The organism is Micromonospora sp. NPDC127501, assembly GCF_040302185.1.
GTDB lineage: Bacteria > Actinomycetota > Actinomycetes > Mycobacteriales > Micromonosporaceae > Micromonospora.
In genome coordinates this window covers 402,334-859,100 of sequence record NZ_JBEORJ010000001.1, presented here as the reverse complement: position 1 = coordinate 859,100, position 456,767 = coordinate 402,334, and the positions used below count along the sequence as shown (strand labels likewise).

Here is a 456,767-nt window from a genome sequence, read left to right as displayed (position 1 = left end):
TTCCACTCCAGCGCCCAGATGGCGGCGGACCGGCAGCCCCGGGCCGAACAGACCAGGGCCTCGTCGGCGGGGGAGGGGATGCTCATCCCGGCCAGTCTAGGGCGGCGGGACGGAGAAGTTGAGCGCCGGGCGACCACGGGGGGAGCCGCCCGGCGACGGGGTGAATCGTACACGCGGCGGGCCGCTCCGCGCATACCCGCGATGCGCGATTCGGCCGCTGGGGACGGCGCGGGCAAAATCGGCTTCTCCCCACCTCGACACTCAGCAAGGCGTGCGAGTCTTGATACCGCACGAGCCGCGACGACCGACAAACGCTGTGGAGGACCGGTGGCCCAGCCGACCATGCCCGACGCCCCGACGCCGAACGGAGCGGCACCTGCCCCGGTGACCACACCCGCGCAGGACGCCAGCCTGCTGGAGAAGGGCCTGTTCGAGATCAAACGTGTGATCGTCGGGCAGGACCGGATGGTGGAGCGGATGTTCGTCGCGCTGCTCGCCCGCGGTCACTGCCTGCTCGAAGGCGTGCCCGGGGTGGCCAAGACCCTGGCGGTGGAGACCCTCGCCAAGGTCGTCGGTGGGTCCTTCGCCCGGGTTCAGTTCACCCCGGACCTGGTGCCCGCGGACATCATGGGCACCCGGATCTACCGGCAGTCGAGCGAGAAGTTCGACGTCGAGTTGGGCCCGGTCTTCGTCAACTTCCTGCTCGCCGACGAGATCAACCGGGCGCCGGCGAAGGTGCAGTCCGCGCTGCTGGAGGTCATGAGCGAGCGGCAGGTGTCCATCGGTGGGGAGAGCCACCGGGTGCCGGACCCGTTCCTGGTGATGGCCACCCAGAACCCGATCGAGCAGGAGGGCGTCTACCCGCTGCCGGAGGCGCAGCGGGACCGGTTCCTCATGAAGATCGTGGTGGGCTACCCGACCGACGCGGAGGAACGGGAGATCGTCTACCGGATGGGCGTGGCCGCGCCCGAGCCGACCGCGGTGTTCGACACCCCGGAGCTGATCGCCCTGCAACGCAAGGCGGACCAGGTTTTCGTCCACAACGCCCTGGTCGACTACGCGGTTCGCCTGGTGCTGGCCACCCGGGCCCCGGCCGAGCACGGCATGCCCGACGTCGCGCAACTGATCCAGTACGGGGCCAGCCCGCGCGCCTCGCTGGGTCTGGTCCGGGCCACCCGGGCCCTGGCGCTGCTGCGCGGGCGTGACTACGCGCTACCGCAGGACGTGCAGGACATCGCGCCGGACATCCTGCGGCACCGGTTGGTGCTCAGCTACGACGCGCTCGCCGACGACGTACCCGCCGACCACATCGTGCAGCGGGTGATGTCGACGATCCCGCTCCCGGCGGTCGCTCCCCGGCAGCAGGCCACGCCGCCGTCGATCGCGCCACCGCCGGGCGCCGGCTGGCCCGGGCAGCGCCCGTGACCTCACCCACCCCTCGTCCGGCCCCCCTCGCCGACCGTAGCGAGGCCGTGCTGTCCCGGCTTCAGCTGCTCGTCACCCGCAAGCTCGACGGTCTGCTCCAGGGCGACTACGCCGGCCTGCTGCCTGGACCGGGCAGTGAGGCGGGAGAGTCCCGGGAGTACCGTCCCGGCGACGACGTGCGCCGGATGGACTGGCCGGTCACGGCCCGGACCACCACACCGCATGTGCGGCGTACGGTCGCCGACCGGGAGCTGGAGACCTGGCTCGCGCTGGACCTCTCCGCCAGCCTGGACTTCGGGACCGGGCAGTGGCTCAAACGGGAGGTCGTGGTGGCCGCCGCGGCCGCCATCACCCACCTGACAGTGCGCGGGGGCAACCGGATCGGCGCCGTGATCGGCACCGGCGGCGGGGCGTCCGCCCCGGCCCGACGCTGGCGGGGCGGACCACCGCCGTCCGGTCCCGGAGTGCTCACCCGGCTGCCGGCCCGCTCCGGGCGCAAGGAGGCGCAGGGCCTGCTGCGTGCCGTCGCCGGCACCGCGATCCAGCCCGGCCGTGGTGATCTGGGCGCCCTGATCGAGATGCTCAACCGTCCGCCCCGCCGTCGCGGAGTGGCAGTGGTGGTCTCGGACTTCCTCGCGCCGGCCGAGCAGTGGGCACGGCCGATGCGCAAGCTGCGCGTCCGCCACGACGTGCTGGCGATCGAGGTGGTCGACCCGCGTGAGCTGGAGCTGCCCGACGTGGGCGTGTTGCCGGTGGTCGACCCGGAGAGTGGTGAGCTGCACGAGGTGCAGACCGCCGACCCACGGCTGCGGCAGCGCTACGCCGAGGCCGCCGCCGCCCAACGGGCCACGATCGCCGCCGCCCTGCGCGGCGCCGGCGCGGCCCACCTGCGTCTGCGTACCGACCGAGACTGGCTGCTGGACATGGTGCGATTCGTGGCCGCGCAGCGGCACGCGCGTACCCGGGGGACGACACGATGATCCGTTTTCTGCAACCGTGGTGGCTGCTGGCTGTGCTGCCGGTCTTCGCCCTCGGCGCGTTCTACGTCTGGCGGCAGCTGCACCGCCGGGCGTACGCGATGCGCTTCACCAATGTGGACCTGCTGCGTACCGTCGCGCCGAAGGGCCTGGGCTGGCGTCGGCACGTCCCGGCGACCGCGTTCCTGCTCTGCCTGCTGGTGCTGGCCACCGCGCTGGCCCGTCCCGCTGTGGACACCAAGGAGCCGCTGGAGCGGGCCACGGTGATGCTCGCCATCGACGTGTCGTTGTCGATGCAGGCCGACGACGTGGCGCCGAACCGGCTGGAGGCGGCCCAGGAGGCGGCCAAGCAGTTCGTCAGTGAGCTGCCGGAGAGCTACAACCTGGGCCTCGTGTCGTTCGCCAAGGCGGCCAACGTGCTGGTGCCGCCGGGCAAGGACCGGGACGCGGTGACCAGCGCCATCGACGGGCTGGTGCTGGCCGAGGCGACCGCGACCGGTGAGGCGGTGTTCACCTGCCTGGAGGCGATCCGGTCGGTGCCGACCGACGGCGCGGCGGGCATTCCGCCGGCCCGGATCGTGCTGCTCTCCGACGGCTTCCGGACCTCCGGTCGGGCGGTGGAGGAGGCGGCGGCGGCCGCGCAGGCGGCCAACGTTCCGGTCTCCACCATCGCCTTCGGCACCGACACCGGCCAGGTCGACATCGGCGGGCAGTTGCAGCGGGTGCCGGTGGACCGGTTGGCCCTCGCCGAGTTGGCCGAGACCACCGAGGGTTACTTCTACGAGGCGGCCTCGGTGAGCGAGCTGAAGCAGGTCTATCAGGACATGGGCAGCTCGATCGGGTTCCGCACCGAGCCGCGTGAGGTGACCCAGTGGTACGCCGGAGTGGCGTTGCTGCTGGCGCTCTGCGCGGGCGCGTTCAGTCTGCTCTGGTCGTCCCGGATGCTGTAGCCGGTGCGCCGGCGGCGGTCAGCAACCGCCGCCGGCACCAGCACGGGCAGCGCCAGCCGCCGCCGATCCGAAGCGGTCAGTGACCGCCACCGGCGAGCACGAAGACGATGGCCACCCAGACGGCGGCGAGGGTGAAGCCCAGCGGGGCGACGTAGCGGCTCATGGACGGCTCCGGGTGGCGGCTGGACGGTCCGCGTGCGGGGGCGGACCGCAGGGGGTGGGGACGCGCACACGAAGTCGTGACCGGGCGGCTCCCGGCGACCGCCCGGGATCGGGCGGCGCGGCACACTCACCTCGGCAGTCGCCGACGTGGTGGGGAGCGGAGCGGGGTCAGCTCACCAGACTGAGTCGTGGCTCAGCGGGACTGACCATCGGCCCGGCCACGACTGGGAGGATCGCTATCTCGCACAGCGATCACCTCCTGCAAGTCGGGCGGGCCGGAACGTCGATGATCGTACACCTGCGGTGCCGACGGAACGCACTCGGCCGACCGGTCGGCGACCCCTCCACCGCCCGGTTGGCGACGCCGCTCGCCACCAGCGCGTACGCCCCGCCGAAACGACCCCGGCTGCCCGACCCGCACCACAGTGACCAGCACCACGGCGAGCAACGGCAGCCAGCAGCAGCGCGCCAGCACCCACCCCGGGCCGTCCGGGGCGGTGTGCAGACCGGGCAGAGCCAGCCCGCCGCGGGCGGTGAGCGCGGTCACCGCCACCAGGACCGGCTGGTGCCACAGGTAGATCCGGACCGCGGACCGGTTCACCTCGGTCACCGCTGCGCCCGGCAGCGGCCGGGTCAGCAGCCGGTGCAGCGCCGGCCGGGCGAGCAGCCCCAGCCCGACCTGGGTCACCGCCAGCGCCACCACCAGCAGTGACGGCGGGTTCAGGTTGGACACCCCGGCCCCGGGCACGCCGACCGCGCTCACCGGGTAGCCCAGCGCCAGCAGCGCCGCCAGCGCGACCGCCCCACCGGCCGCCAACGTGCCGCCCGCCCGCCGGCCGTCCAGCCGCCCGTCGGCGTGCGCCACACCCAGCAGGTACGGCACCGACCAGGCCGCCAGCACGGTGACCGGGGGCAGGTCGGTGCCGGACGGCAGCACCCGGACCGCCAGGTCGACCGCGGCCACCACGGCCACCGCCGGCGCCCCGCACCGCGCCACCCCCCACCGGCGTACGGCGACGCGCAGCGGGCCGGTCACCACGACCAGGATCACCAGCGGTAGCAGGAACCACAGCGGGCTGACCGCCAGCCGCAGCGCGACGGCGAGCGTGTCGTCCGAGGTGCCGAGGACGGTGGCGGCGAGCAGCACGGCGGCACCCACACCGAGCAGCGCCACGGTGGGCAGCAGCAGCCGGCGCAGCCGCCCGGCCAGCCAGCCGCCCGCGCCGCCCGGGTAGCGGGCCAGCGAGCGGGTCGAGCCGAACCCGGCGGTGAAGAAGAACAACCCGAGCGTCTGCAACACCCAGGTCATCGGGGCCAGGTCGGGCAGGGCGGTCAGCGGGCTGGCCTGGTGCAGCCCGCCGTCGCCGGCCAGCACCAACCCGGTGACCAGCCAGTGCCCCAGCACCACCCCGCCGATGGCGTACGCCCGCAGCGCGTCGACGGCACGGTCCCGGCTCATCGGGCGTCCCCGATCCGGTCGGCGTCGACGCCGCCCAGCACGACCGCCGCCACCGCGACCAGCGCGGCGCTGCCCGGCGTGAGGTAGCCGTCGTGCCCCGCCACCCCACCCACCGGCAGGGGTCGGGCACCGAACGCCGGATCACCGGGTCGGCGGCCGAAACCCAGACCGGGCAGGCGCACCGGCGGTACCCGACGGATCCAGTCGGTCGGGGCCTCGGCCGCCCAGAACCGCCGCCCGCCGGGTAGGTCGTCAGCGCGCTGCACCCCGGCGCCGACGCCCCCGAGGCTGACCACGTCGGTGACCTCAGACGGCGCGTCCACCGCCGCCAGCGACACCACCAGCGACCCGTAGCTGTGCCCGACCAGCGTGATCGCCGTCGCCGGACGCCGCCCGGCCAGCTCCCGCAGCAGCGTGGCCAGCCCGGCCGCGCCGCGCCGCGCGCTGACGCCACCGGCGGCGGTCAACACCCCGTCGGGCGGGTCGTAGCCGAGCCAGGCCAGTACCGCGACCCGCGCCGCCGGGTCGGTCGCCCGCAGCTCCCGGTAGAGCCGCCCGGCCTGCACCGACGGTGCCCGCCGGGCCACCCCGCCCAACCCCCGGTCGAAGTCGGCGAGGGTGCTGCCGACCCCCGGCACCAGCACCGCGATCCGGTCCGCGTCGGCGAGGTCGCCGAACACCTCGACCGCGCGGCCGTCACCGCGCTCGTCGAACAGCAGGAACCGGCGTCCGTCGGCCGCCCAGTCCGCGTACGGAGGGCCGGCCGCGCGCATCACCGCCGCCATCACGGGGTACGCCTCGACGAACCCCGCCGCCGTGGCCGGTTCGGGTCGGGTCGGCAGAATTAGGTTCACGCCGAGCAGCGCGGCCATCGCCACCCGGCTGGCACCTCGTCGTCGCATCACGTTCTCCCTCCGGAATGTCGTCCGGAGGGAGAGTGCGCCAAGGGGCGGGGCCTGGTCGTCGTCCCGCAGAGCCGTTCCCGGGCTGGCTCCACGGGGCTACTCTCCGGCGGCCACCAGACCCGTCTCGTACGCCAGCACCACGGCCTGGGCCCGGTCGCGCAGACCCAGCTTGGCCAGGATCCGCCCGACGTGCGTCTTCACGGTCTGCTCGGCCACCACCAGGTCACCCGCGATCTCCGCGTTGTTGCGACCCCGGGCGATCAACCGCAGCACCTCGGTCTCGCGCGGGGTGAGCCCGGCCAGGTCGGTGGGGCGCGGGCGGCGGCGGTCCGGACGGGCCGCGAACTCGGCGATCAGCCGACGGGTTACCCCCGGGGCGAGCAGCGCGTCCCCGGCCGCCACCACCCGCACCGCCTGCACCAGATCGGCCGCCGGGGCGTCCTTGAGCAGGAACCCGCTGGCCCCGGCGCGCAGCGCCTCGTACACGTAGTCGTCCAGGTCGAAGGTGGTGAGGATGAGCACCCGGGGTCGCTGCGCCGACCGGTCACCGAGCAGCTTGCGGGTGGCCTCCAGCCCGTCCATGACCGGCATCCGCACGTCCATCAGCACCACGTCCGGGTCCAGGTGGTGGGCGGCCGCCACCGCCTGCGCCCCGTCGGCGGCGTCCCCCACGACCAGCAGATCCGGTTGGGCGGCGAGCAGCGCGCCGAAACCCTGCCGGACCATCGCCTGGTCGTCGGCGATCAGCACCCGGATCATCGGTCCCCGCCCTCCGCGTCGTACGGCAACTCGGCCGCCACCGCGTAACCCCCGTCGGGCAGCGGTCCGGCGGTGAACGTACCGCCCAGCGAGGTGGCCCGCTCCCGCATGCCGGTCAGCCCGTGCCCGGAGCCGCCGTCGGCGGTCGGTCGGACGTCGGCCGGGGAGTTCTCGACGCGTACCCCCAGGCCGGACGGACCCGCGCGGACGGTGACGCGCACCGCGGCGCCGGCAGCGTGGCGGGCCGCGTTGGCCAGGCCCTCCTGGACGATGCGGTACGCGGCCAGCCCGACCGGCGCGGGCACCCGGTCGTCGTCCACCGGCTCGGCGTCCAGGGTCACCGGCAGCCCGGCCCGGCGTGCCGCGTCCACCATCGCGCCCAGGTCGGTGAGGTCCGGCTGCGGCGCGGTCTGCGGCCCACTCGTCTCGCTGCGCAGCACCCCCAACAGTCGCCGCATGTCGGTGAGCGCGTCGCGGGCCGACGCGGCGATGGCGACGAACTCCGCGGCCGCCGGGGCCGGCACGTCCGTCAGCCGGTACGGGGCGGTCTCCGCCTGCACCGCGATCAGCGACATGTGGTGGGCAACCACGTCGTGCAGCTCCCGGGCGATGCGGGTGCGTTCCTCCAGCACCGCGCGGCGCTCCTGCTCCCGTTCGCTCAGCTCGGCCTGCGCCGCCAGCGCGTGCCGGGACAGCCGGTTGCGGCGGATCAGGTCGCCGACGATCGCCAGCGCGCCGAGCAGCAGCAGGACGGGGACCCGGTTGTCGGGATGGACCAGGGTGAGCACCGGCACCGTGCTGATCGTCACCACCCAGACCAGCACCGGGCGGTCGACCCGTGCGACGACCACCGCCACCACCGCTATCGACCCGAGTGCCAGCGGCGGGGTCCACGGCCACGCCTGGTCGTCTGGCGCGTTGAACGTGCAGATCAGCAGGGCCAGCACCGTCAGCCGCCAGGCCAGCAGCGGACGCCGGGGCAGCGCCAGCAGCGGCGCCACGGTCATCGCCGCGAACAGGAGCGCGATCGGCGGCGGCAGGCCCCAGTCGCTCTCCACCGTCAACGTGATCAGGAAGAGGCCGAGCGCGCCGAGCAGACCGACCGGCGCGGCGTAGCGGGCCGGCCCGGGCCAACGGGCCAGCAGTGACCGTTCGGGCCGGACGTCCGGGCCGAGCACTGTCTGCCGTAGAGCCCGCAGGGCCACCGCGATCGGATGCCGGTTCACCACCGGGAGGCTACGGGCCGACCCCGCCACGAGGCGTGCCACCAGGGGTTGATCCCGGTGTCGTACCCCAGTGTGACGCGACTCCCGTTAGCGCTTACCTGCCGGTAACGCCTAGGCTCCGACGCGTCCGTGCTGACCATTCGCAAGGGGGAACAGTGGCCCGTACCGTGCTGGTGACCGGGGGCAACCGGGGGATAGGCCTGGCCATCGCGCAGGCCTTCGCCAAGCAGGGCGACCGGGTGGCGGTCACCCACCGCAGCGGCGAGGCACCCGACGGGCTGTTCGGCGTACGCGCCGACGTCACCGACGCCGCCTCGGTCGACGCCGCGTTCGCCGCCGTCGAGGCCGAGCTGGGTCCGGTCGAGGTGCTGGTCGCCAACGCCGGCATGACCGCCGACACGCTGCTGCTGCGGATGTCCGAGGAGCAGTTCACCGACGTGGTGGACACCAACCTCACCGGTGCGTTCCGGGTCGCGAAGCGGGCCTCCGGCAAGATGCTCCGCGCCAAGTGGGGCCGCATGATCTTCATCTCCTCGGTGGTCGGCCTCGCCGGCGGCGCCGGGCAGGTCAACTACGCCGCCAGCAAGGCCGGCCTCGTCGGCGTCGCCCGCTCGATCACCCGGGAACTGGGCAGCCGCAACATCACCGCGAACGTGGTGGCACCCGGCTTCATCGACACCGACATGACCGCCGGCCTCTCCGGCGACCGCAAGGCGGAGATCCTCAAGTCCATCCCGGCCGGCCGGATGGCCAGCCCGGACGAGGTCGCCGCCGTGGTCACCTGGCTGGCGTCGGACAGCGCCGGGTACGTCTCCGGCGCCGTCATCCCGGTCGACGGCGGCCTCGGCATGGGCCACTAACCCTTTTGACTACGGAGGAAATCAGCGATGTCCGGACTGCTCGCCGGTAAGCGACTGCTCGTCACCGGTGTCATCACCGACGCCTCGATCGCCTTCTCGGTGGCGAAGCTCGCTCAGGAAAATGGCGCGCAGGTCGTGCTCACCGGCTACGGCCGGCTCTCCCTGGTCGAGCGGATCGCCAAGCGGCTGCCCGAGCCGGCACCGGTCATCGAGGTGGACGTCACCAACACCGAGCACCTTGCCGGCCTCGCCGACCGCGTACGCGAGCACGTCGACGGCCTCGACGGTGTCGTGCACTCGATCGGCTTCGCCCCGCAGAGCTGCCTGGGTGGCGGCTTCCTCGACGCGCCCTGGGAGGACGTGGCGACCGCCCTGCACGTCTCCACCTTCTCGTACAAGTCGCTGGCCATGGCCGCGCTGCCGCTGATGTCGCCCGGCGGCGCGGTGGTCGGCCTGACCTTCGACGCGACGAAGGCGTGGCCGGTCTACGACTGGATGGGCGTGGCCAAGGCCGGCCTGGAGTCGGCGTCCCGCTACCTGGCGCTGCACCTGGGCAAGCAGGGCATCCGCAGCAACCTGGTCGCCGCCGGGCCGCTACGCACCATCGCCGCGAAGTCGATCCCCGGCTTCGACCAGTTCGAGGACGCCTGGGCCGAGCGTGCCCCGCTGGGGTGGAGCCTCACCGACCAGGAGCCCGCCGCGCGGGCCTGCCTGGCGCTGCTCTCCGACTGGTTCCCGGCCACCACCGGCGAGATCGTCCACGTCGACGGCGGCTACCACGCCATCGGCTCCTGACGCTGCACCGTGACGCTCCCTGGTCACCGTCCGCGTGATCTACGCGTCCGGACCAGGGGGCGTCGCCGGGACGTCCCGGCCGAGGGGCAAGAATGACCCCATGTCGTACGACGCGGTGGTGCTGGTGTCCTTCGGCGGGCCCGAACGGCCCGAGGACGTGATGCCTTTCCTGCAGAACGTGACCCGGGGCCGGGGCGTGCCTCCCGAGCGACTGGTCGAGGTCGCCGAGCACTACCAGCACTTCGGTGGGGTGTCCCCGATCAACCAGCAGTGCCGGGACCTGCTGGCCGCCGTCCGCGCCGACTTCGCCGCGCACGGTGTCGACCTGCCCATCTACTGGGGCAACCGCAACTGGGACCCGATGCTCGCCGACACGGTGACCCAGATGCGCGACGACGGGATCACCCGGGCGCTGGCCTTCGTCACCAGCGCGTACGGCGGCTACTCGTCCTGCCGGCAGTACCAGGAGGACATCGCCGCCGCCCGTGCCGCCGTCGGCCCGGACGCCCCGGTGATCGAGAAGCTGCGCCAGTTCTGGGACCACCCCGGCTTCGTCGAGCCCCACGTCGACGCGGTCCGGGCGGCGCTGGGCCAGCTCGACCCGGCGTTGCGGGACACCACCCGGCTGGTCTTCACCGCCCACTCCATCCCCAGCTCGATGGCGGCGAACGCCGGCCCGCACGGCGGCCGGTACGAGGCGCAGCTGCACGAGACCGCCCGGCTCGTCGCCGCGGCCGCCGCGCCCGACCTGGCGTACGACCTGGTCTGGCAGAGCCGCTCCGGCCCGCCGCAGGTGCCGTGGCTGGAGCCGGACATCAACGACCACCTGGCCGCCCTCGCGCAGGGCGGCACCACCGGCGTGGTGGTCAGCCCGATCGGGTTCGTCTCCGATCACCTGGAGGTCGTGTGGGACCTGGACACCGAAGCGCTGGAGACGGCGAAGCAGCTCGGCCTGGACTTCGTCCGGGCCGGCACGCCGGGCACCGACCCGCGCTTCGTGACCATGGTGCGTGAGCTGGTCACCGAGCGCACCGACCCGGACGGCGCACAGCTGCGCCGCCGCCTGGGCGAGCTGCCCATGTGGGACACCTGCCCCACCGTCTGTTGCGTGCCGACCCGTCGCCCCTGACCTCTGAGGATCATCATGCATGACCGCAAGCCCGTGCAGAGTTGGCTGACCGACATGGACGGCGTGCTGGTGCACGAGGGCCAGCCGGTGCCCGGCGCGCCGGAGTTCATCAACCGGATGCGCGCCTCCGGCAAGCCGTTCCTGGTGCTGACCAACAACTCGATCTACACCCCGCGGGACCTGACGGCCCGGCTCAGCCGGATGGGGCTGGACGTGCCGGAGGAGTCGATCTGGTCCTCCGCCCTGGCCACCGGCCAGTTCCTCGCCGACCAGCGGCCGGGTGGCACCGCGTACGTCATCGGTGAGGCCGGGCTGACCACGGCGCTGCACGCCGTCGGCTACGTGCTGACCGACTTCGCCCCCGACTACGTGGTGCTCGGCGAGACCCGCACCTACAGCTTCGAGGCGATCACCAAGGCCGTCCGCCTGATCAACGACGGCGCCCGGTTCATCTGCACCAACCCCGACGTGACCGGCCCGTCCGTGGAGGGCGCGCTACCCGCCGCCGGCTCGGTCGCCGCCATGATCTCCAAGGCGACCGGGGTCGAGCCGTACTTCGTGGGCAAGCCCAACCCGATGATGATGCGCTCGGCGCTCAACACCATCAACGCGCATTCGGAGAGCACCGCGATGATCGGTGACCGGATGGACACCGACATCCTGTGCGGCCTGGAGGCGGGGCTGGAGACCATCCTGGTGCTCACCGGGATCAGCAGCCGCACCGAGGCGGAGCGTTACCCGTACCGCCCGTCCCGGATCGTCAACTCGGTCGCGGACCTGCTCGACGAGATCTGACCGACCGGCCCTGGCGGGCCGCCGCCATGTGCCGGTGCTGCCGGCGTACCACCATGACCATCCACACGAAGAACATCATCTCGGCGGCGGCGAATATCAGAAGGACCGCAGTGCCGATCATGGTCGCCTCCCGTCAGGGGCGCAGTGGGGCGTTGCAGGCGGCCACCAGCGCCTGCCGGCAGGCAGCGGTGAGCGGCCGCAGTGCCGCGTCCCGTTGCTGCGCCTCGTAGTTGTTGATCGCACCGCCCGGGGCGGCGTGCCCGGCCAACGCCAGCACCCGGTCGAGCACCGCGGCCCGGGCGAAGAGCCGGCGGGCCCGCGGGTCGAAGCCCGGTGGGAGATCGGTGGTGCCGTCCGGGCGGCGGAGCGCGGCCAGCGCACCAGCCAGCTCGGGCCGCCACTGAGCCACGTCGAGGCGGGTCAGCACGGCGGTCGTCTCGGCCAGCGCGGCGGCCAACTCGGCCTCCGCCTCGGCGGCGCCAGGCAACGAGAGTGACGCGGCGGGGGCGTTGGCCGGCAGCGGGTAGACCCGCCAGAGCACCGTCTCGAAACAGTCTCCCGAGCCGGAGGTGTGCAGCCGCACCTGGGGGATCAGCCCGAGCCCGCCGGCGACCACCGCCTCGCCCGTGACCAGAGCCGCGCCGGCGAAGTCGCCGGGGCCGGGCAGACCCCTCGGGTCGCCCGGCGCGGGCAGCACCAGACGGATCTCGTCCGGGGAGAGCTTGGCCAGGGTGGGCAGCGCGGCGCCCAACGGGACGTCGGTCCAGGTGCCCGGGGCGTCCGCAACGAGGTGTTCCTCGTCGCCGGCGATGGCGTCGGCGACCTCGTCGTAGGGCACCAACCCGGCGCGCCACGCGCGCACCCAGGCAACGAACCGGCTGGACCGGCGCGGCGCGAGTGTGGCCGCGCCCGTTGCGGGGGTGGACATGCCGAAAGGGTACGTGGTCACGACCGGCCCTGTCTCGGCTGCCGCTCCGGTCGCCCGGCCTGCCCCCAACTGCCCCCTTCGTGCCACTGCCAACACCCCACATCCCGCGCGCCCTCCACGCCCCCGCCCCGTCGACCCCCGCCCCTCCACGCCTGCGCCCTTCCACGCCCCCGCTCCGTCGATCATGGAGTTGTGGTGGGCGGTAACGGTTGATTCAGGCGTTTCGCGGGGCACCACAACTCCATGATCGACCGGGCCGGAGGGGCGGGGGTTCGGAGGCGGTGGGGGCTGGCGGTGTGTCGGGGTTGTTGTGGGGGGTGGCGGGTTTAGCGTGATCGACATGGCGGGGCGATACGGCGAGGACGTGTTGGCGGGCGACTGGCGACGGCGCAAGGTCACCCCCGAGGTGGACGCCGAACCGGATCTCGTGGTCGAGGATGCCGACTCCGGGTTCTGCGGAGCGGTGGTGGGCTTCGAGGCCGGCGCGGTGGTGTTGGAGGACCGGCACGGTAAACGGCGCAACTTCCCGCTGCTGCCGGCGGCGTTCCTGCTCGACGGCCGCCCGGTGACCCTGCGCCGCCCGACCCGCGCGGCGGTGCCGACGGCCCGTCGGCGGACCGCGTCCGGCTCGGTCGCCGTGGACAACGTCCGGGCCCAGGTGGCGAAGGCCAGCCGAATCTGGGTGGAAGGCATCCATGACGCCGCGCTGGTCGAGCGGATCTGGGGCGACGACCTACGGATCGAGGGCGTGGTGGTCGAGCCGTTGGACGGCATCGACGCCCTCGACGCCGAGGTACGCGACTTCGGCCCCGGCCCGACCCGACGACTTGGCGTGCTCGTCGACCACCTGGTGCCGGGCAGCAAGGAGAGCCGGATCGTCGCCCGGGTGAACTCGCCGCACGTGCTGGTGACCGGGCACCCCTACGTGGACGTGTGGCAGGCGGTCAAGCCGGCGGCGTTGGGCATCGCGGCCTGGCCGGTGGTGCCGCCGGGGCGGCCGTGGAAGGAGGGGGTCTGCGCGGCCCTCGGGGTGGCCGAGCCGGCCGACATGTGGCGGCACATCCTGTCCCGGGTGAACAGCTTCGCCGACGTGGAGACCCCTCTGATCAACGCCATGGAACGCCTCATCGATTTCGTCACCGAGCCGGCCTGACCGCCTGGTCCGCCGGATCCGCCCGCGGCGGATCAGGGGACCTCGTCCGGGCTGCGGGTGAAGACGAACGTGGCGATGTCGACAGCTCGCGCCCGTCCGTTGTCGTCGCGCAGCACCGACAGGATCTCGCCGTTCTCCGGGCCGGAACGTCCCCGCCAGCGGTCCGTCCCCTCGGCGGTGAACCGGCTCACCCGCTCACCGCGTACGTGGGCCACCAGGTCACCCGCGTCCCAGCTCAGGTCCAGCGAAGTGCCCATCCACCACCAGCGGCCGGTCAGCTCGGCCAACCCGGCATCCGGCGCGGCGGTGGCCGGCCGCCACGGTTGCGGGAACGCCGGCTCGGCGTCCAGCACGGCGGTCAGCAGTTGGCGGGCGAGCCCGGTGATCGGGAAGCCGTACGAGTTGGCGAAGCCGACCACGGCGGTGCGGGTGGGCCGGTGCACCACGAGGGCGGCCACGTACCCGGGCATCGAGCCGCCGTGCCCGACGTACACGCGCTCGCCGTCGCGGTAGAGCTCCAGCCCCAGGCCGTGCCCGCCGGTCCAGGAGTCGAGGTCGCTGATCACCACGGGGGCACACATCTCGGTCAGCGTCTCGGCGGCCAGCACCGCCGGGTCGGGGTCGGCCAGGAACGCGGCCCAGCGGCCCAGGTCCTCGATCGTCGACCAGAGTTGCCCGGCGGGGGCCATGGCGCCGGTGTCGGTGCGGGGTTCCTCGCGCAGCGTGCCGTGCCAGGGGTGGACGACGTAGCCGCGGGCGTACGGCTCGGTGGCCGCGTAGGTGGTGCGGCGCAGGCCCAGCGGCGTCAGGATCCGTTCGTCGAGCAGGCCGGCCCAGGGTGTCCCGGTGAGCCGTTCGAGCAACCCGCCGAGCAGCCCGTACGCCAGGTTGGAGTAGTGGTAGGCGCGGTGCGGCGGGTAGGCGATCTTGTCGGCGTCGACCTCCGCGAGCAGGGTCGTGAGATCGACGCCCGCCGCCCGCTCCCACCAGTCGCCCTCGGGTTCGCGTTGGATGCCGCTGGCGTGGCCGAGTAGTTGGCGCACTGTGAGCGTGCCCACACCGGTGCCCGGCAGGTGCTGCTCCAGCCGGTCGTCCAGGGCCAGTCGGCCGGCGTCGCGCAACTGCATGACCAGGGTGGCGGTCATCGTCTTGCTGATCGAGCCCACCCGGTACTGCAGGTCGACATCCGGGCGGGGGTGTTCGCCGGCGACGGCCACGTGCGCCAGCGTGCCGTCGCGGACCACGCCCAGCACCAGCGACGGGGTGTGACCGTCGGCCTGTGCCTGGGCGACCCGGATGTCGATCTGTCGGGCGGTCTCGGGGAGCACTGTCAACGGGATCTCCTCGGGTCGGCCGCCGATTCGTGGCGTTTCTGACGGGCCGGAAAGGGTCCCGCAGAGCCTACTGATCTTCGCGGGAAGGTCGCGCGTGCATTTGCGTGTCACGATTGGGTGGTGGACGCCGTGGTGTGGATCGTTTTGGGTGTGCTGCTGGCCGTCGCCGAGATCTTCACGACGACGCTATTTCTGATCATGTTCGGGGCCGGTGCGTTCGCCGCCGCCGGTGCGGCCGCCCTGGGCGCGCCGGTCGCCGTGCAGGCGCTGGTCTTCGCGGTGGTGTCGGCGTTGAGCCTGGTGGTGGTCCGACCGGTTATCCGGCGGCACAGCCGCTCAGCGCTGGAGAGTGGCGAGCAGCCGTTCGGCGTGGAGGCGATCGAGGGCTCCACGGCGCTGGTGCTGGAACGGGTGGACGCCGAGCAGGGTCTCGTCAAGATCGACGGTGAGCTGTGGAGCGCCCGGTCGTACGACACGACACAGGCCTACGACCCCGGTCAACGGGTTCGGGTGATAAAGGTCCGGGGCGCTACCGCCCTGGTGTGGCAGGACGATGTTTCTTCCGCCGGCGAGCTGCCGGAATCGAGAGGGTGAACGGAATGACCTTAATCGGGGTGGTGGTGATCGCGGTGGCGTTGATCGCCGTGATAACGCTGGCCAAGGCTGTGCGGATCGTGCCGCAGCAACGTCAGGACGTGGTCGAACGGCTCGGCAAGTACAAGCGCACCCTCAGCCCCGGCCTCAACCTGCTGGTGCCGTTCATCGACGCGGTGCGTACCAAGGTTGACATGCGCGAGCAGGTGGTCAGCTTCCCGCCGCAGCCGGTGATCACCTCGGACAACCTGGTGGTCTCGATCGACACGGTCCTCTACTTCAAGGTGGTCGACTCGGTCCGGGCGACCTACGAGATCTCCAGCTTCCTCCAGGCCATCGAGCAGCTGACCGTCACCACGTTGCGTAACGTGATCGGTTCGCTCGATCTGGAGCGGGCGCTGACCAGCCGGGACGAGATCAACCGGCACCTCTCGGGTGTGCTGGACGAAACCACCGGCCGCTGGGGCATCAAGGTGACGCGGGTCGAGATCAAGGCGATCGAGCCGCCGGCCAGCATCCGCGACTCGATGGAGAAGCAGATGCGCGCCGAGCGGGACCGCCGTGCGGCGATCCTGACCGCCGAGGGTCACAAGCAGTCGGTGATCCTCACCGCCGAGGGTGACAAGCAGTCGGCGGTGCTGCGGGCCGACGGTGACCGGCAGGCCCGGATCCTGCAGGCCGAGGGTCAGGCGAAGGCGATCCGGACGGTCTTCGACGCGATCCACCAGGCCAACCCGAGCCAGAAGGTGCTCGCCTACCAGTACCTGCAGGCTCTGCCGCAGATCGCCCAGGGCAGCGCCAACAAGGTCTGGATCGTCCCGGCCGAGCTGACCAAGGCCCTGGAGGGGATGGGTGGCGCGCTCGGTGGGCTGAGCCAGATGGTGGGGGATCTGCCCGCACCGGAGGCCGCGGACCAGGCGAGCCAGGTCGAGCGCGAGGCCGCGGAGGCGGCGCAGGCTGCGGCGGACGCCGCCCAGCAGATCCACGACGAGGTACGCGTCGCCGAGGCGCAGGCCACCGGCGGCAAGGGGCCGAAGGGGCTGCCCGCACCGGAGCCGGTGTCGCCGACCAGCCTCGTCGAGGACCCGGCCGACCAGCGCGAGCGCGGCTGATCCCGTACGCCGGCCGCCCGGTCGGCTAAATACGAGAAAGACTCATGGGGCGCTCCGACGCCTGCCACGATCGGTCCTAGGACGGGTGGTGACCAGGCAATCGGGGCGCCCCGGCGCGTCGGTGCACCGCTCGACGACGAGCGAGGTGACGCATGAAGGATCCGGCGAATCGGATGTGGTCCTCAGCCCCGGTGCCCGGCGCGCACGACCCGGTCGCCCCGCTGGGCTCCCGGCGCAGCGGTGGCGGATTCGGCGTACTGCCCTTCGTCGGCGAGCCGACCCCGGGCGCCCCCGCCACGAACGCCAGTTGGGCCTGGTCGGTGCGTCGGTTCGCGCGGGCGGCGGTCTGGCTGCTGCCCGCGTACGCCATCCTGTACGGCGCGGTGGCGATGGCCAGCGACGGAGGGGTGGGCAACGACCCCTATCCGGCCGACGGCCGGGCGGTGTACCTGATCGGTTGGGTGGCCGCGGTCTGGCTCGGCCTGCTCGCGCTGCTGGCCCTCACCGGGCTGCTGGCCGCGACCCGCAGTCGCCGGGTGGCCGCCGCCGGGCTGCTGGTCAGCATCGCCGGCACCGTGTTGATGCTGCCGTTCGCCGGGTTCGAGGAGCAGACGCCGGTCTTCGGCGCCACCGCGCGGTCGCTGGTCCTGCTCGGCGCGACGTTCTACAGCGCGGGCTGGTTCCTCACCGGGTGGGCGGTCGCCCGCTCGGGCACCTTCAGCCTCGGCGACGGCGTCATGCTGATCATCGCCGCGCCGCTGCTCGGCCTCGGCGGTGCCCTGATCGGCTCGTTGCAGACCTTCGGCGCGATCTTCGTGCTGATCGCCGGCATCGGCATCGGCTACCGCTCCGGCCGCCTGATGCCCCGCGAAAGCGCCAGAGACGCCGCCACTGCCAGCCTGAGCACCCCAAACCCCTAACCCACCCACCCCACCCACCCACCCGGGCCTCGCCCCGGCCCTCGCCCAGCTCCGGTGATCATGAGCTTGACGGGCGATTCCGTGATCAAACCTCCCGCTAACCCCATGATCACCGGGGCGGGGCGGGGCGGGGCGGGGCGGGGCGGGGCGGGGTGGGGCGGGGTGGGGTGGGGTGGGGGTGGGAGTTGGCTGGTGGGTGGGCGTGAAGTTGCTGACAATCGCGGGGTGGGGGTGGTCGGTTGACGGCTTTCGTGGCAATCCTGGGGAGCATGGCCGCCCCCCGCTCGCCGCTGTCGCGGCTGTTCACCGTGCTGCTCGCCGGCGTGTTGGCCGGGCTTGTCCTGGCCGTCGCCGCGCTGCCGGGCAACCTGCTTCTCGGGCTCACCGCCCGCTCCGCGCTCGGGTCGTACGCCGCGTTGCCGGCCTCGCTGAAGACCCCGGCCACGCCGCAGCGTTCGTACCTCTACGCGAACGACGGCAAGACGCTGATCACCACGTTCTACGACGTGAACCGCACCGACGTCCCCCTGTCGGAGATCGCCCCGGTCATGCGGCAGGCGATCGTGGCGGCCGAGGACCGGCGCTTCTACGACCACGGTGGCGCGGACCTGCGCGGCCTGGCCCGGGCGCTGGTGGCGAACGTCAAGGGTGGCGGCACCGAGCAGGGCGGCTCGACGCTGACCATGCAGTACGTCCGTAACGTGCTCAAGACCGACCCCACCCGCACCGCCGAGGAGCGCGCCGCCGCGACCGATCCGACCGTGGGCCGCAAGATCCAGGAGATCCGGTACGCGAGCGCACTGGACAAGAGCCTCGGCAAGGACGAGATCCTCGACCGGTACCTGAACATCGCCTACTTCGGCTCCGGCGCGTACGGGATCGCGGCGGCCAGCCAGCGGTACTTCGGCAAGCCTCCGGCGCAGTTGACCCTCGCCGAGTCGGCCCTGCTGGCCGGTCTGGTGCAGTCCCCGGACGCTTACAGCCCGATCAGCGGCGACAAGGACGAGGCGCTGGCCCGCCGGTCGTACGTGCTGGACTCGATGGTCGCCACCAACGCGATCACCGCCGCGCAGGCCGCCCAGGCCAAGGCGGAGCCGCTGGCCCTGCACCCCACCGCCCAGCCCAACGGATGCACCGCCGTCTCCCAGGGCCACGACGACTGGGGTTTCTTCTGCGACTACCTGCGCCAGTGGTGGCTGACCCAGCCGGCCTTCGGGGCCACCGTCGCGGAGCGCGAGCAGGCACTGCGTTCGGGCGGCTACACCGTGGTCACCTCGCTGGACCCGAAGATCCAGGCCACCGCGCAGCAGCAGGCCACCAAGGTCTACGGGTACGACAACAAGCGCGCCCTGCCGATCGCGGCGGTCCAGCCGGGCACCGGGCGGGTGCTGGCGATGGCGGTCAACAGGCACTACAGCCTCGCCGACAACCCGGGCGGGCAGGCGAACCATCCGAACACCGTCAACCCGCTGATCTCCGGCGGAGCCAGCGTCGACGGGTACCAGGCGGGTTCCACGTTCAAGCTGTTCACGATGCTCGCCGCGCTGGAGTCGGGCCGTACCCTCTCCACCGGTTTCGACGCGCCCGCCAAGCTGCCCACCCGGTACGCCGCCGAGGGACCGGGTAGCTGTGACGGCCGCTGGTGCCCGGCGAACGCCAATCCGGACTGGATGGACGGGTACCGGATGATGTGGGACGGCTTCGGCCGCTCGGTGAACACCTACTTCGTCTGGCTGGCCGAGCAGGTCGGCCAGGACAAGGTGGTGCAGATGGCGCAGCGGCTCGGCATCACGTTCCGCGCCGACTCGGACGCCAACTTCGCCAAGAACAACGCCGCGAACTGGGGTTCGTTCACCCTCGGCGTGGCGGCCACCACTCCGCTGGACCTGGCCAACGCGTACGCGACGGTGGCCGCCGAGGGCACCTACTGCACGCCGGTGCCGGTGGTCTCGGTGACCGGCGCGGACGGCACGAAGGTGCCGGTGGGCCAGCCCTCCTGCAAGCGGGTGCTCGACGCCGACGTCGCCCGTGCCGCGACCGACGCGGCCCGCTGCCCGGTGGGTCAGCAGTCGGCGTTCGGGCAGTGCAACGGTGGCACCGCCACCGGTGTGAACGACATCCTCGACGGCCGACCGGTGGCTGGTAAGACGGGTAGCTCGGAGCAGAACTCCACCGAGACGTTCGTCGGCTTCACCCCGCAGGTCGCGGTGGCCGGTATCGCCGCCAACCCGGACGACCCGGCCGACTCGGTGGGGTCGGCGGTACAGACCAAGGTGATCGACGCGGTCGCCCGGGTCATCGCCACCGCCGTGAAGGGCCAACCGGAGAAGGCGTTCGCCGCACCGAGCCACGAGCTGGCCGGCGACCCGCACCGCCCGGTGGAGCGGGCACCCGCTGTCCCGCAAGGCCCGCGAGCCCGGGACGACGATCGCCTTTCCCCGCTGGAACGCTGGCTGAATCGCCGAGGCTGACCCCCGCCCCTCCCACCCCGACCTCACCCCTCCCGCCCCCGCGATCTTGCACTTTCGGTCGCCGAATTGGACCCTCTTGCGGCTCTTGTCGGTGCAGGAAGTGCAAGATCGCGGGGGCGGGGCGGGGCGGGGCGGGGCGGGGCGGGGCGGGGCGGGCGCGGGATGGGGCGTGGTTTCAGGGTTGGCGGCGGCGGGGGCGGTAGCTGGCCAGCGTCGACGGGAGGCCGCGGCGGACGATTCCGGCCCAGTCGGTGTCGCCGCGGAGCACCGCCGCGGCGGTCTTGCGAGCCTGCTCGACGGTGAAGTGCGGTGGCAGCATCAGCTCCGCCGGGTCGACCAGGGCGTTGATCACCACCGGTCGGTCGGCGGTGAGCGCCCGGTCCCAGACGTCGCGCACCTGATCCGGTGAGTCGATCAACTCGCCGTGCAGCCCGAGCACCTCCGCCCACTGGTGGTAGGCGATGTCCGGCAACTGCTGGCTGTCCGGGAACATCGGCGTCCCCTCGGTGGAGCGCTGTTCCCAGCTGACGAATGCCAGATCCCGGTTGTTGAGCACCAGCACCACGAAGCGCGGGTCGGCCCAGCTGCGCCAGTACTTCGCCACGGTGATCAACTCGTTGACGCCGTTCATCTGCATGGCGCCGTCGCCGATCAGTGCGACCAGCGGCCGGTCCGGGTGGGCGAACTTGGCGCTCAACGCGTACGGCATGGCGCCACCCATGGACAGCAACGTGCCGGAGAGGCTGGCCAGCATGCTCGGGCGTACCTGGATGTGTCGGGCGTACCAGGCGGTGGTGGTGCCGCAGTCGACCGCGAGCAGCACGTCGTCGGGCAGCCGTTCGTTCAGGGTGTGGAAGAGCAACTGCGGGTTGACCGGGTCGGCGGCCTGCTCGGCCAGGTCGTGTTGCACGCGACGCCACGCCGAGGTGGCCTCGGCGACCTCTGCCCGCCAGGCGGTCGGCCCGGGGCCGGGGCCCAGTTCGTTCAGCAACGCCCGCAGCGTGGGGCGGGCGTCGCCGGTCAGGTTCACCTCGGTCGGGTACCGCAGCCCGAGCTGGGTACCGTCCAGGTCGATCTGCACCGCGCGGGCCTGCCCGGGCTGCGGGTAGAACTCCGAGTACGGCATGTTGCTGCCCACGATCAGCAGCCGGTCGCAGCCGCTCATCAGCTGCCAGCTCGGTCGGGTGCCGAGCAGCCCGATCGCGCCGGTCACCCACGGTTCGCGGTGGTCGACGGCGGTGAAGCCGAGCAGCGCGGTGGCCACCCCGGCTCCGAGCCGATCAGCGATCTCGCGGACCTCGTCGCGCGCGCCGAGGGCACCCTGGCCGACCAGCATGGCCACCCGCTGCCCGCCGCGCAGCACCTCGGCCGCCCGGCGCACGTCCGCCTCCGGCGGCACCGTCGGTGTGCTGCTCGGCGCGTTGCTGGTCTGGTAGTAGCCGTGCGCGTGCGGCGGGTTCGGTACGGCCGGCTCGTCCTGCAGGTCCAGGGGCAGGATCAGGGCCGTGACGGTACGCCGGGCCAGCGCCGTCCGGCACGCCCGGTCGACCAGGTGGCGTACCTGCGCCGGGTTGTCGAGCTGGGCCAGGAACGCCGCTGCCACGTCCTTGTAGAGGGCGAGCAGGTCGACCTCCTGGTAGTAACCGCCGCCCTCGGCGGTGGTCGCGGTGTGCCCGACCAGGGCGACCACCGGTTGGTGGTCGAGCTTCGCGTCGTACAGGCCGTTGAGCAGATGGATGGCGCCCGGCCCGCTGGTGGCCAGCGCGCAACCCAGCGGCCCGCCGCCGTACTTGACGTGCGCGGAGGCGGCGAAGCCGGCGGTCTCCTCGTGGCGGACCTGGATGAACTGGGCGCGGCCGTTGGTGCGTTGCAACGCGGAGGTCATGCCGTTGATGCCGTCGCCGGGATAGCCGAAGTAACGGTGTACGCCCCAGCTGAACAGTCGGGACACGATGTGGTCGGCGACGGTCGGACGCCGGGGCAGAGTGCCCGCTTCGCCCGCCGTGGTGTCGTCTGCGCTCACCTGGCTGGTCCTTCCCGTCGCGTCCCGATGCCCGCCGGTCATTCCCCTTCTTCTTCGGACAAAACACCCCGTCGGGCGGGCGTCGAGGCGCACTGCTCCGCGTCCGGCAGAATCGTCGGGTGCCCGTCCACGAGATCACCGACCCTGACGACGACCGGATCGCCGACTACCGGGCGCTCACCGACGTCGAGCTGCGCACCCGCTGGGAACCACCGCACGGCCTGTTCATCGCCGAGGGGGAGCTGGTGCTGCGCAGGGCGCTGCGTGCGGGCTACCCGGCCCGGTCGTACCTCATCGACGCCAAGCGGGTCGACCAGCTCGCCGACCTGGACACCGGCGACGCGCCGGTGTACGCCGCGACCCAGGACGTGCTGCAGCGGGCCACCGGTTTCCACGTACACCGGGGGGTGCTGGCGTCGTTCCACCGCCGGCCGCTGCCGACGGCGGCCGAGGTGCTCGCCGCCGCGCGCCGGGTCGTGCTCCTGGAGGACGTCAACAACCACACCAACCTCGGTGCGGTCTTCCGGGGTGCCGCCGCGCTCGGCATCGACGCGGTGCTGCTGTCGCCGTCCTGCGCCGACCCGCTGTACCGGCGCAGTGTCCGGGTCAGCATGGGTGAGGTCTTCGCGATGCCGTACGCGAAGCTCGACCGCTGGCCCGAGGGCCTGGACCAGGTGCGGGAGGCCGGCTTCACGGTGCTCGCCATGACGCCCGCGCCGGACGCCGTACCGATCCAGCGGTTGACCCCGGCGCAGCGCGAGCGGGCGGCGCTGCTGCTCGGTGCCGAGGGGCCCGGGCTCACCGCGGCGGCCCAGGCCGCCAGCGACGTGCGGGTGGTCCTTCCGATGCGCCGCGGCGTGGATTCGTTGAACGTGGCCGCCGCGGCGGCGGTGGCGTTCTGGGAGCTGGGCCGCGACGATCCGCCGTTCGGCGGTGAGTAGACCGCATTGGCTTGCATGGCCATGCGTTCTATTGCATAATTTTCCCCGTGTCCAAGGTTCTCACCTCCCTGCCCACCGGCGAACGTGTCGGCATCGCCTTCTCCGGCGGCCTCGACACCTCGGTCGCGGTCGCGTGGATGCGCGACAAGGGCGCCATTCCCTGCGCCTACACCGCCGACATCGGCCAGTACGACGAGCCCGACATCGCCTCGGTGCCCGGCCGTGCGCTCAGCTACGGCGCCGAGGTCGCCCGCCTGGTCGACTGCCGCGCCGCCCTGGTCGAGGAGGGCCTGGCCGCGTTGACCTGCGGTGCCTTCCACATCCGCACCGGCGGGCGGGCGTACTTCAACACCACCCCGCTGGGCCGCGCCGTGACCGGCACCCTGCTGGTGCGGGCGATGGTCGCCGACGACGTCCAGATCTGGGGCGACGGCTCGACCTTCAAGGGCAACGACATCGAGCGGTTCTACCGGTACGGCCTGCTGGCCAACCCGATGCTGCGCATCTACAAGCCGTGGCTCGACACCGCCTTCGTCACCGAGCTGGGTGGGCGTAAGGAGATGTCCGAGTGGCTGCTCGAACGCGGCCTGCCCTACCGGGACAGCACCGAGAAGGCGTACTCGACCGACGCCAACATCTGGGGCGCCACGCACGAGGCGAAGACCCTGGAGCACCTGGACACCGGCATCGAGACGGTCAACCCGATCATGGGCGTCCGCTTCTGGGACCCGTCGGTGGAGATCCCGACCGAGGACGTCACCGTCGGCTTCGACCAGGGCCGCCCGGTCACGATCAACGGCAAGGAGTTCGGCAGCGCCGTCGACCTGGTGCTGGAGGCCAACGCCATCGGCGGCCGGCACGGCCTGGGCATGTCCGACCAGATCGAGAACCGGATCATCGAGGCCAAGAGCCGGGGCATCTATGAGGCGCCCGGGATGGCGCTGCTGCACTACGCGTACGAGCGGCTGGTCAACGCCATCCACAACGAGGACACCCTGGCGAACTACCACAACGAGGGTCGCCGCCTCGGTCGGCTGATGTACGAGGGCCGCTGGCTGGACCCGCAGGCGCTGATGCTGCGCGAGTCGTTGCAGCGGTGGGTCGGCACGGCGGTCACCGGCGAGGTGACGTTGCGGCTGCGCCGGGGCGAGGACTACTCGATCCTGGACACCACCGGTCCGTCGTTCAGCTACCACCCGGACAAGCTGTCGATGGAGCGGACCGAGGACTCGGCGTTCGGCCCGTCGGACCGGATCGGTCAGCTCACGATGCGCAACCTGGACATCGCCGACTCGCGGTCGAAGCTGGAGCAGTACGCCTCCCTCGGCCTGGTCGGCGGCGGGAACCCGCAGCGGATGATCGGGGCCGCGCAGGCCGCCTCGACCGGCTTGATCGGCGCGATGCCCGAGGGCGGCGCGGAAGCCATCGCGTCCCGGGGCGTCGCCTCGGCGGAGGACGAGGCGCTCGACCGCGCCGCGATGGAGTTCGGCGTCGACTGAGCCCTCGCGCCGGTGGCAAGTCGAGTTCCGGCGTCACGGACGGTAGCGTGTCGGCCGTGTTCCCTACCGTCCGTGAGGTCCTCGCCCTGGACCCGGTCCGCCACGGCGCGCCCCGCGTGGTCGCTGGCGACGACGGGCTGGACCGACCCGTCCGGTGGGTGCACGTCGCCGAGGTGCCGGACATCGCCACCCTGCTCGGCGGTGGCGAACTGGTGCTCACCACCGGCATCGGTCTGCCCGGGGACGACGCCGGGTTGCGCGCGTTCATCGGTGATCTCGCCGACGTCGGAGTCTCCGGGCTCGTCGTCGAGCTGGGCCGCCGGTACGTCAGCGGTGTGCCCCGGGTGATGGCCGCCGCCGCCGAGCGGCGGGGGCTGCCCCTGGTGGAGCTGCGCCGGGCCACCCCGTTCGTCCGGATCACCGAGGCCGTGCACGCGCTGATCGTCGACGCGCAGCTCACCGAGCTGCGCGCCACCGAGGAGATCCACCAGCGGTTCAACGACCTGTCCGTCGAGGGCGCCGACGCCGCCGAGGTGATCCGCCAGGCCGCCGAGCTGTCCGGTTGCCCCGTGGTGCTGGAGAACCTGTCCCGACAGGTGCTCGGGTACGACCCGGCGGGCGAGAGCGCCGAGCTGCTGCTGGACGGCTGGGAGCAGCACTCCCGGCGGATCCGCCCGGCCGGGCGGACCGCGTACGACCCGGACAGCGGCTGGCTGGTGACCACCGTTGGTGCCCGGGGGCAGGACTGGGGTCGGTTGCTGCTGCGCTGGCCGGCCAGCGGCGACGTGCCCAGCGCCCGGGCCGTCGAGCCGGCGGCGGGCTCGCCCACCCGGCTCACCATCCTGATCGAGCGGGCCGCGTCCACCCTCGCGCTGGGCCGGCTGATCCGCCGCGACGCCGAGGGTCTGGAGCGGCAGATCCACCGCACCCTGCTCACCGCGCTGCTCGACCACTCCCGCCCGGTGGACGAGGTGGGGCTGCGGGCCAAGGCGCTCGGCGTGGTGCTCGACCGACGGCACCTGGTCGGCGTGATGGTCCGGCACCGCGCCGACGACCCCGCCGGGGAGGTCGGCCCCGAGGCCGGCCAGGCCCGGCTACGCGATCTCTCCGAGGCGGTCGGCCAGGCCCTGCGGGAGGCGAAGCTGACCGCGCTGACCAGCGCCGTCGACGACAACTCGGTGGGCGCGCTGCTGGCCCTGCCGGACCCGGCCGCCGAGGACCGCGCGCTGTCCGCGTTCGCCGGCGCCCTCCGTCGGGTACGCCTCGACGCCGGCGCGGCCCGGGCGACGATCGTGGCCGCCGGGTCCGGGGTGAGCACACTGCGGGAGGCCCGCCGGTCGCTGGTCGAGGCGCGGCAGATCGCCGAGGCGGCCCGACGGGACCGGCGTGACCTGCCGATCTTCCGGCTGCCGCACGTCGGGCTGGCCGGTCTGCTGCACCTGCTGCGCGACGAGCCCCGGTTGCAGACGTTCGTGGAGCGTGAACTCGGGGCGCTGCTGGAGTACGACGCCCGGCATCCCCGGGAACGGCTGCTCGACACCCTGCGCGCCTACCTGGAGCAGGGACGCAACAAGTCCGCCGGTGCCGCCGCCGCCCACCTGTCCCGGCCGGCCTTCTACGAACGCCTGGCCCGCATCGCCCGCATCCTCGACGTGGACCTGGATTCGGTGGAGGCCAGCCTGTCGTTACACGTAGCCCTACTGGCCCTGGAAGCGGTCCGAGCGCCCTGACGCGGCTCCGGGTTGCGGATCGGACGGCGGACGGCTCGGCGTAGGGGGTGAGCATCTGGGTCGGGCACGCTTTGGAGCTGATGTCGTAAACGAATCATCCCCTGGCCCTACTCGGCCTGGTCCTGGGGCTGCCCCGCCTTGGGTCCGGCCCGCCTTGGGTCCGGCCCGGTCATGGTCCGGCCCGCCTTGGGTCCGGCCCGGTCATGGTCCGGCCCCGTCATGGGCCCGCTCGGTCGTGGGCCGTCCCGACGTGCCGGGCTTGGCGTGTCCCGGCCGCGGCTCGGCCTGCCTCGCTCGATTCGTTTACGACATCAGCTCCAAAGGGGCAGCGCCACACACACTCCACCGGCTAGCCGCCGCGATCTTCGGCCCCGAGGAGGGGCTCGCAACGCCGGCGCGGGGGCCGGAGCGGGCCCGAACCTCTAGCGCTTCACATGAGGTGGTTCAGGGCTTTTGCGTAACTTGGGGGGATGTGGTTGGGGCCGCCGGGGGTGAAGACGTCCGAGGTGGCCACCGCGGACCAGGCCGTCTCCGGGACGGCGTCGACCAGGGCCTGGATCACCGGGGCGTCGCGCCACTGGTCCTGTTCGGCGAGCAGGCCGAGCGCCACCACCGACTCCTCGACCTCGCCCACGCACTCGAACGGCTTGTGCCCGTCCACGCCCAGCAACTCGCGGTAGCCGGGGATCTGCGACTCGTCGGCCAGCAGGTCGCCGCCGAAGATGTGGGTGACGCGCTCCCGCGGCATGAACGGCGCCATGGCCAGGAAGACGAAGCGGCACTTCGGGCAGTCTCGGCACCAGCGCTCGCTCGCGTCGCGCAGCTTGAACGCCTGGTTGCAGCTGGTCACCACGTCGTCGTACCGGGTGAACTCGGCGAACAGTCGGGCGATGTGCAGCTCGGACAGCGAACGCAGCAGGGAGAAGTACGGGTCGGTCAGGCCGGCGTGCTCGGCCAGTGACGCCCGCAGCAGCCCCTCCGCCTCGACGCCCTTGGACCACTGGTGGTTGATCTCGTGGCCGTTCCAGACCAGGTTCGGGTCGGACGCCGAACGCTCGTTGGACATCACCACCGGGCCCAGCCCGTGCAGGACGGCGGTGGCCACCGCGATCAGGGAGTTGATGGCGGTGACGGGGATGTGCCCGTTCAACGCGCCGGCCGCGTTCAGGTCGAACAGCACCGGGTCGATGCGCCGCCGGGCGGCCAGCGGGACCAGCCCGGACGCCTCGTTGACGGCGACGATCACGTGGTTCGGGTTGACCGAGAACGGCACCGGGTCCAGCTCGGCGCGGCGCAGCGCCTCCAGGCTGACGATCGAGTCCTTACCGCCGCCGACCGCCGAGAGCGGGCGACGGTCCGAGTCGTCGTACACCCGGGGTGCCACCGGTGTGCCGGCCGGCACCTCCGGGCGCAACTCGAGCACGTGCGGCAGTTGGTTGCGGTACGCGTACTCCGCGAGGCCCCTGGTGTAGACGGCCGTGACGTAGTCGACGGTGGCCGCGCCCAGCGGCGCCGGCAGCACGAGTCGGGGCGGCGCGGCGGCCTTGTAGTAGCTGACCCCGGCGACGAGGTGCAGCACCTCCAGCACCCGGTTGAGGGTCGCCACCGTCTCGTCGGAGGGCGGCTCCGCCGGCAGCGGAAGCGTGATCACCTCGGTGAACCGCTGCTCACCGGCCGGACCGGTCAGGGCGTAGTCGAACAACACCTCGCCGGTGGCGAAGTCGATCGAGTAGGACGGGAAGGTGAAGGCGTCCATCCGCCGGAGCTGCTCGTTGGGCACACGCCATACTAGGCCCTGGTTCGTCCGGCCGTGTCCGGACCGGGCCCGCCCTGCCGCCGCCGTGACCCACGAGGAGAGCCCCGTGCGCCTTTCTGACCTGCGCGGACGTACCGTCGCCGTCTGGGGCACCGGTCGGGAGGGCCGGGCCGCTGTGACCGCCATCGCCGCGCACGGCCCGGCCGAGCTGGTCGCCGTGGACGACAGCGCGAACTTCCTATCGCTGCCCTGGGACGGCCCGCTGGCCGAGGCGGCGCCGCTGGTCACCGGCGAGGCGGGCTTCGAACGGCTGGCTGCCGCGGACGTGGTGGTCCGCTCCCCGGGCGTGCCGCAGACCCACCCGTGGCTGATCGAGCTGCGCCGGCGCGGGATCCTGGTGACCCAGGGCACCGCGTTGTGGATGGCCGACCACGCCGCGCGCACCGTCGGGGTCACCGGCAGCAAGGGCAAGAGCACCACCTCCAGCCTGATCAGTCACCTGCTCACCGCGATGGGGCGGCCGAACGTCTTCGGCGGCAACATCGGGGTGCCGACCCTGGACCTGCCGGAGGCGGAGCTGTACGTGTTGGAGCTGTCCAGCTACCAGTGCAGCGACCTCACCGACTCGCCCCGGGTGGCGGTGGTCACCGCGCTCTTCCCCGAGCACCTGGACGCGCACGGTGGGGAACGGGAGTACTACCGGGACAAGCTCAACCTGCTGGCCCACGACCCGCAGACGATCGTGGTCAACGGCGGCGACCCCCGCCTCGCCGCGGAGCTGGGTGAGCTGCCGGCGGTCCGCGCCGGTCGCCCCGACACCACCCACGTCGGCACCGGCGCCGACGGCACGCCCTGGTTCCACTTCGGTGACCAGCCGCTCTTCCCGCGTGCGGTGCTGCCGCTGGTCGGGCGGCACAACGAGGGCAACCTCTGTGTCGCGCTCGCGGTCCTCGACGCGCTCGGCGTGGACGTGGTGGCCGGTAGGGACCACCTCGCCGTCGCGGTCGCCGAGTTCCAGGGGCTGGCCCACCGGCTCACCGAGATCACCGACCCGTCCGGGCTGACGTTCGTCGACGACACCCTGGCCACCAGCCCGTACGCGGCCATGCACGCCATCGACGCGTACGACGGGCGGCCGTTGACGGTGATCGTCGGGGGCAACGACAGAGGTCTGGACTACACGCCGTTGGCCGAGCACCTGGCGGAGCGGGAGCTGACCGTGATCGGGATTCCGGACAGCGGCACCCGCATCGTCGAGGTGCTCGCCGGTCTGCCGAAGGTGCGTACCGAGCTGGTCGACGACCTGGTGGACGCGGTCCGGTTGTCCCGCGAGCTGACCCCGGCCGGCGGGGTGGTGCTGCTCTCCCCGGCGGCGCCGAGCTACGGGCGGTTCCGCAACTTCGAGCACCGCTCCGAGGTGTTCGCGCAGGCCGTCGCCGACACCGCCCGCTGACTCAGCCCCGGTCGACCGGGCTGGGGTCCGGTGACTGCATCCCGGGCAGCAGCACTGTGTCGGCGGCGTCCTCGTCCTCGTGCGACGCGGTTGAGGCGGGTTCCGTCGCGGCGCCGGTGGGACGGTGATCCTTGTCCGGGGTCCAGGCGAAAGCGAGTGCCCCGCCGGTCAGGGCCAGCAGCATCCCGACCACGAAGCCGCCCAGGTTCGAGGTCAACCAGGAAACCAGCCCGAGCACCAGCGAGACCAGGGCATAGAAGACCCGCTGCTGCGGGGTGGTGATCAGCAGTACGCCGCAGATCACGAGGATGGTGGGCACCAGGTACGCGGCGAGCCCCTGCGGTCCGATGTGCAGCAGCACCCCGAGCGGCGCTCGTAGGGTCGCCAGCATCTCGGCGCCCCCGAGGGCGATCAGCACAGCGGCGGTGAACGGGCGGGCCCGCCGCCAGCGGCGCCACCGCCCGCGGGTTTCGCGGACGGCCGGCGCCGTTTGGTGTTGTTCGGTGCTCATGTCAGCACCCGTCGGAGGTGAACGCCATGCGCAGGTTGGGCAGGTTGAAGACAGCAGCGGTGGTGGCGTAGTTGTTCTGCCGCAGGTTCTCGATGACGATCGAGTCCGCCTGCTGGGAGAAGACGCCGGGGTTACCCTTCACGCCGGGCACCTTGTCCAGGGTGCTGGCGTCCTGCCCGATGTCGATGTTCCGGAAAGCGGCGTTACCGGCGATCTCGTCGCCGTCGACCACCAGGGTCCGGGCGGTGACCGGTTTGTCGCCGTTGCCGGCGGTGATCTTGAGGAAGACGCCGCCAAGGTTGATGCTCTGGCAGAGGTTGGTCAGCTCCGCCTTGTCGATCGCCGAGACCATCACCAGGACCTGCCCGCCGGTGTCGCCCTGGTTGGGGCTGTCCGGGATCATCTGGTCGAGGGTGGCGAACTGCTCGAACCCGGTGCCGGTGAGCTTGTCGGCGGTGACGGTGAACGGCATGCCCGAGATGGCGAACTGCGCGCCCAGCACGCCCTGGGCGGTGAGCACGATCATGCCGGCGGCGCCCGCCACGACGATGCCGAACGTGGCGGCGAACCGACGCCAACGCGTGCCACTGCGCGGCGGGCCGGGTGCGACGGGTGTGGTTTCCTCCGACATGGCGGCTCCCCTTAAGATCAATTCATCGACGACAATGGGAATTGCATCCCTGACCCGCGTTCTGTGGGCGCAGAGCCGAAGTTACCGCCGAGTAAAGGAGAGGTCAACGGCACGTGGCGGCCATTTGGGCGGTATTTGTTAAATGCGGCCAAGGTGAGAAACCGCTGCGGTTTCCGACCGTGTGATCAGGAGGGGTGGGTCGGTGCGCATGGCGCGGTCGTACCCGGGCCGTCGTCCGGCCGTATCGGCCGGGTCGCCTGAATCGCGGCCTCGGTGCCCAGGAACGGCGCCATGGCCGCGTAGGTGAGCACCGGCAGCAGTTGCGGCAACTCCGCTGCCCGACCCCGCGCCACGCGGCCGCGGACGGTGGCGTAGATGCCGCCAACCACTGTGGACACCAGCTCGTCGCGGCCCACGTCGGCGAGCGTCGGCCCCGGGCCGGCGTCGGCGAAGAACCGGCGGAAGCTGCTGAGCAGCGCGTCGCGCTCGCGGCGGGCGTCGGGGCCGGCCGCGTCCACCTCGACGAGCGCCATCCGGGCGAACGCCGGCACGCTCGCCAGCACCTCCAGCAAGGTGCGCAGCGCGGCGCGTGCCGCGTCCGGCCAGGTTGGGCCGGCCTCGCGGTAGGCGCTCTCCATCAGCTGTGACAGCACGGCGATCCCGTGCCGGTACGCGGCGAGAAAGGCGTCCTCCTTGCCGGTGAACAGGGCGTAGAAGGCCGGCCGGGTCACGCCGGCGGCGTGGCAGATGTCGCTGACTCGGGCGTTGTCGTAGCCCTTCGTCGCCACCTCGTGCACGAGCCCGTCGAAGAGGCGGTCACGCTGGGTTGCGGCCACGACCTCTGCGGAGACCCGTCGGGGGCCGCGCTTGATCGCGCGGTCCGGGTCGCGGCCCGGGCGTGCACCCGGCAAGGGCGCCGGCACCGGCTGAGGGTGGCTCTGCGTGGTCAACTCATTGACCTCCGTTGATTCGTTGACTTTGCGACCCTCCGGGGTTTATAACTTTCCTCACGCTCAGTTCGCTCCCCGTCACCTTTGGTGATCTCCCCGGGTGGTCACCCTGACTCGTCGAAGGAGGGGTCGATGGCTGTCATTATCGCCGAACACGAACGCTCTCCCAATGCCGGAGAGGCGCAGGTGACGCGGCTACGCCGCAGTGCACCACGCCCACCCGCCCGCTGATCCGCGGCACCTCCGCCACCCGCGCCCGACCCGACGGTCGCCCGGCGCCTCCACCACCACCGCCGTCCACGTCGGACGGCCACAATCCCCGCCCGGCGTGCCCGCCCGGCGGTGACCGCCTGCGCGGTCTGCTCGTTCCCGTCCCGCCACCGGAAGGAAGCACCATGCTCAGGTACGGAAAAATCGGCGGGGGTCTCGTCGCCCTCGCGCTGCTGACCGGTCTCGTAGCCGCCCCGCCAGCCTCCGCCGACCCGTCAGCCGCGCTCGCCGGCAACGTCCTGACCTACCCCACGGCCGGCGGCACCGCCGTCGCCGTCAACGACGTCATCCAGGCCAGCCTCAAGACCGGCACCAACGCCACCTTCTACAACTCCACCTCGGGCACCACCGGCATCAAGTGCGCGGCGTCCAGCTTCAGCGCCAAGGTGCTCACCAACCCGACCGCCCCGGGCACCGCCACCGAGAGCCTCACCGCCCAGAGCTTCGGCACCTGCACCACCAACGTGTTCGGCACCACCGGGGTGCAGAGCATCGCCCTCAACAACCTGCCGTACGCCACCTCCGTCACCAGCGCCGGCGTGGTCAAGATCTCCGGCACCACGGCGGCTCCGGTCCAGAGCACCGTCGTGCTGAACTCGCTGCTCGGCGCGATCACCTGCGTCTACCGGACCAGCACCAACAGCCTCACCGGCACGGCGGCCAACGCCACCAACTCGATCACCTTCACCAACCAGCCGTTCACCAAGTTCTCCGGCCCGTCCCTCTGCTTCGGCACCGCTTACTTCTCGGCGACGTACTCGCCGGTGCGCGACAGCAGCAAGGGCAACGCCGCCGTCTACGTGAACTGACCATGCTTCACCGGGCCGGTGCGCGGGCGATCCCCGTGCGCCGGCCCTCGACCACGCGCGGGTCAGCCGGCGACCAGTGCCGCGTGCAGGGCCCGCATCGACCGGACGGCCGAGCGGATCTCCTGTAGGTAGCGGCCGGGGCTGAGGGTCTGCTCCGGCAGCCGTGCCAGGTCGGCCAGTGTGGGGTCCACCCCGACCGTGTCGATGACGCACCCGTACGGCAGGGCCAGCGTGCGCAGCGCGTCGCAGTGCTGGAACGGCACGTAGATCGGCGCGGTGACCATCAGGACCCTGTCGCCCGGCGCGAGCCGGACGTGGGCTGCCCAGAACCGCTGGGTGTCGGCGGTGTGGGCCCGCCGCTGGTCGGGTTCGCTGGACGGCGCGGCCAGCACCCGGATCGGCGGCAGCCCGTCCGGTCGGTAGGTCCGCGACGACCAGGAGTGGTGCGGGTGACCGGCGTCGACACCGTCCTGCTCGGCCGGGGCGGCCACCTCGAACACCCGGCGGACGGCAGTGTCCAGCACGTCCACCTCGGTCTCGTCGGCCGGCAGGCCCGCATCGGCGAGCGTGCGGCGTTCCCAGTCCGACAGCGGCCGGAAGCTGCCCAGGACGGCGACCTCGCCGCTCACCGGCAGGCCGGCGCGGAGCAGGTGCGCGGCGTAGGCGACGCGGCGTACGCAGGCGTGCGCCAGGCCGCCGAGCACCACCAGGTGGGCGTACGCCGACCGGGCCGGTGGTACCGGGTGGATCAGCCCCAGCGCGGCGGCCGCGTCGAGCACCAGTGTCGCGGTGGCCGGGTCGAGGTCGGGCTCCCGGGCGTCGGGCCGTTCCCGCCCGCCCCGGAAGTCCCAGTGGTGGGCGGAGAAGTCGTCGAGGAAGCGGAGCACGTCGGTGAGGTCGCCGTCGGGCCAGGTGCCGCCGAAGTGCGTGACCAGGCCCTGGAGCGGGGTGGAGCAGACCCAGGCCTGGATCTCCGCCGTGATCCGCTCGTCGTCAGTACCGGTCGACGGCGCCGCGTCCGCTCTGTGCACAGCCGGATGCTACCGGCCCGCTGCGGTGGGGCCACTGGTTGTGGTTGCTGTCTACGCTGGCGGGAGCGGCTGATTGGGGGATCTCGATGACCCGTGACGTGGCCCGTCAGCGGTTACGGCAGAGCGGCGGCTCCGCCGCCGGCTTCGTCCGGCTGGTGGCGCACACCGACCCGGTGGCGTTGGTCGGCATCACGCTGTCGGTCACCCTCAGCATCGTGCTCGACCTCAGCAACGCCGCCTCCGGGGTGGAGTCGCTGTTGGCCGGCCTGATGGGCATCACCATCTCGCTGTTGGTCGACTCACTGGCCCGCGCGGAGCGCCGCTTCCACCTGCGCACCCTGTTGGACGGCCCGCCCTGGCTGGTCCGCACCACCACGGAGCTGGCCGGGGCCATCCGGGAGGCCGCCGAGCAGCACGCGGGCACCCGGGTCGCGGTGGAGGCGCAGCGGCGCTACGAGCAGTTCCGGTTGGAGGCCGAGCAGCTCGCCGACGGTCGGATCATCCGGCGCGGTGACGAGGACGAGGATCTGGTCGGCGCGACCCGCACCTGCGTACGTCGGCTGGACGGGTTGACCAACGTGATGCCCCGGGTGAGCGGGGAGCTGAGCTGGTGGCGTAGTGAGATCGGCCGGCGCTACTGGGAGGCCAACGTGGAGGCCCTGCAACGGGGTGTCCAGATCACCCGGGTCTTCGTCTACGCCACGCTGACCGACGATCTGGCCGCCCTGGTGGAAAAGCAGCGCGCGGCCGGGGCGCGGGTGGGTCTGCTGCCTCTCGGGGTGGTGAGTCCGCACCTGCACGTGAATTTGACACTCTGGGACGGGTCGAGCTGTTGGGAGGCCCACATGACCGCGCACGGCGAAATCGGCGAGAATCAGTTCTCGGTCAACCGGACGGACGTCGCTCGGCTCACCCGCGTGTTCGACCTCTGCGCGAACGCCGCGACCTTCCAGGACTGACGGCCCCCACCGGGGCGGGAACGGGTGAGCCATGACGTGGAGCGCGGTCCTGCTGGTGACGGCAGTGGTCTGGGCGGTCAGCGTGATCCGCTCCGTCCGGCTCCGCGCGCTGGTCTACAGCCTGCCGCTGCCGATGACGCTCGCCCTGGTCACCACCGAGTACCGGGTGGACGGCGCGCAGGTGCTCGGCGTGCTCGGGCTCAACCTCTTCTTCGTCACCGTGGCGGTCACCCACCAGCGGTGGCGCTGGCCGATCCTGCTCGCCGACGTCGCGGGGATCGCCGTCTACGTGGCGCTGAGCGCCGGCCTGTTGGCCGTCGACATTCCGTTCGAGGTGGCCCTCGCCGGCACGCTCGTGCTCTGGCTGGCGGCCATCCTGTGGCTGCGGCGTCGCGCCCGTCCACGTGGCGCTTCCGCCGAGGAGGCGGTCGCCGTCGCGGCGACCCGCCCGGACGGGCTGCCGGTGCTGCTCAAGCTGGTGGTGATCTTCGTCGGGGCGGTCCTCACCGCGCTGCTCGGCGCCGTGCTGCGCGGCATGGTGGTGACCTTCCCGTACTCGGGTGTGCTGGTCGCCGTCGAGGCCCGCCGGCAGTTGGCCGAGTTCAGTCGGCACTTCGCCCGCAACAGCCTCGCGCTGGTCGGCTTCCTCACCGCGTACCACTACCTTCAGGACGTCTCGTCGGCTGCGGCGCTGGGCGCCGGCTGGGCGGCCTTCGCGGTGGTCGCCGCCGCCCTGCACCTGCCGTTGCGCCCCCGCCAGGTCGCGCACGCGCGAGCGGCGAGGCGCCCGCCGAGGGCCTTGCGGCCGGCGACCGAACGACCCACACCTACCGGTCTGCCCTGACCAACTCGGCGATCCGGGTGAGCGGTTCGGCGTACGCGGGCCAGTCGAGGCCGTCGACGCTGAGCGTGGGGCGGCGGCGTACGCCGTCCACCGCGCCCGCGCGCACGATCGCGGTCAGCAGGTCGTACGACCAGGCGGGCTCCAGCAGTGTCCGAAGCGCGGGCACCTCCGGGTGGAGCAGCGACAGCGCGCCGACGAGGGCGGCGGCGGCCCAGTTGGACGTGCCGCCGACGAGCAGCGCGTCCGCGCCCACCACGCACCGGATCCGTTCGCCCGAGGCGACCACCCGTCCGATCAGGTCTGCCGGTAGGCGGCCCATGCCGAGTTCGTTACCACCGTCGCCGATGCCGATCCGGTGCGCCGACCCGGAGGTGTAGAGCCGCTCCAGGGGTGCCGTGTGCGCGCCGATGTCCTCGCCGCGCATGTTGCGGGGCCGACCGTCCACCCCGGGCCCGACCCGTTCGCAGGCGATGAGGTGGGTCAGCCGGTCGTACTCGGGGCGGAGGGCGGCGGCCCAGTCCTCGTAGCCCTGCAGCGGCGCGACGTCGACCGGCAGGCCGGGCGCGGCGGCGGCGACGGCCGCCTCGACCACCGGGGCGCAGGGCTCGTCGGTGACGAGCCGGCACCGGCCACCGAGCAGGCGCAGCGCGGCGGCGATCTGGACCGCGCCGAGCGGGCCGTCGGTCTCCGCAGCGGGTGGCTCGGCGCCGGGGATGAAGAAGCCGGTGAACACCGCGGCGTCCGGCGCCCCGGCGGCGGCGAGCGACCGGGCGGCGGCCAGCAGCCCACCCGCCGCGGGTTCGGCCAGCGCCTCGCTGCCCCGGCCCACCTCGCGCGCCGCGACGCGCTCCAGCTCGGCGATCGTCTCTTCGATGCGCACCGTGTGCCTCCCCGGCGACAGTGGACCGACCCAGGGTAGCGATCGGTGGCCAGGCTGCGGATCGAGTGGGCTTTTGCCGCGAGTACTGCGGAAACCGTGCGTCATAGCCAGTCGTTGCCGTGGAAACCGTTGACGTGCTGTCAGGTCGGGACTTCCATGCGCTACAGGCTGACAGTTGTTCGCGTCGGCCGGCGGGTGGGAGCGTGCGGTATCCACGAACGCCGCTGAAGGGTTGCCACGATGACCGACGACCTGCTGGCCCGGCACCGGGCCGTGCTCCCGTCCTGGATGCCGTTGTACTACGCCGAGCCGATCGAGCTGGTCTCCGGCTCGGGCCGCCGGGTCACCGACGCGCAGGGTCGCAGCTACCTGGACTTCTTCGGCGGGGTGCTGACCAACATGATCGGTTACGACATCCCGGAGATCCGGGAGGCCGTCGAGCGGCAGCTCGCCACCGGCGTCGTGCACACCTCGACGCTCTACCTGATCCGTCAACAGGTGGAGCTGGCCGAGAAGATCGCCCAGCGCTCCGGCATCCCGGACGCCCGGGTGTTCTTCACCAACTCCGGCACAGAGGCGAACGAGGCGGCGTTGCTGGTCGCCACCAACCACCGCCGTTCGCACCAGATCCTGGCCGTGCGCAACAGTTACCACGGCCGGTCGTACGCGGCGATGGGCGTCACCGGCAACCGCAACTGGTCGGCCAGCGGCCTCAACCCGCTCCAGGTGGCCTGGCTGCACTCCGGTGACCGGGTGCGTGGCCTGCTGGCCCGGCTCAGCGCCGACGAGCAGGTCGACGCGGCGGTGGAGGACCTGCGCGAGGTGTTGGCCACCCAGACCGCCGGTGACGTGGCAGCGCTCATCGCCGAGCCGATCCAGGGTGTGGGCGGTTTCGTGCACCCGCCGGACGGGCTCTTCGCCGGTTGGAAGAAGGTCCTCGACGAGCACGGCATCCTGTTCATCGCCGACGAGGTGCAGACCGGTTGGGGGCGTACCGGGGAGCACTTCTGGGGTTACCAGGCGCACGGCGTCACCCCGGACCTGCTCACCTTCGCCAAGGGCATCGGCAACGGGTTCGCCCTGGCCGGGGTGGTCGGCCGGGCCGAGGTGCTGGAGTCGGTGCCGGCCATCAGCTTCTCCACCTTCGGCGGCAACCCGATCTCCACGGCGGCCGGCAACGCGGTGCTCGACTACCTGATCGCGCACGACCTCCAGGCGAACGCGGCCCGCGTCGGCGCGATCCTCGCCGACGGCCTGCGGGCCGCCGTGGGTGGGCTCGACTGCGTCGCCGAGGTACGCGGAAAGGGGCTGATGCTCGGCGTCGAGTTCGTCCGGCCGGGCGGCAGTGAGCCGGATCCGGCGCTGACCAACCGGGTCTTCGAAGCCGCCCGCGACGGTGGCCTGCTGACCGGCAAGGGCGGCCTGCACGGCAACGTGCTGCGGATGGGTCCACCGTTGACGCTGACCGAGGAGGAGGCCCGTGAGGGCCTGGCGATCCTCGTCGACGCGATCCGTTCGGCTGCGGGGGTGGCGGCGTGAGCATCGGTCACTTCATCGACGGCAAGCGGGTCGGCGGCACGTCGGAGCGGCGCGGCGACGTGTTCGACCCGGCGACCGGTCGGCGTACCGCAGAGGTCGAGCTGGCCTCGACCGCGGACGTCGACGTGGCGGTGCAGGCCGCCGCCCGCGCGGCGCGGGCCTGGCGGGATGCGTCGCTGGCCCGGCGGTCCGCGGTGCTGTTCGCCTTCCGGGAGTTGGTGCACGCCCGGCGGGACCGGCTCGCCGAGGTGATCACCGCCGAGCACGGCAAGGTGCTCGCCGACGCCGCCGGCGAGGTGCAGCGCGGCCTGGAGGTCATCGAGTACGCGTGCGGGCTGCCGTCGGCGCTGCGCGGCGCGTTCAGCGAGAACGTGTCCACCGAGGTCGACTCGTACACCATCCGGCAGCCGCTCGGGGTGGTCGCGGTGATCTCCCCGTTCAACTTCCCGGTGATGGTGCCGTTGTGGTTCGTGCCGGTGGCGGTGGCCTGCGGCAACGCGGTGGTGCTCAAGCCGAGCGAGAAGGACCCGAGCGCGGCGCTGCTGCTGGCCGAGTGGTTCGCCGAGGCGGGCCTGCCCGACGGGGTGCTCAACGTGGTCAACGGCGACTCCGAGGCGGTCGACGCGTTGCTGGAGCACCCGGAGGTGCGGGCGGTGTCGTTCGTCGGCTCCACGCCGATCGCCCGGTACGTCTACCAACGCGCGACGGCCGCCGGTAAGCGGGTGCAGGCGCTGGGTGGTGCGAAGAACCACATGGTGGTGCTCCCGGACGCCGATCTGGACTTGGCCGCCGACGCGGCGGTCAACGCCGGGTTCGGCTCGGCGGGGGAGCGGTGCATGGCCATCTCGGTGCTGGTGGCGGTGGAGCCGGCGGCGGACGCGCTGGTCGAGCGGATCGCCGCGCGGGTGACCGGTCTGCGCACCGGCGACGGCCGGCGGGGCTGCGACATGGGCCCGTTGGTCACCGCCGCGCACGCGGCGAAGGTGCGCTCCTACGTGGACGCCGGTGTGGCCGCCGGCGCGGTGGCGGTGGTGGACGGGCGGGACGTGACGCCGGACGGCGACCCGGATGGTTTCTGGCTCGGCCCGACGCTGTTCGACCGGGTGACCCCGGACATGTCGATCTACACCGACGAGATCTTCGGACCGGTGCTGAGCGTGGTCCGGGCCGGCTCGTACGACGAGGCGGTGGACCTGGTCAACGCCAGCCCGTACGGCAACGGCACGGCGATCTTCACCAACGACGGCGGGGCGGCCCGGCGCTACCAGCACGAGGTGGAGGTGGGCATGGTCGGGATCAACGTGCCGATCCCGGTGCCGATGGCGTACCACTCGTTCGGCGGCTGGAAGTCGTCGCTCTTCGGCGACCTGCACGCGCACGGCGAGGACGGCGTGCGCTTCTTCACCCGGGGCAAGGTCGTCACCAGCCGCTGGTTGGATCCGCGCCACGGCGGGGTCAACCTCGGGTTCCCCACCCAGACCTGAGCAGTCGCAGCACGCCCGCCCCGGCCAGGTACGCCACCAGCGCCCGGACGGGCGTGCCGAGCGGCTCCGGGGCCTGCTGCGGTGTGGTGCTGTTGACCAGCAGCGCGGCCACCACGGCGGCGTAGCCGGCCACCGCCAACGCCGACCGGGCCGGGGTGCCCCGAGAAGTCGGCCGCCCGGTGCGGTGCCGGCCGCTGCGCGCCTCCACCGGCCCGAAGATGGCGACCAGCACCGCCAGAACGGCGCCGAGCAGCAGCAACCAGGGCACCCGCCAGGCCCACCAGGCGGCCGTGTCGACCGCCGGGGTGGGCAGCGTCCCGACCGCGTCGAGCAACCCGATCAGCAGGATCGCGGCGGTCAGGTGCCAGAGGAAGACGGTCAGCACCACCAGGTTGACCCCGATCACCGCCTGCCACGGCCCGCTGCGGCGCAGCAGTCGCTCGGCCGGGCCGCGCAGCAGCAGGATCAGGCCGAGCTGACCGGCGGCGACGGCCAGCAACGCGAGGCTGGGTGGCGCGGCGTTGTCGAGCCGCTCGTCGGGCACCTTGAGCATGGCCACCGGCCAGGGGCCGAGGACGGTGAGCAGCAGCACCGCGCCCAGCCCGCCCGCCAGGAAGACCAGACCGGCCCGGCGTGAGGTGGGCAGCCGCCGTCGGCGTACCCCCGGACGGTCGGGAGTCGACGGCCCGGCAGCGTCGGTCTCGGCAGGTGGCGGCGCGGTTGTGCCGGCCTTTGCTGCTGATGGCACGCCTGGGCCGGCAGGTGGTGGTGTGGCGCGGGCGTCGTGCCAGGCGAAGCCGAGCTGGTGGACGGCGAGCCAACCGAACAGGTAGTTGCCGTAGCTCAGCTCCTCCGGCCCGCTCAGCCGGCCGAGGTCGCCGAGGCCGACCAGGGCGACGAGCACCAGCGGTACGACCAGGCCGAGGCGGCGGTGCAGCGCGTACATCGCTGGGGTGAGCACGACCGCCGCCAGGTAGGCGACCAGGAACCAGAGCGGAATGGTGGCGAACCAGAACACCTGGCGGATCCGGGTCGGGTCGATGTCGCGCAGCCAGGCGACCGCCGCGGCTGCGGTGAGCACCAGCAGCAGCGTGCTGGTGGGGCGGACCAGGCGGGCACTGCGGTCGATCAGCCAGCCGGCCGCGTCGCCGCCGCGGGCCCGCAGCCGGGTCAGCGAGGCGGCGTTGGCGTACCCCCCGACCAGGAAGAAGACCGGCATCACCTGGGCCAGCCAGGTCAGCGGGTAGGCCCAGCGCAGGTCGCCGAGCGCGGAGTGCCCGGTGGCCTGCCCGGCGGCGTCGCGGCCGATCACCGTGACGCTCCAGTGTCCGAGAACGACCATGGTGATGGCGAGCGCGCGGAGCAGGTCGACGTACCGCTCCCGCCCAGCCGGGGTGCGCTCGGCCAGCTGACGCAGACGGCGCATCGCCCAAGGCTAGGCGACGCGGCGGCGGCTGGTGGTGATAACGGTTCGACAGTCAGGACTTGAAGTCCGAGCCCGGCTGTCGTAGAAATTCTTCAGCAACAGAGCATGAATTGAAGAGAACTACCGCCCCTCGCGCGGCGGATGCCTTCCCCCAGACCGGCGATCCGCCCGACCCGACCCGAGGAGAACCCATGAACAGGCGTGACATCCTGCGGCGCAGCGCCGCCGCCGGCCTCCTGGCCACCCCCGCCGCCGGCCTGCTGTCCGGCTGCGCCACCAGCGGTGGCGGTGACAAGAAGGATGCCGAGACCTACCAGGGCACCAAGAGCGCGCAGAACCCGCTCGGCGTGAAGGAGGACGCCCCACTCGAGGTGGTGATCTTCGGCGGCGGGTTCGGTGAGGAGTACGCCAAGGCCCACGAGGCCATGTACACCGAGAAGTACCCGAAGGCGAAGATCAAGCACTCCTCCACCCAGGAGATCAGCAAGACCCTCCAGCCGCGCTTCGTCGACGGCACCCCGCCGGACGTGGTCAACAACTCCGGCTCCAGCCAGATCGACTTCAACGGCCTGGTCAGCCAGAACGCCCTCGCCGGCCTCGACGACCTGCTGGCCGCCCCGAGCCTCGACATCCCGGGCAAGACGGTCAAGGACACCCTGCTCCCCGGCGCCGTCGAGGTCGGCTCCTACGACGGCAAGTTCCTGGTGCTCAACTACACCTACACCGCCTACGGCATCTGGCACTCCGCCAAGCTCTTCGCCGACCGCGGCTGGTCGTACGCGAAGACCTGGGACGAGCACATCGCGCTCTGCAAGCAGATCAAGGCCGCCGGCATCGCCCCCTGGACGTACGCCGGCCTGCACCCGCGCTACATGAGCTGGCCGCTGATCTCCACGGCCATCAAGTTCGGCGGCCCGTCCGTGGCGACCGCCATCGACAACCTGGAGCCGAACGCCTGGAAGTCCGACTCGATGCGCGCCGCCGCCGACGCCTGGCACCAGATCGTCAAGGACAAGTACATCCTGGACGGCTCGCCCGGCCTCGACCACAAGCAGTCGCAGACCGCCTGGTGTCAGGGCAAGGCCGCCTTCATCTCCTGCGGCTCCTGGCTGGAGAGCGAGCAGAAGGACGTCACTCCGGCCGGGTTCAACATGACCATCGCGCCGACGCCGAGCCTAGGCAGCGGCGACAAACTGCCGTTCGAGGCGATCCGGGGCACCGCCGGTGAACCGTTCATGGTGCCCGCCAAGGCCCGCAACGTCGCCGGTGGCCTGGAGTACTTCCGGACCATGCTCTCCAAGAAGGGCGCCCAGGACTTCACCAAGAAGGTCGCCAGCCTCACCGTGGTCGCCGGCGCCACCGAGGGCGTCGAGCTGCCGTACGGGCTGAGCACCGTGGTCAAGGCCCTCGATGCGTCCGGCGCCAACGGCTTCAACTGGGTGTACAACAACTTCTACCGCAAGTTGGAGCGCAACCTCGTCGACGCCGCGTGCGGCGAGTTCTTCAGCGGCCGGATCGGCCCCGCCGAGTTCCTCGAACAGTGCCAGAAGGGCGCCGACTCGATCGCCCAGGACAGCTCGATCAAGAAGTACAAGCGAGCGGCCTGACCCGCCCGGCCGGTGGGGGAGAGGTCCGCCCCCACCGGCCGTACCCCAACGGAGAGGTCCCTCTCGTGAAACATGGCAAGTGGCCGCTGATCGTCACGTTCCTGGTGCCACCGGTGCTGCTGTACGTGTTCTTCGTCGTCTCGCCGTACCTCCAGGCGTTCCAGATCTCCACCACCGACTGGCTCGGCTACTCGGCCGACGCCAACCCGGTCGGCCTGGCCAACTTCAAGACCCTCTGGCACGACGACTACGTGTGGAACGCGCTGAAGAACAACGCGATCCTGCTGGGTCTGGTGCCGGTGCTCACCATCGTGCTCGGGCTCTTCTTCGCCACCATGCTCGCCATGGGCGGGCGCAAGGGCAGTGCCGGCGTCACCGGCGTACGCGGTGGCGCGCTCTACCGCACCGTCTACTTCTTCCCGCAGGTGCTCTCCGTGGTGATCATCGCGTTGCTGTGGAAGGAGGTGTACCACCCCAACAAAGGGCTGCTCACCACCGCTCTGCACGGCCTCGGCCTACCGGCACCGACCTGGCTCGGCGACCCGGCGACCGCCTTCTGGTGCGTGCTCGCGGTGATGGTGTGGAGCAACGTCGGCTTCTACGTGGTGCTGTTCGGCGCGGCGATGTCGGCCGTACCGAAGGAGATCTACGAGGCCGTCCTGCTCGACGGCGCGTCCCGGTTCACCACCCTGCGCCGGGTCACCCTGCCGCTGCTCTGGGACACCGTCCAGGTCGCCTGGGTCTATCTGGCCATCTTCGCCCTGGACGGGTTCATCCTCGTGCAGCTGATGACCAACGGCGGGCCGAACTTCTCCACCGACGTGATCGGCGTACGCATGTACGACACCGCCTTCGGCAGCGAGACCAAGTTCGGCTACGCCTCGGCGATCGGCGTGGTGATGTTCTTCCTGACCCTCTCGGTGGCGGTGCTGTCGCTGCGGGTCGGCCGGCGCGAACGGATCGAGTACTCGTGACCACTCTGGATCAGCCCACCGCGACCGCCCCGACCGTGGTCACCAGCGGGGACCGCCCGGTACGCCGGGAACTCGGCGTGGCCAACGCCCTCTCGCACGGCTTCCTGCTGCTCTGGGGCCTGCTCACCGTACTGCCACTGCTGTGGATGTTCATCAGCTCGTTCAAGACCAACGGTGAGATCCTCGCCGACCCGTGGGGGCTCCCCGGTGCGCTGAACCTGGACAACTGGGCGCGGGCCTGGACCGAGGCGCACATCGGCAGGTACTTCCTCAACAGCCTGGTGGTGGTGACCGGCTCGGTCAGCCTCACCATGCTGATGGGCGCCACCGCCGCGTACGTCTTCGCCCGCTACGAGTTCCGGGGCCGCCAGGTCGTCTACTACCTGTTCGTCGGCGGCCTGATGTTCCCGGTGTTCCTCGCCCTGGTGCCACTCTTCTTCGTGGTCCGCAACGCCGGTCTCTTCAACACCTGGCTCGGACTGATCCTCGTGTACGCGGCCTACTCACTGCCGTTCACGGTGTTCTTCCTGACCGCGTTCTTCCGGACCCTGCCGACCTCGGTGGCGGAGGCCGCACTGGTCGACGGCTGCGGTCACTTCCGGCTCTTCTTCCGGGTGATGCTGCCCATGGCACGTCCGGGACTGATCAGCGTGGCGATCTTCAACTTCCTCAGCCACTGGAACCAGTTCCTGTTGCCGCAGGTGCTGTTGCAGGGCGACGAGTCCAAGTGGATGCTGGCGCAGGGGCTGTTCGCGCTCTCGGTCAGCCAGGGCTACGCCGGCGACTACGCGCGGCTGTTCGCCGGGCTGAGCATCGCGGTGCTCCCGGTGCTCGCCATCTACGTGGCCTTCCAGCGCCAGGTGCAGTCGGGCCTCACCGCGGGGCAGCTCAAGTAGGACCCGCGCCGCCTCCTCGCGAAGTCCTCCAGGCAGCACAGGTCTGACCGATCCTGATCACCGGTGAAGCCGGCTCGGCGCCGACGCGCCGAGCCGGCCCGTCCTCAGATCGCGAGGGCCCCGCCGTCCACGGGGAGGAGGACACCGTGGATGTGTGACGCGTCCTCGCTGGCGAGGAAGATCACTGCCGCGGCGGTGTCCTGCACATTGCCCGTACGCCTGTCCGGGTTGCTCTCGGCGAGCTTCTCCAGGAGAGGGCGGAGGTCTTCGTTTCCCTGCGTGATGGTGGGTCCTGGGGCGACGGTGTTCACCCGCACACCGTCAGCGGCCAGCTCCGCGGCCCACGACCTCGTCAGCGAGTGCAGGCCCGCCTTGCTGGCGCCGTACAGCGAGGTGAACTTGATTCCGTCCACGCCGCCGATCGAGCCTATGTTGATCACAGAGCCGCCGCCATGCTCCACCATGCCGCGCACCAGGGCCGCCGTCAGAAGGTACGGAGCCTTGATGTTGACCTCCAGCACCTTGTCGATCTGTTCCTCGGTCGACTCGGTCATGGGGTGAGGCGGCACGAGAAAGGCCGCGTTGTTGACCAGGATGTCGATCGGCCGACCCGCCAGGGCCGTCGCCTCCTGTGCAAGGCGGCGGATCTCGGAGCCGCCCGCAGAAAGGTCCGACTCGACGAAGTGCGCGATGCCGCCCTCCGCGACTATTCCGTCGACGACCTGAGCACCCTGCTCCGCGCCAAGTCCGGTCACGACGACGATGGCGCCCTCCCGGGCCATCGCCTCCGCCACACCGCGCCCAATTCCGCTCGTCGAGCCTGTGACCAGTGCAGCGCGCCCTTTGAGCCGATTCATGTCAGTGCCTCCGGTTCCTACTGTGATGTCCTGACGCGGAACGGCTGAACCTCTCGTCGAACCCGTCGTTGCTTGCTTGAACAAGCAAATATACGCGGTGATTCCCTGGCAGGTAGCGGGCTCCGGCGGCAATGCCGCCACTCGAGGCGGGTGCCGAGACCGCATCCCCCTGTATGGCCCGTCCCGGCGGGGCTACGGCTTCGACAGCGCCGTCACCTGCTCCGGGCCGGGGCAGCCCGTGCGGCCCACCGTGATCGTGCTCGTCTCGGGCGCCCGCGCACCGGTGATCGCGCTAAATCCTGGAAAGAGTCCCCTCGTCGGGGCCGGAGGGCACTACATCCTGGATCGGGTGCGATCACGCGCGGCGCGGCGGCGCGGCGGCGCGGTGCGCGGCGCGTGGTGCGTGGTGCGTGGTGCGGGGCGCATGGTGCGGGGCGAGGGCTGGGCGGCGCGCGCCCAGCGCCGACGGCCTCAGGGGGTGGGGAAGAGGTGGGCGTGCAGGGCGGCTGGGTCGGTCACCTCGGGTAGACCACGGGCGGCGAGCCAGGCTGCGGCGGCGGCCCCGTCTCCGGCGGTACGCAGTGGCGCGTCCGGCCAGTGCCGCGCGATCTCGGCCTGGACGGCGGCGGCGAGCGGGGTGTCCGCGGTGAGCAGGCCGCCGCCGAGCACGATCGGTGTCGCCGCCCCGGCGGGGCGGATGCGGCTCACGCTCTCGGTGAGGTGCCCGGCGGCGTCGGTGATCAGTTCGGTGGCGACCGGGTCGCCGTGGGTGGCGGCGTCGACGACGAGCGGCGCGAGCCGGGCCAGTTCGATGGGGGGTCGACGGGTCACCGTCTGGATGGTGGCGTCGACGGTGTCCCGGGGGCGGGCGGCGATGTCGGCGCTGCCCAGGATCTCGGTGAGCACGGTCGTGGTCAGCGCGCCGAGCCCGCGGCCTGCGTCGAGGTCGGCGAGCAGTCGGCGAACGGCTTCCCGACCGAGCCAGAAGCCCGAGCCGGCGTCGCCGAGGAGCCAGCCGTGCCCGTCGGCGATCCGGTCGAGCCGCAGCTCGTGGACCTGGGCGGTGATGGCCCCGGTGCCGGCGATGAGGATGGTCCCGTCCGGGGCGGCGGTGCCGGAGGCGTACGCGACAAGGGCGTCGCCGTGCACCTCGTACGGGCAGCGCAGACCGGCGTCGTGCCAGGCCTGGTCGAAGGCGGCCCGCCCGGCCGGGTCGGCGAGCAGCCGGCCGGCTCCGGCGAGCCCGATGGTGCCGGCGGCCGCCCGCGTCGGGTCGACGTCGGCGAGCGCCTCGCGGAGGGCGGTCAGCAGTTCGGCGGCGGCGCGCTCGGCGCCGTGGCTGGTGGGGTTGCCACCGCCGGCGCGGCCGGTGCCGACGCGTTGCCCGGTGAGGGTGAGGACGGTCGCCCGGGTGGACGTACCGCCGACATCGAGACCCACCACGACGGTGTCGGACATCGGCATGGCTCTCCTTGCGAGAAACGGTGATCCGGCTTGTTCATGCTGGTCGGCGGGGTCGTGCGGGGCAAGTTCAGGAGGGCGCGAGGGGCTGCGCGCCAGGTAACAGTTTGAAAACTTCGCCCACGGTCTTGACATAGAGGGGCGTCTAGTAAGAACTTTTACCACTAACGGTTAACAGTCTTTTCGGAAAGTTGAGGCGACTCATGGTTGATCACGAGGTGGACACCGCCGCTGGGACCGCGGTGGTCGACGCCGACGTGATCGACCGCAGAAGCTCGCCCTCCGACGGGGTGCTGGCCCGGGTGCGCAACGGGCTCGGCGAGTTGACCGGAGCCCTGCACCGGGTCGCCGAGCACGTGCTCAGCGACCCGGAGGCCGCCGCCCGCTCGACAATCGTCGAGCTGGCCGAGCGCAGCGGCACCTCACCGGCGACCATCACCCGGTTCTGCCGGGCGATGGGCTTCGAGGGGTACGCCGACCTGCGACTGGGCATCGCATCCGAGACCGGTCGGGCGCGCTCGGCCGGTTGGACCGTCGACATCGGACGGGAGATCCAGCCGAGCGACCCGCTCGCCCGGGTGCTCGACCAGATCATGGCCGCCGACACCCGAGCCATGCACGACACCGCCACCCTGCTCGACCTCGGCGAGGTGGAGCGGGCCGCGGTGGCGATCGCCGGCGCCAGCCGGGTCAACATCTTCGGTGCCAGTGGCAGCGCTCTGGTCGGCGAGGAGATGCAGTTCAGTCTGCATCGCATCGGGGTGGCCGCGTGGGCGTGGAACGACGTGCACGAGGGGCTGGCCAGCGCCGCGTTGCTGCGCCCGGGAGACGTGGCGCTCGGCATCTCGCACACTGGGCAGACCCGGGAGACGATCGAGATGCTCGCCGAGGCGGGCAGCCGGGGCGCCACCACGCTCGCGCTCACCGGCTTCCCCCGTTCCCCGCTGGCCGAACTGGCCGACATCGTGCTGCTCACGGCCAGCCAGGCGACCACCTTCCGGCCGGACGCGCTCTCCGCCCGACACCCCCAACTGGTGGTGCTCGACCTGCTCTACATCGCCGTCGCCCAACGCACGCACGACCGCGCGCACGCGGCCTTCCGGCGGACCGCGCAGGCCGTCGACGGGCACAAGGCAGCAAAAGGGGTCCCTTCGTGATCAGCGCCCAGGGGTACGCGGACGCCGTCCGCCCGGTGCTCGACCGGCTGCTCGACTCGGAGGCCGACGGGATCACCCGGGCCGCCGACCTGATCGCCGACAGCCTGCGCGACGGCGGCGTGCTCCAGGCGTTCGGCGCCGGGCACTCGGAGGCGTTCGCCGCCGAGTTGGTCGCCCGGGCCGGCGGGCTGGTCCCCACCAACCGGCTCTCGGTACGGGATCTGGTGATGCACGGTGACGCCCCGCGTGACGTGCTCGCCGACCCCAAGTTGGAACGTGATCCCTCCATCGCCCACCAGATCTACGCGCTCGCGGCGCCCCAGCCGCGCGACGTGTTCGTGGTGGCGTCCCAATCCGGCATCAACGGCTCGGTGGTCGAGCTGGCGGCGCTGGTCACCGAGCGCGGTCACCCGTTGATCGCGGTCACCTCGGTCGAGCACACCGCGCGGGTCGCCCCACGGCACCCGTCCGGGCACCGGCTCGCCGACCTCGCCGACGTCGTGCTGGACAACGGCGCGCCGTACGGCGATGCACTGCTGCCGCTCGAGGGCGGCGGCGCGGTCTGTGCGGTCTCCTCGGTCACCACGGCGCTGCTGGCGCAGTTGCTGACCGCGGAGGTCGTACGACGGTTCCACCAGGCCGGAGAGGTACCCCCTATCTACCTCTCCGCCAACGTCCCCGGCGGGGACGAGCACAACCTCGCCCTCGAGTCGCGGTACGCCGGACGTCTCCGGCGTACCGCATGACCCGAATTCCACAAGGAGACACGACGATGTCGATTACCCCCGAACACCCGGCCGCACTCGACCGTCGCACGGTGCTGCGTCGCGCCGCCGCCGTGGGCGTGCTCGCCACTCCGGCCATCGGCCTGCTCGGCGCCTGCGCCACCAGCGGCAGCGACGGCGACAACGAGCAGGTCGCCGGCGGCACCAAGAGCGAGAAGAACCCGCTGGGTGTCAAGGAGGACGCCGCGATCGAGGTGGTCATCTTCAACGGTGGCTACGGCGAGAAGTACGCCACCGACGTGCACGAGCCGCTGTACAAGAAGGCGTTCCCCAAGGCGGAGGTCAAGCACCAGGCCACCCAGGCCGTCTCCACCGTGCTCCAGCCGCGGTTCGCCTCCGGCAACCCGCCGGAGTTCGTGAACAACTCGGGCGAGAAGCTGATGGACTTCGGCGCGCTCGTGGCCGACGGTCAGCTCCAGGACCTCACCGAGCTGTGGGACGCGCCGTCGGTCGACGACCCGACCAAGAAGGTCCGCGACACCGTGGTGCCGGGCACCATCGAGGCGGGCTCGTTCAACGGCAAGCCGTTCGTTCTGTACTACGTCTCCACGGTCTTCGGCATCTGGTACTCGGGGAAGCTGTTCAAGGACAACGGCTGGGCGCCGGCGAAGAACTGGGACGAGTTCATCAGCCTGCTCACGGCCATCAAGGCCAAGGGCATCACCCCGTACGGCTACGCCGGTGCGAACGCGGCCTACTACCAGTGGAACGTGATCCTCACCCACGCCGCCAAGATCGGCGGCACGGACGTGCTGAAGAACATCGACAACCTGGAGGACGGCGCCTGGCAGCAGGACGCCGTGAAGCAGGCGGCCACCGCATGGGCCGAGGTTGGGGCGAAGTTCAGCGACAAGAGCTTCGAGGGCCTCAAGCACACCGACGTGCAGCTGCGGCAGAACCAGTACAAGGTGGCCCTGTACCCCAGCGGTGACTGGCTGGAGGGCGAGCAGAAGAAGGACACCCCGGCCGGCTTCGACTACCAGCTCATGCCGGTGCCGAGCATGTCCGCCTCGGACAAGCTGCCGGCCACCGCGCTGCGGGCCACCGCCGGTGAGGGCTACTTCGTCTCGGCGAAGAGCAAGAACCCCAAGGGCGGGCTGGAGTACATGCGTCAGATGCTCTCGGCGGCGGGCGCGAAGGGCTTCACCGAGGTGGTCAAGGCCCCGACCGTGGTCACCGCCGGCTCGGAGGGCTTCGCCTTCCCGCCCGGTGTGGCCAGCTCGCAGGCCGCGCTCAAGGCGGCCGGTCAGGACGTGTTCAACCTGTACTTCGACGGTTGGTACAAGGAGCTCGACACGGAGGCGCGTACCGCCACCAACGAGCTGATGTTCGGCCGGATCAACGCGGACGCGTTCGTGGAGCGGATCCAGAAGCGCGCCGACGCCATCAAGAAGGACAGCTCCGTCACCAAGTTCAAGCGCTGATCGATCGGAGCTAGGGTCATGCGGCACGGCAAGTATCCATTCGTGATCGGGTTCCTGTTCGCCCCGGTCGCCCTGTACGTGACATTCGTTATCTGGCCGTACGCGCAGGCGTTCCAGATCTCGATGACCAACTGGCGGGGGCTGTCGGCCCCGCAGTGGGTGGGCTTCGACAACTACCGGAGGTTGCTCGACGACGGGGCCTTCTGGAAAGCGGTCCAGCACCACGGCGTACTGCTGCTTGCCCTGCCGCTGATCACCATTGCCATCGCCCTGTTCTTCGCCTTCCTGCTCAACGTGGGCGGCAAGAGCAGCGGTGGTCAACGCCAGGGGGTCTGGGGGGCGAAGTTCTACCGGGTGGTGTTCTTCTTCCCCCAGGTCCTGGCGGTGGCCATCATCGCGGTGTTGTTCCAGATGGTGTACCGGCCCAACGAGTCCGGCCTGATCAACGGCGTGTTGATGAAGTTCGGCATCGAGCCGATCCTCTTCCTCGTCAAGCCGAACCTGGCCCTCTGGTCGATCATCGCGGTGCTGGTCTGGCAGGCGGTCGGCTTTTACGTGGTGCTCTTCTCGGCCGGGATGGCCTCCATCCCCGGTGAGATCTACGAGGCCGCCGAGATGGACGGGGCGACGAAGGTGACCCTGTTCTTCCGGGTCACCCTGCCGCTGCTGTGGGACACCCTCCAGGTGGCCTGGGTGTACCTGGGGATCGCGGCGTTCGACGCGTTCGCCATCGTGGCGGTGCTCTCGGTGGACGGTGGCGGCCCGGACGGCGCCACCACGGTGCTCGCCATGGAGATCTACCGCAACGCGTTCGTCTACTCGAAGTACGGCTACGCCTCGGCGATGGGCGTGGCGTTGTTCTTCCTCACCCTCACGTTCGCGGCGCTGACGCTGCGGCTCACCAAGCGGGAAAGCGTGGAGTACTGATGAATCCGCAGTCGACGCTGCCGCCGACGCCGGCGGCGCTTCCGCCGAAGACCGGTGACCCGTCCGCCCCCGCCGGGTCGGGGCACAAGGGCCCCCGCTCGGAGGTACGGTTCTTCGCCGGCCTGGGGCATGTCGCGCTCGCCGTGTGGGCGGTGATCGTGATCGTGCCGATCCTCTGGACCTTCCTCGCCGCGTTCAAGAACACCAGCGAGATCTTCAGCAGCCCGTGGACGCTGCCGGCCGAGCTGCGCTGGGAGAACTTCTCCCGGGCCTGGACCAAGGCGCACGTCGGGCGGTACTTCCTCAACAGCGTGATCGTGGTGTCGTGCAGCACGTTCCTCACCATGCTGCTCGGCTCGATGGCCGCGTACGTGCTGGCCCGCTACAAGTTCTGGGGCAACCGGGCGGTCTACTTCCTCTTCGTCTCGGGGTTGGCCTTCCCGGTCTTCCTGGCACTGGTGCCGCTCTTCTTCGTGGTGAAGAACCTGGGTCTGCTGGACACCCACACCGGCGTGGTGCTGGTCTACAGCGCGTACTCGTTGCCGTTCACGGTCTTCTTCCTGGCCGCGTTCTTCAAGACGCTGCCGTCGTCGGTGGCCGAGGCGGGGATGATCGACGGCTGCGGGCACACTCGACTGTTCTTCCAGGTCATGATGCCGATGGCGAAGCCGGGCCTGATCAGTGTGACGATCTTCAACATCATCGGTCAGTGGGCGCAGTACCAGCTCCCGTTGGTGCTGCTCTCCAACGCCAAGGACAAGTGGGTGCTCACCCAGGGCATCGCCGACATCTCCGTCAACGCCGGCTACGAGGCGGACTGGTCTGGGCTGTTCGCCGCGCTGACCATCGCCATCCTCCCGATGATCATCGTGTACGCGGTGTTCCAGCGTCAGATCCAGGCCGGCCTCACCTCCGGCGCGGTGAAGTAGGACGTCTCACCGCTCGTCGACGCGGGTGTGCCAGGAGTGCCACAGGGCTGCGTACGCCCCGCCGGCCGCGACCAGCTCGTCGTGGCTGCCGATCTCGGTGATCCGACCGTCGGCGAGCACGGCGACCCGGTCGGCGTCGTGCGCGGTGTTGAGCCGGTGCGCGATCGCGATGACGGTCCGCCCGACCAGTACGGCGGCCAGCGCGCGTTCGGTCCGGCGGGCGGTGGACGGGTCGAGCGCGGCGGTCGCCTCGTCCAGGATCAGCGTGTGCGGGTCGGCGAGCACCAACCGGGCAAGCGCGAGCTGTTGGGCCTCGGCCGCACCGAGTTGACGGGCCCCGTCGCCGAGCTGGGTGTCCAGGTCGTCGGGCAGCTCGGCAAACCACTCGGCGCCCACGGTGAGCAGCGCGGCACGCATCTGTTCGTCGGAGGCGTCGGGCGCGGCGAAGGAGAGGTTGTCGCGTACCGAGCCGATGAAGACATGGTGTTCCTGGGTGACCAGGGCGATCCGGCGGCGTCGCTCGGCCGGGTCGAGGTCGGTGACCGGGCAGCCGCCGATGCTGACGACGCCGTGCCGCGGCGCGTCGATCCCGGCCAGCAGCCGGGCCAGGGTGGACTTGCCGGCACCGGACGGGCCGACGACGGCCAGCCGCTCACCGGGCTGCACCTCCAGGTCGATGCCGTGCAGCACGTCCGGCCCGTCGGAGTAGGAGAACCGGGCCCCACGGACGACCAGCCGCTCACCCGGTGACGAGGCGGTCGTGCCGGGTGGCTCCGGCGGGACCATGCCGACGCCGAGCAGCCGCGCGTACGACGCGAAGCCGCGTTGCGCCTGCTCGGTCCACTGCAACAGCCGGTCCATCGGGTCGATCGCCTGTTGCAGGTAGAGCGCGGCGGCGACCACCGCGCCGAGCGACACCATGTCCCGGGAGAACAGGTAGCCCCCGACGAGCAGGACCATCGCGACCGGCAGCGGGTAGCTGGCCTCGACGACCGAGAAGAACACGGTACGCAGCGCGAGGGTCGCCCGACGGGCCCGCCACACCATCGTCACGCGGGTGGTGCCGTGCTCGATCCGGTTGTCGGCCAGCCGCAGCGCCTCCACCGTGCGCGCGCCCTCGGCGGTGGTGGTCAGCGTCTCGGTCAGCTCGGCCGCCGCCGCGCCCTCGGTGAGGTACGCGGAGCTGGCCCGGCGCAGGTACCAGCGGGTCACCGCCACGATCGACGGGAGCCCGGCCAGCGCGGCCAACCCGAGCAGCGGGTGCAGCAGGAAGACCGCCCCGAACAGCAACGTCAACTGCACCGTGGCGATGACGATCGTGGGCACCACGTCCCGGACGGTGGTGCCGACCGTCGACACGTCGACCGAGCTGCGGGTGGCCAGGTCCCCCGAGCCGGCACGCTCGACCACCGAGACGGGCAGCCCGAGGGTCCGGGAGACGAACTCCTCGCGCAGTTCGGCGACGGCCCGTTCGCCGAAGCGGTGGCCGGCGTACTGGGCGTAGCGGGAGAGCAGGGCGCTGACCAGGACGCAGCCGGCGATGGCCAGTGCCAACCGGTCCACCGTGGCCACGCCCGCGCCCGCGGTGACCCGGTCGACGATGGTGCCCAGCAGCCAGGGCGGGGCGAGCCCGGTGACCGCGGCGGCGCTGTGCAGTGCCAGCACGACCCCGACGGCGCGCCGGTGCCGGCTGATCATGTCCCGCAGGGCCCGGCGTACGGTGCGGCGGTCGGCCACCGGCAGCCGGCTCACCGGTACGCCTCCTCACTGCCGCGGGCCACCAGGTGCCGGTAGGCCGGGTCGTCGTCGAGCAGGTCGGCGTGGCTGCCGGTGGCGGTGACCCGGCCGGCGCTCAGGAGCGCGACCAGGTCGGCCCGGCCGAGCAACAGCGGCGACGTGGCGATCACCACCGTGGTCCGTCCGGCCCGCGCGGCCCGGAGCCGCTCGGCGATCCGCGCCTCGGTGTGCGCGTCCACCGCCGACGTCGGGTCGACGAGGATCAGCACCTCCGGTTCGCCGCTCAGCGCCCGGGCCAGGCGGAGCCGTTGGCGTTGACCGCCGGAGAGCGTCCGGGCCCGGGCGTCGATCGGGGTGTCCAGCCCGGCGGGCAAAGCGTCGACGACGTCCTGCGCGGAGGCGGTCCGCAGGGCGGCGCTGATCCGTTCGTCATCGTCGTCGTCGGCCCCGCGCAGGATGTCGCGCAGCGTGCCGGCGAAGAGGTAGGAGTCGTGGTCGGCGACGAGGATCCGCGCGCGGACCTCGTCCAGGGCGACCTCGCGCAGCGGCACGCCGCCCCAGGTGACGTCGCTGGCGACGTACCGGCCGAGCCGGTCGGCCAACGCCACGGCCGTCGCCGGGTCGTCTGCCGCCACCCCGGTCAGCTGGCCGGCGCGCACGGTCAGGCCGGTCACCGGGTCGTGCAGGTCGGCCGGGCCGACCGGTGCGGCCGGGGCATCCGGCCGGCGTGCCTCGGGCACGGCGCCGGGCCACCGGCGACCCGGGCCACCGACGTCGTCCGGTGTCACGTTGAGCAGGTCGGCGATCCGCCGGGCGGCGACCCGACCGCGGATGAGCTGGTGACTGCCCTCCAGCAGGAACCAGACCGGCACGATCAGGGTCGCCACGTAGCCGTAGACGGCGACCAACTCGCCGATCGTGACGTCACCGGTCACCGCCATCCGGGCCGTCAGCCACACCACCGCCGCCAGGAACAACCCGGGGATGGCGACGGTCGCCGCGTCGATCCAGCTGTTGACCGCGCCGACCCGGTAGCCCTCGGCGCGTAGCTCCTGGGACCGGGACGCGTACCGCCGGGCGAACAGGTCCCGGCCGCCCACCCCGGCGAGCACCCGCAGGCCGGCCACGATGTCACCGGATCGGGCGGTGAGCGCGCCCTGCTGCTTGCGATAGACCGATTCGACCTGCTCCAGGCGGCGCAGCAGCGGCCCCACGATCAGACCGACGACCGGCACCCCCACCAGCACGCAGAGCGCGAGCATCGGGGAGATCGACCAGAGCACCACGGCGATCACCCCGTACGCGACGACCGCGCCGACGCCCGGACCGGTCAGCGTCAGCACCTGCGACGTCCAGTCGATGTCGGAACCGCCGATGGTGGACACCTCGCCCGCCCCGACCCGGCGGGGCAGCACCGCGCCGATGCGGGACAGGTGGCGCAGCAGGACCTCCGCCGAACGGGCCTTGGCGTCCTCCCGGATGAAGGTCATCGTGCGGTGCCGCATGATGCCCAGGTAGGACAGGGCCACGCCCGCGACGACGATCGCCGCGACCCAGAGCGCGAGGGCCCGGGTGTCGCGTTCGCGCAGCCCGTCGTCGACGGCGCGGGCGATCAGGTAGGGCCGGGCCGAGAGCCCGATCATCCAGGCCGTGCCGATCAGGCTGCCGCGTAACACCCGCCAGGGTTGGCAGCGGACCAACCACCAGAGGTAGCGCATCGGACCGCGGGCGTCGGGAGTGCCAGGATCGGGATGCGGGATCTGGGGAGGCACCCGTTCACGCTACCGACCGGCCCCGACACCCCACCGACCCGATCATGGTGAGGTGCGCCTCCGTTTCTGTCGGACGGGAGAGGCAGAATCACGTTCGTGCTGGTGGCGGTGGTGTCCGACGAGCGGGGTGGGGGAGTGCTCTGCCCGCTGGACGCCACCGGCCGGCCGACCGGCCCGCCCGAGGTCGTCACCGATCTGGTCGCCGCGGTCGCCGCCCGCGAGGCCGCCGAGCACCCGCGCTGGGTCTGGTCGACCGCCACGGCGGTCTACCCGCCGCTGCTGCGCGCCGGCGTCCGGGTCGATCGGTGTCACGACGTGGAGTTGACCGAGGCGTTGCTCCTCGGGCACGCGGGCCGCTGGGGCGAGCCCCGCTCGCTGGCCGCCGCCTGGGCCCGGCTGACCGGCGCGGCGGTCCCGCCCGACCCGCCGCCGCGCGCCGCCGCACCGCCCGGGCACGGGCAGGGCGCGCTCTTCGACACCCTGCCCGGTCCGCCGGGCCCGGGCATCGAGGCACTGACCCAGGTGTACGCCGACCAGCTCACCCGCGTCGCCGCGGCCGAGCACCCCGGCCGGTTCCGGTTGCTGGTGGCCGCCGAGTCGGCCGGCGCGCTGATCGCGGCGGAGATGGGCGCCGCCGGGCTGCCCTGGCGCGCCGACGCGCACAACGAGATCCTGCACGAGCTGCTCGGCGAGGCGTCCCCGGTCGGTGGTCCGCCACGCCGACTCGCCGAGCTGGCCGCCCGGATCGCCGACGCTCTCGGCGTACGCGGCCTGCACACCGATTCCCCGGCGGAGCTGCTGAAGGCGTTCGCCCGGGCCGGGGTGGAGTTGCCCAACACCCGGGCCTGGGTGCTGCGCGGGGTGGACCATCCGGCGGTGCCGCTGGTTCTGGAATACAAGGAGCTCTACCGGATCTGGACGGCGCACGGTTGGGCCTGGCTCGATCAGTGGGTGCGGGGCGGCCGGTTCCAACCGGAGTACGTGCCGGCCGGCGTCGTCTCCGGCCGGTGGGCCACCCGGGGTGGTGGCGCGTTGCAGATTCCCAAGGTGATCCGGCGGGCGGTGGTGGCCGATCCGGGTTGGCGGTTGGTGGTCGCCGACGCCGGTCAGTTGGAGCCTCGGGTGTTGGCCGCGGTCTCCGGCGACGCACGGTTGGCGACGGCGGGCGCTGCCGGCGACCTCTACGCGGCCCTGGCCCGGGACTCGTTCGGCGGTGACCGGGCCAAGGCCAAGGTGGCCCTGCTCGGCGCGATGTACGGGCAGACCGGCGGTGCCGCGGTGCCCGCGTTGGCGGTGCTGAAGCGCAGCTACCCGACGGCGTTCGGGTACGTCGAGGCGGCGGCGCGTACCGGTGAGAACGGTGGGCTGGTGCGGTCGTGGTTGGGGCGGACGTGTCCGCCCGGCTCGGCCGGGTTCGGTGATCTCGACGACGAGCCCTCCGATCCGGAGGGGGTGGGTGACCCGCACAGTCCACGGGCGCGGGCCGCCCGGTCCCGGGGCCGCTTCACCCGCAACTTCGTCATCCAGGCCACGGCGGCGGAGTGGGCCTCCACGTTGCTGGCCACGCTGCGGACGGAGTTGTCCGGCACCGACGCCGAGCTGGTCTTCTTCCAGCACGACGAGGTGGTCGTGCACGCGCCGGCCGATCAGGCGGAGGCGGTCGCCGAGGCTGTCGACCGTTGCGGCGAGCGCGCCTCCGCGCTGCTCTTCGGTGCGACGCCGGTCCGGTTCCCACTGGACCTGTCCATCGTCGACTGTTACGCCGACGCGGCCTGACCTGCGGAGTGTCCGCGTCGGCGGATGCCGGTCGTGTAACGGTTGTGCTATTTCTCCTTTTCGCCCCGCCACCCCCGGCTGGCCGTCCTCGTTGCAGTGTCCGTAGGAGGGGACGGATCGGTCACGGTCCGTCCCGTGCTGGAGGGGGCGCAGCTGAACCGGATCGCAGGAATGATCATCGCCGCAGGCGGGGGACGACGGATCGGTGGTCCCGAGGCGCTGCTGCACCAGGGTGGCAAGCCCCTGGTGAATCAGATGATCGACACGATGACCGAGGCGGGCTGCGAGCGAATCGTGGTCGTCCTGGGCGCTGCCGCCGAGCAGGTCCAGGAAGCCGCCGACCTGGGCAAGGCGACCGTTGTGATCAACAAGGCGTGGGGCACCGGAGTCGGCTCGTCCATCCGGGCCGGCCTGGCCGCCATGGACGACGAGGGGATCGAGGCGGTGGTGGTGGTCCCGGTCGACATGCCGGGCCTGACCGCCAAGGCGGTCAGTCGGGTGACCGCGCTGCCGTACCCGGACGTGCTGGTCTGCGCCACCTACGACGGTTTGCGCGGCTACCCGATGCTGTTCGGCCGCCGGCACTGGCCCGGCATCGCCACGCTGGCCAGCGCCGACGTGGGCGCCCGGCCGTACCTGTTGGCGCACAAGGACCAGATCGTCGACATCGCCTGCGACTCGGTGGCCGACGGCAGCCGGATCGACACCCCGGAGCTGATGGAGCTCTACGGGCTCACCGTCCCGCCGCAGCGCGTCGGCGTCTAGGCGGTCGAGGGGGCGGGCCACGCCCGGTGGTCGATCGCGAGCCACGGCGCGGCGGCCACCGCCGTGGGCGTCTGCCCGGCGAACTCCAACACGTCGCGGTGCAGGTGTGACTGGTCGACGTAGCCGCTCTCGCTGGCAGCAGTGGCGGCGGAGCGACCTGCGGCGAGAAGGTGCACGGCGTGGTCGAACCGCACCAGGCGGGCGGCGCGTTTGGGTGTGATGCCCAGCTGGGACCGAAAGCGGGACAGCAGCCGCTTGCGGCTCCAGCCGACCTCGTCGGCCAGGCTGTCGACCCGTACCCGGCCTCGGCTGGTGCGGGTCCGCCGCCAGGCGTGGGCGACCTCCGGATCGGGCGGTCGACGGGTGTCCAGCCGCCGGCCGAGCATCTCCGCGGCCATGGCGAACCGTTCGTCCCACGACGCGGTGGCGCGCAGCCGCGCCTCCGCGCGTTCGGCGTCGCGGCCCCAGACGTCGTCGAGGGAGACCACCGCCCCGCAGATCTCCGTCGACGCGCCGAGCACGGCGGCCGCGGCGACCGGTTCCAGCCGGATCTGGAGGCACTCGCCGAACCCCCGGCCGGTCGCCCGGAGGTCGCCGGGAAGCAGGCCGACGACGGCGCTGCCACTTCTGTGCTGGCCGTCCACGGCGTAGGTGAGGCCCGTTTCCTCACTGAGGTCGACGATCAGGGTGATCGACGGGTGCGCGACCATGGCGATGTCCACCGGTGCGCAGGCGTGGTGCCGGAACCCGGCCATGCGGACCCCCGCCAACCGGACCGACGGGCGCGGAACCACCACGTCCACCAACGACCAGTCGAGAGGGGTCGTCCCCATCGGCCGCATCTGCCGAGTCTAGGCGGTCGGGGTCGCCGGTGGGGCGCCCGCTGCCGCCGCCGTGAAGGCCAGCAGCAGCCTGCTGGTTGCCTTGGGCGCTTCCAGCATGGGTACGTGTCCGACGCCGGGCAGCAGTTCGACGCGCGCCTTCGGCACCGTCTCGTACCGGTGCGCCGACGACGGCTCCCAGCGGGGGTCGTCGCCGCCGAAGACCACCAGCACCGGGACGTCGAGAGCGGCAAGGCGCTCGGGCACGCTCCGCTCCTCGATGTACGCGTGGTAGGCGCTCAGCACCGACCTCAGCGTGCGGTAGGTGAGGTGTCGGACGTCGCTGACCAGGTCGTCCGAGACGTCGACCGGACGCGCGCAGGTGACCCTGATCCCCCTGCGGATCATGGCGTCCGATCGCCGCGCCCAGAGAAGTGGACCGAGCGGCGGAGCCAACAGGGCGCGGAGCAGGGCCGGCTGTGGAAGCAGGGAGTCGGGACTCGGGCCGGTGCTGACCAGTGCGAGCGAGCGCACCAGGTCCGGGCGTCGTTCGGCGAGCGCGGTGGCGAGGTAGCCACCGCTGGAGTGCCCGAGTATGACGACCGACCGGACGCCGAGGTCGTCGAGCACCTCCGCCACCCGGTCCGCCTGCTCGGGCACCGCGTACGACGGTGCGGCCGGAGACCGACCGCAGCCCGGGAGGTCCACCCGGATGACGTGGTGGTGGTCGGCGAGCGCCGGCACCACCGGATTCCAGGACGCGCCCGACATCCCCGATCCGTGGATCAGCAACAGCGGCGGCGCCTCCCGCGGACCGTCGTGCACCACATGCATCCCCTGCGACCGTGCACTGTCGTACTCGCTCATGGGTACGACGATGCCCGGGCGGCCGGTCGTCCGTCTTGGACAAATGTCACCGCGGAGCTGCTCGGCTCCGGAACCGACGTCGCTCTGCCGATGTCAGCGTCAACGGCGGGTGGTGGCGCGAGCGACGATGCGCCACTGGTGCTGCGGCGAAGCATGGGTGGGGCGCCCGAGCGCTACCCGTGCGCAGTGGGCCCCCTGCTCGCGCAGGGACTGGGCGAGGGTGGTCAGTCCGGCGTCCGCAGCCGCGTCCGAATCGTCCCAGCCGGTCAGGGTCAGGTCGTCAGGTAGGTGCAGGCCGGCTCGTGCGGCGGCGCGCAGGGCCCCGAGGGCCAGCTCGTCACTCATCGCGGCGATGGCGTCCGGTGGTTCGGCACCCTGTAGCAGCTCAAGCGCGAAGGTCTCCCCTTCGGTGCTGTGGTTGACCGGGCAGCTGGCCAGCCTCAATTGGGTGGCGAGGTGTCCGGCCTGCGTCCAGGCGTCGAGGAAGCCCTCCCATCGGTGGCGGGTGACCGGGTACTTCATGTCGACCACGTCGCCGCCGGTGAGTAGGTGGCGGGAGCGCCTCCGGTCCAGCGGGAAACCGAGCACGAGCGGGCGGCGGGCTTCGGCGAACGCGGTCCGGCCGATCGCGGCTGCGGCGGCTCGGTCGTCGATGCCGATCACCGGCATTCCCCGCCCGTGCGGGCCGGCGTGCACCACCGCGGGCAGGCCGGTGTCGACGACGGCGTCCAGGACCGGGTCATCGTCGCTGGTGGTCCAGACGACGAAGCCGTCCACGGCTGCCTGCGCGACGCGCTCGGCGTCGGTGGGTGCGCCGGTGATCGGGACCAGGGTGAGTCCGACGCCTTCGGTGGCGCACACGTCGGAGACCCCCGCGAGGAAGCGCGCGGCCTGCGGATCGTCGAAGGCGTAGCTCAACCGCTCGCCGAGCACGACGCCGAGCGTGCCGACCCGTCCACGGCGCAACCCGCGGGCGGCCGGGTGCGGCCCGGGATAGCCCAGCTTCCGCGCCGCCGCGCGCACCTTCGCCGCGGCCTCGGCGGAAACCCGTCCAGGCTGGGAGTAGGTGTAGGAAACCGTCATCGGCGAGACGCCGGCAGCGCTCGCCACCTGTCGCAGCGTCGGCCGCTTGGGGTTGTCCGCAGGACGGTTCATGGCACAGACTCTATCTGTGTATCGATACACAACGCGGCAGCAGACCGAGACGTTCGTACGCGATTCGCCGACCCTGCTCTCGTACGCCGCCCTGGGCTGCTGGACGTTCTGGTTGTACGCCTTCGGGCCGGCGCTGACCCTCCTGCGCGAAGAGTGGGGATTCTCCTACGCCCTGCTCGGCGTCTACGAACTGCTTCTGGCGGCGGGCGCGGCCCTCGCCGCGGTCGGGTTCGTGTGGGCGGCTCGCCGTCTGGCGAGGGGTGCCCTGTTGTGGTGCTCGGCCCTCGCCACGGCCGTGGGTGCGGGTCTGTTCACCCTCGGCGATGGCGTACCGGCCACCCTGCTCGGAGCCGTGGTGCTCGGTCTGGCCGGGACCACGATGCTCACGGTGGTTCAGGCGGTTCTGTCCGACCGGCACGGTGATCGGCGGGACCGGGCGTTGACCGAGGCCAACGTCGGCGCTGGCGCCTCCGCGGTGTTCGCTCCGCTGATCCTCGGCCTGCTGGCGGCCAGCGCGGTGGGCTGGCGCGTCACGTTCGCGTTGCCCGCCGCCGTCCTCCTGGTGCTGTACCTGCGCTACCGCCGCCAACCGCTACCGACGGTGCCGCAGCCCGCCACCGCGACGGGAACCGGAGGCTTACCGCTGGCCTGCTGGCTGTTCGCCGTGCTGACCGCGGTCAGTTCGGCGATCGAGTTCTGTCTCGTCTACTTCGGCCCTCAGATGCTCATCCACGCCGGCATGTCCGCCGCAGCCGCCAGCACCGCGCTGAGCAGCAATTACCTTGGCATCCTGATCGGTCGTCTGCTCGGCGCGCGGCTCACCCGCCGCCCCGGCCGCGGCGTCGCGCTGTTGTACGCCTCATTGGCGGTCACCGGCCCCAGTTTCGTCCTGTTCTGGTTGACCGACCAGCCGGTTCTCGCCGTCCTCGGGCTGTTCCTGTGCGGGGTGGGCATCGCGAACCTCTATCCGCTCTCGCTCGCGCTCACCCTCGGCGCGGCCGGCGGACACGAGGACCGGGCCAACGCCCGCTCGCAACTGATCCTCGGCGTGGTCGCCGGCGTCTCACCCTTCCTGCTCGGCAGCCTGGCGGACCGGTACGGGCTGGTCACCGCCTTCGCCCTGGAGCCGGTCCTGATCGGCGTCTGCCTTCTGATGCTGTGGGGCGGGCTTCGTGCCCGCCGCACCAACGCCTGAGCCGGACGCCGTTACCGGTGGCAGGCCGGGCGGCGAGGTTGCGGTCGGGGTGTCGAAACAGCGTCGCCGCCACCAGCCCTCGCGGGCGGGCGACGGCGACGCCGTGCAGGTCGGTGTCAGTCCTGTGCCTGGTCCAGCTCACCCGTGGCGGCGAGGCGCTGGTACCAGTGGGCGCTGTCCTTCCAGGTGCGTACCTGGGTGTCGTAGTCGACCCGGATGATGCCGAAGCGACGGTCGTAGCCGTAGCCCCACTCGAAGTTGTCCAGCAACGACCAGACGAAGTAGCCGCGCACGTCCGCGCCCTGCGCGCGGGCGTCGGCCATCGCGCCGATGTGCCGACGCAGGTAGTCGATCCGCCGCTCGTCGTGGATCCGGCCGTCGGCCGACACCACGTCGTCGAACGCCGCGCCGTTTTCGGTGATCATCATGGGCTGGGTGGGGTATTCGCGCTGGAGACGCAGCAGCAGCTCGGTCAGCGCCGGCGGGTCGATGTTCCAACCCATCGCCGTGTACGGGCCGGGCTGCGGCAGGAAGTCGACGTTCTCCGCGGCGACCCACGGCGTCGAGGTCGACGCGCCGTGCCCGTCGGCGTCGGAGCGGGCCGACACCCCGTCCCACGCCCGGACCAGCGTGCTGGAGTAGTAGTTGACCCCGAGCACGTCCAGCGGCACCGCGATCAGCTTCTCGTCGCCCTCGCGGACGAACGACCAGTCGGTGACGGAAGCGGTGTCGGCCAGCAGGTCGGCCGGGTACTCCCCGTCCAGCATGGGGCCGAGGAACGCCCGGTTCGCCAGCGCGTCGATCCGGCGGACCGCGTCCTGGTCGGCGGCCGAGTCGGACGCGCCCCGGACGACGTGCAGGTTCAGCGTCACCGACAGCTCGGCGGACGGGGCCAGCTCCCGGACCACCCGACCGGCCAGGCCGTGCGCGAGGTTGAGGTGGTGCACCGCGGCCAGCGCCGCCGCCGGCTCGGTGCGCCCCGGCGCGTGCACGCCGGAGGCGTAGCCCAGGTACGCCGAGCACCACGGCTCGTTGAGCGTCGTCCAGGTGTGCACCCGGTCGCCCAGCGCGCCGACGATGCCCGCCGCGTACTCCTGGAAGCGCAACGCGGTCTCCCGCGCCGCCCAGCCTCCGGCGTCCTCCAACTCCTGCGGCAGGTCCCAGTGGTACATGGTGGCCACCGGGCGGACGCCCCGCTCCAGCAGCCCGTCGACCAGCCGTGAGTAGAAGTCGATGCCGGCCTGGTTGAAACGGCCCGAGCCGCCCGGCTGCACCCGGGGCCAGGAGATGGAGAACCGGTACGCGCCGAGCCCCAGGTCGGCGATGTGCCCGAGGTCGTCCGCCCACCGGTGGTAGTGGTCGGCAGCCACGTCACCGGTGTCACCGTTGAGGGTCCGACCCGGTGTGTGGCTGTAGGTGTCCCAGATGGACGGTCCGCGCCCGTCCTCGGTCACCGCGCCCTCGATCTGGTACGCGGCGGTGGCCGAGCCCCAGACGAAGCTCTCCGGGAAGTGGTGTTGCGTCATCGTTCCGTCCCCTGGATCTCGCAGATGTAACCCGTCGAGGTGCCGGCGACCAGTTCGGCGCTGGCCGTCCCACCCTCGTAGCGCACGTCGAACTCGGCGCCCGGCCCGTTGCCGGGTGACGGTACCCGTACCCGGGTCCGCTGCCCCTCGGTCGGTGCGTACACCCGCAGCCGCACATCGTCGGCCCACTCGTAGTCCGGTCGGTCGGTGCGCGAGCCGAACGGGATGACCGCGCCGGGTCGGGCCAGCACCGGCAGGCTGTCGAAGTCGTGCTTCTCGGTCAACCAGGCCGGGCCGGTGACCTGCGCGCCGGTGACCAGGTGCGTCCAGGTGCCGGCGGGCACGTAGTACGTGACGTCGCCGTCGGCGCTGAGCACCGGGGCGACCAGCACGTCCGGGCCGAGCATGTACTGCCGGTCCAGGTGTGCCGTCGCCGGGTCGTCCGGGAACTCCAGGAACATCGGCCGCATCACCGGCGTCCCGTCGCGGTGTGCCTCCTGGGCGGCGGCCGCCAGGTACGGCATCAGGCCGAGCTTGAGGTGGGTGAAGTGCCGCAGCACGTCCACGGCCTCCTCGTCGTACGCCCACGGCACCCGGTACGAGCCGGAGCCGTGCAGCCGGGAGTGCGAGGAGAGCAGCCCGAAGGCGACCCACCGCTTGAACACCGCCGGGTCGGGAGTGCCCTCGAAGCCGCCGATGTCGTGGCTCCAGTAGCCGAAGCCGGACGCCGCCAGGGACAACCCGCCGCGCAGCGACTCGGCCATCGCCACGAAGGTCGACTCGCAGTCGCCGCCCCAGTGCACCGGGAACTGCTGTCCGCCGGCGGTGGCCGAGCGGGCGAACAGCACCGCCTCGCCCTCGCCGCGCTCGGTCTCCAGCAGCTCGAAGACCGCCTTGTTGTAGAGGTACGAGTAGTAGTTGTGCATCCGCTGCGGGTCCGAGCCGTCGTGCCACACCACGTCGGTCGGGATGCGCTCACCGAAGTCGGTCTTGAAGCAGTCGACGCCCATGTCCAGCAGGGCCTTGAGCTTGCCGGTGAACCAGCGGACCGCGTCCGGGTTGGTGAAGTCGACGAGCGCCATGCCGGCCTGCCACTTGTCCCACTGCCAGACCGAACCGTCCGGGTTGCGCACCAGGTAACCGGCCTCGCGGCCCTCCTCGAAGAGGTACGAGCGCTGCGCGATGTACGGGTTGATCCAGACGCACACCTTCAGGTCGCGCTCGTGCAGCCGGCGCAGCATCCCCTCCGGGTCGGGGAAGGTCGCCGGGTCCCAGACGAAGTCGACCCAGTGGAACTGACGCATCCAGAAGCAGTCGAAGTGGAACACCGACAGCGGCAGCCCGCGCTCGGCCATCCCGTCGACGAACTCGGTCACCGTCTTCTCGTCGTACGAGGTGGTGAACGAGGTGGACAACCAGAGGCCGTACGACCACGCGGGGATCCGGGCCGGGCGGCCGGTGAGGGCGGTGTACCGGCGCAGCACGTCCTTCGGGTGGGGCCCGTCGATGACGTAGTAGGTGAGCGACTGGCCCTCGACGCTGAACTGGGTCTGGGTGACGACCTCGGAGCCGACCTCGAACGACACGTGCTCCGGGTGGTCCACGAAGACCCCGTAGCCGGCGCTGCTCAGGTAGAAAGGCACGTTCTTGTACGCCTGCTCGCTGGCGGTGCCGCCGTCGGCGTTCCAGATGTCGACGGTCTGCCCGTTCTTGACGAACGGGCCGAAGCGCTCGCCCAACCCGTACACCGTCTCGCCGACACCGAGGGCGAGCCGTTCGTGGACGTGCCGGCGGCCCTCGGCGTCGGTGACGACGCCGATGCTGCGTGCGGTGGACGCGGTGACCAGCCGGTCGCCGTGCAGGAAGTCGACCCGCCACCCGTCGATGAGCGCGACCCGCGCGGTCAGCTCACCGGTGGTCAGCGTCGCGCTGAGCCCGGTGACGTCGACGGTGACCGGGTGCGTCTCGTCGGTGCTCAGCCCGAAGTGCGGCTCGCGGGGCAGCCCGCCGGTGTGGTGGGCGATGGTCACCCCGATGACGCCGGGGGCGGGGGAGAAGAACCGGACGGTGACCACGGGGCGGTTGAGGGTGTCGCCGCGGCCGGTGATCTGACCGGTCGGTGCGAAGACGGTGAAGCCGCGCTCGTCCGGCTCGACCGACTCCACGGTGCCGGGGCGCATGACGCTGACGCCGGGGCGCAGCTGCCAGTACCCGTCGGTGAACTTCACTTCTCGGCTCCTGCCGTGATGCCGCGCGCCAGAGTGCGCTGGAAGATGAGGAAGAAGAGGATGGCCGGCACCAGGCTGATCAGCGCGCCGGCGTTGGTGGTCGGAGCATCCATCAGCCGGTCGCCCTGCAACGACGCCAGCGCGACCGGAATGGTCTGCGTCTGGTTGTCGATCAGCATGACCAGCGGGATGAGGAACTCGTTCCACGTCCAGATGAAGAAGAAGATGAGCAGCACCGCGAGGGTGGGCCGCAGGTTGGGGAAGACCACCCGCCACAGCACCGTCCACTTGCCGGCGCCGTCCAGCGCGGCGGCCTCCAGCAGCGAGCGCGGGAACGTGCCCATCACCGAGGCGAGCAGGTACGTGCCGAACGCGCTCTGGATCACGGTGAAGATGATGATCACCGAGAGCTGGGTGTTGTAGAGGCCGACCTGCTTCGCCACGTAGTACAGCGGGTAGATCAGGGCCTCCTGCGGCAGCATGTTGGCCAGCAGGAAGAGACCGACGATCCACAGCCGGCCCCGGACCCGGCCGATGCCCAGCGCGTACGCGTTGAGCAGTGACACGGCGACGCCGAGCACGGCCACCGAGCCGGCGATGACGGCCGAGTTCCAGAACTTCAGCGGGAAGTTCACAGCCGTCCAGTACGTGCGCAGACCCTTGGTGTAAAACTCCGTCGGCCAGCTCAGCGGGCCGCCCGAGGAGTAGTCGCCGGGCGACTTGAACGCGTTGAGCAGCATGAACGCGAACGGCACCAGCATGACGAGCGCGCCGAGGGTGACCAGGGCGAGCACCACCCAGCGGCTGACGCCGCGGTGGTGTCGATCGCGTACGGGCCGGGCCGGCGTCACCGGCACCGTGCTCGGTGTGAGCGTGACAGCCATGTCAGAACCCCCGGTCCCGGCGCTCGCTGCGGGCCTGCATCCAGATGAAGATCCCGGCCACCACCACGATGATCAGTGTCAGGACCATGGAGATCGCGGAGCCGTAGCCGACCTGCAGCTTCTTGAAGAACGTGTAGTAGGCGAAGTACGAGGGCACGTTCGTGGCGTTGTCCGGGCCGCCCCGGGTCAGGGCGAAGATCGGCCCGAACACCTTCAACGCGGCGATGGTGCAGGTCAGGGCCACCACGAAGGTCTCCGGCCGGATCTGCGGAAGGGTGATCGCCCGGAACCGGTGCAGCCAGTTCGCGCCGTCGACCTCGGCCGCCTCGTACAGCTCGGGGTCGACCCGCTGCAACGCCGCCATGAAGACGACCACCGGGTAGCCGATCTGCACCCAGATCATCACGGCCATCACGGCCGGCAGGGCGGTGCCCGGGTCGCCGAGCCAGTCGTGGCGTAACGCGCCGAGACCGACCGCGTCGAGGAGGCTGTTGAACGCGCCGTCGGGGCGCAGGATCCAACCCCAGACGATGCCGGCCACCACGACGGGCAGCACCTGCGGGAGGTAGAACGCGGCCCGCAGCGCGGCGGCGGTGCGGGGCTTGAACCGGCGGCCGATGACGTCGAAGAGCACCGCGGCGAGCAGCAGCCCGAGCAGTGTGGGCACCACCACCATCGCGACGAGCATCCAGACGGTGTTGCGGAACGACGCCCAGAACACGTCGTCCTGCAGCAACAGCTGGTAGTTGTCCAGGCCGACCCACCGGGGGTCGCCGATGCCGGACCACTTGGTCAGCGACAGGTAGAGGGTGCCGATCAGCGGCGCGCCGATGACCAGGAGGAAGAGCACCGCTCCGGGGAGCAGGTAGAGCCAGTACGCCGCGTTGCGGCCGCGGCGTCTGCGGCTGGGCGCGGGCGGGGTGGGAGTCGCGGCCGGCGGTGTGGCGGCGACCGTCTCGGAGACTGCCATGGAAGATCCTTCCCGGCGGGGCGGGCGGACGCGCCGGTCGTGCCGGTCGCGCCCGCCGCTCGCCGTGTCACTTGCCGGTGATCTCCTTGACGCCATCGGCGTACGGCTTGGCGATCGTGTCGAGAACCTGGTCGGGCGACTTCGAGCCGTTGATCAGGCCCTGGAAGCCGGAGACCAGCACGTCGTAGTAGCCGGGGACCGGCCAGTCCGGGTAGAAGGCGAGCCCGTCGGACTTGCTGACGGTGTTGAAGTCCTCGATCAGCTTGCGGTCCTTCGGGTCGCTGATCTTCGACGCGTCAGCGGCGACCGGAACACCACCGTTGTTGCCGATCAGGTCCTGGATCTCCGGACGCAGGGTGATGTCGATGAAGTCGTACGCCAGGCTCTTGGCCTTGCTGTTCTCCGGGACCACCCAGAGGTTGCCGGAGGAGCCGGCATGCAGGGTGTTGCCGGGGAAGAGGAAGGTGTCCCAGTTGGCCTTCATCTCGGTCTTGAACCGGCCGTACCACCAGCTACCCGAGACGATCATCGGAACCTTGCCGCCGATGAAGGCGGTGCCCATGTCCTCGGCCTTGAGGCTGGCCGAGTTCTTCGCGACGTAGCCCTTCTGCACCCACTGGGCGAAGGTGTCCGCGCCGTACTTGAGCGGGTCGGCCTTGAAGTCGACCGGGTTCTTGTAGAGCTGGTAGTTGTCGACGAACTGCCGGTCGCCCTTGGAGAGGGCGAGCTGGTAGAAGAGCTGCCCGGCCGGGTACTCGGCGCCGGCCATGCCCAGCGGGGTGATGCCCTTGCCGACGAAGGTGTCCATCGCGGCGGTCATCTCGGCCATCGTGGTCGGGACCTTGACGCCGTTGCTCTGGAACAGGTCCTTGTTGTAGTAGACAGTGACGTACTCGCCGTAGTTCGGCACACCGAACCACTTGCCCGAGCCCATCACGCCCTTGTCGCTGTACCGGGCGGTGGTCTGGAGGCTGGGGCTGAGCTTGCCGGCCCAGCCGCGCTTGTCGGCCTCGCTGCTCAGGTCGGCCAGCAGGCCCTGGGAGGAGAGCAGCCCGGCGGTCGCGTTGCCCTTGTTGTACTCCATGATGTCCGGGCCCTCGGACGAGTTGATGATCATGCCCGCGTTCTGCTGGATCTGCTCGAACGCCTTGCGCTCGAAGCGCACCTCGACGCCCGGGTGCTCGGACTTGAAGATCTCGATCGCCCGGTTCCAGCCGACCCCCATGGCGCTGTTCTCGCTCTCGTAGTGCCAGAGCTTGAGCACCTTGGCGTCGCTGCTGTCCCCGTTGTCACCACCGCCGCAGGCGGCCACGGTGGTCGTCGCTGTCGCCGCCAGGGCGATTGCGGCGACGAGCCGGCGGAATCGCTGCATTAGCATCCTCCTCGTTGAGTATCTAGCCGGTACTTCACGGGGCCCGTCGTCGCGTTGCAGCGCGGCGGCGGGCCATTTACTGGTCGGCCCCCATTGGCTGGCGGCTTCGGGGCGGTGCGGTCGACCCCCGGATCTCCAACGCGCACGGCAGCAGTTGCTGGTGACGAAGGTCGGCGGGGCCATCCAGGTGGCGCGTCAGCGCCTCGATCGCGATCCGGCCGAGCGCCGAACCGGGTGACGTCATCGCGGTCAGCGCCGGGGTGGCCAGTTCGGCGACCTGCGGCGAGGTGACCATCGAGACGACGGAGACGTCGTCGGGCACGGACAACCCTCGGCCGGTCAACTCGCCGAGGATGCCGAAGATCGCCGTCTCGTTCATGGCCAGCACCGCGGTCAGCTCCGGGGCCCGCGCGAACGCGGCGGCCAGGGCGGCCCGCCCGCCGGCGGCGCTGTCCTCGGCCGCGATCATCACCGGCTCCAGGCCGTGCCCGGTCATCGCCGCGGTGAAGGCGTCACGGGTACGCAGCGCGGGCCCGTAGCCGCTGGCCAGCGTGGCGGCCGAGTGGTTGACGTAGACGATCCGCCGATGCCCGAGGCCGACCAGGTGCGCGACGGCCTCCCGGACGGTCTGGTCGAAGTCGATGTCGACGTAGGAGAGCGTGCTGGTGTCGCCGGTGCGGCCGATCAGCACCAGCGGCACCCCCGTCTCCTGGAGCACGGTGACCCGCTCGTCGGCCAACTGGACCTCCATCAGCACGACCCCGTCGAGCATCCGCTGACTGGCCAGCCGACGCAGGTCGTCGAGGTCGCCCCCGCCGACCGGCGAGAGCACCAGGTGGTAGCCGGCGACGCTCGCCGCGGCGGCGGCACCGGTGACGAAGGCGGTCTCGGTGGCGCCGAGGCCGCGTTCGTCCATCGGCATCAGCAGGCCGAGGATCCGGCTGCGACGACTGGCCAGCCCGCGTGCCATCGCGTTGGGCTGGTAGTCGAGCTGCGCCATCGCGGCGAGCACCTTGTTGCGGGTGGCCTGGGAGATCGGCCGGGTGCCGGTGAGCACGTACGAGACGGTGCTGACCGAGACCTGTGCGAGGCGGGCTACGTCGTGCATGGTGGCCACCGCGCACCTCCTCCGGCCTGGGGTGGGACCGCTCCCGAACTTCGTCGAAGCGTTTCGACGAAGCGGTTCGACAGGACGCTAGGCCACCTGTTACGGCGACGTCAATAGCGATGTCGAAAAGAATTCAGCGGGGTGCGCGGCCCCGGGTGCGTCCCTCCCGAACGCCCTGCGCGTGCAGGCCGGAGGGGTGCTCCTCAAGATCGCGCTCGATCCTGGATCTAGTCCCCTCGGTCCGTCGCGGGGCCACTACAACCAGGATCGAGCACGATCTTGGGGTGAGGGGGTGGCGTGGGCGCGCGGCGGCCGGCCGGAGGCCAGGGGGTGGGGTCAGGGCAGGTCGAAGAGGGTGGCGGCGCTGTTCCAGCAGACCGCGCGTAGCCAGTCGTCGCCCAGGTCCAGTCGGGCCAGCCCGGTCACCTGGTCGGCGTACGGATACGGGATGTTCGGGAAGTCGCTGCCCAGCAGCACCTTGCCGGCCAGCCCCAGCTCGCGCAGCCGGGGCAACTCCTCGGTGGGGAAAGGGACGAACTGGTCGAAGAAGGGCGTGAAGGCCATGGTGGTGTCCAGCCGGACCCGCTCGTACGTCTCGGCGAGGTCCAGGAAGGCCCGGTAGTCCGGGGCGCCCAGGTGCGCCACCACGGCGGTCAGCCGAGGGTGGCGGGCGAGCAGGGCGGCGAACGGGTCCGGGCCGGTGTTGGCGGTCCCCACCGGTGCGTGCCCGGCGTGCACCACCACCGGCACACCCGCGTCGGACAGCATCCCCCACACCGGGTCCAGCGCCGGATCGGTCGGCGCGAAGCCGCCGACCTGTAGGTGCAACTTGAACACCCGGGCGCCTTCGGCGAGAGCCGCCTCGACGTACCCGGGGGCCTCCGGCTCGGGGTAGAACGTGGCCGAGGCCAGACACCCGGGGGTGTCGCGGGCGAAGTCCAGCGTCCAGCGGTTGAGTTCCGCCGCCATGCCCGGTCGGTGCGCGTACGCCAGAGCACTGAACGCCCGCACCCCGAGCCGGCGTAGGTGGGCGACCCGGTCTGCGTCGCTCCACCGGTAGCGGATCGGCCATTCGGTGCCGACCAGCGGCCCGGCGGCGTCGAAGTAGGCCCAGACCCGGCGCAGCAGGCGGGGTGGCAGGAAGTGCACGTGCACGTCGGCGAGGCCGGGCAACCCCAGGGCGCGGCAGAACTCCGGTACGCGTTCGTCCTCGGCCGGCGGGATCGCCGGCGCCGGATCGGTCATATGTCGATGTCGAAACGGCTCAGCACCGAGGGCGCGATCAGGCCGACGGTGGCGAGCGCGGAGACGACGGTCAGTGCGATGCGCATCCCGACCACCTCGGCCTTGCTGCCGACGCGCAGGGCGATGCTGTTCGGCAGGCCGATCATCATCCACATGCGCCGCTTGATCGGGATCGGCCAGAGGATCGGCACGCCCGCTCTGGTGATCATGTCGCCGAGGATGTGCACGAAGCAGCCCACGCCCAGCGCGGTGCCGATCAGTGGATAGCCGCGTCCGCCCGGCAGGTTGGCGAAGGTGAACCAGGCCGCCCCGCCCGACGCGAGAGTGATGATCACCCACCCGGCCCGCTCGGCCCACTCGTCGAACAGACCGCGCAGCGCCAGGCCGAACATGAAGAACAGGATGGTGATGACCGCCCACTTGCCGTACGCGGCGCAGAGCGCGGTGGTGCCCCAGCCGACCAGCAGTGTGAACGGCAGCGTGTGGGTCAGCGTCCGGTGCCCGTTGTTGCGGCGTGGGTCCCTGCTGAGCTTGGTGGCGTAGTAGACCCCGAGGGAGATCTTCTCCATCACCTCGGCGGCGAAGAGTGAGAAGACTCCGAAGGTGCGGGCCACGGTGGCCCCACCCTGGTTCCTGGTCACCTTGCCCGACATGTCGAGGTCGGGAAAGAGCGCGCCACCGGCGCACACCGCGGTGCCGACCGCCAACGCGAGCGGCGACTGGTGGTAGTCGGCGAACTGCTCCAGTGCCCAGGAGCCAGCCAGCCACACCGCCGCGCCGGACAGCGCGTGTTGCGGTCCCATCATCTCGGCTCACCCTCCCCAGGGATCTTGAGCGCCCAAAACTACGCCACTGTAGTCAGCGTCGGCGCCGCAGGGGCATCACCCGGGAAGTCCACATCGGACCGTGTCACGGGGTGGGGGTGAAGCTCTGCCGGATCATCGGCAAGTATGCCGCGTTGACCTGCCAGTCGAACTCTTCTGTCAACCACGAGACCGTGTATGAACGGTCGGCCGAGGTGTTGGCCAACAGCCGGAAGCTGTGCACCGGAACGCCGACGGCGTTTCGCCAGCCGCACTCCCACACCGCGCCACCCTCGAAGATGTCCATCGCGGAGATGTCCACCTTGCGATAGTCCGGCAGCGCCGCACTCGAGGTCAGCCGAGCCTCCTCGGCCTTCCAGTACGCCACCGGATCCGCACGGGCCGGCCCCGCCTCGACGCTGAGCACCCGGGACCCGCCGAATCTCCGGAAACAGGTCACCGAGCCCTCGGTCCAGCGCGCCCACCCCACCGGCGCGGCGATCCGGAACCCGGTCGGGTCGTCGTACCAGGTCCAGCCCTCGCGCAGCCCGTACTTCACGTCGGGTGGCGGTGACACCGCCACCACCGGGGTCGCCGACGCCGGCGGAGACGACGTGCAGGCGAACGCCGCCGGTCGGGAGGTCGGCGCGCCACCACCGGAGCCGGACGGTGGGGTCCGATCATCGTGTCGGTTGACCAGCGCCAGCGTGACGCCACCCGCGACGAGCAGAGCGGCGGCCGCACCACCCAGGGCGATCAGGCGCCGTCGCCGGCCGGGTGGGCGCCGGGGGCGCGGGCCCGGGGCTGGCGTTGCGGGCTCGTCCGGCAGGGCCACCGGTTCGACCGGGTGCGGGGCGATGGCCCGCCCGGCGCTGAGGACCGCCGCGACCGCCGATGAGCGGACCGACCCGGCGGACTCGTCGTGGCTTGCCGCGGCGCTGCGCAACAGCGGCTCCGCCTCGGCGGCGGTCAAGCGCCGCCAGGGGTCGCGCTGCAACAGGCCGATGAGGGCGGGACGCAACGGGCCGGCCCGATGCATCGGATCCGGTGGTTCGGTGGCCAGCGCGCTGAGCGTCGCCATCGCGCTCGACCGTGCGTACGGTGACTGCCCCTCGACCGTCGCGTAGAGGGTCGCGCCCAGCGACCACATGTCGGTACGGGCGTCGGACACCCCTTCGCGGGCCCGCTCGGGGGCGACGAACTGTGGTGAGCCGAGCACCGTGCCGGGCCCGGTCATCGCACCGTCGCCGCCGTCGAAGGTGGCCAGCCCGAAGTCGGTGAGCACCACCCGTCCGTCGTCGGCCACCAGCACGTTGTGCGGCTTCACGTCGCGGTGCAGCACCCCGGCGGCGTGCGCGGCCCGCAACGCGGCGAGCACCGCCAGCCCGATCTTGGCGGTGCGCTGCGGGCTCAGTGGCCCCTCGGCGCTGATGATCTGCTGCACCGACCGTGACGGCACGTACTCCATCACGATCCAGGGGCTCTCCCGGTCGTGCACCACGTCGTAGAGGCGGACCACGTTGGGGTGGTTGAGCCGGGCTGCGGTGCGTGCCTCACGCAGGGTCCGTAGCCGCAACTCCGCGCGCTCGGACTCGGCCAGCCAGGACGGCGGCACGACCTCCTTCACCGCGACGTCGCGATGCAGCATCTCGTCGCGAGCAAGCCACACCCGGCCCATTCCGCCGGTGCCGACCAGGTCGAGCAGCCGGTACCGACCCGCGATCAGCATCTGATGCACGGTCGCTCCCCCTCGGTCACCCCGGGTTCCACGATAGCCACCGATGTCGGCTTAATCATCCACTGAGCGGCCTCGATCCACGCCGGACGGTAGTGCCGATCATGGCCATACGGTGCAGGTCAGCGGGGTGGTCGGAAACTCTTTCGGACCAGTTCCCAGTCGGCCGCGGCCCCGGACCAGTCCTCGTCCCGGGTGATCCAACCCAGCGTCCAGCGGTCGGCGCCGAGGACCTCTTGCCGGGCGTGCAGGCGCGTGCCGTGCGGCGTCTGCCAGCGGAGCTCCCACGCGGCTCCGCCGTCGCCCGCGGCGAGCCGGATCTCGTCGTACCCCGGCAGGGCGCCCGCCCCGGCCGCCGTCTCGCGGGCGGTCCGCAGCAGCTCCAGGGGATCGGCCGCGCGGCCCTGTGCGACGCTGAAGGCCCGGCCGGTCGCCGGGTCCTGGAAGCACGCCACCCCGCCGTCGCGGGAGGTCAGCCACGTCGCCGGTACGGAGACCCGGAAGCCGGCGGTGTCGGCGTGCCAGAGCCAGCCGGGCGGCGGCCGGAACTCCTCGCCCGGGTTCGGCGTACCGGCCTGCACGGGCGATCCGACGACGTCCGGGCGGACACAGGCGAACGGGGGCGGTGGGACGTTCCGCCCCTTCGGTGGCGGGCCGGGGCCGAGCGGCCCGCCGTCGGGCGGACGGTTCGGCGGCGGGGAGGACCAGCCGGTGGTGTCGCGGGCCTTGTCGTCGGCGACGGTCAGCGCGGTGGCGACACCGGCCACGACGGCCACCAGCAGCGCGACGGCGACCACCGCGACCCGACGCGCGGTACGCCCGCCGGCCGCCGGATCCGCGGCCGGCGTGGGGGAGTCGCCACCGGCTGTGGCCGGGTCGGCCGGGTCGGGCAGCGGAACGGTGGGGTGGTCCTGGTCGTCGGGGTGGTCCTGGTCGTCGGGGTCGTTCGCCGTGGCGGGCTGGTCAACCAGCCCTGGCACCGGCCCGTCGACCGAGGGTCGCTCGGTCGGCGATGGCGGGTCGGCGCGGCCGGTCGCGGCGGTTCTGAGCAACCGGCGGGTCGTCTCGTGGTCGAGGCGCTCGCGCGGGTCGCGGCGCAGCAACCCGTCAAGCACCGGCGCGAGCGCCCCGGCGTGCGGGGCAGGGTCCGGCGGGCCGGCGGCGAGCGCGCTCAGGGTGGCCATCGCGGTGCTGCGGGCGTACGGGGACTGCCCCTCCACGGCGGCGTGCAGGGTCGCCCCGAGCGACCAGAGATCGGCGGCGACCGTGGACGCCCCCTCGGCGGCCCGCTCGGGAGCCACGTACTGCGGGGAGCCGAAGACCATGCCGGGGCGGGTCATCGCGCCGTCGCCGCCGTCGAAGGTGGCCAGCCCGAAGTCGGTGAGCATCACCCGCCCGTCGTGCGCCACGAGCACGTTCTGCGGTTTGATGTCGCGGTGCAGCACCCCGGCGGTGTGCGCGGCCTGTAGCGCGTCGAGCACGGCCAGCCCGATCCGGGCCGCGCGGGCCGGCTCCAGCGGCCCTTCGACGTCCACGACGTCCTGAAGGGTGCGGGACGGGACGTACTCCATGACGATCCATGGACTGCCGTCCACCGCGACGACGTCGTAGAGCCGGACCACGGCGGGGTGGTTGAGTCGGGCCGCGGCGCGCGCCTCCCGCATGGTGCGTGAGCGCACCTCGGCCCGTTCAGGATCGGCCAACCAACTCGGTGGAACGATCTCCTTGACCGCTACCTCGCGGTGCAGCATCTCGTCGCGGGCGCGCCACACCCGACCCATGCCCCCGCGACCGACCAGGTCGAGCAGCCGGTACCGACCGGCGATCAGCACCTGTGCACGCTCCTCCTCAGCCGCTGTCCGGGCTACACCCTAACCAGCGGATCGGAAGTCACCTATCGGTCGTCCGACTCGGCTCAGCAGGCGGTGGGGCCGGCGGCGGCGGCGAGCAGGTTCCCCTCCGGGATGGCGATCCGGGTCCGCCCGCCGCTCAGTCGGGCGGCGGCGCGTCGGGCCTGCACGGGGCCGTGTTCGCGACGAGCGGCGGCGTAGCTGGCGGCGGTGCGGGCCGCGATGGTGGCCCAGCCGTAGCGTTCGCCGACCATCGTGCGGGCCCGGCGGGCCAGCCGCCGGGCGAAGACCTCGTCGCCGAGCAGTTGGCCGACAGCGCCGGCGAGCGCGTCCGGGTCGCTGTGCGGGAACGTCACCCCGGTCACGCCGGGTTCGACGATCTCGGCGAGCCCGCCGGTACGGGCCACGGCGAGGGGCGCCCCGGCGGCCGCCGCCTCCAGCGCCACCATGCCGAACGGCTCGTAGAGGCTGGGCACCACTGTCGCGTCGGTGGCGCCGAGCATCGCCGGTAGTTGGGTGGAGTCGAGGAACCCGGTGAACCGGACGGTCGAGCTGAGGGCCAGTCGCCGGGCCTCCGCCTCCAACTCGGTGCGGTACGGGCCGTCGCCGGCGATCACCACGCGCAGCCCCGGGTGTCGTTCGCGGAGCCGGGGTACGGCGTGTACCAGGTGCTGGACGCCCTTCTCGTAGACCAGCCGCCCGGCGTACCCGACCAACGGGCCGTCCCCGGCGAACCGTGCCCGCGCCGAGGCGACCGCTCGGGGGCGGGCCCGCCAGGCCCGGTCGTCGACCCCGTTGGGCACCACGTCGACCTGGGCGGCCGGTACGTCGAACAGTGTGGTCACCTGATCGCGCATGTACCCGGAGCAGGTGATCACCCGAATGGATGAGCTGCTGAGCCAGTGCTCGACGCCGTGGATGGTGCGGTTCATCTCCTCCGGCAGCCAGCCCTGGTGCCGACCGGCCTCGGTGGCGTGCATGGTGGTGACCAGGGGGAGGTCCAGGTGCTCGGCGAGGGTGACGGCCGTGTGGGCGACGAGCCAGTCGTGGGCGTGGATGACGTCGTAGGAGCCGGCCTCGGTGGCGCGCAGGGCGGTGCGGGTGAGGGTGTGGTTGAAGGCCATGGTCCAGGCCAGCAGCGAGCCGGTGGCGAGGGGGAAGGTGACCGGGTCCTCGGGGGCGCGCAGGATGCGCACGCCTTCGGCGTACTCCTCCAGGGGTGCGCCGTCGCTGTGGCGGGTGACGACGGTGACCTCGTGGCCGGCGGCGGCGAGGGCGACGGAGAGGGCGTGCACGTGTCGGCCGAGACCGCCGACGAGCACCGGCGGGTACTCCCAGGAGAGCATCAGCACCCGCAGCTGTCGGGCGGGGTTGATGTCGATCACGTGGGCATCGAGTGACATGCGGCCCCCTTTGAGTTGTCCCCGGGCGCGCGCCGACCGACACCGAATCGATGTCGCCGTCGCGTCTGGATCGAGGCCAATCCTGCCGGGATCGCGATAACCAGCGGCGACACCACCGTTGCGGTCGTGTAAAGCGCTACTGGCTCTTTCGCCGCACCCGCAGCAGCTCGGCCACCGACCATGCCTGGAACGGGCACCCGGTAGCGGTGTGCGGCGCGAGGCCATCGGCCGTCTCGCTCACCGAGCCTAACCCATATTCCATCAAATGGGCCTCAATACCAACGAATACGTCATCGACGGACATCTTCCCCCGCCGTGCGGCGTCCACGTACGGGCCGAGCAACCACGGCCAGACCGTGCCCTGGTGGTAACCCCCGTCCCGGTCGGCCGGGCCGCCCCGGTGCCGGCCCACGAACTCAGTGGAATCCGGGGCCAGACTGCGCGGCCCGAGCGGGGTGAGCAGCCCGCCCGCGATCCGCCGCAGCGTCGCCTCGTCCGGCTCCATCGGCGCGTACGGCAGCGACCAGGCCAGCAGCTGGTTGGGTCGCAACGCGTCGTCGTCGTGCAGGGCGGCACCACCCAACGGGTACGCCGGCGCGGGCGCGTCCAGCACGTCGTGCAGCCAGCCGGTCGGGGCCGGGAACCGCTCCCGGAACGAGGCGGTGGCCTGCCGGTGGCGTCGCCACAGCTCGTCGGCGTCCTGCCCGGCAAGCTCCGCCAGCTCCGCGAGCCCGGCCAGCCCGTTGATCCACAACGCGTTGACCTCGACCGGCTTGCCGGTCCGCGGGGTGACCGGCACCCCGTACACCCGGGCGTCCATCCAGGTCAGCGCCGTGCCGGCCGCACCCTGGGTGAGCAGCCCGTCGGTCGGGTCGACGCGGATCCCGTACCGGGTGCCGGCGGTGTGGGCGTCGATCACCGCGCGCAACGCGGGCAGCAGCTCGTCACCGAGGTCGGTGTCGCCGGTGACGGTGACGTGCCGGCTCACCGCGTGCAGGAACCACAGCGTGCCGTCGACGGTGTTGTACTCCACCCGACCGGTGTCGGCCGTGTTGGCGAGCATCCCCTCGGACAGCGTCGCCGCGTACGCCCGCAGCAGCTCCCGGCCCTCGTCGGCGCGACCCGTGCAGAGGAGCAACCCCTCGTACGAGATCATCGTGTCCCGCGACCACGCCCCGAACCACGGGTAGCCGGCTACCACGTCCACCGCCGCCTGGTTGGTGCGCACCACGAACGCGTCGGCGGCCAGCGCCAGGGTGGCGTCCACGTCGTCGGCTGGCTTCGCCGTCGCGACCACCCGCCGGTTGCGTCGCCTCGCGGTCGCCACGATCTCCGTGGCCGAGGGCGGCTCCTCGTCGAGTCGACCGGCCCAGGCCCGCACCGACACGGTGTCGCCGGGGCGTTCCAGCTCACCGGAGAAGCGGCCCGCGTACCAGAGGTCCTCGTCCGCGTTGAGCCCCCGGTTGGCCTCCTCGCGGTGGTGCACGCCCAGCCACCACTGCCCCTCGGGCGCCCAGCCCGGGCCGGCGAGCCGGTACGCGCCCTCGACCACCGCACCGTCGGCCACCGCCTCGACCTGCGGGGTCGGGCCGTCGGCCCGCCGTTCGCCGTGCGCGTCCCGCCAGGTGCAGGCGGCCGACAGCTCCAGCCGGACCGGACCACCGGCGACCAGCCGGTGCACCACCGCGACGCAGGAGCGGCCGGGGAGCATCGCCAGCTCCCGTTCGATCACCACCGCGCCGATCCGCCACCGCCACCGGGGTAGCCCGTCGACCAGGTCGAAGCGCTCCAACAGCTCGAAGCCGCGCGGGTCCACGTCGCCGGAGGCCCACTCGTGCGCGCCGAGGCGCACCCGTGCGCCGGACGGCAGTGTGACCGCCGGATCGAGGCTGACCAGTCCCACCTGGCGGGACGCCGGCGTCTCGCCGGGAACCACCAACAGACCGTGGTAGCGACGTGTCCGCAGCCCGCCGACCGTGCCCATCGCGTAACCGCCGAGGCCGTCGGGGACCAGCCACTCCCGGCTGGCCGCGCTGGTCAGGTCGCCGCAGATCTGCGGGCCGAAGTGAATGTCGATCAACTTTCCTCCACCGGCGGCGGGGTGTAACACGCCACGACGAGAATGGCCGCTGTGGTCAAGTACCGCGGCGACGTCAAAGATGTGCACGTGATCACTGACCGATCGTCCTCCGACGCCTCGCCACCCGACGCTGAGCGGCTCCGGCTCGCCCAGGCCGACTCGGGGGAGCAGGACTGGCGTGCATGGGGTCCCTATCTGTCCGAACGGGCGTGGGGGACGGTACGGGAGGACTACAGCGAGCACGGTACGGCCTGGGACTACTTCCCGCATGACCACGCGCGGTCCAGAGCCTACCGGTGGAATGAAGACGGGATGGCCGGCGTCTGCGACGAACGACAGACCTTCGCGTTCGCCCTGGCCCTCTGGAACGGCAAGGACCCGATCCTCAAGGAGCGGATGTTCGGCCTCGGCGGCGACGGCGGCAACCACGGCGAGGACGTCAAGGAGTACTGGTGGTACGAGGACTCCACGCCCACCCACTCCTGGATGCGTTGGCGCTACCACTACCCGCAGGCCGCCTTCCCGTACGACGAACTCGTCGCGGTGAACGCGTTGCGCGGCCGCGACGACACCGAGTACGAGCTGGTGGACACCGGGATCTTCGACGACGACCGGTACTGGGCGGTGACCGTCGACTACGCCAAGGCGTCCCCGACCGACCTCTGCATGGTGGTGACCGTCGCCAACCGGGGCGACCAGGCTGCCACCCTGCACGTCCTGCCCACCCTGTGGTTCCGTAACACCTGGTCCTGGGGCCTGCCCGGCGGCGACCGGATCCCCCGGCTGACCGGCCAGGGCACTCGGCTCGTCGGCGAGCACCGGGTGTTCGGCCAACTGCTGCTGGAGGGCGACGGTGGCCCGGTGCCGCTGCTCTGCGACAACGACACCAACGCCGAACGGCTCTGGGGCCTGCCCGGCCGCTCCCCGTACCCGAAGGACGGCATCAACGACCACGTCGTCAACGGCGCGGCCACCGTCAACCCGGCCCGGGAGGGCACCAAGGGCGCCCTGCACTACGTGCTCGACGTGCCGGCCGGCGGGCAGCGCCAGATCCGGCTGCGGCTGACCCGCACCGCGTCGCCGCCCGCAGCCGCGCCGCCGCCCCCGGCCGACCTCAGCGACGGCTTCGAGGCCGTGGTGTGGGCGCGGCGGGCCGAGGCGAACCGGTTCTTCGCCGGAGTGATCCCGCCGGCCGCCACACCCGACGAGGCGCTGGTCGCCCGGCAGGCCATCGCCGGACTGATGTGGGGCAAGCAGTTCTACCACTTCGACGTCAAACGCTGGCTCGAAGGCGACCCGGGCTCGACACCGCCGCCGGCCGGACGTCGGCACGGGCGCAACAGCGCCTGGTGGCACATGACCAGCTTCGACGTCATCTCCATGCCCGACCCGTGGGAATACCCCTGGTACGCGGCCTGGGACCTGGCCTTCCACTGCGTGAGCATCGCCCGGGTCGACCCGGGCTTCGCCAAGGAACAGATCCTGCTCCTGCTCCGCGAGTGGTACCTGCACCCCAACGGGCAGATCCCGGCGTACGAGTGGGCGTTCGGCGACGTGAACCCGCCGGTGCACGCGTGGGCGGCGCTGAAGGTGTTCGAGATCGACGGCGGCCGGGACTACGAGTTCCTGGCCCGGGTGATGCACAAGCTGCTGCTCAACTTCACCTGGTGGGTCAACCGCAAGGACACCGGCGGCAACAACGTCTTCGAGGGCGGCTTCCTCGGGCTGGACAACGTCGGGCCGTTCGACCGCTCGGCGGCGCTGCCGGTCGCCGGGGTGCTGGAACAGTCCGACGGCACCGGCTGGATGGGCATGTACGCGCTCAACCTGCTGGACATGGCGATCGTGCTCGCCGAACACGACCGGACCTGGGTGGACACCGCCACCAAGTTCTTCGAGCACTTCGCCTACATCGCCGCAGCCGCGTACGAGCAGGGGTTGTGGGACGACGAGGACGCCTTCTTCTACGACGTGCTGCGCCTCGCCGACGGCACGAAGGTGCCGCTGAAGGTCCGCTCCGTCGTCGGGCTGCTGCCGTTGGCCGCCACCACCCGGCTCACCGCCCGGACCCTGCACCACCTACCGGAGCTGGGTGCCCGACTGCGCTGGTTCCTCACCAACCGCCCGGAGTACGCCCAGGTGATCGGCACTCGCCGACTGGGCCCCGACGGCCGGCAGCAGCGGCTGCTGTCCATGGTCGGCCCGGAGCAGGTGGTCCGCCTGCTCGCCCGGATGCTCGACCCGGACGAGTTTCTCTCCGACTTCGGCCTCCGTACGCTGTCCCGCGCGCACCTGGACAAGCCGTTCTCGGTCACCCTCGGCGGGCAGGAGTTCTCCGTCGGCTACGAGCCGGCCGAGTCGACCAGCGGACTGTTCGGAGGCAACTCGAACTGGCGCGGTCCGATCTGGATGCCGACGAACTACCTGCTGATCTGCGCGCTGCGCGACTACGCGGCGTTCTTCGGCGACGACCTCCAGGTGGAGTACCCGACCCGCTCCGGGGTGAAGCACACCCTGGACGAGATCGCCGACGACCTGTCCGCCCGGCTGATCTCGCTCTTCACCCAGGACGACTGGGGTCGACGGCCGATCTACGGTGCCGCTCAGATGTTCCAGACCCACCCGGACTGGCGCGACCTGATCGCCTTCCCCGAGTACTTCCACGGCGACAACGGGGCCGGCCTCGGCGCCTGGCACCAGACCGGCTGGACGGCCCTGGTAGCCGACCTGATCCTCACCCTCCGTCGTTGACCCCCGCCGCCCGACTGTGCCCCGCCCTGCCCGCGCGCCCGCTCGTGCCCGGCCGCAAGATCGCCCGAGCCCGCCCACCCCTGCGCCTCGTCGGCATGATCGCGCTCGATCCATGTTGTAGGGGTGTCGCTGGCGTCGGGAGGCCACTCCATCCAGGATCGAGCACGATCATGCGGGCTGCGGGCTGCGGGCTGCGGGCTACGGGCTACGGGCTGCGGCGGCGGGCAGCGATTGTGTGCGGCATTCACTATCGTGATCGGCCGTGGGGGAGTCGGTGGAACCGGTGGGCGAGGTGCACGTCCTCGGTCAGTCCCAAGGGTGGCCCGCCATCGCGATACCGGGCGTGATCCTGGTCGTGATGATCGTCCTCGAGGTGTTCTTCGACCTGCTCAACTGGGCCGTCCTGGCGTTTGGTGCCGCCTCGGTCATCGTCGCCGTCACACGCTTGCGGAACGCGGTGCTCGCCGACGACCTGGGGCTGCTGGTCCGCGATCGCTCAGGCTTGCGGCGTTCGTACGCCTGGGATGAGATCGAGCGCATGGGCTGGGCTGACGCCGGGATGATGTGGGGGAGTTCCCTGGTGGTCTACCCCCGGGGCGGTCCCTACGACGTCCCGGGACCCAACGCCTCCATCAACGTGGGGGGCATCTGGCGTTCGTGCCGTCGACGCTCCGTGGACCCCATGCCCGAGCTGCTCAAGACCCATGGCATCAAGGGATTGTTCGATCAGTGAGCCGCTTGCCCAGTCATTCCACTGCGACAACTGGGCTGGCCTGTACGCCTGGCACCAGACTGGCTGGACGGCGCTGGCAACCGACCTGATCTTCCCCGTGGGCCGCTGACCGCCGCTGCCCGCACCCTGCCCGCGCCCGCCCGCACCCTGCCCGCGCCCGCCCGCCCAACCCGCTACCCCGCATGATCGCGCTCGATCCTGGTTGTAGTGGCGTTGCCGGCGTCGGGAGGCCACTCGATCCTGGATCGAGCACGATCATGTCGGTCGACGGAGGTCGGCACCACCCTCGGTGCCCGTCGACAACCAGCTGGCGCGCCCTGCGAGACACTTCCTCGGTCGAACCGACGAAGCTGACCAGGCGCCCCATGGATACGTCAACGGCATTGCAGTTGATCGAACTATTCGGTGAGCACCTTCACGGTGTCGGCCAGTCCGTCGTTTCGGTTGATGCCGACGAAGAATTCGCTCCCCACATGGGTGACATCTTCGATCTCGTCGACCAGGTTGTTGCCCGGAATTCCGATGTCACTCTCCACATCGCCTCCAGACCAGTTGTACTGGTACACCCAGTTCCATCCGGTGGCGGGCGTTGAAGTGTTGATTGACCTGGTGTTCCAGATGTAGTTCTCCGAGCAGTCAATGCCTTGGTCGGAACGATTATCGTGACTCGTCAGGTTGCTCTTCACCAGCGTCCATCCACTCGTCAACGCGCCAGCGCCGGGATGGGTCCACAGGCTACCCAACCGTCGGGCAGCATATTTTCCGGCTCCGCCGGCGGCCGTAGCGCTGTAGCAGAGGCCGCTGATGTTGCCTATCGGTAGACGCACTTCCCCGGTTGTGCCAATAGAGCCGTCGGCGTTCAGGCGTACGATCGTGACCTTGTCGCTCAGAAACGCGGACTGGCTCCCCTGGGTGGCAATCAGGGCCGGGCCCTGGCCCAGATAGTTCGCGTTGTAGGCGAGGTCGTTGCCGTGGCCGAGTGTGGGTATGGAAGTTGGCGCACCGGCGCAGACCCAGCTGGTGCCGTCCCAGGTTGAGCCGTCGCGCACCCACCTGGACAGGACGGGCTCGGCGCCGGCCGCCTTTGTGAAAATGATGTAAAGCTGGCCGCCAGGCCCTGCCACCATGCCTTGCATGACCGTGCGACCGTTCTTGCACGCACTGCTGTTCGGGATGTTCAGCCGTTCCGCCCCGCTCCTGTCCGTAGCAGCGGAGGCAGATGCCGCCGGGGCGATAGCGATTCCAACTGAGAGTGCGAGCACGGTCGCGACGCTCGATAGTTTCTTCAATTCGGTGTCTCTCCTCTAAGGGGTAAGGCGAGAGGAGAGTATCAGTTGATGTCGACCTGTCTATGTCACCCGTGTCATGGTGGCGGGCCAGGCCCCGCCTGCTGCGTGGCCTCGGTGATTCGCGCTGAGGGCCGGTCCCCCGCTCGGCCATCCAACGCTGAGCCTTGACCGGGATGTTGCGGTCCGTTCCGGAGAGAACGAACCAGGGTGGGATCTCCCACCATGCGAACTGCTGCCGGAACAGGTCCTGTCTGGTGGACAGGTCGGCGGTGCCGTCACCGAGCGGCACGGGAGCGCGGGTTGCTCCGAAAGTGCTCCCGGGGAACTTGTTCGACAGGTCCAGTGCGCTCTCGCCCTGATCGGGTGCGAAGGGGAACGGTGACGCGTGGTGCAGCACTCAGCGATTTGCCCGTTCGATACCTCGTCGGACGAGGCCGCTGACGCCGGGCAGGGTGATCGCCCGGATGGTCAGTTCGCTCATCCAGACGTGGAATCGGCTGGGTGGCGCGTACTGGGCCATTCCCCGGCGGGCGAGTGCCTGTCGTTTGCTGACCTCCGGGCGCAGTCCGGTCTCCCACTCGGCGAGTGCGGCGGGGAGGTCGTCGGCGTGCCGTCGTAGCGCGGCGCCGAGGTGGTCGGCGCCGGCCAGGGCGAGGGCTGCGCCGTGTCCGGCGAAGAGCGTCACGCACCACGCCGCGTCTCCGAGCAGGACGACGCGGCCGGTGCTCCAGCGCGGCATGGCCACCTGGCTGACGGCGTCGAAGTAGGCGCTGGCCGGGTCCTTCGCAAGGTGGTCGATCGCGTCGGGCACGCCACCCGACAGATCTCCGAACGCGGCCCGCAGCGCGTCGACCGGCCCGCGCCTCAGGTCGGTGCCGGGCTGCGCGCTGCGACAGGTGAAGAACGCCGACGACCGGTCCGGGCCCAGGTTGACCATCGCCGCGGTGCGCCCGGGGCCGATGTACGTGGTGGCGGACGACTCGGGCACGCCAGGCACCGGGTGGGTCAGGGGGAAGGCGGCCACGAGGTACGGGAGGTCCACCCGGAAGTCGGGGCCGAACACGGCGGTACGGGTGGCCGAGTGCACCCCGTCGGCACCGACCAGCAGGTCGGCCTGCTCGATGGTGCCGTCGCTCAACTCCACGCGTACGTGATCGGTGTCCTGGTCGACGGTGGTGACGGTGGTGCCGAAGCGGATGTCGACGCGGTCCCGCACCGCTTCGAAGAGGCTGGATTCCAGGTCGCCGCGGAACACCGAGAGGGCCCGCTTGCCGAGGGCGGCCTCGGCGATGGCGGACGGCACGGTGAACTTGGGCCGTCCGTCGGCGTGGACCAGCACGGTGGTGAACAGCCCCAGGTCGGCGGCGGACAGCGCGGGGAGCAGGCCGAGGCGTTCGGCGGCGTCGTACCCCGGCCCGAGCAGGTTCACCATGTAGCCGCTGCTGCGCCGGGCCGGGGCCCGTTCGGCCACGAGGACCTGCCACCCGTCCTGGTGGAGTCGCAGGGCTGTGGCCAGCCCGGCTATCCCCGCACCCACGATCACCGCACGTTTCATCCAGCACCTCGCCGCCTAGAATGAGCATTCGCTCAAACTAGTATGAGCGACTGTTCATACCGGCGCAAACGGCGGCGGGCAACGGCCTAGACTTCAGCCATGCCGCGCGGAGTCGCCATCCCAGCGCTCAGACAGCAGCTCTTCGCTGCCGTCGAGCGGTTGATCGTGGAAGAGGGGCCGAGCCGGCTCACCGGCCGGGCCGTCACGCGCGAGGCCGGCGTCGCGACCGGCCTGCTCTACGCACACTTCGCGAACTTCGACGATTTCCTGACCGGGTTCGCGGTCGACCGGGTCTTCCAGATCTCCGGCGAGGTGGCCGGCCTGCCGGAGCGCGCCGGGTCCGGCACTGTTGCCGACAATCTGCGTCAGGCCGTCCTGGCCACGCCGTTGGGCACGCTGACGGCGTTGACCCGGCTGACCGCGTTCCGTCCGGAGTTGTCGGCGAACGTCGAGGCGGTCCTGGGTAGCGGTATGTCGGGGCTACGGGGGGTAGAACGCGCGGTCGCCGACTACCTGGCCGCCGAGCAGAGCCGTGGGCGCGTGCCGGCCGGCGCCGACACCGACGCACTGGCCCTGGCGGTGGTCAGCGTGCTGCACCACGTCGCGCTGACCGGCCACACCGACCCGTCGGCGCAGCACCGGATCCAGCGGGTGATCGGCGCGGTCACCGAGGGTTTCCCCGCCGCCGCACCCTCCTGAGCGTCACCCCGCGCGGGCAATCCCGCGCGGGGCCGCACGTGCCGCTCCGAATCGTCGTGCGTCTCCGCGGCACGCGGTCCGCGGCGTCATCGCGAGGGGCACGGTCGATCAGGCGGGGGAGTGGGCTCAGGTCAGCCGGTGAAGGGCTCGGGTCCGAGGCGGCCCCAGGCCACGAACGCGGCCATCGCGAGGTAGACCAGATTCAGCACGATGAACCTGGCCTCGCCGTAGCGCAGGTGGGTGATCATCGCGCCGACCATCAGCAGGATCCAGCAGACGGCGGTGACCGGCACCAGCACCGGTGCGATGTCCAGCACGCCGGGCAGGATCAGGCCGACGGCGGCCAGGAGTTCGAGAACCCCGAGGGTCTTGACGAAGCCCACGCTGGCGTCGCCGGTCCACCCTCCGCCGTTGGCCGCGGCCAACTTCTGCTTGGGTACGAACGTCTTGGTGATGCCGCCGGCCAGAGCGACTGCGGCCAACAGGCCGGCCGCTGTCCACAGTGCCAGGTTCATGAGGTTCCCTCCGTCTCGGGTCACACAGGAGACACCGCCGGCCGGTGCGCTGTGACAGCTCGTGAAGTGACGAGGAGCACGGACGCCCGGTGTCACAGAAGTCGGGAGTCCGGTGTCTGGTGGGCGACGCGATCGAGTTCGGCGAGACTGGAGGACGCATGGGTGCGGGAGGCGGAATCATGAGAGCGGACGGCCGGGGGGACCGGGCCGTCGACGCGTTCGTCAGTCACCGGAACCTGCTCTTCACCGTCGCGTACGAGATGCTCGGCTCGGCCGCCGACGCGGAGGACGTACTCCAGGAGACCTGGCTGCGGTGGGCGGACGCGGACCTCGCGACGGTGCGGGACGAGCGCGCCTACCTGGTCCGGATCACCACCCGACTGTCGCTCAACCGGCTGCGTGCCGTCGGTCGGCGCAGGGAGTCCTACGTCGGCTCCTGGCTACCCGAGCCGCTGTTGACCGCACCCGACGTCGCCGACGACGTCGAACTCGCTGAGAGCGTCTCGATGGCGATGCTGCTGGTGCTGGAGACACTCGCGCCGACCGAGCGGGCGGTGTTCGTCCTCCGCGAGGTCTTCGACCTTGGATACGACGAGATCGCCGAGGCGGTCGACAAGAGTTCGGCCGCGGTCCGTCAGATCGCCCACCGTGCGCGGGCGCATGTCGCCGCGCGCCGGCCGCGCGGGATGGTCTCCTCGGCGGACACCCGGCGGGCGTTGGACGCGTTCCAGCGGGCCGTCGAGACCGGCGACGTGCAGGGCCTGCTCGACGTCCTCGCGCCGGATGTCGTGCTCCTCGGCGACGGCGGCGGGATCAAGCAGGCCGTGCTGCGGCCTGTCGCCGGGGCCGACAAGGTGGCTCGCCTGCTGTGCAGCACACACGCCAGGATCGAGACCATGTCGCTGCACCCCGCCCAGGTCAACGGTCACCCGGCGCTGGTTCTGCGGCTCGACGGTGCGGTCGACACGGTCCTCGCGCTGCGTATCGACGACGGTCTCATCAGCGGGGTCTACGCCGTGCGTAACCCCGAGAAGTTGTCGCGCATGCGGCGTGAGACCACCCTGCGCCGGTGACTGCCTGGGAGGGCTAGTACGGGGGCGTGGGCGTCTCCGTAGATCGGTGGCGGGAGCGTCGCGCGTCCGCTCCGGCGACGCCGAGCAGCACCACGGCGGCGACCGCGCCGGCGGTGAGCGGCTGGAGGTGCAGGACTGCCGGGATCAGCAGGCCGAAGGCCAGCAGGCCGGCCAGCCGGGACCGGGAGACCCGACCGAAGACCTGGTATTCGAGCGCCGATCGTCCGGCGAGGAAGAGCGCCGGGCCGCCGAAGATGGCGAGGAGCCAGGTCGCCGGGAGGTGCCCGAGCGGCTCGGCGATGAACAACTCGAAGCCGACGCCGGTGAGTACGATCCCCGCGATCATGACCATGTGGGCGAACGCCATGTCGGTCGCGAGCCGGGCCGGGTTACGGGAGCGGTCGACGGCCGCGCCCAGCATTCCTCCCGCCACGTGGAAGTAGATCCGCCAGAGCAGGACGGTGCTCACCAGCGCCAGGACGAACCCACCCGTCTGGTCGGTGTGGAACTCGCTGCCGCTGAAGGCGAGGCCGATGACGAAGATCGCCTCGCCGAGAGCGATGAGGAGGAACTGTTGGTACCGCTCGGCCAGGTGCTCGGCCGCGATCATCTGGACGCCGAGCCGTTGCGCGCCGAGTCGGGGGGTCGGCCAGCCGAGGAACAGCCCGGTGTAGTCGACCAGCACGGCCAGGGTCCAGAGTGCCCCGCGGGCCGTGCCGTCGTTGACCAGCCCGCCGACGACCCAGAGGGGTGCGCTCAGGCCGAACCAGAACAGGATCCGGATCGACTGGTGGGGGTCCGGCCGGCCGTGCCCGGCGACGTGGAAGAACACCACTCGGCCGATCTGGAGGGTCACCAGGGTGATGGCGAAAAGGGAGGCCCGTGCGCCGAAGCCGTGCGGCACGGCGACCGCCATCGTCATGGCGCCGACCAACGTCATGATGATGACGGTCTGGACGATCGGGGCGTCCGGGTCCAGCCAGCTTGTCGACCAGACCGTCACCGACCAGACCGCCCACAGCGCCAGGAACAGCAGCAGGGCCTGGCCGAGACCCGCGTACACGCCGTGCTGGACGTCGGTGAAGTCGGCGATCAACCGCGCCGAGATCCGGGTGAGGGCGAAGACGAAGACCAGGTCGAGGAAGAGTTCCAGAAAGGTGGCCCGCTGGCGGGTGGCTTCGCTGCGCAACAGCCTGTCGGGGGTGTTCCTCATCGGCTCGCCACGCGCCGGTGTCGCCGAACGGCCACGTGCCCTCCCGTCGCGGTGATCTCCTCGCCTAACGAGCCAGGGGGCGGCTGTGGCACGTGGAACGAAGGGGTCGGCCCACCACAACAGTCACCAATCCGTCACCTGGCCGCTACGGCAGGTGTACGCCTCTACGCTCGTGGGCGTGCCCGGACCTGCCGAGAAGGCCACCGAACAGGACCGGCGTGACCTCATCGTCACGGTCGCGCGGGAGTTGGCCGAGACGGAGGGCTGGGCGGGTGTGACCACCCGACGGCTCGCCGAACGAACCGAGATCGACATGGGCGACATCTATCGGCACTTCGCCGATCTGGAGGCGCTGATCGCCGCCGTCGCGGTGTGTGCCTTCGCCGATCTGGCCGCCGACCTCGCCGAGGCGCATGCGGAGACCGCCGGGAGCCCGGAGGGGGTCTGGCCGGCGGTCGCGACCGCGTACCTCGACTTCGCGTACACGAATCCCGAGGTCTATGACGCGATGCTTGCGCTGACCCCCGACCTGGCCCTCGGCGTGGATGGCGTGCCGGCCGCGCCGCGGGCGGTCTTCGCCGAGTTGCGGGCGGCCCTGACCCCGCTGGCCGAGGGGCGGGACCCGGACACCCTGGCCGAGGTGGGTTGGAGCCTGTTGCACGGCGTGGTGATGCTCACCCGCGGTGGCCGGCTGCGACCCGAGGGGCAGGAGGACCGTGAAGCGTTGATCGCGCAACGGTTGCTGCGGTGGCCCTGACCAGGCCGCCATCGACGCCCCCTGATCGTGTGGCGATGACGACGGCCGCGCCGGAACGGTTCACGAAAATCCGGAAGATCTCACTTCGATCTCCCGCCTATCCTGTCTCTCGGCCTTCGGGGCGGTAGCACGGGGAGGGGATGGCATGACGGTCGGCGTGGCGCCGCGACGGCAGGCACAGGTGTTGATCTTTGATGCGGACGACACGTTGTGGGAGAACAACGTCGTCTTCGAGCGGGTGATCGACGACTTCCTGGGCTGGCTGGACCACCCCACCCTGGACCGGGCCGAGCTGCGCGCCGTTCTCGACGACATCGAGCGGGCCAACGCGGTGGCCCACGGGTACGGCAGCAAGGTCTTCCTGCGCAGCCTGGCGGAGTGCCTGGAGCGGCTGCGCGAGCGGCCGGCCACCGATTCCGAACGTCAGGAGATCGACCGGCTGGCGTTGGCCCTCGTCGAGCACCAGGTGGAGCTGATGCCCGGGGTGGCCGACGCGCTCGACGAACTGGCCGGCCGGCACGAGTTGCTGCTGCTCACCAAGGGCGATCGGGAGGAGCAGCAGCGCAAGCTGGACGCCTGCGGTCTGCTGCACCACTTCGGCGCCGCGCACATCGTCGCCGAGAAGAACGTCGACACGTACCGGTGGCTGACTCGGGAGCACGGCTTCGCGCCGGACGGCGCGTGGATGATCGGCAACTCCCCGAAGTCCGACATCCTGCCGGCGCGGGCCGCCGGACTGAACGCGGTGTTCATTCCGAACGCGAACACCTGGGTGCTGGAGGACGACGAGCTGGACCCGACCGACGGCGGGGTGCTGCGGCTCGCCGAGTTCCGGGATCTGCTGCGCCACTTCTGACCGTACCGAAGCCGAACAGCGTCGGCGATCATGGTCGTGTTACGCCAACCTGCCCGATTTTCACTGTGGGATAAGTCCTGCCGCCGGTCGTCCGACGCGGCTTGTCCGGCCGGGCGGAGCGCACCTAGCCTGGTCCGGCGCTCACGGCCCTTCGGGGTGTGTCGGGGCGCGTCGGCGTTCGGCGGGTGAGCACCGTGGAGCTGAGTGCGAAGTGGCCGGCTCACCCCGTTCTGGCGCGTGGCGTCGTGCCACGCCCGCGCGCGGCGGGGTGCCGGAGCTGTCCGCTTCCCTGCCGGACGGCCGAGGGTCAGGGCCGGGTAGTTGCGGACCCGGTCCTGACCCGCCCGAGAATCGTTCGACCGTTACAGGCGGGGCAGACCGCGCAAGGGTTCGACTGTCAGGATGGCGGCATGAAGCGAAGATCTCTCCTACTCGGCGCGGCGGCGGGTCTGGCCGCCCCGGCGGTGCTCACCCCGGCCGCGCCCGCAAGCGCGACGGACCGGCCGCTGCGGCCGGGCTGGGGCACGGCTCCGGCGCAGCGGCCCTGGCCGGGGTTGCAGCTACCGACCCGGGCCAGCACATTGACCACGCTGCCGGTGGAGACGAAGCAGGTGATCATCGTCGGCGCCAGCAGCTACACCACCACGTACGCCACGCTGGAGGCGTACGTGCGGGTCCGGAACGGCTGGCAGCCGGCCTCGCCGTCGTTGCCCGCTCGGATCGGCTCGAAGGGCTTCAGCGACAACCACGTGGAGGGTGTGGCGACCACGCCGACCGGCGTCTACTCGATCGGCCCCACCATGTACGGCATCGCCGCCAACCCGGGCGTGCGATTCCCCTACCACCGGCTGGTCAGTGGCGACTGGTGGAACGAGAATCCGTCGTCCGCGCGCTACAACACCTTCCAGCAGAGTGCGACCAACCCGGGCGGGGCCAGCGAGGCACTGTGGACGGAGGTTCCCGCGTACACACACTTCGCGGTGATCACCTACAACATGCCGCCGAACGTGCCGAAGCCGGTGCCGAACGCAGGCAGCGGGATCTTCCTGCACCAGTTCAGCACCAGCGCCGGCAACGCCACCGCCGGTTGCGTCTCCCTCGCCCACGATCACCTGGTCGACGTGCTCAACTGGCTGGACCCGGCGCTGTCGCCACGCATCGTGCTCAGCCCGTACGCCCAGCTCAGCCGGTACTGAGAGTTGCTGCGGCTCAGTCGGCCTCGCGCCGAACGATCGCCACCGCCACCCGGCAGAACTCGTCCATGTCCGGGTTGAACCCGGCAGCGATGTCGGGATGCAACCCGGAGCGGGTCTCCTCCAACAGTCGCTGGCAGACCTGCTCGACCGGTTCGCCGGCGTAGCCGGAGCGGACCCGCTCGGTGGCCGCCTGAAGCGCCGAGGTCAGCTGCTCCTCCAGCGGGCCGCGCAGCTTCTGCTGCACAGGATCGAGCCCGCGAGGGTCGAGCGTGACATGTGGCTCCGACATCGGTGCTCCCTTCGTCGGCGTCCGCGATACCCCACCGCGGACGTCGGTCAAACCCCGGCCGGTACGGCGGCGACCCGCACCTGGTACGAGAATTCCTCCGCCGGCTCCTCGTGGTACGACAGCCGGCGGATCTGCCGGTCGTCGTCGTAGAGGGCGACGTCCACCAGCACGCCGAGGTGGGCGAGGCCGATGCTCGACACCCGCTTCTTGTCCTGCAACACGGCGCAGACGCCGCCGAGAAGGGTGCTGGCGTCGGACGTACGGTGCCCGGGCGGGCAGCGCAACACCAGATCCACCTCGATCGGCCCGGGCAACGGCGTCCAGCCGGTGCGCTGGGCCGCGGCGAGGGCGGCCTGGAGCAGGGTGCGGACCCTCGTCGCCTGCCGGTGCCCGGCGGCGAAGATGGACAACGCTTCGGTCTTGACCGGTGGCAGGCCGCTCACCTCGAACGTCAGGGCGAGAGCGCGGGTGTCCTGCACGACGGCACCTCCTCGTTGGGACGATCCTGCCGAACCGGGGGAGCGACGGTGGGACGTTCCCGCGATTACCAACCGATCGGGCAGGCATGGGTCGGCCGGAGGCGTGTCGACGGCGGCGGCGAACGCGCCAGCTACGGCGCTAGGAAAACGCTAGCCGACGACGCCCGCGCTCGGTAGTCGGTCGTTCACCCGGTGGGGCGTGGTGCGAAGGCGCAGAACTCGTTGCCCTCGGGGTCGGCCAGCACCCACCACCAGTGCGCCTCGTCGAGCGGCTCCCGCAGCAGCGTCGCGCCCGCCGCGATCAGCGCCATCGGCTCCGGGTCGACCAGGTCGACGTCCCAGTGCAGCCGGTTCTTGACCGTCTTGGGCTCGGGCACTGCGACGAACACCCAGTACTCCCACGGGAACCCGGCCGCGCCGACCACCGACGAGGTGCTCGGCTCGTGCTCGACGGTGCCACCGACTACCCCGGCCCACCAGGTCGCCTGCGCCGCCGGGTCGGTCGAGTCCACCACCAGCTCGAACGGGCCCGGTCGGGCGCCGTCGCGGGCCGGGAACGCGCAGAACTCGTTGCCCTCCGGGTCGTCCAGCACCCACCAGGTCGCCTCGCCGCCCGGTTCGCGGACCAGCCGGGCGCCGTCCGCGAGCAACGCCGCCGGGTCCGCGTCGGCCAACCGCAGATCCAGGTGTACGCGGGTCTTGCCGACCCGAGGCTCCGGCACCCCGTTGACCCAGATCGACTCGGCGTTCGAGCGTGCCGAGCGGGGGTCCACGCGGGTGTCACCGTCACCGGCATCGGCCACGTCACCGTCGAGCATCCGGGCCCAGAAGGCACCCAGTGCGAGCGGGTCGGTGGCGTCCAGACAGAGGTCCTTGAAACGCGCGATCATGTGTCTGGGTGCTCAGTGCTGCTTGGCGTACTCGACGAAGGTCTTCCAGGCCGTCGGGTCGACGTGCAGGGTGCCGCCGTCGCGGTCCTTGGTGTCGCGCACCAGCACCACGCTTGGCAGGTTGTCGGCGACCTCGACGCAGGAGCCGCCGTTGCCGCCGGACCGGGTCGACTTCCGCCACTGCGGGGTCAGCATGCCCATGACTTCGCCACTTCCTTGATCAGCTCGGTTGACTGCCGGCGGGGGAGCGCCTCGTTCCGCACGATCTCCCACGTCTTCGCCAGCTTAGCGACGTCGGTCGGTGCATCGACGAACTGCGCGGTGAGCTGGTTGTCCGCGTGAGCCACCCGCTCACCGTCCGGCATCTCGGCGATGATGAACTGACCGGCCAGCCCCAGATACATCCCAGCATCCACCGGCACGATGTGCACCTGGATATGCTCCGCCGTCGCCAACTGGACCAGGTGCTCGCACTGCTCGACCATGAGGCCCGGCTGGTCGAGCACCGGCCGGCGCAGCACCGCCTCGTCCAGCACGGCGATGAGCTGCGGCGGGCGCGGGCGTTGCAGGATCGCCTGGCGCTCCAGCCGGGAGGCGACGATCCGGTCCACGTCCTCGGCGTCGAACCGGCCACCGGCCAGTGTCGCGCGGGCGTACCGCTCGGTCTGGAGCAGGCCCGGCACGTAGGCCAACTCGAACCAGCGCAACGTGGTCGCCTCCCGTTCGAACTCGATCCACTCGCGCAGCCAGGCCGGCTCGGCGTCGAGCCGGGCCAACCCGTCCAGCATGCGGAGGAAGCGTCCGCCGGTCTGGTGGTGGGTGTCGACCGCCCTCATGTACTCCTTCGTGGGCGGTCGCCCGCCGGTCTCCACCGAGCTGACGTGCGAACCCGAATAACCGATGCCCCTGCCGAAGTCGTCCTGACTGAGCCCGAGCCCCGTCCGGAACAGACGCAGTTCCTCCAGTACGTAGTCGGTGACGGTCCCCATCGATTCCCCAACCTTCGCTCAGTCTGGCTCGGCGTGTCCCTCATGGGTGCTCACCTGGGCCGCTGAGCTGCACAAATGGCGCGAGCACGTATCGACGGTAGTCGCCTCATCACCACACTGTCACCAGTGGCGGGTCCGCTGGTGGCCGCAATGGCGGCGGCGGGCCCTGCCCTGCGGGGTCGCTCCCGTTTCCCCCTTGCGGGAGCGGCCCCTTCCCCGTCTCCGAGGAGGTCGATGTGCTCACCCCGACAGCCCAGCAGCCCTCGGCGCGGCGGCGGTGATGGTGGTCCGGCCGCCCGTCCCACACGTCGCCATGCGTCCGCTGTGGCGGTGCCGGAACTGTGGCAGCGAGTGGCCCTGCCAGCCGGCCAAGCTCGCCCTACTGACGGAGTACCGGACCAGCCGAACCGCACTGCTGATCTACCTCGGCACTCTGATGCACGAGGCGACGAACCAGCTCACCCAACTCCACCCGGATCACCCACCGACCAGGATGACCGAGCGCTTCCTCTCCTGGGCCAGGGCCCGGAGTTGACGCCCGGCCCGCCGTCGTTCATCCCGGAAAGTGGATCAGTGGCACCCCGTCGGAGTATCCGGGCCCCTCACTGGTCAGCACCGCGGCGTCGTGGGTCAGGCCCGCCACGGCGGCCGCAGCCAGGTCGAAACGGCGGGTCCTGCGCTGCCAGAAGGTCAGCTCCGGTAGATCCACCGCCTGCTCGGGCAGCAGCGCGCAGGAAGTCAAGGCCAGCAGCTTGTGCAGCAGGGCCAGATCCTTGCCGGTCGCGATGGTCAACGCCTCGGTCGCTGCCACCACCGGCACCCCGAACCGCACCCCGTCCTCAATCACCTCGTGGACGGGCTCGCCCACGTGCACCGTCCGGAGGACGGCGTATCCCAGCAGGGCCGACCGGTCCAGGATGAGCCGAACTGGTGGTGTTGTCTCGGAGGTCATGCGGCGTCGGCGCGGGGGGCAGTGTCGTCACCGTTCATCTCGGCCTGCATGGCGGCGCGGATGTTGGCGCGCTCCGCCTCGAACCGCTCCGCAGACCACTCAGCCTCCACGCCCAGGCGGCGGGCCCGAGCCTCGGCCACACCCTGCTCGCTGACGTGAATGCCGGCGGCGAGCAACAACTCCTTGTGCTGCTCCACCCGCTTGCGCCGACGCACCGACTCCGTGACGTAGGCACTGGCCATGCGGTTGCCCTGGCTCTCCAGGATCTGACTCACGTCCGGGGGGACGGAGATCGTGAAGCGGCGCTGAGGCTCTGTCATACGCGCAGCTTACACCTGTCATACTCCAGGCTGGCGCTGCTCGTACCGTCAGGCGGGTTTGACTCTGGTGGCGTCCGGGTGCGAGGTGTCGGAGGCGGTCCGGCCCTCGCGCAGTGACAAGCGACGCGCCAGCACCGTGGCGCCCGCGAGCGCGGCCAGGACCATGGCGATCTCCGCGACCACCACCGGCGGTGCCGCGCACCCGTCGGACGCCAGCCTCGTCGGCGAGCCGCCGCGCGAATCCGGCCACGTCACCGCCGATCAACTGCGCGGGATCGCCCCCGTCGGCAGCCGCGGCCCGCAGGTCGACGCGCAGGTCCGCGGCGAGTGCCGCCCGATCGGCCGAGCCGACCCCGTACCCCCGCCACGCCTCGTCGGCCTCGCCCAGAAGGCGGTCGATGGTGTCCATGGGTCAACTCCTCGTGGGGTTGTGGTCGAGCGGGCAGAGAACGGCGTCGACGGTGTCGGTGAAGCGGTTCCACTGTTTCTGCCAGGCATCCAGGTGGATCCGACCGGAGCCGGTCAGCGCGTAGACCTTTCGGGGCGGGCCGGTCGGGCTGACCTGCTGTTCGTGAGCGACAAGGCCAAGTCGGCGCATGCGCGTCAGCAGGGGATAGATGGTGCCGTAGCTGATGGCGCCGAACCCGGCCGTCTCCATCCGCCGAACCAGCTCGTAGCCGTGCGCGGGCTCGCGTGCCAGCAGCGCCAGCAGGCACATGTCGAGCGCGCCCCGCAGGAGTTGGGTCTGCCGGTCGTTGTCGTCGTCGGACTGGCTCTCCGCCGCTACCATGCGGCACATACTACCGCGCTATTAGGCGTCACGATATACCGGCGTGGGCTTCCGCTGTGACAGCCAGGTTTCGCGACTTCACGGGTGGGGCAGAGTAGCCGCTACAGAGCATCCGGGCCGGAGTTTCCGCAGCTTGCCGACTCGGAATCGGCTCGCCGTGCGCCGGGGCACGGATGCCCTCCCCGGTCTTTCGCCGAGGAGAGGGGGAGGGCGATGACGGACCCCGAAACGGCTCGACACCGACGCCGGCCGGTTGTTCGGCTGGGCGCGGCCGCTGCCGCGCTGGCACTCGTGGCGCCGCTGGCCGCGTGCGGCGCGGACGACGCCGGTGGCCCACCGACGATCAACCTGTACTACCCGCCCGAGCAGAACCTGCAGAAGGTCGTCGACGACTGCAACGCGCAGGCCCAGGGACGGTACGAGATCGCCTACCGGGTGCTGCCCCGACAGGCCGACGACCAGCGGGTGCAGATGGTGCGCCGGCTGGCCGCCGAGGACAGCGGGATGGACCTGCTCGGGCTGGACGTCACCTGGACCCAGGAGTTCGCCAGCGCCGACTGGATCCGCGAGTGGACCGGCCAGGACAAGGCCGAGGTCGAGCAGGGCACCCTCGCCGGGCCGTTGGACACCGCCCGGTACGAGGACAAGCTGTACGCGGCGCCGAAGAACACCAACGTCCAGTTGCTCTGGTACCGCAAGGACCTGGTACCGCAGCCGCCGACCACCTGGGACCAGATGATCAGCGCGGCCCAGCAGCTCAAGGACCAGGGCAAGCCGTACCAGGTGCTCACCATGGGCGCGCAGTACGAGGGTCTGGTCGTCCTCTACAACACCCTCGCCGAAAGCGCCGGCGGGAAGATCCTCAACGACGACGGTACGAAGGCCGTGATGGACGAGGGCACGGTCCGGGCGTTGGAGCAGCTGAAGAAGTTCGCCACGTCCGGCGTGACCTCGCCGTCGTTCAGCAACGCCACCGAGGACCCGGTCCGGCTGGAGTTCCAGTCCGGTGCGGGCGCGTTCCAGGTGAACTGGCCGTTCGTCTACCCGGCTCTTCAGGAGGCGAACCCGGAGCTGGCCAAGCAGGTCGGCTGGGCTCGGATTCCGGGCATCGACGAGGGCACCCCCAGCAAGGTCACCATCGGTGGGGTCAACCTGGCCGTCAGCTCCTACTCCAAGCACCCGGAGCAGTCCTTCGAGGCGGCCCGGTGCATCCGCAGCGCCGAGCACCAGAAGTTCTCCGCCATCAACGACGGTGTGCCACCGACCATCGAGGCGGTCTTCGACGACCCGGAGATGACCGAGGCGTACCCGATGAAGGACACCATCCTGGAGGAGTTGAAGGAACCGGCGACGCGTCCGCTGACCCCCGCCTACCAGAGCATCTCCACAGTGATGTCGGCGATCCTGTCGCCGCCGTCCGGAATTCGCCCGCAGCAGACCGCCGACGAGCTGCGCGGCGCCATCGCCGACGCCCTCCAGTCCAAGGGGGTCCTGCCGTGAGCATCAACGCCACGCCGACCGGCGCCGATGTCGCCGCCGACGAGACCAGCGAATCCACCGGCCGTCGCGCCACAGTGCCCACCCAGCGTGGTGGCCGTCGCAAGCCCCCGTTGAGTGAGAACAAGAAGGCCGAACGCCGGCTCGGTCTGCTGCTCTGCGCGCCGGCAGCGCTGGTCATGATCGCGGTGACCGCGTATCCGATCATCTACTCGGTCTGGCTGTCGTTGCAGCGCTTCGACCTGCGCTTCCCCGACCAGCGTGAGTTCATCGGGCTGGAGAACTACGTCACAGTGCTCACCAACGAATTCTGGTGGACGGCGTTCGGGGTGACCATGCTGATCACGGTGGTCACCGTCGCCGTCGAGCTGGTGCTCGGCATGGGCCTGGCGATCATCATGCACCGCACCCTGGTCGGGCGCGGCCTGGTCCGGACCTCGGCGCTGATCCCGTACGGCATCGTCACAGTGGTCGCGGCGTTCTCCTGGCGGTACGCCTGGACGCCCGGCACCGGCTACCTGGCCGACCTGTTCAGCGACGGCGCGCCGCTCACCGAACGGGCCAGCTCCCTGGCGATCATCATGCTGGCGGAGATCTGGAAGACCACCCCGTTCATGGCGCTGCTGCTGATGGCCGGCCTGGCGCTGGTCCCGGAGGACCTGCTCAAGGCGGCCTCCACCGACGGCGCGACCGCCTGGCAGAAGTTCACCAAGGTGATGCTGCCGGTGATGAAGCCGGCGATCCTGGTCGCGTTGCTGTTCCGCACCCTGGACGCGTTCCGCGTCTTCGACAACATTTTCGTGTTGACCGCCGGAGGCAACGAGACGTCGTCGGTGTCGATGCTCGCCTACAACAACCTGATCCGGGGCCTCAACCTCGGCATCGGTTCGACGATGTCGGTGCTGATCTTCATCACCGTGGCGATCATCGCCTTCGTCTTCGTGAAGCTGTTCGGCACCGCTGCTCCGGGCAGCGACGACGGAGAGAGGCGCTGACATGGCTGTCGAAACCACTACCAGGGCAAAGCTGCGCTGGGGTCTGCTCGACGTCCTCGTGGTCGTCTTCGCGCTGGTCCCGGTGCTGTGGATCGCGTCGCTGTCGTTCAAGACGCCGGCCACCCTCACCGACGGGAACTTCATCCCCCGGGAGTGGACGCTGGACAACTACCGGACCATCTTCGACACCGACCAGTTCGTCCGGGCGCTGGTCAACTCGATCGGCGTCGCGCTGATCGCCACGCTGATCGCGGTGGTGCTCGGCGCGATGGCCGCGTACGCGATCAGCCGGCTGGACTTCCCCGGCAAGAAGCTGCTGGTCGGCGTCTCCCTGCTGATCGCGATGTTCCCGCAGGTGTCACTGGTGTCGCCGCTGTTCGAGATCGAGCGTCAGCTCAAGATCTTCGACACCTGGCTGGGGCTGATCTTGCCGTACATCACCTTCGCGCTGCCGCTGGCGATCTACACGCTGTCGGCGTTCTTCAAGCAGATCCCGTGGGATCTGGAGAAGGCCGCGAAGATGGACGGCGCCACCCAGGGGCAGGCGTTCCGGCGGGTGATCGCGCCACTGGCCGCGCCCGGACTGTTCACCACGGCGATCCTGGTCTTCATCTTCTGCTGGAACGACTTCCTGTTCGCCATCTCGCTGACCTCGACCGAGCGGTCCCGCACGGTGCCGGCCGCGTTGTCGTTCTTCACCGGCGCGTCGCAGTTCGAGGACCCCACCGGGGCGATCTGTGCCGCCGCCGTGGTGATCACCGTTCCGATCATCCTGTTCGTTCTCTTCTTCCAGCGTCGCATCGTGTCCGGGCTGACCTCCGGCGCGGTAAAGGGATAGGTGGGTAGTCATGGCTGACATCGTGCTGGACAAGGTGAGCAAGAGCTTCCCGGACGGGACCGTCGCCGTGCAGGACGTCGACCTGGAGATCGCCGACGGCGAGTTCGTGATCCTGGTCGGGCCCTCGGGCTGCGGCAAGTCCACCACCCTCAACATGATCGCCGGGTTGGAGGACATCAGCTCCGGTGAGCTGCGCATCGCCGGGCAGCGGGTCAACGACAAGGCCCCCCGCGACCGGGACATCGCCATGGTGTTCCAGTCGTACGCGCTGTACCCGAACATGACAGTGCGGGAGAACATGGCGTTCCCGCTGCGGCTGGCGAAGCTCGACAAGGAGACCATCGACCGCAAGGTCGACGAGGCGGCGAAGGTGCTGGAGCTGACCTCGCTGCTGGACCGCAGGCCGGCCAACCTCTCCGGTGGCCAGCGTCAGCGGGTGGCGATGGGCCGGGCGATCGTCCGCCAGCCGAAGGCGTTCCTGATGGACGAGCCGTTGTCCAACCTCGACGCGAAGCTGCGGGTGCAGATGCGCACCGTGGTGTCCCGCCTGCAGAAGCAGCTCGGCACCACCACCGTCTACGTCACCCACGACCAGACCGAGGCGATGACCCTCGGCGACCGCGTGGTGATCATGCGCGGGGGCGCGGTGCAGCAGGTCGGGCCACCGCAGGAGCTGTACGACCACCCGAAGAACCTCTTCGTGGCCGGCTTCATCGGCTCGCCGTCGATGAACTTCCTGCACGCCGCCGTCCAGGACGGCGAGCTGCACACCGCCCTGGGCAAGGTGCCGATCGGTGACCGGGTCCGCCGGGAGTTGGAGTCGGCCGACGCACCCCGCGAGCTGATCCTCGGCATCCGGCCCGAGCACTTCGAGGACGCCGAACTGGTCGACGACGACACCCGTCGGCGGGGCATGGAGTTCGAGGCGCCGGTGGACATCGTCGAGTCGATGGGTTCGGACAAGTACGTCTACTTCACCGTCGAGGGTGAGAAGGCCAGCGCCGCCGAGCTGGAGGAGCTGGCCGCCGACGCGGGCGCCGCCGACTTCGCCGGTGCCGGTGGCAACCTGGTGACCCGGCTGTCCGCCGAGTCCCCGGTCGCCGAGGGGCAGACGCGGCGGGTCTGGTTCAACCTGGAGAAGATCCACCTGTTCGACCCGGCCAACGGCCGCAACCTGACCCTGCACGAGGGGCGAGCCGCCGGCGCGCTCGCCGACTGACGCCCCGATCGCGCCGATCTTGCACTTTCGGTTGTCGATACAGGCGGAATGCCGCTTGTGCCGGGACAGGAAGTGCAAGATCGGCGCGGCGCGGCGCGGCGGGGCGCGGCCTGCCGTGTTCTGCGGCGCGGGGGCGGGCGTGGCAAGGTGGTCGCAGGTCGCGTCGTGAAGCGGGGGACGGGATGAACCGACGATTGGCCGCGCTGGCCAACGCGCACGGTGTTTCCACCTGGTACGAGGATTGGCGGCACCGCCGCGTCGAGGTCGCACCGGAGACCGTGGTGGGTGTGCTGGGGCTGCTCGGCGTGGACGCCACCAGCCCGTCGGCGATCGCCGACGCGCTCGCCGCCGCCCGTGCGGTCGACCGGAGCGCCCTGCCGGAGACGGTCGTGCTCACCCACGGGCGCAGTCGGGCGCTGCCCGGCCCGGGGGTGGTGACCCTGGAGGACGGTGGCCGTCGCGCGGTCGACGGTGAGCTGCCGGCGGACCTGCCGCTGGGTTGGCACCGGCTGGCCTGTGCCGACCGGGAGGTGACACTGGTGGTGGTGCCGCGCCGGCTGCCGGTGCCGCCGTCGAGCTGGGGGTGGATGCTCCAGCTCTACGCGCTGACCTCGGAGCGCTCCTGGGGCATGGGAGACCTCGGTGACCTCGCCGAGTTCACCGGCTGGGCCGGTGACACCGGGGCCGGGCTGGTGCTGCTCAACCCGCTGCACGCGGTCGGGCCGGCGCACCCGGTGGCCACCTCACCGTATTCGCCCGCCAGTCGACGCTTCGTCAATCCGCTGTACCTGCGGGTCAGCGACACCGCCGCGTACCGGGCAGCCGATCCGGCCACCCGCGCGGTGGTCGACGCGTTGCGTCCCGACCGGGGGCCCCTGATCGACTACGACGAGGTGTGGGCCGCCAAGCGGCGCGCCCTGGAGTTGCTGCATCCGTACGCCCAGCCGGTGGATCTTGCCGCGGACCCGGCGCTGACCAGCTTCGCCACCTGGTGCGCGCTCGCCGAGCGGCACGGCAACGACTGGCGGGCCTGGCCGGCGGAGTTGCACCACCCGGACGCCCCGGCGGTCGCCGAGCAGCGTCGGCGACTCGCCGACCGGGTCACCTTCCACGCCTGGCTGCAACACCTCTGCGACGAGCAGCTCGACGCCGTCACGGCGGCGGCCCGCTCGGCGGGGATGCCGGTCGGTGTCGTGCACGACCTGGCCGTCGGCATCGACCCGGGCGGCGCGGACGGGTGGCAGCTCGCCGACGTGCTGGCCCAGGGGGTGCGGGTCGGCGCGCCACCGGACGACTTCAACCAGCTCGGCCAGGACTGGGGGCTCGCCGCGTGGCGTCCGGACCGGCTCGCCGCCACCGGTTACGCCGCCTACCGGGACATGCTGCGCCGCGTCCTGCGGCACGCGGGTGGCCTGCGGGTCGACCACGTCGCCGGTCTGTGGCGACTGTGGTGGGTGCCGCCGGGCGGCGGCGCTGCCGAGGGCACCTATGTGCGCTACGACGCCGAGGCGATGCTCGGCATCCTCGCGTTGGAGGCGCACCGGGCCGGCGCGGTGGTGGTCGGTGAGGATCTCGGCACGGTCCAACCGGCGGTGACCCGAGGGTTGCGGGGGCGCAACATGCTCGGCTCGACAGTGCTGTGGTTCGCACGCGACGAGGCCGGTGACTTCGTCCCGCCGGCCCGGTGGCCGCGCAACGCGCTCGCCACCATCTCCACCCACGACCTGCCCACCGCGCCGGGCTTCCTGACCGGTGAGCACGTGCGGGTGCGCGACGAGTTGAAGCTGCTCGGCACCGACGTGGCGGTGGAGCGGGCCCGCGCCGCCGCCGATCGGGACCGGCTGCTCACGATGTTGGCTGCCGAGAACCTGCTGCCCGAGCCGGCTGCGGGGTCTGAGTCGGCTGAACCGGCGAAGACTCCCGACGACGGCGAGGTGGTGGTGGCGATGCACGCCGCGCTCGCGGCCAGCCCGACCCGGCTGGTCGGCGTCTCCCTCTACGACGTGCTGGGTGAGGTGCGCCAACCCAACATGCCGGGCACCGTGGACGAGTACCCGAACTGGCGACTGCCGTTGCCGGCCAGCGTGGCGCAGATCCGCGCGGACGCCCGGGTGACCCGCATCGTCGACCTGCTCAGCGCCGCCCGCCCACGACCGGCCGACCCGGCACCGCCGAAGCAGTGACGCCGCCGGGTCAGGTCAGCCAGTCGAAGCGGGCCGGCAGCCCGAGGAAGTCGGCGTAGCGCCCGAGCGCCTGCTCCACCCGGGCCCGCGCGGTGGCGTCGAGCGTGGTGAACGGCTGGATCGTCACGGTGACCGCGGTGCGGCCGACCTTGCGCTTCCACACACCCACCACCCGACCGGCGCGGACCACGGTGGCCTGGAAGATGCCGTTGTTGCCCGGCACCACGGCCGCCTGGTGGGCGGGGTCGAGCATCAACGTGCGGTCCCGGAAGCCGAGCAGATACTCGTCGAAGCCGGGCAGCGCCAACACGTCGTCCGGCGCGGTGCGTGGCGCGTCGGCCAGGGCCGCGTCGAGGAACATCGGCGTGCCGTCGACGCGTACCGTGCTCAGCGCGTCGTCGGCGGCGGCCAGGCCGCGCCGGGCGTCGGTCAGGGTCAGGCCGCTCCACCCGGCGAACTCGCGGTCAGTGACCGGGCCGTGCCCGCGAACGTAGCGGTGGGCGAGCAGGGCCAGCGCCTCGTCCCGCTCCAGCCGGTGGGACGTGGGTGCCCACTCGTCGAGCAGGGCGAAGGTCTGGTCGGTGCCGACGTTCGGTGCCACGCAGGTCACGCCGCGAACGCTCGAATACCACAGCAGGTGGTAGCCGCGCTGCCCGTCGGTGCCCACGCCGGCCGCCCGCAGGGTGGCCAGGCACTGCGCGCGGGTGAGCCGACCGCCGCCGGCCAGAGCGGTGCCGAGCACCTCCACCGCCCGGTCCGCGTCGGCCTCGGTGAGCCCGAGCTGCGCCCGCCGGGTCGCCGCGCCGGCCAGGGATCGTACGCCGGTCAGCTCCAGCATCCAGCGGGCGTCGGCGGACGGGACGAGGTGCACGGTGCCCCGCATCGGCCAGGTGCGCAGCGCCTCACGCCGCTCCAACGCCGCCTGCACGTCGGCCACGCTGCGACCGGGTAGCCGGGCGCCCAGCGACCACAGCCCGCTGGCCAGATCCTGTGCCTGCATCGCGCCGAACCACTCGACCACCTCGGCGACGGTGCCGGGTCGGGTGCTCGGGTGAGGGCGCAGCAGCAGGCTGGTCATCCGCAGCGCCAGCGCGTCGGCCGCGCTGAGGTCGACAGGCATCGGGCGCTCCTTTTCGTGGCCGGGCGGCCAGCCTAGGGCCGGCCACCGACACTCCTGCTGGTGGCAGGCGTAACGGCGGTCGTCGGGGGAATGCCGCTCGCCGGAAGCGCGCGCGCCGCGCGTACGGAAGGGAATCTCATGACTGCCGCAAGTGAGCCGGCGCGGGGCGCCGGCGTGACGGCCGGATCCCGCGGCCACCGGGGGGACACCCGCGCGAAGACGAGCGCCGCGGCGACCTTCGCCCTGGTGTTCGGAGTCGCCGGTCTGTTCAGCGTGTTGACGGCGATCCTCGCCTGGCTGGGGTTGGTGCTCGGCATCATCGGGATCATCCTCGGCATCGTCGGGCTCAAGATGGCGCGCCGACCCGGGGTCACCGGTCGTGGCGTGTCGATCGGCGGCCTGGTGCTCAGCATCCTGGCCGTGCTGATCGGGCTCGGCCTGGCCGCGGGCATCACCACGTTCGTCAACAACGAGAACGCGGTGGACCGTCTGCAGACCCAGGTCGACAAGCTGCGCGACAAGCTCGACTGACCCGGGCGTGCCGGTCCGGGCCGGCCCGCCACCCGTCCGGGCCGGCCACAGTAGGGTGGGCGGCGTGCTCCGCCAGGTCACCGCGATCCGTTACGTCACCCCGCTGCGCGAGGGTGGGTCGCTGCCGGGCGTGGTGGAGGCCGACGACCTGGGCACCTACGTGGCGAAGTTCCGAGGCGCCGGGCAGGGGCCCAAGGCGCTGATCGCCGAGGTGATCTGCGGTGAGCTGGCGCGCCGGCTGGGGTTGCGGGTGCCGCCGCTGGTGGTCCTCGACATCGACCCGGTGATCGGGCGTGCCGAGCCCGACCAGGAGGTGCAGGAGCTGCTGCGCAGCAGCGGCGGCGCCAACCTCGGGATGGACTTCCTGCCCGGGGCTCTGGGCTTCGACCCGGTGGCGCACCCCGTCGACCCGGCGCTGGCCTCCCGTGTGCTCTGGTTCGACGCGTACGTGGAGAACGTCGACCGGAGCTGGCGCAACCCGAACCTGCTCGTCTGGCACCGGGAGCTGTGGCTGATCGACCACGGCGCCTCGCTGTACTTCCACCACAACTGGCCGCGCGCCGAGGCCGCCGTGCAGCGGGCCTACCGCGCGGAGGACCACGTGCTGGCGCCGTACGCGTCGCGGCTGGCCGAGGCCGACGCCGAGCTGGCCCCCCAGGTCACCCCGAAACTGCTCACCGAGGTGCTGGCCCTGGTGCCGGGGGAGTGGTTGACCGCCGCCGACTTCGAGACGGCCGACGCGGCGCGCGACGCGTACCTGGATCACCTGTCCCGCCGGGTCGCCCGCACGGCCGACTGGCTGCCATCGGGGAGCGGGGCATGAGGCAACCCTTCGAGTACGCGCTGATCCGGCTCGTGCCCCGCATCGAGCGCGGCGAACAGATCAACGTCGGGGTGTTGCTCTACTGCCAGCAGCGCGACTTCCTGGCCGCGCGGACGCACCTGGACGCCGACCGGGTTCGCGCGCTGGCGCCCGACGTCGACCTGCCTGCGGTGGCCGCGGTGCTCGACTCCTGGGACCGGACCTGCTCCGGTGACGGGCCGGCGACCCGGATGCGGCTCGGTGAGCGGTTCCACTGGCTGGCCGCGCCGCGCAGCACGATGATCCAGACCGGGCCGGTGCACACCGGTCTCACCGTCGACCCGGCGGCCGAACTGGACCGGCTGATGGCGACCCTGGTCCGCTGAGCCGGAGCGGGGCGCGGGCGCGGCGATCGTCCCCTGATCGCGCTACGCCAGCGCCGTTGCCGGCGGAGCGCGATCCCCCGTTCAGGTCCCCGGTGCGGGGCGGCGGCTCGATCCCACCGGCACCGATGGCACCAGGATCGCGGTCCGCGCGCGACGTCGGGCCGGAACGACCGGGAAGTTGCGGAAAACTTGAGCCGGCGGACCGGTGGCCGGGAGCGCCGGGGCTGTCGTTAGAGCACGTCCGCAGCGGGTAGTCGCGGGAGCTGATCCGAGACGAGAAGGGGACACTCTGATGGCTGCCCAGACCAAGGTAGCGGTGATCTACTACAGCGCCACCGGTATCACGTACCAGATGGCGCAGGCCGTGTGTGAGGCCGCCGGGGATGCCGGTGCCGACGTGCGCCTGCGCAAGGTGCGCGAGTTGGCGCCGGACGAGGCGATCCGCTCCAACTCCGGCTGGCAGGCGCACCGCCTGGAGACCCAGGACGTGCCCGAGGCGATGGTCGACGACCTGGCCTGGGCCGACGTGGTGATCCTCGGCGCGCCGACCCGGTACGGCATGGTCGCGGCGCAGCTGAAGCAGTTCATCGACACCACCGGCCCGCTGTGGGCCCAGGGTGCGCTGGCCAACAAGGTCTACTCCGCCTTCACCTCGACGGCGACCTCGCACGGGGGTCAGGAGACCACGCTGACCTCGCTCTTCAACGTCTTCTACCACTGGGGCGGTGTGGTGGTCACCCCCGGTTACACCGACACCAGTCAGTTCATCGCCGGCAACCCGTACGGCCCCTCGCACACCAGCAACAACGGGGAGATCGCCCCGGACGCCGTGGCGCTCGGGGCCTGCGCGCTGACCGCCCGGCGCGCCGTGCAGATGGGTGCCGCGCTGAAGGCGGGCCTGGCCGGCTGACGGACGAGGCGACCGGCGGCGCGGGCGGGGGCTCTCGGCCCGTCCGCGCCACCGGTCCATCCAGCCCTACCCCCGGGCCGGGGCGACTATGCGCCTCCGCGCGTCGCGGACAGCTCGTCCGGGCGCGACGCGGGCAGCAGTTCGGTCAACAGCTCGCTGAGCACGGCGAGCCCGTCCGGGCTGAGCACCGACTCCGCGTGGAACTGCACCCCGGCGAAGCCGCGTCCCCGCAGGGCGTGCACGGCGCCGTCGTCCGGGTCCCGGGCCAGCTCCACCGGCCCGTACGCGGTGGTCAGCCGGTCGGCCCCGCAGCGGGCGGTGAACGTCGAGTAGAACCCGACCCGGCGGGTCCGGCCGAACAGCGGCACCTCCCGCTGCAACCCCTGGTAGGGCGCGTCGCGGCGGTGCAGGGTCAGCCCCAGCAGCCCGGCCAGCACCTGATGGCCGAGGCAGACCGCGAGGGTGGGACGGCCGGTGGTCAGCAGTCCGGTCAGCAGCTTCCGCAGCGCCAGCATCTTCGGTTCGTCCGCGCTGCCCGGGTCGCCCGGTCCGGGACCGGCGACCACCAGGTCGTAGTCGTCGACCGGGCCGCTCGCGTGCCAGGGGCGGGTGGTCACCGCGAGTCCCAACGCGCTCAGTTGGTGGGCCAGCATTCCGGTGAAGGTGTCCTCGGCGTCCACGATCAACACCCGGCGGCCGACCAGTCCGGGCAGTCCGGGCGCGTCCGGTGACCGCTGATCGAGCCAGAACCGCGCCAGCGGTGCGTTGCGGGCGGCCAGCGCGTCGCGTACCGCCGGGTCGTCGGCCAGCCGCGCGACCGGCCCGCGGTCGCCGACGGACGCCGCCGGCCCGAGGCCGAGCGCGGCCAGCACCCCGGCGGCCTTGGCGTGCGTCTCGGCCACCTCGCCGGCCGCCGTCGAGTGCCGGACCAGGGTCGCGCCGACCGGCACCCGCAGTCGGCCGGTGGGGGAGATCTCGGCGGTGCGGATCAGGATCGGGGCGTCGAGCGTCTGCCGGCCGGCCTCGTCGTGGCCGAGCAGTGCCAGCACGCCCCCGTAGTAGCCCCGACCCCGGCGCTCGTGCCGGGCGATCACCCGGCAGGCGTTCTCGATCGGGCTGCCGGTGACGGTGGGGGCGAACATCGTCTCGCGCAGCACCTCCCGCACGTCGCGGGTGCCCCGCCCGGCGAGCAGGTACTCGGTGTGCGCCAGGTGCGACATCTCCTTCAGGTACGGCCCGATCACCTGCCCACCGTGCTCGGCGACGGTGGCCATCATCTTCAGCTCCTCGTCGAGCACCATGTACAGCTCCTCGGTCTCCTTCTCATCGGCGAGGAAGCGCAGCAGGGCCGCCCGGTCCGCGACGCCACCGGGGCAGCGGAAGGTGCCGCTGATCGGGTTCATCATCACCAGGCCGTCGTCGACGCTGACGTGGCGCTCCGGGCTGGCGCCGACCAGCGTCCGGGTGCCGGTGTGCACCACGAACGTCCAGTACGCCCCGCGTTCGGCGACCAGCAGCCGGCGCAGCGCGGCCAGCGCGGCCCCCAACGGCGGGCCCTGCACTGTGGCGTGCAGGGCGCGGTGGATGACGAAGTTCGCGCCCTCGCCGCGGCCGATCTCCTCGGACAGCACCCGCTGCACGGTCCGCGCGTACTCCTCGTCGCTGACGTCGAAGCCGGCGTCGGTGGTGTGCACCGCTTCGTCGGGCAGCGCGGCGAGGGCGTCGGCCAGCGTGATCCGCTGGTGCTCGCGGACCTGGAGGAACTCCAGCGGGGCGGCGTCGTCGACGCAGGCGAAGCCGCGCTCGGTGATCTGCCGGTACGGCACCAGGGCCAGCGTCCGTGCCCCGGGCGGGCCCGCCGGCAGCGGGAGGTCGGTGAGCTCGTCGACGGTGTCGACCGGGCCGGTGAACAGGTCCAGCGCGTCCGCGCCCTCGCGGCGCAGCAGCGCGAAGGGGCCGGGGTCGACGCCGTGCGCGACGGCGGCGAGCAGGTCGGTCAGGTGGGTCATCGGAGTCTCCGTCGGGCTGGGCGCCGCCGTGGGGCGGCCCTGGAGCCGGGAGATCCGGCGACCGCCTCGATGGCGGCCGCGTGGATGGAGCTACGCGCGGGAGATGGCCGCCGGGTCGGCGGGCCACCAACTGGTCAACTGCGCGAGCATGTGATCCACCCTACGCGCCCGTCGGCCGGCTGGCACGGGGTAACTTGACCGGCGATGAACATTCTCGCGCTCGACCTGGGCACCTCCTCGGTACGCGGGCTGGTGCTGGACGCGGACACCCAGCCGCTGCCCGGCGCTCTGGCCCGCCGCAAGGTCGACCTCGCCATCGGCGACGACGGCACCGGCACCCTGTCCGGTCCGGACTATCTGGCGAGCCTTGTCGAGTGCCTGGACGAGCTGGCCGACTCGGGGCACCTGCACGACGTCGGCCTGGTGGCGGTCTCCGCCCAGTGGCACTCGGTGCTCCCGCTGGACCGCGACGGCGCCCCCATGGGCCCGGTGGTCACCTGGCTGGACACCCGGCCCGCCCCGGTCGGGCGCACCGCCGGCCCGGCCGACCCGGACGGCTTCCACCAGCGCACCGGCTGCTGGTGGCACCGTTCGTACTGGTCGATGCGGTTGCCCTGGGTGCGCGAGCAGTCCGGCACCCCCATCGCCCGGTTCGTCGGTCTGCCCGAGTACGTGCTGGGCGAGCTGCTCGACACGGCGCCCATGTCGATCTCCCAGGCCTCCGGGACCGGTCTGCTCGACCTGCGCACCCTGCGCTGGGACGAGGAGGCGCTGACGCTGGCCGAGGCGCGACCGGAGGAGCTGCCGCCGCTGGGCGAGCTGGACTGGCACGGCCGGCTCCGGGTCGACCTGGCCCGTCGGTGGCCGCAGTTGGCGCAGGCCCGGTGGACGCCGCCGGTGGGCGACGGTGGGGCGTCGAACGTCGGCTCCGGCTGCGTCGACCCGAGCCGGGCCGCCGTCACCGTGGGCACCTCCGCGGCCGTACGGTTGATGCAGCGGATCCCGGCCGGCGAACCGATGCCGCGCCTGCCCGAACGGTTGTGGCGGTACCGGGTCGACCACGACCACGTGGTGACCGGGGCCGCGTACGCCAACGGCGGCAACCTCTTCGCCTGGGCGGACCGGGAGCTGCGGTTGCCTCGGGGCGCCGAGCTGGACGCGGCGCTGGCGCTGGTGCCGGCGGGTGGTGGCCGGCCGGCGGATCCCCGCTTCGGTGGCGACCGGGCGCCCGGGCTGGCACCGGCGGGCAGCGGTGAGCTGCGGGGTCTGAGCTTCAGCACAACTTCGGTCGACATCCTAGCCGGGCTGATGCAGGGGTTGTGTGAGCTGGTCGCCGAGGATCTCGGGGTGCTCGAGTCCACCATCGACAAACCGGTCGGTGTGGTGCTGGGCGGCGGCGCGGTGGCCGCCTCGGTGTGGTGGCGGCAGGCGTTCGCGACCGCCCTCGCACCGCGACCGGTGTCGCATCAACGCAACCCGGAGATCGGCGCCACCGGTGCCGCGCTGGTGGCGCTGGGGCGCTTCGGTGACGCGATCGAGCTCGCCGACATCGGCCGGACGGACGAGCTGGTTTTACCGACCACGGCAGGACGTTCCCACCCGCAGTATCCTTCCTGAACCTCGGCCTCGCCCGGGCCGTTGACAGCGGTACCGAGCCTGGTTGGATGGACTGCGCTCCCCCGACCGCGGTGGACGCGGTAGGACGGAGGAGGCAGGGTGGCGGCAGGTCCCGACCCGGCGAACGGCGCGGTGTCGAACCATCGCCGACGCCGCTTCGATGTCCGAGTCGTTCCGCATCGACGGCGGTCGCCGTTCCGGCTGCGCGACTGGCGGATGAGCACGAAGCTCGCCACCGTGCTGCTGGTGCCGTCGATGGCGTTCCTCCTGCTCGCCGGGGTGCAGACCAGCACCCTGGTCGGGCGGACGACGGCGTTGAACGACTTCTCCAGTCAGGTCGGCATCGGCCGGCAGATCACCGCGGCGGTGCACCAGCTCCAGCAGGAGCGGGACCGTTCGGCGGGGGAGCTGGGCGAGCTGCGTAAGGGCGGTGACCGGCAGGCCGCCGCGAACGGCCTGAAGCCGTTGCAGGCGGCCACCGACAAGGCCATCGTCGACCTCAGCCGGGCCGCCGAGCCGTTGGCGGACGCGGACGCGTCCTGGCGGGTGGCCTTCTCCGAGGCGCTGGAGGCGTACGACCAGGTGGTCGACATCCGCGCGGCGATTCCGCCGGCGGTGCTCAGCAGCGAGACCATCCTGAGCAACTACCACCGTGCCGTCGGGGCGTTGCTCGACCTGCTCGCCGAACCGACGCCGGGGCAGAACCAGCCGGCGTTGAACGACGCGGTGCTGCGCTACGTCCAGTTGGCCCGGGTCAAGGAGCTCTCCTCCCGGGTGCGGGCCCAGCTCTACGCCGCCGCCCGCGCCGGGGCGTACGGCACCGAGGACCGGGTGATCCTCGCCGACCTGCGCGGTCAGCAACTCACCGCGCTCGGCGCGTTCCGGGTGGCCGCGACCAGTGAGCAGATCCGCCGCTACGACGAGACCTCGGTGTCGCCGAACTTCCTGGTCGCCACCGGGTTGGAGGAACGCAGCCTGTCCTCCGGCGGCGCGTCGCCGCAGGTGCTGCCGTCGGAGCAGTGGTGGTCGGCCAGCCAGCAGCGTCAGGAGCTGCTGCGTCAGCTTGAGGCGGGCGTGCTCGACGACGCCGTACGGCAGGCCGAGGAGGCCAGCGACGATCAGCTCCGGACGACCCTGCTGGTCGTCGGCGGAGTGGTCACGGTCCTGCTGGCCGCCCTGCTGATCTCGTTGCTCATCGGGCGGTCGGTGGCCCGGTCGATGCGCATGCTGCGCAGCCAGGCGCTGCGGATCGCCCAGGTCGAGTTGCCGGACGCCCTGGACCGACTGAAGACCGTCACCGGTGGGGTGCCGCGCATCGATGTCGCGCCGGCGGTGGTCCGCTCACTCGACGAGATCGGCGAGCTGGCCGAGGCGTTCGTGGCGGTGCACCGCAGCGCGGTCACTGTCGCCGTCGAGCAGGCGTTGATGCGGCGCAACGTCAACGCGATGTTCGTCAACCTGGCCCGCCGCAGCCAGGTGCTGGTGGAGCGTCAGCTGGAGCTGCTGGACGACCTGGAGCGCGAGGAGAGCGACCCGGACCAGCTGGAGAACCTGTTCAAGCTCGATCACCTGGCCGCCCGGATGCGCCGTAACGACGAGAGCCTGCTGGTGCTCGCCGGCACCGACTCGACCCGCCGGTGGAACCGGCCGGTCGGGCTCGGTGCGGTGCTGCTGGCCGCCGCCGCGGAGATCGAGCAGTACCAGCGGGTCCGGATCGAATCGGTGGCCGACGTGCACGTGGTCGGGCACGCGGTCGGCGAGTTGGTGCACCTGCTGGCCGAGCTGCTGGAGAACGCCACGGCCTTCTCCCGTCCGGACACCGTCGTGGTGGTGACCGCCCGGATCGAGGCGGGGGGTGCGCTGATCGAGATCGTCGACCGGGGTCTGGGTATGAGCCCGAGCGCGTTGGTGCAGGCGAACGAGGTGCTGGCCAGCCCTCCGGCCGCGGACGTCGCGGCGGTGGAGCGGATGGGGCTCTTCGTGGTCAGTCACCTCGCGGCCCGGTTGGGCGTCCGGGTGCGGTTGGAGGGCGGCGAGGACGGCCTGGTCGCTCGGCTCGCCCTGCCCGCGATGCTGCTGGCTCCCGCGGGCACTGTGGAGTTGGATGCGCCCCCGTCGGCGCGGATGCTGGCGTCAAGCGCGGCGCGGGGGTTGGTTCCGCAGTCCGGGGCGGCCCGGCAGGCCGCTGCCCCGATGCCGAACGGCGCGGTGCGGGACCTGCCGGTGGCCGGCCGCCCGCCGGGCGTCGGCGTGCCGCGTCAGGGCCGCCCGGTGCCGGTACGCGCCGAGGACGTGTTGACCCCTGCCGCTGATCGCGGTGCCGGCGGGGGCTGGTATTCGCGGCAGGGCCCGACCGCGCCGGTGGTGCCCGCTGCGGCGGCGCCACCGACGATTCCGGTGACCGCCGGCACCAATGAGCGGGGATTGCCGGTGCGGGTGCCCATGGCGCAGTTGAGCGCGGTCACCCGTTCGGCACAACCGATGACGGCACCGACCCGCACCGACCCGGACCCGGAGGCGGTCGGCGGCATGCTCTCGCGGCTCTACAGCGGAGTACGGCGCGCCGAGGCTGAGGACACCACCGAGATACCCGTGCCACCGTCCGGGGGGCACGACGAAGGGGGACGACGACAGTGACGACGTTGAGCCAGGAGGCGCGTGACCTGAGCTGGCTGGTGAGCGCGTTCGCGGAGCGGGTGCCGGGCGTGGCGCACGCGGTGGTGGTCTCCTCTGACGGGCTGCTGGTGGCGATCTCCGATCACCTGCCGCGTGACAACGCGGACAAGCTCGCCGCGGTGACCTCCGGGCTGATGAGTATCACCGCGGGCGCGGCCTCGATGTTCGACGGCGATGTCGTCAAGCAGACGGTGGTCGAGATGGGCCGCGGCTACTTCCTGGTGATGCAGATCCGCGACGGTTCGATTCTGGCCACGCTGGCCGCCGGTGACGCGGACATCGGCGTGGTGGGCTACGAGATGGCCCGGCTGGCCAAGCAGGCGGGGGAGATGCTGACCCCGGCCCTGCGGGCGGAGTTGCAGCAGGCGCTGCCCCGCTGAGTGAGCCGGCCGAGGCCCGGACGGTCACGGCTCACCCGAGCCGAGCCGTCCGGGCCCGGCCGTCCGGGTGGCGGCGCGCTCAGAAGCCGCCGTCGGCGATGACGGAGCGGTACCAGGTGGCGGAGTTCTTGAGCACCCGACGCTGGGTGGCGTAGTCCACGTAGACCAGGCCCCAGCGCTGGTCGTAGCCCTGGTCCCACTCGAAGTTGTCCAGCAGTGACCAGACGTGGAAGCTCTCCAGCGGCACTCCGTCGGCGATGGCCCGGTGCGCGGCGGTGAGGTGGTCGCGCAGGAAGCTGATCCGCCCGGCGTCCTGGACGGTGTCGTCCGCGCCCAGAGTGTCCGGTGTGGGCAGCCCGTTCTCGGTGATGGTGAGCGGGATCGGCCCGTATTCGCGGGTGATCCGGGTCAGCAGGTCGTACATCCCCTCGGGGTAGATCTGCTGCCATTCGGCCTCGGAGGTCGCCCAGCGGTGCGCGGTGCCGCCGTCGCCGGTGACGTAGATCGGGGTGTAGTACTGCACGGCCAGCAGGTCGATCGGCGCGGAGATGGTCAACAGGTCGCCGTCGCGGATGCCCTGGACCATCCGGCTCTGCGGGCCCAGGTCGGCCAGCAGGTCCTCGGGGTAGCTGCCCTTGAGCAGGGAGTCGAGGTAGAGGCGGTTCTCGTAGGCGTCGTAGAGGTGGGCGGCGGCGGCGGCCTGCGGGGAGTCGTCGGCGGGGTAGCAGGGGTGCAGGTTGAGCGCGGGGCCGATGCGGCTGTCGCTGCCGGTGGCCCGCAGCGCGGCGACGGCGTACCCGTGGGCGAGTTGCAGGTGGTGAGCGACCAGGTAGGCGGCGTCCGGGTCCTGCCGCCCCGGGGCGTGGTGGCCGGTGAGGTATCCGTTCTGGACCACGGTCTTGGGTTCGTTGATGGTGAGCCAGGCCGGCACCCGGTCGCCGAGGGCGCGGAAGACCACGTCGGCGTAGTCGGCGAAGCGGTGGGCGGTGTCGCGTGACTCCCAGCCGCCGGCGTCCTGGAGCGCCTGCGGGAGGTCCCAGTGGAACAGGGTGGCCATCGGGGTGATTCCGCGCTCGTGCAGGCCGTCGAGGAGGCGGCGGTAGAAGTCGAGGCCGCGTTGGTTGGGCGTGCCGGTGCCGTCGGGCTGGATCCGGGGCCAGGAGATGGAGAAGCGGTAGCTGCGCAACCCGAGGTCGCGCATGAGGTCGAGGTCCTCGGCGTAGCGGTGGTAGTGGTCGATGGCCACGTCGCCGGTGTCGCCGTTGCGGGTGCGCCCTGGGACGCGGCTGAAGGTGTCCCAGACCGACTCGCCGCGCCCGTCCTCCTTGGTGGCGCCCTCGATCTGGTAGGCGGAGGTGGCCGCGCCCCAGCCGAAGTTGTCCGGGAAGCGCAGCGGGCCGGCGGGCCCGATAGGTATCGACATGGATTCTCCTCATGGATACGGGGCCACCGCCGAAAGATTCGGGAGCGCTCCCATGATAGGGCAGACGCTGCCTGCCGGTCAGCCGGCCGTCAGGACGGCCGGCGCTGGCGGGTGAGAGGCGGGTGTGTGGCCCCGGGCAGCGAACGAGGCCGTCCGGGCGGCGCGGAGCGCCTGTCCCGTCGGCCTCTTTTCCTATCGTGTACGGGGGTTTAGTGTGGGGACGGGGGAGGGCAACCCCCGTCCCCACCGTAACTGCACACACACGGGCGGAATTTGGGTCCTGCCGTGCGTGTCGCGCGGGAGCCGGGCCACGCGAGTGGCTCTGGTTCCACCTCCCTCCCTGTGGCGGGACGATGGCTGACGACGGCGTCCGGGCTGGCCCGTCGTCGGCCCTCGGTCTGGTTCCCTGGGCTCGTCAGGACGACCCCAGCGATCTTCTTGTTGGAACCTTGTCGATGGAAGCGCTCCCATCGACCGATGTTGCGACTGTAACGCCCGTCACGCCTTTGTGAAAGACCCAAAACGAGATCGAAACAAGGAGCTGATCCAGCGCCCCGTGCGCTTGTTGTGGGAGCGCTTCCATGGCACACTGTCGATTCGACGCGACAGGAGCCACATCGCGTAGTGCGGGTCCACCGAGGGCAACCGGCAGCACCAGCTCCGGTCACGGTCACCCGAGCGCAGCCGGCGGGACCCCCTCCCGTGCGGGCCGCACGCCCTACCCCGGCCGGGCCCGGGGAAGACCACCTTCCCGGCGCCTCGACATCCCCGCGGACCACCACCACCCTCGCGGGCAGGCGCCTCGCCGGGGACCACCCCGGCCTGGTCCGAGGAGACACCGCGCACATGAGACAACTGGCAATACGCCGGCGCGTGGCGCTCGCCGCCGCCGCGCTGCTCGCCATCGGCGGGGTGACCCTGCCTGCCGGCGCCGCACAGGCGGCACCCGCCTGCGACGTGGTCTACGCGACCAACGACTGGAACAACGGCTTCACCGCGAACGTCACCATCAAGAACCTGGGTGACCCGGTGAGCAACTGGACGCTCAAGTGGACCTTCCCGACCACCGGTCAGCGGGTCACCCAGGGCTGGTCGGCCAAGTTCAGCCAGACCGGCAGCGAGGTCACCGCGATCAACGAGTCGTACAACGGCAACCTGGCCACCGGGGCGTCCACCACCATCGGCTTCAACGGCGCCCACTCGGGCAGCAACCCGAAGCCCACCTCGTTCACGGTCAACGGCACTCCCTGCAACGGCACCCCGGCCAACCAGCCGCCGACGGTCTCCCTCGGCCTGCCGGCCGGGCCGTTCACCGCGCCGGCCGACGTGCCGCTGACCGCCACCGCCAGCGACCCGGACGGGACGATCAGCAAGGTCGAGTTCTACCGCAACGGCCTGCTGATCAACACCGACACCTCCGCCCCGTACGCGTACACCCAGGAGGACCTGCCGGCCGGCAGCTACACCGTCCAGGCCAAGGCGTACGACAACGCCAACGGCATCGGGGTCGACGAGAAGGCGTTCACCGTCGGGGCCGCCAACGGCCCGACACTGGTCGCCACCCCGTCCGCGGTCAGCGTCGCCGAGGGTGGCAGCGCCACCTTCAACCTGAAGCTCAGCGCCGCCCCGACGGCCAACGTGCCGGTCACCCTCACCCGCACCGGTGACACCGACGTCACGGTCTCGCCGGCCACCGCCACGCTGACCCCGAGCAACTGGAACACCGGGGTCACCGTCACGGTCGCCGCGGCGGAGGACACCGACACCGCCGGCGGCGCCGCCACCATCACCGCCTCCGCCACCGGTCTCGCTTCGCTGGCGGTCAGCGCCACCGAGATCGACAACGACACCCCCGGCGGCGACAACGCCTACACCGCGAAGTTCCTCGAGCAGTACGGCAAGATCAAGAACTCGGGCTACTTCAGCCCCGAGGGCGTGCCGTACCACTCGGTGGAGACGCTGATCGTCGAGGCGCCCGACCACGGCCACGAAACGACCTCCGAGGCGTTCAGCTTCTGGCTCTGGCTGGAGGCCTACTACGGCAAGGTCACCCAGAACTGGGCACCGTTCAACAACGCCTGGACGGTGATGGAGAAGTACATCATCCCCACGCACGCCGACCAGCCGACCGCCGGCTCCGCGGGCACCCCGCAGTACGCCGCGGAGTACAACCTGCCCAGCCAGTACCCGTCGGCGCTGAACCCGAACGTCCCGGTCGGTCAGGACCCGTTGCGCTCGGAGCTGCAGTCCACCTACGGCACCGGCGACATCTACGGCATGCACTGGCTGATGGACGTCGACAACACCTACGGCTTCGGCCGCTGCGGTGACGGCACCACCAAGCCCGCCTACATCAACACCTTCCAGCGGGGCACCCAGGAGTCGGTGTGGGAGACCGTTCCGCAGCCCTCCTGCGACACCTTCAAGCACGGCGGTCAGTACGGCTACCTCGACCTGTTCGTCAAGGACACCGGCGCCCCCGCCAAGCAGTGGAAGTACACCAACGCCCCGGACGCCGACGCCCGCGCCGTGCAGGCCGCGTACTGGGCGCTGACCTGGTCCAAGGCGCAGAACAAGCAGGCCGACGTCGCGGCCACCATCACCAAGGCCGCCAAGATGGGCGACTACCTGCGGTACGCGATGTTCGACAAGTACTTCAAGAAGATCGGCAACTGCGTCGGGGCGAGCACCTGCCCCGCCGGCAGCGGCAAGGACTCGGCGCACTACCTGCTGTCCTGGTACTACGCCTGGGGCGGCGCGTACGACGCCAGCCAGAACTGGTCCTGGCGGATCGGCTCCAGCCACAACCACTTCGGCTACCAGAACCCGTTCGCGGCCTGGGCGCTGACCAACACCCCGGAGCTCAAGCCGCAGTCGTCGACCGCGGTCGCCGACTGGACCAAGAGCTTCGAGCGGCAGCTGGAGTTCTACACCTGGTTGCAGTCCGCCGAGGGCGGCATCGCCGGTGGCGCCACCAACAGCTGGGACGGTAGCTACGCCCAGCCGCCGGCCGGCACCAGCACCTTCTACGGCATGTTCTACGACGTCGACCCGGTCTACAACGACCCGCCGTCGAACCAGTGGTTCGGTATGCAGGCCTGGTCGATGCAGCGCATCGCCGAGCTGTACCAGCAGACCGGCAACGCGAAGGCCAAGGCGCTGCTGGACAAGTGGGTGCCCTGGGCGATCGCCAACACCACCCTCGGCACCAACTGGTCGATCCCGTCGGACATGGCGTGGACCGGTCAGCCGACCACCTGGAACCCGTCCAACCCGCAGCCCAACACCGGCCTGCACGTCGAGGTCATCAGCAAGGGTCAGGACGTCGGTGTTACCGCCGCCTACGCCCGGATCCTGATCGCGTACGCGGCCAAGTCGGGCAACGTGGCGGCGAAGGACACCGCCAAGGGGCTGCTCGACGCGCTGTCGGCCGCCAGCGACGCCAAGGGTGTCTCCACCACCGAGAAGCGTGGCGACTACCGGCGCTTCGACGACGTCTACAACGCGTCCACCGGGCAGGGCCTCTACGTCCCGTCGGGTTGGACCGGGAAGATGCCGAACGGCGACGCCATCGCCGCCGGCAAGAGCTTCCTCGACATCCGGTCCTTCTACAAGAACGACCCGGACTGGCCCAAGGTGCAGGCGTACCTGGACGGTGGTCCGGAGCCGAGCTTCAACTACCACCGGTTCTGGGCGCAGGCTGACGTCGCCATGGCGTACGCCGACTACGGCAGCATGTTCCCGAACGGCTGAGACGACCCGGGGTGGGCGGCGTGGACCGCCCACCCCGGGGTCCGGCCCGGGTCCGGGGAACGACGGACCGGGGCTGGCGGACGGCCTGACACCCACGGTCAGGCCGGGGTGGGCCGGCCATCTGGCCGACGCAGCGGATCGGCTGGCCCACCCCACCGCCCGGACTGGAGCCAGCCGCGAAAAAGCCCAGAAATTCGGGCCCTGGCGGGATCACACCGAGGACTGTGACGGAGTAACGTACGTCACCGGAGAGGCCGCTCCCCCCGTGGCGGCCTCTCCACTTTTTTGCCCCGGTTCCGACCGCTTCTCTGCTCCGAGCCGGCCGGGCGGGGCCGGCTCAGCGAGGCGGCGCGACCGGGTGACGCAGCCCCGGGTGCCCGGCCGGCAGCGAGCGTCGCAGCACCACCCAGCTCAGCGCCAGCGCCGCGGCGACCAGCGGCCAGGTCAACGCCACCCGGGCCACCACCAGCGCGAGCACCTGCCCACCCAGGTAGAGCGGCACGAACACGGCGACCCGCAGCAGGTAGGTCGCCGTCCACACCCAACTGGCCCGGCCGTACCCGCGCAGCAGCGCCGGGTCGCGCCGCCACCTGGCCCGTTGGCCCAGCACCGCACCGACCAGCACACCGAGCAGTGGCCACCGCACCACGATGCTGACCGTCCACGCCAGAGCGCTCGCGGCATTGGACAGCACCTGGATCAGGAAGAAGTTCTCGGCCCGGCCGGTGCGCACCGCGATCAACGCCGCGACGCAGACGGCCAGCAGCCCGATCAGCACCGAACGCGGCCTGTCACCCCGACGCAGCCGTACGCCGGCCACCACCGCGCCCACGGCCAGCGCCGCGCCGACCCCGCCCCACAGCGACTCGCCGCCCAGCAGCCAGCCCGCCGCGAACGCCAGCGGCGGCAGAGTGGCGTCGATGGCACCGCGCCGCCCGCCCAGCAGATCCGTCAGCGACTCGGCGCGCGCCGGCCCACCCGGACCGGTGTCGGCGCCGGGCCGCGCCGGTCCTACCGGCCCCGGGTTGCCGCCTTCACGCTGCTCCGGACCGGGGTCGGCCGGGCCGCCGTCGCGCTCAGGTGTTCCGCTCACCAACCGCCTCCTCGCCTCCGGCACAACCTAACCGGCGATTGGCGGCGGGCCACCGCTCGGACCGCCGACACCTGCCGCTACGGTGTGCGGATGCGCGCGACGGCACGGGGTTGGACCGCGGTCTGGTTGGTCGTACTGGCCCTCGTCCAGGCGGCCGCCTTCCTCGCCGTCTGGCGGGTGGCCGTACACCTTGAGGTCGGTCAGTGGGTGGACACGGTCGCCCTCACCGGCAACCGGATCGGGCAGGACACCATCGACGGTCCGGTCGACCGGATCCTCAACGCGATGTCGGTGGTCTCGCTGCTGGCCGCCACCGCGACGATCGGGTTCATCGCGCTGATCCGGGGGCGGATCGCCCTGGCGATCACCGCGACCCTGCTGATCGCCGGAGCGAACGTCACCACCCAGCTGCTCAAGTACGGGCTGAGCCGGCCCGACTACGGTGTCGACCCGGAACGCGCGGCGGTGGGCAACAGCCTCCCGAGCGGGCACGCCACGGTCGCCGCCTCGGTGGCGGTCGCGCTGATGCTCGTTCTGCCGCGCAAGGTGCGGGCCGTCGGCGCCTTCATCGGTGCCGGCTACGCCGCCGTCGCCGGCGTCGCCACCCTCTCCGCCGGCTGGCACCGGCCCAGCGACGCGGTCGCCGCGTACCTGGTGGTGGGTGTGTGGGCGGCGTTGGCCGGGTTGCTGCTGCTGGTCACCCAGCGGGAGCAGGCCGAGATCGCCCCCGGTGACGCGCACCGGGTCGCGGCGCTGGTGCTCGGGCTCGGTGGTGTGCTCGCCCTGGTGGCGTGCGGGCTCTCCCTGTCCTGGCTGCTCGACCTGCGCGGCACCGGGCCGGAGGAGCTGGCCCGCCGCCCTCTGTTCGTCGGGTACGCGGGCAGCGCCGCCGGGATCGCCGGCACGATGGCCGTGGTGATGGCGTTGGCGCTCACCGTCGTGCACCGGCTGGTGCCCCGGGTGAAGGGCTGAGCGAGCCGGTGGAGTCCGTCCTCGCGGCGTTCTCCGCCGAGTGCGCGCAGCTCACCGGGGTCCTGGCCGAGCTGGTCGACGCCGACCTCGATCGGCCCACCGACTGCCCTCCGTGGACGGTCCGGGACCTGATCGGGCACATCCGCACCGGGGCCGGCCGGCTGACCGACATGCTCGCCGCGCCGGCCCCGCCCCGCGCCGAGGTGGACGCCGCCGGCTACTTCGGCGCGGCGAAGTTCACCCCTGCGGTGGACGCCGACCGGATCGCCGGCGGCCAGCGGCACGCGCCACGGGTGGACCGGACGGCGCTGGCGACCGAGTTCGACCAGGCGTGGCGGGCCACCGAGGCGGCGGTCGCCGCCGCGCCGCCCGATCGGGTGGTACGAACCCGGCACGGCGACGCGATGCGCCTCAGCGAGTTCCTGCGGACCCGGGTCGTCGAGGTGGGTGTGCACGGGTTGGATCTGGCCGCCGCGCTGGGCCGGCCTCCGTGCCTCACCCCACCGGCGGCCGTGGTCATCGCCGACCTGCTCACCGGCGGACGACCCACACCGCCCGGGTTGAGCTGGGACCGGCTGACCCTGATCCGCAAGGCCACCGGCCGGGCGGTGCTGACCGCCCCGGAACGGGCCGCGATCGACGCCGCCGGTTTCCGTTGGCTCGCCTTCGGCCGCTGACCCCGGTCGTGCGGGACCGCGGACGGTCGCGCCGGCCGCTGCCGAGTCAGCTCGCGGCGCGAGGGGCGGGGACGTGCGGGGCGACACCGCGCAGGTGCGTCAGCACCACCGGGTCGATCCGCCCCGGCACCAGCCGCTCCTCCAGGTTCTCCAAGCCGGCCCAGGAGATCAGCGCCGCTTCCGTGCCGTCCTCGTGCACCGGATGGCCCAGCGCACCGAGCAACGCCGCCACCTCGTCGGCGACCGCGCCGCTCAGGTCGAGCAGGGTGGCCGGGTCCGGTCGGCCGAACAGCATGGTGTGCACAGTGAGCAGGCGACCCAGCTCGGCGACCGGGTTCGGGTGGTCGTCCACGCGCAGATCCACCACCACGTCGCTGGTGCCGCCGTACCCGCCGCCGCGCTCGACCACGAGCAGACCGGCGCTCTGCCGGCCACGCCGGTCGCCGCCGGCCTCGTCGCCGGCCCGCAGCGCGGCGACCAGCCGCTCGGCGAAGGGCAGCGCCGTTCCCGCCAGCCAGGCTTCGCCGAGGGCGTCGACGACCTCCGGGCCGGTGAGCACGTTTCCCTGCGCGGCCCAGCCGTCGCCGGTCCGCCCGCCGGCCCACGGATGGCAGGCCGGCCCGGTCCAACTGGCGCCCGAGCCGGTGGCCCCCACCACGCCGAGCTGGCGGTGCTCCCGCTCGGGGTCGGCGGCGATCAGCCCGGCCACCACGTCGGCGGCGGCCACCCCGGTGCGCAGCAGGGTGAGGCCCTGCGGGCGGTAGGCGAGGTTGACGTGCGCCTGGGTGGCCAGCGCGCCCACCTCGGCGGCGGCGGCCGGCACCAACGCCCCGGCGGCGAGGAACTTGCTGGCGACGGCCACGCCGTGCAGGCGGCCGTCGGCGGAGCGGGCGACGAGCGAGAAGGTCACCCGCCGAGATTAACCGTCCCACGCCGAGGCGACATCGACGTGCGAGGCTCAGAACGGTGGCGCGGCGGCCTCCGGTGGGGCACCGTGGGCGCGACGCGCGTCGAGCACCGCGACCGAGGCCAGCACCAGCGCCCCGACACCGGTCGCGACCACGCCCGGCAGCAACAGCAGCGGCACCGCCGAGGCCAGCAGCACCAGCAGCGCGATCCACCGGGACGGAGAGACCCGCGCGAACACCTCGTACTCCAGGCGGGCCCGCCCGGCCAGAAACAGGGCCGGCCCTCCGAGCACCATGGCCAGCCACGGCCAGGGGATCCGCTCCAGCGGATGCTCGATGATCAGCTCGTATCCGATCGCGGTGGCGGCGAGGCCGATCACCATCACCAGGTGGGTGTCGGCCGCCGACCGGCCGATGGTGGCGGGGTGTCGGGCCTTCGTCACCGCCTCGCCCAGGATCCGCCCGGCCCGCTGCACGTAGATGCGCCACAGCATGATCGAGGTCGCCAGCGCCAGCGCGAACGCCCACGCGTGCCACATCTCGTACGGCACCTTGCTGTAGGAGAAACCGGCCACCAGGATCGTCTCGCCCAGCGCGACGAGGAAGAACTGCTGGTACCGCTCGGCCAGGTGTTCCCCGGCGATCTCCCACTTGGAGATCGTCGAACGGCCCAGGCCGGGCACCGGCCAGCCGCAGCGGGCGGCCAGGTACTCGATGACCAGCGCCGCCGACCAGAGCAGCACCTGCGCGTTGGTGGACAGCATCGCGCCGCTGATCCAGAGCACCCCGCTGACGGCGAAGATCACCGCCATGCGCACCTTCAACCGGCGGTACGGGTGCGGTCCGAGCGCGATCGAGAGGATCACCGGTCGGGTCACCTGCGCGATGACGTACGCCACCGCGAACATCAGCCCGGTCTCGCTGAACGCGCGGGGGATAGCGACCCCCATCAGCATGCTGCACACCAACGCGGTGATCACCACGGTCTGCAACGGCACCCGGTACGGGTCGTACCGGCTGGTCGTCCACGCGGTGCCCTGCCAGACCGCCCAGAGCGCCAGCAGCAACAGCAACGTCTTGCCGCTGCCGGTGATCGTTCCCCAGCCGTGCCCCCGGCCCGGGTCCTCGGTCAGATCCTCGAACGCGCGCGCCGAGATCCGGGTCAGCGCGAAGACGAACACCAGGTCGAAGAAGAGTTCCAGGAACGTCGCCCGGCCGGGCGTGGCCGCCGCCGGAACCGGCTCCAGGTGTCCCGCCGCCCTGGAACCCATGGTCAGCGGCCTGCGCCGTCGGTCCGGTCCACCTCGAAGTGGTAGCACCTCCCATTGGCAAGCACGGCCGGAAACCGGCGATTCTGCCCAACCCGGGGATCTTGCTCGGGCCCGCGTCAACGGGCACGATCGACCGGTGACGAATCGATGGGGCATGACGGTGCCGCTGGGCGGAATCGCGCTGGCGCAGCACGACGCGGCCTACGCGGCCCTCGACCGGGCCGGGTTCACCGACGTCTGGTCGTCCGAGGTCGCCGGGACCGACGCGTTCACCCCGCTGGCGCTCGCCGCGGCCTGGCAGCCGGGGCTGCGGCTCGGCACCGCGATCACACCGGTCTTCACCCGGGGCCCCGGGCTGCTGGCGATGAGCGCGGCGGCGCTGGCCGAGGCCGCACCGGGCCGGTTCTCGCTCGGCATCGGCGCGTCCTCACCGGTGCTGGTACGGGACTGGAACGCGGTGCCGTTCGACGAGCCGTTCCGCCGCACCCGCGACGTGCTGCGCTTCCTGCGCGCCGCGCTGGCCGGCGAGACCGTCGACGAGGCATACGACACGTTCACCGTCCGCCGGTTCACGCTGGAACGACCGCCCGCGGTGCCGCCACCGATCCTGCTCGCCGCGCTGCGCCCGGGCATGCTCCGGCTGGCCGGCGCGGAAGCCGACGGGGTCATCCTCAACTGGCTCAGCGCCGACGACGTGCCGCGCGCCCTCGCCGAGCTGGGCGAGCAACGGGCCGGCTTCGAGGTCGCCGCCCGGATCTTCGTCTGCCCCACCGAGGACGCCGCGTACGCCCGGGCGCTGGGCCGTCGGCTCATCACCAGCTACCTCACCGTCCCGGCGTACGCCGAGTTCCACCGTTGGCTCGGCCGCGACGAGGCGCTCGGGCCCATGTGGGCGGCCTGGGCCGCCGGTGACCGGCGCGGGGCCAGCGCGGCGGTGCCCGACGAGGTGGTCGACGCGCTGGTGCTGCACGGCTCACCGGAGCGGTGCCGCGCCGAGGTGCGCCGCTACGCCGACAACGGGGTGGACGTGCCGATCGTCGCCCTGCTGCCCACTCCCGAGGTCACCACCGGCGGCGCGACCGCGCTGCTCAGCCTCATCGCCCAACTGGGCACCAACTCCGTGGAGGCGTCCGCGTGAACCTCACCGACCGGATCGTGGTGGTCACCGGCGGAGCTGGCGGCATCGGCGCGGCGCTGTCGCGCCGGTTCGCCGCCGAAGGCGCCGCCGCCGTGGTGGTCGCCGACCTGGACGCCGACGCGGCCGACGCGGTGGCCGAGGGGATCGGCCCGGTCGCGCACGCCATCGCCCTCGACGTCACCGACGAGGAACAGGTCCGCGACCTGGTCGCCGACACCGAGCAGCGGTACGGCCGGATCGACCTGTTCTGCGCCAACGCCGGGGTGACCACCGGCGGGGGAGTGGAGGTCGACGACGCCGGCTGGGACCGCTCCTGGCGGGTCAACGTGCTCGCTCACGTCTACTCGGCCCGCGCGGTGCTGCCCGGAATGCTCGCCCGCGGCGGCGGGCACCTGCTGCACACCTGCTCCGCTGCCGGTGTGCTGACGGCGGTGGGCGACGCCGCCTACACCGCGACGAAGCACGCGTCGGTGGGGTTCGCGGAGTGGCTGGCCATCACCTACCGGGACCGGGGCATCCGGGTCAGCGCGCTCTGCCCGCAGGGGGTGGACACCCCGATGCTCGCCGACGGGCTCGCCGACGGTCACCTCGGCGCCCGGGTGGTCGCCGCGTCCGGTGCGGTGCTCACCCCGGACCAGGTCGCCGACGCAGCCATCGCCGGGCTGGCCGAGGAACGTTTCCTGATCCTGCCGCACCCCGAGGTCGCCGACTACGCGCGCCGCCGCGCCGAGGACCCGGACGGCTGGCAGGCCGGCATGCGCAAACTCATCCGCCGGCTGACCGCCTGACCCGCTACCGCGCCGGAACGCGCCCGACGGCCAGCAGGTGGGCACTGGAACTGATCAGCGCCGGCTCGCTGCTGTAGAGCCGGGCGAGGTCCAACGCGGCGGCGAAGACCGCGTCCTGCGCCGGCCCGTTCGCCGCCGCCTCCGCCGCCGTCCAGGCCGGGCCCTCCACCCCGTGTACGACGACATCGGTCAGCCCCGCGGCCGCGCACTCGTCGGTGATCTCCTCGACCCGGTGGAAGTAGGCGTGGGTGAAACCGATCCGCGGATCGTTGACGCCGTCGCTCAGCAGCGCCCTGGCCTCGTCGAGCAGCCTCTCGTCGAGTCGCCCGGTGGCCGCGAAGTCCAACGGGCCGGCGAACCGGGAGATGACGGCGGCAACGACGAGACCGCCGGGGCGGGTGACCCGGACCGCCTCACGGAGGGCCTGTAGCCGGTCGGCGCGGCGTACCAGGTGGTAGAGCGGGCCCAGCAGCAGAGCGGCGTCATACCCGTTGTCGGCGTCGGGAAGCGCACGCGCGTCGCCCACCTGCGCCTCGACCGGAGGGTGCCCGTCGCGGGCCTGCGCGACGTGGCTCGGCACCAGGTCGACGAGACGGACCTGGTAGCCGGCGGCGACGAGGGCCCGCGCGTACTCGCCGGTGCCCCCACCGATGTCCAGCACCCGGGCACCCGGCCCGGGCAGGAGATCCCGCAGGAGCTGCGTCGTGCGGATCCACTCCAGTCGCGCCTGCGGGCGGGCGGTGAGCCGCTGGTCCTCGCGGTAGCGCTGCGTGTAGTAGTCGACGATGTCGCTCGAATGCTGGTCCACGCTCTGATGATCACCGGTGTGCGGCGCGCGGGCCAACGGATTTCATCCGTCGAGCGGGCCGGTCATGACTGTTGGCGTGTGGCGGTCAGCAGGGTCATCCGGCGGGGTGCGGGTGCCTGGCGGACGTCGTGGAAGCCCGCTTCGGTGAGTTGGTCGGCGACCCATTCCGGCTCGATGCGCAGCTTGCGGTAGGAGCTGGCGGACAGCGTCCAGTCACCGTGACCGGTCCGTCGGTGCAGCAGGTCGTGGACGGTGACGACGGCGGACTCGTACTCCAGGAAGCAGGTCAGGATCGTGTCGGCGTCGGCGTGCACCGGGATGAACCGGCTCGTCCCGGTGAGGCTCGTGGTGAGGTCACGGAAGCTGAGCACGAGGCGACCTCCCGGAGCCAGGGCGGCGGACAGGTCGACGAAGAGCTGAGTGACGGCCCGGCGGTCCGGCAGGTGGGTGAGCGTGTCGCCCATGCATACCGCCAGTTCGGCTGCGCCGGCGGGAAGGTTCGCCGCGACCTGGCTCAGGTCGTCGTGGACGGCGCGGATAGCCGGATGGTCACTGGCGTGCAGTTCCAGTTCGGCGAGGAGCTTGGCGCTGCTGTCGACCGCCAGGATGGTCGGATATCCCATCCTGGCCAGTGCGACCGACTGGAAGCCCGAGCCGCAGCCGAGGTCGACCGCGAGGCCGGTGCCGTTCGGCTCCGTGACGCCGGCTCGGCGTAGAGCATCGAGCTGCTCCTCGACGAGGGCCGGGTAGGGCGCGTCGAACATCCACGTGTAGTGGTCGGCGAGAAAGCCGTCATAGTGCGGGTTCATCGGCACTCCACAGTGGTCGTCAGTTGGCGTCTTTGAGTAGTTCACAAGCTGGGGGACGGGGCCATCCCCCAGCGCCGGGACCGTATTCCCCCGCGCAGGGGAGGAGCCGGTCGCTGGTTCTGCCGCAGTGCTCCTGCTCATCGGGGGGAGCGGCGGGCGCGGCGCAGGGGAGTGGGGTGCACCGACCAGAGCAGGCGGCGCCACCAGGGGCGGGCCGAGCGCAGGGTGGCCACGTAGGCGGAGGCCACCTCGGCGGCGCGAGCCGCCTGGTCGGGCGTCGCGGCGCCAGGGGCGAAGCCCACCTGGTTGAGCAGGGCCGCCAACTCGTCGACCGCCGGGCTGGACGCGTCTGCCGCCGCGGTGCCGCCGATGGGCGCGACGGCGTCCGGGTCGTCGCCGGTCGTGCCCGCCCGGGCGTCAGCGAGGGTCCGGCGGGCGTGCCCGGCGATCTCGGTGGCGGCCAGGTCGTCCCCGACCGGTCTCCCGGCCAGCCGCAACGCGTCGGTGACCTCCCGCCAGGCGCCGGCGATGCGCTGGCCGGGGTCGCCCCGCACGAGCCGGCTGCGGGTCAGCGAGCGGCGCATCGCCAGCAGGGTGAGCAGGAGCGCCCCCACCACCAGCAGCAGGCCGCCGCTGCCGCCGGCGACCAGCACCGGCGTGGAGAGCCCGTCCGGGCCGGGCGGGGCGTCGTCGGCGGCCACCGGCTCCGGTGAGGCGCTCGGCTCCGCGGTCGGTGCCGGCGCCTCCGACGGCGGCGGGTCCTCCGGCGTCGGGCGGAAATCCTCCTCCACCGGTCTCGGTTCGTCGTTGGGGCGCGGCAGCGGGTCGAACGACACCCAACCCAGCCCGTCGAAGAGCACCTCCGGCCAGGCGTACGCGTCACCGGCCAGCACCGGCCCCTGCCCGCTGGTCCGGAAGCCCACCACCACCCGCGTGGGCAGCCCGGAGAGCCGGCCGAGGACCGCGAACGCCGCCGCGAACTGCTCCGAAGTGCCCTCCTGCCCGCCGCCGTTGCGGGGCCCGAACAGGAAGAAACCCAAATTCGGGTACGCGTGCCCGCTCGGGGCGTCCGCCACCACCCGGTAGTGCTCGGCCAGGAACTGCTCGATCGCCGACGCCCGTGCGAACGGCGCGCCGTTCTCCTCGGCGAGTTGGGTGGCCAGCCGGCGCATCGGGTCGGGCACCCCGTCCGCGACCCGCAGCACCCGGGCCACCTCGTCGCCGGCAGGCACGTTCGCGCTGGCCAACAGGTTCGAGTCGGGGCGTTCCTCGGCGGAGGTCACCGTGTACCGCAGCCCCGGCGTCAGCCCCTCCGGCCGGATCAGCGTCCCGCTCGCCGGGTCGTACGCCACCCTCGCCCCACTGACCTCCCGGGGCGTCGCCACGGCGGGCAGCAGCCGGCCGCTCAACTCGGCCACGCTGATCTGCTGCCGGACCGTCTGCACGGTGCTGTCCCGGGCCGCGGTCGCGACCGGCAGGATCCGTCCGGCGTTGCGGTACGTCGCGCCGACGCGCCAGGTCACCCCGTCGTAGTCGCTGAGCACCGCCAACCGGATGCGCACACTGCGCGCGGTGTCCGCCGCAGGGTCAGCCTCGGGCGGGGCGTCGGCGGGCGGTGCGTCAGGGCGTTCCGTGCTCACGTCGAGGAGCTTCTGCTCCGGGTGCAGCGCCCAGCCGGAGATCCGGATCAACGGGTTCTCGTCGAGCGTCTGCACCTGCGGCGGCTCCACGTACCGGCGCGGGTCCACCGGCCGGCCGTCGACCTGCTCCGCGACGACCGGGCCGAGCAACGCCACGAGGCCGACCACCACTGCCACCCCGAGCGCCGCGCTGGTGGCCAGCCGCAGTCGCACCGCCGCGCGTACCCGGGGGGTCAGCTCGGCGGTCGGGTCGCCGCCGCCGGGCGCGGTCCGGGTGGGGATCGCCAGGCCGAGAGCCGCGACCGCGACGAACGCCACTGTCGACCCCAGCGCCGGTTCGGCGTTCGGGCCGACCACGTAGAGGGCGGCGGCGTAGAGCCCCGCCGCCGGCAGGTAACCCAGCAGCACCCGGCCGGTGCGCAGCGCGACCTCCGCGCCGGTCAGCCCGGCCAGCCAGGCGGCGACGACCGGCACCAGCACCGTGTCCGGGGTGGGCTCCACCGGGATCATCGCGGTGAGCAGCCGGGGAATGCCGTTGCGGGCGGCGTCCGTAGTGACCTCCAGCAGGCCGCCGGGCAACTCCGCGCGGGTGGCGGCCAGCCGCAGCGACCACAGTGTCCAGCCGGCCATCGCGGCCACCGACACCGGTGCCACCAGCCAGGACGGTAGCCGCCGGGCGGCCACGCTGACCAGCACCGAACCCGCCGCCGCGCCGACGACCAGCCAGGTCAGCAGGCCACCGGCGTACACCCGGCCGAGCACCACCCCGGCGAGCGCCGTCAGCCCGATCAGCGCCAGCGGAAGGACCGCCGCCCGCAGCACCCGTACGGCGCCCGTCACCACCGGCGTACCCCGTCCCACTCGGCGGCGAACTGCGCGCCGTCGGCCGCGTCGACGACCACCAGGCCGGCGGCGCCCGGCGGCGTCGGCTCGGCCGCGCCGAACACCCCGACCACCACCGACGGGTACGCCCCGCGCAGCGCCCCGACGTGGCCCAGCTCGTCGCGGCCACCCGGCCCGGTCAGGAAGATCAACGTGTCGCCGAGCCGGTCCTGCCGCAGCCGGGTGGTGGCCGCCCGCACCGCACCACCGTCGGTGGACAGGTCGGCGGCGGCGAGCCGGTCCAGCGGCCCGAGCGGGCCGTCGGACTCGCCGTCGGGTGTCGTGACCTCCGCCGGCTCCGCGGCGGCCACCAGCAACAGCACCGGCACGTCGGCGCGGTGCGCGGCGGTGACGATCGACGCCGCCGCCTCACAGGCCGACTCGAACGACTCCGCCATCCCGCCGACCCTCTGCGGGTGCGCGGCGACGCGGTTGTCCAGCAGAACGACCAGACGCGGGAGGCTGGTGTCCACGTTCTCCCGCACCATCAGCTCACCCACCCGGGCGCTGGTGCGCCAGTGCACCCGGCGCAGTTCGTCGCCGACCACGTACTCCCGCAGCGAGTCGAACGTGATCGACCCGTGCGGGACCCCGTCCACCCGGCCGTCGAGGCTGCGCCCCGCGCCTCGGGGCACCGCCGTCAGCGGATGGATCCGGGGGTGCACCCAGACCGGCACCGTCGCACCGTACGGGCGGGCCAGCGCCACCAACCCCAGCGGGTCGCGCCGGGTCACCCGCAGCGGACCGACCGGCACCACCCCACGACGGTCAGTGGGCACGTCGTAGCGGACCTCGGTGTCCCGGCCGGGTCGCAGACGCAGCACCGGCACCGGCACGGTCCGCTCCCCGCACCGGTCCTCGGCCAACAGGTTCGCCGAGCGCAGCCGCCCGGTGTTGCGCACGGTCAACGTCATGCTCGCCGGCTCACCGCGCGCCACCCGGTCCGGGTCCGCGCGGCGGGTCACCGTCAGCCGGGGCCGCCAGGCCGCGATGAGCGCGGCGTAGCCGACGGCCGCGCCGGCCGCCGCGCCGAGCAGCGTCAACTCGGGGTACGCGAACCGGAAACCCACCCCCAGCAGCACCACGGCGGCGACGAGCAGCCCGACCCCACGGGCGGTGATCCCCATCGCGCTGCTGCCGGTCAGCCCTGCACCGGAGCGGGTTGCCCCGACGGCAACGGCACCGGCACCGAGGCGACGGCCTGGCGCAGCACCTCCGCGGGGGTCATCCCGCGCACCTGGGCGTCCGGGGTGAGCAGCAGCCGGTGCGCGAACACCGCTTCGACGAGCGCCTTCAGATCCTCCGGCATGATCCAGCCCCGCCCGTCGATCAACGCGTACGCGCATGCCGCGCGGGTCAACGCGATCACGCCCCGAGGGCTGACCCCGACGCGCACCTGCGGGTGGGTGCGGGTGGCCGCGGCCAGCCGGACCGCGTACGCGTAGAGCGGCTCGGCGATGTGCACCCGGCGGGCCATCCGGACCATCTCGCCGACGGTGGCGGTGTCGGTGACCGGGGCGAGCGCCTCGGGGGACCGGACGGTCGCGCCGCGCAGCACCTCGACCTCGACGGCCTCGTCCGGGTACCCGACGGAGAGCTTCACCAGGAAGCGGTCCAACTGCGCCTCGGGCAGCCGGTAGGTGCCGTCCATCTCCACCGGGTTCTGCGTGGCCACCACCAGGAACGGCGACGGCACCGGGTGCCGGACCCCGTCCACGGTGACGGTGCGCTCCTCCATCACCTCCAGCAGCGCCGACTGGGTCTTCGGCGACGCCCGGTTGATCTCGTCGGCGATGACGATGTTGGCGAAGACCGGCCCCGGGTGGAACTCGAAGTCCCGGGTCGCCTGGTTGAAGATCGTCACGCCGGACACGTCCGAGGGGAGCAGGTCGGGTGTGAACTGGATGCGCCGCCACTCGCCCTTCACCGTGGCGGCGATGGCCCGTGCCAGGGTCGTCTTACCCACCCCGGGCACGTCCTCCAGCAGCACGTGACCCTGGGCGAAGAGCGCGGTCAGTGCCAGTCGCACCACCTGCGGTTTGCCGAGCACCACCGCGTTGACGTTCTCGGCCAGCCGGGCGGCCAGGGCGGCGAAGCCCTGCACCTCCGGCTGGGTGAGCGGCTCGTGGGTGTTCACGGTCGGTGGTGCTCCTCGCCTGGTGTTTCAGCAGGTGGGCAGGACGTTGATGTTGTCGCCGCCCTCCAGGTTGAGCCAGGCCCAGGGGATGTAGTTCTTCCCCTTGAACTCGACCTGCACCCACCAGTTGCTCTGCTTCTGGTTGTTGTAGATCCACGAGTCGACGTTCTCGCCCGACTTCTTGCAGTACGCCTTGAGCCGGGTGCCGGGCTTGGCCCAGCCGGCCTGCTGGTCGTTGTCCTGCCGGGTGACCTTGAAGACCTCGTTGCCGTTGCGGCCGTCGACTTCCTTGTTGCAGTAGGTCCGCTGGTCACCGTCGGGCCCGTTGTTGCAGGTCGCGATCCCGAACATCGGCTGGGTTGCCTGCGCCTTCTTCGCGGTGCCCTTACCGGCGGCGTTGCTCGCCGTCACCGTGAACGTGTAGGCGGTGCCCGGCGTCAGGCCCGTCATCGTGATGCTGGAGCACGCCCCGGCCTTCGCCGGCTCGCCCGCCGTGGTCAGCGTGCAGGTGGCCTGACCGCCACCGGCGTCCACGGTGAACGTGACAGTCGCCCCGGTGGCCGTCGACGACGAGCCGGTCACCGTGACCCGTGGCTCGGCCACCGTGCGGGCGGTGGCCGTGGCCTCCGGGCCCGGCCCCGCCTCGTTGACCGCCTTCACCTTCACCGTGACGTTCTGGCCGTTGCCCAGCCCGGTGACTGTCGTGCGGGTGTCGGTCACCTCGCTGACCCGCCCACCGACGTCCACCAGGTACTTCGTCACCGGCCGACCGTTGGCTTCGGCCGGAGCCCACTGCACCGTCACCGCGCCCGGCTGGTTGGCGACCGTGCCGGCGCGCAGGTTGAGCGGCCGACCGGGTGCCGCGAAGGGCACCACCGTGTTGCTGACCGGGGACGCCGCCGACCCGGCGCCCTTGCTGTTGACCGCCACCACCGTGAACGCGTACTGGGTGCCGAACTCCAACTCACCGGCGGGCACCACCAGCTCCGTCCTGGTCGACTCGCCGGCCGGCGCGTTCGTCCCCGCCGAACTGGCCGTCACCGCGTACCTCGCGATGGTGTTGCCCTGCCCGTTCGCCGCCGGCCACTTGACCAGGACCGTGCCGTCCGGCCGCTCCTGGGCGGTGACGCTCGCCGGTGGGTCGGGCACCGCGGCGGTCGGCGTCACCGGGTTGCTGTTGCGCGGCGGGCCGTCGCCCTTGGCGTTGACGGCGTGCACCGCGAACCGGTACGTCTCGCCGTTGGTCAGGCCCTTGACCTCCACCGCACGCTGGTTGGCGCCCACCTCCAGGCGCTGCCCGGCACCCTGCACCACGTACTTGATGATCTCGGCGCCGTTGGCGGCGGCCGGGCGCCAACTCACCCGCGCCTGGGCGTTGCCGGCGGCGGCCGTGACGCTGCGCGGCGCGCTCGGCTTGCCCACCCGCGGCTTCTTCGGCGGAGGCGGCGGTGGGGGAACCGGCGGCGGGTCACCGCCGAGCACGTCGTTGGCGTACTTGTTGACCTCGCGCACCTGGTGCTTGTCGTCCACGACCCGCGCAGTCGCCGAGTCGGGAGAGTTGATGAACAGGTGGTTCTCCCGGACCTCCAGCTCCAGCGGCCCGTTGGCCCGCCCGCGGATGGTCTCGACCAGCTGGCCCGCCGCGTCGAAGGAGTAGATGGTGCCGGTGGCCTCGTCGGCGCAGTAGAACCGGTTCGCCCAGGCCACCGCCGGGCTGAGCCGATCCCCCTCACCCGGCACGGTGAACCCGCTCTCCTGCCCACCGTCACCCACCAGCAGCACCCGCCGGTCGGCGGTCACCGTGACCGGCACCCGTGGGCCGCTGGTGCGCGCGGGCAGCGCCGCCGGGCCGGACAGCGTCAGCGCCGTCGGGTGCACCTCACCGCGCTGCACCCGCACCAGCTTCCCGGCCGTCCGGTCGAGCACTGCCACCCCGTCGTCCAGGGTGGAGACGACCAGCTCGTGGCTGGCGTCGGCGACGTCGTACGACTCGACCCGCTGCGGGCTGAGCCCGGCACCCGCGGGCGCGGCCGACGCCGGCGCGGACGGCAGCTTGGCGGCGGTGATCGCCGAGACGGTGCCCTGGCTGGGCACCGCGATCCAGAGTCGACCCTTACCGTCGAAGGTGCCGCCGGTGATGCCCGGCGGATAGCGCACCGGCTCGCCGACCGGGGTCAGCGATCGCGGATCGAGCTGCCGGACGATGCCCTGCACGGCGTCGACGACGAACGCCGCGTCCTCGTGCAGGGCGACACTGACACCCAGGCCAGGGGTGGTCCGGGTGGTCGCGCTGAGCTGGAGGGTGGCCAGATCCAGGGAGCTGACCTGCCCGGTCTGCAGGTCCCGCAGGATCAGCAGCCGGTCGGTCTGGGTGATCTGCATCGGATGCTGCCGGGCACCGGGGATCTCGGTGCGGGTGTCCACCCGGGCGGTGACCCCGTTGACCCGGGCAAGCTCGCTGCGCGCCGCGCTCCACAGCCAGGAACTCGCGTCGTAGTTGGCCACCGCGTTGTCCGCCGCGCCCAGCCCGAGGACGGTCAGCCCCATGGCGGCCAACAGCGCGGCCACCGTGCCGACGGTCACCAGCCCGCCGCGCAGCCGGGACCGGGAGCGGGGGGCCTCGGTCTGTAGGGCGTCGTCGATGCTGGCCACAGCCGGCTGCCTCCCTGAGTCGTGGCAGGTGGCGCGCCTTCCGGCGACCCCTCCCCTGAGCCGGGTGCCATCATATGGCGCTGGTGGTGGCGGGGGAACCCGCACCGTCACCCCTGTGGATACCGAGAGTGTGCGTTGTGGACGTCCAGCTCAGCCCGGTTTCCGCTCGGACTCGGCGCGGTTTCGGCTCGGCTCAGCGCGGCGACGGTCGCCCGGAGGGCTCCCCGCTCGACGTGGCTGTGCGCTCCCGGGCGGTGCAGACCTGCCCGGAAGTCGCAAAGCTGTCAGTGGAGTAGACCGCCAACACGGTGAAACAGTGATCCACTCGGGAGTTCAACCCGTTGACCGTGTAGCTGGTCCGGCCCGGGTCCACGGTGGCGATCACGCCCAGCGCCTGCCCGGCCCGGCCAGCGGCGACCATGAACGGCACCGCGCCGCCGGTCGGGTCCGTCCAGGTCAACGTGATCGTGGTCGAATCGTCCCGCAACTTCAGGTTGCCCGGTGGAAGCCCGGCCGCCGTCGGCGCCGCCGCCGTCGGCGTGGTCCCGGTCGGCGGGGGATCGTCGCGGGTCAGCATCACCGCACCCAGGCCCGCCACCGCCACGACGGCCACCCCGGCCGCCACGACCGCGCCGATCAACGCCGCCCGGTTGCGGCCCGTCGACCCACCGTCATCGGCGTACGCCGGCCGGTACGCGTCCGGCGCCGGGTGGTACTGCTGACCCGGGTACGGCGCCCGGTGCTGGTCCTGGGTCGGGTACGGCGCGTGGGGCGGCTGGTGGTGGTACTGCTGGGCCGGTGGCGGCGCGGCCGGCGGCGTCAGCCCCGGGTCGGCGCTGACGGACGGGGGCCAGGCCGGCTGCGCAGCCGGGTTGGGCTGCGCGGCGACAGGGCTTGCCTGCGCCAGGCTCGGGTTTGTCTGGGCGGCACCGGGGCTTGCCTGCCCGGTGGGGTGCGTTTGCGCGGCGGTGGGGTTCGCCTGCCCGGCGGCGGGCCAGCCTGGACTGGCCTCGACCCGGGCCGGGCCGCCCTGCCCGGGTACGGACGGCAACACCACGGTCTGGTCGGACAGCGCGCCAGGGGCCCGCTGAGCCGGCGTCACCGGGGCGTCGAGGATGCCCAGGCCAGAGTCACCGTCCGCACCGGTACCGCCCGCGTCCATCATGGTCTGCCCAGCCGCCGGGGCCTGCCCAGTTGCCGGGGCCTGCTCGGCGGTGGCGGCCTGCGCAGCCGTAGTGGTCGGCGTCGGCGTGGTGGTTTGGGTGGGGGAGTCGGCACCTGGAGTTGGCAGGGGCTGCGGTGGGGCGCTGCTGCTCCAGGGCGGTGCGGTCAACCCCCAGGGCGGCACGGGTGGTGCGCTCACCGGAGGCGCGGAGACGGGTGGTCCGTAGGGCGGCCCGGACACGGGCGGCGCGGACACCGGGTAGGTGTGCCCGGGTGGTGCGGACACGGGCTGGGCGTAGCCGGGTGGTGCGGACACGGGTTGGCCGTAGCCGGGGGGTCCGGAAACGGGTGGGCCGTAGCCGGGCGGCGCGGACACCGGGTAGGTGTGCCCGGGGGGTGCGGACACGGGTTGGCCGTAGCCGGGGGGTGCGGAAACGGGTTGGCCGTAGCCGGGCGGCGCGGAGACCGGGTACGGCTGGGCCGGTGGTCCCGAGACCGGGTACGGCTGGCTGGGGGGAGCGGAGATCGGAGGCGGGGTTACCGGCGGTGCGCTGACGGGCTGGGCCGGTGGTCCGCTCACCGGGTACGCCGGCCCCGGGTGGGCAACGGTCGGGGAGGGCCTGCCCGATGATGTCGCCTCGGTGCCGGACACGTTGTGCGATTCGCTCGGCGCAGTTGGCCGGGTGGCGGCTCGGGCTGCCTCCTCGGCCAGCAGCGGCTCGATCTGCCGTACCCGGATCGTGGGGTCGTCCCAGCGAGGTGCCGGCACGGCCGGTGTTGCCGGCGGGGCGGTCGACGCCGGGGCGGTCGGGGTCGACGGCGGGGGAACCACCGGCGGAGTCGGGTGGCCACCAACCCGCTGACGTGGTGCCACGGCCGGCCCGGACGGCAGTCGGTCTGGTGACCGCTGCCCGGCCGGCGCCGTCGGCGGGCCTTCAGCCCTCGGCCGGGGCATCGGGCCGGCCGCCGGACGGGACGGTCCGGACGGTTGCTCATCGGGGCGGTGACGGGGCGGCATCGCACGCCCGGGTGCTTGCTCATCGGTGCGCCGAAGTGGTGGTTGCGCGTTCGTGGGGGGTTGCCCGCTGACGCCCGAGCCGAGCGACATCGCGTTCGCCGGCAGTGGCGCGTCGGCACGCGGGCGGGGCGGGGTCGCGGGTCGGGGTCCGGCCGTCGGCGGGCCGGGCTGCGCTGGCGCGATCGAGGGAGCTGCCGGCTGAACGGGCGTCGCCCGAGGGGCGGGGACCGATGCCGGGGTGGCGTGGCCGGGCGGCGTGGGTGTGACCGGTGCGCGTACCGCTGGAGGGGTTTGGTGGGGCGCGGCCGGCGGGTGCGGCGCCCAGGGTGAGACGGCGGGCGGCGGGCCGCCGGCGGGCGGTCGCATCGCGGCGAGGGTCGCCAGCGACAGGGTCGGGCCGGAGAGCGCCGACCGGGCACCGGGCTCGGTCACCGGGCCGACCGGGATCGGACCGGACGCCGGCGCGGGGTGCTGTTCGCTCGGCGTCGACGGGGGTGGGCCGAGGTAGTCGCGGGCTGCGCGTACCGCCGGGTGGTTCTCCCCCAGCGCGGCGGGCCCGGCGGTGGCGACGCGGGTGTAGTTGCGGCGGGCCTCGTGCCGGTTGCCGAGCTCCTCCGCCACCTCGGCGAGTTCGAAGGCGAGCGCGAGCATCAGCGGGTCAGAGTGCTCCCAGCGCCGCTCGCCCGCCGCGAACGCCTCCTCCAACACCCGGCGGGCGGCGAGCGGGTCGTCCCCCTCCCGGTGCAGCCGTGCCAGCAGGTGTGTGGTGTGCAGCACCTCGGGATGGTCGTCACCGTACGGCGGGGGAGCGGATTCGATGGCCTCCGCGAGCAGTCGCCGGGCGGCGCTGAGGTCGCCCGCGGCGCGCAGGGCGAGGGCTCGGTGCTGGGCGGCTGCCAGGGGGGAGGGATGGGACACGTGGCAATGCTGCCGTCAGAGGGCCGCCGGACGCTACCCGGACACGCCCCGACGGTGTGTCGGCGCGACCGTTTTGAGGCGGCTTGAGCAGCGGCGGGATGGCCGGGGAAGAGGGGCCGGAAGGCGATGTGCATGATCCACGAGCGGCGTGTACAGTAACTCCCCGTGCGGCCCGCTGTGCTGACCACCGGATGAAAGATCATCTGGTCGGCGAGGTAGGCTGAACGTGTAGGTCCGGGTGGCGGAATGGCAGACGCGCTAGCTTGAGGTGCTAGTACCCGTATAGGGTGTGGGGGTTCAAGTCCCCCCTCGGACACAAATGATTTGCCCACGGTGTGCGCTGAGATCGACTGCAGCGCGCACCGTTTGCGTTTCGGTCTGGCAGTGAGTCGGAGTCCGAGTTGCCGGTAGACCTCGGCCTTGCCGGCCGGGTCGGCGTCGCGGAGCACGGCGGTGATGTCTCCGAGCGCGGTCACCAGGGCCGAAATCTCTGCTCGGCTCATCCGGCGCGGGGTGGTGCCCGCGATGGTGCGTAGTTCGGCTTCCGCGCGGGCGCGTTCGGCCTCTGTCTGGGCGATCCAACTAGTGACGACCGCGGGATCGGCACCAGCATCGAGGGCGGCGCGCTATCGCTCCAGCTTGGCGTCGCACTCGGTGATGATCGTCTCGGCTGCTGTGCCAGGTGCGGGCGGGTGATCTAAGGGCTGGGCGTCGGCCATCGCGGTGATCGTTTTTGTTCGATGAGGTGGGGTGCGAAGGTGGAGGCCAGCCAGGTGTCGAGCGGGTCGGCGAGGGCGTCCTCTCGCAGGTACACGTTGCGGGGATGTGGAACCTCGTTGGCGAGGGCGTACTCCTGCGGGAAGCGGCAGCGGTAGTAGGCGTCGCCGTGGTTGTACTGGCCCTGCATGCGTCGGTCGCAGGCGGCGCAGTAGATCAGTCCGCGGAAGACGTACGGGTTGCGGGTGCGCTGCCTTACGTGTTGTCCACCGGGTCCCAGGCCCCGCTGTTGCAGGATGGCTTGGGCCTGCTCGAAGGTCGCGTCGTCGATGAGTGGCTCATGGGTGATCTCCTTGGAGACCCCCCACTTGTCGCGAGCGTTTCAGCGCATTACCCCGGCGTGGCCCATCGCCACGTCGTCGACGTCGAGCAGCACCTCATCGGTGCGTTGCTTGTTTCAGGCCGGGCCGACAGCGACCCGGACATGGCCGTCGCGCCGATCCTCGCGCTGCTCGGCGGTGACGTCGCCTCAACGGTCGAGTTCCGCGTCTGCCGCGCCCGGCTGTTCGTGGCCGGGTGGTGTCCCCGGCTGTCCCTGGCCTGCCCTGGTGACGAGCGCGTCCAGCAGTGCGGGTGTCACAGGTTCACCCGTCACGAGCACCCGGAAGTGGATCGGCCCGACCGCCTGGTCGACGAGGAGGTCGACGTCGGCCTCGGCGGGCAGCTCGCCCCGTGCCGCTGCCCGGTCGAACGGCACTCGGTCGCGGGCGCGCAGTTGCGGCAGAACCTCCGCGCGCAGCCGGGCGGCCAGCTCCGGATCATGCTGGGCCTGACCGACCAGGGCCCGGAACACCGCGCCTGAGTCGGACACCTCGAGGAAGCGGACCAGCTCGTCGAGGTGGGCGCGCAGGTCGGTACGGAAGGCGCCGGTGTCGGGCAGCGTGAGCTCCTGGGCGCTGTCGGCGGTGAATGCGTCGACCAGGATGTCGGTCTTGGAACGCCACCACCGGTAGATCGTCTGCTTGGCGACGCCGGCCCGGGATGCGATGCCCTCGATGGTGACCTTGGCGTAGCCGATCTCGGCGACGAGGTCGTCCGCCGCCTGGAGCACGGCCTCGCGGGCCGCCTCGCTCCGGCCGTGCCGGTTGCCGCGATGCATCGGGCGCTCCTTCCCGTTCCCGTGAGGAGTCCAAGTCTTCCGAGACATTACAAGATCCGAGTCTTTGGTAGACGCAACGTTGCGTCTAGTCTTTCCGTCATGACGACGACACTGCACGACCCCGCCGTCCGCGACCTGATCGCCCGGCTGTTCACCGAGGCCGAGCGCGACGATGAGCGCTCGCCGGGCCGACCCGCACCGTCGGCCACCCCCCAGGAACGCTCCGACCTGCTCGAAGACGTCTACATGCCGATCTCGGCTCGCGGCGGCGACCTGCTCTACGCCCTGGTCCGCGCGGCCCGACCCCAGACGGTGGTCGAGTTCGGCACCTCGCACGGAATCTCGACGCTCTACCTCGCCGCAGCCGTGCGCGACAACGGGATCGGGCACATCACCACGACCGAGCTCAGCGCGACCAAGGTCAAGGCGGCCCGCGCCAATATCGAGGCGGCCGGGTTCAGCGACCTCGTGACAGTGCTCGAGGGAGACGCGCTGACCACCCTCGGCACGGTCGGCGGCCCGATCGGCCTGGCGCTGCTCGACGGCTGGAAGGAGATGTGCCTGCCCGTCCTGCGCCTGATCGAGGACCGGCTCGCCCCGGGCGCCCTGGTCGTCGGCGACGACTCCACGTTCGCGTCGATGAGCGACTACGTGACCTACGTCCGAGACCCGGGCAACGGCTACGTCAGCATCGACTTTCCGGTCGAGGATGGCATGGAGCTCAGCTGCTGGACGGGCCGCTGAACTGCTGGCCCCTCCACGACGACGTGGTCGCCGACCCCGTCACCGACGCCCCACGGGTCACCACAGTCATCGCCTGGCACCACACAGCCGATCCCGAGCTGCCGCCCACCTCGTCCAGTCCGCGACACGTCTCTAGCTTGCTTCCCGGCCAGGCGACCCATCGCCCGGTGGGTGCCGGGGTGCTACTAAGGAACCGTGTCTGACCTGACAAGTTCCCGCGACGCCACGTCCCTGGAGACTCCGCGCCTGCTCTTGCGCCCCTGCCGGGACGACGACCTGGACGGGTTCGCCGCGATCAACGCGCAGCCCGAGGTGATGCGCTACATCCATGACGGCAACACCCTGGACCGCGCCGCGACCGAGAAGCGCCTGGCCGTCTATCAGCGGCATTGGGACGAGCACGGCTTCGGCTTGTACGCGGTTCAGATCAAGGAGACCGGTGAGCTGGCCGGTTTCACCGGACTGGCGGTGCCGACCTTCCTGCCCGAGATCATGCCGGCAGTGGAGATCGGTTGGCGGCTCGGCCGTACGCACTGGGGTCGGGGCCTGGCCACCGAGGCGGCCCAGGCGGTTGTCGCCCGTACTCGTGCCGAACTCGACCTCCGGCGGCTGGTCAGCATTCACGTCGTCGGCAACGAGGCGTCCGCTCGGGTGATGGTCAAGCTGGGCATGTCGTTGGATCGCGAGACGGTGCAGCCGGACACCGGCCGCCGGGTCCGGGTGTACGCGATGGACCTGTAGGGCATCGAGGCATGAGCCTGGCGGTCAGCGTTGGCCGGGCCGACCTGCGAAGCGCGTCACGATTGGCGAAGCGCCTGAGCGATCTCCTGCCGCAACAGTGCGGCCTCGTCGTCGCTCTCGGACAGCAGCAGCACCGTGAACTCTGGCTGACCGGCCGGAAACGCCCAGTGCCGCACGGCCTGCGACAGGACCCGGAACAGCGTGTTCCGGTCGTCTGCGCTGCTCGACAGCATCCGGGACACGTTGTCGACGACCACCAGGTACCCGTCCGCGGGCAGCCAGTTCAGATCACGAAGACAGTCGGACAACGCGTCCCAGTTCCAGCCGAAGTAGGCGGGGAAGAGCAGCGCGTCGGAGAACTCGTAGAAGGCGAGGTCCGCGTCCGCCATCCTCGTTCCGTCAAGTCGGGCGACGACGAACCTGCCCGTTGCCGGTAACACCGCCGCCAGTTCGACCAGGGCAGTGCGGGAGCGGACCACGAGCTGATCGGCGGAGTCGTACCGCCCGCTGCTCGTCATTCGGCCCAAGCTACGCGACGGCGTTCGATGAGGCTCCGGCATGCCGGTCACGCCGACATCCTGCGGGCGCTGATCGACGGTTCCACCGGCCGGTAGGGGCCCGCAGCTCCCGGGGCGACCGCGAGTCGATCGCCCCGGGGTGTCGCTCGGCGGTTTGCGGCGTACCCCTAGACCGGGGTTGCGGGAATGAGCTCGACGACGCTGCCGGTGGCGCGGGACTGCTCTGCCGCCCACACGACCCGGTGTGAGGAGATGCTCTCCTCCGGTCCAGAGGTGACCAGGGAACGGTCGCCGGTGGCGACCGCCGCGATGAACGCCTCGATGAGGGCCCCGTCGGCGCCGCCGTGTCCGTCGGCGGCGGAGGCGTCGCCGTCGGGGTCCAGGTCGATGGTCTCGACGGTGTCGGTGAGGAAGTCGTGGACCCGCAGGGTGCGGCCGTCTCCCTCGATGCTGCCGAGCGTGCCGAAGATTCGCGTCTTGCGGAAGTCGAGCGCGGTGAAGGCCGTCATCGTGAAGGCGACGGTGCTGCCGCCCTCGTATTCGAGGTTGACCACCTGGTGGTCGACGACGTCGTTGCGACCTGTGTAGACGCAGACGCCGTACGGGCCGTCCTCCAGGGCTTTGCGGACGCCGTCGGCGCTGACATCGTCGGTGAGTACGCCCAGCGGCCATGCCTCGTGGACGGGGTCACCGAGGAACCGTTCGTAGATCCGGATCGCGGAGTAGGCACAGGATCGTTCGACCGGGCAGTCGACGCAGCGTTCGGTCCCTCCAGCCGGACGGTTCTCCGGCCGGAAGTGGGCGAGGCCGCCGAAGGAGGAGACCCGTCGGACCGGCCGGCCGATGAGGTGGCCGAGCCAGTCGATGTCGTGGCAGGACTTGGCGAGCAGCATCGAGGAGGATTCGGCCTCCACCGCCCAGTTGCCGCGCACGTAGCTGTGGGCGTGGTGCCACCAGCCGACGGGCTCCAGGTGGTCGATGCTGACGATCGCACCGATCCGCCCGGAGTCGAGCAGCCGCTTGAGCGTCTGGGAGTAGGGCGTGTACCGGAGTACGTGACAGACGGCGAGGAGGACGTCGTTGTCGACGGCCGCGGCGACGATGCGTTCCGCCTGCTCGGGCAGCGGCGCCATCGGCTTCTCGAGCAGGATCGCGTAGCCGAGCCCGGCGAAGGCCACCACCGGCTCGACATGCGCGCGATCGGGGGTCGCCACGATCACCGCGTCGGCGAGCCGGGGCTGTGCGGCGAGGTCCTCCCACGAGGCGAACCGGCGTTCGGCGGGTACGTCGAACTCGTCGGCCAGGGTGATGCGGCGGGCGGGGTCGGGATCGGCGACAGCTGCGATCGTGGCGTTTGCGGTGGCCACGGCGAGCCGCGCGTAGGCGGCGCCTCGTGCTCCGGCACCGACGATCGCCAGTGTGATGGACATCAGGTGTCTCCTATTTGATGGCGCCGGAAAGGATGCCTTTGACGAAGTGGCGCTGGAAGAAGAGGTAGAGGATGACCACTGGCACGATGACGATGATCGTTCCGGCGCTGAGCAGCGGGATGTTGCGGCCGTAGGCCTGGATGAACTTGCCGAGCCCGGACGGCGCCGTACGCATCGCCGGGTCCTGGATGAGGATCAGCGCGAGCAGGAACTGGTTCCACGCCCACATGAAGTAGAGAAGGCCGAGGGTGGTGAGCGCCGGCCGGGCGGTGGGCAGCAGGACCTGGCGCAGGATCTGTCTGCTGGACGCGCCGTCCATCTCGGCGGCCTCGGTGAGTTCCGGCGGCAGCGACTCGAAGTGGCTACGCATCCAGAACACCCCGAACGGCATGAACGCCCCGATGAGCGGCAGGATGACCGCCCAGTAGGTGTTGAGGAGCCCGATCGACTTGAGGTCGTAGTAGAGCGGGATGACGATCGACTCGTACGGCAGGGCCAGACCCAGCATGAGCAACGCGAAGATCGGCCCCCGGACGGCGAGCCGCATCATCGCCAGCCCGTATCCGGCGAGCGTCGCGAGCACCAGCGCGAGGGGTACGACGCCGAGCGCGATGATCAGACTGGACTGCATGAGGTCCGCGAATCCGCCGGTCGACCAGGCGTCGACGTAGTTGTGCCACTGCGGGTCCGACGGCCAGGCGAGGCCCGGGCTGAGATTGTCCTGTGGTTGCAGGGACGCGGCGAGGATCGCGTAGAAGGGGACGAGCACCGAGGCGGTGGCGGCCAGCAGCGACAACCGGGTCATCGACCGGATCATGTCTTCTCCCGGGTGAGGCGGTTCAGGGCGAACATGACCGCGCAGGTCAGCAGGGACAGGACGACGGCGAGCGCACAGGCGGTGCCGACCTGCCCTGCGGTGAAGGTCAGCCGGTAGATGGCGACACCGGGCACCAGTGTCGACTCGCCGGGGCCGCCGGCGGTCATCACGTAGACGACGTCGAAGCTGGCCAGGGCGGCGATCACGGTGACGGTCGCGGCCACCGACATCTCCCGGCGCAGACCCGGCACTGTGACGTGCCAGAACTCGTGGATCGCGCCGGCGCCGTCGAGCCGGGCGGCTTCGTACAGGGCCGGATCGATCTTGCCGATTCCGGAGTACAGCAGCAGGAAGCAGAGCCCGGTCGAGACCCAGGTCCCGACGACTCCGACCGCGGGGTAGGCCCAGGTGAAGTCACCCAGCCAGGCGCGGGTGAAGTCGGACAGGCCGACCGCGCGCAGCAGCGCGTTGAACGGTCCGTCGTCGTCGAAGAAGAGCTTCCAGACGCTGCCGACCGCGACCAGCGGAAGGATCTGCGGCAGGAATATCACGGTACGGACGAAGGGCATGCCCTTCCAGGGCACGTTCGCGACGAGCGCCGCCAGCACCAGGCCGAAACAGATCGGGATGACCGAGTAGAAGAGGATCAGCCCGAAGGCGTGGACCAGGGAGAGCCGCAGCGCCGGGTCCGCGAGGATCTCCCGGTAGTTGTCGAGCCCGGCCCAGGTGGCGACGCCGATTCCGTTCCACTCCCAGAACGAGATCCACAGGCTGTGCAGCCAGGGCGCGATCACGAAAGCCGCGTAGAAGAGCAGCGCGGGTGCGGTGTAGAGCAGCGGTACGAGGCGTGCCCGCGACCGCCGGGCCCGCACCGGCGTCGCGGGTGCGACGACGGTGCGGTCCCGGACGGCCACGCGATTCGCGAGGCTGTCAGCCATGCGTCTTGGCCCAGTCGGACTGGACGGCCCGGATGAACGTGGCGGCGTCGACCTTGCCGGCGATCAGCTTCTGGGTCTCGGCTACCAGCGTGTCGTTCATGGTCGCGGTGGCGTTGTTGTTGAACCCGATGAGCCCGTCATCGGCGTTGACCTTGTTCCAGGCGGCGATCAGTTCGGCGGAGATGGTGCCGGGCTCGGCGGTCACCGTCGAGGTGTCGGAGGGCAGGAAACCCTGCGCGAACGAGGCCTTGGCAGCCTCCGGGCCGCGCAGGAAGTCCAGGAAGGCGGCGGCGGCCTGCGCGTTCTTCGACTTCCGCGAGATCCCGTACGCGACCGAGGTGCCGATCGCGGTGGCCTTGGGGCCGGGGAAGGGCACGAAGCCGGCGTCGCCCTTCAGTGCGTCGCCGATCTTCTTCGAATCCCAGGAACCGTCAACGAAGAAGACGCCGTCGCCCTTGGTGAACCTGTCCACCGCACCCTGCAGGTCGATGCCGTTGGCGTCCTTGGAGTAGTAGCCCTTCGTACCCCAGCCGGTGATGCTCTGGGCGCCCTTGGTGTTGCCGGCGGTGTCGAAGGTGGCGCCGCCCTCACCGAAGACCCACTTGGCGTACGCGGCCGGGCCGTCCGTGGACTGACCGATGAGCTGGATCGGGAAGGAGGCGTGGCCCTCCTTGTTGCCGAGTTGCAGCGGGGTCTCACTGCCGGCCTTGGCCTTTGCCAGGGCGGCCTCCAGGTCCTCCAGTGAGGTCGGAGCAGCGTCGATGCCGAGCTTCTTCAACTTGGCCTTGTTGTAGTAGAGACCGACCTGGGAGAAGGACGCTGGTGCCGCGTACAGGTCGCCCGACCCGAGGGTGGTGCCGTCCTTGGCGACCCGCCACTGGTTGAGCTGTCCGGCCGGGTACGCCGACTCCCAGCCGTACGCCTTGGCGTAGGGCTGGAGGTTGAGGATCAACTGGTCCTTGACGGTGGTGCCCACGGCGTTGAGCAGCACGATGTCGGGTGAGGTGTCGCTGGACAACGCGAGGTTGAGCGACTTGTTGTAGTCGTCGTACGTGGTGTCGACGTAATTGATCTTGACGTTGGGGTGTTTGGCCTGGAACGCCGGGATGATGTCCTTCATCGCGGCGCCCGACTCGGGGGTGGCGATCAGGTTCAGTTCCACCTGTCCGGCCGGCACGCCGGTCTGGACCGGCGCGTTCGCGTCGACGGCCGGCTCCCCGTCCGACGAGCTGCCTGGTGCGCACGCTCCGAGCGCGATAAGCACAGCGGCCGCGCTGATCGCACTCTTCATCGATGTCACGGATTTCATGGGGGTCTCCCTGGGCAGGAGTAGTTTCGAAGGAAACTTGCGTTCGCTATAGTGGGCCGTCGACGAACGCACGTCAAGGGGCAGCGAATGACCGTGGGAGATGCTCTTCCAGGCGGCGACCAGAGCGCCTTACGGCACCTGAACACGCGTCGTGTGCTGCGGCTGCTCTACGAGGGGCCGTCGCTGACCATCAGCGGTGTCGCCCGCGAGACCGGCCTGTCCCGCCCCACCGTGCAGGGCATCCTGACCTCACTGGTGGAGTCCCGACACCTGGTCCTGGACGGATTCGACAACGCCCCGACTGGAGGGCGACCCGCACAGCGCTACCGCTTCGCCGCGGACGGAGGCGTCGTGGCCGGCCTCGACATCGGGGCGCACGCGGTGTCGGTGCGGATCGCCGACCTCGCCGGCGCGCAGGTGGCGGCCGCTCGGGCCGCCATCCACCCGGACCTGGACCCGGCCGGACGCATCGACGCCGCTGTCCACCTGCTGCGACGGACGATGCCGGCCGACGCGCCGCGGTTGTGGGCGGCCTGCGCCGGCTCCCCGGGCATCATCGCCGACGGTGTCGTGCGGCTGAGCGTGGCCATTCCGGGCTGGACCGGCACGGCGCTGGCCAAGGAACTCACCGCCCGTCTGGGCTGCCCGGTGAGCGCCGTCAAGGACGCCAACCTCGCGGTGCTGGCCGAGCACCGGGTCGGCGCCGCGCAGGGGGTCGACCACGTCCTGTACGTGCATGCCGGGCACCGCCTCGGCGTCGGCGTCCTGGTGGACGGCAGACCGTTCGGCGGTGGCCGGGGGGCGGCCGGAGAGATCGGCCGGCACCCGGGCCTGGGCTGGGAGGCGGCACCCCGCAAGCTGCTCTCCGACGCGGGGGTCGCTCCCGGCATGAACTCCCGCGAGTGGGTCTTCGCACAGGCCAGGCGGGGGGACAGGCGCGCGGTCGAGGCTGTCGACGACTACGCGCGGGCACTCGCCGAAGGGGTGGGCGCCATGGTTCTCGCGATGGACCCGCAGTTGGTCGTGGTGGGCGGCGGCGTCGCGCGCGCCGGTGACACGGTGATGGAGCCGGTGCGGCGTCACCTCGCCGAGATCCTGTACGAGTTGCCACGTCTGGCGATCTCCGCGCTGGGCGATGACGCGGTGGCCATCGGCGCGGTCGAGACGGCCCGGGACGCGGTCCGCGGGGAGCTCTTCACCGACGGCTCTTGACAGCGGTAGCACTCACCGGCATATTCCGAAAGAACTTTTCTTTCGTTACCCCGGGAGTGCCTCATGGCGCATCGCTTTCGAAGAGTTCTAGCCGCCGCCGGTTCGATGATCCTCAGTGTCACCCTCGCCGGCGTCGTCACCGCCCCGCCGGCCCAGGCCGGCGACACCCCTCCCAGCCCGCTCGCCAAACCGGGCTACACCCTCGACTTCGCCGAAGAGTTCGACGTCAACACCCTCAACACGAGCCGCTGGCTGCCTTACTACCTGCCGCACTGGACCTCCCCGGCCAATCGCGAGCTCGGTGCCAAGGCGCGCTACACCATCGCCGACGGAGTGCTCACCCAGCGGCTCGACGCCGACACCCCGGCGTGGAACCCGCAGTACGACGGCACGGTCAAGATCTCCTCGATCCAGACCTACAACAAGGACTACTGGCACAAGTTCAACGGCTCGATGCCGTTGAACCACCACGAGCCCGACTTCAATGGCTACACGTTCCAGTACGGCTACGTCGAGCTGCGCGCCAAGAAGTCGAACGTCGGCGGAGGCGGCCACCAGGCCCTCTGGCTGGTCGGCACCGGGGACACCTCCAGCGCCTCGCGCAACCCCGAGGTCGACATGGTCGAGACGTTCTTCAACGAGCCGAACAACTGGCGGATCGCCGCCCACGGCTGGGGCGACCCGAACTTCCTGTCCAGCTCGTACGCGTCGATTGCCCCCGTTCCCAGCGGGTCACCGACCACCGAGTTCCACACGTACGGCATGGAGTGGTCGCCCACCGACATCAAGTTCTACTACGACGGCCAGCTCTACCGAACGATCAACGACGCCCCCAACATGCCGATGGGGCTCATCATGGGCATCTACACCGATGCCGGCTCCGGTCGGCACAACGACGTCTGGCCCAAGACCTGGAGCGTCGACTACCTGCGCGTCTACAAGAAGGACGGCGGCTACCCGGTGTCCTACCAGCGGTTGAAGAACCGGCAGACCGGCCAGTACGTCAAAGACGACGGCAGCGGCACCGCCAGGTACCTCGCCGCTGCCAGCACCGACCAGGCCGCCCAGTGGGCAGTCGAGAACGTCGACGGTTACGTCCGGCTCAAGAACCGTGCCACCGGCAACTACCTGCACGTGGAGAACCAGACCGGCAACGTGCAGACCGGTGCGGTACCCGGCACCTACTGGTCGGCGCAGTGGGCCCAGGAGCCCGTCGACGGCCGCCTGCGCCTGAAAAACCGTTGGAAGGGCACCTACGCCCATACCGAAAACCTGACCGGCAGCATCCAGTACGGCGCCGCGCCCGCCAACTGGTGGACCAGTCAGTGGAGTCTCGAACCCGTCTCCTGACGAACCGTCACCCACCTGTCCATCAGTGGGATCGACGAGGGCCGCACACCAGCCTCGCCCACTGTCGGGTCTCGCAGTTCACAGGCCGCCTCCGGGATATGGGAGGCGGCCTTCTGCTGCCGATTGAAATCGGCTGGCTGAGTGGGATCGTCGGTTGTGAAGCGAGATAAGGATGTGGGCGGCTTCAGTCTCCGGTGAGGCGTGCGGCTGCGGCCTGACGCACGGATGCTTCCTCGACAGGATCCTCGCGTAGCGTGAGCAGCCAGCGCCGGGTCTGATCGGTGAGCGGGGTGTGCTGAGCGGCTAACAGCCGGACGTCCGGCTCACAGTCGAGGAGATAAGACGGCAGCACGGCAGTTGTCTTGTCCGGATCGAGAAGCAGCAGGCTTTGCAGGTAGCTGCGTCGCTCGTAACTGTGTGGCGATGCGATGGTCAATCGGCGCAGCCGGCGGATCATTGTTGTCCGCAGGTCGGCCTGGGAGGCTGATGGGGAACTGGTGAGGATCCGGGCCAGGCCTTCGGTGAGTCGGTCGTGGCCGCACCATTCGTCGGTGAGCCGGTCGAGTGCGGCGAGGATCGACGGGATGTCCTGCTCCTCGCCGTGCTCGGCGAGGAGGTGTGCGGCGGCGTCGAACAGCGGGTGTTCGGGGTCGGCAGCCCAGCCTCGCGCAGCCGGGAGAACCTGCGGGCCGAGGACACGGAGCGCACCGAACAGTCCGGCTTGCCGTTCGGCGGCCAACTGCTCGACCGCGTCGAGCAATTCCGGTACGGGCCGTGCTCTGCGACGGATCTGGTGCAGTGCGGTCACCTTCACGGCCCGGCCGGTGTCCGGCGCCTGGAGGAGCGCGATCAGTTCGGCGTCACTGGTGGTCGAGAGGTCGACCCGGCGACCTTGAGCATCCTTTCGGCTGCGCTGCGCGGCGTTCAACACGCTGTCGATCCTCGAATCCCGACCCCGCCAACGCAGCCAGGGCTCAGATGTCGGCAGTATCTCGGTCACATCTTCGGGCCTGATACGCGTGGCTGCGATCTCCCACAGGTCGTCCCACCACTCCGTCGGCCAGCTGGACGCCAACGTCGTCAGTGCATCGATCCAGCGGACGCCGTTGCGAACGTATCCGCGCAGCGTCTCGTGCGCCTGCGTGTTCCCCTTGCGGGCGAGCGCCTCCAAGACGCCGACAGCAAGGCTGAACTGATTGTCGTCATCGGTCGGGTCCGTTTGGGGCCAGGGGCGGTACGGGCCGCAGGCGCGAAGCTGCGCGACCAGTGGGGCTGGGTCGAGGCGCAGGTCGTGCAGCAGTCGAGCCAGGTACGTGTAGCGGTCGTCGACCTGCCAGTCCCACCGGGTGTCGCGAGCGGTACAGGTGTAAACCATGTGCCCGTGATCCGGCTGACCCTGCAGCCAGGCCACTGCGGCACCGTGGCCGCGCTGCAGCGCGCCCAGCCCGGTGCGGTACGGCGCGTAGTGCCACTCGTGCGAGCAGCCGTCGTTTTCACAGCCCATCGCGAGACAGAATGAACCCGCGGGGTCTCCCGCTCCAGCGAATTTGTTGCGATAGCAGGGTGCGCAGCACAGTTCCCACCGTGGGGACCACGCCAGCGCACCGACCGCTGCTGGCGCTGATGAGATCGTGCCCGTCATCAACTCAACCCGGACGAGTCTGCGAGACCGACGTGGTTGACCGATTGGGTTAGAAGGCGTAGCGACTGCGGTCTTCCGGCGAACTACGGCCGATGTGGCGATGACGGTGACTGGAGTCGGCTTGGGCATGCGTACGGCCGGCTGTTGGCACCCGGGCGCGGTGGTGGCGGGTCGTCGGCCGAGCGTGATAGTCGCTCACCTCGGGCTCTCGCCCGATTACGGCCGGGTGGTGGCGTGCCGCGCGCAGAGACCTGAGCGAGAATGGGCCAGTTCGAACCGCAACCCTGGAAGGACCCTCCCTTGGCCGGTGGACTCGTAGCCCTGCTGGATGACGTGGCGGTGCTGGCCCGGGCCGCTGCCGCGTCCATCGATGACATCGGGGCGGCCGCTGCGAAGGCCGGCGCCAAGGCGGCGGGCGTGGTCGTCGACGATGCTGCCGTCACGCCGCAGTACGTGCGGAGCCTGGCGGCCGAGCGCGAGTTGCCGATTATCAAGCGCATTGCCGTGGGGTCGCTGCGCAACAAGTTCTTCATCATCCTGCCGGCGGTGCTGCTGCTCAGTCAGTTCGTGCCTTGGCTGCTTACTCCGATCCTCATGCTCGGCGGCGCCTACCTCTGTTACGAAGGCGCGGAGAAAGTGTGGGCCAAGATCGCCCATCATGGTGCCTCCGGCGCGGGCGAGGAGAAGGTGCAGGACGAGACGACACTGGTGTCTGGGGCGGTACGAACCGACCTGATCCTCTCGGCGGAGATCATGGTCATCAGCCTTAACGAGGTGATCGATGAGGCGTTCTGGTCCCGCCTGGCGGTCCTGGCTGTCGTCGCCGTCGTCATAACCGTCCTGGTGTACGGCGTGGTGGCCCTGATCGTGAAGATGGACGACGCCGGGCTGCGCCTGTCGCAACGTTCCGGCGCTGTCGCCACGTTCGGCCGCGGTCTGGTGAGGGCGATGCCGGTGGTCCTCACCGTGCTGACGGTAGTCGGCACCGCGGCGATGCTGTGGGTGGGCGGGCATATCCTGCTGCTAGGCACGAACGAGCTGAACCTGCACTTCCTGTACGAGGCCGTGCACCACGTGGAGGTCGCCGCCCACGACGCCACGGGTGTTCTCGGCGGGCTCATCGGCTGGCTCGTCAACACGGTGGCCAGCGCGATCCTCGGGCTGATCGTCGGAGCGTTGGTCGTGCTGGTCATGACTCTCACGCTGCACCGCCGCAAATCCAAGGCTGCGGCTGCGGCGGGCCCGACTCGTACTGACGGCACCATCCCCGCGCCGCTGAGCCGTGCAGCTCGGCGTCTCGACGCTCCGGCGGACCGAACGCCGCGCGGTTGACCGCAAAAGCACCGCAACTCGACCACGGGTCAGGCGTTCTGGTGCTGAACCGCGCTCAACCCGGCTAAGCTACGCGGGTCGTCCCGGGCCGGCCTGCGGCCCTTCGTGCTCTTCCTGGGGTCGCCCAACGCCACACACACCCAAGGGCGTGCTGTGGTTCGGTGTGAGCGCGTCGTGGGTGAGCTTGCTGGAGTTCGATGGGTTCCGTCACCCGAGACGCCGATCCCACGAGCAGCGCCGTGATGAGGCCCTTCAGTCTGATGACCTCTTCGGCGGCTCCGACGGCGTCAGCGCTGGCGTTCCCCGCTGAGGGGGTAGGGCGGCGTCCGCTCATGCCGATGAGCGGATGCCCCCTGTGGCGTCTGACAGCATGGCCCTCCGTGGCGGCTGTAACCTGTCCCCGGCGGTGCCCCGGCAGGGCGAAGCCGACGCGGGAGCCGGGCCGCGGTTCGGGCCGGTTCGACCGGCCTACATGCGGTCACCTCTGGCTGCGTGGCTTTGTCTGCGTCATCGACGACAACCTCCCGCACTCACCCGCCGACTACGTCCGCAGACCGGTGGTCCCACCCGACTCACCCACCCTCGGGCTCGGGCACCTCCAGTTCGAAGCACTGATCACCACGGCACGAAAATCTCACAACCCAAACGATTTCGCGCTGATCGCCATGCTCGGACTGCTCGGGCTGCTGATCTTCGAAGCCCGCGGCTCGAACATCGGCGACATCGGTGAGGAACACGGTCGCCGGGGCCTACGGGTACGCGGCAAAGGCGGCAAAGTCGTCCTCGTCCCCCTCCCACCCGCAGTGGCGAGGGCCGTCGACCGGGCGGTCGACGGTTGCCCCGACGGCCCGATCCTGCGCAACACCCTCGGCACCAGGATGGACCGGCACGCCGCAACCCGCCGGCTCAAACACCTCGCCGCCCACGCTGGGTGCGGATGCCGAGGATGCACCCGCGCATGCTGCGCCACACCTTCGTCACCACCATGCTCGACGCCGGCGTCAGCCTCCGCGACGTACAGATCGGCGCCCGTCACGCCGATCCGCGCACCACAATGCGCTACGACCGTGCCCGCAAGAACCTCGACCGCCACCCCAACTACATCCTCGCCGCCTACATGGCCTCCGGAAACGTAGCGACCCGACAAGCGGATCTGCCGATGAGAACGAGACCATCCAGCGTCCGCGCTTTGTCTTGGTTGGACATTAAATAGACGAAAAGGTGTGCACCCGAATGTTGAGGTGTCGTCGCTCTCCTTTTGACCGGCAGCTTACTTGACTTGCAATGACAGAATGTCGAGAGACGAGTTGAAGCCGCCCGGAAGGGGAGCCTTGAATCAGCGAACCAGGCGCCGGAAGAGGGAGCGAAAGAGCCCTTCCCCTGGCGAGATGCTTGATCGCCGCGACACGCACTCGGATATATCCGAAAGCTCGAAGGATCGCAACTTTAATAGTGCAATGGATCGGGCATCTCAACCCAGTGCATTTTTGATCTGGTTGCTATTTGCCCTGATTGTCTACACGGGGTGGCTGGCGCCGCAGTATGTTGCCGACCCGACCACCATGGAGAGGCCATGGCGTCGCGTTGTAGCCACCGCCTTGGCTGTGGTGGTCTTCGCCGCGTTCTCGACTTTGAATTTTACAGCTTACAGTCTTCTTTTCGCGAGAGGATCGGAATCAGCTCGAAAGTTGATAATGGCGGTGGCGAACCGGGCGGCGATAGGTGCTATCCTCGGCGCCCTTCTCGGATTGCGGATGGCCACAATGATGGTACGGGCTCCCTCAGGAGCTGAACGCGTCACCTTCCTGGGATTTGAGAGCAATCTAAGTAATGCAATAACACTATTTACCTTGATTCTGATTGCTACGGCTTGGCCTTATTGCTGGGGTCCACTCAGGGAAGCCTTTAGCGGCGCCGCTAAGGGGCCACTCGAACGCTATAAGACAAAAATTGCTCTCGTTTTGGGCGTCTTTGTTGTCATTGGCACGCACAAGCTGGGCTTCGGTATTGCCTTTGCTGTCTACCGGGGTGTGATGAACGGATAAGATCCGACCTTGGCCATTCCGGACACTCATCTGGCTCCCCCCTGTCATTTGAGAGAGGTCTTTACGCCTACCACCTTCTTCATCGTTGACGACTTGAGCGCCATGGCGGATGATGATCGTAACGCTTCTCCGGCCATGGCCTCATCCCAGAGTCGTTCGAGGGCCTTGGCGTACGCCGCGGCCCGCGCGTTGGACGCGTTGCGGCACGCCGCACGGGATGAGGGCCTGGCTGACGTGGCGGGAGACGAGGTCGGCCGCTCGTTAGCAGCGTTCGTGGACCGTGCCCTCGCGAGGGATCTGCTCGCCGAGGACTTGCACGTCATGGTGCGGTACGGCATCGATGAAGCATCGAGCCGGTAACGTCCACGGGCATCCGCATCTGCCGCGATCCGCGCGACTGCGGCCGAACTGTTGGGCCCTGGTTGGGCCGCTTCGGGAGCCCGCTCACGATGAGCGGGCTCCCCGGAGCCTGGCCCGGCTCGAACGGTGCTGCCATCTCTGGGTCGGTGACGTGCGGTACCGGCGCCGCACGTTGGCAGGCCGGCCTCCGAGGTTAGTGCGCCCAAGCCCTGGTGTCCGCGATCTGGCGAGGAACGACCTGCTGTCCACTGCCGGTCGGTGGCCGCAGCTTAGTCAGGAGCCGGGATCGGGGGAGCAGGTGGGGAGCAGCAGGGTGCAGTGAACGGCCTCCGACTGCACCGAACTGCACCCGACGGCCCGCAACTGCACCCACCCCTGCCTGCGGTTTCACATTTCCGCAGCTCAGAGTGGTGGAGCGTCCTGCTTACCGCGGAGTGCTCAACGGCGCCGAACGGACGTCAACCACTGTCGATGGCGGCTCGTGGGGGAGTCTGAGCTGGTCAGCGTGGTAAGGACTGGGGTGGAGCGGCTGGGACTTGCATTGGGAGCAGATTGGGTGCAGGTCAGCGAAGTGGTCGTTCCTCCGAAGAGCTCAACCGGTCGCGTTCCGGCCAGGTCGTTGAGCAGCAGCGATGGTGCGCGCCGGAGCGGTTGACCTCCGAGTAGAGGTCGAATTGGTCAGGCGTTGCTGCTCCTGAATGGCTGACGCCGGTCGGCGTATCGGTTCGCCTTAGGCCACGTCTGTCGGCGTGCTGCAGATCGGTGTTGTGGGTTGCGGGTGAGCTTGCTGGGGTCCGCCGCGGTTCCGTCATGCGAGACACCGATCCCACGGGGAGCGCCCTGACCAGGCCCTTCAGGCGGGCAACCTCTTCGCCGAATCCGAAGATGTCAGCCATGGTTCCCGCGGTCATCCAGTCGAGTGACGTCTGCACATGCCGGAAGGGCGCGTTGGCACTCGACGAGCCCGGCGCGACAGCCGCTGCCTGCGAGGCTTGAAAGAGGGTCCTTGACGCCGATCTGTACCGTCTGGTGTGTGGAGACGTTCGTTACTACCGTGGTCGGACTCGTGGGGGGTCTTCTGCTGTCCGTCGCATTCTGGTATTTCACGTCGCACATCGTGGTGCCATCGATTCAATTTCACGAGTTTATTAGTAAGCGAGATCACCGCGGGTCAGGAAAGACGATATACAGGTTCCGCATCAAGAATCCAAGGCGCAAGCGGGGTGTTATTGACGTTTCGATGCAGGCACGCATGCACTATTCCGGAGTTAGTCTGATTCCGAAAACCGATAAGGACTTAAGCGTCAAGAGCAACCGCACCATGCTGGACGTTCCCCTTGACAATAAGCACCTATTCCGGTTGGCGCCGGGAGCTCGTCGTGTGATCTGGTTGGATTTGCACAAAATGAACTTCGGCAACTTCCCCTTCACTTCCGAGCAAAAAGCAATGGTCCTGAACGGCGGATCGGCCGCTCTTGAGACGCTCTTCGCCCTCGGCGACGACGCTTATCTGAGGATTGAGGTTTTATGTTACGACGAGTGGAGCGGATCCCGCCGATACTATTCGTCCCGTGAATACCGGACCTCTGAAATCAAGCTGGGCGTTTTCGACGGCGATGAGATTCGCCCAGAACTCTCCGCAGAACAGTCGCCCCTTGAACGTGGTGACACCTCGAAGTGAACGACGTCGGCAGTTGCATAGCGACGCCGAACGGCGCTCAACTGCACCCACCCCTAACTGCGGCTCCACGTGCTCGTAGGTCAAAGTCGGTGCGGCACCCTGTTGGACACCGAAGTGGTCAGGGCTTGCTGCTTTCGGCAATGCTCGTGTCTCCCGGCCACGGGTCGCCGATCGTCACAGTGACCAGGCCGCACGAGGCGGCCGGGCTAGCCGTCCTGTGGTTCCGCTTCCGGCTTGACACCGCCGACACGGATCTGGCGCAGGAATTCCCGCTGGCGGCACCATTTGGCACCTTGTAACTACCTCGCCCGGCCCGCTGTTACCACGGCAGGGTCTGTTGCTGGACGAACCGGTTGGTGATCTCCGACAGCCGCGCCGGAACGGTATTGGCGCCCCGGCGCAGATAGAACTCGGGCTTCTCCCGGTTGTATGCATGCCAGCCGGTGCCGCCGGGAACCGCGACCAGCAGCACCGTTTTGCGTCCACCGACACCGGCCGTACAGTCGCCTCCGGGTCCGGATCGATGTTGCTGCGGATCATGTTGTGAAGCGCGAGCATGAGCTCGTCCAGCTTGGTCGCGTCAACTCCGGCGATCTGACTGTCGTCGGTCACCCCGATCAGCACGGTTCCGCCCTCGCCGGAGGCGAACGCGGCCACCGTCTTGAGCATCTTCCTTCGGTGCTCGCTGACGGGCAGCTGCTCCTTGAACTCGACGTACTGCGACTCGCCGCCGACGATCAGCACGCTCGCGTCAGCTCCGGGCAGGTCCCAGATTACCGAACTGTCGGTGTCGCCGCCCGGCCCAGGTGCGGGGAAGTAGCGGAAGTCCAGCCAGTCATCGTCGGAGCGCAGCATCACTATGGTGGCAGGCGTGAGGCCTCGCGGCAGCCGGAACCGGAGGCGCCTTGCGGTGCCGACCGGGCGGATCTGCCTGTTCTCAGGGGTAGCCAGCTCCACTTGCGCTCCGGCGAGCTCGGTCCCCTTCAAGTGCACGGTCAGCGCGTCGGGGGCGATGGTGAGAAGGTCGAGCCAGCCGCAGCGGTCAGCTCGGACGATGCGCCACAGCATGTGTGTGGGGCGGCGACCGTTTTCGACGGTGGCCTTGTAGAAGAAGGCGTTGAACGCCGCTTCGGTGTTGAGGAAGCTGGGCCCATCGCCGACCATCACCCTCCGCGGCCGGGTCGGGGCTTGCGCCGTCGGGCTGAGCTGCCATTCGTGCGGGGCCACGGCAACACCGCGTTGTTGTAGCGCACCTGACCGGCGATTCGTTGGAAGCTGCTGCTGTCTTGTGGGGCCGGGGCAGACACCGATAGCTCGGCGACCTGCTGCGACATGCCCCGGACCAGGTCGGCGGCCGAAGGCCCGGGCAGGCGGCGCTCGATGAAGGCGTCCTCGCCGTATGTCCAGGTACGCTCGTGGGGAGAGCTGTCGGCGCCGATAAGTACCTCGCCGTAGCCGATCCGCCAGGCCTCCTTCTCACGGTACAGGGCGAGTCGGATATCAACGGCGTTGCATTGCTCGATCATGCCGGTGAGCTCGTCGACCGGCGTCATGCCGTTCTCCATGCCGGACCATCCTCTCCGCGTCGCCGTCCTCCTAACGCAGGCGCTATCCGCCACGCTGTTGCACCTATTCGGCAACCGGCCACGAGCGTACGCCGGGCCTGGCCTGCCACACCGCTCAGTTGTCCGCCAAGTCGCCATCGCGCCGGCTCTTAGCCCACGAGACGATCACCCTGCCATGGTGTGCTCATCCCAGGCGATGTCGGCGGTACTCCTGCGGGAGGTCGCCGAACCCGAGCCCGTTCTCGTCCAGGGCGTTGTAAACGGTCAGCCAGCCGTCCGCGAATCTCAGGCCCACGGTCACGGTACCGGCCGCCAGGTCGTCGCCGGCCCACTCGAGAAGCTCTACCGCCTCAAGCCGCTGCCCGCACCGGCCCGCCAACACGGCGGGGCCATCATCGCGCCACCGCAGCTGGAAGCCGTCCGATGTCGGCCACTGCGGCCTCCGGGCCACGTCAATCGAATTCCACGTGATCGCCAGATCGTCGAACTACTGGTGGTTGACTTCCACGGTCTGCTCCTGCTGCGGGCTGAAGGTGATTTCTGCACCACAGAGGGAAATCGCCTGGCAGCGATAGGTCGCCGCAGCAGCTAGATTTGCGTGAGCTTCAGAGTTGCGCTGAGCGTCATCAGCGGTGGGGCAATGGGTCGTGTCGCCCCTCGGACACAAACGATTCACCCACGGTGTGCGCTGAGATCGACTGCAGCGCGCACCGTTTGCGTTTCAGGCTGGTAGTTCAGCCGGAGACCGAGTTGCCGGTCCTCGGCTTTGTCGTCGGGGTCGGCGTCGCGCAGCACGGCGACGATGTCGCCGAGCGCTCGGACTATGACGGCGACCTCAGGTAGCTCCGCGGTGCGGGCTGCCGCATGGTGGCGGTAGATCTACGGACCGGCGATGACGACGATGCCGGTGCCAGGTCGGTACATCAGTAGCCGGTCCAGGCGGCCGTCATGGTCCATGTCGTAGCTAATCATCTGGTCGTCGGTGCTCGTCAGGTCGAATCCCGCCACGCCCTGACGTGTCCAGAACACGGCCCCGAAGGTGTCATCGGGTTGGTGTTGGACGATCGACACGATGCCGGTCCCTGGCCGGTAGAGGGCTAGGTGGTCGGGGTTGCCGGTGTGCTGGTGGTCGAAGGCGACGATCCGGTCCTGCGGCATCGTCAGGTTGAAGCCGCCGATGCCGTTGGTGGCGGTGCGGTAGACGGGCCACAGGGTGCCCTCGGATGCGCGGGTGACGAGAGGTTCGTGGCGTCCGCGAGTGCGTTCCGCTGGAGGGGCGAGCCGCGAAGCTCAGACCGGAGGCTACTCCGCGGGCAGGTGCAGGTGTTGGAGGTCCTCTGGTACCGGTAGGTCCGGTCGGTAGACCAGCAGCGGGGGCTGGCTGTCGGTGTCGGCGCGGGCGGCGGGGGCATCGGCCAGCGAGAACTGGTCCCGGAGTCGGCCGAAGAAATCGTCAACGTCCGCGACGATGAGCTTCGCGCGGCGTCGGGCAGGGTAGACGGCGACCCAGTCGCCGGGATCGAGGATTCCGTGTACGCGCCCGTCGACGACGACAGCGACCTGACCCGACCGCGGAAGCACTTGCACACCGACGGGTTCGTCCGGGGCGGTGACCATGCTGCGGTTGAACGCCATGTGCGGGGCGACCGGGGTGAAGACGAGGGCGTTGAGCCGCGGCGATAGGACCGGCCCGCCCGCGGCGAACGAGTACGCCGTGGAACCCGTCGGCGAGGCGACCATGACGCCGTCGGCGGAGTAGGTGGCGAACAGCCGCCCGGACAGGTACACCGCCACGCTGGTCTGCCGGTCCCGGCCGAGCTTCTCGAACACGACGTCGTTGAGGGCGCTCAGGCCCAACGGAACACCCCAACCCACCTCCTCGGGCGTACTCGGCCGGGGAAGGGGCGGGACGGGATCGGGACCGCGGCCGTAGCGCAGCAGAGTCCGAAGCTCCGGTGGGACCTGCAGCGGCCGCGACGCCCGCAGGGTGAGCAGCATGCGTTCCTGAGTGGGCGCGCGGCCGGCCAGGGCGGCGCCCAGCACCCTCGGCAGGTCCGTCGCGGCGAACGGGGTGAGGAACCCGACCCGGCCGGCGTTCACGCCGAGAACCGGTGCGTCGGCCTCGACAGCGACGGCCAATCCGCGCAGGAGAGTGCCGTCGCCGCCGATGGTGACGACAAGTTGGGGGCGCTGCGTCATGCCGCCCAGCACGTCGGCCGGGCTCTGCTCGTCCTGCCAGACATCCAACGTCTGCGACGCCGCGCCGTGCTCGGCGCAGATCCGCGACACCATCCGCGCCGTCTCAGCGGCTTGCGGCCTGGTCGGGTGTACGACGACGGCAACCAGAATCCGAATCTCCACGTCTCCTTGGCTTTCAAGTCCTGTTGGCGATCAACACCGCGGCCATACTCTACGTACAAGGTTCATGGCAGGTAGAGGTGATCGCGAGCTGAGGCTGGACAACCCGGTCCACGTGCGACGCCGGTTTACCCTTCGGCTGTGTCCGAAGACACCAGGCAGAGCGCCACCGCGGAGCCGGCACGGCAGCGGTTCGTGGTGTGCGGGGACGGTGCGGTGGCTCGCCGTCTGGTCACGGAGCTGGCAGACCGCTACGGTGTCGCGGTCACCGTGGTCCTACCCTCGGCGAGCGACGACCACGCAGCTGACGTTGCCGACCTCGCGTCGGAGTTCACGGTGGCGGAGGGACAGCCGGAGATCATCACCGCGCGGCGCCTGACCGGGGAGGTGCTCGATCAGGCTGGGGTTCGGGAGGCCTCCGCCGTGGCGTTCGTCGGTGTCGACGACGTGACAAACGTGGATGCCGCCATGATCACCCGGGAGTTGGCCCCGGAGGTCCGGCTCGTGGTCCGACTCTTCAACCCCGTGCTCGGCGAAGGCGTTGCCGCGATGCTCGGAGACTGCGCCGTACTCTCCGGATCGGAGATTGCCGCGCCGGCGTTCGTCGCCGCCACGCTCGGGGACGCCACGCCGACATACCTGCGGCTGCCCGAGGGCGAGCTTCTGCGTACTGCGATGCGCAGTGACGTCGACCCGGCCGGGGCGGATGTGGTCTGCGGCCTGGCCCGCACGACCGGCCCTGAGCCGGTTGTCCTTCCGGCGGACCAGGACTCGGCCGACCTGGTGCTGGTCCGCGCCTACGGGCGGCCCCGCGTGAACCCTCCGCGACGTCGGCCGCGCCTGTTCCGGGCCCTCGGACTGGTGTTCAGCCGCAATCTGCGACTGGCGTTGGCCGGCACGGCCGCGTTGCTCACCGCCGCCAGCGTCCTGCTGGCGTACGCCCGCGGGGTGAACCTCGCGGAGGCCGCCTACCTGACGCTGCTGACCACAATGGGAGCCGCCGAGGCCGACGCTGCCGCACCGCTCACCGAAAAGGTGACCGCGGTGGTACTGGCGACCACCGGGGTGGCACTCCTTCCCACCGTCACCGCCCTGGTGGTGGACTCGCTGGTGCGCGCCCGGCTGGCGGTCGCCGCTGGCAGCATGATCGAGCCGATCGATGACCACGTCGTACTCGTCGGGCTCGGCAACATCGGCACCCGGGTGCTGGAGGAACTGCACGCCTTCGGCATCCCCGTCGTCGCCGTCGACCGGACGGAATCGGCGCGCGGCATCGGCGTCGCCCGTGAGCTGGGCCTGCCGGCGATCGTCGGCGACGCGACCCGCGTCGAGACACTACGAGCCGCCTCCGTACACACCTGCCGGGCCTTGGTGGTGCTGACCGCCGACGACGTCACCAACCTGGAGACCGCCCTGTCCGGGCGGTCCGCACACGAGACGGACCGGGCCCGGTCGGACGCAACCAGAGCCCCGTTACGGGTGGTGCTACGGCTGTTCGACGACGGCTTCGCGAAGCGCACACAGCGCATCCTGGGCATCAACGAGTCACGCAGCGTTTCGTCCTTGGCAGCGCCGGCGTTCGCGGCCGCCATGATGGGCCGGCAGGTCATCGACACCATCTCGGTCGGCCGCCGGGTACTGCTGGTGGCCGACCTCCCGGTCGGCGCCGGGTCCGAACTCGAGGGCCGGTATTACCACGACGTCACCCGGCCCGGCGGGGTGTGGGTGATCGCGATGCGGACCGGTCGGGCGGGGCAGACCATCTGGTCGTTGCCGGAACGCCGACCACTGGTCCGCACCGACCGGCTGATCGTGCTTGCCACGCGCGCCGGTCTCGCCGCGCTGCTGCCCCGCACCGTACCCAGCCCCGACGCCAAACCACTGGCCGACGTCGCGCCCTTGCGGCTGCTCGCGCCTGCACCACGAGATGGCGGGTGAACGGTCCGTCCTACACGGCGTCGTCGCTGCGGACGTGAACCGTCTCGCCGTCGCTACGGAGATCCTCGGTAACCTGCTTTTCGGTCATGGCGACCAGGTGCGCGTCCACGGTCGCCTCGGCCTTGAGGCGTTCATACGCCTCGTGGACGCGAGTGGAAAGCTCGGCGTGGTCCACGTCCGGAAAACGTTGTCCGAGCGTCTCGATCTGGCGTTGCAGGGCGATCTCCGGGTCGACGAGACCACCACTGGCGGCGGGTTCGGTCATCGCTCACCTCGCATGTCGTCATCTGTCTCCGCGAGTAGTGCCCCTAAGCTCGACACGACATTCGGTCGTTCGCGCAATGTTCACCTTCGCGAACCTGCCGCACCCCGCTACTGCTGGGACGTTGATGAGTGTCAGTTCCTCAACGTCTGGTTCGATACTCATGATCATTGTGGTGGTCCTCACGCTGGTGCTGTTTGGCGCGACAACCTGGTCGGCGCTGCAGCAACCACTGGCCCGTAACCCCGACGCCCATCACCGCCTCACCGGCGCGCTCCTGACGCTGAGTCTGACGGCGGTCGCCGCGCTCATCACGGCAGCGCTCGTGATCTGAGCGTGACCGGGTGACCATTCGCACCAGCGGATCGACCGCCCGTCGCACAGCCCTTAACCTGACGACTCGGGAAACATCAGGTGACGGAAGGTAGCGCGATGGCCGACGCCACTGTCGACATCGACACCAGCTCAGACGGCACCCTCGTCATACGACCACGCGGATTGCTCGACGTCGATGACGCGGTCGACCTACGCCGCACCGTCGTGCGGGCCATCCGGCATGACCGGCCGCCGCGGCTGGTCGTCGACCTGCGCGATGTCCACGGACTCGACCCCATCTACATCGGCACAATCGCCGCTGCCTGCGACGACCAACGTGTCGCCGTCTTCCTGGACTACCCCTCGATCGCCATAGCGGATCAGTTGGTGACGGCGGGGGTACCCGCACACCGCCTGCGCCACGTCGGCACCTGCCACGACTGACCACCGTCGGCCCGATAGGCAATTTCCGTGCGAACGGAACTGCTCGGTCGTCGCGGCCGCGGCCATGCGCGATCCAGGGGCGCCACTGTGCGGCCCTGGGTCTTCAGACCTCGATCTGGGAGCCGATCGTGACAGTGCGGTCCCGAGGCAGCGCGAGGTGGCCGGTCGCGTCGCTGGCGACGTGAGACGCGGCTACGAACAGCCGCTTGCGCCAGCGCGCCATCGTCGGCTTGGGCCCGGCCACCACGCACCGTCTTCTCGTGCACCGCTGTGTCGACCGTCCGATGTGGCTTCCTGTGGCTCATCTCTTGACTTCCCCTTGAAGCGGGCGTAAACAAAGCACAAGCAAAACGAAACGGCGGTGAAACAACACGATGTACGCCGAAGAACGACAGCAGGAGATCCTTCGCATCGCCCGGGACGTGGGCCGGGTCGAGGTGGCCGGCTTGGCCTACGGACTCAACGTGACGTCGGAGACCATCCGCCGCGACCTCACCATCCTGGAGCGGGCCGGCGTGCTGCGCCGGGTCCATGGCGGAGCGATTCCGGTCGAGCGGCTCGGGTTCGAGCCCGCGCTGGCGGCGCGTGACGCGGTGCTCATCGAGGAGAAGGAGCGCATCGCCAAGCTCGCCCTGAGCGAGGTGCCGGAGGAGGGCGCGATCATCCTCGACGCCGGCACCACGACCGCTCGGCTGGCCCAGCTGCTGCCGGTCGATCGGGAGCTGACCGTCGTGGTCAACTCGCCGGTCATCGCCACGACCCTCGGTACCTACGCCAACCTCAACGTCCTGCTGTTGGGTGGGCGGGTCCGCGGGAAGACCCTGGCGACCGTCGACGACTGGGCGCTGACGCCGTTGGCGGACCTCTACGTCGACGTCGCCTTCGTCGGGACCAACGGCATCTCGGTCGAGCGCGGGCTGACCACCCCGGACCCGTCCGAGGCGGCGGTGAAGCGGGCGATGGTTCGTGCGGCCCGCCGCACGGTGGTCCTCGCCGATCACACCAAACTCGGCAACGACTATCTGGCCCGGTTCGCTGAGCTGGCCGACGTCGACCTGCTCATCACCGACAGCCGTGCCGATCTCGACCTGGTCGGTGACCTGGAGTCGGCAGGCGTCCGGGTGGTACGCGGATGAGAGCGGGCCGGGCATGATCGTCACCGTCACCCTCAACCCCAGCCTCGACCGGGCCGTGGAGGTCGACTCACTCACCCGGGGCGAGGTCATCCGGGCTGCCACAGCTCACCTCGACCCCGGCGGCAAGGGCGTCAACGTGTCCCGTGCCCTGCTGGCCAACGGGGTGCCGTCGGTAGCGGTGTTGCCGTCCGGCGGCGACGAGGGCAACCAACTCATCCGCCTACTTCAGGCGGAGGGTGTCGAGGTCCTCGCCGTGTCGATCTCCGGAAGGACCCGTTCCAACATCACCCTGGCCGAGCCCGACGGCACGGTCACCAAAATCAACGAGCCTGGCCCGGCCATGTCCCGCGCTGAGTTCGACGAGGTGATCGACCGTGTGCTCGCCCGCGCCAGCAGCGCCGACTGGGTCGTGCTGTGCGGCAGCGTCCCGCCCGGCCTGCCCGCTGACGCTTACGCTCAGTTGTGCCGCAAGCTGCGCGCTGCCGGTGTCCGGGTCGCCGTCGACACCAGCGGTCCTGCCCTGCGCGAGGCCGCCCTCGCCGGGGCGACAGTGCTCAAGCCCAACCGTGACGAACTGGCCGACGTGGTCGGCACCCCGCTGACTGACCTCGGCGACGTGGTCGATGCCGCTCAGTGCCTGCGGAAATGGGGTGCCGGCACCGTCGTGGCCAGCCTCGGCGCTGACGGCGCTGTCCTGGTCGACGCCGACGGCGTCCGCACCGGCACCTGTCCGGTCGCCCGGCCCCGCAGCACAGTCGGTGCCGGCGACGCGCTGCTCGCCGGGTTCCTCGCTGCGGGCGCCCAGGGTGCCACCGCTCTCGGTGAGGGCCTCGCCTGGGGTGCAGCCGCGGTGAGCCTGCCCGGCAGCCGGATGCCCGGCCCCGCAGACCTGTTCCGCCACCACGTCACCATCCACCCCTAGCCGGACGGGCTCTTCCCCCGCGGCCGTCTGGTCCGCCCCTCGATGAAGGAGATACCCCCCGTGACCTCCTCCTCCTACACACCAGAGGTACAGGGCCAGGGCCTCAGGGCCACTGTGCAACGCCTCGGCGGCTACCTGGCCGCGATGGTCATGCCCAACATCGGCGCGTTCATCGCCTGGGGCCTGATCACCGCGATGTTCATCCCGACCGGTTGGATCCCCAACAAGACCCTGGCCGAACTGGTCGGCCCGATGATCAGCATCCTGCTGCCGGTGCTCATCGGCTACACCGGCGGCCGGCTGGTCCACGGCCAGCGTGGTGCCGTCGTGGGTGCGGTGGCGACAATGGGCCTCGTCGTCGGCGCGGACGTGCCGATGATCCTCGGCGCGATGATCATTGGGCCGCTCACGGCGTACGTCCTCAAGCTGTTCGACGGCCTGGTCGAGAACCGGATCCGTCCCGGCTTCGAGATGCTCGTGGACAACTTCAGCGCCGGCATCATCGGCGCCGCGATGGCCATCGGCGGTGTCTACGGCATCGGCCCGGTGGTCGAATGGCTCACCAAGCAGGCCGGCTCGGGCGTCGACTGGCTCGTCGGCAAGGACCTGCTGCCGCTGACCTCGGTGCTCGTCGAACCCGCCAAGGTGCTCTTCCTCAACAACGCCATCAACCACGGCGTGTTCGGCCCGCTGGGCATCGCCGAGGCGGCCGACAAGGGCAAGTCGATCCTGTTCATGATCGAGTCGAACCCCGGCCCCGGCCTCGGTCTGCTGCTCGCCTTCATGGTCTTCGGCCCCCGCGCGCTGCGCCCCAGCGCCCCCGCCGCGATCATCGTGCAGTTCCTCGGCGGCATTCACGAGATCTACTTCCCGTACGTGCTGATGAAGCCGAAGCTGATCCTCGCCATGATCGCCGGGGGCGCGGCCGGCGTCGGCACCTTCGTCATCACCGGTGCGGGGCTGGTCGCCACCCCCTCGCCGGGCAGCATCTTCGCGTACCTCGCGGTGACCCCCAAGGGCAGCCACTTCGGGGTCATTCTCGGCATCGTGGTCGCCGCCGCCGTCACCTTCGCGGTCGCCTCGGCCCTGCTCGGCTTCGGGCGCGGCGAGCCCGTCGAGGACGCTGTCGGCCCTGACGAGACGACCGCTGTACGCCCAGATGAGGAAAAGGCAGTCGACCCCGACGAGACCCTCGACAAGTCGGCGAAGCAGGAGGTCTGAACACATGTCCACCATCAACGGCACCGAGATCAAGAAGGTCGTCGTGGCCTGCGACGCCGGCATGGGCAGCAGCGTGATGCTGGCCAGCCAACTTCGGCGGCAATTGGCGAAGAACGCGGTGACAGTCGAGCACACGCCGGTCAACTCGATCCCCGCCGACGCGGACGTGGTCATCTGCCACCAAGGGCTCGCCGCGCGGGCCCGGGTCAGCGCGCCCGACACGGTGATCGTGCCGATCCAGGTGTTCATCGGCGATCCGGGCGTCACCAGGGTCGTGAACGCGGTGCAGCGCGGTGGTGAGCTCAGTGGCTGAGCTGCTGGCCCGTGACGCGATCCGTCTCGACGAGCGGGCCGGATCGCGGGACGAGGCGATCAGCCGCTGCGGCGCGGTACTCGTCGAGGTCGGCGCGGTAGCCCCGGCGTACGTGGACGCGATGCTCGCCCGCGAGCAGAGCGTCTCCACCTACATCGGGGAGGGTGTCGCCATCCCGCACGGCACGCTGAACAGCAAGGAGTCGGTCCAGCGCGACGCCCTCGCGGTGCTGCGCTTCCCCGACGGCGTCGACTGGGACGGCTTCGACGTGCGGGTCTGCGTCGCCATCGCCGCGGCCGGCGACGGGCACGTGGACATCCTCGCCCAGCTCGCCACGGTGCTGATGGACCCGGCGCAGGCGCAGCGGCTACGAGAGTCGACGAGCGTCGATGACGTGATCACTATCCTTGAGGGGAACCCAACGTGAAGGTCGTCCGATTCCACGCACCCGGTGACGTCCGCATCGAGGACGCGCCCGATCCCACGGCGGGCCCCACCGACGTGAAGATCCGCGTCCGGGCATGCTCCACCTGCGGCACCGACGTGAAGATCTCCCGCTTCGGCCACCACCACATCGCCCCGCCGCGCGTCATGGGTCACGAGATCGCCGGCGAGATCACCGAGGTCGGTGGCGACGTCACCGACTGGCGGCCGGGGGACCGGGTCCAGGTCATCGCCGCCATCCCCTGCGGTACGTGCGCCGAGTGCCGACGCGGCCGGATGACCGTGTGCCCCAACCAGGTGTCGATGGGGTACCACTTCGACGGCGGGTTCGCCGAATACATGGTCGTGCCGCACAATGTCCTCGCCGTCGACGGGCTCAACCGGATCCCCGAGGGACTCAGCTTCGCCGAGGCGTCCGTCGCCGAGCCCCTCGCCTGCGTCCTCAACGGTCAGAACCTCGTCGGCGTGGGGGAGGGCGACGACGTGGTCGTCGTGGGCTCCGGGCCGATCGGCTGCCTGCATGTCCGCCTGGCCCGGGCACGCGGCGCGGCCCGGGTGTTCCTCGTCGACCTCAACCGCGAACGCCTCGACCTGGCCGCCAACCTGGTGCAGCCGGACGCGGCGATCTGCGGCTCCGATACCGACGTCGTCGACGCAGTGCTCAAGCTCACCGAGGGCCGGGGTGCCGACGTCGTCATCACCGCCACGGCCGCTGGCGCCGCCCAGGAGCAGGCGGTGCAGATGACCGCGCGGCAGGGCCGGATCAGCTTCTTCGGCGGCCTGCCGAAGGACAAGCCGGTCATCTCCCTGGACTCCAACCTCGTGCACTACCGCGAACTGACCATCGTCGGTGCCAACGGCTCCAGCCCGGAACACAACAAGGAGGCGCTGCGACTCATCGCCGACGGCTCCGTGCCGGTCGCCGATCTCATCACCCACCGCCTGCCGCTCGACCGCGCCCTCGACGCCTTCGGCATCGTGGCGCGGGGCGAAGCGATCAAGGTGACGATCGAACCGTAGGAGGATCCGTTGCCCACCAGAACAGTCCTCGTCGGCTCCGCCAGCGGGCTGCACGCCCGCCCGGCGGCGCTGTTCGTCGCCGAGGCGGCGAAGCAGCCGGTGCTGGTCACCATCCGCACCGGCGACAAGAAACCGGTGCCGGCCCGCAGCATGCTCGGCGTGCTGTCGCTCGGCGCCAAGAAGGGCACCGAGGTCACGCTGGAGGCCGGCGGCGACGGCGCGCAGGCCGCCGTCGACACCCTGGCCGACCTTCTGGAACGTGATCTGGACGCTGTCGATGCGTGAACTTCGGGGAATCGGGGCCAGCCCCGGTGGTGCGGCGGGGCCGGTCTACCGGCTGGCCCCGCCGCCGGCCCTGCCGCCGTTGGCAGAAACCGTTGATCCCGCGGTCGAGAAGGGGGCCGTCCGGGAAGCGGTCCTCGCCGTCGCCGCCGACCTGACCCGTCGCGCCGACACCGCAGTGGACGCGACCGCCGCCGAGGTCCTGCGCGCCCAGGTCATGATGGCGCAGGACGAGACACTGATCGACGCGGCCGACATCGCCATCGACGGCGGCGCGGACGCGCCGCACGCGATCACCGACGTGCTCGCCGGGCACCGGGCCGCCTTCGAAGCAGCGGGCGGGTACCTCGCCGAACGGGTCAGTGACCTCGACGACCTGCGGGATCGCCTCGTCGCGGCGTGCCTGGGGCTGCCGATGCCGGGCGTGCCGGACCCCGGCCACCCGTACCTGCTCATCGCCAGCGACCTGGCGCCCGCCGACACCGCCGGGCTCGAACCAGGCCTGGTGCTGGGCCTGGTCACGGCCGAGGGCGGCCCGACCAGCCACACCGCGATCCTGGCCCGGACCCTCGGCATCCCGGCCGTGGTCCGCTGTGCGGGCATCCTGGACGTGGCCGACGGCGCGTTGGCCAGTCTCGACGGCGCGAGCGGCGTCGTGGTGGCTGGCGTCTCCGCCGAGACGGTGCGCACCATCAACGCGGACCGGCTCGCGAGGATCGAACGCCGCGCCCGCTCTCAGGGCCCTGGGCGGACCAGGGACGGCCATCCTGTCGCGTTACTGGCCAACATCGGCTCGGCCCGCGACCTCACCGGCGAGGTCGAAGGCGTCGGCCTGTTCCGCACCGAGCTTCTCTACCTCGACCGCAGCGACCCGCCGTCGCACGAAGAGCAGGTCGCCGCGTATCGCGACGTCTTCGCCGCGCTGCCCGGCCGCAAGGTCGTCGTGCGCACCCTCGACGCCGGGGCCGACAAGCCGCTGCCGTTCTTGCGTCTGGCCGATGAACCCAACCCCGCGCTGGGTGTCCGCGGTCTGCGGGTCGCACGGCAGGCACCTACCGTGCTCACCACGCAGCTGGCCGCGATCTCGGTGGCGGCCGCGGCGACGGACGCCGACGTGTGGGTGATGGCGCCGATGGTCGCCACTGCGGCGGAGGCGGCCGCGTTCACCGAGTCCTGCCACGAGTACGACCTGCCGACCGCCGGCGTGATGATCGAGGTGCCGGCCGCTGCCCTGCGCGCCGGCCAGGTGCTGCGCCACGCGGATTTCCTCAGCGTCGGCACCAACGACCTCAGCCAGTACACGTTCGCCGCTGACCGCATGTGCGGCGACCTCGCTGACCTGCTCGACCCGTGGCAGCCCGCCCTGATCGCGCTCCTCGCCACCTGCGCGACGGCCGGCGTCGAGGCGGGCAAGCCAGTTGGCGTGTGTGGAGAGTCCGCAGCGGATCCCAATTTCGCTCTGGTGCTGGCAGGCCTGGGCATCACCAGCCTGTCCATGGCGCCCCGCAGCATCCCGGCGGTGCGCGAGTCCCTGGCCGCGCACACCCTGGACGAGTGCCGCCAGATCGCCGAGGTGGCCCTTGCTGCCCCCAGCCCGGAGGCAGCCCGGGCGGCGGTGGCGGTTTCGCCGCTTGGCACCCTGTGCTCAGGGTGAGGCGCTATGCCTGTCCTCACCCTGAGCCCGGCGGAGTGCTACTGCCGCCATTGCTGCGCCGGGGATACGCCGGGCAGCGGCTTGCCGATGAGGGCCAGCGGGATGAAGAAGCTGACCTGGCCGATGGCCATGATCAGCGTGGCGAGGGCTTTGTCGTCGTAGTACCGGCTCGCTTCGGCGTACAGGTCGTCACTGACGCGTTCACCGGTCGGGTTGGCGGTGAGGACGGCTTCGACCAGCGTCAGCGCGATCCGTTCGGCGTCGGTGAAGGAGGAAGCGTCGCGCCAGGACGCTACAGCGGCGATGCGGTCCTCGGGTTCGCCGGCCTTGCGGAGGTTGCCGGTGTGCAGGCTGGTCAGGTAGTCGTTGCCGACGATCTGTCCGGCGCGCAGCTGGAGCAGGCTGATGGTGGTCTGCGGCACGGATCCGTTGCCGGTGGCCTTGAACAGGGCGCCGCCGATCTCGCCCAGCTCGGGGACGAGTCGCATGGGGTTGGGCAGACGGGACTGGAGTTCGCGCATGGTCGCGTACCTTTCTGAATCTTGGTGGTCTCTCATCGCTTTGACGGATCCGGCGTGGCGAAGGTGACCGCCTGCAGGCGGCCCGGCTCGCGCGTCGGCAGCAGGACGGTGGCGAGGATGGCGGCCAGGTAGAACGAGCCGGCGCCGAGCATGCCGGCGGTGTGGCCGCCGGTGAGCGCCTCGGGCACGGGCGTGCCGGGTGGCTGGTTCGTGGTGGCGGTGACGGCGATGCTCGCCAGGACGGCCAGTCCTACGGCGCCGCCGATCTGCTGGCTGGTGTTGACCAGCCCGGAAGCGATGCCTGAGTCCTGGGGTGCGACGCCTTGCACGCCGCCGATGGTGGCGGCGACGAAGCCGATCCCCAGGCCGATGCCGCCGAGCAATTGTGCGGGCAGTAGCACGAGCACGGCGTTCTGGTCCGGGGTGAGCAGGCTGAACCAGCCCATCGCCGCGGCGGCCACCGCCATGCCGATCGCGAGGATGTTGCGGGTGCTGGTGCGGGCCTGCAGTGCCGGGCCGAGGATTCCGGAGCCGATGCCGATACCGATCGCGAACGGCAGGTACGCCAGCCCGGTGATCATCGGCGAGTACTGCTTGATCGTTTGCATGTACAGGGTGAGGAAGTAGAAGGTGGCCAGTTGCCCGGCGCCCATCAGCAGCATCACCAGGTTGACGCCGAGCCGGTCGCGGTCAGTGAGTACCCGGCGCGGCAGCATCGGGCTGCGGGCGTTGCGCTGGATCAGCACGAACGCGATGAGCAGCGCGACGGCGGTCGCGGCGAAGGTCACGGTGAGCCGGTCGCGGAGGCCGTGGGATCCGGCGCGGTTGATGGCGTAGACCAGCGAGCCGATGCCGGCGGTGACGGTGACCGCTCCGGGCAGGTCGATCCCGCCGCGTTCGCGGGTGCCGGGTACCACGGCGGCCGTGCCGGCTAGGACCAGCAGGGCGATCGGGACGTTGATGAACATGATCCATCGCCAGCCCAGGTATTCGGTGAGGGCGCCGCCGAGCAGCAGGCCGACCACCGAGCCGAGGCCGCCCATCGCCCCGTACACGCCCAGTGCCCTGTTGCGTTGCGGCCCGGCGGGGAACGTGTCGGCCAGCAGTGACAACGCTGCCGGGGCGACGATCGCGGCGCTGACGCCCTGCAGGACCCGGGCGGCGATCAGGTCGCCGCCGTTGCCGGCCAAGCCGCCGAGCAGCGAGGCGACCAGGAAGACCAGCAGGCCGATGCGGAGCATCCTGCGGCGGCCGAACAGGTCGCCTGCGCGGCCGCCGGCCAGCAGCAGGCCGCCGAAGGCCAGGGCGTAGGCGGTGAGCACCCAGTGCAGGTCGGGATCGGCGATCTTCAGCCCGTTGCCGATCACCGGCAGGCCGACGGTCACGATGGTGCCGTCCATCACCATCAGTAGTTGCGCGGCGGCGATTACCAGCAGCGCCGGGCCGCTTCGTTCACGATGTCCGGTGTACGAGGTCATGTGTGCGTTCCTCAGTCGCTCGTGGCGGCATGGTGGACGGCGGCGGCGAGCCGGTCGTGTTCGGGATAGGACCAGCCGAAACCGAACTGGCGCCGGGTGTAGCCGAACGCGATGCCGCTGTGTGGGTCGGCGAACGACTCGGAGCCGGCCGAGCCGTCGTGTCCGAACGCGTTCGCGCTGAGAGACGGGTAGCGCAGGCCCTTGGCCTGGAATCCGAGTGCGTAGTTGCCCTGCTTGCCGCGGACCAGGTCGCCACCGGTGGAGTGCAGCATGGCGAACTTCCCGATGGTGTCGGGCGTGAGCAGCGGGGGCCGGCCGTTGCAGCCCCAGACGGCCGCGGTGTACAGGCCGGCCAGACCGCGTGCGCTGCCCACTCCACCGGAGGAGGCCGGGCCGTTCCCGCGTACCGCCCGGGTGTTGGCGAAGGCGACCTGGTCCAGCGGCGGCGTGCTGTTGAGCCCGTAGCCGATGCCGGTGATGCTGTGCGGGCCGGGCACGTTCGCCCAGAACGCCGCTTCCTGCTCCGGTGTGGCCGACCACCGCTGGATCGGCAGGAACCGCTCCTCCTGCGCCTCCGGCAACCCCAGATAAAGATCCAATGTGTACGGGACGCGGACGCGCTCCTCGTACATCTGCTGCAGCGACTGACCGGTCGCCCGCCGAACCACCTCGGCGATCACGGCGAACGTGACGAAACCGCCGTAGCCGTACGCCGAACCCGGCTTCCAATACGGCCGCTGCCCGGCCAGCCGGCGGGCGGTCATCGCGTCGTCGGCCAGCTCCGCCGCGGTCAGCCCGCCGTCGACGCCGATCACACCCGAGCGGTGGGTGAGCACGTCTCGTACCGTGATCGCATCCTTGCCGGCGGCGGCGAACTCCGGCCAGTACCCGGCCACCGGCCGGTCGACCTCGACGATCCCCTCCTGCGCCAGTAACGCCACCACCACCGCCGCGGCGCCCTTCGTGGACGAGTAGACCCCGGTCAGCGTGTCACCGCTGACCTGTGGCCCCGCCCACAGGTCGACCGCCAGGCGGCCGCCCGCATAGGCGGCGAGCTGCGACCCCACCTGGCCGCCCTGCTCGGCGACCACAGCCGCGTACTCCTCGCGGACCTGGGCGAATCCCTCCGCGACATAGCCGTACACTTCCGGATGACTCATGATCAGCAACCTTTCTTTCGAATGATCGCCGCCATGACGGATCCCGATCGGCGATGGTGACCGGTCACCTTTTCGCGGACTGCCGCGTCAGCGGTACGACCAGTCGAGGAAAGGGAAACGTCACTGTGAACGCCGACAACGTCCTGGCCGTGCAGTTCCAGGGCCACCGTCCCCATCTGAAGGCGGTCGCCTACCGCATGCTCGGCTCGCTGACCGACGCCGAAGACGCGGTGCAGGAAGCCTGGCTGCGCCTGGCTCGCACCGACGCCAACGACATCGACAACCTCGCCGGCTGGCTGACCACAGTGGTGGGCCGGGTGTGTCTGGACATGCTTCGCGCACGCAAAGCACGCCGTGAAGAACCGATGGAGGATCGCCTACCGGATCCGGTGGTCAGCCGGGAAACCAGCACCGACCCGGAGCAGCAGGCGCTGCTGGCCGACTCGGTAGGACTGGCCCTGCTCGTGGTGCTGGAGTCGCTGACGCCGGCCGAAAGGTTGGCGTTCGTGCTGCACGACATGTTCGGCCTGCCGTTCGAGCAGATCGCCCCGATCGTGGACCGCACACCCGTGGCCGCCAAGAAACTCGCCAGCCGTGCACGCCAACGGGTCCGCGGCGCGACCCCGAGCCCGGATCCTGATCTGACCGGTCAGCGTCGCGTGGTGGACGCCTTCCTGACCGCCGCGCGCGGCGGCGACTTCGACTCGCTGTTGGCCATCCTCGACCCGGACGTCGTGCTGCGCGCAGACGGCGGCGTACTCAACGGCGGCATGAAGACCCTCCGTGGTGCCGCAGCCGTGGCCGGCCAACTGGCCACCTTCCAGCGCATGTCCACCACCTCGCACACGCGTCCGGCCCTCATCAACGGGATCGCCGGCCTCGTGAATACCGTCGACGGCCGACTCATCTCGGTGATGAGCTTCACCGTCGCCGACGGCAGGCTTGCCGCGATCGACATCCTGTCCGACCCCGACCGGCTCGCCCGACTTGATCTCACCGGTCTGCAGTCGTGACTCCCGCCATCCGTCTTTGATCGGCAGCAAGATCCTCATGGGCTCGTCGACGGCCGTACTCGAATCTGTCGCTTCTCTTAGGCCTCGGGCCGCTACGTACAGCGCCGGCCCACCATCACGTTGGCTGAGTTGAGTGAGACCCCGGGCCGGGTCCGGTACGTGTCCCGGTGCCGGTTGAGGCTGCGCGGGTGGCAGAACCTGAGCGAGTACGCCGATTGAGCGAATCCGCAAGGCTAGAGCCGCAACGTCTCGTGTGCGGCGTTCTCTTTCCCGCGGAGTGCTCCGCAGTTCTGCACAGAGGTCGACGAAACTCCATGTCGCCTGCTGGGGGAGTGTGCGCAGGTCAAGGCAGTAAGGAGCCGACGGTTGGCCTGACCTTCAACTGGGAGCGGGTGGGGCGGCGTGCGAACGATGTATCCGATTCCCTGCGAGGACTGACGACCGTAAGGTTGGCCGGCCGAGGTTGTTCAGTGCCCTGGCCGGCCATTTCGTGAGGGAGGTGCGGCGGTGGGGTTCGATGTGTATGTCGAGAACCAGGTGCACGAGCGACGCTATGCCGGCGTGGAAGCGGGCTCCTCGCTGCAACGGCTGGTGGCGGCGAGCGACCGGGAGCGGCACCACCTGGTGTCGAGGATCGATTCCTACGGCGACACCATGATCAACCTGATCCAGCTGCCGCAGCTGACCGAGGAGCTGGACGAGATCGCGAGCCGCAAACCGGAGCTCCGGGCCGACGTGCAGGCGCTGGGGGAGCTCATCGAGGAGGCGACCCGGGCGCGCGGATATCTCTGGATCTCCGGTGACTGAGGCCGGCCCCGGCAGGGACGGATAGGTTGGTCGCAGAAGCACAGGTCACGCTCGGTCTGACGGTCTGATGTGGACATGGAGCGAGGCTCCCGGTAAGAAGGCAGTCGAGCATAGAAGTGGCCTGCTGCGCACGCGCTCCGCTGACGGTGCAAGGCGGCATGATCGGGCTGCGCGAACGTCGCAGCCCGGGCCGGTGGAATGCGGGTAACCGTGTCGCAGGTTCAGGTCCTCATCAAATGCTCCACAGGCCAGCACAACCCCGCCTCCCGTATCGAGCCGTTGAATAGGCCGCCCGACCTGTGCACCAAACGCGAACGGACGGCGAACTCGCCCGGCGTCGCCAACTTGGCGTGCCTGCTCTTCAGGACGCTTCGGTTCAGACCGACACGTGGGGAGTGTTCTCAAGGGAACACCGTAGTGACCCCTGATGGCGCTTGGGAGCTTTCTGATTCGCCTCGCACTGCTCGCCACTGGTGTCGTGGCTCAACGCATCTGATGCGGGTCAGGGAGGTTGATGCCACGGATCAGTAAATGTGATGCCGCTCAAGGGATCTGGTGCGCTTGCGGCGCAGTGCCTGGCCTTCGCCAGCATGAGGTGACTGCCCGACAACCCACGCCTGACAGGTAGTGTCTCGATCCATGATCCGTGGAGCGGTGTTCTTCGATGTCGATGGAACGCTGAAGCCAACCAGCAGCGGCCAGCACCTCGCCGAGCTCGTCGGCAATGCCAAGGAGATCGCAGAAATACAAGCCGGCTACGGAGCCGGCACCTTGAGCAGTGACGAGTCTTGCGTGCTCGAGGCTCGTGGGTGGGCAGGCAGGACACCCGCTGAAGCCCTGGCGTTTCTGGAGTCGATGCCGCTGGTGGACGGCATAGCGGAGACGGTTTCGTGGTGCCGGGCTCACTCGCTCGTGCCTGTACTGGCCACGCTGGCGTGGGACTTTGTCGGCACCTACCTGTGCAGCCGCTTCGGCTTCGACCGAGCGTGCGGACCACGCCTGCAGATAGTCGACGGCCGGTACAGCGGCGAGGTCGCCGAGCAGTTCGACGAGCAGGCCAAGCGCGATTTCGCCGTCAGGGTGGCCGCCGAGTTGGGCGTCGAACTCCGGCATTGCGCGGCCATCGGCGACGGGCGATCGGATGTGCCGCTGTTCGGCGTGGTCGGCTGCGCCATCGCGTTCAACGCAACCCCCGAGGCTCGTGCCGCCGCCAGCGCAACGGTCGACGGCCCTGATCTCCACGCCGTCGTGCCCGGCCTGAGCGCCTGGCTGGAAACCCGGTCGGCGTTATCCGCGTGACCGCAGACGACGCATTGGAACTCGGCTTGGGTAACACGGTTCCGGCCGCCGTGTGCCCGCGCAGCGGCGTGACGTATCGGCGGGGTTGACCAGCACAACTTCCGGCTGTCCTGCCAGATTCCGACGGGGATCGACTCGACGATGGCGAACGCGCGGCCGGGCCGTCCGGATTCGACAGGTCGGCCCAGTGGCGAGGGTTCGAAGAGGGTGCGGGAGAACGGGTAGCCGCCGTCGTCGGGGTAGGCGCGGGTCAGCTCGCAGTCGCCCATCGCCCCGGTCTCGGGATCCAGGTCGCTCATCAGGCCGGCGGCAAGGCCCTGCGGGAGCTCTACAACCCCGCGCAGCTGGACGTCCTGCGGCGCACCAGTCACCTGCTCTCGGAACCACCCGACTGAGCGTCCGTGGCCGCGCAGGCGAACCTCAGCGGTCGCCCGACACGTTGTCGTGCTGCTGACCGTGGTCCTGGACGAAGCGTTGCTCGATCCGGGCGTACAAGAGGCCCATGCAGCCGCTGAGGGTGGCGATGACGATCGCCGCCGGGCCACGTCCGGCGGTAGCGACGCCCGCCACGACGAGCATCGACACCGTGAACGCGACGGCGCCGAGCGCGGCGTAGACCCTGTCCTGCATGTTCGCCCAGCGTCGCTTCGTGCGGTTGGCTGAGCGGCCGATGGTGCGGGGCTCGATGAACAGGGCGATCAACAGGACGGGAACCACCTGCATCGCACCTTCGTAGAGGACCATGTTCACGCCTTCCCGGATTGTTCAGGGCGGTGCCGGACGAGGGCCTTGCTGCTGCGGCGGAAAGCCCATACGACGACCAGCGCGGCCAGCACGGTGAGCGGGGTGCCCATGACGATCAGCGGGTATGCCCCTGCGGCACACTCAAGTCAGCAGGGCAGGAGTGTGGCCGACCTCACGGGTCTACGCGCTTACCTGCGCCCAACAGCCGGTCCGCCTCATCCCGCGGGTGCGTCCCGGTCGAGGATGGCGTTGGCGCGCTGCAGGACGTCGATCTGTGCCGGGTTGTGCAACTCGACGACCGATCGGAGGAAGGCCATCCAGTTGCGTGTCCCGTGGCCCGTCGCGCCCTGCTCAGCCAACTCACGCAACCGTGGATGTTTCTGCCGGCCGCGGTCCACGTCGGGGGCGAGCCGCTCGGCCAGCTCCTGCCGGGTCTGCTCGCTCGCGTCCTCGGCCAGCGCATCGAACTCTTTCTCGGCCGTGCTGGGGGCCGCGCCGAGCGTCTCGCGCAGGGTGTCCAGCACCGACGGCTCGAAGACCCGCGAGCAGACGAGCAGGAAAGCCCGTGCGTCCTCGGACAGGTCACCGGCGACGTGACCGAAGCCTGGCGGCAGGTCGACGCGGTCGGGTTGCCGAAAAATCTCGGCCAGTTCCTCGCGGATCCGCTGCTGACGCTCGATACTGGCCGCCAGCTCGACGTCGAGGGCGCGGAACATCTGCTCCGCGCCCTCATCCGAGCCATCCATCGCGGCGATGTCGGCCAGCGGCAGGCCCAGGTCCACCAGGCGTCGGATCCGCAGCAGCCGGATGAGGTGCCGGGTCCGGTACTGCTTGTAGCCGTTGGTCGCCCGCTCGGGCTCCTCCAGCAGCCCGATCCGGTGGTAGTGCCGCACGGTCCTGAGCGTGGTCCCGGCGATCTCCGCCAGCTCACGCGTGCTCCAACCACCTCTGATCCGCATGCCGCCATTGCACACCGTGCCGCAGGGGCACTGTCAACGTCAGCCCTGGCGGCAGGTCCGGTCGGTCGGCATCTTGCCGTCGACCAGGTACGACGTGGTGGCGTTCAACGCGCAGGCGTTACCGCCGACCACGAAGACACCGTGCCCGCTCTCGTTGGCGACGACCAGCCGGGAGCGCTTCTCGAACTTCTCGCGCAGCAGCTTGCCACCGGCGAGGGGGGTGACCGGGTCGTGCCGGTTCTGCAGGATCAGCACGTTGCGCGGCCCATTGTCGTTCACCGCGACGGGCGACTCGGCCGGCTCGTGCTTCCAGAAGGCGCAGGGGGTGATGTTGGCGCTGGCCGCCCCGTACAGCGGGAAGCGCTTACGGTCCTGCGCGACCGCCCGCCGGTAGTCGTCCACGTCGTCGGCCCATCGGACGTCGTTGCAGGTGACGGCGAGGAACACCGTCAACGCGTTGTCGTTCGGATGGGGACCCGCCGCGGCCTCCGACTTCGCCTTCGACGCCTTTCCGGGACTCAGGTACGTCTGCCAGATCTGCGCCAGGGCCGGGTACTGCATCTCGTTGTAGAGGTAGGCGAAGGTGACGACCCGCAGGAGGGCGCCGGTGGTTCCGTCCGGAGCGGGCTTCCTGTCGAGCTGTTCGGCGACCGTGAGGTAGGTCCGGCGCACCTGCTGCGGGGTGCGGCCCAGGCCGTAGGAGTCGTGCCGCTTCGCCGCCCATTCGGCGAAGTCGGGGAACGTCTGCTCCATGCCGAGCGCGTACCGGCGCAGGCCGGCCTGGTCGAGGTGGGTGTCGCCGATGTTGCTGTCCAGCACGATCCGGTCCGTGGTGGCCGGGAACATCGAGGTGTACGCGGCACCCAACGCCGTGCCGTAGGACGCCCCGTAGAAGCTGGCCTTCTTCTCGCCGAGGGCAGCGCGAATCCGGTCCAGGTCACGGGCCATGTTGGCGGTGCTCACGTGGCGCAGCCGCCCGTCGGTGTCGTTGGCCGCGCAGCGTTCGGCGACGTCCTTGGCGATCTTCGCCTGGCGGACGACGGCCGCGTCGTCAGGGGCGTACGGCGGGATGTTCGCCCCGTAGGCGTCGTCGGCGGTGAAGCCGCAGCTCACCGGCGCCGAGTGCCCGACGCCTCGGGTGTCCATGCCGATCAGGTCGTAGCTGTCCGTGACGCTGGTCGGCAGCCCCTTCGATATCAGGAAGGCCGGCTGGTCCAGCCCGGTGCCGCCCGGCCCGCCCGGGTTCAACATCAGCACGCCACGCCGCTTCTCCGGGTTCGTGCTCGCGATCCGCGACACCATGACCTCGATCTGGGTGCCGTCCGGGTTGCGGTAGTCCAACGGAACCGGCACCTTCGCGCACTGCATGGGCGCACCTACCGTCGGCGGCACCACCACGCTGTCGGGGCACGCCGTCCACGTCAGCCCCGCCACAGGCTTCCCCGCCGTCGACCTTTCGGCCGCTGCCGGAATGACCGCGACCATGGTGCCGGCCAATCCCAGTGCTCCTATTAGGGCAACGCTCCGCATTCGCACCACTTTTGCCTCCTGGTCCGGCCCGCAACAAAACGGGCTCATCCCATCCGAACCTGTGCCCTCAGGGCACAGTCAAGGCAACCGTCGGTGCTGGCGAGATCACAGTGGGTGCGGCTGAGTGTGCCGCTACGGCCGGGTGTCTCATCGAAAGCGCATTTTGCGCAAACCAAATCGACTGCGGAGGCCCCATGACCTTGTTCGACTCCGACCCGCCCGGGGACCGGTCCAGCTCACCCGCCATTCGGCGCACCGGGCGCGTTGGCGCGGCTGTCGGCGCGGCGGCGCTGCTCGCGTTGGCGTCCGCCTGCACGAGCACCGCAGCCTCGACCGATGCCGACCCGAAGCCGTCCGCTGACCGGTTGGCGGCCTACTACGGGCAGAAGCTGTCGTTCGGCTCGTGTGCGGACTTCGGCACCAGTGCGGGAGACAAGAAGCTCTACGTCAAACCGTTCGAGTGCGCCCGGCTGGAGGTGCCGCTGAACTACGAGGACCCGACGGGCAGGAAGATCCGGATCGCGGTGCTCCGGCTGCCCGCCCAGGGGGAACCCGGGCAGCGCATTGGGTCGCTGGTGCTGAACCCGGGCGGTCCGGGTGGTTCGGGTATGACCCAGGCGACGTCCTTCAGCGCCGTGTTCGCGAAGAGCCCGCTGGTGCAGCGCTTCGACGTGGTGGGCTTCGATCCGCGCGGTGTCGGGTCGTCGACGCCCGCGATCAGATGTTTCAGCGATGCCGAACACGATCGCGGCGAGGATCAGACCACGCTGCTGGCGTCGTCGGGTGGGTGGAGCGGGGAGGACACCCGGCGCCTGGCGGAGCGCTGCGCGAAGGGTTCGGGCGGGGCGGAGATCCTGTCCGCGGTCGGCACCCGCAACGCCGCCCGGGACCTGGACGTCCTGCGCTCGGCGCTGGGCGACGAGAAGCTCACGTTCGCCGGGCAGAGCTACGGCACCCGACTCGGCGCTGTCTACGCCGAGATGTTCGGCACGAACGTCCGGGCGCTGGCACTGGACGGGGTGGTGGACCCCACCCTGAAGAATCCGCAGCGACGGCTCAGCCAGCAGGCCGGCTTCCAGCAGAGCTTCGACAAGCTGGCGGCCTCCTGCGCCGCCAGCATGGACTGTCCGCTGGGTACCGACCCGGCCCAGGCCACGACGGTCTTCCAGAAGCTGGTGCGGCCGCTGATCGACAATCCGGTCCCCGCGGGCAAGGGACGCACGCTGAACTTCACCCAGGCCGTCGGCGGCATCACCGCCGGCCTCTACAGCCCCGAGGTCTGGCCCGTGCTCATCAAGGGCCTCGCCCAGCTCAAGCAGGGCGACGGAACGCAGCTTCTGAAGGTCGGCGACGTGTTCGGCGGTCGGGACCCCTCCGGCGGGTGGAACAACTACCTCGAGGCCAACCTCGCCATCAACTGCAACGACGAGGTGCGCCGCACCCCCGAGGAGGAGGCCCGGCTGCGCGCCGACATCAACAGGACCAGCCCGTTCGTGGACAGCGGCGAGAAGGTCGACGGAGTCAGCCGGGATGCGTGCGAGGCCTGGCCCGGCGAGCCCAGCCTCGGCATTCCCTACGCCCAAAACGTCAAGGGTCTGCCCGCCACCCTGATCATCTCCGTCACCGGTGACCCGGCCACCCCCTACGCGGCCGGCAGGGTCCTGGCCGGCGACCTCGGCGGCACCGTGCTCACCGTCGAGGGTGCCCGGCACACCGTCGCGCAGGATGGGATCAACCCCTGCGTCAACACCGCCTCGCCGCCTACCTCATCGATCTGAAGGTTCCCGCGGCGGACCAGCGCTGCCAGCTCTGATCCGACGGCTGGTCATCGCCTCGACGTCGGGTCACCGCCGCCGGCCTGGTCCCGAGCGGCGGTGGCCCTCGCCGCGCCGTTGATGCCCGATCGGCATGAACCTCGCGGCTTCTGTCTTCGACCGCATGCCGGATCGCTGCCAGGGTCGAGTCCTGTCCGACCGGCGCTTTCCGGCGCCCTTACACGTATCGACAAGGAGTGATCATGGTGCTTCCGACACGCTGCTTGGTGGCCACGGCGGCAGTTCTCTCCCTGGCTGCCTGCAGTCCCGCCGGTGCCGCGGAACAGCCGAAGCGGGACAGCGCGGTGGCGGCCCCCACGTCGTCCGCACCAGACCGCGAGCAGGAGTTCCGGCAGTTGGAGGAGAAGTTCGACGCGCGGCTGGGGATCTACGCGATCGACACCGGCACCGGCCGGACCGTGCAGTACAGGGCCGACGAGCGGTTCGCGTACGCCTCGACGTTCAAGGCGTTGGCCGCCGCCGAGATCCTCGACGAGACCACGGACGCCGAGTTGGACCGGGTGGTGCGCTACTCGGCCGACGATTTGGTGACCTACTCGCCGATCACCGAGCAGCACGTCGCCGAGGGCATGACGCTGCGGGCCATCTCGGACGCTGCCGTGCGCTACAGCGACAACACCGCCGCCAACCTGATGTTGCGTCACCTCGGCGGACCGCAACGGTTCGAGAAGGAGCTTCGCGAGATCGGCGACAAGGTCACCGATCCGGCACGCTACGAGACCGAACTCAACGAGGGCAGGCCGGGTGACCGGCGGGACACCAGCACCCCGCGCGCCATGGCCGGGTCCCTGCGGGCGTACACCGTCGGTGACGCCCTCGAACCCTCGGACCGCAACACCCTCAACGGCTGGCTGCGGGGCAATACCACCGGGGCTGCGCTGATTCGCGCCGGCGTTCCCGACGGCTGGGTCGTCGGGGACAAGACCGGCTCCGGCGGGTACGGCACCCGCAACGACATCGCGGTGATCTGGCCGCCGAACCGCGCGCCGATCGTCCTTGCGGTGCTGTCCAGCCGCGACGAGAAGGACGCCGACTACGACGACGCACTGATCGCCGAGGCGACCAGGGTGGTGATGGCCAACTGGTGACCGGTTGAGCGGTACCCACTCGCCGCCGAGTGCCCGCACGGAGGCGTCGGACACCGCGGGGTGGCAGCGACGGAGACCCGACCGGCGGGCGGAACGCCGGTTGACGGGCCGCTGCCGCCCCGCACCCTATGGATCGAGGTGACCTGGATGTGGAAACGTGACCACAACGTCCTCACCAACGCCGCATCGCTGCTGATCTGCGGCCTGCTGGCCGGTGTGGTGGTCGCGGCGGCGGCCTTCCCCACGGTGGCGATGTCCGGCTTGGCGGCGAAGGCCGGCGTCGAGACGTTCGGCGCGCTGCCCAAGGAGCTGACGGTGGCCCGCGCGCCGCAGATCAGCTACCTGCTCGCCTCCGATGGGAAGACGCCGCTGGCGACGATGTACGACGAGAACCGGCGGGACGTGAAGCTCGCCAACGTCGCCCCGGTCATGCGCCAGGCGATCGTCGCGGCGGAGGACCACGACTTCTACCGGCACAACGGGGTCGACCTGAACGGCGTCGCCCGGGCCTTCGTCAGCAACTCCTCCGGCGCCAACGGTAAGCAGGGCGCCTCGACGCTGACCATGCAGTACGTCCGGCTCGCCATCGCCTACTCCGCCACCCGTCCGGCCGACGTGGTCGCCGCGACCGAGGACACCAGCGCCCGTAAGCTGCGCGAGATCCGCTACGCCTTGCAGATGGACAAGGAGTTCTCCAAGGACGAGATCCTGGAGCGCTACCTGAACATCGCCGCCTTCGGCAACGGCGCCTACGGCATCTACGCCGCCAGCCAGGTCTACTTCGGCAAGTCGCCCAGCAAGCTCACGGTCGAGGAAGCGGCGATGCTCGCCGGCATGGTCAAAGCCCCGTCGACCAACGACCCGACCACACCGAGCGGCCGCAAGGGCGCTCTCGACCGGCGGAATTACGTCCTGCAGAACATGGTCGAGACCGGCGCGCTGCAGCAGCCGCAGGCCGACGCTGCCAAGGCCACCAAGATGGCGGTCAAGGACAAGCGCACCCCGAACGGCTGCGTCGCCGCCAACCAGCGGCAGTGGGGGTTCTTCTGCGACTACTTCTACCGCTGGTGGATGGAGCAGGAGACCTTCGGCGCCACCGCCTACGACCGGGAGCGGCGGCTCAAGAGCGGTGGTTACACGATCACCACCAGCCTCGACGTGCAGGCGCAGCGCGGTGCGGACCAGGCGGTACGCAGGACCAAGAGCGAGACCGCCGAGGAAGCGGCCATGGTCGCCACGGTCGAACCGGGCACGGGCCGCGTCCGCGCCCTCGCCGTGAACCGCACCTTCCGGCCCGACGACCCGGGGAACCCGACCAACAGGCCGCACAGTGACCCGAAGCAGCGGGCGAAGGGCGCTTCGGGCAACTACCCCAACACAATGAACCCGTTACTCACCGGCGGCGACGGCATCACCGGTTACCAGGCCGGCTCAACCTTCAAGATCTTTACCGTCGTGGCCGCCCTGGAGAAGGGCATCCCGCTCAGCCACACCATCGACGCACCACAACGGTTCCGATCGGAGTACGTCATCGACCGTGCCAGCCCCACCGCGTGCCCGGGCACCAACCTCTACTGCCCCACGAACTCGGACAAGAAGGCCGGTGGCGTGCTGACCATGTGGAGCGCGTTCGCCCGGTCGACGAACACCTACTTCGTGCCGTTACAGCAGCAGATCGGCGCCGAGAATGTGGTCGACGCCGCCAAGCGGCTCGGCATCCAATTCCGGGTCGACCGGGAAAGCCGGTGGGCCGACGACCGGGCGGCAGCCCATGACTGGGGCGCATTCACCCTGGGCGTCTCCGCCACCACCCCGCTGGAGTTGGCCAACGCGTACGCGACGCTGGCCGCGGACGGCACATACTGCGCGCCGACGCCGGTGCAGGAGATCCGTGACCCGGACGGGAGGACGCTGGAGATCGCGCAACCCCGCTGCGAGAAGCGAGTGAGCACCGGGGTGGCCCGCGCCGCCGTCGACGTCGCCCGTTGCCCCGTCGGCGACGACTCCGCCACCAGCCGGTGCGGCGGCAGCCGTACGGCCAGGCAGGTGAAGACGGCCGTGGACGCTCCGGTCGCCGGCAAGACCGGCACCACCGACGCGGAGAACTACGCCTCCATGGTCGCGATGACCAAGCAGTACGCCGTGGCCGGCATCCTGACCGACCCGGACTGGCCGCAGACCGCCGTGAAGATGCACCACCAACAGCGCGACGGCATCAACCCGCCGGTCTACGAGAGTCTGGCGGCGGCGATGCAGGGCAAGCCGCGCATCGATTTCGCACCAGCACCGACGGAACTGATCGGCTGAGCGACGCCCGCCGGCTAACCCCACCAGGGCAGGGTGCCCGTCCGCAGGTGGTCGTGCAAGCTCCGGGCGACCTGGGCCATCGTCGCCTCGCTGCCGGGCTGCGCGACGGCGGGCACCCGGGAGGCGGTGAGCGCGGCGACGGCGTACGACTGACCGTCGGCGTGGTCCACCACCCCTACCTCGTGGCGCAGGTGCAGCAGGGTGCCGGTCTTGGACGACCAGCGGGACGCGTCGGAGGTGAAGTCGGGGGCGAGTCGCTGGCGGTGCAGGTTGTCGCCCATCAGGGCGCGTACCCGCTCGGCGGTGGTCTCGTGGATCGCCGACGGCCGCCAGAGGGCGTGCAGCAGGTCGACGTAGGCCCGCGCCGACCCGGTGTTGGCGCGGGTGACGTCGAGTTGGGTGACGGGGTGGCCCTGGCCGGGTGTTCCGGCGCCGATGGCGAGGGAGTGCGCCAGGTGCACCTCGTCGGGACCGAGACGTTCCGCCGGCGTGTCGGCAAGATCGCCCGCCCGGTGCCGCACGGTGATGCCGTCGATGCGCAGTCGCCGCAACTCGGCGGCTACCGCGGCAGGCGGGGTGAGGTCGAACAACGCGTCGGAGGCAACGCCGTCGCTGACGGCGGTGCTCAGGTAGAGCAAGTCGTCCACGGCGACCCGAGCCGGATGGCGGAAGCGGCTCAGCCCGGTCGGGCCCGGTGTGGTGATCCGACCGGGGAGGACGTCGACAGGCATCGCCGGGTCGAGTTCCCCGCGTGCGATGCGTTCGAGCACGGCGACCGCCAGCGGCACCTTCACCAGCGACGCCGACGGGTACGTCGTGTTCGCGTCGAAGCCGAGCTCCTGGCCGGTGTCGAGATTGCGTACGAGGAACGCGCCGTTCAACCCCGCCTCGTCGAGAAGGGCCTGGGCGTCGCGGATGACGGCGATGGCGCTCACGCGGGATCTCCCGTCGTGCGGTCACCGAGGGTGCGACCCTCTGCCGCCCTCGGCTGGCCGTCGGGCGCGCCCAGGCAGCGTGCGATGTCCCCGGCGAGGACCGTGCTGAGCTGATCGAGGTCCTCGCGTACGCCGGCGGCGACGTGGTAGCCGCGCAGGAGGCGTGGGACGGCGAGGGGGCACCAGTGCAATCCGAAGTCCTCGGCCTGTTGACGGGAGCAGAGCAGCAGGTCGGGGGAGCCGAGTGCCGCCGCTGCGGCGTCGACCAGGGACGGTGCGACCGCCACCTGGGCCGGCACCAGGCCGGCCGACTGGCCGGCGCGGGTCAGTGGGTCCCGAAGGTACGCGACGTCGTCCTCGGGTTGGATCAGGATCCGGCGGCGGGCCTGGGTGCGGGCCCGGCCGCTGCGCAGCGTCTCCAGGAACACCGTCGGCGCCGGGAAGGGGGTCCGGGCGGCCAGCCCGAGCGGCACCCGCCAGGACGCCGTGGCCTCCGGGACCGCCACGATGCCGGCACCGACCTCCAGGGTCCGACAGAGCCGTTCCCGCTCGGCCGGACCGGCCGGCCGTACCTCCAGGTGGATCCGCTGCCGCCGCGCCGCGACCACCAGATCCGCGAGGCGGCGCGGCGGGCAGATATCGGGTACGGCTACCCGCAGCGGACGCAACCGGGCCCGCTCGGCGTCGTCGGCCATGGCGTCGGCCAGGTCGACCAGGCGCCGGGCCGACGGCAGCATGTCCTGCCCGAACGAGGTCAGTCGCACCGCGCGGGACGACCTGTCGAACAGCCGCGCCCCGAAGTGCTCCTCCAGGGCGGCGACGCGGCGACTGGCGACCGACTGGGGGATTCCCGCAGCGGCGGCCCCGGAGGTGAAGCTGCCATGGCCGCTGACCGCGACGAAGGCTCGACAGGCGGCGACCACATCCACCCACCGAACCTATACCCGGATCGCATGGACGAACTGACGCGGCACCTGCCCAGCATCAGGCCCGAACCGGCCTGAGACGAGCGCGATGACCCGCGCGACGCGGGGCGGTGACGTGGCGACACCGGGGCGTGCCCGCCTGGACCGAACGCCGGGCCGCCGGCCTCTGGGACGAGGATCACCTGGACGCGGCTTGAGTATGCCGCTACGGCCGGGTGTCTCATCCAAGGCGCAGCTTGACGGACGAATCGATTCCGAGGCGCTCCCGTGGCTTCGTCGGACGCCGTCACGTGCGACAGCACCGGGCCGAGCACTCCGAGCACTGAAGCGGCCCAACCGATCGTCATATCGATGCGAAGGACAGCATGCCCCACTCTCAAGCACATCCGGTCGTGCGCTCGCTGGGGGCGTTCGAGCACATCATCGACCTCTACATCAGCCGCAACCCGGTCCAGTTCTCACTCGTCATCGAACTCGTTACGCACGTCTCGGCGCAGCAGCTGGACCGCGCGCTCGCGCACCTGCAGCAGACGCATCCGCTGCTCGCCGTCGGCATCGACCGCAACGGCGATCGCCCGACCTTCCAGGAGTCGACCGAGCCCATCCCGGTCCGACAGGTCCGCGGGGGCGACTGGCGTGAGGCCGCAGCGCAGGAGCAGACGATTCCGGTCGATGCCGAGGGGAGTCCGCTGGCGCGCGCGACGCTCATGAGCGACGCATCCGGTGATCGGGGAACCGTCGTCCTCCTGACGTTCTCCCACCAGATCGCCGACGGTCGCGGCGCGCTCCGCGCGGCACACGACCTCCTCGCTATCCTCGACGGGCAGACGCTCTCGCCCCGGCCGGCGCCCATCGACCAGGAGAGCCTGCTCGTGGGCCCACCCCAGGCGGAACGGCCGGCCGATCAGGCCCCGAGCCCGACGCCGGCCGTCGCCACGATACGTCCGTTCGACGCCACCGCACCCAACGTCGAGAGCGCCGAGCTCGACCCTGCGACGACCGACCACCTTCGCTCCACCGCCCGCGCCAACGGGTCAACCGTTCAAGGCGCACTATGCGCCGCCGCCGCCCAGGCACTCTCCGCGCTCACCGGGGGCGAGAGCATCCGCATCAACGTTCCCATCGACCTCCGATCGGCGCTGGATCTCGAGGACGACGTCGTGAACCGCTTCACGGCGACGACCGTGGTGCTGAATGCACCTGCGCACAGCACGCTCTGGTCGCTTGCGCGGGACGCGACGGCCCAACTGCGAGCGGCACGGGACGCCGCCCGCGACGCGGCGCTGATGCTGGCCTCACTCAACCCCGCCGGAGCCGCCGAGGCAGAGGCGGCGATGCTCGCGGCCACCATCGCCGACCTGGAGATCACGAACCTGGGGACGTCCGAGCCCGGCACATCATCCGCGGTCGCGATCTGGGGACCGACGATGACGACGCAGGTCCGCGACGAACGGATCCTCGGCGTCGTCACGCACGCCGGGTCACTCCGAATGGTGTTGACGACCCACGGCGACACGGGGGGTCTTCCCGCTGACATTGCCAGCCGTCTCACGGACCTGTGAGATTCAGGATCCGCGGAGCAGGTTTCGGCCGCAAGCGCAGCGGGCGCGCGCCGGCCGGGCCGACGCCTGCGGTCGAGTGAAGAGCCCGGCCTGCAGGAACCGGGCGCGTCGCTCGACGTCGCCGGCCGGGACTGCGCCTTCGTCGGCGAGGGCGGCCAGCCATCGCTCGATGCGGTGCAGGCCCAGCCGGTCGAGCGAACGGTATGCCGCGACGTCGTCATCCGTCGGGTCGGCCGCGATGTACGTCTCGTGGATCGCGCGCCAGTACTCACGCGCCCGATTCCCGGTGCCGACCTGCGAGAGCAGCTGGATGATTGAAAGACAGGAGATTCTCGGATGGTGTTCAAAGGATTGCGCGACGGTCTCGCGGCACGGCGCCTTCGGCCGGGCAATGGTGAGCCGCTGCCGCGCTTCCGTTGGTGGCAACTGCTGAGCAGGTCCGTGCGAACGCTGACACTTCGCGCACCGGACGGCACCACGCACACCTACGCGGTCGACGTCCGTCAGCTGGGCGATCGCGACGACGGCGCGGTACGCGCGCGGCTCTACCTCGACGGTGCGCTCCATTCGCTCTCCACCATGCCGGCCCGCTTCCCCGTGCCGGGCGGTCACATCGAGGTCGCCGTCAACGTCTACGGACTAGGCCGCTGCCACTACGTGCGGACCGACGGCACCGAGACACAGTTGACACCCCATCCCGCTTCCGCCGAGGGTCGGCGAGCCTACCTCGACCGCACCCGCCCGAGATTGAGCCGCCTCGTCGGCGTCGTCTCGACACTGCTCGTGCTCATCGGGATCTGCGTAGCCGTGCCACAGCTCGTCGAGACGATCTCGCAGGCTCCGCCGGTGGCGGACTCCCTGGGCACGTTCGATCTTCCCGTGCGCGTCCCGCTCGAGGTGAACATCGCTGCCGGTATCGCGGCGGTCGCGGGTAGCGCCGAGCGTGCACTGCGACTGCGTTCGAACTGGCTCGACTCTCTCGCTAGCTGACCACGAGAAAGGACACATGACGAACGCCCCAAGGCGTAGCTTGCGCCAGCCGTACGCTAGCCGGGGCCGTCGGAGACCGGGCGGTGCGGGTCCCGGGCGTAGACGTCCGGGGCGTACGCCGCCTGCGGCACCGCGAGTCGCGGCAGGTCCTCGCCGGGTTCCTGCCGCAACGGCTGCGTCAACCCGGCGTGCCAGCGCTGCTCGTCGGCCAGCCAGCGCTCCGTGACCGACTCCGTCCGGATGCCTACCAGCACACCGATCTCCGGCGTGCCCGAAGCCGTCAGCGTTGTCCCTCGGAGGCGGTAGGGCAGCGTGCGCTCATGTCGAGGAGAGTGCGTTTCACCACGATCATTTAGGGTCGGCCTGGCGGCCGACGGGAAGCGAAAAGTGCTGGTGCCCGGGCTCATGCGCCTTTAGTCGAGGCAGTGGACGCGGACGGCGATGTGCTGTGGCTGACCGCCCGTGTCTCGGTGTAGAACCTCAAGCTCGACTCGGTGTCGGTCCATTGAGACGGGGTCGTCCTTCCCGCCGGCCAGGCAGGTTGGATAGGTGCCGTCGTGGTGCAGTGTCCCGTTCGCGTCCTGCCAGCTTTCGGCGATCACTGAGTAGATCGTGTCGCCATCGGTAGAGCCCCGTGGGGCCCCGTCTGCCTCGAAGGCGATGGACCTGGTCTGGTCATTCGACCAGGTGACCGTCCCAGCGAGCAGCTCCGGCTTGGCGGTGTGCGGATCGTCGGCAAGCTTGGCTGCCCCGAAGCCGCCGATCAGCCCTACGGCGACCAGCGCTAGAGAGAACGCGATCGTGGCGCGGCGGCGATGTGGTGGGGTAGCGACCGCAGCTTGCCGCGAGTCGGCGGATGCCACTGGCATGTCTGCAAGATACGCGATCGGCGCCGACGGAGCTGGCCGGTCCGCGGACCTGCTGCGTGAGGGTCGTGTGCTTCTGCTGGGCCTCGCCGACCGCGCGGAGGTCCGCGATGCCGCGGCCGCGTGGACCGGCCGGGTCAACACCGTCACCGCCCGCACGGACCGAGTGGACGTCGACGCGTAGCTGATCCGGCCCGACGGCTGTGTCGCCTGGGCCTTGCCCACCGCGCAGGACCTGGGCACCACCGTGCTGGTGCGTGCGCTCGGCACGTGGTTCGGCCACCCGGCCTGAGCGGCGCATTAACGGTCGTCTCAGATTCGCTCGGTACGAAGTCGGCATCAGATGAGCGACTAACCGTATGGAGGAAGCTAGTGATGGCAGTCGAGTCAGCGCCGCCCGGGGAAGCGCCGGCCGGTCGCTTGGCAGGCCGGTGGGTGCCATGGTTGGTGATCGGGTTGTGGGTGGCGCTGGCGGCGGTCATGGTGCCGCTGAGCGGGAAGTTGAGCTCGGTAACCACCGACAGAGCCGTGGACACCCTGCCGGCCAGCGCCGAGTCCACCAAGGTGGCGGTGCTGGAGGACAGCCTCCCCGGCGGTGAGGACAACACGTTCGTCTTCGTGTACCACCGCGCGGGCGGCATGACCGACGCCGACCGCGCGTCGGTCGAGCGCCACCACAACACCCTTGTCAAGCGGTACCCGCCGAAGGTGACGGCGGCGGGCGGCGAGGACGACGAGGGCCCACCGACGAGATCCTCCACTGACGGCAAGGCGATGATGTTCACCCTCGATGTGAGCACGACATACGGCGCACCGGAAACCCTCGTCGGCCCATTGCGGGAGGCTGCGAAGGAGCGCCCCGCCGGCCTGGAACTCGACGTGACCGGACCCGCCGCGGTCGACGGCGACATGGACGCCGTCTTCGACGGCATCGACCTGCAGGTCTTCCTCACCACCGTCGTCGTCGTCACGCTCCTGCTGATCCTCACCTACCGCAGCCCGGTGTTGTGGTTCATCCCGCTCATGGCTGTGGGCGCGGCCGCACTGACCGCGATGGCGACCGTCTACCTGCTCGTCAAGGCCTTCGGCATCGTGATCAACGACCAGAACTCGGCGCTGCTGACGATCCTGGTATTCGGCGTCGGCACGGACTACGCGCTGTTGCTCATCGCCCGGTACCGGGAGACGCTGCACCACCACGAGAACGTCCGGGTCGCGATGGTCCACGCGCTACGCGGCGCGGCGCCGGCCATCGTCGCGTCCGCGGCCACCGTGATCGCTGGACTGCTCTGCCTGCTCGTCGCCGACCTGAACAGCACCAGCGGGTTGGGCCCGATCGGCGCGGCCGGCATCCTGTGCGCGCTGGTGGCCATGCTGACGCTGTTCCCGGCGGTGCTCGTGGTGCTCGGCAGGCGGATCTTCTGGCCGGCCATACCGCGGTTCAACACGGCCGTCCAGGAGAAGCCGGGGCTGTGGGGACGGCTCGGCACCGCCATCAGTCGCCGCCGGTGGGTGGCGACGCTTGGCTCGCTCGGAGTCCTCGGCGTGCTCGCCATCGGGCTGGCGGGCAACACCGGCGCCCTGCGGGAGCAGGACCAGTTCCTGTCCGCGCCGGAGTCGGTCACCGGCTTCACCGTCCTGCGCCAGCACTTCCCGGAGCTCGGCGGCCAGCCGATGACGATCTTCACCCGGCCGGCGCACCAGGAGCGGGTGCTCGAGATCGTCCAGGGCACTCGCGGTGTGGCCCTGGCCGTCCCGGGGGAGACCAGCGGAGGCTGGGCCGACATCTCCGTGTTCCCGACCGACGCGCCGGACACCGCCGCGGAGTACGACACGATCAAGCGGGTGCGTGCCGCCGTGCACGCGGTGAACGGGGCGGAGGCGATCGTCGGCGGGCCGAGCGCGGAGAACCTCGACACCGAGGTCACCACCACCCGCGATGAGAAGCTGGTGATCCCGCTGGTGCTCACCGTCGTCCTGATCGTCCTCGGGCTACTGCTCCGAGCGATCGTGGCCCCGCTGGTCCTGATGGCGACCGTGATCGTCTCATTCGCCGCAGCCTTCGGCGGCAGCGTGTTCGTCTTCGACACGATCCTCGGATTCAAGGGCGTCGATTATTCGGTGCCGCTGCTGGCATTCCTGTTCCTGGTGGCGCTCGGCATCGACTACAACATCTTTCTGGCCAGCCGGGCCCGGGAGGAGACCGTGCGCCTCGGCACCAGAGAGGGCATGCTCAAAGCCCTTTCCGCCACCGGTGGCGTCATCACCTCGGCAGGCCTGGTCCTGGCGGCCACGTTCGCGGTCCTCGCCTCGCTTCCGCTGGTGATGCTGATCGAGGTCGGGTTCCTGGTCGCCTTCGGCGTGCTGCTCGACGCCCTGCTGGTGCGGTCGGTCCTGGTGCCCGCCCTCACCCTGCTGATCGGCCGGCGGATGTGGTGGCCGAGCCGGTTGTCCCGACCGGTGGAGCTGCCGAACGATCAACGGCCGCTCGTGGAGGGGCCCGCGCCGCAACGGTGAGCGCGGCGGCACAGTCGAGAGATCCGGGACGGGCTCTTTCCCGTCCCGGATCTTTGCCATGGGCCGGCGGCCGTCACCGTGTCCGCCGCCCTTGTCCTGCGCCGCCCGCTGCGGCGGGCCCTGGCACCGCGCGCCGTGGCGGTCCCGGCCCCGTGCCGCAGTGGTCAGCGCGCCACCGGGTCCACCCCGCTGAGCCGCGTGATCCGAGCGGGCGGGGCGGCGGCCGGAAGGATGATCCGCAGCAGCGCGCCACCGCGTGCCGACCGGGCGACGGTGACCCGGCCGGCGTGGGCGTCGACGACCCGCTGCACGATCGACAGCCCCAGACCTGACCCCGGCAGCGCCCGGGCGCTGTCGGCACGGTAGAACCGGTCGAACACCCGCGGTACGTCGGCGGCGTCGATGCCCGGCCCGGCGTCGTCGACCTCGAGGACCGCCGACGCGCCCTCGGCACGGAGCCGGACCTGGACCGGCTGGTCAGTGGGGGACCACTTGCCGGCGTTGTCGATGAGGTTGAGTACCGCCCGCTGGAGCGCAGCGGGACGCCCGCTCACCCACACGGAGGTCACGTCGATCGCGACCTCGATGTCGGGCACGCGGGAACGAGCCCGGGTCGCGGCGGCCACCACCACGTCGGCGACATCGAGTAGCTCGGTGCTCTCGTCGCTGACGTCCCCGCGCGCCAGGTCGGTCAGCTCGGCGGCAAGGGTGCTCAACTCGGCCACCTGGGCGCCGAGATCGTTGAGCAGCCGGGTTCGGCTCTCCGCCGGCAGTGCGCTGTCCAGGGTGCCGCGGCGATCGAGCCGGATCAGCAGCTCGACGTTGAGGCGCAGGCTGGTGAGCGGGGTCTTGAGTTCGTGGGCGGCGTCCTCGGCGAGCAGCCGCTGGGCCCGCCGGGAGTCCCGGAGCGCGGCCAGCATGTCGTTGATTGACTGGATCAGCCGCCGGATCTCCCCGCCGCCCTCGTCCGGGATGTCGGAGTCGAGGTCCCGGGTCTGCGCGACACGAACCGCGGCGGCGGTCAGCCGGTCGATCGGTGCCAGCCCGGTCCGCGCCACGGTCCGCCCGACAAGGGCGCCCCCGGCCACGCAGAGCAGTCCGATCAGCAGCATGCCCAACCCGAATCGGTTGACCGGGCTGTCGTCGTTGTTGCGGGCCACCTGGACCGCGCCGTCGCCCGCCCGCAGCGTGTAGATGAGGTAGCCGTCGTCGTCGCTGTCGTTCGATTCCATCAGGTCGGCCGACGCGCCCTGCGCCACGCGCCCGGCGTGCCCGCTGACGGGGGGCAGCGCGGGTTGGCCGGCCGGCGTCCGGGTCGAACCGTCGGGCAGGATGACCCGCACCAGCCGGCCGGATCCGGGATACGGCGGTAGCTGGACCTGCGCCAGACCGGTGTGCTCGACGGTCGTCGCCAGAATGCGGGAGTCCGCGCGTAGCTGATTCTCGGCGTTGTCCTGCAGCTCCGAGTCCAGCAGCTCGCTGGCCACCTGGAAGGCCACGAACACGCTGACCGCGATGGCCGTCGCCGCGATCACCGTCAGCCTGGTCCGCAGGGACCGCCGGCGCCACCACCGGATCAGCTGACGCGGTTCCCGGCCGGCGGGCCTGCTCACGGAGGAGTCTCCCGCAGCGTGTACCCCAGGCCGCGCAGCGTGTAGATCAATCGCGGCTCACCCTCAGCCTCCATCTTGCGGCGCAGGTAGCTCACGTACACCTGAAGGTTGTTGGCGGTGGTGCTCATGTCGAAGCCCCAGATCGCCTCGAACAGCGCGTCGCGGGTCAACACCCGGGTCGCGTTGCGCACGAGAACCTGTAGCAGGGAGAACTCGGTCCGGGTCAGATACAGCGGCCGACCACCCCGCCACGCCTCGAACCTGTCGGGATCGAGCCGGACGTCGGCAAACGACAGGATCTGCGACTCGTCGTCGCCCGGCGCGCGGCGGCGCAGCAGAGCCCGGACCCGGGCCAGCAACTCCTCGGTGGCGAACGGCTTGGGCAGGTAGTCGTCGGCGCCCGCGTCCAGCCCCGCGACCCGGTCGGAGACCTGATCCCGGGCGGTCAGCATCAGCACTGGCAGATCCCGACCCGCCGCCCGCAACCGCCGGCAGGTCTCCAACCCGCCGAGGCGGGGCATCATCACGTCGAGGATCAGCAGATCCGGCGCCGCGCTACCGATCCCGTCGAGCACGGCGAGACCGTTGGCGGCGGTGCTGGTGCCGTAACCCTCGACCTGAAGCACCCGCTCCAGCGACTCACGGATGGCCGCCTCGTCATCGGCGATCATGATCCGCACGCCGGCCCGCTCCCTCCAGTTGATGCTTTTGCGCTCATCCTCCCCGATCAACCTGAGGGCAGGATTAATACTGCAACGGCAGTAGGCGAAGAACGAGGCTGTTCTGCTCGCTGCACGGGTGGCCGAGGTTGTGGCCGTTCAGGTGGAGCAGATGACGAGCAAGCAACTCTCGACTTGTATGTCGTCGATGACCGGGCCGAAGGCGTCCGCCGTGGTGCTGGCGAACTACAGAACCGTAGCGGCGTCCGGTATACGTATCCCATGTCGGATGGCAGGCTCGGTCTGGGCACCGAATGGATGCTCCGGCAGTGCCGACAGCAGAACGATTGGGGCGGCGTGAGCGGTTCGCAGCGGACGACTCGACTCGTCGCCCTGGTTGTCGGCACCCTGTGCGGGCTCACCGCGTGCACTGGGGAACCCGACTCGCCACCGGCTTCCACGCCGGTGCCATCCGCGTCGACAATAGCCAGCCCGACCTGGCCGCCACCGCCCCCGACCATCAGAACGAGCGACGAGGCGTGCGGCGGCTCGACCTTCGACCCCGAAGCGGTGCGTCCCTACAATCCGGACGGTCCCGCCTATGCCGGGGCTCCCGTCCACCTGGCCGCGCTCTTCGTCATGCATCCGTACGCGCCCGAGGAGTTGGAGTCCGAGCTGCCTGGCGAATGGCAGTCGCAGTGGCACCCGGGGATGTACCCGCAGCAGTACACCCAGCTCGTCGTCTGCGAGTACTTCGACGACGACTACCCGAGCAGGAAAGTCGACACCTGCACCTACAACACCAGCACCGGCGACAAGCAGACCGCGCAGCTGCGGTCGGCACGCTTCATCTACCGGATATTCGAGGCCAAGACCGGTAAGCAAGTCAGCCGCTTCTCGTTGCCGGGCAGAGTGAACTCCTGTCAAGCAGTCGTCTACGGGGCGGCGGGTGGGACTTACTACCAACTGGTGCTCAACGACGAGCTCACGGCCAGGCTCCGTCCCCTCGTCATGGCCCGCCTACCAGGTTAGGGCCTGTGTCGAAGTCACAGGCTGGGTGACGGGCAGCAGCCGCGCCGCTTCGGTCTCGGAGAAGACTTCACGCTCAAGGACGCTCTTTACCAGCCCCGAATTGCCGCATTTCGCGGCAGCGTGTCCTCCAGTCTCGGGAAGGCGCTCCTCAGGTCGGTGCGGTGAAGCGGATGTCGTACGACGCTTTGGGGGCGAGCAGGTCCAGCAGCTCGCTGCCCTCGGTGGTCAATGCCTCGCGGTCGGATGCGGACAGTGGTTCGAACGGGTGGACGGTCAGGGTGGCCGCGCCGCGTGCCGTGGCGAACGTCCAGGTTGCTGCGGTGAAGCCGTCGAGGAGTATCAAGCGGGGGACAGGACCGTGCGGGACGAAGTTCTGCTGGCGGAGGCCGTCGGTGACCACCCTGGACCGGTCGTGGTGGGACAGCAGCAGGTTGTCGAAGTCGTACAGGTACCGGGCAGGCGCGCTGACCTGCGGGTCGGGTCGGGGTGCGTCGGGTAGGTCGAACAGTTCGACGCCGTTCTCGTCGCGGAACGTGGCCAGGCGGGTCCGGAGCCGGTCGAGCACCTCCGCCAGCCGGGTGAGACCGCACCAGGTCTGCACGTCGCGTACGGTCGCCGGGCCGAACGCGGCCAGGTATCGCAGGACCATCTGGTCGATCGGCTGGTCGGTGCGCAGCGGCGCGCCGACCCACGATTCGAGCGGCGCGTGGATGGTCTGGCCACTGGCGCCCCACACGCCGCGCGGCGGGGTCTGCACGACCGGCAGCAGGTTGCGCACCGCGTAGGCGAGGCTCGCTGGGTTCCGATCTGGCCACCTCTGGGCCAGCAACCGGCCCAGTTCGCCCGGGGTGCGCGGCTGCTCGTCGAGGAGTTCCCGGCCTGCAGTGACGAGTTCTGCGGTGTCCAGTCCGCGCATGGACCGGCCGTGTGTCTGGTTGGTGAACAGGTCGCGGTCCAGTGCCGGCTGCACGAGTGGGCGTAGCGCCAGCGCGTCGGACGCGCTGACGAGATGGATCGTCGATCGCATGAGCGCGATCCGCACTGCCCGTCGTTGGGTGAGCAGCGCCCCGATGTCCTCGGGTCGGCGCTCGGTGAGTCGGGTCCACAGCCCCACGTACCAGCTGTGCGGGGTCTGGGCCTGCAGGCCGACGAGGTGCTCAATGGCCTGCAGCGGGGTGAGGTCGGCGCGGCGCAGGAGCAACTGCCGCTCGAGGGTGGCGCGGTTGAGGGCGCGGCGGGTCAGGGTCTGCACGGGTGGCCTTCCCGAAGGGTTGAGATCAGGGGTACGTGCGGCGGGCGCTCGCCGCGCGTACCTGCTGGGTATGGGTCAGTGGGGTTGGCGAAAGAAGCCGCGGATGTCGCTCACCAGCAGGTCGGGGGGCGTCGTGCGCGGCGAAGTGGCTTCCCTTGTCGTACACGTGCCAGGACACGATGTTCTTGTGGTCCCTTTCGGCGAACGGGCGGATCGATTGGAGGTCCCAGGCGAAGTTCGCCAGCCCGAGCGGCACGGTCGTCGGCTCGGTCGGCTTGTCAGCCGCATGGTTCGGGCCGAGCAGTTGTGCGTTCGAGCCGAGTTGCCCGACCGGGGAGTCGGCGAGGGCGTGGGCCAGGGCCTGCGGCGCGGTGGACTGCGGTTTGTCGTACGCACCGCCATTGTCCAGCCACCGGCGGGAGAGCAAGTCGCACGGGGGCGGCCGGATACGGCGAACAGGGGCCGCGAGGACGGACGACGCGTGGTGGATGCCCGGTTCGCTGACCCTCAATGCTCGGCACCAACACAAAATCGGTGGCCTCGCCAACCCGTCCCGCCCTACCTTGCAGCTGGATCCTTCTTCTTCGACCCACTCACGGGAGGACTTCACCCGCGTGACACCGCCTGCTCTTTAGACCTGACACCTTCCCCGCGCATCGGTCGCCGACGTCGCCGTCGGCTCTTTTCCATGCCTTCCGTCAGGTCTTCAGAGGGATCATGTCTACGCGTCCTCATATCGTTGCGTCCTGGGCCCTTCGGCGCACGCACCTTCCCCTGCTCCCGTTCCGTTGCGTCCACTGCCATTCCGACCTCGCCAGCACCGGCCACGGTAAGTTCCGCGTCAATGCCAACGCTGAACTCCTCGACATCCTGCTCCTGGTCACCTGCGTTTCCTGCGACCGCACCAGCAAAATCACGGGTCACGGCCGCGTCCCGGTCTGGTACCGGGCTCCGATCCTTCTAGAGGGCTCCTCCGGCACCTCTTCCCGCCGTGGGCCTGAGCTGGGGCGACAGGCGAGGTGGCCTTGCCCCGGACTGCATCATGCGGCGGTCCGCGCGCGGTCGCTCATGAACGGGCGCGAACGAAGATCAGGGCCGGCCCGATACCGGCGACGAAGGTGAACGGCCGGATGCATACATTCGGTGCGGCTGCCGCTCCACTGAGCCGATCCGGTGGACCTGCTGCTGGCTGTTCGCCAGATGCGTGCCGGGCGGGCGGAGACGATCGAGCGGCTGCGAGCGATGCCCAGGGGTTCGGAGCAACAAGGGCTTCTCGGCTGGGACCTCTTCGGCGGACCCGAAGGCGTCAGCGCTGGCGCCCCCCTGCGGAGGGGCAGGGCGGCGTCCGCTTGTGCGGATCCCTGGAGATGGAGGGTGTCAGGCGGGCCGCAGGTCGGTCGGGTTGGGGCCGGTCAGCACGCCACCCTCGACGGGCAGGGTGTGGCCGGTGATCCACGCAGCGTCGTCGGAGCCGAGGAAGGCGACCGCTGCGGCAATGTCTTCCGGCTCGCCGACGCGGCCGAGCGGGTACATCAACTTGAGCTTCTCCAGCGCGCCCGGCTGAGACTCCCAATTCGGTGTCCGGACGGTGCCGGGGGCGACAACGTTGAAGCGGACACCGAGCGGACCGTACCGGGCGGCGTAGTTCTGAGACATCGCGATCTGGCCGGCCTTCGCCGCGGCGTACTCCACGTTGCCGAAGGCAGATATACCGTTGATCGAGCTGATCGTGACGACGTTGCCACGGGTCTTCACCAGGTGCGGGATGGCCGCCTGGATGCAACGGGCGGCGCTGAGCAGGGTGAAGTCGAGCTGGCGGTGCCAGTCTTCGGCCGAGGTGTCCTCCGGCATCGAGGTGACGATGCAGCCGCCCGCGTTGTTCACCACCAGGTCGAGCCGGCCGAAACGCCCGACCGCCGCGGCGATCGCGGCGTCGATGTCGGCGCGTGAGGTGACATCGACCTTGACCCCGAGCGCGTGCTCAGTGCCGAGTTCGTCGGCCAGCGCTGTCACCGCGTCCTGCTGCAGATCGGTGATGACCACCCCGCCGCCCTCGGCGGCGATCCGCCGGACAACGGCCTGCCCGATGCCCTGAGCCGCAGCCGTGACGAGCGCGACCTTGCCCTCGAACCGCCGCATCACCATTCCTCCGGACCGTTGCCGCCATTCTCCGCAATTTCAGCCCGGCTTGGGCGCCGAGACCGCAACCGAGCGTAATCGACCACCCTCGGTCGCCCGCCGTTGGTGATGTTGACCTGGTTGAGGTTGCGGGGCAGGGGCAGGCCGAGGAACCGGGCGCCAATAGGCGCGGTCCGTGCGCGCCGTCCAAGTGGTGCGGACGGCGCGCACGGGTGCGGGATCGAGGGTCAGAACCTGCCGGTCTTGATGTCGGCCACCGTCACGCGGGAGACCTCGAAGGTTTCCGCAAAGAAGGTTCCGGTTTCCGGGGAGTTCACCTCGGAACTGATCGGTACCCCGTTCTGAGCGTTGATGGTCAGCACGTGTTGGGTGTCGTCCGTCCACACCTTGGCGGTGATGGTCAGGCTGGGCTGCCCGCCGGTCGTCGAATCCACGACGGTGACACCGGGGATGGTGGAGGTCAGGCGAAGCACGCCCGCCCGTACCTTCGGGTCGCCTCCCGCTGCGGAGAGCACGTCAACGCTGTTGACCCAGAGGTGGTTGGCGGCGATGTTCTTCCGGTCTTGGTCGGTAAGCGGAGACGGGTTTGCGACCCCCTTCTGCCGAAGGATCTTCATTCGGTCCTGCTCGGCGCCGGTAGGGGGCTTTCCGTTGTCGTACACGGAGTTGATCATCTGCTCGCGGGCTTTGGTGAGGTCACCGGTTGCCGCGTATCGCGCCGCCGCCACCCCACGGGTGTGGAAGCCGTTGCCGAGGTTCTCGCCACGAGCGATCACCCGTGGGAGTTCTTTCCTGGCCTCCGTGTAGTAGTACTGGCCGCTGTCGGTGTACAGGTGGTACCGGGTACGAGATGGCACGGTGCCCCGACGGACATCGACCTTCTCGATGATCAGCGACGCGTCGCCCGGCAGCGAGGGGTCGTCTGCGGTGAGGTTGGCTGCCAGGGATACGAGCTTCGTGTTGCCTGCCGGTGCCCGGGTGGCGGCCTCGGCGTGATTGTCCGGGCCGGTCGGAGCGGGGGCTGGGCCGGATCCCGTGGCCATCGGCAGGACCAGCGCGAGGGCGGCCACGGCCGCGACGCCACCGCCAGCGGCCAGGCCGAGCACACGGCGCTTGCGTCGCCGGGCTCGGCCGCGCTGCTCGATCGCCTCGACCGGGCGATCCATCTGTACGTCGGAAAGGGTCTGTCTCACCGCGTCCCACACCTCATTGTCGTTCATGATCGAATCTCCTAACGGGCTGCGGGCGCGAGCTGCGCCCGCAGGGTTGCGGTGGCACGGGACAGATGGACGGCTACGGTTTGGGCGGAGATGCCCAACACTGAAGCCACGGACCTGGTGTCCAGGTCGAGCCAGATACGTAACACGACCACCTCGCGCTGCCGCTGCGGCAGCCGGCGAACGGCGGCCAGCAGGGCGTCACTCGTGTCGGGGTCGTCCTCGATGAGAGACGCTCGCTCGTGGCCGTCGAGGGCCACCTCCCGCCGACGTCGCCGCCACCAGGACACCCGGATGTTGAGGGCGGTGCGCACCACCCACGCCGCGGGTGCCGGATGCTGGCTCAGCTGTGGCCAGGAGGCCCAGGCTCGCGCGTACGCCTCAGCGACCAGATCCTCGGCCAGCGCACGATCGCCCGTACCAGCTAGTACGGCGCGCAGGCAGTTGTCTCGGGACCGCTGATAGAAGTCCGCGAAGTCCTTCCGTTCTCGTTCCACACGGGGTTTACGCATCAGCGCCCCGATCCATTTACCCCCACGGAGGAATTTTTCGTTGATCATGAGGTTGGGTGGCGACAAATGTGTTGAACCCTGCCAAAGTGCTTCCACGCTGCACGCGGATCTGCCCTGACGTGTTCATCGGCGGGTCAGTCGGACCAGGTGAACAGCAGGTCACCAAACCGGACCGGACGGTGGTAGGCGTCATGTCGGCGCAGGACTTCACTGTGGCCGCGTCGTTGGCCGCGTCGTTGGCCGCGTCGTTGGCCGCGTCGTTGGCCGCGGTGCTGGTCGCGGTGGTGGCCGCGCCGCTGGTCGGGTGCAGTCGACGATGCCTCTCTCTCAGCGGTCTCGGCCGGGGCTGTTCCGCTTGCCGTGACTTACGAGGCCGTACACAACGGCGCCGATCAGCAGCCCGACGACAGCCCCCATCAGGCCTGTGCCCAGCGCCGAGTCTCCCGCCTCGTACCCGTCGCCGCCCCACCAGCCCCAGAGCGCCCCACCGAGCGCTCCCAGGACCAAGCCGACCAGCGGGATGCTTTTCTTCATGTCCACCATGATGACGTCCCCACCAGCGGAGGGCTGTCGGTGCGAGACGCCAGGCGCACCCCGTCCCGTGTCACCAGCTACCCGATGCTCGCCCACTGCACCGCAACGGAACTGACCCGCGGTCACCTTGTCTGTGCCAGCTCGCCGCCCGGCTGACACTGTGGACCACCGGATCGTTCACGTTGATCAGCCAGATCACCGCGCCGGGTTGAGGGCGATCGTGACGTCCGTCCGCTCAGCCGGGGTCGGCGCAGAGTTGGGAGGTCAAGGCGGTGCGGACCCACTCCTCCCAGGTGTCCGGTGACCAGTCGCGGTCACGGACGAAGATCAGGTAAAGCTGCGGGCTGAGCAGGCCGAACAGCAGGTCCGCCGCCATCTCGATGGACAGGCCGGGACGGGTGTCGGGCTTACCGACCAGGGCTTGCGCCGCTGCGTACTGCACGGTGTAACGCGGGTCGGGGCCGTCCGGCCACTGTGCGGCGATCTCAGGGTCGGTGGCTGCGGCAGCCGCGATCACCGGCATGATCGGGGCGACCCGGCCCAGGATCTCGCGGGTGCCGTGGACGTGCGCGCGTAACTGCCCGGCCGCCGTGGGTTCGGCGCACGCGGCGCGAAACCACTCACGATCCATGGTGGCGACCGGCTCGGTGTCCCCGGCGATGGACGTGTCGACGACGTCCTTGAACAGCGTGCGCTTGTTGCGGAAGACGAAGTAGACCGTCTGGACGGCCACGCCCGCCCGGTCCGCGACCTCCTGCAGGCTCGTCGCCCCATAGCCCTGCGCAACGAACAGCTCGCGAGCCGCCTCGACGACCTTTTCGCGGGTGCGGCGTGAACGCTCGGCTCGCTTGTCCGGCCGCTTGACTTGGTCCATGTCACGAGTCTATATCTAGAGTGCGTCACTAGAGTTCAGCTCTATTTTCTAGGAGGAGACGATGGACCAGCCGCACGCCGCCCAAAAGCTGGAGCCGGACCTGGCCTCAACGCAGCGAGACCCGGAGGAGGAGTCCGTCCACCGCGCACTGGAGGGCTACTACCGCACCGGCAAGCCACCGTGGGACACCGGCGTGACGCCACCCGAACTGGTCGACCTGGTAGAGGGGCACGGGGCGCTGCCACCCGGCCGCGCCCTCGAACTCGGCTGCGGCACGGGAACCAACGCCATCTACCTCGCGCGGCACGGCTGGGAGGTGGCGGCCGTCGACCTGATCGACCGCGCCGTCGACCAGGCCCGGGAGAAGGCTGCGGCGGCGGGAGTGGCGGTACGGCTGCTGCACGGAGACGCCACCCGCCTCGACGAGCTGGAGGTGCCGGGCCCCTTCGACCTGTTCTTCGACCTGAGCTGCTACTGCGGGATCCCGCTGCACCGCCGCGACGCCTATGCCGCCGGGCTCACCCACCGCGCCGCACCCGGAGCACGGCTGCTGATGTTCGGGTACGGCCCCGAGCCGCTCGGCAATCCGATCCCCGAGGTCACGTCGTGGGCGGCGGGCGTCACAGCCGACGAGCTCCGCGCCAGGTTTCCCGGCTGGGAACTGATCGACGTCACACCGGGCACCAACTCGGTGCCGACCTTCTGGTTCACCCTGCGCCGCTACGCCTAGCAATCTCCGGTCACGGGGTTCTGTGGCCCTTCAGGCGGCGTGGTCGCTCCGCATGGATCCCTGACGAAGCAGAGCAGGGCGACCACGCCACGGCAAGGCCGAATCATGGGCAGGCGGGCAGGGGATCGTCGAGGTCGGGCCGCGTCGGCAGGGCGAACCGTGGGAGGGTCCCGCTGAACGTGGGTCTTCTGCTCGTTGCGTGCGTGGCCGAGGTTGTGGTTTTCGGGTCTCTTCGTCACACAACCTCGGCCGACCGGCCGGAGGCGGACCTAGGCGACTCGCACTGCCGTGGCCGCTCCGGTGGGGCAGATGACGAGCAGGCAACTCTCGACCCGTATGTCGTCGATGACCGGGCCGAAGGCATCCGCCGTGGTGCTGGCGAACTGCAGAACCGTGGCGGGGGACAGGATGTTGGTGAAATAGAACGTCCGGTATACGTATCCCATGTCGGATGGCGTGTGGCCGGCAGTGTCGAAGGTGAAGCTGTCGACTGTCTGGCCGTTCGCCGTGACCGTTCCCGTCACGATGAGGGGCCCGTTGTCGGGGTTGCCGGCGAGGGCGTAGCTCACCCGATAGGTGGTGAGCAGTTTCGTGGGCACGGTTCGGGCGACCGCGCCGGCGCTGAACCCGTTGAGGTCGAGTGACTGGTTACCTTCTGCGGCCTCCCAGTCCCGGGTCAGGCCGACCGTGCCGGTGGTGACGGTCCACGGGCCGAACTGCTGGCCGGCGGCGAACTCGACGAAATCGTCGGTGATGACGGGGCTTTCGAAACCGTCGGCGAAGACGGTGGCCGCCACGGCCGGACTGGCGGAGAGGGCGGTGAGTAGGACGGACAGCGCCACTGCCAGCGCCGCTCCGATGGCAGTGCGATGGGTACGGGAACGTTTCGTCGCCATGCTCGTCCCTCCGAAGTCATCACCGGCCGAGGCGTGCCGGACTTCGTTCGCGGATCTGCCACCGCACGCCAGTGAATTGAAGTCCGTCAGTGACGCTACGGTGACGCCGCAAAGGCTCGCAAGGTCCTTCAATTGTCATAAGCCGGCCATAATCTGACAACGGTTGAGTATCGGAGGGCCTTGACACCTGCTTGCCCTGACGGTGATCCCGGCGAGCTCGTGGCGGTCGCCCCACCGGTCCTCGCGGCGGCCTACGCCCGCCCTTGTGCGCGGCCGGCCGAGTGGCTGCTGCCCGCAGTTACCAACGCCGAAGGGCGGAGCCGTCGGACGGGGCCAGCTGCCACGATTCGTCGCCGAATGACGTGTAGCACCCTCTACCCAGCCAAGCGGCAGCACGTTCACCCGTCGGTTGGCAGGACTGGCCGATACTGCCGGAATCCCCGTGCCAGGTAGTTGCGTAGGGCGTACGGGTGGTCCGCGCTTGACGTGTGCAGCCATAGCCGTTCTGTCTGGGGGGCCTCTCGCCAGGCGAGTTCGGCGACGAGCGCGAGGAATGGCCCACCGAGGCCGGTGCCGACATGTCGTGGGACCAATCCGAAGGTGTCCAGCTCTACCTCCGCTTGGTCGAATCGCAACGACGCCAAGCCGAGGATGTCGCCCGCGCGCTGCAACGTCCAATGGCGCAGGTCATGGCGGTTGAGGTGGTCGGCCCAGCGGCTGTCGTTCCAGTGTTGGCTGGGCCAATCGTACGGTTGGCCGATGCTGAGTGTGACCGCGCGGATGAGAAGCGCGTCTCGCTGTTCGCTCAACGTCACGTCGGCGGGCAAGGGCCGCGAGGCCTCCACCTCGCCGGGTGAGCGCATTTCCAGGTAGTAGAGCGTCTCTCCCGCTCGACGGTCCAAGCGCTCCACGCCGGGCTCGCCTGCCAATTGATCCACTATGGCCCCCAAGCTCTTGCCGGGTTGCGGTGGCCGCGAGGCTACCGCTGCACAGCCAGCCGGATTCCCAGTCCGATGAAGATTCCTCCGGTCGCGACGTCGATGCGCCGGCGAGCGGCACGGCGGCGCCGAAGCCATCCGCCGATCCGTCCGGCGAGTATGCCGACCGTGCCGTCGACAAGGAATTCCAAGACGATCATGATCGCGCCGAGTACCACGAACTGTGCCCACACCGCACCCTGTCGCGGGTCGATGAACTGCGGTAGGAAGGCGATCGTGAACACGACCATCTTCGGGTTCAACAGGTTTGTCATGAGCCCGCTGAGATAGGCCCGGCGGCCGGGGAGCGCGTCGGCGAGAGGCGTGTCGGCTTGGTCGTCGTTGCGGCTACGAATCATCCGTACACCGAGGTAGACCAGGTAGGCGGCGCCGATGATCCGGACGGTCATGTAGGCGGCCGGTACGGCCGCGAAGAGGGCGGCAAGTCCTGCGGCCGCCACCGCGATGTGCACCGCCTCGCTGGTGGCTATCCCGGCTGTGGCGAGCAGCCCTGCGCGCGGACCGCCGCGGATCCCGCAGCCGAGCACGAACAGCATGTCCGGCCCCGGCGTGATCATGGCAATGGTGGTGGTCAGGGCGAATGCTACGAGTGCCTGTTCGGTGATCGGCATGGCGGTCACTCCGATGGGTTTCCTGTCACGGCCGGGGAGGCCGCGAGGGTGAGCACGTCGGTCTCGTCGTCGAACTGGGCACTGATATCGATAGCTACGATCTGCCCCAGGTCGGACACGTGTGTTCCACCGCACGGCATGACGGCGGGTGGGGAGATGGCACATCGCCAGACCCGGTCCGCGGTGAAGCGGTCCGAACTGCCGGTCACGGTTACGTCCGCTCGGGACGCCAGCCAGGCCGCGAGTAGGTCGTTGGCGCGCAGAACGTAGGCGTCGAGGTCGGCGATCAATGCCGGATGGTTGAAACCCCTCTTCCGTAGAGACTTTCCCAAACGGTACCGGTCAATGCTGCCGCCGACGTGGTGCCGGGTGTCCAGAAGCGCCGCGGCGTCGAAGTTCCTGTTCCCTCTGGAGTCACGGACAGCGTCTTTGGTCCACAACCCGTCGACGCACTCGTTGACAGCGAAGGCGACCAGATGGCAGCCGGTGTGCGCCGCACTCAGCGCGGCCCGGCGTACGACGTCGACCTCGAGTGACACGACCCGCCCGACCCATTCACCGATATCGGCGTCCATGGTGTTCACGATGTGCCCGACAGCGAAGACCCGGTCCCTGTCGCCGCGGCGCGCGGATACCTCGGGCCCGATCCGCACCTCACCGGTCTCCGGCTCGACCGAGAGAATCTGAGTGTCCACAACCGGGACCGCCGTCGGCCCGAACGAGATCATGCCGTGGTCGGCGGGCTGATCCGGCCACGCGTGGTCCACCGGATGGAACGGGGTGCGATCGGTCACGACCACCTGGCTCGTGTCGCCGGCCGCCGCATACGGCAGCACGGCGAGAACACGCCCGCATCCTTCGGTCTGCCCGCGCGGGTAGCCGATTCGCGTCTCGCTGATCTCGTACACCCGGCCAGCCTGACACCTCGGAAGAGCAAGATCCATACGTAGCTGAGGTAGCTGAGCATAGGATCTCCTTATGCTCGATCCGCGCCGGCTCCAGCTTCTGCGCGACGTCGCTGACACCGGCACCATCGCCGCCGCGGCTATGCGCGCCGGCTGCACCGCCGCCGCTGCTTCCCAGCAACTGGCCAGCCTCGAACGCGACGTTGGCACGCCGCTACTAGAACGATCAGCGCGCAGCGTCCGACTCACCGAGGCCGGCCGTGTCCTGGCCGACCATGCGAACCGCCTGCTGAGCGCCCTAGCCGATGCTGAACGCGCGGTCCACGACGTCGCAGGACTGCGCGGCGGCGTACTCCGGGCAGCAGCCTTCGCCACAGCCGGAGCAAGCTTCGTGATTCCCGCCCTGGCGACGTTCCGACGTCACCACCCGCGGATCGACCTCTCCTTCACAGAACTGGAATCAGACGAGGCCCTTCCTGCAGTCAGGGCCGGCGAGATTGACGTGGCTATAACCCACGAATACCCGCCGCTGTCCCGTCCAGACCTGCGCGGCCTCAAACAACTCGCGCTCCATTGTGAGCCGCTGCTGCTAGCAGTTCCGGAGCAGCTACGACCCTCCGAGATCGGGCCCGTCCGGCTGGCCGACTACGCCAACACCAACTGGATCGCCGCCCGCACAGCCACCGGATTCCAGGCAGTTACCGAAATGGCCTGCCGTGCCGCCGGTTTCGAACCTCAGATCAATTCCCGCACACAGTTACCAGTTCGCCCTCGCGCTGGTCGCGGCCGGCTTCGGCGTGACGATCGTCCCACAGTTGGCGGTCGCGCCGCAGCGCGGCATCACCTACCTTCCGATCGTCCGACCATCCGGCCTGATGCGCAAGATCTACGTCACCACCCGAGTCGCCGATCGGTCACCCGCAGTCGAGCACCTCACGCAATGCCTGACCAATGCCCTCGACAAAGATCGCCGACGCCATCCATCCCACTCTGCAACATTGCGGGCGAGCCTGCTGGAGTCCGTCACGGTCTCGTCAGCTGAGACGCCGATCCCACGGGCAGCGCCGTGACCAGGCCCTTCAGTCTGGAGACCTCTTCGGCGAAACCGAAGGCGTCAGCGTTGGCGCCGCGGCGGAGGCAGTAGTGCGAGGTCCGCACATGCCGATGGGTTGATGTTTTTCTTGGCGGGGCGTGGATACTTTCCGCGCATGTTCGACGGTTTCGAGGACGAGCGGGTCGATGTCGGGGAGGTGGAGCTCCGGGTCCGGTATGCGGGGCACGGGCCTCCGGTCCTCCTCATCCACGGACATCCGCGTACGGGGTCGACGTGGCATCGCGTCGCGCCGCAGCTGGTTGGTCGCGGGTTCACCGTCATCTGTCCCGACATGCGCGGCTATGGGCAGTCTGGCAAGGCGCGGATCCTCGCGGATCACTCGCAGCAGTCCAAACGGGTGGTTGCCGCGGACCTGGTCCAGCTGATGGAGAAACTGGGCCACCCGACGTTCGCGGTGGTCGGACATGACCGTGGGTCGTACGTGGCGTTGCGCCTGGCGCTTGATCATCCCGACACTGTCGGTCGTCTTGTGGTCATCGATGGTGTTCCCATCAGTGAGGCTCTTGCCAGGTGCGATGCGAAGTTCGCCCATGACTGGTACCACTGGTTCTTCTTTGTTCAGCCGGACAAGCCAGAGCGAGCCATCGCCGCGGACCCCGATGCTTGGTACGCCGACAAGGCCCGGCCCGAGATCATGGGAGCCGCGAACTACCAGGAGTTCCGGCGGGCCATCCACGATGCGGCCACCGTTCGGGCAATGCTGGAGGACTACCGGGCCGGCCTCGGCGTTGACCGAGCGCACGAGGAAACCGACCGGCGTGACGGTCGTACCGTCCGCTGCCCAACACTCGTGCTGTGGTCCACCCGGGACGACATGGAAGACCTGTACGGCGACCCGCTGGCCGTCTGGCGCCCGTGGGCCCCCGATCTACGCGGCCACTCGATTGAGTCCGGCCACCACGTCGCCGAGGAGAACCCCGACGACCTGACCGCAGCCCTGCACCGCTTCTTGTCCTGAGCCTCCCGAGTCAGGAACGCGCGTCGCCGGTCTTGAGACTCCGCAGCTGTTCGACCGTGCGCTCGGCGTCCTGGCGTGAGTACGAGCCGAGCGCCGAGAGAGGCATGGCGTCGGCGTGGTCACCGAGACTGAGGACGGGAGCGTAGAGCGGCAGGCCTCCCCGTACGTCGATCTGCACGCAGTCGACCGACTGGATCGCGCTCCACGGTGTGACCTGGTCACGGCTGTCGAAGCCGCGGACCCGGACACCCTCTTCGCCGATTACCACGCCGAGTCGAAGAGCCCGCCAGATCCCGGCTATGCCGCTCGTGACGAGTAGGCATCCCAGCGCGATGCCGAACCAGTCGCGCTCGGCCAGTACGTCCCCGGAGGTGAAGTACGTGACGCCCAGCAGGGTCCATACAGTGAAGATCACGACCAGGGCCGGAATCTGGATGCGTGGCCTGATGACGATGGGGTGCATGGCGGAACATGCTACGGAGGAGTCTGTCCGGCCAACGGCGTGACGACGTGCGCTCGTGAGCGGCTGGGCGTGGCGGATGATCGAGGCCAGTAAGCCCTGCTCCTCGTGGTACCGCAGCCCGTGAACACTGGGTCGTCGGGTCCCCGATCCGCCACAGTGACCCGCCTCGCAATGCTTGCCTCTGACGCCAACGTGAGGTTTTAGCCTGGCGGTATGCAGATCAACGGCACGAAAGCCCTCGTAACAGGTGCCAACCGTGGGCTCGGCAAAGCCTTTGCCGAGGCTCTCCTCGCCCGGGGTGCCACCACCGTCTACGCCACCGCCCGCCGGCCCGAGAGCATCAACATCCCCGGCGTCGTCCCGCTCCAGCTGGACATCACCGACCCAACATCCGTCGACGCCGCGGCAGCCGAGGTGGGCGACCTTGATCTCCTCATCAACAATGCTGGCATCTCCACAAACGCACCCCTGCTCGGGCCCTCTACGGAGAACGTCCGCCGTGAGTTCGACACCAACTTCTGGGGCACCCTCAACGTCACCCGCGCCTTCGCCCCCAGGCTTGCCGGGGGTGCCATTCTCAACGTCATCTCAGCGCTGAGCTGGTACACCTTCGCCCCCGCCAGCAACGGCTACGCCGCCTCCAAAGCTGCGGAATGGTCTCTCACCAACGGCATCAGGCTGGAGCTGGCCGACCAGAAGACCCAGGTCACCGCCCTGGCCCTGGCCATAGCCGACACCGACATGATGGCCGCTTACGACATCCCCAAACTCCCACCCCACGAGGTGGTCACGATGGCACTGGACGGCCTGGAAGCGGGCAAGCTCGAAGTGATCGCCGACAGTCCCACCGCCAATGTCAAGGCATCGCTTTCCCGCGATCCCGCCCTCTTCTACGCCGACATCTCCACCGCCCTCTTCGGCTGACACCACCACCTCCTGCGCAGTCGGCCGAGGAATGTGAGGCAGATCGACGTGCTGCGGGGGCTGGCGGAGCAGTGGGTCGCTCCGATCCTGACGGAACTCCCGCCGCTCGACACCATCCGCCTCTGCCGCTGACAGGGCGCAGCGTCCGTGATGGCCGGGGCTGTGGGAGCAGCAGGTCGGGCGCGCCCGGGGCTGACGATCCTTGGCCGGGCGTCGGCGTCAGGCAAGGCCACCGCCCTGGGTCTACCCCTAGCTGGGACGCCAGGGCGACAGTGCCGCCTCAGCGATGTACGCGGAGGCGGCACTGTCGCCGATATGCGAGCCGCGACGCCTACTCCTTCACACCGATGTTGTCGATCGGAGGTGCGCTGAGCAGGCGTCGGACGGGCCACACCGTGGTCGCCAACGCCAGCAGTGTCGTGCCGCCGAGCACCGCCACCCAACCGAGCGGCGGGACGTAGGGGATCGGGCTGCCGGTCAGCCCGTTGACGATCGCACTCAGGGTCAGCACCGCGATCGTCGCGCCGATCAGCACGGCGGTGCCGAGCAGCCCGGCCTGTTCGGCCTGGATCATCCTCCGAATCTGCCGGCGGGTGACCCCGACCAGTTGGAGCAACGCCAACTCGCGGCGGCGGGCCAGCGCGGCCATGACCATCGTGGTGGCCGCCGCCAGCGCCGCGTACCCCACCATCACGCCGATCAGCAGCCGGTTCAGCCAGGCGCCGATCGCCAGATCGGTGCTGAGCAGGCGCGTGCGGGTGGCGGCGTCGAGAACCTCGGTGCCCGGTCGCCCGGCCGACCACGTGGCCAACGCGATGTCGGCATCCGGGCCGGCGCTGACCAGGACCTCGTCGTCGGTGTCCCCGGCCGTGTGCCCGGCGACCGTCTCGGCGGCCAGCGTGACGTCGCCGAAGCCCAGGCCACGGTCGTAGATCGCGATGACGTCCAACGTGACCGGGGTGCCGTCGCCCAACCAGAGTTCCGCCTGGTCGCCGACGTCCCAGCCGGAAGAGGACGCCTGCATCGCCGACAGGGCGACGGTGCCCGCGCGCAGGTCGGCCAGGTTGCCCTCGCGCACGGCGAGGTCCATCGTCGACATGATGCCCGTCGGGTCGACCGACTGCGCGCTGACCGGCTCGATGTCGCCGAGCGCCCGCACCAGCACCTGCGTACGGCGCACACCGGTGGCCGCCTGCACCCCGGTCAACTCGCGGACCTCCCGCGCCGCGTCCGCCGGCAGCCCACCCGGAGCGACAAGCACCCGTTCGGCGAGGGTTCCCGCGCTGCTCTGCGTGGTGGTCTGCCGTTCCAGGTTGGTCTGCAGGAACCAGACCGAGCCGCCGAACCCCACGGACAGCACGAGGGCGGTCAGGACGGTCGCCATGCCCTGCGCGTTGGCCCGCAGGTTGGCCGCGGCCAGGTAGCCGCTCACCCGCCACATCCGCGGCAACAACGGTGTGAGCAGGCGTGCCGCGTACGCGTTGATCCTCGGTGCGAGCAGCGCCACCGCGATGACGAACAGGTACAGCATGCCGACCGCGCCGGCCAGTGCCCCGGTCGACCCGGCGGCACCGAGCGTGAACGCCCCGGAGGTGCCGGCCGCCGCCAGCGTCAGCACGCCGGCGATCAGCCGCACCCGGCCGCTACGCCGAGGCTCGACAGCGATCTCGCCGAGCGCCTCGATCGGCTTGATCCCGGTGACCCGGCGTGCGGCGACCAACGCGGCGAGCACCGCCACGAGGACCGCCGTACCGACCGCGGCCGGCACCGCGAACAGGCCGCCGACCATCGGGAAGCTGGCCGGCACGAACCCCCGCCCGACCAGTTCGCCGTGCACCCAGCGGGCCGCCAGCAGGCCGGCCGGGCCGCCGATCGCAGAGCCGATCAGGGCCAGCAGCGCGGCCTCGGCGATCAGCATGCGGCGCACCTGCCCCGGCGTGGCCGCGACCGCGCGTAGTAACGCCAGGTCACGTCGACGGTGCCGGACGGACAGCCCGATGGTGCCGGCCACCACGAAGACGATCAGCAGGACGACGTACCCTCCGAAAGCCGATCCGGCCCCGACCAGCAACGTCTGGGCGGCCTGGTTCTCCGACTGTTCGACGTTCCCACGGTCTGTCCCGGCGTATGTCGTGGCGCCGGCCTCCGACGCGATCTCGCGTACCGCGGCGAGGTCGGCGCCGGGCAGCATCCGCACGCCGATCGCATCCACCCGGCCCGGGTGGGCGGACAACCGGGCGGCCTGCGCGCCGGTGAAGAACACCTCCGCCGCACCGGTCTCGGCGGTTCCGCTCACCCGGTACGAGCGGCTGACCCCGCCGACGACCAGGTCGATGCGGTCGCCGGGTGCCACGCCGAACCGGGTGTCGACAAGCACCTCGTCGTCGGCCCCTGGCGCGACACCCGCGGCGATGGGACGACCGGTGAAGGCGTACGTGTCCGAGCCGTGTCCCACGGCGGCGGGTGAGCCGATCACCACCCCTTCGTCGCCGGTGACGGCCGCGACGCCCGGCACCTGGCGGATCCGGTCCACCACCGCCGCGTCCACAGTGCCGCCCTCGGGCAGCGTGACGGTGCTCGTGGTGGTGTCGCCGCCGAACTCCTTGAACGTGTGGCTGACCGTGCGGTTGGCGACGACCACGTCGGCGGCGGCCCAGAGCCGTGGCTCCGGGCGGAAACGCAGCCCGGACTCGACGAGCGTGCCCATCGCCACCAGGATCAGCACGCCGGCGATCAGGGCCAGCAGGGTCGCGGCGGCGGGGCCGGCGCGGTGGCGCAGCAGGCGGGCGGCGAGGCCGATCATCGGAGGACCCGCCGATCCAGCGACGCCAGGTGCTCGGCGATACCGGCGGCTCCGAGCTGCGGAAGGTCGGCGACGATCGCACCGTCGGCCAACACGAGCACCCGGTCCGCGTACGACGCGGCGATCGGATCGTGGGTCACCATCACCACGGTCAGCCCGTGTTCGTCCACGACCGCGCGAAGCAGCGTCAGCACCTCCGCCGCGGTCCGCGAGTCGAGCGCGCCGGTGGGCTCGTCCGAGAAGATCACCTCGGGGCGGGTGGCCAGCGCCCGCGCGATCGCCACCCGTTGCTGCTGGCCACCGGAGAGCGCGGCAGGCCGGTGGTGCAGTCGGTCGGTGAGGCCGACCCGCTCGACGACCTGGGTCAGCCAGGCCCGGTCCGGACGGACGCCCGCCAGGCGCAGGGGCAGCACGATGTTCTGCTCGACGGTGAGCGCGCCGATCAGGTTGAACGCCTGGAAGACGAACCCGATCCGGGTACGACGCAGCTCGGTCAGGCGGGTCTCGGACAGCCCGGACAGGTCGGTGCCTCCGATGAGCACCCGACCGGAGGTGGGCCGGTCGAGCCCGGCGGCGGTCTGCAACAGGGTGCTCTTGCCCGAACCCGAGGGCCCCATCACCGCGGTGAAGGTGCCCCGGTCGAACCCGACATCGATGCCGGCGAGCGCAGTCACCTGGTCCGGGCCCGCGTCGTACACGCGGGTGAGTTGTTCGACGCGTACCGCCGGTTCGGCGGTCTGTCGCGGATAGTCCAGCATCCTGGTGGCTCTCTCTCCGTGTCATCGGGCAAGAACTGCGCGCACCAGAAACGCTATTGACGTGGAAGAACGGCGACCATCCCGCGGGCTGCCAGGTACGGGTACAGCAGGCGCTACCGCTGTTCGCCGTTCAGGTAGCGCAGCACCGCGGTGACCCGGCGGTCGGCGCGGTCGTCCGGCGGGAGTTGGAGCTTCGAGAAGATGCTGCGGATGTGCTTGTGCACCGCGCCGTCGGTGACGAAGAGCCGCTCGGCGATCGCGCTGTTGCCGAGCCCCTCGGCCATCAGCCCCAGCACCTCACGCTCACGCGGCGACAGCTCGCTCAGCGCCGTGTCGGTCCGGCGGTTGCGGGCGAGCAGTTGCGCCACCACCTCCGGGTCGATGACGCTGCCGCCGTCGGCGACGCGGTGCAGCGCGGTGAGGAACTCCTCGACCCGGCCCACCCGCTCCTTCAGCAGGTAACCCAGTCCGACGGCGCCGACCGAGAACAGGTCGGTGGCGAACGCCTGCTCCACGTACGCCGACAGGACCAGCACGGCGAGGCCGGGGCGGCGTCGCCGGGCCTCCACCGCGGCCACGATGCCCTCGTCGGTGTGGGTGGGTGGCATCCGGACGTCCACGATCGCGACGTCCGGCGCGTGTTCGTCCACGGCGACCAGGAACTCGCCCGGAGTGGCGGCCGTGGCGACCACGTCCAGATCCTCGGCCCGCAGCAGCAGAGCCAACCCCTCACGCAGCAGCGGGTCGTCCTCGGCGATCACGATCCGCATGGCAGCTCCACGTCCATCCTCGTCGGCCCTCCCGGTGGGCTCGTCAACGTCATCCGGCCGTCGTACGCCTCGACCCGCCGGCGGATGCCGGTGAGCCCGGAGCCCCGTGTCTCGTCGGCATCGCCGTGCCCGTCGTCCTCAATGGACACCAACAGGCGGCCACGTTCGCGGCGCACGGCCACGTCCACCTGGCGTGCACCGCTGTGCCGGGCGACGTTGGTCAGCGCCTCGGCCACCACGAAGTACGCGGTGGCCTCGACCGAGGCCGCGCACCGCACAGCCACGTCCACCTCGAGCCGGCAGGGCACCACGGAGCTGCCGGCCAGCCCCGCCAGCGCGCCGGCGAGACCCCGGTCGTCCAGCACGGGCGGCAGGATCCCGCGCACCACCGTACGCAGCTCGCCGAGTGCCTGTTCCGCGGCGTCCTGCGCCTGCCCGAGGATCTCGTCGGCGCGGTCCGGATTGCGGCGTACGGCCCTGCGCGCGGCACCCAGCAACACGTTGACCGCGACCAACCGGTTCTGGGTGCCGTCGTGCAGCGACCGCTCGATCCGGCGCAGTTCGACAGCATGGGCGTCCAGCGCCGCAGCGCGGGTGGCGGTCAGCTCGGCCACCCGCAGCGACAGGTCGACACCCGGCGGCGGAGGCAGCAGCCACCGGCCCGGCCATGCCTGGAGACGGGCCAGAGCCGGGCTGAACCAGATCGCGGCGGCCAGCCAGCCCACCCCGAGCAACCCGACCGCGAGTGCTTCGGACAATCCGTCGACGCGCCACCAGACGATCCCCGGCGCGCCGGCGTCGGCAGGGATCAGCCTGTACCACAACGGGAATGTGACGTCCTGCACGGCATAGAGTGGCAGCGCGAGGCCGACCAGCCCGGTCACCAGGCCGACGAGTGAGTACAGCGCGACCCAGCCCAGCTCCCGGCGTACGAAGGGATCCCGCGTCGCCGTCCGCAACCCGGCCGGCACCGGCCCCGGCGTGGGGATCGGCTCGCCCCAGCGGGACAGCCGGGCCCGCTCGCGGTCGGCCACCGTGCGCACCGCCCGCAACGCACCGGGCGCCGCCAGCAGCCCCACCCCGCCCAGGCAAGCCACCGCCACGATCGCCGCCCAGAGCAGCGCGCCCAGCGCCAGCGTGGCGGTGCCCAGCCCTCCGACGAGGTGCTCCAGGGCGTCGACCGCGGCGCGAACCCGGCCCCGCACGTACGCCATCGACCCACCTCCTCCGCCAACATAGGCCACCGCGGGCCCCTCCCGGCAACGCCCGGCACGGAAGGTACAGCCTGCTGTACCACGCTCGTCGAGCTGGCGGGATCGTCCCCGCCGCGCCGTCCGCCTAGCGTTGACGGCGTCGAGAAACGTTCGCCGAAGGAGGCAGTCATGACCGATCCGTACCGCATCACCGAGGCCCCGGTCGCCGCACCGAAGAAGCCGGGCGGCCTGCTACGCCCGCTGCTGTGGCTCGTGCTCTTCGTCAGCGCTGCGGCCAACGTGGTGCTGTCGACCGCGGCGGACAACCAGTGGATCAGCTCGGCGTTCGGCCTGGTGGCGGTGCTCTGCGCGGTCGCGCTGATCGTCCACCACCGTCGTAACCGCGCGCGGGAGTCGCAGAGCTGAAAGTTGCTGGATAGACGCGGAAGCCTACGGTTGCGGGGTGAAGCTTGACTACCACTCAGCAGCCGAAGGCGTCGACGTCGCCAGCGGCCGGGCAGACCTTTGTCACCTCGCTGACCTCGTAGCAAGCGGAGGCGAGCTCAGCCTTGCACCGTCCGCTCACCCGCGGCACCTACGGGGTGTGGTCATCGACGTGACGCAGGGCCCCGTCGCCGTTGCCGTCGACGATCGCAGCTATCTCACCATCCGCGGTGGCGCGGAAAGCCGGTCCCTCTTTGCCGACCTGCTACGCGATGTAGCCAACATGGACGACGGCGGCCACGTTCACCTGGAGTACTTCGAGGGCCACCATTTCCTGGCACCAGACAGCGTGCCGCTCATCGTCAACAGTCCGCATGGCGGGATGCCTCGGCGCTGATCAAGCGAGGCCACGTAGGAGACCACCCCACGACATCGTTTCGTGAGGAGTTGTAAGAACTCCTAACGGTCGCTGTGGTGGCTGCCGGTGGAACGGAGTGAGCGGCGACCGCCTTCCTGATCCGGCTCGTTGTCCGCCACCGGATTGCCGAGCCGGCTCACCCAGTCGACGAACTCCGCATCCTGCCTCGGCAGCGGCTCGCCGTCCGCCGGGGTGCCCGCGCCGCCCCTGTCGGCCCGGGACTTGTTGCGCCGGAACAGGCCCAGCCGCCCGCTGGCCCGTCCCGCCTCGGCGACGGATGCCGGCGCAGGGGCCGGGGCGGTCCGGGCGGGGCGGGCCGGCACGGCATCGGTCGTGGGCGGGGGCCCGGCGCGCTGGGCGGTCGCGAGGGCGTCCCAGTTCGCGGCCAGGTTCGGGTTGGGCAGGGACGGCCGGTGCCGAGGTGGGAGCGCCGGTTCGGGCCTCTCCTGCGTGCCGGCAGACTGGGTCGCCTCGGTGCCGGGAGCGGGCTCGGCCGAGGGCGGCACCCGCCGCGCCGGAACGACCGCCCGCGTCGCCTGAACCCGCGTCCGGTCGGTCTTCGGCGGTTGGTACATCCGGAGGGTCCCCGGGGCGACGAGGGCCCCGTCGGGCGGCATTCCTTCGGGTTCGGTGTTGTCGACCGCCGCCTCCGCCGTCCCGGAGCCGTCCCCGCCAGGTCCCGCCCGAAGGTGGGCCGCCGTCGCGAGGGCCGGTTGCGATGTCTCCGGGGTGTCGTCGAGGTCGGCTGGTGTGGCGACGTCGGCGGATGCGGCCGATGCGGCGGTAACAGCCGGTGCACCGAAGCCCAGCGGTTCGGCTGTGGTCGGGAGCTTCGCTGCGGTCGCGCCGGCGACCGGCCTCGCGCCGGCCAGGTCGACGGGCTCCGGCTCGTCGGTCGTACCACCAACGGCCGGCCTCATGGCCTGCCGCACGGCGGGACCGGCGGCCGGCGGACGGAGGATGTCGGTTGACTCGGCGGCCCGTGCTTCGGCGGTGCGCGGCAGGAGCGGCCGGCGGAACAACGCGGCGGCGGCCGAGCCGAGCACACCGGCGGCGATGGCGAGCAGCGCCCCGTAGTACGGCGTGATCTGGTACCGGTCGACGGCGTCGCCGGGACCGGCGGTCAGATAGCTGAACGCGACCAGCACCGCGCCGGCCGCGCCGGTCACGCCGTTGACCAGCGGCGGATGCCCGCGCCAGCGGGCCAGCCCGCCGGTCGCCGCGCCGATGAGCAGGGCCACCGACGGCAGAGTCAGGATCGCGAGCCGGTGTGCCGCGTCGGCGTCGAGCCCGGCCGGCTCCAGCACACCGAGCCGTACGGCGGGCAACGGCCCGGCCGTTGCGAGCGACGGGACGACCGAGACGAGCGCCAGCAGCCAGACCGCGCCGCCCACTGCCGCCATGTTCCAACCCAGCGGCGGCTTCACCAGTACGGCGATCGCGGCACCCGCGCCAACCAGCGCGCCGAGAGTCGCGCATATGCTGACGGCCCAGATCGGATCCACGGAGAAGCGTTCGGCGGCCTGGGCCGGCCGGATGAAGAGCGGCGCCACGACGGTGGCGCCCAGCGCGGCGGCGGCGGCGACGGCCACCAATCTGCCAGTGCTGCCCAGCAACCCGTACCGGCGGGCCAGGCGCGCGGCGACGACGGTGCCGGCTACGGCGGCGTGTGCCGCGAACCAGCCCACCCAGACGAGCTGGGCAGGCCACTGGTTGACGGCGGCGCCGGTGGAGGCGTCGGCGAGCTGGACGATGCCGAAGCTGAACGCGATGCCGAGTTGACCGGCACCGGCGAGCATGCCCACCCCGAGCGCTGTGAGCAACAGGTTACGCCACGTGCGAGAGAACATGTCCGGCACGTTACGCACCTACTGCGGTAGTTTTTACGGAATGTCGGTTTTCCTGTCCGACTGCCGTGGCAGCGGTTGTCTCAGTTCGACCAGGCTCGCGATGACCTGCCGCCCACATTGCTGAGCATGTGGACAGCGTCCGGGTCGCGATGGATGACGTCGGCCGTGGGCACGTCGGCGTCGCTGCAGGCGCGACGCCGATGGGTTCGGCGCAGCGGACGGTGAGAGCCGGCTCCCACCCACCGCTGCACTTCGATGGTGCGACCAAGCGGTCGGGCTCAGCAGCGCGGTGCCACTCGTTGTGGCAGGGTCACGCGGAGTTGCGCCACTTTCGGCCGTGCCCGCCGATGAGCCGGTCGGCGTCGGTCGGGCCCCAGGAGGCGGCCTCGTAGGTGGGGATCGGCGAGTTGTCCTTTTCCCAGTTGTCGATGATCGGGTCGACGATCCGCCAGCACTGCTGCACCTCGTCGCTGCGGATGAACAGTGACGCGTCACCGATCAGCGCGTCCAGGAGCAGACGCTCGTACGCCTCCGGGGACTCCTCGACGAACGTCTGGTCGTAGGAGAACTCCATTGTGGCGGTGCGGACCCGGAAGGAGTGGCCCGGCACTTTGGCACCGAAGCGCAGCGAGATGCCCTCGTTCGGCTGGATCCGCAGGATCAGCGCGTCAGCATCGAGGCCGGTGAGCTGGTCGGTCGGGATCGGCAGGTGCGGCGGCCTCTGGAACTGCAGTGCCACCTCGGTGAGCCGGGCCGGCAGGCGCTTGCCGGTGCGTACGTAGAACGGCACCCCGGCCCAGCGCCAGTTGTCCACGTTGAGCCGCATCGCGGCGTAGGTCTCGGTCCGCGACAGGGGGTCGACGCCGGCCTCCTCGCGGTAGCCGGCCATCAGCTCCTCGCGGGTGCCGCCCCGGGTGTACTGTCCCCGGACCGCGGCCTCGGCGATGTCCCGGTCGGTGGGGAGCCGGATCGCCTGCAGCAGCTTCACCTTCTCGTTGCGCAGGCCCTCAGCCTCGAATGAGGCCGGCGGCTCCATCAGTGCCAGCGCGAGAACCTGAAGCACGTGGTTCTGCACGATGTCCCGCATCGCGCCGGCGTCCTCGTAGAAGCCGCCGCGGCTACCGACGCCGAGAGTCTCGGCGACGGTGATCTGCACGTGGTCGACCCAGGAGCGGTCCCAGATGGGCTGGAAGATCGAGTTCGCGAATCGCAGCGCCAGCACATTCTGGACGGTGTCCTTGCCCAGATAGTGATCGATACGAAAGACCTGGTGCTCGTCGAACGCGCTGTGCACGACGCCGTCGAGCTCGCGGGCCGTGACCAGGTCGCGCCCGTACGGCTTCTCGATGACCAGCCGGGAGAAGGAGCCTTCGCGTGGCTGGTTGAGCCCGACACCGGCCAGTCCGTTGATCACCGGCTCGAAGGCCCCGGCTGGCGTGGACAGGTAGAAGAGCCGGTTGCCGGACGTGCCCCGCTGTGCGTCCAGCTCGTCGAGGGTCTCCACGAGCCGCTTGTAGGTCTCCGGGTCGTCGTAGCCGCCGGCCACGTACCGCACGCCGCCCTGGAGTTGGCGCTTGCTGGCGAGGGTGCGTTCGCCGAGGGCGCTCTCGGCGAACTGCTCGTCGGTCATCGGCGTGCGCGCGACGCCGACCAACGCGAACTGGTCCGGGAGCCGCTCGTGCCGAGCCAGGCTCTCGACTGCGGGCAGCAGCTTACGCCGGGTCAGGTCACCGGAGGCACCGAAGATCACCAGCGTGGCCGGCGGGGCACTCCGCTCCTGGATGAGCTGAGATGCGTGGTCCATGGTCTGCGTTCCTCCGGGCACAAGGGGTGTGGGGTTTGGGGTGCCGTGCTGTCATGCCGGGAATCGTGGCTGTGGCGGTAGTGTCCGGGGGCCGCGCGGCGTGGCCCGTTCGTCGCGGAGCTTGAGCGTCGCATGCCGGGCTGCCGGGTAGGCGACTCGGTGGCGATTCGCGCACCGGCCGCAGCGGAATTTGAGATGTCCAACGCCCGTCGGCGGGGTTGCCTGATTCGGCAGTGGGCCCTCTGCGCTCACGTAACACACACTGCCACCACGTCACACCAGGCGCGAGCTTGTCCCTGCCCGTTCGTGTCGACGGCTCGGCGTAACCCACATTCAGCCAAGCTTCTGTCCGTTGACGTCAGTCACCGACTTCGCGAGAGTGCTGTGGTTCTCGTGCTCGGCGCTACGGGGTCGAGGTGCCAGGAGATGCCTGCAGGTCCTGCGTCCGACCGACGATCTCGGACAATGGCCAGGAACACCGCCCTAGATCCCATCCTCCGTAATGACCTTCTCGGCGTATCCGGACGCGTTGTCCTCGCCCTCGGTCTCAGCCAACCGGTCGGCCGGCGCCTGCGCCACCGGGTGACCGGTGTCGTCGACCAGCCCCGGCGCCATGCTGCCACCGTGGGCGTCCTGTACCGCCCGGGTGCTGCGGGCCGCCTCGTCCTGCGGCACCCCGGTCTGCTCTCCGTCACGCTGCTGTTCCCGCTCGGTCATGGGCGTCCGTCCCTTCCTCGGTCCTGACCAGCGGCGGTACCCGCACGAGTGGCCGGGAAACCGATCAATGATGTGGGGCGGCGCCCGTTCTCCTCGATGGAGCTGTCTGGACGGCGGTAGTCGACCCGTCTGAGCAGCTTCAGCGGGGCGGAAGCGGCATCCGGACTCAGCTCCGCGTGACGTTGGTGACGATCGACCTGTGGAGTCATCCTGCCCGGGCGGGGACTGCCTCCGGGTCACCGGCGGCCTCGTGAGCGGTCATGGTCTCCTGCCGACAGGGTTCCTCGCGCAGGATCGCGGCGTGCAGCCACGAGTCCGGGATGGCGAACCCGTCGACGAGCGTCCGCATGTGCGGGCGTAGCTCTTTGAGTAATCCGTTCACGACGCCGGTGATCGCCTTCGAGCGGGCCGGTGTGAGCCGGCCGTGCTCCAGGAACCACCCCTTGTTGGCCTCGATGACGCTGAGCGCGTACAGGTCGCAAACGCGCGAGAGCAGCGCCCGGACCTCGGTGTCGGCGGTGTCTTCGATGCCGGCGACGAACGCCTCCAGGGTGATCCGGTCGATGTGCGCGGCGGCGACGGCGAGGACGTGGTCCTGGACGTCGTTGAAGATGTCGAAAGGCCGGCTCTTCTTGGTGGCCGCGCCGTTGCGCAGGCGGCGGACCGCGCCGTCGAGGAGGTGCCTCTCGCGGTCCTCGAAAAGTTTGAGCTGCCAGCCTCGGTCGGTGACGGCGACTTCGTCGTCTCGACCGGGTACGGCGCTGATCAGCCGCTCGATGAGCGACCGCGCGGCGGTGCGTTCGAGCACCATCTCGCGGACCTGCTCGGCGACGAAGGAGGCACGTCCCCAGCCGTCCAGCGAGCCGAACTCGTCCCGGTAGCCGGTGAGCAGTCCCTTGGCCACCAGCTGCAACAGCACCGTGTTGTCGCCCTCGAAGGTGGTGAAGACGTCGGTGTCGGCCTTGAGGCTGGGTAGCCGGTTCTCGGCCAGGTAGCCGGCGCCGCCGCACGCCTCGCGGCACCTCTGGATGGTGCGGGTCGCATGCCAGGTCTGCGCCGCCTTGAGACCGGCGGCCCGGGACTCCAGCTCCCGTTGCCGGTGCTCGTCGACCGGCCCGTCGCCGCCCTGCACCTCACTGAGCGCGGCGACCAATTCGGTCTGGGCGAAGTGCAGCGCGTACGTGGTGGCCAGGGCGGGCAGCAGCTTGCGCTGGTGGGCCAGGTAGTCGTTGAGCAGCACCTCCCGGTCGGCGTCAGGTGTGCCGAACTGGCGGCGGATGTCGCCGTAGCGCACCGCGATCGTCAGCGCCGACTTGGTGGCCGCCGACGCGGCGCCGCCGACGCTCACCCGGCCGCGAACGAGGGTGCCGAGCATGGTGAAGAAGCGTCGGGAGTCGTTCTCGATCGGGCTGGAGTACGTCCCGTCCGGGGCGACCTGACCGTAGCGGTCCAGCAGCATGTCCCTCGGCACCTGGACGTGGTCGAAGGTGAGCCGCCCGTTGTCCACGCCGAGCAGGCCGGCCTTGGGCCCGGCGTCGCCGATGCGCACACCAGGCAGCGGGTCGCCCTGCGCGTCGCGGATCGGCACCAACCACGCGTGTACGCCGTGCCGCCGGCCGTTCGTCATCAGCTGCGCGAAGACCACCGCCATCCGCCCGTCCCGGGCGGCGTTGCCGATGTAGTCCTTGCGGGCCGCCTCGTGCGGCGTGTGCAGGTCGAACGTCTGCGTCTGCGGGTCGTACGTGCAGGTGGTGCGCAGCTGCTGGACGTCGGAGCCGTGCCCGGTCTCGGTCATGGCGAAGCAGCCGAAGATCGTGCCCGAGACGATGTCCCGGAGAAAGGCGTCATGGTGCCGGCGGGTGCCGAGGGCCGCGACCGCGCCGCCGAACAGGCCCCACTGCACTCCGGCCTTGACCATCAGTGACAGGTCGACCTGCGCCAGCATCTCGCTGGCGATGATCGAGCCGCCGACGTCGGAGCTGCCGCCGTACTCGGTGGGGAAGGCCGACGCCATACCCAGCTCGGCGGGGAGTTCGGTGAGCAACCGGGTGATCCGCTCCCGTGCCTGGTCACCGGTCTCGCCGTAGACCGGGAGGAAGCGCGCGTCGAGGTGCTCCCGGTGCGCGTTGCGGACTGCGGCCCACGGTCCGTCGAGCACGTCCCGCAGGCGAGCGAGGTCGATCTGATAGGGCACGGTTCCCCCTCGGCTAGCGGACATATGCGTACAGGTCGTACTCGATCAAGGATAGCGGCTCGGTGACTCCGGCCAGACGATCGCGGCTGCCAAGCAGGTCGCTCCGCCGTACCCCGTGGCCTCGACCCGACGCTGAGTCCCGGTCACCCCCGCCCGACCGGTGTCTCCAGCGCGAACGCAGGGAACACCAAGGCCGGTAGCAGCACCGCGGCGAACGCCAGCACCGACACCGGCGGCCCTCGATTGACGTCGAACGGGCGGGTCCGGGCCAAGAGCCCGAACGGGGACAGCCACCGAAGCCAGGCCAGTGCGGGCAGACCGTCGCGCTCTTCGCGGTGGCTCGCTGGGCGTCGTGCAGGCTGACCGTGGGTTGCTCAGAGGCCGCTGGCCCAGGTGCCGCCGGCCGCACGGACATGCGAATCGGCGGTGACCGTCTGGGTGAGGGTCACCGCCGATCGCGTGGTCGAGCCGGTCAGGCGGCCGAGCAGGCGGTGTCCAGCTCCTTGATGGCGGCTTCCAGCGCCTTCTTGCTGGGCTTGGCCTTGGCGGACTTGTTGTACGCGTCGCTCAGGCCCATCATCTCGTTCTGGATCTTCTCGGAGGCGGCGGTGACTGCCTCGTTGGCACCGATCGAGTGCGCCAGGATCGCGACCGAGCCGGCGGCCCACTGGGCACTGACCGCGAAGTGCCCGGCTGGCGGGCCGATCTTCTCGGCCTCGGTGACCTTGGTCGCGTTGTCCTTGATGTCCTTCTTGATGTCGGCGCAGGCCTTCACTGTGGCCGCGTCGTTGGCTGCGGTGCTGGTCGCGGTGGTGGCCGCGCCGCCGGTCGGGGCGGCGCTCGAGGCCGCCGGGGACGGCGAGGTTGCGGTGCCCTCAGATTTCGGCTGCGGATCGCAGCCGGACATGGCGATCGCCGCCGCAACGGCCATGCCAGTCAGGACGAGTCGAGTTCGGTTCATCGATGTTCCCCCATGATCTTCATGTTCGGCGCACGCTACCAGCCCCGGTCGCACGGGTGGGATCAGTTATCGGGCCGACGAGCACCGAGCCCCGGGGTCTGGAGATGGATGCGAGGCGCGGCGGTCGCGGGCGGATGATCCAACGGCTCAGCTTCGTTCATCGCGGTGATGGTTCGTCTGATGTGGTGTGGGCTGCGAAGGCGGAGGCCAGCCAGGTGTCGATCGGGCCGGTGCGGACGTGTCGTCGGCATCCGACCACCGTTCTGTCGTCGCCATTCCCGGCGGTTGGTGAAGTTCCTACACTTGTGAGCCAACACCACCTCCGATACATAATGGGCAGTGCACTGAGCGCCGCTTCAGCGACCAATGTGATTCGCCGACCCGATGGAGGCCCGTCCATGGCGTTGACCCCGGCGACTGGGGGCGGTTGCGGCGAGTCGACGCCACGCTCGCCGATTCAGTCGCCGAGGCCGATCAATTCCGACGTCGAGTGGGACAGCTTCGACCCGCAGGCATATGTCCGGCACAACTACGCGGATCTGCGGTCCGACGACCGGGAGATCCTCTGCCGCATCCGAGACTTCTTCGCCGAGGCGAAGCTCTCCGACGCGCGGTGCGTCGACGTGGGGTCGGGAGCGAATCTGTACCCCGCGTTGTCGCTTCTGCCGTTCGCGAAGGCCGTCGACCTGTGTGAATGGTCGACGGCGAACGTGAACTGGCTGCGCACGCAGGTCGACAGCTACGACGAGCTCTGGGACCCGTACTGGCAGGTGTGTGCGGAGCACCCGGCGTACGCGGCACTGGCGGACCCGCGCCGGCGCCTGGCGCAGGTGGGCCGGGTGGTGCGGGCCAGCGTCTTCACCCTGCCGAGGCACGCCTGGAGCGCCGGCACGATGTTCTTCGTGGCCTGCTCCATCTCGGCCGACCGGGCCGAGGCCGAGCACGCGATCGGTCGGTTTCTGGACGCGCTGCGGCCCGGGTCGCCCTTCGCCGTGACGGTCATGCTCGGATCCCTCGGCTACAGCGTCGGTCGGCGGATGTTCCCGGCGGTGGCACTGCAACGCGCCGACGTGGTGGCCAGCATCGCGACGGGCGCGTACGACCTGGACGTCCACGAGGTACGGCCGAAGCCGCCGCTGCGGGACGGGTATTTGAGCATGCTGCTGGCCACCGGCCGTACGCGCGGATAGCGCCGATGCGTGCCTGCGGGATGCGCCGATGCCGTGCTGTCGGCGCAGCGTGGCGGCGCGGCATTCCATCGCACCCGATTGGCCGGAGTGCCGACACGCGACCATCGAAGCCTTTCAAGTGGCACTCGACTGGCCCGCTACCATGATGCTGTACGTCATAGTGGACCATCGTGGGCACGGCAATACCAGAGGTTTCGAGTCGACTACAACAGACGGCGGTGGATCATGCGGATGCAGCCGCGCCAGGAGATCCTCGACATCTGGCGGGCTACGGTTCGCAGTTGCTGGGCGAACGGTGAATGGCACTGGGGTAGCCGAAGTGGCAGCAACTCGATCAGCGACGCGGAGCAACTGCTGACCCTGTTGCTCCCCGCGGCCAAGGTCCCCGTGTTGTCACTGGACGACCCGGACCGCGCCGACGAAGAGGTGATCGAGGCACTCAGCCCGATCGGCGGCGCGATCGAGATTCCCCGCCGGCTGGTCAGCGTGATGATCGACTATTTTCGGCGGTACACCGATGACGCTGGCGCTCCGATCTTCGGCGGGGGCAGTTACCTCACCCCGCTGGAGGGCGGTCCGGAACTCACCGACGAGCAGCGTTCCCTGGACATCGTCGACTCGTTCGCGGTGTCGGTCACACTGACGCTGGCGACGATCGGTTTCGTCAAGGTCTACCGGGGCTCCACCCAGCGGCGCGACCTGTTGGCGCAACTGGACGAACTGGAGGCGATGGCGGGCGCGCGCCTCACGGCGGCGATGGTCGGCCTGCTCCGCAGCTTCAGCACCTTCGTCTTCACCTCCAGCGACGAGTACGGCACTCGTCTGTGCGACATGGTCAACCAGGACGAGCTGCCGCGCCGCGAGCTGGTGGCGGCGCTGCGCGAGCAGTTGCGGGACACGATGGCGAGCCTGCGTAGCGTGATCATCGGTTCGGGTCGGGTGACCGAGGATCTGGACAACAGCGAGATGCTGTTCGAGTGCGGCTGGTCGTGGGGGGTCATCTCCGGGGCTGAGGAGGTTCCGACCACCGAACCGATCGGCCTGCAGCGTGAGGGCTCTGCGGAGAACGCGCCCTACCTCTACTTCACAGTGATCGCGATGGACGCCATCGAGGACCTGAACTCCGAACGCACCCGGCTGCTCGGGCTGCTCAACGAGGAGCAGCAGCGGCTGTCCCGGGCGCTGCAACTGCGCTGGGAGCTCACGCGGACGTACTGGGCGACGGTGGCGACCTTCGGCAACCGACGGCGGTGGCCCATCGAGGACATCCCCTGGCGGACGACCGACGGTGACCGGACCGACTACTACACCCTCCAGGCCACGTCGCTGGCGGTGAAGGGCCTGATCGCCGTCGGGCGCGGCGGTGACGAGGAGCTCGGGCGGATCGCCTCGGTGCTGGTGGAGCTGGCGCAGCGGGCGCGGATCACCCGGCGGGCGTCGCCCGGCGAGCCGGCGCTGTTCGTGCACGCGCCAGGCAAGCGGGTGACCCTGAACGACGACACGTCAAAGCCGATCATGACGTGGAACGTGAACGAGTTCTCCACGGTGCTGCTACAGCGGGCGACCACCGTCGCCGGTCTGCTGAGCAACGCCCGACGGCGCAGTGAACTGCTTGAGCTGGCCGACGAGGTGTGGGACCACCTGCTGCTGCGGCGCATCCCGGACGGTCGGCACCAGGGGCTGTGGGACCACGCCGGTGGTGCCTTTCCCGGCCTGGCGCCGAAGCCGGACGCACCCTCCTGGTATCTGACCGAGCGGGTGGTGCAGGCTCTCGTCACCTCGGGTCAGCTGCTGTGGGAGCGGCCGTTCCCGCGAGCCGGCCGGCTTGCCGACTACGCGCAGGACCTCATCGACGAGGCCGAATACCTTTTCGACCGGGAGTTGATGCGCGGCACCTTCGACGGTGAGGCGATGCAGCGCAGCATGCGTAGCATCCGCGCCAGCCTGGGCCGGGCGCAGCTGCTGGTTGACGAGCGTCCTGGCACGGCGGCCGCTCTGGCGAACACTCTCCTGTTGCTGCTCAACGACGTCGCCACCGGGCAGCAGAAGGCCAGCGAGGGGATCTGAATGCTGGTCTTCGTCACGTCGCACAAGGGCGGCACCGGGCGGTCGGTGACCGCGGCGAACATCGCCTACCGCAGCGCGTTGTCCGGTCGCCCCACCTGCTACCTGGATTACGACTTCGGCTCGCCGACGGCCGGCATCACGTTCCAGATTCCACAGGCCGTCAATGGCGTGGAGGGCGCCGGGCCCAACGGTGGCGGCCTGCACCGATATCTGCGCGGGGAGATTCCGTCTCCGGAGCAGTTGGACGTGTGGGGCACCTCCGAACGTGCCAGCCTGCGTCAGCGGCCCATCGGGTCCGGTCCGCTGGTGCTCCTGCCGGGGCAACGCAACGGTAGCGAGTTCGGTTTCACCAACGACATCGCCAAGCGCTGCGCGGAGCTCTTCCTCCGGCTGGAGGAGGAGTTCGACCTGACCCTGGTCGACCTCAGCGCCGGCCGGTCGTACGCCAGCCAGATCGCGCTGGCCGCCACCGCGACCTCGACCCTGCGCAAGGTCGCCGTGCGCTGGTTGGTCTTCCACCGGTGGACACCCCAGCACGTCACCGCAGCGGCGGACCTGGCCTTCGAGGCGGGTGGGATCGTGGCCATGGGCAAGGAGTACGGCCACGAGCCGGACAGGCTGCGGGAGTCGCTGCGCTTCATCCGTACGGCGGTGATCGACTCACGTGGCCCGGAAGTCGGCCACCTCGGCCTCGCCCAGCAGGCCTTCCTGCGCAAGTGCGACGCGGAGCTGTCGGAGCTGGCCCGACGACGAGGTGTCGGGCGTACGACGCTGCTAGGCGCGGTGCCGCTGGACCCTCTGCTGCAGTGGCGGGAGCAGCTGATCTCCGATCACGACGTGCAATCCAAAATTGCCAACGTCAAGACGGTGGACGCCTTCGTTGACCTGACCGAGAAGCTTTTCGACGAGACGGCATGGGACACCGCGTGATCGGCATGGATGTCAGGTTCCAGGAGGCAGCTGCGGTGCGTCGTACAGAGAGCGTGGCGTACTCGCATCTGTCGGTGGAGCTGGGGCACTTCTACGCGGAGGACTTCGGCGACGGGTGTGAGGAGCTGAGGCGCAAGTTCGAGCGGATCGCGGACTGGTCGGCCGCGATCCCGGCTCTGGCCCGACGAGGGCTGCCCGCACACCGGGAGCCGCGGATCAGCACCTGCTTCATGTTGGACGACTACTTCCACCGCTTCGGTACCCCGCGCGAGGTGATCCCGCAGGTGCAGAGCGCCGCGGCGGAGCACGGCCTGATCCTGGACTACGTGGCCCGGGAGTCCAGCTTCGCCCGGCACGACGGTGCCGAGCTGGCCCGGTTGGTGGTCGACACGCTGGTGGTGGAACCACCTCGGCACACCACCGGGAGTCGTCCACCGTTGAGCGAGTCGGGCTGGCTGTCCAACGGTAAGCGGTCCCCCGGGCACGTCGACGCGCCGGCGATGACCCTGCCACGTCCGTGGTCTCCGCCGTTGCAGTCCGGCGATCCCCGGCACTCCATCTTCGTCGACATCGAACTCTGGTCCGACGAGCCGGACGCCCGGGTGTGGGCCTGCGCCCTGCTCGCCTCGGTCTGGCAGATGACCCGGCTCGGCGTGCTACGGCATCGGGGGGAGACGATGACGCAGCCGTGTCGGCTCGCCGGTGAGCTGCCGACGGACTGGGACGAACTGCCGGCGATCGTGCAGCTGAACCCGGCGGCCGCGCCGTTCTGCGCGTATCGCACGCTGACCCTGATGGGCACCCAGTACCTGCCGGTGGAGCTGGCCGTACGGACCATCCTCGGCCAGGTGGCGGTGCCGCCGGTGGTCGCGCAGCAGGTCGCCAAACGGGCCGGTGGCGAGGGCCTGCACCTGCCCAGCGAGCTGGTTGACCGGCTGAGCTACGTGTTCATCAGCGACTGAGCGTGCTTCAGCGTCGGCACGGCTCGTCGACGGCCACCCGCCCGGCCAGGTCGCGCAGCAGGGCCATGTTGCTCACGCTGATCTGATCCCGGATCCAGTTGACCGACGAGTTCCACTGACGGCTGAACCCGGGTACCTGTTCCAACTGGTCCCAGATGGGCCGCAGCCGCGGGTGCACCCGCGCGCCGGGCAGCCACAGGTGCAGCAGGTGCTCCAGCACCGGCCGCAGCCGCTCGACGTGCTCCTGCCCGGACGCCGATCGGGTGACCGCGGACTCCACCAGCGAGGACAGCATGGTCAGCAGCCAGTCGTGCAACGCGAGATCTTCGCAGAGCCCGGCCACGGCGGCCGGCACGTCCTGCGGGTCGAGCACGAGTTCGACCGTACGCAGGGTGGGTGAGTCCACGGTGACCACCGCCGAGACGTCCCGGTTCGGACGCTCGTCGGCCTGCGCGGTCCAGCGCAGCCGTGTGCGGGCGGTGCGCAGTGGCGGGCGCCGGTCCAGCAGGTCGGACATCTGCACACCGTCGAGCACCCTGCCGGTGATCGCCTCCAGGTTCAGCACGTCGGCGTTGTTGCCGTGCAGGAAGCCCGCGCCCAGGTCGGCGACGTCCAGCTTGCCGACCGTCTCCAGGACGCCGGGGTTGGCCAGATAGTGCGACCACGGCTGGCGGCGCTCGCCGGCGACGACGTGGATGACCGAGGAGGCCTGCACGATCCGGCCGCCGGTGATGATGGCCCGGGTGACGACGGCTCCCACCCCACGTAACTGGCGCTGTCTGGCGCTCGGGAGCCAGCAGTCGACACCGGTGCGGACATCGGGTGACACCGCGTACAGCGATGGACGCCGGGAGGTCAGCACTGCCTCGCCCTCGATCAGGCTGAGCACTTCGGCGCTCTGCTCCTGGGCCAACGCCGTGCTGTGCTGCAGAAGGCTGGTGTGCACCTCACCGACCGTGAGCATGGCTTCCTCCGCAACGCTGCCACCGCTCCGCGCTCATCCCGCGGTATGCGGCTCATTCTGATTGACGTACACCCCTCGCGACCGGCACTGACACGGATCCGCGTCGGACAACCGAAACTCCGCGAGTACGAGATTCGACAGCCCGGATCCGTATCTGTTGATGGCCATCATAGGCCCGGGATCGGCGGGAATCCCATGCACGGCGGACGTTCGGAGTGTTCGCGGGTCGGACGGACGTGACAGCGGCTGATATTTTCAATGGTGCGGTCGCCAGCCACCCCCTGGAGTTTGCCGTTCATGAAGGTCTACATTTCGGCCACACAAAAGGACCTGCTGGAATACCGCGCTGCCGTGCACGCCGTGGCTCGCCGTCTCGAAATCGACGACGTCGCCATGGAGGCGTACGGCGCCGACATCCGGCCGCCGCTGGAGCGCTGCCTCGCCGACGTGCGCCGATGCGACCTCTACGTGGGGCTGTTCGCCTGGCGGTACGGGTTCCGGCCGCCCGGCCAGGAGTCCTCCATCACCGAGTTGGAATACCGGGAGGCGCTCGCGGCGGGAAAGCCTTGCCTGGTCTTCCTGCTCGCGGAGGACACGCCCTGGCCGGTCGACATGATCGACCGGGACGCCGACTGGCAGCAGATCGTCGCGTTGCGCCGTGAGCTCAAGGAGCGCCACCTCTGCGCCTTCTTCTCCGGTGTGGACGACCTCACCGCCAAGGTGACCGCCGCACTGGCCGACGTACGCAGTGGCAGGTCCCCGGCACGCGAGCCCGCCGACCCGGACACCCACCTGCCGACGGCCGTCCGCAACCAGTACTACAAGCAGTTGTCGCTGAGATACCAGGCCGTCTCGGTGGACGCGGTCTCACCGCGCCCCACCATCGGCTACCTCACCGTCGGGCTGCCCAAGGTGTTCGTGGAACCCCGCGTCCACGAGGACGCGCGACCGGAGATGCCGCTGGCGTGGTGGCGTTGGGCCGGGTCCACGCCGGGCGACGACGTCGGCGGGCTGCCCGGGGTGGTCAATCCGGAGGAGGTGGAGCGGCTCTGGGAGGAGTACGCGGCCAAGGACGAGCTGTCGTTGTTCGACGTGGTCTCCGACCCGGGCCGGCGCACGATCGTGCTGCTCGGCGACCCCGGCTCCGGCAAGTCCGCGGCCGCGCGGTACCTGGCGCTGACGCTGGCCGGGGTCTGCGTCGAGCCTCGACTGAGTGCGCTGGACCGGTACCTACCCGTCCTGATCGAGCTGCGCTCCTACGCCACCCATCACGGGGACGGCCGGTGCGACGGTTTGCTCGACTACGTCGGCCACCGCCACCAGCAAGGGCTGGCCGGTATCGACCAGAACGTGCTGGAGGCGTACCTGCGCCAGGGCGGCCAGGCGCTGTTCCTGTTCGACGGCCTGGACGAGGTGTTCGACCCCGCGCAGCGGGAAGAGGTGGCCGCGCAGATCGCCACGTTCGCCAACGAGTACCCGGGGGTGCTGACCGTTGTCACTTCACGGGCGGCCGGCTACCAGCGGCACACCTTCGCCAACGCCGGCTTCGACCACTTCACGCTGGAGGATCTCGACGACGAGCAGATCGCGAGGTTTCTCGGCAACTGGTACCGCTACGTGATGCCCACGCCGGCTGCGGAGGCAGAGCGGCAGCGGCGGCAGATCCTCGACGTGGTGGGCAGTTCCCGAGCGATGCGCGAGATCGCCGGCAACCCCCTGCTGCTGATGCTCATGGCGATCGTCGGCCGGGGTCACCCGCTGCCCCGCAACCGACGCCGGCTCTACGCGCACGTGACCGACGTCCTGATCTCCGAGTGGGACGTGACCAAGCAACTGCGCGAGAGCCACGGCGACGTGCCGTCGCTGGACCTGCAGGCGAAGCGTCGGCTGCTGCGTCACCTGGCGTATTGGATGCAGTTCCGCGAGTCCGGTCCTGCCGGAAACTACATTGAATCCGACGAACTGGCGCGCATCTTCCGGGACCACCTCGTCGCGTTCTACGGTTTTGAGAATGAGCGGGCGCTCGCCATGGCCTACTCGATGATCGACAAATTGCGCCAGCGAAGCTTCATCCTGGAACGTTACGGACTGCGACTGTTCGGGTTCGTGCACCGCGCGTTCCTGGAGTTCTTCTGTGCCGAAGAGATCGTGGACAGATGCGAGCACGATCCGACCTGGGGCCTCGATCGTCTGCGTTCGCTGTTTCGCGAGCACTGGGCCGACCCGTCGTGGCGGGAGGTGCTTCGACTGGTCGCCAGCGCCCTGCCCGCCCAGACCGCCAACGAGCTGGTCACCCTGCTCGCCACCGAGGCCACTCAACCGTGGCCGCCGCTGAACCTGACCGGGCCGCCGTGGAACCTGGTGCTGGCGGCGCAGTGCGTGGCCGAGGCGCCGCAGCCCGCCGAGCTGGCCGGCGCCGGCGACGCCGTGCTGCGCCAGGTCGTGCGTCTCATCGAGCATGGCATCTCCGCCGACGACCCGAACCTGGTGGATCTCACCGAGCAGGAGCTGCTGTCCTCGATTCGGGCGCTCGGCCCGAATTGGCCCGGCCGGGAGATCTTCCTGCACTGGTACCGCCGCCGTGGGGTCCGGACCAGTTGGCGATCCGGCTCTCCCTTCGCCACCCGGATCGCGGCCGTGCTGTCCACCGCCGAGGAGCAGATAGAGGACCTGCTCGTCCGGGAGCTGGGGCAGGGCCGCGAGCGGCAGGCCCACCTCACCCTGGTCGCCGGGCTGGCCGAGGCCGCCGGCCGCCTCGAGGCCACCGGCGGCAGCAGTCACCGATGCCGGGAGATCCTGCTCGCCCAGGCACAGGCCGAGGTCTCCACCGCGGTGCGGCAGGCCGCCGTCCGCGCACTGGTCGCCCACTTCGGCGCGGACCTCGACCTCGTGGACGTGCTGCGCGACCTCGCCAATTCCCCCGATCTCGCGGTGCGGGCGCTGGCCGTGCAGGCCCTCGGCACCCGGTCCGAGCTCTCCGACGACGTCCGTCAGGTGTTGGCCAGGGCCACCGGGGACACCGCCGTCGCGGTGCGGCGGGCCGCCGCCGGAGTGCTCACCGCGCGTTGCGCCGACCTGCCGGACGCACCCGAGACGATGCAGCGACTGCTGGCCACCGACACCGACCCCGGTGTGGTGCACTGCGTGCTGAAGGGTCTCCTGGTTCTGCCGGAGTACGCCGGAACCGCACGAACCACGGCGTTGCAGCGGGTCACCGGCGATTCCCCGGACGAGGTCCGACGCTGCATCCTGATCGAGCTGCTGCCCGAGCGACCCAGCCCGGAGAGCACCGAGCTGTTGCTGAAGCTGGCCTGCTCGGACACGTCCGCGCGGGTCCGCGCGGTGGCCGTGCAGCGGTTGGCGCTCGTACCCGACCCGGAGGGGCGCTGCCGGGCCCGGCTGATCGATCAGATCGAGCAGGACGAGGAGTCCTCTGTGCGGGCCGCCGCGGTCACCGCTCTGATCGACCGGGACCGCGCCGACGACACCGGGTGGACCGTGGTGGCCCGCTCGGCTCACGTCGACGAGGACGCGACGGTACGCCTCGCCGCGGTGCGCGCGCTGGCCGAGGCCTACCCCGACCATCGCACCGGGGAACTGCTGCTGGAGAGCGCTCGACGCGATCCGACCGCGAGCGTCCGGCTCGCCGCGGTCGACCTGCTCACCGGGCGACCGCTGTTCGGCCACGCGACCCGGGATCTGCTCATCAGCCGCGCATCCCAGGAGCGGGACCCGATCGTCCGGCTGCGGGTCACCCGCAGCCTGGCCCGTCTCGCCGACCCACCGGACCTTGAGGTGCGGGAGTGCCTTGCCGAGCAGGTCAGTCGGGACCCCGACCCGAACGTGCTGTGCGCCGCCGCCCAGGCGCTCGCCCGCCACGGCGACGCCCCGGGCCTGATGGAGACGCTGTGCCGGCGGGCCCGCCGAGACAGCTACGTCGGCATCCGGTTGGCCGCCGTCCAGACCCTCTGCGCGTACGGGAGCCCGGAACTGGTGACCGACGTGCTGCTGGAATGCGTCGAGTCCGACACCGACCCGACCGTGTTCGATGCGGCCGTGCGCTGTCTGACCGAGCAGGGCTCGGCGTCCATGGCGGTGACGCTGCGGCTCATGCGCCGCCTGTCGGACCAGGACCCGGCGATCCGCGCCCGCATCGCCGCCGCGCTCGGCGAGCACTTCGGCGCCGACCCGGAGGTTCAGGTGCTGCTGGTCGGGCTGGTCCGCGACGATCCGGCCCTGGAGGTTCGCCGCCGAGCCGTGGAGCAGTTGGGCGCCAGCCTGGCCGGCCGCACGGGGGTACGGGACCTGCTGCTGCGGCTGGCTGACGACGATGACTGGGAGATCCGCCGGACCGCGCTGCTCGCGTTGACCCGTCACTACGACAGGGACACCCGGACCCGGGAGGTGCTGGTGCGGCTCGCGCATCAGGAGGATGACGGCGTGGTGCGGCGGCTGGCCGGGCAACTGCTGGCCACGCTGCCCGACACCCGACCCGACGACTTTCCGTGATCGATCCGGAGCCGTACGTGCGTATGTGTGCGCGTCGAGCGACGATCCGATCGACCTCGTCAAATACCATGAGCTCATGACGGATCCGGTCGCCGGCTCGTCGCGCTCGGCCGGCTGGAGTCTGCGAGTCCTCTTCGGAGTGATCGGGCTGGCCGCTCTCGTCCTCGGCTACGTCGGCTTCGAGCGCCTGCTCCAGGCCCGACCGGACGTCGCCCACGATCCGTACGACGTGCTCTACTACGACCTGCAACTCTTCGTCTTCGGGGCCGAACCCTTCCAGGACGCCGGCCCCTACCCGTGGCAGCTGCAGGTCGCCCGGTTCGCCGCCCCGCTGTTCACGCTCCTCGCCGTGGCCGAGGCCAGCCGGCTGCTGCTGGCCGCCGAGACTCGCCGCCTGCGCGCCCGGCGAGCACGTGGTCACGTCCTGGTCTGCGGCGACTCCCAGTTCGCCCACATGCTCGCCGACCGGCTCTTCGCCGACGGTGAACGTGTGGTGGTGGTGCGTTCCGAACCGTTCGGGCCGCTGGAGTACCGATGGCGCCGGTACCTCGGCGTGGTCGGCGACCCGACCAGCCCCGAGGTGTTGCGAGGCGCGGGACTGCCGCGAGCCCACACCATCTACGCCTGCAGCGAGGACGACGACCGCAACCACGCGATCGCCAACACCGCCAATCGGCTCATCCAGGACCGACGGCAACCACCGCGGGTCTACATCCTGGTTCACGACTCGGAGATGTGTCTGTCCCTGCAGGCCCGACGACTCGGTGCCGCCGGGTCCAGCCGGCTGCGGCTGGACTACTTCCACGTCGACGACGTCGCCGCACGCGCACTGCACCGGCACCACCCGCTGCCCAGCGGGGGAGACCAGCCCACCAGGATCCTCATCGCGGGCACCGGCACCTTCCGCCGGGCTCTCCTGGTGGAGACCGCCCGGCACTGGCGCGCATCCCGAGCCGACACCCCCGGGGGCCACGCCGTGCCACCCCTGCGGGTGGACGTCGTGGCACCGGATGCCGGCACCGAGATCGCTCTGGCGTCGTCGCGTTACCCGTTCCTGGCCACCGTCTGCCAGTTGACCGCGTACGACCTGGACCTCGACGGTGTCGTCGGTCTCGGCCGCGACCGCTACGACCGCATCTACGTCTGTGCACCGGACGAGATCAGCGGCCTGCAGTTCGTGCTGGACACGCCCGCCCTGTGGCAGGGCGCCGAGAGTGCCGTGTTCGTGCCGGTCTACCGGCAGGCGGCGCTCGCCGCTGCCTTCCACGGCGACTCCCGTCACGACCTGCTCGACGAGGTACACGGCAAGCTCCGCCTCTATCCGGTGCTCACCCACGCCTGCGACGCCCGGCTGATCGCCGAGGACCTCACCGAGCGGCTGGCCCGGCTGATCCACGAGCGGTACGTCCAGGCCCAGCAGCGCGCCGGGGTACGGCTCGGCGACGCCCCGGCGATGGTGGACTGGTCACGACTACCCGAGTCGTTGCGGCGGGCCAACCGGGCCCACGTGCAGGACATCGCCGCCAAGCTGTTGGATCTCGGTTGCGTCGTGGCGCCCCGCCACGGTGGCACCGGTGACGCCTCGGCCGCCGGGCAGGCCATCGACGACCGGATCGAGGAACTCGCCCGCCTGGAGCACGACCGGTGGTGTCGGGAACGGCGCGGGGACGGCTGGACGTACGGCGACCCGCGTGATGACGTCCAGCGGCGGCATCCCGCCCTGCGGCCGTGGGAGGAGCTGCCGTCCGACGTGCAGGAGCAGAATCGCGAGGGGATCCGGGCACTGCCCGACGTGCTGTCCGACAGCGGGTTCGAGCTGATCCGGCTGGCACCCCCGGTGCCCGCGCAGCGGAGAGGCCCGAGGGATGCCGCCTGACCTCGGCCCGGTCCGGGTCGGCGTGACCGGGCACATCAACCTGACCCGCGACACAGAGCTGCTCGTCGCCGACGCTCTCCGCGTCGAGTTGGGCCGGATCAGCGACCGGCCCGTGCACGGCGTGACCTGCCTGGCGGCCGGCGCAGACCAGGTCTTCGCGCGCACGATCCTCGATCTGGGCGGCACCTACGAGGTGATCCTGCCGGCCCGCGACTACCGGGTCGCGGTGATCAGGCCGGAGAATCGGCTGGCCTTCGACGAACTGCTGGACCGGGCGGCAGCGGTCGTCCACACCGGTTACGACCGCTCGGACACCGCCGCCTACGTGTTTGCCAACCGGGAACTGGTCCGACGGGTGCAGCGACTCGTGGCGGTGTGGGACGGCAGACCTGGCCGTCACCCGGCGTCGACGGACCGGACCATCGACTGGGCGCGGCACCACGGCGTCCCGACCACGATCGTCTGGCCTGTCGGTGCCCGCCGAACGCCCATCGAGGGCTGACGGGCCGGTCCTGCTGTCGGGTGGCAGAGCACCGGCCAGGTCAACCGCGCATCGTCAGTGCGAGGTCAGGTCGAGCACCACTCGTACAATCCTTCGCAACCCCGACATGTGCGTTCGTATCGTGAGTCACCGTAGTGCCACCGCGAGTTCGGCGGCGTTGTCGAACGCGGGTGCCGCCCTTTCGGATTCGTCTTCGGTGAGCGTGACGGACTGGGCGCGGGCCAGCATCTCGGCCGCAGTCTTTGGATCGTTCAGCACCATGGCGAGTTCGGCGCGGTAGACCAGGACCTCTAGCTGCTCGACCGGGTCGTCGTCGGCTTGCGGGCGGGCCAACGCGCTGTCGAGGATCCGAACGGCCTGTCCGACGCTTCCCCTGGAATCGGCCTGTACGACAGCGTTCGCCAGGGCCTTTGCCAGCCGCCCGGCAGGTGTGGCGGCCGGCATGGGTGCGGTGGCGGCGTCCCGAAAGACGCGGATCCAGTTGCCGCCGGGGTCGATGACGCTGAATCCGCCCAACCCGTCGGCGTTCTTCCGCGCCCTGGGCCGGGTCATCCGCGGCGTTCCGGACACCAGTACCTTGCCGTACGCGGCGCGCATGCCGGCTGCGAAGGCCCGATGCAGGCCCTCGATGTCCGCGGTGATTACGAGGCAGGAGCCATAGGACTGCTCAGGGTCAAATCCGGCGATCTCGAAGAACTGCAGATGCAGGTCTTCCCGCTGCACCCCCACACACGCGTTGGGCTTGCGTTGCTTGTACGTGGTGCGGAAACCGAGAACTCCGTAGAAGGATTCGATGTCGTCAATGGACGCGCACGGCAGCAGGGGAACGGTCCGCTCGTTGGTCATGCCTCCTTCCTAAGCGTCGCAGGGTGCCCGTCGCACATGGAAATAGCCGATCATCGCCTTCGGCCACCCGATCGGCTGATGACCCCGAAACCTGACGCTGCCAGTCGAGCCATCGGCGGTGCCTTCCTGCCCGCCAAATGTCTCCCCAGGATCAGGCACCCGGATCTGCCGCTGACAAGGCGCGGCGGTCGTGGGCGTGCTCCCCGGTCGAGCGATGCGGCTGCGGGCGTCGACGTCGTTAAACTCGGGTCGGAATCGGGACTTGCACGCGTCCGGTGGCTGGGTAGGCGCGTCTCTTCGTCATGCGAGGAGAACGCCTTGTCCTACCGGGAGCTTGCCCGTGCGACCCGTTCGGTGGTATTCCCCATCGGATTCTTCGCCCGGTTGCCGTATGCGATGACGCCCTTGGGCACGCTGCTGCTGTTGCAGCACGCCACGGGCAGTTACGCCTTCGCCGGCGCGGCCGCCGCAGCTCAGAGCCTCGCCATCGGCATGGGAGGTGTCATCGTCGGACGGCTGGCCGATCGCACCAGCATCCGTCGGCTTGGCGTCTTCATGGCCGTTGCGAACGCCGTAGCTCTGGCCGGTCTGCTTGTCGCCACCTTCGCTGATCGTCCGACACTTTTCGGCGCTGCTGTCCTCGTCGGCGCGACTCAACCACAGGTAGGTCCGCTGATCCGTGTTCACTGGTCTTATCTGGCGCGGTCACGGTCCGAACAGCCAGGTCTGGTTACCACCGCACTGTCGTACGAAGCTGCTGCGGACGAGGCGAGTTTCATCGCTGGGCCGGCTGTTGTCGGGCTTCTCGCCGCGGTGTGGGCTCCCGTCCCAGCAGGTGCGCCGCTCACGGCCTGCATCGTGCTTCTCCTTGCGGCGGCGGTTCCGCTGGCGATGCTGTACACGACCGCTCCCGAGCGGGCGCCATCGCGATCCGTGGCGGTGCCGTTGCCTCGGGCAGGGCTGGCAGCAATGTGTGCGGCCATGGCGATCATGGGCGCTATCTTCGGCACCGTTCAAGTGGGAGTGACGGCACACGCCACTGCGGCAGACAATCCCTCCGCCGGCGGATTGCTCTACGCCGCGCTTGGTGCGGGCAGCGCCATCGCTGGCATCGCCTACGCCTGGATCCCATCCCGCGTGGCCCTGCGAACCCGCTGTCGCCTGTTCGCTCTCGGGCTTCTGATCGCCATGATTCTGCTGTCCGACGGCGGGGCACGGCTGCCACTTGCGGCGGTCGTCCTGGTAGCGGGAACCGCCATCGCGCCTTACATGATCACTATCTACGCCATCACCGAGCGGCTGGCACCCACCCGAGTCGCGATCACCATGACCATCGTCTGCGCCGCCGGACCCGTCGGCACGGCTGCTGGCCAGTCACTCGCAGGCCTGCTCGTGGAGCAATCCGGGCACCGTGCCCCGCTCATGCTGCCGCCCCTGCTCGCGGGCGCCGCCCTCGTCCTCGCTATGACCAACCGAACCATGTCAGCTGACCACCACTCATGCCCTGACGACGCCGTCGGGCCAAAGACCGACCAGATCGTCAGCAGGGGTTGAGCTTCCGCCTTCGGGCAGGTCGATGGTTGGTTGTGTGCGGTGGGCCGGGTGAGGCGGTCAGCCGGGCTGCCGGCGGCGGCCGAGTGACAGGAGCAGGCCGGCGGCGGCCGAGGCGATTCCGGCGGCGGCGGTGTACGCGGGGAGTTGGGCCGGGATGCCGAGGTGGACGGTGATGCCGAGGATGCGGGACAGGCCCCACGGCAGCAGCGCGAGCTGGTCGTTCCACACCGTCAGCGCGCGTTCCAGGCCCACCATCGCAATCAGGGCGGACAGCACGCCGAGGGGCACACCAGCGGCGGTGAGGGTCAGCCCGACGGCGCTTCGGCGGCGCAGCCCGTACCGGTCCCGCAGGACCACGGCGACGACCACGAACAGCCAGCAGAACGCCGCGAACGCGACGGTGACGTACGCCGCGCGCAGACTCGGCGCGGTCCAGAAGGCGAACCAGTAACCGCCCGGTCCCCGCCCGGCGAGCGCCGCCAGTAGCAGCACGCTGCGCAGCAGCGCGACGCCGCCGACCACGGCCCACAGGTGGAACGGATCCCGGCGGCCGACGACGAGGCGTACGACGAGGGCGAACAGCGCCCACCCACCGAGGGTGACCAGCAGGTGCGCCGGCGCGGCGAACCAGGTCAGCACGAGCCGGCTCGCCACCAGCACCACCGCCGGGACCAGCCACACCAACACCCGGTCCGCCCGCGTCGCGGGCGTCGGCAGCGCGGCGACCCGCCACGGCCGCAGCGCGCCGAGCAGCAACCCGCGCGCGGCGGCTGCGCCGAACCCGCGCCCGTACAGGCCGAGCAGCACCACCAGCAGGATCGACCCGAGCATCGCCCGGGCCGCCCAGGCCATCGCCGGGTCCCGGTCGGCGCGTTGCGCCCCGAGGTCGGCGGCGGTGAAGTTGTACGCGGGCAGGTCCAGGTCGGCGCCGTAGCGCTGCCGGTGAGCGTCGCGCGCGTCGTGGTACGCCGCCGCGGCCAGCCGCCAGTCATGGCGGGCGGCCGGGGCACCCGTGTCCAGCCACTGCGCGTGCCGCAGCACCATGGCCCGGTACGCGCTCAGCGTCTCGAACAGGTCGACCTGGTAGTCGAGAGTCGCGGTGAAGCGCCCGCGCAGCTCGGCGTCCCGCCAGGTCGCCGGTTCGGTCGCGGCGACCAGGTCGCGCATGCGCCGGGCCAGCACGACAGCCTGCCTGCCCTCCTCGATCGCCTCGTCGACGCGGCCGCCGGTCACCGCGTAGATGCTGTCCAGCGCCGCGGAGTCGCCGGTCGGGATGTCCCATTCGAAAATCCACATCATGGGCGGCGGTTCCAGCCCGAGCGCCCGCACCGACCGGTCGGCGTACGGGCCGATGTAGAGGCCTTTGGTGACCGCCTCCCGGGACAGAGCCATGGCCTGCCCGATCGCGGCGACGGTGCCCGGGTCGCCGGAGAACGTGCGGTACGCCCAGTCCGCCGTCACCTGCGCCGGGTCGGCGTGCGGATCCCAGGCCAGGCGGCCGACGGCGTACGTGTTGAGGTCGTAGAGCTGCCAGAAGCCGGCGCGCAGGTACAGCGACATGGGCCCGGCGCGCAACGGCCCGCCGTCCTGGGTCCAGTTCCAGACACCCTCGACGTTCGGGTTGGCCGCAACGAAGGCGCGCAGCGCCTGGCGGTGCAGCGGGCCGAGGTCGTTGGGCAGCGAGCCGAACGCCTCGAACTCGCGCCGGGCCTGGAACTCCACGATGCGGCGGTGCCCACCGCCCAGCAGCGTGGTGTTCAGCGGTAGGTGGCTGTAGAAATCGCCCAGGGTGTACTTGGTGGACACGATCAGATGCGCATCGTCGAGCCCGCCGAGGACCTGCGCGTACGACTCCGGGTTGGTGTGCAGGTCGCCGACCGCACCGACGCCCACCGTCCACGTGCGGAAGATGATCTCCTTTCCGGCTGGGCCCGCGACGTCCAGCAGCGCCCGCAGCATCGCGCGCACCGACGTTTCCGTGGTGACCGCGAGCCTTGACGAGTAGTCCCAGCCGGTTGCGGCGTACACCTCGCCGCCCTCGCCGACGCGGACCATCAGGCCGTCGACGAACGGCATGCTCTCGAACAGCTCGGCCAGACCGGACTGGTAGACAGCCCACAGCCGAGGGTCGGCCACGTCGAGGCCGCCGACGGTCCGCGTCAGGTATGCCTCCAGTGGGGGCGACACCGCGAGCATGTCGGTCAGCAGAAAGACCCGCACACCCATGTCCTCGGCGTACCGAAAGACGGGGCCGAACGCCGCGACCATCGCCCGCGCGCGGTCCACGTGCGGGTCGCCGGGTGGGTAGACCGCGCGCCCGTCGCCGACCTTCACGAACGTGACGTACTCCAGGAAGCCAGGCACGACGATTCCGTTGAATCCCTGTGCCACCGAGTGGTCGACGAACTGCCGAAACTGCGCGTCGATGCGGGCCACCGCGCCGGCGTCCACCCACGGCGCGCGAGGCAGCACCGCCGACCCGACCACGTCGGTGTTCAGGCCATAGTCGTCGCCGGCGGCGAAGACGGCCGGGTCGGGCTCGCGCCCCACCGAACCCGCGTCGGTCAGCCGCAGGCCGAGCCGGGGGATGACCACCCGACCCGCGTCCGCCGCAGGGAGCACCTCGGCACCGGAGCGGATCCGGTCGGCCAGCCGGTACATCCCGGCTGCCACGCCCGCGACGTCGCCGCCCTGAACGGCCAGCTCGGTGCCGCGCACGTCGAGCCGGTACGACTCGGGCGTCCCGCTGAGGGTGGCCAGCACGCCCGCCCGCAGCGTGCTCACCGCCGACAGGTCCGGAGCCGCGGCGCGCGCCGTGCCGGTGCCCGGCGCGGCCGCCGTCGACCTGGCCGGGCCCGACGCGGCCGGGACGAGCACCGGCCGGGGCAGGCCGCGGAAGACGACCGCGTCGGCGACGGCGGTTGCGGCCTTCCTGATGCGCGGCTCGTCGGGTACGACGAGGGACGCCAACGGCGGGACCGGTGCGGGCGTCCGCGTCGGCGCGGCGACGGCGTCCTCGCGCGGCACGGCGGCGGGGGCGTGGCTCAGCCCCAGCGTGTCGCCGACCCCCCAGGCCGCGGCCGCGCCGAGTGCGAACAGGACCGCTGCGGCGACGAGCAGCGGGTACGGCCTGCGGACCTGGGCAACGTGAGCCACGCTCGCATGGTAATAGGCTTCTGCTGGGCGCGGCCGTGGTCAGACTCGCGTGACTGACGGCGAACGCCAATCCGATTTGGGTCAGAGTCTTCGGCGCCGCGTCGTCGACGATCCCGTCCCGAATCCCCTTGGTCCACCACGCAGTCAGTGCGGGCAGTGCACCGGCGCCGGATCTGGCTTCACGACCTCGGCCGGGGGCAGGAAAGCGGCATGGTGACAGTGCTCAGTCGCGGATGAAGCAGTGCGGCGGGCAGCTATGACATAGATGGGATTACATGTCTTGCGTGATCTCAGGTAGGAAGACCGAAGGCACGTCTCGGTGCTGATTCCTGAGAAGGAGCGACAGATGAAACATGCCCTGCGCCGCCTACGAACGGGGGCGGTCGCGCTCGCTGCCTGCACACTCGGGCTGAGCCTACTGTCGGTACCCGCCGCCGAGGCGTACTCGGTTGCCCCCCTCACGCCACAATCCGAGCGGGCACCGGAATCGAACCAGTTTTCGGCAGAGGGTGTGACCACGATCGGTGAACTCCGCACCGTCGACAGTTCCCTGTCCTACGCCCCGAACGGCGGGACACAGATCATTCAGCACCCCGGTGCCACGTACGTCAAGGTGCACTTCAGCTCACTGCGACTGGCCCAGGGCGACTACGTCACCGTGTCGAGCCGCGACGGCAAGGAGAGCTACCGGTACGACCGCCACCTGAACCGGGCGACCGGTTCGGACTACACCACCGACGGGCAGCCGGGTTTCTGGGCGATGTCGGTGGAGGGCGACACCGCCGTGGTGACACTGCACAGCAGCCGCCCCTCACGTGGCAGCGCCGCCACCATTGACCGGTTCTGGCGCGGATACGACCGCGCGGAAATCGCCGCGAACAACTTCTCCACCCAGTCCGTGTGCAGCACCGACGCCCGCCGGGACGTGGTCTGCTACCAGAACAGCCATCCCACCGAGTACGCCCGCGGCAGGGCGGTGGCGCGGCTGCTGATCAGCGGCGGTGGACTGTGCACCACCTGGCGGGTCGGCAACACCAACCGGATGCTGACGAACAAGCACTGCTTCTCGACGCAGTCCGCCGTGAGCGGCAGCGAGATGCAGTTCAACTACCAGTGCGCCACCTGCGGCGGCGCGAATCCCGGCGCCGGCACGAAGGTCAGCGGCGCCACCCTCTACAAGGTGAGCAGCGGCGGCTCCAGCCAGCTGGATTACACCCTGTTCTCGGTCAACAACTTCGCCGCCATCCAGGGTTTCGGCACGCTGTACCTGGCAACCACCGCTACCAGCAACGGCACTCGGATCTATGTCCCCGGGCACGGCGACGGCACTGCGAAGCGGCTGTCGATCTACGAAGACACCCAGAACGGCGCGACCTGCGCCGTCCGCAACGCGAACTACAACACCTGGAACATCAGTTACAGCTGTGACACCTCCGGCGGCAACTCGGGTTCACCCGTGCTGAACGCCAGCCACCGCGTGATCGCCCTGCACCACCTCGGCGGTTGTCCGTCGAACCAGGGCGCGAAGGCGCACCTGATCTACAACGAGATCGCCAGCCTGATCGACAACGGCTGAGACGGTGGGCCGCCGATGCGCGTTCTGTGCCTTGGCGGCCCATCGGGCACCCTCGCCTGCATCGCCCGCACCGGCCACGTCCACGAAACTCGCGATGACCTTTGCTGACCTGCCGTGATCCCTGTGTCATGGTCGAGGAACGGGATGAACCCGGTTCAGGCGTTGTGTCACGGGTGGATCATCGCCGGCCACCGGCGGCCCCGGGGCCGGGTGCATGCCAGGGCCCGCCGTTCGGCGGACCCTGGCACCCGGGAGAAGATCAGCGCAGGGTGTCGATGTCGATGACGAAGCGGTACCGCACGTCCGAGGCGAGCACCCGCTCGTACGCGTCGTTGACTGCCTCGGCGCCGATGACTTCGACCTCGGGAGCGATGCCGCGTTCGGCGCAGAAGTCCAGCATCTCCTGCGTCTCGGCGATGCTGCCGATGCTGGAGCCGGCGAACGAGCGTCGATTGCCGAACAACGCGAAGACGGGCACCGGCAGCGGCTCCGCCGGGGCACCCACGCTGACAAGCGTGCCGTCCAGACGCAGCAGACCGAGGTAGCTGGCCATGTCGATCGGTGCGCTGACCGTGTTGATGATCAGGTCGAAGCTGTTCTTGAGCGCCTCGAACGTCGCCGGGTCCTTGGTGGCGTAGTAGTGCTCGGCTCCGAAGCGCAGGCCGTCGTCCTTCTTGCCCAGCGTCTGTGACAGCACGGTCACCTCGGCGCCCATCGCCGCGGCGATCTTGACGGCCATGTGGCCCAGGCCACCCAGGCCCACCACGGCGACCTTCTTGCCGGGACCGGCGTTCCAGTGCGCCAACGGAGAGTACGTGGTGATGCCCGCGCACAGCATCGGCGCGGCCGCCTCGTACGGGATGCTTTCCGGCACCCGCAGCACGAAGTCCTCGTTCACCACGACGTGGGTCGAGTACCCGCCCTGGGTCACGGTGCCGTCCCGGTCGATGCCCGCGTACGTCTGCGTGTTGCCCTTGAGGCAGTACTGCTCGTTTCCGGTGCGGCAGTTCTCGCACTCGCGACACGAGTTGACCATGCAGCCCACACCAGCACGGTCGCCGACGGCGTGACGGGTGACGTCGGCGCCGACCTCGGTGATCCGGCCGACGATCTCGTGGCCGACAGTGAGCGGGTAGGGAACGCTGCCCCAGTCGCCGCGCACGGTGTGGATGTCGGAGTGGCAGATGCCGGCGTAGCGGATCTCGATGAGAACATCGTGCGGGCCCAGGTCCCGCCGTTCGATAGTGGTACGCACGAGCGGTTCGGTGGCAGAAGGCGCGGCGATGGCGTTGACGGTGAAGATGATGTCCTCCGGTGACGTGATGCTGACCTACCCGCAGCTCACCACAGCCGTGGCGGCGCTGCGAGTCTCTGTCGGGCGCGTACTGCTGGTACCCCCTCAGGCGCGCCGGGTGTCGCTCCGGCTGACCAGGCTACTTCTTTGCCTACCGCGCGGCCCGTCAGTGAGGAGCCCCGCACGCTTCGCTGAGTGCTGGCTCACATGACCGGCGAAAACCACCTGCATGCCAGCCAGCTGCGCGCCTTGCTGGCCGGCGGCGAGGCGAAGGCGACCTCACCGACGACCCGGTGAGGTGCCATCCGAGAATTCCACTCGACCGGACAGTTCGGTGGCTTATGGTGAAAAGCCGGCGCGTCCAGCGCCGTGCGACGTCCGGATCCGGACCACAGACCTTCACGTTCTCCAGCCGAAGGGCGGATCCATGACCGAGAAGACGTCGCGGTGCCGCGTGCCGGCCGGCGCCGCCGACGAACGCCACGTCCAGCACGGCTGAGATGGACTGGGCCGGATGGGCGTTGTTCGGGTTGGTCGCCACCGCGGTGCTGACCGCCGCGCTGATCACCGCTCAACTGGCCGGTCTCACCCGCCTCGACTTTCCCCTGGTACTCGGGACGCTGGTCACCGAGGACCCCGACCGGGCCCGAGTCGTCGGGTTTTTCATCCACCTCTGCGCCGGTCAGGGCTTCGCCCTCGGCTACGCGGCCACGTTCGCCCTGCTGCACCGTGCCACCTGGTGGATCGGTGCCCTGCTCGGGACCGTCCACGTCGGAATCGCGTTGACGGTCCTCCTGCCGCTGCTACCGGGGGTCCACCCGCGCATGGCCTCCCAACGGGCAGGTCCGGCAAGCACTGCCGTGTTGGAGCCGCCCGGGCTGTTCGGCGTCAACTACGGCATCCAGACTCCCGCGGTCGTGGCCGTCGTGCACGTCTTCTACGGGGTGGTCCTCGGGCTGCTCCTTCGGGCCCACTGACCCGCGTCCCGCGACTCGTCAGGCAGCGATCACCATGACCGGTGGATACGCCAGGACGCGTCCCCGGCCCCCGGCGCCGATCAGCGACTACGGGCTGCTGGGTGACACCCGCACCGCGGCCCTCGTCGACGGTGACGGCGCGATCGACTGGCTCTGCGTGCCCCGCTTCGACGGCGAGCCCCTGTTCGGCCGGCTGGTCGGGGGCCCCGATGCGGGGACGTTCCGGCTGGGTCCAGCCCGACCGGCCACGGTCGTCGAACGGCGCTACCGGCGGCACACCGCCACCCTGGAGACGACGTGGGAGGTACGCGGCGGACGGCTCACCCTCACCGAGGGAATGGTGGCCGAGGTCAGCGGTCGCCTGCTGCCCACGACACTGATCGTGCGGCGCCTGTCGACCGATGATCCGGCGGTCGACGCCGTCGTCGAGTTCGACCCCCGCTTCGGTGTACGGCACCGCCGGCCACGGGTCCAGCACCGCCGCCAGGCGCTGGTGTGTCAGTGGGGGTCGCTCGCGGTCTCGCTGGGCAGCGCGCCGCGGCTCTCCATCGAGCCGGGCCGCCCCACCTCGATCACGGTCAGCCCGGGCCGTCCGGTCACCCTCGTGCTGGCCGTGGCGCACCGCGAACCGCTGATCCACGTCGACCCGGCAGCGGCCTGGGACCTCCTGAGCGAGGACGAGGACCGCTGGCGGGACTGGACTGCGGAGGTCGACCTGTCACTGCCTTTCCGGGAACACGTCGTTCGAAGCCTGCTGACCTTGCGGCTACTGACCTACTCGCCCTCACGGGCCCCGGTGGCCGCACCCACCACGTCTCTGCCGGAGGATCCCGGTGGGGTACGGAACTGGGACTACCGCTATGTCTGGCCTCGCGACGCCAGCATCGGCGTCAGCGCCTTCCTCAGCGTCGGCAAGCCCGAGGAGGCCCAGGGTTTCCTCGCCTGGCTACTGCACGCCAGCCGGCTACAGCGGCCACGCCTACCGGCGCTGCTCACCCTTCACGGCCGCCGGGTGCCCGCCGAACGGGAACTGCCCGGCTGGCCGGGCTATCTCGGCAGCGTCCCGGTACGGGTCGGCAACGGCGCCGCCGGGCAACACCAACTCGACGGCTACGGCTGGGTGATCGACGCCGCCTGGGCGTTCGTGCAGGCCGGGCACCGTCTCTACACCGAGACATGGCGGGCGATACGCGGCTTCGCCGACATCGTCGCCCATTACTGGCAGGAGCCCGACGCCGGCATCTGGGAGGTACGCGAACCTGCCCAACACGTGCACTCCAAGCTCATGGGGTGGCTCGCCCTGGATCGAGCCCTGCGCATCGCCGACACCCACCCCCTGTCCGGCGGCCGTCGTCGACGTTGGCAGCAAGCTCGAGATGCCATCGCCGCCGAGGTACGGACATCCGGCTTCGACCCGACGGCGGGCAGTTACGTCCGCAGCTACGGCTCCGAGGCCCTCGACGCCGCCCTGCTCGTCCTGCCGCTGCTGGAATTGGACAGCGTCGAGTCGCCCCGGGTGCAGGGCACCATCAACGCCATTCGGGACGGGCTCTCCGCCGGCGGTCCGCTGCTCTACCGCTATCCGCCGGGATGTGACGGCTTCCACGGCACCGAGGGGGCGTTCCTGCCGTGCTCGTTCTGGCTGGTGCAGGCCCTCGCCCGCACCGGGTGCCGCACCGAGGCAATCGAACTGTTCCAGTCCATGCTCGACCACGCCAGCCCACTGGGGCTCTACGCCGAAGAGTTGGACCCGGCGACCGGTGCCCACCTCGGCAACTATCCCCAGACGCTGACCCACGCCGCTCTCGTCCAGGCCGCGCTCGCCATTCGCGACGCCTCCGCTGGCTAGGTCGGGCGAGCCCATGACAGCCGAGCCCACGGGGGATCGAACGACACCCGAGGATGACGACACCAGCCGGTGGGCCATTATGACCACTCAGTGGGCGTCATCGGCTCACTGACGGCTCTCCCTTATCTTCGGCAACAGCGTGCCGTCCTCACACCGCGCCCTGATCTCGCTCTTGTTGCCTGCGGACAGCAGCACCACCTGGATCTCCTTGACGGGTCCGGCGTTGTAGTCCTTGAGGCGGTAGCCGGGGGCAGGAGCGACGTCGACAACGCGAGCCTGATCGCCGGTGCAGAGCACAGTCACCACGCCGCCGAGTGCCCGAAGGGGTGTACCTGGATTCGGGGAGGTCGGCGCCGACGCGGCACTGGACGGCCCCGTCGACTGCTCGGCACTGGGTGACGTTGCAGGGCCCGGGCCGGTCGTCGAACTGGCTCTGGCGATCGGTTCAGCCGGCCCAGTCGGAGCGGTCACCGTGCGGCTCGGTCCGGAGACCGGTGCGGGCACCGCGGACGTCGGCCGGGGAGCAGGTGCCTCAGTGCCAGACACATCGAAGGCGGCACCGGGCGGGGTGGCACCGTCACGTGTGGCGACCCCGCCCGATCTGCCATCGACGGGTATGAACTGGGGGAGCAGGAGCGAAATGGTCCCTGCCGTCACCACGAGAACGGGGATCAACACGGCGTTTGAGATCCGGCGACGCCGACCGGGGGAGAAACCGGCGGTGGTCGGGGTCGACGCGGGCGAGACGGGTGCTGGCTGCGTCGCCTGTTGCACCCGCCGTTCGGCGTCATCGGTCAGATCGTGCAGGGCCGTGGCCACCTCCGCGGCGTCCGGCCGGTCCGCGGGATCCCTGGCGAGACAACGGTCGAGGAGGTGGTGGACCTCGGGGGACACTCCCTCGATGTCAGGCAGCGGTGCCGGATCGACGTACACGTGAGCGGTCAACATCTGCGTGGGGGTCTCCGCCGACCACGGCAGCTCATTGGTCAGCGTTCGGTACAGCAACAGTCCGAGCGCGTAGACGTCGGAGGCAGGCAGGACATTGCCACCGGCGAGCCGTTCGGGCGCGAGGTAGGCCGCAGTGCCCAACAGCTGTCCGTCCGCCTCCAGCTCCGGCCGACCGACAGTGGTGGCGATACCGAAATCGACCACCTTCACACCAGCCGGTGTCAGCATCACATTGGACGGCTTGATGTCCCGGTGCACCAGCTGACGATCATGCGCGGCGGCGAGCGCCTCGGCGACCTGCGCGCACGTCCGCATCGCGGCGGCCGGCGGCAGCGGACCGGCGGCAAGTCGCTGGGACAGGGTCTGGCCGGGCAGCAGTTCCATCACCACGTACGAGACCTGGCGGCCGGCGGCGTCGGTGTGCTCGCCATAGTCGTACACACTCGTCACGTGCGGGTGCCAGAGGCCGGCTGCGGCTCGGGCCTCTGCCTGGATGCGTTGTCGTGCGCCTCGGGCGGTAGCTTGCGCGCCGGCCAGGACCTTGACGGCCACCGCGCGTTCGAGGACCCGGTCCCACGCCCGCCAGACGGCCGACATGCCACCAGTGCCGAGACGGCTCTCGACCTGATACCTGTCGCCCAATAGATCACCGACCATCACTGGGACAGCTTGCCAGAGTGGACCCGCAGCGGCATGACGGTCTACTCCGATGCTGGTCACCGGCGTTTTTCTCGGCTCTACCCGCCTCATCGCCCGGCGCGCCTGACGCATCGGCTGAGAGGGGCGGTAAGGGCCGACAGTGCTCGGCCGGCACTTCCGTGTGTGGTGGGGGAGAATCGAATCATGTTTGTCATCAAGGAGCGGTTCTTCTCGATCGGCGACGACTTCGACGTGCTCGACGAGCACGGCGCCAAGGTCTTCCATGTCGACGGCAAGGTGCTCAGCGTCCGCAACAAGGTCGTCATCGAGGACCCGTCCGGCCATGAGGTCGCCACGCTGCACCGGCACCTGGTGGCGTTGCGTCCCACGTACGAGATCCGGATCGGCGGCGAGAAGGCCGCAGAGGTCCGCAAGAAGCTGCTCACGCCGTTCCGCGACAAGTTCACCATCGACGTGCCGGGGCCCGATGACCTGGAGATGAAGGGTGACCTGCTCGACCACGAGTACGTGATCGAACGCGGCGGCACCGAGGTGGCCTCGGTCTCCAAGCGGTGGCTGACGATCCGGGACACCTACGCCGTGCAGGTCACCGCCGGCGTCGACCCGCTGCTCATCATCGGCAGCGTCCTCGCCCTCGACCTGGCCATGAACCGCGACAAGAAGAAGGACGACGACGACTGACCCCGCATTGCTGAGGCTCGTGGCGGGGTCGGTCTGACGCGTTCCTGGGCCGCGATCAGCCCGTAGCCAGGCAGGAGCAGCCGGTTGCGTTACTGGCTGTGGGGCCGGATGTTGTGGTTGAGGTGGAACACGTTGTGCGGGTCCCAGATCGTCTTGAGTGCGGTGAGCCTGGCGAGCTTGGCGGTCGGGTAGGCGCGGCGTACCCCGCGTTGTCCCTCGTCGGCGGCGAGCGAGTTGACGTAGACGCCGTCGGCGTACGGGTCGAGCGCGGCTGCGGCACTGCGAGCGGCCGCCATCCGGATGTCGTCCTCGGATGGCTCGGTCCAGCGGGAGCCAGCGCCGAACTCGAACATGGTGCCGCGGTGGCTGAACGCGGCGTCGGCGTCCACCACGTCGGCGATGGCGCCGCCGTGCGCCTGTAGCCCGACGTTGGCCAGGTGGGCGCTGGTGTGCAGGTCCGACTCGCCGCGCAGCAGGAACGCCTCGATCGCGGCGGTGGGGAACTGCCGCAGGTAGTGCGCACTGGAGTACCGGCGGTAGGCGTGGCCGCCGACGGTGTCGTCGCGTTGCTGCAGTTCCAGGTACGACGGCGTGCTGACCCGTTCGGCGACCGGGCGGCCGAGCGCGCGCAGTGCCGGCAGCAACCGGTGACCCTGAGCCGGGTTGCCGACCCATACGAAGCCGACGGTAGCGAGAGGGCCCCCGGCCGTGCTGTGGACGTCGGCGGTGAAGGTCGCCTGCCGCGGTGCGACGGCGTTGAGGTCCCGCCAGCCTTCGAGCACCGGCACGGCGTCCTCGGCGCGGAAGTCGAACTCGGCGACGAGGGTCCGCGTTCCGGTGTGGTGCAGTTGGAAATCGAAGTCGGTGACGATCCCGAAGTTGCCGCCCCCACCGCGCAGGCCCCAGTAGAGGTCGGGGTTCTCGGTTCGGCTCGCGGTCACCACCTCCCCGTCCGCGGTGACCATCGTGTAGGAGACGACGTTGTCGCAGGCCAACCCATGTTGGCGGGCGAGCCAGCCCATACCGCCGCCGAGGGTCAGGCCGCCGACCCCGGTGTGCGAGACGTTCCCGGCGGTCGTGGCGAGGCCGTACGGCTGTGACGCCCGGTCGAGTGCGCCGAGCAACGCGCCGCCCTGGACCCGGGCGCGTCGCCGGATCGGGTCGACCCGAACGCCGCTCAACGGGGTCAGGTCGATCATCAGGCCGTTCGTGGGGACGGCGAGGCCGGCCACGTTGTGCCCGCCGCAGCGCACCCCGATCTCCAGGTCGAGTTCGCGAGCCAGGCGCACCGCGGCCACCACGTCGCCGACGCTCGCGACCTGCACGATCATCCGCGGGCGACGGTCAATCATGGCGTTCCAGACGGTGCGGGCCGCGTCGTAACCCGGATCACCCGGGGTGAGGAGGCGGCCGTCGAAGCGAGGACTGGTCGTCGTCATACGTCTGAGCCTGACGCAAATCGGTACACCCGGTAAGGTCCGATTTCATGGGCCGTATCAGGACCAATTCGAGCACGGCGGAGGACCTCCTCATCCATGTCGACCGGTCCGCGGCCGAGCCGCTGCACCGGCAGATTGCCGCCTCGATCCGGGGCAGCATCCGCGCCGGCGGGTTACGTCTCGGGACGTCCCTGCCGCCCACCCGCACCATCGCAGCCGATCTGGGAGTATCCCGCGGCGTCGTGGTCGAGGCCTACCAGCAACTCGTCGCCGAGGGCTACCTCACCAGTCGGGCGGGTGGCTACACCCAGGTCGCGGTCGAGCCGGTTCCTCCGTCGGCGGGTCGGCGCGGCGGGGATCGGCCGGAGGCCCGGATCGACTTCGGGTACGGCCGCACCGACGTGTCGTCATTCCCGCGGGCCGCCTGGCTGCGTTCGGTGCGAACGGTCCTCACCACCACGCCGAACGAACGCTTCGCCTACCTCGACGGGCGTGGCGTACCCGAACTGCACGCAGCCCTGATCGACTACCTCAACCGGGTCCGCGGCACGTCGGCCCGCCTGGAGAACGTCGTGATCTGCAGTGGCTACGGTCAAGGCGTCGCGCTGATACTCCAGGTGCTCGCGGCGCGCGGTGCCCGCAGGGTGGCCGTCGAGGACCCGTCCGCGGACGACGACGCCCGCCTCGTCGCGGCCGACCTCGGCCTGGACGTGATCGGCGTCCCGGTCGGGCCGGACGGCATCCTCGTCGAGGAGCTCGAACGCGCCGACGCGGACGCCGTCGTGCTGACGCCCTCGCACCAGTGGCCCACCGGCGGCGTCCTGTCGGCCACCGCGCGGGCCCGGGTCATCGGCTGGGCGCAGCGTCGCGGCGCCGTGGTGATCGAGGACGACTACGACGCGGAGTACCGCTACGACCGCTCGCCGGTCGGCGCCATGCAGGGGCTGGCACCCGACTCCGTCGTCTACTGCGGCACAGCGAGCAAGACCCTGGCGCCAGGGCTGCGTCTCGGGTGGCTGCTCGCGCCGTCACACCTGGTCGACGACATCACGGCGGCCAAGGTACGGGCCGACCGCGGCTCGCCCGTCATCGACCAGTTGACCTTCGCCGACTTCCTCACCCGCGGCGAGTTCGACCGGCACCTACGGCGCATGCGCCCGGTCTACCGCCGCCGCCGCGACGCACTCCTGGCCGCGCTGCGCGCACGTCTGCCCGACCTGGAACCGGTCGGTGTCGCGGCAGGCCAACACGTCGTCACCTGGCTCCCGCGCGACCTCGACGAGGCTCCGGTCGTGGCTGCCGCCGCCCGGCGCGGACTGGTCGTGCAAGGCGTTTCCCGGTACCGACTGAGTCCCGCCGGACCCGCCGGGCTGATCTTCGGTTACGCGACCCTCACCGAACGCTTGATCACCGACGGAGTGGAAACCCTCGCCGACGCGGTCGCAGAGGTCCGTGCGCGAATCTGCCGTTGACGCCCGCCCGCCGTGTCAGGAAGGCCTTGGTGACAGACGACGAGCGAGGCGGCCGTCCGAATCCGGCGGCGGGGTGCACCCAGACTCTGGTGCGTGCCGGTCCAGCCGCGGGGAGCGGACAGCCGACGAGGTGGCCGGGGCCGTCGATGCTCGCGCAGACTGCGGCTCCATGTGTCGCCCACGGCGGTCAGCTCAGCGGCGGGCGCAGCCGTTCGTCATCGAAGACGATCGGCGACGAGCCGGGCAGTCACGCAAGGGCCGACGCACCCCCGCATCGGCGGGCAGTGGCAAGGCAGGGGCTGAAAAGCCCGTACCCCCGTCTGTTCAAGAGGATTGGGCAAGAGGCGAAGAGGATCATTCTTTTCGCGCGCAGGCCGCAGCGGTCTCCTGGAAGGGACACACTTCCCGCGGATTCCGACGAATCCTCATGCCCAGGAGGCACACCATGAAGGTAGCCGTCGTCACCGGTGCAAGCTCCGGCATCGGTCAGAGCGCCGCCCTGCAGATCGCCCGGCGCGGTACCGGCGTCATCCTGACCTACAGCTCCAACGAACAGGGCGCCAAGGACACCGTCGCGCGGATCGAGCAGCAGGGCGGCACTGCCGTGGCGCTGCACCTGGATCTCGGCGACACGGCGGGATTCACCATCTTCCGGGAGGCCGTTGCCGAGGTGCTCCGCGAGACCTTCCAGCGGCACTCCTTCGACCACCTGGTCAACAACGCCGGATTCGCCGGCATGGCGATGATCGAGGACACCCGTGAGGAGGAATTCGACCGGCTCACGGACGGCCTGTTCAAGGGGCCATTCTTCCTCACCCAGGCCCTGCTGCCGCTCCTCGCTGACGGCGGCGCCATCGTCAACGTGACCAGCAACTCCATGCTGCCCCAGGTGACCGCGCCGGGATACTCCGTCTACGCGGCTCTCAAAGGTGCCGTGGCGGTGCTCACCCGCTACATGGCCAAGGAGTTCGGTCCCCGCGGCATCCGCGTGAACTCGGTCGCACCGGGAGCCACCGTCACCCGCTTCGCCGACGACGCGTTCAGCAAGAACCCGCAGATCATTCCGGAACTGGCGAAGACCTTCACTCTCGGCCGCGTCGGCGAGCCCGACGACATCGGCATGGTCATCGCCATGTTGGTCTCCGAGGAAGGCCGGTGGATCACCGCCCAGGACATCGAAGTCTCCGGAGGCCAGAACCTCTGAACCGCTCCTGCTCCTGCTGTGAGCTGTGAGCTGTGAGCTGTGCGCCACGCCAGGCCCCTTGCGTCCACCACCCACGCGCGCACGGCTCGCTCCGCGACGGGCCCGGACAGTCGCCGAGCGGCCGCGCTGCCTGTGGCGATCAACGTGTGCCCAATTCTGCCTGGCAAGAGTCCCTTTCTATAGGTTCGTGCAAGAATGGAGTCATGTCTGACCTGGACGAGATGCGCGAGCTTCTTGACCGGCATGCGCGGCCCGACATGAGCACGGCGATCGACGGCGTCCGGGTATGTAGGTTCGCTCGTCCGAATGCGTCAGCGGCGGGGATGTCCGGGACCGTGCTCGCAGTCATCGCCCAGGGCGGCAAGCGCCTCGCCCTGGGCGAGCGCCTCTACGAGTACGGGCCCGGCGAGTACCTGATCGCCTCTGCCGACCTCCCCGTCACCGGCCATGTCCTGGACACCGGGGAGCCCACCCTGGGCTTCGGCATGACTCTCAACCCCGCAGCCCTCGCTGAGCTCCTGCTGGAAGCCGACCCCCGAGACCTGCCGGTCAACCCACGCACCGCATCACCCGGCATTGCCGTCTCCACGGCCTCGCCTTCACTACTGGACGCCATCGTGCGCCTGCTGCGGCTGCTGGAGCAGCCCGCAGACCGCAAGATCCTCGCTCCCATGGTCAAACGGGAAATCCTCTGGCATCTCCTGCGCGGCGAGCAGGGAGTCTCCATCCGCCAGCTCGGTCTCGCCGACAGCGGACTGGCCCACATCAACCGCGCCGTGCGTCAGATCCGGGAGAACTACGCCACGGCCTTCCGCGTGGAGGACCTGGCGCAGATCGCCGGCATGAGCATTTCCGCGTTCCACCGCAACTTTCAGACCGTCACAGGGATGAGCCCGATCCAGTTCCAAAAACGCATCCGCCTGCAAGAAGCCCGGCTCCTGCTCGCCAGCCACCCCACGGACATCACCGGCGTGGGCCGCAGTGTCGGCTACGACAGCCCCTCCCAGTTCAGCCGCGAATACCGCCGCATGTTCGGCACACCGCCCAGCAAGGACACCCAACTCCGCAATCCGCCAGCAGAACTCGTCACTGCGCTGCCCTGAGCATGACCCTGTCGGGGATCTTGGTTTTTCCCGAAGCGGCAGCACACCGGTGTACCGCAGGGTCGGGGCAGAATGAGATCCATGCCCGCGTCGCGAGACGAAGCTGTGCAGGAGCAGGCGTTGACCGCCGATGTGACGCTCGCCCGTATCAACCAGGGTGTGCAGCTGCATCATGGTCAGGGCCGGCGTGAGGCTGCCCGTGACGTGTTCACGCAGATCTGGGACGAGATCGGCGGGGAACGAGGCGACCCTTTGCATGTTTGCGTTCTCGCGCATTCGATGGCCGACGTGCAGGACGACGTCGAGCAGGAGTTGATCTGGGATCAACGCGCCCTGGCGGCGGCCGGTCTGCTCACCGATGCCCGATTGGCGCAGGTTGGGGTGCCGATGCCGGTGGCGGCTCTGTACCCGTCGTTGCACCTCAGTCTGGCGGAGTGCCACCGCAAGCTCGGCGACCTCGACCGTGCCCGCGAGTACCTTCAGCGTGCACAGGCGGGGATCGGTGCTCTCGGCGATGACCAGTACGGGCAGCTGATCAAGGGCGGGCTGGATCGGCTGACTCAACAGCTGACCTCCAGGTAGAGGCGCGCGCGTGCCGCTCGGCGCCCTCACCGGGGGCATCCGGTGCCATGGTCAGGCGAAGTTCGACGGCATCCGGGCCAGCACGCCGTCGATGATCCGGATCAGGTTGACCTGCGAGGGTGGGCAGGATGTTGCCGCTGCCGGTCAGGCGGGGGAGTGCGGCGGTCGGTAGCCGTAGGCCCCGACGTGGTGGGTGCGGGAGAAGTGCAAGATCAGACGATGTTGCCAAGGGTGCGTGGCGGCGAGGACCACCGCCGCGGCGGAGGCGACCGACGAGTGCGAACAGAGACCTCGCAGTCTCCTCGGGTCGGGCCGAACGGCCGCTCGCCGTGCCTGGCGGGCGGCCGTCCGTACCCTCGTTCAGCTGCCGCTCAGCAGCGGCCGAGATCTTCCCACTGCTGGGTCCAGCCTGGCTCGGACCCCTGTGTCCAGTGGCGTGCCCGCCACAGGTGCTTGCCGTCACCCGACGGCGGACCGCTCGGGTCGCCGTACCTGCTCTTCTCGTGCTTCACCGTCTGGCCACCGGTGTAGGCCGTGCCGAAGGCCCACTCCGGCGCGGTCGAGCAGTTTGCGGCCGGCGGGGGCGTGGTGGTTGGGGGCGTGGTGGGCGGGATCGTCGGCGGCGTGGTGGGTGGGTTCGTCGGGGTTGAGCAGGTGCCCGTCGTGGCGACAGTGTCCGCGAACGCGCTGCCCGCCGACCGGTACGCCGTCGTCTTCGACGTCACCTGCGCCGGGGTCAGGACCTGGTTCTTCGCGAACAACACCCAGTCGACCTGCTGGATGTAGGTGCTCAGTCCGCCGGTGTGGGCCGCCGTGTCGATGAACCAGAGGTTCCAGTTGATCGTCATGGTCTGCCGCGGGTAGAACTTGCCCGAGTGGTCGCCCACCTGGACGCCGTCGATGTAGTAGATGACGTGTCCGTTCGCGACGGTTGCCACCAGGTCGTGCCAGCCGTTGAGACTGCTGCGCTGCTCCGAGTGCATGTTGTCCGCGTACCAGGGGTCGTTGCGGTAGGTGTACCAGGTGGTCTGATAGTTGATCGGGCCGGTCTCGCCCCACCCGCCGTTGGGCAGGTACTCGGAGATGTCCAGCTCGCTGTAGGTCGGGTCGAGGTCACCGTTCAACGGACTGATCGTGAAGAACGTCTGGTTGATGTGGTCGCCGTCGTTCCCACTGGTGGGGGTGTCGGTGAAGCGCACCCGGCTGGCGTAGGTGCCCTCGAGGTAGCGCTTCTGGGTGCTGTAGAGCTCGGCCTGGTTGGTGCCGGCGCCGGTGCCGTCGGTCGAGGCGGTGAGCTGCATGACCTTCTGGCCGCTGACGGTGGGGAAGGTGATGCTGTTCGGTGACCAGGTCGCCCCGGGCACGCCCGGACCGCCGGCGTAGCTGCGCGGGGTCCAGCCGTGCGCGGTCAGGGAGCTGTCGCTCGACGATGTGTAGGAGAAGTCGTCGAACAGGTAGCCGCATTCGGCGGCGGAGGCGCTCGGTGCGCTGGCGAAAACTGCAAGCGTGCCGAGCAGGGCCGCTACTCCCGCGAACCCTATTGATCTACGTTTGTCGATGGACATGAGCCGGGTCCTCCGATGGGTGGGGGTGGAAAGGGGACCTACTTGACCGCGCCAGCGGTCATACCGGCGCGGATGTGCCGTTGGAACGCGACGTAGGCGACGAGCACCGGCAGCATGGCGATGGTCAAACCGGCGAACAGGCCGCTCCAGTCGCTGCGATACCCCTGGCTGACCGACAGGGCGGCCAGACCCTGTGCCAGGACGTACCGGTCCGGGTCGGGGTTGAGAACCAGTGGCAGCAGGTACTGGTTCCAGAGCCCGAGGAAATTGAAGATGCCGACCGCCACCAGGCCCGGCCGGGCCATCGGCAGCATGACGCGGAAGAACACCCCGCCGTGCGAGCAACCGTCGATGAAGGCCGCCTCCGCCACCTCGCCGGGCAGCGTGCGGAAGAACGCGTGCAGGAAGAAGACCGTGAAGGGTACGGCGTACGCCGCGTAGACCAGGACCAGACCGTGGTACGTGCCCAGCAGCCCCAGCTGCTGGACGACGAAGAACAGTGGCACCAGTGCCAGGAACACGGGGAAGAACATCGCCGCGACGAAGGTGTAGTAGATGAACCGGTTGCCGCGGAACTCGTAGCGCGCCAGGGCGTAGGCGACCAGCGAGCCCAACAGCATGGTCAGCACGAGCGCGCCACCCACGACGACGACGCTGTTGAGGAAGTAGCGACCGATGCTGGCCTGGGTCCATGCCCGGGACCAGTTGTCGAACTGCGGCGCGGCGGGCAAAGACCACGGTTCGTTGAGGATCTCGTCGTCGGTCTTGAAGGAACTGACCACCGCCCAGAGCAGGGGGAGCGCGGTGACGACGGCCCAGGCCAGCATGGCGAGGTGCACCGGGAAAGCGGTTCCGGAGCGCCGACCGCGACGTACCGGGGCGGGGCTGCCCGCGCCCGCCGCCGCTCGCTCACGTGTCACCGTCATGCCAGCTCCAGCCTCTCCCTGCGGCCCGATCGCAGTGCCAGCACGGCCAGGGTCAGCGTGGCGAAGAACAGCGCGACTCCCATGGCTGAGGCGTAGCCGAACTTCCCGTACTGGAAGGCGTTGCGGTAGAGCGACAGCCCGATCACCTCGGTCGCGCCGTCCGGTCCGCCGGGCCCGACGGTCATCACCTGGACGACGGCGAAGGCGTCCAGTGCGGCTATGCCCAGGTACACGAACGCGACGTGCACGCTCTCTCGCATCAGCGGAAACGTCACGGTGCGGAAGGTCGCCCAGCCGCCGGCGCCGTCGAGCAACGCCGCTTCGAACAGCTCCCGGGGAATGCTGTCGATCGCCGCGCTGAACAGCACCACGTAGAAGCCCACCGACGACCAGACCAGGACCGCCATCACCGCGATCAGCGCCAGGGACGGCGACGCGAGCCAACTCCGGGTCCACCCCTCCAGGCCGACCGACCGCAGCGCCCCGTTCAGCAGCCCGTTGTTGGGGTTGTAGACGAACCCCCACAGCACCGCGATGACCACCAGGGACAACAACTGCGGAAAGAAGTAGACGATCTGGTACGCGCCGGAGCCCGCGATTCCCCGTCGTCCACCGCGGCCGCCGAGGTGCATCATGCTCGCCAGGAACAATCCGATGCCGATGGTCACCAGTGGCACCACGACCAGCATCACCGCGTTGTTCCGGACCGCGTGCAGGAACAGGGAGTCGCCGCCGAGGCGGGCGTAGTTGCCCGCCCCGACGAAACGCGCCTCGCCGGCGACGCCGGTCCAGTCGGTCAGCGACAGGTAGAAGGCCTGCGCGTACGGCGACAGCACGAACACGGCGTGCAGCACCAGCGCGGGCACCAGCGCGCCCGCCAGAAACCGCCACCGACCGTGTCTCATCAGCGGGTGTACTTCTTCACCGTGGAGTCCTTGGCCAGCCCGTCGGCCGCCTTCTGGATCCGGTCGGACCACTGCCTGGCGGTGATCCGCCTGTTCACCAGCTCGCCGGTGGCGTCGTCGACGGCCTTGGCCAGTGGGGCGTACCAGGTGCGGAAGCGGTAGGTGAAGGTCTCGGTGCCGGCCGCCTGCACCACGTCGCGCACCGAACCGAGGCCGCTGCTCAGGGTGAGGCCGTCGGTGGCCCCGGCCACGGCGGGCAGGGTGCCGGCGGTCTCGGCGAACGCCTTCGCTGACTGCTTGGAGAACAGGATCCGTAGATACTCCATACCGCCGGCGGGATTCTTGGCCTTCGCCGGCACCAGGAACGATTCGCTGCTCGCCGCCTGCACCGCGGTGTGCTTCAGGGCGTCCGCCGTCGTCCGTGCGGGCACCGGTGCCATGACCATGTCGAAATTCGCGGGCGTGACACCCTTCTGCTCACTCTCCAGCCAGGACCCGCACGGAATGATCGCTGCCTTACCCTGCGACCAGGCGGCCTGCGCCTCGGTGTGCGACAGCGCCTCGGAGCCGGACATGAGGTAACCCTTGCCGGCCAGCTCGGCGAACGCCTCGGCCGCGCCGATCAGCCCCGGCGCCTTCCACGCGTTCGGCTCGAGGTTGTCGACGGCCTTGATCAGCGCCGGTCCGCCGGTCTTGGCGGCCATGCCGAGCAGCGGGTCGTTGATGTACTCCGGGTACTTGCCCTGGTAGGTCCAGGGCGCGATGCCGGCCGCCTTGATGGTCGCGCAGAGCGCGAGCATGTCGTCCCAGGTCGTCGGGAAGGTCCAGCCCTTCGCCGCGAAGAGCGGCTTGGAATACCAGAGACCCCAGACGGTGTAGGTGAAGTTGAGCGTCAGCGGGACCGCGTCGAACGTGCCGTCGTCGACGACGCCGGGCAGCAGCGTGTCGCGCACCGTCCTGGCCGGGTCGTCGAAGGCGGGAGCGTCGAGCAGTTCGGTGAGATCAGTGACCTGCTTGGCGGAGACCAGCGTCGCGATATCGAGGCGGCTGGCACCGGTGTTGTCCACGACGTCCGGCGGGGTGTTCGCGACGAATCGAGGCTGCAACGCCTCGCCGATCTTCTGGATGCCCTGATGGTCGATCTTCGCGCCCGCGTACTTCCGGGTGTAGAGCGTCTCGGCGCGCTTGGCGTACTCGTCGCCGTAACCGCCCTTGAAGATCACCACCTCGAGCGGTGCGTCCGCCTTGACGCCCAGCGGGTTGTCGGCGCTCTTGGCGCCGGTGTTTCCGGCGGCTCGGTCCTGGTCCTCGCTACCACCGGTCACGCAGGCGCTCAGCAGGGGCAGTGTGACACCGGCGGTCACCGCCGCGCGCAGCACGGTTCGTCTTGTGGGGTTCGGTCCGGACAGGGGTGAATGGTTCATCAGCTGGGCCTTTTCCCTATGCGGTACGCCGGATGCGCCCGGCGTACCGCGCTTCGATGAGTTTGTTGTGCTCCCGCCCGCCCGGCACGTTGTCGGACAGATAGACCGGCGGGGTGACGTTGAGCGCCAACAGCCGTGCCACCACCTCGGTGACGATCTGCTGGGCCAGCAGTGCCGCGGTGATCGACGAGACGGCCCCGACCGCGCCGGCGCCGTAGTCGAGGGACGCGTCGCCGTACGGTGCGCCGTTGTCGAGCACGACGTCGGCGAGGTCGGCGAGCTTGAGCCCGCTGTCGTGCCGCGACTCGACCCGGGCGGAGTGCTCGACCGAGGTGATCGCGATCAGCGCGTGTCCGCGCTGTTTCACCAGCTGTGCCATCTCCACGACCGCGCCGTTGACGCCGGAGTTCGAGGCGATGACGAACGCGTCGTCGGGCTTGATCGGGGCGAGCGCGTAGAGGCGGTGGGCGACATCGGGAGTGCGCTCGAGTTGCGGGTCACTGAGAACGCTCGTGGGTTCGCCGCCGTACAGGACGATGTCGCGTAGGGCGATCTTGTTGGTGGGTACGAGGCCGCCGGCCCGACCGGCGATCTCCATGGCGAGTGCCTCGGAGTGTCCACAGCCGAACGCCTGGATCACCCCGCCGGCCTGCAGTGTCGCGGTCAGCAGATCGGCGGCCCGCGCCACCCGGTCGCCCTGGGTGGTCCCGACACGTTCGATGGTCTTGGTGATGACCTCGACATAGTCAGCGCTTGTGATCGTCACAGCGGCCTTTCCTTCCGTGCTCGCCTGCGGTTCGCATTGGTGTCCGGCATTCGGTGTGCGTCGACAGCCCGTACGGTGAGTTCGAGAGCTTCCGTGGTGCGCTCGTAGGTCCGCTGTGCGACGGCGACGTAGATGAGGTCGAGGATCAGCAACTGCGAGTGCAGCGCGGAGAGCGCTGCGAGCCGGAACGTGGTCTCGTGCACCGAGGTGGTGAAGACGACATCGGCGACCTCGGCCAGTGGTGAGCGGGCGTACGAGGTGACCGCTACGGTCAGCGCGCCATGATCGGCGGCCTCGGCCAGCATCTCGATCGCCTCTCGGGTTCGACCGGAGTGCGACAGGCTGATCGCGACGTCGCCCGGCCCGAGCAGTGCGGCGTTGGTGAGGGCGGTGTGCGTGTCGGCGCGGTACCGTACCGGCACGCGGATCCGCTCGAGCCGGAACGCCATCTCGCTGCCGGCGGTGCCGCTGCTGCCGAGCCCGAAGATCTCCACTCGGCCGGCGGTGGCGATCGCGGCCGCTACCCGTTCGACAGCGGTCGTGTCCAGGCCGGACGCGGTCGCCTGGATGGCCCTGGTGTCCGCGGCGGTGATCACGTCGAGGACTCCGCCGATCGGGTCCTCCGGCGCGATGTCCCCGGAGATGTCGGTCTCCCAGCGTGCCTGCTCGGCGCGGCCGGTCTCGGTCGCGACGGCCACGCGCAGGTTGGCGTACCCCTTGAAGCCGAGTGCCCGGCTGAAGCGGGTGACCGTCGCGGTGGAGGTCCCGGATCGTTCGGCCAGGTCGACGATGCTGGCGTGCGCCGCCGTCTCCGGATCGTCGAGGATGGCCTCGGCGATCTTCGCCAGGGCCTCCGGCATGGTCGGCCCCTCCATCCGGAGCCGCACCAACAGCCCACCACTCTCACCCGTCACTGATCATCCTTTTCATTGACTGACTATGAGCATGAAAATTACGACCACATCGACGTCTAGTCAATATAAAATTTCTATGCTTCGATTTCGTGCATGGTTCTGGTACTGGGTGTCGACGCCGGAGGCACGGCGTCCCGGGCGGTCGTGGCCACCCGGGACGGCACCGTGGTGGGGCGCGGCGCCGCGGGTCCGGGCAACCCGACGGCTGCGGGGACGGCAGCTGCTCGCTCGATCGGCGCGGCGGTGCGCGAAGCCCTGGGGGAGCACGACCCTGCATCCGTGCGCAGCGGCGTCGCAGGCATCGCCGGTGCGGGCGTCATCACGGATCCAGGGATCACGGGCGCCTTCACCGTCGAGTGGGCCCAATGCGGCCTGACCTGCCCCGTCGCCCTGGTCGGCGACGCGGTGACGGCCTTCGCGGCAGGCACGTCGGCGCCCTCGGGAGCCGTGCTCATCGCCGGCACCGGCGCGGTCGCCGCCCGGATCGACGACCGGCGCGTCAGCCGCACCGTCGACGGCCTCGGTTGGCTGCTGGGGGACGAAGGCTCGGGCATGTGGCTGGGCCTGCAGGCGGTACGTTCGATCGCCCGGGCCTGGTCAGGCGCCACAGTGGACGCCGGGCTGGCGGCCACGATCGCTGCGCAGGTCGGCGTGACCACCTGCGACGAACTCGTGCAGTGGGCCGGCCGCCAGCAACCCGCGGCATTCGCCGCGCTGGCACCCCTGGTGTGCGCCCACGCCACGGCCGGCGATGCCCTCGCCGAGCGGCTGACCACCGAGGCCGCTGCTCGACTGGTCGCCACGCTCGGCGAGTTGGGCCCACCGGACGGCCCCGTCGTGCTCGCCGGCAGCCTCCTGACCAACACCACGCCCGTACGAACGGCAGTCCTGGCCACCCTTGCCGGCCCGGCCGAGACCGCCGGGGACCCGGCGATCGGGGCCGCCTGGCTCGCACTACGTCAGATCACCGACCAGGAGGCGGCGGCGCGCCTGCACCACCGCATGCTGCGACCCGATCGTGAAGCGCCAGTGGTCAGACACTGAGCTGCCGAGAGTTGCCAGCGACCGTGTGGCGCGGAATTGCGCTTGATCGGCATCGGCACGACCAGCTGATCTTGGCGTGGAGTCAGGCCGGCGAGAAGGGTTGGTTGCGGCACAATGATCGCGATGGTTTCCACGAAGCGCCGCGGCGGCACTGCGCCCTCGTCCACCACACGCGCGATATTCACTGAACGCCATGAAGGGGATGACAGTGAACGACGACGTCACCGAGTACATCAACAAGACGCAGCCGTGGCAGATCGACGTATGCGAAAAACTGCGTGCCATGATCGACGAAACTGTTCCAGGTGTCGAGGAGCGGCTTCAGTACGGTAAGCCGCACTACTTGAAGAACGGCCATTACGCTGCCGTCATCGCGGTAGCCAAGTCCAAGGTCTCGTTCATGGTCTTCAACGCGACGGACATCCCCGAGGTCAAGGGATTCCTGCGGTCGATGGGAAACGGTGAACGCAAAACTGTCGACATCACGGAAGGGCAGGACGTCGACTATGGCCAACTCGCCAGTTTCCTGAGCAAGACCACGGCGGCCCTGTAGGCGCAGCCCGCCCGACGTGGCCACTGGCCTGGCCCGGACGGCCGCTCGAGAGTGAGGGGCCGGGGTGCCGCTGCGCCCCGGCCCCCTCCGGTCTGCTCCGCCGGTGTGGCACGGAGTGGGGTCTCTCAGGTCACCCGCAGCGTTGACCGTTGAGGTTGAAGGCGGTTGGCACCGGATTGGTGCCGCTCCACGTGCCGTTGAAGCCGGTGCTGGTGGACGCACTGGGGGCGAGTTTGCCGTTCCAACTCATGCTGTCCGCGGTGACGCTCGTTCCGTTCTGTTTCCAGGTGGCCGACCAGCCCTGGCCGACCTTCTGGCCGGTGGTGGGGAAGTCAAAGGCGAGCTTCCAGCCGTCGATCGCGGTGGTACCGGTGTTCTTGAGCGTCACGGTCGCGGTGAAGCCGCCCGGCCAACTGTTCGCCGTGTAGCTGACCGTGCAGCCGAGGGTCGGGGCGGTGGGCGCGGTCCGTACGGTCAGGCCGGGGGAGGCCGCCGAGACGTTGCCCGCCGCGTCGCGGGCGGTTACCACGAAGGTGTACGGGGTGTCCGGCGTCAGCCCGGCCACGGTGTACGTGGTGCCGGTGGCGTTGCCCACCTTCACGGTGCCGGTGGTGTCGACCCGGTGCACGTCGTAGCCGGTGACGGCGGTGTCGTCGGTGGACGGCGTCCAGGCCAGCGCGACACTGTCACCGGTGATCGTGCCGGCGGTCGGCCTGCCCGGGGCGGTCGGCGCCTGGGTGTCGCCGGGCGTGGTGTCGCGCGGCAGCACCAGGTGGGTGATCGAGTTGGCCGGGAAGGTGGTCGTGAGGCCGCCGGTGGTCACCGGCTGGTCGGCCTCCCGGACAACGCCGGCGAGGTCCGCCCCGCTGTAACGGTAGACCTCAGCGGTGCTGGCGGAGGCGCCGGTAAGGGCGATCGGGCTGGTCAGGTCGTCGCCGGTCTTGTTGATGACGATCAGGGTGAGCGCTTTGTCGGCGCTCCGCTCGGCGGCGTACACGGCCAGCCTGCCCTGGTCGGCGCTGGTCGCCTGGACGGAGGTTTCGCCGAACGCGCCGCCCTTGCCGTCGTAGTTGCGGTAGACGCGGAAGGCATTGGCCACCGGCTGGTCGGCCTCGGGTGCGGTCCAGAGGGTGGCCAGGTCGAGCCCTTCGCGGCCGAAGATGCCGAGTACGTCAGCCTGGGCGAGCGCGCCGTTGAGCGACCCGTGGCCGCCCCAGTTGTACTCGGTCATCGCGATCTTCGTGCCCGGGTAGTGCTGGTCGACCAGCTCGCGCAGGCGCGGGATGTACCGGACCGGACTGTTGATCCAGCTCTCGTCCACGTAGGTCGGGTCCCAGAGCTGGCGGGTCGAGCGCAGTCGCAGCGCCTGGGTGTCGGCGTCGCCGGCGGCCTCGCCCAATACGCCGGACTGCTGCGGGTAGAGGTGGACGTCGAAGTAGTCGAGGATGCGTGTGCCGTGCTGCTGCTCGTACTCGCGCATCCGGTCCAGGTACCACGGGCCGAGGTCCTGGCCGCCGTGCGCGGCCTTGTCCGGCGGGTTCGACCAGCAGCCGGTGCGCGAGCAGGTGTCCTGGTCGAGGCCCGAATAGAGGATCGAGTTCAGGCCCCAGCCGACGGGACCGAGCGTCTTCGCGCCGGGGTCGGCAGCCTTGATCGCCGCGGCGTACTCGTAGGTGCGGTCGCGTAGCTCGTCGTAGCCCAGCCCGGTCGGGCGGACGTCGCGGTGGGTGGAGTGCCACAGGTCCGGCTCGTTGTCCAGGTTGTAGAACTGGACCCCGCCGTCGGCGGCGGCGCCGAACTGTCCCTTGAGATGGTTGACGAAGTCGGTGGCGTACTCCGGACCGACGGCCACGCTGGTGTCCTGCGGATCGTTGCCGGTGACCGGTGACCCGTCCGGCTTGTTGCCGTTGCCGCAGTCCGGTGCCCAGGGGTCGGTGGACTGCTGGGGGCCGTACGTGGCGACGCTGAAGCCACACGCGCGCGACCGGTCCTTGGCGATCCAGCCGAGCATCGGCATTGTCATGACCGTGGCGGCGCCGGTGGCCTTGTTCTCCTGCACGAACCGGTCGGTCTCCGAGCCCTCCGGGAGGTCGGCCGGGCTCGGGTTGTCGTTGGGGATGTTCTCGAAGTACCAGTCCGACGCACGGTTGGTGGTGTCGGCACGGAAGTTGTAGCGGGTGGTGGCGTTGCCGCCGTAGCGGTGCACCGGCAGCCGCAGGTCGCGGGCGAGGGCCTGGTCGGCGAAGTTCATGCCGTAGACGTACGGGCTGATCTGGTGCCGGGCGGCGGTGATGTCCACGGCCAGCGCCGGGCCGGCCGCGGCCAGGGCGGGCTCCGGCAGGGCCAGACCGCCGAGGGCCGTGGCGAGCACGACCGGAAGTAGGGCTGTGGTGGGACGCACGAGCATTCCTTTCGCAGAGGAGCTCGACGATGGGAGCGCTTCCACAGCGTTACGCTTTCCTGGCTCCGAGTCAACGCCGGAAGGCAATTCCACTGCCGGCCGACCGAAGTCAACCTCATCACATACAATGACGTCGATCAATGTAATGGAGTTGATGCGGTGGTGCCGGAATAGCTCGGATCGCCGCAGCGTGGAGGGCAACCGCGCCGCAGCGGCGCGAGCGGGGGCGCCTCAGCGTCGCATGGCCGGAAAGTTCCTGCTGGCCCGGCCCCTGTGCTGCGAGCCAGCCGTCTCGGAGGATGACAATGCGCAGACTTCTCGCGGTGTTCAGCGCCGCCCTGATCCTCGGCGCCGCAGTCGGCAGCGTTCCAGCCGGCGCGTCCGGGGCGTCCCCGCCCTCATGCCCCCGCGGTCTGCTCTTCTGTGAGGACTTCGAGCGACTGCCTCCCGGCGGGCCCAGCACGTTGAACTGGGGCGTCGACACCCGCCACGGCACGCTCACCGTCGAACGTGCCCGCCGCGGCAACCAGGTGCTGCACATCCACACCATCGACAACGGACGCGCCTTCCTGCGCGTCGACGACTTCGCCGCGCCGGGCAACCGCTTCTACGGCCGGATGCGTCTGCGCGTCGACGCCTTCCCCACCGCCCCGGACTGGGCCCACTTCACGCTGGTGGAAGCGACCGGCACCGGCAGCGCGGAGGTCGTCCGTCCGATTGGTGGGCAGTACGCGCCCACGGTCCCCGGAACCTTCTGGGGGATCGGCGCCGACGGCGGTCCGACGGGCGACTGGACGAACTGGCGGGAGTCCGCCCCGGTCGTTGAGGACACCTGGCAGTGCTTCGAGTGGAAGATCGACGCGGCGGACAACCGCGTCGCGGTGTGGATCGACGGCGTGGCGAACCCGGAGCTGACGGCCTCCACGAGTGACCACGGTGGCAACGATGTTCCCTTCGTCCTGCCGACGGTCGACACGGTGAAGATCGGCTGGCAGCTTTACCAGGGAGGCACGACACCGGGCGAGTTTGACCTCTGGATTGACGACATCGCCCTTTCGAGCAAGCGGCTCGGCTGCTGATCTGAGGCCCGGGTGGCTCGGGAGCTCTCGACACACGTGGTCGTGATGTCAGTCCCGAGGGGTGCCCCTGCCGGGGTGCGGCTCTGCTGCCGCACCCCGGCGGCCCAGCCTCCATGGCGATCATCGACATCTCTCGCTACGATCCGACATCGAAGGATCACTGAGAGTTGATGTGTGCTGTCCGCAAGCCCTGGACGCTGGCAATCCGGCGCCGCCACGAACGTGGTGCCGGCCTGAGGATCACGCCGTCTCGACGAAGGGAATCCGGATGACGGAGAGCGCGCAGACCACCGAGAGCCGAAGCGTTCCGCCCGCGCGGCCGTACCCCTTCAGTGTGCCCGACCGCCTCGTCGTCGACCCGACCTACGGCGAGCTGCGCGAGAACGAGCCGATGACCCGGGTGAAGCTCCCCTACGGCGAGGAGGCGTGGTTGGCCACCCGGTACGAGGACGTCCGTACGGTCCTCGGCGACGTGCGGTTCGGCCGCGCCCCGGCCGTCCAGCGCGACGAGCCCCGGCTCACCCCGCGCCAGCAGTACAGCGGCATGCTGACCATGGACCCGCCCGATCACACCCGGCTGCGCCGGCTGGTGGCGAAGGCGTTCACGGCACGTCGGGTAGAGGCGCTGCGCCCCCGAACCCAGGAGATCGCCGACGTACTGGTCGACAACATGGTCCGCCTCGGTCCTCCGGCCGACCTGGTGGAGCACGTCGCCACGCCGCTGCCGATCCAGGTGATCTGCGAGCTGCTCGGCGTCCCGTACGCCGACCGCGACCGCTTCCACATCTGGTCCGAGGCGATCGTCTCGACCACCTCCCTGCCCATGGAGACGATCCAGGAGTACCTGAACAATCTCTGGGGCTACATCGGTGGTCTGGTCGCCGAACGCCGCCGCGAGCCCGGGATCGACGACCTGCTCGGCGCGTTGGTGCGGGCCCGCGACGAGAATCAGGATCGGCTCAGCGAGACCGAGCTGGTGGAGCTTGCCGGAGGGCTGCTCGCGGCCGGCCACGAGACCACGGTGACCCAGATCCCCAACTTCGTCTACGTCCTGCTGCACAATCCGGACCAGCTCGCTCGGCTACGGGCCGACCCGTCGCTGGTGCCGACCGCGGTCGAGGAACTGCTGCGGTACGTGCCGCTCGGCGTCGGCTCCTCCTTCGCCCGGTACGCCAAGGAGGACGTCGAGGTCGGCGGGGTGCTGGTCCGGGCCGGTGAACCGGTCCTCGGCTCACTGTCGTCGGCGAATCGGGACGGTACCGTCTTCGCCGACCCGGACCGGCTGGATCTCGAGCGCGAGCAGAACCCGCACCTGGGCTTTGGGCACGGCGTACACCACTGCGTCGGTGCGCAGTTGGCCCGCATGGAGTTGCAGGTCGCCGTCTCCACCCTCGTGACACGCCTGCCCGGATTGCGGCTCGCCGTACCGGAAGCCGAGCTGGAGTGGAAGCGGGGCATGTTGGTGCGGGGCCTGCTCGGCATGCCGGTGGCCTGGTGAGCACCGCCTGGCGGATCGGGGTGGACTCGAGCCGGTGCATCGGCACGAGCATCTGCGCCGGTACCGCGCCCGAGCACTTCCGCCTGGTCGACGGCCTGTCCGCACCGCTGGCCGACGTGGTCGCCCCGGCCGACGTCATCCTCGACGCCGCCGACTCGTGCCCGGTGGAGGCGATCACGGTCCACGACACCACCGACGACCGGCTGATCGCGCCTCAGGAGTGACCCGAATCGGCAGGGCAACATCGAGCGGGCGAAGGGGATGAACCTTCGCCAGCTGGGAATATCCATTGCCATCCGATTGGCGCAGCGCCTACCTTGAATGAGCAAGGCCGTCCCGACCAACCCAAGGAGCTCCCCGTGTCGCAGTACGCCTACGCCGAAACCACGCGGTTCATGCCGCGCGGCGGTGTCGTGCTGCCCTCGATTGGGCGAGCCCACGATCTGTGCGCGAGTGAGCAGAACTGGAAGCCGGGGTGGCGGCGCGGATAGCGCCAGCGCAAGCTGCGAAGCCGCCCACCCCGACCGGGATAGGGCGGCTTTCTCGTTACTGGAACAACTTCATAGGGGCGTAGCTCAACTGGTGGAGCACCGGTCTCCAAAACCGAAGGTTGCAGGTTCGAGTCCTGCCGCCCCTGCTTCTCGTCCCGGCCTCGGCCGGCGACGTCGCAGATTCTCAATTCCACAGTGGATGGCATGAGCAATACCCCGGCCGGCGCCTGCGTGGGCCGGTCGGGGGCACTACCTCCGGGACGAGGGAGACGGCTGACCCGCTCGCTTTGGGAGCGAGAGACACGGGGTTCGACACCCCGGTCCCGGACCATGGGGTCGAGTCGGGGGAGGGCATGCTGGCGGCGATCGTGGGCGCGTGACCGCGATCCCGCCGGCTCCATGGGCCGTTGGAGCAAGCTGGCAGCTCACCTGGTTCTCAGCCAGGAGGTTACGGGTTCGAGCCCCGTACGGCCTACGCAGGAAAAATGCCATGCGGTCGTGGTGAACTTGGCGGACACGTCGGTCTTCCAAACCGAAGAAGCGGGGTCGGTGCCCGCCGACCGCTCAAGCCGACGTAGCTCAACGGCAGAGCATCCGGCTCATGACCGGAAGGCCCCCGGATCAACACCGGGCGTCGGCACCACGCGCTCGTGGTGGAACCCAGGTGGACACACCGCTCAGACCCGTGTGCCGAGAGGCGTAGGGGTTCGACTCCGCTCGATTCCACTCACCGGCTGCAAGCCGGTCCCATGCTGGCGTAGCTCAGCGGCTTGAGCACCTCGTTGTCAGCGAGGCGGTCGCGGGTTCGAGTCCCGTCGTCAGCGCCATGGAGAGGTCGCCTAGTCCGGCCGATGGCACCGCGTTGCTAACGCGGAGCGGGTAACACCGCCGAGGGTTCGAATCCCTCCCTCTCCGCCACGTCGTCGTGGCCAAGCTGGTTAAGGCACTGCGCTGATAACGCAGAGATCGTGGGTTCAACTCCCTCCGACGACACCATGCCCCCGTGGCTCAGCGGACAGAGCACCAGATTACGGATCTGGGGGTCGCGCGTTCGAATCGCGCCGGGGGCACGCATCGGGATATGGCGCGGCTTGGCAGCGCGCCCACCTCGACGGCGGACAGGGTCGCAAGGCCTTCGGGTTCGACTGCCTCCCTCACTGTCATGCGCCGCTAGCTGAGTGGCTTGGCACCGGACTCTTAATCCGGGGACCGGAGTTCGATCCTCCGGCGGCGTACCAAATTGCCCCGCTAGCTGAACGGACAGACCACCGCTCTCGCGAAGCGGGCGTCGCTGGTTCGACACCAGCTCGGGGTACGCAGCCGCGCGTTCGGTTATGGGTAGGCCCCTAGCCTTTCAAGCTGGTGAAGCGGGTTCGAGTCCCGCACGCGCGACCATTCCGGCGTCGCCCAGTCGGTAGGGCAACTAGAAGCATGGTGCCTGTGGCGCAGCGGTAGCGCGCCCGGTTGTGGTCCGGGAGGTCGCCGGTTCGAATCCGGTCAGGCACCCTCATGGGAGTGCGCCACCGATGGTGAGGTGGGCCGGGCTGTAAACCCGGTGCGTTCGCGCTCAGGGAGTTCGAATCTCTCCACTCCCACGCATGCCCGCGTAGCTCAGGGGACAGAGCACCAGCTTCCGGAGCTGGGTGTCGGGGGTTCGATTCCCTCCGCGGGCGCTTCTGCCTGGTCGTGTGCCCGAGTGGTGAGGGAGCGGTCTGCAAAACCGCGTACGCCGGTTCGATCCCGGTCACGGCCTCGAATGCCATCCACTGCGGATAGCGAACTCGTCTCACCCCTGGCGGCGTGGTGACGTGTGCCGCACCGTCCCCCCGGGCTGACCCTCCGCGCCGCCGCGGTCCTGCTGGGGCCAGGTCGGCGATACTGTCGTCGTGGAGTACGTGTCCAGAGTGCCGCGACCGCCGCTGGACGGGCTGATCGACGACCTTTACTACCTGGAGGGTGAGCCGCCGTACGCCCGGCTGACGCTGCCGGCAAGTCCGGCGGCGTTCCTCATCGTCAACCTCGGAGCACCGTTTCGCATTCGTGCCGGCACCGACGTCGGGACGGCCGAGTACGCCGACGGCTGCGTGGTCACCACGCCCACCCGCGCGTTCGAGTTCGGCTACCCACCCCGGACCCGGTCCGTCGGCGTGCACTTCAAGCCGTGGGGGCCGGCACCGTTCCTGCCGATGCCCGCAGCGGAGCTGTGTGACCGGCCGGTGACGATCGAGCAGGTCTGGGGCCGACCCGCCGTTGCTGAGCTGCGAGACCGGCTGGCCACGGCCGAGGGACCTCACGAGATGCTGAGGCTGCTCGAGGAGGAGCTGATGCGACGGCTGGGCGACGCGGCCGGCCTGGGGCTGGTCTGCCACACGAGCCGCATCATCGCCGCGACCAGCGGAGCGGTGGCGATCGACGACCTGAGGGTTTCCGCCGGTGTCAGCAGCACTCACCTGGCACAGCGGTACAAGGAGCTCATCGGCGTCACGCCGAAGCGGCTGGCCCGCACCTACCGCTTCGCCGCCACCGTGCTCTCCATCAACCCCGCCGAACCGATCGACTGGGCCGACCTCGCCGGTGGCGCCGGCTACTTCGACCAGGCCCACTTCGGCCACGAGTTCCGGGCCTTCACCGGGCTCACACCGACCCGGTACGTCGAAGTCAGGCGGCGATTCCTGCGCGAACATCCCGGTCACGTGCTGGACGGCTGGCCGCTACCGACCGATTGATTCCTTACAAGAGCGACAGCCCGCGGAACTCTAACCTGAGGGCATCCCCAAGCAGAGGAGCGCGCCCGTGGGCAAAGTAGTCATGTACAGCTCGGTGTCGGTGGACGGCTTCATCGCGGACGAGAACGACCAGCCCGGACCGCTGTTCGACTGGTTGACCAGCGGTGACGTCCCGTTGGACTCCAGCGGCGCGTTGAAGGTGTCACAGACGTCCTACGATTACACCCGGCAGTACTGGGACCAGATCGGTGTGACGATCGTCGGCCGCCACGTCTTCGACATGACGGACGGCTGGGACGGGAAGCCTCCGAGCGGGATCGACCACGTGGTCGTCGTGACGCACCGGCCGAAGCCCGAGCGCTGGGACCCGGAGGCGCCGTTTCACTTCGTCGACGGCGTCAAGGCAGCCGTGGCCAAGGCGCAGGAGCTCGCGGGTGACCGCATCGTCGAGGTCGCCGCTGGCGACGTCGGCGGCCAGGTGCTCGCCGCGGGCCTGGTCGACGAGGTGCGCATGGACGTCGTACCCGTGGTGTTCGGGTCCGGCAAGCGCTACTTCGGGTCGGTCCACGCGCAGCACCTGCTGGAGGATCCCGACGTGGTGATTCAGGGCAACCGGGTGCTGCACCTGCGCTACCGGGTGCGCCGTTGACCGATCTGAGCGGGCTGGCGGGCCGCGCGATGGGGGAGAGTCGAAGTGACGCTCCCACCTTCCCCTGCCCCGACCTGACCACCCAACCCGCCTGGACGGCCTCGGCCTGGAGGTCGCGGGCTGGCTGATCGAGTCCGATGGTAGCTGTGCCGAGCATCCGTCAGCCGCGGGTCTGGGCGGCGAGGCTGATGAGCGTGAGGAGGACCGTCAAGGCGGTGTAGCAGACGACTGCAGGCACCTCGCCGAGAGCGCCGACGAGCTGCACCTCGATGACGATGGGTATTGCGGCAAGCGCCGCACCGCGCGGTTCGGCCCGCTTGGTGGTTGACCAAATGGCTACGACGGCCAGGTCGTCGAAGGGCGGTCGGCCTTACGGGCCGCCCAGCCCCAGGATTCGGGTGGAGACGCGACGGGCCTCCGCTGTGCGGAACTGCGCCTCGTAGAGCGTCAGCGCATGCTGCCAGGCGAAGCCCGCACGCTGGTCGTCGCCCGCGGCGGCGTGGGCGTCACCGAGATGTTCGACCATGGCGGCTTCGAGGTACGGGTTGGCCGCGCCGTTCGCGAGCGCGCGCGAGTAGTACTCGATTGCCTCGTCCGGCTGCCCTAGGAGGCGGGCGATGTGGCCCAGGTTGTCGAGGGTGACCGCGGAACCGGCCGGGTCTCTGTTCCGTTCGTGCAGGGCGAGCGCCTGCTGGGCGGTCGTTCGAGCCGCCTGATGATCGCCCAGTTCGGCGAGCTGGCGGGCCGCCCGGTTCAGTGCATGGGCCTCGCCGACCGGGTCGCCGCAGTCGCGGTAGAGGCGCAACGCCTCGCGGGCGTGGCGCAGGGCGGCATCGTGCTCGCCGACGAGTGACGACAGGCGCGCCATGTCGTGCCGGGTGTGCGCCACGGCGAGCGTGTCGTCACGGTCGTCGGCGGCCTGCAGGGCCAGGTTCAGGTGACGGCGCGCGTCATCGTAACGCTGTGCATGGGTGAGCGCCCGGCCGAGCTGCCGCTCCGCCAGGGAGATCGCATATCGGTCGGCCAGGGCGTGGGCGGCGGCGGCGCCCCGGCGTGAGGTGTCCACGTTGTCGCGCAGCAGCGCCCAGCGGTGTTGGTAGGTGTCGAGCAGGCGAGCCAGCAGCCAGACGTGGCGCCACCAGCCGAGCTGTTCGGCATGCCGGTGGATAGCGAGCAGTTGGTCGTACTCGGTGCTGAACCAGGCCAGGGCTGCGGACTCGTCGGTGAGCAGCTCCTTGCTGACCCTGGGTGCCGGATGGTCCAGCCTCACCGGTGTGCGGTAGGGGAACAGCAGCCGGTCTGCCTGGTAGGCGGTGCCCAAGTAGAAGTCGGTCAGTCGTCGCACGGCGGCCACTCCGTCCGCCGTCGGTTCGTCTGCCTCGGTGAGTTCCCCCGCGTGCCGCCGCAGCAGGGCGTGCATCAGATAGCGGCGCGGGGTGGGCTCCTCCAGCAGGTTCGCTCTCTCCAGTTCGTTCAGCAGCACCGTGGCCCGCCGCGGCTCAAGACCTAGCAGGCTCGCGGCGGCGTGCTGCCCGAGCGGGGCGACCGGCGCCGTGCCGACTAGCCGGAATGCTCGGGCCTGCGGCGAAGTGAGGCGGGAGGTCGACCAGGAGAAGACGGACTGTAGGCGCATGGATTCCGTGCCCGCGTCGAAGCCGCTCAGGTGCGCCTCTGCCGCACCGAGTTCGTCAATCATCTTGGACAGAGGGTGCCCGGGATGCCGGGACGCTCGGGCGGCGACAATCGACAGGGCCAGCGGCAGGCCGCCGCAGTGGTCGATCAGGACGTCGAGGGCGGCCGGTTCGACGGCAGCCGCTGACTCGTCGAGGTTCTCGGTGAGCAGCGCGGCCGATCCGGCCCGGTCCAGGACACCGAGCCGGATCCGGCGGACCCGCCCGGCGCCCAGGCCAGCTAGGTGGTGGCGGCTGGTCACGACGACCGCGGCGGGCGCTGCCGCAGGCAGCAACGGAACGACCTGTGCCGCGGAGGCGGCGTTGTCGAGGACGATGAGGATACGTCTGCCGGCGAGCAGGCTGCGGAACAGCGCCGATGCCGCACCGGTGTCGGTGGGGACCGCGCTGGCCGGAACGCCGAAGGCGGCCAGGAAGCCGCGGAGCACCGTGAGCGGCGGCGGGCCCGGCTCGCCCGTGCCGAACCCACCGAGGTCGGCGAACAGCTGCCCGTCCGGGAAACGGTCCAGGCGCCGATATGCCCACTCCAGTACGAGCGTCGTCTTCCCGATTCCCCCGGGACCGTCGACCGCCGCCAGGAAGAGATCACCTGCGCGGATGACATCGTCCAGTGCGGCGGCCTCGTCGTCCCGGCCAACCAGCAGCCACGGCCTGGCCGGCAGCTGACGAGGGAGCGGTAGCGGCTGCTCGGGCGACGCCTTGATGTGGACTCCGCCGCGTACGCTACCTGCCTGAACGACGATGTGGGCAGTACCGTCCATGAAGTTATCGGTGGACCCGGTCATCGGCAGCCCCCGATACGATGAGTTGTCGATACATTCTCCTCCAGCAACCCCGGTGGCGGAACCGGCCATCGCGGTCAGTGGTCATGTTCTGCGCGTGCAAAGGGGCCGACGTGGATGCGGAGAACGCGGGGAAGCTGATACGAGTGGCGGTCGCCGGAGTGACGGCCGGTATACCGGTGCTGGGAATGGCCGCGCCGCCCGCGCTAGTCAGGATCGAGCCGTCCGGCGCGGATGTACAGGTGCGGATCGACGCGACGGCGGGCGGCGGGCGGATGCTGGCCCGCTGTTTGCGCGACGGGGTGGCAGCGGAGATCGCCGCGCTGCTCGATCCTGGGCGGCCGGAGGACTGCACGGTGCTCGTGCTCCCTCGGGACTCGTCCGCCGGGCAGCACGAGTTGCTCGCTGCTCTGCGGACGCTGGCCCGCAGGGCCGCGGTCACTCCTGACAGTGACCGGTTCGCCGCCGAGGTGATCCGCGGCGATCGGCACACCCGTGCCCGTACGGTGCTCGCCGCGATGCACGGCGCCGGCGCGACGGCGGAACGCCGGCGGCAGGTGCACGCCCGCCTGCGCCGGTTGCGCGTGCCGCGGCCTGCCGATGTGGCCGGCCTGTTGACGGTCCGCATCGAAGACCCCGCCGTTCTCGCGTCCGCCGTGCAGCGCTCCGACCGGGTGCTGGCGAGCTGGCCCCGGACGGCGGACCTCGCGCGGCAGGCGTCGGCTGCGACGCCGGCCGTCCGGGGCAGGGTCGTCGCCGTCCCCGGGCGCGGTAACCCTGCCGAGGACCGCACCCGCCACGACGTGGTCGATAGGCTCGCGCAGCTGCTCGCCGACCGGACCGCAGCAATCCGGGTCGCGCTGGTGGCCGGCTCCGGGATGGGCAAGAGTTCCCTGGCGGTACGGATGTGTCGACACCTGGCGGACGGCTACACCGTCGTCGGCTGGCTATCCGCGACAAACTCCACCACTTGGCGTTCCTCGATCGCCCTGCTCACCGAACGCCTAGGCATCGACGGCGCCAATCCGGACGACCTCTGGGAGGCGCTCGGCGAACGACGGCCGGCTCTGATCGTGGTGGACGACGCCCCGGAGCCGACGGCGTTTGCGGCCGCGCTGCCCTCGATGCCGGGTGTCCACGTGCTCGTCACCTCGCCGTCGGTCCGCTGGCGCGCCGAAGCCGCCACGGTCGAACTGGAGCCGCTGTCCGAGTCGGACGGCATCGAGTTCCTGCTGGCCCGTACCGGCGCCGAAGACGAGCGGCTGGCCGCCGAGGTCACCCGCCGGCTCGGCGGCTTCCCGCTGGCGCTCGAGCAGGCGGCGGCCGCTGTCGTCGACGGGTTATCACTGCGCGGTTGGCTGGACCGTCACGTCGACGCGCCCGTCGCCGGGGCGGCCGCTCTCGAACAGGCCTGGCGGATCCGCCTGGCGGCTCTGCGCGTCAGTCATCCGGATGCGCTGGCGCTGCTAGGCATCCTGTCCTGCGCCCAGCCAGCCCCGGTCTCCGGTGAGCTGCTGTCCGGACTGGGCCGGGACTACGGCGACAACCCCGCCGTCGCAGTGTGCGCCGACACTGAACGTCGTGACGCCGCCGTCACCGAGCTGCGGGCCCAGTCATTGATCCGGACCGGCGCCGACGAGGAGACGTTTCTGGTCCATCCGCTGCTGGCCGGTGCGGTCCGCGACGAGGCCGGTCCGGACACCGCCCAGGTCGCACTGATGGTTGCCGCCGTCGCCGGGCGGCTGCTGGACGACGAGGACGTCAACGACGCCGATCTGTGGTCGCGCACCATGGCGTTGTCAGCGGTCGCCGTGGCGGCCTGTCACCTTGTCCTCGACGGATCCCGGCAACGCCCGGGCAGTGTCGCCACCGACCGGTTGCGTGGTCTGGCAAATCACGCGCTCTGGCTGCCCCGGGCATACCTGCACGAGCGTGGCGCCGCCCGCGGTGCCTACCGGGTCGCTCTACTGGCGCTGGCGATGCACGGCGACGAGGTCGCTGCGGCGGCCGTGCCCGGAGTGTCCGCCGAGGTGGTCGACGCATTCGACGACCTCGACCCGGCGATGGTGGTGCCTGCGGACCGGCTTGGCCACGTCGCGGGCGCCGATGCGAGGACATCGGCCGCGCGGTGGCTCAACGAGACCGACTCGCTGCTCACAGATGTGGATCTGGCCGAGGCCGAGGCGTACGCTCGCCGGGCTTTGACGCTCCTTCCCCGTCGAACCCGCGGAGCCGTCGACGCGGACGCCGTCCCCAGGTCGGCGATGATCCGGTTGGAGATCGGGGACAACCTCGGCTTCATCCTCCAACTGCGGGAGAGGTTCCCGGAGTCCGCGAAGGTGTACGACGCGGCGATCCGTCATCTGCTGTCCTTCCCCGGCGGCGGCGGCGAGAGCAAGTACGCCGAACTGCTCAACGACCGCGCGCTACTGCTGCTCGACACCGGCCGCTACGAGCAGGGCGTGGCGGAGTTCAGCGCCGCTGCGGACCTGGCACGGAAGAAGTCGCAGGGTGCCGGGGTGCTTAACAACATCGACAACAATTTGGCGCGTACCGAGCATCTGACCTGGCGGCTGCGGTCCGCACGGGACCGGCTGAACGGCGGGCTGCACTGGCTGCTGGACCGCTCGGCGGCGCAGAGCACTGACGTTGCGATCGCCCAGTGCAACCTCGGGCTGGTGACCTACGACCTCGGTGACACCGACGAGGGGTTCGCCCTGGTTCACGGTTCCTGGCAGACCCTGCGGGACCGGCTCGGACACGAGGACCGGGAGACCCTGATCCGGCGGCTGGCCCTGGCCGAGTTGCAGCTGGCCCGGGGTGACCGGCGGGCCGCCCACCAAGCCGTCCTCCTCGATCTGGCAGCTTGCCGGGCAGAGAACGGGCCCGAATCCGTCTGGGCCATCGTCCACCGGCTGCGGGCGGCGTGGCTCACCGGCCTCGCGGCACAGCCGCCGGAGACGATCCGAGAGCTGGCCGCGGCGGTGGAACGGCTCTTCGGCGCGGACACCGCCTATGCCGCGATGGCCCGGGACGCCCTCGCCGCCTGGCGCCTGGCCGAGCCGGACACCGTCGAGCCGGACGACATCGCATCCGCAGCGAAGGCCGTCCGTTACTCCGTCCGGTCTCTCGGCCCCGGTCACCCGCTGACGTTGTTGTCCAGCGCCCGCCTCGCATTGCTGCGTCGGGACGCCGCCCGCCGCCCACGCCCGCTGCGGACCGACGCCGGGCGTGTCCTGCTGACCATGCTGGACTCTGTGTCCCGGCCGGGGGGCGGTGGGTTTGCCGAGGATCTCCGGCAGCACGGTCAGCCACCGGTGGATTCGGCCCGGCCGGGCTGGGAGGCGGACCGTCTGCGGCACCTGCTCGCGGACGATGTCGTCGAACCCTCCGCTGGCGAGGAGATCTGCTGGCGGACGAACATCGGCCGCCTGGCGGCCCTGGCCGGGGCCGTCGACGCCGGTGTCCTACTCCGGGAGGCGGCGGACAGCAGCGCGGCGCTCTACGGGCCGGACCATCCGTGGACGCTGTCGCGGGCCGCGGCGGCGGCTGTCGCCGACGACGACCCGGAGGCCCTGCGCGCCGCCGTGACCACACCGATCTGGCGATGAGTACGATGCCGCACCGGGTCTTTATCGTGTGGGCGCACCGCGACCGGCGCTGGAGCGCCCAGAAACAGGCCCGCTACCGGGCGGCGGTGCTCGCCTTTGCCCGCACGCTCGACCGAGTCGAAGGCATCGAGGTGGAGATCGACCTCTTTCACAGCGAGGACCGGACGATCGACTTCACCCGCTGGGGACCGGACCGAGTGTCCTGGGCGGACACCGTCATCATGATCAGCAGTGCGCCCCTATGGGACCGCTGGTCGGGCCGCAACCCGGCGAACGAAGGCGCGGGGGCGGTTCGGGAGTGCGATGCGCTGCACGGCCTGTTCGACACAGACCAGGCCGTTTTCCAGCGCAAGGTGCTCATCGTCGTACTGCCCGGCGGCATGGACGCGCCGGTCCCGGCTGATCTGTCCCGCATCCAGCGCCGCACCGTGAACGATCCCCAGGCGACGCTCGTACTGCGCTGGCTGCTGAACAAACCCCGCTACCCGCGTGGGATCGGGAAGACGCCGGTAGACCTTCCCCCGTTCCCCGAGGCGCCCTTTCCCGGCATGCCGTCCCGCCGGGCGGATCACCTCGCCGCCGAGCGCGCCCGCCGCCAGCAGCCGCTACCCGTCTCCGACCGCCAACGGTCTCCGTCGGAATCAGCAGAGGCACCGGAGGTGTCGATAGAACCAATCACGGCCGGCTTGGTCGCGGCCACCGTGGTTCCGCTGGCGAGCGGCGCTGCCGACGAAGCCGGCAAACAGGCATGGGCGCGCCTGTTCGACTTCGTGCGAGATCGTTTCGGTTGCGAATCGGAGCCGGGTGCTGCCGTCCAGGCTCTCGCCGACCAGCCGCATAGCCCGACCGTCGGCGAGGTGCTCGGCCGGCTCCTCGAGGACGCCGCCGCCTCCGACGACCACACGGCGGCCTGGTTGCGCAGCTGGCTCGAACACGCCGGCCCTCTGGTCGGGTAGCAGGCCGAGACCGGCTCATCCGGCGTGGCTCCGTGTGCCGAATTGTTGAAGATCGGATTCGGCTCGTGGCCGTTCGGCCTGGGTTTGGGTAACCCAGCCGGTGACTAGTGTGGGATCTGCGCCGGTGTCGAGGGCGGCCCGGTGCTGGGCGAACTCTGTGTCACGGGCCCCGATCGTGGTCCGTGCTGCACGAACCCGCACCGCCAAGTCCGTGTCCAACCGATCAGGGTGGTACCGAGACACCGGTCGGTCACCAGCCCATCGTGCTGCTGTGACCGGGGCGGGGTACGTGACCGCAACCCGCCCCGGATCAGATCAGATCAGAGTTCCCGGTAGTAGACGGCGACCGGCAGCGGCGTGCAGCCCAGTGCTTCGTACAGGGCTCGGGCGGGCGCATGGAACCCGTCCCCGCCCGTGCCGATCGTGACGACCTCGGCGCCGAGGTCGCGCATCGCGGCGAACGCATGCTCGCACAGCACGGTGCCCGCGCCGAGCCGGCGGTGCCCTGCGGACACGGCGAGGATAGTGACGCTGGCATTTCGGCGCTCGGGCTCTACCGTCCAGGCCACGTAACCGGCGATGGCCCCGTTGATCTCGGCGACCGCGACGTACCGGTGCTCGGCGGGGTCGTGGAGCTCGGCGACCTGCTTGACGTAGTCGTCGCGCCACTTACCGTGCTGGTTCGCGAAGACGACCTCGCCCACGAGAGGGCGGAAGGAGTCTTCGTAGAACGGTCCGAACGTCTCGATGGTCAGTTCGGTGAGCCGGGCCAGGTCATGCTGAAGAAACGGGCGGATACGCATGTGAGTGTGCCTCTCGAGCTGAGATTCTGAAAGCCAACAAATCGGGCATCAGATGGTCAGCCAGCGGCCGGAACGGCGGCGAGCCGACCCTCAGTGGCGAGTACGCCAAGCGGCGAAGCAACTCATGACAGGAATCCTACGGGGCGTTGCAACCGCATTCGTGGCACGCGCGAGGCCGCCAACCAGCGACGGGGAGACCGGGGTGGCCAGGGAAACCGTCATGTGATCTGATCCCTGCCGATGACCACACCGGATACGACGCCATCGATGCCGACGCCGCCGATGACGGTTGACTGGAGTCGGCTCGGGCACGCGTACGGCCCCGCGATCGACACCCCCGGGCATCTGGCCGCGCTGGAGTTCGGTGACGCCGAGGCCCGAAAGGCCGCGCTGGACCACCTCGACATGGCGGTGCTGCATCAGGGTTTTCCGGAGACAGCCACCGCGCCGACAGTTAGGGCCGTTACCGCGCTGCTCGCCGAGGGGCGAGCCCACCCTGACACCGTCGAATCGCTCTTGGCGTTCCTCGGCGACGCGGCTTCGAGCGTGACCGACCTATCTGATGACCACTACTTCGCGGAAATACTGCCGGACCTCGCTGATGCCGTCGCCCAGGCGTACCCGGTGGTGCTTCCGCTGCTCGTGGCGTCCCCGCCGGACCGCGCGCCGTTCCGCGCGGAGAATCTTGTGGCGATCGCCCGGATGCGGTCCCTGGCGGATCGGCGGGAGGAACTCACGACGCTCATCATGGAGTGGTCGGAACGAGCCGCCAGGACACAGGCGGAGTGGCTGCGCTGCCTCGGCCAGCTCGGCGTTGACCTCCGTGACCGGTTCATCGACCCGGACCCGGCGGTCCGGCTCCGGGCCGCTCTGGCTCACGAGGACGACGCGCGCGGCCGGGAGCTGATCCTGGCCGCCCTGGCTGAGCCACCACCTCTGGAAGTGCATCAGTTCGCGCTCGTCGCCGCGGCGCTCCGCGTCGCCGCTGACTTCGACGAGATCGCCACGGCTGCTTGCCAGGTGGCCAGTCGGGACAGTTGGGCCGGTTTCGACGACGGCTGGGGCGCGTTGGTACGGTTCGCGTTCCCCGAGCCATACGGGACGAGTCGGCCCCTCACTGAACCGCAGCGCGCGCTGGTTCGGGCTCTGGTGACCAACGACGAACTCTGGGACCCGACGAACGGGAGTTGCGGCCTCGTCTTCAAGCAGGCCGGACTACCTCGCAGCCGGAGTGCGTGCCGCCGCCTCGCCGGGTGAGCACCCTTCGAGATCAGAGATCCGGATCTGCCGCTGTCGCGATCGGCCAGGCTACAGGTTCCCGGACTCCGGCCAGTTGGACCAGTGCGTGTTGGGCCGCATGTCTGGCGCGTATCGTCCCACGTCTCCTGTCGTCAGCACGTCGGCGAGCTGGCGGAAGGTCTCGGACTGACTGGGAAGCGTGTCCTGGAGAAGGTATGGATGGTGCCACTGATCCAGGCGAATGATCTCTGGCATGTCGGCCGGGATGCGCCGTCGTAGCTCGACTTCGTCGGCCAGCAGCAGCTCCCGGTGGTCCGGGACGAGCCGGCGAAGCACGTCGACCAGTTCCTCGCCCCGCTCGGCGGCAACCGTGATCCGCCGCCCTCGTACCACGATTGACCCTCCGTCATAGGTCTCCGGCTGGTCGACGTCCTCGATCTCTCACCGCAGGTGGGATGCGGGCGAGGACCGCAGGGGCGCGACCCGTCTCGTCCCGTCCGGTCAGGCTGGGCCGTTGACCAGCGGGTCGTGGACGCGGCCGAGGAACAGCGGTACGCCGGTGAGCCGGTCGTGGATGACGTACAGGAATGGCCGGTTGACGAAGAACTGCGGCCCTTGCGGGATCGACGGCGGCCGGACGATGACGGCCGACGCGGCTGCCGCCTCGGTGCCCTTCTCGTCCACCCCGATGAACGTCTCGTGCACCACGTCGTCGATACACAGGGCCGGTTCGGTGCTCATGCCGGTGAAATCGGCCTGTGACGTGAACGCCGTGGGCATGCCGAGGCTGCCCAGCGCGGCACCCAGCTCTGCCGGCAGGCGGAACGTCCACCGGGGCAGGCGCAGTTCGACGTCGGTGATCCGGAACCCGGTCAGCAACGCGCCCAGCCAGGTCGCATCGAGGCTCGCCTCGACCGCGGCGAGATCGTCCCGGGTCGGCACAACGATGGCCATGGCAAGCCCGTCGCCCGCGTACGGCACGTCGACTGCGCGCCACCCGTCCCCCTCGAGGTAGCCCATCCTGTCGAACGGCCCGCGCATGATCGGGACGTCGACAACGGTCCCGTCGTCCCTTGTGAACGGTCCCATCGCCGTGGCCGTCGCGGTGAACGGGTACTTCCAGGCCGCCTTGAGGTAGATCGTGTTGGTGAGTATCAGGCTGGTGGTGGGGCTCACGGCGTTGGACTGCAACAGCTCCGGAATCTTCGCGTTGGTCCGGTCGGACACCCAGGTGTTGATCTCCTGGCGGGCCACCTCCGGCGCGCCGCGGAAGTCGACCGGTCGCGGCGCGGCACCGTAATAGCCGGTCAGCGTGTCCTGGAATCCAGGTCGCAGGACCAGGTCGAGTCGTGTCCACAGCGCGTTGGCCGTGGTCAGCCGAGGCTGCTTGACTCCGTCACCGTCCTGGTAGCGCCCAGCGAGCGTCTGCTCGATGGTGTTGAGCCCGCTGTCGAACGTGCGGGGGCGCGGATGTGGCGCGTGGAGCACCGTGTCCATCTCGTCCGCCGTGGTCGAGCCGGCGCCCGCCCTGGTCATCGCGAGCGCGAGCCCGACCGAGTACGGCGCGCACACCACATTGCCGGATGCCCGGGTCGCCGCCAGCGTGCGGTAGAGGTCTGCCGTGAAGCCATGAACGGCGGTAGCGGCGGCCTGCATCGTGGCCGGGTCGGGTGGTACGCGGTCCACAGCCGTCGAGGTGGACGGGGGACCGTGCCAACGGGAATCACCTGGGGCGGCGGTAAGGGCAGCGGCGGCAAGCGGGACCGCCCGCAAGACGGATCGACGCGAGACCATGTCCCGAGATTAGAGCAGTCCCACGAAAACCCACCAGGCGCAAACCAAAATTCATCGAAACTCGGCAATGTCAGTTACTCGTATCGGTACTTCAGCGAGTCTGCCTCGGCCTTCTCGATGTCAGCGATCGTCAGCTCGGGCATTCGTAGCTGGGCCAGCGTCACCTCGGCCGAGGTCGGCTGGGCGTCCGCCGGCAGCCACTGCTCGGGCTTCCAAGCCCCGCTGCGCAACAGCGCCTTGGGGCAGTGCGGGTAGACCTCATCGATCCCCAGCACCAGTGCACTGGCCGGTGGCTTGCCCACGGCGGTCAGCTGCGACAGCAGTTCGGGGCGAGTGGAGACGCAGGCCCGGCCGTTCACCCTGAGCGTCGTGGCGCGCCCCGGGATGATGAACAGCAGCCCGGCTCGCCCGGTGGCGACGACGTTCTGCAGGGTGTCCAGGCGCTTGTTGCCGGTGGCATCCGGTATTGCCACCGTCCGTGCGTCCAGGACGGCGACGAAGCCGGCAGGGCCGCCGCGCGGGGAGACGTCGTAGTTGCCCTGGGCGTCCACCGTGGCGACCAGGACCAACGACGAGCAGCCGATCAACCGCTGGGTCTGTTCGGTGAGCTCGGTCATCTGCTTTCGCACGGCCGCGTCACTGGGGAGTTCGTAGGCCCGGCGCAGCGCCTCCTGGTCGGGCACGGCGTCGAGGCGCAGCGAGTCGAAGGCACTGGCGGCAAGGACTGGCGTCATGCATCGACGTTAATCGACCAACCTGACCGGTTCAGCCCTCGTTGCGGCTGACCGAGGTCGCCTCGGGTGCCGTGTATCGGCCTGGTCGGGCCGTGCTCAGCGGCCGTCGATCGCTGAAGCGATCTTGGCTGGGGCTTTCAGGGGTGCGAGCTGGTCCTCGCCCAGTCCGTAGCGCTGGGCGAGGTACGCGGGGTCCTGCCAGGTGATCAGCGAGCCGGGCTGGCCGTCGTCGCGCACCATGACCCGCATCGGCAGGTCGATCGCGATCTCGGGGCGGGCCTGCATGAGCGGGGTGCCCGCCTGCGGGTTCCCAAAGATGATCACCTGGGTGTCGGGCATGCTCAGCCCTGCCTTGCCAGCGGCCGCCGCATGGTCGACCACCGCCACCACCACAGCGCCTAGGCGTTGCGCCTCAGCCCTCAGCGCAGAGATCGTCTCTCCGACGTCGCGCGCGCTGCGCCTGGTCACCAATCCGTCGTTCACGATCGACCCCCGCTCACCGCGTCCTGGGCGAATACATCTCATCCTCCCCGCAAGCGAGACCGGTCCGGGAAGGTTCGCCGTAAAACGACACCCGACAGCCAGCCCGCCAAGGTCATCCCAGGAGACGGCGGCGCGATCAGCCTTCGCGACGCTCGAATGGAACGTCGGCATCCTTCCAGTGCTCGTATGCCTTTGGAGGCGTGAGAACCGCGCCTGCCGAAACTGTTCCTTGGTCATGCCCTTGCTCCAGGCCTCGTTGGCGTCGATCGCCAGCTGGCGACGGACGGGATCGGACTCTGGGACCGCGTGGAACTAGAGGTGGCCGGCTGAGCGGCTTGGCGGAGCGCGGCGTGGCATGCCGCTGGCCTTGCCCAAATCATCTTAGTCATTAAGATAACCCTGTGAGCATATCGACGGACTTCTCGGTGGCGATCGCTGGTGCCGGCCTCTCCGGCCTCTGCCTCGCCCAGTACCTGATGCGCGCCGGCATCGACGTACACGTCTACGAGCGGGACCAGGGCCCCTTCGTCCGGCGGCAGGGCTACCGGATCATTCTCGACCGGTACGGCCTGGAGGCGCTGCGCGACAGCTTGCCCCGCTCGCTGTACAACCTGGCACTGACCACTGGAGACGAGCCCGGCGGGCAGCTGCGCTTCACCGACAGCAGGCTGCGGGACGCATTCACCATCACCTTCAAGGACGAGCCGCAGGCGACCCGCCAGGTCGACCGGCTGACCCTGCGGTCGATCCTGCAGTCCGGACTGAACGGGCGTATCCACTACGGCAAGGACGCCGTCGCGGTGGACAGCGACGACCCGGCACGGCCGCGGCTGCGGTTCTCCGACGGCGCGACCGCCGCGGCAACCGTCGTCGTGGGCGCGGACGGCGTCGGCTCGGCGCTGCGCGCGCAGATCATGCCGGACGCCGACCCGGCGAACACCCCGATGGCGGGCATCTACGGCCGGTCGCCCCTGCGGCGCAACGGCGAGAGCGTCATTCCTGACGCCCTGCGTACCAGCGGGGTCCTGGCCATCGCCGACCGGCCGGGCCGCGCCTTCTTCTTCACCTCCATGCGGTTCGGCGAGAGCCCGCCGGAGGCGTTCGCGCGCCTGGCCCCGGGCAGCTATGCGCCCACCGGCGACGACTACGTCATGTGGGGACTGCTGCTCCGGCAGGAGGAGGTGCCCATGGGCATCCGGGGCGACCTGCTGGCGCTGTGGAGACTGGCCTCCGGGATGAGCATGGACTTCCACCCGGTCGTCCGGCGGCTGGTCGGCACGGCCGAGCTGGACGCCACGGTGCTCAACCTCTTCGCCACCGGCCAGCGCCCGCGCCGGTGGGCGGTGCCCCGGGCGACGATGATGGGCGACGCCGTGCACGTGATGCCGCCGTTCGGCGCGCACGGCGGCAACACCGCGCTGCGTGACGCCGCCCTGCTCGGCCACAAGCTGGTCGAGGCCCGGGCCGGCGGCACGCCGGTGGAGGCGGCGATCGCCGGCTACCAGGACGAGATGGTGCCCTACGCCTTCCGTGCCGTCGACACCGCCGCCAGGCTGATGCGCCGACTCACCGGGGGAGCGGCCGCACCCCACTGGGTGCTGACCCGCGTGCTACCTCGGCTGCACCGGGTCACCGTGCCGGAGGGATGATTGCGGGCATGTCCCACGAGCCGGCCCGTGCGTCCGCGATCGACGACCTCATGCGCGCCGGACGGGAGACGTCGCGGCTGTCCATGGTGTTCCGGTACGCCATCGCGGAGCGGCTGGGCCTCACCGTGAGCGACCTGGAGTGCCTGGACTACCTGGCGGACGTCGGATCCGCCACCGCGGGGCAGGTCGCCGAGCGGACCAACCTCACCACCGGGGCGGTGACCAGCATGCTCCGCCGGCTCCAGCAGGCGGGCTACGTGACGGCCGAACGCGATCCGGCGGACCGGCGGCGGGTGATCGTCGCCCTGCGGCCGGAGCGGATCGCCGAGTTGGAGCGACCGTACGAGCGGTTCGCCGAGCGGGCGGGGCGGCTCATCGAGGGCTACAGCGTCGAGGAGGTCACGCTGCTGGTCCGACACTACGACCGCATGCAGGCGATGTACCTCGCCGAGTTGGACCGCCTCCGCAGCGGCGACACCGCGCAGCGGTCAGCCTGAGGCAAGCGTCGGCTGATACGCCGTCGGCGACGGCTGGATGCGTCCGAACCGCGTCGGCAACCCGCGAGGTGGCCCTCCGGTGACGGAAAGCGGTGAAACGTCGGCATTGGCGCCTGGTGAACCACGGGTATCCCGGGCGGGGGTCCTGCGTCGATCATTGCCCGAAGATAGATGCGAGTCACTCTCACCTCCTGGCGAACGCCCGGGCGCGGAGGGCGAGACGTCGGCACCGGAAGCCGGGCGTGACCGAACGGCCCGACTCCGCGTCCCCGGAGGATCGCCATGCCCCGTCCCGCTCTCCGTAACTGGCTGGCGGCGTTCACCGCCGCCGTCCTGACCGCGAGCGTCCTGACAGTGACCCCGCCGTCACCGGCGCTGGCCGCCGCCACGTTCGCCGCCAACGACTACTGCCTCGGCCAGTGCGCCGACATCCTGCCCCCGGGGCAGAACGGCAACGCCACGCTGGTCGCCATCCTGGCGCACCAGGCGCTCGGCACCCGCCCGGCGCACTCCAGCGACCAGCTCGACGAGTACGCGAACCTGGTCTACAACTACGCCGGGCTGACCGACGAGCAGATCGCCCACTTCTACAACGACGCCTCGTTCGGCGTCCCGGCCACACAGGTGGAGAGCACCGTCTCGCCGCGCGCGGACGTCACCATCGTGCGGGACAAGGCCACCGGCGTCCCGCACGTCACCGGCACCACCCGCGCCGGCACCATGTTCGGCGCCGGCTACGCCGGGGCCCAGGACCGGCTCTGGGTGATGGACCTGCTGCGCCATGCCGGCCGGGGCACGCTCACCTCGTTCGCCGGGGGCGCGCCCGGGAACCGGGAGCTGGAGCAGAGCATCTGGGCCAACTCGCCCTACTCGGAGGCGGACCTCCAGGCGCAGGTGGACGCGCTGCGCCTCAAGGGCGTCCGGGGCCAGCAGCTCTACACCGACGTGGTCGACTACATCGCCGGCATCAACGCCTACATCGACAAGTCGATCGCCGACGACAACTACCCGGGCGAGTACGTGCTGGCCGGCGCAGGTAAGCCGACGCACTTCACCATGACGGACCTCATCGCCACCGCAGGCGTGGTCGGCGGGCTCTTCGGCGGGGGCGGCGGCAGCGAGATCCAGTCCGCGCTGGTCCGGGTGGCCGCCCGGGCCAAGTACGGCGCCACCGAGGGCGACCGGGTGTGGGCGGCGTTCCGCTCGCAGAACGACCCGGAGACCGTGCTCACCCTCCACGACGGACAGAGCTTCCCGTACGGGGCCATGCCGCCCGGCGCGACCAGCGCGGTGCTCCCCGACGCCGGCTCGGTAATCGCCGAACCCCTCGCCTACGACGCCACCGGCGGTGCTGCCACCCGCACCGGTGCCAGCACCGCCACCCCGGGGCTGCTCGGCGGCCTGGCCAACCTGCGCGCGCACGGCATGTCCAACGCGGTCGTGGTCTCCGGACGGCACACCACCACCGGCAACCCGGTGGCCGTGTTCGGGCCGCAGACCGGCTACTTCGCGCCGCAGTTGCTGATGCTCCAGGAGTTGCAGGGGCCCGGCATCAGCGCTCGCGGCGCCGCGTTCGCCGGGCTCAACCTCTACGTGCTGCTCGGCCGGGGCCAGGACTACGCGTGGAGCGCGACCTCCGCCTCGCAGGACCTCACCGACACGTACGCGGTGCCGCTGTGCACCACCGACGGCAGCGCCCCGACGCTGCGCACCAACCGCTACCTCTACCACGGGCAGTGCCTCGCCATGGAGGCGCTGGAGCAGCGCAACTCCTGGTCCCCGACGCTGGCCGACTCCACCCCGGCCGGCTCGTACACCCTGCGCGCGCTGCGCACGAAGTACGGGCTGGTGGCCCACCGGGGCCTGGTGAACGGGCAGCCGACCGCGTTCACCAAACTGCGCTCGACCTACCGGCACGAGGCCGACTCGGCGATCGGCTTCCAGGCCTACAACGACCCGTCCGCGATGGGCAGCGCCGCGGCCTTCCAAGCCTCCGCGGCCACCGTCGGGTACGCGTTCAACTGGTTCTACGTCAACTCGACCGAGGCGGCGTACTACAACTCCGGCTCGAACCCGGTCCGGTCGTCGGTGACCGACCCGAACCTGCCGGCGAAGGCGGAACCGGCGTACGAGTGGGCCGGCTGGAACCCGGACACCAACGACGCCACCTACACCCCGGCGTCGGCGCATCCGCAGTCGGTCAACCAGGACTACTACGTCAGCTGGAACAACAAGCAGGCGCGGGACTTCGGGGCGGCGGACGGCAACTTCAGCTTCGGCTCCGTACACCGGGCTCAACTGCTCGACGGCCCGGTGCGCGCCGCGATCGCCCAGCGCAAGGTCGGCCGCGCCGACGTCGTCAAGATCATGGCGGATGCGGCGGTGACCGACCTGCGGGGCCAGCAGGTCCTCGGCGACCTGCTGCGGGTGCTGGACAGCACGCCGGTCACGGATCCGGCGCTGGCCGACGCGGTGGGCAAGCTGCGCGCCTGGCAGCAGGCCGGGGCCCGCCGGGTGGAGACGTCCCCCGGCTCCAAGGTCTACCAGCACGCCGACGCCATCCGGATCTTCGACGCCTGGTGGCCGCTGCTGGCCTCGGCGCAGTTCCGCCCCGGCCTCGGGTCGGACCTCTACGCCGCGCTGGTCGACGCCATCGAGGTCAACGAGGCGCCGTCGGGCGGCCAGAATGGCGGACGCGACGGCGCCGCGAGCTGGGCGTTGCAGGGGCAGGCGCACAAGGGCTCGTCGTTCCAGCACGGCTGGTGGGGCTACGTCGACAAGGACCTGCGGACCGTACTCGGCGACCCGGTGGCGGGTGGGCTGGGCCGCTCGTACTGCGGCAACGGCAACCTCGGCGCGTGCCGGCAGGCCCTGCTCGACGCACTCGGCCAGGCCGCCGCGGTGCCGGCCACCACTGTCTACCCCGGAGACAAGTCCTGCGGGGCCGGCGACCAGTGGTGTGCCGACTCGATCGCCCAGTCCGGGCTCGGCGGCATCACCCACCCGGTGATCGCCTGGCAGAACCGCCCCACCTACCAGCAGGTCGTCTCGTTCCCGGCGCGCCGGGGCGACGACGTCACCAACCTGGCGCAGGGCCGTCCGGCCACCGCGTCGAGCACCCAGTTCCTGACCGGCCACACGCCCGACAAGGCGGTAGACGGCAGCCTCGGCAGCCGGTGGGCCAGCAGTTACAACGACAACCAGTGGCTCAGGGTCGACCTCGGGGCGGCCCGCAGCGTCAGCCGGGCCGTGCTGCGCTGGGAAGCCGCGCACGGCACCTCGTACCGGATCGAGGTCTCCGGCGACGGCACCTCCTGGACGTCGGTGTTCACCACCACCACCGGCAACGGCGGCGTCGACAACGCCACCTTCGCCCCCGTCACCGCCCGCTACGTGCGGGTGTACGGGGTCAAGCGGGCCACCTCGTACGGGTTCTCGCTCCACGAATTCGAGCTGTACGGAAGGTGACAGTGCCCGGAGGGGTTGGCGGGAATCACTCGCCAGCCCTTCCGGTGCGCGGTGCGTCGCGGCCGAGGCGGAGCCCAGCTAACGGGTCGGCTCCTCGGACGGCTGCACGAGGAACGACCTGATGTGTTCCAGCGCCATGTCCAGAGCGACTTCCATGGGTGCGACGTTGTGCGCGGCGTTTGCCAGCAGGTAGCCGCCCTGCAAAGCGGCCATCAATCCCGTGGCCAACTTCTCCGGGTCGGCATCCTGGCGCAGTAGGCCACTGTCGCGCATCCGGTGCAGGCCATCACTGATCAGCCTTTCCCATGCCGCGAACGTCTCCGACAGGGCCGATCGAGCCTGCTCATCCTGATCAGACAGTTCGAGAGTCATCGACCCGAGGCCGCACCCGTACTTGCCGTTGTTCAGCGAGTTGGCCTGGACCAGAGCGTTACGCCACCGGACGAGTCCTGAGAACGATCTCAGTCGTTCGAGCCCTGCGCGTTCACGCTGAAGCACCAGCGCGCCTCGGTATCTGACCAGGGCGCGCACGAGTTCCTGCTTGTCGGCGAAGTGGTGGTAGAGCTGAGACTTGCTCGTCTGGCTTGCCTCGCGGATGTCGTCAAGGGTCGTCGCGTTCACTCCGCGCACGAGCATCAGCAGGTTCGCTGCCTCGAGGATCCGGTCTCGCGTCGCGATGCCCCGTTGACTGATCCTCCGCCTATTCGTCGGCGCAGCCACCTGCTCGTCGCTCATCTGTCAAGTGTATCCAGCGGACCAGATTGTCCAGCGAGAACGGGACCTTGGAGTCCATCCGACGTCATGGCGCATTCGCGTGGTGGGAAGGGCGGTCGTGCGCACCGTTAGCGTGAGCTTGCCTGGACGATACGGTCCGAATTATCAAAAGCTTCTGCTCTTGCTGGGACACGCGTCGTGAGCGGCCCTCCCGGCGAGAGTCGCACCCATTCGGCGGACCATCTGTTCGGGCGGGCCACCTCGGCGCGGACCGGCGCGCGGACCCGGGGTCCGCGCGCCGGAGGTGTCAGGCCGTCGCCCGCTTCGGAAGCTTCCACCCGGGGCGGGGGAAGTGGCAGGTGTATCCGTCGGGGTAGGTCTGCAGGTAGTTCTGGTGCTCAGGCTCGGCTTCCCAGAAGTCGCCTGCCGCGGTCACCTCGGTGACGACCTTGCCGGGCCACAGACCCGAGGCGTCGACGTCGGCGATGGTGTCCTCGGCGACACGCTTCTGCTCGTCGCCGGTGTAGAAGATCGCCGAGCGGTAGCTGATGCCGATGTCGTTACCTTGGCGGTTCTTCGTCGAAGGGTCGTGGATCTGGAAGAAGAACTCGAGCAGCGCGCGGAAGTCGGTCCTGTCGGTGTCGTAGACGACCTCGATGGACTCCGCGTGGGTGCCGTGGTTGCGGTAGGTGGCGTTCGGGACGTCGCCGCCGCTGTAGCCGACGCGCGTGGACACGACGCCGGGCTGGCGGCGGAACAGCTCCTCCATGCCCCAGAAGCAGCCGCCGGCCAGGATTGCCTTTTCGGTGTTCACACCGTCTCCTTGTCTGTCGTCGTGCCAGCGCACCTGGGCACGCGAGTACAGACGCCCTCCGGGTCGGCTGTATTCCCGCAGCCTCCACCTTACCTGGACTCCTTAGTCCAGAATATATGTCTGGTCAGTGGGTGGGCGTTCGCCCCTGCTGGTGATGTGGAACTGGCACTTCCCCCGTGGCCACAGCAGCCACAGCACGACCCAATAGTGGACTTGACAGACCAGTTTTACCGTAGCTAGGTTCGGGATGTCCGGCGGGGTGCCTCCGGTAGCGACGAGGTGCCCGACGTGCCCGTCGGCGTCGAGTTCGACAGGCGTCCCCGCCACTCCCGGTGCCACCCTCGCGCCCCAACCACTACTGGTCAGCGTGGTGTGGCACGACCGAGGCTTGGCGTCGCCAATGCTGGGAAACGGAAATGCGCTCCTCGTGCCAGTGCAGGCGAGGGCTGTGTACAAGGAGGTGTCTGATGAAGGCGATCGTCGTGACGGACGAGGCTGCGGGAACGGCCGGAATGACGCTGATGCAGCGGCCTGACCCGGAACCGGCCCTCAATGACGTCGTCGTTCAGGTTCATGCGTCGGGGTTCGTCCCGACCGAGTTGACGTGGCCCTCGACCTGGACCGATCGCCTCGGCCGTGACCGGACGCCGTCGATCCCCGGGCACGAGTTGGCCGGAGTGGTCAGCGCTCTCGGGTATGGCACGACGGGGCTGTCGGTGGGACAGCGGGTGTTCGGTCTCACGGACTGGACCCGCGACGGCACCCTGGCGGAGTATGTGGCCGTCGAGGCGCGCAACCTTGCGCCGCTGCCCGGCGACGTCGACTTCGCGGTGGGCGCCAGCCTGCCGATCTCCGGCCTGACCGCCTGGCAGGGACTGTTCGAGCACGGCCGTCTTCGGACGGGGCAGAGCGTGCTGGTGCACGGCGCGGCCGGCGCAGTCGGGTCAATGGTGACGCAGCTCGCACGTGAGTTCGGCGCCTACGTCATCGGCACCGGACGCGCCGCCGACCGTCAGGCCGCGCTCGACTTCGGCGCACACGAGTTCGTCGACCTCGGCAGCGAGGCCCTGGAAGACGTCGGCGGAGTCGATCTGGTTTTCGACGTCATCGGCGGTGACATCGGGAAGCGGTCGGCAGGCCTGATTCGAGCCGGAGGGACACTGGTTTCCGTTGTCGGGCCGTCCGAGGCGCGGCCCGCGGACGGCCTGGCGATAGATTTCGTCGTGATGCCTGACCGTGCCCAACTCGGTGAAATCGTTCAGAGGGTACGAAGCGGGCGACTCCGCACGAACATCGGCAACGTCGCAGACCTCGACGACGCCGTCGCCGCTCTCAACCCGACCAGGCGGATCACCGGAAAGACGGTCATCCGCGCCCGCTCCTGAGGAACCGGGGGCAGCCGCCAGGTGCGTGAGTACGGTCTGAAACCACGAACTCGACAGCAGTGGTCAGAGCCTCCACGGCGAAAACTTTCCGTGGAGGCTCTGACCACTCGTTGGCCAACCGGTCGGCCAGCTCAGAGGCGCGGGTCCTGCTGGACCTTCAGGGCGTTGAGGATCGGATCGCTCTCGGCCTTGTCGCGGAGAAGCTCGACCTTCAGATCGCCGCCGGTGTGCTCGACGGTGACCGCGTTCAGGTCCGCGGTCAGCGCACCCACCTTCGCCTGCACGTCGTGGTCGTAGAGCACGACCTTGCCGTCGACCAGCACATCGAAGGCACGCTTGCCGACCTTGACCTTCTCGATCTCGGCGAAGTCGAGGCCGATCCGGTACTTCCCAGCGGGGGCGTTCCTGAACACGTAGCTGAACGTCTGGCCGGTCCGCTGGGTGCGGAACAACGCGTCGGCCTCGGTGCCGGCGATGTCGGCCCTGGTGGCACGCGCCTTGCCGCCGACGTACCCCCACGGCCGTGAGCCGAGCCCCTGGTCGGGCGACCAGAAGAAGCCGTCGGCACCGACGTACCCGGACCCACCGACGTCGACGCCCTTCCAGTACGCCGAGGTCGCCAGGCGGACCGACTTGAGCTGTACTTCGCCCATGCCGGCGTTCGACGCCACGAGCACGTCCCCGACGAGCACGCCGGGCTCGACGCCGGCGTTGTCGACCGTCGCCGTGACAGTGGTGGACTCGCCGACCGCGAGCGTGACCGTGCCGGTCGCGGCCGCGCCCGTGAGGGTCAGCCACGCAAGGTCGGCGGCCTCGTGCCCACCGTCGCTGGTGCGCTTCTGTTCGCTGACCCGCACCTCCAGCGGGGCGGAGCCGCTGTTGGTCACTGTGACGTCGGCCGTCGCCTTCTGGCCCTTGTCGAGGAGCCAGTCGAAGTCACCTCCGGTGACGGTGGCGACGCCGGTGGCCAACGCCGTGTCGACCACCTCGGCCTGATCCTTCTTGGAGATGGTCACCGGGTGGCTGGCGGTGACGTAGTTCGGCGACTCGACCTGCACGGTGTTCTCGCCGACCAGTGCCTGAGCCTTCCATCGGCCCTTCTCGTCGGTGGTGATGACCCGCTCACCGGCCGGCCCCTTGAGCGTGACGATCGCGCCCGCGATCGGCTTGCCGCCGTTCGCATCGGTGACCGTACCCTCGATCGTGCCCGCAGCCGGGAGGGTGTACTCCAACCCCAGACCGGCCTTCAGCACCGGCTGGTTGAAGGAGTACTGGCTCGCGGGGTTACGAGTCAGACTCTCCACGCCGACCGTCGCCGACGACCCGCGGGTGAGGGGGTTGTCCCCGCCGACGCCGTCGCCGTACCCGATCTGGATCCGTCCGTCCGCGATCAGGGTGACCGAGAAACTCACCCGAGCCGCCCGGTCACTGTAGAAGGCGACGTTGCGCCACTCGATGACCTGCGCCGCCAGCCCGTCCACCTCGGTCGTGCCGAAGTAGATAGCCGCCTCGTCGTCGACGATGAGGTCGTCCCAGAGCGGGTAGATCGCGTCGATCGGGTACGGCGACGGCAGTTCCGTGTTGCTCCCCTGCGTACTGGCGCGGTCGAAGGTCAGTGCGCCGTTCGTCGTCACACACACGCCGTCCCAGGCCGTGTCGTAGAACGGTTGCAGGAAGCTGGAGTCGAACCACAACACGCCGCAGAGGTCATCGCCGTGCCATCCGGACTCCTGCGTGCCCTGGCGGTAGAGCCCGTCGGTCACCTTCATCGAGTACGAGCGACCGGCGGGGGCCACCGGCACCGGGCCCGGCTCGGGCTGCTCGGGCTCGGGCTCCGGCTCCGCCACGTCCGCGCGCGGGTCGAGAGTGACCCGCAGCGCGGCGATGGTCGGGGCCTTCAGGCCCTTCGAGCCCCGCAGCTCCACGGTCAGCGGACCGCCCTCGTGCTTCACCACGGCGCTGCGCCAGTCGGCGGCGTCCGGCCCCACGGCCGAGGCCGGGTCGTACGCGTACTCCGTCAGCGTTCCGTCGACGAGGACGTCGAACACCCGCTTGCCCTTGGCCACCTTCTCGATTTCGGCGAATCCGAAATCGATCGCGTAGGTGCCAGTGGGCGCGTCGGGGAAGCGGTAGAACAACTGCTTGTCCGGCGTGGTGCGCTGCGACTGGAACAGGGCGTCGTCAGTCGTGCCGGCGATCGCGGCCGCCGTGGCGGCGGCCTTCGTCTTCCCCTCGTAACCCCACGCCTTCTTACCGGCGGCCTGGTCGGCGAGCCAGGTGTAGCCGGAGCTGTCGGTGAACTTCGCGCCGCCGGCGTTGACGCCGACCTGGTACTTCGTGGTCGTCAGCGTCACCGGGACGTAGGTCTTGGACTGGCGTCCGGAGTCGGACCTCACCACGATGTTCGCGCCGAGGACCCCAGGCTTGGTGCCCTTCGAGGAGATGGAGACCTTGACGGTCGTGGACTGACCCGGGGCGAGGGTGCCGCCGGTCGAGGAGAGCGACAGCCACGGCAGGTCGGTGAGCAGGTCGTCCTCGACGTCGACCAGCACGACGTCGTCGGCGAGCTGGTCGGCCGCCCACAGCGCACCGGTCGAGTCGGTCTCGAGGCCGCCGCCCTGGCCGGCCTTCTGGCCCGGGAACCACCACGCGTTCACCAGTGAGCAGTCGTCGGGGTCGACCTGCAGCAGGCGGGTGGGCCGGTTCGAGGTGAGGTCGGTGTACCAGATGGTGTCGGACGCCTGGTTGTAGGCCAGGCCCATCACCTCGGGCAGCGGTGGGGCGCAGAAGGACAGCAGCGCACCCGGGTTGTCGTGCGACGTCCCGGCGACGGTGCCGATCATGCCGTTCGCCCGGCCGCCGACGTAGAACACGTCCTCGGTCGGGTTGTAGGCGAGGCCGGTCAGCTGAAGCGTTGACCAGTCACCCTTGATCTGCCGGGTCTCCTTCCCGGTCTGCCGATCGAAGCAGTGGATGTAGCTGGCCGGGCTGTCCTCCATCTGGCACATGTCACCGGTCTTGGTGTCGAGCGCCATGTCGAACGCCCGGTAGGCGGGGTTCCACGAGGCGTCGAAGACCTTCCCGGTCGGCCTACCCGTCACCGTCCAGGCGGTGTTGGTTCGCGCGTTGTAGTCGTGGACCCAGACGTCGCCGTCGTACCCGACGCCGGAGGGCTCCTTGTCCTCGATCTTGCCCGGAATGGCGATCCGGGTGATGACGTCACCGCCGGAGGTCGTACCCACCTTGGCGGCAGCCTGTGCTTCCGCGGCGGGTGCCGTCGCGGCCTTGCCGTCGACGTTCGACGGCTTCATGCCGCTCGCGCCGGTCTTCCAGCCAGCGAGGTCGATCGTGCTGGCCGCGCCCGTGCCGGTGCGCCCGGTGGTGCCGGCGGCGTCAAGGTCGGGGTGGCGCGCGGCCTCGCCCAGGCTGTACGTGAGCGGGGCGGAACCGTTGTTGGTCAGCGTCAGCGAGCCCACGCCGTTCTGGTCGGCACCCAACAGCGCGTCGAGGCCGTCACCCTTCAGCCCGGCGGTACCCGTGGTCAGCCGCGCGTCGATCTTGGCATTGGCGTAGAGCTTGTCGAGCGAGAAGGGGTACGCCGCCGTCGTGTAGTTCGGCGCGTCGACAGTCATGGTGTAGTCGCCGACCGGAAGCTGGCGGTGCACGATGCCCGTCCCGTTGGTCGTGACGGCCTCGACGAGCCCATTCTTGTTGGTGAAGGAAACCTTGGCTCCGGCCACCGGCAGCCCGTCGTTCTTGTCCACGACTGTCGCGTCCAGGTACCCGAAGTCAGGCATGTCGTAGGTGACGATCATCCCGTCGCGCAGCACCGGGGCGTTGTCGGAGAACCGGATGCCGTCGACGCCGGCCCAGCCCTGTATGCCGGTGATGGCGTGCGCGCCGGCGGTCACCAGGTCGTCGGTCCCGATGCCGCCGCCGTACCCGAAGATGACGGTGCCCGAGCGGGTGAGCGTGGCCGAGAAGTTGACCGGCTCCGTGTACTCCGATCGGTCCGGGTAGGCCCAGAGCTTGGCGTTGCGGTACTCCACGACGAACGCGTCCTCGCCATTGACCTTGGTGGCTGCCGTGAAGACTCCTCCGCCGGGGGCGAACTCGACGGGGGTCTGGACGGAGAACGGGAAGATGCCCGCCCCGCCACTGCCGGGTCCGGTGCTGGTGTCCGGGGAGATTACGCCGCGCAGGCCGATGCCGAGACTGTCGTGGCTGCCGTTGTAGAGCGCGATCGGGAACGGCAGCTTCACCGTCGCCCACACGCCACTGGTGAACGCCACCGGGTCGGTGCCGCGCAGGTACGCGCCGTCCGAGACGGCGCAGCTGTAGCCGCCCTCGTCGACGACGAGCCCGACGGGGATCTCGCGCGACTCGTTCTGCGCACCGACGGTCAGCGGGACGGACGTGGGGGAGAAGCAGGCGTTGGGCTTGACGCCCAGCGTGTACCCGCCCTCGGGGACAGCGGTGATCGTGAACGCGCCGTTGGCGTCCGTGCGTACCGGCTTCAGCGGCGTGTCCTTGACGGAGACGTCGGCGTTCGGGACGGGCCGCTTCTTGTCATCGACGACAGTGCCGCTGATGTCGTGCCGCACGGCGGCCGTGAGCGGCAGCTTGACCGAGGTGTCCTGGCCGAGGGTGATCGTGACGTTGGCGGTCGCGGTCAGGTAGCCGAAGACCTTGGTGCTGAGCTGGTAGTCGCCGACCGGAAGGTTCGTCGTGAACCGGCCGTCCTTGTCGGTTCCGATCGACCGGCTGAACGGTCCGCTGATCGTCACCTCGGCAGCGGGGACCGGGGCGCCGTTGGCGGTGACGACACCGGTGAGGGTGCCGCCCTGTCGGGGCGCGAGCTCGAGCAGGCGGACGAGGTCGAGCCGGCCCTCGCCGTACTTGTTGTTGACCTCGGCGGTGCCGCCGCACTCGGTGTCGTTGACGTCGACGGCCGACTCGGCGAGCAGGCGGCGGGTTGTCTCGACCTGCCCGATGAGGGTCGGGTCGTAGCTCCACAGCGCCGCGACGGCGCCGGCGACGTGGGGTGCCGCCATCGAGGTGCCGGACATCTCGGTGTAGCTGTTGTTCGGGTAGGACGAACGGACGGCGTCGCCCGGAGCGGAGATCTCGGGCTTGATCCGGCCACCTTCACCCTCGCCCTTGCGGGAGAACGACGCGAGCGTGCCGTCCGATGAGTACGCGCCGACGGAGTAGGCGCTCTCGGCGGAGCCGGGCGAGGAGACGGTGTCGCAGGCCGCGTACGGCGTGGTGTTGCCCGACGACCAGACGCTGAAGATGCCCGCGGCGCTCCAGGCCTCGTCGATGGCCTGGAAGAAGTCGTCGAAGCTGTGCTCGACGGTCTGGCCCCACGAGTTGTTGATGACGTGGGGGCGCTTGGACGGGTCGGGGTTGTTGCCCTGGACGTCGGTCGGGGCGAGCAGCCACCAGCCGGACCGCAGCAGCGACTCGACGCCGGTGCTGTCGCAGCAGCCGTTCGTCGCGATCCACTGCGCGTCCGGGGCGACGCCGACGTGGTTGGTGCCGTCGTCGCCGACCATGGTGCCCATGGTGTGCGTGCCGTGTCCGTTGTCGTCGCACGGTGCGTCCGTGCACGTGCCCCGGGCGCCCATCCAGTTGTAGTTGTGGTCGACGCTGCCGTCGGGCTTCGTGCCGCGGTACTGCTGCGCCAGGGCAGGGTGGTCGAACTGGACGCCCGAGTCGAGGTTGGACACGGTGATGCCCGCACCGGTGGCGCCCATGGCCCACGCCTGCGGGGCGTGGATGGCGTCCAGACCCCACGAGACGGTGCCCGCCTCGGCGGCGGCCTTCGGGGCGGCGGGGCGGGCAGCCTGGTCAGTGGGGACCTTCTCGTCCACGGGCTCGACCAGCGCGACCTGCGGCGTCGCGTGGATCTCGGCGACCTGCACCTTGGAGGCCACGTTGAGGGCGAGATTCTCGGTGCCCCCCTTGACGAGCACGGCGTTGGCGATCGGGTAGGAGGTGTACTTGACGCCCGCCCGGTCGAGGTCGGTGGAGACGGACGCCAGGGAGTCCTTCGTCGCTGCGGTCAGCGCGTCGTAGACGAACTGGCCACGAGCGGTCCAATCGGTGAGCTTCTTCGCTGGCCCGAGGTCGGCAGTGGCCTCGAACCTGATCCAGAAGTCGGAAGCCGGAGACGTGCGGAAGCGGTCCTTCAGGCCCGAGTCAATCTTGTTGACGGCGGCGCCGGGATCCGGCTCAGCGGCAGACGCCGGTGGAGCCTGGATCATGCTCAGGCCGACCGCTGCGGCAAGCGTTGCCGCGAGGGCTTTGAGTCTCATGAGAGTCCTTCGACCTACAGGGGTTGGTAGGGGTCGTGGTTCGTGTGGTCGTCGCCACCGTCAACGTCACGGGCGTCGGGAGCGCTGGCGCGCGGCTCGCGGGGCAGCTCGGGTGGTGGCGGGGGCTCGATGGCAGCGTCGTCCCCCGCGACAGGTCGCTCAGGCATGCATTGCCCAACGGCTATGAATCATCCAGTCATGCTCGGCGGGGCGAGTGACCGTCGCTATCCAGCGGATACGTCAATTTTCATGACGCGTCGTGGAGGGAGTCCTCTTCTGCGAACACTCCGGCCTCCACTGCCTTGACCGCGAGCGCGGTCCGGGAGCTCACTTTCAACTTGCGCATCGCGGCACGCAGCTGTTGATCCACTGTGGCCGGCGACTTGGCCAGGATCCGGCTGATCTCACGGTTCGTCTTGCCGGCGACAACCAGTTGGACCACGTCGAGCTCGCGGGGTGAGAGCTGGTCGCCGTACCCGCGTCGGCCGCCACGCCACAGTCGTGGGACGTCGGCGCCCTGTTCGCGAAGCCGCTGTGCGACCCGGTCCGCATCGCCGCGGGCCCCGAGCCTGAACAGCTGCTCGTACTGTGCCGCCAGCAGCTCTCGGCCCTGTTCGATCTGGCCTTGCGCGATGAGCGCCTCGGCTTGACGCTCGCGGGCGAGCATGGCGTCGTAGGGGCGCGGCAACGCGCTCCAGGCGCGCGCCGCCCGACCGTATGCCGTAGCCGCGCGGGCGTGGTCTCCGGCTGCGGCGAGCAGCAGGGCACGGCAGACGGTGAGCGCGGCGCGAGGCGCGGGCGCCGTACGGCCACGCAGCCCTCTGGCGAACTGGTCGCCCAGGCGGGTCGCGGCCTTCAGATCCCCTGCGGCGAGGTGCGCCTCGATCCGGGCGGGAACGAGGTCCGTCGCCCAGACCCAGATGCCCTTCCGCCTGACGGTGTCCATCGGCTCATTCGTGATCTGCAACGCCCGGCCGCTGTTTCCGTCCGTCAGCCACAGTCTGGCCAACGCGGCGGCGGCTTCCATCGTGTCGTCGGCTGCGCCGAGACGGGCAGACTCCTCGAGGACCAGCCGGAACTGCTCCTCCGCCGCCCGCCGCCGTCCGGCTGCCGCTGCCAGTCGGGCAGCGAGGCGAATGCTGCCGAGGTAGTGCGCTGGCCGGTCCCGGTCGGCGTCGGCGAGTGCCGCGCTTCGCTCCGCGAGGCCCTCCCACCGGCCGGTGAGCCACGCCAGGTTGGCCTGTTCGAGTCCGACGTTGTGGTGCAATCGGGACGCCTGCTCGGCCTCGGCAAGGCGCATGGCCACGGCGAGGTGTTCCTCCGCGTCGGCGTACCGACCCCAGATCAGTGCGCCGGTCCCGACATTTGCGTGGATGCGGGCCACGTCCAGACGCTCCGCCGGCGTCGCGCCGTCGACGGGCAGGTCGGCGACGACGTCCCAGGCCTCCTCTTCGCCGAGCATGAGCAACGCCGCGGCGCGGTTGCCGGCCAGGTTCAGCCGCTCCGCGGGAGAATCGAAGCCGGCGGTGAGTTCAGCGGCGCGATCCAGCCAACGCCGATGGGTCGACGCCGGCCACGGTCCGGCATAGGCCCAGCCAAGGTAGGTCATTGCCCGAGCCGCCTCGACCGGGTCGTGGTCGAGGTTGGCCACCGCCTGCTCCAGCTCGTGCAGTGCGGCCTGCGCCTCACCCCCGGTGATCAGGAGCCGACCCAGGGGGTTGCGGATCTCGGCCTGCTGGCGGGCGGAGAGACCGGGGGTCTCCAGCACCGAGCGCAGGGTACGGATCACGCGGTGGTAGACCTCGTCGACCGGTTCACGACGGCCCAGTGCGGCGACTCCGGTGATGCGCGCGACCCGTGCCCGGTCCACCGGCGCCAGCACGGCCCACGTCAACAGGTCGACCAGCAGTTCGACTGCCTTGGTGTGGTCGCCCGAGGCCATGGCCAGCTCGGCACTCTGCTCGGCGTACCGCGCCCAGGACTGCGTCTCGCCCGCCTCGCGGAAGTGGTGGGCAAGGCGTGCCAACGGCGGTGGATGGATGTGCTCCACGGCCCGGCCGGCCAGCAGGTGGACGCGTCTGCGGTCGGTCAACGGGATTGCTTCGTAGACAGCCGTGGCGGCCAGCACATGCCGGAATCGCCACCGGCCGTGGTCGTCTCCGTCCAGGACACCGGCGCCGGCCGCCTCCGCGACAGCGCCTCGGCACGCGGCCGGTGACAGACCGGCGGTCATCGCGATCGTTTCCACCGATGACCGCTCAGCCAACGTCGCCGCGGCCCGCAACACCTGCTGCGCCGTCGGCGACAGACGGCCCACCCGCTCCCGGGTGGAGTCGCGCACCGTTGGCGGCACCTGCAGCTCGCGCAACTTCAGCCGGACCCACTGCCCGTCACGGAAGACGAGGTCGGCGCGGTCGCACATGAGGCGAACCGACTCCTCCACGGCCAGCGGAACGCCACCGGTCCGCTCGTGCATGAATGTCGTGAACTCCTGGGATATCGGGTTGCCGTCCAGCATCGAGGACACCAGCGCCGCCGTGTCGTCGGGTCGCATGGGCGCCAGGGCGATCCTCAGCTGGGTCACGCCAGCAGGCAACCGGGACGTCAGCCGCAGCAACAGCGACCCGTCGTCCACCTCTTCCGGCCGGTAGGAGATCACGAGGTTGGGCCCGTGCGACTGCTGTCGGGAGGTGACGAACAGCAGGAACTCCAGGGTCACCTCGTCGGCCCAGTGAGCGTCCTCGAGCACGAGAACGTCGACACGCAGAGCCCGCAGCAGCTCCTCCAGGGCGCGGAACAGGCGATGCCGTGCCGCCTTCGCGTCGTCCAGGGGCGGCAACGCGGGCGGCAGGTCCGCAGACCATTCAGGGAACAGGGGCCGTAACGCACCCGCAAGCTCGGTGAGCCGCAGTCGCGACACTGGACGGTCGATCCCACGGAACGCGTCGACGATCGGCCCCAACGTCAGCGACTCGCGAAGCGGTGGGCACACCGACACCAAGGCACTGCGCTGGTCCGGTGCGGCCAGCCACTCTCGCAGCAGTCGGCTCTTTCCGATCCCCGCCTCGCCCTCGACCAGCACGATCGCCGGTGGCCGGGCCAAGGCGCCCCGAAGCGCCGCCATCTCCCTATCACGACCCACGAAATGTGGCGTGGAAACGGTCGGTGAGGTCCTGTCGTCCTCGGGCGAGGGGTCGAGCATGTGTGATGATCTCGCTTTTCGCTGCTCGGACACAAGTACCACCGTGGGCGACCGTCGGGCGGCTGACGCCGGTGTGGTCAGCGGTTGTTCGCCGATGTTGGCCGCCTGCCACTGGCCGGGGTGGCACCCTGAGCACGTGGACTGGGCAGTGAGCCGGGGGAAGCTGGCATCGGGGCTACGGTGAGCGGCCTCTGATGCGTACCGCGTTGATCGTAGTGGCCGCGCTGGCGACGGCGGTGGTCGTGGACCTGATCACTGGCATGGTCGTCCGCCGCATAGCCCGTGGCCGTTACCGGTGGCTGCTGGAGCCGCTGCGGCATGCCTGCCGCCGCCCGGCGGCGGCGCTGCTGCTGGCTGGGGCGCTGTACTACGCGCTGCCGTTGGGTCCGGCCGGGTGGCAGCCTAATCTGCGGCACGTCGCCCGGGTGGCGTTGGTGATATCCGGCGCATGGTTGGTGAACAAGGCGTTGCACGTGGCCGAGGCGGTCGCGTTCAATCGACTGCCTGGTGACGGGGTCGCCAGCCGGCGGGTCCGGCGGGCCCGGACGCAGATTCGGCCCATGCGGCGGCTCACGGTCGCCGTGGTCACCATCGTCGCGATCGGCCTGATCCTGATCACCTTTCGGCCGGTACGCCTCTTCGGCGTCTCCGTGTTGACGTCGGCGGGGGTGGTCGGCGCGTTGATCGGCCTGTCGGCCCGTACCGCGCTCGGCAACGCGTTCGCCGGTGTCCAGGTCGCCTTCGCCGACGGCCTGCACGTCGGCGACGTGCTGGTGGTGGACGGCGAATGGGGCCGGGTTGAGGAGGTGAAGCTGACCAACGTGGTGATCCGGCTCTGGGACGAGCGGATGCTCATCCTGCCGACCACCTACTTCACCGAGCGGCCGTTCCAGAACTGGACCCGGAACGAATCTCGGGTCGTCGGCAAGATCCAGATTCATGTCGACCACACCGCGGATCTGGACGACCTGCGCCGGGAGGCGCGCCGGCTGGTCGAGTCCTCATCGCTGTGGGATCGCCACCAGTGGGTGCTCCAGATGGTCGACTCCACCCCTCAGACAGCGGTCATCCAGGTGCAGGCCTCGGCCGCCGACGGCGCCAGCGCCTGGGACCTGCGCTGCGACCTGCGCGAGGGGCTGGTCGGCTACCTTCGCGACCATCATCCGCAGTGGTTGCCCCGTACCCGCGGTCAGTATCAGCCCTGAACGGGCGGGGCTTGAGCTCACCTTCGCTCGATGACGATCCCGTTCAGCTCGCCAACTGCGGCAGGGGAGTAGGACGAAAGGGTCCTGACGCGCCTGTGGCAAGGCATGTCCGCCTGGTAGTACGGGATGACCGCGGGCTGCGGCGACCCGAGTCTCACCTTCTCTTGTCGCCCTCGTCGCCGGGATGGCGCCACTGCGGCGGCGCTTCCTCTCCCCGTTGAGAGTCCAGCGGGTTCTCGTCGGCCTCCGTGGTCCGCTCGAAGCTCGGGCGACGGGTCTGCTCGGGCTCGGGTACCTCGATGGGGCGGGCGCCGGACTGTGGGATCTGCTGGTCGTCGGTTGCGACCCCACCGCCGTGGGCGCCTTCGACAATGGTCGACTCCGGTACGCGTTTCTCGCGGTGCAGCTCGTCGCTGACGCTCTGTGGGGGTTTGGCGGCGCGTTGCGGTAGGTCGCGGCCGAGGTCGGCGACCAGGGTGCCGTACTTGGCGTCAAAGGCGGGGCGTTCGGAGCGGATCCGGGGCATGCGGTCGAAGTTGCGCAGCGGCGGTGGGCAGGTTGTCGCCCATTCCAGGGAGTTTCCGTACCCCCAGGGGTCGTTGACGGTGACGGCGGCACCGAAGCGCCAGGATTTCCAGATGTTGTAGATGAAGAAAAGGGTGGACGCGCCGAGCACGAAGGATCCGATGGTGGAGATCGTGTGCAGGGTGGTGAAGCCGTCCTGCGGTAGGTAGTCGGCGTAGCGGCGAGGCATTCCTCGGTTGCCCAGCCAGTGGTGGACCAGGAAGGTGGTGTGGAAACCGACGAACATGGTCCAGAAGTGGACCTTGCCGATTCGTTCGTCGAGCAGCCGGCCGGTCATCTTCGGGAACCAGAAGTACACGCCGGAGAACGCGGCGAAGACGATGGTGCCGAACAGGACGTAGTGGAAGTGCCCGACGACGAAGTAGCTGTCGTGAACGTGGAAGTCGACCGGAGGGCTGGCCAGCAGCACGCCGGTGAGGCCGCCGAAGAGGAACGTGACGAGGAATCCGATGGCGAACAGCATCGGGGTCTCGAAGGTCAGTTGGCCCTTCCACATGGTGCCGATCCAGTTGAAGAACTTCACCCCGGTGGGCACGGCGATGATGAAGGTGGTCGCGGAGAAGAACGGCAGGAGAACCTGGCCGGTGGCGAACATGTGGTGCGCCCACACGTTCAGGGAGTAGAAGAAGATCACCCACAGCGCCAGGACCATGCCCTTGTAGCCGAACAGTGGTTTTCGCGAGAAGACCGGCAGCACCTCGCTGATGATGCCGAAGAACGGCAGCGCCACGATGTAGACCTCGGGATGGCCGAAGTACCAGAACAGGTGCTGGTAGAGCACCGGACCCCCGTTGGCGGCGTCGTAGATGTGGCTGTCGAGAACGCGGTCGGACAGCAGGGCGAGAAGCGTCGCCGACAGCAGCGGGAACACCACGATCGCCATCAACGCGGTGATGAACATGGCCCAGGTGAACAGCGGCATTCGCCACATCGTCATCCCCGGAGCGCGCAGTGTCAGGGTGGTGGTGATCAGGTTGACTGACCCGAGGATGGTGCCGACCCCCGAGAGCACCAACCCGATGACCCAGAGGTTGCCGCCCACCCCCGGTGTGTGTTCCACCTGGCTCAGCGGCGGATAGGCCGTCCATCCGAAGTCTGCGGCGCCGGCCGGGCTGATGAAGGAGCCGAGCACCATCAGGCCGCCGAACAGGTACAACCAGTAGGCCAACGCGTTCAGCCTGGGGAAGGCGACGTCCGGTGCGCCGATCTGCAAGGGCACGAGGTAGTTCCCGAACGCGAAGGCGAGCGGGGTGGCGAACAGGAACATCATGATCGTGCCGTGTGAGGTGAACAGTTGGTTGTACTGCTCCTGAGAGAGGAACTGCATCCCCGGGCGAGCCAACTCGCCGCGCATGAGCAGCGCCTCGATGCCCGCGGCGATGAAGAAGAAGAACGACGAGATCAGGTAGAGCAGGCCGATCTGCTTGGCGTCAGTCGTGGCGAGCAGCCTGAGCAGGGTGTTGCCGGGCACTGCTCGTCGCAGTGGCCCGGGATAGCCACCGAACTCCGCCGGAGCCAGGATCGCCACCTGACGATCTTGACCAGGCTTGGTACTCGCCGGCTTTGGCATGGCTCACTCCGAGACCTGGATCCGTCAGACGCTCGACGATCGTAAACGCGCCGAACCACAGCAAAAGGCTCTTATCCGGTAATTGCACCAGCTCGGGGCCTCCATCCTCGCTGGGCGGGTGTGGTGACGTCGGATTCGAGCGCAGGTCGGGCACCTCGTCCGAAGTCCCCGCTCAGTCAGCGATGACGGCGTCGGGCCGCGACGCGACGACGGAGAGCGTCGGCGGAGTTCCGACGAGGGAATGGCCATCCACTGTGGTCGACGAGTGTCACGGCACCTGCGGCGACGGAAAGGCCCAGAGCGCGTCCAGCGCCCGGTCAATGAACCCAGGCATCACCCTGAGTGACTGATTAGTCAGTCTCTGTGACGGTGAGCGTTAGTGATGCTGTCCGGCGGGAAGTCAGCAGTCGACCACGCGTACGGTGACCGATCGGAGGATTCGTGGCCGTCAACCAAGCAGGTGCCCTCACTCGTGATCGTCCACTGCGCATCGCGATGGTCGTCCCACCCTGGCTGCCTGTGCCGCCGCCGGGCTACGGCGGGGTGGAGCAGGTCGTCGCCGGATTGGTGGACGCCCTCGTGCTGCACGGTCACGCGGTGACCCTGTTCGGCGCGGGCGACCAGCACGGCACCGCGGCCAGCAGTTTCGTCTCCACCGCGCCCGACGTGCAATTCGCGCGGCTCGGCGAGTCGCTGCCGGAGCTGGCTCATCTGGCGCGGGTGAATCACCTGATCAAGGCGGCGGACTTCGATCTGATCCACGACCACACCGTGGTCGGTCCGCTGGTCGCCGGGCGCCGCGCTGTGCCGACGGTGGCCACGGTGCACGGCAATCCGGTGGGCGAGCACGGCGACGTGCTCACCGACACCGACCGGGGAGTGGGCTTGGTCGCCATCTCGCACGGGCAGCGTCGGCTGAATCCGGGGTTGCCGTGGACCGGCACGGTACACAATGCGTTGGACCCCCGAAGCATCCCGTACAAGGACGAACCCGGCGTCGGACCGGTGCTGTGGCTGGCCCGGTTCAGTCCTGACAAAGGCCCGGACGTGGCGATTCGCGCGTGCCGGGCAGCCGGGTTACCGCTGCTGCTCGCCGGCAAGTGCAACGAGCCGGCCGAACGCCAGTACTACGACGAGGTGATCGAGCCGATGCTCGGCGAGGACGTCACAGTGGTTTTCAACGCTGACCGGGAGGCCACCCTGCGGATGCTGGTAGAGGCCCGATGCCTGATCATGCCTATTCGGTGGGAGGAGCCGTTCGGCATGGTGATGGTGGAGGCGATGGCAACCGGAACGCCCGTGGTCGCGCTCGCCCGAGGCGCGGTGCCGGAGTTGGTTCGATCCGGGGTGACCGGTCTGGTCTGCGAGCGGTCCGAGGAGCTGCCGGACGCCTTGCGCGCCGTGGAGCGGCTTGACCCGGCGGACTGCGTGGCCCACGTGGCGGAGAACTTCTCGACCACCCGGATGGCATACAGCTACGAGGCGGTCTACCGACAGTTCCTCGCTGGGGCCGGTGCCAGATCTGACGTGACCGAGCCCGTCCGGCTCAGGGCCCGCTGACCCGCCTGAAGCCTCCCGCGAGCCCTCCACGGGTATTCGCAACCTGATCCGGTAATCGCTTCAAGTATTCCCCACGTGATCCGCTCCAGCTGGAACGCTGAACAGGTGGAGCAGCAATCGGGGCGACCGGCGTGGGGACGGCTCCTGTCGGTCAGGCGTGCCCTGTGGTCGTTGGCCGTCGGTGTCGTGGCAGGGACCGCCATCGCGCTGGTCGGGGCGCCGGAGTTGACGCCGCTGGTGATCTGGACGATCGCGGCGGGCATGGTCCTCTTCTGGGTGTGGCGGGCCTGCTGGTCGGCGAGCCCGGGGCGCACCGAGCGGCTTGCCGAGGCGGAGCAGCAGTCCCGTTCCACCGATGCGGCGGTCCTGATCGCGTCCGCCGTCAGCCTCGTCGCCGTGGCCGAAGCGCTCATCCGCGCCTCGAACCAGCAGGACCTGGTGGCTGTCACGCTGGTGATCCTCAGCGTCGTCGCGGTGGTCCTGGCGTGGGCGCTGGTGAACACGGTCTTCGCGCTCAAGTACGCCCGGCTGTACTACCGCCACGATGGCGGCATCGACTTCAAGCGGGAAGATCCGCCGGCCTACTCCGACTTCGCGTACGTCGCCTTTACCGTCGGCATGTCCTACGCCCCGGGGGAGAACGAACCCACAAGCAACCGCATGCGCCGGATCGCGCTCGGGCATGCCCTGCTCTCGTACACCTTCGGAACTGGCATCCTGGCCGTCGCCGTCAACCTGGTCACCAACCTGGGCCAATCGTGACCGCCGCGGAGCATGCAGTGGCGTGACCTGGCCAGCTGCTATGCCACCACCACGGTGGACGTCGATCAGCCCTGCGGTTGTTGCCCCTGCGGTCCGGCTAGCCGCGTCGTGACCTGCCTCAGTGGCTGACTGCCGTGGACGGTCTTCTTCATTCGTCGCCACGCCGCTCGGGCCGGAGACCCGCCCAGCACGCTGCCGAGACCCTCCACACCGCTGCCAGCCGTCGTTCCGCTGTTCTGGGCCAGTTGCTGGGTGGACTGCCCGAGCTGCTGGGCGGCCTGTCCGAGTTGTTGACCGACCTGCTGGGTGGCCTGCTGCAGCGTCTGCGACAGCGGACCATTGGGCCCCAGCGCCTCCTGCGCTGTCTGCCCCACCTGGTCCACGGCCTTGTCCACCGTCTTCACCACCGACTCGATGATCTGAGGGTTGCGCTCGATCATGCGGAGGGCGCTGTCGAGAATGCCCCGTAGCTCATCGAGCCGAACCTCGAGCATCGCCTCGGCCTCGACGCCCTTGATATCGATCTTCACCGTGCCGAGATGCGCCTGAACGCCCACCTCGAGCTGGAGCAGGCTACCCAGCCGGGCTCGCAGAGAAACAGAGGCGTCCAGATCGTCGACCTCGACGTAGATCTGTTCGACCTTGACCTGCGGAATCTGGAGGACGACGTCCGGGTCTGACATTGTCTTGCTGCTGTGCCCGCCAGTCGGCTGGGGAAGGCCGTGCTCACCACTCGTCGGGGCGACGGGGCGTTCGCCGGGCTTGGCACCTCTTGCCCCGCTGGCGGCGTCGAGGTTCTGGCGCCAACCGGCGGATTCCGTACCTTCCGCGGCGTCGCGCTGCCGATCAAACTGCTCACGCGGTTGCGCGGGCAACTCCCGTGCGCCCGTGTCCCGGCTCTCCGGTTCGGTCATCCCGCACTCCTCGGGCCTCGCCCAACGTCCTGACCGAATGGAGCCCACCATCGGAATGGCTCCGATCCTCGGCCCATCCCCTCGGACCCGGTCGCGATCTACCCGTGCGCCGACGCATCAAACGCCACAGGACGGCAACCAGGAAAACGGCGGAGCAGCGCTGCCCGGGGGTCGCCTAGGTGCCAATCCGGCGAGGCTGGAGCTGTCCAGACCCGGGCCCGGTCAACTGCCAGAACTCCTGCGGCAACTGGTCGACAAAGTCTCCGTACTCCTTCGCGCTGGCAGCCGCGCGCAGCGTATCCATCACGGCCCGCGCTCCGTCGGCGGCCATCTCGCGATCGACCCCTGCCCCGGACTGCACCCGTTCCAGGAATTCGGTGAGACCGAACCGTTCCGGCTCTTCGGTGGGCCTCGACACCAGGCCTCGTAGCTCCTCGGGGAGCTGGGAGGCCAGGTCCCTTGCCTGGCCACCAGTGATTCGTTTTGCCACGGTCTCGAGCGTGGCACGGGTGATCGGTTCCGCCTGCCCCGGTGAAACCTTGGGTCGTGCTGCCACGGACTGAATGAACTCGCTGTAGTTCACCTCGGATCCCCTCTCGAAACGGATTGCGGCGGGTTCCCGCCCCCGCCCGGGTGAAACGGCGGTTCGCCCACCCTCAGGGTGGTGGCGGAGGGCGGTGGGTGATACGCCGGGTCACCCGCAACTGGTACAGACCGGCGCTGGTGAGGGCATAGAAGACAGGTAGCAAGGGAAAGATGACGAGGCCGATCAAGGGCGCCACCAGGTAGCCGATCATCCCCGCGAGGAGGTACAGGACGACCCCGGCAAGGGCCCGGAACCGCTCGACGTGAAAGAAGCTGCCCTTGACCTGGTCCTTCAGCAGATCAGGGTGCCTGGCCAGGTAGTGGTAGAACGCCAGCCACGTCGCGCACAGAAACGCGCCGATGAGCGCGTAGAAGGCGATGGCCACACGCTGGTCCGTGTTGTTGTGTTCCTGTAGCGCGTGCGACACGACGATGGTCGGAAACGGCAGCAGCGCCGTGCTGAACAGTACGAGCAGGTTCATCCAGTGCAGCCCACGATCGACCTGCCGAATGCGGTTGAACGCCGCCTTGTGGTTGAGCCAGACGACGGCCACGTACGAGTAGGACGCGAGATAGGCGACGTACGACGGCCACTGACTGAGCAAACCGGACAGGAGACGACCAGGCGGGACGTCCGGTATCCCGAGGTCCAGGACGAGCAGCGTGATGATGATGGCGAAGATCGCATCGCTGAACGCCACGGCACGGCTGGTGTCTGATCGGGTGCCTAGTTCTATGTCCGGCCCGCTCACCGATCTCGCCTACCCAGGGTCGCCTGCGGCAAACACCTGGGCAGCGCGGTTGCGAATGCAGGGCCGCCCGCAGATCCGCGCCTGCGGACAGACAACGCAGCCGGCGACCGGGCGTGCCGCGGTCGCCGGATGCGTGGGTGGTGGTCAGGGTTTCAGGACGACCTTCTCGCAGTTGTCCTGCTTGTTCTTGAAGATTTCGAAGCCGCGTTCTGCCTGGTCGAGCGGCAGGGTGTGGGTGATGACCCGGGTCGGATCGATCTCCCCGCGTTCGATGCGTTGCAGCAGCGGTTTCATGTAGCGCTGCACGTGGCACTGGCCGGTACGCAGGGTCAGCGCCCGGTTCATCCATGCCCCGGCCGGGAACTTGTCGAGGAAGCCTCCGTACACACCGATCACCGACACGATGCCACCGCTGCGGCACGACAGGATCGCCTGCCGGAGCGCGTGCGGTCGCTCGGTCTCCGAGCGGACGGCCTGCTTGATCCGGTCATACGCGTGCACGTGCGCGCTGCCGTGGCTGGACTCCATGCCGACGGCGTCGATGCACTTGTCCGGTCCCCGCCCACCGGTCAGTTCCAGCAGCCGCGACCGCACATCGACTTCCTCGAAGTTCACCGGCGTGTGGCCCGCCCGTTCGGCCATCTGCAGGCGGTACGGCTCCTTGTCGATGGCGATGACCTTCGCGGCGCCTAGTGCCCGGGCACTGTCCATCGCGAACTGGCCGACCGGACCCGCCCCCCACACCGCCACCACGTCGGTGGACTGGATGTCGCACATCTCGGCACCCATGTAGCCGGTGGGCAGGATGTCGGAGAGGAACAGGACCTGCTCGTCGGTCAGGTCCGACTCGATCTTCAGCGGGCCGACGTCGGCGAACGGCACCCGCGCGTACTGGGCCTGACCGCCGGCGAAGCCGCCGGTCAGGTGCGAATAGCCGAAGATCCCGGCGACCGGGTGGCCGAACATCTTCTCCGCGATGCCGGCGTTGGGGTTGGAGTTTTCGCAGCAGGAGTACAGCTCGGCGGCGCAGGCGCCGCACGCACCGCAGGCGATCGGGAACGGGACGACGACCCGGTCGCCGACGCGCAGCCGGACCGGATCGACGCCCCGACCGACCTCGATCACCTCGCCCATGAACTCGTGGCCCATGACGTCGCCGTCCTGCATCGTGGGCACGTACCCGTCGAGCAGGTGCAGGTCCGAGCCGCAGATCGCGGTGGAGGTGATCCTTACGATGGCATCGCGCTCGTTCAGGATCTTCGGGTCCGGCACGTCACGGACCTTGACCTTGTTGCGCCCTGCCCAGGTGTTCGCCCTCACGCGTCGGCCCCCTTCGCGAGCTCGGAATCCGACAGCGGTTGCGCCGGACGCTGCGGGAACTCCTTGCGAGCCCGCTTGCCCCACGGGGCGCCGTCGGATCGGACCACCTGGCCGGTCTCCAGCACCTGCTTGAGCCGGCGCAGGTCGTCGTCGAGCTGCTGGTGCGGTTCCTCGCCGAAGTACCTGGCGACCGCCTTGCCGACCGCGCCGCCCGGGATGTCGTACGACAGAACGACGTGCACCTCGGTGCTCACCCCGTCCGGGGCGGGCACGAACCGCACCGTACCGGCGTTCGGCACGTCGGCGTTCCCGGTCGACCGCCAGGCGATCTTCTCGCCGGGCGCCTCGTCGACAATCTCCGCGTCCCACTCGATGTTAGTGCCGAACGGAGCGCTGGCGGACCAGTGGCTCGCACGGTCGCCGGTGGTGCGGATCTCCTCAAGGTGGGCCATGAACGTCGGGAGGTTGCCCAGGTCGCGCCAGAACGCGTAGACCTTGGGCGGGGGTTTGCGGATGGTTGTCGTGGCTGTCAGTTCCATGGATCCTCCTTCGCGTAAGCCTCGTACCGTCGGCGCTGAACCGATCTTCTTCGCCCGGGTGGCCTGCACGGCGGTCAGCAGATCCATCACCGTGATCCCGATGACGGCGCCAGTGACAGCGACGAGGCGACGCCGGCGGCGCCCGCTGCGGTGGGCGATGGCCACCCCGAGGGAGGCCAGGTCCATTGCGTCGCCCACGACCCGGGTCCACGCCCAGATGCTCTTCCGCCGGCTCGTCAGGAGTCCGGCCGCGTGTACCAACTCCCGCGCCCCGACCAGCGGCACCACGGCCCGGGTCGTGGGGGAGTCGTCCACCCCGCTGATCCGGCGCACCGTGTCCGGTGCCGCCAGCTGTGCCACGCCCAGGCCGAGACTCACCCAGCCGAGCCGGCGCCCTCGCCGCTGCACGTCCTCTTGCCTGGCCTTCGCTGCCTCTCGGGTTGCTAGTTGAGTCACGGGTAGCCTCCGTATCCGGTCGCACCCGGCCGCGCCTATCGGTTCACCACGGTCCGGGGCACGACCCGTATGGGCCCGCATACCCCTCGGAAACCACCTCAACCTGCCCATCGGCCGCGGTAGGGAGGCGATCCCTGTCTCGCTGCTCAGCCCGACGTCACAGCCGCTGTTCGGCGGGAGTAGCGGCGTCTCGGGCGGCGGGGATAGCCGTCGCCACGGGCTCAGGACCGGCCTGATGCTCCCGGCCCTGAGCCCCGTCGGTCAGGCCGTCGCCATCTTGCGGACGTCTTCGCCCTGGGCGAACTCCTCGACCATCTTGGCGCAGAAGGCCGGAAGGTCGCTGGGGCTGCGGCTGGTGACGAGGCCGTTGTCGACCTGCACCTGTTGGTCCACCCAGTTCCCGCCGGCGTTGCGGATATCGGTGCGCAGGCTAGGGAACGAGGTGAGAGTCCGGCCGTTGACCATGCCGGTCTCGACCAACGACCACGGGCCGTGGCAGATCGCCGCCACCGGCTTCTGCTGTTGAAAGAACGCCCGGACGAAGTCCATGGCCTTCGCGTTCATCCGGAGCCGGTCCGGGTTGACCGTCCCGCCCGGCAGCAACAGGGCGTCGTAGTCAGCCGCATTGACGTCGTTCACGGTCCGATCCACCCGGTAGTGGTTGGCCGGGTTGATGTCCTGGTTCATCGACTGGATCTCGCCGGATCGCAACGAGATCAGGTGAACCTCGGCGCCCGCCTGCTCCGCGGCGGCTCGGGACTGGGTGTATTCCACGTCCTCCACTCCGTCGGCGGCGAGGCAAGCGACTCGCTTACCGGTCAGTGGCTGCTGGCTTTGCGCCATCTCTGCGGCCTCCCCTTCGCGGCGCCGCCCCGTCGGCGGCGCGTCGCTGGATCGCAGTCGCCTTCCCGGTGCGGAGGACGGCCAAACAGGCCAGCGAAGCCCGCACGATGGCGGACAATCCTTCCCACCTGCGTGCTGCGCAACCAGTGCTGGTGGGAGCGGGCGCGCCGTGCGGGTGTGCTGCCTGTCGCAGCGGGTATGGCAGAAACCCACTGGTACCGGGAAAGGTTGAGATGACCCTCGCCAGCGATGCGATCGAGATGCCGTCCGGCCAGACCATGCCCGTGCTCGGGCAGGGAACGTGGTACCTCGGCGAGCACCCTGCAAGGCGGCAGGATGAGTTGGCCGCCCTGCGTACCGGGCTCGACCTGGGCATGACCTTGATCGACACTGCGGAGATGTACGGTGACGGCGCTTCCGAGGAACTCGTCGGAGAGGCGATTGTCGGACGACGCGCCGACGTCTTTCTGGTCGACAAGGTGCTGCCGTCAAACGCCAGCCGACGGGGAACCGTGCAGGCCTGCCGCCGCAGCCTGCAACGACTCGGCGTCGACCATATCGACCTCTACCTGCTGCACTGGCGCGGCACGCATCCACTCGCGGAGACGATCGAGGCGTTCGCCGAACTTGTCGACGCCGGTGACATCGGACAGTGGGGCGTGAGCAATTTCGATCTTTCGGACATGACCGACCTCTTTGAGGCCGGCGGAAACGCCTGCGCGACGAATCAGATTCTGTACAACCTCACCCGCCGTGGTCCCGAGTACGACCTCCTACCGTGGCTACGCGAGCATCGGATCCCCGTGATGGCGTACTCGCCGATCGAACAGGGTCGACTGCTCGGCCACCCTCAGGTCGCGGAGGCCGCCGCCCGGCACGAGGCCACGCCCGCTCAGGTAGCGCTGGCCTGGTTGCTACGGCAGGAGATGGTCGCGGCCATCCCCCGATCATCCAATCCAGAACACACCCGGGAGAACGCCGAAGCGCGCGACGTGCAGCTGACCGAGGAGGACGTGGCGGCGCTCGACACGGCGTTCCCGCCGCCGGCAGGCCCGCAACCGCTGGAGATGTTGTAGGGCCAGCGGCCGTTCCGGCGGGAGACGCAAGACCAGCAGGAATTCATTCCGTGCCAGAACCGCCGCGACGCGGTCGCCCCTTATGAAAGGGTTTGCTCTGAAGGCTGCCAATAATTGACGGCACCCGCACGAGCAGACCAAGCGACAGGGGCGGACATGAGGTGGCTGATCGGGGGAGCGGTCGTGGTTGCCGGCGGGATGGTCGCGCGGCGTCTGCTCGGCGGGACTGACCAGCGTGACGGCCACCGGCAACGGGGTCAGGCAGGGCGGCGCGGGCCAAGGTGGCACGTGGCGACGGTGAACCGGCCAGCGGGTGACGTCGCCCCCGGCGGGCAGCTCCCCGAGCCGTTGGCCGGGCTTGGGGACGCCGTCGAGGTCCAGCTCCGGCCTGCCCCTGGCGACCAGGGGACGGAGATCGCTGTGCGGTTGCGCGATGGTTCCCGACTGCCTGTTGCCGCCGCCGCTCGACGAGCCGCCGGCCGGGATCCGGACCAGGCGATCCGGGCTGCGCTGCGAGAGTCGAAGCAGCTGATCGAGACCGGTGAGGTCCTCCACCCCGACTATCCACCCACCACCGAGCCGACTCCGATGAACAAGCCGCTGCGGATGGCCACCCAACAGGGTCGGCGGGAGGGACGACTGTGAAGGCACTGGTCTGGGAAGGAGCCAACGAGCTCGCGGTGCGGCAGGTTCCGGACCCGCAACTCCGCAACGAGCAGGACGTCATCGTCCGGGTCCGTCGGACGGTGACCTGCGGTTCGGACCTGCACCTGCTCGGCGGATACATCCCGTTCATGGAACGCGGCGATGTCCTCGGGCACGAGTTCCTTGGCGAGATCGTCGAGGTCGGTCCGCAGGTACGCAACCACAAGGTAGGCGACCGGGTCGTCGTCTGTTCGTTCGTCTCCTGCGGCAAGTGCTGGTACTGCCAGCAACAACAGTTCTCCCTGTGCGACAACGGGAACACGAACCCGATGATCACCGAGAACGTCTGGGGTTCCGCGCCCGGAGGCTGCTACGGCTACTCCCACGCACTCGGCGGCTTCGCCGGCAGCCACGCCGAATACATCCGCGTCCCCTACGCCGACCAGGGCGCCTTCACCGTCCCGGACGAGGTAAGCGACGAGCGCGCGCTGTTCGCCTCCGACTCCGCGCCGACCGGCTGGATGGGCGCCGACCTCGCCGGAGTCAAACCCGGTGATGTCGTGGCGGTCTGGGGCGCCGGTGCGGTAGGGCAGATGACGGCCCGGGCGTCCGTGTTGCTCGGTGCCGATCGGGTGATCGTGATCGACCGACTCGACAACCGGCTCCAGATGGCCCAGACGCATCTCGGCGTCGAGACGCTGAACTACGAGCAGCAGGACGTGAGCGGCGAGTTGCTGGAACGCAGTGGCGGTCGAGGCCCGGACGTGTGCATCGAGGCGGTCGGTATGGAGTCGCACAGCAGCGGTCCGCAGTTCTGGTACGACCAGGTCAAGCAGCAGTTGCGGATCGAGTCAGACCGGCCGATCGCGGCGCGAGAGGCGATCTACAACTGCCGCAAGGGCGGCAGTGTGTTCGTGCTGGGCGTGTTCGCCGGGCTGGTGGACAAGTTTCCGCTGGGGGCGGTGATGAACAAGGGGCTGACGCTGCGCGGCGCACAGCAGCACGGGCAGCGCTACATCCCCATGCTGCTGGAGCGAATGGCCCGCGGCGAGTTGGTCACGGAGCATCTCGCGACGCATACCATGCCGTTGGACGAAGCGCCGCGCGGCTACGAGATGTTCAAACAGAAACTCGACGGATGCGTACGAGCCGTCTTCCAGCCAACCAGCTGACCGTCGCGACCAGGGTTTACTCCCACTCATCGCCCGCTGTGGGACTGCCCGCTCTTCTCGTCCCGCCAGCCATCAGGGTGGGGATGATAGCCGTAAGCGGCAGCCCGAACCGTTTCCTCGTTCTCCAGCCCGGAGCCGATCGCGCCGCCGACGGTGGCCAGCGAGCTGGTGATCCAAGCGAGCGTCAGATAGTCGGTGACGTTGACCGGCCGCTGCAAGGTCTGCTCCAGCACGGAGGTGTCGATCAGCAGCGCCCCGACGAGCACCGTTCCCACGAACAGCACCACGTAGGACAGCACCGTGGCCAGAGTGAGGGTGAGGATCGTACCCAGGTTGAACAGCCGTGCCAGCTCACTCGGCGTCTCGCGGCTCGGCTTCTCCCACAGGTCGTGCGCGACGATCAACCAGGCCACCAACGCTGTCAGCCCGAGCAACATGATCACGGCGAGACGGAGTCCGCCGAGCGCATCGCCCATCTGCCAGATGGTGTCCGTGGTAAGTGCGAACGCGGCCGTGCCGAACGCGCCGACCAACAGCTTCGACAGGCCCAGCAGGGCACGCCCCGGACGGTTGGCTCGAACCATGCCGATCAACAGCCGTGACCGGCCGATGAGCCGCGAGGCGACGTAGCGCCGCTCACCGGCGTCGGCCTCGCCGACCACCCGGTGGACGGCGGGAACCCGGCTTGCCAGCTCGGCCGGTGCCCGACCGGCAGGCGGCAACCGCTGGTCGGAAGCCTCGGTCAGCAGCCGGCTCACCAGATCCGGAACGGCCGCGCGGGCCGCTCGCAGCTGGCGCAGTCCCAGAGCGGGCAGAGACACCACCGCTACTCGACGCCGAGCGGAGGTCTGCGCGACCAGCGGCACCCGATCGGCATGCAGCGGCAGATCGGTCAGGCAGACGGCGACGTCCCACTGGTCGTCGGCACGCCGTTGGGCGAGATCATCGAGTAGCGCCTCAACGCCGCCGTCGCGGCGCGGCGCCACTTCGCCCCAACCTTCCCGGACGATCCACCGCACATCGGCGTTCACCCGCTCGGCGAGCCCGCTGGTCAGCTCGGCGGTGAGCCGCGCGGCCACCCGGGCCGGGTGGTCCGGCGGGGTTGCCACCAGTCCGACGACGACCTCCGGGCGGTCCTGTTCACTCTGCGTCATCGGTGCTCCTCACCGGTAGCCAGGCTCGGCCGCTGACGGCGAACAGAGCGGGGGCCTCACGCGCCGTCGCGGCAGCTCGCCGTGCCGGCTGAGGTAGCGGTACCAGGCCGCCGAGAGGAGCCTCCGCCCAGCCCGTGCAACGCCACAGCGACGCACTCGTCTAACCGGGCGCCCCGCCCACGCAGCCTAAGAGAGCACCCCGATCGGTGCAGCGGATTCAGTGGAAGGAGCTCTTGCGGCTCGCTCCAGCGGGGACTGGCCCGGTGTGCGCCGCCGAACCCGGCCGGCCGATGCTCCTCGGCATCGTCGTCTCCAGCGGCGTGTTCGCCTGCGTGCCCGGTACGAGACGGCGGGAACCACCACTGGTGGGCGGTGACCGGAGCGGGCGCCGGGGGCGAGGACGGGACGGCGCGGTTACATCCGGGAGCGATGGCGAGCGGGCGGCCGGCGGTTTGCGGACAATGGGGGAATGAAGCGAGACATGAGCCTGATGCGGTTGACCGGAGCGCGGGCCAACGGCGCGGTGGCGACGGGCGCGGCGGCCACCGGGGCGCGGGCTGCGGGGGCGGCCTCGCTCGGCGCCCTCGCCGTGGGGGCGCTGGCCGTCGGGGCCGTGGCAGTTGGTGCGCTGGTCATCGGGCGGCTGGCGATTCGCCGGGCGGTCGTGCGGGAGCTGCGCGTCGGCCGGTTGGAGATCGGCGAACTGGTGGTGCACAGTCGACCCACCGCTGGGGGATGAGCTCCGGCGAACTCGGCCGCCGAGCGTTCCCGCCGCAGCCCGTGTCGCCGCCTCGCCGAGTCGCGGCGGGCAGGATCGGTGCCTGTATCAGGCCCGGTCCAGCGGGTTGCACGAGTCTGATGCTCTTGGAGCGTGACCTCACCGCGCCAGCCCTCGTCGGCCACGCGACGACTGATCACCCGACGGATGACGATGCGGTCGGCGCGATCCGAGCGCATCGCGGCGGAGGTGTCAGCAGTTCGCCGCCGACGGTCGGCAGGAATGCTCGCTGGCGTCGCACTGACCCTCGGCGCCCTCTCGTACCTGGCGTACCAGCAGAGCGCCATGAGTTATCCCGAGTTGTTGTCAAACGACGGTTACATCAGGGCGAGCTCGCCGACGACCGCCAACGTGGCGCTTCACCTCACGTCCCCCACCGCCGACGGCATCGGTGATTCGCCGAAGGCCACCCTCGAAATCCAGTGGCTGACCAAGACCAGGGACAAGTTCCACCTCATCCTCCACTTCGAAGAGGAGGCCCGGTCGACGGAGTACGTGCCGGAAAGCCCGGAACTGGCGGTCCTTGGCGTCTTCGACGAATTCGACGATGACGGCGACGAGATACTGGTGTCCATCGACCCGAGCAGGCGCCGCGACGAGCTAGTGGACGGCTCTTACGCCGGGGCGTCGTCGATCTCGTTGCTGCTCTACGAGCCGGTGGCCGTGGAGGCCATGGGCAAGGTCGTCGTGGACAGCCCCACGCTGGCCCAGAGCTTTCCCTGTGCCGCTCTGGACGGTGCGGACCCGACCACGGACGAGGAGCGCTCGGCCCTGATAGTGCCCGGGTGGTACGACTGCCAGACCGCCGATCCGACGATCGCGCTGCCGCAGGACGATGCCCGGTACCGGCAGAGCGTCACTGTCACACCACGCGAGGCTTCCGGATTGCGGCTCGAGTCAGCGTTCGGGACGCCCTCTCTGCGCATCGGCCTGTTCAGGCACGGCCTCAACATCCACTGGGAGGATCAGCAGAGGATCGACGCGATCGGGATCTTCGTCGACCCGGTCGCCGAGAACACCGGTCAGCGTTACCTCTTCTGGTCGGGCGTGGCGGGTGGCCTGGCCGGTGGCGTCGCCACCATGTGCCTTGACGCGATCCTCCGCCGGAAGCAGGGGTAGCCGCGACGAGCGTCTCGCCGCGCCCACCACGCCGTTGGGGCCACACTCCCGGCGTACTCCCTTGGTCTTTCTTCATGAGCTTTGACGTCAGATTGACGCAGCGCGGCTCCCGGTGACGGAGGCGTATCGGGCCGGGGTGGTGGAGGTGTGTCGGCGAAAGTGCCGGGTCAGGTGGGCCTGGTCGCAGAAGCCGACGGTGATCGCCACTTCGGCCGGCGGGATGCCGGCGAGGAGTAGTTTGCGGGCGGCCTCGACCCGTCGACCGATGATGTAGGCGTGCGGACTGATCCCGAAAGCCTGGCCGAAGCTGCGGACCACGTGAGGTACCGACCGGTCCAGGAGGCGAGCGGCGGCCGCAAGGCTGACAGCCTCCACCGTGTGCTCGTCGAGCAGCGCCCTCAGCGCGCGGGCGACCTGCGGCTCCGGACGTGTGGACGTGGAAGGGGCGGCGGCCAGGTGGTCGGTGAGCCGTTGCTCGATCATGGCCAGCCTGGCTTCGGCGTTCAGCGGGTCCTCGTCGGCGTCAAGGACCTGGTGGAGCCCGGCGAGGGCTCGACGCAGTGGCCCGTCGCGGAAAGTGGTGTGGTCGACGGCGGAGCCGATCAGACTGGCGGGTAGGAAGGTCGGGTCGAGGTACAGGTTGCGTTTGCGGAAGCCGGGCGCGTTGGCGGCGGGGCGGCCGTCGTGGACCACTCCGGGTGGCAGGACAGCGACATAGTCGGCGCCGCTTACCGCGCAGTGGCGGCTGTCGAGGTCGTAGCGTATGGCGCCAGCGTCGAGGATCAGCACCGTCCAGGTGTCGTGGGCATGCAGCGGGTAGGCGTAGTCGACGATCTGGGCGTGAAAAACCTCGCTGATCCCTGGGACTCGTGGCCTCCAGGCCCGGACTCGGCAACCGGGCGGTCGTGTCCCGTCGGCGTCAAGAACGTCCAAGACCGGCGCGGCGGCCGCGGTGGAGGCTCGGCTCATGTCGATCACTCCCGTCAACCTGACCGTCGTGAACCTGTCCGAGGCGCTTGCGTCGTTCGACGACATCTACAGCCCACGGATCGTGACCCGGACAAACGATTATGACGTGCGGATCGCCCACACCCGGGGCGAGCACGTCTGGCACGTCCACGAGGACACCGACGAATTCTTCCTGGTCCTGGACGGCCAGTTCCATGTCGCCTACCGCGACGCGGACGGTCAGGAACACACCGTCGTCCTGCGCCAGGGCGACACGTTCGTGGTTCCCAAGGGCACCGAACACAAGCCTTCCTCGCCGGGCGGCTCGATTCTGATGTTCGAGCCAACCGGAACCTCCACCACCGGCGACCGCCACGAGGGTGAGATTCCTGATCATGTGGACAGCACTGCGGGGCATGCGTTGGCGACTCCTGAGAGGGTCTCTACCTGCGGACGGTGAGCACCCCGGCGGCCGCCAACAGAGTCCCCGCCAACAGGTAAGTCCAGCGGTCGTGGGCGGCGCCCCAGCCGTCGCCCACGCCGACGAGTAGCGCCACCGGGGCCGGCAGCAGCGCCACCACCGTCATCCCGAGCAGCAGCATCGGTGCGGCGAGCGGACTGCCGACCCCGCGCGGCGAATGCCGCCAGCCGACAGCCGACGCGAGGAACGCGACCGCCGCCACGGTCGCGGCCTCACGCGTCAGGTCCACGTACGGCAGCGACGCGGTCTGCTGCCCGGCGCCGTCACCCGTCAGCGGCCCTGCAGGCGCTTCACGTTGTCGCCGAAGGTCCAGCCCTTCGACCCGTCCCAGTTCGCCGACCAGGTCATCAGGCCCTTCAGGCCGGGAACGGAGTTCCAGGCCTGCGTGACCAGTGACGTCGACATGTAGCCGCCGCCCGCACCGGTCTGCGCCGGCAGGCCCGGGACCTGCTTGTCGTACGGGACCCGGATGGTGGTGCCCTGGATGGTGAGCCCGTTGTTCAGGCACTGCGTCTGCACGGTGAAGCCCTGCACGGTGCCCGCCGGGTACGAGTCGCCGGCGCAGCCGTACATGCTGCCGTTGTAGTACTGCATGTTCAGCCACCAGAGCCGGCCGTTGTCCACGTACTTCTTGATGATCGGCAGGTACGAGCCCCAGATCGAGCCGTAGACCACACTGCCGCCGGTGACGTAGGCCGTCTCCGGTGCCATGGTCAGGCCGAAGTTCGACGGCATCCGGGCCAGTACGCCGTCGATGATCCGGATCAGGTTGGCCTGCGAGGTGGACAGGGTGTTGATGTTGCCGCTGCCGGTCAGGCCGGTCTCGATGTCGATGTCGATGCCGTCGAAGTGGTAGGCCGTCAGGATCGGCACGATCGTCGCGATGAACCGGTCGGCGACGGCGGCGGAACTCAGGTCGATGCCCGCTGCGGCTCCGCCGATTGACATCAGGATGGTGGCGCCGGCCGCTTTGGCCTGGCACATCTCGGCCGGAGTGGCCACCTTCACGCCGGCGTCCATGCCGTTCTCCCAGAGGACCGTGCCGTCCGAGCGGATCACCGGGAACGCCGCGTTGATCACGTTGTAGCCGTGCTGGTTGAGCCGGCTGTCGGTGATCGGGATCCAGCCGAGGCCGGGATGTACGCCGTTGGCGGCCCCGTCCCAGTTCTCCCAGTAGCCCTGCAACACCTTGCCGGTGGGCCGCGACTTCACCGCGCAGGTCCCACCGCTTGGCGGCGGCGTGGTGGGGGGAGGTGTGGTCGGTGGTGGCGTGGTGGGCGGCGGGGTCGTGGGGGGCGGTGTGGTGGGCGGCGGTGTGGTTCCCGCGCACGCGCCGAGGTCACGCCAGAGCGATGGGGTCGAGGCGGGGTTCCAGCCGGCGCCGGGGTGCGCGGTGTGGGTGACCAGTGCCTGGTAGAGCCGGCCGCTGTAGGTGACCTGGGCGCCCGCCTGGTAGGTGGGGCCCTCGGTCCAGGTGGGGGCGGTGCAGGCGACCATCGGGACGGCGTTGGCCGAGGGCCCGGCCGCCATGCTGCTGGGGACGAAGGCGACGGCGGCCGTGACGGTCATCGCCGCCCCGGCTACCACTGCGAAAATTCGACGGCTTCTCATGGCTCACTCCCCAGGCTTCGATGACCCGCGACCTCCACATATTGACGTTCGTGAGAGTTATTATCAAGGGTTGTTTACAGATACCGGGAAGTTGGGGGAGTAGTCGGCCGGCTGGTGGGGGAGCGTGGTCAGGGTCGATGGCGCAACGACCGGGGATCCAGCGGCAGCACTCGAAACCCGCTCACTCCGCGTACCGCACTGTTCGCCTGACAGACGAACAGCTGTGACGTCGCAGCCAGATCCACCAACATGTATATGACTATGACTGGACATCACCCGCACCACTGCCATCACGACCACGGATCCGACGACGACGTGCCCTACGGTCAGGTGGAGACCCCGGCAGGCCTCGGCCGGCGGGCGCTTCTGGCCGGTGCCGGCGGAACGCTGATGCTGGCCGCGCTACCGACCGCCGCCAGGGCGACCAACACGACGATGGCCGGCGCCCCGACCGCTGCGGCCGGTGCCGGCCGGTCATCCCTGATCACCCAGGGCACGATGCTGGTCCACACCGACATGCACAACCACACGGTCATGTCGGACGGTGACGGCAGCGCCGAGGCCGCGTTCGCCTCGATGCGCGAGGCCGGTCTGGACGTCGCCGCGCTGACCGATCACGCCACCCTCTTCGCCATTGACGGGCTCAGCTCGTCCGAGTGGCGGACCACCGGTGACCTGGCCAACGCGGCCAACGACCCGGGCCAGTTCACAGCGATCCGCGGGTTCGAGTGGTCGCATCCGTTGCAGGGGCACATCAACGTCTGGAACACCTCTGACTTCGCCGACCTGTTGCGGGCCGGCAGCCCCGGCAGCCTGTACAACTGGCTCGCCGGCCGGCCCGGGGGTCTGGCGAGCTTCAACCACCCCGGTCGGGAGGCGGGCCGGTTCAACAACTTCTCCTTGAACGCCTCGGTCCGCGATCAGCTCGTGGGGCTGGAGATGTTCAACCGGACCGACGACTTCCTCTTCGAGGGCTGGTCGTCGGGTGCGACGTCACCGCTGGTGGCCTGCCTGAACGCCGGTTGGCGGCCGGCTCTGACCGGTGTCACCGACGAGCACGGCACCAGTTGGGGCTTCCACGAGGGCAAGGGCCGCAGCGGCCTGTGGGTCGCCGAGAACACCCGCGCGGCGGTGTTCGAGGCGATGGCCGCTCGCCGTTCCTTCGCCACGCGCGTCTCGGGCCTACGGGTGGACGCCACCGCCAACGGCGTACGCATGGGTGGCGTGCTGAACGTGGCCTCCGGCGACGTTCGGTTCCTGCTGGATCTGGACCGCGGCTCGGCCTGGGACGGCAAACCCCTGCGGATCCAGGTCCTCCGTCCCGGCACCTCGGCGCCGACCGTCGTCGACGTCATCGACACCGTCAACGGCCAGGTCACCGACTTCACAGTGCCGCTCGACGTCACCGACGGCGACTGGGTGGTGCTCCGGATCTCCGACCCGTCCCTACCCAACGGCACCCCCGGCCCGGCCGGCCACCCGTGTAACGACTTCGCGGTGGCCTACACCAGCCCCTGGTGGCTCCGGCCCTGACCTTCGAGGTGCCGGTCCCGGCACTGCCGGCCAGCCACAGGCTGCTGCGCCGGCCGTCCGGGACCGGCCCTTGACAGCCGTGGTCACGGTCCCTGAACGGCGTCTCGGCGATTCAGCCTGGGCGGCTGACGATGGTCAGCGTCTTGCGGACGAACTCCAGCGCTTCGTCGCGGAGCGCCGGGGTCTCGGCCGAGACGATGAGGTAGCCAGCGCGTTCGGCGCTCCAGGTGGCCGCCGGCACGGCGTCGCCGGGGTTCTTCCACCAGCCGCACCTGACGAAGGCCGGGTGTGCTTCGATCTCGGCCATGCCCCGCATCTCGACCAGGATGCCGGGCGGCGCGACGGGGAGGTAGCTCGCCGCGTACGCGACGGGGCGTGGCGGTGGTTCGGGCAGGGGCATCGCCATGGCGAGCCGGACGACCATCTCGAACCAGTCCAGCCCGTAGGTGAGGCTGAGCAGATCCATCAGGTAGTCGCCGGGGGTTCGGACGGCGATCTCCATCAGGGTCGGCCCGTCGGCGGCGAGCCGGAACTCGAGGTGCACGATGCCGGTGCGCATGCCGAGCGCGGCCACCACGGCGGTGCAGAATTCCGTCACCTCGGCGGCGGCCTCCTCGTCGAGCTGGATGCCGGTGCGATGCGCGATCTCGACGAAGTGGGGCGGCTCGGCGGTCTCCTTGGCGGTGAGGTTGGCCAGCCACACCTTTCCCTCGCTGAGCAGGGCCTCCCAGCTGTATTCCGGGCCGTCGACCGCCGTCTCCACCAGGAGCGGACCCTCGTGGTTTCGGCGTGCTACCGCGTCCTGGAAGGCGTTCACGTCCTCGACCAGTTCCACTCCCTCGCTTCCTGCGGAGGACAGTGGCTTCACGACAACCGGCAGGCGGGCCGTGGCCCATTCGCGCGCCGATTCCAGATCGTCGGTCATCAGGTACTCGGGTTGGCGGATGCCCGCCGCCGCGAACAGGCCCCTCTGCAGGGCCTTGTTGCGGGAGATGGTCGCGGCGTGCAGGGACGGGCCGGGAAGGCCGAGCCGGTCCTGCAACAGGGCCGCGCCGAGCACGTTGTTCTCGGTGAACGCCACCACTCCCGCCGGCCTGCGGTCAGCCGCGGCGGCCCAGGTTCCCTGGGCCCACTGCTCGTCGTGGTTGCCGGGGGCCACCCGGATGTGGTCGACGAGCTCGGCCGTGTCGGCGGCTCGGGACGCGCCCTCCACGGCTGCCACCTGCAGACCCAGCCGTCGCGCGGCGGTGAGGTAGGGCCTGCCCATGAAGCCGACCCCGACCAGCAGCAGCTCAGACATGGTTGGCCGCCTTGTCGGCAGCGGTGACCTTGATCGAGGCGAACATGTCCCGCAGGAACTGCTCGAGCACGGCAGTGGGTGCCGGGCCGACGATACCGGCGATGGGTACGTCGTACTCGGCGTAGCTGAGGGCCTGACTGACCGGCTCGTCCTCGGTGCGCTGCACCCAGCGCCAGGTCAGCGGGCTATGTTGGAACTCGTCCGCACCCTTGATCGTGCAGAACCTCCCGCCCACTGTGTGACCGGGGAAGATGAACCAGCCGTACCGGGCGTCCGGGCCGGCGTCGCGCGCCTCGGGGGCGGACGCACCGGGCGTCGAGAGGGCCCGCAGTTGCACCGACGGCATGTGCACGCCGGTCGCCAGTTCGAAGGTGTCGGCCACGCCGGCCCCGCCAAACCTGCTGGCCACCTCGAGGAAGACCAGGCCGTCGGGCGTCTCGATGCCTTCGAGGTGGAACAGGCTCGTGGTGATGCCGACGGCCCGTAGGCAGGCGGTGGTCCACTCCACGACGGCAGGCGGGGTGTCCGTCTGCACCGAGCCGAGCGGGCTGCCCTCGGCGTACCCGAGGCAGGTGCCGACGTAGCGGCTGGCCTGGAGCGTGACCGGTGTGCCGTCGACGGCCAGCCCGTCGACGTGGATGATCGGGCCGCTGACGAACTCCTCGATCTCGAAGCCACTCGGGTCCGCGTCGGAGGGCAGGCCGTCGCGGCGTACCGCATCGAGGGCCGCTTCGGCGGTGTCGAATACGCGTACGTCCTGGCTGGATGCGCCGTCGAGCGGTTTGAGAACCGTCCTGCCCGACCAGCCGATGGCGGCTCCGGCGAGGGCCGAGGTCAGCGGGAGGTAGCGCGGCACACGCAGACCCGCCCGGGAGGCGGCGGCCTTCATCATGACCTTGTCCCGTACGGGAAGCACGTCGGCCTCGCGTGGGCCGGGCACACCCAGCGCCTCCCGGATGCGGGCCGCGGCGATCAGGTCGAACTCGGACTGGGCGATGAGCAGGTCGGGTCGCGGCTGCCCGGCGAGCGCCGTCACCACCTCGGTCTCCGTGGCGCCGGTCCCGGGCCGTTCGATCCGTGTGCCGGGCAACCGTGCGGGCAGTGTCGCCATGCGCTCGGCCGTACCGATGAACGTCACCTCGTGGGCGTCGAAGTCGAGGCCATCCGCGTAGCGGATGATGTCATCGGTGATTCGGTGCAGGATCAGGATGCGCATGGGGATACCTCAGTTGAAGGACCAGTGGGAGCAACAGAACGGCGATGAGGACGGATCCGAGCACCGCACCGAGTAGTACGGCCTGCGGGCCGTGCGCGGTGGCGAAGACGGCGACGACGAAACCCGAGATCGGCAGGGAGACCTGGTTCAGCAGGACGATGAGGCCGATCGTCTTGCCGAGGTGCTCGCGGGGAATGCGACGGACCCGCTCGGCGCGGATGAAGACGTTCAGGATGCCGACAGTGCCGATCAGCATCGTGTAACCGATGGCGAACTGGGTGAACGAGTTCGCCTGGCTGATCGCGAGCCCGCCCAGGCAGATGATCACGAACGTGCCCAGGATGGCGACCAGCGGGCTGACACGCCGGGACAGTCGCGGGATGATGAAGAAGATCAACAGGGAGAGCACGCCTTCGGCGAAGGACAGAACGCCGAAGTAGCGGTCGGGCTTGCCGAAGGTGCCGGTGGTGATGGCGGCGCTGGTCGCCATGCCGACACCGACCATGAGGTTCACCATCATCGTCAGCCCGACCAGGCCCACCATCGGGGGGAGCTTGAACAGGGTCCGCCCGCCCTCGACCACCGAGGCCAGCACTCCGCGTACCGTCGTGGGCTCCGCATTGGTGACCGCACTGCTCAGGCTGCCGCGCAGCGTCAGGACGTTGAGTGCGGTGAGCGCGAACAGCACCCCGGTCACCAGCAGGAGATCGGTCGTTCCCAACAGGGTGGCCAGTAGGACCGCGAGGGCCGGCCCGAGCACCGTGCTCGCCTGCTCGGTGCCCTGAATGACGGACTGGGCCCGCACCATGTGCTCGGCGGGCACGAACCGGGGGAGGGTGGTCTCCATCGCGATGTACGCCTGGGCACTGGCCAGGGACATGGATGCGGCAAGAACGCTCAGCGTCACCACCGTAGCGTCCGGCCAGGCCAGAACGGCGGCGAACGCGGCCGCGGCGAGGAACGCTCGGACGCTGTCGGCGATCAGGTAGAGCCGGTAGCCGTCGACCCGGTCGGCGAGCACCCCGGCGACGGGGACGAAGATGACCCGCGGAAGCCACTCGACCAGGAAGACGAGCCCGCTCGCGGCGACACTGCCGGTGGTCTTGAAGACCAGCAACGGGATGGCGAACAGCAGAAACTGGTCGGCCAGCGCCGCCACCCCGCGGCCACCGACGAAGCGCACGATCTGATGCGGCCGGATGTCTGTCGTCTGGGGCTCTCTGGCGGCGGTACGCAATGGTCCATTCACGCAGAGATCCCCCGTCTGTCCATCGAGGAGCGTAACAGCGGTCGATCAGCGGCGACAGCCCCGTCCAATCGGTGCGCGGTGAGCAAACCATGGCCGGTGGCCGGGTTCGGGCTCGCTCCGCCGCACTCGTCCCCGGTGATGGAACGGCCCTGCGTAACCGGCACGCAGTCCGCGGCCAACGATTCCACAGTGCTCGCCCGGCCCTGCTGAATCGCCAGTGCCACCACGCCGGCGGCGTACGCCGTGGCACCTGACGTGCCGCTCGAAACGAGCCAGCCGTCGTCCGCCCCCGTACCGTCGTACTTGCTGTTTCGGCGGTCGAACAGGCAACCGGGCTGGGTCGGGAACAGGATGTAGTTGCCGTTGGGCAACATGCCGCACGGGCCGGACACGTCCGGCACGGCCCGTCCGGGGAAGATTGCCGAGCGGTAGCTGGAGGCCAGGTCGGCGGCCCGCAGCGCGCCGTCGGGGCCGATGTGCACCCCGCCGACGGTGATCGCACCAGGGGTGGCGACGGACTGGAACATCGCTGTCGGCCGGTCGGTCGAGCCGTTACCCGCGGCGAACAGCACTGTGCAGCCCCGCCGGATCGCGTTGGCGACCTCGAGATGCAGATGGGGTTCCGAGCGCAGGGTGCCCCAGCTGCAGGAAATGACGTCAGGTTCCAGCTGCACCGCCCGCTGGAACGCGGCGACGGGAAACGAGAAGCCCTCGGTGGCCATCTTGACCATCGTGAGGGACACGTCGGGGGCCACCGCCAGGAGCAACGCCGACATCGCTGTGCCGTGACCGCGTTCGTCGACAGCGGGATCGAGCTGCGGCAGCACGGCCACGACCGAGGTCCGGTAGCCGTGCTGCCGGTGATGCGGATGGTCGTAGAGGCCGGTGTCGACCATGACGACCCGGACGCCCTGGCCGCGGATGCCGGCGGCGTGGAGTTCTTCGGCGCCGGCCACTCGGACCGCGTCGTCGGGAAGGTTGAGATGGTGCCCGCGTCCGCGCAGCACCGGCGGCGACACGGTCGCGGTCAGCTCGAATCCGGATCGCGGTGCCGAGACCGCACCGATGAGGTCGGTGCACACCCGGGAGCGCAGCGGGCCCCGCGCCACGAGTTCGTACCGCGGGGAATCGCGGATGTACTTGTTGCGTACCACGGCCACGACGCTGCCGAAGACGTCCCGGAGCAGGCTTTGCTCGCCGCTGACCGTCAGGCCCACGTCGGTTCGCGCCTCGATCGCCAGGCCTTCCCGGGTGAGCGCCTCGGCGACCCGGTCGACGGTGGCCGGCGCGGGAAGGAACTCCTCGACAGGGTGACGGAGCAGCTCGGCGGGGTCGTCGGCGACGGTGCGCCCGGACGCCGCCCGTGGGACGACGGTCAGCACACCCCGCCCGGTGAACGCGGCGATCTCGTCATCGATCATCGGACGCCACCAGTTCGCGCAGGCGGCCCCGGTCGAGTTTCCCGGTCGGCGTCAGGCCGACGTCTCCCTCGTCGATCAGGACGATCTCGGCCGGGACCATGTACGGCGGCAACACCCGGGCGAGCGCGGCAGCCAGTTCCGTTTCGGCTCCGGACCGGTCGGCGCCGAGGACAAAGAGGGTGATGGCCCGGCCGGCGAGGCGGTGCTGGGTCACCACCGCGCAACAGTCGACCACCCAGTCCACGGCGAGCGCGGCGGCTTCGACCTCGGAGGTGTGCACGAGGTTTCCGGCGATCTTCACGGCGTCGTCGCGGCGGCCGACGAAGACGAGCTGCCCGTCACCGGCGCGCCGGACGAAGTCGCCCGACCGGTAGTACCGGACCTCGGGGGAGCCGCGGCTGATCAGCACCTGGTCTGTCTTCGCCGGCTCCTCGCAGTAGCCCAGCATGACCTGGGGGCCGCCGATGAGCAGCTCACCCGTATCGCCGTCGGGCACCGGTCGCAGGTCGTCGTCGACGATCAGGACGTCGACGGCGGGCAGCGGCGTCCCGATCGGCAGGTACTCGTCGTGGTGGCTGGCGATGTCGTCGGTCAGGTAGAGGGTGGCGCTGTGCGTGGTCTCGGTCGGACCGTAACCGTGCACGTAGGTCAGACCTGGGACCTTCTTGTCCAGGGCCCGCAGGAGCGAGGTCGGGCACGACTCGCCGCCGAACCACAGGCGCCGCAACGAGCTCAGGTCGCGGCGGTCGATGTCGCTGAACCGCCCGAGGAGCATCCGGATGACCGAGGGCACCAGCAACACATCGGTGATGCGCCACTGCTCGCACGCCTGCGTGACCTGGCCGGCCATCGACAGCCGGGGCAGCAGGTGCACGGCACCGCCGACCAGGAAGGTGGAGTACAGGTCGACCACCGACGCGTCGAAGAACAACGGCGCCACGTTCAGGTAACGCATCCGTTCCGGGAAACCGACCACCTCCTGTACGCCTTCGAGTAGCGCGCACAGACTGCGGTGGCTGATCATGACGCCCTTCGGGCCGCCGGTCGAACCCGACGTGAAGATGACGTACGCCTGGTCGTCCGGCGTCCTGTCCCGGTACGCCGACGGCCGGTAGTCGGCCTCAGCCCACACGTTCCAGGAGTCACCGGTGACCACCAGGGTGCCGGCCGCAGCCTCGGCGACCAGCCCGAGATGCTGCGGATGCGCCACTGTCACCGTCGGACGGCATCTGGCGAACAGCAGGGCCGTCCGGGCCGGTGGCAACGACTCGTCGACGGGGACGTACCGCGCGCCGAGCCGGAGCGCCGCCAACATGCAGACCACGGAGTCGATGGACTTGTCCATCACCATCGCGACGGTGCCGTGCCGCCCGACGAGGGGAGCCAGCAGGTCGGTCAGCGCCTGGGTGCGCCGGGCCAGCGTCCGATAGGACACCTGTTCGTCGGTGGCCAGGTCGACCACCGCCACGGCGTCGTCGTCGTGGCGGCGATCGAGGACCTCGTCGGCGAAGCGGAGCGGGCCACCGGTCACCGGTCGACCGTCGCGAGTTGCTGGCACACCGCCTCCAGCAGTTCCGGGAAGGTGTCCAACTTCTGGTCGTAGGACCCGAAGTGGCCCATCCCCTCCATCAGGGTCAGCCGGCTGCCGGTCAGCCGGTGCAGCTCCCGGGCCACGTCGACGGGGACCCACGGATCGTCCGTCGAGTGGAACTGGACGATGAAGCGCTGATTCCGCCTGATCGCCGCCCAGTCCCATGGTCGGTCGAAGAATCCACTGCGCCGTTCGAGTTCGAAGCCGCAGTCGGTGTGGTGTCCGGCCACCACGAAGGTGCCCAGCAGCGGCGCCGACTCCGCGTACCGCAGTGCGGTCAGGGCTCCTGACGAGTGCCCGACGATGACCGTCTGGTCGTCCGGCCGGATGACATCGGTCAGGTAGGGCAGCCAGTACCGCATCCGGCCCTTGATCGGATCGGGGAAGGTCTGTGCCACGACGTTGTGGCCACGAGCCTCCAGCTCCCGTTTGAGGTACGGGAACCAGATGCCGTCGATGGTTGCGCCGGCGTTACCGTGCACCAGGACGACCCGGACCGCATCAGACATAGGAGTCGTCGTTGAGCTGGTCCTCGAGCATTGTCGCGAGCGAGCCGAGGGTGGCGAAGTGTTCCACCGTCAGCAACTCCGGTTCGAGCTCGATGTCGTAGTACGACTCGAAGGCCAGCGTCAGCTCGATCATCTGGGTGGAGTTCAGGGAGAGCCCGCCGTTGAACAGGGGTGTGTTCGAGGTCAGCTCGACGTCGTGGTTCGGGAAGACCTCGGCCGCGATCTTCCGCAGGTCATCCTCGATGTCGGCGCGGGTCTTCCGGTCAGCGCTCGTCACGTCAGCCCGCCTTCGGCCCGGTGCTGGAATCGGCGGGCCGGGTCGCCAGCTTGGACTGGAGGAAGACCGGGGTCCGGGGGATGTTCATCTCGTCCTGGTGGAACGGGTTGCGCTTGTTCTTCAGCGAGAGGTACATGGTGCGGCGCGCCCGCGCCTTCTCCTCGTCGGAGTAGAACAGGAAGGCAATGTTGCCGGCGTTCTCCCGGCCGACCTCGGTGAGGGTGATGTCCTCGTCGGTCTCGATCGCGTACCCGCTGTCGACCATCCAGTTGATTTCCCGGCGGTACTTTTCCAGGTTGGCGACATCCGCCTTGCGGACGGTGCCGAAGACCGGGAAGAACACCATGACCCGGTTCTCGACCTCGTCCTCACTGCAGATCCGGCCCTGCTCGATGGGGATGATGCCGTCCTCGACATCCTTGATCCAGCGGTCCACGTTGGTGTGGTTGCGGTAGCTGCGCTCACCCATGTAGTTCTCGGCGGCCGGACCGATGCCCAGCGTGTAACTGGCGCGGTAGCCGTTGCCTCCGCAGGCGTGGTCCAGCCCGATCGGGCCGGTCTCGTCGAGGTGGGTGAAGAAGTTGATCAGGAGCTGCTTGTCGTACCCGTAGTCGGCAAGGCTCTCCTTGATCTGGCGGTACTGGACCCGCTCGATGCTGCCGGACGGCAGCACGTCGCTCACCTTGCCGGCCCGGATCTGCTTGTCCAGCCGGGTGCCCTCCCACTGGTTGAACCGGTACGTCTGCACGAAGCTGGGGCGCAGTTCGGCGCAGATGCCGTGGATGTCGGAGGCGAGAATCTCGTCGGTCTGACCGGCGAGGTTGTACATGAGGTCCAGGGCGAACGTCCTGATCCCGGCTTTGCGGATGTTCTCCGCCGTCTGGTACACCTGCTCGACGGTGGCCTTGATGGTCAGCTTGCGCCGGATCTCCTCGTTGAGCGTCTGTACGCCGAACGAGATGCGGGTGATGCCCAGGGACTTGAGCATCTCGATGTAGCCGTCCGTGGACAGGCCGAGCGGGCTGCCCTCCAGCGAGATCCCGTCGACCTCGCTCAGGTCGAACTCGCGATGCACGGCCTGGATGATGGTCGCCATCGACTCCTGGTCGAGCGCCGACGGCGTGCCCCCGCCGAACTGGACATACTTGATCTTCGTGCCCTGGAAGTACGCCGAGCGGGCGTTGCGCTCGATCTCCTTCACCATGGCCTTGACGAACCGCACCCGCTGCTCGCCCTGGTACTTGGCCGAGGACTCCTTGAAGCAGGCGCAGAAGTTGCAGAACGCCTCGCAGAAGGGGATGTGGAAGTACAGCAGGATGTCCGTCTGCTGAGGGTGCGTCTGACGGTCCAGGAAGGAGAAGTACTCCGCCTTCTCCTGCTCGGTGCGCAGCGCGTCCTGGAAGCCGCAGATCTTGGGATAGAACCAGGTGACGTTGGTGCGCTTCTCCGGGCTCTCGAAGTCGTCCTTGAGGTAGAAGTTCGAGTCGAGACCGAGCATGAACGAGTTCTCGGTGGTGGTCATGTCTGTCGATCCCATCCCTTATGAGGCGGACTTCTTGCTGACGGAATTGGCGTCGCTCTGGTAGATGACCGGGTACTGCTGGCTCATCTCACCGTTGATCTGGATCCACTCGAACTTGTCCTCGGGCAGTTCGACGTCGGCCCAGATCGCCTCCGGCGGGCATTCGGCAACGCAGGCGTTGCAGTCGATGCACTCCTCCGGATTGATGTAGAGCATCTCCGGGCCCTCGTGGAAGCAATTGACCGGGCAGACGTCCACGCAGTCGGTGTACTTGCAGCCGATGCAAGCATCGGTGACGACGTAGGCCATGATCTGGATCTCCTGATGGTTGCGCTGCCGTGGTCAGGCGTGGACGGTCGAAACTTCGGTAAGCCGTCGCATCCAGCCGAACCGGTCGATCACGTCGCCGCGGTGGATGCCATCGAGCACCTCTCGGAGGTGCGACGCCACGGCGACGGTGCCGGGCAGCCGGTATTCCTCCCCGTTGTAGCCGAGGCCGTTGATGGAGACGACGCCCTCGACCGTGCCGGTGCCGAAGCACTCGGTGATCCGACCGTCGGCGATGCCCTGCAGCACCTCCGTCAACGGAACCGGCCGTTCGTCGACTCTGGTACCCGCGTCACGCGCCAGCTTGATGATCGAGTCGCGGGTGATCCCCGGCCGTACGGTGCCGTCCAGGGACGGCGTGGTCAGAACGCCGTCGATGACGAAGAACGCGTTCATCGCGCCGACCTGCTGGACCCTGCGCTCCGGCTCGCCGCCGACCCACAGCACGTGGTGGTAGTCGTAGTTGGCGGCGATCTCCCGTGGCACCAGCCCCGGCCCGTAGTTCCCGACGGCGTTGACGTCGCCAGTGCCGCCCGGCCACGCCCGGACGTAGTCGTTCACCACCATCGCCCGCACCGGCAGCTCGGCCGGAGCCTGCCGCGCCAGCGGGCTCGCAACGATCGTGAAGAGGCACTCCTCGGCCGGGGCGACCTCGAGCGTCGGGCCGTTGCCGGCCAGAACGGAGTGCAGCAGCAGCGCCGACCCGGGCTGCGCCGGGATCCACGCCGAGTCCAGATCCACGAGTCGGCGGATCGCGAGCCAGACGCGGTCGAAGTCGAGTTGCGGGAGTGCCATCCGCCGGGCCCCGTTGTTCAACCGCTTGACGTGGCTGTCCGGGCGGTACACCGCGACGGACCCGTCGGTCATCCGGTAGGCCGCGAGGTCGTCGAACACCGCCTGCCCGTAGTTCAGCGCCGAGGACGTGGGCCGCACCGACGGCAGTGCGTCGCGGTCGGCGATGGTCATGCCCTGCCAGGACCGCCGCTTGCTCCACCGCATCGAGTACGCGTGATCGGTGAGGGTGCTGCCCGGGCGCGTCGGCGCGTCGGCCTCCGGCTTGGAGCGAGGTGCGGTCGTCGCCTCGACGACCAGATCGTTGTCCTTGCTCACGATCGACTGCCTTCCTTGTCGGATACATCAACCCGCACGTCGCGGAGCACGGCGCCGACCAGGTCCTCGACCCGGCCTGGATCGCCGACGAAATGGACCTGGGCGACCCGGTTGTGGAAGATGTCATCGGGATCGAGCGCCGCGCCGCGCTCGGCCTCGAAGACGATCCGTACGAACTCGTCGGCATCGAGGAACGGCTCGATGCCGGACAAACTGCCGGCGAAGACGCCCGGCCGATCGGTGGTGACGAAGGCCAACCCGGCGCTCACCGACGAAACGGGCTGGTCCACGTAGCGGCCGCCGCGAGCCGCCTCAGCCGCCGCCAGGTAGAGGTCCACCCCGGGCCCCGCCATGACCAGCTCGGGAATGCAGTCGCCGGCCAGCCGAGCGCCCACCTCGATCAGCACCGGGTGGCCGTCCGCGGCGATGCGGGTCTCGATGTGGAACGGCCCGACGGTGATGTCGAAGGCGGCGACCACCTGCGCGGCGAACTCGTGCAACAGCCGTCCGTGCGGCGAGCGCTGCGGCGGTGTGGCGACGTGGCCCATCTCGAAGAACTGCGGCGGCGCGCTGAGGAGTTTCGTGGTGATGCTGACGACGTGCGGCCCGGCCGTGTCCACCCAGCCTTCGAGGGAGAACTCGGGGCCCTCGACGTACTCCTCGACCAGGGCGACCCGCCGCGGATCGTGGTGGAACTTGACCTCGCCGTACCGGTGGATCTCCGCGCAGGCCCGCCGGTACTCGTCGGCGTCCCGGACGAGGCGCACCATCAGGCTCCCGCCCCAGTCGGCCGGCTTGACGACCACCGGGAACGCGAAGGGGCATTCGCCCACCTCACCGGCCGGGATCGTGATCGATGCCGGGACGGTGATGCCATGCTTAAGGCAGCGTTCCCGCATCACGTCCTTCTGCCGGACGGCCTCGGCAGTGTCCTGGCTCAGCGCCGGCAACGCGAGGGCGCGGGCCAGCTCGGCCGCCGCGCCGACGGCGTACTCGAAGCCCGCGATGACGCCGGTCGGCGTCACCCCCAGCCGGTCGACGAGGTCCAGCAGAGCGGGCACGCCGTGGTCCGGATGCCAGTCGACGACGCGCGCACCGGAGTGGACCTCCGCCGGCAGCAGATCGGGGAACTGTGTCGGGATCAGGCACGGGACGCCGGCGTCGACCAGCCGGCTCGTCAGCGCGATCCCGGCCGACAGCGGCTGGACGATGATCAGCACGTGGCGCCGGCCTTCCCCACGTGCAGGGTGAACACCATCGGCACCGGGCCGAAGTTCTCGAGCGTTCGCAGCCCTTCGGCCCGCGCCGCCCGGTCGGTGGTCACGCAGGCGTCGTAGTCCCCGGCGGCACAGACGGCAGCCGCCACGGAGTTGCTGCTGGCGTACGAGATCGTGCCCCGATTCGTCACCAGACAGCTGGGGGCGGGATGGGTGACGATGGTGCTGACGGACTCCTGGCCCGGACGTGCGGCGAGGACCATGTCGTACGTGTCCAGGATGAAGCTGTCGGCCATCGTGAGCCGATGCAGGTTGCCGAACACCAGGTCGTGCAGGCGCGGGTAGACGGCACAGGCGAGAATCGCCTCGGTGCCGTCGAACGTCATGGCGTCGAGCCCATCCTCGACCTCGGCGTGCAGGATCACCCGGCCCGGGCGCTGTCGGTCGGCGAACCAGCGGTGTGCGGCTTTCTCCAGGTTCGTTCCCGTCGGTCCGAGCGTGTGGATGGTGGTGACGTGCGGCAGTGCGGTTGTGCCGGAACCTGCTGTGGAACGGCCGGTGGCGTCAGGCATCCGCCATCTCCCTTACTGTCGGTCGGTCGAGCTGTGAACGGAGGCAAGGTCTTTGCGTACGCTCCGCAGCCATCCATGGGTGTCTGGACGGTTGCCGTGCTGGATGTCCATGAGCGTGTGCCGCACCCGGGCGGTCACCGCGCCTTCCTGTCCGTCGCCGATCATCGTGTCGTCGTCGCCGTCGGCGATCCGGCCGACCGGCACGACCACGGCGGCGGTCCCGCACGCGAACATCTCGACGAGCTGTCCGGAGCGGGCACCGGTCACGAGGGCGTCGATCGGGGTCGGCTCCTCCGCGACCGGAATGCCGAGATCACCGGCCAGGGCGATGACGCAGTCGCGGGTCACGCCCCGCATGATCGTTCCCTGGCACGGCGGGGTGGTCAGCCGCACACCGTGACGCTCGTCGTCGTCGCGCCAGACGAAGAACACGTTCATCCCGCTGAGCTCCTCGACCCAGCGGAACTCGAGACCGTCGAGCCACAGCACCTCGTCGTAGCCGCGCGCGTTGGCCTGCTTGCGGGTCAGCAGGCTGGCGGCGTAGTTGCCGGAACACTTCGCCTCGCCCATGCCGCCGCGTACCGCGCGGACCGTGCCTGCGGAGGTCAACACGGAGATCGGTGTGAAGGCCCGCCCGAAACACGGGTCGGCCGGATACGCCAGGAAGGTGCACCGGTAGCGCCGGGAGTCGCGGAGCCCGAGCGCGGACTCCGTGGCGATCATCAGCGGGCGCAGATAGAGACCCTGGCCGGGCTCCTCGGGAATCCAGCTGTCGTCGGCGGAGACGAGGTGGGCGCAGGCGTCCAGGAACAGGGAGACCGGCATCTCCGCCATCGCCAGCCGTCGCGCCGATCGGGCCAGCCTGCGGGCATGGTCAGCGGGGCGGAACAACGCGGCGGAGCCGTCGGGCTGGCGGAACGCCTTCAGCCCTTCGAAGACGCTCTGTCCATAGTGCAGCACCAGGGTGCCGGGATCCATGGTCATCGGGGCGTACGGCTGGAGGGAATGGTCGGACCAGCCGTGGTCGGCCGACCATTGGACGACGACGGTGTTGTCGGTGTGGAAACGGCAGAAACCGGGATCGCGGAGGGCAGCGGCGCGGTCGGTGATGGTCAGGGTGCCGTCAGACATGGACCTCACTGCCCCAGAGGCTCAGGGATGCCCGGGGGCCGCCGTACCTGTCCGTCTTGCTGTCGGGCTCCAGGAGCAATCTCTCGTACAGGAAAGCGGTGATCTTCTCGCGATAGGTCTCGTCGTCGGTGATCGCCTCGAATTCCTCGATCGTCCGGACGAGTTCCTTGGCCGACGCGACGATCTCCGCCTTGCTGGCCAGCCTGCGCCGGCCGTCGTCGCCGATCGTGAACAGGCCGTGCTCGGCAAGCCACGTGCCGAGGGCGAAGCCGGTGCCGGAGTCGAAGTTGCGCAACGGGCGCGGCTCGGCCGGGTAGCGGAAGAGCCGTTCCAGGATGATGTACTCGAAAATGACATCGCCGTACGGCACGGATTCCTCGTAGCAGGCTATCGCCGATTTCAGGTCGACCTTCAGCTCCTCGGAGAGGCCGGGGCGCCACTTCGTCTTCAGTGCCAGGTGCTGATCCAGTGGGCGGGGCCCCGTGTGGTGGTAGTAGTCGTGCAGGTAGCCCCAGACGCAGCGCGCCTGATAGACGTCCTCCGGGTCGACCTCGGCGGATGCCAGCACCTTCGTGTCGGCGAACGGGGAGCCGGCGCCACAGAGGCGAGCCACGATTTCCAGCGTACGGGCGTAGATCGTCGTATGCCGGTTGAAGAAGAACCACGCGAAGGACTGATTAACTGTCGGTGTAGCTGTCGGAATGTTCTCCGGGAAGAAGACGACGCAGTTCCCGTCGCGTAATCCGGGAGAGGCGGAAAGAAGCCGGGTCGACTGGAACACCGCTTTGTCGTGCGGATAGCGGGACTGCAGTTCCGCGGTGCAGTCCGGGTCCTGGCGAACGACGGTGAAGGCCTCGAGAAAGGCGCCGCGGGAGCCGTCGCCGTTCGGGAGGGTGACCGGTCCGACGAAGGCGGCGACCTCTCCGTCCTCCGGTGCGGGGACCGTGTCACGGGTCGCGTCGAATGCCGGCTTCTCCAGGAAGCCGGCGTCTGACCAGGCCCGCAAGTCGTGAACCGTGGCCTCGATCTGGCTCGCCGGCATCAGCGGGTCGAGCTGCTCGACGTCGCGGCAGAGTCGGTCGAGCTGCGCGGTCGCCTGGTCGCCGTCGCCGCGCATCTGGGCCGCGCGGATCAGGCCGGCGACCGGCACTATACGACGCTCGAATTCCAGGACCTGAGAGAGCGTGCGTGGCTCCACATTATCCTCTCGGCAGCATCGACGCCGTTCGGCATCCCACCCGTGATGCACCTCGAAGTATGCACGAAAGTAGCCCATCCCCCGAGGAACCCCTTGATCGGAATCTTGCGGTGTTCCTCCGGCTCCGTCAAACAGCTCTCGCTATTTGGGATATAGACGCCGGTGGCTGGGCGTGATCGATGATCTTGCCCTGCTCCTTGTTTTGTCCGATTGTGCTGCAATTATCTGCTCATGGTCAGCGCCGAACCCCGACGCTGCTCCGTTAAGAGCCAATAATGCGGCATCGGCCCGCCAATCAAAGGGTATGAGCCGTATGTCCAACTTGGATTGACGGGATAAATGGGACGGCGCTCAGGATGGTTGGCCGACACCCGCGACGAAGGCATAAGCCAAATGTCGGCTATGCGTCAGGGTGATCATCCATGAATGGACACCGGCCGCCGAGGCGAGCGCTGCCGCACGCCCGGCCAGGACCAGTGCCGGCTGACCGGAGTGGCGGCGGACCACCTCGATCTCCCGCAGGGCCACCCCGGTCAGGCCGGTCCCGAGGGCCTTCAACACCGCCTCCTTGGCGGCGAAACGGACGGCGAAGCGTTCCGCCGGGTCGCGCTCGAGCAGGCAGTAGGCGCGCTCTCCCGGGGTGAAATGCCGATCCGCGAACCGGGGTCGCCGGGCCAGCAGAGCCCGGATGTCATCGACGTCGACGAGGTCGGTGCCCGCACACACGACCACCCGGCCCACCACCTGGCGAGCGACGCTGTCGGCGGCCGCGGCGATCCATTCGTCACCCCGACTCACGGCCGCACCGTCCCTCCGAGTCGCCGCAGTCTGTCTACGATCGGCGACAATACGGTCGGTATTCTGCACCTGTCATCCGACAGTCTTCCCCTGCGTGTTCGTTCTCGCTGACCTGAGCGCCCAGGGATGCGGCCATTGAGAGGACCCGGCGATGAGCCTGTCGTTCCCGTTGCACCAGAATCCGAGCCCGGCGAGCGCGCAGCGGCGAGCCGAGATCATGGCGAATCCGGGGTTCGGCACGTACTTCACCGACCACATGGCACGGGCGGTCTGGAGGCCGGACGGCGGCTGGCAGGATTCCGAGATCATCCCCTTCGGTCCGATCCTCATGCACCCGGCGGCGGCCGTACTGCACTACGCCCAGGAGATCTTTGAGGGGATGAAGGCGTACCGGCACAGTGACGGTTCGATCTGGTCGTTCCGGCCGCAGGCCAACGGCGAGCGCTTCGCCCGGTCCGCGCGCCGGCTGGCACTGCCCGAACTGCCGGTGCCGGACTTCATGGCCTCGGTCGAGGGCCTGGTCCGCGCCGATCAGGTGTGGGTGCCGGACGAGAACGAATACAGCGTCTACCTGCGGCCGTTCATGTTCGCGTCCGAGCCGTTCCTGGGTGTTCGCCCCGCGAAGGAGATCACCTACATGGTGATCGCCTGCCCGGTCGGCGCGTACTTCTCCGGTGGCGTCAAGCCGGTCTCCATCTGGCTCTCCACCGAGTACACCCGCGCGGCGCGGGGCGGCACGGGCGAGGCGAAGTGCGGCGGCAACTACGCCTCCAGCCTGGCGCCCATGGTCGAGGCCGCCGAGCACGGCTGTGAGCAGGTCTGTTTCCTGGACGCCGCCGAGGGCCGCTACGTGGAGGAGCTCGGCGGCATGAACCTCTACTTCATCACGGCCGACGGCCGGATCATCACCCCGGAACTCGGCACGATCCTCGAGGGCGTCACCCGGGGGTCGATCCTCATCCTTGCCAAGGATCTGGGCCTGGAGGTGGAGGAGCGCCCGGTGGAGATCCGCGAATGGCAGGAGGGCGTCGCCTCCGGCGCGATCACCGAGGTCTTCGCGTGTGGCACCGGCGCGGTGGTCACGCCGGTCGGGCGCCTGGTCTGGGAGAGTGGCGAGGTGACGGCCCCGAAGGCCGGCGCCGAGGACTCGGTGACCATGCGGCTGCGCCGCCACCTGCTCGACATCCAGTACGGTCGGGCCGCCGACCCGTACGGCTGGATGACCCGCCTCGTGTGACGAGGAACGCCCGGGACCGGCTGTCCGCGGTGGCACCACTGGCGGGCGGCCGCGTCACGGCGTGCGGTAATGGCCGCTGAGCCGACCGAGCTTCATGGCCAGGTGCAGGCACAGCCGTTCGTTGCCGTCCTTGAGGTCGGTCCCGGCGAGCTGTTCCACCCGTTGCAGCCGGTAGTAGAGCGTCGTCCGGTGCAGTCGGAGCTTCTCGGCGGTCGCGTGCGCGTTGCCCGCCAGGTCGAGGTAGGCCTCCAGGGTCTCCAGCAGCACCTGGTGGGCGTCGTCGCGCAGCAGCCGCTCCAGCCCGGGATGGACACCCGCGACGTCGAGGTGCTGGCTGTCCAGTTGAGACAGCACCCGGTAGATGCCGAGGCCGGCCCAGGAGACCACCCCGCCCAGCGCGGGCAGTTGCGTGCCGACCCGGGCGGCCTGCGCGGCCTCCTGGTAGGACTCCACAGCGCTGGACAGCCCGGCGCGGGGTTGGCCGATCCCGGTCACCGTCCGGTCCACCGAGGCCAGGCCCCGCGTCGCGGTGCCCAGCGCGTCGTTGAGGTGCCCGGCGGAGGCTTCCGGCGAGGGGCGGCCGGCGACCCGGTCGCCGCAGACCAGCAGCACGCCGTGGTCGTGCCAGACCAGGTGCAGCGTCTCCCGTACGCCGATCCACCGGCGGGTGGTGACCAGAGCCTGTTCCAGCGCGATCCGGGCCACCTCGTCGGGCTGCCGTCCGGTAGCCGGCACGAGCTGGGCGACGAGTGCGACGGTCGACCCGTCGGCGACGACAACGCCCTCCTCCAACAGCGCCCGTGCCGCGTGCTCGCGCGCCTGCCGGCTCTCCACCAGCAGGGTGCGGGTGGCCTCGGTCTCCCGCTGTGAGGCGAGCTCACCGAGCAGGTTCTCCCGGTACAGGGCCAGCGACAGGTCGGTGAAGGGGCCGGTCGCGGTGGCGATGTCGGCGTCGGTCATCGAACCGTCCGCGTCGATGAACCAGACGAACCCGAGCAGCAGGTCGTCGTGCCGGATCGGCACGCAGACCCTCGCCAGCAGGTCCAGCTCGGCGCACGCGGGGGTACGGACCGGCGCGTGCGCCGTGAGCACCCCCATGCCCCGGAACCAGGCGATCACCTCCGGCGTCGTCTGCCGGCGCAGGATCGACGTCCGGCGGACGTCGTCCATCGGGCCGTCGTGCTCGCTGTAGGCGACCACTCGCTGTCGCCGGTCCTCGATGAGGGCGGGTCGCCCTACCCGGGCGGCGACGGCGTCGACGATTCGCTGGAGCTCACCGTGCATACAACTCCCCTGGTTGCGCTGCGTGACAGGGATCGCGCGACCGCCAGTCCTTACCCTCCGGTGCGGGTGGGCCATCGCGCAAGGTCCACTGTCGAAGTCACGACAAAAAGACGGGCGCCGTCGCGACTGTTCCGGCATCTGTCCGAAGACCGGGGGCGACAGACGTTCCTAGGGTTCCGGTACGGATCGCGCCAACGCCGCCGCGCACGGTGCGGGTGGGACGACGGGCGGCGCCGGTGGGAGGGGATTGCCGAGTGGGAACTGGTAGGCCCTGGCGCGGCGTGCTGGTCGCCATCACCACGCCGTTTCGCGCCGACCTGTCGGTCGACTTCGACAAGCTCCAGGAACACGTCCGTTGGCTCGCCGCCGAGGGGTGCCACGGGGTCGCGCCCTGCGCGTCGATGGGGGAGTACCGGGCCCTCTCCGACGACGAACGGGCCGCCGTGGTGAGGGCGACGGTGCAGGCCGCGCCGTCCGGCTGCGCCGTGGTGCCCGGCGTCGGTGGCTACGGCAGCAGGCAGGCCCGCCGGTGGGCGGAGCAGGCCGCCGAGGCCGGCGCCCACGGCGTGCTCGCGCGGCCACCCGACGGGCCCGCCGCCCGCGCTGCCGACGTGGTCGCCCACTACCGGGAGGTGGCGGCGGTCGGCCTGCCGGTGGTCGCCCACAACGACCCGTACGACTCCCGGATGGACCTCACGCCGGACCTGCTGGCGACCGTCGCCGAGATCGACGGGATCGTCGCGGTCAAGGAGGTCACCGGCGACGTACGCAGGTTGCACCGCCTGCGCGACCTCTGCCCGCACGTCGACGTGCTGGTCGGCGCGGACGACGTGGTGCTCGAACTGGTGCTGTGTGGCGCCACCGGATGGGTCGCCACCCTGCCCAACGCGCTGCCCCGCCAGGCCGTGCGCCTGTACGAGCTGTGCGTCGCCCGCGACCTGGGCCGGGCGCTGCCGCTCTACGCCGAGCTGCACCCGATCCTCGGCTGGGCGTCCCGGCCGGAAGCCGTACAGGCCGTCAAGCTCGCCATGGAGTGCGCCGGCCGGTTCGGTGGGCGGTGCCGCCCACCACGCGGACCCCTGTCCGGGACTGCCGCCGACCGGGTGCGCCGGGACGTGCTGCGGGCCCTCGGGGCAACTGCCGATCCGGCTTCCGAGGCCCGCCCTTGCTGATCCGCCGGTGGGCGTCGGTCATTCAGGTGTCGGAAGTCGCCGGCCCACCTGCCGACATCTGCACAGTGACCGGCACCGGCCCGTACTCCTAGATTCGCTGCGCGGCCTGCTGACAGATGTTCCGCGACACCCCCACCGGGACGCCAGCGCCGCGTTCCCTCCGACGAGAGGTGGTTCCGTGCACCGTGCTACCCCCCACCGCACCCGGCTGAGGCGGGCTGTCCTGGCCGCAGCCGTGGTGACCACGCTCGTGGCGACCGGCGCGGCGCAGGCCGCTGCGGCCCCGGCCAACCCGGCCGGCGGCACCGCGCCGTTCCAGGTCCTCGATCCGCAGGCCTGGCAGAACCCGGACACGATGACCTGGAACGACTACAAGGCCGTGCCCGGCAAGAACTGGGCCGACCCGAGCGTGTCCGGTTCGGTCCGCAACTTCAAGATCGCCCTGGTGGCGCTCGACTATCCTGACGAGACGTTCGCGGTCTCCCAGCGGGCCCGCTCGACGGTCTTCGGCAACCCCCAGTCCGTCGCGACCAACATTCCCCGGGCGGACGTGCCGAAGTTCTACCAGGACTTCCTGAACACGCCGAACACCCTCAACAAGGGCCACACCCTGCACGAGTACTGGATGCAGGACTCCAACGGCCGCTACGGCGTCGACCTCACCGGGTTCGGGCCGTACCAGATGCCGTCCAAGTCCTACCAGTACGGGCTGGACAACGGGTTCAACCCGGGCGCCTGCCCGAGCGGGGACGTGTGCGGCAAGAACATCCGCACCGACGGTCTGGGCGCCTGGCGGGCAGCCGTCGGCGAGGAGGTCGCCAACCAGTACGAGCTGGTCTTCATCCTCAGCGCGGGCCAGGACGAGTCGTCGACCTGGCAGGAGTTCGGGCAGATGATCTTCCAGAACAAGGAGGACGTGCCGGACGCCTGGGGCCCGCCGGACCCCAACCTGCCGAACTGGGCGAAGACCCGCTACGTGGACTGGACCTCGTGGAAGGCGGCGGCGACACTGTGGCCGAACGCCGGCGGCGGTTCCTCGACGCAGGGGGAGAGCTCCGGCATGGGCGTCTACGCCCACGAGTTGACCCACCTGCTGGGCATCGGCGACAACTACAACAACCCGTACGGCGAGCCGCTGCGCAGGGCGTACACCGGGATCTGGAGCATGATGTCGCGCGGGTCGTTCAACGGCCCGGGTGGTCCGCACACCCGCTGGCAGATCCCGCCGACCAACGGCGGCTCGATGGGCTCGCTGCACACGGTGCGGGACAAGCTCAAGATCGGCCTGCTCGGTGAGGAGCACGTGCTGCGGCTGTCACGGGAGTCGCTGGCCTCCTCGGGCCTGGTGGTCGCGCAGGTCACGGCCCGGGCGGTCGACGCCGGTCAGAAGGGCCTGAGCGGCGTGAACATCGCGCTGAACAAGGACCTGTCGCCGACGTGCGGCGTCACCACCGACCCGTTGTGCGACGGTGGCAACTTCAACAACTACACGGTCGAGGTCGTCGACCGGATGGGCGCGGACTCCTTCACCCCGGACAGCGGCGTGCTGGTCAGCAAGACGAAGAACGCCGACAGCGCGCCGTTCCAGTGGGTGGTGGACGCCAACCCGCAGGACATCGACATGATCGACTTCTACCGCCCGGACGGCACCCCGCAGAAGATCACCATGGGTGACTACCGGCAGCTCTCCGACGCGCTGTTCCACGCCGGCGCCGACACCGGCAGCCAGTACGAGTACGTCGACGAGGCGAACCGACTGCACTTCTACATCATCGACCTCAAGCGGGACTCGGCCGGCTCGCTCTCCTACACCGTGGCGGTGCGTTCGCTGGACGGCACCGGCGGGCCGAGCACGCACGGCGTGCTACTGGGCAAGGGCGAGGTGAACGGCGGCGGCAAGCCGACCAACCGCGGGGTGACCTGCTCGTTCGAGCTGACCAACACCGGTTCCTACTCGGCCGGCGGGCAGCAGCACCCGGAGGACGTCAGCGCGTACCTGAAGTCGGACGTCTACCGCCTGTCGGCGGAGGTGGCCGGCAAGGGCTGGCGGACCTGGCTACCCAACCAGCTCGCCACCGCGCAGTTCGGCAAGGCCACCACGGTCAAGGTGTCGGTGGGTGCCACCGCCGCCGCCGCGAACACCGGTTTCGTGAAGCTCACCGCGACCTCGGAGAGCGACCCGACGAAGACGGTGACCAAGCAGTGCCGGGTCGAGAAGTCCTGACCGACGCCCGAGGTTGACCCCGTTCCTGCCGGGTCCGCGGCGGTAGGCCGCCACGGACCCGGCAGGAGGACGGAAGGAGGATGACGTGCGGCGAAGCATCACGACCCTGCTGCCCCTGCTGCTGGCCGGCGCGACCGGCTGCGGCACCGTCGGCGCCGCCCAGGAGGCGGTCGATCCGACGACCGTCCGGGTCCTGGTTCGCGACATCAACATCCGGGCCGCGGGCGTGGACTGCGCCGGCACCGGTCCGTACCAGCACTTCCACAACCGGGCGCCGTTCCGTGTGCTCGACCCGGACGGGGCGGCGCTGGCCACCGGGCAGCTGCCGGCGGGGACTGCGGTGGCCGCCTTCGCCGAGGATCTGGGGGTCGAGCGACTGCCCACCTACTGCGAGTTCGCCGTCGGAGTGCGCGTGCCGCAGCGGGCCTCCTATCGACTGGAGGTGGACGGTCGCCCGGCGCTCGACCTGACGCCGGACAGCAGCGAGGGCCCGGCGCTGGTGGCGGTGGTCCCGTCATGAGGCGGGCACTCCTGCCGCTGTTGCTGGCGGCGGCGCTGCTGGGCGGATGCAGCTCGCCCGAGCCCGCGCCCACGCCGGCGCCGGTCGGAGGGGCGGCAGCGTTGCCCGGGCCGGTCCCCGCCGACCTGGCGCTGCGCCCGGCGCCCGGCACCGCCCCGGCCGCCCCGGCCTTCACCGGCGCGCTGACCGACGGCACACCGTTCGCCGCCGCCGAGCTGTGGGCGCAGCGTCCCGTCGTGCTTACCTTCTTCAGCTCCTGGTGCACCACCTGTGCCAGCAGCCAGGCCGCGCTCAGTGAGCTTGCGCGCAGCTATCGGGACCGGGTCGTCTTCGTCGGCGTGGCCGGCGCGGACCAGGCCGACCAGGTCCAGGACTACCTCCGCGCTCACCGGGTGGAGTACCCGGTCGTCCTGGACGACCAGCAGACGATCTGGCGTTCGTACGCGGTGCGGGAGCCCCCGGCCGTCGTGCTGGTGGCCAAGGGTGGCGCCCTGCTCCGCGGCTGGCCGGGTGGGCTGGACGCCCCGACACTCGACCGGCGGCTGCGGGAGCTGGTGCTGGCCGACCAGCCGTAGTCCCGTCGCGCAGACCCCCCCGGTGCGGCCCGCGTCGAACCACAACCGGTGAAGTTCCTACACGTGCAGATGGTGGTGCAGGCCACCGGCTCGTAGCGTACGCAGCCTCGGACACATCAAGGAGACTGCATGCCTACAGTGGGAACGCGCTGGCGCACAGGCGTGGCCGTGCTGTCCGCGACTGTGCTCGCCGCCCTCGGCGCGGCGCCGCAGGCGCTGGCTGCGGACGGCCCGCCGTCGATCGTCGTTCAGGACGGCGTCACCCAGCCGGTGTTCGGCTACGCCGACGCCATTCGGGAACGCCTGTTCATCGACTCCACCTTCGACAGCGACAACGACGGTCTGCGCGACATCATCGCGTTCGACCTGATGCGGCCGGCGGCCACCGCGCAGGGGCTCAAGGCCCCCGTGGTGATGGACGCCAGCCCCTACTACTCGACGGTCTGCCGAGGCAACGAGTCCGAATGCAAGGCGGACCTCGACGGCGACGGGCTGCTCGACAAGTGGCCGCTGTTCTACGACAACTACTTCGTGCCGCGCGGCTATGCGGTCATCCTGCTGGACATGGTCGGCACCAACAACTCCACCGGTTGCCCGACCACCAACGCCAACCAGGACAACCTGAGCGCCAAGCAGGCCATCAACTGGCTCAACGGCCGGGCCACCGCCCGTAACGCCGCCGGTGAGGTCGTCAAGGCGGACTGGCACAACGGCAAGACGGGGATGATCGGCAAGTCGTACGACGGCTCGCTGGCCATGGCCACGGCGGTAACCGGCGTGAAGGGCCTGACCACGGTCGTGCCCATCAGCGGACCGACCGAGTACTACGACTACGTGCGCAGCAACGGCGTGGTCACCCGTGGCAACAGCTACGTGGCGTCGCTGGCCAACACCGTCACCAACCCCGAGCGCCGGGAGTACTGCAAGCCGGTGCGCGACGCGATAGGCGCCGCCGACGGCGACGAGCACGGCGACTACACGGCCTTCTGGAACGAGCGCAGCTACGTCAAGAAGGTCCCCAACGTCACCGCCAGCGTGCTGCTCTACCACGGTCTCAACGACGACAACGTCCGACCGGACCACTTCAGCAAGTTCTGGTACGCCCTGGCGGAGAACAACGTGCCGCGCAAGCTGTGGCTGTCGCAGGAGGGTCACGTCGACCCGTTCGACTCGCGCCGCGCGGTGTGGGTGTCGACGCTGCACCGGTGGTTCGACTTCTGGCTGCAGGACGTCGCCAACGGCATCATGGACGAGCCGCGGGTGGACCTGGAGCGGTCCGCCGACGTGTGGGAGACCCACGCCGACTGGCCGATCCCCGGCAAGGCGGACACCGAGGTGTTCCTGCAGCCCGGCACCACCGGCGCGGGCGGTCTCGGGCTGGTGCCCACCGCGAAGCCGGCGACCGGCGCGTTCCAGGACAGCCGCACACAGAGCCAGAACACCATGATCCTCAACCCGGACGTGGTGCAGCCCAACCGGCTGGCCTTCCTCTCCGCGCCACTCTCCGCGCCGCTGCACATCTCCGGCACACCCACCGTGCAACTGCGGGCCTCCGCCGACCAGACCGACACCAACCTCGGGGCGATCCTGGTCGACTACGGCACCGACGAGCGGGTCGCGCACCGGGCGTCCGGCGAGGGGATCATCACCCTGACCACTGAGGACTGCTGGGGCCAGAGCAGCCCGACCGACGACGGTTGCTACAAGCAGACCACGAAGCGGGTGGCCACGGCCGACTACGAGTTGGTCACCAAGGGCATCATGGACGCCCAGAACCGGCAGTCGATCCGTGTCGCCGTGCCGCTGGTGCAGGGGGAGTCGTACAACTTCAGCTTCCCGCTGTTGCCGGAGGACTATGTCTTCAAGCCCGGCCACCGGATCGGTGTGATCATCGTGGCCAGCTACCCGCAGTACTCCAGCCAGGCGGACACCACCGCCGCGAACCTGCAGGTCGCGCTGAAGAGCAGCAACATCGTCCTGCCTGTGGTCGGCGGCACCGCCGCCGCGCACGCCGCCGGCCTCTGACCGGCTGATCGGCGGGCCGCCCTGCGCGGCTCGTCAGCAGGGCGGCCCGGCGATCGACCCTCCACCGAGGGCCGACGATCGCCGGGCCGTTCGGTCGTAATTGGATCTCGGCCGCCCGCTGCTCGGGTGCTGGAGTCAGCCGTCCGGCCGGCGCGGTGGTTCTCGTCGTTGCGGGGCTGGCGCGGTCTCTCGGGCCGTCAAATCGTGTCGACGTCACGCGGCCGGGGGTGCCATCCTGCCCTATGACAGTCGATCTGAGGCAGCGGCTGAACCGGCCACGGTTCCCGAGGAGTGCTGGCTACGACCCCCATTGGATGATCGAGAACTGGATGGGCCCGAGCGCACTCTGGTTGCTCGAATGGCTGTGCTCCGAGCTTCGCCTTGCGCCCGGCGCCCGTGTGCTCGACCTCGGATGCGGCAGGGCCGTCACCTCGATCTTCCTGGCGAAGGAGTTCGACGTCCAGGTCGTCGCCGCCGATCTCTGGATCAAGCCCACCGAGAACTGGCGCAGGATCGACGCCGCGGGCCAGGCCAAGCTCGTCACGCCGCTGCTGGCCGAGGCACATGACCTGCCGTTCGCCGAGGGCTACTTCGACGTCATCGTCAGCGTCGACGCCTACCACTACTTCGGCACCGACGAGCGATACCTGTCCTACCTGAGCCGTTTCCTGGCCCCGGGCGGTCGCATCGGCATCGTCGTGCCGGGGCTGACCACCGAACTCGACGACGGGCTACCGGAGCACCTCAAGCCGCACTGGGAACCGGATTTCTGGACCTTCCACACGCCGGCCTGGTGGAAGCAGTTGTGGAGCCGCAGCGGCGTCGTCGATGACGTGCGCGCCGACTTCCTGGAGGACGGGTGGCGTGACTGGCTGGTCTGGAGCGAAGCCGTCCTGGAGACGACCGACAACGAGACCGCCCGCAAGCTCGTTCCCCGGGAAGTGCGAATGCTGCGAGCCGACACCGGCCGTCACCTCGGCTTTACCCGCGTCATCGCCCAGCGGACCTGACCAACTACGCCACTGGTGCCCCCGCGCCTGCGCGATGCTCTCGTCGAGGCGATCGAGGCGATCGCCCTCTCGTGCTCCCCGAGTATCGTGGTTGATGTCCGCCGCTGGGCGCCGAGGGGAGCGATGTTGCGGGTACGGATCCTCACCGATGGTCCCGGTGAGCTCAACGCCCTCTATGGCTGGCTGCGGGCCGACGCGGCACTGGCACGAACGGCCGACGTGCGGGCGGCCCCGCCGCCTCCAGGCGGCATGGGGACCCTCGACGTGGTGGACGTGGTCCTGACCCATGTCACCGCGATGTCCAGCCTCGCGGTGACGGTGTTGGCCTGGCGGCAGAGCCGGCCCAGGCCCCCCTCGATCACCGTCGTCCGGGCCGACGGACACCGCCTGACCGTCGACCACACGTCGCAGCTCACCGCCGAGATGATCAGCGCGTTCCTCGCGGCGAGCGACACGGCCAGCGGCGACGGTCCCGACGGGGGCGACCACCCGTCGTCGCCATGACAGCTGGCCTGCCCGATCCGGCGAGGTCGCGGGCCGTCCTGATCGGAGTGTCACGGTACCGGTCGCTGCCCGGCATCCCGGCAGCCGAGCGCAACGTGCGTGGCTTGGCCGCCCTGCTGACCGATCCGGACCTCTGGGGCCTGCCGCCCGAGCACTGCCGTATGGTCATCGACCCCACCTCCGTCGAGGAGGTGCTCAGGGCCGTGCACGAGGCGTCCCTGGCCGCGACCGAGGCGCTGGTGGTGTACTTCGCCGGCCACGGCCTGCTCGACGACATCGCCGAGTTGTACCTCGCGCTGCCCGAGGCCAGTCGGGAGCGGCTATGGGGCGCGGTCCGCTTCGCCGACGTCCGCCGCGAGATCATCACCGCCGCCCGGGGCTGCCGCGCGAAGGTGGTGCTGCTCGACTGCTGCTACAGCGGGCGGGCCATGTCCGGATTCATGGCGGGACCCGGTCAACTGGCCGACCAGGCTGTCGTCGACGGCGCCTACCTGATGACCGCCACCGCCGAGAACATGCCAGCGATCGCCGCTGTCGGCGCCGAGTACACCGCCTTCACCGGCGCGCTGGTCCAAACGCTACGAGACGGCGTACCGGGCGGGCCCAGGCTGCTGGACATGGACACCCTCTTCACCGAGGTCGACCAGCACCTGCACGCGCGGAACCACCCACGGCCGCAGCGCCGCAGCCGCAACGACGGGCACCGTATCGCCATCGCCCGCAACCGCGCCGCTGCGACCCCGCCGGGCGGCACCCCGGACGAGGGGCGAGCCGGGGAACCGGCACCGCCAGGGCGTGGCTCCGCCCCGGGGCACCGGTGGACGCGCCGACGGTCGGTGTGGGCCGGTGCCGTGGGTTCACTCTTGTTGCTTCTCGCGATCATCGGGTGGCAGGCCGACCTGCTGGGCGGCGACCCGAGGTCCCCCGAGGGTCGGAGCACGAACCAGAGCCCCGGCACGTCCACCACCCCCCCGTCCGGCCTCACCCCGTCCGGCCTCACCCCGTCCGTTACCGGCGCGCCGGCGGCCACCGTGTCACCCGCACCGGCGCGGGGTGGCCCGCCCGTCGTGATCGCTCTGTCGGAGGACCCCGACGACCGCGACAAGCCCGTCACGGGCAGCACCCCCGACGGGTCGATCCGCATCGGCGCCTTCGGCTGGCAAACCAACGACCAGCAGATCAGCTTTTCGGTGGTGACCGACGAGCGCAGTTGCAGGGTCAGCGTTGCGACGGTCGGCCAGTCCCTCGTGCTTCCGGAGTCGGCCGGCGGCTGGGTCAGGATCGTCGTGGACGACGTCCGGACCAAGGTCATTGGGAAAGAAGTTGTCTTTCGTGGGCTTCTCTCGGTGTCCCGCGGCGTGGGTGCGTCCCCCAGGAACAACATCAGCTGTAGCTAGGTCCGCGTGGCGGGTTCGGACCGCGAGCGACCACACCGCGCAGACGTACCGGCGGAAACCCCGGACGGTCGTGCGGTGGCCGCACACCTGGACGCCTCCGCGCGGCCGGCCGGTCATGACGGTCGCCGTCCGGCTGCGCGCAGGTGTGGGCTGTCGGGCCTACCGTCGCATGGCGGGTCGCCTGCTGTGGGTCCACGCGCGCAACGCCCATTCGAACGGGCCGTACCGGAACCGCCGCATCCACCAGTAACTGGCAGCCACCTGGGCCACGAAGATTGTCAGTGCGATGAGCAGCGTCTGCGCCGGCGAGGTGTGGCCGGCCAGGCCCAGCCCGACGCCCGTGAAGACGAGCACGCAGATGAGCGACTGGCCCAGATAGTTCGTCAGCGCCATGCGTCCCGCAGGCGCCAACGCGTCCGCGACGCGCGGACGCCGTGTGAACAGACGCAGCAGAGTCGCGGCGTAGGCCGCCGCGAGGAACGGCGCGGTGAGGATGCTGACCATCAGTCCGGTCATGTTCGCCGTGCCGCCGCCGATCGCGAACACCGCGGCGCCGGCCAGACCAACCGGATAGCCGACCCGCTCGCATCGGCGCAGCAGGTTCTCGTGGGTGTGCGCGGCGGCGAGCATCCGGTGCTTGCCAGCGGCCAGACCGACGAGGAACGCGGCGAAGGCCAACGGTCCCTGCACGGCAAGTGCGCCGAGCATTGCCGGCAACGAGCGCAGGTGCTCCAGGACGACATCACCGAGCCCGCCGCGTAGGGCTTCCGTCGAACGCGCACCGGCGGTGACCGCGGCGGACTGGTCCGGGACCACCGCGGCACCAAGAACCGCGGCCAGACCGACCAGGAACGCGATGACGCCCACGATGATCGCCGCCGCAGTAAGGGCGGAGCGTGGCTTGATCCGCCGAACGGCGAGCAGCACGAGACCGAGCAACGCGTACGTGGTGAGGATGTCGCCGTGGAACAGCAGCACCGCGTGCAGTGCGCCGAGTACGAACAACCCGGACAGCCGGCGCAGGAACGACCGGCCGAAGGCTGCCCCACGCCGCGCCGCCGAGTCGAGTTGCAGGGTGAAGCTGTAGCCGAACAGGAATGAGAACAGCAGGTACGCCTTCATCGCGAACAGCAGCTCAACCGCACCTGCGACCAGCCGGTCAAGCGCGCCGTACGCCGGATCGCTGACCAGTTGGAACGCATATCCCGAGCTGAAGTACCACACATTGACCAGCAGGATGAGCAGCAGCGCAACCCCGCGCAACGCGTCCACGACGTTGATCCGGGCGCCGTCGGGGTTCTCGGCGGCCACACCCAGGGCATGGTCCTGCTGGCCAGGCCGGAGCACAGTCATGACATCGCTCCTCGCGAGACTGGGGTGTCGGCGTACATGACGTTGTTGGGCGCTCTCACCGGGCTGCCGGAGGTCAAGCAAAGCGATTTCAGAGGTACGAATTCAGTCATGCCGTACAGCGTATGAGTGCACTAGGAGCCAGCAATAGTGAGGCTAGCCACCGTATTAGTCCACGGGGTACCGTGACTGCACTAGTGCACGGGAGGCTGCTGTGGAGGAACCGCCGTACCGCCGGATCGCCGCCGATCTCGCGGACCGGATCGCGTCGGGCGAGCTGGCATCCGGGGCGAGGATCCCGTCGACCCGGCAGCTCATGGCCGAGTACGGGATCGCGATGGCGACCGCGACGAAGGTCCTGGCCACGCTGCGCGAAAGGGGTCTCGTCGAGCCCAGGCGGGGCGTCGGCACCGTGGTCGCCGTGGCCGCTGCGGGTAGAGCACCCGACCCCGACCGCGAGCAGGTGGTCGCCGCCGCCGTGGCCATCGCCGACGCCGAGGGGCTGCACGGCCTGTCGATGCGCCGGCTCGCCGGCCAGCTCGGCATTCCGACGATGGCGATCTACCGGTACGTGGCCGACCGGGAAGAGCTGGTGCTGTTCATGATCGACAAGGTCATGGCCGACAACCCGCCCCCGGCCCTCACCCCGGACCACGATGGCTGGCGGGTCTGCCTGGAGGCCGTCGCCCATGTGCAGTGGGCGATGTACCGTCGGCACACCTGGCTGGCCCAGGCACTCTCCTTCACCCGGCCACTGCCGGCCCCGCACGCCATGGCCCACACCGAGTGGGCGATGCGGGCCCTGGACGGGCGCGGGCTCGACCTGAACGCACAGTTCACGGCGGCGGTGACGGTGGCCAACTACGTGCGCGGCACGGCGGTGAACCTGGCCGAGGAGGCGCAGGCCGAGCAGGACAGCGGCCTGACCGACACCCAGTGGATGGCGGCCCACGGAGAGCGGATCGGCGCGGTCCTGGCCGACGGGCGGCTCCCGCTGATGGCCCGCTTCATCACCGCCGACGACATGGTCTGGAACCTGGACAGGCTCTTCGAGTTCGGCCTCCAGCGCCTCCTCGATGGCCTCGCCCCGCTCCTGCGATGACGGAACCCGCCTCGCGCGGCCACGACGACCACGGGCACCGTGGGCTCGGCCTCGCCGCGAGAGTGCCGGCCCCTGACCGCGCCGGCAGCAACGGAAACCGCCACCGCCGGCGCGGCCCGACGTCAGAGCCGGGAGGTGAAGGTGGCCAGGAAGCGGTGCGGGGTGACGACGCCGACGTTGTCGAAGCAGATGACGTCGACGTCGGCGTCGGTGGTGTACGTCCAGGATTGGGTGAGGTGGCAGTAGTTGCTGCCGGTGCCCTGCGCCACCACCTGGGCGTGCGTCTCCTTGAGGCCGACCTGCGGGAAGGTCGCCAGGTAGCGGCCGGCGGGCGCCAGCGCTGCCACCGCGTTCGCACCGACACCGAGCACCGAGTTGTCGTTGGTCGGCCCGCCGACGGCGGTACCCAGGTAACCGAAGTGCGAGGGCGGGCCGAGGGAGCCGATCACCGGCCGCCGACGGTGGTACGAGAGGACGAAGTCGGTGTTGATGAACGCGCCAGCCTGGTCGTAGCAGAAGACGTACACCTGCACGCCGGTGCCGACCGCGCTCCACGAGTAGACCTTGCAGCGGCGGGGACCGGCGTTCGGCTGCACGGCGGTGACCTGCACGTTACCGGCGAGCAGACCGGCCAACCCCACGCCGGGCAGCCGCACCAGGTACTGCCCGACGCCCAGCGGCCCGACCGTGTTCACGACGCCCGTCGAGTTGTACGACTGCGCCACCAGCCCGCTGCTCCACTGCACGTACGCGTGGGCGGTGGCGGCCGGCAGCACGCCCGAGCTGGTCGTCCAGAGCACTGTGAACGGAGTGTCATCGCGCGTGCCGCCCGGCTTGTGGCACTGCACGTCCACGATCTCGTCGGCGCCGGACTGGAACCAGCGGACCACCTCGCAGTAGTGACCGGTCCGGTTCACCGGTGTCACGTGCGGCACACCCCGTGAGCTGGCACCTATCTGTGGGAAGCGGACCTGGAACCGGCCGGGTGCGAGCTTGATGCCGTCGGCCCAGGCGGCCGGGAAGGCGGTCTTCCAGCTACCCCATTGCCGGCTGGTGTCCAGCACGGTCCAGGCCGGCACGGTGGGGTCCTTGACGTACGCGAAGCCCCAGCGGTCGGCGGTGGCCGCCGCGGCCGGCGCCGGCGGCGCGAGCGCGCCGACGGCCAGGACGGCGGCCAGTGCCGTGGTGACGAACGAGCGGAGACGCATCTGTTCCTCCAGTCGACGGGAACGTGTCGGAGAGGAGTGTGCAGGTAGTGATCTGATGGTCACAGTCGGCTACATCGTGCTCTGGTGTCGGCTGTCCGCTACCCGTGACCGACCTTCTGAGCAGTGCGAGCCCATCGGGGGCGCCTCCGGTCTGCTGCGCCGGCGTTCTTCGGGTATCGACTCGACGGCCTGCCCGGCGTGGTACCAATACCCAGATAGGCGAAGCCGGCAGGAATGGGCGGCCCATGTCGACAAGGGCAGCAGCGCTGCTTCGAAAGCCTGGGCAACCGCAACGACCGAGCCTTCTGGAACTCTTCTTCGACCTGGTTTTCATCTTTGCCCTCAACCGGGTTTCGCAGCGGCTGGTCGAGGAGTTCACCGCGCAGCGAGTCGTCCTCATCGAGGCTGGCGAGACGCTGTTGTTGCTGCTGGCCTTCATGGTGCTGTGGTTCGTCACGGCATGGGTCACCGACCTCTATGATCCGCAGCGGCCGCAGCTTCAGGTGCTGGTGTACGTGGCCATGCTCGGGGCGCTGGTGATGGCGGTCACGGTGCCGCATGCGTTCGGGGACAGAAGCCTGGCCTTCGCCGGCGCGTACGTCGCCGTCCACATCGTTCGTGGGCTGGTCATCGTGCCGATGCTGCGGGGCCACGAAGCTCAGCGCCGAGCGGCTGGAGTCTTCTTCTGGTTCACGTTGTCGGCCGTGCCGTGGATCGCCGGCGCGATCGTGACGGATTGGGCCCGCGGCCTGTTGTGGACGCTCGCGATCGCCATCGACGGCGCGGCACTGCTGCTGTTCTACCCCGCGCCGTGGTCCCGCCCCACCCAACGGCAGTGGCCCGTCCTGGCCGAATACCTGTCCGAGCGCTACCGACAATTCTTCATCATCGCGCTGGGCGAACTGATTTTGACGACCGGCTCGGCCTACAGCGACACATCGTTCCGGCAGGGCGGGGCCGCAGCAGCCTTCGGGGTTTCATTCATCACCACCGTGCTGCTGTTTCGCGTCTACGTCTTCAGGGCGGGTCAACTGTTGCCCGAAGCCATCAGAGCCGCCGCTGAGCCAGCACACCTCATCCGGGAGGCTTTCCTCGCGCACGTACTCATGGTGGCCGGGATCGTCGCCGTTGCCGTCGGATACGAAATCGTGATCGAACATCCGTTCGGGCGCACCAACGCGGCGTGGATCCTCGTTGTCCTCGGCGGACCGATGCTTTTCCTGATCGGGCGGGCCTTGGTGGAACATGCCGTATTCGCCCGGGTGTCCCACTCCCGGATCATCGGCGCTCTGGCGCTCGCCGGCGCCTCGCCGTTCATGATCCTTCTGCCGCCGCTGGCAGTGGCCGTCACCGCCGTCGTCGTCCTCGCCGGCATCGCCGTTTCCGACGCCGCCCACGCCAGGGGCAAACCGCCCGAACGGCCGCACCCGGCCAACTCCAGGCAGTGAGCGGCGCAAGCGCCCTAGCTTCGAGGAAGCACGGTGATGGCCACGACGGCGCTGTTGACGACGGTGGCCGTCACGGTGCGGGTCACGGCCGCCGCCGCAGCGTCGGCACCCCAGTTGCCCCGCTCGAGTTCCTTGGCTCGGCTGATCACCGATGACGTCCACGGGATCTCGCGGTGGAACTGCGGGAGCGTTCCGCTCGCCGAGAGCAGCGCCGCGAGCGCGGCGACACGCGCCTGCGGCTCCGCACCGTCCACGAGGACCCGACGCACGTCGGCGAGCAGACGGGCCCGTCGTTCGGTCCTGCCCTCCCGCAGGGCCGTCGTCCGGAAAAGGCCGAGCACCTTACGGGGCTCCTGGTCGATGTCGCCTCGCGCGATGAGTCGCTCCAGCACCGGCTTGCGCAGGGCGGGACCGATCGCGGCCAGGGCCGTCTGCACCCCCCTCGGTTTCTCGGCGAGGTAGTCCCACGCCGGGCGCAGGAGACCATCCGATGGTGGGTGATCCGACACGCTGCGGAGCCGCTCCCGGTCCGCCGTGGTCAGGTGGTCGCCGAGGGCGAGGTCCGCGAGGACGGCTCCGCCGAGGACGTAGAAGAGGGTGTTCTCTCCCGCGATGGTCCCGGACCTGGGTTGGAACAGGAGCAGTAGGAGATCTTCGGCCAGGGTCGGCGCGTCCGACCGGGGTTCGGTGGTCATCGGCGGGGCTCCCAGCGGAAGAGTCGGGTGGCGAGGGCGACGGCGACGACGACCCAGCCGAGCGTGGGCGCGAGCAGGAGCAGGGAGTCGGTCACGGCGACGCCGCCGTTCCAGGCGTTCATGGTCAGTTCGGTGGCCGCGCCACCGGGCAGCAGCCGCTTGAGCCAGGCGAGGTTCTCGGTGCCGGAGATCCCCACCCAACTGGCCATGGCGATCACGCCGAGGGTAACGGGCAGGGTGGTGACCTGGGCGTGTTCGGGAGAGTTGGTCAGCCCGGCCGTGGCCAGCGCCAGGCCGATCATCATGGCCACGGTCGCGAGGACCGCCACCACCAGCAGGGCGATGTTCGCCGGTCCGCCGGCGACCACGGCCAGGGCGGTGAGGATCGCGGTCACCTGCACCACGGCGAGAAGGAGTACGGGCAGCAGCAGGCCGGCGAGGATGCCGGCGTCGCCTTCGGCGGTGGAGCGCAGACGCTTGAGGAAGAGATTCTGCCGCCGGGAGGCCAGGGTGGTGACGGCCGTGGCGTAGAGCCCGAACGCGGCGACAGTGAACACGACGATCGCGGCGATGTAGCCGAGGCTCCCGATGGCGGCGTACGTCTCGTGCTGACGGACGAAGAACGCACAGACCGCGACCGGGATGATGAGGCTGGTGATCAGCACCAGCCTGTTGCGGAAGATCTGGATCAGTTCGCTGGACGCGATGGACAACACGGTGAGGCTCCTCGCGGAAGATCGAATCAACTGTTGATGGCGCGGAAGACGTCGTCGAGCCGGGTCGGCCCCGCCGCCAGGTCCCGCAGTTCCACGGCGTGGTCCTGGGCCCAGCCGAGCAGGAGGTGCAGGTCCTTCTGCAGCTCGAAGGTCTCGACCGTGACCTGTCCGTCCGCGTCGGCGGCGGCCCGCACCGGCAGCTTCGGTGCCGGTGCCGGGAGCGAGAAGCGGATGACCGCGGGCAGGGTGCGGGTCAGTTCGGAGACGGTGCCCTCCCGGTGGAGGGCGCCCTCGTGCATCAGCCCGATCCGGTCCGCGCGCTGTTGTGCCTCCTCCAGGTAGTGCGTGGTGAGCACGATGGTCGCGCCGTTCTCCCGGAGCCGGTCCACCGTCGTCCAGACGGCGTCGCGGGACTGAATGTCGAGGCCGGTGGTCGGCTCGTCCAGGAAGATCAGCTCCGGGGCGCCGTAGACCGCCGTGGCGAAGTCCAGCCGCCGCTTCTCCCCGCCGGACAACTGCGACACCTTGCGGCCGGCTCGGGCGGTGAGGTCGACAAGGTCGAGCACCCGGTCGACGTCGTCGGTGCGGCGGGTGAGCCGACCGACCAGACGGACGGACTCACGGACGGTGAGGTCCGGGGAGAATCCGCTCTCCTGGAGCATGACCCCCATTCGGGGACGGACCGCTCGTCTGTCGTCGGGGCTGTGCCCGAAGACGCGCACGGTGCCCGAGGTTGGCCTCCGGTGCCCCTCGACAACCTCCAGGGTCGAGGTTTTTCCGGCTCCGTTGGTGCCCAGCAGTGCGTAGAGCTCGCCGGGTCGTACCTGAAAGGAGAGGTCCTTGACGGCGTGGAAGTCGCCGTAGGTGAGGTTCAGCCGATCGACTTCGATGACGGGTGTGGTGGACATGCACCCATGACAGCGCGGGCGCGGCTGAGGCGTCAGTGGCACCACGTCACCACCGCATGTGACGTGGTGTCACTGGTCGTGGCCCCGTGCTGCCGGATACTGAGGTGGTGACCGGGAGATCGCCGCGCTTCACCGAGTCGACGCAGGGAAGGCTGCGCCGGCTCAACCTGGCCACGTCACTGCCGCCGGTGGTGTTCGCCGCGGTGGTCCTGCTCTACACCGACGCGCGTACCTGGTGGCACGTCGTCGTCCTGGCGCCGGGGGCCGTGGCGGGCGTGGTGGCCTTCGAACGGTGGACGGCCAACGACCTCGCCCGGGTCGCGCTGCCCTGCCTGGTCGTAGCGGCGGCGGTCTGGCCGCTCGGGGTCCTGGTGACCGGCAGCCCCAACGCCTACTGGGGTTTCTGCGCCGTAGGTTCGCTTGCCCTGCGCGAGGTGCGACGACGCCGGAAGCTGGTGATGGCCGGGCTGTTCACCTACGTCGCCGCCGTCGGCGCGGCGCGGCTGCTGGTGCAGCGGGACGACATCGGTCACGTCCTGCTCACCTACGTTCTCATCCCGACCGCCCTCACCGTCATCGTGACGGTCTTCACAGTGGTGGGCGAGCGGTTCTACGACCTCATCCGGGAGCTCGAACAGACCAGGGAACGCGAGGCGGAGCTGGCCGTGGTCCGGGAGCGCGTACGGTTCGCCAGCGACCTGCACGACATCCAGGGCCACACCCTGCACGTGGTCAAGCTGAAGATCGCCCTGGCCCAGCGACTGCTGCTCCGCGACACCGCTCGGGCGGAGAAGGAGCTGCGGGAGACGTACACGCTGGTCAGCGACACCATCGCGCAGACCAAGGAACTCGCCTACGCGCAACGGCGGCTCAACCTCACCGCCGAGATGGAGAACGCGAAGAACCTGTTCGAGGCCGCCGGCATCCGGGTCCGGGTGACCCGGGAGGCCGAGGTCGATGCCCGCGCCAGCGAACTGCTCGGGCAGGTGCTGCGGGAGACGACCACGAACATCCTGCGGCACGCGCAGGCCACCCAGGTGCAGATCACGCTCGCCGCGTCGGGCATCACCATCGTCAACGACGGCGTGACCGCCACCACGGCCCCCGAGCTCAGGGGACTGGCGGCACTGAGGCAACGGGTGGCGGGCGACGGGGGTGAACTGACCGTGGAACACAGGGACGGGCGGTTCCTGACCACCGCGGTCTTCCCACCCGCTCGGGCCGACGCGGCCCCGACAGTCAGCGGGAAGGACGGCCGATGACCACCATCGTGCTCGCCGACGACGAGGCGCTGCTGCGCACGGCCCTGGCCGCGCTGCTGCCGATGGAGGGCGACATCACCGTTCTCGCCGAGGCGCAGGACGGCCGGACGGCGATCGCCGCCACCCTGCGGCACCGGCCCGACGTGCTGGTCATTGACCTGGAGATGCCGGGCGTGGACGGCCTGGGCGCGGTCGCCGAGATCCGCCGCGAGCGACCGGAGCAGGTGATCCTCATGCTGACCCGGCATGCCCGCCCCGGCGTGCTGCGCAAGGCGCTGAAGCTCGGCGTCCAGGGCTTCGTCAGCAAGTCCGCCGAGCCAGCCCACATCACCTCGGTCATCGCCACCCTGCACTCCGGGAAACGCTGGATCGACCCGGACGTGTCAGTGCTCGCCGTCACCGAGGACTGCCCCCTCACCGACCGTGAAGCCGACGTCCTGCGGGTCACCGGCGAGGGCTACTCGGTCGCCGACATCGCCGCTCGGCTCCACCTCGCTCCGGGCACCGTCCGCAACTACCTCTCCAACGCGATGCGCAAGACCCAGACCCGGACCCGCCACGAAGCCGCCCGGTACGCCCGCGAACACGACTGGCTGTAGACGCGTCAACGGTCGCCTACCGCGACCGTAAGTACCGGCTGCTGAAGGAGAGGTCCGAGGCGCGGTTGGCGGCCTTCGCGATCGACGCGGGCACGGGCCGGACGGTGGGGTACGAGGCCGGTACCGGTGGCTACGGCAACGCCCCGATCGCGCGAGCAGCCGGGACGCGTACGGCGAAATGTCACGGTGACGTGATGACGCTGCGGCACTGCTGGCGAGTCGCGATGAGCGCTGCAATGGGATGTCCACACCTTTGAAAGGAAGCTCCCCGATGAATACCCCCAGAGCCGCGGGACCCTGGACAGGGACGGAACGCCCGAGCGCTTCTGACGCAGGAAGCTCGCGCCTCCTGACGCCGGAGCATGCCCGGTCGCTCGTCGACGGCTCCCGGCCGTTCGGCGCCCACCTCCGGATGAGCTGGTGGAAGCCGCTCGTGGTCATCCTCGTGCCGCCGCTGGCGATGGTGGTGCTACAGGTTCTGCTCTACCAGCTCGTGGGCGTCATCGAGGGCAGCGACGACCCGATGTCAGCCACCCTCACGCCCTTGAAGTTCCTGGCCGTCAACCTCAGCATCGCCACGGCGGGCGTCCTGGCGATCCTGCTCCTGGTGTGGATCGCCAAGGTCCCGTGGCGCAGCCTGATCAGTGCGCCCCGAGCCTTCGACGCGCGCCGTCTGACGTACTACCTGATCGCAGCGATGCTGCTGGTGGGTGCCGGGATCGGTGTGGTGGCGCTGGTCGCGCCCGACGCCCCGGGCTGGACCGCGTTCGGTGTCACCGGCACGACGGTCGGCATGCTGGTGATCGTCGTGCTGAGCACCCCGGTGCAGGCCGTCGGCGAGGAGTTGATGTTCCGAAGTGCCGTGCTGCCCGCCGCCGCGTCCTGGGTGCGTGCGGTTCGCCCGGCCCTCGTCGTCGGGCTCGTCGTCTCCGGCCTGGGCTTCGCCGTGGTCCACGGGTCGGCTGACCCCTGGCTCTTCGGTTACTACACAGTGATCGGCATCAGCACTGGCCTGATGGCCATCATCAGCCGTGGCATCGAGGCACCGGTTGCCTTCCACGTCGCCAACAACGTGCTGTTCACGACCGTCAACACGGTGATGGCCGACGGTGAGGCCTTCGCGATCGACCGGTCCACCGACTCCGGTGACGCGTCCCTGCTGATCCTCGGCGGCGTCAACGTCGCCATGGTCGTGCTGGTTTGGTTGCACGAGCGGCGAGCCCGGGCCGCACGAGCGGGCCGACCGGCCGGCTCGATCAAACCGTCAGTGGTCGGTGAAGGCGTTCACCCAGTCGGGCAGCTGTTCGGCCGGGAGGAAGGCCTGGAGGTCGCCGACTGTCTGGGTCGCCGTGCCCCACACCTCGTACGGGCTCCCGGCGCTGATCGGGCTGCGGTCGTGCAGCAGCCCGTGGAGCAGCTCCAGGGTGACGGCATCCACCCGACCGTGGAGCCTGGCGGTGTGCATCAACGCGAGCAGGCTCTGCCGGCGGGTCTCCGGGTTCGGCGAGCGTAACCCGCGGGCGACCCTGGGCAGGACCGCGTCGGTGTCGGGGTTGTTGTGGACCAGAGCGATCAGTGCGGCCCCGACGTGCTCTTCCCCGCGGTCGAAGGCCGCGTCGATGTCCGCGGGCTCCTGGCAGCGGTTGAGGTTGCTGGCCCGCTCCCAGTCAAGGTCGACGGGCTCAGCGTCGTCGTCCTCCGATGCACTGTCGCCCGCTGCCACATAGATCACCGGCCGAGTGTCCGCCAGGGCGGGCAGGAAATCCAGCAGGGCGGCGGCAGCTCGACCAGGGCACTGCGCGAGCAGGCCACGACCTGATCGGTGGAGCCGCTCCACCGGCTGCTCATCACACGATGACCAGGTTGGCCATGTCGACGACCGGCCGGTAGCCGAGGGCGGCGTAGATCTTGTTCGACGTCGGGTTGGCCTGGTCGGTGAACAGGCAGACCCGCGCACCCTCGGCCTGGATTCGGCGGGAAACCTCGGCGACCGCGTTGCTGGCCCAACCGCGCCCCCGCTGGGCCGGCGGTGTGTAGACCGGGCCCAAGCGGGCCACCCCGAACGACGGTGGGTTGGCGCCGGTGAGGTGCATCGGTTCCCCGGTCTCGTCGACCCAGAACCACAGCCGTCCGGCGTGGAGTCGACGCAGCACCTCGGCGTGGTCGGGCGCTTCGTGCGCACTCGTACCGCGCGGGCGGCCCGATTGTTCGTCAGCGTCACCCATGAACGCGGCGAGCCACTCCGTGACCAGTCCCGCATCGTCCTCGGTCGCGGCCACCAGGCCGCCAGGCACTGGTGGCGGCCACGTCAGCTCGCCGAGCTCGTGCAGCCGTGTGTGCTGGGAGACCTGGACTTCACCCCCACCGAGCCGCGCCAGCGCGGTGGCGCACAGGTCGACCGCGGGCCGGGCCCCGTTGACCGCGAGGACCTCCTCCCCGCGATCGTGCAACGCGTGGGCCAGCGCAACGGCCGCCTCGTCGGGCATGGGCAGCAGGAATGGCGGATAGGGGGCGTACGGCGCCGAGCGCATCCCGGCACCGACCACGGTGCCGGAGTCGTCGCTGACCACCAGCCACCAGTTGCGGTCGGACTGCGGGATCCCGTCGGCCTGCTGCGCCAACAGCCGGTGCGCGATGGTGGTCACGACCGTGCTGACCACTGGATCGGCGCCCAGGTAGTCGCCCGCAGCGGCCAGGAACTCGCCCGGATCGCTGAGGAACCGCAGCCGCAGTCCGGTCCTCGGGACAATGCTCATCCGCGTACGCTAGCCACCGCCCACCACATCGACACGGGATTTTTTTGCTGCCGAGGACCGGTGAGCGCCGAAACAACAGTGCGGCGGGCCCACGGTTGGTCCCGGTCGGGCGGGGTACACCGCCGCGAGTGGGGCCGCCAGCGCAAGCGCCGCCCAGGTGTTGAACGTGGCGCAGGTCGAGCAGGTCGCGGGCGACCTGACCCACCTCCACCACGCCACCGGTGGCGAGAAGGCGTTCCTCACAACCGCCAATGCCGTCGTCGCCCCGCTCGGCCTTCTCGTCATCGCCCTGACGCTCGTCCGGGACGCCAGGCGTCGCCGTCCTGCGGCCAGGTGATGCGGGCGGACCCGACATGACGCCGGGTCCGCCCGTTTCAGGCGTGCTGGATCTCGCCCTGCCGCTGGTCGATCCGCACACCCTGGAACAGGTGGTGCGCCGAGTCTGCCGTGATCAACGTGCGAGGGCGGCGAGCCGGAACTGCTGGTTGGTCTGTCCGTGGCAGTCGTAGAGCTGGATCTGGGCTCCGTTGGCGGTGCTCCAGGCGTCCAGGCATCGTCCGGACTGGACGTTGCTGATGGTGCCGTTGGAGTTGACGTTCCACTGTTGGTTGGTCTGGCTGTGGCAGCTGTAGATCTGGACCGCCGCGCCGTTGGCGGTGCCTGCCGCGTCGAGGCACATGGTGCCGTACACCTGGAGTTGTTTGTTCGAGGTGTAGGTCCATGCCTGGTTGGTCTGCTTGTTGCAGCCGTAGAGCTGCACCCGGGTGCCGTTGTTACGTGAGGCGTTGGGTACGTCGACGCACCGGCCGGACTGCGTACCGACGATCTCGTTGGCGGAGCCGGGTGGGACGGTCGGCGGATCGGTGGGAGTCGGCGTCGTGGGCAGCAACGGGCAGGTGCTGCGGTAGGTGACCACGCCGCTGGAGTCCAGCAGTGGGCAGAGGAACTGGCTGTACCGGGTGTCGTTGTCGATGAACATCTTGACGAACGGCAACATGGTCCGGACCATCACCGGGTTCGACCGCCCGACCATGAAGCCATGATCCGCGCCGGCGACCTCCAGGTAGACGCTCTCCGTCGTGGCCGGGAGGCTGTTGTACAGGCCGGTGGCGTAGGACGGGGTGACCACCGTGTCCGCCTGCCCAGAGAAGATCATCGTGGGCACCCGGTCGTTGGCCAGGTTCGACGACGGCGAGTACGGCGCGATGCCGACCACTGCCTTCAACGACGAGCGTCGCGTGGCCGCACTCAGCGCGCCACCGCCGCCCATCGAGTGACCGGCGACCGCCAACCGGTTGGGGTCGACCCGGTCGCGTACGGGGCTCTGCTGTGTGAGGTAGTCCAGTGCGGCGAGCAGCTGGGTGCCTCGGGCCGTGTCGAAGTCGTTGCGGCTGTTGGTCTCGATGCCGATCACGACGAAGCCGTGGGACGCCAGCCACGGTCCCATCCAGGCCAGCTCGGCGGAGAACAACGCGGTGTAACCCGGCGAGATCGCGATGGCACCGAAGGTGCCCTGGCTGGTGTCGGTCGGGTAGTAGATCCTGCCGCCGTTGAAGCCGTACCCGGTCGGGACGCTGACCGACGTGTTGGCGAAGGGGCCGTTCACGGCGGTGACGCTGGTCCGGGTGGGGTCCGGGCCCCGCTGGTACGGGTTGTCGGCGGCCGACGCCGACCCGGTCGCCACGGTGATGGTGAACAACCCGACCGCGGCGGCGATCCCGGCCGCGGCGAGCTTGAACAACCGTCCCCGGAAACGGGGGGACACTCGGTCAGTGTGGGCCTTCCCCGAGGGTGGGGGGTGGTCTGCGGGTCCTCGCACTATCGGTACCTCCTGGTGGTGGATGGGTGCGGGGCGGACGGGCCCGGTGTGGTGCCGAACCTGCCCGCCCCGGCGTTGTCCGGTCGTCAGCGTTGCAGCGTCAGCAGACCCGGCCGGTACGGCAGCAGGCCGTAGTCGCCGCCGGAGCTGGGTGAACGCCCCTGGTAGAGCAGTTGGAGGTTGCAGGCGTCAATGGTCATGGTCTGATCGGCGTTGCTGCGGATCAGTTCGCCGTGACTGATGTCGTTGGTCCAGGTGGCGCCGCTGTTCGCCTTGCCGGCGAAGGGGTTGCTCTCGGACGTCGCCTGCGGCGTCCACGTACCACCGAGGCTGGTGGCCGTGAACGACCGGAAGTAGCGTCCGTTCGCGCCGATCGCCTCGACGAGCATGAGGTACCGGTTCTGGCCCTGGAGTTTGTAGACCTGAACCCCTTCGAACAGGTTGTTCGTCGAGTCGGTCATGATCGTCGTGTAGTTCGACCCGAAGCTGCCCGGGAAGTTCCCGATGGGCATGCTGGCCCGGTAGATCCTGCCGTTGTCCCCGGCGAAGAACAGGTACATGTTCTGGTCGTCACCGATGATCGCCTGGTCGATCGGGCCGGTGCTGGAGTTGGAGATGCTTCCGGTGAACAGCGTCTGCGCCGCGGACCAGCTGTTCACGTTGGTCGGGTCGGTCGACGTCCGGTAGGAGAAGGCCGGCCCACCCCACTGGTAGGTCAACACCCAGACGTTGCGCGGCGCGAAGTAGAACAACGACGGCGCCACCGCCGCGAACGGCATCTGGTTCTGCGACGCCGACCCCATCTGGTTCCAGTTCGAGAAGAGACCGAAGTTCATCGAGCCCCAGGTCGTTCCCGTGTCGTGCGTTGTCGCGTAGACCAACTGCTGGCCGTTGTACGGGGCGTGGGTGAAGTCCTTCAGCGACACCCATCCCGACCTCGGCTGCGCCAGCGCGCCCGTCGACGACCAGCGGTACGACGACGGAAGATCACAGTTACCGCCGGGCGGGGGAGTCGTCGGTGTCGGCGTCGGCGTCTGGGTGGGCCCGCCGGAGGTGGCGAGCCGGAACTGCTGGTTGGTCTGTCCGTGGCAGTCGTAGAGCTGGATCTGGGCTCCGTTGGCGGTGCTCCAGGCGTCCAGGCATCGTCCGGACTGGACGTTGCTGATGGTGCCGTTGGAGTTGACGTTCCACTGTTGGTTGGTCTGGCTGTGGCAGCTGTAGATCTGGACCGCCGCGCCGTTGGCGGTGCCTGCGGCGTCGAGGCACATGGTGCCGTACACCTGGAGTTGTTTGTTCGAGGTGTAGGTCCATGCCTGGTTGGTCTGCTTGTTGCAGTCGTAGAGCTGGACCCGCGTGCCGTTGGTGGTCGAGGCGTTGGGGACGTCGACGCACCGGCCGGACTGTGTGCCCACGATCTCGGAGGCGGAGCCGGGCGGGACGGTGGGGGTGGGTCCCGGCGTGGTGGGCGTGGGCGTGGGGGTGGGGCCGGCGCTGTTCAGCGCCTCGAGGGTGGCCGTGTAGGCGGCCTTCTTGTTGCCGTTGCACTCGAAGAGCAGCGGAGTGCCGCTGGAGCGCCACGAGTCGCAGTCACGCACACCCCACACGGTGAGCCCGTTGCAGCGAGCCACGGCAAGGCAGTCGTTGACCACACTGCGGTAGGTGTTGGCCTGCGTCGTGCCGGATCCCTCGATGTCCAGCTCGGTGATCTGCACGTCCACCCCGAGAGCGGCGAAGCTGGACAGCGTGGTGCGGTAGTTGCTGTTGTACGGCGAGTTGGCGTTGAAGTGCGACTGGAAGCCGACGCAGTCGATCGGCACCCCACGAGACTTGAAGTCGCGCACCATGTTGTACACGGCCTGCGTCTTGGCCCAGGTCCAGTTGTCGGTGTTGTAGTCGTTGTAGCAGAGCTTCGCGTTCGGGTCGGCCGCGTCGGCGGCGCGGAACGCCGCCTCGATCCAGTCGTTGCCGGTGCGCTGCAGGTTCGAGTTGCGGCGGGCACCGCTGTTGCCGTCCTCGAACGCCTCGTTCACCACGTCCCACGAGTAGATCTTGCCGCGGTAATAGGTGGCCACTCGGGTGACGTGGTTCAGCATCGCGTTGCGCAGCGCGGTGCCCTCCATGCTCTGCATCCAGCCCGGCTGCTGCGAGTACCAGGCCAGGGTGTGGCCCCGGACCTTCCAACCCCGGGAGATGGCGTGGTTCACGATCCGGTCCGCGTTGCTGAAGGTGAAGTTGTTCTGCTGCGGCTCGGTCGCGTCGATCTTCATTTCGTTTTCGGGAGTGATGCTGTTGAACTCGCGGTTCAGGATCGTCGTGTAGGCGCTGTCGTTGAGTTTGTTGGCGGCCACGGCGGCACCGAAGTACCGGCCGGACTGGGCTGCGGCGGCACCGAGGGTCGTCTCGGCGGCCTGGGCCAGGTTGGGCAGCAGCGACACGACCAGGGCCAGAATTATCGCGGCTGTTCCGGAAAGAGTGAGCGTTCGCAGTCGGGTGCGCCTGATGGGACGGGTCCGGGGAACCATGCTGATCCTCCTGTGGTGGGGGTACGAGATTCCTGTCGCTGTTCCGTTTGGTGGCCCCGCTCGGATGGTGGCGGGCACGATGTCGAGCCGCCCGAGCGGGCCGGGGCTCACGTCAGGGCACCAGCCCGGATGCGGGTCGTTCGGGCCACCTGGCCAGCGGGTGAAGGGCGGTGACGGGTAGGCCCGGTCGCCCGTCGGGGGGTGGTTGCGGGGCGTTGGGCTCTCTCGGTGGTGGATGTGGTCGCCTGGCAGGTGGGTGGGCCCGACGGTCGTGTGGAGCGCCTCCAGTGCTTAGGGATCTTGTTAACGTTCACACTTGTCGATGGCTCTCAGGCTGGCAGAAAATTCCAGAGTTTTCAACCGGTAGTTTCGGACCTGTTACGAGGTTGGCCAAGGCGGCCTGCGCGCCATCCGAAAGGGCTGCCTGGCCGACCGCTTCAGCCGGGCGGTGAACCAGCTCGAAGCGACAAGCTGGACGTACGCGTCGGCGGGCTCCACGCGCTGTGGCGGATCCCGGAATATTTCGCGTACGCGGCGCAGAGCGCGAGTCGACCAACCGTCGGGCTTACGGCTGCTCGTCGGCCTCGGGGGTGAGCTGCCGCATCAGCACCGCGAACCCCTGCCCCGACTCCACAAAGCCCAGTTTCCGGTAGAGCGCCAGAGCGGCGTGATTGCTGTCGGTGACCTTGAGTCGCAGTTGTGCGACGCCGGTTGAGCGCGCACGGTGCAGGACCCGCGAGATCATCGCCGTGGCCAGGCCGCTGCGGCGCCAGGATGCTCGGGTGCCCAGACAGTGCAGAACCACCGTCGGCGTGTCGGTGCTGCCGTCGGCGAGCGCGAAGAGGAAGGCGGCCACCGGGTTGTCGCTTCGGTCGGCCTCGGCGAGCACCAGGCAGGAGAGGTCGGGCAGGAACCGCGGATGCCCGGTCGCGTGCTGGGGCCAGGTGCGCTGGTCGGGTCGAACCGCTGTCGGGCTGTCGGCGTAGGCCTCATTGTGGGCCAGCCGGGCCAGTTCGTCGTAGCGCTCGTCGGCAGGTGTCAGCACCAGACTGGGCGGCAGCGCGGGAGCCGGCGGCTCATCAGGAACCGCCAGGACGAGGTCCCGTTCGTGACGGGCCAGCGCGAAGCCGTCACGGATCAGCAGCTCGCGGCCGGCCCGGTCGTTCTCGGCACACCGGATGCCGAGGACGGCCCGTGCCGATCCTCGGCTGTCCCTCACCTGCTTCGCCTGGTCGATGAGCCAGTGGTGCAGCTCCGCGCGGACATCGTCCGCAATGTCGGGATGAAACACCTTGGTCAGGCGGATCCGGAGCACGTCGTCCGCTGTTCCCATGTCGGCGACCTCACCGTACGCGGCGACGCTGCCGGTGTCATCGCGGCCGACCCGGGTACGTCCGGCACTGTCCGGCCCGAGAGTGGCCAGTCGATTCTGGACGTCCTCAGCGCGCTGCTCCATGCCGACAGGGGCGACCGCCTCGGCGCGCTGGAAGAGGGCCGCCAGCGCTGCTGCCTCGGCTGACGTGGCGCGACTCCAACCCGCGATCCTCATCGATGGTCATCCTATGGAACCGGTTCGATGAAGGTCAATCGCACGCCGGATCGCCGGACAGCGTCGACCATCCAGCTCTCCGAGCTGCCGGATACCGCAGCTTCCGGTGGGCCCCACGTCGACGACCTAACCTCCTAGGACGCTCTGCGGGTTGTGCCCCGACCCACTGTGTCGCCCGCCCCTGCGGCAGGGACGGAACGCCAGCAGCTTCAGCTGCTCGAACCGCCCACAGCAACGCACCTGGCGAGGGGAGCGTGACGCTACGGAGGTGGTCGCACACGTACTGAAAACAGCGGCTTCCGACGACGCGGACGGCTGAAAATTCGCGCCGAAATCCGGTAACCAAACCGGCGGGTCAACCCGTCAGGTCAGTGACGGATCGCCACTGCGGCGGTCGGCCGAGGAGGAACAAGGGACATGGGCGACGTGCGTGGGCGTTTCAGGGACGACCTGGCCCAACATCCCGCCCCGCCACTGGGTGACCTGGTCCAGCAGTCGGTGGTGCAGGGCCGCCGGCTTCGTCGCCGACGCCGCCTGGCGCAGTTCGGTGCCGGCGGATCGGCGTTGGCGATGCTGCTCGTGATCGGCCTGGCCGCCGGGCCGCTCGGCTTCGGTGCGGATGAGACAGGTCAGCCTGGCGGGCTGACCGTCGGTTCGCCGGTTGGGTCGGTCGACACCGCCACGCCGTCCCCGGCTGGGCCCTCCGACGGCGCCCCGGGAGGGGTGGAGTCGGGCACCGGCGGTGACCCCCGTCGGCCAGCGCCGCCGGCTCGCTCGACCACGGTGATCGACACCCTGAGGATGGGGGCGGGGCCGGACGGCGAACTGCTGACCACCACACCGCAGGGCGCCCTGGAACTGCTGAGCCGGCTGCTGCCCAAGGGGAAGACCAGCGGTTATGCGAGTCTGCAGAGCAGCGGGGCGGGCCCCGGTATGCCGTACGTCCAGCTCTACCTGGACCGAGGCGATGGACCGGGCATGGTGCGGCTCTCCATCTACCGGGACAGCCTCGGTGGCAACCCGGTCCCGGGGACGGTGGAGCTGACCGAAATACCCGACAACTGCGTGCAGAACCAGACGGTCACCGTGCACCACCGCGGCGGCCTCCAGGTGGATCTGATGATCTCCACCTGTCTGGTCTGGGACGCCAAGGGGACCATCCCGGCACCGCCCGTCCTCTCCGTGAAGGAGGCGACCGAGATCGCCGGCAACCCGATCTGGGGGACGAAACTGCCGGCCGAGTTCGTCCGCAACGGTGCCAAGAGGTTCCCGACGCTGGACCGGTCGAATGGCTGACGAAGACTTCGTGGAGTTCGCGCAGGCGACCGTCGGCCGGCTGCGCGACGCCGCGTTCCTCATGTGCCGCGACTGGCATCTCGCCCAGGACCTCACCCAGACGACGCTGGCCAAGGTGTACGCCAACTGGCGGCGGGTCCGCCGGGCCGACGACCCCCACGCGTACGCCCGCAAGATACTGCTGCGCTGCATGATCGACCAGCAGCGACGTCGCTCCAGCCGCGAGTTGGCGATGTCGGCCCCGCCGGAGCGGGGCGAGGAACATCCGGCCGAGCTGCGCATGACGTTGCTGGACGCGGTCGCCACCTTGCCGTTGCGGGACCGGGCGATCATCGTCCTGCGCTACTGGGACGACCTGAGCGTGGAGACGACCGCCGAGGTTGTGGGCGTCTCCACCGCCGTCGTCAAGAGCCAGAGCATGCGCTCTCTCAACCGCCTGCGTGAGTTGCTCGGCGAGACCCGTTCCGAGCTGTTCGCCGAGGAACGCCATTGACCGGTCCCGTCTGCCGCCGGGGTGCGGCGGGTCCCGGTGGGGTGGGACCGCCGGCCGGCAACCGCCGCGTCGGTGCTGCGGCGGCGACGAACGTGCCGCCACGCGTCGTCGGCTGAAGCGTCACCTGCGGTGGCAAGGACTTGCGTTTGGGGGAGGTTTTCGGTGTCCGTATCGAGCAGCAGGACGAGCAGAGGCCGGATTCGCGGCAGAGGCCGAGGTTCTGTCGCCGTCGTGCCGGCGGTCCTGTCGGCGTTGTTGGTGATGGCCGGAGGGTGCCATCGGGGGGAGGCCGGTGTCGGCCCCGACGAGCGACACACCGCGAACGCGGAACGGGACGATCCCCGCTGCTGGGGGCGGGCGATCTGGGGGCGGACTGGCACGTGGACGACGCGCGAACCGGTCTGGCGTCCTGGCCGTGGGAGCAGGACAGCTGCCCCCACTACAAGAGCAGCGACTATCCGGCCAAGTCGCATCGGCGCGCTGCCGTGGAGCGCTACTACCGGCTGTCTGACGGCTCGTCGTCGGCTCACCACGTCGTGGAGACGTACGAACCTGGATGGGCCGAGCGGAACGTCGATGACGTCCGTCGCGTCCTCCTGCGGTGCGCGACCTACCCGGTCCTCGGGTCGCAGGTGTCGTTCGACGTCGTCGATCCGCAATATCTGGAGGGCACTGGCATGCTCGTTCGAGGTCGCATCGCGCATGCGGACACCCCGAACACCGTCACGTACTTCGTGATGGTGAAACGAGGCGAGACGGTCTCGACGGTCCGCCTGCCCGATCCGGGCAGCCAGGCCGTGGTGGACTCGATCGCGGCGAGGGCGGTGGCCCGCCTTGGCTGAGGGGAATGGGCGGCAACTGCCGCGACGGTGGGTCGTCTCCGCGGTGACCATGTCGCTGGCCGGCGTCGCGACGGCCGCCTTCGGGGCCACCCGCGGTCGCGACGGCGACGGAGCCGGACCGTCGCACGGTTCACCCCCTGCCAGTCCGATCCCCACGACGCCGGCCACCGACCGGATCGACCAGGCGAGAACGCGCATCAAGGCCTACGTGCAACGGTACGACGGCCACCTGGCGGTCGCGGCACTGGATCGACAAGGAACGGCTGCGGTGACGGTCGGTGCCAAAAGGTTCGAGACCGCCAGCATCGTCAAGGTCGACATTCTCGCGGCTCTTCTGCTGCGTCAGAACCCGCCAGGCAAGGCCCTCGGTTCTGACACCCGGCGGTTGGCCGAGGCCATGATCGTGTCCAGTGACAACGATGCGGCGGTGGCCCTGTGGCAGCGGATCGGGGGCTCGCGCGGCCTCACCGCCGCGAACCGCGCGCTCGGTCTGCGTGAGACGAAGCCGAACGCGCACTGGGGACTCACCACGACCACGGTCGCCGACCAGCTCCGTCTGCTGACCGCGTTGACGTCACCGACGGGACCGCTGACGCCGCAGGACCGTACCTTCGTCATGGGCCTGATGAAGAAGGTGATCCCCGAGCAGCGATGGGGAGTCACCGCCGCGCGAGAGCCGGGCAGTCGTGCCGAGTACGTCAAGAACGGCTGGGACACCGCTGATGCCGACGGCGGCCGCTGGCTGGTCAACAGCATCGGACGGGTCGTCGAGGCCCGTCATGACTGGCTGGTCGCCGTGCTCTCCGACCATCACGTGAGCCAGAAAGAGGGCATCCGCGTCGTCGAGAAGGCCGCCACGTACGTACTCAGGGAGCTACGCGCCGCCACTGCGGGCGACGGCCCTCCGCAGGGGTAGACCTCGGCGCCGGGGCAGGCCGACCGTGGGTTCGTCGACCTGCCCGGCCAGGCGCTCGTCATCGTCGACACCAAACAATTCCCGATCTTGTACCCATCCGTCTGCGGGTCGGCCTCGAATGCCTCATGACAGCAGCAATCGAGTACAAGCATCTGAGGAGTTCGTATGAAGCGGCGCCTGTTTGCCACGGTCGGCGTGATCGTCGTGCTGGCCCTGTCCGCCTGCGGCGGTACCGACAGCGAGGACACCGCCAGCGGCACGCCGAGTACGTCGGCCAGCGCGCCGATGGCCTCTGCCTCGCCGTCGATGATGATGTCGGGTCAGTTCGGCGCGGGATGCGCGGCCGTGCCGACCGAGCCGTCCAACCCGGGAAGTTTCGAGGCGATGGCGAAGGTACCGGTGGCCACCGCCGCATCCGGCAACCCACTGTTGTCGACGCTGGTGACGGCGGTGAAGAAGGCCAACCTGGTGGACTCGCTCAACGGCGCGCAGGGCGTGACGGTGTTCGCGCCGACCAACGACGCGTTCGCGAAGCTTCCGAAGGCCGACCTGGACAAGGTCCTGGCCGACGACGCCATGCTCAAGAAGATCCTGACCTACCACGTGGTGCCGACCCAGCTGTCCCCGGACACCCTGGCCGGCACCCACAAGACGCTGCAGGGCGACGACGTCACGGTGACCGGTGGTGGCAGCTCGTTCACCGTCAATGGCACCTCGATGGTGGTCTGTGGGAACGTCTCGACGGCCAACGCCACGGTGTACATCGTTGACAGCGTCCTGATGCCGAAGAGCTGATGGTGTCCACCACCATCGAGCCCCGGCCGGCGACCCGCCGGCCGGGGTCGCCCCCGGGCATCACCGCCGCCCGCGGCCTCGTCGTCGGCGTGCTGACCGCCGGGGTTGCCCTCGGCGTGGCCCATCTCGTCGCGGCGCTGGTCAATCCGGCCGCCGACCCGGTGCTGGCAGTCGGCAGTGTCGCTGTCGACCTGGTGCCGCAACCGGTCAAGGCATTCGCCATCCGCACCTTCGGCGCCAACGACAAGATCGCCCTTCTCGCCGGCGTCTACACGGTGCTGGCCCTGAGCGCGGTCCCGCTCGGCGTGGCGGCGTTACGACGACGCCGCTACGGTCTGGCCGGCCTGGCCGCGTTCGCCGCTGCCGGTGTGGCCGCCGTCCTGTCCCGCCCGACGGCGGCGCCGTTGGACGTCCTGCCGGTCCTGGTGGGCACCGGCGTCGGGACGGCAGTGATGCTGGTGCTGGTACGCGCGGCCCGGACGGTCGTGGTCCCTGGCTCGGGTCGGCCGCGGCTGCTCAACCGCCGCCAGTTTCTGGTCACGACGGCGGGGGCGGCGCTCACCGCCGGCGCCACGGCAACAATCGGCCAGACTGTCGGTCGCCGCAGCGCAGTGGGCGCGCGTTCCCGCGCTGCCGTTCGCCTACCGTCGCCGGTGCAGCCCGCGCCGCCGCTGCCCGGCGGCGTCTCCGCCGGCGTGGACGGTGTGTCGGCGTTCCACACCCCCAACCGGGACTTCTACCGGGTCGACACCGCCCTCACCGTCCCGCAGGTCGACCTGGAAACCTGGCGGCTGAGCCTGGACGGCGCGGTCGACCGGCCCCGTACCTGGACATTCGACGACCTCCTCGCCCGCGGTGTGGTGGAGCGGGACATCACCCTGAACTGCGTCTCCAACGAGGTCGGCGGTCCCTATGTCGGCACCGCCCGCTGGACGGGGATCCCCCTGGCGCCGCTGCTCCGCGAGGCGGGCATCCGCGCCGGGCAGAACCAGCTCGTCAGCCGTTCCGTGGAGGGCATGACCATCGGCACCCCGCTCGAGGCGATCCTCGACGGCCGCGACGCGTTGTTGGCCGTGGCCATGAACGGCGAACCCCTGCCCCTGGAGCACGGTTTCCCCGTCCGCATGCTGGTCCCCGGCCTCTACGGCTACGTCGGCGCCTGCAAGTGGCTCACCTCGATGCGGGTGACCACCTTCGACGCGTTCGATCCTTACTGGGTGCAGCGCGGGTGGGCCGCCGAGGCGCCCGTCAAGACCGCATCGCGGATCGACACCCCGAAACCCTTCGCGAAACGGCGCGCCGGCCCCGTCACGATCGCCGGTGTCGCCTGGGCGCAACGTCGCGGGATCACCGCCGTCGAGGTGCAGATCGACGACGGGCCGTGGCGGCAGGCCCGCCTCGCCGACGGCCCGTCACCGGACCTGTGGCGGCAGTGGACCTACCGCTGGGACGCCACCTCCGGCAGCCACACCCTCCGGGTACGGGCCACCGATGCCACCGGCGCCACCCAGACCGATGAACGGGCCACGCCCTTCCCGGACGGCGCGACCGGCTGGCACAGCACCACAGTCACCATCACCTGACCTGGCGCGTCCGACGGTCGCCGTCCGGGCCGGAAAGAAGCCCGGGCCGGAAAGAAATCCGGGCCGGGACCAATCCGCTGGACGGGGGGCGACGAATCCCCCACGACAGCACCTGAGCATCGACGCCGCACCCAGGCGGAGACGGAGATTTGTTGTGAGATTGTCCCGAGCCCTGCTGGCCGTGCCCGCGGCCGCCCTGATCCTCGCCTTCCCGGGTGTCGCGCACGCCGATGAGAGCGTGCAGGTCCAGTTGCAGGACCTCAACGAGACCGGCGCCACCGGTACCGCCACGTTGACCGCCACGGGCGGCGGTGACCTGAAGGTCATGATCCGGTCGAAGGGCATGACGCCGAATTCGCCGCACGCCCAGCACGTGCACGGTGCCGCGAACGGCATGGACTTCCACTGCCCGGACAAGTCCGCCGACGCCAACGGCAACGGCTACGTCAGCACCGAAGAGGGCCTCAAGATGTACGGGGACATCTTCATCTCGCTGACCACCACCGGAGACACCACAAAGGCCAGCGGCCTGGCGGTGGACCGGATGCCGACGGCCGACGCGAAGGGCAACCTCAGTTACGAGCGCACCATTCCCGCCGCGGAACTGCCCAAGGGCACTATCGCGCACCTGAAGGACCTGCACCTCGTGCAGCACGGCATCGACGCCAACAAGAACGGCAAGTACGACATGGAAGCGCTCGGCGAGTCGACGTTCGCCAAGTCCGTCGGCGTCAACGGCATCCCCGCCGAGGCCACCGACCCCGCGACGTGCGGCATGGTCAGCGGCGCGGCGGCCGGCTCCGTACCCGCTGGGGGCGTCGCCACCGGCGACGGCAGCACCTCAGGCGGATCACCGATGATGATCTACGCCGTGGGTGGCCTCGCGCTGCTCGGTGCCGCCGGCGCGGTGGCTGCGCGACGCCGGCTCGCCGGCGAGCGCTGAGCTGGCGGCGATCGTGACGGACACCGGTGACGCACCAGTGCCGGCCGGCCGTCGCCGGGGGCGCCACGCGCTCCTGGCGGCGGCCGGCATCCTGACCGTGACGGCGGCCCTGACGATCGGTGTCGCGGTCGCCAACCGGGACGGCGACCCACCGCGACCCGACGCGTCGGCCGCGGCACCAGCCGTGAACGCGTCGCCTGCCCCGGCGACCAGGCCGGGCGAGTTGACCTCGGGACCGCTGATGGCCGGCTCACCGCCGACGCGGGTGTCGATCCCGTCTCTGAAGATCACCGCCGCCATCGTCGCCCTCGGCCTGCAGGCGGACGGCGCGATGCAGGTTCCGGACAGCGCCACCGACGTGGGCTGGTTCACCAAGGCACCGACGCCCGGCGCTCTCGGCCCGGCCGTGCTGGCCGGGCACGTCGACTGGAAGGGCCGCCGCGGGACGTTCTTCAACCTGGGCAAGTTGCCTGTCGGTGCAGGGATCACCGTCGACCGCCAGGACGGCAGCGCCGCGACGTTCACCGTCACCAAGGTCGAGCAGCATCCCAAGGACCGCTTCCCCACCGCCGGGGTGTACGGGGCGACCGACCACGCGGCGCTACGCCTGATCACCTGCGGCGGCGAGTTCGACGACACCACCCAGCACTACCGCGACAATGTCATCGTCTACGCACGCCTCGCCCACGCTCATCCCGCCTAGACACAAGTGCGGCGGCACACCGAGCCGTCGACAGCACAGGGAGAGGACATGCCGAGAATGAGCGGTGATTCAGAACAGGGGCGGCGGTTGCGTGCGGTGCCGCCGGACACCGCGACTCCGCTGAACGCCGACGAGTTGCTGCCGCGGGTGGCGCGGGGCGACGAGGCGGCATTCGCCACGCTGTACGACGCCATCGCGGGCAGGGTCCTCGGGCTGGCCCGGCGGGTGGTCCGCGATCCGGCGCAGGCGGAGGAGGTGACGCAGGAGGTGATGGTCGAGGTGTGGCGCACCGCCGGCCGCTTCGACGCCGGCCGCGGCTCCGCCTCGGCGTGGATCCTCACCATGGCGCACCGCCGCGCGGTGGACCGGGTGCGCTCCGAACAGGCCCACACCAACCGCACCCAGCAGGTCGCCGCGACCGAGACACACGTTCCCTACGACGAGGTGGTCGAGGATGTCACCGCCCGGTTGGAGCGGGAACAGGTCCGCCGGTGCCTGGGCCGGTTGACGCCGGTGCAGCGGGAGTCGGTGACCCTGGCCTACTACGGCGGTCACACCTACCGGGAGGTCGCCGAGAAGTTGCAGACGCCGCTGCCGACGGTGAAGACGCGGATGCGCGACGGACTGATCCGGATGCGCGACTGCCTGGGCATCGAGATGGAGGGACGGGCATGAGCGCCGATGTTCACACCCTCGCTGGTGCGTACGTCCTGGACGCGGTCGACGACATTGAGCGGGCTGCGTTCGAGCGGCACCTGGCCGAGTGCGAGCCGTGCCGCGTCGAGGTGGCCGAGCTGCGGGAGACCGTTGCCCGCCTCGCCGACGACACTGTCGTCGAGGCGACCCCGCCGGGTTTGCGGGAGCGGACCCTCGCCCAGGCGGCCCGGACCCCACAGCTACGTGTCAGTCCCGCGGGTGCCGGCGGCAGACGCCCGGCAGGCAGGTGGCGACAGCTCACCGTGGCCGCCGCCGCAGCCGTCCTCGTGGCCGGTGGCGCGAGCGCTGTCACCTGGACCGTCAGCAACGATCGGATCAGCGACGAGCAGGCCAGCAGCGACCAGGCGCGGCAGATCGCCGGTGTCCTGGACGCCCCGGACGCCCGGGTGTTCGAGCGGTCGCTGCCGCCCGGTGGTGCCGCCACAGTGGTGGTCTCCCGTGACCGCGACCGGGGTGTGGTGCTGCTGCGCGACCTGCCCGCGCCCGGTGCCGGGCGGATCTACGAGCTCTGGCTCATCCGGGGCAGCGAGCCCCGCAAGGTGGGACAGCTCGCCGAGGGGGACAGGGAGTCGACCACTGTCATCGGCCCGGTCGGCGAGGCGGGCACGTTCGGGGTGTCCAACGAGCCCGTCGGTGGCTCCGTTGCCCCCACGCGGATCGTGGGTACGGTCGAGCTGAGCTGAGCTGGGCCGGCTGCCGTCACACCGGCGGCCGGCCCGGCCCGGTCCGCCGCCTGAACCCTGGTGCCTCTGGTCACCCCACCCATCCGGACTGCGTACCGCTCCGAATCACTCGCATGGATGACGAGTTGCTCGCCGGCCGCTACCGCAGGCTTCTGCTGATCGGGGACACCGCGACCCCGGGACGCGTCTGGCTGGCACGCGACGAATTGCTCGACCGGCACGTCGCGCTCAAACAGATGACCCTGCCGGGATGGGTGAGCGACGCTGAGCGGTCCCGGCTGCGGGACAGAACGCTCGGGGAGGTACGCGGCCTGGCCGGTCTGGATCATCCGAGCGTGGTCGGAATGTGGGACGTGCTGAGCACCGACGGGTATCTGTGGCTCGTCATGGAGCACGTACCCTCCCGGTCCCTGTCCGAGGTGGTTGCCACCGACGGTCCGCTGGCACCCGCCGAGGTGGCACGGGTCGGCCTGCACCTGATCGCCGCACTGAGTGCCGCCCACGCCAGGGGAGTGACGCATCGGGAGGTCCGGCCGCAGAACGTGCTGCTCGCCGACGGTGGTCGGGTCATGCTCGGCGGATTCGGTCTGTCGATCTTCGACACCCGGGGTCCGGCGACCGTCACCGCGGCGAGCCTGTCGACGGTCCAGTACACCGCACCGGAGCGTGCCCGCGACGGGAGGTCCACCCCCGCCACCGACCTGTGGGCTCTCGGAGCGACGCTCTACCTGGCCGCGGAGGGCCGCCCGCCGTGGACTCGGCCGTCGACCCTGGCCATGCTCGCCGCCCTGGCCACCGAGGCACCGGACCGGATGACCGTCGCGTCGCTCGAATCCGCGATCAGCGGTCTCCTGCTGCGCAACCCCCGCCAACGCCTCTCCGCTCAGGAGGCCCGCGACCAACTGGAGCGGGTGGCCGCGGCGACGCCCGCGCCGGCACCGCGAGCGCGCCGCTGGGCGCGTGTGCGCGCCACGTCGCGCCGTCGACCCCCGGCCGTCACGCCGACGGTTCCGGCCGACGCAGATGCGATCACCACAATGGTCATTCCGGTCCTGGCACCCCCCATCCGCGATCGGACGACCGGCTGGGCGTTCGCGGGAGCCGTAGTGGGGCTGCTGGCGGTCGCGGCCGCCGTCGTCACGGCCACCGGTGCCGTGATCGGCTGGCGCGGCCCGGACAGCCTTCCGGCGGCCGAGCCGGGCGGTGCGGCCGCCGGCGTGGTGGAGTCGAGCGCGACGGCACCGCCAGCCCACCCTTGCCTGGACGATGCCGCCTCCAGCGAGGCCGAACCTTTGCAGGCGCTCGAAGCGCCGCTGCCGTACGCCCTGCCGAACGGGTGGGCGTGGCACCAGGACCCCGACGGTTTTCTGCTGGCGGTGCCCGAGGGATGGGCCCGGCACACCGAGGGCGCACTGGTGTGCTTCCGTGACCCCGCCGCGATACGGGCCATCGCCGTCGACCCCGCCGCCACAGCTTCCTCGGTACCGTCGAAGCAGTGGGAGGCCGCCGAGCGCGACGCACTGACCGCCAAGGTGCTGGCTGGCTACCAGAAGATCAGTATTGGGCCGGTAATCCGCCCAGGCGGCGCGGCGGAGTGGGAGTACACCTGCGACCAGGCCGGCGGCACGCGGCTGCACGCCCGCCGGCTGCTGGTCAACGAGAGCAAGACCCGCGCTTACAGCCTGTCCTGGGTCACTGAGGACAGCCGGTGGCGCGAGACCGAGCCCTTCCAACGACTGGCCCTCGCAAGCATCCGCCTCGACTGACGCGGCGATGGCTGGTCACACAGGTCGACATTGCGGTGCCCCTGGCGGCCCGAGCGGTCCGCCACCCGGCGGGGGCGGATGAGGCCACGATCGGAACAGCGATCCGGCTCAGGGCGCCAACGCCCTGAGCCGGATCAGTTTTGTAGCTTCGGTAGTGCCGATCAGGTGACGTTGATGTCACTGCACCACATGTAGGTCTGGTCCAGGTGCGACGCCCTCCAGAGCACGAACAGGATGTGGTTTCCGCTGCGCGCCGGGAGCGAGACGTTGAACGAGATGTTCTGCGCCGGCGCGTAGCGCCCGGTCGTCGTGATCAGGTCGAGGTTGCCCCACCCGAGCTTCTGGGTGGATGGGTTGAACCCCTGCTTGGTGACGTAGACCTGGAAGTAGTCAGCGCCGTGGCTGGCCTGGTCGTACAGCTGGACCGTGAGGTTGCGGCTGACGGTGGTCGTCTTCCACGCCCCGGGCTGGTTCACGCTGTCGTTCCTGGACAGGGCGTTGCTGCACAGCTGCCCGTCCGGGGTGCGAGCCTGGTACTGGCCGCCGAGACCGTCCCGCAACTGGCTCATCCAGTTCCACATGGTGTCGGGGTTTGCCTGGAACGCCCGCCAACACATGGGGTCCTGCTGCTGCATGGCGGGGTTCATGTGCTGACTACCCCAGGTCTTCCAGCATTGGTAGGCGCGACTCATCGGGTTGATGATGGTGCCGTGAGCCTGGGCTGCCCCGGTGAAGGGCAGCATGCCGGCCACGATGGCGAACACCATGACGAATGCTCGCAGGGACCGACGGACTGGTGACCGGGATCGTCCGCCGGATCGATCGGACTTGAGTGAACGCACTGTTCATCCTCCGCTCTTCGGGACTACAGATCAGAATGGGAACGCTCCCAAACCAACTGTTGCATCTATCGGTCCAAATATCAATGTTTATCGATCTATGGTCGGATGTGGATCGAGCTGACCGGCGTGTCCGCAGCCGCCCGGTTCGGATCCGGCTGCGCGCGACGACCGCCTCGCCGGCCGCCCGCCATGGTCACAGGCCGGCTGCGGCGTCGTACCGGCGGCGCTGGTCGGCCATCTCCGACTCGGTCAGCGCCTCCTTGAGCGCCAGCTCCGCGTACTTGGGCGGGAGCATCTGCCGTACCCGGTCGGTGAACATGACCTCGGCGGTCGCCTCGACCACCTGGATGCCCGGAGGCTCGGTGGACATGTCCATGATCACGGGACCGGCCAGTTTGACCGCCACGTCCCACGGGCGTTTCTGTTCGGCGACCCCGCAGAGGTGGAAGCCGTAGACCGTCCGTACGTCGGCGAGCGCTGTGGCCTCGGTCGGCTCGTAGCCGTAGACGCGGACCCCGCAGATCACTGCGGGCTTCGCCGTGCTGGCCGCCTGCTGGGCCCCGTGTCCGGCGTGGTTGTGCTGTCCCGGGTCCGCCTGTTCGAGCGTGGTCCGCATCCGGGCGATGACCTGCGATTGCAGATCCGCCGGCTTCGCCTCCGGGCCGGCCCGGTTGACCAGTACGGCCGCGCCGGCCGACGCCACCAGCACGATCGCCGCCACCCACACGAAGCGGTTCCGGTACCAACCCGCGAAGTTCTCTCGGGAAATCATGATTGCTTCTCACCTCGTCGCCGGTTCTGGTGCTGGCAGGCCGAATCGGACGCCCCCGGCGGGTCAGGCGTCGAGCGCGTCAGCCATCGGGACACGTGCGGGGGTTACCTACGGCGGGCGAGAAAGATTGCCCGGCAAGGCGCCCGTCGTCGTAGAGATGGCCCGGCGATCCGCCAGGCGAGCGTCCGCCAAGGCGACGCGCTGCCGGCGCTGCGATGCTCCCGTGCTGGCCGTTCCCAGCGCGTTTGCCCCCGCGCTGCGGCGATATGAGCCATTCCAACACGTCTGGATCGGCTTTGGCAACATCGACGAGCATCAGCGTGGTTTCGGGCCGGCCCACCCGCACCTTCGTCGTACGCGCGTGCTCATCGCCGTACCGCCGCCGGCCCCCGGAACAGATCTGCGGCGAGCGCATCCGGGATTGGATATGGTCTGTTGCGCCCGATTTGCCGCTTCTAAGGGGGAAGCGTGAGTCGCTTGCCGTACGTGAACCCCGCCGACGCCCCGGCGCCGGTCCGCGAGGCGCTACAGGCCGCGCTTCCTCTGAACTTCTTCCGCGTCATGGCCCACGCCGAGACGGCGTTTCCGGACTGGATGCGCTGGGGCGGCACGCTGCTCAAGGACCTGGCCCTCGACCCACTGCTGCGCGAAATCGCGATCCTGCGGGTTGCCCAGCTGAGCGACGTCGCATATGAGTGGGCTCAGCACGAGCCCATCGCCCGCTCCGTCGGCGCCACGGACGAGATGATCCACGCGCTCGGGCGCGACGAGATCGGGGACGACTGTTTCACGTCGGACCAGCAGATCGTCCTGCGCTTCACGACCGAAGTCGTCCGCGACGTCCGCCCGCCCGACGACACCACCGCCGCACTGACCGGGCTGCTCTCCCCGCGCGAGGTGGTCGAACTCCTGATGGTGATCGGGCAGTACATGATGATCGCCCGGGTCGCCGCGGTAACGGACCTGGAAGTCGACAAGCCGATGGGCGCCGAGGTTTACGGAGCGCGGCCCTGACTAATGTCATGAGTACCTGTGCACCCCGCATCGAACGTCGTGACTAAGCGCACTGGAGCCCACCACATCCCGTCGATGAGACTCGATTCAACGCCGGAACAACAGCCGGCCGAGATCGAGGGGCGGCGAGACGGTGGACGAACGCTACGACAGCTACTGCGCCGCGGATCGGCTGTTCTACGACTCGCTCGGCAGCGCCGTCGCACAGCCCGTCTTCCCGGCCGCCGACCGGCCGACGCCAGCCGGCTGGCGCCGTGAGCCGCTCGACGACTGGCTGATCTACGCGCCCGACGGCGGCTCGCTGCCGCAGCAGGGCTGGAAGATTCATGTCTCGGCCGGTCTGGCGAACGCCGAGCGGGTGCTGGACGCGGTCTGGAACTACTGCGTCCCCCGCGGACTGTCCTTCAAGTTCCTGCGCGGGCCGCGCACGCTGCTGCTGCGCAATTCCAAGTACGCCGCCCGGGCCGCCAGCGGCAAGTTCATCACCGTCTATCCGCGCGACGACGCGGAGCTGGAGCTGGCCTGCAAGGAGCTCGACGAACTGCTGACCGGCGAGACCGGGCCGTACATCCTCAGTGACCTCCGCTACGGTGCCGGCCCGGTCTACGTGCGCTACGGCGGCTTCGCCGCACGCTACTGCCACTCGCCCGACGGCCAGGTGGTGCCGGCGATCGAGGACGACTCCGGCACGCTGGTGCCGGACCGCCGGGAGCCCGTCTTTCACGTACCGTCCTGGGTCACAGTGCCCGACTTCCTCGGCTCGCACCTGGCCGCGCGGAGCGGCGCCAGCACCGACCAGGTGCCGTACCGGATCGAGCGAGTGATCCACTTCTCGAACGGCGGCGGCCTGTACGTGGGCAGGGACCTGCGTACCGACACCGAGGTGGTGCTGAAGGAGGCCCGACCGCACGCCGGCCTGGACGCCGACGGCACCGACGCCGTCGCCCGGCTGGCCCGCGAGGCGCAGGCCCTACGGCAACTCGCCGACCTGCCGCAGGTTCCTCGGGTGCACGACGAGTTCGTCCTCGGCGAGCACCGGTTCCTCGCGCTCGAGTTCATCGAGGGCCGACCGCTGAACAAGGTGCTGGTCGACAGGTACCCCCTGATCGACGCCGACGCGACCGACAGCGACCGGGCGGCGTACGCCCGGTGGGCCCGCCAGACCTACGAGCAGGTCGAATCCGTCGTCGCGGCGATCCACGAACGCGGCCTGGTCTACGGGGACCTGCACCTGTTCAACATCATGATCCGGCCGGACGACCGGGTCGCCCTGGTCGACTTCGAAGTGGCCGCCCCGATCGCCGGACACCGCCGACCCGGGTTGCGCAACCAGGGCTTCGCGGCACCGAGGGACCGCAGCGGGCCGGCGGTCGACCGGTACGCCCTGGCGTGCCTGCGGTTGGCGCTGTTCCTGCCACTGACGCAGCTGGTCCGGCTCGCCCCGGCGAAGGTCACTCACCTGGCCGACATCATCGCCGCGAACTTCCCGGTGCCGAGGTCCTTCCTCGATCCGGCGGTCGAGGAGATCACCGGTGAGCCGCCCGTCACCGCGGAACCGCGAGGAAGTCTCGACGCGGATGACTGGCGCACCACGCGGGACCGGCTGACCACGGCGATCGTGGCCAGCGCCACCCCCGAGCGCGACGACCGGCTCTTTCCCGGTGACATCGAGCAGTTCCGCAGCGGCGGCCTCAACCTCGCCCACGGGGCGGCCGGGGTGCTGTACGCGCTCGACAAGAGCGGTGCCGGGCGGTGGCCCGAGCACGAAGACTGGCTGGTGCGGCGGGCGACAGCGCCGCCGTCCGGCACCCGCTGCGGCTTCTACGACGGGCTGCACGGGGTGGCGTACGCACTCGTTCACCTCGGACGCCGGCAGGACGCGCTGGACGTTCTCGACATCTGCCTGCGGGAACCCCTGGACGGGCTCGACCACAGCCTGGCCAGCGGACTGTCCGGGATCGCGCTCAACCTGGCCGAGCTGGCCGCGCGCACCGGAGAGGTGTCGTTGCGCGACGCCGCGTGGCGGGCCGCCGAGCGTGTCATCGGGCAGCTGGCCGACGACCCGGGCCCGGACGTCAGCGGCGGACGTAACCCGTACGCCGGGCTGTTGCGGGGCCGGACCGGACCGGCGCTGATGCTGTTGCGGCTCTACGAGCTCAGCGGCGACGACGAGCTGTTGGGGCACGCCGCCACGGCGCTGCGTCAGGATCTGCGCCGGTGTGTGCTGCGGCCGGACGGTGCCCTGGAGGTCAATGAGGGCTGGCGCACCATGCCCTACCTGGCCCACGGCAGCGTCGGTATCGGGCTGGTCCTCGACCAGTACCTGCGCCACCGGGCCGACGACCAGTTCGCCGAGGCGAGCGCGGGGGTGCGCCGCGCGGCGCGCTCACCGTTCTACGCACAGTCCGGGCTCTTCGCCGGCCGGGCCGGCATCATCGCCTACCTCGCCGCCTCGACCGACGACGCCGACCGCCGCGAACTTCGCGCGCAGGTGGATCGGCTGGCCTGGCACGCGCTGCCGTACCGGGAGGGGACCGCATTCCCCGGTGAGCAGTTGCTGCGGCTCTCCATGGACTTCGGCACCGGCACCGCCGGCGTGCTGTACGCGCTGGCCAGCGCGCAGCACGACCAGCCGCCAGCGCTGCCCTTTCTCGCGCCCCTGCCGGGCGCGGACAGACTCCCTCGCGACAGCGGGGGCGACCCGATCGGCGAACGGAAGGAAGGGAGGTGAACGACATGGCACTTCTGGACCTCCAGGGCCTGGAGATGGCTCCGGCCGACCGCACCGGTGGCGGTAGCCGGGCGAGCCTGCTGCTCTGCGGCGACAGCTCGCTCTCCGTCACGACCTGCAACTGATCCACGCACACGTGGGGCCCTGGGTGGGTAGACGTGCCCACCCAGGGCAACCGCGTACCAACGGGAGGGCCCGATGCCGACGTTCGCCGCGGGGGACAGGCTGCTGCGGCAGACGGTCCTGGCGGGCGGCGGTTGGACTGCTGGACTCGCGGCGGTCGCGCTGGTCGGCGCGGCCGCCGAACTGTTGCTACCCGCGGCCCTCGGCCGCGCCGTCGACGCCGCCCTCGACGGCGGCTCCGCCTGGTGGGCGGTGTCCGCCTGCGCCCTGGTCGTCGTCCTCATCTGCGTCGACACCCTGACGGATCTGGCCAGCGGCTTCGGTGCGGCGCGCGCCACCGCCACGCTGCGCCGGCGGCTACTGCGTCACCTGTTCGCCGTGGACGTCCGCGCCACCCGCCGGCACCCGGTGGGTGATCTCGTCGGACGGTTGGTCGGCCAGGCCGCCGACGCGGGACAGGCCGGCAACGCCGTGGTCCTGGCCGTCGTGGCGGTGCTTCCGCCGCTGGGCAGCGTCGTCGCGCTCGCCATCATGGAACCGGTCCTCGGTCTCACCCTGCTCGTCGGTCTCGGCCTGCTCGCCGTCCTCATGCGCGCCTTCGTGGCCGACGCCTCGGCCGCGACCGCCAGCTACCAGCGGGTGCTCGGCAGCATCGCCGGCCGGCTGTTGGAGTCGCTGACCGGCGCCCGGACCATCGCCGCCGCCGGCACGACCCGCCGCGAGGAGGACCGGGTGCTGGCAGCCCTACCGGAGCTGGGCCGGCACGGCCGGCGTACCTGGGGACTGCTGGCCCGGGCGAGTGCGCGCACCTCGGCCGTGGCGCCACTGCTGAACCTGAGCGTCATCGCGGTCGGTGGATACGCCCTGACCGCAGGCTGGCTCACACCGGGTGAACTGGTCGCGGCGGTCCGGTACGCGGCCATGGGCGCCGGGCTCGGTGCGGTGCTGGCCACCCTGAACCACCTGGTCCGCAGCCGCGCGGGAGCACACCGGGTCGCCGAGCTGCTGACGCAGCCCGCCACGCCGGCAGGCGATCGGCCTCTTCCGCCCGGTGGCGGCGCCCTCCGACTGCGCGGGGTGTGCGTGCACGCCGACGACGGCCGGCCCATCCTGGACGGCGTCGACCTGGACGTGCCGGCCGGCGCGACAGTGGCCGTCGTCGGAGCGTCCGGTGCCGGCAAGTCGACCCTGGCGGCCGTGGCGGGACGGTTGTACGACCCCGACCGCGGTGAGGTGCGACTGGACGGGGTGCCGCTGCGCGAGCTCGACGCGGTGGCGCTGCGCCGGGCCGTCGGCTACGCCTTCGACCGGCCGGTGCTGATCGGCGCGACCGTCCACGACGCGATCGGCTTGGCGCTGCCGGTCGACGCGGCGGCACCGCCGAACGACCGGAGCCCGGCCACCCCGGCGGTTCTGCGGGCGGCCCGGATGGCGGCGGTCGCCGACGTGATCGAACGTCTGCCCGGCGGTTACCGCACCCCGCTGGTGGACACGCCGCTCTCCGGGGGCGAGACCCAACGCCTCGGCCTGGCCCGCGCGTTCGCCGCCGAACGGCTGCTCATCCTGGACGACGCGACGTCCAGCCTCGACACCGCTACCGAACACCGGATCACCGAGGCGGTTCTCGGGCGCGCCGGGGGGCGTACCCGACTGGTGGTCACCCACCGGACCGCGGCGGCCGCGGCGGCCGACCTCGTCGCCTGGCTGGACGGTGGCCGGCTGCGCGGTCTGGCACCACACCGGCAACTGTGGGCCGACCCGGACTACCGTGCCGTCTTCCAGCCGGCCGGCGGTGGGTCGTGAGTCGTCCCGGCGTACGTCGGGTGACCTGGCGGGCGCTGCGGGCCCGGCGGCGGGAACTCGCCGGGCTCGGCGGCTGGTCGCTCGTCGAGTCGCTGCCCGCGCTGCTCGCCGGCTACCTGGTCGCTCGCGCCGTCGACGAGGGATTTCTGGCCGGACGGCTGCTCAACGGCCTGGCCTGGCTGGGGGTCCTCGCCGTGGCCGTACTGGTCGGCGCGGCGGCCACCGGTCGGACGTACCGGAGCCTCGGCGCCGTGGTCGAGCCGTTCCGCGACGAGGTGGCCGCTCAGGTGATCCGGGGAGCGCTACGCGACGCCACCAGGGCGGGTGGTCGCCCGGACAGCGCCGCCGTGACCCGGCTGACCCACCAGATGGAGATCGTCCGCGACACCTTCGCCGGTCTGCTGATGGTGACCCGCGGTTTCCTCTTCTCCGCCGGCGCGGCCCTGCTCGGCCTGCTCGCCCTGGCGCCGGTGGTGGCGTTGCTGGCGGTCGCGCCGCTGGTCGCCGGTCTGGTCGTGTTTCTCGCCGCGCTGCCGGCGATGGTCACGCACCAGCGCGCCTACGTCCGGGCCGGTGAGCAGCTCGGCCAGTCGGCGGCGACCACGCTGGCCGGTCATCGCGACGTGCTGGCCTGCGGCGCACAGACACGCGTGACGGCGGAGGTGGCACGCTGGGTGGCGGCGCAGGCCGCCGCCGAACGCATGCTCGCCCGGATGGCGGCGATCCGCAGCCTCAGCCTCGGCGTCGGTGGCTGGCTGCCACTGCTGGTGCTGGTGGTGACCGCCCCGTGGCTGGTCGAGCGTGGTCTCACCGCCGGCGCGGTGCTGGGCGCGCTGATCTACGTCTCCACCGGGCTGCAACCCGCCCTGCACACCCTGGTGCAGGGCCTCGGCGGCGGCGGGCTCCGCTACGCGGTCACCCTGGAGAACATCCTGCGCACCTATCCGGTCTCCGACGACCAGAGCCCGTCAGCCCTCGCCGCCCGGACGCCCCGCTCCCGGCCACCCGGTACCGCCGATCGCCCGCCGGCCCTCGAGGTCCGGGGACTGACCTTCGGCTACGGCCCGCGCGCCCGGCCCGTCCTGGAGAACTTCTCGCTGACACTGGCCGACCGGGACCATCTCGCCGTGGTGGGCCCGAGCGGTGCGGGCAAATCCACACTGGCCGCTCTGATGGCCGGTCTGGTGCCGCCGCAGGCAGGCACGGTCCACCTGGCCGGCACGAGGGTCGCCGAGGTGGAGCCGGCCGTTCTCGCCCGGATGCGGGTGCTGGTGCCCCAGGAGGCGTACGTCTTCACCGGCAGTCTCGCCGACAACCTCCGCTACCTCCGACCGGACGCCGACGATGACACGCTGGAGGTCGCCCTCGACGCGCTCGGCGCGCGTCCCCTGGCGACCCGCCTGGGCGGCCTGGGCGCGCCGGTCGCGCCGGCCCAGCTCTCCGCCGGCGAGCGGCAGCTCATCGCGGCGGTCCGGGCCTGGCTGGCACCCGCCCCGCTGGTGGTCCTCGACGAGGCGACCTGTCACCTGGACCCGGTGCTGGAAGCGACGGTCGAGGCCGCCTTCGTCCGGCGGCCCGGCACCCTCGTGGTGGTCGCGCACCGGATCAGTTCCGCGCTGCGGGCCGACCGGGTGCTGGTCCTCGACGGCGACCAGCCCGTGGTGGGGACGCACGAACAGTTGATGGCCCGCTCGGCCACCTACCGGGTGCTCGTCGGCTGCTGGGACGACTCGGTGGTGTCGTCCCCGGCGGCGTCGGCGCGGCGGGGCTGACCCCCGCGCAGCCGCGCCGACGCCGCCGGTCAGATCCAGCCCGCCTCGCCGGCCATCCGTACGGCCTCCACCCGGGTACGCGCGCCCACCTTGCGGGCGATCCGCCCGAGATGGTTGCGGACGGTGCCACGGGTGAGCCCGAGCGACGCCGCCACCTCCGCGACCGGCGCACCCGCTGCCGTCAGCCTCAACACCTCCGTCTCGCGGCTGGTCAGTGGGCCGTCCGAGTGCAGCGCCGCCACGACGAGATCGGCGTCGAGCACGGGCTCCCGGCGGGCGAGCCGGCGGATCCCGTCGATGACCCGCTGGGGGGCGGCGTCACTGCGCAGGATGCCGACCGCCCTGCTCGGGCACAGCATGCCCCGCAGCCGCCGGGCCCGATGCGGGTGGGCCAGCACCAGGACGGGGCACCGGCCGAGACGGTCGGGATCGACCTGCTCGACGAGATCGAGGTCGGCCACCACGACGTCGGGGCGTTGAGCGTGGACGGCCGCGGAGACCGCGTCGCCGCGATCCACCTCCGCCACGACACGGATGTCCTCCTCGGCGGCGAGGACGAACGACAGCGCGCCCAGAACCAGGGCACCGTCCAAGGCGAGCAGGGTACGGATCACGATGAACCTTCCCGCACTCCGATGGTGATCACACAACGTCAACATTCAAACACGCATCCGGTGAGGCCGCACGGCGACGGGGGCGGGCCCGCAAAGGTCACCGGACCCGCCCCGACGGCTACAGCCAGCCGTTACGCCTCGCGCGCGACACCGCCTCCAACCGATTGCGGGCACCGGTCTTGCGCAGAATCACCGACAGGTGATTGCGCACCGTGCCGTGCGCCAGGTAAAGGCGGACGGCGATCTCCTTCAGAGGCAGACCCTCGGCTGCCATCCGCAGCACGTCCATCTCCCGAGGCGTCAACGGCATCTCCGGGGGACTCAGCACCGCGATCGCCGCGGCCGGGTCGATCGCTCTCTCCCCGGCCGCGAGCGCGCGGATCGCGCCCACCAACTCGGCCAGCGAGCAGTCCTTCCCGACCAGGCCGCGCGCGCCGGCTGCCAGCGCCGCCTCCACCAACGCCGGGCTCCACCGCGGGCTCATCGCCAGCACGGCGGCGTGCGGCGCCTCGACGTCGATCCGGGCGACCACCTCCACCGGGTCGGGCAGTTCCGGTGTCAGTGCCAGCACCACCACCTGTGGTCGGCACCGCCGGACCACCGTCATCAGTTCACCGACACCCTCGACGTCGGCGACCACCTTCATGTCCTCCTCGCGTGACAGCGCGGCGCAGAGCGCCCCGCGGAGCAAACCCATGTCCTCGGCGACAACAACGTGGATCACCACGTTCTCTCCGATCTCCGGTACGCGCCACGACGGCCACCGATCCCGGAACGTCCACGGGTTGGTCAGGGCGTCGTGCGCTACAGACGGGTGGGTATCGGCCCGCGGCATCGTCGCGGCGGACGGGCGCGGGCACTGATCGACCGACCAGCGGGTGGGACAGGCCGGCCGCTCGGGCCAGCCACCGGGGTCGGTCGACCCCGCCTCAGCCTGGGCGGGCGATCGCCGACGGAGTTCGGCTCTCGACCAGAAGCGGCACGAGATCGCAGCGTTGCCCGGCATCGAGGTGCGACGGCCGGTCGAGCGGCCGGACCAGCCCTGGTGCAGGCGTCGATCCGTTGTCGACGCCGGCGGCGTCCTGGTCGGCGGCGGGTGCGACGGGCTCACCAGGAAACAGACCCGGCGCGGCCACCGGTGCCGGACGTGCGGCGAGGTGTCCCGTCGGGGCCGTGGCCTGCGCGGGGCCGACGACGGAGATCGGCGGTGGCGCGGCCGGGGCCGGGGCCGGCGGCGCTGCGGCGCGTACGGGGGTCAGCGCCGGACCCGCCGGTGGCGTCGGAACTGTCAGTACGGGAGCCGGCTCGGTCACCGGCACGGTGGTCGGCCCGAGCGCTGGGGGAGCGGGCAGGGCAGGTGCCGCCGCCCCCGAAACGATCACGGGGCAGAGAGGGGGTGGTAGAACGGCATCGGCGACCCCGAGGAGCCCCATGACGACGGGCCTGATCGGCACCGTGCTCACGATGTCGACGACGTACGGCAGGGGAGCGGTGACCAGGCCGACCACTGCTGACTCGACCGGCGTACGCACCGCCGACGGGGCGGCGGTGGCCGGCTGTCGCGGTGGATCGGCGGCCGGGCGCGACAGGTCCACCCGGTGAGCCGGACGATGAACCGCGCGGGCCACGGAGGCCGGTCGGAGCCTTTTCCGCTCCGCCGCGCCGGGTGAGACGGATGCGCCGAGCCCCGACGCCCCCGCCGACCGTCGAGGCTCCGTCGCCGGTGGAGCCTCGCGGGGGGCGGCCACCCCACCGGTGGGCACGACCAGCGGGGCGCGGGACCTGTCGCCGCGGCGGTCGTGGGCAGTCGCGGGTTCTTGACGGTCCTGGCTGGGGCGTTCGGCGATCGTGAGCCGCGCGAAGGATTCGACCAGATTGCCGATCCTCCGATGAGGCTCGTCACCGGACCCGCTGCGCATCCCGTCGGCGGCGGCCGGCCCCTGAAACAGGGTGGCCACGACGAAACCGGCCCCGACGGCGGCCGCGATCAGCACCAGCCGTCGGGCGAGCCTGCGCAGCCGGCCGGCCGCAAGCGGCGCGGATCGGCCCGGCGCAGACGCCGGCGCGGTCTCGGTGACGGGACTTCGCACGCGGGCACGACCCCTTCCTCTGGATTGCTGACCCATCGTAGCGGTGCGCTCACGCAGTCGCATCCGTTGATGCCTGCGCGCGTCTCGCGGGTGCGGTCAGATGTTCTGTTCAGAGGGGTCGGGAGACCTCTGTCGGTGACTCTTTGGGGCGGTTTCGGATCGGTCCGGGCTGGCGCTGTGACAACAATCTGACTGATTGCTCAGGTCGGCATGTCCGCCGAGATGCCGATAGTGTCACTCCCGGCATCGAGTTGAACTCACGCTGTTACCGCAGCGATCGCCTGGGGGGTCGATGGCGTTGAGTAGACGTTGGGCAGTCCTGATCGGAGTGGACCAGTGCGGCCGTGACGTTCAACTTCCACCCCTCCGGTACGCCGAAAGCGATGCTCTCGCGCTGCGGGACGTGTTGTTGGACCAGGACATCGGCACCTTCGACGACGGTGCGGTGCAGATGTTCGTCGGTCCCGACGCCACCTGGCGCGAGGTCAAGCTGTTCCTGCGTGATCTGGCCCTGGGCTCCGCGCCATCGGATGTTCTGTTCGTCTACTTCGCCGGCCATACGTTGGTGCCGCAATGGAGTGATCAGCTCGACGCCTATCTGGTCACGGCTGACCTTGATCCGGGGATGCTTGCTCGCGAACCCGACAACGGGTTGCGAATGTCCTTCCTCAAACGCGACATCTTCGATGCGTTCGCGGGCGCGTCGTTCCTGGTGCTTGACTGCTGTCACGCGGGTTTCTACGCCGACGCCGACCGCCGCAACGTCAAGGTTCTGCAGTCGTACGCGGAGGCGGTGGACCGACCCCGGCACAACGCTCTGCTCGCCTGCCCGAGCGGATCGGTGACCCGGGAGAGCGCCGAGTACGGCCACGGAACATTGACGCACCATGTTCTGCGGGCACTGCGGGGTCGGGCGGGCGACGAGGCGGGGCGGGTCTCGTTCGCCCAGATGGCGACGTTCGTCGCCGAGCAGGGTATGGACCCTCCGCCGGTGCACACGGCGCACGTTTACGGGGCCACCACGGTGCTGACCCAACCGCCGATGTCCCGCCACGACCGCCAAGCGCTCAGCAGCCCGGCAAACCCGGGCATCTCGCGTCCCTGCCTCAACCCACTTGAGGACCAGACGAGCTCCATCAGGCAGTTGCTCGACCGGATGTTCCCGGCAGACGTCCGTTCACCGCACCAGTCTCAGCAGAGCGAGCGCGACGGACGTGTCGAGCTCATCCGGCAGGCGCTCGATGCCGAATCGGCCGCAGTCGTCGAGTTCACCGGAAGCAGCTTCGGCGTGGTGAACCGAACAGCACGATTCGACAAGGACAGCCTGTCGCCAATGTTGGAGACCGCGGCCGTCGACAGGGTGAAACATCCGAGGGCCACACCAGGGTTTGTCGTCTCGCACGGGGTCGGTCGCCGGATGCTCTGCGTACCTCTCTCGTTCACGAGCGACCGCACTCTCACCCTTGCCGTGGTCGACCCGGCACTTGCCCAACTGGACATGGGTGAACCGCTGGCCGTCATGCTCCGGGCGGTCTGGGAGTCCGATCCGGTGGCGGATCCGCTGCAGTCGGAGATGACCGTCCTCACTGCTCTGCGCACCTCCTTCGGCCGACTGCCACTCAAACTGTATGACGACGCCTTCGGCCTCTACCAACAGCTGGTCGGGTCCATGATCATGGTGTTTCAGCCGGTCGTCGAGCTGGACCAACGCGCGACCGGCGTCAGTGTCCAGAGTTTCGAGGCCCTGGCCCGGCGCAACGACCGTGAACTGCGCGCTCCCTGGTCCGCGCTACGCATGGCTCACGACTGGGGTGACCGTTTCGTGGTCGAACGTGATGCGATCCTCGTAGCCAAGGCAATTCACTCCTACGCGGAGGCCGACGCCGCGTCAGGATGGCAGGGAACCAAGCCGTTGTCGGTCAACGTGGCGGTCCGCTCACTGCTCAGCGACGCGTACCTCAACCAGGTGAGCAAGGCGCTCACCGAGGCAGGGTTGCATCCCCGAACCTTGACACTGGAGATCTCCGAGCAGGATCCGATCAAACCGGAGCCGGGCGAGCGATGGCCGCAGGAGCCCCTGGTCTACTTCCACAACCGGCTGACCGCGCTCGCGCGAGAGCTCCGGATCAGCTTCGCGGTCGACGACTTCGGAGTTGGCTACGCATCGCTGGCGCGTATGGCCGAGCTTCCGCTCACCCAGATCAAGGTCGACCGGGCGATCCTGCACCACCCCATGGCGTTGGAGGAACTCGCGCTGGTGGCACGTGTCGCGCGCTATGCCAGCGACCAGGGGCAGACCGGGCAGCCAAGGACGGTCATTGTCGAGGGCTTCGATGATGACGCGCCAGTCAGTCTGTACGAGATTTTCCGGTTGGGGATCCATCACGTGCAGGGCTACTTCAGCGGTGCGGTCGCCTCGACCACGCTCCGCGAGCTGGACCCAGCCGTGCAGGAACGGATCGCAGCACTCGTGAGAGGGGAGAAGTGACGAGCGTCAAGCTACTGCTACCGACTGAAGTGATCGAGGAGATCGATCTGCCCTATGAGGGGGTCCGCGACAGCGGTGCGATCACCGTGGCGATCGAGGGGATTGCCGTGCTGGCGAATCTCGCCACCCTGGCCACGCTGCAGCCACAGGCGGAGGCGTTGGTTGCCGCAATACGCAACTGGCGCCTGCGTAACCATCAGAAGCCGGCCGTGTTGACGGTCGAGGGGGCGAACATCAGCCTGCGGATCGAGCTACCGCCCAACGTCAACCGAGCGACCTTGCTTCGGCAACTCGGACCACTGCTCGACGAGGAGAGCCGCTAGACGCGGCAGCCTCCGAAGTCGGCCGCGAGGTGCCGAGCCCTGGCTGGCGACATGCTGGCCAGGGGCTCTGCGCATGAGCCTGCCGACGCCGTTCTCTGCCTCCGTCGCGGGGGCCTTGACGTGGATCGACGGGTGGTCGTCCGAGATCCCGTGGGGCGAGATGACGCCATTCGCTAGCGCACAGACCTCCGATGACCCTATTGTGCTAGGCAACTAGTGGAATGGGGTGGCGAGGTGATCGAGTTCCACCTGGACGCACGGTCCGGGGTCGCGCCGTACATGCAGCTCATCCGACAGGTACGGCACGCGCTCCGGCTCGGAGTCCTGAACGAAGGCGACAAGCTGCCCACCGTGAAGGAGGTGGTGGCCCGGGTCGCGATCAACCCGAACACGGTGTCCAAGGCGTACCGCGAGCTGGAGTACGAGGGCCTGGTCATGGCCCGGCCCGGGCTGGGCACGTTCGTCACCCGCACGCTGGTCGGCGACTCGCTGAGCAAGCACGAGCCGCTGCGGCAGGGCCTGGCCCGCTGGCTGACCGAGGCACGGGAGGCCGGCCTGGACGACGAGAGCATCGAGGCACTCTTCCTCAGCAGCTTTCGGGCATTTTCGGAGGCCAGAGGATGACTAGCGCGCTGATCGCGGACGGTCTGACCAAGCGCTACGGGCGCCGCTCCGCACTGGAGGACTGCACTCTGGACATTCCGGCCGGCCACGTCGTGGGCCTGGTCGGGCCGAACGGCGCCGGTAAGTCCACGCTGCTGCAACTGGCCTGTGGGCTGCTCGATCCGACCGCGGGGCGGATCGAGGTGCTCGGCGCACGACCGGTCAGCGGGTCACCGCAGGTCGGGTTCGTCGCACAGGACACCCCGGTCTACGCCGGCCTGACCGTCGCCGACCACCTGCGGATGGGCGCGCACCTCAACCCGTCCTGGGACGCTGCGCTGGCCACGCGGCGGATCGCCCAGGTCGGCCTGGACCCGGCACAGAAGGCGGGCAAGCTCTCCGGAGGCCAGCGCGCCCAACTGGCCCTGACCGTCGCCGCGGCGAAGCGTCCCAATCTGCTGCTGCTCGACGAGCCGGTGGCGGCACTCGACCCGCTCGCCCGGCGCAACTTCCTCCAGGGCCTCATGGAGCTCACCGCCGAACAGGGCATGAGCATCGTGATGTCCTCGCACCTGGTCGCCGACCTGGAACGGGTCTGCGACCACCTGATCGTGCTGGTCGCCTCTCGGGTGCGGGTGGCCGGCGACGTGGACGACCTGCTCGCCACCCACCACCGTCTGGTCGGGCGGCGGCGTGACACCGCCGACCTGGGCGCCGGGCGAGCCCTGGTCGAGGAGAGTCACACCGAGGTGCAGTCGACCCTCGTGGTGCGCAGCACCGCGCCGATCGTCGATCCGTCCTGGCAGGTCGACCGGCTGGACCTGGAGGACATCGTGCTGGCGTACATGAGTGGTGCCACCAGCGACGGGCCGGACCGGGTTCTGGAGGGACAGCGATGATCTGGATGACCTGGCGGCAGTTCCGGACCCCGGCCCTGGCCACCGGCACCCTGCTGCTGGCGCTGCTGGGCGGTCTGGCGCTGACCTGGTCGGAGGTGACCGAGCTGGCCAGACAGACCGGATACACCGGCTGCCAGGGCGATGCCTGTCGTGCCGCCGGCGAGGCGTTCCTGCAGGCGTTGCAACCGGGATGGGCGAGTGAGTTCCACATCGCCGCCATCGGAGCCCTGTACCTGCTGCCCGCCCTGGTGGGCATCTTCTGGGGCGCGCCCTTGGTGGCCCGGGAGTTGGAGTCCGGCACGTACCGCATGGTCTTCAGCCAGTCCATCAGCCGCGGCCGCTGGCTGCTGGTCAAACTGGCGGCCGGCTGCGGTGCCGCCGCGCTCGGTGCCGGCCTGCTCAGCCTGGCGCTGACCGAGTGGGCGCAGCCGATCGACGGCGCCTCGGCGGACCGGATGAACCCGCTGGTGTTCGCGGCCCGAGGGATTGTGCCGGTTGGCTACGCGACGCTGGCCTTCGTGGTGGGTGTCGCCACCGGGCTGCTGCTGCGGCGGACTCTCGCCGCGATGGCGGTGACCCTGCTGGTGGTGATCAGCCTGCAGATCGCCGCACCGTTCGTGGTGCGCCCCTGGCTGGCCCAGCCCGTCACCACGGTCAGCCCCCTGCAGTTCGACGGTGATTACGGGATCTCGATGAGCCCCGACACAGGGCGGATGACGGTCCACGTCCAGCCCGACCGCCGGGGTGACTGGATCGTGTCGAGCACCACGATCACCTCGACCGGAGCGGAGTTCAATGGTCCGGCCGACATGACCCGGTGCGGGCCGACGGCGTCCGGCGGGCGCGAGGCGTGCCAGAGTTGGCTGGGGGAGCAGAACCTCAGCCTGAAGGTGAGCTACGTTCCCGGCTCGAAGTTCTGGGACCTGCAATGGCGGGAGTTCGGCGTGCTGTTCGCGTTGACCGTCGTGCTGTCCCTGTTCTCCCTCTGGTGGGTCCGCCGCCGACTGGTCTGACGGCAGAGCCGGTGGGGCAGGCCGAGCGCCTGCCCCACCGGCTCTGTCGGCCCACAGCTGTCGGCCGGGCACTGCGAGCCGGCGGAGCGTCAGAAGCTGCTGACCAGCTTCACGAACGCCTCATCGATCTTCGCGGGATCGGTGGCGTCGAAGGCCTTGCCCGACGACGCCTTCGCGATCCGGTCCAGGGTGGCGAAGTCCGACTCCCGGTCGAAGGCTATGCAGAACACCTTCACCGGACGCCGCGGGTCCAGGGCGACCTCGGCGAGCAATCGGGCCAGGTCGTTGTCCTTGTTGTACTCGTTCTTGCCGTCGGTCAGCACCACTATCGCGTTGATCCGCTGTGGGTCGTACCGGTCGAGCAGCTCTCGGTGTGCGGCCCGGATCGTCGCGTAGAGCGCGGTGCTGCCCGCGACCTGCAGGCCGGCGATCTTGCTGTTGATCCGCTTCTGGTCGAACCCGCCGAGAGGGACCTCCTGCCGATAGGGGCTGTTCGGCTGCTGCTGCGTCTCCGAGGAGAACGACCAGAGCCCCACCCGGTCTTCGGTGTTGAGCAGGGCGAGGCCCTTGCCCGCCGCCGCCGAGGCCACCTGGAAACGGGTACGGGTGCCGACCTTGGCCAGCATCGACCCCGAGGTGTCCAGGGCGATCAGGATGTTGGCCTTCTTGCGGAGCGTGCGCCAGCCGTCCAACATCGCGCCGACCACCTGCGGGTCCGGCGGCTCGAAGTAGTTCAGCCCGGCGGTGGGCTCGGCGCCGACGCTGGCAAGCAACTCCGCCGAGGCGCGGCGCTCATGGTCCCGGAAGCCGAGGCGGGCAAACCTCTCCTGCTGGGTGTCCTCGGTCAGGAACTTCTGGAAGTCGGCCGCCGCCGCGCGCTGCCGCTCATCGGCGGAGGGCAGCACGACGAACGGGTGGTCCAGGTTGAACGTGCCCTCCTTGGGATGGATGGCGACCAGCGGGACATTCGGCCGGCGGCCCCGCTCCTGCCCTTCCTGCCGAGGGCTCAGCGCGCCGGTGTTGTAGAGGTCCACCAGCTCCTCCTGCAGGACGATGGCACTCATGTCGTCAGTGTTGCCCGCCCCGCCGGCCAGGTCCGCCTCGGCGAGGCTGCGCAGCAGGTCCACCGAGTCGTCGCTGTAGTGCGACACGTTGGCCTCGATCCGGCGGACGAACTGGGTGACCCGCGGGTCGGCCAGGTCGGACTGGGTCAGGTCACTGGCCCGTTGCACCGCCGCGTAGTAGGTGGCGATGGTCGCCGCCAGCCCGGAGGTGGACAGGTTCGGGTTGTCCTTGCCGAAGGTGAAGCGGCCCCACTCCGGCTTGCCGAAGCCCGCCCACCCGTCCCGCCCGGAGAGGCCCAGGATCTCTCCCCAGCCCAGCGGTCCTTGCTTGCGTACCAGATCGGCCTTGGGCTGCGGCATCGCGATCACCAGCGGGCTGTTGGCGATCGACGGGTAGTGGCCCGGAGTCTGCAGTTCCCGTCCGGCGGCTTCGTCGAGCAGCCGGAGCTGGCCGGTCCACAGGCTCGACGTCGGCAGCCAGACCTGTGGTTGCGGCAGACCGGTGTGGGTCCAGCCGGTGGCCAGCGCCTCGGTGGCCTTGCCCGAGTTCAACGCGCTGACGTGCACCTGGGCGCAGCCACCGCCCTTGATCGACCGGTCGCTGCGGTTGTAACCCTCGGCCAGGTCGACCAGCAGAGCCGCCTTCTCCGTCGAGGAGTTGACCTGGAGGATGGTGGCGCAGTCATTGCCCGCTTCGCGCTGTCGGACGAACACGAACGCCCCGGCGATGACCACCAGCCCGGCGGTGACGGCGGCGGTGTACGGCAACCACTGCCGCGTACGCGTAGCGGGTGGGGCCATCGGGGCGTCCTCCTCGGCGGGCGGCTGATGGCAGTCAACCTATCGATCCGGCGCCAGTCGGCGACCCCGACCCCGGCGTGCCGATCACCCGCGGTCGGACCCTCTCCCGAGGGCCGTCGCGACCAGCAGTCGAACCACGTAGACCACGACGAAGGCGACCGCGCCGACCGCGGCGGCCGGGCCGACCGCGCTCGACGCGACGTAGCCGGCGGCGGCACCGACCGAACCGAGGAAGAGCGCGGTCGAGATGCCCCAGGCGTCGAAGGCCTCACTACGCAGTCGCCGCGACGCGCCGCCTCCCTCAGCACCAACGCCGGGCTCCGTGGGTGGCAGGTGCGTCGGCTGGGTCTGCACCGGCAGGACCGGTCGGGCCTGGGTCGGCACCGTCGGCCGGGCCGGCACCTGCGTCGGGGATGGCTGCGGTGCCGTCGGCGTGATCTGGGGGAGCGGTTGGTCCGGCGTCGGCGCGCCCGCGGTCTCGTTGCCGACCTCGAGCAGGCTCTCCCGGCGTAGCGGCTCGGTGACCCTTCCGTCCTGCCGAAGCAGCCGCACCAACACGCGCTCGGCAGCCGGCCGGTCCGCCGGATCCTTGGCCAGGCACTCCCGGATCAGCTCGTCCAGAACCGGAGGCATCGCCGGCAGGTCGGGCGGATCGTGCAGCACCCGGTGCATCACGGCGAAGAGGGAATCGCTGCCGAAAGGAGGCCGACCACCGGCGGCGAAGGCGATAGTGGCCGCCCAGGCGAAGACGTCGCAGGGTGGACCGATCGCGTCGTCGCGGAACCGCTCCGGCGCCATGTACGCGGTGGTCCCCATGACCCGGCTGGACGCCGTCTCGGTGTTGCCCAACGCCCGGGCGATACCGAAGTCGATCACCCGAGGACCGTCCTGGCCCAGCACCACGTTGTCCGGCTTCAGATCGCAGTGCACCACCCCGGCACTGTGGATTGCGGCGAGCGCCGTGACGGTGCCGACCGCGAGCCGGTGCAGGGCGTTACCGGTCACCGGACCACGCTCGCGGACGTGTCGGTGCAGGGTCAGGCCCTCGATGAACTCACTGACCACGTAGGGCCGTTCGCCATCCACCTCCGCGAAGAGCACCTGCGCGGTGCAGAACGGAGCGACCCGGCGGGCGGCGGCGATCTCCTTGACGAACTGCGACCGCGCCCGTGGATCACTCAGATCGACGTTGACCATCTTGACCGCGACCCGGTCACCGGCGTCGTCCTCGCCGAGATAGACGACCCCCTGCCCGCCCGCGCCCAACCGCCCGACCAGGCGATACGGGCCGGCGGTGACCGGGTCGTGCGTCCACAGTTTCGTCAACCCTGGCACCGGCGGGTCGGCCAGCTCTGACATTCCGACTCCATCAGCGTCGTGCCCGGCCACCGGCGGCGCAGGACACGGCCATCGTGCCATGTCGGCCGCCGACGACCGAGGACGTTCGCCATGGACAGTCTCGTCCACCGCCGGACCACACGGGTCGACGCCGACCCGGCCTTGGCGCGGCTCTATGCAGAGGCCGAACTAGTTCGTTGTGCGGCCGGCGACCCGGCGGAGGGCCAGGTAGGCGACCCCCGCGGCCAACACCCAGGGTGCGGCGACGAGGACCGGGTCCAGCGGGTGGTGTACGCGGTCGACCCGCTTGCCGCGCAGGCGTGACGATAGCCCGTGGTGAGTGAACTCGCTCCGGACGCCGGTCTCGGCGATCGGATTGTCAGGATGGCGGGTCAGGACCGAGGCCAAGGTGCCCTCGACGACGTCCACGCGGTCGGCGGCGAGCAGGAGCAGCCAGTGGGCGGCGCGTCCCTCGCTGTACCGGCGGTAGGAGTACCGGCGGATCATCCCGGACAGCCCCCTGGGCGGGCACGAGGTGCCGAAGACCGGGGTGAGGAACTTGTGCTCGATCGACCTCTCCCTCGGCCACTTCTCCGGCTGCCGCTCGGGGAACTCCCAGTGCGCACCGTTGAGGGTCGGGTCGAACCGCTCCTGCGGCACCGAGGGTCGGTCCTTCGGGTCACGGTCGACACCCCAGCCGGGGATTCGGGCACGCAGCTCGTCGCTGGACTCGGCCAGTTTCGGCTTGTCTGCTGTGTAGGCCATGTCGGGCTCCCGATCAGGTCAGGCGGGGTTCGGAACGATCAGCGGCTTGATGCAGCCGTCGAGCTTTGCGGAGAAGATGTGGTACGCCTCGGCGATGTGCTCCAGCGGAATCCGGTGGGTCACGATGTCGCTGGGCTTGAGGTAGCCGTTGCGGATATGCTCGAACAGGCGCGGCCACTGCCGCTTCACCGGGCACTGGTTCATCCGCAGGGTGAGGCCCTTGTTCAGCGCGTCACCGAACTTGACCGCGCTGAACATCGGCCCGTACGCGCCCATCACCGAGACGTTGCCGCCCTTGCGTACCGAGTCGATCGCCCAGTTAAGGGCGACCGGGGAGCCGCCCTGCAACTTCAGCTTCGCGGCAGTGACGTGCTGGAGGAGGTTGCCGTCCGCCTCCGCGCCGACGGCGTCGATGGCCACGTCGGCACCCAGGTGGTCGGTGATCTTCTTCAGGTGTACGACGATGTCGTCGTACTCCCCGAAGTTGTAGGTCTCGGCGTGGGCGAACGACGCCGCCTTCTCCAGCCGGTAGTCGAGGTGGTCGATGACGATGACCCGCCCGGCGCCCATCAACCAGGCCGACTTCGCGGCGTACAGGCCCACGGGGCCGGCACCGAAGACCACGACCACGTCACCCTCGACGATGTCACCGAGCTGCGCGCCGAAATAACCGGTGGCGAGCGCGTCGGTGAGCAGGACGGCGTCGTCGTCGTCCATCCACTCGGGGATCAGACTCGGGCCGATGTCGGCGAACGGCACCCGGACGTACTCGGCCTGACCGCCGTCGTAGCCGCCGCAGGTGTGTGAGTAGCCGTAGATGCCGCCGACGGCTGTGGCGTTGGGGTTGACGTTGTGGCAGTTGCTGAACAGCCCTCGGGCGCAGAAGAAGCATGACCCGCAGTAGACGTTGAAGGGGACCATGACCCGGTCACCCGGCTGGACGTTCCGCACCGACGGACCCACCTCGTCGACCACGCCGACGAACTCGTGACCGAAGGTCATCCCGACCCGGGTGTCGGGCATCATCCCGTGATAGAGGTGCAGGTCGGACCCGCAGATCGCCGCACGCGTCACCTTGATGATCGCGTCGTTGGGATGCTCGATGGCGGGACGGTCCTTCTCCTCCACCCGCAGCCGGTACGGGCCGCGGTAGACCATTGCTCGCATTGACTGCCTCCCGGAGCAGAGGGCTGGCGGATGTGTCGCCCCGGGTCCGTCCGAAGCGCCGCGAAAATTGGTACCCCTGTCCTTTGCCGACAAACCGGAGCTGGGTTGAGCCGCGACTCAGCCTGCCGGGATGGCATGGCACCCACCGCAGCCCGCGTGCTGGCGCCGCGGTTTGGTGCCGGCGCCAGGCGGCCGGCGCGGTCCACTGGCAGAACTTCACCGACCGTTCTAGGCTTTCCTCTGGGTCAAGCCACGTGCCCGACACGATCCCGAGTCTCGGGAGGTCCGCACGTGACCGACGATCCAGCACCCGCAGCGGCCGTGAAGGCCCACCTGATGTCCATTGATACTGGTTTGCGGACGGCTGGCGACCCGCTCCGGTCTGGGCACGATGCGGCCTCCCCACTCGGGAGTCGCGACGACGCTCACACCGGACAGCGGAGGAACCCATGACCATCACTTCGACGGGTCGGCCCGCACAGACGAACAGCCTGGCTGACCGCGGCACCACTCCTGAGTCGGCGGCCAGCCACCTGCTCGCCGTGATGGTCTCGCTGCCGACCGGCCATCCGTCCAGGCCCGCCGCCCGCGCCCGGGCCATCGAGGCATGGCTTCCGTTGGCCCATCACCTCGCCCGGCGCTACAACGGCCGCGGCGAGCCGAACGAGGATCTGACCCAGACGGCGGCACTGGGGCTGATCAACGCGATCGACAGGTTCGACCCGTCGCGGGGGATCGAATTCGTCAGCTTCGCGGTCCCCACCATCGTGGGGGAGATCAAGCGCCACTTCCGTGACCGCACCTGGGACGTCCGCGTTCCCCGGCGGCTGCAGGAGCGGTGGATGGCCATCGGCGAGGCCAACAACAGCCTCACCCAGATGCTGGGCCGTTCGCCGACTGTCGCCGACATCGCCCGACACCTCGACCTCACGGAGGAGGAGATCCTCGAAGGGCTGGAAGGCGCCCGCGCCTACAACGCGGTCTCCCTGTCCACCCCGTTCGGCGATGGCACCACCTCCAGGGAACTGGGCGACACTCTCGGCGGCGACGACAACGAACTCGCCCTCGCCGAGCTGAGGGTGGCTCTCACGTCGGCGCTGGCGATCCTTGACGACCGGGAACGGAGGGTCATCGCACTGCGCTTCCACGGCAACCTGACCCAGCAGGGCATCGCCGAGCAGATCGGAGTGTCACAGATGCACGTCTCCCGGCTGCTGACCCGTGCGCTGGCCAAGCTGAGGGTGCAGCTCACTGCCACCCGTTGACGGACGGGCCGGTGACCTGCGGCGGCCGGTGGATCCGGCCGCCGCAGGGGCGACGGGGCCCTCGCCGTACCACCGGAACGGCAGGGTGGCGATGAGGGTGTGATCTTGGCAGCTGGCCCAGCGCCCTAGGTCCCGGGTATGGGCCTGTCATCGTGGTGTCTCGTGGAGGTCGCTGTCTCGATGAGCGATCTTCCGGTCTCGGCCGCCTTGACCCGCAGGATCAGGTAGGCCTCCTCGGCCGTGCTGCTCCGCTGGTGCATGATCATGCCGAGGGCCTGCTGGATCACGGCACGCACGGCGAAGGCCTCGATGAGTCCGCTGACGAGTTCCTCGGTGCCCGGGTCCGACGACGGTGGATCCGAGGCTCCGGTCCGGGTGCGCTCCGGGTCGTACACCGTCCAGACCCGGTCGGCCAGCGGTGCCAACATGTTGGGATCATGGCCGTAGAGGTTGAGCGCGGCGACGGGCACGCCGGCCCCGGCGAACAGCGGGATGGACAGCGATGCCCGCAGACCCAGGGTCAGCGCCGCCTCGCGGAACCCAGGCCAGGCCACGGTCGCCGCGATGTCCGGCACGGCGACCGGCACACCGACGTCGAGCGCGTCCAGGCACGGCCCGGTCTGGTCGGCGTACTGGGCACTGTCGACAGCGAGTGCGATCTCGCTGCTCATGGCGACCGTTGTCGGCGCGCCGTCGCGCGTCCGGGTGACCGACGCATAGCTCACCGGGGCCACGAGGTCAGCGGTCAGCTGCACGATCCGCTGCAACAGATCATCGACCAACGAGACGTCGCTCGGGGTTTCGGCGAGACCGACCAGAGCATCCGCGAGCGCGCCGCGTACTTCCCGTCGGGATCCCGGCGGTGAATACGGTGGCTTCGCCATCGAGAAAGCTCCTTCGGTAGTCGTCGGTCCAGTGCCCCGACGAGGGCCGACTTACGCATCGTGCGAGCAGCCGGCCGAGCCCAGTGGTCCGCAGGAGTCGCCGAACCGTGTCATGAGCGCCCAGCACAGCCAGCCGACCCGATGCGCGCTTTCACGAGCACGTTGGCTCCGGCCGCGGTCCGGTTGCAGGCGTTGGCCGATCCGACAACGGCGCGATTGCCGTCGGTTACGGCAGTACATCCGAATCAGCCGCCCCAGCGGCTTGATCCGATGGTGGTTGGCGGCGGATGACCAGCAGGGCGATGTCGTCGTTGGGGTGCTCCTCCGCGCTGGTGGCCATGATGTGGTCGCACAACGCCTCGGCCGGCCCCGACTGCACGGCGCCGGCGAGGCGCTCGATGCCGTTGTCGATCAGTTCGTTGCGACGTTCGACCAGTCCGTCGGTGTAGAAGACGAGCGCAGCGCCCGGCGGTAGGTCCAGAACGGTGGTGCGGCGATTGGCCAATGGTCGGCCCACACCGAGTGGCCGGTCCACCGTCAGGTGAACGAGCTGGGTGGGATGGTCGGGGACAGCCAGCAGCGGTGGCAGATGGCCTGCGGAGGAGATGTGCACCGTTGCCCGGTCCGGCGCGATCAGGGCATAGACGGCGGTGGTGAGAGTGCCCGCTTCGAAGTGGTGGATCTTGCGGTCGAGGGAGGTCAGCGCCACGGCGGGATCGTCGGAATCGAGGGCGTAGGCGCGTAGCGCACTGCGGATTCGTCCCATGACGACGGCGGATGGCAGCCCGTGGCCGGAGACGTCGCCGATGACGGCGCCCAGCCAGCCCGAGGGCAACGTGAACACGTCGTACCAGTCGCCGCCGATGCCCAGGTCGTGGCCGGGAACATACCGGGCGGCCAGGTCCAGGCCGGGGATGTCGGGTAGCCGGCCTGGCAGCAGGCTGTGTTGAAGGGCCAGCGCTGCCTGCCGGTCGAGGACCTGCGCTCGAGCCTGACCTGCGAGGCTGGCACGATCGGCAACGAGCTGCAACAGCTTCACGTCTTCAGGGCCGAACCGCCGCAGGACCAGGGAGCCGACGTGCAGCACGCCGACGAGGTTGCCGTTGGCGAGCATCGGCACACCCAGCAGGGCACGTACGCCCGTGGCGAGCAGGATGGGATTGACCACATCGTCGGGCGTGACGTCATCGATCGTGACCGGCGCGCGTGTCGCCGCCACTCGTCCGGCGAAGCCGCGTCCGACCCGGATGCGGAACCCGCGGCGTACCTCCTCCTCCAGACCCTTGGCAGCTGTCGCGACGAGCTCGCCGGTGTGGTCGTCCAGCAGGAGGATGGTGGCGGTGTCGACCTTGAGCAGGTCCCGGACGCGTTCAAGTAGCTCGTCGAGCAACTCGGCGACGTTCAGCCCCGACAGGGCAGCATCGGTGATCGCCTCGATACGTCGCAGCCGCTCCTCGTTCGTCACCACCTCGGCATCAGCCACTCAGGCAGCTTAGACGCCGGCACGACGCCGTCGGCACGTCAGGAGCGAGATCAACAGTGTCGTGCCTCCGACGTGGGGTACCTTCCCATGTCACATTGATGCAATGGTCGACTGGTGAACCCGTTCCGGGAAGCTTTCCAGCCCGATGCCACCGGCAAGGTCGCCGGCTTCACGTCCGACAGGGAGGGGAATCAATGGTGAACCCGCCGCTCGACCGCCATGCCCTCACCGACAGGAAGCCCCTGCTCTCGGCGTCATTCACCCTCGCCGACCTCAACCGCGTCCGACACGAGGTCGAGGCCGTCAGCCGCCGGTGCGGCCTCGACCCCGACGAGATCGAGAACTGGGTCATCGCGGTCAACGAACTGATGATCAACGTGGTTCGGCACGGGGGCGGTAGGGGTGACCTACGCCTGCTCCTGGACCGCCGGCTCACCTGTGAAGTCACTGACCAGGGGTGTGGCTTCAACACCGCTCGCTACGTTCCGCCCACCGAGCGACCGCCCCTGTCCGACACGGGGGGAATGGGCCTGTGGGTGGTCGGGCAGACGGCCGACTACCTCCTCGTCGACAGCGGGCCCGCAGGCACCACCATCCACATCGCGGCACGCACCCGCGGCACTCTCGGATAACCGTCACCGACGCGGCCCTGGTTGGCCGATGGTGACGCGCCAAGTGGCATCGTTCGATGCCCCATCGTGGAGCATGAGCGGGTGTACCGTCGCCGCATGACGGTGCTGCAGGAGTTTGTCGCCGCTCTTTCCAGCGGCCGGATTCAGGTTGTCGACCTCACCGCTCCGCTCTCGGAGCAGACCCCGATCCTGGGTCTGCCCGAGCAGTTCGGCCAGACCTGGCCGTTCCAGCTCAGCGAGATCAGCCGGTACGACGACCGGGGTCCGGCCTGGTACTGGAACAACTTTTCCACCGGCGAGCACACCGGCACCCACTTCGACGCCCCGGTGCACTGGGTCACCGGTCAACAGGGCGCCGACGTGTCGCAGGTCCCGGTGAGTCAGCTGATCGCCCCGGCGGTGGTGATCGACCACGCCACCGACGCCGCCGACAACCCTGACTTCCTGCTGGAGATCGAGCACGTCAAGGCATGGGAGGCGGAACACGGCCCCCTGCCCACCGGGGGCTGGTTGCTCTACCGCACCGGGTGGGACGCGTACGGCGACGACCCGGAGCGGTACGCCAACGCCGGACGCACCCCGGGCATCTCCGTTGAGTGCGCCCGCTGGCTGGCCGAGGAGTCGCCGATCCAGGGCGTCGGGGTCGAGACGGTCGGGACCGACGCGGGGGCCGCGCACTCGTTCGACCCGCCGTTCCCGTGCCACTCGTTCCTGCTCGGCCAGGACAAGTACGGCCTGACCCAGCTCCGTAACCTGGCGCAGTTGCCGGCGACCGGCGCGGTGGTGATCGCCGGACCGCTGCCGATCGTCTCCGGGTCCGGCAGCCCGTGCCGGGTCCTCGCGCTTGTCGAACGGTAGACCGGACCACCGATGCGGGTAGCCGAGGTGGTCGGGCGGGTCCTGTACGGGCACGGCGCACGGCACGTCTTCGGGGTGGTCGGCAGTGGCAACTTCCATGTCACGAACGCGCTCGTCGCGGCCGGCGCCCGGTTCGTGGCGGCGGCCCACGAGGGCGGCGCGGCGAGCATGGCCGACGGGTACGCCCGCACCGCAGGGACGGTGGGACTGCTCTCGGTGCACCAGGGTCCGGGCGTCACCAACGCGCTGACCGGCCTCACCGAGGCGGCGAAGAGCCGTACCCCGATGGTTGTCCTGGCCCCGGAGGCGACCGCGCCGCGGTCGAACTTCTTCATCGACCTGCCGGCACTCGCCGCCGCGGTCGGGGCCGACTTCCACCGGGTACGCGCGACGCACGCGGCCGAGGACACGGGCGCGGCGTACCGGGCCGCCGCCCGGGGCGCGACGGTGGTGCTGGGCCTGCCGTTGGAGGTGCAGCAGACCGTGACCGAAGCGTGGTCCGGCCAGGTCCCGGCGGCCACGCCGACCCCGGTCACCGCCCCGCAGGTCGAGCCGTTGCTGGCCGCGCTCCAGGCCGCCCGTCGACCGGTCTTCATCGCCGGTCGGGGTGCCCGGGCGGCCCGGGCACCGCTGACCCGCCTCGCCGACGCCTGCGGCGCGCTGCTCGCGGTCTCGGCCGCCGCGAAGGGACTGTTCGCCGGGAACCCGTGGAACCTCGACGTCGCCGGCGGCTTCGCCACCCCGCTCACCGCCGAGCTGATCGGCACGGCGGATCTGGTCGTGGCGTGGGGCAGCACGCTGAACATGTGGACCACCCGGCACGGCGAACTGATCCCACCCTCCGCCGTCGTCGTCCAGGTGGACCACGACCCGGCCGCGTTCGGAGTGAACCGCCCTGTCGACCTGGCGGTGGCCGGCGAGGTGTCGGCCGTCGCCGAGGCGCTGCTCGCTCGGCTGGGCGTCGGCGCCACCGGGCCTGGGGACGCCACCACCGGCGGGTGGCGTACGCCGGAGCTGGCACAGCGGATCCGCGACCACGGCCGGTGGCGGTCGGTTCCGTACCAGGATGAGGGCGGCGGTGCCCCGGCGACGATCGACCCGAGGACGCTCTCGACCGCTCTGGACGACCTGTTGCCGGCCGCCCGGACGGTGGTGGTCGACTCGGGCAACTTCATGGGCTACCCGTCGATGTGGCTCGACGTGCCGGACGTGGCGGGGTTCTGTTTCACCCAGGCGTTCCAGTCGGTCGGGCTCGGCCTGGCCAGTGCGCTCGGCGCGGCGGTCGCCCGACCGGACCGGCTCACCGTCGCCGCAGTCGGCGACGGCGGCTTCGTCATGTCCGCGACCGAACTGGTCACCGCCGTCCGGCTGGCGCTACCCCTGCTCGTGGTGATCTACGACGACGCGGCGTACGGGGCCGAGGTGCACCACTTCGGCCCGGACGGGCACCCGTTGGAGACCGTCACCTTCCCCGAGACCGACCTGGCCGCGATCGCCCGTGGTTACGGCTGCGACGGATTGACCGTCCGGACCGTCGACGATCTTGGGCCGGTACGCCACTGGCTCGCCGGTCCCCGGACCCGGCCGCTGGTGATCGACGCCAAGGTCAGCGCCGCTCGCGGCTCCTGGTGGTTGGAGGAGGCGTTCCGTGGCCACTAGGCCACCCGCCGTACGGAGGGGGCGGGCCAGCCCGCGCGCGATCCCGGGCGTCAGCCGGGCAACCCGGGGTCAGGTCGATGACAGGGCGTGACAGCTGACGTACGTTGGCGCGGTGGCCACTCATTGGACCCTGGGATGCGACGCCGACGATCCCCAGCGGATCGCTGCCTTCTGGGCGTTGGCCCTCGGCTATGTCAAGGAACCCGGTTTCGACGAGCCCGACAACGCGTCCATCGTCGATCCGGACGGCCAGGGTCCTGCCATCAGCTTCCTCAAGGTCCCTGAGGGGAAGTCCGCCAAGAACCGTATGCACATCGACATCCGGGTGGCCGGTCCGGGCTCGGGGGACATGGCCGAGCACGCCCGGTTGATCCGGCAGAAGGTGCCCGACCTGGTTGCCGCCGGCGCGACGGTGGTCCGCGAGGAGTGGTACGGCGACGTCCTCGGGCACGTCGTCATGCTCGACCCAGAGGGCAACGAGTTCTGCGTCGCGTGATGCCATGATCAGCGCCGATGTCGAGGCTGCGAGGGCCGTCGCGGCGAAGGGACCCTGACCGGCCCCCACGAACGCCAATTGTCCAGGTCCGCCGCGTCTGTGCGGTACCGGTGGCGGGGCCCCGCAGGTGGCCGCCACCAACCGCACAGTGCGCGACGTCGCCTCGGCGTCGGTCGAGAACGCTTACCGCCCACAGAAATAGCAGACCGTTGAGGGTGCACCCGATACACGGAACCACCCTCCGGAAGGCCTGCGGGCTTCGAGCGATGGCAGCACCGGCGGGACCGTTTGCTGGTGGGCCCGGAGGGTAGGGGGAATCCATGACTACGCCTGAGCAGAGTCAGCAGGAGAGAGCCCTCGAAACTGGCGCGGTGTACCAGGACGCCGAGGGGCGTCGAACGACGGATCCCGGCTCCGGGGCCGCGAACGCCGACAGCGAGGCCGACCGCAACGCGGAGCACCTGAAGCGGGGCGAGGTCGGGCCGCGCGTCCCGGAGGAGTAGCGGGCCGGGGTGTGTGGGGACCACCTCGGGGTAGCGGTAGGGGTGAGCAAAACCCCCGAGGAGGATGAGATGACCGATCCCAGGTACGTACCGGTCGGACTGGCCGCCGGCGGGCGGCTGATCGACGACGACGGCGCGGACGCCGATCCCGCCGGGGAGATCGTCGGCGCGGACGACGCGAAGGCGGACGCCGCCCGGACCGGTGCCGACGTGGACCTGTCCCACGCGACCCGTGACGGCGACGGCACTCCGACCGGCGCGGCGGACGCCCAGGCCGACCGAGACAGAGCCGCCGGCGGCGAGTGACCCGACGAGGCGCCAGTTGGCACGCCCCGCCGCCTCTCGGCGGCGGGGCGGCCCGGGTCACGGTGCCGGTTGCTCAGCTCATGGTGGCCAACAGGTCCCGGCAGGCCCGCTCGCACGCCCGACACGCCTCGGCGCAGACCCGGCAGTGTTCGTGCTTGTCGGCGTGAGCGGCGCACTCGTCCCCACACGACTTGCAGGCGGTGGCGCACGCCTCCAGCAGACTGCGGCTGATGTTCGCGTCGTAGCCGGTGTGTCGGGACAGCACCCGAGCAGTGGTGGTGCAGATGTCGGCGCAGTCCAGGTCCGTACGGATGCACTTGGTCAGCTCGGCGACCATGTCCTCGCTCAGGCAGGCGTCCGCGCACGCGGTGCAGGCCTGGGCGCAGTCGTTGAGCGCGTCGATCGCCGCCGCCAGCTTCGCGCGGTCCAGGTTGATCGACTTGGGGTACGTCTCCAGCATTGCCATGGTGGTGTTCGGCATCAGGAATTCCTCTCTCAGGGTTCCTGGTGCCCTACCCGAAGAGTCCTGGGACACACCGGGTGGACGCCGGCGGCCCGACCGGAGAACCGGCGGACCGAAGCGGCCGCCTGCCCCGGTTGGCGTCGTCAGTCGGCGACGACTAGCGCCTGGGGCGCAGCGGCCTTCATCCGGGTACGCAGCCACTTGAGCTGGATCGCCGTTTCTCCCTCGCAGCGCCGTACGACCGCGAGCAGTTCCTTGTCGCGGGCACCGTAGGCGGCCTGGCCGACGACCGTCCAGGTGATGTCGCACTCGGCGGCCATCAGGTAGAGGTCCTGGAGGTCCCGCAGGAGGCCGATGCCGCCCGTGCGGGTGCCGGTGAACAGTTGCGAGTGCAACCGGTCGGGTTCGTCGGGGGCGTCCTCGGAGTAGCGGACCACGAACGGGTGCAGCTGTTCGGCGCGTGCGTCGCAGCGCTTCGCCTGCTGCTGGCAGAGGTGCTCGATGTCCGGTTCCTCGGCATGCGCGTCGGCGACCTGCCGGAACGCGTCGGCCAGGTTGACCTGCGCGCGGTGCAGGAGACCGAGGTAGTGGGCGAGGTGCACGGCTCACTCCTTCCCGCTGGTGGCCTCGGCTGCCGGCCCACCAACGGTGGGCGGCACGTCAGCGTCCGCTGGTGGTGCGCTGCCGCCGACGGTCGGCGCCGGCGAGGGTACGCCCCGCCCGTCGGCGAGTTTCGCCACGGCGACGGCGGCGACCTTGAAGAGGGGCTGCTTGGACACCGGATCCCAGGCGGTGATGGTCAGCTCGTTCGCCGCCCGGGGTGTCCGGTCGGCTGGGTCCTGGTCGAAGTGGCCGTAGTGGAACGGCAGGAAGACGACGCCCGGGCGGATGCCGCAGAGCCGGGCGCGGGCCTGGATGGAGCCGCGCGCCGAGGAGACACCGACCAGGTCACCTTCGACGATGCCGAACCGGGCCGCGTCGGCGGGGTTCAGCTCCACCCACACGTCCGGTGCCGCCTCGTTGAGTTGCGGGGCGCGCCCGGTCTTGGTGCGGGTGTGGAACTGGTAGACGGTGCGTCCGGTGGTAAGCAGCAGCGGATGCTCGTCGTCGGGCACCTCGGGTGAGGGTTGGTAGTCGACGGTGTGCAGGAACGCCCGTCCGGCCGGTTCCTTGGCCCGGTATTCCGCCTCGGTGAACTCCGCGCCGGTGGCCAGGTCGTGACCGTACGTCTCGCAGTAGTCGGGGTCGGTGTGGAAATGTCCGTCGGTGTAGAGGCGCTCCGTGCCGTCGGGACGCTCGTCCGTGCAGGGCCACTGGATGCCGGAGGCGCCGCGCAGCTTCTCGTAGGTGATGCCGGTGTAGTCACACGGCCGGCCCCGCGAACACTCCTTCCACGCCTCGAACGCCTCCTCCGGCCCGCTCCAGTCGATCAGCGGCTGGCCGTCGCGGTCGCGGAAGTCCATCCGGCGGGCGTAGTCGAGGAAGATGTCCAGGTCCGGGCGGGCCTCCCCGGGCGGGTCGACGGCCTTGTCGGAGATGTGCACGGTCCGGTCGACGCTGGTGAACGTGCCGGTCTTCTCGCCCCAGGTGGCGGCGGGCAGCACGACGTCGGCCAGCTCAGCGGTCTCGGTGAGGAAGAGGTCCTGGACCACCACGAACAGCTCCGGCCGGGTCAGGATCTGACGGATCCGGTGCAACTCCGGCAGCGAGACGGCCGGGTTGGTGGCGGATATCCAGAGCAGTTTGATCGAGCCCTGCTCGGCGTACCGGAAGATCTGCATGGCGTGCGTCGGCGGCGCCCAGTGCGGAATGGTGTCCACGTCCACGTTCCACAGCCGAGCCAACTCTTCGATGTGCTGCTCGTTGTCCCAGTTGCGCAGGCCGGGCAGGTCGCCGTCGGCGCCGGTCTCCCGGGTGTTCTGGGCGGTGGGCTGGCCGTTCATCTGGTAGATCCCGGCGCCGGGCCGGCCGATCATGCCGCGAACCAGGTGCAGGTTGTTGACGGCGCAGGCGGCGGCGGTGGCCTGGTTCGACTGGTAGAAGCCCTGCAACACCGTCGACAGCAACAGCTGCGAGGTGCCGAGCAGTTCGGCGGCGCGCTCCACATCGGCGGCCGGCACGTCGCAGATGTCGGCCACCCGCGACGGCGGGTAGCCGTCGACGATCCGGCACAGCTCCTCGAAACCCACTGTGTGCGCGTCGACGTAGTCGTGGTCGTACCAGCCGCGCCGGATGATCTCCCGGAGCAGGCCGTTCATCAGGGCCATGTTGGTGCCGTTACGCACCGCGAGGTGCACATCGGCCTCCCGGGCGACCGGGGTGGCGCGCGGGTCCACCGCCAGCATCGCCGGGGGGTTGGGGCCACGGCGTCGGTCCAGCATCCGCATCCACAGCACCGTCTGCGTCTCGGCGACGTTGTGACCCCACAGCGCGATCGCGTCGCAGTGGTCCACGTCGGTGTACGAGCCGGGCTGCCCGTCCGTGCCGAAGCTCGCCTTCATCGCCGCCGCCGCGGTGGCCGTGCACAACCGGGTGTTGCCGTCCATGTGCGGGGTGCCCAGACCGGCCTTACCGATCACACCAAGCGTGTAGTACTCCTCCAGGAACAGTTGCCCACTGGTGTAGAAGCCGAAGTGCCCCCACCCACCCGGCCCGTCGAGGAGCTCCCTCGACCGGGCCACGATCCGACCCATCGCCGTGTCCCAGTCCGTCTCGACCAGGCGGCCGCCGTCACGGACCAGCGGTCGGGTCAACCGGTCCGGGCTGTGGTTGGCCTGCCAGCCGTACAGGTCCTTCGGGTCGACCCGACCCCGGTTGATCCGGTCCACGGCCCGCCCGCGCACCCCGACGATCCGCCCGTCGGCGACCGCGATGTCCAGCGCGTCGCCGTTGGAGTGCAGCACCGACGCCGACTGCACCCACCGCTCCACGTCGGCATCGGTCCGGCCGTCGGCCAGGTACCGGTCCACCCGCACCGGCCACTGCTGCCCCGGCCCGTACGGGGTCCGCTCACCCCACGGGTCGGCGATCCGGTCCACCACGATGTCCTCCTTCCGGTGACGGCGCGGGCACCGCCCACAGCGGCATCGGCCGGCCCGACACCCGTCCGTACCGCCAGTCGACGACCGCTATCGGCACTGCGGGTCGTCGAAGCCTTCGGTGGCCCGTTCGCGGCGCAGGTGCGCCAGCGCCCGCCGGCCCAGGTCGGTGTCCTCCCGACCGAGCGCCTCGTACATGGTGGCGACCTTCTCGTAGGGCTGCGCGGGCGGAAGCAGCGGGATCGCCGGGTCCACGATCGCTTCGATCAGCGTAGGCCGGTCCGCCGACAGGGCCTCGTCCCAGGCGGTGTCGACCTCGGTCGGGGTGGTGACCCGTACGCCGCGCAGACCCAGCAACTCGGCCCACCGGGCGTACGGCGCGTCGGGCAGGCGTTGGGAGTCGACGAAACGGGGATCGCCCTCCATCTCCCGCTGCTCCCAGCTCACCTCGGCCAGGTCGCGGTTGTGCAGCACCAGCACCACGAACCGGGGGTCCGCCCAGTCCCGCCAGCGGTGCGCGACGGTGAGCAACTCGGCCAGCCCGTTCATCTGCATCGCCCCGTCCCCGGCCAGCGCCACCACCGGTCGGTGCGGTGTCGCGAGCTTGGCGGCCAGCCCGTACGGCAGCGCCGAACCCATCGAGGCCAGGGTGCTGGACAGGTGCGCGTCCACACCGACGGGCAACCGCAGGTGTCGGGCGTACCAGTAGGTCACCGACCCGACATCCACCGCCACCTGCGCGTCCGCGGGTAGCCGATCGGTGAGGGCGTGCAGGACGTACTGTGGGTTCACCGGCTCTGCGGTGGCCGTCGCACGCTGTCGGGCGATGTCCCGCCAGCGGGTCACCTCGCCCTCGACGCGCTGGCGCCAACTGCGGTCGGACCGCGCGGTGAGCAGCGGCAGCAGCGCCCGGATGGTCTCGGCGGCGTCGCCGAGCAGCGGCACCTCCACGGGGTAGCGCATCCCCAGCCGCCGACCGTCGATGTCGATCTGCACCGCCCGGGCCTGCCCCGGTGCCGGGTAGAACTCCGACCAGGGATCGTTGCTGCCGACGATCAGCAGGGTGTCGCACTCGTTCATCAGCATGCTGCTGGCGGTGCTGCCCAGGTGGCCCATCACGCCGGTGTGAAAGGGCAGCGACTCGTCCAGCACCGGCTTGCCCAGCAGCGACGCCGTCACGCCGGCGCCGAGGGCCTCGGCCAGCTCGACCACCTCGCCGGCGGCGGCCCGGGCACCCTGCCCCACCAGGATCGCCACCCGTTCCCCGGCATCGAGCAGGTCTGCGGCCGCCCGCAGATCACCGGCGCGGGGCCGCAGCTCGGGCACCGGCAAGCCGGGATTGGTCACCATGATCCCGTGCTCCTGCGCGCCGAGGTCCGGGGCCGGGGCGGTCTGCACGTCGTGCGGCAGGATCACACAGGTCGGGCTGCGGGTCGCCAGGGCGGTGCGGATCGCCCGGTCGAGCAGCATCGGCAGCTGCTCCGGGGTGTACGCGGTCTGCACGAACTGTGCGCACACGTCGCCGTAGAGACGTACCAGGTCGATCTCCTGCTGGTAGCCGCTGCCCAGCACGGACGTCACCTGCTGGCCGACCAGGGCGAGCACCGGCTGGGAGTCCAGCCGGGCGTCGTAGAGGCCGTTGAGCAGATGTACCGCGCCCGGTCCCTGGGTCGACAGGCACACCCCCAGCCCGCCGGTGTACTTGGCGTGCCCGCAGGCCATGAACGCCGCCGTCTCCTCGTGCCGGGCCTGCACGAACTCCGGCCGACCGGCCCGACGCAGGGCCCCCATCACCCCATCGATACCGTCCCCGGAGTAGCCGAAGACCCGGTCCACGCCCCAGTCGGCCAACCGAGCCACCACCAGGTCCGCCACCGTCGCGTCCGCCACCGTCGCCTCCTTGCCTCGACCGCCTTCCAGCATGTGGCCCTACCCCCAGGCCGACGGACCGAACCGGACAGGCAGCACCTCTTCGAGGATCCTCACGGTCACTGCCGGGATCGAGATCTGCCACCGCTCTCGAATGGTGTCAAGGGCGAACGTCGTGGGTAGGGTGGTTCGCGGGTCAAGACATGCGCCCAGGTCCGCCGCCCGCGTCTCGTCGCCGCGGGAGGGTCCGACTCACCGATGCACCAGATCGGGAGGCGCCATGTCGATCCTCGAACAACCCACCCGGCAGCCGGCTCAACCCACTCGGAGCCACGCTCAGCCCACTCGCCGGCACGCTCAGCCCGCCAAAGCGATCATGACGCTCGACCTGCACAATGATCGGCATGCGCCGGTGATCGCCGTTTCCGGCGAGGTGGACATGAGCACCGCCCATCTCATCAGCGAGCTGGCCGAACACGTGATCACCCGACGGCCCGCACGTCTGGTGCTCGATCTCTCCGGGGTGACCTTCTTCAGCGCCCACGGCATCAGCGCCCTCCTGCGAACACAGCGTGCGGCCGAGTCCGCCGAGGTCGCGCTGGCCCTGCGCGCCGCAGCTCCGTGTGTCACGTATCTGCTGTCCGTGACCAGCACCGGGATAGATCTGGACATCCCGGTGATCAACGCGAGTAGGTGATCCCATTTCGATTGGCAGCGCCTTCGGGGGAGTAGCCCTGCAAGAGAGGTGCGGGCGCCGCGTTGGGTGCGGCTCCCCTCCGCGTCCTCGGCGTTGGCGGCACGTGGTGCGACGACGTTCGCCCAGGTGAACCAACATTTGGTACGGGGATGCGGGTGATGGAAGATGGGCGAATGCGTGTGCGGAATCGCAACAACGTGATGGTGACCGGCCGTGCGGGCGGCCCTACCGTTGTGCTCGCGCACGGCTTCGGCTGCGATCAGCACATGTGGCGTCATGTGGCCGCCGAAATCGGACGATGGGCCCAGCTGGTGTTGTTTGATCATGTCGGATCAGGCCAGGCTGACCCGGCGGCCTGGGACGCTGACCGGTACGCCTCACTGGACGGCTACGCCGACGACGTGCTGAGTATCTGCCAGGACCTCGACCTCCAGCAGCCGATCTTCGTGGGGCATTCGGTCAGTTCGAGCATCGGGGTCCTCGCGGCGAACCGCGAGCCGGACCGCTTCTCGGCGCTTGTCCTGGTCACCCCCTCACCGTGCTACGTCGATGACGAGAACTACCGAGGCGGCTTCACTCGGGAAGACATCGACGACCTGCTCGCTTCACTCGAGAGCAACTACCTCGGCTGGTCGTCGAGCATGGCACCTTTGATCATGGGCAATCCGGAACGCCCGGAGCTGGGTGAAGAGCTGACGGCGAGCTTCTGCCGGACGGATCCCGCGATGGCGCAGGTGTTCGCCCGTGCGACGTTCCTGTCCGACAATCGGGCGGATCTCGCCGCGGTGAGAGTTCCCACGTTGATCCTGCAATGTGCGCAGGACGCCATCGCGCCGCCCGAAGTCGGCGCGTTCGTGCATGCACAGATCGCCGGAAGTCGGCTCGTCACCTTGGACGCGACCGGGCATTGCCCGCAGTTGAGCGCGCCGCAGGCCACGGCCGCGGCGATCACGTCGTTTGTCAGGGCCGCCTACCGATGACCGCCACCGCGGGGCATGAGCCGCACGGCCAAGGTCCAGGCGATCACAGGAGTGCCCGGCCGAGTGAGGCCGGGTTCCCCGCCCTGCTGGAAGACAACCTCGAAGACCTGTACGAGAACGCGCCCTGCGGCTACCTGTCCACCCTCCTGGACGGCACCATCGCCAAAATCAACGGCACCCTGCTGGCCTGGCTCGGCTACCGCCGGGAGGAACTCGTCGGACGGCGCCGCTTCAGCGATCTCCTCACCGGTGGCGGGCGGATCTACCATGAGACCCACTTCGCTCCGATGCTGGCCATGCAGGGCGAGATCGGTGGCGTGTCCCTCGAACTTCGCACCAGGGACGGCTCCCGGATGCCGGTCCTCGTCACGTCGATCGTCAAGGTCGGCAGTGAGGGGCAACCCCAACTCATCCGGACGGCGATCTTCGACGCCAAGATGCGCCGTGCCTACGAACGAGAGCTCCTCGATGCCCGCAAGGCCGCAGAGCGCGAGGACGAACGGCTACGGCATCTCGTCGGCAAGCTACAGCGCAGTCTTCTCCCCGCCGTGCTGCAGACTCCGCCCGGGCTGGACAGCGCCGCGTACTACCGGGCGGCCTCCACCGACCAGGTCGGCGGCGACTTCTACGACCTCTTCCCCCTCGTCGACGGCCGCTGGGGGTTCTTCCTGGGCGACGTCAGCGGCAAGGGCGTCGAAGCGGCTGCCGTCACCGCCCTGGCCCGCTACACGTTGCGGGCCGCAACCGTGTACGACCCCGACCCCGCTGCCGCGCTGCACAACCTCAACACAGTGCTCTGGCAGGAGTACCGCGAGGACGCCCGCTACTGCACAGTCGTGTTCGGCATCCTCACCTCCACGACGGCCGTCGGCGGCTTCACCGCGATCATCGCCAGTGGTGGGCACCCGGAGCCACTGCTGCTGCGGGCCGATGGCTCGATCCACTACCACCCCACGAAGGGCCGCATCGTGGGGGCCTTCCCGCACTCCCGGTACACCAACACCACAGTGGTGGTGAACCCTGGCGACACGTTGCTCCTCTACAGCGACGGACTCACCGAGGCACGTCCCGTCGGCAGTGAGACCGCCGACGGCCGGTACGGAGCGGCAGCCCTCGCCCGATTTGCCCGCTCTCTCGCGCCCGCGCCCGCAGCCGCCGCCGTCGCCGCCATCATCGACTTACTCGATACCTTCGGCACCGGACTCACCGACGACACCGCTGTCCTGGCCATCGGCGCACCACCCCACCGACACTGACCGCACGGTGGTGGCTCCCACCGCCAGACGCACGCGCCGCCCGGGAAACGACCCGAGCGGCGCGTTGCCCGGTGGGGTTCTAGGCGCGCCTGGCCCACTGCTGGTTGGCACCACCGTGGCAGGCCCAGAGGTGAAGCTGCGTCCCATTGGCCGTGCCGGATGCGACGGCGTCGAGGCACAGCCCCGACTGGGCGCCGGTGATGGTGCCGTTGGAGTTCACGTTCCACTGTTGGTTGGCCTGGCCGTTGCAGTCCCAGATGAGGACCGCGGTGCCGTTGCTGCTGCCCGCCCCACTGGCGTCCAGGCACTTGTTGCCATAGACGGTCAGGGTGCGGTTGGCGGTGTGGGTCCAGCGCTGGTTGGTGCCACCGTGACAGTCCCACAGCTGCGGGCGGGTGCCGTTGGTGGTGCTGGAGTTGGGGATGTCGATGCACCGGCCGGACTGGCTCCCCGCGATCAGCACGTTCTGCTGGCCGGGCGGCGGGGTCGTCGGCGGGGGAGTGGTGGGCGGCACGTCCGACCCGAACTGGGTGAAGAACCGCCACACCTCCTGCTTGACCCAGCTCCGCGCGCCGCTCTCACAGCCGGCGCACCCGTCCACCGGACCCTGCTGGTGGCCGCCGTCGAACGCGGCCCAGAGCACCGGGTATCCGGGCTGGCAGGAGTACGCGGTGGTGATGTGGGTCAGGCTGCCGGCCCTCGGCTCGGGCGGGCTCTGTGCGGCGCAGCCGTTGTTGCGGACGAACCTGTCGCGCAGCGACCGTCCGCTGGGGATGTTGTCGTTGATGCCGTGGATGCCCAGGTAGGCCACGGGCTGGGTGCCGCCGCTGCATCCGCTGATCGCCCCCGGTGCCGCGATCGCCGCGACCGCACGGAACACCGTCGGCCGGGAACACGCCAACGAGTAGCTCATCGCGCCGCCGTAGCTGAACCCGACCGAGAAACGTTGGGTGGTGTCGACGCAGAGAGCGTTGTCGATCACGCGGATCATGTCGTCGGTGAAGGTGACGTCCTCACCGTTGGAGTTGCCCCAGCCGTTGTTGAGGCCCTGCGGGGCGACGAAGATGGTGCTGTTGTTCGCCTGCGACTGCATGCCGTAGTAGGCCCACGCGGCTCCGTCGGTTCCGCCGGACGCGACCTGGCTGGCGGTGCCGCCCAGCCAGTGGAACCCGAAGGCCAGCCGGTGGGCGTAGGTGTTGTTGTAGTTGTCCGGCAGCCGAAGGATGAAGCTGCGGCTCTTCCCACTGCTCTGGATGGTGTGGGTGCCGCTGTTCAGTCCGGGCGCCTTGCCGCAGCCGGCAGTGGTGGCCGCGGCCGCCGGTGCGACGGTCGTGAGGACGTACGTTCCGACGGCGATCAGGACCAGCACCGCCATGGCTGCCCCCAGCCAGGGGGCGGAGAGTTTGCGAAGTGGCACGGCCGAGTCTCCTTGTGGGTGGTTGGACATCCGTGGGGCCGGTCCCCTCTCCGGGAACCTCGTCGGGCTCAACTCCGGCTCCAGCGTTGGTTGGCGGCGCCGGTGCAGTCCCAGATCTGGACGCGCGTGCCGTTGGCCGTGCCGTTGCCGACCATGTCCAGGCACCGGCCCGAACCAACTCCGGTGATCGAGCCGTCGGCGTTGAGCCGCCACTTCTGGTTGGACTGACCGTTGCAGTCCCAGATGATCACCGAGCTGCCGTTCGCGGTGCCGGCGCCGTTGACGTCGAGGCACTTGCCGCCGAAGACGCGCAGCTCCTGGGCGGCGGTCGAGGTCCAGCTCTGGTTGCTCTGACCGTGACAGTCCCAGATGATCGCCGCCGCGCCGTTGGTCTGCGAGGCGCCGTTGACGTCGAGGCACCGTCCGGAGGACGTGCTGCGCAGGGCCGACGTGCCGCTCGGTGGCGGGGTGGTCGGTGGCGGCGTCGTGGGGTCGGTGCCACCGAACTGGGTGAAGAACCTCCACACCTCGCCCTTGGTCCAGGTTCTGGCTCCGCTGTCCCCGCCGCCGTCCACCGGGCCGGGCGTGTGCCCGCCGTCGAAGGCGGCCCAGACCACCGGATAGCCGGACCGACAACCGGAGTAGGTGGTGGTGATGTGGGTCAGGCTGCCCGCCCTCGGCTCGGGTGGGCTCTGTGCGGTGCACCCGTTGTTCCGCACGAACGTGTCGCGCAGGGACCGTCCGGCGGAGACGTTGAGCACGGCGTCTCCGATGCCATGGATCCCCATGTACGCGACCGGCTGGGTGCCGCCGCTGCATCCACTGAGCTGCCCACCGGAGTAGACCGCGACAGCGCGGAAGACGCCTGGCCGGGAACAGGCCAGCGAGTAGCTCATGCCGCCGCCGTAGCTGAACCCGAGCGCGAAGCGTTGCGTGGTCTCGACGCAGAGGTCCGCCTCGATCACCCTGATCATGTCGTCGACGAAGGTGACGTCCTGGCCGCCGGGGTTGGCCCAGCCGTTGCCGTTGCCCTGGGGGGCGACGAAGATGGTGCTGTTGTTCGCCTGCTGCCGCAGCCCGTAGTAGGACCAGGCCGCCCCGTCGGACCCACCGCCGTCGACGTCGTTGGCGGTGCCACCGTTCCAGTGGAATCCGAAGATCAGTCGGTAGGCGTGGTTCCTGTCGTAGTTGTCAGGAATCCTCAGGATGAAACTGCGGTTCTGACCGCTGCTCTGGATGGACCGTTGGCCACTGGTCAACGTGGGCGCCTTGCCGCACCCGGCGGTCGCTGCGGCCGCTCCGATGTTCGCGGCCGACGCGGTGGTGATCGAACCACCGGCCAGTGCCCCCGCGCTCACGGTCAGGACGACGGCCGCCGCCGTCGCAAGCAGTCCAAGGATGGGTCTACGTCTTGTCATGAAGGGGCTCCCGCCACTCGGCACGAACTGGTTGAAGGGGTCCACGGCAATCCGCACGCCGCCACGACGCGCCGCTGCGGGTCACTCCGGTCGACCACGTTCGCCGCGGACGAACCTCAGAAGACGCGATGTGCCGACGGCGCCCGGCCGGCTCATCGACACAGGTTTCCGCCACTGGTCTCGCTGCCCACGCAGGACCAGTCGGTCGTCGAATCGATGGTGGCCACACCGCGTGCCTGAACACCACGTGACCGTTCGACCGACGGTGCCGGAGCACCTGGCTCGGCGTCGAATCGATTCGCCCCGACGCTAGATCGTGCAGTGAAAGATGTCAATGCCGTCTCCGGCAGGTTGCGACAGGTGGGCCGGTCAGGCCCTCGTGAGATCTGCCGCGCCAAAGGAGACCGCGAACCGCTTGCACCAGATGGAGACGCTGCGGAAGTCGCCCGGCTCCACCGACGCCGGTAGCTCGTACACCTGGTTGCCCCTGTTGCCCTTGAGCTTCGCCAGCTCGACCCATTTACCGTCGTCGAACACCCGCCAGCCCGCCGTGCCCCGGACGACCGGTTGGTCGGTCAGCCACACCCGTAGGTCCGGGCCGTTCGACGTGTTCAGGTCTCGGATGACGAGCTGGTGGCGCCCGTCGGCGAGCCGGTGAATCTCGGCACTGCCGGTCGTCCGGTGCTCATGGGTGACGAACTCGCCGCTGGTCAGGACCTCGTTCGCCGCTGGGGTAGCTGCCGAGGTCGCGGGGGCCGGCGTCGAGGATCCCGGGGTCGCGGACGCCGGGATCGGAACGGTCGAAGTCGTCCCTACGCGGGGAATCGCTTCGTCGACGTAGGTGTCGGTGAACAGCTTCCAGGGCTGGAACCAGTAGAGGGCCAGCATCGCCACGACGACAGCGGCGGCGAGACCGGCTCGGACCACCGGCGACCGGAACATCCGTTTTCCCACCCCCGCAGCGTACGGCCGGAGCCGCCGTCGAACTGTTCGCGAACCCTTTCCGAACTCTTACGACAGTCACCGCTGCGTATCTGCCAGCGCCTGTCCGCACGGGCAGGCTCCCTGGTCCTCCGGCAACGCCTTCACCACGTCGCCGAGCAGGAGGCGCAGGCGGTCGATGTTCCGGGCGAAGACCGTGAACACCTCCTGCTGGGTCACGCCCTGACCAACCTCGACGCCCGAGTCGAGGTCGGTCACCAGGGACAGCGCGGTGTAACACAGTGCCAGTTCGCGGGCCAACACCGCTTCCGGGTGGCCGGTCATACCGACGACCGACCAGCCCTCCCGGCCGTACCACAGCGATTCGGCACGGGTGGAGAACCGGGGCCCTTCGATGACGACCATGGTCCCGCCGTCGACCGGCTGCCAACCGGCCGATCGGGCGGCGTCGAGGACCGTGGCCCGTCCGACCGGACAGTAGGGGTCGGCGAAGGGCACATGGACGACCTGAGGGAGTTTCCCGTCCGCGCGTGGCTTCCCGTCGTAGTAGGTCTGCTCCCGGCCGCTGGTCCGGTCGACCAGTTGGTCGGGTACGACCAGGGTCCCCGGGCCCAGATCCGGTCGCAGGCCGCCCACGGCGCCCGGTGCGAGCACCTGGCGAACGCCGAGTGCGCGCAGCGCCCACAGGTTGGCCCGGTAGTTGATGCGGTGTGGGGGGAGGGTGTGTCGACGTCCGTGGCGGGGCAGGAACACCACCGGCCGCCCGGCGACACTCCCGGCGGACAGCGCGTCGCTCGGCGGTCCGTACGGTGTGTCGACGGTGATCTCGGCGACGTCGTCGAGGAACTCGTAGAACCCCGATCCGCCGATCACGGCGATCGGCGCGCGATCGGTCGTGCTGATGTCCATTGCTGACATGCGTACCCCTCCTGGGCGAACGGTGAAGAACGGGTGGGGCCGGCTCAGCGACGGTCGGTTCGTCGGCGCGCGACGCGTCGGTCGGCAGCGGTGGCGACGACCAGGACGACCACGATCGCGGCCCAGAGGACAGCCAGCCCGACAGCGAGCCCCAGCGGGTAGTCGCGGTCCGGCAGACCCGGGTTCGGAGGCGCCGAGGGTGGTCGCCACAGCAGGGGCACCGCGATCAGCAGCAACGTGGCGCTGGCCATGAGACCCGCGGCGATCCAGGCCAGACGCAACCGGTTCGTCACCAGCCGACCCAGCGCCAACCCGACCAGTCCGACCAGCGGTGCCACCAGAACGTCGTGCAGCACCGGGCCGCCGATCAGCCACGGTAGGGCGGTCCCGAGCTGGGGGAGGAGCAACCAACCGCCGTACGCCGCGGTCGCGGCACCGACAACGAGCAGGAGCAGCCGAAAAGCCCTCACCGCAGCACCTCCAGCCGGGCCACCCACTTGGTCTGCAGGACGCCCGGCCGGCTCGGCGCGATGAGTCGGCAGGGGTAACCGTGGTCGGGAGACAGTTGCTCGCCATTGATCCGCAGGGCGAGCAGGGTCAGCGGGTCGCGGGCATGGGCCGCAGGGAGTGTGCTCGCCGCATACAGGCCGTCGGTTTCCAGCGAGGTGACCCGAACCGGTCGGCCGGTCGGTGCGCCGGCGCGGCGGAGCAACTGAACGACGGGCACGCCGGTCCAGTGGGCCGAGGCGCTCCAGCCCTCCACACAGGCGATGGGTAGTTCTGCCGTGCGTTGCGGCAGGGCCGCCAGGTCGGCCAGGGACAGGCTGTCCCGCCCGCCCGGCCAGACGATCTCCAGTCGCCAATCCGGGGGAACGGCGATGCGCGCGGCAGCCGCCGTACGGTTGATCGGTACGCCCTGCGGCCCGGACGCGGAGCGCCACGCCAGGGGCGACACCCGACGTAGCCACGGCACGGTGACCCCGGCGGTGGCCAGCACGGCGATGCCGGCGACGCCCGCCGAGGCACGCAGAAAGGCGCGTCGCTGCGCCGAGTCCGGCTCGTCAGGCCTGGGCGTCGCGGCAGGCACCGCTCTCCTGCGTCGCAGTGACGTGCTCAGCGCCACGCGAGCGACCGGGAGCTTCACCGCGACATGCAGCAGCATCGCTCCCGCCACCAGCCAGGCGACCGCGTAGTGCGCCGTCGGGAAGAAGAACCCCCACGGGTACGACTGGGCGACGTTGAACAGGCCCGTGACCAGTTCGAAGAACGCGGCGCAGACCAGCACCAGGACGGAGATCCGTTCGAGGGCGTGGCCGGACAGCCGGATCGGCTGACGTAGGGGCGGGCGGACGAACAGCCGGGGGTAGACGCTCCACAGCTTGGCCAGCAGCAACGGGATCGCCGCGACACCGGAGAGCACGTGAACGCCCTGGGTGATCCGGTACAGGTTGACCGGTCGGGTCGGCCAGGTGAACCAGCCCGGCGGGTGCTGGATGTAGTGACTGAGCAGCCCGGTGCCGAAACACAGCCCGAACGCCACAGCGAGCCAGAGGCCGAGCCGGGCGGTGACCAGCGGTGAGTGCGAGGGCGCGGTGAAGTCCTCCGGAGCGGGTACGTGTGGCCGGCGGATCATGAGCGTGCCAATTCGGCGAACCAGCGTGGACCGAATCGGAAACGCTCAACGACCCGCAGGCCGGCAGCGGTGGCGGCACGGGCCACCGTCTCCGCCCCGACCCGCGCCCATCGAAACGCCGGCCCCCGCAGTTCCCGACCGCCGGACGATCCGGACAGGACGTACGCCTGCCCCTGCCACAGCCCGGCGCCCGGGGGTTCCACCTCGACCACCAGCGTTCCGTCGGCCGCGATCAGGGCGCCGCACCGCCGCAGCAGGCGGACCGGGTCGCCACCGATGCCGATGTTGCCGTCGATGAGCAGGGCGTGTGCCCATCTACCCTCGCCGGGAAGGGGTTCGAAGACGTCGCGTCGTAGGGCAACCACACCTCGGCCCTGGGTCAGACGTACCGCCTCGGCGGAGATGTCCACCCCCAGAGCGACGAGGCCGCGCTGGGCGAGTGCCCTGGTCAGCCGGCCGGGGCCGCAGCCGAGATCGATCGTGGGCCCGGTGCAGCGTGCGGCGACGGACTCGATTTCCGGCTCGGGCGGGCCGTGCCAGCGCCGCACCGGTAACAGGTCACGCCGCCCGTCGGTGTGCACCAGCCAGTGCTCGGGTTGGGTGGCGGGCCTCGGGCCAACCGGCGTGCCGTGGGCGTCCTGGTCGGCGGGCCACCGGCCGAGTCTGCCCAGCACCACGTCGAAACCGTCGAGACTGATCGTCGAACTCACCGGCGGCGTCCGCTCAGCAGATGGCCGCCCACCGACGCGACGGCCTCCGCGAACCGGGTGCCGGGTAGGTCAGCCGCGACCGCCAGCGCCGACGACCAGTCGTCGACATCCCGCAGCACGGGCAGGATCGCCGGTTGTACGCCGTGCCGACGCAGCGCGACGAGGGTGCGGCGCCCGGTGTCGTCGGTCGACATCGGTACGTCGCGTAACGCGCTCGCGTACCTCGGATCGCGTAACCCGAGCGCCCACCAGCCGCCGTCCAGCGCCGGTCCGAACACCGCGTCGTGTTCGGCGAGCCGCTCCAGCGCGGTGCTGAGCACGGCCGGCCGGATCTGCGGGGTGTCCATGCCGATCTGCAGCACCGGCCGGCCGGGAAATGCCGCGGCGGTGTCGGCGTGGGCGTTCGCGAGGCGGTCAGCGAACGTGCCGCCGCGCTGCGGAAACAGGTGCCAACCCGCCAACGCGGCGGTCAGCTCGCCGCCGAACTCGGCATCGGCGAACCGACCGGTGTGGGCCAGCACGGGAATGGTCGAGGCGGTGGCGCGCACCGCCGCGAGGGTGTCCAACAGCGACGCCGCCGCTATCCGGGCCGCCTGGGTGGGATCGGCCGGCGGGCAGAGGCGCGTCTTGGCCTGCCCGGGGACCGGTGCCTTCGCAACCAGGAGCAGGACGTTCACCGGACACCATCGGCGTCGGCGCGCAGCACTCCGGCGAAGTCCCGGGTCGCTCGCAGCGTGCCCCGGACCGACCCGGAGACCTTCGAGCTGGTGCCGGCGGCCCGGGGCGCGTACGCGACGTCCAGTTCGAGGATCCGCCAGCCCGCTCCGGCCGCGCGCAGCAGCAACTCCAGGGGGTAGCCGAACGCGCGGTCGCCGACGCCGAGACCCAGCAGCGCCGCCCGGCGGGCCACCCGGATCGGGCTGATGTCGTACACCGGCACGCCGCGCCGCCGCAGCAGGGCCGCGATCACCGCGTTCCCGGCGCGGGCGTGCCACGGCCAGGCATCCGCCGAGACCGGCCGACGCCGCCCAACGGCGAGGTCGGCCCGCCCGTCGCGCACCGCCGAGACGAGCCTGGGCAACTCGGCCGGGTCGAACGACCCGTCCGCGTCGAGCACGCAGACCAGATCCGCCTCCGCCGCCAGCAGGCCGGCGTGCACAGCCGCGCCGTACCCGCGTCGCGGCTCGTGGACGACGCGGGCCCCGTGCTCGGCCGCGACGACCGGCGAACCGTCGGTGGAGCCGTTGTCGACCACGATGGCGCGGTAGCCGGGTGGCAGTCCGCTCAGTACGGCAGGCAGTGCGGCCGCCTCGTCCAGACACGGCAGCACCACGTCGATCGTTGTGTGCATACCGGCGACGCTAGGCCCGCCACCGGCCGTCCGGACCGCCGTCTCTCCTTACGGATCGCTTACACGGCAACGGATCTTACGACTCGCTGACGTCTCACCGTCTGACCGTCGAATGCCTGGTGAGAGGCCGTATCGTCGGCCGTCACCATGACCACGATGACCCGGCCGGGACGAACCCGGTCCGCCGACCTGATCGTCCTCGGCGCCGAGGTGGCACTGCTCGCCGCCGCCGTCGCCGTCGGCGCCCTGCTCAACCATCAGGGCGTACGACTGCACGCCGACGCGGCGCCGCTCTACGCGAGTTGGCAGCCCCATCTGGGGCCCGGCACCCCCGTCGCGCTGCTCGTCGCGGCGCTGTTCGTCTGGCGGGGCGTGCGCTGGGGGACCGACACGCCGTGGCCTCGGCTGCTGGCGGTCGGCTATCTCGCCTCGCTGCTCTGGACGCTGTCGCTGGCCCTGGTGGACGGCTGGTCCGCGGGGTTGACCGAGCGGCTCACCGTGCAGGCCGAGTACCTGCACGAGGTGCCCCGGGTGACGGACGTCGGCATCATGCTGTCCGGCTTCGCCGACCGGATTCTCGACTTCCAGCCCGATTCGTGGTCCACCCACGCTGCCGCTCACCCACCGGGAGCGTTGCTGTTCTTCGTCTGGCTGGAACGGATCGGCCTGGGCGGCGGGACCGCCGCCGGGCTCGCCTGCGTGCTGCTCGGCGCCACGGTGTCGGTGTCGGTTCCGGTGACGTTGCGGGCACTCGGCGCCGAGGACGCGGCCCGGGCGGTGTGGCCGTTCCTGGTGCTCCTCCCGGGGGCGGTCTGGGTGGGCGCGTCCGCGGACGGGATCTTCGCCGCGGTGGTCGCGGCCGGGCTGGCGCTGCTGGCGGCGGGTGGCCGGCCAGGGGCCGCACTGGGCGGGTTGCTCCTCGGCTTCGCGCTCTACCTGTCGTACGGGTTCGTCCTGGTCGGGTTGCTCGCGTTGACAGTGGTGCTGCTCCGGGCGCGGGACCGCCTCGGCGTGCTCCTGGTCGCGGCGACGGCGGTCGCGGCCGTCGTCGCCGCGTTCACCCTCGCCGGCTTCTGGTGGCTGGACGGCTACCACCTGGTGGCGCGTCGTTACTACCAGGGCTGGGCGGCGGAACGTCCGTACGGTTACTGGGTCTGGGCGAATCTCGCCGCCCTGCTGCTGTCGGTCGGCCCGGTGGTCGGGCCGGCGCTGCGGCGGGCGGTGGCCGCCGTGTCGATCCGCGCACCGCACCCACCACTCGCGACGGCCCTCCGGCAGCGGATCGCCGGCGCCGGACCCTCGGTGTGGTTGCCCGTCGCGGCGACGGCGGCGGTGCTCGCGGCGGACCTGTCCGGGCTCAGCAAGGCCGAGGTCGAGCGGATCTGGCTACCGTTCGCCGTCTGGCTGCTGGTCGCCACCGCGCACCTGCCCCACGGTCACCGACGGTGGTGGTTGGCCGCCCAGGCCGCCACGGCTCTCGCCGTCAACCACCTACTGTGGACGGTGTCGTGACCGATGCCGGATCCCGCATCACCGCAGTGGTGAAGTCGGCGATGCCAGCGGCGAAGCCGACTCGGGCGGTGAAACCGAGCACCCGGGCAGCGCGCGCCGGATCGGCCACGACATGTCGTACGTCCGCTGCCCGCCCGCCCCCGACCGTGATCGGCGGTGGCCCGCCCATCGCCGACGCCAGCTCGTGAGCCAACTCGCCGACGGTGTGCGGTTCGCCCGAGCAGACGTTGACCGGGGTCAGGGGATCCGGTGCCGGCGTCGTGAGGGCCAGCAGGTTGGCCGCGGCCACGTCGGTCACGTGCACGAAGTCACGCCGTTGCCGGCCGTCCTCCAGCACCCGGGGCGGTCGTCCGGCGGCCAGGGCCGACCGGAAGATCGACGCGACCCCCGAATACGGGGTGTCGCGGGGCATTCGCGGCCCGTAGACGTTGTGATAGCGCAGGGCCCAGACCGATCCGCCGGTCTGCCGGGCCCAGGCACCGGCGAGGTGTTCCTGGGCCAACTTGGTGGCGGCGTAGGTGCTGTGCGGCTCCAGCGGCGCGTCCTCGGGCACGAGACCGGGGGAGAGCGCCTGGTCGCAGCGAGGGCAGGTCGGCTCGTACTGGCCCTCGGCCAGGTGGACGGCCCGGCGGCCGGCAGGCCTGACGATCCCGTGGGTGGGGCAGTGATAGCGACCCTCGCCGTAGACCACCATCGAGCTGGCCAGCACCAGTCGGCGCACCCCGGTGGCGTGCATCGCCGCGAGGACGGTGGCCGTGCCGAGGTCGTTGTGCGCGGCGTACCGGGGGGAGTCGGCCGGGTCGATGCCATGCCCGACCATGGCTGCCTGATGGCAGACCGCGTCGACCCCGGTCAGTAGCCGGGTCAGCAGCTCGCTGTCGCGTACGTCGCCGACCACCAGGTCGTGCCGCTCGGTCCACTGCGGCGCCGTCGCGCCGTGCGCCTCGGGCAGGAGCGCATCCACGGCCACCACCTCGTGCCCGTCGTCGGTGAGCAGGTCGGCGACGTGTGAGCCGATGAACCCGGCCGCACCGGTGACAAGGATCCGCATTCCGGTCACCGTATGACCCCGCGTACGCCCGAGCGGGCTTCCGCGTGCAGCCGTAAGAACCTCGCAAGGTTTGCTGGTGCGGGCGGAGTCCGCCGCGTGGCTACGCTGGGCCGATGGACATCTGGGGGAGACGTTGACGGGGCGGAACGGGGAAGGTCCGTGACACAGCGCGTGCTGGTGGTCGACGACGATCAGACCGTGAGCGACGTCATCCGTCGTTACCTCGAGAACGACGGCTTCCAGGTGAGCCTCGCGGCGGACGGTGCGGCGGCACTGGCGGCCGTGGAGCGGCAGGCGCCACACCTGGTCGTGCTCGACCTGATGCTGCCGCTGATCAACGGTCTGGAGGTGTGCCGGGCGCTGCGGGTACGGCCGGACGGCGTACCGATCGTCATGCTCACCGCGCGCGGTGACGAGTCCGACCGGATCCTCGGGCTGCAACTGGGCGCGGACGACTACCTGACCAAGCCCTTCTCGCCCCGGGAACTGGTGCTGCGGGTCCGTTCGGTGCTCCGTCGCGCCGGCGGTGGGACGCTACCCGAGCGGCCGGAGGCGCTCGCCGACGGCAACCTGGTGGTGCACACGGCCTCCCGAACCGCCCGCCTCGCCGGTGCCGATCTGGCCCTGACGTTGCGCGAGTTCGACCTGCTCGTCCACCTCATGCGGCATCCGTCCCGCGTGTTCGGCCGGGCCGAACTTCTCGAGCAGGTCTGGGGCTGGAACTTCGGGGACCACTCGACAGTGACCGTGCACGTACGCCGGCTGCGGGAGAAGATCGAGGCCAACCCGGCCGATCCGCAGCGGATCGTGACCGTCTGGGGCATCGGCTACCGCTACGAGCCGGCCCATGCGTGACGTACTCCTGATCTTCGCGATCGCCCTCGGTGCGGCATTCGGCATCGGGCTCGCCGGTGCGGTGCTGCTCCGCGCGCTTCGACGCAGCTCGATCACCGTGCACCTCAACGTGCTGCTCACCACCACTGTGGTCGCCGTCGCCGTCGGGGTGATGGCGGTCGCGGAAGCGATGTTCCTCTCCGCGCACGACCTTGAGGTGGTTCTGATCACCGTCGCGGCGGCGGCGGTGGTCAGCCTCGCCGTCGGCGGGCACGTCGGCCGGCGACTGGCCCGCGCCGCGGTCTGGCGCGACCAGGCCCGGGAGCGGGAACGGCAGCTGGAGAAGGGCCGGCGTGACCTGGTCGCCTGGGTCTCCCACGACCTGCGGACCCCGCTCGCCGGGCTGAGGGCCATGGCGGAGGCGTTGGAGGACCGGGTGGTGCGTGATCCGGACACCGTCGACGAGTACCACCGGCGCATCCGGCTGGAGACCGACCGGATGACCCGACTCGTCGACGACCTGTTCGAGCTGTCCCGGATCAACGCGGGAGCGCTGCGGTTGTCGTTGACGGCGGTGCCCCTCGGAGAGGTGGTCTCGGACGCGCTGGCCAGCACCACCCCGCTGGCCAACGCCCGCCGGATCAAGCTGATCGCCAGCGAGTCGGGGTGGCCGACGGTCGCCGCGAGCGAACCGGAGCTGGCCCGGGTCGTGGCGAACCTGCTGCTCAACGCGGTCCGCTACACCCCCGAAGACGGCACCGTACGCATCGAAGCCGGCCGGGAGGACGACCACGCCTGGTTGTCGGTTGCCGACACCTGTGGCGGCATTCCCCCGGCCGACCTTCCCCGGGTGTTCGACATCGCGTTCCGTGGCGAGCCGGCCCGCACGCCCGGCCCCGGTGACGGTGGGGCGTCCGGAGGGCTCGGCCTGGCCATCGTTCATGGCCTGGTGGAGGCACATGGCGGTCGGGTCGAGGTACGCAACACCTCCGACGGCTGCCAGTTCATGGTCCGCCTGGCGACCGCCTGACGGAACGAACGGTGGCCATCGGCCAGCTTCTCCCAGAGCGCGCCCAGGGCGTACCCGTCGTCCCCCCAGGTCCGTCGACGGCCCGGTGCCTTCGACGTTTCTCGATGGAACGTCCACCTCGCGGGTCCACACGGTTTGCCGGATCTGGCTACGCTTCCCACTGTCTCGGAGGCGATCGATGGAGGGCGCATGTCGGTGAATGAGCCGGCGAGCGGGGAGTTCGCTCGCATGCTGGACGCGACGGTCGGCGCGTTGCGTGCCGCCGGCACTGCTCCGGAGGACGAGGAGGCCGCGCGCCTGCGCCGGGTCGGTGAGTCCGCCGAGGGGCAGGTCCGCGCCGAGTTCGGCGCCGATGGCCGACTGGAGTCGCTGACGCTGGACCCACGGATGATGCGGCTCGGCGCGGCCGAGGTCTGCGACCACGTGATCGCGGCCGTGAACGCGGCGATCGACTCGATGCGCGGCGGTGGCCCGGCGGTGGCCTCCGGCGACCTCTCGCAGCTCACCGAGCAGCTGGAGCAGGTTCGTGACACGGCCGTGCCGCGGCTCGGTGCGTTCCTGCAGGCGCTCACTGACGCGCAGGAGCGGATGGCCCGAGGAGGTTCCCGGTGAACGGCTTCGAGGTCGAGCCCGCGCTGCTGCGCTCCGGCGGCGACGAGGTCATCGGCGCCGCCGAACGCTTCATCGGGCAGTTGGAGAGCTTCGAGGCGAAGATGCAGGGGTACGGCGAGCCGTGGGGTGCCGACGACATCGGCTCGCTGATCGGCATCGCGTACACGGAGGCGTCCACCTGGGTTCTGGACTGCATCGGCGTGGCCGCCGAGGAGATCGGCTCGGCCGGCAGCGACCTGACGAAGATGGCCGACAACTTCGAGCTGGTCGAGGACGCCGCCGCGGGCGCGCTGCGGGACATCCAGGGAATGCTGGGGTGACGGCATGGGACTCCAACTGCCGGGTGAACTGATCACGGCACTCGGCTGGATCGGCTACAGCTGGCCCGAGGCCGACGAGGAAAAGCTGTTCGAGATGGGCCAGGCCTGGCTGGACTTCTCCGGCACTGTCGCCGACGCCTCCGGGGAGGCCGGTTCGGCCGCGGCGGCGGTCTGGTCGCAGCACCAGGGCGAGTCGGTGCAGGCGTTCCAGAAGTGGTGGTCCAACCCGGAGAGTGGTCCCGGAACGCTGCCGGACTACTCCCAGGCCGCGATGCTGATCGGCACCGGTTTGATCATCGCCGCCGCGATCGTGCTCGCGCTGAAGATCCAAGTGATCGTGCAGCTGGCCATCCTCGCCTTCGCCGTGGCTCAGGCGATCGCCACCGCCGTCGTCACGTTCGGCGCGTCCCTGGCCGAGGTCCCGATCTTCCAGATGATCACGCGAGAGATCGTCGGTCTGTTGATCGACCAGGTGATCCAGGAGCTCCTCGATGCCTAGCAGGGCGCCGAAGAGCTCGAAGAAGCGCGGCGGCGCGAGCAAGCCGAAGGTCGGTAAGGGCGTCCGCGCGGCGGTGAAGAAGGCTGCCGCCAAGCCGGTGGTGCGCAACAACGACCTTCCCGAGGTCACGATCAAGGTGCAGCGCAGGCCGTTCCACGCGCGCGGCCAGTTCGACCGCAAGATGAACGCGCTGAAGAAGCTCAGCGACGAGGGCAAGCTGTTCAAGCAGGCGAACCCGGTCGGCCGGGACAAGAAGATCACGGCCGACTACAAGAAGCGCATCCGGCAGAAGATCTTCGACAAGTACTGGCCCCACGACAAGAAGATGGCGAACGCCCTCGCCGCCCGGCTTCGCAAGCAGCAGCCCGACCATGTGTGGGAGCTGCAACTTGGCGGCGCCGACGACGTTAGTAATCTGAAGCTCCTGCACGGTAGAACAAACTGGGATGTCGGCGGGCAAATCTGGCGTCAGATCATGAACCTGCCCGATGGCACACCGATCCGAATAGAGGTAGTGGATTGAATCCCGAGTTGCGGGAGCTCATCGCGGAGCTGCGTACCGACCTGGAGGCGGACCAGCCGGCGACGCTGGCGTGGGCACAGATCGACGATGGCGCTCCGGCCGACCAGATTCCCGCCGAGCTGCCGCAGCCGGTCCGGGAGCTGCTGGAGACCGCCAACGGCATCCTGGCCGGCGCGTTCGACCTACCGGCGGTCGCGGACCTCGACGACATCCAGTACTACCTCGAGCAGATGCCCGAGTTCACCGGCGTCGCCGACGAACCCGCCGAGTGGCTGGTCATTGGCACACTGAACGACGAGCCGCTGCTGATCCGACGCGACACCGGCGCGGTCTGGTACTTCCCTGCGGAGAACACCGACGAGTGGTTCATGCGTGAGATGTTCCTCGACGTCGCGCCGGACCTCGACTCGTTCCTCGCCTACTACGTCTTCGGCGCCGGGTACGGCGAAGTCGGCTTCGACGACGACGAGTGGTGGCGCTTCCTCGACGAGCACGGTCTCACCACGCCCGGTGACGATGACGAGGAGGCGGACGATTGACCGCGACACATGAGGAGCTCACGGCGCTCTGGGGCGCCGATGGGATGATCTACTTTCCGGTCGACCGGTTCGACGACGTCCTCGGCCCGCTGACGCCAGAGGTCTTCCCGCCGTTCGGGGCCATCCCGGTCGACGTGCCGATCCTGTTCACGGTCGACGTCGACGTCCCCGGCATGGAGCTGTTCTCCAAGCTGAACATCGAGATCGGCGAGGCCGGCCCACGCATCCACATCGTCCTCGGCAGCTCGCCCGAGGACCCGCAGCTGCTCTTCTGCCTCGACGCGCTCACCGGCGCCGTCGTATTGCTGGACCTGGAAACCCCCAACTTCGAGGCGGTCAACGCGACCTTCGCCGCGTTCGTCGAGTTCCTCTACCGGCTCGGTCAGCTCATCGCCACGGACCCGGGTGGTAGGGCCCGCGCCGCCCGCGCCACCGCGATCCGCGAGGAACTGATGGGCGTCGACTCGTCCGCGTTCGCCGACCCGAAGTCCTGGTGGAGCATGGCCTTCGACCAACTGGAGTCCACCAGCGGCTAGCCTCGTCGCGGTGGCCCGGCCGGGACAGGACAAGCGCTGTCGACGATGCGCTGGTGGTTCACCGCGCTCGCTGCACCGGTGTGGGCGCGGTCGGCTCCTCCGACGGTGCTGCCTCCCGATGCCATGCGTCGGCGAGGAGGGCGTAGGTGCAGCCGTCCACCCAGCCCAGTTCGGCGTGCCAGGAATCGCCGACGCCGTGCTGCTCACGACGCATGCCGACCTTCTCGAGGATTCGCACCGAGGCCAGGTTGTCGGCGAAGCAGCCGGCGGTGATTCTCCGAATGCCCAGCCGGTCGAACGCGTGCGCCACCACGGCGGTCACCGCCTCGGTCGCGTACCCATTTCCGCCGTAGGCCGGATCGAAGATGTAGCCGAGCTGGGCCTCGGTCCGTGGTGGCATGCCGGGTTGACCCATGCCGTCCACGACATCGAGCGAGACGGTTCCGATCACCACGCCGTCGAGCGTGGCCGCCATGCTGTGGTCGTCAGGGTCTGCGGCCGCGCGCTGCCATGCCGCGCGGAAGGAGGCAGGGTCGACCTGCGTGCGGAGTAGCCAGCGCGTGACCTGCGGCAGATTGCGGTACTCCAGGATCCGGTCGACGTCCTCGTCCCGCACCGGGCGGAGCTCGAGGCGTTCAGTGCGTACGGTGGTGTTCTCCATGGGGCGGGACGCTAGTGGACGCACCCCGGCGAGACGCCCGATTATCGGTCCGCCCGACCCCCCTGTTTACGGGTGAACTTCAGGGCATGACGTCCACCAGTACCTTGCCCACCGCGCCGGCTCCTACGGCTCGGTGAGCGTCGGCGGTGCGCCGCGGTGGAAGGCGGAGCAGTGGCAGGCCGTGTGCCTCGCCGACCGGTAGGGCGCCGTCACGGATCGCGGCGGTGACGTCCTCGACGGCTGCGGCGCGCGGCGCGATGCAGGCCTGATCCGCACGCGAGCGAGCACGAGTGTCATGACGCGTCTCCTCGGGTCGCCGTAGACTTCGATCATGAGGCGAAACCTCACGGAGGTCGCAGCCGAACTGCAGGCACTCGATGTGCTGGACTTCGACGTGATGCAGCTCGACGCCAGTGGCGGCGACCAGCTCGGCGCGATTTGCCGGGAGTTGGCCGAGCGGGATGACCCCCAGCAGTGGGCGCCACTGCTCTACGCCCTCATGGAACGCCTCGACGCGGCGGATCTGGGTAGTCCCGGGCCTCTCGTCCACACCCTGGAGACCTGGCGTGGCTACCGGCCCTTGCTGGCCGAGTCGCTGCGGCGCAAACCGACTCCGTTGACCGTCTGGATGGCCAATCGCGTGCTCAACGGAAATCCGCCGGACGCTCCTGAATGGCTGCAACTGCTGCGGGAGGCGACGAGCCATCCCATGGCATCGCCTCAGGCCCGGGCCGATGCCCGCAACTTCCTGACGTACCAGGCCACACGTTCCTAGTGGCGGCACCGGCCTTCCGGTCAGCTCAACGAGGAGTCATTCCAGGCTCAGCGACTCTGCCACTCGCACTCGGCTCAGTGAACCCGCTGGGCCAGCACCTGCCCCGGCCAGGTCCCGGCCAGGAAGGTCTCGGTGGGAGCGAACCCGTGGCGCTCGTAATACGCCACCAACTCGCCACCGCCGCCCGCCCAGCAGTCGACCCGTAGCAGCCGCACGCCGGCTCGCCGGGTTTCCTCGACGGCGTGTGCCAACAGGGCCGACCCGAGTTTGCGGCCGGCGAATCGTCGGTCGGAGACCAGGAGGCGGACGTACCGCTCGGGCTCTTCCGCAGGCGCGATCGGTACCCGCGGATCGGGCCCGGAATCCAACACCAGGGCCGCGGCCGGCGTCCCGTCCACTTCCGCGATGAACGGGAGATTCTCGGTCAGGTACCGATCGACCTGTGCGGCCCTTTCGGGTTTCTCCGAGAACGGCGTCGTGCCCCACTGCTCGGTGTTGCCGCGGTCGTTCATCCAGACCACCGCGGAGTCGAGCATGCCCAGTACGGCGGGTGCGTCGGCCGGTCCACCACGTCTGATGCGTACGCCGCGGGTGGTGTCGTCCATGCCCGAATGGTAATCCGAGGATCGGCCGATCATGCCCGGGGGCATCACCCGTCGTGGCCCCCGCCCCCAGGTCCGCAATCTCCGGAGGTCAGGGTCCGATTCATCGTCGTCAGTAGGCGCTCGAGGGTTCTGCGGTCGCTGTCGGTCAGGCCGCGAAGGATGGCCGCCTCGTTGGCCAGATGTTCCTCGATGAGCCGGTCGGTCAACGCCACGCCGGCCGACGTCAGCCCGACCACCCTGCCGCGCGCGTCGGCTGCGGAGACCGAGCGCGACACGAGGCCGCGGGCGATCAGCCGGTCCACCCGCTTGGTCACCGCTCCCGTGGTGACGAGCATCCGCTGGCTCAGTTGGCCCGCCGTGAGCGTGTAGGGCTCGCCCTCGCGACGCAGGGCCGCGAGCACGTCGAAGTCGCCGTTGCCGAGGTCCGCTGCGGCGAACGGCGGCCGCAGGGCCACATCGAGTACGGCGGCCAACTGTTGGATGCGACCGATGATCAGCAACGGGGTGGGGTCGAGGTCTGGTCGCTCGCGACCCCACTGCCCAACGATGTCGGCGATCCGGTCGTCATCCACTGTTGCATCTTACCTTCCGGGGAAGATAAGTTGTCTTCCGTGGAAGACAACTCGCCTCGAACGTCAACTCCGCTGGTCACGGCGTACGTGGATCCGTCCTGCCCGTTCGCCTGGATCACCTCCCGCTGGCTCATGGAGGTCGCGAAGATGCGGCCGCTCACCCTGCGGTTCGAGGTGATGAGCCTCGCGGTGATCAACGAGCATCGTGACCTGGAGCCCTGGTACCGCGAATTCAACGACCGGGCGTGGGGGCCGGCCAGGGTATGTGTGGCGGCAGCCACGCAACACGGCTCTGCCGCCCTCGCACGGCTGTACCCGGCGCTCGGCCGCCGGATCCACGACGCCGGCGACAAGGACTTCGACACCGTCGTCCCGCTGGCCCTGGCCGAGGCTGGCCTCCCCGCCGACCTGACCGGCGCCGCCAACCGCAGCGACCTCGACCCGCAGATGCGGGCGAGCACCGCCCACGCACAGCAACTGGTGGGCGAGGACCTCGGCACCCCGACGGTCGTCGTCGACGACGTGGCCTTCTTCGGCCCCGTGCTGACCTCGGTCCCTCGTGGGGAGGAGGCCGTCCGCGTCTTCGACGGCGCTCGTCTGCTGGCCGGCTGCCGGGCTTTCTCCGAGCTCAAACGCGCCCGGTCCGACGGCCTCACCTTCGCGTAGCTCCACCACCGCCGCTGGGAAGCTGGGTACCCCGCACTGGTCGACCCAGGTATGTCGATGCTTCGTCACCGGATGTTCGGCATCGCGTCGACTCGAATCGATAGTGTCCGTTGGCCGGCCACCGCCGGCGGTCCAGGCGGAGGGAAAACGATGCGCAGCACAACGGACTGGTCGGCCCGCTCCCTGGGCGCTCTCGCGGGCGCGGTCGCGCTGGTGGCGGCCCTGCTGCCGGCGGCACCAGCCGCTGCCGCAAGCGTGGGCTTCAGGGCGGCGACGCTGAACATCTACTACGGGCTGAGCCAGGCCGACTTCGCGCACGACCTGAACCTGATCGCGTCCAAGGCGGACCTCATTGGTCTCAACGAGGTCGGTGCCCGCAAGACGTTCCTGGCCAGTTGGGCCGCCGACAACGGCTGGTGGCTGTACGCGCCGGGCGGCACCAACCAGGCCGGCGAGGCGTTGATCGCCAAGAAGAGCATGTTCGAGGTGCTCGACAAGGGCTCGATCTTCGTCTGTGACACCAACGGTCCGGGCGAGGTGCCGCCCGCGCGGTACAACAACTGGGTCAAGTACCGGCACAAGGCCAGTGGCCGCAACGTGACCCACATCAACGCCCACGCGGTGGCCAGCATCGAAACCGCCGGCCGGCCGGAGGACCTGCCGCGCACCAGGTGCGCCGAGGCGCAGTTCCAGGGTCTCAAGGAACTGGCGGTCGACAAGCAGGACGAGGGCCAGGTCATCGTGAGCGGAGACCTCAACGTCGACTTCAGCGCCGACCGGAGCTACGGGTACGCGAAGTTCCCCTGGCAGGTCTTCGAGGCCAACGAGCTGCCGAATCTGCGCTCCAACTACAACCTGTACGGCGAGAAGGGCACCGGAACGCACGGCAACCGGCACATCGACTACGTCTACTTCTGGAAGCGGCTGCCCGAGTACCAGCTCATGTGGATGACCGACTACGACATCGTCGGTGACACCAGGTCCGACCACAACGGGGTCGTCTCCACCTTTTCCATCCAGATCTGACGCGCCGGCTCTCGGCCGGGCGCGAGTCCTGCGCCCGCCCCCGGCTGAGGCGCTGCGTGCTGCCGGGGCAGATGCGACGCGGGTGGCGCGGCCGACGACAATGCGAGCGTGACCGACACCGTTCCGGCTTCGCTGCCTGCTGTGATCGAACTCGTCGATGAGTACATGTACCGCGTGCTGAAGGGCGCAGAGGATTCGGTGCTGGTGATCGGGGAGCTGATGGGGGCACTGACCGAGCCGGATGCCGAGGTCAGCGAGGGGAGCGTTGGCACGCTCTACTCCCTGTTCGGGGACCTGTCGGACGTCGTCGACGGCTTCCCGTTCGACTACGGCGACGGTACCGAGATGATCGCCCAACGGGAGATCCGCGACGCTGCCTGGGACTGGCTGACCACGGTGCGTGACGCCGACGGGTTAAAGACCTACGTCGACCGCTGGATCGCGAGAAGCGCGGCCTTACCGACCTTCGAGGAAGGGCGGCCGTTCCGCGGCATCGCGCGATAGTGGGGTGGCGGCGGGTTCGCATCGAGCGACGCGGCCGGAGGTCCGTGCTGTCGGACGCGACGATTCGGATGTCACTGCCGCAGGACCCGCTGCGCATCGCTGATGACCTGCTCCGAGGCGATCGGGGCCCACGACGCGAACAGCTCCCGGAAGTAGGCCCCGTGCCGATCCGCCACCGCAGGATCGTGCTCGATGACGTCCAGCTCGTTGACGATGCTCAGGTCCACGAGCGACCGAAGTTGAGTCTCACCGGGCGTCCGCACCTGAAGTGCGAAGCGGTCGAACACCTCGCCGGTCCTCGCCAGGTCCCGCCAGCTGCGGTCACGGTCGCAGGCTCCGTACAGATAGACGAGCTCCTCGGCGTCGGCGCCAACGAGATCCTGTAGCACCGCACGATCGGCCCGATCAACCAGGGTGACGTCGAACCCGTCGGTCCCGTAGGCGGCGTGGGTGAGGCCCGCTGCTTGCACGTCACGGGCGCAGCCGAGCACGGCGAGTCGTTCGCTGACTCGACAGAGGTGGACGTACAGGTTGCCTCCGGGATGGGCGATCTGCTCAGCTCCCTGCCGGCGGAGCCAGACCCGCACGCCGTCGTCGATGGTCATGGTCCGACTGTAGGTATCGGCCGTCAGGTTCGGTGGCCGCCAGACGTGGGCAATACGTCACAGCGCTGTGGGCATGCCTGGCGTCGCGGCGGCCGCGAGCACGTCGCGGTCGAAAATGCGGGGTACGCGGAGCGCCGGTGCCGCACACTCGCCATCATGCTGGCATCGGTTCGTAGCGTCGCGGATCTGGCCGCTGCGCAGGCGCAGGGTCATCAGGTCAAATTCCTGTTCTTCTGGGGGCACCAGCCCGAACGTGACGGGGGTGTCGGCGCTGGCTGCCTGAGTCAGTGGTGGCCGGCGCCGTTCACCGCCGACGACATGCGGTTCGCCACTGCGGAGCATTACATGATGTGGCGCAAGGCCACCCTGTTCGGCGACCGCGCGATGGCGGAACAGATCCTCGCCGCGCCGCATCCCCACGCCGCGAAGGTGCTGGGGGGACGAGTCGCGGGTTTCGATCAGCAGACCTGGAGTGAACACCGCTTCGCGATCGTGGTGGCCGGCAACCTTGCCAAATTCGATCAGCATCCCGCGCTCCGCGCATTTCTGCTGGCCACCGGGCAGCGAGTGCTGGTGGAGGCCAGCCCGGTCGACCGGATCTGGGGCATCGGCCTGAACCGCGACGATCCGGCTGCTGGCGAGCCCGGCTGTTGGCGAGGGCTCAACCTGCTGGGCTTCGCGCTCATGCAGGTGCGCCAGGTGCTCGAGGATCAAGGTCGGCAGGGGACAGTTCCGGGGTGACTCCCGGCTTCGCCGAGGCGGACTTCGCCGTCCGTCCATCGATGGCTTCGGGAGGGTGACGGCACGGTCTGACCGGGACTCGTGGATGACGGGTGGCGCGATCGGGGTCGCGGGGGAGCGGCGGCAGTCGATCCCTTGACACTCGTAGATGCGATCGCTAACACTTGTTCGCAGCGCGAACTTAACGAACCGAACACATTGTGTCCTTGGTCGTGTGACGCGCCAAAGGCACCGCATGCGAACACTCCACCCCGTCGCCAGGGCCGCCCAGCCTGAGCCCGGATACTGCCTGCTCTTGTTAACGCTAACATAGATGATCATCGGAGAGGGGTCGGGACGGTGATGCTGTCGGGAGCATCGACCAGGCGCTCACGTGCTCTCCTCGTGCTCTCCGCGGTGGCCGCTGCGGCTGTCGTGGTGGTGGCCGACGGGCCGGCGCATGCCGCCACGCTGCCGACCGGCGCGGTCTCCCTGGAGGCGGTCAACCAGACCGGACGGTACGTGCGGCACATCGACCATCTCGGTCAACTCGACCCGGTGACCTCCAGTAGCGGCAACCAGACGAAGCTCGATGCCACATTCACCGTGGTCAACGGTCTGGCGTCACCGACCTGCTACTCGTTCCAGACCAGGACCGGCATGTTCCTGCGGCACCGCGACTACCGGCTCCGGGTCGACCCGAACACCGGTGACGCGGCGTTCCGGGCCGACGCCACCTTCTGTGCCGTGGACGGCTCGGTCAGCGGATCGGTGGCGCTCGTCTCGTACAACTATCCGAACCGGCGCATCCGGCACCGCGACTTCGCGCTCTGGCTCGACGCCTACCAGGACACGGCCGCGTTCCGGGCGGACAGCGCCTTCCGCCTCGTCGCGCCCTGGGCCCCCAAGACCACCAAGGGGCCGGTGATCCCGGGTCTCTTCGCCGATCCGCACCTCGCCGTGTTCAACGGCCGCTACTACCTGTACCCGACCACCGACGGCTACGCGAGCTGGGCCGGCACCTACTACAAGGCGTTCTCCTCGACCGACCTGGTCAACTGGACCGACCACGGCGTGATCCTCGACCACGGTCCGGACGTCTCCTGGGCGGACAACTCGGCCTGGGCGCCGGCGGTGGCCAGCGCCAACGGTCGCTACTACCTGTACTTCAGCGGCGGCGCGGCCAGCGGCAAAACCGCCAAACAGCTGGGCGTGGCGGTGGCCGACAGCCCCACCGGACCGTTCCGTGACGCGCTGGGCCGGCCGCTGATCCGCAGCGACCAGTTCTCCGGCGGGCAGACGATCGACCCCATGGTGTTCACCGACGACGACGGGCAGTCCTACCTGTACTGGGGCCAAGGCGTCGCACGGGCGGTGCGGCTGAACGCCGACATGGTCTCCTTCGACGCGGCACAGGCGCGGGTCATCACCCCGTCGGGCTACAACGAGGCGCCGTTCGTGTTCAAGCGCAACGGTCTGTACTACTTCATGTGGTCGGAGAACGACACGCGCAGCGAGGACTACCGGGTCGCCTACGCCACCGGCCCCTCACCCCTCGGGCCGTGGACAAGGCGCGGCGTGGTGCTGCAGAAGCGCCTCGACGTCGGCATCAAGGGCACCGGTCACCACTCCGTGGTCCGGGCACCCGGCAGCGACACCTGGTACGTCGCCTACCACCGCTTCGCCGTGCCGACCGGCAACGGCACCAACCGCGAGACCGCCATCGACCGGATGGAGTTCAACACCGACGGCACCATCCGGCCCGTCGTACCGACGCTGTAGCTGACTGGTAAGCCCCTGCGCGAAGGAGAGACACATGTCGAGAGTCCTCGCCCGGCTCTGCGCGGTTGCGGTGGCCGCGAGCCTGCTGTTCACCACCTGGTCGGCGGCGACACCGAAGGAGGCGGCCGCGCTCGACCCGACCGTCGGCTACCTGATGGCGCACTTCACCGGCGAGTCGTCGACCGACCAGCAGATCTACCTCGCCCACAGCACCGACGGACTACGCTGGACCGACCTCAACAACGGTGGGCTCGTACTGCGGTCCACCGTCGGCACCCGCGGCGTCCGCGACCCTGCCCTGGTGCGCTCGCCGGCCGGCGACCGGTACTGGATCATCGCCACCGACCTGTGCATCGGCTGCGGTCAGGACTGGTCGGCCGCGATCAACAACGGCAGCCGCAACCTCGTCGTGTGGGAGTCCACCGACCTGGTGAACTGGTCAGCGCCATGGCTGCTGAACGTCGCCGGCGCGATCCCGGACGGACGTAACGCCTGGGCGCCGGAGGCGATCTGGAACCCGGACACCGGCGACTACGTCCTCTACTGGGCGACGAACGTCCCGCTCAACGGCGCGACCAAGCACCGCATCTACTCCGCACGGACGGCGAACTTCCGCAGCATCACCACACCGCAGGTCTACATCAACCGACCCGGTAACCAGGAGATCATCGACACCCAGATCGTCGAGGTGCCGGCCGGCGTCGGCGCCTACCGGTACGTGCGGGCCTCCCGGGACGGCCAGATCGCCATCGAGGGCAGCAACTCCATCCTCGGCACCTGGACCAGCCTCGGGAATCTCTCCGGCATCGGGCTGACCGGTGCCCAGGTCGAGGGCCCGATGTGGATGAAGTACAACAACCGTAACGAGTGGGTGCTCTACCTCGACCAGTACGCCAGCGGGCGCGGCTACCTGCCGGTGCTGACCACGAACCCGTCCAGCGCGAGCAGTTACCGGCTGCCGGCGTCCGGCTCGTACGCCATGGGTGGCACCAAGAAGCGGCATGGAACGATCCTCAACCTGACCGCCGCCGAACAGAACCGGGTGCTCGCCCGCTGGCCCGTCACCGCGGTCAACCGGATCCAGTCGTACAACTTCCAGGACCGGTACGTGCGGCACTACGACTACGACGTCCGCATCGACCCGAACGTCAGCCCTGCCCAGGACGGCCAGTGGCGGCTGGTGCCCGGCCTGGCCGGGTCCGGCACCGTCTCCATCCAGTCGGTCAACTACCCGGGCCACTACCTGCGCCACTACGGATACGACTTCCGGCTGGAGGCCAACGACGGCACCGCCACCTTCGCCGCCGACGCCACCTTCCGGCAGGTTGCCGGCCTCGCCAATTCCTCGTGGACGTCGTTCCAGTCCTACAGCCACCCGGACCGCTACCTCCGGCACTACAGCTACCTGCTCCGGCTCGACCCGGTGTCCGACGCGCAGAGCCGTGCCGACGCCACCTTCCGCGTGACCAGCTGAACCTGGTCCCTCTTCAAGGAGTTCCGACTGTGGCACTACATCGACGGGTGCTCTGCGCCCTGGTGGCCGCGTTGACGGCGATGGTTGGCGTCGTCGCCGTCGGGTCGTCGCCGGCCACCGCCGCCACCAACCAGTTCCGCGGCATGAACTGGGCCATGTTGGGTGACAACTTCAAGACCAGCCCGCTCGTCGTGCAGGGCCTGAGCATGTCCGACAGCAACGCAACCGTGCGGGCCAAGGCCAATGCCCTCTACGACGACATGGCCTCCACCCTGGGGGTCAACACCGTCCGACTGCCCATCAACACCCACACGGTGGGGACGGCCTGGTGGGAGGCGTACCGAGGCGCCATCGACGCGGCCACCGCCCGCGGCTTCAAGGTCATCCTCGCCTACTGGGAGGACGGCGCCGCGTCCGGCGGCAGGATCACGAACCTCGCCGCGTGGAACGCGATGTGGTCCACCGTGACCAACACGTACGGCACGAACACCAACGTCTACTTCGAGCCGATGAACGAGCCGCACGGCTACAGCTCGGCGGAGTGGCGCAACGTCGCGGCGAACTGGCTCAGCTACCACTACTCGGCGGTGCCCGCCCGGGTGCTGATCGGCGGCACCGGCTTCAGCCAGGACCTGCGCGACATCTGCAACGACAGCCGCTTCAACTCGACGCTGCTGTCTTTCCACTACTACGCCTTCTTCTACGGCGCGATGACCTACGACGCCTTCCGCAGCCACATCCAGGCCCGCCTCGGCAACTGCGCCTCCCGCGCGGTCGCGACCGAGTTCGGCGCGCCGATGAACGACGGCCGCAACTACGCCGACGCGGGCAGCACCGACAACTTCGTGCGCTACATCCGCGCCATGGCCCAGGTCGTGCGGGACAACCAGATGGGCGGCACCTACTGGCCCGCCCTCGGCGGCAAGACGGGCACCATCGGCTACGACTGGTACTCGATGTTCGCCCTCAGCGGCAGCGGCACCGACCTCAACCTGACCGTCCGCAACACCTCCGGCGCGGACCGGATCCGGTACGCGTGGGGTGACACCGTCGGCGGCGACCCGACGACGCCCCCGCCGTCGACGGGGACGTTCTACCGGATCGACGTGCGGCACAGCGGCAAGGCCATGGACGTCCAGCAGCCGAACACCAACAACGGGGCGCGCGTCGGCCAGTACACGTACGGCGGTGGTGCGTGGCAGCAGTGGCAGTTCCAGGACGCCGGCAGCGGCTACTGGCGCATCGTCAGCCGGCACAGCGGAAAGTGCCTCGACGTGGTGAGCGCATCGACCGCCGACGGCGCCGAGCTCGTCCAGTACACCTGCGGCACCGGCACCAACCAGCAGTTCCAGATGGTCGCCAACGGCGGCTACTTCCAGCTCCGGGCACGACACAGCAACAAGTGCGTGGACGTGCCGGCCGCGGCGACCGCGGACGGAGTGGTCCTCAAGCAGTATTCGTGCAACTCCGGCACCAACCAGCAGTGGTCGCGCACTGCCGTCTGACTGTCGCTCCGACCTGACGACCCGATTCACGGTGGCCTTCCCGAGCCGGACAACGACGGGTGGCATGTCGGCAATCCGTCGTTGTTCGGGCGGCGGGCGGCTCCGTAGCGTCGCGACTACGGACCGATGCCCAGCGGAAGGACCCGTCGTGACCGAAATCGTCGCTCCGCAGCTCGTCGTGAACAGCAGAATGATCTACTTCGGGTGGCTGCCGGCCGATCCCGACGCAGTGGCCGCCCTGGTGCCCGACGGGCTCCGGCCGGCACCGAACCACCAGGTCTTCATGAACCAGTACGTCGTCGACGACGACGGGCAGACCTCTGGCTTCGGCGCCTATTCCCTGACGTACATCGGTCCGGACCTCTCCGGGGTCGACGCCCCCGACGGTGTCACGCCCGGCCGCTGGTGGACGCACTACGTCAACTCCAGCCCGGTCGTCCGGGCATACGCCACCGCCCGGGGCGTGCCGGCGACCCCGGGAAGGACCACCATCGAGGTACGCGGGCATCGGCTGATCGCGACCACCGAGGCGGACGGCGTGCCCGTGATCAGGACGACGGCCCGCGTCGGGCGCACCGGCGACGCCGTCAACCGGGGCCAACTGCGCTACCTCACCCGGCTCGACGACCGGCTGCTCAGCGGCAACTACCCGTTCGTGGCGGAGCCGGTCGACCCGTTCGCTGTCGAGTCGCTGGAGTTCCTCGAGCCCGATCATCCGGTGTACGCGCTGCGTCCGGCCGATCCGCTGGAGATTGTCTGGGGCTTCTACTCACCACGCGCGTCGTTCGCCTACCCGGGCGGTGAGTCGGTACTCGACTGAGCTCGTACCTGACCCCTGAAGGTCTCCACGACGTATCCGGTTGCGGCGATGCGGTCGCGGCCTGGGGTTCGGTCCGCGCCGGCAGGCACCGGGTAACGACTGTCCCATCGGAGCGGGGGAACACTCGCCTGGGCCTGGCGTTGCGCTACCGTCAAGCGCGTACCCCCGGCGTCGATCAGTCGCGTCCCGGCGGCCGTCGACGGCCCGTAGGACCCCACCAAATCCAAGGAGAACCCGATGCCGGAGCCTGAGCCCGCCCAGGACGACCCCGCAGTGGCTGCCGAGACCTCACCAACTGCCGAGACCGAGATCGAGCCGCCTGCCGTTCCGGCGAATCGGGCTGCCCGACGCGCGAAGGGCAAGGTGGCCTCGCCCCAGCCACACGGAAAGGGTCAGCACCTCGGCGGCCGGGGCTCGGTCCAGAGCCCTCGCCAGTGGGGTAACCGCCGTAGCGGCTGATCCGCGATGGGCGCTTGTCAGCGCAACCCCCTGATCAACAGGGTCGTCAGCTCAAGTTGGTCGTGCGGCGAATGCCGACCGGGCACAGTGGAATCCAGAGGCCGGCGTACGTCGGCTTTGTCGGCGACCACGGGTACGGTTTCGGTGCTCGACAGGTACGGACATCGGCGGCACGTCGTCGGGGCGGGAGCGGCCAGCCCGGTGGCGACGGACCGTGGGAGGGAGCGACGGTGGCGCAGCGGAGAGCATTGGTGGTTCGGGGCGGTTGGGAGGGACACCAGCCGGTCAAGGCGACGGAGTTGTTCCTCCCCTTCCTCGAACGTAGCGGCTATGCCGTACGGGTCGAGGAGTCGACGGAGATCTACGCCGACGCTGCCGAGATGGCCGAGACCGACCTCGTCGTGCAGTGCATGACGATGTCGCAGATCACCGCGGACCAGGTGGCGGGCCTCAGCGCGGCGGTCATCGCCGGGACGGGCTTCACCGGCTGGCACGGCGGCATCGTGGACTCGTTCCGCGCGTCATCGGAATACCTGCATCTGGTGGGCGGCCAGTTCGCGACCCATCCGGGCTTGGAGCCGTGTGAACGTCACGGCGGCCCGGAGGACAACTTCCTGCCACACACGGTGCGCGTCACCGACCTTGGGCGGGAGCACCCGATCACTGCGGGCATCGAGGACTTCGACCTGGTCACCGAACAGTACTGGGTGCTGCACGATGACCTGATCGACGTGCTGGCCGTGACCACCCACCCGACACAGGCGTGGCATCCGTGGCATCGACCCGTCACCTCACCGGCGATCTGGACCCGGCAGTGGGGTGCCGGGCGCATCGTCGTGACGACCCCGGGGCACAGCCTCGACGTGCTGGAGCACCCGGATGTCCGTACCGTGATCGAGAGGGGGATGGTGTGGGCGACCCGCACCGCGTCGGCGTCGTAGGTCTCGGGGTCATCTCCGGGGCTTACCTGGACACACTCGCGGACCACCCTGAGGTCGACATCGTCGCGGTGGCCGACCTCGACGCCTCCCGGTCGGCCGAGGTCGCGGCCACGATTCCCGGAGCCGAGGCGATGAGCGTGGAGCGCCTGCTCGCCCGCCCGGACGTGCAGACGGTGCTCAACCTCACCATCCCCGCGGCGCACGCCGACATCTCGCTGGCCACGATCGACGCCGGCAAGAACGTGTATGTGGAGAAGCCGCTCGCCGTGACGTTTTCGGACGGCCGCTCGATCATCGATCGGGCCGCGTCGGCCGGTGTCCGCGTCGGGTGCGCGCCGGACACCGTCCTGGGTACGGGTACGCAGACGGCGCGGGCGGCGATCGACGGCGGGCTCATCGGCCGCCCGCTGTCCGCGTCGGCCGTCATGGTCACTCCCGGGCACGAACGTTGGCATCCCAACCCCGACTTCTACTACGCCCCGGGCGGCGGCCCGATGCTGGACATGGGGCCGTACTACATTTCGGCGCTCATCCACCTGCTCGGGCCGGTCCGCGCGGTGACCGGAGCCGCCAGCCGCCTACGTGCCGAGCGCGTCATCGGCTCGGGCCCCCGTACCGGCCAGCGGATCCCGGTGGGTGTGGACACCCACCTCACCGGCGTACTCGAGCACGCCAACGGTGCGCTCTCCACCATCACGACCAGCTTCGACGGCGTCAGGACGACGGCCGCGCCGATCGAGGTGCACGGGGAGACCGGCACGCTCGCCGTACCCGACCCGAACTACTTCGACGGTGAGGTCCGCCTCTTCGCGCTCGGCGGCACCGAATGGCGCGCTCTCGAACCGCAGGCTGGTTACGCCAAGGCTTCCCGGGGCATCGGTCTGATCGACCTTGTCGGGGCCGACGATCAGCGTCTCCCGCGCGCCGACGGTGACGTCGCACTGCACGTACTCGAAACGATGACCAGCCTGCTCCGGTCCGCGGCGGCAGGCCAGCGGATCGAGCTGACGACGACGGCACAACGACCCGCACCGGTTCCGCTCACCCCGATCGAGGTGTGGAAGGCGTACGACGCAGAGACGCGCTGAAGACGGCAGCCCGGATTGGGCTCGCGGTCATCGTGGAGGGCCGAAGTGGTGGGCGAGCGAGGCGCGCAGCGTGGCGGCGTCCCCGGCGGACCAGGCGATGAAGCAGTCGGGGCGTACGAGCAACGCGGTCGCTGTCGTGCCCTCCAGTGAGCCGGTGACCACGTCGACCCGGTCTCGCCATTCCGTGGCGATCCCGGCGTAGGCACCGGTGGAGTCCAGCAGTAGCGGCCGGGCGGTGCGGGTCAGCTCGGCGAGGCGTGTCGCGCCGTGGTCGGTGTGCACGACCACGTCGGGCGCGCAGCGGCCGGCCAGAGGGTCGGCGGGATCGGCGGGGTAGCGGATGTCCGCACCGGACATCAGCGCCGCGATGTGCCCGGTCACCTCCGGCTTGCGGAGCAGTTCGGCGAAGAGTTCCCGCAAGCCACTGATCTCGTCGCCGGGGCCGATGAGCGCCGACTGCGCCTGGGTGGACATGACGACCCGTTCGGCGACGGGGCGACGCTCACTTTCGTAGGTGTCGAGCAGGCCCTTCGGTGCCCAGCCGCGCACTGTGGCGGCGAGCTTCCAACCCAGGTTGACCGCGTCCTGGAGGCCCAGGTTGAGGCCGGGGCCGCCCATCGCGGGGTGCACGTGCGCGGCGTCGCCAACCAGCAGCACCCGGTCGGCGCGGTAGCGGGCCGCGATGCGGGTGTTGCGGCCGGTCAACCGCCGCAGCAGGCCGGGGCCGTCAGGTGCGCCGAGGGGGATGTCGGCACCGAGCACCCGGGCGACACTGGCGCGGAGTTCCGCCAGGCTCATCGGGGTCTCGTCGTTCGTTGGCGGGTCGGGCCACTCCGTCGTGCTCAGGATCGCCGGGCGGCCGGGGAACGGGGCCCAGGCGATCAGGCCACGCGCTGTGCGGGTGTGCTGGAACGGCGGGACGACACCGTAGCCGGGGACGCGCAGGCCGCCCGTCTCAGGGTCGAGGGACGACGCGGGCACGGTCACCGTGGCGGTGCGGGAGATCGACCGGTCGTTGGTGACACCGGGGAAGTTGATACCGGCGAGGCGGCGCACCGCGCTGCGGCCGCCGTCGGCACCAACGACGAAACGACTGGTGAGCTGCGTACCGTCGGCGAGGTGGACCTCGACCGCGTCGGGGCGTTGGCGGAGGTCGACGACCTCGTGGCCGCGGCGCAGGTCGACTCCGAGCTCGGCGGCTCGGACGGCGAGACCGGCCTCGAGCTGGGCTTGCGGCACTCCGAGGATGTAGTGCGGGTTCTCCGCGAGCATCGTGAGATCCAGCGGGAACGCGCCGAAGGTGAAGGCCGGTTGAGGGGTCGGCGGGGTGCTCTCACCGCTGAGCCGCGCGTAGAGGCCGCGTCGGTCGAGCAGGCGGACGACCTGTCCTACGAGGCCGTTGGCGCGAGGCTCGCCGGTGGGCGCGGCGTGGCGTTCGAGGACGACCGGGTGCACGCCGGCGAGGGCCAGTTCGCAGGCGAGCATGAGGCCGTTGGGGCCGGCTCCGACGATGACAACTTCGATCATGATCGTGATCCCTTCGGGGTGCGCGTCATCGCCACGGCAGGCGCGGCACGTGGCCGGCCCGCCGCGGGAGTGTGATGCGGCTCGAGACGTGGGTGAGGTGGTGCCCGGCGTGAGGGTGGAGCTTCAGCGGGGTGGGGCCGGGAGGCCGGCGGCGACCTGGGTGAAGGCGTCGGTGATGAGGCGTTCGATCGGGGCGGGCGGGTCGGCGCTGTCGAGATAGTGCTGCATGGCGACGACGACGGCGGCGCTGGCGGCGGCAGCGACGAGCCTCGGATACATGTCGGTGGCGAGGTCGGTGCCGGTGCGTTCGGCGACCGCGGCGGCAAGCTCGGCCTCGGCGAGGGCGGTGGCGCGCAGCCGCTCGCCCTGTAGCGCGGGCTCGGCGAGCATGGTGCGCACGCCGGCGACCCACCGGGCGTGGTCGGGGGAGGGCATCGCCTCGACCTCGGGGCCGCGCGTGAACTGATCCAGCGCGGCCTGGGCGAGCGCCACCCAGAGCGGCTCGTCGGCGGGACGTTCGCGCAGCGCGGCAGCGGTGCGCAGGCTGCGGTCGAGGTGGCGGGAGGCGATCGCCTCGGCCTTGCTGGAGAAGTAGTTGTTGAACGTACGCGGGGAGACGCCGGCAGCCTCGGCGATGTCCTCGACGCGGACGTTGTCGTAGCCACGCTCCGCGGTGAGGTGGATCGCTGCCCAACCGAGCGCCGCCCGCGTCTCGGCCTTCTTGCGCTCCCGCAGTCCCGTCATGCCCACCACGCTAGCATTAATTGCGTGACGCGCAAATATGCGTGTCACGCAAGAAGGTCGGCGGCCGCGTGAGGTGATCGCGTCGACAGGCGGGAGGGCCGGCCTGCGCCGACAATGGTGGAGTGGCACCCGCCTTCGTCCTGCACCACCACCGCAAACCACGACCGCACTTCGACCTGCGGCTGGAAGAAGACGGTGTGCTGCGCTCGTGGGCGGTGCCTCGCGGTCTGCCGGACAGCCCCAGCGACAACCGGCTCGCGATCGCCGTGCCCGACCACGACCTCGCTCACCTCACCTACGAGGACGTCGACAAGTCGATCGCCGACATCGGTACCTGGGAGGAGCATGATCGCACCGACCGCCGGATACTGTTCACGTTGCATGGTCGCACCGGTCGCCGGCGATACGCGCTCATCCGCACCGGCGATGGATGGCTGCTGCACCTGACGAAGGAGCAGCCCCCGGACGAGCGCGGACGGTAGTGCGGTAGGCGGCGATGACGGTCAGCGAGACGTCGACGCAGGCCCTAGCATCGCCGGCATGGCGACACGGCTTGTTCAGATCAACATGAAGGCTCGGGACGACTCCGCGCTGGGCGGTTTCTGGGCGCAGGCGCTCGGTTGGGAGATCTCCAGCGAGGGACCCGGCGTGACCAACCTCGAACCCGAGGGCTTCGTCTACCCCGACCCCGTCGCTGTCTGCATCGACCTCATCGTCTCCTCGGAGCCCAAGACGGCGAAGAACCGGGTGCACGTGGACCTCGCCACCACCTCGGCGGCCCACCAGGCGCAGGTGGTCGCCCGCCTGAAGGATCTCGGCGCAACGGCCGCCGACGTGGGCCAGGCTGACGTGCCATGGGCGGTCATGGCCGACCCGGAGGGCAACGAGTTCTGCGTGCTGGATCCGCGACCGCTCTACCAGGACACCGGGCCGATAGCCGCCGTGGTGGTCGACTGCGCGGATCCGCGCGCCATGGCCCGGTTCTGGAGCGAGGCCACGGACTGGACCCTGCACGAGGTGACCGACCAGGGTGCGAGACTGCGCTCCGCCAAGGGTGTCGGCCCCTATCTGGAGTTCGTCCGTACCCCTGACGTGAAGAGCGGGTGGAACCGCGTCCACCTCGACGTCCGCCCGTACCCCGGTGACGACCCGGAGGCCGAGGCGGCCCGGCTGCGCAGTCTCGGCGCGACCTCTGTCGACCTGGGGCAGGACGTCCCGTGGCGGGTGCTCGCCGACCCGGAGGGCAACGAGTTCTGCCTCCTCACCCCGGGCTGACCAACCGGCGACACCGTGCCGACGCAGAACCGGACGGCGCCGACCGATTCGGGCAACGGCCCTAGTGCGGGGAAAAGTGGCAGTTCGTGGCCGGAACGAGGTCCCACCGCGAACGTTGGCATTAGGGCAACGCCACTCTATGGTGGGGGCATGCCGCCGGTGACCTTCCGCTCGCCCGCCGCCACCGACGTGGCGGTGGGCGGTGCTGTGCGCGTGCCGACGGCGACCCGCCCCAAGGCCGACATGCGGGTGCCGGTTGTCCGCGCGCCGCGCACCGCGCCGACGCGCACAATGTCGAGCCCGATGCGAACCGGCCGAGGCCCACCTGCGGAGTCGTTGCATACCCAGAACGACCGCCAGGGCGAAGCTATCCAGCTTCGGCCCTTTTTGTTTTTCCCAACCGTTCCCCTTGAAAGGCAGATCATGAGCGTCGATCATCGTCCTACTCTCGACCAGAGTTGGCTGGCTGACCTACGAGCGTCCCTGGCGGACGACTTCGCCACCCAGACGGCTCGGCTGCGGGAACTGACCGAGCTCAACGCGGACACCGGCGACCCCGGCGAGGCCCACAACCAGGCCGCGCTGCTGCTGGCCACCCGCCAGAACATCGAGCAGATCACCGGTGCGCTGAACCGGATCAGCGACGGCACCTACGGTGCCTGCCAGAGGTGCGGCCGGAGCATCCCGGCCGAGCGGCTCGAAATTCTCCCGCACGCCCGCTTCTGCGTGCCGTGCCAGGAGAAGCAGAACAGGTGACGCCCGGGTGTGGCTGCCGTGCCGCCGGTACGGCAGCCACACACGTGCGAGAGCCCGGCCTTTCATTCAGTGAAAGCTCCGGTTCCCCAGCGGGGACACCGCGCGGGACGATCCGGCTCCATCGACGTCCGTCGGCATGGAGGTCCGGTCGCATGGCATTCGCGCGTAACCAGTGGTATGTGGCCGCCTACGTCAGTGAGGTGGGGCGAAATCTGCTCGCCCGGACGGTGCTCGGTGAGCCGCTGGTGCTGTACCGCACCGGTGCCGGGCAGGCGGTGGCGCTCGCCGATCGGTGCGTACACCGGCGCTTTCCGCTGTCGGAGAGCCGGCTCGACGGCGACACGATCGTCTGCGGCTACCACGGCTTCACCTACGATCCGACCGGCGCCTGCGTCTTCGTACCCGGTCAACAGCGCATCCCGCGCACCGCGAGGGTGCTCTCGTTCCCGGTGGTCGAACAGGACTCCTTCGTCTGGGTCTGGATCGGCGACCTGGACCGGGCCGACCCGGCTGCGATTCCCCGCGCACCGTGGCTGGCCGACCCGCGCTACGCGGTGGTGCGGGGCATGGCGCCACTGAACGCACGGTACGGCCTGCTGGTCGACAACCTCCTGGACCTGTCCCACGAGACCTATCTGCACGGCGGTTACATCGGCACGCCGGAGGTGGCGAACACCCCGATCACCACCGAAGTGGACGAGGACCGAGGGATCGTCCACGTCAGTCGGCACATGGACGACGCCGAGTGCCCCCCGTTCTACGCGCGCTCCACCGGCATCCAGGGGCGGATCACCCGGTGGCAGGACATCGAGTACCACCCGCCCTGCCTCTACCTGCTGCACAGCCGGATCGCGCCGCAGGGTGTCTACCCGCCCGCGGAGGGCGAGGACCGCGAAGCGTTCCACGCCGAGATCGTGTACGCCATCACCCCGTCGACGGAGCACACCACCTACGACTTCTGGGCGGTGGCGCGCGACTTCGCGATCGACGACGAGTCGGTCAGCGAGTACCTGCACCGCAGCAACCACACGGTCGTCATGCAGGACGTGACCGCGCTCAACATCCTGGAGCAGGTGATCGCGACCGAGCCGGACAGGTATCAGGAGCTGAGCATCAACATCGACACCGGTGGCCTGGCCGCCCGGCGGCTGCTGGCCCGGATGGTCGGGTCGGGGACGGTGGGAGCGGCGCGATGAGGTCCCGGGCAGGCTCCCTCACCGGGGACCGGGTCTACCGGATCCACTGGGTGCCGGGCACCGACACCCTGCGCGGAATCTGCCACTGCGGGGCCGAGCGCCGCACCGAGGAGCCGGACGAGTTGTGGGAGTGGCTGCTCGACCACCCGCACGGCCATCAGGGTGCGGCCGCGCAGCTGCCCGGACCGGCGAGGCGGCTGGCGATGCGCGAGTGACGGTGGACGTGCTGACCAGTGTCGAGCTGATGGTCGCCGGACGCGATCAGGTGGCGGCCGAGGTGATGGCGATAAGCCTCTGTCGCGCGGACGGCGGTGACCTGCCCGAGTGGACGCCGGGCGCGCACATCGACCTGGAGTTGGGCGCCGGGCTGGCCCGTCAGTACTCCCTCTGCGGTGACCCGGCGGAGCGGTCCGTTCTGCGGATCGCGGTGCAGCGCGAACCAGACGGGCGCGGAGGCTCCCGGCTGGCGCACGAGCGGCTCACCGTCGGCGCGACCGTCCGGGTGAGCGGACCGCGCAACACCTTCCCGCTGGTCGCGGCACGCCGCTACCTCTTCATTGCCGGCGGCATCGGTATCACCCCCATCGCACCGATGGTCGCCGCGGTCGACGCCGCGGGCGCCGACTGGCGGCTGGTGTACGGCGGACGCAGCCGCGCCACCATGGCCTTCGCCACCACCCTGCGGGCGAAGTACGGCGACCGGGTGAGCCTGCACCCGCAGGACGAGACCGGGTTGCTCGACCTGGTCGGGTTGCTGGGCCGGCCCGGCACCGGGCTCGTCTACTGCTGCGGCCCGGAACCACTGATCACCGCGGTCGAGAAGCACTGCCGCGGCTGGCCACCCGGCTGCCTGCACGTCGAGCGTTTCACCGCCCGGGGCGACAGCGGCGCGCCGGAGACGACGATCGAGGTCGAACTCGCGCTCTCCCGGCGGACGGTGACAGTGCCGCCGGGCACGCCGATCCTGCGAGCGGTGGAGGAGGCCGGGGTCCAGGTCCTCTCGTCCTGCCGGGAGGGCACCTGCGGCACCTGCGAGACGCCGGTGCTCGCCGGTCTGCCGGAGCATCGCGACAGCCTGCTCACCGCCGAGGAGCGGGCCGCCGGGGACACCATGATGATCTGTGTCTCCCGGGCCCGTACGCCCCGACTCGTGCTGGAGCTGTGAGCTCCCGGAGTGGGCGGGGATGATGACGGGGTGCGCGCAGAACCGGGACGGTCGGTGACGAGCAAGGTGCTGGCGTTGCTCGACGCGTTCAGCCCGGCCACCCCGGCGTTGACCCTGAGCGAGTTGGCGCGTCGCACCGGGATGCCGTTGCCCACCGTGTACCGGCGGGCCGCGGAGCTGGTCGCGTGGGGGGCGCTGGAGCGCGGCGACGACGGGCGGTACCGGATCGGTCTGCGGCTGTGGGAGGTGGGCTCGCTCGCCCCCAGGGGCCTGGGGCTGCGGGAGCTGGCCCTGCCGGTGATGGAGGACCTGTACGAGGTGACCCACGAGAACGTCCAGCTCGCCGTCCGGCAGGATCTCGAACTCGTCTTCATCGAACGGATCGCCGGGCGACACGCGGTGCCCGTGCTCACCCGGGTGGGGGGTCGCTTTGCGCTGCACGCAACCGGCGTCGGGCTGGTCCTGCTCGCGCACGCGCCCGCCGAGGTTCAGGAGCAGGTGCTGGCCGCGCCGCTGGAGCGGTACACCGAACTGACCATCACCGACCCGAAGCGGCTGCGTCGCTGCCTCGCCGAGGTACGCCGGGCCGGGTACGCGGTCAGCGACCGCCAGGTCACGATGGACGCCCTCTCGGTGGCCGCGCCGATCCGCGTACCGGAGGGTGTGGTGGCGGCGATCTCGCTGGTGGTCGCCCACGACCGGGCGGACCCGGTGGCGTTGGCGCCGCTGGTCCAGGCCGCCGGTCGGGTGGTCTCCCGGGCGCTGAACAACTCCACCCGCCCTGCGGTCTGATGTAGACAGATTGCAAATCGTTGACGCCCGGTCAAATTCTGCATTACGTTGCCGGTGCGCGTGTTACTCCCCACCTTCGTGCGCAGATCGCCATCGACGACAGGGAGCACTCATGTCACTGGACGGCAAAGTCGCCATCGTCACCGGCGCCGGGCGGGGTCTCGGCCTCGCCTACGCGCAGGAGTTGGCGCGGCGGGGCGCCTCGGTCGTGGTCAACGACGTTGACGCCGAGGCCACCGCCGACGCCGTGGCGACG

Annotated in this window: 404 protein-coding genes, 16 tRNA genes and 3 pseudogenes (2 of these 423 only partly in view); 225 read left to right on the top strand and 198 right to left on the bottom strand. The window is 70.1% G+C overall.

Going from position 1 to position 456,767, the window contains the following annotated elements; genetic code table 11:
- A protein-coding gene (locus tag ABTW72_RS03830; RefSeq protein ID WP_091403832.1) for a hypothetical protein crosses the window boundary here: on the bottom strand, window positions 1-86 show its 5' portion. The gene continues 145 nt to the left of window position 1, outside the view; 86 of the gene's 231 nt are visible here — the first part of the coding sequence; the start codon lies at window positions 84-86; its stop codon lies beyond the left edge, outside the window.
- Between the two features lie 241 nt (window positions 87-327).
- Between ABTW72_RS03830 and ABTW72_RS03825 the strand changes: the two genes are divergently transcribed.
- Genes ABTW72_RS03825 through ABTW72_RS03815 form a run of 3 tightly spaced genes read left to right on the top strand, consistent with a single transcriptional unit; the run spans window position 328 to window position 3,352 of the window.
- Window positions 328-1,425, top strand: a complete 1,098-nt coding sequence (locus ABTW72_RS03825) for an AAA family ATPase (protein ID WP_091403835.1) — start codon at window positions 328-330, stop codon at window positions 1,423-1,425.
- Complete coding sequence (locus ABTW72_RS03820; protein WP_112639301.1) at window positions 1,404-2,405, top strand: DUF58 domain-containing protein; 1,002 nt, start codon at window positions 1,404-1,406, stop codon at window positions 2,403-2,405. The genes ABTW72_RS03825 and ABTW72_RS03820 overlap by 22 nt, the downstream gene beginning before the upstream one ends.
- Window positions 2,402-3,352 carry a VWA domain-containing protein gene (locus ABTW72_RS03815; protein WP_350853855.1) on the top strand — a complete coding sequence of 317 codons (951 nt, stop codon included), beginning with the start codon at window positions 2,402-2,404 and terminating at the stop codon, window positions 3,350-3,352. Before ABTW72_RS03820 ends, ABTW72_RS03815 begins: the two co-directional genes overlap by 4 nt.
- Before the next feature lie 355 nt (window positions 3,353-3,707).
- Here the strand turns inward: ABTW72_RS03815 and ABTW72_RS03810 are convergent, their stop codons facing one another.
- The 4 genes from ABTW72_RS03810 to ABTW72_RS03795 form a co-directional block, all read right to left on the bottom strand.
- Window positions 3,708-4,973: an acyltransferase family protein gene (locus tag ABTW72_RS03810; protein ID WP_350853852.1), complete on the bottom strand. Its 1,266-nt coding sequence runs from the start codon at window positions 4,971-4,973 to the stop codon at window positions 3,708-3,710.
- Window positions 4,970-5,875, bottom strand: a complete 906-nt coding sequence (locus tag ABTW72_RS03805) for an alpha/beta hydrolase (RefSeq protein ID WP_350853849.1) — start codon at window positions 5,873-5,875, stop codon at window positions 4,970-4,972. Before ABTW72_RS03805 ends, ABTW72_RS03810 begins: the two co-directional genes overlap by 4 nt.
- 99 nt (window positions 5,876-5,974) lie before the next feature.
- The gene (locus tag ABTW72_RS03800; protein ID WP_350853846.1) at window positions 5,975-6,637 is read right to left on the bottom strand and encodes a response regulator; all 663 of its coding nucleotides are present in this window, start codon (window positions 6,635-6,637) and stop codon (window positions 5,975-5,977) included.
- Window positions 6,634-7,863 (bottom strand): sensor histidine kinase, encoded by a 1,230-nt coding sequence (locus ABTW72_RS03795; RefSeq protein ID WP_350853843.1) that lies wholly within the window; start codon window positions 7,861-7,863, stop codon window positions 6,634-6,636. The genes ABTW72_RS03800 and ABTW72_RS03795 overlap by 4 nt, the downstream gene beginning before the upstream one ends.
- A gap of 155 nt (window positions 7,864-8,018) precedes the next feature.
- Between ABTW72_RS03795 and fabG the strand changes: the two genes are divergently transcribed.
- From fabG to ABTW72_RS03775, 4 genes are all read left to right on the top strand, one after another.
- Entirely contained in the window at window positions 8,019-8,723 is a 705-nt protein-coding gene (gene fabG / locus ABTW72_RS03790) for a 3-oxoacyl-ACP reductase FabG (RefSeq protein ID WP_350853840.1), read from the top strand.
- Between the two features lie 27 nt (window positions 8,724-8,750).
- Window positions 8,751-9,518, top strand: coding sequence for an enoyl-ACP reductase FabI (gene fabI, locus ABTW72_RS03785; protein ID WP_091403861.1), 768 nt, complete (start codon window positions 8,751-8,753; stop codon window positions 9,516-9,518).
- Between the two features lie 100 nt (window positions 9,519-9,618).
- Entirely contained in the window at window positions 9,619-10,647 is a 1,029-nt protein-coding gene (locus ABTW72_RS03780) for a ferrochelatase (RefSeq protein WP_350853837.1), read from the top strand.
- Between the two features lie 15 nt (window positions 10,648-10,662).
- Window positions 10,663-11,442 (top strand): HAD-IIA family hydrolase, encoded by a 780-nt coding sequence (locus ABTW72_RS03775; RefSeq protein WP_088988620.1) that lies wholly within the window; start codon window positions 10,663-10,665, stop codon window positions 11,440-11,442.
- 133 nt (window positions 11,443-11,575) lie between these two features.
- Here the strand turns inward: ABTW72_RS03775 and ABTW72_RS03770 are convergent, their stop codons facing one another.
- Window positions 11,576-12,370 (bottom strand): Rv1486c family protein, encoded by a 795-nt coding sequence (locus tag ABTW72_RS03770; RefSeq protein ID WP_350853834.1) that lies wholly within the window; start codon window positions 12,368-12,370, stop codon window positions 11,576-11,578.
- A 340-nt stretch (window positions 12,371-12,710) separates the two neighbouring features.
- Here ABTW72_RS03770 and ABTW72_RS03765 point away from each other — a divergent pair, with 340 nt between their 5' ends.
- Window positions 12,711-13,523 carry a DUF3097 domain-containing protein gene (locus tag ABTW72_RS03765; RefSeq protein ID WP_091403874.1) on the top strand — a complete coding sequence of 271 codons (813 nt, stop codon included), beginning with the start codon at window positions 12,711-12,713 and terminating at the stop codon, window positions 13,521-13,523.
- A 32-nt stretch (window positions 13,524-13,555) separates the two neighbouring features.
- Here ABTW72_RS03765 and ABTW72_RS03760 read toward each other — a convergent pair whose 3' ends face one another.
- Window positions 13,556-14,857: a serine hydrolase domain-containing protein gene (locus ABTW72_RS03760; protein WP_350853831.1), complete on the bottom strand. Its 1,302-nt coding sequence runs from the start codon at window positions 14,855-14,857 to the stop codon at window positions 13,556-13,558.
- Between the two features lie 120 nt (window positions 14,858-14,977).
- Between ABTW72_RS03760 and ABTW72_RS03755 the strand changes: the two genes are divergently transcribed.
- The 4 genes from ABTW72_RS03755 to ABTW72_RS03740 all read left to right on the top strand — a co-directional run bounded on the left by ABTW72_RS03755 (window position 14,978) and on the right by ABTW72_RS03740 (window position 19,954).
- Window positions 14,978-15,451, top strand: coding sequence for an NfeD family protein (locus ABTW72_RS03755; protein ID WP_350853828.1), 474 nt, complete (start codon window positions 14,978-14,980; stop codon window positions 15,449-15,451).
- Window positions 15,452-15,456: 5 nt separating this feature from the next.
- The gene (locus tag ABTW72_RS03750; RefSeq protein ID WP_350853825.1) at window positions 15,457-16,563 is read left to right on the top strand and encodes an SPFH domain-containing protein; all 1,107 of its coding nucleotides are present in this window, start codon (window positions 15,457-15,459) and stop codon (window positions 16,561-16,563) included.
- Window positions 16,564-16,715: 152 nt separating this feature from the next.
- Window positions 16,716-17,483, top strand: coding sequence for a hypothetical protein (locus ABTW72_RS03745; RefSeq protein ID WP_350853822.1), 768 nt, complete (start codon window positions 16,716-16,718; stop codon window positions 17,481-17,483).
- 269 nt (window positions 17,484-17,752) lie between these two features.
- Complete coding sequence (locus tag ABTW72_RS03740) at window positions 17,753-19,954, top strand: transglycosylase domain-containing protein (protein WP_350853819.1); 2,202 nt, start codon at window positions 17,753-17,755, stop codon at window positions 19,952-19,954.
- Between the two features lie 175 nt (window positions 19,955-20,129).
- On the opposite strand, the gene ABTW72_RS03735 is transcribed toward ABTW72_RS03740, so the two are convergent.
- Window positions 20,130-22,019, bottom strand: coding sequence for a thiamine pyrophosphate-requiring protein (locus ABTW72_RS03735; protein WP_502892145.1), 1,890 nt, complete (start codon window positions 22,017-22,019; stop codon window positions 20,130-20,132).
- Window positions 22,020-22,069: 50 nt separating this feature from the next.
- Here ABTW72_RS03735 and ABTW72_RS03730 point away from each other — a divergent pair, with 50 nt between their 5' ends.
- From ABTW72_RS03730 to ABTW72_RS03720, 3 genes are read left to right on the top strand one after another with little or no spacing between them, the layout of a single operon-like run.
- A complete protein-coding gene (locus ABTW72_RS03730; RefSeq protein ID WP_350853987.1) occupies window positions 22,070-22,918 on the top strand; it encodes a TrmH family RNA methyltransferase in 849 nt (282 codons plus the stop codon).
- A 47-nt stretch (window positions 22,919-22,965) separates the two neighbouring features.
- Complete coding sequence (gene argG, locus ABTW72_RS03725) at window positions 22,966-24,417, top strand: argininosuccinate synthase (RefSeq protein ID WP_210787492.1); 1,452 nt, start codon at window positions 22,966-22,968, stop codon at window positions 24,415-24,417.
- 56 nt (window positions 24,418-24,473) lie between these two features.
- Window positions 24,474-26,147: a PucR family transcriptional regulator gene (locus tag ABTW72_RS03720; RefSeq protein ID WP_502892144.1), complete on the top strand. Its 1,674-nt coding sequence runs from the start codon at window positions 24,474-24,476 to the stop codon at window positions 26,145-26,147.
- A 430-nt stretch (window positions 26,148-26,577) separates the two neighbouring features.
- On the opposite strand, the gene ABTW72_RS03715 is transcribed toward ABTW72_RS03720, so the two are convergent.
- Complete coding sequence (locus ABTW72_RS03715) at window positions 26,578-27,927, bottom strand: MurL-like N-terminal domain-containing (protein ID WP_350853810.1); 1,350 nt, start codon at window positions 27,925-27,927, stop codon at window positions 26,578-26,580.
- 82 nt (window positions 27,928-28,009) lie between these two features.
- On the opposite strand from ABTW72_RS03715, the gene murD reads away from it, so the two are divergent.
- Window positions 28,010-29,356 carry a UDP-N-acetylmuramoyl-L-alanine--D-glutamate ligase gene (murD, locus tag ABTW72_RS03710; RefSeq protein ID WP_350853808.1) on the top strand — a complete coding sequence of 449 codons (1,347 nt, stop codon included), beginning with the start codon at window positions 28,010-28,012 and terminating at the stop codon, window positions 29,354-29,356.
- Window position 29,357: 1 nt separating this feature from the next.
- Here murD and ABTW72_RS03705 read toward each other — a convergent pair whose 3' ends face one another.
- The 3 genes from ABTW72_RS03705 to ABTW72_RS03695 form a co-directional block, all read right to left on the bottom strand.
- A complete protein-coding gene (locus ABTW72_RS03705; protein WP_350853805.1) occupies window positions 29,358-29,867 on the bottom strand; it encodes a DUF6114 domain-containing protein in 510 nt (169 codons plus the stop codon).
- 1 nt (window position 29,868) lies between these two features.
- Complete coding sequence (locus ABTW72_RS03700; protein ID WP_350853802.1) at window positions 29,869-30,498, bottom strand: DUF6230 family protein; 630 nt, start codon at window positions 30,496-30,498, stop codon at window positions 29,869-29,871.
- Between the two features lie 185 nt (window positions 30,499-30,683).
- Complete coding sequence (locus ABTW72_RS03695; protein ID WP_350853799.1) at window positions 30,684-31,421, bottom strand: TetR/AcrR family transcriptional regulator; 738 nt, start codon at window positions 31,419-31,421, stop codon at window positions 30,684-30,686.
- 422 nt (window positions 31,422-31,843) lie between these two features.
- On the opposite strand from ABTW72_RS03695, the gene ABTW72_RS03690 reads away from it, so the two are divergent.
- Window positions 31,844-32,527, top strand: coding sequence for a Tat pathway signal sequence domain protein (locus ABTW72_RS03690; protein WP_350853796.1), 684 nt, complete (start codon window positions 31,844-31,846; stop codon window positions 32,525-32,527).
- Window positions 32,528-32,589: 62 nt separating this feature from the next.
- On the opposite strand, the gene ABTW72_RS03685 is transcribed toward ABTW72_RS03690, so the two are convergent.
- Window positions 32,590-33,558: a hypothetical protein gene (locus tag ABTW72_RS03685; protein WP_350853794.1), complete on the bottom strand. Its 969-nt coding sequence runs from the start codon at window positions 33,556-33,558 to the stop codon at window positions 32,590-32,592.
- A gap of 86 nt (window positions 33,559-33,644) precedes the next feature.
- Here ABTW72_RS03685 and ABTW72_RS03680 point away from each other — a divergent pair, with 86 nt between their 5' ends.
- Complete coding sequence (locus tag ABTW72_RS03680; RefSeq protein ID WP_350853791.1) at window positions 33,645-34,517, top strand: hypothetical protein; 873 nt, start codon at window positions 33,645-33,647, stop codon at window positions 34,515-34,517.
- A gap of 31 nt (window positions 34,518-34,548) precedes the next feature.
- The gene (locus tag ABTW72_RS03675; protein WP_350853788.1) at window positions 34,549-35,361 is read left to right on the top strand and encodes a hypothetical protein; all 813 of its coding nucleotides are present in this window, start codon (window positions 34,549-34,551) and stop codon (window positions 35,359-35,361) included.
- Here the strand turns inward: ABTW72_RS03675 and ABTW72_RS03670 are convergent.
- Window positions 35,345-36,241: a glutamate cyclase domain-containing protein gene (locus tag ABTW72_RS03670; protein WP_350853785.1), complete on the bottom strand. Its 897-nt coding sequence runs from the start codon at window positions 36,239-36,241 to the stop codon at window positions 35,345-35,347. The genes ABTW72_RS03675 and ABTW72_RS03670 overlap by 17 nt on opposite strands.
- A 240-nt stretch (window positions 36,242-36,481) precedes the next feature.
- Between ABTW72_RS03670 and ABTW72_RS03665 the strand changes: the two genes are divergently transcribed.
- Both ABTW72_RS03665 and ABTW72_RS03660 read left to right on the top strand, forming a co-directional pair.
- The gene (locus tag ABTW72_RS03665) at window positions 36,482-37,780 is read left to right on the top strand and encodes an aspartate aminotransferase family protein (RefSeq protein WP_350853782.1); all 1,299 of its coding nucleotides are present in this window, start codon (window positions 36,482-36,484) and stop codon (window positions 37,778-37,780) included.
- On the top strand, window positions 37,777-39,264 hold the full coding sequence (locus ABTW72_RS03660) for a CoA-acylating methylmalonate-semialdehyde dehydrogenase (RefSeq protein WP_350853779.1): 1,488 nt from the start codon (window positions 37,777-37,779) through the stop codon (window positions 39,262-39,264). Before ABTW72_RS03665 ends, ABTW72_RS03660 begins: the two co-directional genes overlap by 4 nt.
- Here ABTW72_RS03660 and ABTW72_RS03655 read toward each other — a convergent pair.
- Complete coding sequence (locus ABTW72_RS03655) at window positions 39,236-40,690, bottom strand: acyltransferase family protein (protein ID WP_350853776.1); 1,455 nt, start codon at window positions 40,688-40,690, stop codon at window positions 39,236-39,238. The two genes, ABTW72_RS03660 and ABTW72_RS03655, sit on opposite strands and share 29 nt — an antisense overlap.
- Window positions 40,691-40,881: 191 nt before the next feature.
- On the opposite strand from ABTW72_RS03655, the gene ngcE (ABTW72_RS03650) reads away from it, so the two are divergent.
- The 3 genes from ngcE (ABTW72_RS03650) (at window position 40,882) to ABTW72_RS03640 (ending at window position 44,167) form a co-directional block, all read left to right on the top strand.
- On the top strand, window positions 40,882-42,297 hold the full coding sequence (gene ngcE / locus ABTW72_RS03650) for an N-acetylglucosamine/diacetylchitobiose ABC transporter substrate-binding protein (RefSeq protein WP_350853773.1): 1,416 nt from the start codon (window positions 40,882-40,884) through the stop codon (window positions 42,295-42,297).
- A gap of 65 nt (window positions 42,298-42,362) precedes the next feature.
- Window positions 42,363-43,271, top strand: coding sequence for a carbohydrate ABC transporter permease (locus ABTW72_RS03645; protein ID WP_091403945.1), 909 nt, complete (start codon window positions 42,363-42,365; stop codon window positions 43,269-43,271).
- The gene (locus tag ABTW72_RS03640) at window positions 43,268-44,167 is read left to right on the top strand and encodes a carbohydrate ABC transporter permease (RefSeq protein ID WP_350853770.1); all 900 of its coding nucleotides are present in this window, start codon (window positions 43,268-43,270) and stop codon (window positions 44,165-44,167) included. Before ABTW72_RS03645 ends, ABTW72_RS03640 begins: the two co-directional genes overlap by 4 nt.
- Before the next feature lie 104 nt (window positions 44,168-44,271).
- Here the strand turns inward: ABTW72_RS03640 and ABTW72_RS03635 are convergent, their stop codons facing one another.
- Together ABTW72_RS03635 and ABTW72_RS03630 are read right to left on the bottom strand one after the other, a co-directional pair.
- Window positions 44,272-45,024, bottom strand: coding sequence for an SDR family NAD(P)-dependent oxidoreductase (locus ABTW72_RS03635; RefSeq protein ID WP_350853767.1), 753 nt, complete (start codon window positions 45,022-45,024; stop codon window positions 44,272-44,274).
- Window positions 45,025-45,495: 471 nt separating this feature from the next.
- Window positions 45,496-46,482, bottom strand: a complete 987-nt coding sequence (locus tag ABTW72_RS03630; protein WP_350853764.1) for an N-acetylglucosamine kinase — start codon at window positions 46,480-46,482, stop codon at window positions 45,496-45,498.
- A gap of 206 nt (window positions 46,483-46,688) precedes the next feature.
- Between ABTW72_RS03630 and ABTW72_RS03625 the strand changes: the two genes are divergently transcribed.
- The 5 genes from ABTW72_RS03625 to ABTW72_RS03605 are packed head-to-tail and all read left to right on the top strand — an operon-like array spanning window position 46,689 to window position 51,707.
- Entirely contained in the window at window positions 46,689-47,642 is a 954-nt protein-coding gene (locus ABTW72_RS03625; RefSeq protein WP_350853762.1) for a MurR/RpiR family transcriptional regulator, read from the top strand.
- The gene (locus ABTW72_RS03620; RefSeq protein ID WP_091403970.1) at window positions 47,639-48,388 is read left to right on the top strand and encodes a sugar isomerase domain-containing protein; all 750 of its coding nucleotides are present in this window, start codon (window positions 47,639-47,641) and stop codon (window positions 48,386-48,388) included. Before ABTW72_RS03625 ends, ABTW72_RS03620 begins: the two co-directional genes overlap by 4 nt.
- Window positions 48,389-48,414: 26 nt before the next feature.
- Window positions 48,415-49,851 carry an N-acetylglucosamine/diacetylchitobiose ABC transporter substrate-binding protein gene (ngcE, locus tag ABTW72_RS03615; protein WP_350853759.1) on the top strand — a complete coding sequence of 479 codons (1,437 nt, stop codon included), beginning with the start codon at window positions 48,415-48,417 and terminating at the stop codon, window positions 49,849-49,851.
- An 18-nt stretch (window positions 49,852-49,869) separates the two neighbouring features.
- Window positions 49,870-50,778: a carbohydrate ABC transporter permease gene (locus ABTW72_RS03610; RefSeq protein WP_091403976.1), complete on the top strand. Its 909-nt coding sequence runs from the start codon at window positions 49,870-49,872 to the stop codon at window positions 50,776-50,778.
- Window positions 50,778-51,707, top strand: coding sequence for a carbohydrate ABC transporter permease (locus ABTW72_RS03605; RefSeq protein ID WP_350853755.1), 930 nt, complete (start codon window positions 50,778-50,780; stop codon window positions 51,705-51,707). Before ABTW72_RS03610 ends, ABTW72_RS03605 begins: the two co-directional genes overlap by 1 nt.
- Window positions 51,708-51,713: 6 nt before the next feature.
- Here ABTW72_RS03605 and ABTW72_RS03600 read toward each other — a convergent pair whose 3' ends face one another.
- A complete protein-coding gene (locus tag ABTW72_RS03600; protein ID WP_350853984.1) occupies window positions 51,714-53,405 on the bottom strand; it encodes an ABC transporter ATP-binding protein in 1,692 nt (563 codons plus the stop codon).
- Window positions 53,406-53,455: 50 nt separating this feature from the next.
- Complete coding sequence (locus ABTW72_RS03595; protein WP_350853981.1) at window positions 53,456-55,162, bottom strand: ABC transporter ATP-binding protein; 1,707 nt, start codon at window positions 55,160-55,162, stop codon at window positions 53,456-53,458.
- A gap of 150 nt (window positions 55,163-55,312) precedes the next feature.
- Between ABTW72_RS03595 and ABTW72_RS03590 the strand changes: the two genes are divergently transcribed.
- Together ABTW72_RS03590 and ABTW72_RS03585 are read left to right on the top strand one after the other, a co-directional pair.
- Entirely contained in the window at window positions 55,313-56,992 is a 1,680-nt protein-coding gene (locus ABTW72_RS03590; RefSeq protein ID WP_502892143.1) for a bifunctional 3'-5' exonuclease/DNA polymerase, read from the top strand.
- 171 nt (window positions 56,993-57,163) lie between these two features.
- Window positions 57,164-57,757, top strand: coding sequence for a nucleotidyltransferase family protein (locus tag ABTW72_RS03585; protein ID WP_350853975.1), 594 nt, complete (start codon window positions 57,164-57,166; stop codon window positions 57,755-57,757).
- Here ABTW72_RS03585 and ABTW72_RS03580 read toward each other — a convergent pair.
- The 3 genes from ABTW72_RS03580 to ABTW72_RS03570 form a co-directional block, all read right to left on the bottom strand.
- Window positions 57,754-58,590 carry a helix-turn-helix domain-containing protein gene (locus ABTW72_RS03580; protein WP_350853752.1) on the bottom strand — a complete coding sequence of 279 codons (837 nt, stop codon included), beginning with the start codon at window positions 58,588-58,590 and terminating at the stop codon, window positions 57,754-57,756. The genes ABTW72_RS03585 and ABTW72_RS03580 overlap by 4 nt on opposite strands.
- Window positions 58,591-58,608: 18 nt before the next feature.
- A complete protein-coding gene (locus ABTW72_RS03575) occupies window positions 58,609-59,445 on the bottom strand; it encodes an alpha/beta fold hydrolase (protein ID WP_350853750.1) in 837 nt (278 codons plus the stop codon).
- Between the two features lie 99 nt (window positions 59,446-59,544).
- A complete protein-coding gene (locus ABTW72_RS03570) occupies window positions 59,545-60,600 on the bottom strand; it encodes a substrate-binding domain-containing protein (protein WP_350853748.1) in 1,056 nt (351 codons plus the stop codon).
- 16 nt (window positions 60,601-60,616) lie between these two features.
- Between ABTW72_RS03570 and ABTW72_RS03565 the strand changes: the two genes are divergently transcribed.
- Window positions 60,617-61,795, top strand: coding sequence for an MFS transporter (locus ABTW72_RS03565; RefSeq protein WP_350853745.1), 1,179 nt, complete (start codon window positions 60,617-60,619; stop codon window positions 61,793-61,795).
- A 116-nt stretch (window positions 61,796-61,911) separates the two neighbouring features.
- On the opposite strand, the gene ABTW72_RS03560 is transcribed toward ABTW72_RS03565, so the two are convergent.
- The 12 genes from ABTW72_RS03560 to ABTW72_RS03505 all read right to left on the bottom strand — a co-directional run bounded on the left by ABTW72_RS03560 (window position 61,912) and on the right by ABTW72_RS03505 (window position 78,999).
- The gene (locus ABTW72_RS03560) at window positions 61,912-63,321 is read right to left on the bottom strand and encodes a GH1 family beta-glucosidase (protein ID WP_350853742.1); all 1,410 of its coding nucleotides are present in this window, start codon (window positions 63,319-63,321) and stop codon (window positions 61,912-61,914) included.
- On the bottom strand, window positions 63,318-65,549 hold the full coding sequence (gene yicI, locus ABTW72_RS03555) for an alpha-xylosidase (protein WP_350853739.1): 2,232 nt from the start codon (window positions 65,547-65,549) through the stop codon (window positions 63,318-63,320). Before yicI ends, ABTW72_RS03560 begins: the two co-directional genes overlap by 4 nt.
- Window positions 65,546-66,433, bottom strand: a complete 888-nt coding sequence (locus tag ABTW72_RS03550; RefSeq protein ID WP_350853736.1) for a carbohydrate ABC transporter permease — start codon at window positions 66,431-66,433, stop codon at window positions 65,546-65,548. The genes yicI and ABTW72_RS03550 overlap by 4 nt, the downstream gene beginning before the upstream one ends.
- Window position 66,434: 1 nt before the next feature.
- A complete protein-coding gene (locus tag ABTW72_RS03545; RefSeq protein ID WP_350853733.1) occupies window positions 66,435-67,403 on the bottom strand; it encodes a carbohydrate ABC transporter permease in 969 nt (322 codons plus the stop codon).
- A 67-nt stretch (window positions 67,404-67,470) separates the two neighbouring features.
- Window positions 67,471-68,775 carry an ABC transporter substrate-binding protein gene (locus ABTW72_RS03540; RefSeq protein ID WP_350853731.1) on the bottom strand — a complete coding sequence of 435 codons (1,305 nt, stop codon included), beginning with the start codon at window positions 68,773-68,775 and terminating at the stop codon, window positions 67,471-67,473.
- Between the two features lie 76 nt (window positions 68,776-68,851).
- The gene (locus ABTW72_RS03535; RefSeq protein ID WP_350853972.1) at window positions 68,852-69,883 is read right to left on the bottom strand and encodes a LacI family DNA-binding transcriptional regulator; all 1,032 of its coding nucleotides are present in this window, start codon (window positions 69,881-69,883) and stop codon (window positions 68,852-68,854) included.
- Window positions 69,884-70,219: 336 nt separating this feature from the next.
- Window positions 70,220-71,128, bottom strand: a complete 909-nt coding sequence (locus ABTW72_RS03530) for an amidohydrolase family protein (protein ID WP_350853728.1) — start codon at window positions 71,126-71,128, stop codon at window positions 70,220-70,222.
- The gene (locus tag ABTW72_RS03525; RefSeq protein WP_350853725.1) at window positions 71,125-71,934 is read right to left on the bottom strand and encodes a metal-dependent hydrolase; all 810 of its coding nucleotides are present in this window, start codon (window positions 71,932-71,934) and stop codon (window positions 71,125-71,127) included. The genes ABTW72_RS03530 and ABTW72_RS03525 overlap by 4 nt, the downstream gene beginning before the upstream one ends.
- Before the next feature lie 103 nt (window positions 71,935-72,037).
- Complete coding sequence (locus ABTW72_RS03520; protein WP_350853969.1) at window positions 72,038-73,660, bottom strand: serine/threonine-protein kinase; 1,623 nt, start codon at window positions 73,658-73,660, stop codon at window positions 72,038-72,040.
- Window positions 73,661-73,788: 128 nt separating this feature from the next.
- Window positions 73,789-75,498 carry a serine/threonine-protein kinase gene (locus ABTW72_RS03515; RefSeq protein WP_350853722.1) on the bottom strand — a complete coding sequence of 570 codons (1,710 nt, stop codon included), beginning with the start codon at window positions 75,496-75,498 and terminating at the stop codon, window positions 73,789-73,791.
- A gap of 83 nt (window positions 75,499-75,581) precedes the next feature.
- Window positions 75,582-76,919, bottom strand: coding sequence for a glycosyltransferase family 4 protein (locus tag ABTW72_RS03510; RefSeq protein ID WP_350853719.1), 1,338 nt, complete (start codon window positions 76,917-76,919; stop codon window positions 75,582-75,584).
- A gap of 136 nt (window positions 76,920-77,055) precedes the next feature.
- Complete coding sequence (locus tag ABTW72_RS03505) at window positions 77,056-78,999, bottom strand: amylo-alpha-1,6-glucosidase (protein ID WP_350853716.1); 1,944 nt, start codon at window positions 78,997-78,999, stop codon at window positions 77,056-77,058.
- A gap of 42 nt (window positions 79,000-79,041) precedes the next feature.
- On the opposite strand from ABTW72_RS03505, the gene ABTW72_RS03500 reads away from it, so the two are divergent.
- Window positions 79,042-81,750, top strand: coding sequence for an MGH1-like glycoside hydrolase domain-containing protein (locus ABTW72_RS03500; RefSeq protein WP_350853713.1), 2,709 nt, complete (start codon window positions 79,042-79,044; stop codon window positions 81,748-81,750).
- Between the two features lie 262 nt (window positions 81,751-82,012).
- Window positions 82,013-82,483 carry a hypothetical protein gene (locus ABTW72_RS03495; RefSeq protein ID WP_502892142.1) on the top strand — a complete coding sequence of 157 codons (471 nt, stop codon included), beginning with the start codon at window positions 82,013-82,015 and terminating at the stop codon, window positions 82,481-82,483.
- A 398-nt stretch (window positions 82,484-82,881) separates the two neighbouring features.
- Here ABTW72_RS03495 and ABTW72_RS03490 read toward each other — a convergent pair whose 3' ends face one another.
- Together ABTW72_RS03490 and ABTW72_RS03485 are read right to left on the bottom strand one after the other, a co-directional pair.
- Window positions 82,882-83,619 (bottom strand): hypothetical protein, encoded by a 738-nt coding sequence (locus ABTW72_RS03490; RefSeq protein WP_350853708.1) that lies wholly within the window; start codon window positions 83,617-83,619, stop codon window positions 82,882-82,884.
- Window positions 83,620-84,169: 550 nt separating this feature from the next.
- A complete protein-coding gene (locus tag ABTW72_RS03485; protein ID WP_350853705.1) occupies window positions 84,170-85,327 on the bottom strand; it encodes an FAD-dependent oxidoreductase in 1,158 nt (385 codons plus the stop codon).
- A 99-nt stretch (window positions 85,328-85,426) separates the two neighbouring features.
- Between ABTW72_RS03485 and ABTW72_RS03480 the strand changes: the two genes are divergently transcribed.
- Complete coding sequence (locus ABTW72_RS03480; protein ID WP_350853703.1) at window positions 85,427-86,026, top strand: TetR/AcrR family transcriptional regulator; 600 nt, start codon at window positions 85,427-85,429, stop codon at window positions 86,024-86,026.
- A gap of 131 nt (window positions 86,027-86,157) precedes the next feature.
- Here ABTW72_RS03480 and ABTW72_RS03475 read toward each other — a convergent pair whose 3' ends face one another.
- Window positions 86,158-86,541 (bottom strand): DoxX family protein, encoded by a 384-nt coding sequence (locus tag ABTW72_RS03475; protein WP_350853700.1) that lies wholly within the window; start codon window positions 86,539-86,541, stop codon window positions 86,158-86,160.
- 179 nt (window positions 86,542-86,720) lie between these two features.
- Here ABTW72_RS03475 and ABTW72_RS03470 point away from each other — a divergent pair, with 179 nt between their 5' ends.
- Window positions 86,721-87,614: an RNA polymerase sigma-70 factor gene (locus tag ABTW72_RS03470; RefSeq protein WP_350853697.1), complete on the top strand. Its 894-nt coding sequence runs from the start codon at window positions 86,721-86,723 to the stop codon at window positions 87,612-87,614.
- 13 nt (window positions 87,615-87,627) lie between these two features.
- Here ABTW72_RS03470 and ABTW72_RS03465 read toward each other — a convergent pair whose 3' ends face one another.
- Window positions 87,628-88,827 (bottom strand): low temperature requirement protein A, encoded by a 1,200-nt coding sequence (locus ABTW72_RS03465; protein WP_350853694.1) that lies wholly within the window; start codon window positions 88,825-88,827, stop codon window positions 87,628-87,630.
- A 178-nt stretch (window positions 88,828-89,005) separates the two neighbouring features.
- On the opposite strand from ABTW72_RS03465, the gene ABTW72_RS03460 reads away from it, so the two are divergent.
- The 3 genes from ABTW72_RS03460 (at window position 89,006) to ABTW72_RS03450 (ending at window position 91,636) form a co-directional block, all read left to right on the top strand.
- Window positions 89,006-89,584, top strand: a complete 579-nt coding sequence (locus ABTW72_RS03460; RefSeq protein ID WP_112602341.1) for a TetR/AcrR family transcriptional regulator — start codon at window positions 89,006-89,008, stop codon at window positions 89,582-89,584.
- A 145-nt stretch (window positions 89,585-89,729) separates the two neighbouring features.
- Window positions 89,730-90,440: an HAD family hydrolase gene (locus ABTW72_RS03455; protein ID WP_350853691.1), complete on the top strand. Its 711-nt coding sequence runs from the start codon at window positions 89,730-89,732 to the stop codon at window positions 90,438-90,440.
- A gap of 410 nt (window positions 90,441-90,850) precedes the next feature.
- Window positions 90,851-91,636, top strand: coding sequence for a L,D-transpeptidase family protein (locus ABTW72_RS03450; RefSeq protein WP_350853688.1), 786 nt, complete (start codon window positions 90,851-90,853; stop codon window positions 91,634-91,636).
- Between the two features lie 13 nt (window positions 91,637-91,649).
- Here the strand turns inward: ABTW72_RS03450 and ABTW72_RS03445 are convergent, their stop codons facing one another.
- From ABTW72_RS03445 to ABTW72_RS03425, 5 genes are all read right to left on the bottom strand, one after another.
- The gene (locus ABTW72_RS03445) at window positions 91,650-91,925 is read right to left on the bottom strand and encodes a hypothetical protein (RefSeq protein ID WP_124858608.1); all 276 of its coding nucleotides are present in this window, start codon (window positions 91,923-91,925) and stop codon (window positions 91,650-91,652) included.
- Between the two features lie 47 nt (window positions 91,926-91,972).
- Window positions 91,973-92,404, bottom strand: a complete 432-nt coding sequence (locus ABTW72_RS03440; protein WP_091404061.1) for a RusA family crossover junction endodeoxyribonuclease — start codon at window positions 92,402-92,404, stop codon at window positions 91,973-91,975.
- 185 nt (window positions 92,405-92,589) lie between these two features.
- The gene (locus ABTW72_RS03435) at window positions 92,590-93,294 is read right to left on the bottom strand and encodes a VOC family protein (RefSeq protein ID WP_350853684.1); all 705 of its coding nucleotides are present in this window, start codon (window positions 93,292-93,294) and stop codon (window positions 92,590-92,592) included.
- A gap of 12 nt (window positions 93,295-93,306) precedes the next feature.
- Window positions 93,307-93,489 (bottom strand): DUF397 domain-containing protein, encoded by a 183-nt coding sequence (locus ABTW72_RS03430; protein ID WP_238672709.1) that lies wholly within the window; start codon window positions 93,487-93,489, stop codon window positions 93,307-93,309.
- Window positions 93,483-94,283 (bottom strand): helix-turn-helix domain-containing protein, encoded by an 801-nt coding sequence (locus ABTW72_RS03425; RefSeq protein WP_350853681.1) that lies wholly within the window; start codon window positions 94,281-94,283, stop codon window positions 93,483-93,485. Before ABTW72_RS03425 ends, ABTW72_RS03430 begins: the two co-directional genes overlap by 7 nt.
- 313 nt (window positions 94,284-94,596) lie before the next feature.
- Between ABTW72_RS03425 and ABTW72_RS03420 the strand changes: the two genes are divergently transcribed.
- Window positions 94,597-94,818, top strand: coding sequence for a flavin reductase (locus tag ABTW72_RS03420; RefSeq protein ID WP_350853679.1), 222 nt, complete (start codon window positions 94,597-94,599; stop codon window positions 94,816-94,818).
- A gap of 18 nt (window positions 94,819-94,836) precedes the next feature.
- Here the strand turns inward: ABTW72_RS03420 and ABTW72_RS03415 are convergent, their stop codons facing one another.
- The 4 genes from ABTW72_RS03415 to ABTW72_RS03400 form a co-directional block, all read right to left on the bottom strand.
- Complete coding sequence (locus ABTW72_RS03415; RefSeq protein WP_350853677.1) at window positions 94,837-95,235, bottom strand: hypothetical protein; 399 nt, start codon at window positions 95,233-95,235, stop codon at window positions 94,837-94,839.
- A complete protein-coding gene (locus ABTW72_RS03410; protein ID WP_350853674.1) occupies window positions 95,232-95,555 on the bottom strand; it encodes a hypothetical protein in 324 nt (107 codons plus the stop codon). Before ABTW72_RS03410 ends, ABTW72_RS03415 begins: the two co-directional genes overlap by 4 nt.
- Window positions 95,556-95,603: 48 nt before the next feature.
- On the bottom strand, window positions 95,604-95,810 hold the full coding sequence (locus tag ABTW72_RS03405; RefSeq protein WP_350853671.1) for a hypothetical protein: 207 nt from the start codon (window positions 95,808-95,810) through the stop codon (window positions 95,604-95,606).
- Window positions 95,811-95,967: 157 nt separating this feature from the next.
- Window positions 95,968-96,345 carry a PadR family transcriptional regulator gene (locus ABTW72_RS03400; RefSeq protein ID WP_350853668.1) on the bottom strand — a complete coding sequence of 126 codons (378 nt, stop codon included), beginning with the start codon at window positions 96,343-96,345 and terminating at the stop codon, window positions 95,968-95,970.
- 213 nt (window positions 96,346-96,558) lie between these two features.
- On the opposite strand from ABTW72_RS03400, the gene ABTW72_RS03395 reads away from it, so the two are divergent.
- The 5 genes from ABTW72_RS03395 (at window position 96,559) to malQ (ending at window position 103,077) form a co-directional block, all read left to right on the top strand.
- Window positions 96,559-97,845, top strand: a complete 1,287-nt coding sequence (locus ABTW72_RS03395; RefSeq protein WP_112620015.1) for an ABC transporter substrate-binding protein — start codon at window positions 96,559-96,561, stop codon at window positions 97,843-97,845.
- A complete protein-coding gene (locus ABTW72_RS03390) occupies window positions 97,842-98,837 on the top strand; it encodes a carbohydrate ABC transporter permease (RefSeq protein ID WP_350853664.1) in 996 nt (331 codons plus the stop codon). The genes ABTW72_RS03395 and ABTW72_RS03390 overlap by 4 nt, the downstream gene beginning before the upstream one ends.
- Window position 98,838: 1 nt before the next feature.
- Window positions 98,839-99,675 (top strand): carbohydrate ABC transporter permease, encoded by an 837-nt coding sequence (locus ABTW72_RS03385; RefSeq protein ID WP_350853661.1) that lies wholly within the window; start codon window positions 98,839-98,841, stop codon window positions 99,673-99,675.
- Between the two features lie 10 nt (window positions 99,676-99,685).
- On the top strand, window positions 99,686-100,894 hold the full coding sequence (locus tag ABTW72_RS03380; protein ID WP_350853658.1) for an ABC transporter ATP-binding protein: 1,209 nt from the start codon (window positions 99,686-99,688) through the stop codon (window positions 100,892-100,894).
- Between the two features lie 182 nt (window positions 100,895-101,076).
- Complete coding sequence (gene malQ / locus ABTW72_RS03375) at window positions 101,077-103,077, top strand: 4-alpha-glucanotransferase (RefSeq protein ID WP_350853655.1); 2,001 nt, start codon at window positions 101,077-101,079, stop codon at window positions 103,075-103,077.
- 10 nt (window positions 103,078-103,087) lie between these two features.
- On the opposite strand, the gene ABTW72_RS03370 is transcribed toward malQ, so the two are convergent.
- Entirely contained in the window at window positions 103,088-104,197 is a 1,110-nt protein-coding gene (locus tag ABTW72_RS03370) for a winged helix DNA-binding domain-containing protein (RefSeq protein ID WP_350853652.1), read from the bottom strand.
- Between the two features lie 138 nt (window positions 104,198-104,335).
- Between ABTW72_RS03370 and ABTW72_RS03365 the strand changes: the two genes are divergently transcribed.
- The 4 genes from ABTW72_RS03365 (at window position 104,336) to wrbA (ending at window position 106,826) form a co-directional block, all read left to right on the top strand.
- A complete protein-coding gene (locus tag ABTW72_RS03365) occupies window positions 104,336-104,728 on the top strand; it encodes a hypothetical protein (protein WP_091404114.1) in 393 nt (130 codons plus the stop codon).
- A 64-nt stretch (window positions 104,729-104,792) separates the two neighbouring features.
- Window positions 104,793-105,551, top strand: coding sequence for a HipA family kinase (locus ABTW72_RS03360; RefSeq protein ID WP_350853649.1), 759 nt, complete (start codon window positions 104,793-104,795; stop codon window positions 105,549-105,551).
- Window positions 105,548-105,916, top strand: a complete 369-nt coding sequence (locus ABTW72_RS03355; RefSeq protein ID WP_091404117.1) for a DUF3037 domain-containing protein — start codon at window positions 105,548-105,550, stop codon at window positions 105,914-105,916. The genes ABTW72_RS03360 and ABTW72_RS03355 overlap by 4 nt, the downstream gene beginning before the upstream one ends.
- 292 nt (window positions 105,917-106,208) lie before the next feature.
- Complete coding sequence (gene wrbA, locus ABTW72_RS03350; RefSeq protein WP_112583030.1) at window positions 106,209-106,826, top strand: NAD(P)H:quinone oxidoreductase; 618 nt, start codon at window positions 106,209-106,211, stop codon at window positions 106,824-106,826.
- An 86-nt stretch (window positions 106,827-106,912) separates the two neighbouring features.
- On the opposite strand, the gene ABTW72_RS03345 is transcribed toward wrbA, so the two are convergent.
- Complete coding sequence (locus tag ABTW72_RS03345) at window positions 106,913-108,835, bottom strand: anthranilate synthase family protein (protein ID WP_350853645.1); 1,923 nt, start codon at window positions 108,833-108,835, stop codon at window positions 106,913-106,915.
- Window positions 108,836-109,039: 204 nt separating this feature from the next.
- Here ABTW72_RS03345 and ABTW72_RS03340 point away from each other — a divergent pair, with 204 nt between their 5' ends.
- From ABTW72_RS03340 to ABTW72_RS03330, 3 genes are all read left to right on the top strand, one after another.
- Window positions 109,040-110,452: an FGGY family carbohydrate kinase gene (locus ABTW72_RS03340; RefSeq protein WP_350853642.1), complete on the top strand. Its 1,413-nt coding sequence runs from the start codon at window positions 109,040-109,042 to the stop codon at window positions 110,450-110,452.
- 99 nt (window positions 110,453-110,551) lie between these two features.
- Complete coding sequence (locus ABTW72_RS03335) at window positions 110,552-113,089, top strand: sensor histidine kinase (RefSeq protein ID WP_350853639.1); 2,538 nt, start codon at window positions 110,552-110,554, stop codon at window positions 113,087-113,089.
- On the top strand, window positions 113,086-113,508 hold the full coding sequence (locus ABTW72_RS03330) for a roadblock/LC7 domain-containing protein (protein ID WP_088988684.1): 423 nt from the start codon (window positions 113,086-113,088) through the stop codon (window positions 113,506-113,508). The genes ABTW72_RS03335 and ABTW72_RS03330 overlap by 4 nt, the downstream gene beginning before the upstream one ends.
- Window positions 113,509-113,587: 79 nt before the next feature.
- Here the strand turns inward: ABTW72_RS03330 and ABTW72_RS03325 are convergent, their stop codons facing one another.
- Window positions 113,588-114,931, bottom strand: coding sequence for a GH1 family beta-glucosidase (locus tag ABTW72_RS03325; protein WP_350853636.1), 1,344 nt, complete (start codon window positions 114,929-114,931; stop codon window positions 113,588-113,590).
- Between the two features lie 846 nt (window positions 114,932-115,777).
- Here ABTW72_RS03325 and ABTW72_RS03320 point away from each other — a divergent pair.
- Window positions 115,778-118,684, top strand: a complete 2,907-nt coding sequence (locus ABTW72_RS03320) for a glycoside hydrolase family 48 protein (protein WP_350853633.1) — start codon at window positions 115,778-115,780, stop codon at window positions 118,682-118,684.
- Window positions 118,685-119,021: 337 nt separating this feature from the next.
- Here ABTW72_RS03320 and ABTW72_RS03315 read toward each other — a convergent pair whose 3' ends face one another.
- Entirely contained in the window at window positions 119,022-119,630 is a 609-nt protein-coding gene (locus tag ABTW72_RS03315; RefSeq protein WP_502892154.1) for a DUF3159 domain-containing protein, read from the bottom strand.
- Window positions 119,631-119,861: 231 nt separating this feature from the next.
- Between ABTW72_RS03315 and ABTW72_RS03310 the strand changes: the two genes are divergently transcribed.
- A complete protein-coding gene (locus ABTW72_RS03310; protein WP_350853630.1) occupies window positions 119,862-120,749 on the top strand; it encodes a phosphatase PAP2 family protein in 888 nt (295 codons plus the stop codon).
- Window positions 120,750-120,757: 8 nt separating this feature from the next.
- Window positions 120,758-121,426: a maleylpyruvate isomerase N-terminal domain-containing protein gene (locus ABTW72_RS03305; RefSeq protein WP_350853627.1), complete on the top strand. Its 669-nt coding sequence runs from the start codon at window positions 120,758-120,760 to the stop codon at window positions 121,424-121,426.
- A gap of 46 nt (window positions 121,427-121,472) precedes the next feature.
- Here ABTW72_RS03305 and ABTW72_RS03300 read toward each other — a convergent pair whose 3' ends face one another.
- Window positions 121,473-122,336 (bottom strand): DUF1028 domain-containing protein, encoded by an 864-nt coding sequence (locus ABTW72_RS03300; protein ID WP_350853624.1) that lies wholly within the window; start codon window positions 122,334-122,336, stop codon window positions 121,473-121,475.
- Window positions 122,337-122,384: 48 nt separating this feature from the next.
- Entirely contained in the window at window positions 122,385-123,605 is a 1,221-nt protein-coding gene (locus tag ABTW72_RS03295; RefSeq protein WP_350853621.1) for a low temperature requirement protein A, read from the bottom strand.
- Window positions 123,606-123,759: 154 nt separating this feature from the next.
- Between ABTW72_RS03295 and ABTW72_RS03290 the strand changes: the two genes are divergently transcribed.
- Window positions 123,760-124,743: an LLM class F420-dependent oxidoreductase gene (locus ABTW72_RS03290; protein ID WP_350853962.1), complete on the top strand. Its 984-nt coding sequence runs from the start codon at window positions 123,760-123,762 to the stop codon at window positions 124,741-124,743.
- Window positions 124,740-125,531: an SDR family oxidoreductase gene (locus ABTW72_RS03285; RefSeq protein WP_350853618.1), complete on the top strand. Its 792-nt coding sequence runs from the start codon at window positions 124,740-124,742 to the stop codon at window positions 125,529-125,531. Before ABTW72_RS03290 ends, ABTW72_RS03285 begins: the two co-directional genes overlap by 4 nt.
- A gap of 4 nt (window positions 125,532-125,535) precedes the next feature.
- Here ABTW72_RS03285 and ABTW72_RS03280 read toward each other — a convergent pair whose 3' ends face one another.
- From ABTW72_RS03280 to ABTW72_RS03250, 7 genes are all read right to left on the bottom strand, one after another.
- Complete coding sequence (locus ABTW72_RS03280) at window positions 125,536-126,339, bottom strand: class I SAM-dependent methyltransferase (protein WP_350853615.1); 804 nt, start codon at window positions 126,337-126,339, stop codon at window positions 125,536-125,538.
- Window positions 126,340-126,401: 62 nt separating this feature from the next.
- Entirely contained in the window at window positions 126,402-127,148 is a 747-nt protein-coding gene (locus tag ABTW72_RS03275) for a class I SAM-dependent methyltransferase (protein WP_350853612.1), read from the bottom strand.
- A 137-nt stretch (window positions 127,149-127,285) separates the two neighbouring features.
- On the bottom strand, window positions 127,286-129,631 hold the full coding sequence (locus ABTW72_RS03270) for a transglutaminaseTgpA domain-containing protein (RefSeq protein ID WP_350853609.1): 2,346 nt from the start codon (window positions 129,629-129,631) through the stop codon (window positions 127,286-127,288).
- Window positions 129,625-130,797 carry a DUF58 domain-containing protein gene (locus ABTW72_RS03265; RefSeq protein WP_350853606.1) on the bottom strand — a complete coding sequence of 391 codons (1,173 nt, stop codon included), beginning with the start codon at window positions 130,795-130,797 and terminating at the stop codon, window positions 129,625-129,627. Before ABTW72_RS03265 ends, ABTW72_RS03270 begins: the two co-directional genes overlap by 7 nt.
- 14 nt (window positions 130,798-130,811) lie before the next feature.
- Complete coding sequence (locus ABTW72_RS03260) at window positions 130,812-131,807, bottom strand: AAA family ATPase (RefSeq protein WP_112583044.1); 996 nt, start codon at window positions 131,805-131,807, stop codon at window positions 130,812-130,814.
- A gap of 27 nt (window positions 131,808-131,834) precedes the next feature.
- On the bottom strand, window positions 131,835-134,459 hold the full coding sequence (locus tag ABTW72_RS03255; protein WP_350853602.1) for a fibronectin type III domain-containing protein: 2,625 nt from the start codon (window positions 134,457-134,459) through the stop codon (window positions 131,835-131,837).
- Between the two features lie 193 nt (window positions 134,460-134,652).
- Window positions 134,653-137,559, bottom strand: a complete 2,907-nt coding sequence (locus tag ABTW72_RS03250; protein ID WP_350853599.1) for a tetratricopeptide repeat protein — start codon at window positions 137,557-137,559, stop codon at window positions 134,653-134,655.
- 232 nt (window positions 137,560-137,791) lie between these two features.
- Here ABTW72_RS03250 and ABTW72_RS03245 point away from each other — a divergent pair.
- Window positions 137,792-137,875 (top strand) — tRNA-Leu (locus ABTW72_RS03245).
- A 381-nt stretch (window positions 137,876-138,256) separates the two neighbouring features.
- On the opposite strand, the gene ABTW72_RS03240 is transcribed toward ABTW72_RS03245, so the two are convergent.
- Window positions 138,257-138,493, bottom strand: a complete 237-nt coding sequence (locus ABTW72_RS03240; RefSeq protein WP_350853959.1) for a recombinase zinc ribbon domain-containing protein — start codon at window positions 138,491-138,493, stop codon at window positions 138,257-138,259.
- A 312-nt stretch (window positions 138,494-138,805) separates the two neighbouring features.
- The gene (locus ABTW72_RS03235) at window positions 138,806-139,435 is read right to left on the bottom strand and encodes a TetR/AcrR family transcriptional regulator (RefSeq protein ID WP_350853596.1); all 630 of its coding nucleotides are present in this window, start codon (window positions 139,433-139,435) and stop codon (window positions 138,806-138,808) included.
- A 99-nt stretch (window positions 139,436-139,534) separates the two neighbouring features.
- Between ABTW72_RS03235 and ABTW72_RS03230 the strand changes: the two genes are divergently transcribed.
- A complete protein-coding gene (locus ABTW72_RS03230; RefSeq protein WP_350853594.1) occupies window positions 139,535-140,179 on the top strand; it encodes an O-methyltransferase in 645 nt (214 codons plus the stop codon).
- Window positions 140,180-140,374: 195 nt separating this feature from the next.
- The gene (locus tag ABTW72_RS03225; RefSeq protein WP_350853591.1) at window positions 140,375-140,920 is read left to right on the top strand and encodes a GNAT family N-acetyltransferase; all 546 of its coding nucleotides are present in this window, start codon (window positions 140,375-140,377) and stop codon (window positions 140,918-140,920) included.
- 56 nt (window positions 140,921-140,976) lie between these two features.
- On the opposite strand, the gene ABTW72_RS03220 is transcribed toward ABTW72_RS03225, so the two are convergent.
- From ABTW72_RS03220 to ABTW72_RS03200, 5 genes are all read right to left on the bottom strand, one after another.
- Window positions 140,977-141,438: a barstar family protein gene (locus ABTW72_RS03220; RefSeq protein ID WP_350853588.1), complete on the bottom strand. Its 462-nt coding sequence runs from the start codon at window positions 141,436-141,438 to the stop codon at window positions 140,977-140,979.
- A gap of 167 nt (window positions 141,439-141,605) precedes the next feature.
- The gene (locus tag ABTW72_RS03215; protein WP_350853585.1) at window positions 141,606-142,868 is read right to left on the bottom strand and encodes a Gfo/Idh/MocA family protein; all 1,263 of its coding nucleotides are present in this window, start codon (window positions 142,866-142,868) and stop codon (window positions 141,606-141,608) included.
- Window positions 142,869-142,878: 10 nt separating this feature from the next.
- Window positions 142,879-143,673, bottom strand: a complete 795-nt coding sequence (locus tag ABTW72_RS03210; protein WP_350853583.1) for a carbohydrate ABC transporter permease — start codon at window positions 143,671-143,673, stop codon at window positions 142,879-142,881.
- A gap of 8 nt (window positions 143,674-143,681) precedes the next feature.
- A complete protein-coding gene (locus ABTW72_RS03205; RefSeq protein ID WP_350853580.1) occupies window positions 143,682-144,623 on the bottom strand; it encodes a carbohydrate ABC transporter permease in 942 nt (313 codons plus the stop codon).
- The gene (locus tag ABTW72_RS03200; RefSeq protein WP_350853577.1) at window positions 144,616-145,932 is read right to left on the bottom strand and encodes an ABC transporter substrate-binding protein; all 1,317 of its coding nucleotides are present in this window, start codon (window positions 145,930-145,932) and stop codon (window positions 144,616-144,618) included. The genes ABTW72_RS03205 and ABTW72_RS03200 overlap by 8 nt, the downstream gene beginning before the upstream one ends.
- A gap of 87 nt (window positions 145,933-146,019) precedes the next feature.
- Here ABTW72_RS03200 and ABTW72_RS03195 point away from each other — a divergent pair, with 87 nt between their 5' ends.
- Window positions 146,020-147,144 (top strand): ROK family transcriptional regulator, encoded by a 1,125-nt coding sequence (locus ABTW72_RS03195; RefSeq protein WP_350853574.1) that lies wholly within the window; start codon window positions 146,020-146,022, stop codon window positions 147,142-147,144.
- A gap of 63 nt (window positions 147,145-147,207) precedes the next feature.
- Window positions 147,208-148,494, top strand: coding sequence for a family 16 glycosylhydrolase (locus ABTW72_RS03190; RefSeq protein WP_350853571.1), 1,287 nt, complete (start codon window positions 147,208-147,210; stop codon window positions 148,492-148,494).
- 184 nt (window positions 148,495-148,678) lie between these two features.
- On the opposite strand, the gene ABTW72_RS03185 is transcribed toward ABTW72_RS03190, so the two are convergent.
- Window positions 148,679-149,905: a hypothetical protein gene (locus tag ABTW72_RS03185; RefSeq protein ID WP_350853568.1), complete on the bottom strand. Its 1,227-nt coding sequence runs from the start codon at window positions 149,903-149,905 to the stop codon at window positions 148,679-148,681.
- 531 nt (window positions 149,906-150,436) lie between these two features.
- On the opposite strand from ABTW72_RS03185, the gene ABTW72_RS03180 reads away from it, so the two are divergent.
- The 5 genes from ABTW72_RS03180 (at window position 150,437) to ABTW72_RS03160 (ending at window position 155,554) form a co-directional block, all read left to right on the top strand.
- Window positions 150,437-151,468 (top strand): DUF808 domain-containing protein, encoded by a 1,032-nt coding sequence (locus ABTW72_RS03180; protein ID WP_350853565.1) that lies wholly within the window; start codon window positions 150,437-150,439, stop codon window positions 151,466-151,468.
- Window positions 151,469-152,405: 937 nt separating this feature from the next.
- The gene (locus ABTW72_RS03175; protein ID WP_350853562.1) at window positions 152,406-152,681 is read left to right on the top strand and encodes a tyrosine-type recombinase/integrase; all 276 of its coding nucleotides are present in this window, start codon (window positions 152,406-152,408) and stop codon (window positions 152,679-152,681) included.
- Between the two features lie 175 nt (window positions 152,682-152,856).
- A complete protein-coding gene (locus ABTW72_RS03170) occupies window positions 152,857-153,513 on the top strand; it encodes a hypothetical protein (RefSeq protein ID WP_350853559.1) in 657 nt (218 codons plus the stop codon).
- Window positions 153,514-153,522: 9 nt separating this feature from the next.
- Window positions 153,523-153,873: a hypothetical protein gene (locus ABTW72_RS03165; protein ID WP_350853556.1), complete on the top strand. Its 351-nt coding sequence runs from the start codon at window positions 153,523-153,525 to the stop codon at window positions 153,871-153,873.
- 1,033 nt (window positions 153,874-154,906) lie between these two features.
- Window positions 154,907-155,554, top strand: coding sequence for a hypothetical protein (locus ABTW72_RS03160; RefSeq protein ID WP_350853553.1), 648 nt, complete (start codon window positions 154,907-154,909; stop codon window positions 155,552-155,554).
- 174 nt (window positions 155,555-155,728) lie between these two features.
- Here the strand turns inward: ABTW72_RS03160 and ABTW72_RS03155 are convergent, their stop codons facing one another.
- The 4 genes from ABTW72_RS03155 to ABTW72_RS03140 form a co-directional block, all read right to left on the bottom strand.
- Window positions 155,729-156,718, bottom strand: coding sequence for an AlbA family DNA-binding domain-containing protein (locus ABTW72_RS03155; RefSeq protein WP_350853551.1), 990 nt, complete (start codon window positions 156,716-156,718; stop codon window positions 155,729-155,731).
- Entirely contained in the window at window positions 156,718-157,119 is a 402-nt protein-coding gene (locus ABTW72_RS03150; RefSeq protein WP_350853548.1) for a hypothetical protein, read from the bottom strand. Before ABTW72_RS03150 ends, ABTW72_RS03155 begins: the two co-directional genes overlap by 1 nt.
- Before the next feature lie 879 nt (window positions 157,120-157,998).
- A complete protein-coding gene (locus ABTW72_RS03145) occupies window positions 157,999-158,277 on the bottom strand; it encodes a hypothetical protein (protein ID WP_350853545.1) in 279 nt (92 codons plus the stop codon).
- Between the two features lie 144 nt (window positions 158,278-158,421).
- On the bottom strand, window positions 158,422-159,480 hold the full coding sequence (locus tag ABTW72_RS03140; RefSeq protein WP_350853542.1) for an NAD(+)/NADH kinase: 1,059 nt from the start codon (window positions 159,478-159,480) through the stop codon (window positions 158,422-158,424).
- Window positions 159,481-159,618: 138 nt separating this feature from the next.
- Here ABTW72_RS03140 and ABTW72_RS03135 point away from each other — a divergent pair, with 138 nt between their 5' ends.
- Window positions 159,619-161,415 carry an NAD-binding protein gene (locus ABTW72_RS03135; RefSeq protein ID WP_350853539.1) on the top strand — a complete coding sequence of 599 codons (1,797 nt, stop codon included), beginning with the start codon at window positions 159,619-159,621 and terminating at the stop codon, window positions 161,413-161,415.
- Between the two features lie 10 nt (window positions 161,416-161,425).
- Here ABTW72_RS03135 and ABTW72_RS03130 read toward each other — a convergent pair whose 3' ends face one another.
- The gene (locus ABTW72_RS03130; protein ID WP_350853536.1) at window positions 161,426-161,680 is read right to left on the bottom strand and encodes a three-helix bundle dimerization domain-containing protein; all 255 of its coding nucleotides are present in this window, start codon (window positions 161,678-161,680) and stop codon (window positions 161,426-161,428) included.
- Between the two features lie 160 nt (window positions 161,681-161,840).
- Here ABTW72_RS03130 and ABTW72_RS03125 point away from each other — a divergent pair, with 160 nt between their 5' ends.
- Together ABTW72_RS03125 and ABTW72_RS03120 are read left to right on the top strand one after the other, a co-directional pair.
- Window positions 161,841-162,011: a hypothetical protein gene (locus ABTW72_RS03125; RefSeq protein WP_350853533.1), complete on the top strand. Its 171-nt coding sequence runs from the start codon at window positions 161,841-161,843 to the stop codon at window positions 162,009-162,011.
- 80 nt (window positions 162,012-162,091) lie between these two features.
- Window positions 162,092-162,436, top strand: coding sequence for an STAS domain-containing protein (locus ABTW72_RS03120; protein WP_350853530.1), 345 nt, complete (start codon window positions 162,092-162,094; stop codon window positions 162,434-162,436).
- Between the two features lie 103 nt (window positions 162,437-162,539).
- Here ABTW72_RS03120 and ABTW72_RS03115 read toward each other — a convergent pair whose 3' ends face one another.
- Window positions 162,540-162,683 (bottom strand): KUP/HAK/KT family potassium transporter, encoded by a 144-nt coding sequence (locus ABTW72_RS03115; protein ID WP_350853527.1) that lies wholly within the window; start codon window positions 162,681-162,683, stop codon window positions 162,540-162,542.
- 127 nt (window positions 162,684-162,810) lie between these two features.
- Between ABTW72_RS03115 and ABTW72_RS03110 the strand changes: the two genes are divergently transcribed.
- Genes ABTW72_RS03110 through ptsP form a run of 8 tightly spaced genes read left to right on the top strand, consistent with a single transcriptional unit; the run spans window position 162,811 to window position 169,428 of the window.
- The gene (locus ABTW72_RS03110; protein WP_350853524.1) at window positions 162,811-163,572 is read left to right on the top strand and encodes a DeoR/GlpR family DNA-binding transcription regulator; all 762 of its coding nucleotides are present in this window, start codon (window positions 162,811-162,813) and stop codon (window positions 163,570-163,572) included.
- Window positions 163,573-163,585: 13 nt separating this feature from the next.
- The gene (gene pfkB, locus ABTW72_RS03105; RefSeq protein WP_350853956.1) at window positions 163,586-164,494 is read left to right on the top strand and encodes a 1-phosphofructokinase; all 909 of its coding nucleotides are present in this window, start codon (window positions 163,586-163,588) and stop codon (window positions 164,492-164,494) included.
- A 60-nt stretch (window positions 164,495-164,554) separates the two neighbouring features.
- Window positions 164,555-165,715, top strand: coding sequence for a mannitol-specific PTS transporter subunit IIC (mtlA, locus tag ABTW72_RS03100; RefSeq protein WP_350853521.1), 1,161 nt, complete (start codon window positions 164,555-164,557; stop codon window positions 165,713-165,715).
- A gap of 4 nt (window positions 165,716-165,719) precedes the next feature.
- Window positions 165,720-166,028, top strand: a complete 309-nt coding sequence (locus tag ABTW72_RS03095; RefSeq protein WP_350853519.1) for a PTS sugar transporter subunit IIBC family protein — start codon at window positions 165,720-165,722, stop codon at window positions 166,026-166,028.
- Window positions 166,021-166,455 carry a PTS mannitol transporter subunit IIA gene (locus ABTW72_RS03090; protein ID WP_350853516.1) on the top strand — a complete coding sequence of 145 codons (435 nt, stop codon included), beginning with the start codon at window positions 166,021-166,023 and terminating at the stop codon, window positions 166,453-166,455. The genes ABTW72_RS03095 and ABTW72_RS03090 overlap by 8 nt, the downstream gene beginning before the upstream one ends.
- Window positions 166,452-167,492, top strand: a complete 1,041-nt coding sequence (locus tag ABTW72_RS03085; RefSeq protein ID WP_350853514.1) for a zinc-dependent dehydrogenase — start codon at window positions 166,452-166,454, stop codon at window positions 167,490-167,492. Before ABTW72_RS03090 ends, ABTW72_RS03085 begins: the two co-directional genes overlap by 4 nt.
- 9 nt (window positions 167,493-167,501) lie before the next feature.
- Entirely contained in the window at window positions 167,502-167,777 is a 276-nt protein-coding gene (locus tag ABTW72_RS03080) for an HPr family phosphocarrier protein (protein ID WP_210863712.1), read from the top strand.
- A complete protein-coding gene (gene ptsP, locus ABTW72_RS03075; RefSeq protein ID WP_350853953.1) occupies window positions 167,770-169,428 on the top strand; it encodes a phosphoenolpyruvate--protein phosphotransferase in 1,659 nt (552 codons plus the stop codon). The genes ABTW72_RS03080 and ptsP overlap by 8 nt, the downstream gene beginning before the upstream one ends.
- A 38-nt stretch (window positions 169,429-169,466) precedes the next feature.
- Here ptsP and ABTW72_RS03070 read toward each other — a convergent pair whose 3' ends face one another.
- Genes ABTW72_RS03070 through ABTW72_RS03060 form a run of 3 tightly spaced genes read right to left on the bottom strand, consistent with a single transcriptional unit; the run spans window position 169,467 to window position 172,587 of the window.
- On the bottom strand, window positions 169,467-169,949 hold the full coding sequence (locus ABTW72_RS03070) for a carboxymuconolactone decarboxylase family protein (protein WP_350853511.1): 483 nt from the start codon (window positions 169,947-169,949) through the stop codon (window positions 169,467-169,469).
- Window positions 169,950-169,981: 32 nt separating this feature from the next.
- Complete coding sequence (locus tag ABTW72_RS03065; protein ID WP_350853508.1) at window positions 169,982-171,427, bottom strand: MFS transporter; 1,446 nt, start codon at window positions 171,425-171,427, stop codon at window positions 169,982-169,984.
- Between the two features lie 11 nt (window positions 171,428-171,438).
- Complete coding sequence (locus ABTW72_RS03060) at window positions 171,439-172,587, bottom strand: serine hydrolase domain-containing protein (RefSeq protein ID WP_350853506.1); 1,149 nt, start codon at window positions 172,585-172,587, stop codon at window positions 171,439-171,441.
- Window positions 172,588-172,712: 125 nt separating this feature from the next.
- Here ABTW72_RS03060 and sigJ point away from each other — a divergent pair, with 125 nt between their 5' ends.
- The 3 genes from sigJ to ABTW72_RS03045 all read left to right on the top strand — a co-directional run bounded on the left by sigJ (window position 172,713) and on the right by ABTW72_RS03045 (window position 175,706).
- On the top strand, window positions 172,713-173,600 hold the full coding sequence (gene sigJ / locus ABTW72_RS03055; RefSeq protein ID WP_350853503.1) for an RNA polymerase sigma factor SigJ: 888 nt from the start codon (window positions 172,713-172,715) through the stop codon (window positions 173,598-173,600).
- Between the two features lie 507 nt (window positions 173,601-174,107).
- Window positions 174,108-174,407 carry a hypothetical protein gene (locus ABTW72_RS03050; RefSeq protein WP_350853500.1) on the top strand — a complete coding sequence of 100 codons (300 nt, stop codon included), beginning with the start codon at window positions 174,108-174,110 and terminating at the stop codon, window positions 174,405-174,407.
- A 639-nt stretch (window positions 174,408-175,046) separates the two neighbouring features.
- Complete coding sequence (locus ABTW72_RS03045) at window positions 175,047-175,706, top strand: HAD family hydrolase (protein WP_350853498.1); 660 nt, start codon at window positions 175,047-175,049, stop codon at window positions 175,704-175,706.
- A gap of 420 nt (window positions 175,707-176,126) precedes the next feature.
- Here ABTW72_RS03045 and ABTW72_RS03040 read toward each other — a convergent pair whose 3' ends face one another.
- The 3 genes from ABTW72_RS03040 to ABTW72_RS03030 form a co-directional block, all read right to left on the bottom strand.
- Window positions 176,127-176,450, bottom strand: a complete 324-nt coding sequence (locus tag ABTW72_RS03040; RefSeq protein WP_350853495.1) for a hypothetical protein — start codon at window positions 176,448-176,450, stop codon at window positions 176,127-176,129.
- 215 nt (window positions 176,451-176,665) lie between these two features.
- A complete protein-coding gene (locus ABTW72_RS03035; RefSeq protein WP_350853492.1) occupies window positions 176,666-177,409 on the bottom strand; it encodes a helix-turn-helix domain-containing protein in 744 nt (247 codons plus the stop codon).
- A 39-nt stretch (window positions 177,410-177,448) separates the two neighbouring features.
- The gene (locus ABTW72_RS03030) at window positions 177,449-178,777 is read right to left on the bottom strand and encodes an alpha/beta hydrolase (protein ID WP_350853489.1); all 1,329 of its coding nucleotides are present in this window, start codon (window positions 178,775-178,777) and stop codon (window positions 177,449-177,451) included.
- 356 nt (window positions 178,778-179,133) lie between these two features.
- Here ABTW72_RS03030 and ABTW72_RS03025 point away from each other — a divergent pair, with 356 nt between their 5' ends.
- The 3 genes and pseudogenes from ABTW72_RS03025 to ABTW72_RS03015 form a co-directional block, all read left to right on the top strand.
- The gene (locus ABTW72_RS03025; RefSeq protein WP_350853486.1) at window positions 179,134-180,717 is read left to right on the top strand and encodes an alpha/beta fold hydrolase; all 1,584 of its coding nucleotides are present in this window, start codon (window positions 179,134-179,136) and stop codon (window positions 180,715-180,717) included.
- A gap of 236 nt (window positions 180,718-180,953) precedes the next feature.
- Window positions 180,954-181,862, top strand: a complete 909-nt coding sequence (gene bla / locus ABTW72_RS03020; protein ID WP_502892153.1) for a class A beta-lactamase — start codon at window positions 180,954-180,956, stop codon at window positions 181,860-181,862.
- Window positions 181,863-182,009: 147 nt separating this feature from the next.
- Window positions 182,010-184,160 (top strand): annotated as a pseudogene (locus ABTW72_RS03015) (transglycosylase domain-containing protein); the annotation flags it as partial.
- Window positions 184,161-184,183: 23 nt separating this feature from the next.
- Here the strand turns inward: ABTW72_RS03015 and ABTW72_RS03010 are convergent.
- A complete protein-coding gene (locus ABTW72_RS03010; protein ID WP_350853480.1) occupies window positions 184,184-185,104 on the bottom strand; it encodes a serine hydrolase in 921 nt (306 codons plus the stop codon).
- Window positions 185,101-186,033, bottom strand: a complete 933-nt coding sequence (locus tag ABTW72_RS03005) for a LysR family transcriptional regulator (RefSeq protein WP_350853477.1) — start codon at window positions 186,031-186,033, stop codon at window positions 185,101-185,103. The genes ABTW72_RS03010 and ABTW72_RS03005 overlap by 4 nt, the downstream gene beginning before the upstream one ends.
- A 389-nt stretch (window positions 186,034-186,422) precedes the next feature.
- Here ABTW72_RS03005 and ABTW72_RS03000 point away from each other — a divergent pair, with 389 nt between their 5' ends.
- Window positions 186,423-187,592 (top strand): phthiocerol/phthiodiolone dimycocerosyl transferase family protein, encoded by a 1,170-nt coding sequence (locus ABTW72_RS03000; protein WP_350853474.1) that lies wholly within the window; start codon window positions 186,423-186,425, stop codon window positions 187,590-187,592.
- Window positions 187,593-187,595: 3 nt separating this feature from the next.
- Here ABTW72_RS03000 and ABTW72_RS02995 read toward each other — a convergent pair whose 3' ends face one another.
- Complete coding sequence (locus ABTW72_RS02995; protein WP_350853471.1) at window positions 187,596-188,159, bottom strand: hypothetical protein; 564 nt, start codon at window positions 188,157-188,159, stop codon at window positions 187,596-187,598.
- Window positions 188,160-188,171: 12 nt separating this feature from the next.
- Here ABTW72_RS02995 and ABTW72_RS02990 point away from each other — a divergent pair, with 12 nt between their 5' ends.
- Complete coding sequence (locus ABTW72_RS02990; RefSeq protein ID WP_350853468.1) at window positions 188,172-188,582, top strand: hypothetical protein; 411 nt, start codon at window positions 188,172-188,174, stop codon at window positions 188,580-188,582.
- Between the two features lie 56 nt (window positions 188,583-188,638).
- On the opposite strand, the gene ABTW72_RS02985 is transcribed toward ABTW72_RS02990, so the two are convergent.
- Entirely contained in the window at window positions 188,639-188,836 is a 198-nt protein-coding gene (locus ABTW72_RS02985) for a hypothetical protein (RefSeq protein ID WP_350853465.1), read from the bottom strand.
- Between the two features lie 159 nt (window positions 188,837-188,995).
- Window positions 188,996-189,451 carry a hypothetical protein gene (locus ABTW72_RS02980; RefSeq protein WP_350853462.1) on the bottom strand — a complete coding sequence of 152 codons (456 nt, stop codon included), beginning with the start codon at window positions 189,449-189,451 and terminating at the stop codon, window positions 188,996-188,998.
- On the opposite strand from ABTW72_RS02980, the pseudogene ABTW72_RS02975 reads away from it, so the two are divergent.
- Window positions 189,450-189,740 (top strand): annotated as a pseudogene (locus ABTW72_RS02975) (aromatic-ring hydroxylase C-terminal domain-containing protein). The gene ABTW72_RS02980 and the pseudogene ABTW72_RS02975 overlap by 2 nt on opposite strands.
- 155 nt (window positions 189,741-189,895) lie before the next feature.
- Window positions 189,896-191,965, top strand: a complete 2,070-nt coding sequence (locus ABTW72_RS02970) for an MMPL family transporter (RefSeq protein ID WP_350853951.1) — start codon at window positions 189,896-189,898, stop codon at window positions 191,963-191,965.
- A 164-nt stretch (window positions 191,966-192,129) separates the two neighbouring features.
- On the opposite strand, the gene ABTW72_RS02965 is transcribed toward ABTW72_RS02970, so the two are convergent.
- Together ABTW72_RS02965 and ABTW72_RS02960 are read right to left on the bottom strand one after the other, a co-directional pair.
- The gene (locus tag ABTW72_RS02965) at window positions 192,130-193,578 is read right to left on the bottom strand and encodes a HAMP domain-containing sensor histidine kinase (protein ID WP_350853459.1); all 1,449 of its coding nucleotides are present in this window, start codon (window positions 193,576-193,578) and stop codon (window positions 192,130-192,132) included.
- Complete coding sequence (locus tag ABTW72_RS02960) at window positions 193,575-194,249, bottom strand: response regulator transcription factor (protein ID WP_502892152.1); 675 nt, start codon at window positions 194,247-194,249, stop codon at window positions 193,575-193,577. The genes ABTW72_RS02965 and ABTW72_RS02960 overlap by 4 nt, the downstream gene beginning before the upstream one ends.
- Before the next feature lie 558 nt (window positions 194,250-194,807).
- Here ABTW72_RS02960 and ABTW72_RS02955 point away from each other — a divergent pair.
- On the top strand, window positions 194,808-195,269 hold the full coding sequence (locus ABTW72_RS02955; RefSeq protein ID WP_350853453.1) for a hypothetical protein: 462 nt from the start codon (window positions 194,808-194,810) through the stop codon (window positions 195,267-195,269).
- 148 nt (window positions 195,270-195,417) lie between these two features.
- Here ABTW72_RS02955 and ABTW72_RS02950 read toward each other — a convergent pair whose 3' ends face one another.
- Together ABTW72_RS02950 and ABTW72_RS02945 are read right to left on the bottom strand one after the other, a co-directional pair.
- The gene (locus ABTW72_RS02950) at window positions 195,418-196,521 is read right to left on the bottom strand and encodes a winged helix DNA-binding domain-containing protein (RefSeq protein ID WP_350853451.1); all 1,104 of its coding nucleotides are present in this window, start codon (window positions 196,519-196,521) and stop codon (window positions 195,418-195,420) included.
- 25 nt (window positions 196,522-196,546) lie between these two features.
- On the bottom strand, window positions 196,547-196,948 hold the full coding sequence (locus tag ABTW72_RS02945; protein WP_350853448.1) for a hypothetical protein: 402 nt from the start codon (window positions 196,946-196,948) through the stop codon (window positions 196,547-196,549).
- A gap of 290 nt (window positions 196,949-197,238) precedes the next feature.
- Between ABTW72_RS02945 and ABTW72_RS02940 the strand changes: the two genes are divergently transcribed.
- Complete coding sequence (locus tag ABTW72_RS02940) at window positions 197,239-197,643, top strand: DUF1062 domain-containing protein (protein ID WP_350853445.1); 405 nt, start codon at window positions 197,239-197,241, stop codon at window positions 197,641-197,643.
- A gap of 255 nt (window positions 197,644-197,898) precedes the next feature.
- Here the strand turns inward: ABTW72_RS02940 and ABTW72_RS02935 are convergent, their stop codons facing one another.
- The 5 genes from ABTW72_RS02935 to ABTW72_RS02915 form a co-directional block, all read right to left on the bottom strand.
- The gene (locus ABTW72_RS02935; protein WP_350853442.1) at window positions 197,899-198,660 is read right to left on the bottom strand and encodes an SDR family NAD(P)-dependent oxidoreductase; all 762 of its coding nucleotides are present in this window, start codon (window positions 198,658-198,660) and stop codon (window positions 197,899-197,901) included.
- A gap of 227 nt (window positions 198,661-198,887) precedes the next feature.
- Entirely contained in the window at window positions 198,888-199,880 is a 993-nt protein-coding gene (locus ABTW72_RS02930) for a hypothetical protein (protein WP_350853440.1), read from the bottom strand.
- Window positions 199,881-199,891: 11 nt separating this feature from the next.
- Window positions 199,892-200,389, bottom strand: a complete 498-nt coding sequence (locus tag ABTW72_RS02925) for a sigma-70 family RNA polymerase sigma factor (protein ID WP_350853437.1) — start codon at window positions 200,387-200,389, stop codon at window positions 199,892-199,894.
- Between the two features lie 327 nt (window positions 200,390-200,716).
- On the bottom strand, window positions 200,717-200,923 hold the full coding sequence (locus ABTW72_RS02920) for a hypothetical protein (RefSeq protein WP_350853434.1): 207 nt from the start codon (window positions 200,921-200,923) through the stop codon (window positions 200,717-200,719).
- A 235-nt stretch (window positions 200,924-201,158) separates the two neighbouring features.
- Window positions 201,159-201,797: a TetR/AcrR family transcriptional regulator gene (locus ABTW72_RS02915; RefSeq protein WP_350853431.1), complete on the bottom strand. Its 639-nt coding sequence runs from the start codon at window positions 201,795-201,797 to the stop codon at window positions 201,159-201,161.
- Between the two features lie 61 nt (window positions 201,798-201,858).
- Here ABTW72_RS02915 and ABTW72_RS02910 point away from each other — a divergent pair, with 61 nt between their 5' ends.
- Entirely contained in the window at window positions 201,859-202,527 is a 669-nt protein-coding gene (locus tag ABTW72_RS02910) for a class I SAM-dependent methyltransferase (protein ID WP_350853428.1), read from the top strand.
- Between the two features lie 269 nt (window positions 202,528-202,796).
- On the opposite strand, the gene ABTW72_RS02905 is transcribed toward ABTW72_RS02910, so the two are convergent.
- The 4 genes from ABTW72_RS02905 to ABTW72_RS02890 form a co-directional block, all read right to left on the bottom strand.
- Window positions 202,797-203,324 carry a DUF642 domain-containing protein gene (locus tag ABTW72_RS02905; RefSeq protein ID WP_350853425.1) on the bottom strand — a complete coding sequence of 176 codons (528 nt, stop codon included), beginning with the start codon at window positions 203,322-203,324 and terminating at the stop codon, window positions 202,797-202,799.
- A 497-nt stretch (window positions 203,325-203,821) separates the two neighbouring features.
- Window positions 203,822-204,334, bottom strand: coding sequence for a GNAT family N-acetyltransferase (locus tag ABTW72_RS02900; protein ID WP_350853422.1), 513 nt, complete (start codon window positions 204,332-204,334; stop codon window positions 203,822-203,824).
- 68 nt (window positions 204,335-204,402) lie between these two features.
- Window positions 204,403-205,032, bottom strand: coding sequence for a LysE family translocator (locus ABTW72_RS02895; RefSeq protein ID WP_350853419.1), 630 nt, complete (start codon window positions 205,030-205,032; stop codon window positions 204,403-204,405).
- Window positions 205,033-205,037: 5 nt separating this feature from the next.
- Entirely contained in the window at window positions 205,038-205,940 is a 903-nt protein-coding gene (locus ABTW72_RS02890; protein WP_350853416.1) for an alanyl-tRNA editing protein, read from the bottom strand.
- Between the two features lie 70 nt (window positions 205,941-206,010).
- Between ABTW72_RS02890 and ABTW72_RS02885 the strand changes: the two are divergent.
- Window positions 206,011-207,007, top strand: a pseudogene (locus ABTW72_RS02885) (LysR substrate-binding domain-containing protein).
- A gap of 138 nt (window positions 207,008-207,145) precedes the next feature.
- A complete protein-coding gene (locus ABTW72_RS02880) occupies window positions 207,146-208,009 on the top strand; it encodes an alpha/beta fold hydrolase (protein WP_350853414.1) in 864 nt (287 codons plus the stop codon).
- A gap of 10 nt (window positions 208,010-208,019) precedes the next feature.
- Here the strand turns inward: ABTW72_RS02880 and ABTW72_RS02875 are convergent, their stop codons facing one another.
- Window positions 208,020-208,472, bottom strand: a complete 453-nt coding sequence (locus tag ABTW72_RS02875) for a PH domain-containing protein (RefSeq protein ID WP_350853411.1) — start codon at window positions 208,470-208,472, stop codon at window positions 208,020-208,022.
- Window positions 208,473-208,685: 213 nt separating this feature from the next.
- Here ABTW72_RS02875 and ABTW72_RS02870 point away from each other — a divergent pair, with 213 nt between their 5' ends.
- The gene (locus ABTW72_RS02870; protein WP_350853409.1) at window positions 208,686-209,396 is read left to right on the top strand and encodes an SDR family oxidoreductase; all 711 of its coding nucleotides are present in this window, start codon (window positions 208,686-208,688) and stop codon (window positions 209,394-209,396) included.
- Between the two features lie 331 nt (window positions 209,397-209,727).
- On the opposite strand, the gene ABTW72_RS02865 is transcribed toward ABTW72_RS02870, so the two are convergent.
- From ABTW72_RS02865 to ABTW72_RS02850, 4 genes are all read right to left on the bottom strand, one after another.
- Window positions 209,728-212,199: an ABC transporter permease gene (locus ABTW72_RS02865; RefSeq protein WP_350853406.1), complete on the bottom strand. Its 2,472-nt coding sequence runs from the start codon at window positions 212,197-212,199 to the stop codon at window positions 209,728-209,730.
- Window positions 212,196-212,957: an ABC transporter ATP-binding protein gene (locus ABTW72_RS02860; RefSeq protein ID WP_350853404.1), complete on the bottom strand. Its 762-nt coding sequence runs from the start codon at window positions 212,955-212,957 to the stop codon at window positions 212,196-212,198. The genes ABTW72_RS02865 and ABTW72_RS02860 overlap by 4 nt, the downstream gene beginning before the upstream one ends.
- A gap of 113 nt (window positions 212,958-213,070) precedes the next feature.
- The gene (locus tag ABTW72_RS02855; protein WP_350853402.1) at window positions 213,071-213,727 is read right to left on the bottom strand and encodes a response regulator; all 657 of its coding nucleotides are present in this window, start codon (window positions 213,725-213,727) and stop codon (window positions 213,071-213,073) included.
- Complete coding sequence (locus ABTW72_RS02850; RefSeq protein WP_350853399.1) at window positions 213,715-214,941, bottom strand: sensor histidine kinase; 1,227 nt, start codon at window positions 214,939-214,941, stop codon at window positions 213,715-213,717. Before ABTW72_RS02850 ends, ABTW72_RS02855 begins: the two co-directional genes overlap by 13 nt.
- A gap of 168 nt (window positions 214,942-215,109) precedes the next feature.
- On the opposite strand from ABTW72_RS02850, the gene ABTW72_RS02845 reads away from it, so the two are divergent.
- Together ABTW72_RS02845 and ABTW72_RS02840 are read left to right on the top strand one after the other, a co-directional pair.
- Window positions 215,110-215,346 (top strand): hypothetical protein, encoded by a 237-nt coding sequence (locus ABTW72_RS02845; RefSeq protein WP_350853397.1) that lies wholly within the window; start codon window positions 215,110-215,112, stop codon window positions 215,344-215,346.
- 37 nt (window positions 215,347-215,383) lie between these two features.
- On the top strand, window positions 215,384-215,761 hold the full coding sequence (locus ABTW72_RS02840) for an Imm32 family immunity protein (RefSeq protein ID WP_350853394.1): 378 nt from the start codon (window positions 215,384-215,386) through the stop codon (window positions 215,759-215,761).
- A gap of 62 nt (window positions 215,762-215,823) precedes the next feature.
- Here the strand turns inward: ABTW72_RS02840 and ABTW72_RS02835 are convergent, their stop codons facing one another.
- From ABTW72_RS02835 to ABTW72_RS02815, 5 genes are all read right to left on the bottom strand, one after another.
- Window positions 215,824-217,632, bottom strand: a complete 1,809-nt coding sequence (locus ABTW72_RS02835; protein WP_350853393.1) for an MFS transporter — start codon at window positions 217,630-217,632, stop codon at window positions 215,824-215,826.
- 310 nt (window positions 217,633-217,942) lie between these two features.
- Window positions 217,943-219,436, bottom strand: coding sequence for a glucose-6-phosphate dehydrogenase (gene zwf / locus ABTW72_RS02830; protein WP_350853390.1), 1,494 nt, complete (start codon window positions 219,434-219,436; stop codon window positions 217,943-217,945).
- A 483-nt stretch (window positions 219,437-219,919) separates the two neighbouring features.
- Complete coding sequence (locus ABTW72_RS02825) at window positions 219,920-220,153, bottom strand: hypothetical protein (RefSeq protein ID WP_350853388.1); 234 nt, start codon at window positions 220,151-220,153, stop codon at window positions 219,920-219,922.
- A 205-nt stretch (window positions 220,154-220,358) separates the two neighbouring features.
- Entirely contained in the window at window positions 220,359-222,347 is a 1,989-nt protein-coding gene (locus ABTW72_RS02820) for an acyl-CoA dehydrogenase family protein (RefSeq protein ID WP_502892141.1), read from the bottom strand.
- Window positions 222,348-222,819: 472 nt separating this feature from the next.
- On the bottom strand, window positions 222,820-223,308 hold the full coding sequence (locus ABTW72_RS02815) for a hypothetical protein (RefSeq protein WP_350853382.1): 489 nt from the start codon (window positions 223,306-223,308) through the stop codon (window positions 222,820-222,822).
- Window positions 223,309-223,706: 398 nt separating this feature from the next.
- Here ABTW72_RS02815 and ABTW72_RS02810 point away from each other — a divergent pair, with 398 nt between their 5' ends.
- The 4 genes from ABTW72_RS02810 (at window position 223,707) to ABTW72_RS02795 (ending at window position 228,457) form a co-directional block, all read left to right on the top strand.
- Window positions 223,707-224,498 carry an SCO2525 family SAM-dependent methyltransferase gene (locus tag ABTW72_RS02810; protein ID WP_350853379.1) on the top strand — a complete coding sequence of 264 codons (792 nt, stop codon included), beginning with the start codon at window positions 223,707-223,709 and terminating at the stop codon, window positions 224,496-224,498.
- Window positions 224,499-224,723: 225 nt separating this feature from the next.
- Window positions 224,724-226,565, top strand: a complete 1,842-nt coding sequence (locus tag ABTW72_RS02805; RefSeq protein ID WP_350853377.1) for an SCO2524 family protein — start codon at window positions 224,724-224,726, stop codon at window positions 226,563-226,565.
- Window positions 226,566-227,495, top strand: coding sequence for an SCO2523 family variant P-loop protein (locus ABTW72_RS02800; protein ID WP_350853374.1), 930 nt, complete (start codon window positions 226,566-226,568; stop codon window positions 227,493-227,495).
- Window positions 227,480-228,457, top strand: coding sequence for an SCO2522 family protein (locus ABTW72_RS02795; RefSeq protein ID WP_350853371.1), 978 nt, complete (start codon window positions 227,480-227,482; stop codon window positions 228,455-228,457). Before ABTW72_RS02800 ends, ABTW72_RS02795 begins: the two co-directional genes overlap by 16 nt.
- Before the next feature lie 7 nt (window positions 228,458-228,464).
- Here ABTW72_RS02795 and ABTW72_RS02790 read toward each other — a convergent pair whose 3' ends face one another.
- A complete protein-coding gene (locus tag ABTW72_RS02790) occupies window positions 228,465-229,421 on the bottom strand; it encodes an SCO2521 family protein (RefSeq protein WP_350853368.1) in 957 nt (318 codons plus the stop codon).
- Window positions 229,422-229,718: 297 nt separating this feature from the next.
- On the opposite strand from ABTW72_RS02790, the gene ABTW72_RS02785 reads away from it, so the two are divergent.
- The 3 genes from ABTW72_RS02785 to ABTW72_RS02775 all read left to right on the top strand — a co-directional run bounded on the left by ABTW72_RS02785 (window position 229,719) and on the right by ABTW72_RS02775 (window position 236,308).
- Window positions 229,719-233,930, top strand: a complete 4,212-nt coding sequence (locus ABTW72_RS02785; protein ID WP_350853365.1) for a HEAT repeat domain-containing protein — start codon at window positions 229,719-229,721, stop codon at window positions 233,928-233,930.
- Window positions 233,931-234,006: 76 nt separating this feature from the next.
- Window positions 234,007-235,806, top strand: coding sequence for a RyR domain-containing protein (locus ABTW72_RS02780; RefSeq protein WP_181548569.1), 1,800 nt, complete (start codon window positions 234,007-234,009; stop codon window positions 235,804-235,806).
- Entirely contained in the window at window positions 235,796-236,308 is a 513-nt protein-coding gene (locus tag ABTW72_RS02775; RefSeq protein WP_350853361.1) for a hypothetical protein, read from the top strand. Before ABTW72_RS02780 ends, ABTW72_RS02775 begins: the two co-directional genes overlap by 11 nt.
- A 126-nt stretch (window positions 236,309-236,434) precedes the next feature.
- Here ABTW72_RS02775 and ABTW72_RS02770 read toward each other — a convergent pair whose 3' ends face one another.
- The gene (locus ABTW72_RS02770) at window positions 236,435-237,154 is read right to left on the bottom strand and encodes a DUF8817 family protein (RefSeq protein WP_350853359.1); all 720 of its coding nucleotides are present in this window, start codon (window positions 237,152-237,154) and stop codon (window positions 236,435-236,437) included.
- A gap of 318 nt (window positions 237,155-237,472) precedes the next feature.
- Between ABTW72_RS02770 and ABTW72_RS02765 the strand changes: the two genes are divergently transcribed.
- On the top strand, window positions 237,473-238,708 hold the full coding sequence (locus tag ABTW72_RS02765; protein ID WP_350853356.1) for an MFS transporter: 1,236 nt from the start codon (window positions 237,473-237,475) through the stop codon (window positions 238,706-238,708).
- Between the two features lie 57 nt (window positions 238,709-238,765).
- Here the strand turns inward: ABTW72_RS02765 and ABTW72_RS02760 are convergent, their stop codons facing one another.
- Entirely contained in the window at window positions 238,766-241,864 is a 3,099-nt protein-coding gene (locus tag ABTW72_RS02760; RefSeq protein WP_350853353.1) for a hypothetical protein, read from the bottom strand.
- Between the two features lie 511 nt (window positions 241,865-242,375).
- On the opposite strand from ABTW72_RS02760, the gene ABTW72_RS02755 reads away from it, so the two are divergent.
- Window positions 242,376-243,440 (top strand): trypsin-like serine peptidase, encoded by a 1,065-nt coding sequence (locus ABTW72_RS02755; RefSeq protein WP_350853350.1) that lies wholly within the window; start codon window positions 242,376-242,378, stop codon window positions 243,438-243,440.
- A gap of 259 nt (window positions 243,441-243,699) precedes the next feature.
- Here ABTW72_RS02755 and ABTW72_RS02750 read toward each other — a convergent pair whose 3' ends face one another.
- Window positions 243,700-244,743, bottom strand: coding sequence for an NAD(P)-dependent alcohol dehydrogenase (locus ABTW72_RS02750; RefSeq protein ID WP_350853949.1), 1,044 nt, complete (start codon window positions 244,741-244,743; stop codon window positions 243,700-243,702).
- A 491-nt stretch (window positions 244,744-245,234) separates the two neighbouring features.
- Between ABTW72_RS02750 and ABTW72_RS02745 the strand changes: the two genes are divergently transcribed.
- Together ABTW72_RS02745 and ABTW72_RS02740 are read left to right on the top strand one after the other, a co-directional pair.
- Window positions 245,235-245,711 carry a hypothetical protein gene (locus tag ABTW72_RS02745; RefSeq protein ID WP_091404692.1) on the top strand — a complete coding sequence of 159 codons (477 nt, stop codon included), beginning with the start codon at window positions 245,235-245,237 and terminating at the stop codon, window positions 245,709-245,711.
- A 34-nt stretch (window positions 245,712-245,745) separates the two neighbouring features.
- Window positions 245,746-247,560, top strand: coding sequence for a glycoside hydrolase family 15 protein (locus ABTW72_RS02740; RefSeq protein ID WP_350853347.1), 1,815 nt, complete (start codon window positions 245,746-245,748; stop codon window positions 247,558-247,560).
- Between the two features lie 105 nt (window positions 247,561-247,665).
- Here ABTW72_RS02740 and ABTW72_RS02735 read toward each other — a convergent pair whose 3' ends face one another.
- On the bottom strand, window positions 247,666-249,228 hold the full coding sequence (locus tag ABTW72_RS02735) for a serine/threonine-protein kinase (RefSeq protein WP_350853344.1): 1,563 nt from the start codon (window positions 249,226-249,228) through the stop codon (window positions 247,666-247,668).
- Between the two features lie 123 nt (window positions 249,229-249,351).
- On the opposite strand from ABTW72_RS02735, the gene ABTW72_RS02730 reads away from it, so the two are divergent.
- Entirely contained in the window at window positions 249,352-249,849 is a 498-nt protein-coding gene (locus tag ABTW72_RS02730) for an LURP-one-related/scramblase family protein (RefSeq protein WP_502892140.1), read from the top strand.
- Between the two features lie 89 nt (window positions 249,850-249,938).
- On the opposite strand, the gene ABTW72_RS02725 is transcribed toward ABTW72_RS02730, so the two are convergent.
- Window positions 249,939-251,288 (bottom strand): FAD-binding oxidoreductase, encoded by a 1,350-nt coding sequence (locus ABTW72_RS02725; RefSeq protein ID WP_350853338.1) that lies wholly within the window; start codon window positions 251,286-251,288, stop codon window positions 249,939-249,941.
- 47 nt (window positions 251,289-251,335) lie between these two features.
- On the opposite strand from ABTW72_RS02725, the gene pdxR reads away from it, so the two are divergent.
- From pdxR to ABTW72_RS02705, 4 genes are all read left to right on the top strand, one after another.
- Window positions 251,336-252,760, top strand: coding sequence for a MocR-like pyridoxine biosynthesis transcription factor PdxR (pdxR, locus tag ABTW72_RS02720; protein WP_350853336.1), 1,425 nt, complete (start codon window positions 251,336-251,338; stop codon window positions 252,758-252,760).
- A gap of 445 nt (window positions 252,761-253,205) precedes the next feature.
- Complete coding sequence (locus tag ABTW72_RS02715) at window positions 253,206-253,964, top strand: SDR family NAD(P)-dependent oxidoreductase (RefSeq protein WP_350853333.1); 759 nt, start codon at window positions 253,206-253,208, stop codon at window positions 253,962-253,964.
- A 203-nt stretch (window positions 253,965-254,167) separates the two neighbouring features.
- Window positions 254,168-255,067 carry an AraC family transcriptional regulator gene (locus ABTW72_RS02710; protein WP_350853330.1) on the top strand — a complete coding sequence of 300 codons (900 nt, stop codon included), beginning with the start codon at window positions 254,168-254,170 and terminating at the stop codon, window positions 255,065-255,067.
- An 81-nt stretch (window positions 255,068-255,148) separates the two neighbouring features.
- Window positions 255,149-255,649, top strand: a complete 501-nt coding sequence (locus ABTW72_RS02705) for a tetratricopeptide repeat protein (RefSeq protein ID WP_350853327.1) — start codon at window positions 255,149-255,151, stop codon at window positions 255,647-255,649.
- Window positions 255,650-256,020: 371 nt separating this feature from the next.
- Here the strand turns inward: ABTW72_RS02705 and ABTW72_RS02700 are convergent, their stop codons facing one another.
- Genes ABTW72_RS02700 through ABTW72_RS02675 form a run of 6 tightly spaced genes read right to left on the bottom strand, consistent with a single transcriptional unit; the run spans window position 256,021 to window position 262,149 of the window.
- The gene (locus ABTW72_RS02700) at window positions 256,021-257,214 is read right to left on the bottom strand and encodes a glycosyl hydrolase (RefSeq protein ID WP_350853324.1); all 1,194 of its coding nucleotides are present in this window, start codon (window positions 257,212-257,214) and stop codon (window positions 256,021-256,023) included.
- Between the two features lie 38 nt (window positions 257,215-257,252).
- Window positions 257,253-258,140 (bottom strand): carbohydrate ABC transporter permease, encoded by an 888-nt coding sequence (locus ABTW72_RS02695; protein ID WP_502892139.1) that lies wholly within the window; start codon window positions 258,138-258,140, stop codon window positions 257,253-257,255.
- Window positions 258,137-259,045, bottom strand: a complete 909-nt coding sequence (locus ABTW72_RS02690) for a carbohydrate ABC transporter permease (protein WP_350853321.1) — start codon at window positions 259,043-259,045, stop codon at window positions 258,137-258,139. The genes ABTW72_RS02695 and ABTW72_RS02690 overlap by 4 nt, the downstream gene beginning before the upstream one ends.
- A complete protein-coding gene (ngcE, locus tag ABTW72_RS02685; protein WP_350853319.1) occupies window positions 259,045-260,469 on the bottom strand; it encodes an N-acetylglucosamine/diacetylchitobiose ABC transporter substrate-binding protein in 1,425 nt (474 codons plus the stop codon). The genes ABTW72_RS02690 and ngcE (ABTW72_RS02685) overlap by 1 nt, the downstream gene beginning before the upstream one ends.
- Before the next feature lie 16 nt (window positions 260,470-260,485).
- On the bottom strand, window positions 260,486-261,235 hold the full coding sequence (locus tag ABTW72_RS02680) for a sugar isomerase domain-containing protein (protein WP_350853316.1): 750 nt from the start codon (window positions 261,233-261,235) through the stop codon (window positions 260,486-260,488).
- Window positions 261,232-262,149: a MurR/RpiR family transcriptional regulator gene (locus ABTW72_RS02675; protein WP_350853313.1), complete on the bottom strand. Its 918-nt coding sequence runs from the start codon at window positions 262,147-262,149 to the stop codon at window positions 261,232-261,234. Before ABTW72_RS02675 ends, ABTW72_RS02680 begins: the two co-directional genes overlap by 4 nt.
- A 93-nt stretch (window positions 262,150-262,242) precedes the next feature.
- On the opposite strand from ABTW72_RS02675, the gene ABTW72_RS02670 reads away from it, so the two are divergent.
- Together ABTW72_RS02670 and ABTW72_RS02665 are read left to right on the top strand one after the other, a co-directional pair.
- Window positions 262,243-263,193, top strand: coding sequence for an N-acetylglucosamine kinase (locus ABTW72_RS02670; protein WP_350853310.1), 951 nt, complete (start codon window positions 262,243-262,245; stop codon window positions 263,191-263,193).
- A 208-nt stretch (window positions 263,194-263,401) separates the two neighbouring features.
- Window positions 263,402-263,746, top strand: a complete 345-nt coding sequence (locus ABTW72_RS02665) for a DUF1801 domain-containing protein (RefSeq protein WP_112583326.1) — start codon at window positions 263,402-263,404, stop codon at window positions 263,744-263,746.
- 130 nt (window positions 263,747-263,876) lie between these two features.
- Here ABTW72_RS02665 and ABTW72_RS02660 read toward each other — a convergent pair whose 3' ends face one another.
- Window positions 263,877-266,153: a glycoside hydrolase family 44 protein gene (locus ABTW72_RS02660; protein ID WP_350853307.1), complete on the bottom strand. Its 2,277-nt coding sequence runs from the start codon at window positions 266,151-266,153 to the stop codon at window positions 263,877-263,879.
- 299 nt (window positions 266,154-266,452) lie between these two features.
- Here ABTW72_RS02660 and ABTW72_RS02655 point away from each other — a divergent pair, with 299 nt between their 5' ends.
- The 20 genes from ABTW72_RS02655 (at window position 266,453) to ABTW72_RS02560 (ending at window position 272,590) form a co-directional block, all read left to right on the top strand.
- Entirely contained in the window at window positions 266,453-267,226 is a 774-nt protein-coding gene (locus ABTW72_RS02655; RefSeq protein WP_350853305.1) for a hypothetical protein, read from the top strand.
- A gap of 268 nt (window positions 267,227-267,494) precedes the next feature.
- Window positions 267,495-268,724 (top strand): cytochrome P450, encoded by a 1,230-nt coding sequence (locus tag ABTW72_RS02650; RefSeq protein ID WP_350853302.1) that lies wholly within the window; start codon window positions 267,495-267,497, stop codon window positions 268,722-268,724.
- Window positions 268,721-268,948: a ferredoxin gene (locus ABTW72_RS02645; protein ID WP_091404755.1), complete on the top strand. Its 228-nt coding sequence runs from the start codon at window positions 268,721-268,723 to the stop codon at window positions 268,946-268,948. Before ABTW72_RS02650 ends, ABTW72_RS02645 begins: the two co-directional genes overlap by 4 nt.
- Before the next feature lie 340 nt (window positions 268,949-269,288).
- Window positions 269,289-269,361: transfer RNA gene (locus tag ABTW72_RS02640), tRNA-Trp, on the top strand.
- A 109-nt stretch (window positions 269,362-269,470) separates the two neighbouring features.
- Window positions 269,471-269,546 (top strand) — tRNA-Pro (locus tag ABTW72_RS02635).
- A gap of 70 nt (window positions 269,547-269,616) precedes the next feature.
- Window positions 269,617-269,690, top strand: a tRNA-Glu gene (locus ABTW72_RS02630).
- 17 nt (window positions 269,691-269,707) lie between these two features.
- Window positions 269,708-269,780 (top strand) — tRNA-Gly (locus tag ABTW72_RS02625).
- Window positions 269,781-269,783: 3 nt separating this feature from the next.
- Window positions 269,784-269,858 (top strand) — tRNA-Met (locus tag ABTW72_RS02620).
- A 108-nt stretch (window positions 269,859-269,966) separates the two neighbouring features.
- Window positions 269,967-270,042 (top strand) — tRNA-Asp (locus ABTW72_RS02615).
- 1 nt (window position 270,043) lies between these two features.
- Window positions 270,044-270,133 (top strand) — tRNA-Ser (locus ABTW72_RS02610).
- A gap of 1 nt (window position 270,134) precedes the next feature.
- A tRNA-Ile gene (locus ABTW72_RS02605) sits at window positions 270,135-270,211 on the top strand.
- Between the two features lies 1 nt (window position 270,212).
- Window positions 270,213-270,285 (top strand) — tRNA-Arg (locus ABTW72_RS02600).
- A gap of 94 nt (window positions 270,286-270,379) precedes the next feature.
- A tRNA-Lys gene (locus ABTW72_RS02595) sits at window positions 270,380-270,453 on the top strand.
- 83 nt (window positions 270,454-270,536) lie between these two features.
- Window positions 270,537-270,610 (top strand) — tRNA-Glu (locus tag ABTW72_RS02590).
- Window positions 270,611-270,649: 39 nt separating this feature from the next.
- A tRNA-His gene (locus ABTW72_RS02585) sits at window positions 270,650-270,721 on the top strand.
- A 5-nt stretch (window positions 270,722-270,726) separates the two neighbouring features.
- Window positions 270,727-270,810 (top strand) — tRNA-Tyr (locus ABTW72_RS02580).
- A 5-nt stretch (window positions 270,811-270,815) separates the two neighbouring features.
- A tRNA-Arg gene (locus tag ABTW72_RS02575) sits at window positions 270,816-270,888 on the top strand.
- Between the two features lie 9 nt (window positions 270,889-270,897).
- Window positions 270,898-270,968, top strand: a tRNA-Cys gene (locus ABTW72_RS02570).
- A gap of 133 nt (window positions 270,969-271,101) precedes the next feature.
- A complete protein-coding gene (locus ABTW72_RS02565; RefSeq protein ID WP_350853299.1) occupies window positions 271,102-271,941 on the top strand; it encodes a helix-turn-helix domain-containing protein in 840 nt (279 codons plus the stop codon).
- Between the two features lie 67 nt (window positions 271,942-272,008).
- Window positions 272,009-272,590: a dihydrofolate reductase family protein gene (locus ABTW72_RS02560; protein WP_350853297.1), complete on the top strand. Its 582-nt coding sequence runs from the start codon at window positions 272,009-272,011 to the stop codon at window positions 272,588-272,590.
- Window positions 272,591-272,960: 370 nt separating this feature from the next.
- On the opposite strand, the gene ABTW72_RS02555 is transcribed toward ABTW72_RS02560, so the two are convergent.
- Complete coding sequence (locus tag ABTW72_RS02555) at window positions 272,961-275,066, bottom strand: tetratricopeptide repeat protein (RefSeq protein ID WP_350853294.1); 2,106 nt, start codon at window positions 275,064-275,066, stop codon at window positions 272,961-272,963.
- Between the two features lie 239 nt (window positions 275,067-275,305).
- Here ABTW72_RS02555 and ABTW72_RS02550 point away from each other — a divergent pair, with 239 nt between their 5' ends.
- Together ABTW72_RS02550 and ABTW72_RS02545 are read left to right on the top strand one after the other, a co-directional pair.
- Window positions 275,306-278,674, top strand: coding sequence for a hypothetical protein (locus ABTW72_RS02550; protein ID WP_350853292.1), 3,369 nt, complete (start codon window positions 275,306-275,308; stop codon window positions 278,672-278,674).
- Complete coding sequence (locus tag ABTW72_RS02545; protein ID WP_350853289.1) at window positions 278,671-279,630, top strand: Het-E N-terminal domain-containing protein; 960 nt, start codon at window positions 278,671-278,673, stop codon at window positions 279,628-279,630. The genes ABTW72_RS02550 and ABTW72_RS02545 overlap by 4 nt, the downstream gene beginning before the upstream one ends.
- A gap of 320 nt (window positions 279,631-279,950) precedes the next feature.
- Here the strand turns inward: ABTW72_RS02545 and ABTW72_RS02540 are convergent, their stop codons facing one another.
- Window positions 279,951-280,433, bottom strand: a complete 483-nt coding sequence (locus ABTW72_RS02540; RefSeq protein ID WP_350853286.1) for a GNAT family N-acetyltransferase — start codon at window positions 280,431-280,433, stop codon at window positions 279,951-279,953.
- A 240-nt stretch (window positions 280,434-280,673) separates the two neighbouring features.
- Between ABTW72_RS02540 and ABTW72_RS02535 the strand changes: the two genes are divergently transcribed.
- Window positions 280,674-281,690, top strand: a complete 1,017-nt coding sequence (locus tag ABTW72_RS02535) for a hypothetical protein (protein WP_350853283.1) — start codon at window positions 280,674-280,676, stop codon at window positions 281,688-281,690.
- 51 nt (window positions 281,691-281,741) lie between these two features.
- Here the strand turns inward: ABTW72_RS02535 and ABTW72_RS02530 are convergent, their stop codons facing one another.
- The 4 genes from ABTW72_RS02530 to ABTW72_RS02515 form a co-directional block, all read right to left on the bottom strand.
- Window positions 281,742-282,110 (bottom strand): DUF7003 family protein, encoded by a 369-nt coding sequence (locus ABTW72_RS02530; RefSeq protein ID WP_502892151.1) that lies wholly within the window; start codon window positions 282,108-282,110, stop codon window positions 281,742-281,744.
- 63 nt (window positions 282,111-282,173) lie between these two features.
- Window positions 282,174-283,358: a serpin family protein gene (locus ABTW72_RS02525; protein WP_350853278.1), complete on the bottom strand. Its 1,185-nt coding sequence runs from the start codon at window positions 283,356-283,358 to the stop codon at window positions 282,174-282,176.
- Between the two features lie 182 nt (window positions 283,359-283,540).
- Window positions 283,541-284,200 (bottom strand): MSMEG_1061 family FMN-dependent PPOX-type flavoprotein, encoded by a 660-nt coding sequence (locus ABTW72_RS02520; RefSeq protein ID WP_350853275.1) that lies wholly within the window; start codon window positions 284,198-284,200, stop codon window positions 283,541-283,543.
- A gap of 96 nt (window positions 284,201-284,296) precedes the next feature.
- Complete coding sequence (locus ABTW72_RS02515; RefSeq protein ID WP_350853272.1) at window positions 284,297-284,920, bottom strand: DUF302 domain-containing protein; 624 nt, start codon at window positions 284,918-284,920, stop codon at window positions 284,297-284,299.
- A 164-nt stretch (window positions 284,921-285,084) separates the two neighbouring features.
- Between ABTW72_RS02515 and ABTW72_RS02510 the strand changes: the two genes are divergently transcribed.
- The 3 genes from ABTW72_RS02510 (at window position 285,085) to ABTW72_RS02500 (ending at window position 290,297) form a co-directional block, all read left to right on the top strand.
- Window positions 285,085-286,332 carry an FAD-dependent oxidoreductase gene (locus ABTW72_RS02510; protein ID WP_350853270.1) on the top strand — a complete coding sequence of 416 codons (1,248 nt, stop codon included), beginning with the start codon at window positions 285,085-285,087 and terminating at the stop codon, window positions 286,330-286,332.
- A gap of 8 nt (window positions 286,333-286,340) precedes the next feature.
- Complete coding sequence (locus ABTW72_RS02505) at window positions 286,341-286,829, top strand: MarR family winged helix-turn-helix transcriptional regulator (protein WP_350853267.1); 489 nt, start codon at window positions 286,341-286,343, stop codon at window positions 286,827-286,829.
- Between the two features lie 282 nt (window positions 286,830-287,111).
- Window positions 287,112-290,297 (top strand): penicillin acylase family protein, encoded by a 3,186-nt coding sequence (locus ABTW72_RS02500; protein WP_350853265.1) that lies wholly within the window; start codon window positions 287,112-287,114, stop codon window positions 290,295-290,297.
- 78 nt (window positions 290,298-290,375) lie between these two features.
- Here ABTW72_RS02500 and ABTW72_RS02495 read toward each other — a convergent pair whose 3' ends face one another.
- Window positions 290,376-291,032, bottom strand: coding sequence for a TetR/AcrR family transcriptional regulator (locus ABTW72_RS02495; RefSeq protein WP_350853263.1), 657 nt, complete (start codon window positions 291,030-291,032; stop codon window positions 290,376-290,378).
- A gap of 286 nt (window positions 291,033-291,318) precedes the next feature.
- Window positions 291,319-291,825 carry a peptide-methionine (S)-S-oxide reductase MsrA gene (gene msrA, locus ABTW72_RS02490; protein ID WP_350853260.1) on the bottom strand — a complete coding sequence of 169 codons (507 nt, stop codon included), beginning with the start codon at window positions 291,823-291,825 and terminating at the stop codon, window positions 291,319-291,321.
- A gap of 467 nt (window positions 291,826-292,292) precedes the next feature.
- On the opposite strand from msrA, the gene ABTW72_RS02485 reads away from it, so the two are divergent.
- Complete coding sequence (locus ABTW72_RS02485) at window positions 292,293-293,210, top strand: NADP-dependent oxidoreductase (protein WP_350853258.1); 918 nt, start codon at window positions 292,293-292,295, stop codon at window positions 293,208-293,210.
- 131 nt (window positions 293,211-293,341) lie between these two features.
- Here the strand turns inward: ABTW72_RS02485 and ABTW72_RS02480 are convergent, their stop codons facing one another.
- Window positions 293,342-299,530: a S8 family serine peptidase gene (locus ABTW72_RS02480; RefSeq protein WP_350853255.1), complete on the bottom strand. Its 6,189-nt coding sequence runs from the start codon at window positions 299,528-299,530 to the stop codon at window positions 293,342-293,344.
- A gap of 247 nt (window positions 299,531-299,777) precedes the next feature.
- On the bottom strand, window positions 299,778-302,732 hold the full coding sequence (locus ABTW72_RS02475) for an ATP-binding protein (protein ID WP_350853252.1): 2,955 nt from the start codon (window positions 302,730-302,732) through the stop codon (window positions 299,778-299,780).
- A 194-nt stretch (window positions 302,733-302,926) separates the two neighbouring features.
- Between ABTW72_RS02475 and ABTW72_RS02470 the strand changes: the two genes are divergently transcribed.
- Complete coding sequence (locus ABTW72_RS02470; protein ID WP_350853250.1) at window positions 302,927-303,937, top strand: mechanosensitive ion channel family protein; 1,011 nt, start codon at window positions 302,927-302,929, stop codon at window positions 303,935-303,937.
- 154 nt (window positions 303,938-304,091) lie between these two features.
- Here ABTW72_RS02470 and ctaD read toward each other — a convergent pair whose 3' ends face one another.
- Complete coding sequence (gene ctaD, locus ABTW72_RS02465; RefSeq protein ID WP_350853247.1) at window positions 304,092-306,092, bottom strand: aa3-type cytochrome oxidase subunit I; 2,001 nt, start codon at window positions 306,090-306,092, stop codon at window positions 304,092-304,094.
- Window positions 306,093-306,533: 441 nt separating this feature from the next.
- Here ctaD and ABTW72_RS02460 point away from each other — a divergent pair, with 441 nt between their 5' ends.
- Window positions 306,534-307,652, top strand: coding sequence for a glycosyltransferase family 4 protein (locus ABTW72_RS02460; RefSeq protein WP_502892138.1), 1,119 nt, complete (start codon window positions 306,534-306,536; stop codon window positions 307,650-307,652).
- 186 nt (window positions 307,653-307,838) lie between these two features.
- On the top strand, window positions 307,839-308,414 hold the full coding sequence (locus ABTW72_RS02455; protein WP_350853244.1) for a DUF1345 domain-containing protein: 576 nt from the start codon (window positions 307,839-307,841) through the stop codon (window positions 308,412-308,414).
- A gap of 65 nt (window positions 308,415-308,479) precedes the next feature.
- Here ABTW72_RS02455 and ABTW72_RS02450 read toward each other — a convergent pair whose 3' ends face one another.
- The 6 genes from ABTW72_RS02450 to ABTW72_RS02425 form a co-directional block, all read right to left on the bottom strand.
- Entirely contained in the window at window positions 308,480-309,328 is an 849-nt protein-coding gene (locus ABTW72_RS02450; RefSeq protein WP_350853241.1) for a hypothetical protein, read from the bottom strand.
- Between the two features lie 175 nt (window positions 309,329-309,503).
- Window positions 309,504-309,911 carry a DUF2267 domain-containing protein gene (locus tag ABTW72_RS02445; RefSeq protein WP_350853238.1) on the bottom strand — a complete coding sequence of 136 codons (408 nt, stop codon included), beginning with the start codon at window positions 309,909-309,911 and terminating at the stop codon, window positions 309,504-309,506.
- Between the two features lie 73 nt (window positions 309,912-309,984).
- Window positions 309,985-310,665, bottom strand: coding sequence for a TMEM175 family protein (locus tag ABTW72_RS02440; RefSeq protein ID WP_350853235.1), 681 nt, complete (start codon window positions 310,663-310,665; stop codon window positions 309,985-309,987).
- Between the two features lie 144 nt (window positions 310,666-310,809).
- The gene (locus tag ABTW72_RS02435) at window positions 310,810-311,985 is read right to left on the bottom strand and encodes a zinc-dependent alcohol dehydrogenase (RefSeq protein ID WP_350853232.1); all 1,176 of its coding nucleotides are present in this window, start codon (window positions 311,983-311,985) and stop codon (window positions 310,810-310,812) included.
- Entirely contained in the window at window positions 311,982-312,932 is a 951-nt protein-coding gene (locus tag ABTW72_RS02430; protein ID WP_350853229.1) for an SRPBCC family protein, read from the bottom strand. Before ABTW72_RS02430 ends, ABTW72_RS02435 begins: the two co-directional genes overlap by 4 nt.
- Before the next feature lie 309 nt (window positions 312,933-313,241).
- Complete coding sequence (locus ABTW72_RS02425; protein WP_350853226.1) at window positions 313,242-313,823, bottom strand: type 1 glutamine amidotransferase domain-containing protein; 582 nt, start codon at window positions 313,821-313,823, stop codon at window positions 313,242-313,244.
- A gap of 233 nt (window positions 313,824-314,056) precedes the next feature.
- Here ABTW72_RS02425 and ABTW72_RS02420 point away from each other — a divergent pair, with 233 nt between their 5' ends.
- The 3 genes from ABTW72_RS02420 to ABTW72_RS02410 all read left to right on the top strand — a co-directional run bounded on the left by ABTW72_RS02420 (window position 314,057) and on the right by ABTW72_RS02410 (window position 316,716).
- Window positions 314,057-314,899, top strand: a complete 843-nt coding sequence (locus ABTW72_RS02420) for an aldo/keto reductase (protein WP_350853223.1) — start codon at window positions 314,057-314,059, stop codon at window positions 314,897-314,899.
- Between the two features lie 288 nt (window positions 314,900-315,187).
- Window positions 315,188-315,544, top strand: coding sequence for a hypothetical protein (locus tag ABTW72_RS02415; protein WP_350853221.1), 357 nt, complete (start codon window positions 315,188-315,190; stop codon window positions 315,542-315,544).
- Window positions 315,541-316,716 (top strand): zinc-dependent alcohol dehydrogenase, encoded by a 1,176-nt coding sequence (locus ABTW72_RS02410; RefSeq protein WP_350853218.1) that lies wholly within the window; start codon window positions 315,541-315,543, stop codon window positions 316,714-316,716. Before ABTW72_RS02415 ends, ABTW72_RS02410 begins: the two co-directional genes overlap by 4 nt.
- Window positions 316,717-316,742: 26 nt before the next feature.
- Here the strand turns inward: ABTW72_RS02410 and ABTW72_RS02405 are convergent, their stop codons facing one another.
- Window positions 316,743-317,747 carry a hypothetical protein gene (locus ABTW72_RS02405; protein WP_350853215.1) on the bottom strand — a complete coding sequence of 335 codons (1,005 nt, stop codon included), beginning with the start codon at window positions 317,745-317,747 and terminating at the stop codon, window positions 316,743-316,745.
- A gap of 592 nt (window positions 317,748-318,339) precedes the next feature.
- Here ABTW72_RS02405 and ABTW72_RS02400 point away from each other — a divergent pair.
- Window positions 318,340-318,609, top strand: a complete 270-nt coding sequence (locus tag ABTW72_RS02400) for a hypothetical protein (RefSeq protein WP_350853213.1) — start codon at window positions 318,340-318,342, stop codon at window positions 318,607-318,609.
- Between the two features lie 186 nt (window positions 318,610-318,795).
- Entirely contained in the window at window positions 318,796-319,767 is a 972-nt protein-coding gene (locus tag ABTW72_RS02395) for a hypothetical protein (RefSeq protein ID WP_350853210.1), read from the top strand.
- 87 nt (window positions 319,768-319,854) lie between these two features.
- On the opposite strand, the gene ABTW72_RS02390 is transcribed toward ABTW72_RS02395, so the two are convergent.
- Complete coding sequence (locus ABTW72_RS02390; protein WP_350853208.1) at window positions 319,855-320,736, bottom strand: helix-turn-helix domain-containing protein; 882 nt, start codon at window positions 320,734-320,736, stop codon at window positions 319,855-319,857.
- On the opposite strand from ABTW72_RS02390, the gene ABTW72_RS02385 reads away from it, so the two are divergent.
- A complete protein-coding gene (locus tag ABTW72_RS02385) occupies window positions 320,735-321,175 on the top strand; it encodes a cupin domain-containing protein (protein WP_350853205.1) in 441 nt (146 codons plus the stop codon). The two genes, ABTW72_RS02390 and ABTW72_RS02385, sit on opposite strands and share 2 nt — an antisense overlap.
- On the opposite strand, the gene ABTW72_RS02380 is transcribed toward ABTW72_RS02385, so the two are convergent.
- Both ABTW72_RS02380 and ABTW72_RS02375 read right to left on the bottom strand, forming a co-directional pair.
- Window positions 321,159-321,425, bottom strand: coding sequence for a hypothetical protein (locus ABTW72_RS02380; protein ID WP_350853202.1), 267 nt, complete (start codon window positions 321,423-321,425; stop codon window positions 321,159-321,161). The two genes, ABTW72_RS02385 and ABTW72_RS02380, sit on opposite strands and share 17 nt — an antisense overlap.
- 41 nt (window positions 321,426-321,466) lie before the next feature.
- Entirely contained in the window at window positions 321,467-322,807 is a 1,341-nt protein-coding gene (locus tag ABTW72_RS02375) for a carbohydrate-binding protein (RefSeq protein WP_350853200.1), read from the bottom strand.
- 315 nt (window positions 322,808-323,122) lie between these two features.
- On the opposite strand from ABTW72_RS02375, the gene ABTW72_RS02370 reads away from it, so the two are divergent.
- Window positions 323,123-324,340, top strand: a complete 1,218-nt coding sequence (locus tag ABTW72_RS02370; RefSeq protein WP_350853197.1) for a CehA/McbA family metallohydrolase — start codon at window positions 323,123-323,125, stop codon at window positions 324,338-324,340.
- Window positions 324,341-324,452: 112 nt separating this feature from the next.
- On the opposite strand, the gene ABTW72_RS02365 is transcribed toward ABTW72_RS02370, so the two are convergent.
- The 15 genes from ABTW72_RS02365 to acpS form a co-directional block, all read right to left on the bottom strand.
- Window positions 324,453-325,640 (bottom strand): ATP-grasp domain-containing protein, encoded by a 1,188-nt coding sequence (locus ABTW72_RS02365; RefSeq protein ID WP_350853194.1) that lies wholly within the window; start codon window positions 325,638-325,640, stop codon window positions 324,453-324,455.
- Window positions 325,633-326,856, bottom strand: coding sequence for an ATP-grasp domain-containing protein (locus ABTW72_RS02360; protein WP_350853192.1), 1,224 nt, complete (start codon window positions 326,854-326,856; stop codon window positions 325,633-325,635). The genes ABTW72_RS02365 and ABTW72_RS02360 overlap by 8 nt, the downstream gene beginning before the upstream one ends.
- Window positions 326,822-328,105 carry an MFS transporter gene (locus ABTW72_RS02355; protein ID WP_350853189.1) on the bottom strand — a complete coding sequence of 428 codons (1,284 nt, stop codon included), beginning with the start codon at window positions 328,103-328,105 and terminating at the stop codon, window positions 326,822-326,824. The genes ABTW72_RS02360 and ABTW72_RS02355 overlap by 35 nt, the downstream gene beginning before the upstream one ends.
- The gene (locus tag ABTW72_RS02350) at window positions 328,102-329,526 is read right to left on the bottom strand and encodes a S8 family serine peptidase (RefSeq protein WP_350853186.1); all 1,425 of its coding nucleotides are present in this window, start codon (window positions 329,524-329,526) and stop codon (window positions 328,102-328,104) included. Before ABTW72_RS02350 ends, ABTW72_RS02355 begins: the two co-directional genes overlap by 4 nt.
- Complete coding sequence (locus ABTW72_RS02345) at window positions 329,516-331,057, bottom strand: amino acid adenylation domain-containing protein (protein WP_350853183.1); 1,542 nt, start codon at window positions 331,055-331,057, stop codon at window positions 329,516-329,518. The genes ABTW72_RS02350 and ABTW72_RS02345 overlap by 11 nt, the downstream gene beginning before the upstream one ends.
- Window positions 331,054-331,626 carry an RBBP9/YdeN family alpha/beta hydrolase gene (locus tag ABTW72_RS02340; RefSeq protein WP_112620537.1) on the bottom strand — a complete coding sequence of 191 codons (573 nt, stop codon included), beginning with the start codon at window positions 331,624-331,626 and terminating at the stop codon, window positions 331,054-331,056. The genes ABTW72_RS02345 and ABTW72_RS02340 overlap by 4 nt, the downstream gene beginning before the upstream one ends.
- The gene (locus ABTW72_RS02335) at window positions 331,619-331,903 is read right to left on the bottom strand and encodes an acyl carrier protein (protein ID WP_091404973.1); all 285 of its coding nucleotides are present in this window, start codon (window positions 331,901-331,903) and stop codon (window positions 331,619-331,621) included. The genes ABTW72_RS02340 and ABTW72_RS02335 overlap by 8 nt, the downstream gene beginning before the upstream one ends.
- Before the next feature lies 1 nt (window position 331,904).
- On the bottom strand, window positions 331,905-333,425 hold the full coding sequence (locus ABTW72_RS02330; RefSeq protein WP_091404976.1) for a coproporphyrinogen-III oxidase family protein: 1,521 nt from the start codon (window positions 333,423-333,425) through the stop codon (window positions 331,905-331,907).
- Between the two features lie 18 nt (window positions 333,426-333,443).
- Window positions 333,444-333,734, bottom strand: coding sequence for a 4Fe-4S dicluster domain-containing protein (locus tag ABTW72_RS02325; RefSeq protein WP_124853626.1), 291 nt, complete (start codon window positions 333,732-333,734; stop codon window positions 333,444-333,446).
- 33 nt (window positions 333,735-333,767) lie between these two features.
- Window positions 333,768-334,862: an aminotransferase class IV gene (locus ABTW72_RS02320; RefSeq protein WP_350853178.1), complete on the bottom strand. Its 1,095-nt coding sequence runs from the start codon at window positions 334,860-334,862 to the stop codon at window positions 333,768-333,770.
- Window positions 334,859-336,082, bottom strand: a complete 1,224-nt coding sequence (locus ABTW72_RS02315; protein ID WP_350853176.1) for an ATP-grasp domain-containing protein — start codon at window positions 336,080-336,082, stop codon at window positions 334,859-334,861. Before ABTW72_RS02315 ends, ABTW72_RS02320 begins: the two co-directional genes overlap by 4 nt.
- A complete protein-coding gene (locus ABTW72_RS02310) occupies window positions 336,076-336,651 on the bottom strand; it encodes a type 2 periplasmic-binding domain-containing protein (RefSeq protein ID WP_112620545.1) in 576 nt (191 codons plus the stop codon). Before ABTW72_RS02310 ends, ABTW72_RS02315 begins: the two co-directional genes overlap by 7 nt.
- A gap of 12 nt (window positions 336,652-336,663) precedes the next feature.
- The gene (locus tag ABTW72_RS02305) at window positions 336,664-337,782 is read right to left on the bottom strand and encodes a branched-chain amino acid aminotransferase (RefSeq protein ID WP_350853173.1); all 1,119 of its coding nucleotides are present in this window, start codon (window positions 337,780-337,782) and stop codon (window positions 336,664-336,666) included.
- Window positions 337,775-338,980, bottom strand: coding sequence for a DUF6421 family protein (locus tag ABTW72_RS02300; RefSeq protein ID WP_350853170.1), 1,206 nt, complete (start codon window positions 338,978-338,980; stop codon window positions 337,775-337,777). The genes ABTW72_RS02305 and ABTW72_RS02300 overlap by 8 nt, the downstream gene beginning before the upstream one ends.
- Before the next feature lie 351 nt (window positions 338,981-339,331).
- Window positions 339,332-339,847, bottom strand: a complete 516-nt coding sequence (gene acpS / locus ABTW72_RS02295) for a holo-ACP synthase (protein WP_350853167.1) — start codon at window positions 339,845-339,847, stop codon at window positions 339,332-339,334.
- Window positions 339,848-339,929: 82 nt separating this feature from the next.
- Between acpS and ABTW72_RS02290 the strand changes: the two genes are divergently transcribed.
- A complete protein-coding gene (locus ABTW72_RS02290; protein WP_350853165.1) occupies window positions 339,930-341,015 on the top strand; it encodes a branched-chain amino acid aminotransferase in 1,086 nt (361 codons plus the stop codon).
- Between the two features lie 54 nt (window positions 341,016-341,069).
- Here the strand turns inward: ABTW72_RS02290 and ABTW72_RS02285 are convergent, their stop codons facing one another.
- Window positions 341,070-342,299 carry a PucR family transcriptional regulator gene (locus tag ABTW72_RS02285; protein ID WP_350853163.1) on the bottom strand — a complete coding sequence of 410 codons (1,230 nt, stop codon included), beginning with the start codon at window positions 342,297-342,299 and terminating at the stop codon, window positions 341,070-341,072.
- 254 nt (window positions 342,300-342,553) lie between these two features.
- On the opposite strand from ABTW72_RS02285, the gene ABTW72_RS02280 reads away from it, so the two are divergent.
- The 8 genes from ABTW72_RS02280 to ABTW72_RS02245 all read left to right on the top strand — a co-directional run bounded on the left by ABTW72_RS02280 (window position 342,554) and on the right by ABTW72_RS02245 (window position 351,726).
- The gene (locus tag ABTW72_RS02280) at window positions 342,554-343,471 is read left to right on the top strand and encodes a dihydrodipicolinate synthase family protein (protein ID WP_350853160.1); all 918 of its coding nucleotides are present in this window, start codon (window positions 342,554-342,556) and stop codon (window positions 343,469-343,471) included.
- A 178-nt stretch (window positions 343,472-343,649) separates the two neighbouring features.
- Entirely contained in the window at window positions 343,650-345,695 is a 2,046-nt protein-coding gene (locus ABTW72_RS02275; protein ID WP_225855247.1) for a M6 family metalloprotease domain-containing protein, read from the top strand.
- Between the two features lie 85 nt (window positions 345,696-345,780).
- Window positions 345,781-346,215: a hypothetical protein gene (locus tag ABTW72_RS02270; protein WP_350853157.1), complete on the top strand. Its 435-nt coding sequence runs from the start codon at window positions 345,781-345,783 to the stop codon at window positions 346,213-346,215.
- Window positions 346,212-346,790 (top strand): TlpA family protein disulfide reductase, encoded by a 579-nt coding sequence (locus ABTW72_RS02265; RefSeq protein ID WP_350853155.1) that lies wholly within the window; start codon window positions 346,212-346,214, stop codon window positions 346,788-346,790. Before ABTW72_RS02270 ends, ABTW72_RS02265 begins: the two co-directional genes overlap by 4 nt.
- 129 nt (window positions 346,791-346,919) lie before the next feature.
- Complete coding sequence (locus ABTW72_RS02260; protein WP_350853152.1) at window positions 346,920-348,815, top strand: CocE/NonD family hydrolase; 1,896 nt, start codon at window positions 346,920-346,922, stop codon at window positions 348,813-348,815.
- A gap of 314 nt (window positions 348,816-349,129) precedes the next feature.
- Window positions 349,130-349,825: an SAM-dependent methyltransferase gene (locus tag ABTW72_RS02255; protein ID WP_350853149.1), complete on the top strand. Its 696-nt coding sequence runs from the start codon at window positions 349,130-349,132 to the stop codon at window positions 349,823-349,825.
- A gap of 123 nt (window positions 349,826-349,948) precedes the next feature.
- Window positions 349,949-350,329, top strand: coding sequence for an effector-associated constant component EACC1 (locus tag ABTW72_RS02250; RefSeq protein ID WP_350853146.1), 381 nt, complete (start codon window positions 349,949-349,951; stop codon window positions 350,327-350,329).
- Entirely contained in the window at window positions 350,326-351,726 is a 1,401-nt protein-coding gene (locus ABTW72_RS02245; protein WP_350853143.1) for a caspase family protein, read from the top strand. The genes ABTW72_RS02250 and ABTW72_RS02245 overlap by 4 nt, the downstream gene beginning before the upstream one ends.
- A 159-nt stretch (window positions 351,727-351,885) precedes the next feature.
- Here the strand turns inward: ABTW72_RS02245 and ABTW72_RS02240 are convergent, their stop codons facing one another.
- Window positions 351,886-353,079: a DUF418 domain-containing protein gene (locus tag ABTW72_RS02240; protein ID WP_350853140.1), complete on the bottom strand. Its 1,194-nt coding sequence runs from the start codon at window positions 353,077-353,079 to the stop codon at window positions 351,886-351,888.
- Window positions 353,080-353,290: 211 nt separating this feature from the next.
- Here ABTW72_RS02240 and ABTW72_RS02235 point away from each other — a divergent pair, with 211 nt between their 5' ends.
- Window positions 353,291-354,178: a TetR/AcrR family transcriptional regulator C-terminal domain-containing protein gene (locus ABTW72_RS02235; protein ID WP_350853138.1), complete on the top strand. Its 888-nt coding sequence runs from the start codon at window positions 353,291-353,293 to the stop codon at window positions 354,176-354,178.
- A 122-nt stretch (window positions 354,179-354,300) separates the two neighbouring features.
- On the opposite strand, the gene ABTW72_RS02230 is transcribed toward ABTW72_RS02235, so the two are convergent.
- Window positions 354,301-355,386: a hypothetical protein gene (locus ABTW72_RS02230; RefSeq protein ID WP_350853135.1), complete on the bottom strand. Its 1,086-nt coding sequence runs from the start codon at window positions 355,384-355,386 to the stop codon at window positions 354,301-354,303.
- A 245-nt stretch (window positions 355,387-355,631) separates the two neighbouring features.
- Here ABTW72_RS02230 and ABTW72_RS02225 point away from each other — a divergent pair, with 245 nt between their 5' ends.
- Complete coding sequence (locus ABTW72_RS02225) at window positions 355,632-356,834, top strand: low temperature requirement protein A (RefSeq protein WP_350853132.1); 1,203 nt, start codon at window positions 355,632-355,634, stop codon at window positions 356,832-356,834.
- 14 nt (window positions 356,835-356,848) lie between these two features.
- On the opposite strand, the gene ABTW72_RS02220 is transcribed toward ABTW72_RS02225, so the two are convergent.
- From ABTW72_RS02220 to ABTW72_RS02210, 3 genes are read right to left on the bottom strand one after another with little or no spacing between them, the layout of a single operon-like run.
- Window positions 356,849-357,529 (bottom strand): GOLPH3/VPS74 family protein, encoded by a 681-nt coding sequence (locus tag ABTW72_RS02220; RefSeq protein ID WP_350853129.1) that lies wholly within the window; start codon window positions 357,527-357,529, stop codon window positions 356,849-356,851.
- Window positions 357,526-358,245, bottom strand: coding sequence for an ABC transporter permease (locus ABTW72_RS02215; RefSeq protein ID WP_350853126.1), 720 nt, complete (start codon window positions 358,243-358,245; stop codon window positions 357,526-357,528). The genes ABTW72_RS02220 and ABTW72_RS02215 overlap by 4 nt, the downstream gene beginning before the upstream one ends.
- 26 nt (window positions 358,246-358,271) lie before the next feature.
- Window positions 358,272-359,153 carry an ABC transporter ATP-binding protein gene (locus tag ABTW72_RS02210; RefSeq protein ID WP_350853123.1) on the bottom strand — a complete coding sequence of 294 codons (882 nt, stop codon included), beginning with the start codon at window positions 359,151-359,153 and terminating at the stop codon, window positions 358,272-358,274.
- 107 nt (window positions 359,154-359,260) lie between these two features.
- Between ABTW72_RS02210 and ABTW72_RS02205 the strand changes: the two genes are divergently transcribed.
- The 3 genes from ABTW72_RS02205 (at window position 359,261) to ABTW72_RS02195 (ending at window position 362,527) form a co-directional block, all read left to right on the top strand.
- Entirely contained in the window at window positions 359,261-360,415 is a 1,155-nt protein-coding gene (locus tag ABTW72_RS02205; RefSeq protein ID WP_350853120.1) for a sensor histidine kinase, read from the top strand.
- Window positions 360,412-361,014: a response regulator transcription factor gene (locus tag ABTW72_RS02200; RefSeq protein ID WP_112583248.1), complete on the top strand. Its 603-nt coding sequence runs from the start codon at window positions 360,412-360,414 to the stop codon at window positions 361,012-361,014. The genes ABTW72_RS02205 and ABTW72_RS02200 overlap by 4 nt, the downstream gene beginning before the upstream one ends.
- A 412-nt stretch (window positions 361,015-361,426) precedes the next feature.
- Window positions 361,427-362,527 (top strand): CPBP family intramembrane glutamic endopeptidase, encoded by a 1,101-nt coding sequence (locus ABTW72_RS02195; RefSeq protein WP_350853116.1) that lies wholly within the window; start codon window positions 361,427-361,429, stop codon window positions 362,525-362,527.
- Between the two features lie 334 nt (window positions 362,528-362,861).
- Here the strand turns inward: ABTW72_RS02195 and ABTW72_RS02190 are convergent, their stop codons facing one another.
- Window positions 362,862-363,770 (bottom strand): GNAT family N-acetyltransferase, encoded by a 909-nt coding sequence (locus ABTW72_RS02190; protein ID WP_350853113.1) that lies wholly within the window; start codon window positions 363,768-363,770, stop codon window positions 362,862-362,864.
- Between the two features lie 166 nt (window positions 363,771-363,936).
- Between ABTW72_RS02190 and ABTW72_RS02185 the strand changes: the two genes are divergently transcribed.
- Window positions 363,937-364,107 (top strand): hypothetical protein, encoded by a 171-nt coding sequence (locus ABTW72_RS02185; protein ID WP_350853112.1) that lies wholly within the window; start codon window positions 363,937-363,939, stop codon window positions 364,105-364,107.
- Window positions 364,108-364,221: 114 nt separating this feature from the next.
- Here the strand turns inward: ABTW72_RS02185 and ABTW72_RS02180 are convergent, their stop codons facing one another.
- The 3 genes from ABTW72_RS02180 to ABTW72_RS02170 all read right to left on the bottom strand — a co-directional run bounded on the left by ABTW72_RS02180 (window position 364,222) and on the right by ABTW72_RS02170 (window position 369,660).
- The gene (locus tag ABTW72_RS02180) at window positions 364,222-365,535 is read right to left on the bottom strand and encodes a poly(ethylene terephthalate) hydrolase family protein (protein ID WP_350853109.1); all 1,314 of its coding nucleotides are present in this window, start codon (window positions 365,533-365,535) and stop codon (window positions 364,222-364,224) included.
- 140 nt (window positions 365,536-365,675) lie between these two features.
- Window positions 365,676-368,111, bottom strand: a complete 2,436-nt coding sequence (locus ABTW72_RS02175) for a non-reducing end alpha-L-arabinofuranosidase family hydrolase (protein ID WP_350853106.1) — start codon at window positions 368,109-368,111, stop codon at window positions 365,676-365,678.
- 565 nt (window positions 368,112-368,676) lie between these two features.
- Window positions 368,677-369,660: a GNAT family N-acetyltransferase gene (locus ABTW72_RS02170; RefSeq protein WP_350853103.1), complete on the bottom strand. Its 984-nt coding sequence runs from the start codon at window positions 369,658-369,660 to the stop codon at window positions 368,677-368,679.
- Window positions 369,661-370,077: 417 nt separating this feature from the next.
- Between ABTW72_RS02170 and ABTW72_RS02165 the strand changes: the two genes are divergently transcribed.
- The 11 genes from ABTW72_RS02165 (at window position 370,078) to ABTW72_RS02115 (ending at window position 380,397) form a co-directional block, all read left to right on the top strand.
- Window positions 370,078-370,956 (top strand): hypothetical protein, encoded by an 879-nt coding sequence (locus ABTW72_RS02165; RefSeq protein ID WP_350853100.1) that lies wholly within the window; start codon window positions 370,078-370,080, stop codon window positions 370,954-370,956.
- Window positions 370,949-371,449, top strand: coding sequence for a SigE family RNA polymerase sigma factor (locus tag ABTW72_RS02160; RefSeq protein ID WP_112639157.1), 501 nt, complete (start codon window positions 370,949-370,951; stop codon window positions 371,447-371,449). Before ABTW72_RS02165 ends, ABTW72_RS02160 begins: the two co-directional genes overlap by 8 nt.
- A gap of 380 nt (window positions 371,450-371,829) precedes the next feature.
- Window positions 371,830-372,291: a hypothetical protein gene (locus ABTW72_RS02155; protein ID WP_350853097.1), complete on the top strand. Its 462-nt coding sequence runs from the start codon at window positions 371,830-371,832 to the stop codon at window positions 372,289-372,291.
- Window positions 372,292-372,340: 49 nt separating this feature from the next.
- Window positions 372,341-373,207, top strand: a complete 867-nt coding sequence (locus tag ABTW72_RS02150; RefSeq protein ID WP_350853941.1) for a serine hydrolase — start codon at window positions 372,341-372,343, stop codon at window positions 373,205-373,207.
- 165 nt (window positions 373,208-373,372) lie between these two features.
- Entirely contained in the window at window positions 373,373-374,002 is a 630-nt protein-coding gene (locus ABTW72_RS02145) for a fasciclin domain-containing protein (protein WP_350853095.1), read from the top strand.
- Window positions 374,003-374,004: 2 nt separating this feature from the next.
- The gene (locus ABTW72_RS02140) at window positions 374,005-375,585 is read left to right on the top strand and encodes a molybdopterin-dependent oxidoreductase (RefSeq protein WP_502892137.1); all 1,581 of its coding nucleotides are present in this window, start codon (window positions 374,005-374,007) and stop codon (window positions 375,583-375,585) included.
- 154 nt (window positions 375,586-375,739) lie between these two features.
- On the top strand, window positions 375,740-376,528 hold the full coding sequence (locus ABTW72_RS02135; RefSeq protein ID WP_350853092.1) for a GVDTG sorting domain-containing protein: 789 nt from the start codon (window positions 375,740-375,742) through the stop codon (window positions 376,526-376,528).
- Window positions 376,529-376,541: 13 nt separating this feature from the next.
- Window positions 376,542-377,231: a class F sortase gene (locus tag ABTW72_RS02130; protein ID WP_350853089.1), complete on the top strand. Its 690-nt coding sequence runs from the start codon at window positions 376,542-376,544 to the stop codon at window positions 377,229-377,231.
- 48 nt (window positions 377,232-377,279) lie between these two features.
- Window positions 377,280-377,906 (top strand): ECF RNA polymerase sigma factor SigK, encoded by a 627-nt coding sequence (sigK, locus tag ABTW72_RS02125; protein WP_350853087.1) that lies wholly within the window; start codon window positions 377,280-377,282, stop codon window positions 377,904-377,906.
- Window positions 377,903-378,631: an anti-sigma factor gene (locus tag ABTW72_RS02120; protein ID WP_350853084.1), complete on the top strand. Its 729-nt coding sequence runs from the start codon at window positions 377,903-377,905 to the stop codon at window positions 378,629-378,631. Before sigK ends, ABTW72_RS02120 begins: the two co-directional genes overlap by 4 nt.
- A 113-nt stretch (window positions 378,632-378,744) precedes the next feature.
- Complete coding sequence (locus ABTW72_RS02115; RefSeq protein WP_350853081.1) at window positions 378,745-380,397, top strand: serine/threonine-protein kinase; 1,653 nt, start codon at window positions 378,745-378,747, stop codon at window positions 380,395-380,397.
- A 161-nt stretch (window positions 380,398-380,558) separates the two neighbouring features.
- Here the strand turns inward: ABTW72_RS02115 and ABTW72_RS02110 are convergent, their stop codons facing one another.
- On the bottom strand, window positions 380,559-381,164 hold the full coding sequence (locus tag ABTW72_RS02110) for a lytic polysaccharide monooxygenase auxiliary activity family 9 protein (protein ID WP_112583273.1): 606 nt from the start codon (window positions 381,162-381,164) through the stop codon (window positions 380,559-380,561).
- Window positions 381,165-381,432: 268 nt separating this feature from the next.
- Entirely contained in the window at window positions 381,433-382,011 is a 579-nt protein-coding gene (locus ABTW72_RS02105; RefSeq protein ID WP_350853077.1) for a hypothetical protein, read from the bottom strand.
- A 486-nt stretch (window positions 382,012-382,497) separates the two neighbouring features.
- On the opposite strand from ABTW72_RS02105, the gene ABTW72_RS02100 reads away from it, so the two are divergent.
- The 5 genes from ABTW72_RS02100 (at window position 382,498) to ABTW72_RS02080 (ending at window position 389,454) form a co-directional block, all read left to right on the top strand.
- Window positions 382,498-383,025: a carboxymuconolactone decarboxylase family protein gene (locus ABTW72_RS02100; protein WP_350853074.1), complete on the top strand. Its 528-nt coding sequence runs from the start codon at window positions 382,498-382,500 to the stop codon at window positions 383,023-383,025.
- Window positions 383,026-383,158: 133 nt separating this feature from the next.
- Window positions 383,159-385,756 (top strand): class III lanthionine synthetase LanKC, encoded by a 2,598-nt coding sequence (gene lanKC / locus ABTW72_RS02095; protein WP_350853072.1) that lies wholly within the window; start codon window positions 383,159-383,161, stop codon window positions 385,754-385,756.
- A 5-nt stretch (window positions 385,757-385,761) separates the two neighbouring features.
- A complete protein-coding gene (locus ABTW72_RS02090) occupies window positions 385,762-385,881 on the top strand; it encodes a SapB/AmfS family lanthipeptide (RefSeq protein WP_013734295.1) in 120 nt (39 codons plus the stop codon).
- Window positions 385,882-385,954: 73 nt separating this feature from the next.
- A complete protein-coding gene (locus tag ABTW72_RS02085) occupies window positions 385,955-387,682 on the top strand; it encodes an ABC transporter ATP-binding protein (RefSeq protein WP_350853069.1) in 1,728 nt (575 codons plus the stop codon).
- Window positions 387,679-389,454, top strand: coding sequence for an ATP-binding cassette domain-containing protein (locus ABTW72_RS02080; protein ID WP_350853066.1), 1,776 nt, complete (start codon window positions 387,679-387,681; stop codon window positions 389,452-389,454). The genes ABTW72_RS02085 and ABTW72_RS02080 overlap by 4 nt, the downstream gene beginning before the upstream one ends.
- A gap of 29 nt (window positions 389,455-389,483) precedes the next feature.
- On the opposite strand, the gene ABTW72_RS02075 is transcribed toward ABTW72_RS02080, so the two are convergent.
- The 3 genes from ABTW72_RS02075 to ABTW72_RS02065 form a co-directional block, all read right to left on the bottom strand.
- Window positions 389,484-390,068, bottom strand: coding sequence for a response regulator transcription factor (locus ABTW72_RS02075; RefSeq protein WP_350853063.1), 585 nt, complete (start codon window positions 390,066-390,068; stop codon window positions 389,484-389,486).
- A gap of 118 nt (window positions 390,069-390,186) precedes the next feature.
- On the bottom strand, window positions 390,187-390,903 hold the full coding sequence (locus ABTW72_RS02070; protein ID WP_350853060.1) for a response regulator transcription factor: 717 nt from the start codon (window positions 390,901-390,903) through the stop codon (window positions 390,187-390,189).
- Between the two features lie 94 nt (window positions 390,904-390,997).
- Window positions 390,998-391,663, bottom strand: coding sequence for a hypothetical protein (locus tag ABTW72_RS02065; protein ID WP_350853058.1), 666 nt, complete (start codon window positions 391,661-391,663; stop codon window positions 390,998-391,000).
- A 787-nt stretch (window positions 391,664-392,450) separates the two neighbouring features.
- Between ABTW72_RS02065 and ABTW72_RS02060 the strand changes: the two genes are divergently transcribed.
- The 5 genes from ABTW72_RS02060 to ABTW72_RS02040 all read left to right on the top strand — a co-directional run bounded on the left by ABTW72_RS02060 (window position 392,451) and on the right by ABTW72_RS02040 (window position 397,484).
- Window positions 392,451-394,646 carry an EAL domain-containing protein gene (locus tag ABTW72_RS02060; protein WP_350853055.1) on the top strand — a complete coding sequence of 732 codons (2,196 nt, stop codon included), beginning with the start codon at window positions 392,451-392,453 and terminating at the stop codon, window positions 394,644-394,646.
- Complete coding sequence (locus ABTW72_RS02055; RefSeq protein WP_350853052.1) at window positions 394,643-394,969, top strand: hypothetical protein; 327 nt, start codon at window positions 394,643-394,645, stop codon at window positions 394,967-394,969. Before ABTW72_RS02060 ends, ABTW72_RS02055 begins: the two co-directional genes overlap by 4 nt.
- A gap of 234 nt (window positions 394,970-395,203) precedes the next feature.
- Window positions 395,204-395,593 (top strand): GntR family transcriptional regulator, encoded by a 390-nt coding sequence (locus ABTW72_RS02050; RefSeq protein ID WP_112622817.1) that lies wholly within the window; start codon window positions 395,204-395,206, stop codon window positions 395,591-395,593.
- Window positions 395,590-396,471, top strand: a complete 882-nt coding sequence (locus ABTW72_RS02045) for an ABC transporter ATP-binding protein (protein ID WP_350853049.1) — start codon at window positions 395,590-395,592, stop codon at window positions 396,469-396,471. Before ABTW72_RS02050 ends, ABTW72_RS02045 begins: the two co-directional genes overlap by 4 nt.
- Window positions 396,468-397,484 carry an ABC-2 membrane transporter-related protein gene (locus ABTW72_RS02040; RefSeq protein ID WP_350853046.1) on the top strand — a complete coding sequence of 339 codons (1,017 nt, stop codon included), beginning with the start codon at window positions 396,468-396,470 and terminating at the stop codon, window positions 397,482-397,484. The genes ABTW72_RS02045 and ABTW72_RS02040 overlap by 4 nt, the downstream gene beginning before the upstream one ends.
- 89 nt (window positions 397,485-397,573) lie before the next feature.
- Here the strand turns inward: ABTW72_RS02040 and ABTW72_RS02035 are convergent, their stop codons facing one another.
- The 4 genes from ABTW72_RS02035 to ABTW72_RS02020 form a co-directional block, all read right to left on the bottom strand.
- Window positions 397,574-399,349 carry a vWA domain-containing protein gene (locus tag ABTW72_RS02035; protein WP_350853043.1) on the bottom strand — a complete coding sequence of 592 codons (1,776 nt, stop codon included), beginning with the start codon at window positions 399,347-399,349 and terminating at the stop codon, window positions 397,574-397,576.
- 84 nt (window positions 399,350-399,433) lie between these two features.
- Window positions 399,434-400,708 (bottom strand): serine/threonine-protein kinase, encoded by a 1,275-nt coding sequence (locus ABTW72_RS02030; RefSeq protein WP_350853040.1) that lies wholly within the window; start codon window positions 400,706-400,708, stop codon window positions 399,434-399,436.
- A gap of 168 nt (window positions 400,709-400,876) precedes the next feature.
- Window positions 400,877-401,452 (bottom strand): hypothetical protein, encoded by a 576-nt coding sequence (locus tag ABTW72_RS02025; RefSeq protein ID WP_350853038.1) that lies wholly within the window; start codon window positions 401,450-401,452, stop codon window positions 400,877-400,879.
- Between the two features lie 18 nt (window positions 401,453-401,470).
- Window positions 401,471-402,619 (bottom strand): zinc-dependent alcohol dehydrogenase, encoded by a 1,149-nt coding sequence (locus tag ABTW72_RS02020; RefSeq protein ID WP_350853035.1) that lies wholly within the window; start codon window positions 402,617-402,619, stop codon window positions 401,471-401,473.
- Between the two features lie 449 nt (window positions 402,620-403,068).
- On the opposite strand from ABTW72_RS02020, the gene ABTW72_RS02015 reads away from it, so the two are divergent.
- Window positions 403,069-403,884, top strand: a complete 816-nt coding sequence (locus ABTW72_RS02015) for a SigB/SigF/SigG family RNA polymerase sigma factor (protein ID WP_350853032.1) — start codon at window positions 403,069-403,071, stop codon at window positions 403,882-403,884.
- Between the two features lie 125 nt (window positions 403,885-404,009).
- On the opposite strand, the gene ABTW72_RS02010 is transcribed toward ABTW72_RS02015, so the two are convergent.
- Together ABTW72_RS02010 and ABTW72_RS02005 are read right to left on the bottom strand one after the other, a co-directional pair.
- Window positions 404,010-404,768, bottom strand: coding sequence for a GAF and ANTAR domain-containing protein (locus ABTW72_RS02010; protein ID WP_350853029.1), 759 nt, complete (start codon window positions 404,766-404,768; stop codon window positions 404,010-404,012).
- Window positions 404,769-404,994: 226 nt separating this feature from the next.
- A complete protein-coding gene (locus ABTW72_RS02005; RefSeq protein WP_350853026.1) occupies window positions 404,995-406,251 on the bottom strand; it encodes a PP2C family protein-serine/threonine phosphatase in 1,257 nt (418 codons plus the stop codon).
- Between the two features lie 194 nt (window positions 406,252-406,445).
- On the opposite strand from ABTW72_RS02005, the gene ABTW72_RS02000 reads away from it, so the two are divergent.
- The 6 genes from ABTW72_RS02000 (at window position 406,446) to ABTW72_RS01975 (ending at window position 410,705) form a co-directional block, all read left to right on the top strand.
- The gene (locus ABTW72_RS02000; protein WP_350853023.1) at window positions 406,446-406,883 is read left to right on the top strand and encodes an ATP-binding protein; all 438 of its coding nucleotides are present in this window, start codon (window positions 406,446-406,448) and stop codon (window positions 406,881-406,883) included.
- Window positions 406,884-406,979: 96 nt separating this feature from the next.
- The gene (locus tag ABTW72_RS01995; RefSeq protein ID WP_350853020.1) at window positions 406,980-407,741 is read left to right on the top strand and encodes a cyclase family protein; all 762 of its coding nucleotides are present in this window, start codon (window positions 406,980-406,982) and stop codon (window positions 407,739-407,741) included.
- Window positions 407,742-407,753: 12 nt separating this feature from the next.
- Complete coding sequence (locus ABTW72_RS01990; protein WP_350853017.1) at window positions 407,754-409,400, top strand: thiamine pyrophosphate-binding protein; 1,647 nt, start codon at window positions 407,754-407,756, stop codon at window positions 409,398-409,400.
- 112 nt (window positions 409,401-409,512) lie between these two features.
- Complete coding sequence (locus ABTW72_RS01985; protein ID WP_350853014.1) at window positions 409,513-409,896, top strand: VOC family protein; 384 nt, start codon at window positions 409,513-409,515, stop codon at window positions 409,894-409,896.
- A 320-nt stretch (window positions 409,897-410,216) separates the two neighbouring features.
- Complete coding sequence (locus ABTW72_RS01980; RefSeq protein WP_112622821.1) at window positions 410,217-410,399, top strand: ribonuclease; 183 nt, start codon at window positions 410,217-410,219, stop codon at window positions 410,397-410,399.
- Between the two features lie 69 nt (window positions 410,400-410,468).
- A complete protein-coding gene (locus tag ABTW72_RS01975; protein ID WP_350853011.1) occupies window positions 410,469-410,705 on the top strand; it encodes a hypothetical protein in 237 nt (78 codons plus the stop codon).
- A 73-nt stretch (window positions 410,706-410,778) separates the two neighbouring features.
- Here ABTW72_RS01975 and ABTW72_RS01970 read toward each other — a convergent pair whose 3' ends face one another.
- The 4 genes from ABTW72_RS01970 to ABTW72_RS01955 form a co-directional block, all read right to left on the bottom strand.
- Window positions 410,779-411,186 carry a four-helix bundle copper-binding protein gene (locus ABTW72_RS01970; RefSeq protein ID WP_350853008.1) on the bottom strand — a complete coding sequence of 136 codons (408 nt, stop codon included), beginning with the start codon at window positions 411,184-411,186 and terminating at the stop codon, window positions 410,779-410,781.
- 125 nt (window positions 411,187-411,311) lie between these two features.
- Entirely contained in the window at window positions 411,312-411,770 is a 459-nt protein-coding gene (locus ABTW72_RS01965) for a hypothetical protein (protein ID WP_350853005.1), read from the bottom strand.
- 3 nt (window positions 411,771-411,773) lie between these two features.
- Window positions 411,774-414,209 (bottom strand): molybdopterin oxidoreductase family protein, encoded by a 2,436-nt coding sequence (locus ABTW72_RS01960; protein WP_350853002.1) that lies wholly within the window; start codon window positions 414,207-414,209, stop codon window positions 411,774-411,776.
- An 87-nt stretch (window positions 414,210-414,296) separates the two neighbouring features.
- A complete protein-coding gene (locus tag ABTW72_RS01955) occupies window positions 414,297-416,096 on the bottom strand; it encodes a thiamine pyrophosphate-requiring protein (protein ID WP_350853000.1) in 1,800 nt (599 codons plus the stop codon).
- 259 nt (window positions 416,097-416,355) lie between these two features.
- On the opposite strand from ABTW72_RS01955, the gene ABTW72_RS01950 reads away from it, so the two are divergent.
- From ABTW72_RS01950 to ABTW72_RS01940, 3 genes are all read left to right on the top strand, one after another.
- Complete coding sequence (locus ABTW72_RS01950; RefSeq protein ID WP_350852997.1) at window positions 416,356-416,772, top strand: STAS domain-containing protein; 417 nt, start codon at window positions 416,356-416,358, stop codon at window positions 416,770-416,772.
- A gap of 149 nt (window positions 416,773-416,921) precedes the next feature.
- A complete protein-coding gene (locus ABTW72_RS01945) occupies window positions 416,922-417,752 on the top strand; it encodes an alpha/beta fold hydrolase (RefSeq protein WP_350852994.1) in 831 nt (276 codons plus the stop codon).
- Entirely contained in the window at window positions 417,749-419,008 is a 1,260-nt protein-coding gene (locus ABTW72_RS01940; RefSeq protein ID WP_350852991.1) for a PP2C family protein-serine/threonine phosphatase, read from the top strand. Before ABTW72_RS01945 ends, ABTW72_RS01940 begins: the two co-directional genes overlap by 4 nt.
- Window positions 419,009-419,087: 79 nt before the next feature.
- On the opposite strand, the gene ABTW72_RS01935 is transcribed toward ABTW72_RS01940, so the two are convergent.
- The 9 genes from ABTW72_RS01935 to ABTW72_RS01895 form a co-directional block, all read right to left on the bottom strand.
- Entirely contained in the window at window positions 419,088-420,425 is a 1,338-nt protein-coding gene (locus tag ABTW72_RS01935; RefSeq protein WP_350852988.1) for a ricin-type beta-trefoil lectin domain protein, read from the bottom strand.
- Between the two features lie 68 nt (window positions 420,426-420,493).
- Window positions 420,494-421,843: an RICIN domain-containing protein gene (locus tag ABTW72_RS01930; protein ID WP_350852985.1), complete on the bottom strand. Its 1,350-nt coding sequence runs from the start codon at window positions 421,841-421,843 to the stop codon at window positions 420,494-420,496.
- A 369-nt stretch (window positions 421,844-422,212) separates the two neighbouring features.
- A complete protein-coding gene (locus ABTW72_RS01925; RefSeq protein WP_502892150.1) occupies window positions 422,213-422,785 on the bottom strand; it encodes a DM13 domain-containing protein in 573 nt (190 codons plus the stop codon).
- 78 nt (window positions 422,786-422,863) lie between these two features.
- On the bottom strand, window positions 422,864-423,694 hold the full coding sequence (locus ABTW72_RS01920; protein ID WP_502892149.1) for an S-methyl-5'-thioadenosine phosphorylase: 831 nt from the start codon (window positions 423,692-423,694) through the stop codon (window positions 422,864-422,866).
- Between the two features lie 53 nt (window positions 423,695-423,747).
- Complete coding sequence (locus ABTW72_RS01915) at window positions 423,748-424,173, bottom strand: hypothetical protein (RefSeq protein ID WP_350852980.1); 426 nt, start codon at window positions 424,171-424,173, stop codon at window positions 423,748-423,750.
- Complete coding sequence (locus tag ABTW72_RS01910) at window positions 424,170-425,336, bottom strand: molybdopterin-dependent oxidoreductase (protein ID WP_350852977.1); 1,167 nt, start codon at window positions 425,334-425,336, stop codon at window positions 424,170-424,172. The genes ABTW72_RS01915 and ABTW72_RS01910 overlap by 4 nt, the downstream gene beginning before the upstream one ends.
- Complete coding sequence (locus ABTW72_RS01905) at window positions 425,333-426,046, bottom strand: class I SAM-dependent methyltransferase (protein WP_502892136.1); 714 nt, start codon at window positions 426,044-426,046, stop codon at window positions 425,333-425,335. The genes ABTW72_RS01910 and ABTW72_RS01905 overlap by 4 nt, the downstream gene beginning before the upstream one ends.
- Window positions 426,043-426,723 (bottom strand): TIGR04282 family arsenosugar biosynthesis glycosyltransferase, encoded by a 681-nt coding sequence (locus ABTW72_RS01900; protein ID WP_350852974.1) that lies wholly within the window; start codon window positions 426,721-426,723, stop codon window positions 426,043-426,045. Before ABTW72_RS01900 ends, ABTW72_RS01905 begins: the two co-directional genes overlap by 4 nt.
- Window positions 426,720-427,397: a glycosyltransferase family 2 protein gene (locus ABTW72_RS01895; protein ID WP_350852971.1), complete on the bottom strand. Its 678-nt coding sequence runs from the start codon at window positions 427,395-427,397 to the stop codon at window positions 426,720-426,722. The genes ABTW72_RS01900 and ABTW72_RS01895 overlap by 4 nt, the downstream gene beginning before the upstream one ends.
- A 147-nt stretch (window positions 427,398-427,544) precedes the next feature.
- Here ABTW72_RS01895 and ABTW72_RS01890 point away from each other — a divergent pair, with 147 nt between their 5' ends.
- Complete coding sequence (locus ABTW72_RS01890) at window positions 427,545-428,909, top strand: hypothetical protein (RefSeq protein WP_350852968.1); 1,365 nt, start codon at window positions 427,545-427,547, stop codon at window positions 428,907-428,909.
- Here the strand turns inward: ABTW72_RS01890 and ABTW72_RS01885 are convergent.
- Window positions 428,881-429,960 carry an NAD-dependent epimerase/dehydratase family protein gene (locus tag ABTW72_RS01885; protein WP_350852965.1) on the bottom strand — a complete coding sequence of 360 codons (1,080 nt, stop codon included), beginning with the start codon at window positions 429,958-429,960 and terminating at the stop codon, window positions 428,881-428,883. The two genes, ABTW72_RS01890 and ABTW72_RS01885, sit on opposite strands and share 29 nt — an antisense overlap.
- 159 nt (window positions 429,961-430,119) lie before the next feature.
- Between ABTW72_RS01885 and ABTW72_RS01880 the strand changes: the two genes are divergently transcribed.
- From ABTW72_RS01880 to ABTW72_RS01845, 8 genes are all read left to right on the top strand, one after another.
- Window positions 430,120-430,815 carry a response regulator transcription factor gene (locus ABTW72_RS01880; RefSeq protein WP_350852963.1) on the top strand — a complete coding sequence of 232 codons (696 nt, stop codon included), beginning with the start codon at window positions 430,120-430,122 and terminating at the stop codon, window positions 430,813-430,815.
- Complete coding sequence (locus tag ABTW72_RS01875; protein WP_350852960.1) at window positions 430,808-431,824, top strand: sensor histidine kinase; 1,017 nt, start codon at window positions 430,808-430,810, stop codon at window positions 431,822-431,824. The genes ABTW72_RS01880 and ABTW72_RS01875 overlap by 8 nt, the downstream gene beginning before the upstream one ends.
- 189 nt (window positions 431,825-432,013) lie before the next feature.
- Window positions 432,014-432,436 carry a YbaB/EbfC family nucleoid-associated protein gene (locus tag ABTW72_RS01870; RefSeq protein ID WP_210783653.1) on the top strand — a complete coding sequence of 141 codons (423 nt, stop codon included), beginning with the start codon at window positions 432,014-432,016 and terminating at the stop codon, window positions 432,434-432,436.
- A complete protein-coding gene (locus tag ABTW72_RS01865) occupies window positions 432,433-432,756 on the top strand; it encodes a hypothetical protein (protein WP_091399963.1) in 324 nt (107 codons plus the stop codon). Before ABTW72_RS01870 ends, ABTW72_RS01865 begins: the two co-directional genes overlap by 4 nt.
- 4 nt (window positions 432,757-432,760) lie before the next feature.
- On the top strand, window positions 432,761-433,255 hold the full coding sequence (locus tag ABTW72_RS01860) for a WXG100-like domain-containing protein (protein WP_350852956.1): 495 nt from the start codon (window positions 432,761-432,763) through the stop codon (window positions 433,253-433,255).
- Window positions 433,248-433,778 (top strand): endonuclease, encoded by a 531-nt coding sequence (locus ABTW72_RS01855; protein WP_350852953.1) that lies wholly within the window; start codon window positions 433,248-433,250, stop codon window positions 433,776-433,778. Before ABTW72_RS01860 ends, ABTW72_RS01855 begins: the two co-directional genes overlap by 8 nt.
- An 8-nt stretch (window positions 433,779-433,786) precedes the next feature.
- Window positions 433,787-434,317 (top strand): SUKH-4 family immunity protein, encoded by a 531-nt coding sequence (locus tag ABTW72_RS01850; RefSeq protein WP_350852950.1) that lies wholly within the window; start codon window positions 433,787-433,789, stop codon window positions 434,315-434,317.
- On the top strand, window positions 434,314-434,853 hold the full coding sequence (locus ABTW72_RS01845; RefSeq protein ID WP_350852947.1) for an SUKH-4 family immunity protein: 540 nt from the start codon (window positions 434,314-434,316) through the stop codon (window positions 434,851-434,853). Before ABTW72_RS01850 ends, ABTW72_RS01845 begins: the two co-directional genes overlap by 4 nt.
- 58 nt (window positions 434,854-434,911) lie before the next feature.
- Here ABTW72_RS01845 and ABTW72_RS01840 read toward each other — a convergent pair whose 3' ends face one another.
- Window positions 434,912-435,514, bottom strand: a complete 603-nt coding sequence (locus tag ABTW72_RS01840; RefSeq protein WP_350852944.1) for a GNAT family N-acetyltransferase — start codon at window positions 435,512-435,514, stop codon at window positions 434,912-434,914.
- Window positions 435,515-435,845: 331 nt separating this feature from the next.
- On the opposite strand from ABTW72_RS01840, the gene ABTW72_RS01835 reads away from it, so the two are divergent.
- Entirely contained in the window at window positions 435,846-436,289 is a 444-nt protein-coding gene (locus ABTW72_RS01835; protein WP_350852941.1) for a hypothetical protein, read from the top strand.
- Between the two features lie 74 nt (window positions 436,290-436,363).
- Here the strand turns inward: ABTW72_RS01835 and ABTW72_RS01830 are convergent, their stop codons facing one another.
- Both ABTW72_RS01830 and ABTW72_RS01825 read right to left on the bottom strand, forming a co-directional pair.
- Complete coding sequence (locus tag ABTW72_RS01830) at window positions 436,364-436,894, bottom strand: GNAT family N-acetyltransferase (protein WP_350852939.1); 531 nt, start codon at window positions 436,892-436,894, stop codon at window positions 436,364-436,366.
- A gap of 44 nt (window positions 436,895-436,938) precedes the next feature.
- A complete protein-coding gene (locus ABTW72_RS01825; protein WP_350852936.1) occupies window positions 436,939-437,466 on the bottom strand; it encodes a MarR family winged helix-turn-helix transcriptional regulator in 528 nt (175 codons plus the stop codon).
- Window positions 437,467-437,505: 39 nt separating this feature from the next.
- Between ABTW72_RS01825 and ABTW72_RS01820 the strand changes: the two genes are divergently transcribed.
- The 3 genes from ABTW72_RS01820 (at window position 437,506) to ABTW72_RS01810 (ending at window position 439,662) form a co-directional block, all read left to right on the top strand.
- Window positions 437,506-438,132 carry a mycothiol-dependent nitroreductase Rv2466c family protein gene (locus ABTW72_RS01820; protein WP_350852934.1) on the top strand — a complete coding sequence of 209 codons (627 nt, stop codon included), beginning with the start codon at window positions 437,506-437,508 and terminating at the stop codon, window positions 438,130-438,132.
- A gap of 150 nt (window positions 438,133-438,282) precedes the next feature.
- On the top strand, window positions 438,283-439,158 hold the full coding sequence (locus tag ABTW72_RS01815; RefSeq protein ID WP_350852932.1) for an endonuclease/exonuclease/phosphatase family protein: 876 nt from the start codon (window positions 438,283-438,285) through the stop codon (window positions 439,156-439,158).
- 108 nt (window positions 439,159-439,266) lie between these two features.
- Window positions 439,267-439,662, top strand: coding sequence for a hypothetical protein (locus ABTW72_RS01810; RefSeq protein ID WP_350852929.1), 396 nt, complete (start codon window positions 439,267-439,269; stop codon window positions 439,660-439,662).
- Window positions 439,663-439,733: 71 nt separating this feature from the next.
- Here ABTW72_RS01810 and ABTW72_RS01805 read toward each other — a convergent pair whose 3' ends face one another.
- A complete protein-coding gene (locus ABTW72_RS01805; RefSeq protein WP_350852926.1) occupies window positions 439,734-440,267 on the bottom strand; it encodes a DUF6817 domain-containing protein in 534 nt (177 codons plus the stop codon).
- 156 nt (window positions 440,268-440,423) lie between these two features.
- On the opposite strand from ABTW72_RS01805, the gene ybiA reads away from it, so the two are divergent.
- From ybiA to ABTW72_RS01770, 7 genes are all read left to right on the top strand, one after another.
- Window positions 440,424-441,008, top strand: coding sequence for a riboflavin biosynthesis intermediates N-glycosidase (gene ybiA / locus ABTW72_RS01800; protein ID WP_350852923.1), 585 nt, complete (start codon window positions 440,424-440,426; stop codon window positions 441,006-441,008).
- Window positions 441,009-441,392: 384 nt separating this feature from the next.
- Complete coding sequence (locus ABTW72_RS01795) at window positions 441,393-442,769, top strand: family 43 glycosylhydrolase (protein WP_350852921.1); 1,377 nt, start codon at window positions 441,393-441,395, stop codon at window positions 442,767-442,769.
- Between the two features lie 34 nt (window positions 442,770-442,803).
- Window positions 442,804-444,243: a glycoside hydrolase family 43 protein gene (locus tag ABTW72_RS01790; RefSeq protein WP_350852918.1), complete on the top strand. Its 1,440-nt coding sequence runs from the start codon at window positions 442,804-442,806 to the stop codon at window positions 444,241-444,243.
- A gap of 29 nt (window positions 444,244-444,272) precedes the next feature.
- A complete protein-coding gene (locus tag ABTW72_RS01785; protein WP_350852915.1) occupies window positions 444,273-445,748 on the top strand; it encodes an RICIN domain-containing protein in 1,476 nt (491 codons plus the stop codon).
- Window positions 445,749-445,896: 148 nt separating this feature from the next.
- Window positions 445,897-446,568, top strand: a complete 672-nt coding sequence (locus tag ABTW72_RS01780; RefSeq protein ID WP_350852912.1) for a hypothetical protein — start codon at window positions 445,897-445,899, stop codon at window positions 446,566-446,568.
- A 689-nt stretch (window positions 446,569-447,257) separates the two neighbouring features.
- Entirely contained in the window at window positions 447,258-447,968 is a 711-nt protein-coding gene (locus ABTW72_RS01775) for a ThuA domain-containing protein (protein WP_350852909.1), read from the top strand.
- The gene (locus ABTW72_RS01770; protein ID WP_350852906.1) at window positions 447,938-449,056 is read left to right on the top strand and encodes a Gfo/Idh/MocA family protein; all 1,119 of its coding nucleotides are present in this window, start codon (window positions 447,938-447,940) and stop codon (window positions 449,054-449,056) included. The genes ABTW72_RS01775 and ABTW72_RS01770 overlap by 31 nt, the downstream gene beginning before the upstream one ends.
- Before the next feature lie 27 nt (window positions 449,057-449,083).
- Here the strand turns inward: ABTW72_RS01770 and ABTW72_RS01765 are convergent, their stop codons facing one another.
- Window positions 449,084-450,583, bottom strand: coding sequence for an FAD-dependent monooxygenase (locus tag ABTW72_RS01765; protein WP_350852903.1), 1,500 nt, complete (start codon window positions 450,581-450,583; stop codon window positions 449,084-449,086).
- Window positions 450,584-450,706: 123 nt separating this feature from the next.
- The gene (locus ABTW72_RS01760) at window positions 450,707-451,327 is read right to left on the bottom strand and encodes a TetR/AcrR family transcriptional regulator (RefSeq protein WP_350852900.1); all 621 of its coding nucleotides are present in this window, start codon (window positions 451,325-451,327) and stop codon (window positions 450,707-450,709) included.
- A gap of 122 nt (window positions 451,328-451,449) precedes the next feature.
- Between ABTW72_RS01760 and ABTW72_RS01755 the strand changes: the two genes are divergently transcribed.
- The 8 genes from ABTW72_RS01755 to ABTW72_RS01720 all read left to right on the top strand — a co-directional run.
- Window positions 451,450-451,809 carry a DNA polymerase ligase N-terminal domain-containing protein gene (locus ABTW72_RS01755; RefSeq protein WP_350852898.1) on the top strand — a complete coding sequence of 120 codons (360 nt, stop codon included), beginning with the start codon at window positions 451,450-451,452 and terminating at the stop codon, window positions 451,807-451,809.
- Window positions 451,810-451,867: 58 nt separating this feature from the next.
- Entirely contained in the window at window positions 451,868-452,602 is a 735-nt protein-coding gene (locus ABTW72_RS01750) for a VOC family protein (RefSeq protein WP_350852895.1), read from the top strand.
- A 150-nt stretch (window positions 452,603-452,752) separates the two neighbouring features.
- Window positions 452,753-453,358: a TraR/DksA family transcriptional regulator gene (locus tag ABTW72_RS32690; RefSeq protein ID WP_502892135.1), complete on the top strand. Its 606-nt coding sequence runs from the start codon at window positions 452,753-452,755 to the stop codon at window positions 453,356-453,358.
- Between the two features lie 152 nt (window positions 453,359-453,510).
- Entirely contained in the window at window positions 453,511-454,554 is a 1,044-nt protein-coding gene (locus ABTW72_RS01740) for an aromatic ring-hydroxylating dioxygenase subunit alpha (RefSeq protein WP_350852893.1), read from the top strand.
- The gene (locus ABTW72_RS01735) at window positions 454,551-454,769 is read left to right on the top strand and encodes a hypothetical protein (RefSeq protein ID WP_350852890.1); all 219 of its coding nucleotides are present in this window, start codon (window positions 454,551-454,553) and stop codon (window positions 454,767-454,769) included. Before ABTW72_RS01740 ends, ABTW72_RS01735 begins: the two co-directional genes overlap by 4 nt.
- Window positions 454,766-455,719 carry a PDR/VanB family oxidoreductase gene (locus ABTW72_RS01730; RefSeq protein ID WP_350852887.1) on the top strand — a complete coding sequence of 318 codons (954 nt, stop codon included), beginning with the start codon at window positions 454,766-454,768 and terminating at the stop codon, window positions 455,717-455,719. The genes ABTW72_RS01735 and ABTW72_RS01730 overlap by 4 nt, the downstream gene beginning before the upstream one ends.
- A 30-nt stretch (window positions 455,720-455,749) precedes the next feature.
- Window positions 455,750-456,511, top strand: coding sequence for an IclR family transcriptional regulator (locus tag ABTW72_RS01725; RefSeq protein ID WP_124860947.1), 762 nt, complete (start codon window positions 455,750-455,752; stop codon window positions 456,509-456,511).
- Between the two features lie 112 nt (window positions 456,512-456,623).
- A protein-coding gene (locus ABTW72_RS01720; protein WP_350852884.1) for an SDR family oxidoreductase crosses the window boundary here: on the top strand, window positions 456,624-456,767 show its 5' end (the start). 783 nt of this gene lie beyond the right edge of the window; only the first 144 of its 927 coding nucleotides appear in the window; it begins with the start codon at window positions 456,624-456,626; its stop codon lies beyond the right edge, outside the window.

Excerpts from the sequence above, each read along its gene's own strand:
- ABTW72_RS03150 (WP_350853548.1), bottom strand. The coding sequence starts at position 157,119 with ATGGAGAACGGCATGACGCCGGTCGACGAGCTCACCGGCATGATCGAG.
- ABTW72_RS01945 (WP_350852994.1), top strand. The coding sequence starts at position 416,922 with ATGCGGGTGATGGAAGATGGGCGAATGCGTGTGCGGAATCGCAACAAC.
- ABTW72_RS02395 (WP_350853210.1), top strand. The coding sequence starts at position 318,796 with ATGACGATGCGGTCGGCGCGATCCGAGCGCATCGCGGCGGAGGTGTCA.
- ABTW72_RS01925 (WP_502892150.1), bottom strand. The coding sequence starts at position 422,785 with ATGTTCCGGTCGCCGGTGGTCCGAGCCGGTCTCGCCGCCGCTGTCGTC.
- ABTW72_RS03125 (WP_350853533.1), top strand. The coding sequence starts at position 161,841 with ATGATCATTGTGGTGGTCCTCACGCTGGTGCTGTTTGGCGCGACAACC.
- ABTW72_RS02915 (WP_350853431.1), bottom strand. The coding sequence starts at position 201,797 with ATGGACCAAGTCAAGCGGCCGGACAAGCGAGCCGAGCGTTCACGCCGC.
- ABTW72_RS02175 (WP_350853106.1), bottom strand. The coding sequence starts at position 368,111 with ATGGTTCCCCGGACCCGTCCCATCAGGCGCACCCGACTGCGAACGCTC.
- ABTW72_RS03340 (WP_350853642.1), top strand. The coding sequence starts at position 109,040 with ATGAACATTCTCGCGCTCGACCTGGGCACCTCCTCGGTACGCGGGCTG.
- ABTW72_RS02700 (WP_350853324.1), bottom strand. The coding sequence starts at position 257,214 with ATGTCCATCGACAAACGTAGATCAATAGGGTTCGCGGGAGTAGCGGCC.
- ABTW72_RS02650 (WP_350853302.1), top strand. The coding sequence starts at position 267,495 with ATGACGGAGAGCGCGCAGACCACCGAGAGCCGAAGCGTTCCGCCCGCG.
- ABTW72_RS03425 (WP_350853681.1), bottom strand. The coding sequence starts at position 94,283 with ATGGGGACCGTCACCGACTACGTACTGGAGGAACTGCGTCTGTTCCGG.
- ABTW72_RS03625 (WP_350853762.1), top strand. The coding sequence starts at position 46,689 with ATGGTTGATCACGAGGTGGACACCGCCGCTGGGACCGCGGTGGTCGAC.
- ABTW72_RS01830 (WP_350852939.1), bottom strand. The coding sequence starts at position 436,894 with ATGGACGACACCACCCGCGGCGTACGCATCAGACGTGGTGGACCGGCC.
- ABTW72_RS02365 (WP_350853194.1), bottom strand. The coding sequence starts at position 325,640 with ATGTCTGAGCTGCTGCTGGTCGGGGTCGGCTTCATGGGCAGGCCCTAC.
- ABTW72_RS03110 (WP_350853524.1), top strand. The coding sequence starts at position 162,811 with ATGTACGCCGAAGAACGACAGCAGGAGATCCTTCGCATCGCCCGGGAC.
- ABTW72_RS03750 (WP_350853825.1), top strand. The coding sequence starts at position 15,457 with ATGACCTTAATCGGGGTGGTGGTGATCGCGGTGGCGTTGATCGCCGTG.
- ABTW72_RS02480 (WP_350853255.1), bottom strand. The coding sequence starts at position 299,530 with ATGAGACTCAAAGCCCTCGCGGCAACGCTTGCCGCAGCGGTCGGCCTG.
- ABTW72_RS03415 (WP_350853677.1), bottom strand. The coding sequence starts at position 95,235 with ATGACCTCCGAGACAACACCACCAGTTCGGCTCATCCTGGACCGGTCG.
- ABTW72_RS02795 (WP_350853371.1), top strand. The coding sequence starts at position 227,480 with ATGGGACACCGCGTGATCGGCATGGATGTCAGGTTCCAGGAGGCAGCT.
- ABTW72_RS02310 (WP_112620545.1), bottom strand. The coding sequence starts at position 336,651 with ATGCCTGACGCCACCGGCCGTTCCACAGCAGGTTCCGGCACAACCGCA.
- ABTW72_RS03070 (WP_350853511.1), bottom strand. The coding sequence starts at position 169,949 with ATGCGCGAACTCCAGTCCCGTCTGCCCAACCCCATGCGACTCGTCCCC.
- ABTW72_RS02425 (WP_350853226.1), bottom strand. The coding sequence starts at position 313,823 with ATGGCGCAAAGCCAGCAGCCACTGACCGGTAAGCGAGTCGCTTGCCTC.
- ABTW72_RS02160 (WP_112639157.1), top strand. The coding sequence starts at position 370,949 with ATGGCTGACGAAGACTTCGTGGAGTTCGCGCAGGCGACCGTCGGCCGG.
- ABTW72_RS02850 (WP_350853399.1), bottom strand. The coding sequence starts at position 214,941 with ATGGCGTACGTGCGGGGCCGGGTTCGCGCCGCGGTCGACGCCCTGGAG.
- ABTW72_RS02420 (WP_350853223.1), top strand. The coding sequence starts at position 314,057 with ATGACCCTCGCCAGCGATGCGATCGAGATGCCGTCCGGCCAGACCATG.
- ABTW72_RS02060 (WP_350853055.1), top strand. The coding sequence starts at position 392,451 with ATGGCGTTGAGTAGACGTTGGGCAGTCCTGATCGGAGTGGACCAGTGC.
- ABTW72_RS02910 (WP_350853428.1), top strand. The coding sequence starts at position 201,859 with ATGGACCAGCCGCACGCCGCCCAAAAGCTGGAGCCGGACCTGGCCTCA.
- ABTW72_RS03700 (WP_350853802.1), bottom strand. The coding sequence starts at position 30,498 with ATGTCGGAGGAAACCACACCCGTCGCACCCGGCCCGCCGCGCAGTGGC.
- ABTW72_RS02855 (WP_350853402.1), bottom strand. The coding sequence starts at position 213,727 with ATGCGGATCGTGATCGCCGAGGACGACCCGCTGCTGCGTGAGGGGTTG.
- ABTW72_RS02995 (WP_350853471.1), bottom strand. The coding sequence starts at position 188,159 with ATGGAGCGCACCGTCGAGGTAGAGCCGCGCGCGTACCGCGCCGTCGTC.
- ABTW72_RS02230 (WP_350853135.1), bottom strand. The coding sequence starts at position 355,386 with ATGCGTCTCCGCTCGTTCGTCACCACGGCACTGGCCGCCGTCCTGGCC.
- ngcE (WP_350853759.1), top strand. The coding sequence starts at position 48,415 with ATGTCGATTACCCCCGAACACCCGGCCGCACTCGACCGTCGCACGGTG.
- ABTW72_RS03210 (WP_350853583.1), bottom strand. The coding sequence starts at position 143,673 with ATGACCCGGTTGTCGCTGCTGGCCGCCACCGCCTCGGTGCTCGTCCCC.
- ABTW72_RS02040 (WP_350853046.1), top strand. The coding sequence starts at position 396,468 with ATGATCTGGATGACCTGGCGGCAGTTCCGGACCCCGGCCCTGGCCACC.
- ABTW72_RS02265 (WP_350853155.1), top strand. The coding sequence starts at position 346,212 with ATGAGGCGGGCACTCCTGCCGCTGTTGCTGGCGGCGGCGCTGCTGGGC.
- ABTW72_RS02045 (WP_350853049.1), top strand. The coding sequence starts at position 395,590 with ATGACTAGCGCGCTGATCGCGGACGGTCTGACCAAGCGCTACGGGCGC.
- ABTW72_RS02810 (WP_350853379.1), top strand. The coding sequence starts at position 223,707 with ATGGCGTTGACCCCGGCGACTGGGGGCGGTTGCGGCGAGTCGACGCCA.
- malQ (WP_350853655.1), top strand. The coding sequence starts at position 101,077 with ATGAACCGACGATTGGCCGCGCTGGCCAACGCGCACGGTGTTTCCACC.
- ABTW72_RS01875 (WP_350852960.1), top strand. The coding sequence starts at position 430,808 with ATGCGTGACGTACTCCTGATCTTCGCGATCGCCCTCGGTGCGGCATTC.
- ABTW72_RS02400 (WP_350853213.1), top strand. The coding sequence starts at position 318,340 with ATGAAGCGAGACATGAGCCTGATGCGGTTGACCGGAGCGCGGGCCAAC.
- ABTW72_RS02870 (WP_350853409.1), top strand. The coding sequence starts at position 208,686 with ATGCAGATCAACGGCACGAAAGCCCTCGTAACAGGTGCCAACCGTGGG.
- ABTW72_RS01815 (WP_350852932.1), top strand. The coding sequence starts at position 438,283 with ATGCGCAGCACAACGGACTGGTCGGCCCGCTCCCTGGGCGCTCTCGCG.
- ABTW72_RS02865 (WP_350853406.1), bottom strand. The coding sequence starts at position 212,199 with ATGATCGGCCTCGCCGCCCGCCTGCTGCGCCACCGCGCCGGCCCCGCC.
- ABTW72_RS03445 (WP_124858608.1), bottom strand. The coding sequence starts at position 91,925 with ATGTCGGAGCCACATGTCACGCTCGACCCTCGCGGGCTCGATCCTGTG.
- ABTW72_RS02485 (WP_350853258.1), top strand. The coding sequence starts at position 292,293 with ATGAAGGCGATCGTCGTGACGGACGAGGCTGCGGGAACGGCCGGAATG.
- ABTW72_RS02120 (WP_350853084.1), top strand. The coding sequence starts at position 377,903 with ATGAGCGCCGATGTTCACACCCTCGCTGGTGCGTACGTCCTGGACGCG.
- ABTW72_RS02110 (WP_112583273.1), bottom strand. The coding sequence starts at position 381,164 with ATGGTGTTCGCCATCGTGGCCGGCATGCTGCCCTTCACCGGGGCAGCC.
- ABTW72_RS03455 (WP_350853691.1), top strand. The coding sequence starts at position 89,730 with ATGACGGTCGGCGTGGCGCCGCGACGGCAGGCACAGGTGTTGATCTTT.
- ABTW72_RS02980 (WP_350853462.1), bottom strand. The coding sequence starts at position 189,451 with ATGCCAGTGGCATCCGCCGACTCGCGGCAAGCTGCGGTCGCTACCCCA.
- ABTW72_RS03145 (WP_350853545.1), bottom strand. The coding sequence starts at position 158,277 with ATGCCGCAGGACCGGATCGTCGCCTTCGACCACCAGCACACCGGCAAC.
- ABTW72_RS02805 (WP_350853377.1), top strand. The coding sequence starts at position 224,724 with ATGCGGATGCAGCCGCGCCAGGAGATCCTCGACATCTGGCGGGCTACG.
- ABTW72_RS03320 (WP_350853633.1), top strand. The coding sequence starts at position 115,778 with ATGAGACAACTGGCAATACGCCGGCGCGTGGCGCTCGCCGCCGCCGCG.
- ABTW72_RS02515 (WP_350853272.1), bottom strand. The coding sequence starts at position 284,920 with ATGACCAAGGAACAGTTTCGGCAGGCGCGGTTCTCACGCCTCCAAAGG.
- ABTW72_RS01885 (WP_350852965.1), bottom strand. The coding sequence starts at position 429,960 with ATGCGGATCCTTGTCACCGGTGCGGCCGGGTTCATCGGCTCACACGTC.
- ABTW72_RS02500 (WP_350853265.1), top strand. The coding sequence starts at position 287,112 with ATGCCCCGTCCCGCTCTCCGTAACTGGCTGGCGGCGTTCACCGCCGCC.
- ABTW72_RS01990 (WP_350853017.1), top strand. The coding sequence starts at position 407,754 with ATGCGGGTAGCCGAGGTGGTCGGGCGGGTCCTGTACGGGCACGGCGCA.
- ngcE (WP_350853319.1), bottom strand. The coding sequence starts at position 260,469 with ATGAACCATTCACCCCTGTCCGGACCGAACCCCACAAGACGAACCGTG.
- ABTW72_RS03170 (WP_350853559.1), top strand. The coding sequence starts at position 152,857 with ATGCTTGATCGCCGCGACACGCACTCGGATATATCCGAAAGCTCGAAG.
- ABTW72_RS03490 (WP_350853708.1), bottom strand. The coding sequence starts at position 83,619 with ATGCAAGGCATGGTGGCAGGGCCTGGCGGCCAGCTTTACATCATTTTC.
- ABTW72_RS02030 (WP_350853040.1), bottom strand. The coding sequence starts at position 400,708 with ATGTCAGAGCTGGCCGACCCGCCGGTGCCAGGGTTGACGAAACTGTGG.
- ABTW72_RS03545 (WP_350853733.1), bottom strand. The coding sequence starts at position 67,403 with ATGGCAGTCTCCGAGACGGTCGCCGCCACACCGCCGGCCGCGACTCCC.
- ABTW72_RS03570 (WP_350853748.1), bottom strand. The coding sequence starts at position 60,600 with ATGAACCGTCCTGCGGACAACCCCAAGCGGCCGACGCTGCGACAGGTG.
- ABTW72_RS02835 (WP_350853393.1), bottom strand. The coding sequence starts at position 217,632 with ATGTTCTCTCGCACGTGGCGTAACCTGTTGCTCACAGCGCTCGGGGTG.
- ABTW72_RS03470 (WP_350853697.1), top strand. The coding sequence starts at position 86,721 with ATGAGAGCGGACGGCCGGGGGGACCGGGCCGTCGACGCGTTCGTCAGT.
- ABTW72_RS03540 (WP_350853731.1), bottom strand. The coding sequence starts at position 68,775 with ATGCAGCGATTCCGCCGGCTCGTCGCCGCAATCGCCCTGGCGGCGACA.
- ABTW72_RS02690 (WP_350853321.1), bottom strand. The coding sequence starts at position 259,045 with ATGAGACACGGTCGGTGGCGGTTTCTGGCGGGCGCGCTGGTGCCCGCG.
- ABTW72_RS02710 (WP_350853330.1), top strand. The coding sequence starts at position 254,168 with ATGTCTGACCTGGACGAGATGCGCGAGCTTCTTGACCGGCATGCGCGG.
- ABTW72_RS01760 (WP_350852900.1), bottom strand. The coding sequence starts at position 451,327 with ATGACGGGACTGCGGGAGCGCAAGAAGGCCGAGACGCGGGCGGCGCTC.
- ABTW72_RS03430 (WP_238672709.1), bottom strand. The coding sequence starts at position 93,489 with ATGCTGACCCCGCAGTGGCGGAAGTCGACCCGGTCCGGCGGCAACGGC.
- ABTW72_RS03465 (WP_350853694.1), bottom strand. The coding sequence starts at position 88,827 with ATGAGGAACACCCCCGACAGGCTGTTGCGCAGCGAAGCCACCCGCCAG.
- ABTW72_RS01920 (WP_502892149.1), bottom strand. The coding sequence starts at position 423,694 with ATGGACATCAGCACGACCGATCGCGCGCCGATCGCCGTGATCGGCGGA.
- ABTW72_RS02000 (WP_350853023.1), top strand. The coding sequence starts at position 406,446 with ATGGTGAACCCGCCGCTCGACCGCCATGCCCTCACCGACAGGAAGCCC.
- ABTW72_RS03370 (WP_350853652.1), bottom strand. The coding sequence starts at position 104,197 with ATGCCTGTCGACCTCAGCGCGGCCGACGCGCTGGCGCTGCGGATGACC.
- ABTW72_RS03655 (WP_350853776.1), bottom strand. The coding sequence starts at position 40,690 with ATGCGCCGTCTGCGTCAGCTGGCCGAGCGCACCCCGGCTGGGCGGGAG.
- ABTW72_RS03805 (WP_350853849.1), bottom strand. The coding sequence starts at position 5,875 with ATGCGACGACGAGGTGCCAGCCGGGTGGCGATGGCCGCGCTGCTCGGC.
- ABTW72_RS01895 (WP_350852971.1), bottom strand. The coding sequence starts at position 427,397 with ATGCACACAACGATCGACGTGGTGCTGCCGTGTCTGGACGAGGCGGCC.
- ABTW72_RS02940 (WP_350853445.1), top strand. The coding sequence starts at position 197,239 with ATGTCTACGCGTCCTCATATCGTTGCGTCCTGGGCCCTTCGGCGCACG.
- ABTW72_RS01890 (WP_350852968.1), top strand. The coding sequence starts at position 427,545 with ATGACCACGATGACCCGGCCGGGACGAACCCGGTCCGCCGACCTGATC.
- ABTW72_RS03355 (WP_091404117.1), top strand. The coding sequence starts at position 105,548 with ATGAGGCAACCCTTCGAGTACGCGCTGATCCGGCTCGTGCCCCGCATC.
- ABTW72_RS03600 (WP_350853984.1), bottom strand. The coding sequence starts at position 53,405 with ATGATCAGCCGGCACCGGCGCGCCGTCGGGGTCGTGCTGGCACTGCAC.
- ABTW72_RS02895 (WP_350853419.1), bottom strand. The coding sequence starts at position 205,032 with ATGCCGATCACCGAACAGGCACTCGTAGCATTCGCCCTGACCACCACC.
- ABTW72_RS01975 (WP_350853011.1), top strand. The coding sequence starts at position 410,469 with ATGACCGATCCCAGGTACGTACCGGTCGGACTGGCCGCCGGCGGGCGG.
- ABTW72_RS03450 (WP_350853688.1), top strand. The coding sequence starts at position 90,851 with ATGAAGCGAAGATCTCTCCTACTCGGCGCGGCGGCGGGTCTGGCCGCC.
- ABTW72_RS02715 (WP_350853333.1), top strand. The coding sequence starts at position 253,206 with ATGAAGGTAGCCGTCGTCACCGGTGCAAGCTCCGGCATCGGTCAGAGC.
- ABTW72_RS03610 (WP_091403976.1), top strand. The coding sequence starts at position 49,870 with ATGCGGCACGGCAAGTATCCATTCGTGATCGGGTTCCTGTTCGCCCCG.
- ABTW72_RS02200 (WP_112583248.1), top strand. The coding sequence starts at position 360,412 with ATGACCACCATCGTGCTCGCCGACGACGAGGCGCTGCTGCGCACGGCC.
- ABTW72_RS02305 (WP_350853173.1), bottom strand. The coding sequence starts at position 337,782 with ATGTCTGACGGCACCCTGACCATCACCGACCGCGCCGCTGCCCTCCGC.
- ABTW72_RS01995 (WP_350853020.1), top strand. The coding sequence starts at position 406,980 with ATGACGGTGCTGCAGGAGTTTGTCGCCGCTCTTTCCAGCGGCCGGATT.
- ABTW72_RS03155 (WP_350853551.1), bottom strand. The coding sequence starts at position 156,718 with ATGGTCGGCGATGGGCCCAGCTTCCTCAACACCGAAGCGGCGTTCAAC.
- ABTW72_RS03235 (WP_350853596.1), bottom strand. The coding sequence starts at position 139,435 with ATGCATCGCGGCAACCGGCACGGCCGGAGCGAGGCGGCCCGCGAGGCC.
- ABTW72_RS03400 (WP_350853668.1), bottom strand. The coding sequence starts at position 96,345 with ATGGTAGCGGCGGAGAGCCAGTCCGACGACGACAACGACCGGCAGACC.
- ABTW72_RS02015 (WP_350853032.1), top strand. The coding sequence starts at position 403,069 with ATGACCATCACTTCGACGGGTCGGCCCGCACAGACGAACAGCCTGGCT.
- ABTW72_RS02150 (WP_350853941.1), top strand. The coding sequence starts at position 372,341 with ATGTCGCTGGCCGGCGTCGCGACGGCCGCCTTCGGGGCCACCCGCGGT.
- ABTW72_RS02785 (WP_350853365.1), top strand. The coding sequence starts at position 229,719 with ATGAAGGTCTACATTTCGGCCACACAAAAGGACCTGCTGGAATACCGC.
- ABTW72_RS03365 (WP_091404114.1), top strand. The coding sequence starts at position 104,336 with ATGACTGCCGCAAGTGAGCCGGCGCGGGGCGCCGGCGTGACGGCCGGA.
- ABTW72_RS03275 (WP_350853612.1), bottom strand. The coding sequence starts at position 127,148 with ATGAACCCGCACTATGACGGCTTTCTCGCCGACCACTACACGTGGATG.
- ABTW72_RS03520 (WP_350853969.1), bottom strand. The coding sequence starts at position 73,660 with ATGCTGATCGCGGGTCGGTACCGGCTGCTCGACCTGGTCGGCACCGGC.
- pdxR (WP_350853336.1), top strand. The coding sequence starts at position 251,336 with ATGGGCCGTATCAGGACCAATTCGAGCACGGCGGAGGACCTCCTCATC.
- ABTW72_RS01805 (WP_350852926.1), bottom strand. The coding sequence starts at position 440,267 with ATGACCATCGACGACGGCGTGCGGGTCTGGCTCCGCCGGCAGGGAGCT.
- ABTW72_RS03775 (WP_088988620.1), top strand. The coding sequence starts at position 10,663 with ATGCATGACCGCAAGCCCGTGCAGAGTTGGCTGACCGACATGGACGGC.
- ABTW72_RS02190 (WP_350853113.1), bottom strand. The coding sequence starts at position 363,770 with ATGAGCATTGTCCCGAGGACCGGACTGCGGCTGCGGTTCCTCAGCGAT.
- ABTW72_RS02340 (WP_112620537.1), bottom strand. The coding sequence starts at position 331,626 with ATGTCTGATGCGGTCCGGGTCGTCCTGGTGCACGGTAACGCCGGCGCA.
- ABTW72_RS03735 (WP_502892145.1), bottom strand. The coding sequence starts at position 22,019 with ATGACCGGCGGGCATCGGGACGCGACGGGAAGGACCAGCCAGGTGAGC.
- ABTW72_RS03205 (WP_350853580.1), bottom strand. The coding sequence starts at position 144,623 with ATGGCTGACAGCCTCGCGAATCGCGTGGCCGTCCGGGACCGCACCGTC.
- ABTW72_RS03045 (WP_350853498.1), top strand. The coding sequence starts at position 175,047 with ATGATCCGTGGAGCGGTGTTCTTCGATGTCGATGGAACGCTGAAGCCA.
- ABTW72_RS02225 (WP_350853132.1), top strand. The coding sequence starts at position 355,632 with ATGTCGACAAGGGCAGCAGCGCTGCTTCGAAAGCCTGGGCAACCGCAA.
- ABTW72_RS02220 (WP_350853129.1), bottom strand. The coding sequence starts at position 357,529 with ATGACCACCGAACCCCGGTCGGACGCGCCGACCCTGGCCGAAGATCTC.
- ABTW72_RS01765 (WP_350852903.1), bottom strand. The coding sequence starts at position 450,583 with ATGATCGAAGTTGTCATCGTCGGAGCCGGCCCCAACGGCCTCATGCTC.
- ABTW72_RS02540 (WP_350853286.1), bottom strand. The coding sequence starts at position 280,433 with ATGCGTATCCGCCCGTTTCTTCAGCATGACCTGGCCCGGCTCACCGAA.
- ABTW72_RS02775 (WP_350853361.1), top strand. The coding sequence starts at position 235,796 with ATGCCGCCTGACCTCGGCCCGGTCCGGGTCGGCGTGACCGGGCACATC.
- ABTW72_RS03475 (WP_350853700.1), bottom strand. The coding sequence starts at position 86,541 with ATGAACCTGGCACTGTGGACAGCGGCCGGCCTGTTGGCCGCAGTCGCT.
- ABTW72_RS03605 (WP_350853755.1), top strand. The coding sequence starts at position 50,778 with ATGAATCCGCAGTCGACGCTGCCGCCGACGCCGGCGGCGCTTCCGCCG.
- sigK (WP_350853087.1), top strand. The coding sequence starts at position 377,280 with ATGCCGAGAATGAGCGGTGATTCAGAACAGGGGCGGCGGTTGCGTGCG.
- ABTW72_RS02450 (WP_350853241.1), bottom strand. The coding sequence starts at position 309,328 with ATGACCGAACCGGAGAGCCGGGACACGGGCGCACGGGAGTTGCCCGCG.
- ABTW72_RS02695 (WP_502892139.1), bottom strand. The coding sequence starts at position 258,140 with ATGACGGTGACACGTGAGCGAGCGGCGGCGGGCGCGGGCAGCCCCGCC.
- ABTW72_RS32690 (WP_502892135.1), top strand. The coding sequence starts at position 452,753 with ATGCCGCCGGTGACCTTCCGCTCGCCCGCCGCCACCGACGTGGCGGTG.
- ABTW72_RS02825 (WP_350853388.1), bottom strand. The coding sequence starts at position 220,153 with ATGACCGAGCGGGAACAGCAGCGTGACGGAGAGCAGACCGGGGTGCCG.
- ABTW72_RS02730 (WP_502892140.1), top strand. The coding sequence starts at position 249,352 with ATGTTTGTCATCAAGGAGCGGTTCTTCTCGATCGGCGACGACTTCGAC.
- ABTW72_RS02860 (WP_350853404.1), bottom strand. The coding sequence starts at position 212,957 with ATGCTGGACTATCCGCGACAGACCGCCGAACCGGCGGTACGCGTCGAA.
- ABTW72_RS02020 (WP_350853035.1), bottom strand. The coding sequence starts at position 402,619 with ATGCGAGCAATGGTCTACCGCGGCCCGTACCGGCTGCGGGTGGAGGAG.
- ABTW72_RS03580 (WP_350853752.1), bottom strand. The coding sequence starts at position 58,590 with ATGGGGACGACCCCTCTCGACTGGTCGTTGGTGGACGTGGTGGTTCCG.
- ABTW72_RS03575 (WP_350853750.1), bottom strand. The coding sequence starts at position 59,445 with ATGAGCGAGTACGACAGTGCACGGTCGCAGGGGATGCATGTGGTGCAC.
- ABTW72_RS01790 (WP_350852918.1), top strand. The coding sequence starts at position 442,804 with ATGTCGAGAGTCCTCGCCCGGCTCTGCGCGGTTGCGGTGGCCGCGAGC.
- ABTW72_RS02920 (WP_350853434.1), bottom strand. The coding sequence starts at position 200,923 with ATGAAGAAAAGCATCCCGCTGGTCGGCTTGGTCCTGGGAGCGCTCGGT.
- ABTW72_RS03130 (WP_350853536.1), bottom strand. The coding sequence starts at position 161,680 with ATGACCGAACCCGCCGCCAGTGGTGGTCTCGTCGACCCGGAGATCGCC.
- ABTW72_RS03535 (WP_350853972.1), bottom strand. The coding sequence starts at position 69,883 with ATGCACGACGTAGCCCGCCTCGCACAGGTCTCGGTCAGCACCGTCTCG.
- ABTW72_RS03040 (WP_350853495.1), bottom strand. The coding sequence starts at position 176,450 with ATGGTCCTCTACGAAGGTGCGATGCAGGTGGTTCCCGTCCTGTTGATC.
- ABTW72_RS03770 (WP_350853834.1), bottom strand. The coding sequence starts at position 12,370 with ATGTCCACCCCCGCAACGGGCGCGGCCACACTCGCGCCGCGCCGGTCC.
- ABTW72_RS02520 (WP_350853275.1), bottom strand. The coding sequence starts at position 284,200 with ATGACGCCAGTCCTTGCCGCCAGTGCCTTCGACTCGCTGCGCCTCGAC.
- ABTW72_RS02800 (WP_350853374.1), top strand. The coding sequence starts at position 226,566 with ATGCTGGTCTTCGTCACGTCGCACAAGGGCGGCACCGGGCGGTCGGTG.
- ABTW72_RS03480 (WP_350853703.1), top strand. The coding sequence starts at position 85,427 with ATGCCGCGCGGAGTCGCCATCCCAGCGCTCAGACAGCAGCTCTTCGCT.
- ABTW72_RS03325 (WP_350853636.1), bottom strand. The coding sequence starts at position 114,931 with ATGTCGATACCTATCGGGCCCGCCGGCCCGCTGCGCTTCCCGGACAAC.
- ABTW72_RS02115 (WP_350853081.1), top strand. The coding sequence starts at position 378,745 with ATGGATGACGAGTTGCTCGCCGGCCGCTACCGCAGGCTTCTGCTGATC.
- ABTW72_RS02375 (WP_350853200.1), bottom strand. The coding sequence starts at position 322,807 with ATGAGAAGCCGTCGAATTTTCGCAGTGGTAGCCGGGGCGGCGATGACC.
- ABTW72_RS03420 (WP_350853679.1), top strand. The coding sequence starts at position 94,597 with ATGCGTCCGCTGTGGCGGTGCCGGAACTGTGGCAGCGAGTGGCCCTGC.
- ABTW72_RS03800 (WP_350853846.1), bottom strand. The coding sequence starts at position 6,637 with ATGATCCGGGTGCTGATCGCCGACGACCAGGCGATGGTCCGGCAGGGT.
- ABTW72_RS02285 (WP_350853163.1), bottom strand. The coding sequence starts at position 342,299 with ATGCACGGTGAGCTCCAGCGAATCGTCGACGCCGTCGCCGCCCGGGTA.
- ABTW72_RS03500 (WP_350853713.1), top strand. The coding sequence starts at position 79,042 with ATGGCCGCTGTGGTCAAGTACCGCGGCGACGTCAAAGATGTGCACGTG.
- ABTW72_RS03690 (WP_350853796.1), top strand. The coding sequence starts at position 31,844 with ATGCTCAGGTACGGAAAAATCGGCGGGGGTCTCGTCGCCCTCGCGCTG.
- fabI (WP_091403861.1), top strand. The coding sequence starts at position 8,751 with ATGTCCGGACTGCTCGCCGGTAAGCGACTGCTCGTCACCGGTGTCATC.
- ABTW72_RS01870 (WP_210783653.1), top strand. The coding sequence starts at position 432,014 with ATGTCGGTGAATGAGCCGGCGAGCGGGGAGTTCGCTCGCATGCTGGAC.
- ABTW72_RS03780 (WP_350853837.1), top strand. The coding sequence starts at position 9,619 with ATGTCGTACGACGCGGTGGTGCTGGTGTCCTTCGGCGGGCCCGAACGG.
- ABTW72_RS01860 (WP_350852956.1), top strand. The coding sequence starts at position 432,761 with ATGGGACTCCAACTGCCGGGTGAACTGATCACGGCACTCGGCTGGATC.
- ABTW72_RS02165 (WP_350853100.1), top strand. The coding sequence starts at position 370,078 with ATGGGCGACGTGCGTGGGCGTTTCAGGGACGACCTGGCCCAACATCCC.
- ABTW72_RS02290 (WP_350853165.1), top strand. The coding sequence starts at position 339,930 with ATGAGCCTGTCGTTCCCGTTGCACCAGAATCCGAGCCCGGCGAGCGCG.
- ABTW72_RS02740 (WP_350853347.1), top strand. The coding sequence starts at position 245,746 with ATGACCGGTGGATACGCCAGGACGCGTCCCCGGCCCCCGGCGCCGATC.
- ABTW72_RS02780 (WP_181548569.1), top strand. The coding sequence starts at position 234,007 with ATGACGGATCCGGTCGCCGGCTCGTCGCGCTCGGCCGGCTGGAGTCTG.
- ngcE (WP_350853773.1), top strand. The coding sequence starts at position 40,882 with ATGAACAGGCGTGACATCCTGCGGCGCAGCGCCGCCGCCGGCCTCCTG.
- ABTW72_RS03595 (WP_350853981.1), bottom strand. The coding sequence starts at position 55,162 with ATGCGCTACCTCTGGTGGTTGGTCCGCTGCCAACCCTGGCGGGTGTTA.
- ABTW72_RS03560 (WP_350853742.1), bottom strand. The coding sequence starts at position 63,321 with ATGACGCAACACCACTTCCCGGAGAGCTTCGTCTGGGGCTCGGCCACC.
- ABTW72_RS01750 (WP_350852895.1), top strand. The coding sequence starts at position 451,868 with ATGGCGACACGGCTTGTTCAGATCAACATGAAGGCTCGGGACGACTCC.
- ABTW72_RS02260 (WP_350853152.1), top strand. The coding sequence starts at position 346,920 with ATGCCTACAGTGGGAACGCGCTGGCGCACAGGCGTGGCCGTGCTGTCC.
- ABTW72_RS02925 (WP_350853437.1), bottom strand. The coding sequence starts at position 200,389 with ATGCGTAAACCCCGTGTGGAACGAGAACGGAAGGACTTCGCGGACTTC.
- ABTW72_RS02070 (WP_350853060.1), bottom strand. The coding sequence starts at position 390,903 with ATGCCGCGGGCCGATACCCACCCGTCTGTAGCGCACGACGCCCTGACC.
- ABTW72_RS03745 (WP_350853822.1), top strand. The coding sequence starts at position 16,716 with ATGAAGGATCCGGCGAATCGGATGTGGTCCTCAGCCCCGGTGCCCGGC.
- ABTW72_RS03065 (WP_350853508.1), bottom strand. The coding sequence starts at position 171,427 with ATGACCTCGTACACCGGACATCGTGAACGAAGCGGCCCGGCGCTGCTG.
- ABTW72_RS03705 (WP_350853805.1), bottom strand. The coding sequence starts at position 29,867 with ATGAGCACCGAACAACACCAAACGGCGCCGGCCGTCCGCGAAACCCGC.
- ABTW72_RS02350 (WP_350853186.1), bottom strand. The coding sequence starts at position 329,526 with ATGATCGATGACGAGATCGCCGCGTTCACCGGGCGGGGTGTGCTGACC.
- ybiA (WP_350852923.1), top strand. The coding sequence starts at position 440,424 with ATGCTGGCATCGGTTCGTAGCGTCGCGGATCTGGCCGCTGCGCAGGCG.
- ABTW72_RS02105 (WP_350853077.1), bottom strand. The coding sequence starts at position 382,011 with ATGATTTCCCGAGAGAACTTCGCGGGTTGGTACCGGAACCGCTTCGTG.
- ABTW72_RS02990 (WP_350853468.1), top strand. The coding sequence starts at position 188,172 with ATGCCGGCCCGCTTCCCCGTGCCGGGCGGTCACATCGAGGTCGCCGTC.
- ABTW72_RS02325 (WP_124853626.1), bottom strand. The coding sequence starts at position 333,734 with ATGGCCTACGTCGTCACCGATGCTTGCATCGGCTGCAAGTACACCGAC.
- ABTW72_RS03025 (WP_350853486.1), top strand. The coding sequence starts at position 179,134 with ATGACCTTGTTCGACTCCGACCCGCCCGGGGACCGGTCCAGCTCACCC.
- ABTW72_RS03290 (WP_350853962.1), top strand. The coding sequence starts at position 123,760 with ATGACGGTGCCGCTGGGCGGAATCGCGCTGGCGCAGCACGACGCGGCC.
- ABTW72_RS02745 (WP_091404692.1), top strand. The coding sequence starts at position 245,235 with ATGGACTGGGCCGGATGGGCGTTGTTCGGGTTGGTCGCCACCGCGGTG.
- ABTW72_RS03295 (WP_350853621.1), bottom strand. The coding sequence starts at position 123,605 with ATGGGTTCCAGGGCGGCGGGACACCTGGAGCCGGTTCCGGCGGCGGCC.
- ABTW72_RS03095 (WP_350853519.1), top strand. The coding sequence starts at position 165,720 with ATGTCCACCATCAACGGCACCGAGATCAAGAAGGTCGTCGTGGCCTGC.
- pfkB (WP_350853956.1), top strand. The coding sequence starts at position 163,586 with ATGATCGTCACCGTCACCCTCAACCCCAGCCTCGACCGGGCCGTGGAG.
- ptsP (WP_350853953.1), top strand. The coding sequence starts at position 167,770 with ATGCGTGAACTTCGGGGAATCGGGGCCAGCCCCGGTGGTGCGGCGGGG.
- ABTW72_RS02170 (WP_350853103.1), bottom strand. The coding sequence starts at position 369,660 with ATGAGGATCGCGGGTTGGAGTCGCGCCACGTCAGCCGAGGCAGCAGCG.
- ABTW72_RS02210 (WP_350853123.1), bottom strand. The coding sequence starts at position 359,153 with ATGTCCACCACACCCGTCATCGAAGTCGATCGGCTGAACCTCACCTAC.
- ABTW72_RS03395 (WP_112620015.1), top strand. The coding sequence starts at position 96,559 with ATGACGGACCCCGAAACGGCTCGACACCGACGCCGGCCGGTTGTTCGG.
- ABTW72_RS03740 (WP_350853819.1), top strand. The coding sequence starts at position 17,753 with ATGGCCGCCCCCCGCTCGCCGCTGTCGCGGCTGTTCACCGTGCTGCTC.
- ABTW72_RS03215 (WP_350853585.1), bottom strand. The coding sequence starts at position 142,868 with ATGTCCATCACACTGGCGATCGTCGGTGCCGGAGCACGAGGCGCCGCC.
- ABTW72_RS03550 (WP_350853736.1), bottom strand. The coding sequence starts at position 66,433 with ATGGCTGTCACGCTCACACCGAGCACGGTGCCGGTGACGCCGGCCCGG.
- ABTW72_RS02505 (WP_350853267.1), top strand. The coding sequence starts at position 286,341 with ATGTCCCACGAGCCGGCCCGTGCGTCCGCGATCGACGACCTCATGCGC.
- ABTW72_RS02470 (WP_350853250.1), top strand. The coding sequence starts at position 302,927 with ATGCGTACCGCGTTGATCGTAGTGGCCGCGCTGGCGACGGCGGTGGTC.
- ABTW72_RS03630 (WP_350853764.1), bottom strand. The coding sequence starts at position 46,482 with ATGTCCGACACCGTCGTGGTGGGTCTCGATGTCGGCGGTACGTCCACC.
- ABTW72_RS02195 (WP_350853116.1), top strand. The coding sequence starts at position 361,427 with ATGAGCTGGTGGAAGCCGCTCGTGGTCATCCTCGTGCCGCCGCTGGCG.
- ABTW72_RS03510 (WP_350853719.1), bottom strand. The coding sequence starts at position 76,919 with ATGTCACTCGATGCCCACGTGATCGACATCAACCCCGCCCGACAGCTG.
- ABTW72_RS03525 (WP_350853725.1), bottom strand. The coding sequence starts at position 71,934 with ATGATGGGACCGCAACACGCGCTGTCCGGCGCGGCGGTGTGGCTGGCT.
- ABTW72_RS03530 (WP_350853728.1), bottom strand. The coding sequence starts at position 71,128 with ATGACCGATCCGGCGCCGGCGATCCCGCCGGCCGAGGACGAACGCGTA.
- ABTW72_RS01835 (WP_350852941.1), top strand. The coding sequence starts at position 435,846 with ATGAGGCGAAACCTCACGGAGGTCGCAGCCGAACTGCAGGCACTCGAT.
- ABTW72_RS03765 (WP_091403874.1), top strand. The coding sequence starts at position 12,711 with ATGGCGGGGCGATACGGCGAGGACGTGTTGGCGGGCGACTGGCGACGG.
- ABTW72_RS02670 (WP_350853310.1), top strand. The coding sequence starts at position 262,243 with ATGGTTCTGGTACTGGGTGTCGACGCCGGAGGCACGGCGTCCCGGGCG.
- ABTW72_RS02010 (WP_350853029.1), bottom strand. The coding sequence starts at position 404,768 with ATGGCGAAGCCACCGTATTCACCGCCGGGATCCCGACGGGAAGTACGC.
- ABTW72_RS03220 (WP_350853588.1), bottom strand. The coding sequence starts at position 141,438 with ATGACGAGCAGCGGGCGGTACGACTCCGCCGATCAGCTCGTGGTCCGC.
- ABTW72_RS02535 (WP_350853283.1), top strand. The coding sequence starts at position 280,674 with ATGACCACACCGGATACGACGCCATCGATGCCGACGCCGCCGATGACG.
- ABTW72_RS02655 (WP_350853305.1), top strand. The coding sequence starts at position 266,453 with ATGCGCAGACTTCTCGCGGTGTTCAGCGCCGCCCTGATCCTCGGCGCC.
- ABTW72_RS02255 (WP_350853149.1), top strand. The coding sequence starts at position 349,130 with ATGATCGAGAACTGGATGGGCCCGAGCGCACTCTGGTTGCTCGAATGG.
- ABTW72_RS01855 (WP_350852953.1), top strand. The coding sequence starts at position 433,248 with ATGCCTAGCAGGGCGCCGAAGAGCTCGAAGAAGCGCGGCGGCGCGAGC.
- ABTW72_RS02705 (WP_350853327.1), top strand. The coding sequence starts at position 255,149 with ATGCCCGCGTCGCGAGACGAAGCTGTGCAGGAGCAGGCGTTGACCGCC.
- zwf (WP_350853390.1), bottom strand. The coding sequence starts at position 219,436 with ATGGACCACGCATCTCAGCTCATCCAGGAGCGGAGTGCCCCGCCGGCC.
- ABTW72_RS02845 (WP_350853397.1), top strand. The coding sequence starts at position 215,110 with ATGACCGATCCGTACCGCATCACCGAGGCCCCGGTCGCCGCACCGAAG.
- ABTW72_RS02360 (WP_350853192.1), bottom strand. The coding sequence starts at position 326,856 with ATGCGCATCCTGATCCTGCACCGAATCACCGATGACATCATCCGCTAC.
- ABTW72_RS03810 (WP_350853852.1), bottom strand. The coding sequence starts at position 4,973 with ATGAGCCGGGACCGTGCCGTCGACGCGCTGCGGGCGTACGCCATCGGC.
- ABTW72_RS03665 (WP_350853782.1), top strand. The coding sequence starts at position 36,482 with ATGACCGACGACCTGCTGGCCCGGCACCGGGCCGTGCTCCCGTCCTGG.
- ABTW72_RS02035 (WP_350853043.1), bottom strand. The coding sequence starts at position 399,349 with ATGGCCCCACCCGCTACGCGTACGCGGCAGTGGTTGCCGTACACCGCC.
- ABTW72_RS01930 (WP_350852985.1), bottom strand. The coding sequence starts at position 421,843 with ATGACAAGACGTAGACCCATCCTTGGACTGCTTGCGACGGCGGCGGCC.
- ABTW72_RS02250 (WP_350853146.1), top strand. The coding sequence starts at position 349,949 with ATGTTGCGGGTACGGATCCTCACCGATGGTCCCGGTGAGCTCAACGCC.
- ABTW72_RS03035 (WP_350853492.1), bottom strand. The coding sequence starts at position 177,409 with ATGCGGATCAGAGGTGGTTGGAGCACGCGTGAGCTGGCGGAGATCGCC.
- ABTW72_RS02930 (WP_350853440.1), bottom strand. The coding sequence starts at position 199,880 with ATGAACGACAATGAGGTGTGGGACGCGGTGAGACAGACCCTTTCCGAC.
- ABTW72_RS03815 (WP_350853855.1), top strand. The coding sequence starts at position 2,402 with ATGATCCGTTTTCTGCAACCGTGGTGGCTGCTGGCTGTGCTGCCGGTC.
- ABTW72_RS02145 (WP_350853095.1), top strand. The coding sequence starts at position 373,373 with ATGAAGCGGCGCCTGTTTGCCACGGTCGGCGTGATCGTCGTGCTGGCC.
- ABTW72_RS03060 (WP_350853506.1), bottom strand. The coding sequence starts at position 172,587 with ATGAGTCATCCGGAAGTGTACGGCTATGTCGCGGAGGGATTCGCCCAG.
- wrbA (WP_112583030.1), top strand. The coding sequence starts at position 106,209 with ATGGCTGCCCAGACCAAGGTAGCGGTGATCTACTACAGCGCCACCGGT.
- ABTW72_RS03675 (WP_350853788.1), top strand. The coding sequence starts at position 34,549 with ATGACGTGGAGCGCGGTCCTGCTGGTGACGGCAGTGGTCTGGGCGGTC.
- ABTW72_RS02660 (WP_350853307.1), bottom strand. The coding sequence starts at position 266,153 with ATGCTCGTGCGTCCCACCACAGCCCTACTTCCGGTCGTGCTCGCCACG.
- ABTW72_RS01980 (WP_112622821.1), top strand. The coding sequence starts at position 410,217 with ATGACTACGCCTGAGCAGAGTCAGCAGGAGAGAGCCCTCGAAACTGGC.
- ABTW72_RS01735 (WP_350852890.1), top strand. The coding sequence starts at position 454,551 with ATGAGGTCCCGGGCAGGCTCCCTCACCGGGGACCGGGTCTACCGGATC.
- ABTW72_RS02555 (WP_350853294.1), bottom strand. The coding sequence starts at position 275,066 with ATGACCGGGTCCACCGATAACTTCATGGACGGTACTGCCCACATCGTC.
- ABTW72_RS01740 (WP_350852893.1), top strand. The coding sequence starts at position 453,511 with ATGGCATTCGCGCGTAACCAGTGGTATGTGGCCGCCTACGTCAGTGAG.
- ABTW72_RS03200 (WP_350853577.1), bottom strand. The coding sequence starts at position 145,932 with ATGAAATCCGTGACATCGATGAAGAGTGCGATCAGCGCGGCCGCTGTG.
- ABTW72_RS02815 (WP_350853382.1), bottom strand. The coding sequence starts at position 223,308 with ATGAACCGAACTCGACTCGTCCTGACTGGCATGGCCGTTGCGGCGGCG.
- ABTW72_RS02770 (WP_350853359.1), bottom strand. The coding sequence starts at position 237,154 with ATGACCAACGAGCGGACCGTTCCCCTGCTGCCGTGCGCGTCCATTGAC.
- ABTW72_RS03385 (WP_350853661.1), top strand. The coding sequence starts at position 98,839 with ATGGCTGTCGAAACCACTACCAGGGCAAAGCTGCGCTGGGGTCTGCTC.
- ABTW72_RS02880 (WP_350853414.1), top strand. The coding sequence starts at position 207,146 with ATGTTCGACGGTTTCGAGGACGAGCGGGTCGATGTCGGGGAGGTGGAG.
- ctaD (WP_350853247.1), bottom strand. The coding sequence starts at position 306,092 with ATGCCAAAGCCGGCGAGTACCAAGCCTGGTCAAGATCGTCAGGTGGCG.
- ABTW72_RS02240 (WP_350853140.1), bottom strand. The coding sequence starts at position 353,079 with ATGACTGTGCTCCGGCCTGGCCAGCAGGACCATGCCCTGGGTGTGGCC.
- ABTW72_RS02790 (WP_350853368.1), bottom strand. The coding sequence starts at position 229,421 with ATGCTCACGGTCGGTGAGGTGCACACCAGCCTTCTGCAGCACAGCACG.
- ABTW72_RS01910 (WP_350852977.1), bottom strand. The coding sequence starts at position 425,336 with ATGATCCGCCGGCCACACGTACCCGCTCCGGAGGACTTCACCGCGCCC.
- ABTW72_RS03380 (WP_350853658.1), top strand. The coding sequence starts at position 99,686 with ATGGCTGACATCGTGCTGGACAAGGTGAGCAAGAGCTTCCCGGACGGG.
- ABTW72_RS01940 (WP_350852991.1), top strand. The coding sequence starts at position 417,749 with ATGACCGCCACCGCGGGGCATGAGCCGCACGGCCAAGGTCCAGGCGAT.
- ABTW72_RS02330 (WP_091404976.1), bottom strand. The coding sequence starts at position 333,425 with ATGACCACCACCGAGAACTCGTTCATGCTCGGTCTCGACTCGAACTTC.
- ABTW72_RS02960 (WP_502892152.1), bottom strand. The coding sequence starts at position 194,249 with ATGATCGCCGATGACGAGGCGGCCATCCGTGAGTCGCTGGAGCGGGTG.
- ABTW72_RS02245 (WP_350853143.1), top strand. The coding sequence starts at position 350,326 with ATGACAGCTGGCCTGCCCGATCCGGCGAGGTCGCGGGCCGTCCTGATC.
- ABTW72_RS03030 (WP_350853489.1), bottom strand. The coding sequence starts at position 178,777 with ATGCAGTGCGCGAAGGTGCCGGTTCCGTTGGACTACCGCAACCCGGAC.
- ABTW72_RS03190 (WP_350853571.1), top strand. The coding sequence starts at position 147,208 with ATGGCGCATCGCTTTCGAAGAGTTCTAGCCGCCGCCGGTTCGATGATC.
- ABTW72_RS02935 (WP_350853442.1), bottom strand. The coding sequence starts at position 198,660 with ATGCGGCGGTTCGAGGGCAAGGTCGCGCTCGTCACGGCTGCGGCTCAG.
- ABTW72_RS02875 (WP_350853411.1), bottom strand. The coding sequence starts at position 208,472 with ATGCACCCCATCGTCATCAGGCCACGCATCCAGATTCCGGCCCTGGTC.
- ABTW72_RS03485 (WP_350853705.1), bottom strand. The coding sequence starts at position 85,327 with ATGAAACGTGCGGTGATCGTGGGTGCGGGGATAGCCGGGCTGGCCACA.
- ABTW72_RS02025 (WP_350853038.1), bottom strand. The coding sequence starts at position 401,452 with ATGGCCTACACAGCAGACAAGCCGAAACTGGCCGAGTCCAGCGACGAG.
- ABTW72_RS01840 (WP_350852944.1), bottom strand. The coding sequence starts at position 435,514 with ATGGAGAACACCACCGTACGCACTGAACGCCTCGAGCTCCGCCCGGTG.
- ABTW72_RS03635 (WP_350853767.1), bottom strand. The coding sequence starts at position 45,024 with ATGAATCGGCTCAAAGGGCGCGCTGCACTGGTCACAGGCTCGACGAGC.
- ABTW72_RS01950 (WP_350852997.1), top strand. The coding sequence starts at position 416,356 with ATGTCGATCCTCGAACAACCCACCCGGCAGCCGGCTCAACCCACTCGG.
- ABTW72_RS02545 (WP_350853289.1), top strand. The coding sequence starts at position 278,671 with ATGAGTACGATGCCGCACCGGGTCTTTATCGTGTGGGCGCACCGCGAC.
- ABTW72_RS03230 (WP_350853594.1), top strand. The coding sequence starts at position 139,535 with ATGACGACGACACTGCACGACCCCGCCGTCCGCGACCTGATCGCCCGG.
- ABTW72_RS02385 (WP_350853205.1), top strand. The coding sequence starts at position 320,735 with ATGTCGATCACTCCCGTCAACCTGACCGTCGTGAACCTGTCCGAGGCG.
- ABTW72_RS03435 (WP_350853684.1), bottom strand. The coding sequence starts at position 93,294 with ATGATCGCGCGTTTCAAGGACCTCTGTCTGGACGCCACCGACCCGCTC.
- ABTW72_RS03345 (WP_350853645.1), bottom strand. The coding sequence starts at position 108,835 with ATGACCCACCTGACCGACCTGCTCGCCGCCGTCGCGCACGGCGTCGAC.
- ABTW72_RS03195 (WP_350853574.1), top strand. The coding sequence starts at position 146,020 with ATGACCGTGGGAGATGCTCTTCCAGGCGGCGACCAGAGCGCCTTACGG.
- ABTW72_RS01970 (WP_350853008.1), bottom strand. The coding sequence starts at position 411,186 with ATGCCGAACACCACCATGGCAATGCTGGAGACGTACCCCAAGTCGATC.
- ABTW72_RS03680 (WP_350853791.1), top strand. The coding sequence starts at position 33,645 with ATGACCCGTGACGTGGCCCGTCAGCGGTTACGGCAGAGCGGCGGCTCC.
- ABTW72_RS03585 (WP_350853975.1), top strand. The coding sequence starts at position 57,164 with ATGATCATCGCCGCAGGCGGGGGACGACGGATCGGTGGTCCCGAGGCG.
- ABTW72_RS03410 (WP_350853674.1), bottom strand. The coding sequence starts at position 95,555 with ATGACAGAGCCTCAGCGCCGCTTCACGATCTCCGTCCCCCCGGACGTG.
- ABTW72_RS02090 (WP_013734295.1), top strand. The coding sequence starts at position 385,762 with ATGGCACTTCTGGACCTCCAGGGCCTGGAGATGGCTCCGGCCGACCGC.
- ABTW72_RS02475 (WP_350853252.1), bottom strand. The coding sequence starts at position 302,732 with ATGCTCGACCCCTCGCCCGAGGACGACAGGACCTCACCGACCGTTTCC.
- ABTW72_RS02390 (WP_350853208.1), bottom strand. The coding sequence starts at position 320,736 with ATGAGCCGAGCCTCCACCGCGGCCGCCGCGCCGGTCTTGGACGTTCTT.
- ABTW72_RS02725 (WP_350853338.1), bottom strand. The coding sequence starts at position 251,288 with ATGACGACGACCAGTCCTCGCTTCGACGGCCGCCTCCTCACCCCGGGT.
- ABTW72_RS03265 (WP_350853606.1), bottom strand. The coding sequence starts at position 130,797 with ATGGGGATCACCGCCCGTGGGGTCGGGCTGCTCGTCGCCGCCGTGGTG.
- ABTW72_RS03175 (WP_350853562.1), top strand. The coding sequence starts at position 152,406 with ATGCCGAGGATGCACCCGCGCATGCTGCGCCACACCTTCGTCACCACC.
- ABTW72_RS02085 (WP_350853069.1), top strand. The coding sequence starts at position 385,955 with ATGCCGACGTTCGCCGCGGGGGACAGGCTGCTGCGGCAGACGGTCCTG.
- ABTW72_RS02495 (WP_350853263.1), bottom strand. The coding sequence starts at position 291,032 with ATGAGCGACGAGCAGGTGGCTGCGCCGACGAATAGGCGGAGGATCAGT.